This is a genomic window from Rhizobium sp. R339 (assembly GCF_002211395.1).
Lineage (GTDB): Bacteria > Pseudomonadota > Alphaproteobacteria > Rhizobiales > Rhizobiaceae > Rhizobium.
In genome coordinates, this window is the sequence record NZ_LOKV01000012.1 from 401,115 (window position 1) to 805,803 (window position 404,689).

A 404,689-nucleotide genomic window follows, 5' to 3' on the forward strand; every position below is an offset into this window, starting at 1 on the left:
CATTGCCAGAACCCCTTCGCTGCTCGTGGCCGTCCGCCTTGCCGATCTCACCGACGAGAAGAAGCCGACCAATATTCCGGGCACCAGCGACAGTTACCCGAACTGGAAGCCGAAGCTGTCGGTTTCGATGGAGGAGATGGGATCGAGCCCGCTCATGGAGCGCGTCACGGAGGCGATGCTGGAAGAAAGGCCGCAACATCGAGCGGGGAGGGAACGAATGGACGGCCGGCGGATTCTGAATAGGTAAGGATAAGGATCGCCGAGATGAAATCGAAGAAAAAGCTGGTCGAAGTTGCCGTGGATACGGAGGAGGGACGGGTGCCGCTGGGCATCATGAACGCCAAGCAGGCGCTTGCGCTTCCCGACGATCTCGATCTGGAAGTGTCGCACCCCGATCATGAGCCGGGCAACACCGATCATTTCATCCAGAAGAAAGAGTTGCGCCGGCACCTGGAGAAATCCCGGGAGCGCTCAGGCTAGCCTCCGCTGTGGCGGATTTGCCGTCGGGGCGGAACCTCCGTTGATCTGGATTGTTTGACTCGACAAACCGAAGGAGAAAATCATGGCACATGCCGACCGGAAACATATGGGCGCTGGCGCGAAGGGGAAAGGCGACGGCAGCGGGGCGATGACCAACCTCGACGACGAAAAACTTCCCGAGAATATGGTCCTTTCGAACCGGGCCAAGACGCAGCATTCCAAGGAGCGCGGCCTCGACGGCAAGACGGTCCAGACCGAGCAATATTCCGATCACAGCTCCAATCGAAATCCCAAATGAAGAGGCAAACGAGGAGCCCAATAAGGAGAAGGTGATGAGCAGCAGATTACCCCCGGTTCCCGCCGACAATGTCAGCCAAAAGGGTACAGGCAAGCCGGCAAAGACGAAGGCAGAAGATACCGCCATGGCAGGCGGCAGTGAAAGCCCCGACAAGAAGGGCCAGCAGGGAAACACGAAGATCAACACCACTCACCAGGGTTACCAGCAGGACAGGTAGGAGGTATCGATGTCCACCTCGAAAAAGAGCCCGTCGACCATCCGCCAGGGCGGCCCGGGCGCATCGCATGAAAACGCCGAGGCTCCGCTCGAAATACCAAAGCCGCCGGCCGAGCCGGATCGGCGCACGCGAAGCAAGGTCTCCGGCGGCGGCGGCGAGCATGATCGCCATCACACCCACGATGCACGAGAAAAGTGAGGGACAGAAAAGGCGGCGGAACCTGATCGGCAGAAGATGTCAGGTCCGTCGCCTTACGTCACCAACATGATGGAACACAGACCATGACGACCGCATTCATTGTCCTTGCACTCGCTCTTATCCTGATCTTCGCCGGCCCGACCCTGCTCTACATCTGCGTCGGCTATGCCGACTATATGCTGGAGCGGCGCAGGCATTTGCTAGCAGTCAAACACGCCGTAAGGCGTCGCAGCGACGAGCATTAGCTCCCGCGAGCGGACGGATAGATCGCACCATGCATGGGATGCCGACGCCCTCGGCTGACACAGCCGTTTTCGTTGGTGCAGCAGATCTGAGAGACTACGATGCCGGTTAGTGGATCGACTGCGAGGTCGGTGCGTTGATCTTGAGAAGATCCGGCGCGGGAAACATCTCGAGCAGCCCTGCCGTCAGAGCCTCGACATCCGTCGTGCCGTCGTTGAAAAGCTGAATGGCGGCGCTACAGAGGATCTGGCTGTCATGTTCGCCCACCTTGATGCCGAAATGGCGATACCAACTCATGACAGCCAGCGAAAGGCAGCGGAAGTCCCGGGGCTGTATCGGCTTTTCGAAAATCGTCATCACGCCACCACCATGCCTGTAAACCTGATAGGCTCTTCTTCATCTTCCACGATAGCTGACGCTTTGAAGGGCGCCAGACCGCTGGTGGGTTTAGTGCGTTTGCGCACAAACGAATCAAGCGAGCACGCCGGCGGCGATGGCGGCCTGGATGAAACGCTGGCGGGCCAATTCCGCGCTTCCGCGTCTGCGAAGCGCATCGACGCAACGCCGCTTCGCTTCCACATAGCCGCCGCCCCGCACGGTTGCCCAGCTGTTGTTCAGGGCATCGAGCGCAGCGTCGGGGCCTTCTATACGCTGACGCTGGCTCTGGCCGGTGCGGATGAACACCGGGTATCGCCACACCAGGTGGAAATCGACCTCGATAATGTCAGCCATGGCGCGATCCGCGGCGATCTCGATCGGCATGCTCCCGGTTTCGGAAACTGCGCTGCCGGGCCGGCCGGCTTCCTCCGAAGAGCAGCCAGCGGCGCGATGCTTGGTGGTTCATGTGGCTTCTCCTTTGCCGCCGAACTACGCCCTGGCCCGGTTGTTCCGGCCAGGAAGCCGGGTCTTACTTGTTCACAGTCGAATTCCGGAACAAATATCCCTCGCTGCCTGTTACTTTAGCCAGGAACGGCCGACGCCGAAGCAGCTGGAGGGTTCGATGAAGCGGAGCATGGGACTGGTCCTCGCCGTTGCGCTGGCAGGCTGCACGGCCAGCACGGGCAGCTATTCGTCCGCGGGTCTGGAACCGATCCCGGGCAGCATCACTTATAATGGCCAGCCGCGCACGAAATTGACCAAATCGCCGGTGGGGTCCTCCTTTCCGCATAGCTTCACCGACCAATGGGGACGGCAGGTCGAGGAGATCTATATCATCCGGCCCGACCGCACCTTGCTGATTGCCGAGCGCCATTACCGGCCGGTCTTCTCGCTCGACGATGATTAAAGCGCGTCGCGATCTTTCTGGATTCGCTCGTTGCGCTTTAGGCCTTTGTTTACGCATGTCGTTATCGCAAAACCGCTGAACACTTTTGCGCGACATGCTCTAAGCCCGCCTTACAGAAAGGAGAGACGATCATGCCGCGCCGCAAAAACACCGAAACGACGACCCTCGACACCAGTGGAGCCAGGATTGGCGAACCGGTGCCGAAAGCCATCATCGACACGAACACTGCCTCCGTCGGCGTTCCCAGGCAGCCTGATTATGATCCGCAGGAAGATTTGAGCGCCTTGCGAAAGCAGATCGACGCGCTTCAGCAGCAGGTCCTCGATATCGCCCGCTCGGCCAAGGGCGGCGCCGGAAAAGCCGTGCGTCAGACCGAAGCGGCGGTGAAGCTTTATCCGGTCACGACGGTCCTGCTCGTCGCGGCGGCCGCCAGCGCCCTCGTCCTTGCCGGCCGCAGCGCCTACGCGCCGCGTCATCGCTACTATTCCCCGCTGGACGAACTCCGGGATCTCTACCACGCGCTTCGCGAGCGCGTCTGACAAGATTTCAGGATTGTCATCCCCTCGATTATATCGGACGCTTCGTCATCCAAGCGGGGGGAAGCCATGCACGACATCATCATACGAAGCGGCCTTGATATCGTTGGACGCACGGAGCGCATGATCGAGATGGCCAAGCAGCTCTTGTCCAACGGCAGCCTCGACGAGGTCGAGCTCTGCGAACTCGACTACGAGATCGAACGGCTGAAGGCCGTGGTCTTCGCCGCGGACGAAGCCATTCGCTCGCTCGCGCGTACGGCCGAATGCCGGCCGCAGGCTGGCTGGTTCCACGGGCCGCACGGTACGTTGCATTAAGGGTCTGGCCGCCTTCGCAGCCGGTGCTTCACGAGCCAGGTCCGCGCGGGGCTTTCACGCTCCGATCTGCATGTCACGCTGATGTCACGCGACCATAGCAACAATATGTGCTTCATAGGCACGATAGGCTGAGGCCGGGGGGCTTTCGGCCCGATTGCGGGAGCGCGCCGTTCCTGCAGTTGATCGGTCAATTGGTCGAAGACGGTCGAGTGGGGCACGCTGCGGGTATGTGCTGTTTTCGACGCCGGGTCATTGTTTCGCTGGGGCATCGCGATGAGCAGGAAGACATCAGGGCAGGAATCTCAGCCCAACGAATTCATCTTTCCCGTTCACACCCGGACGATCGCGCAGATTCGCTACGATGTTCACAGCCAGCTGATGACGGTGATCTATCACGATGGCCGCTCACGCACGACAGCCGGCATACAAGGCCCGGCGATGCTGAGGCTTCTCGCCCAGCAGCCGCTGGAACGCTCTCCTTTCCTGCTGCAGACGGTTATTTGACGCGTCAGGATCGGCCTTTCGAATATTAAAATAGTCAGAGACGGTGCATCCATTTCGGGCGCGCCGCGTTCATCCATGACAGTCAGATCCATGGAGGGAACGCCGATGACTTTTCCATCGCCGAAAGCCGAAGCGCCGGCGCAACGCTTCCAAGAGGCGATCGCTGCTGCGCGAAACGCATTGGAACAACTGATCGCAGAAGCCAATGAAGCCGGATGGGGAACCGAGGAAATATCGGTGGCGCTCCTCGAGGCGGCGCGGGTTCTGAACGAGGCCAACAGAAAAGATCCCGATCCAGCCGACGATCCAGCCATCAGCGATACGCCCGCGAAGGAGCAGATCGGACATGGCGAGCTCTACGATTAGAGTGGGATGAGATTGCGCATGCGGCTGAAGCCGGCAGCCTCTGCCTTAAACACCTCGTCCGGGGTAAACCACGCTTCCGCGCTGCTGACTTGCAGCGTCCGATTCATGCGACTCCGTCGAAATGTACATAATAGTCGGTAAAACAATCATCATCGAATAGTTTAATGACACATATGTACATTTTGCTTGTCCGGCGGACAGGGTTTCGCTATAAGGTCTCTACCGAAAGATTGGGGTGACCCACAGACGATCGCATTCGCTACCCGTCTCATCTGCTCGCTTACGAGCTTAGCGGGAGGGGCCGGGTTGGTGCGCGCGGCGAAACGAGGTCCCTCCATTCAATGAGCGCCCGTGAAGAGGCGAGTTTTTAGGCAGGACTCTGCGGCACCCTGTCTTTTTCACGGCCGCAAAACAGAGGGAACGAGAATGAAGAAATTGCTTGCGTCAACATGTCTTCTGGTCGGCTTCGCGGGATTGTACGCGCCTGCGTCCGCCGCCGAATGCGGCACGGTCGTCCTGACGGTGCACAACGTTCAGAGCGCCGAAGTGCTGACCTATGTCGACAAGTTCATCCTGGAAAACGGATATGGCTGCACGGTCGAGACCGTTCCCGGCGATACCGTGCCGACGACGACATCGATGGTGGAAAAGGGCGAACCCGACGTTTCCTCGGAGACCTGGGTGGATCTCCTGCCTGAGATCGTTCCACGCGGCCTGAAGGAAGGTAAGATCGTATTCGGCGCGCCGGCGCTGCCGGATGGCGGCGTGCAGGGCTGGTGGATTCCGAAATATCTGGCCGACGCCCATCCCGATATCAAGACGGTCGACGATGCGCTGAAGCATCCCGAACTCTTTCCCGATCCTGAAGATTCCAGCAAGGGCGTCATCTTCAACGGCGCACAGGGCTGGGGCGCGACCGTCGTGACGGCGCAGCTCTACAAGGCATACAAGGCCGCCGACAAGGGCTTCAACCTGCTCGACCCCGGCTCGGCCGCCGGCCTCGACGGCGCGATCGCCAAAGCCTATGAGCGCAAGGAAGGCTTCATCACCTATTACTGGGCGCCGACCGCATTGCTCGGCAAGTACCAGATGGTGATGCTGCAGAGCAGCGCTCCGCACGACGCGGCCGAATGGAAGCGCTGCATTACCAACCTGGATTGCCCGGATCCGAAGGTCTCCGCCTGGCCCGTCGATAAGGTCTATACGGTGCTGACGAAGGAGTTCGCCGATCGCGCCACGCCTGAGGTGCTCGCCTATTTCAATACGCGCGGCTGGAGCAACGACACGGTCGGCAAGCTGATGGCGTGGCAGACCGAGAACCAGGCCGACGGCGAGGTTGGCGCCAAGCACTTCCTGCAGGAAAACAAGGATCTCTGGACGAAGTGGGTTCCGGCCGACATCGCCCAGAAAGTCGAAGCTGCCTTCTGATGGAGGAGGCCTGTGCCGCCTTGCGGCGCATGCCGGCTTGACAGGATGACCGGACAGGCCGGGCGCGAGATCGCCCGGCCTGTCTGGTCACATGCTTTTGACGGGAATGGAAACGCGCCTTTTCCAGAAGTCGGGCATGCGCGGAATGAGCCACATCGCAAAAGACGTCGCTGCGCGAGCCGCCCGGGGCGGCACCGTCATCGGCCGATCGTCGCGACGGAGCCGCGTATCACCAGGCGCGTAGCGACCTGCAGACGCTCGACGGCAAGCGGGGCTCGCTCGATGCGGGCGACCAGGCGCTCGCCGGCGAGCTTGCCCATCTCGTAGACGCGCTGGTCGACGATGGTGATCGGCGGAACGGTGACGCTGGTCCAATCGGCATCCAGGAAAGAAATCATCGAGACGTCGTTCGGGATCGAAAGCCCAAGCGACTGCAGCGACTTGAAGATCCTGAGTCCGACTAGGCTGTCCGATGCCAGCAGCGCCGTCGGCGGTGACGCGTCCTGAAGCAGGCTTTTGATCACGCCGTCCGTCTGCCGCTGGTCCGTAGCGCCGAGCCTGACATAATGAAGCGGGTTCGGCAGGTCCGCCTCAGTCAAAACGCTGACAAAACCCTTGACGCGTTCGCGTACCGCCGAATTCGAGATCCGTCCGATATCGGTCAGCCCGCCATCCTTCGCTGCCATGGCCGAGACATAGGCGAGCCGGCGATGGCCCTGTTCGATCAGGTATCGGGTTGCGGCGGTCGCGGCGTCGCGATCGTCGCCGGTCACGGCGTCGGCGTCGAGTTCCGGGATGCTGCGGTCGAACAGAACCAGGGGCACGCCGGCGCGGCGGACCTGTTGCAGATGCTCCATGCTGTCGCAGCGCGCCGGTGTGACGATCAGCCCGTCGACGCGTTTGCCGATCAGCAGGTCGACCGCCGATTTTTCCGCTCCGAGTTCTTCGCCGGAATTGGCGATGATGACGTTGAAGCCGGCAAGGCGGGCCGCATCGGTGATGCCGCGCACGGCGAGGCTGAAGAAGGCATTCTCGATATCCCCGACCACGACCCCGATGATGCCGGACCGTCCGGTGCTCATGCTGCGGGCGAGCTCGTTCGGGCGGTATTCGAGGGCGGCGGCAGCCGCCATCACCTCGTCCCTGATCTTGTCGCTGACGACGCCATAGCCGCCGAGCACGCGGGCGGCCGTCGCCTTTGAGACGCCTGCCGCCTTCGCGACGTCGGCGACCGTGACTGAACGTTTCGGAGCAGCGGAATCTTCCATGAGGCAGCACTACAAGAGTTGTTGACGGCCGGTCAATTGACAGATATCAAATATGTCGTGAGACCGGTCTCTTTATGAAGGAGACCGGTATCTTGTCCGGATACTTTGCCGGAATAGGCAAGGCAGGGCAAATCCGAATGCCGATAAGAGCATCCCTTTGGAGCGGAGAACGACCATGAAGCCTTTTCCATCTTTCGCAGCGATCGCGGCACCCGTGCGGGCCGGCTTTCTGACATGCCTCCTGGCAATGGGAGCCGGATCCGTGGCCGCGGCCGAAAATCCCTATAATCTCATCGAGCCCGGCACGATCAGCGTCGGCACGATGGGCGATGCCAAGCCCTATACCTTCGCGACGGCGGACGGGCAGTTCACCGGTTTCGACATCGAGTTCTTCCTCAATGTCGTCTCCCGTATCGGCTTCCCCAAGGACAAGGTGACGTTTACCGGCCAGGAATTTTCAGCCCTGCTGCCATCCGTCGCAAACGAACGGTTCGACGTGGCCGTCGCGGCGATCGGAACCACCGAAGCCCGCAAGAAGACCGTCGATTTTTCCGACGGTTATCTCGCCGGCTACCTCTCCGTGCTGACGCCGGATGCGGCGATCAAGGATGCGGGCGGGCTGAAGGGCAAGCGCCTCGGCGTCGTGCAGGGAACGCTGCAGGAAGTCTACGCAGCCAAGAATTTCGGCGAGACCGATCTGGTGAAATTCCCCGACAACAATTCCGCCGTCGCCGCGCTCAACAACGGCACGATCGACGCGCATTTCCTCGATTACGAGGCCGCCAAGCAATATGGCGAGCGCTATCCCGCGCTGAAGGTCGCCGTCAATATCCCGTCCTTCGATGCGCCGGCGGGCTTCGTGATCCGCAAGGGCAATGACGCCTTCCGCACGGCCCTGAACGGCGCGCTTCACGAGGCGATGCAGGACGGCACCTGGAAGACGCTTTACGAGAAATGGTTCCCGGGCTCGCCGATGCCGGACCAGTATCTTCCCAAGAAGTGAGGCCGCTCGCCGTCCGCTGACGACGGCTGACCCTTGCCGGCTGCGTGTCCGGCAAGGGCTTCGATGGGGATTGCAATGAACTGGCTTGAAAATCTGCGCCGCAGCTTCCTCGATTGGGAAGCAATGGCCGAAGTATTGCCGAGCATGATCAGCGTCGGCCTGAAGAACACGCTGATCCTGGCGGCCGCCTCGACCGTGCTCGGCGTCGTCATCGGCATGGTGCTGGCGGTCATGGGCATCTCCCAATCCCGCTGGCTGCGGCTGCCGGCGCGCATCTATACAGATATCTTCCGCGGGCTGCCGGCGATCGTCACCATCCTGATCATCGGCCAGGGCTTTGCCCGGATCGGACGGGACATTTTCGGCCCGTCGCCGTTCCCGCTCGGCATCCTGGCACTCAGCCTGATCGCCGGCGCCTATATCGGCGAAATCTTCCGCTCGGGCATCCAGAGCGTCGAGCGCGGCCAGATGGAGGCCTGCCGGGCGCTCAGCATGAGTTACGGGCAGGGCATGCGCCTGATCGTCATCCCGCAAGGCATCCGCCGCGTTCTGCCGGCGCTGGTCAATCAGTTCATAGGCAACGTCAAGGATTCGAGCCTCGTCTATTTCCTGGGCCTGCTCGCCTCCGAGCGGGAGATCTTTCGCGTCGGGCAGGATCAGGCCGTCGTCACCGGCAATCTTTCGCCGCTGCTGCTGGCGGGCGTCTTCTACCTCGTCATCACCGTGCCGCTGACCCACTTGGTCAATTTCATCGATGCGCGGCTGCGGCTGGGAAAACAGGGGCACGGCTCTGGGGCTGCGAGCGGATTGGTCGAGGTGAGCGAGCTGCAGGCGGCTGCCAGCCCCGCCGCCGGCGACAGGCCGCGCTTTAGGGGCGGGGCGCTCGGCATCCGCGATCTCCGCATGGCCTACGGCGAACTCGAGGTGCTCAAGGGCATCGATCTCGACATCGCGCCGGGCAGCGTCACCTGCATCATCGGGCCTTCCGGCTCGGGCAAGTCGACGCTGCTGCGCTGCCTGAACAGGCTGGTCGAGCCGAAGGGCGGCGACATCCTGCTCGATGGCGACAGCATCCTTGCCATGAAGCCCGAGCGGCTGCGCCGGTGCGTCGGCATGGTGTTCCAGCACTTCAACCTCTTTCCCGATCACACGGCGCTTGAAAACGTCATGCTGTCGCTGACCAAGATCAAGAAGATGTCGAGGCAGGAGGCGCGGCGCATCGCCGAGGCGCGTCTCGCCGAGGTTGGGCTTGCCGCACGCAGGGATCATCGTCCGTCAGGCCTGTCGGGCGGGCAGCAGCAGCGCGTCGCTATCGCCCGCGCGCTCGCCATGGATCCCGAGATCATCCTCTTCGACGAAGTGACGAGCGCGCTCGATCCCGAGCTGGTGAAGGGTGTTCTCGATCTGATGGCGGCGCTCGGCCGCCAGGGCATGACCATGGTCGTGGTGACCCATGAGATGGGATTTGCCCGCCGCGTGGCCGACCAGGTGGTGTTCATGGACGAGGGCCGGATCGTCGAGGCGGGCTCTCCGCAGGAGATTTTCGACAATCCGAGAAGCGAGCGGCTGCAGCGCTTCCTCGCGGAAGTCCTGTGAGACGCCTGATTTCGTTCCAGTGAAGCAAGAGCAGGAAACAAGGTTATCGACATGAATGCTTCCCCTAAACCTTCGAAGGTCGTCGTCATCGGCGGCGGCATATTCGGCGTCTCGACAGCGGTCCATCTCGCCCGGCTGGGGATCGCCACCGTGCTCGTCAATGACGGGCCGCTTGCCAACGGTGCTTCCGGCCGCTCGCTCGCCTGGCTCAATTCGGCGCGCAAACGCTCCGATGCCTATCACCGGCTGCGTCTTGCCGGCATCGACCGCTATCGCACGCTCGCCGCCCGATATCCCGATGCGCCCTGGCTGCGCTTCGAAGGCGGCCTGACCTGGGATGCGGATGACGCCAGCAACGAGATCGCCGAGATCGTCGATTATGAGCATGCGCTCGGCTACCACGCGCAATGGCTCTCCCCTGATGAGATCGCCGGAACCACACCGGGCGTCGACGCGCGCGTCGTGACGCCGCAAGGCGCGATCTTCAACCCGGGGGAGGGCTGGGTCGATCTTCCCTCGCTGATCGGCATTCTCGCGGAGGAGTTTCGTTCGCTCGGCGGCGAGATCGTCACGGATGCCGGACGCGCGACGGTCGATATCGAAGGCGCGCGCGTCTGCGGCGTGACCGCTGCGGACGGCCGGCGCTGGGAGGCTGAGTCCGTCTTGCTTGCTGCGGGCGGCGCCGTTCCCCAGATCGTGGCCGGTGTCGGCGAGACGATCGATGACGCGACGCCGGTCGCCCTTCTCGTCAGGACCAAGCCGCTCCGCCACCCGCTGAAAGCTGTGCTCAACACGCCCCGCGTCGCCATCCGGCCGACACCCAATGGCGGTTTCGCGCTCGATTCCGCCTGGTCGGAGGAAGAGGTCGGCATCAAGGCGGACGGCAGCTATGACGTCAGGCAATCGACGCTGGACGGGTTGCTGCTCGAGGCTTCGAAGGTTCTCGAAGGCAACCCCGCGCTCGAAATCGAGGATTACGGCGTCGGCCCCAAGCCTATTCCCGGCGATGGCGAGCCTGTTTTCGGCGAACTGCCGTCGATCTGGGGTTATTTCGTCGCCTTCAGCCATAGCGGCGCGACGCTCGGCCTGATTGCCGGCGAATTGCTGGCTGACGAGATCGCCACCGGACGCCGTCACCCGCTGCTGGCGGATTTCCGGCCGGAACGTTTCAGCCCGCAGGAGTGATGAAATCGTCTTCTGCCGGCGGAAGGGATCAATTTCGGCCATCGGGCGTTCTGCCGTGAGGAAACATGGGAGACGCATCATGTTCAAGAACGAACCCGCCGGTCCGAACGACAGGCTCGATGACGCCGGTATCCCGCTGGCCGATAGGGGAGAGGCCGACATCAATCCTGACCTCGTCAGGCGCGAGGGTTTTGCGAGCGAGGCCGAATACCATGCCTATCTCGCGACGCTCGGCCAGGATGTCCCGTTCGAAGCCTATGTCGTGGAAACCGGCGAAATCTCCGAAGGGCATGCTCTGGACGGGCGTTTGCGAGAGCTGCGGGAGGAGCTCGAAAATCTTCGGGCCAGGCTCCATGTGATCAGGGAGCAGACCACAACCGTCGTTGCGGAAAACGTCCGATGGGCCGATGCCAGCGCGCATGCGCAGCTCGGCGACCGGCCATGGCTCAAGCTGGCGGGTGCGATGGCGGCGGCATTCGTCGCCACGCGCGGCATCAGACGGATGCCTCTGGGCGCCGTGGCGACCACGGCCCTGCCGCTCGTCGTTGCCGCCTTGAACCGAAAGCTCGCGAAGGCGTAACGCCGGGACGTGGGATCGATGCTCAGGCAAGAGCTTCGTTCTCTCCCTTGATTGCGCGGCCATTCGCATTTAAGGCGGTCGGGCCTAAAATCTGGGGATCCCCGCCGGAATCTATTAGGCTAGGATGACGTTTCAAAACGCAGCGGCCGCACCATATCCTTGGTCTGGGTCAGCAGCCGAGGATGCCTGATGAGTGCAACAGCCCACGAAGCCAGCAGCCACCATGGTTCGCGACAGTTCGCGGGGCTGCTGATCGGTGCGATCGGGGTCGTCTATGGCGACATCGGTACCAGCCCGCTGTATGCCTTCCGCGAAGCGCTTCGGCCCTTCGCCCATGATGGCGCGGCTCCGCATGAGGTGATCGGGCTGATCTCGCTGATGATCTGGACGCTGACGAGCATCGTCACCTTCAAATACGTGCTCTTCCTCCTCAGGGCCGACAATGACGGCGAGGGCGGCACGCTGTCGCTGCTCGCGCTTCTGATGAAGAAGACGAAAAGGCACGCGACGATCTTCTTCTTCGCGGGCATCATCGGCGCTGCCCTTTTCATCGGTGACGCCATGATCACGCCGGCGCTCTCGGTGCTTTCGGCGCTCGAAGGCCTGAAGCTGGTGACGCCTGTTTTCACGCCCTATGTGCTGCCGATCGCCGTGGCGATCATGCTCATGGTCTTCCTGGTGCAATCGGTCGGAACCGCCGCCGTTTCCAAGCTGTTCGGGCCGATCACGCTCGTCTGGTTCGTGGTCATGGGCATCGCCGGCCTGCTTCATATCGCCGACGACACGGCGATTTTCGCCGCACTCAACCCGTTCTACGCCTTCGACTTCATCACCCATGCGGGCTTCGTCGGCCTCGTCATCCTCGGTGCGGTATTCCTGACCGTGACGGGCGCGGAAGCGCTCTATGCCGATCTCGGGCACTTCGGACGCAAGCCGATCCAGGTCGCCTGGTTCGCGGTGGTCTTCCCGTCGCTCGCCCTCAACTACCTCGGCCAGGGCGCCCTCGTCCTCAAGAACCCGGCTGCCGCATCCGATCCATTCTTCCTGCTGTTCCCGGAATGGGCGATGCTGCCCGCCGTACTCCTGGCGACAGCCGCGACGATCATCGCCAGCCAGGCGGTCATAACCGGCGCCTTCTCGCTCGCCCGCCAGGCCATCCACCTCGGCTTCCTGCCGCGTCTCGAAATATGTTTCACGTCAGCGTCGAACACCGGCCAGATCTATGTGCCCGCGGTCAACATGGTGCTGCTGATCGGCGTGCTCGCCCTGATCTTCTCGTTCGGCAGCTCGGAATCGCTGGCAACGGCCTACGGGATCTCGGTCACGGGCGCGATGGTGGTCACGACCATCCTGTCGTTCCAGTTCCTTCGCGCCGTCTGGGGCTGGACTGTGCTCGCCGCCCTTGCCGTCCTGCTTCCGCTCTTCATATTGGAGAGCGTCTTCCTCAGCGCCAATCTGCTGAAGATTCACGACGGCGGCTATGTCCCCGTGCTGATCGCCGCGGTGCTGATCGCGATGATGTGGACTTGGAAGAAGGGAACCCTGCTCGTGCGGGATAAGGCCGCGCGCAACGACATCCCGCTCGCCCAGTTCGTCAGGTCGATCGAGCGCAAGTCGGAACACAGCCCGGTCGATGTCCCGGGAACGGCGATCTTTCTCTCGAGCGTTCCCGACATGGCGCCCAGCGTGCTGCTGCACAACATCAAGCACAACAGGGTCCTTCACGAGCAGAACGTCATCCTGAACGTCAGGACGGCGTCGCGGCCCTATGTGCCGGAATCCCAGCGGGTGACGATCGAGCGGATCTCGCCCCGCTTTAGCAAGATCCAGCTGAATTTCGGCTTCATGGAGGATCAGAACGTCTCGGCGGCCATGCCGCTCTGCCGGCAGGCCGGATTCCAGTTCGAGATCATGTCGACCTCCTTCTATGTCGGGCGGCGCAAGCTGGTTGGCGATCCCAATACCGGTCTTCCCCGCTGGCAGGACCGCCTGTTCATCGCCATGGCCGGTTTCGCCATCGATCCCTCCGATTACTTCCAGCTGCCGAGCAACCGCGTCGTCGAGCTCGGCGAGCAGATGGTGATCTGACCGGCCGCCATCTTGTTGCCGAAGTGTGCGTGAAATCTTGCTTTTCCTAGAAGGAGGCAGGCATGGCTGGATATGACGACCGCTACGTCGAGATCACGACGCGCCTTCGCTCGGTGCAATCGTTCTGCGACTTCCTCTCGCAGGGCGCAACCGTGCGCGTCGCCTTGTCGGAGGGTGCGCCCTACAGGGACGTGACGTCGGCTCTCCTGGAACGGAACCGCAGGGAGGCGGAAGCGCTAGCCCGCACCCGCCGGCAGCTCTATCCCGAGCTTGCCGACGAAGACGTGATGCCGCCGCTCTATAGCCGTCACTGACGCGCCGCCGACGGCGCGCCGTGTTCCTTTTTGAAATTGGCTGAATTAGCCTTCAGATCATGGCGGTGTAGCAGGCTTCGCTATACGCCGAAGGCTCCATGTCTGCCTTTGAGCTCAGCCGAGAGCATGGTCGATACGATCGACGTGATGTTGAGGCACTTTGTTGCCCGGCTCTTCGGCTGCGGCAATTTCGTCAATTGTCAGTCCGGTCGCGATTGCGAGGTCTTCCAGACTATAACCCTTTGCAAGCCGCGCCTGCTGAAGGCGCCGCGCGAGCATCGTATTGCTGCTGGCAAATTGATCCATATTCGTCTCCGATTAAATTGCGACAATGAACTCGCGGGAAGGGCAATCTGTTCCTTGCGAGCCTTCGCTTAAGGAAGCGTACCAGGCTGCCGGAGAGGCAGGCTAGGAGTTTTTCCAAGCATGCGCCCAGCTGAGCTGGCCGCAGCCGCTTCTATATGGATCAGATGACGAAGCTAATCAACCTCTTGAGGCGGCCCGTTTCCTTATCCCTAGGGGCAGGGTGCCTTCTGCGAACCATTCAGGCGCTCCGAGCCTGTTGCGAGTGTCGGCTTCCGCGAATTCCTCAACGATTTTGCGCAGAATGCGGGGAGTCGCCGGGCTTGCGGCTGGTGACCAGGCCTTTGCCGGTAACGACTTCCTTGTCCACCCATGTCGCTCCGGCGTTCTCGAACGCATCTTTCGGACATTTCGCGCGTTTGCAGCTTACGAACAACAAATTGCAGGCGTCGCGATGAAGGCATTGGCAGCCGGTTTGAACCCCGTATTTGGCGATCTCGCTCCTCCGGAACGGCAGGCGATGCTGGAGAAGCTGGCCGTGACGCTCGAGCGGAATGCCAGGTGGGCTACGCAGGAAGGTGATGACGCGCTTGGGACTGCGATGCTCTCGGTTGGAGCGGCGATCCTGTCCGTCGCCGGAGATCTGGCCACGACTGATGCCGTTCTGGCCGAGGATGTTGCGACACGCGCACTCGGGCTTATTACCACGTTTCACTGCAGACATCCGCAATATCCGCTGGGGCCGATGCTGCATTGATGCAATCCGCGCGGCCGGAATAGGAAACTGAGGTAGGGCAGGCTTTGGCCCAACGCCTGGCGATCAGGCGAAACCAATTTCCGCCAGCAGCGGCAGATGGTCCGAAGCGACCCTCGTCAGCCGGGTTTCCAGAACTTTCGCCTGTTTGACGACGAGATCGCCGGTCACGAAGATATGGTCGAGGCGCATCAGCGGATAGCGGGAGGGGAAGGTGGCTTTCGGCGCGCCTGGGCCGGCGAGCTGCGCGTCCTTCAGTGAGCGGGCGACGAGCCGATAGGTCGCGGAAGAAGGAATGGCGTTAAAATCGCCGCAGAGGACGGCCGGCATCGGCGTTTCCGCCGTTCCGTGGAGCCAGCCGGAATTGAGGAGCGTCGTCATCTGGCGGATACGCTCGCCGCCGCGAAGGCCGAGATGGGTGTTGACGACCAGCAGTTTCCTGTCGCCGACCATGATTTCGACCGAAAGCGCGCCCCTGGCCTCACCGATGGAGGGCAGCGGGCCGGCCTTGACCGCGCCGGTCGGCAGCGCGGTGATAACGGCATCGCCATATTGTTCTTCGGCGACCGAGAGCGCTGGATGGAAATGCGCCTGCATCTTCAGAAGCGAGGCGATCACGTGCGCCTGGTCGATGCCGCCGGTCCTGCGCCTGCCGACGTCGACCTCCTGGAGCGCGATGACATCGGCCTCCGTCTCGGCAATGACGGACGCGATGCGGCCGGGATCGAGCTTCCGGTCGCTGCCGATGCAGCTGTGCACGTTATAGGTCAGGAGTTTGATCGATTTGTCCGGCATGGCCCACTGAAAGCTTGTTTCCCCGAGGGGACACAGAACTCGTCCTCCCCTGGGGAACACAGAACTCGTTTGATCGTTCCAGAAGACAAGCCCCGCCGCCCGCACTTCGGAATGGATGATCGATGAACCTGAAAAGCATAATCTTGAATGGACTGCTCGTTGCCGGGCTTTGTCTTGCGGTCTTTCTTCTTTACCGGATATTCCAGCAATATAGCCTCGATCAGATCGTCCAGTCGGTCCGCAGCATTCCTCTTCCGACCTTCTGCACGGCGCTTCTCTTTGCGGCTGCTTCCTACCTCTGCCTCAGCTGCTTCGATTTCCTGGCGATCCGTTCGCTCGGCAAATCCTTGCCCTATCGCAAGATCGTGCTCGCCTCCTTCATCAGCCTTTCGCTCGGCCACAATATCGGCTTTGCGGGGCTGAGCAGCGGCGCCTTCCGCTATCGTTTCTATTCGCGCTGGGGGTTGACGACGGAGGATGTGGCGAAGATCATCCTGTTTTGCGGCGTCACCGTGGGGCTCGGGCTCGTCACGCTCGGTGGCCTGGCGTTGACCATCAATCCTGATGACGCGGCACGCCTGCTGCGCGCTGACGCGGCGAGCACCCGCATCTTCGGGCTGCTGGCTCTGATCGTGCCCGTCCTCTATGCGGGCCTGGCCTTCTTCGTTCGCGGCCGGCTCAGGCTGTGGCGCTGGTCGTTTCAGCTGCCGCGCTTTTCGATTGCCGTCGCGCAGGTGGGTGTCGGCACCGTTAATTTCATGCTGGTCTCCGCCTGCCTGCACCAGATGCTCTCGACCTTCGGCGACGTCGCTTTCTTCCGGTCGGTCACGGCCTACGTGCTCGCCAATTCGGCGATCCTCGCAACGCATGTGCCGGGCGGTCTCGGCGTGCTGGAGGCGACCGTTTCCTATGTCGTGCCGCAGCAGGCGTCGATCGGCGCGCTGATCGCGTTCCGCTGCGCCTATTTCTTCATCCCGCTGATGCTCGGCACGATGCTTCTTCTCGTCAGCGAAGTCGTCTTCCGGCGGTCAGGCGGTGGTGCGGAAGAAGAAGCGGAGGAGCGCGCCGAGGCCCAGTCTGTGTAGGAGCAGAAAAGGCCGGCCCGGGTCGAAGATCGCTGTCCCTGCGACAGGCGAAACCCTGCCGGACAGCTCGACGTCAAATTCCCTGAGGCCCGGAGGACCATTGTTCAGAGCCTCGATCGCCTCGATCACCGAACCGCTTTGTGCATAAGCCGCGGCAAGGGTCTCGGGGGCCTTTCCGAGATATTCCGCGAGCAGGCGATTGCGCAGATCGGCGATTGCTCGCCGGTGTTCGCCGTTGCTCGCCTCAAGTAGAAGATCACATTCCGAATCAAGGCCTTCCGAGCGGTTGTTAAGATTAGAGGAGCCGATGCGAAGCAGCTCGTCGTCGGCGATCATCAGTTTCGAATGAATGAGCACCTCGACCTCGCCATCCTTACCCGGCGCAGGTCCCGGTACGACAGGATAGTAGACGCGCAGCCGGTTTGCGCGATCGGCGCGTTTGAGGCGGCGGATGACACGGTCGCGATTGCTGCCCATGACGAGCTTTTCGATCAACCCGTGAGAGCTTCGTGTGCAAATCACCACCACCTCCGGCCCATTCTCCTCCTGCAATCGCGCAGCTATGGCATTGGCGACACGGAACGAGGCGAGATATTGCGCTTCGATGTAAAGCTGATGCCGGGCGCGCGAGATGATGTCCAAAGTCGATGCAATGCCGTCGTTGATGCCGACGCGGCGCGAGGTCGTCGGCTCTGTCAAGGCGAAGCTGGCGGGGACCTCATGAAGCGCAATGGGGAGATCGTCCGGCCAGGCGAAAGACACGCTTTCGGCGAGCGGCGAATGCTTCTCTCCGGTGGCGATTTCCCAGCGCCGTCTGGCAATATCGCCGATCAGCCTGGCGGCATCGCCCGTGACCATTGCCTGCACGTCATGCAGGGGATCGTAGGAAACGCCGTGCGGGTCGCGCCGCAGCCGGTTCCTCGCGCGATGGCGCCTTGTATCCCACCGTCGCGCCGTCAGATCCATGCCGCCAATGAAGGAAACGGCGTCGTCGATGCAGACAAGTTTCTGGTGGTGGCAGCCACGGACGGCAGCGGGAAGATCGAAGCGCAGGTCGATCCGGATATTTCTGGGGAAGTTCTTCTTGCGAAGGAGCTTTATCGACTTGTCGGAATAGATCGGCCCGAGCGCCCAAACCAGAATGCGTATCTCGAGGTCCGGATTTGTCGCCGCCACAGAATGCAGCAGATCGGCCAAGGTTTCGTCGGATTTTTCGGGCTCCAGGCGGATGTCCGGGTGGAAATCCCACCCGATAATCCACACTGTGCGTTGCGCCTGTCGCAATGAACGGGCCAGTTCGGCGAAATAGCGGTTGCCGTTGATGAGGAAAGCGGCTTTTTCTGCGCGCCCTTGCAGGCGCAATGCCGCGCTAGCCTGTTTTTCGCCCTCCGGATGTTGCGCTTTTGTTCGGGTCAGGTAGGGTTGGGCGGACATCGTCTCGAATGCAGTCATGTTTGCCTCGGCCGTTTAACTGAAAACAAACGCACGGAATTTTCCCGGGTTCCCGATGGCAGGTGAGGCGGCTGGCATCTGCGGCTGCCGGCGAAGCGAAATGCAAGGAAATAAAATGTCACAGCGAGCAGGCAGCGCCGATCTTCCCCTTCATGGGGGACGCGTGCCGCATTGGCTCGGCGACCGGATGACGCGGCTCGGCGCCCTGATCACCGAGGCGATCGTCCAGCATTACGGCCGTGACGAATTTCTGCGCAGGCTCGCCCATCCCTTCTGGTTCCAGTCCTTCGGCGCGGTCATGGGCATGGACTGGCATTCCTCCGGCATCACGACCAGCGTTCTCGGCGCGCTGAAGCGGGGGCTGAAGCCCCGCGCCGGCGAGCTCGGCCTGCATGTCTGCGGCGGCCGCGGCACGCATTCGCGCAAGACCCCGCAGGAGCTCGTTTCGATCGGCGAGCGCGTCGGTCTCGACGGGGAGGGGCTGGCGACGACGAGCCGTCTCATTGCCAAGGTCGACAGCGCCGCCCTGCAGGACGGCTTCGATCTCTACCTCCATGGCTTCATCGTCGCCGATGACGGCCATTGGGTGGTCGTGCAGCAGGGCATGAATGGCGACAGGCGGCAGGCCAGGCGCTACCACTGGCTCTCCGAAGGGCTCGAAAGTTTCGTCGACTCCCCGCATGCGGCAATCGAGGGACGCAGCCAGGGCGAGATCGTCAATCTTGCCGATAAGCGCGCGGAACGCTCGCGGCGCGGGCAGCTCGACCTTCTGGCGACGCTCGGCCCCGACCGGATCGTCCGCGAGGCCGCCGCACTCCTGCGCGCCGAAGAACCTGAGCCCGAGCCCGCCGAACAGCCGATGCTGCCGCATCTCATCATGCCTGCCCATCACGACGTGCGCGAAAGCGACGTCAACATGCGCCGCCTGCACGGAAATCTGGCTGCCGCGGCCGATCGTGGGCCGGCGGATTTCCAGCAACTGCTGCTCGTTCCCGGTGTCGGCGCGCGCACCGTAAAGGCGCTGGCGATGGTGGCGGAAGTCGTGCACGGCGCACCCTGCCGTTTCTCAGACCCGGCGCGCTTCTCAATCGCCCACGGCGGCAAGGACCGCCACCCCTTTCCGGTGCCGCTCAAGGTCTATGACGAGACGATCGGCGTAATGAAATCGGCGGTGGCGAAGGGCAGGCTCGGACGCGAGGAGGAGCTGCAGGCGCTGAAGCGCCTCGACGAGCAATCCCGCCGGATGGAACGCTATGTCACCGGCCCCGACCTCAAGGAAATCATCGCCGGCGAATTCCGTCAATCCGCCGATTTCGGCGGCCGCAGCGTCTTCGGCTGGGAGCCGCCGGCGGCTGCGGACGATTGATGTCAGTGGCCGTCGGGCGGGACGGCTTCGGCCGGAACCGTCTCCTTCAAATTCTTCCGGTGGAAGATGAAGAGCCCGGCGAAGACGATGATGGCGGCGCCGATGACGATCTGCATGTCGGGGATGTCGTTGAAGAAGATGTAGCCGAGCACGATCGCCCAGAGCAGCAGCGTATATTGCAGCGGCGCCAGCAGCGACGCCGGCGCGAGCTTCAGCGAGCGCGTGATGAGCAGATGCGCGCAGGTCGCGACGATGCCGAGCAGCAGCATGCCGGACCAGTCGACCAGCGTCGCCGGCTGCCAGTTGCCGATGCTCAAGCCGATGCCGGTGACGAGGGCGGCGACCGTCTGCCATGTCACCAGCGTCGTGTCGCTCGTCGAGCGCAGATAACGGCTCATGACAAGCGACAGCGCAAAGGAGAAACTGCCGGCAAGACCGAAGAAGGAGGGAAGCGACAGCATCGCCGTGGACGGGCGAAGCGCGATGACGACGCCTGCGAAGCCGACGAGAACGGCGAGCCAGCGCCGCCAGCCGATCTTTTCTCCGAGAAAGAAGTGCGAGAGCGCGGCGATGTAGATCGGCCCGGCCATGTAGAAGGTCATGACGTCAGCGAGCGGCAGATAGGCAACGGCGGCATAGAACAGGGCGACATCGCCGGTCGCCATGACGACCCGCATGAACTGCAGGCCCTTCTGCTCGACGCGGAACAGGGCCATCGGCCCCTGCCGCAGGATCATCGGGCCGAGCAGGATGAAGGCCCCGACCGAGCGGATCACCAGCACCTGGCCGACGGCAAAGCTCGCCATCAGCCACTTGCCCATCGCATCGTTCAGCGCAAAGAGCAGATCGCCGAGCAGCATCAGCACGACGCCCGTCATGATCAGGTTTCCGGCACCGGCGACGGCCGTCTTGGTCTTCATTCCTCGAATCCTCGCAAAAACGGCCGCGCATGCACGGCCAAATGCGGCTTCGGCCTTAACGCCGCCAATGTCAACCGTCCGTTTGAGAGCCGGCATAATGCGATGCGACGCTGAGGGGCTGGGAGCGGTATTGGCGGCTGGTCGAAGGAGGAGCTCTTCGCAGCGGCAGCCCCGCGGTCCGAGGGTTCTGCTGTTCGCGTTCCGGCAAGAGCCGCACCGTTCTTCCTCATCGAGAGTTGCTCGCATCCGCCCCGCCGGAGATCAGCGCGAGTTTGCCATCGGAGCCGTTGGCGCTGCTGCTTGACGGTTGATATATTCGACATGACACTCGTGGTGTCTAAGGCGAGTCGACTGTACCGCTTCACATCGTTGCTCGCCTCAGAAGGACGCGCTGCATGGGCTGATTGGCTGCGCGCCGGCCGACGCCGCCGGTCGCAAGGCTTGCGAGGTGACGCCGTGGTTAAAGTGTTATCAGCAGGCGGCCCCCCGCGCGACAATCCACCTCGGCATTGGAAATTTCCATGGTTGGGCAGCCGCCGTCGGCGAGTTTGTGCAGGGCTTTTGATCGCCGTTTTGCTTCTTGCGGGCATTGCGGTTTTTTACCGCGAGATCCGCCAGCCCGAAGCCCCGGTTGAGCGGTTTGATCATCTGGCTCTCGACAAGGCTGGCCGATCGTCAGACGCAGCCGCCAGCTCCCACGCGGCGGCTCCTTCCGCTCTCCCGCCGATCTCCATATCGCGGCATCTGATCGCGTTCCCGAGGCTCGACCTCGCAAGTCAGTTTCTGCGGAGGTGGCTGGTCTCAGGCGAGAACCTTTGCGGCGCCCTTCGAGAGGCCGGCATCGAGGTGAGCGAATGGAAAGCCGCATCCATGCGCAACCGCAATTATGAATGTTATTTTCAGCGCATCGACGAACGCGACGAAGTGCGACCGCTCAGTTCGACTTTCCTCAGGGTTCGTGGGAATGAGATCGGCGACATACTCGAAGTCCGCGCCAAGATCGTTGGGCCGAAGACGGATGCTGAGGGGCGTCTCGCCTCCGCTGCCCTGCGCATTTTCGAGATTATCGTGAAGCAGGCGTGCTGGCGTGATTTTGAGGATACGCTCGTGTCGATCCAAAGGCTTCGCGACGTCGAAGACGAACGATTCGGCGCCTATCTCAGCTTCACGCGCGAGGCCGGCAGCGAAAACAGCTTCAATTTTGCTCTTGGTCTCAGGGCCGCTTCAGATCCGCAAGTCAGGACCAAGACGTATTTTTCGACAGACCGCTGGCTGACTTCGACAAATCCCGTGAGCGACCGCATCGACACGTCCACATCAGCCAATTGCGCCCATCGCGCCGCCGCTCCATAGCGGCCGATTTCATGCGCTCAGATGCGTGACTGAGACGCGCGCGAGGGCACCGCATCGAATTTCAAACCAAATATTGTAAATCAACCCGAGGTAGCTATGTTGCCTCGGGATAGTAACAATAATTTCAGGCCTATCGAATGTTGCGCAGCGTCATTTCAATCCTCTCGATTCTTGGACTATTCACCCAGGTCGTTCCCATTGACCTGGCACTGGCCAATGACAATGTTCAGTGGATCAAGTCCGACGATCCGGCCATGGCCAAAGCCCATGAGAAGTCCAAAAGCGAATTGGACGGCTTCCTCGAAAAATTGCGAAATCCACAGCCGGGAACCGAAAACTACAGCATCAAGCTTGGTTTCACGGACGAGGGCGAGGGCGTGGCACTGGTCACTGACCAGACGGCTTCGGATGCGGAGGTGGAATATATGTGGGTCTATCAGATCGAGGCATCGGGCGACCATTTCACCGCTCTTCTCGGCGATACGCCGGAATATCTCCACAACATCAAGCAGGAAGATCGCGTCGAGTTCGAGAAATCGGATATTTTCGACTGGATGTATATCGAGAATGGAAAAGTGAAGGGAAACTACACCGCTTGCCCGTTGCTGCTGGCCGGCCCGAAAGAGCAGTTGGAACAATATCGCGAACTCTACGGCATCGTCTGCGATTGACCGCAGGGCCCTCCATCCTCGCCGTTCACTTGGGCGAAGACAATGCAGCCGGTCGGCCGATCACGTCAGGAGCAGGCCGGCAGCGCCGGCAACAGCCGCGATGGCGCTGACGAGACCCAGCCGAACTGCATAGCCGATGCTGCCTGCGCTTGCCGCAAGGCCGGCTTTCGCAAGAAGATTGGCGAAGGCCGCGACCGCTATCGCCAGTGCGGCCGCATCCGCAGGCAGGGACTGCGGCGAGAGCTTCGCGATGGAGAGCGTAATCGCATCGAGATCGCCCAGTCCGGTGATAAAGGCGACCGCGATGAGCGACTGCGTTCCGAAGACCGTCAAAGTCGCCCGCGTCACGATGGTCACGAGGCCGAGCAGCAGCGCAAAGCGGAAGACGACCATCACTTCCAGCGGATTGCGCGGCAAGAAATCGGATCCGTCTTCGGAGTGCCGCGACAATCCGGCGAGGCCGCCGCCCACGGCGAGAATTGCGGCAGCCGGCCCGAGCGCTGCTGCCAGTTCCGCCAGCACCGCAGGCGCAATGACGCCGCAGATCAGAAGCACGCGGCTCAAGGACACCGCTCCCGCCAGCATCGCGCCGGCCGAAAGCAATGGCGAGAGGGCAGGCGTCTGGGTCGACTGACGGGCAAAGGAAAGCGTCAGCGCCGTGGAGGAAACGATACCGCCGCAGGCCCCGGTCAGCAATAATCCCGCCCTGGCGTCGCTGAGCCTGATCATGACGTAGCCGGCAAACGAAACGCCTCCCACCAGGATGGTCATCATCCAGAGTTCGAACGGATTGATCGTCTGCCAGGGGTCGATCGTCTCGTTGGGAAGAATGGGAAGAATGATGACGGTCATCGTCAGCAGGATCAGTGCCGCCCGCAATTCGAGCCAGGTCAGCTTCCGGAGAAATCCATGCAGCGGTTCCCGCGCCGCCAGAAGCACCGTTATCGCGACGGCACTTGCAGCTGTCGTCGCCATGTCCGCAACGACAGCGCCGAAGCCGAGCGCGAAGACCGTGATCGCGGCGATGGCGCCGGTCGCGCTGTAATCCTCCTCGCGTGCCGCCTGCATGCGGCTGAAAGCGAGGATGGTGATGCAGAAGAATGCGAAAATGGCCGTCGGCAGAACCGGCCCCGTGAGCGGCTGCAGAAAACCGCAGAAACCGCCGAGGAAACTCGAGAGGCCGTAGGTGCGAATGCCCGCCACTCTCTTGCCCGGCGCAGCCTCACGCTCGCGCCACCCGCGTTCTATCCCGACGAGAATGCCGATCGCGAGCGCGAGGCTGAGACGCTGAAACGCTTCCGTCATCATCAAGGATGTCATCATCCGATAGGCCAGGCATCGTCAGCCTGCTCACAACCGCGCGCGCACATTATGACACGACGACCGTGCATTTCGATCTCTTGTTTGCTGGATTCAATCACGGCCACGCCATCCGTTCATTGAGACCGATCAACATCGCCCGCGGTCATCCCTGCTTTAGGCGACAAATGCGCTCATTGGGGCATGTCAATGCACGATCCTGGGCGCGTGCGAGTGTGGGGATATCAGGTCCCGGCTCTAAATGGATGAAACGGCGCATCCTTCTTCCGCTCCTCACTCAAAGCAAGGCCTTCGATGTGCGGGCCGGCCACCCAGGCCGTGCTGACCAGCATCAACCTGCCTGTCCTGCTGTCGCATTGAGGACCGCATCTAAGGCAGTGCCGCGCAACTGAAAGAACTCCGCCACCCGAAAATTGCGGTCCGGGCCAGCAGCGATCCTATTGTTGCTCGGGAACCATCGCGGACAAATGCGAGTAGGCCCATTCAAAGGCTTCGTCGATGGCGGCAAATTTGACGGCTTGCCAATGGCGATAGTCGCGGATCAGCCCTGCCGAGAGCCAGAAATCGCCACCCATGCCGGAGAACTCCCAGCCGCAGATTTCAAGCAGTTGGGCACGCTCGAAAAGGCGCCGCGCGTGGGTTCGGGAAATCGCATAGCGCTTGAAGAATTCGGTGATGCGCAAAGGGCCGATGGACATCTGCGCCTCCAGCTCCTTTTCCGGAGGCAGGCGAGACATCAGGTCGTGCAGGATGTTGCTGCCGGACGCGGTGCGAACGAAACTATCCACCGTTGCCGGAGGGCTGGCCCAATCAGGATCGTGGAAGAGGCGCTCGGACATCCTCGGCTGCGCATGCCACAGCAATCGCCGATCGGCCGACGATCGCAAGAGGCGCGTGCCCTGATCGAGTATGTCGAGTGATTTCAGATGTTCGTCGAACCATTCGCGGATCAAGGATTCGGCGGTCTCGGAGATTTTGAGCGGACGAGAGCGCCCGTCGCTACGTTCATGGGTATCGACCAGGAGACCGTAATTGCGCATCTCCGCGAGATGCGCGAACGCGGTGTTCCTGGAGACAACGTTGCTGTCGGCGATGAAGGCGTTCAGATTGGCCGCCGTAAGCCTCGGATGAGACGGCGACGTGACATGCCGAAAATGAAAGGCCAGAATTGACTGCGTCAGCAGCCACCGCTTCATATCTGCGGTGTAGCGGACGATGCGAGGCGCGGCATCGTGCATGGCAATCAGCTTCAGCGCGGCGTCCTTCAAGGCCTGCGCGTAAAGACGACTATCCACGATGGCTTCGATTGTCAGAACCTTGGGCGCATTCTCGGCGGAGCGCATTGCGGCGGATATGAACGTCAACTTATATCTCCGGCAAGGTTGGGCAATACGGCCCAAGCGATATGTTGTTGGCCTCGCTGCATCGAATATGCCGCTGACGCGCTCGCAGTTTTCCGTGTTCACATGCAGTTCGCAGGACCTATCCGATATCACCAACTGTCAGCAGCCAGCACTCGCTTATCTCTGCTGCACCACCTGCCTTAATATAGAATTACGAAATATAGCTTGCGATACTGTTGACGCTGATTTTTCAGCGGGAGGGATCCGAAACGCCGCGGCAGCCCGAAAGACATAGGCCGTTCTCGCCGGCACCAAACGAGCGCTACCGCCATTTCTCGATGAGAAATCCCGATGTCCCTTGAACGGGATCGGTCTGGGGCAGGGATACGGATGAGATTTTCGACAGCATTTCGCTTGAAGCGGCTGCAGTTTGGATGTCGGCGTGCTGGCCTTCGGGATAGGCGCCGATCACCTGAAAATCGCCCGTGCAGCCGAGGTTTTGGTGCCCTGTCCCCGCGGGCAGCACCAGGCAATCTCCCGCCGCGACCTCCAGTGCTCGGCCGCCGGGGCCGCCGATCAGCAAGGTGGCGCTGCCACGGGCAATTCCCAGCACTTCGTGAGCGCCGGAATGGTAGTGCTGATAATCGAACACACCGTTGGTCCAGATATCAGTCCAACAGTTCGCCGCGAAGCGGGTTTTGAAATCAATCTGTTCGCCGTCCGTGAAAACACCGCTGTAAAGCAGCACAGGAAGACGCGGATTGTTCGGGACCCAGTCGCTCGGCTCGAAACTTATCGTCTCCAGGCGCATGTCGAATTCCCACCGTTGGCTTTACCAGAGCGTCGTCAAAAAGCTAAACTTTGACGGTCGCCAGCGGTTCCTTGATACTTCCTTCCTCATCCTGATCGGGAGGCGCGCCCTGTGAGCCTGCGCCGCTGTCGCGCAGAATCTTCCCCCGGTAATGTAAAGATCGGCGTCGATCCCGGACGCTAATCCAGCCTGACGGTGAAGACATAGCCGACGCCGACTTTTTCGGGTCGGTCTCGATCTTGCGGCGCAGCCGGACGATCTGGGCGTCGATCGCAAAGAGCGGACGGAAGCGGCCTGAGCCAGCTCCACTAGACATTCAGCCGCAGGCTCCCGGGAAGCGCCCGCCGCTCGACGCGTCGAAACAGGCTTTTCAACTCCGGCTCGTTCACCAGTGACGCAGCCTCGAGAGGCGGCATCCAGGCGAGCTTGCGCTCCCGACGCTCCGGGAAATTGGCCTTGGTGCGGCGAACGATCAAGATGTGAACTGTCACGAATGACGGCGCCTGCCTGCCATCCTGGAGCGTTTTGAGATAGGAGAAACAGCCGAAAGCGCGTTTCTTCGCCCGTCCCTTCACGCCTGCCTCTTCCCAGGCCTCACGTTCGACCACCTCATGCGGCGCGAGCCCCTTGATCGGCCAGCCCTTGGGGATGGTCCACCGGCCGGTTTCGCGCGTCGTAATGAGCAGAACCTCGAAGCCGCCACCTGATGTTTCCCGCAGGCAAAGCGCACCGAATTGCTCCAGGGCCTTGCCGAGGAGGATCGTCTCGGCATGGTCGGCAAGCTGGGACAGGAGCGTCTGTGCCTTGTTCATTCACGGAAGATGTGTCGGTTGTCTCTTCTTGGCAAGTAGACGCCCCGGTTGAACTAGTGAAGGTCGTCATTCCTTCAGGCTGCCTTCGGAATGCGCCGAATGGAAATTGTCGTGGTTCCCATTATGCGGGATGGCGCAAGCCCGCCCGCCCGCACCGGCCGATAATTATTGGGTTATCTGCGCGAGGTCGGCATCGAGCCGCTTGCGCACCATGTTCGGCACTTTCGCTGTATTGATCGCTTCAAGATTGGCCGGGCTGTCGCCGACCTGGATCAGGGCAACCATACCTATGCCGACATGTGGCGTGCAGTTCAGGACATAGGCGCCCGGAGCGTCGAATTTCGCCTGATACTGCTCGTTTGGCTTGGATTTGAATTCGGCGACGCCATCCCGTCCAGCCGAAGGAAGGCGCCGTGGGGCCATCCGATGTGGACTATCTGCGCAATAGAGCGACAAGCGAAATCGGCATTTCGACTGCGAAAAAATCCATTGCCAGACTGATAATCATCACCCACACGACTACCAGGAAAATTAGCGCCGCAAACCTGATTTCTACAGGTCCCATCATTCGCCCCGTCCCAGCATATGCGTCCCCCCCGAGACAAACCTTGTTATCCCTCGTGCAAATTCCCTATGCGCGAAGGATGATGCGCAGCTGTGGAGAGCGTGGCCGCATGCGGCGGCGAAGTCTTGGCTTTCTCAAAACTGATGTCGCTTGGGCCGATCAAGTCACTGGACGGAGCGCTGTCGCTGCGTTCGAGATGGTGGCCGTCAAGGAAGGAACGGTAGGCATCTGCGATGCCCTCCTTCAGGCCTATCTTGGGAGACCAGCCCAGCGTGCGAAGCTTGTCGACGCTCAGGAGTTTACGTGGCGTGCCATCCGGCTTGGTGAGGTCGCGCGTGATCTTGCCTTCGAAACCAACGATCCTGGAGACGAGGTGTGCCAATTCGAGGATGGTAATGTCTTCGCCGCAGCCGACGTTCACGTGACCTTCGGCGGAATAAGTCTTCATGAGATGGAGGCAGGCGTCGGCGCAATCGTCGACATGCAGGAATTCGCGCCGCGGCGTGCCGGTCCCCCAGATGCATATCTCTTGTTGCCGGTTGACCTTGGCCTCGTGTGTCTTGCGTATGAGCGCCGGCATGACATGGCTTGACCCGAGGTCAAAATTGTCGCCTGGACCATAAAGATTGGTAGGCATGGCCGAGATGAAATCGCTACCGTGCTGTTTGCGATAGGCTTGGCAGAGCTTTAATCCGGCAATTTTGGCGATCGCATACCATTCATTCGTGGGCTCGAGCGATCCAGCCAGAAGTGAGTCCTCAACGATCGGCTGATCGGCGAATTTCGGATAGATGCAGGACGAGCCCAGGAACAGCAGTTTTTCGACTTGAGCCTTATGGGCTGCGTGAATGACGTTCGCTTGGAGAACTAAATTGTCGTACAGGAAGTCGGCCGGATAGGTCGCGTTCGCGAGAATGCCGCCGACCCTTGCAGCAGCCAGGAAGACAGCGTCGGGGCGATGATTGCTCATCCAGGCCTCCACCTGCTCCTGCCGTCTGAGATCGACCTCGGCGCGGGTGGCCGTCAAAATCTCGCAACCCTCGGAAGCGAGACGCCGCATGATCGCAGAGCCCACCATGCCGCGGTGGCCCGCGACATAGACCCTTTTTCCGGCAAGGCTGTAGATCACCTCAGGCATAGGCGAAACCTTTGGTTACGCCGACTGACGGAACATTTCGGGCCAGGACTTTCAAATCTTCCCGAACCATCTCCGCAACCAGTTGATCAAGACTGGTCTCATGTTTCCAGCCAAGCTTCGTATGTGCCTTCGTCGGATCGCCGATCAGAAGATCGACTTCAGTCGGACGGAAGTAAGCCGGATCGATCTCCACCACACACTTGCCGGATGTCTTATCGTATCCCTTTTCCTCAACCCCGTTCCCACGCCAATCGATCGGCATGCCTACCTTGGCAAAGGCCTTGTCGACAAAGGAGCGAACGGAGTGCGTTTCGCCGGTCGCAAGGACATAGTCTGCCGGTTCATCCTGCTGCAGCATCAGCCACATGCCGCGGACATATTCCTTTGCATGACCCCAGTCGCGTTTGGCGTCGAGATTGCCGAGATAAAGCCGATCCTGCAGGCCAAGATGGATGGCGGCTGCCGCCCGGGTGATCTTGCGCGTCACGAATGTTTCGCCGCGGATCGGGCTCTCGTGATTGAACAAAATGCCGTTCGAGGCGTGCATGCCATATGCCTCGCGATAATTGACCACGATCCAATAGGCATAGAGTTTGGCAGCCGCGTAGGGTGAGCGGGGATAGAAGGGCGTCGTTTCACTCTGCGGGACTTCCTGAACCTTGCCGTAGAGCTCGGAGGTCGATGCCTGATAAAAGCGGGTTTTCTTGGTCAGCCCCAGAAGGCGAATTGCTTCAAGGAGGCGAAGCGTGCCGGTTCCATCGGCGTTAGCCGTATATTCCGGCGTCTCGAAAGAGACTTGAACGTGGCTCTGTGCGGCGAGATTATAGATCTCGTCGGGCTGCGTTTCCTGAACGACCCGGATGAGGTTCGTTGAATCGGTCATGTCCCCGAAATGCAAGATAAAGCGAGGATTTTCGATATGGGGATCTTCATAGAGATGCTCGATGCGGCTGGTGTTGAAGGACGATGAACGTCGCTTGAGGCCGTGAACAACGTAGCCCTTTTCAAGGAGCAATTCGGCCAAATAAGCACCGTCCTGACCTGTTATGCCTGTAATCAGCGCAACTTTATTGTTACTTGTCACTACGGTCTCCCCAGTGCGAGCGTTGCTCGAGTTCATGCTTGAAAATCGTGGTATTTCATCAATGAGTTTGCGAATAACTCCGAGTCACTGAAGTTGTATTTCGCATGTTGTTTTGGATTGACATTATTTATGGTGACGAAGAGTTCTGACTTCTGCGAGCTTTTCAGCTGTTGCAAGCAAAATTCCAGGGCGCGGCGGCTCGTTCCTCCCCATTTTGCCACCACGAGCGTTCGTTCTGCCACCGCTGTCAGGTGCATCGTTTCGAGCGAAGCGAGCACAGGCGCGGTGTCGAAGATGACGATTTTTCCTCTTGCACGGGCCATCTCGACAATGTCAGCCGCATCCCGCGAATGAGCGTGCCGATGGAGGCTGGGATTGCCCGCCGGAATGAAGTCGATACCGCTTGGGTGATGATGGATGATGTCCTGTAATCCAGCCAGTCCGCTCAGGAATTCATTCAACCCATGATCAAGCTCCGATTTGAAAATCGAATTCAGATTTCCGCGTCGAAGGTCGCCATCAACGAGCAGCACGGGACTTCCACTTGCGGCGAGTTCGATTGCCAACGATCTGGCGACGAGCGACTTGCCTTCGCCGCTGTGAGCCGAGGTTACAACGATACTGTTGGGCAGCTTTCCGCCATTGGATTGTTTGAGGGAAATCAAGACGTTGCGAATCGCTTCCTCAAACATCCCGTCTTGCGTGCCCGCGAAGAGTATCGACGGATTTTCCCTGTCTTTCCTTTTCAGATGCGGGATGAATCCGGCGGGTATTATACGCGACATTCCGGCCACCTGGTCGAAGCTGCGGACCGACTTGTCCATCATCTCGACCACAAATGCGGCGCTCACTGCGATCGAAATCGAAGCCAGGAGGGCGCCGGCCAAATAGAAAAGCCGTCCGCGTCCCTGCGGCGCAAGCGGCACTGCGGCTGGTGACAAAACCTCCAGTTCCGCCCCCGGCAGCATGGCTTGCCCAGCCAAGCCCCGGCGCTGCTCCTCAAGCCTGTCGAGTGCCGTTTGCTCTTTGTCAGTCATGCGCTGAAGTCGCGCCAACTCGGTCTGCGCCAGGGCGACGCGAGAACGCTTCTCGTGAGCGACCGCCAATGCCGCTCGGACAGCGTCATCCTCATGATCGAGCGTCGCAAGCTTGGCGCGTATTGATTGGAGATATCGATCGACAGCAAGGTTGAGATCGGTGCGGGATTTAACGATCCTCGCGCGCGCATCGACCACTGCTTCGGCAGTGTTGCCATATGTTTCAAGAAGGCGTTCGAGATCTTGCTCCTGTACACGAAGCTCACGTTGCATTGCGGCAATGCTGTCGGGAATGGTTATATTCTGCAGGGCAAGCGAGGCGTCGTCGCCCGCTTCCATTGCAGATATCGTCGCTCTCGCTTCAGCGCGACTTTGTTCGATTTTTGCTCGCCGCTCGCCCAACTCCATTGTCGATTTGATCGCTTCAACCTCAGCGTCGTCATTTGAGGCTAGCTCCATCGTTTTCTGATATTGGTCGGCGGCGTAGCGTGCTGCCTTCACGCGAATCTGCTGTTCGGCGATACGCTGCAGAATCCAATCTTCCGCTGCGTCCAGGCGGCTACGGAGACCTTCCTTGCGCTCTTCAAGGTAGATGCTGATGAGTCGGTTCGGGACTGCGGCTGCCAGTCGGGGGTCGCTCGCATCAAAGCCGATCTGAATAACGTCCCCCTGGCCATCGCGCCACACGCGCAGCGCCTTGTAATACCGAGGGATTATGGGCTCGATGCCGTTTTGTGCCGACGAGGACGGTCTTTCTTGGTCGACTAATCCGCGCAATATTCCCCGGATCTCGTCGATAAGCGAGGCTTTCTGCAGCGCTGGATTGAATTCCGGCCACTCGTCGAGCCGCAGGTCGCGAATGACCCGCTCTGCGATGCTTCTGGAAAGAAGCCGCTCGGTTTCCGATGTGGCGTTCAGCGGATCGTTGCGGCCGGAATCGTCCGCACCCAGCGTGGTTGCCAGAGGCGTGTGGATAATCAGCCGGGATTCGGCATGAAAGGTCGGCTTCAATCCCGAAATCGCGGCTGCGGCAGCCACCATAAGCAGCGCGACTATCGCCGCTATCATGACCGCCCGTCGCCGAATAAGGCGCAAGCCTGATGTCAGGTCAAAGTCGTCCGATCTGGTCTCTACCTGAAACCGAGGATCGTATCGCATCGACGAGAGCGAGCTGTTGCGGTCTGGCGGGACAGTTGAAATCGTCATCGTTCACCAACCATTGTTTGAGGTTGCGCGGAGACAGCTTCGTAGAGTTCTTCCAGCGATCGCATGTAAGCCTTCATACTGAAGTGGGCGAGGTAATGAGCGCGGCCCTTGGCCGAGAGATGGTTGCGGATACCCGGATCCGTGACCAATTTCGCCAGCGCCGCAGCCAGCGCATCCTTGTCTCCGACAGGGACGAAGACGCCGGTTTCACCGTCGGAAATGACTTCGTCATGCGCTCCGACGCGCGTGGTGACGACCGCAAGCCCGTGGGCAAGCCCTTCGACGACAGCCATCGCCAGGCCCTCGGCATGCGAAGGCAAGACCAGGATATCTGCCCGCGCACACAAGGCTTGCGCCTCGTCGGCGCCAAGCCAGCCCGGCATTTTCACCAGATCTGAAAGTCCCAGGTCAGCAGCCTGGCGTCGGTAGTCTTCTACAGGTCCGTCGCCTGCCAGCACGGCGCGCCACCGGAGCTCTTTCATGATCGGATGACCCAAGGCAAGCAGAAGCTCCGGCACGCCTTTGCGTTCGCTCAGCCGACCGAGAAATACGATCAACGGCACCTCGCCGATATGGACAATGCGTGCCCCGGGGTCGGGAACGCAATTGCGGATGACGGCGATGCGGCGCTCGTCCACGCCCAAAAGCGTCTTGAGCGTCATGCGGTCGCGCTGGCCCAGTGCCACGACCTGGTCGGCATGTTGAAACATCCGGCGTATGAGCGTTTGCCGGCGCGGAGAGCGTGCAGCAAAGTCGCTCGCATAGTCGTAGTCGTGCAGGTGCAATATGTAAGAGCACCCGAGGAGATGGGCAGCCTCTGTCAGGATCAGTTTTCTTGTGGTGCTGCCGCGACCGGCGACATGAATATGGTGAATGCGGGCCGGTGCCATTATCCGGTCCTTCGCCATCATCAAGACGGCGCCGAGCAAGCGCACGGGTGACGTCGCCACGGACCATCGAGGTCCTCTGGTGTCGGTGACCAGGTGTGTTTCGCCGGCCGCCTTCGCCGTGTTCGAGATATAGCCGACCAGCCTGCCAATTCCGCCACCGGTTTCGCAGCCACCCGGGACGTAGTGGCGGACGGTTGCCGCTGCGTTGCGTGTCGTCAGCCTGTTCCCATCCGTGAGCGCATCCATTAGCATGTCCCCACCACCTCACGATAAACGGCCGCAGCCTGTGCTCCAACGCGCTCAGGCGAATTCGGACCTGTGGCCCAAGCGAGCGCGCTGGTCCCGAAACTGCTTCTGAGCTCGTTATCTCTAGCCAATGTCCAGATGGCTCTCGCGAGCTGTTCCACATCTCCCGGTGGAACCACCATTCCCAATCGGTTCGGCACAACGGTGGCTCGCAATTCGCCGACATCTGTCACGATAACCGGTTTGCCGAATGCCGCGGCAAGATTGAGAACACCGCTTTGAGAGGCTTCCGTATAGGGAAGGACGACGATATCGGCATCCAGAAAGAGCTGGGCGACCTCCATATCCTCGATAAAGCGGTTGCGAATATCATAGCGGCCGGCTTCCCCCATAAGCGGCTGGAAGATCCACGGATCATCGCCGCGGCCGGCAACCGTAACGCGTAGATTGGGTAGCAGGTCCTTGAGCATCGCCTCGGCACGGATCAGATGCTCCAATCCCTTGTAAGCAAAAATCCGCCCGAAAAGCAGGACACGCAAAGTTCCATCTTCGCCGCGCCGCGCCATCTCGTAACGCCGAGCGAGATCCGCGTAGCGATGAATGGCGGGATGCGACAGGACATGGACACAATCAGGCGATTTTGAATATCGTTCGAGGACCATTTGTTTCAGCCCTTCGCCATGGACGACGACATGACCCGATTGCCGCACCATCAATTGGGGAGCCCAGGCCGGCAGTGTGCGGGTGTCGGAATCGCCGGGATGCACTTCCACGTCATGGACGGTGGTCACGATCGGGATCGGGCGCCAAAACGGCGCGGCGAAGTTCAACCAGAGCGTCGAGTTGCTCAAAAGGTGAATGACGTCTGGCCGCTCCCGCCGGATAAGACGTGTGAGCTGATGCAGGAACCAGGGGTTGGAGAGCGAGCGATGCCTTGGCCAGTCCATCAGGTGCAGATCGACAGCCGGATCGATCCATGAAGCAAGGTGTGCGTAGCGCCGGCGCGGAACCGCCAGGATGACGTGCGCATGTCGCGCAACGCCGCTGGCGAAGGAGATGGTGTAGTCTTCCAATTCGGAAACCAGCAGCAATGCCTTCATCCCGCCGACTCCGACAATCCAACATCCTGACCAAGTCGAGGCAGGTCGCGGGCCGTGCGCAATGCATCGCGCGTCCGCCTCAACAAGTTTGGCTCTCCGGCGAAAAAGAGCCCTTCCAGGGCAAGTCTGAACCGGGTGCGTATATCCGCGCCCTCCAGCCTGGCTGAGGCGACCCGGTACGGGTAGTGATCGGTCAGATGCAGCCTTCCCGCGAGATCGTGCGCAGAAAGAAACCGGTTCGTCGCTTCAACGGTCGCCTGCCAATGGGCCATCCGCTTTCGCAGCATGACGGCATCATCGACGGGCCGATACCAGTTATTGCTGTGAATCCGGTAGAACCCGAGTGGATCCGACAAGGCGACAACGCCCCCCAGAAATGGATAGATGCCTGTGAGCCAGGCGTCGGCGGACAGGCGGAACTGCGCGGGAATATCACCCGCTGCATCCCACGCGCTGCGTCTTACGGCGATGGCCGATGTCATCGGGAAGGGCCACCAGCCAGCCGATCTGGCGAGCCGCGTCGATAAATCTCCTGAACACAGGGTCCGAGGGATCGGCCTGAAGGCTGGTAAGCCATCGCTCTGCGTTGGCTGAAGTCGGTGATAAACAAGCGACGCCTGAGGATTCGATCGGAAAGCAGCGGCGGTTGCCGACAGCTTGCCCGGCGCCCACCAGTCATCGGCATCGAGAAAACAGAGGATGTCGCCACTGCTTAACCTCACAGCGGCATTCATGGCGGCGGCTTGCCCCTGGTTCTCCTGGAAGAGCACCTTCACTTGGCTGCCATAGCCCTCGAGAACAGAGCGTGACTGGTCGCTCGACCCGTCGTCGACGACGATTATCTCGACATTGGATGTCTGCTGGCTCAAGGCGCTGTCGATTGCCTGGGCAACGAAGCGACCGTAATTGTAGTTATTGATAAGGACGCTGATTGTAGGCCGCTCCATGACACCCCTCAAGCGCGTCGCTGCGCGACACGTCGGTGCGCCAGAGTTGCGAACCCTCGCGCGTTGGGCAGCGCAGATTGATGCAAGGAGTTCTGCTCGACCAGGACTTCGCCTTGAGCCGGTAGGGTCACCGTCGACAACGCCGCAACGCCTGACGCTCCGCTTATATAAAGTAACAATCCAGGACCATGACGCAGAACCATAGCAATCCCAACCCTTCTAAGCGTCACCTGCCAACGGCCGGCTGCGCCAGAATTATTGCCTCACTTCACCGGAAACGGCTTCGCGATATGCTTTCATCGTCAAGCTACCGGTGATTGGTCACGGGTGACATCTCCTCTTATGGGCAAGGCCATGGGGTCCAGCACCAACTTTTGGGGGAGGGGTAGACCGTAAACTTAAACCAGACACCGCCCTTGGGTGGTGGGGATGCGCGTTAGGCTTAGCCCTGCCTTCGTTTGCGTTGGTTGACTGGGGAGGTGGCGGGATGATTGTTGATTGGCAGGCAGCGCCGCTATGAAAGGGAACCCATGTCTTTCCAAATTGCCGCGATCAACAGCCTCTCATCCGTCTAAGCAAGTTGGGAGCGGTAATGAGAGCCTATACGCTTGGAGCAGCCAATGGGCCGGCCCTCAGTTGGCGAGCGATAGAGTGCTGGGGCGCCGGCGTGTGCCTTTTTCTTCAAACAGGCGCGCTTTTTCCGCTCCTGTTGGCGGATGCGGACGGAGCCCTTAGCGATCATGCCAGGTCTATATTGCGTCTGCTTTGCCTACCCGTATACGGGTTTACATTGTTGATGCTGGTACGAAATCTTCCGCAATTTCTCACCGCGCTCAAGCGAAATTGGCTTGTCCCCGTGATGGTCGCCATACCGTTTGTGTCTGTCTTCTGGTCGGTAGGCCCATCAACGACATTCAGGCGCGCCATCGGCCTGCTCTTTACGGTACTTCTGGCCTATGTGCTGGCGATACGCTTCACACCGAGGCAGTTGCTTCTCCTTGCATTTGCGACCTTCGGAACATGTATCATCCTCAGCCTGTTGATTTTCGTAGCGTCGCCGGGTCTCGCCCGCATGCCGCTGGACGGCTCGCTGCGGGGCGTCTTCATTCACAAGAACAGTCTCGGTTGGTATGCCGGCATGATGATACTGGTGGCGACCGCCGTTTTAATGGACGCCGACCGGGGCTTACGGCGGGCGGCTTTGCTGTTGCTGATTGCGGGTGGGATTTGTCTGGTAGGCTCCGGATCGATGACCGCGATCATTGCGACGGTATCAGCCTATTGTTTGATCGGCTTCTACTCCGTCTTGCAGCGGCTCCGTGGCATCAGTCGCATCGTCTTCATCCTGTTTTTCGTACAACTGGCTGTCGGGCTCCTCCTTTGGCTTCACGAATTCCTGGTCCCATTCCTTGAAGCGCTCGGCAAGGATGCGACTTTGACGGGTCGAGTGCCCTTGTGGGAGCTGGTCGATGGTCAGATAGCCGATCATCTGCTGCTCGGCTTCGGCTACCAGGCGTTTTGGACGGAGGCGAACCCGGAAGCCTGGATTATCTGGTCAAAGATCCAGTGGATGGCTCCCCACGCCCATAATGGATTCCGCGATACGATGCTGAGCTTCGGAATAAGCGGAATGGCTTTGTTCGCTCTGATGGTTTTGCAGGCGCTACGCCAAGGGGCCGTCCTCCAGTGCCGGGATCAGCATTACGGCTGGCTCTGGATGAATGTCTTCACGGTCGTGATTTTGGTGATGAACCTGACCGAGTCCATCTTCCTGATCCAGAATGACGCGATATTCATTCTGTTCATAACGGGCATCATCATGTTCTCGCTGTACGCGCCTGTGGTTTCGACGGCCCCTGGCCGGCGACTGCGGGCACCGGCACGGAGCGGAGCGGCGGAGCTGCAAGTCTCATGAGGCTGCGTTTCGCACCGATCTTCGGCGTTTTGCTTGCGATGCTCTTTCCGCAGCCAAGCAACCTGGCATCGGTGAACCAGGACGCAGATGCGCCCGACAGGCTGCGGACAGCCGTCAGGGAAGCGACTTGCGCGGAAGCTTCGCCGGCGACCCTTTCGGACAAGCTGAAGGGGACTTCGCTGAGCGATGTATTGACCGGCACATCCGCGGTCCGGACAGTGTTCTATGTTTCTCCCAATGGCAAAGACAACTGGAGCGGACGTCTTGCCAAACCAAATCCTCAGGGTACCGACGGTCCCTTTGCCAGCATTGAAAAAGCTCGGGATGCTGCGCGCCAGAACGGCGGCCAAAACACAATCGCAATGGGCAATGGAGACTACTATCTCGTTCAACCGATAGTCTTCGATGCTCGCGATGCGGGCCTGGTCATCGCGGCGAGATGTAACGAAATGCCGATTTTGCACGGTGGCCCGCTTGTGCGCAACTGGGCGCCTCAGGCCGATGGTCGCTGGACGGCACCGCTGAGGTTGCCGCCCGATGAGGCGGTGGGCGATCTCTTCGTCGATGGGATCCTGCAAACTCGGGCCCGCTTTCCCAACGCTCCCCTTGGCGGAGATCCGCGTAAGGGATGGTTGTTTGCAGCCAAGTGCGAGCCGGACAGCGATATTTGGCAAGGTAATACGCGCTTTTGCTTCCGTGCCGGTGATCTTCCGGCGTTGGAAGATCCAACCGGGCTTGTCGTCCACATCGTTGGCGGCTACCAGCCGGGAAGCCAATGGGGCAGTGACACGCTCCCGGTTGTTTCAATCGACGCGGCAACCCGGACTGTTGATACCAAAGGCACCGGCTATTTTTTCACCGCAGAAGGCAGCCGCTATTTCTTGACGGGGGCAGCGGCCTTGCTCGATGTTCCTGGGGAATGGCGGTATGACGTCGCTGCAGGACAGCTCACCTATATCCCTACCGATAGACTATTCCCGAGCTCCGCGGTTGTCGCCGGCGTCCTGCCGACATTCTTCAGGCTGGAGGGGGCCGATGGCATGGTTGTCTCGGGCCTCGAGTTTCGTGACGGAGGTCCGCAGGGCAGCGGCAAATTCTATACCGACACCAGAGGGTTTGGCGCCATACGGCTCGAGCATGCAGACCGCGTCAGGCTGCTCGGCAACGTCATGAAAAATGTCGGCGTCGGCATTCACGTGAGTGAAAGCGAGGATGTTCTGATTGCCGGCAACGTGATCGGAGATGTGGCTGGCAACGGGATTTACATCGGCACGACCTATGGCAGCTTCGGCAAATCGAACGGCGCCAGAATCCTGTCGAACCATATCCATGACGTCGGAAGGGTCTACTTTGAAACGGCGGGAATATGGTTCCAGGCCGCCGACAACATCAGGATCGCCCATAACCTGGTCGAAAATACCGCGCAGTTCGGTATCGCCGGCGGCTCGCTGTGGGGTGCGCAAGACGCAGTCTACGACGCAGTCATCGAATATAACGAGGTTCGCAATGCCAATCAGCAAACGGCAGATGGCGGTGCCATCAAGCTGATGGGCGAGCAGGCGGACCTCATGAACAGCAGCATCCGCTACAATCTGGTCACCGGGACAGGCCAGCTTATGAACAGAGCCGATGGGACGTTCTGGCCTACCGGATATGAAAATATCAATGAGTGGCCGACTCCTATCAGCTGGGCAATCTACACCGATGGCAAGGCCAGTGGTGTGCGCATCGAAGGAAATACGCTTTCGGACAATATATCGGCGATCGGCATCAACGGCGGCTGGAGCAACCTGGTGACGGGAAACGTCATCACGCACGGATCGGGCGCGGCTTTTCGCGTTGATGACAGTACGGGCAGGGGTTGGCATCCGCCATGGGCGCGTCCTAATCGTATCGAGAACAATATCGTGTCGATCGACAGTAGCAACGGGCTGGCAGCCTATGTCTACGCTCCTGACCATGGGTCTGGATATGTGCAGTTCGCACATAACCGCTACACCGGCAATTTGAACGACAAGAGCTTCCGAATACATCCGAAGATCACGCCTCGGGGAGAATTTGGCAGTTTACGAGATATTCAGAAGGCTGGGGCGGACACCGACAGCGTAGTCGCAACGCCCGAGTAATAGGGGAGAATGTCCGGGCTGACTCAACTCAGGTTCAACACTGACTTTTGGAAGTCCGTGATGGATGCGACGCGCGTCGAGATGATCAAGGGGAGCGTGTCAGGGGCTCTGTGCCGGGTGAGACCAAAGGCAAACGCGGGTTCCCGGGCGATAGACGATCCAGCGCAAAGGTTCCTTCTTTGCGGAACGCGTGGCGTCAACGGAAAAGGGGGCCGGGATTGTCGTACCGAGAGGAAGGGACACGACTGCCCGTGACGTGTGGGCCCGCCGCCTGAAAGGCGACGGGCCGACCCGGTTATTAGACAAGCACGAAGTCTTTGAAGTGAAGTGCTGCGGAATTGTCGAGATCCGCGACATGAACGGCCGCGCCCGCTGCGCTTCCATCCGCGTCATAGGACAGAATGCCGCTCTTCTGATCGTAGATCAGCTTGTCATCCGCCTCCAGCGCTTTTGTTCCGAGAACGAAATTCTCGTCCGAAAAATGGGAGAGGCTGAGCGCGGTGAACACCGAATGATCAAGCATCAGCTTGTCGCCCGCCGCAGAGGAAAAATCGCGGATCTTGTCCATGCTGATATTGTCGGGCTTCACGTCGAAGACGAAGGTATCGCCGCCGCCGCCGCCGGTCAGAACATCTGCGCCGGCTTTTCCGATCAGCTTGTCGTTGCCGAGTCCGCCGTTCAGCTTGTCCGCGCCGGACCCGCCATCGAGAACGTTGCTGCCGCTATTTCCGGTCAGCACGTCGTTGTAGCTGGAGCCAGTCACGTTTTCGATGCTGATGAACTTGTCACCGGCGGCATGGCCGCCCGATGCGGCACCAGTCGCCAAGTTGACGTTCACCCCGCCGGAGCCCGCATAGCCGGCCGTGTCGCTGCCGGTCCCGCCATTGAGAACGTCCCCGCCGGCGCCGCCGCTGAGCTTGTCCGCGCCAGCCCCGCCATTGAGAACGTTGCTGCCGCCATTGCCGCCGGTCAGCACGTCGTTGTAGCTGGAGCCAGTCAAGTTTTCGATGCTGGCGATCTTGTCACCGGCAGCTTGCCCGCCCGATGCGGCCTTCGTCGCCAGGTTGACGTTGACCGCGGTGGAGCCTGCATAGCTGGCCGTGTCGTTGCCGCTGCCACCGTCGAGCACATCCGCGCCGGCGCCGCCCTTCAACACGTCACTACCGCCGAGACCCTTGTAGGTTTCGTTGCCGGCGTTGGACTGACCGGTGTGTGGCAGGATATCGTTGCCGTCAGTGCCGGTGATTACCTTCGTCGGCGAGGTCGGCGAGGTCGGCGAGGTCGGGGTTGTCGGCGTAGTTGGTGTGGTTGGCGTAGTCGGTTGCGTTGGCGTGGTCGGTGTGGTCGGCGTGGTCGGTGTCGAGCTGGAGCCCGATTCATAGGCGCCCATATCGACAGTTCCAACGACGCGAGCGTGGCCGTCCAGATCGACGGAGGCGACGCCGTATTTGCTGGTTCCGCCGTCGATCGCCGACGAGCCCGAGCCGAGATGGAAGTTGTCGCTCGCTGCCCCCGCGAATTTCGGATCGACGCCGAGCTTGTTGCCGTCCGCCGCGCTCGGCATCGCGTTGCCGCCGTCGGTCTTGACCGAGGCCTGGCCGGCCGTGCCGTTATAGGTGATGTTGTTGGCCCAGACGACGTTGCTGTTCTTGTAGCTGTCGGTCGACGTATTATCGATCGCGGTGTTGTTCTTGTTGATCGACGGGTCCGCGACGGCGATGTTGTTGACCCAGGTGTTGTTGCTCGACGCCGAGTTGCTGAGCTCGCCGCGCCAGGTGCCGCTGTTCTGCGGGTCCTGATTGTTGTGGTATGCGGTGTTGTTTTTCACCGTGACGGAGTCGCTCCAGGTAACCTGGATGCCTTTGCCGCCGTTCTGGTAGACGAGGTTGTTTTCGACCAGGGTCTTGAACGTGTAGTTCGGATGACCGCTCGTCTGGGTGCTCTGGAAGTCATCGATGATGATGCCGTTGCCATCGGTGTGTGCGCCCGACTTCGTCACGTTGTCGTGCGAGATGTTGTTCCGCACGATCGTCCGGTAGCCGTCCGTCGAGGTGTCGCCGGTGATGTTCCGGTTCTGGTAGATCGAGATGCCTGAGAACCAGCCCGTCGATGCGTTATTGTAGGTCTCGTTGCCTTCGATGCGGATGAAGTCCGACTGGTTGAACTGGATGCCCGACTCCCCGCTGCCGTGGACCTTGTTATCGAGGATCTGGATGTGGTGGACATTGTTCGCTTCGATGCCGTCGCCGTTGGCGCCGCCAATGTCAAAGCCCTTAACGACAACGTAGTTGGCGTTGACACTGATCGCGTTCCACGAGCCCTCGGGCGGCCGGATCAGCGCCCCGCCGGGAACTTCCGAGCGCAGCGTGATGTTGCCTGCTGCCGAGCCGTCCTTGTCGATGTTGATGGCCTCGTTGTAGGTCCCCGCCTTTACCACGACCTCGTCGCCGGGCCTAAGGTTCGATGCCATTGCCTCGCTGATCGTGCGAAAAGGAGACGAGGCACTGCCGTTGCCGCCGCTGCTGCCGGTCGTTGCTACGTAGTATGTCGTCATTGTCTTGTCCTCAACCTTAGCGTTGTTCTTTACCAATTGCTAATTTTAGCTAATCACTCGTTGCGGCGCGGTTTATAGGCCGACGTTTTCGAGGGCGCAACAGCAACGCGACAGTAAGTGCTTGAGATGAATGAGCCTTATTGCTGCCACAATGTCCAAATCACTCCAAAGTTACATTTTGAAATATTTGCGGAATTTCGAGTCGCTGAAATTGGGGCAGTATAAAGGTCCCGTTTGCCGCGAATTATTCTTTCTGCAACTACAGTGACATAGCCCTATTGAAAACATTAGGGAAACCCGATGGCGTGAGTGGATTTTTCCTCCGAAACGAAAAAACGGCATTTTTTTTCTCAATTTAACAATTTTTGGCATCTTTTGCGTAATAAATGGCCGCCGTGCAGGGGCACCGGGGCCTGCCCGCCGCTTTATAAGGCAGCATATCGACGGCCAGCGACTCACTAGCCATCCACAAAAGCGCGTCCAAAAGTGTTCGATTATCGGTGCGAGGACCGCGTCTCCCTCTAGTCTCACACGGCACAAAGCTCCTGCGCCGATCATTTCGATGTGCGTCGCAAATCCATCACCGTCTCCAGAAGTCAGGTGTTGAATCTGCGTTGCTCCAGCCCGGGAATCCCCGCCTTCGGATCGTCACCTGGCGGAGTGAGGCAGGCGTCCCGATAGTGGGCGGGGCTATATTATGACAGCAAGCTGTCTCAGCACTTCTGCACTGAAGGTTCCCCGGAACTTCAGGATGGTGGGTAGCCTTCCTCGGCATAGGCGAGGTCCACGCATCCGACGGACGAAGGTCATGAAAACTGCGACGCGGCGGGAGGCCTGCCGATCCATCGAATGAGCGATCACGTCAAGGTGAAAGCATTCTGAGCGTCGAGGCGAAGCCGCGGCCAGATCCGTTCGAAGATCCTGCGTAAACTATATTGATCGGTGCTCAAGTCTTTCTGCAGGTGGTTGGTGCTGCCGGGAAGCTCTGGAGGCTCGCCAGCCGGCGCCGTCATCGCGCATTTTAGGTTCAGCATGTCTCCCTGCCGGCTTTATTCGCGCTCGAACTCCCATTCATGCGCGAAGCGACTATCTTCTGCGGCTTTGCGAGGCTTGACTGCTCTTTCGGGGCCGCGCTCATCAAAAAGAGCAAACCTGGCAAGCCGAGGGGTACGTCACCTTACTTCGAATATGTAACCTATCTCAGCCTAAGACGTAGAAACACGAGGTCTCTTCTACGTCCAACAGTTGGAGGGGCAAGTATGGAGGCAATCGTCCTGGCAGCATATTCTGATGACAGTTTAGATCGCGAAAGCGTAGGTCATGAGAAAGCAACCAGTAGACGGCAGCCAAGATTCAGTTCTCAATCAAACGAGTTCTTTGGAATGGATTAATGTCCTTGGTGTTCGCATTTCGGCAGTTAATCTCAAAAGCGCGACTGGTTTTATTCAAAAAGCGATCGAGGACGGTAGGAAGGGATATGTGTGCGTACGCGACGCACACGGCGTCGTCCGATGTCAAGATGATCCCGAGCTCCGGTCGATACATAACCGGGCTTTCCTCGTAACTCCTGACGGCATGCCGTTGGTATGGGCATTGAAGCGTGCGGGCCATGCCGAAAGCGACAGGGTCTATGGACCGGATCTCATGTTGTCCGTTTTCGATTCCGGCAGCTCCAACGGCTTGCGCCACTTCCTTTATGGCGCAACGGCCGAAACGCTCGAACAACTGCAGGCGCGCCTTCTCGAGAAATTTCCGAAAGCACAGATCGTCGGCTCCTATGCGCCACCTTTTCGCAGCCTGTCGACGCCGGAGGAAACGGAAATTGCTGACCGGCTCAATCGATCGGGCGCCGATATCATCTGGGTCGGGCTGAGCAGTCCCAAGCAGGAACTCTGGATGGCGCGCATGCGTGATCGTCTGGACGCATCGATGCTCATCGGTGTCGGAGCCGCATTCGATTTCCACGCCGGCCTGAAGCGGCAGGCTCCGAGATTCATTCAAAGAAGCGGCTTCGAATGGATGTTTCGTCTTCTGTGCGAGCCGCGGCGGCTGTGGCGGCGCTACGCGCTCGTCGTGCCGACCTTCATCTCACTGTCAGCATTCCAGAGACTGGGGCTTCGGAAGTTTCCGATCGAAGACGCTATTTCTGGATCGGGCGCGTCAGGACAAATGCAGTAGAGGGGTAAAGCGTCATGTCCTTATTTGCATCGACAGAAGTAAGACCGCGTCCGTCGAAGGCAGCGACATCAAGTGATATGACGGCGCGGGTGATCCCGGCAGGTTCCGTGCCGCCCATAGCAGCCAAGACCGCCGATGCCTTTGACTGGGCAGGGCCGAATATGCCCGAACTACGGCGTCGGCTTCCTCGGCTTGCAACCTCGTCCTTCCTGGTCGCCGGCGACATTGCGGGCTATTTGATTGCCTATTTTGTTCTCGTGTCCCTTCTCCCCGGTGGTTTGGAGGGCTCGCTGGTCGAGCGTACGTTCGCGATCGCAGCACTCGCCGCGATCATTCTTTACGCATCGGCCGGCCTCTATCCTGGATACCGGCTGCATGACCACGAACATCTGCGGCGGCGCACTTTAGCTGCCGTCAAGGTGGCTGTCTTGGCGGCGTTCGGAGCAGTTATCCTGCCGGAGGGGGAGCGACTGCTGCTTGCCACTATCGGGTTCCTCGCTCTCGGGCTGATAGTGCAGCCATTTGTGCATTGGCTTGCACGGGGCCTTTGCCGGAAGCTCGGAGTCTGGGGGGAGCGCGCGGTTGTCATCGGGGCAGGCAACCTTGCTCCCGCTCTCGTGGCCCATTTCAAGGACCACTGGCAGTATGGTATCATGCCGGAGCCTTTTTTCGCCGATACTTTGGAGGCATTGCCCGATGGCGGGTCCTCCATTGCCGTGGTTGCGGGCGACCCGGGCTCGCTGATACCCGATTTGGCGGTGATGCGCCGGAAGTTCGCCGAAGTCGTTCTGCTGTCCGACACGCCGAGCCTCAAGGTAAGCGGACTGCGACCCGCGGATGTCGGCGGAGAGATCGGTATTCGCCTCGCCACTTGTGAGAAGTCAGTGAACTCGGATCTGGTTCGACGGATCCTCGATCTCGCAATCGCCGTCCCTGCAATGATCGTGGTCGCGCCGTTCATCGCGTTCGCCGCGGCCGCAATCTATGCCATTGATCCAGGCCCCGTCTTCTTCCGGCATACCAGGGAGGGGCGGTCCGGCAAGCCGGTGCACGTTCTGAAATTGCGGACGATGTATCAGAATGCTGAACAGCGCCTTGAAGCACTGTTCCGAGACAACCCCGCTATGCGCGCGGAGTGGTTGAGCCATTTCAAGCTCAAGGAGGATCCGCGCGTCCTTCCGGTTATAGGACACATGCTGCGCTCTTCGAGCATCGATGAGCTTCCGCAATTGGTGAACATCATTGCGGGCGAGATGGCCATCGTCGGACCGCGTCCGTTCCCCGAATATCACCTCCTGGCCATGAACAGCGAATTTCGAGCCAAGCGCCGTTCCGTCACGCCGGGGCTCACGGGCCTTTGGCAAATATCCGAACGAAGCAATGCGGATATCGAGCTGCAGCAGCAACTTGACGAGTTCTACATCGACAATCGGTCCCTGTGGTTCGACTGCCAAATTCTTTTCAGCACAATCCCTGCGCTCTTCAAGCGCAGGGGAGCCTACTGACGATCCTCGCTTCGCGAAGCAACCATCAACAGGGAGCACACCAATGCACGGACAAAAACGAGTTATGGTAACCGGCGGCACCGGATTTCTGGGATCATTCCTGTGCGAAAGGCTTTTGCGAGAGGGCAATGACGTCCTCTGCGTGGACAATTACTACACCGGTTCGCGTGACAACGTGCTGCATCTTCTTGACGATCCTCGTTTCGAGGTGCTCCGCCACGACATTACCTTCCCGCTCTATGTGGAGGTCGACGAGATCTACAACCTCGCCTGCCCGGCATCTCCGGTCCACTATCAATTCGATCCGGTGCAGACCGTGAAGACCAACGTGCACGGCGCCATCAACATGCTCGGCCTGGCAAAACGCACCAAGGCGAAAATCTTCCAGGCCTCCACGAGCGAAGTGTACGGCGATCCGGCAGTCCATCCCCAGCCCGAGGAGTATCGCGGCAGCGTCAATCCGATCGGTCCCCGTGCCTGCTATGACGAAGGCAAGCGCTGCGCCGAAACGCTGTTCTTCGACTACCACCGTCAATATGGCGTGGAAATCCGCGTGGCGCGGATTTTCAATACCTACGGGCCGCGCATGCAGACCAATGACGGCCGCGTCGTCTCCAATTTCATCGTTCAGGCGCTTCAAAACGAGCCGATCACCATCTTCGGCAACGGCACGCAAACACGCTCCTTCTGCTATGTGGACGATCTGATCGAAGGCTTCATCCGCCTGATGGCGGCGCCGGCCGGGATGACAGGCCCGATCAATCTCGGCAATCCCGGCGAGTTCCAGGTCCGGGAACTGGCCGAAATGGTCATCGAAATGACCGGATCGAAATCAACCATCGTCTACAAGCCTCTGCCGGTCGATGACCCGACGCAGCGCAAGCCGGATATCAGCCGCGCAAAGCAGGATCTCGGCTGGCAGCCGACGGTGAACCTGCATGACGGGCTCGAGAAAACGATCGCTTATTTCGAGTGGAAGCTTTCCGGCGGCGCGCGGAACAGGCTCAACGTCAAGCCCTCGCAGGAGGCTTACCCGCATCTGGCGGCTCCGACCGTCGAACGCATTGCTCCGGAAGCCATTCGATAGGGACATGAATAGTAACGTTGATCAGCGAAAGCCGCGTCTCGTTTTCTTTCAATGGGACCATCAGCCCAATGCGAACGCGGCTGGTTACCTGCTGCTGCACATGCAGCAGCAGGTCAAATGCCTCGCAACACATTTCGATGTCGTCGTCATCAACCGCGACTGCGATTATGCGGAGATATGCGACAGGTACGAGCCGGATCTGACGCTGTTTGAAAGCGGCTATCGCTCGCATGGCTCACATCGGATAAAGATCACCAACACCAATACCCATTTCGCCGTACCGAAGCTTGGCCTTCACAATGCCGATCCATGGTGCGATCGGCGCGCGGGCTTCCTTTCCGATATGGAGCAGTGGGGCATCGAGACGTATTTCGCGATCGCAACCATGACTCCGGAATATATGCCGGCGGTGAAGGAGAATCTGTTCGTCTGGCCAAATTTCATCGATCCGGAAGTCTACCGCGACTATGGTCAGCAAAAGGTCATCCCGGTCACGCTGACAGGTCAAGCCTATGGCCTGTATCCCTGGCGACAGACGGTCTTTCCGATGATCCGGGACCGTTACCCCTGCCTGGTCTCACCGCAACACGCCTATGAGAGCAAGCTCGCTTCCCAGCTCCTGTCCGGAGAGGCTTATGCCCGCGCACTCAACGCGAGCCTCCTCGTCCCCACATGCGGCACCATGGGCGGCGAAGTCGTGCGCAAGCACTTCGAGATTCCAGGCGCGAGGGCCTGTCTCGTGACGGAACGCACGGCAGCAGTGGAAGCAGCCGGCTTTGTCGACATGGAAAACTGTGTCTTTGTTGACGGCCGCAACGTGGTCGAGCGACTGGATTACCTTTTTGCCCATCCCGACGAAATAGAGCGCATCACGGCAGCCGGTCACAGTTTGATCCATTCGCGCCATACACTGAGACACAGGCCGCAAATATATCAATGGTTTATGCTAAACAAAGACCTGCTCTTCGGCGAAAAGATCATCCAGTCCGGCCCTTTCGCGGATCTTGCAAAGGTCACGCGTATCTCCAAGCAAGAGAGCGTCCATATCGTGGGGCAAGCGAGCGATCGCGTTTTGCTGAAGCAGGGCGACTTGCTTCTCGAGGAGGGCAGGGTGGGGGAGGCCAAGCAGTGCTACGCACGCTGCCTGGACTATGTATCCTACCTGCCCGAAGCCAGATTCCGCCTTGCCATCTGTGCATTGCAGGAGGGCGACGCCGATCGCGCCCATGACCTTCTGGTGGACCTGGTTAAGGTGACCATGACCGAATATGGGGCGATAAACCCGGATCCGGTCGAGTGGGCGTACTTCCTTCTCTCTTTGATCTGCAGGGGCCAGTTTGAGCGGGCGCGGAAGCTGCAGGATTTCTACCCATCACTGTCCCACGACGAATCCAGGCGCGCGCGCCTCGTCATCTCGCAACTTAGTCGCTCAGGAGAAGGGAGCGTCTCGGGACGGTATGGCAGGGATCGAAGAAGCATTCACCAGATTCCCGAGCGGAGCGATTCCGAGTGGCTTGCATGGTTCTCCGATATTCTTGAGCGCTGTCATCAGCCAGATCTTGCAAATGTTCTTCGTGCCGCTCCTATTGGTGGAAGCGGGACTGACGAGAAACCAGCATCTCTACGCTTCAAACGTGACGCCTCCTGGCGCCTTCGACTATATTCCGGCGTCGATGGCCTCATGATCAAGCTGCGCCTGAATCGCCTGAGGCCGAATGTACCGCCTCTGCCGGAGTTCCGATATCTCTGGCATCTTGCGCGGGGTCTGGTCCCTCAGTCGCAGAGAGGCCTGTTGCGGAGGATTCGAATGGCGCTTTCCAAGCCTGTGGGCACCGGCAATTAGCTGTGGGGAATCCCACTCACCTGGAGAAGCGCGTATGAGAAACGCCCCAGGTAAAGCTGAAGGTGCTCCAACTGAGGCGTTCCGGCGTTAAATCGCGGACTCGGTGGCGTATTCGCCGCGCAGCCACCGAGGATGTTTAAAGCGAGAATGCGCTCAGCACAGGCTGTTTGCCGCAGAGCCGCCCGAAAGAAAAAGATCGTTGAGCTTGAACACGACTTCCGTTCTGTTTGTTGCTTTGACCTTTTTCATAATATTGCGAACATGCACCTTTACAGTGCTTTCTCGCAGGTTGAGCTCATAGGCGATGATCTTATTCGCCTTTCCGCGTCGGAGCGCCTCTACGACTTCCACTTGACGATCCGTGAATATGCCGGCCAGCGGACGTGCGGTCGAATTGCTCGAGTCCAGCAAGTGACGCATGGCGAACAGGGCGCTTGCAGGCACGAAAATTCCGCCCGCCACCGACAGGGCGATCAATTCCATGCAGACGCTGACGCTGACTGAAGCGGGTATGAACCCTTTGGCTCCGTACTCGAGCGCCCTGACGATCTGACCGAAATCGTCGCTGTCGGCCAATACGACGAGTGGCGTTGATACGAATTCCGATGAAAGTTTCCGGATTTGCTCCGAAACGGCCGGCTCATCGATTTTCTTGCCGCCGACGTTCAAGAGGATTGCCGAAAGCGGAGGATATTCATCGCGCTTCTGCTTCCACTCCTCAATTGATCCAAATGCCAGAATCTGCAAATCCGCTTTCTGGGCAGACATGCATTGCGCAAGGCATTGACGATCGAGCTCACGATTATCGAGAATGACAAGCGAATGCGTGTGTCTTCCCGGAACGGCAGGTGGGTTCGAATTGTTTTCCATCCTCAGCGGCAGAGCGACGTTCTCCTGCCTGAGGTCCAAATTTGGTATAAGTGCTGAATTCACAGCTTCACCCTCCCCTAACACGTTACGCTGAACTACGCCCCGAGTACCGACCCCTCTCAATACGGGGGTTTAGGAAACTCTAAAGTAGGAATCGAATACCACAGTTCGCGGAACGTTACAGTAGCTAATAAAGGCTAAGTCGCGCACAACTTCCATCATAATTCGGAAATCAAAAGATAAATCTGAAGTAGTCTTGCGTGTTACTGGATAATCTTCAGAATAAACTTATTTTTTACACCGTAGTTTTGCGGCGAGCCACTAAATGCATGGAAACAATCGCAGTCTCCGGCGTAGGATCGGCAGCGGATGCGGCCGGTGAGCCCGCCACCAACGTCGGTCGTTATATGATTAGGACGTAAGTCGTCCTAAGTAGATACGCCTTTAGGTGAATAACCTTAAACGTTTTGTTTCTTTACTCAGATGCAGAAAACAATTCTCTTTGAACTGTAGAAAAATATTAGTCCTGTCGGTGTGAAACCTCGGGTGCAATCAAGCGATTGTTTGTTTCAACTGAAAGTCTGGACCTGTTCAAGAGTAGGGGGTTTTGCAGGGATGATTGCAGCAAACGTCAAACTGGATGACGGCACCATTATCCACCATCCGGATCTTGTAAATCTTTACGGCTGCACGATCGGGGCGGGAACGCGCATCGGCACCTTCGTCGAGATTCAGAAAAACGCCGTCGTCGGAAAAGACTGCAAGATCTCCAGCCACTCCTTCCTCTGCGAAGGCGTGACGCTCGAGGACGGTGTTTTTATCGGCCATGGGGTGATGTTTACCAATGACACTTACCCGCGTGCCGTGAATGCGGACGGCAGTCTGCAGACGGAGGCCGACTGGGTCGTCATTCCCACACTGGTCAAGCGCCATGCATCGATCGGCAGCAACGCCACCATTCTGCCCGGCGTGACCATCGGAGAGGCCGCCCAGGTCGGCGCCGGCGCTGTCGTAACCAAGGATGTGCCTGACGGCGCTATTGTTGCCGGTGTCCCGGCCAGGATCACCGGTCACGTTCATGACCGGTCAGTAAACATGCAAGCGTTTGGAGGAATGCGATGATCGGCATTGCTGTTGTTGGATATGGATATTGGGGCCCGAACCTGGTTCGCAATATTTCGGAGGCGGGCGGCGCACAGCTCATTTCAGTCTGCGATCTCAATGTCGATCGGTTGGCGGCGGTGAAGAGCCGCTATCCGGCAGTGACGATCACCGATAATTTCGAGGAAGTCCTGCGTGATCCGAGAGTGGATGCGATCGCGATCGCGACGCCGGTCTCGACCCACTACAAGCTCGCAATGCAGGCAATGATGGCCGGAAAGCATGTCTTCGTCGAAAAGCCGATGGCGTCGACGACGGAGGAAGCATCCCGGATGGTCGAAGAGGCAGCGCGGCGACGCCTGGTGCTCGCCGTCGATCACACCTTCGTCCACACCGGCGCCGTCCGCAAAATGCGCGAACTGGTCGAAAGCGGCCTCGGCGACATGTATTATTATGACTCGGTTCGGGTCAATCTGGGGCTCTTCCAGCATGATGTCAGCGTCATCTGGGACCTTGCAGTGCATGATCTCTCCATCCTGGACCATGTCCTGCAGGAAAAGCCGGTGGCGGTTTCCGCGACGGGCATGAGCCATGTGCTCGGCGAGCCGGAGAACATCGCCTATCTGACGCTTTTCTTCGAGAGCAAGCTCATCGCTCATATCCACGTCAACTGGCTGGCGCCGGTCAAGGTGCGCCGCACGCTGATCGGCGGCAGCAACAAGATGATCGTCTATGACGACCTGGAGCCCAGCGAAAAGATCAAGGTTTATGACAAGGGCATCACCATGTGCCCAAATTCCGATGCCTATGGCGAGAAGGTGCACCAGATGCTGGTGGGATACCGCAGCGGCGACATGTGGGCGCCCAAGCTCGATATGACCGAGGCGTTGAAGCGCGAGCTGGATCAGTTCGTCGAGTGCATCGAGCAGAATTCGCGACCTATCACGGACGGGCAGGCCGGGTTGCGTGTCGTTCGGGTCCTTGAAGCAGCAAGCCGGTCGCTCGCTCAGCGCGGCCGTATCATCGAGCTCGAAGAGGCGAGGCTCATTGCATGATCCCGTTCCTCGATATCAAGGCACAATATCAATCGATCAAGAGCGAGATCGACGCCGCCGTGCTCGGCGTCCTCGCCTCCGGGCAATATGTCCTGGGCGAAGAGGTTCTGCGCTTCGAGCAGGAATTCGCCGACTATTGCAATGTCAAGCATGCAATAGCCGTCAATACCGGGACGAGCGCGCTGCATCTCGCTCTGCTTGCCGCAGGCATCGGCCCCGGCGATGAAGTCATCACGGTGCCCTTCACCTTCGTCGCCACCGTGTCGGCAATCTGCTACGCAGGCGCACGGCCGGTGTTCGTCGACGTCGAGCCCGTGACGCTCACCATGGATCCGGCCGGGATCGAGGCGAAGATAACCTCCCGGACCAAGGCCATCATCCCCGTCCATCTCTACGGTCAGATGGCCGATATGGACGCGATCAAGGCGATTGCCGATCGCCACGGCATCCCCGTCATCGAAGACGCCTGCCAGGCCCATGGAGCGCAATACAAGGGGCGGCGCGCCGGCAGCATCGGCGTATCGGGATGTTTCAGCTTCTATCCGGGCAAGAACCTCGGCGCCTGCGGCGAGGGAGGCCTTGTTGTCACCAATAACGACGACCACGCCAAGACGATGCGTATGCTGCGCGACTGGGGTCAGGAACAGCGCTACCACCATCTGCTGAAGGGGTTCAACTATCGCATGGACGCCATTCAAGGCGCGATCCTGCGGGTGAAGCTCCGGCATCTGGAGGACTGGACGGAGGCGCGCCGCGCTCATGCGCGCCGCTACTCGTCGCTGCTTGCTGGATTTCCACATTTGAAACTACCCGTCGAAACAGCCGACCGGCGTCACGTCTATCACGTCTATGCCGTCAGGAGCGCCGATCGCGAGGGACTCCAGCGTGTGCTCAGCGCCGAGGGTATACCCTCGGGATTGCACTACCCCATACCCGTCCATCTGCAGAAGGCCCATGCCGATCTCGGTTACCAGGCCGGCGATTTCCCCGTCTCGGAAGCCGCGGCACGCGAGGTGCTCTCCTTGCCGATCTATCCCGAGATGCCTTCACGGCATATCGACCAGGTCGCGGCCGCGCTGGAGTATGCCTATGTCAGCTAGTCATGCAAGCGGGGCCCGGATCGTGCAGGCGGTCCACGGCCGCCACGAACGGCCGGCGGATCCGGCTTATCAGGCCGGGCTCGCCGAAGAGCTCAGGCAATCATACGGGCGTGCGGGCCTGATCGAACTCTACGGTCGCTTTGCGACCGGAGACGGCCCTGTCGACACGCTGATGCGAAAAGCGATCTGGCAGGCGATCGCGCGGAGTTGCGGCACCGGATTGCAGGTTGCAGGCGGCGTTGGCTTCAAACATCCGGAAACATTCGAAATCGGCGATGGCGTGTTCATCGGCGCCCAGGCCTATATCCAGGGACGCTTCGACGGGACGTGCAAGATCGGCAACAATGTCTGGATCGGCCCGATGGCCTATTTCGACGCCCGCGATCTGGAGATCGGGGATTCTGTCGGCTGGGGCCCTGGCGCCAAGGTGCTGGGCTCGACCCACACGGCGCTGCCGGTGGACGTGCCGATCATTCGCACGGATCTTGAAATCAGGCCGGTGCGCATCGGCGCGGAGGCCGACATCGGAACGAATGCGACCATTCTTCCCGGGGTGACCATCGGGAAGGGGGCGATCATTGGAGCGGGGGCAGTCGTCGTTTCCGACGTCGAGCCGTTCTCGGTCGCCGCAGGCGTACCTGCGAAATTCATACGTTGGCGTTCGGAGAATGATCCGATGACGAACAAGTCGCGTGAGGGAAGATCATGAGAAACAAACGAGTGCTCATCACCGGCGGCGCCGGTCTGATCGGTTCGCATATCGCCGATCTTGTCGCCTTGGAAAAACCTCGCGAAATCATCGTCCTCGACAATTTCGTGCGCGGGCGCCGGGACAATCTCAGCACGGCGATATCAAGCGGGTCCGTCAACATCATCGACGGAGATATCCGCGACAGAGCGCTTCTGGCGAAAACCTTCGAAGGCGTCGACACCGTCTTCCACCAGGCGGCGATCCGCATCACGCAATGCGCCGAAGAACCGCGGCTCGCCTTCGATGTGCTGGCCGAAGGCACATTCAATGTTCTCGAAGCTGCCGTGAAGGCAGGCGTGTCGAAGGTCGTTGCTGCCTCCTCCGCCTCGGTGTTGGGCCTTGCCGAAAGCTTCCCGACCACAGAGCAGCATCACCCCTACAATAACCGGACGATCTACGGCGCGGCCAAGACCTTCAACGAGGGCTTGCTGCGCAGCTTCGCCGATATGTACGGCCTGCGCTATGTGGCGCTGCGCTATTTCAACGTCTACGGGCCGCGAATGGACGTTTACGGCGCCTACACCGAAGTTCTGATCCGCTGGATGGAACGTCTGGCGGCCGGAATGCCGCCGCTCATCTATGGAGACGGCAGCCAGACGATGGATTTCGTCGATGCACGCGATATCGCGCGGGCAAATATTCTCGCCGCCAAGAGCGACGTCACCGACGAAGTCTTCAATGTCGCCAGCGGCCAGGAAATAAGTCTTCTGGAACTCGCTCAGATGCTGAGCAGCGTCATGGGCGTTTCGCTCGAGCCGCAGCACAAGGAGGCCCGGACGGTCAATGGCGTCACCCGTCGTCTCGCCGATATCAGCAAGGCCGAACGGTTGCTCGGATTCAAGGCGGAAATCTCGATGGAACAAGGGCTTCGTGACCTCGTCGCGTGGTGGCAGCAGCAGACCGCCGCGGGGGGAGCGGCAGCATGAGCGCGCCTCAATCCGCAATTCCGGTCGCCAAACCCGTTCTCGGGGAAGAAGAGGCCGAGGCCGTGCGCCGCGTCATTCTGTCAGGATGGGTGACGCAGGGACCCGAGGTCGCCGCTTTCGAGAGCGAGTTCGCATCCTTTGTCGGCGCTCCGCACGCCTGCGCCATTTCCAACTGCACGACCGCGCTTCATCTGGCCTTGAAGGCGGCCGGCGTCGGTTCCGGCGATGAAGTCATCACCGTCAGCCATTCATTCATCGCCACCGCCAACGCTGTTCGCTACTGCGATGCGGTGCCCGTCTTTGTCGACATCGAGCCGGATGGGTACAATATCGACCCCGGCTTGATCGAAGCCGCGATCACACCCCGCACCAAGGCGATCCTGTGCGTGCATCAGCTCGGCATGCCTTGCGATCTCCGCTCGATCGTGGAGATCGGCAAGCGCCATTCGATACCCGTCATCGAGGATGCGGCCTGCGCGACGGGAAGCGAAATCCTGTGGGAAGGGCGCTGGGAAAAGATCGGCAAACCCCATGGCGATATTGCCTGCTTCTCCTTCCATCCCCGAAAGGTCGTCACCACGGGCGATGGCGGCATGCTGACGACGGCGAATCCGGACTATGACCGGAAATTCCGGCTATGGCGCCAGCATGGCATGAGCGTCACCGACGCTGTCCGCCACGGCTCCAAGCAGGTGATCTTCGAGGACTATGACGAGCTAGGCTACAACTACCGCATGACCGACCTCCAGGCGGCGGTCGGACGGGTGCAGCTGCGCCGGCTGCCGGAGCTTGTTGCGCAACGACGGCGATTCGCCTCGCAGTATTGCGAGGGCCTGTCCACCATCCCCGGTCTGTCGATTCCGGTCGAGCCCCGCTGGGCTCGCAGCAACTGGCAAAGCTTCTGCGTGAGACTGTCCGATGAAATCGACCAGCGGGCCGTCATGCAGGCGCTGCTCGATCAAGGAATATCGACGCGACGCGGTGTGATGAATATTCATCTGGAGGGAGCCTATGCCGGCCAAAACTCCCATCGCGCCGCCACCAGCCTGACGCGAAGCGTTTCGGCGCAGCAACAGACGATCATCCTGCCGCTTTACGCCCAGATGACGGAGGTCGATATCGAAAGGGTCATCGGGGCATTGCGCCAGGCCGTTGCCGACGCCGAACGCGTCGTCCGTCAGCCCGAGCAGGACGTCGTACCTGCCTGAAGCAATGCCTGCCTGCTGAGGCGTGTGGATAGAACATCAGAAAAGCCGCGCATCGTCCGATGCGCGGCTTTTCTCATGCGGATTTCGTGATCCATCCCCTGACGATTGCGGGCAGCGATTCCGGTGGAAGCAGTTCCACCAGCATGCGCAGCGAGTAAAGCCCGGTCACGACGACGGCGACGCAGCCGATCACCGTCGCCGACCATGCCGGCAGGAGTAAAAAGCCTGAGACGACCAATCCCGATGCAGGCAGGAACAGAAGCGCGTGCCTGCGATTGGCGCGCGACCAGCGAAAGCCGGTAAGCCGGCGCACGATCACGTAAATCAGAATACTATGCCAGACATAGAGGCCGAAGAACGCCATGCCGGCCCCTAGCGTGCCGAGCTTCGATACGAAGAGCCAGGCGAGCCCCACATGCACCAGCGTTGCCGCGACCTCCGTCCAGAAGAAGATCGTTTGCGCACCCTTCGCCAGCACGATGAAACCCATCGGCCAGGCGATGATCCTGAGCATCATTCCAAGGCAGATCCAGCGCAGAAGCTCCACGGCTCCATGAAACTCGGCCGAATAGAACAAGCTCATGACGAGCGGCGCCAGGGTCAGGGTGGCGATCAGGCCGGGGCCTGCCAGCAGCATGCTGATTTCCGCTTGCTCATTGACCAGCCGGTTGCACTCGGCATTGTTGTCCGTGGTTGCGGTCAAGCGCGGATAGAAGTCCGTTCCCATCGCCTGAAGAATGAAGCCGGCATACAGCCCCCCGAGCGCCCAGGCCGCCTGATACAATCCCGCCGCGACGACGCCCCCTTCATTCAGCACGATGATGCGGATGGCATAGGCCGCGCCGAAGGTCAGAAGCCCGCTTGCCATGAAGGCGACGCCGAGTCTGAACAGAGCCTTGGCTTCCCGGCCGAACTGGCGCGCCGACATCGGCGGCGGGCGGGCGGATATTTGTTTGCTGTACCACCAGGTGGGAAGAAGCGACACGGCCGCGATCGCCACGAGAGAGGGTGCGATCGCCCGCTCACCGAACAGATAGATCAACGGGATGCTGACGATCGTGCCGAAGAGGCCCGAAAGCACGTTGATGCGGGCGAGATTTGCGATGCCCCGCAAGCCCTGGATCAACGCGGCCTGCCCGGCAGACACGATCCGGAAGAATACCGCGAGCGACAGCAGCACGATGCCGCCGGCATGCTGGTAGTCGCCGAAGGTGTAATTCGACACCGGAAACGCCAGCGCCGCAAGCAAAAGCGCGCCAAGCAACCCGAGCACCAGCGAGATGCGCCGGAGCGCTGTCGCCGACCTCGCGATCTTCTCTTCGTCGCCGGCGCCCGCCGCTTCGGCGACCCGGCGCACGCCGCTGCTGCTCACGCCGAGACCCGCTATCGCTTGCGCAATATCGAGGATCGCCCCGTAAAGGCCGAGAAGCCCTATACCTTCAGGACCGAGCAGAAGAGCGAGCGCCTTGTTGCGAACGATGCTCAGGGCGACATTTACCAGCGATGACCCGCCCATCAGCATCGTCGACTTCAGGATTTGGGTATAAGTCTGACCGCTGGGTGGGATCATGCGTAACGTCATCGATCAACTCCAGCCGTAAGGCCCGGGTTGGAGCCTGTCCGCACGTCGCGGGTCACTGGACGGCTCGATCTGCGAGCGTCTGAGATTCGAAAGACGGTCCCGTGTTGGCCTGTGGCGCATTCTCCAGAATGCGCGGCTGAACGATCCTCACCACATCGCCCGGTACCAGCACCGTCGTTTCCGAGGCTTCGAACTGACTGATTTGTCCGTCGCTGCGACGGGTCACGCTGAAGGTAAGCGGGAGGTCAACGACCAGGTTCTTGACGCCGTCATTGCTCCCAAGGTCGGTGATGAGCAGCTTCTGCAGTGTTTCGCGCTTCAGCTTGAATTGATCGAGATTTGCCCGCTCGGACTGTGCTTCGATCGCCACTTCGCTCCGGCGTGTGTCGTAGAGCCCCTCGAGGTTGCGCGTCGCCTCGCTGACCGCCTGGCGGCCCCGCATGACCGCGGTTACAAGGTCGAGCTTGTCGGAGCGGTAGGTCGTCAGCAACCGTTCCAGATCCATCTGCCTTGACGACACCGTCAGGCCCTTCTGGACCAGGGATTTGACGCTGGCCAACTGGTCCTCGACAGTTTTGATAATGTCGTCTGCGCCGGTCAGTTTCTCTTCCAGCGTCGAGATCTCGGTGGTCAAAAGATCGCGCAGTTCGGTGAACGCCCTTGCCTGCCTCTCCACCGCATTGGCGCGAGCCCGAAAGATAATTCTTTCCTGATTGTATATGGCGGCGGCAAATTGCTGATCGGCGCCGGTCGCCTGATCGAAGACGATGTCCTTCGCTCCATCCATCTCCGCCTGGAGCCGCGCCAGCCGCGCGCTGCTGCGCAGGATCGAATGATCGATCTCGCGCAATTCTCCGACGATCTGGATCGAATGCGTTTCCTCCTGTTCCTTGGCGCGACGCGGACCGCCGCTCATGGCAAGCGATTGCAGGACGGTCAGTCCGGGGTGGAAACTGTATTGCCCAGGCGTGGTCACGTCTCCCACGACGTAGATCGGCGGGTATTCGAGAATTTCGATGCTGACCGCCGGTGCCTGAACCAAACCGATCTTTTCCTGCAGACGCTTGCCGATCTCGTTTGTAAGGTCGGCGTCTTTCAGATTGCCGACGGAAATAGATCCAATGAACGGTAGGGAGACCGTACCGTCCTCGGAGACGCTGTATTCGCCGCCAAGCGCATCCCAGCGTTCATACTGGCCCTTGGACTGCATCCACTGGACGATCGTCAGGCGAATTTTCGTTTGTGGCGCCAAGGACGCGCTGTCGGCGAGAGCCGGCGGCGCGGCTCCGGCCAGAAAAACGAATGCGCTGATGGCAAACGTCGCGCAAAGGAGCGAGTGAGGGGTGCGGTGCGATGAATTCATGTACATATCTCGCCTGCAAAACACCCTTAAACGGATGCCAGTCCACGCTTTGACGCTGTTCGGCCGCCAAACGACAGGTTCGGAGCCGCATCGCTAGTGTGCAATCTGGCGAAGCCTTGAGGAAGGTGGAGGCCGCTTGCTTTGCCTCATCACTATTGATGAGGTGGGAGAGGGTGCCTCAGCCTAATCGAGCAGGAGCACATATCCCGCGCGGCGCAGAGCTATCATCCCGGAAGATCAAAGGTTTGCATGGAGGAATAGGCACGCTGGCCGAGAGGGGCGGCGACCAGCTGCGGCGCCGGGCCGTGATCGGGCAAGATCGAAGATGCCGCAATTCCAAGAGCCTCTGCCGTTGCTCGAAGTCCAGTGTGCGGCTTCCTGGTGGGGCAAAACGGCCGCTTGCCCAAAGGATGCCGCCTGTAGAGCGAAAGGCGTAGGATATATTCTGCTCCTTTTCGACTATACTTGGGAGCTTCGTATTTAAGCGATCATCATAGATTCGATCCTATTAATTTCACGAGGGTTTCTCTCATGTATCGCAACGCTCGCCGGTGGACTTCGCGCTCGCTCCTGATGGATTCGTTGGTTCCCCGATGGTTGACGGTCGGCGGAAAGGAGAGGCCGCGCAAGCCTGGAAAGCACGGCGATAGCGCTCAACTCGCGGCAGCGGCGCAAACCGTGGATGGAAGCAAGCCGGGCACCCTTGTCGACGATCCCCATGAGGACGCGGCGCTCAACGAGCATGATACCAGGCAGAGCGCAGACGTGAATGGCGAGGCGGTTAGTCGGGCCGACGACAGCCCCGCAGCGCCGCCCTTGCCTGACGCTTTCACGATCAATCGCGAAATAGGAGAGCGAAGCGGTGATATGACCCGGTCTGTGCTCTCCTCTCAGGCGCCGGGTTTCGTCCATTTCGCACCGGATGCGGACAGAGTTGCGTTTGGGGCAACGCCGCGCACTTATCCTGGCATGAGCTCCCTAGGCGACGATCCTCTTGCTTCGTACCTGCCGCAAGGCTCTGCACCGACAGCGTCCGGGCAAGCTTCCGCTACGGTGGCGGCTGAGCGGTCACACTCGGGCAGCGTCGTCATTCTCGAATCGACGCCGTCAGCGCAGTCGACCGCGCAGCATGCCGGAGCGAATGCGCTGGCGTTCGGCATGCCCTTTGGTGTGTGCGGGTGCGGCTACTTTACCTCCCCGACGCGTATCCTCGATTGGGCCCATGGCGGCGCCCTGCTGCAGCAGGACGGCCAATTGCCGGGAACCAAGCTGACCGAGGGGCCGGACTATGTGGCGACGATCAAGCGGGCCATTGGCGCCTCGATCAGCGACCCGCTCCTCGATCGTGACCTGTCGCCTCTTTCGGGCTGGCGCGGAACCGCGAACTGGACAGAATCAACGGTTAACGGATCATTGCCAGGCGGCGGAGAGACAGGAAAGGGCACCACCACGAAAGGTGTCGGCGTCCTTTCCGGCTCGGTGACGACGCCACCCCAACCTTCTGCGCAGCGATCGTTGACAACGCAAAATCTGGCGGCCGCAGCAGCAAGCAACGCGATTGTATTGGAAAACCAGAAGCAGGGTAACCCGGAGAGCGAATGGGGCATCGACGGTGCCGGCAGCTCCAACATCGAGGGGTTCGCGACAGACATCAGCGTCGACAACGGCAAGACGATCAACTTCAAGATCAATACCAACTCCACCAACTACCGGATCGATATTTATCGCCTCGGCTATTATGGCGGCATGGGCGCCCGCAAGGTTCACACCATTCAGCACACCGGTTTGCAGACGCAGCCCAATGCGTTGCGCAACGCCACGACCGGAACGGTGGATGCCGGCAACTGGGCGGTCTCGGCGTCGTGGACCGTGCCGGAGGACGCCGTCTCAGGCGTCTACATCGCCAAGCTCGTCCGTCAGGATGGCACCTCCGGCGAAAATCACATCCCGTTCATCGTCCGTGACGACTCCAGCCAAAGCGATATCGTCTTTCAGACGGCAGACCAGACCTGGCAGGCTTACAACGGCTGGGGCGGCGCAAATCTCTATGGCGGCAACGGCCCGGCGACGGGGCAGGGTGCTGGTCGCGCCTATGCGGTCAGTTATAACAGACCGATTGCGACCCGCGGTGGGGTCGGCACTTTTGCCGGCCCGCAGGACTATCTGTTCGGCGCCGAATATGCGGGCATCTACTGGCTGGAACAGAACGGCTATGACGTCTCCTACCTGTCGGGTGTCGACGTTGACCGCTACGGCAGCCTGCTGCTCAATCACAAGACCTATATCGACGCCGGGCATGACGAATACTGGTCGGGGCAGCAGAGAACGAATGTCGAAGCTGCGCGCGATGCCGGCGTCAACTTGATGTTCTGGAGCGGCAACGAGGTTTATTGGCGCACCCGCTGGGGCAATGCCTATAGCGCCGACGGCACGCCTTATCGCACTTTGATCACCTACAAGGAGACATGGGCCGGATCCGGCATCGATCCTTCCAACGAATGGACGGGCACTTTCCGCGATCCACGCTTCAGCCCGCCTGCCATCGGCGGCGGAAGCCCGGAAAACTCACTGACCGGGCAGTTGTTCAAGGTCGACGACGTCGGCAGCAATCTCCAGGCGATCACTATTCCCTACGACGACGCCAATCTGCGTTTCTGGCGCAATACGAGCGTCGCCAACCTTCAGCCTGGCCAGACGGCAACGCTCACCAAGAACTATCTCGGCTACGAGTGGGACGAAGCGTCCGACAACGGCTTCGACCCGGCGGGCCTTGTCAAGCTGTCGTCGACAACGCTTCCGGTCAGCACCTACCTGCTCGATTATGGCAACACGACCGGCAATGCGACCGCCACCCATAATCTGACGCTCTATCGCGCGCCGAGCGGTGCGCTGGTGTTCGGCGCCGGCACCGTCTACTGGACTTGGGGCCTGAGCGACAATCACGATCTCACGGCGACGCCGACGGACCCACGCGTGCAGCAGGCGATGGTCAACCTGCTTGCCGATATGGGCATTCAGCCCGGGACGCTGCAATCCGGGCTCGTCGCCGGGACCGCTTCGGCGGATCAGGCTGCTCCGACCTCCGTCATCACGGTGCCCGGGACGGTGGCCGTTGGATCCAGCGTGACGATCACAGGCACCGCTGCCGACACGGGCGGCGGGGTGGTCGCCGGCGTCGAGGTTTCGACCGACAACGGCGCGAGCTGGCATCCAGCGACAGGCGATGAAAACTGGACCTATAGCTGGTCGCCGCAGGTTGCCGGCAGCTACACGATCCGGTCCCGCGCCGTAGACGACAGCATCAACCTCGAAACACCCTCGGCCGGACGCACGGTCACCGTCAGCGGACCGAGTTACACGTCCCTTTTCGGCTCGGCGACGCCGGCTATCGTCAACACAAACGATAGCTCAGCCGTCGAACTCGGGGTCCGCTTCCAGACCTCCGTGGCAGGGACGGTCAGCGGCATTCGTTTTTACAAGGGCAGCCTGGACACGGGCACGCACACAGGTTCACTCTGGTCGAGCACGGGCACGCGGATCGCCACTCTCACCTTCACCAACGAGACCGCCAGCGGCTGGCAGACCGCGTTTTTTTCCAGTCCTGTGGCATTGACGCCCGGGCAGGTCTATACGGCGTCTTACCATACCAATACCGGCCGTTACTCGACCACCGCCGACTATTTCCTCTCCAATGTGACGAGCGGCCCGCTGACGGCACCGGCGACCGGCAACGGCGTATACAGATACGGCAGCAGCAGCCTGTACCCGACGGCCACCTTTAATGAGACGAATTACTGGGTCGATGTGATGTTCAATCCCTCGACGTCAGGCAACACGACGCCGACGGCGGTTGCCGATGCGGGGGATGCGACCGAGAAGGGCGGGGTGGCCAACGGCTCGGGCGGTGTGGTCGCCAGCGGCAATGTCTTGACCAACGACACCGATCCGGATGCCGGCGACACCAAGACGGTGACGGCGGTCCGCTTCGGCACGACATCGGGCACGCTCGGCACGGCCCTCAGCGGCACCTATGGCAGTCTCGTGCTCAATGCATCGGGCGCCTACAGCTATGCCGTCAATGAGGCCAACAGCGCCGTGCAGGGACTGCGCCTGTCGACCAACACGCTGAGCGAGGTCTTCAGCTATACGATGCGCGACACGTCGGGCGCCACCGCCACGGCAAACATCACCATCACCATCCACGGCGCCAATGATGCGCCGGTGCTGGCCGTCCAGACGGCGAGTCAGAATGCCACCGTCGGCTCGGCCTTCTCCTTCGCGGTGCCGTCCACGACCTTCACCGATGTCGATAACGGCGAAACGCTGGCCTATGCGGCCACGGCCGCCGACGGCACGGCGCTGCCCTCCTGGCTCACCTTCAACGCCACGACGCGCACCTTCAGCGGCACGCCGACAGCAACCGGCACCTACGGCGTCAGGGTGACGGCAACCGATCTCGGCGGCCTTTCGGCCAACGAGACCTTCAATATCGCCGTGTCGACATCAGGCAACACGACGCCGACGGCAGTTGCCGATGCCGGGGATGCGACGGAAAAGGGCGGCGTCGCCAACGGCTCCGGCGGCGTCGCCGCCAGCGGCAATGTCTTGACCAATGATACCGATCCGGATGCCGGCGACACCAAGACGGTGACGGCGGTCAGCTTCGGGGCGACATCGGGCACGCTCGGTGCAGCGCTGAACGGCGCCTATGGCAGTCTGGTGCTCAACGCATCGGGTGCCTATAGCTATGCCGTCAATGAGGCCAACAGCGCCGTGCAGGGACTGCGCCAGTCGACCAACACGCTGAGCGAGGTCTTCAGCTATACGATGCGCGACGCTGCCGGCGCCATCGCCACGGCAAACCTGACCGTCACCATCCACGGCGCCAATGATGCGCCGGTGCTCGCCGTCCAGACGGCAAACCAGAATGCCACCGTCGGCTCGGCCTTCTCCTTCGCGGTGCCGTCCACGACCTTCACCGATGTCGACAGCGGCGAAACGCTGGCCTATGCGGCCACGGCCGCCGACGGCACGGCGCTGCCCTCCTGGCTCACCTTCAACGCTTCGACGCGGACCTTCAGCGGCACGCCGACGGCAGCCGGCACCTATGGCGTCAGGGTGACGGCGACCGATCTCGGTGGCCTCGCCGCCAACGAGACCTTCAATATCACTGCGACGGTGGCGCCTGCGACCTACAGCCTGTTCAGTGCCTCCAGCACGCCGGCCCAGACGAACCTCAACGACGGCCAGCAGCTCGAGCTCGGCGTCAAGTTCCAGTCGAACGTCGCCGGTGACGTCACCGCCATCAGGTTCTACCGCAGCGCCAACGACAACGGGCAAAACGTCGTCGACCTGTGGACCTCCACCGGCACCAGGCTCGCCACCGCCACCTTCACCAACACCACGGCGAGCGGCTGGCAGACGGTGAACTTTGCAACACCCGTCACCATCACAGCCAACACCACCTATGTCGCCTCCTATCACACAACAGGCGCATACGTGGCGACCAACAATTTTTATACGGCCGCGGTCACCAATGGTCCGTTGACGGCCCAGTCAAGTGCCGTCGCCGGCGGCAATGGCGTCTACCGTTATGGCGGATCTGCCACCACAGGCATTTTCCCGAATGCCAGCTTTAACGCATCCAATTACTTTGCCGATGTGGTCTTCCGGCCGTCGACGTCAGGCAACACGACGCCGACGGCGGTTGCCGATGCGGGGGATGCGACCGAGAAGGGCGGGGTGGCCAACGGCTCGGGCGGTGTGGTCGCCAGCGGCAATGTCTTGACCAACGACACCGATCCGGATGCCGGCGACACCAAGACGGTGACGGCGGTCCGCTTCGGCACGACATCGGGCACGCTCGGCACGGCCCTCAGCGGCACCTATGGCAGTCTCGTGCTCAATGCATCGGGCGCCTACAGCTATGCCGTCAATGAGGCCAACAGCGCCGTGCAGGGACTGCGCCTGTCGACCAACACGCTGAGCGAGGTCTTCAGCTATACGATGCGCGACACGTCGGGCGCCACCGCCACGGCAAACATCACCATCACCATCCACGGCGCCAATGATGCGCCGGTGCTGGCCGTCCAGACGGCGAGTCAGAATGCCACCGTCGGCTCGGCCTTCTCCTTCGCGGTGCCGTCCACGACCTTCACCGATGTCGATAACGGCGAAACGCTGGCCTATGCGGCCACGGCCGCCGACGGCACGGCGCTGCCCTCCTGGCTCACCTTCAACGCCACGACGCGCACCTTCAGCGGCACGCCGACAGCAACCGGCACCTACGGCGTCAGGGTGACGGCAACCGATCTCGGCGGCCTTTCGGCCAACGAGACCTTCAATATCGCCGTGTCGACATCAGGCAACACGACGCCGACGGCAGTTGCCGATGCCGGGGATGCGACGGAAAAGGGCGGCGTCGCCAACGGCTCCGGCGGCGTCGCCGCCAGCGGCAATGTCTTGACCAATGATACCGATCCGGATGCCGGCGACACCAAGACGGTGACGGCGGTCAGCTTCGGGGCGACATCGGGCACGCTCGGTGCAGCGCTGAACGGCGCCTATGGCAGTCTGGTGCTCAACGCATCGGGTGCCTATAGCTATGCCGTCAATGAGGCCAACAGCGCCGTGCAGGGACTGCGCCAGTCGACCAACACGCTGAGCGAGGTCTTCAGCTATACGATGCGCGACGCTGCCGGCGCCATCGCCACGGCAAACCTGACCGTCACCATCCACGGCGCCAATGATGCGCCGGTGCTCGCCGTCCAGACGGCAAACCAGAATGCCACCGTCGGCTCGGCCTTCTCCTTCGCGGTGCCGTCCACGACCTTCACCGATGTCGACAGCGGCGAAACGCTGGCCTATGCGGCCACGGCCGCCGACGGCACGGCGCTGCCCTCCTGGCTCACCTTCAACGCTTCGACGCGGACCTTCAGCGGCACGCCGACGGCAGCCGGCACCTATGGCGTCAGGGTGACGGCGACCGATCTCGGTGGCCTCGCCGCCAACGAGACCTTCAATATCACTGCGACGGTGGCGCCTGCGACCTACAGCCTGTTCAGTGCCTCCAGCACGCCGGCCCAGACGAACCTCAACGACGGCCAGCAGCTCGAGCTCGGCGTCAAGTTCCAGTCGAACGTCGCCGGTGACGTCACCGCCATCAGGTTCTACCGCAGCGCCAACGACAACGGGCAAAACGTCGTCGACCTGTGGACCTCCACCGGCACCAGGCTCGCCACCGCCACCTTCACCAACACCACGGCGAGCGGCTGGCAGACGGTGAACTTTGCAACACCCGTCACCATCACAGCCAACACCACCTATGTCGCCTCCTATCACACAACAGGCGCATATGTGGCGACCGATGGCTTCTTCACCAACGGCGTCAGCAACGGCCCGCTGTCGGCGCTATCCAGCGCTGCCGCCGGCGGCAATGGGGTCTATGCCTATGGCGGATCTGCCACCACGGGTCTCTTCCCCACCAATACCTACGATTCGGCAAATTATTACGCCGATGTGGTCTTCCGACCGCAGCTTGTCGCGTGATGCCTTGGATAAGATCAGGAATGGCTTTGGAATGACGTTGATGCGCGGCAAATGTTCGCCACGGCCATGAGGACGCTAATGAACGGGACGATGAACCGCATCGACCGGCTGCCGGTGACAGTGCTCTCGGGTTTTCTCGGCGCCGGCAAGACGACGCTTCTCAGCCACGTGCTGAGCAATCGCGAGGGCCTGCGGGTCGCCGTCATCGTCAACGATATGAGCGAAGTGAACATAGATGCCAGTCTCATTCGAGACGGCGGCTGTAACCTGTCGCATACGACGGAGACGTTGATCGAGCTCAGCAATGGCTGCATATGCTGCACCCTGCGCAATGATCTCCTGACGGAAGTGCGGCGACTGGCCGAAGAGGGGCGATACGACTATCTGCTGATCGAAGGGACCGGCATTGCGGAGCCATGCCCTATCGCGGCAACTTTTTCATTCCGCGACGAGAGCGGTGTTTCGCTTTCCGATTTTGCGAAACTCGATACGATGGTGACCGTCGTCGACGCCGCAAGCCTTCTGGCCGATTACAGCAGCGCCGACCTGCTTCGCGATCGCGGCCTGCAGCGGGACGGCGAAGACCGGCGGACGCTCATCGACCTGTTGGTGGACCAGATCGAGTTTGCCGATATTGTCGTGATCAACAAGATCTCGGATGCGAGCGAAGAGGTCCGCGCGGAAGTCCGCAAGACGGTGGCTGCGCTCAACCCGGATGCGCGCCAGGTGGAGACGGACTTCGGCGAGGTCGCGCTTGCAAGCATCCTCAATACGGGCCTATTCGACGAAGTAAAAGCTGCCGCCCACCCGCTGTGGCACAAGGAGCTGTACAGCCCTGGCGACCATGTTCCGGAGACGGAGGAATACGGGGTAACGAGCTTCGTCTATCGCACGAGACGTCCCTTCGACCCCGCGCGGTTTAGAGCCTTCCTGGACGAGCCCTGGCCGGGGGTCATCCGCGCCAAGGGTCATTTCTGGCTTGCCACGCGCCCGCGTCACGTGGGTCTGATGTCGGCTGCCGGGGTGCAGCGGCGCTGCGAACCCATGGGGTTCTGGTGGGCGGCCGTTCCCCGACAGGACTGGCCTAGCCATCAGCAGTTTCGTCAGCATATCGAGAGCCGGTGGCACAGCGCTTGGGGCGACCGTCGGCAGGAGCTCGTGTTCATCGGTGTCGATATGGACGAGGCAGGTGTCCGGACCGCGTTGGACAACTGTCTGGCCAGCTCGGATCCGCGAGACTGGTCGGCTCTCGAGGATCCATTTCCGGCCTGGTAGCACAGAGCGCCGCAGGACAAAGCCGGCGTTTTCCCTCGACCGGCCGGACCGGCGAAGCAAAGCCAAGCAAGCCCCCCTTTTCACCGGCGTCAGCCGCTTGAGCGGTGGCAGCAGGAGGCTTTGAGGCCTTTCGGTCGGATATGGGGTGAGGGTCATCATATCGGCGTATGCGGTACCACCCACATACCCCTGATTGCTGTCGTACGCTCCGTTTCGAAAGCTGGCAGGATGAAATCTCCAATGCTGGTCGACGGAAACGGGGACGCCGCTCTTGTTAAGATTTCATGTGAGGAATCGAGAATATTTAAGTGCTTCGGGCGGCACGCCTTGCATCAGTCACGTAACGTCAACCTGGACTGCACTGCTTGCAACTCCGATCGTGGTGTCTTCGAGCACGCAGGCTTTTTCCGGCTTTGCCAACGAGGGCAGCGCTACCGTCCAATCGTCCTTTACCGATACGGTCACATCATCACTGATGTCATCAGTTACCACGCAATCGTCCGCCGCATCGCCGACGGCGCCTGCGGGCGACGGCGGCGCGCAAGACAGCTCGATCAAGACGGCATCGGTTGCGACGGTGTTCGAGACGCCCTCCTCGACAAGGCAAGACACCGTGCTTGCCCCCGATCCATCGCAGGAGGCTGCGACACTGCCTGCCGCTCCGGCGCTTACGGGAGTCACCAGCAATGCCGAGACGGATAGCGCGAAAACGGCGGCGCCGGTCGGCTCCTCCAGCAGCCTCGGCACAACTTCGCTGCGTCTTCAGGTTTCGACGCTCTCCCTCTCGGAGGAAACGAGCCAGGACGTTTCGGCTGAAACGACCGCGGCTCCCTCAGCGCTGGCGGCACCGGCGGCGGTGGCTTCGCCTGCAGCTGTGGTGACGCCCAACAAGATCGCGCTCGAAAACCTGAAGCAGGGCAATCCGATCAGCGAATGGGGACTGGAGGGCGACGGCAACGGTACCATCCAGGGCTTCGCCACCGAAATCAGCACCAATATCGGCCAGACGGTCGATTTCAAAATCGCCACCGATTCCACCCATTACCGCATCGATATCTACCGCATGGGCTATTATGGCGGTATGGGCGCCCGCAAGGTCGACTCGATCGAGAAATCGCTGACCACGGCGCAGATCCAGCCGCACCCGATCGTTGACATGTCGCTCGGTCTCATCGATTGCGGCAACTGGTCGGTATCGGCGAGCTGGGAGATTCCCGACGATGCTGTCTCGGGCGTCTATTTCGCCAAGCTGGTGCGCGAGGATGGCACTGAGGATGCGAGTATCATCCCCTTCGTCGTACGCGACGATGCTTCTACCAGCGATATCGTCTTCCAGACATCCGACACCACCTGGCAGGCCTATAATGCCTGGGGCGGCGCCAGCCTCTATTATGGCGAAGTTCCTGTCGATCCGGCCGACATGATCGGCTACCTGCCGCCGAACTGCAGCTGCGGGCTGACCGCGATCGGCCGTGCGTCCGCCGTCAGCTACAACCGGCCGATCATCACCAATACCAGCCCGATCGGCGGCTCGCACGATTATATCTTCGGCGTCGAATCCTCCGCAATCTCGTGGCTGGAGCAGAACGGCTACGACGTGTCCTATATTTCCGGCGTCGATGCGACGCGCAACGGCGCGCTGCTGCTCAATCACGATGCCTATCTCTCTGTCGGCCACGACGAATACTGGTCTGCAGAACAGCGCGAAAATGTCGAGGCTGCCCGCGATGCCGGCGTCAACCTCGCCTTCTGGAGCGGCAACGAATGCTACTGGAAGGTCCGCTGGGAAAGCAGCATCGACGGCAGCGGCCAAGCCTACCGCACCATGGTCTGCTACAAGGAGACCTGGGGCACGAGCACCGATCCGAGCAATGTCGGCACCGGCACCTGGCGCGATCCGCGCTATGCCGATCCGGGGCAGGAGCCGGAAAATTCGCTGACCGGCACGATGTTCCAGGTGGACAGCTACCGCCAGGATACGATCTCCATTCCCTACGACTATTCGAACCTGCGCTTCTGGCGCAACACCGAGGTTTCGGAGCTGCAGGAGGGCGATACCTATAATCTGGTGCAGAACCTGCTCGGCTATGAGTGGGATTCCGATGTCGAGAACGGCTTCCGGCCTGACGGTCTCGTCAACCTGTCGCTCTCGTCGATCTCGGTGGATACATATCTGCGCGACTACGGCACGACGGTCGGTTCGGCGATCGCCACCCACAGCCTCACCATGTACCGCGCGGAAAGCGGCGCGCTGGTCTTCGGCGCCGGCACCGTCTTCTGGTCCTGGGGCCTGAGCGACAACCACCAGGGCCCGACGACATCGACCGATCGCAACGTGCAGCAGGCGATGGTCAACATGTTCGCCGACATGGGCATCCAGCCGACGACGCTGGATGCGAGCCTGATCCTGGCGACACAATCGACCGACACGCTGAAGCCGACCTCGTCGATCAGTTCGCCGATCATAGGCGCAAGCTTCCTCGAAGGCCAGCATGTGACGATCACGGGCACGGCGCAGGATTTCGGCGGCGGCATCATCGCCGGCGTCGAGGTTTCCACCGATGGCGGCCAGCACTGGTTCAAGGCCACCGGCCGCGAAAGCTGGAGCTACAACTGGGTCGTGCAGGCAAGCGGCACCTATACGATCCTGTCGCGCGCCGTCGACGACAGCGTCAATCTGGAGGCACCATCCGCCGGAAAGCAGGTCACGGTCAGCCTGCCGGGCACGCAGGGCCTGTGGACGCTGGCGGAAAAGCCTGCTGTGGAAACGGCGATCGATCGGGATCCGGTCGAGCTCGGCCTGCGCTTTCAGGCAACGACGGCAGGCGCCGTGCAGGGCATCCGCTTCTACAAGGGCTTCTACAATACCGGCGACCACGTCGTCAGCCTCTGGTCCGGCGACGGAACGCTGCTCGCAACCGGCGTGTCGGTGGGTGAATCGCTCTCCGGCTGGCAGACGGTGATGTTCTCCTCGCCGATCCAGATCGCCGCCGGCACGACCTATGTGGCCTCCTATCACAGCAACGGATTCTTCTCGGTCACCGAGAACTACTTCAGCGAGCCCTATGCCAGCGGTGCGCTGAAGGCTGTCGATGGCGGCGGGGTCTTCGCCTATAGCGGCACCAGCACGTTTCCCGGTCAGAACCCCGGTGGCTCCAACTATTGGGTGGATGTGGTCTTCGATGCCGGCCCCAACAGCCAGCCGGTGGCGACCGACGACAGCGGGCTGACCATCGGCCACAACGGAACGCTTGTCATCTCGATTGCCGCGCTCGTGGCAAATGATGTCGATGCCAATGGCGATGCGCTGACCATCACCGCCGTCGGCAATGCCGTGAATGGCACGGTCGCTCTCAATAAGCAGACCGGAACCGTCACCTTCACGCCGGCCAACAATTATTCAGGCCCGGCAAGCTTCAGCTATACGCTGTCGGATGGTCGCGGCGGCACGGATCAGGGCAATGTCAGCCTCACCGTGCAGGCAGGTCCGGCCGGCGAGACGCTGTTTACCTCAAGCGAGGGACCGACCGGCGGCAGTTTCAACGACAATACGGCGATGGAACTTGGCATGAAGTTCGTCGCTTCGTCAAACGGCACGATCTCGGGCATCCGCTATTACAAGGCTGCCGGCGATACCAGCGTGCACACCGGCTCCCTCTGGAGAGCCGACGGCACGCTCGTTGCGACGGTGACCTTCAACAACGAGTCGCTCTCCGGCTGGCAGACTGCGAACTTCTCCACGCCGCTGCAGATTACGGCGGGTGCGACCTATGTCGCCTCCTACCACACGACCGGCAGCTATGTGGCGACGGCAGGCTATTTCAACACGGCCCATACCAACGGCTCGCTGACGGCGCTGGCCGGTACGAACGGGGTCTATGCGGTCGGATCGGGCTCGACCTTCCCGACCCAGAGCTACCAGTCGTCGAATTACTGGGTTGATGTCGTCTTCAACCAGTCGACGGGCAACACGGTGCCTGTCGCCGCCAATGACAATGGCTACACGACCTATGCCAACACGGCCCTGTCGATTGCTGCAGCAAACCTGCTTGCCAACGACAGCGATGGCGACGGCGATCCGCTGAGCGTTACCGGCGCCAACGGCGCGGTCAATGGAACGGTGACCTTCAACAGCCAGACCAACACGGTGACCTTCACGCCGAATTCAGGCTATACCGGCGTTGCAAGCTTCTCCTATTCGATCTCGGACGGGCATGGCGGCACGGCTTCGGCCACCGTCAGCCTCACGGTCAATTCGCAACCCGGCGGTGGCACGACCTCGAGCCTGTTTACCGGTGCCGATACGTCGGGTGTTGGCGCCGCCAATGACGCCAACTCGGTCGAACTCGGCGTCAAGTTCATCGCTTCCGCCAATGGCCAGATCACCGGGCTCACCTACTACAAGAGCGCTCAGGATACCGGCACGCATGTCGGCTCGCTCTGGACCGCGAGCGGCCAGCTCCTTGGCCAGGCAACCTTCATCAACGAGACGGCAAGCGGCTGGCAGACGGTTTCCTTCACCCAGCCGATCAATGTCACGGCCGGCACCACCTATGTGGCGAGCTACCATTCGAACGGCTTCTATTCGGCAACGGCGAACTACTTCACGACCGACCATACGAGCGGCGCGCTGACGGCGCCGGCAAGTTCGGTCAGCGGCGGCAACGGCGTCTATGCCTATGGCACGGGCAGCCTGTTCCCGACCGCTTCCTACAATGCCAGCAACTACTGGGTTGATGTGCTCTATCAGCAGGGTGCGCAGAATGCGGTTCCGGTCGCCGCCAATGACAGCGGCTACTCGACCAATACGGGCACGCCGATTACCATCCAGGCCTCGGCGCTGCTTTCAAACGATACCGATGGCGATGGCGATCCGCTGGTGATTACCGGCGTCAGCGGCGCGGTCAACGGCTCGGTCGCCTGGAACGCCCAGGCCCAGACGGTGACCTTCACGCCGACGGCGGGCTATTCCGGAGCGGCGAGCTTCAGCTACGCGATCTCGGACGGCAAGGGCGGCACGGCCTCGGCCCAGGTGGCGCTCACCATCAACAGCCCGGCTGCAGGCCCAGAGCAGAACTTGTTTGCCGCCAATGCGACGCCCTCGGTCGTCTCGGTCAACGACAACCAGCAAGTCAATCTCGGGATGAAATTCCAGGCCGATGCCGCAGGCTGGATCACCGCCATCCGCTTCTACAAGGGCGCCGACAATACCGGCCCGCACAACGGCTATCTGTGGACCGCCTCGGGCACGCTTCTCGGCAGCGTCACCTTCAACAACGAGACGGCGAGCGGCTGGCAGACCGCACAGCTCAGCCAGCAGATCGCCATCCAGGCGGATACGAGCTACGTCGTTTCCTACAGCACCAACGGCCATTATTCGGCGACCGGCAATTACTTCGCCAGCGACGTGACGAATGGGGACCTGAAGGCATCAGGCGGCAATAACGGCGTCTATGCCTATGGATCGGGCGGGCTGTTCCCGACCGCCAGCTATAACAGCACGAACTACTACGTGGACGTGGCATTCAAACCGCAGCTCGCTGCGTAACGCCCACGCGGATGCAAGGCCAAGCATGCCGTGAAGTGTGAGAGTATCGACGATGCGTACAGATATCAGATTGCCGGTTACGGTTCTCGCCGGGTTTCTCGGCGCCGGAAAGACGACTGTGCTCAATCATGTCCTGAGCAATCGGGAAGGGCGTCGGGTTGCCGTCATCGTCAACGATATGAGCGAGGTCAACATCGATGCGGATCTCGTGCGCGAAGGGAGTGCGGACCTCCTACGCACGGACGAGACACTGGTGGAACTCACCAATGGATGCATCTGCTGCACGCTGCGTGAAGATCTCCTGAGCGAGGTCAGGCGGCTCGCGGCCGCCGGCCGTTTCGACTATCTGCTGATCGAGGGCACCGGCATTGCCGAACCGCTGCCTGTCGCGGCCACCTTCTCCTTCCGGGACGAGAGCGGGGCGGCCCTTTGCGACGTGGCGAGGCTCGACACGATGGTCTGCGTCGTCGATGCGGTCAATCTGCTTGCCGATTACCACAGCGCCGAGTTCCTTGCCGATCGCGGCGAGAGGCGTGACGGGGACGACGAGCGGAAGCTCGTGGACCTGCTCGTCGAGCAGATCGAATTTTCCGATGTCGTCATCATCAACAAGGCAGGCGACGTGTCCTGCGCCGACCTTGCCGAGGTTCGCCGGGTCGTCGCTGCACTCAATCCGGATGCCCAGGTTGTCGAGGCGGTCTTCGGCCAGGTGCCGCTCGACACGATTCTGGATACCGGCCTCTTCAGCGAGGCGAAGGCTGCCCGCCACCCGCTCTGGCACAAGGAGCTCTTCGGCTGGGGCGACCATGTGCCTGAGACCGAGGAATACGGCATTTCAAGCTTCGTCTATCGCAGCCGCCGGCCTTTCGCGCCGTTGAGGCTCAAGGATTTCCTCGACAGGAAATGGGCAGGCCTCATCCGCGCAAAGGGTCATTTCTGGCTGGCGACGAGGCCTGATGAGATCGGCCTGCTGTCGATCGCCGGCACCCAATGCCGCATCGAAACCAGGGGATACTGGTGGGCCTCCGTGCCGAAGGTGCAATGGCCTCGCTTTCCGCAATTCCGCCAGCTCATCGACCGGCATTGGGACGAAGTCTGGGGCGACCGCCGCCAGGAACTCGTCTTCATCGGCTCGCACTTCGACAAGGCGGCGATCCGGGCCGCGCTCGACGATTGCCTGACCGGGGAGGAGACAGGCTTCGATCCGCAAACTGCCGTCGGCCTTCGCGATCCGTTTCCGGCATGGCGGCATGACACGCACGCATCGGGGCGAAAAGCGTGAAGCGGATTCGGACAATCCGATGCGCCGCAAAATGACAGTTTTCACATCAACCAGAGGAGAGAACAATGAGCAGCGAACTTTATGCAGATGGCATCGGTGAAATCACCATCACGGGAACGATCGTGCGCATCGACGTGATGTCGCTCTCGGCCACCGAGCGAGACGCCAACAACAATCCGAAGCCGGTGTTCCGCCAGCGCATCATCATGCCGGTGGATGCCTTCGCCAATGCGGTCGATCTCATGCAGAAGGCGCTTGGCGGGCTGGTCGAGGCGGGTGCGGTTCGCCGCATCGGCGACATGTCGGGGGCGGCGGCTGCCGACATTCAATCGACGCAGGGCGGTGCGTCGAACGCCTCGCCGAACTTCAACTGATGAACAGAGGTGTGGAGCGCTGCGCGTCGATCCGGACGCGCAGGAGACGTCTCCAACTTTTAAATCCAAGTCTCGGTCTTGTAGCGTTTCGGGTGGGCCATGAGTGGTTTTCTGCATACCAACCTGCACTGTCTTGCGCTCGTTGCGCGTCATCACGGCGTCGATCTTTCGCCTGAGCGACTGCAGCACGATTATGCCGTCGGCAACGATCCGGTGGCCGTGCGGCAGATGCTTCGGATGGCCAAGGATGCCGGCCTCAGGGCGAGGCATCTGACCCTCGACTGGCGAAGCCTGTTCCACCTCGGCGAGGCCTTCCCGGCTCTTGCCGAACTTTCGAACGGCAACTGGGTGGTCATCGCCGGCGCCATCGGGGAGGGCGAGGACGAGAGGATCCGCGTTCTCGACCCGCTTGCCGCCCGCCAAGAAGTCATGTTGCTGAGCGAGGAGCAATTCTCCAAGGCCTGGTTCGGATCGGTGGTTCTGTTGAAGCGCAACTATCGCATGTCCGATGAGGACCGGCCCTTCGGCTTCCGCTGGTTCATCCCCGAGATCATCAAGCAGCGCAGCTTCTTCCGCGATGTGGCGCTCGCCGCCTTCGTGCTCTATGGCCTCGGGCTGACGACGCCGATGTTCTTCCAGCTCGTCATCGACAAGGTGCTCGTGCATCAGAGCTATGCGACGCTGACGGTTCTGACGATCGGTATCGCGGTGGCGCTCGTCTTCGACGCGACCTTCAGCTTCCTGCGCCGATATCTGCTGCTCTACGCCACCAACAGGATCGACATCCGGGTGGCGACGCGCACCTTCGGCCATCTGCTCAACCTGCCGATCGCACTCTTCGAGCAGGCGTCTGCCGGCGTTCTCGTCAAGCATATGCAGCAGACGGGGCGCATCCGCGAATTCCTGACCGGTCGGCTGTTCCTGACGCTTCTCGACGGCGTCTCGCTCTTCGTCTTCGTGCCGATCCTGCTTCTCTACAGCGTCAAGCTAACGCTCGTCGTGCTCGGCTTCGCGGCGCTCGTCGGGCTGGCAGTCATGATGCTCGTCGGGCCGTTCCAGCGCCGCCTGCAGGCGCTCTACCAGGCCGAAGGCGACCGGCAGGCCCTGCTTGTCGAAACCGTGCACGGCATGCGCACCGTCAAATCGCTGGCGCTGGAGCCGCGCCAACGCAAGGTCTGGGACGATTATTCGGCCCAGTCCATCTCCGTGCGCTTCCGCGTCGAGAAGATCTCGACCATCGCCCAGTCGCTGACCGGGCTTCTGGAAAAGCTGATGAGCGTCGCCATCATCGGGCTTGGCGCGCTCGACGTGTTCTCAGGCGCGATGACGATCGGCGCGCTGGTTGCCTTCAACATGCTCGCCGGCCGCGTCTCCGGGCCGCTCGTGCAGATCGTCACCATGGTGCATGAATATCAGGAAGTGGCGCTGTCCGTGCGCATGCTCGGCGAGATCATGAACCAGCGGCCGGAACAGGCGGGCCGCGGGCGCGGGGTCAGGCCGCATCTGCATGGCCGCATCGAATTCGACAGGGTCACCTTCCGCTATGCGCCCGACGCAGCACCTGCGCTCGACAATGTTTCCTTCGCCATTCCGGCAGGCTCGGTCTTCGGCGTGGTCGGCAAGAGCGGCTCGGGCAAGACGACCATCACCCGGCTCATCCAGGGGCTCTACCAGAGCCAGGAGGGGCTGGTGCGCATGGATGGCTATGACAGCCGCGAAATCGACCTGGTTCATCTCAGAACCAGCATCGGGGTGGTGCTGCAGGATAATTTCCTGTTTCGCGGCACGGTGCGCGATAATATCGCCGCCGCAAAGCCCGATGCCAGCATCGAGGAAATCATGGAGGTCGCCCGTGTCGCCGGCGCGGAGGAATTCATCGAGCGGCTGCCGCGCGGCTTCGACACGATGTTGGAGGAGAACGCCGCCAATCTCTCCGGAGGCCAGAAGCAGCGGTTGGCAATTGCCCGCGCGCTGATCACCGACCCCAAGCTGCTGATTTTCGACGAGGCGACGAGCGCGCTCGACCCCGACAGCGAGGCGATCATCCGCGAAAACCTCAGCCGCATCGCCGCCGGCCGCACCGTCATCATCGTCTCGCACCGGCTTTCGACACTCGTCGACGCCGATGCCATTCTCGTCATCGAGCGGGGCAAGGTCGCCGATATTGGCCGGCACGATCAGCTGGTGTCGCGCTGCATGACCTACCGCCACCTGTGGTCCCAGCAGATGAGGCAGGTCGCATGAACGCGCATATCAGAAAATCCGACGAAAACATGCCGGTGCCCACAGAGAAGAGGCCTGCAGACAAGGGTCCCTCAGGCAGGGGCGGGCAACTTGTGGCCCGCCCGCCGCTGCCGCCGGCAATCGCGGAATTCCAGTCCGATGCGGTGGAGCTCGAGGAACGCGCGCCGCCGCGCGTTGCCCGCATGACGCTCTACTGCGTCACTGCGCTGCTTGCCGCGGTCATCACCTGGGCCTCCGTCTCCTCCATCGACGAGGTGGTCATTGCGCCGGGAAAACTCGTCACCACGCAGCCGACCATCGTCGTCCAGCCGCTCGAAACCTCGATCATCCGCACGATCGACGTGAAGGCCGGCGAGGTGGTGCATGCCGGGCAGACGCTCGCAACCCTCGACGCCACTTTCAGCCAGGCCGATGTCGACCAGCAGCAGGCGAAGTTCTCCGCGCTCGACGCCCAGGTGCGGCGTATCGAGGCCGAGCTTGCCGGCGACGACTACACTGTCATGGCCGGCAACACCCCGGACGAGATGCTGCAAGTGCAGCTCTTCGGCCAGCGGCGGGCCTTCTATATGGCGCAGCTGCAGAATTTCGAGCAGCAGATCGCCGGCCAGTCGGCCGCACTTGCCGCCAGCAAGAACCAGGAGGCCGTGCTCATCGACCGGCGCGACACGCTCTCGCAGATCGAAGGCGCGCGCACCCGGCTCTACGACAAACAGAGCGGCTCGCTGATCACCATGCTCGGTTCGCGCGACGCCCGTCTCGACGTCGAATCCGATCTGACCGCCGTCCGCGGCAAGGCCGACGAGGCCGCCCACGCCTATGCCAAGCTCCGGGCTGACCGCCAGGCCTTCATCGAGGATTTTCGCCGCGCCGCCATGGAGCAGCTGGTGGAGCTGCGCGGCCAGCGCGACATGGCCGATGAAGAGCTGAAGAAGATGGAACTGCGCCGCAACATGGTGTCGCTGACCGCGCCCGCCGATGCGGTCGTGCTCGATCTCGCCCAGCGCTCCATCGGCTCGGTGGTGCGAGAAGCCGAACCGATCGTGACCCTGGTGCCGATCAACGTGCCGCTCGAAGCCGAAGTCTCGATCAACACCCGCGACATCGGCCGCGTGGCTGTCGGCAAGGAAGCCCGCGTCAAACTCGACGCTTATCCTTTCCAGAAATACGGCACAGCCTCGGGCGAGGTGAGAACCATCAGCCAGGACACGTTCCTCACCGGCCAACAGGAGCAGACGGAGACCCCGAGCCAGCCTGCCGCCCCCTTCTTCAAGGCGCGGATCCTGCTTGCCGATACCCGGCTGAATGCCGCAGATGTCCCGGTGCGACTGCTTCCCGGTATGACCGTATCTACGGAAATCAAGGTCGGCAAACGAACGGTGATCTCCTATTTCCTGTATCCGCTGCTGCGTGGCCTCGATAACGCAATTCGCGAACCGTAGGACGCGGCAGGGTGATGTCACGTTGTATGACCGAAGCCGGACGAAGCGCTTGTCAGTGAACTCAGGCTGCCGGGGCAGTCACGGCTTTCCACTACGCCATTGCTCGGATCCGTGAATATGGGTGGCGAGGCGCTTCCGGTGCGACAATGGCCAGCGGGGCTCGCGATGGCCATCCCTGATCGTTCTTGAGATGAAGGTGGAATTCAAAGAAGGATAAACATCCCAGCGAACGATACCTGCAGCGGATTTACCCGCCGCAGGCAAAGCCGGCCTCATGGAAAGTGGCAAGCAGGTGGGCTATTCTTGCGGCGGATAACACCGCAGACGCCGAAGCGATCGGCTTATTAATGCGATCGAGGCTTCTTGTTCGCGATGAGCATCACGAGGTCTTCGGAGGCATCTGCGAGCGCCAGCGCCAGTTCCTCTGCGAGCCAGCCGCGTTTCTGCAAATTCACGAGCATTTCCACCATGGCGACTTCGACTGCGCTTCTGCAGCTCGAAATCGGGTTCAATTCTATCTGTTTCTCGTTGCTTATGGTGGTCATCTTAGCCTCCGTTCTGCACATGAAAGCGCAGGTTCGTGTAAAATTTCTCGAAGCGTCGAATAGATAGGGGTTGCGTGCAAGCCTCGGCTCATTACGCATAGACACAGATAGCGCCTCGGCTGCGCGCAACCCCTCGCTCCACCGTCACCCGCCCATCCGGCATCAGGAGCGTCTTCCATAAAATGCGATCGGGCGAACCTCGCATTGCTGGCAACAAGAATTCTTCTGCGGTTCGTATCGAGAAGAATTCAATCGTAGGCCAAAGCTTGTCCAAAGCTTGCAGGAATATCACTCGGATAGTCACGACTATCCTCTCGCGGTCGCCATGTTTTCTTTTGATTAGTGTCGCTTCGCACTTGAAAGTGCTCTGCAACTACCTTGCGTCGCCACATGAGATATTGCTGAATCTCGGAACTGCTATGGCCTCAACCATTGCTTATTTAGATACAGGATCCGCACGCATTTGTCGTTATCTTCGCATCCCGTAAATTATCATTTCGTACATTTCTGCTCGGATTAGAATATGATAGATGATTTATACACGTAACGTTGCCGCCGTCTTGGAACAGGATGATTTTAGGCTCTTTGGCCTAAAACCTGAATCCTGTTCTAAATTAAAGAGTTAGAGCATGTTGCCGTCCGAAAACCGCTCACACTTTCGGCATCATGCTCTAGATGGAACGGCACGGAGGGTTCAGCCCCGCGAAAACGTTTGTTTCGCTCTCAATTTCAGAAGCCTGGATCGGCATGCGCGGGAGGGATTGGATGAGTAAGGAGTCCGAACCTGGAAATGACCTCCCCGAGGAACAGGAACGGCCGGACCAAAGGGAGCGGCGGCGGTGGCCGCGCGAGCCTGCCATACAAAAGGAACATCGCCTGGATGTCCCCCCTGCGCTGGTTCCCTTGCATTTCTCGACGCAGGATCTGCCGCCGAAAGAGCAGTTCCAGGCCTGGCGCGCGCATATGGCGCCGCTCGTCGATGTCCGTCTGCCGGACCCAAGCTCGGCGGACGACGGCTTCCTCGCCAAACAGGTTGGCTGGCGTCTTGGCGACGTCCTCATCATTCAGCAGCGCGCGCAGGCATACAGTTTCATTCGCGATCAAACCATGCTGCGCTCGAGCCCTATTGACCACTGGAGCGTCGGCCTGTTTCGCAGCGGCCGGGCCTGGACCGAGGTTAACCGTCGCGTCACGGAAGTCGGTCCCAGTGAGGCGCTTTTCACATCTCTCGGTCATCCCTATCGCGGACGAATGATTGATTCCGTCGCCGTGCTTGTTTTCTTGCCCTATGAATTGCTGGCTGCGAATGCGAGCCTTCTCCAGGGGGGCAACAATACGGTTCTGTCCGGCAGCCTGGCCGAATTGCTTATAAGCTACATGACTGGCCTGGAAGCAAACCTGAGCAGTCTAACCGCTGGGGAGGTGCCGCGGGTCGTACAAACGATCTCCGATATGATCGTCGCATGCGTCGCATCGTCCGCACGGCCGGATACGGGCCAGATCCAGACCGGCATGGGCATGATGGAGCGGGCGCACCGCTACATTTACCTCAACCTCCATTCAGACGATCTGACCCCCGACGCCATGTGCCGTGCGTTGGGTATCTCGCGCACGCGGCTCTATCAATTGTTCGAAGCGAGCGGGGGCGTCTTCAACTACATTCGCAAACGTCGATTGCTGCAGGCCTATGCGGATCTCAGCAACCCGGCCGACAACAGGCAAATCTCCGAGATCGCCGAGGCCGCCGGCTTCAACGCCGCTGCCAACTTTACGCGTGCTTTCAGCCACGAATTCGGGCTCAGCCCACGCGACATAAGAAAAACCGTCGCAACGGAGCGCCCGGTTGTCCCGGTTGCGCTTCCCGCGCCTCGTCGCGGGACTACAATCGGTGATTGGCTATAATTGGTGTCTCCGAGGCTTCCGCTCAGGCGAGCCTGAGATCCACGCCCGGATATAGCTTCTTCAAGTTCGGAAGGGATTTCGACTGCCACGGATATTCCGAGCTTCCGCGTACCGTGAATTGGACATTCGGCTTGTTGCGGACTTCGATTGTCAGCTTCGCGAGCAGGTTGATCCCGGAAGAATTGAGAAATTGCAAGCCTGTAAGGTCGACGGTGACGCGATCCGGAGCGGCCTCCAGAATACTCATGACAAGGGAAAAGATGGGCGCATAGGCTTCCGTATTCGGCAGGCGCATGATTCCGTCGAAGTAAATTTCCGTACCTTCCGACCAGACCTGATATTCTTCTTCCTTGATTTCCATATTCACTCTCTCGTTAATTCGAGGCATCTGGAACTGTGATGGATGCGTAGGTTTCAAGCGGAATTCTGCCGTCCGGCTTCTCCGCACCAAAAACCCATGCAAAGTGGGCGCCATAGTCACTCATGAGAGTGAGAAGCCCAAGACCAGAGATGGTCGAATCCGCGTCTCTTGCATTTGCCTCTATCTTCTCGATGAGGAGGTCGCCCGGATCACTGATGGTGATTTGCGACAGCAGATGCTGGAATTTCCGGGACGCTTCCTCATCGACAAGATTGGAGACCTTTGCGCGAAAGACGTTGTTTTCAACCGAAGCCTCCACGACGATTTCGCCGGCTGCGCGGAATTTGACCGCATTCTCCACAAGCTCGTTGGTGAGATAACCGACATTATGCCGGACCTCCCTATAGAGGCTATGGGATGTGCGGTAGCGCAAGGCGACGAACTCGGCGACGAAATCCGAGGTGATCGCGCAATGTTTCCAACCGAGATCGAGGGGGCCCTCGAAAAGGCGCAGCCGCGTAATATTCTCGCCCGTTCCGATCGCCAGATCTTCCAGTCCATATAGGATCGTCATCCCTTCACCTGTGCCTCATAACCACGAGCGTGATGTCGTCATGGATCTTCTGCGTGCCGATATGCGCCATCAAATCCTCGATGATCCCGATCTTCATGTCCTCGGCGCTCAAGCCGTATCGCCGGCCGGCGCTATCGCAAAGCCGCTCGATGCCGAAGAGTTCACCATTGTGACCCTCGGCCTCGGTCACGCCGTCGGTGTGCAGAATGATGATATCGTCGCGGTCAAAGGATACCTCGCGTGTCGCCACGAACGATGAAATATCCGGTTCCAGCCCGATCGGCAGGCCGAGGTCGAGCGTGTCGATCCGCTCGACTTTTCCGAACTTGCGCACGACGATCAGCTCCTCGTGCTGGCCCGACAGCGTCAGGCGTCTTCCATCATAGTCCAGAAAGGCGAGGGAAAGGTGCTTGTTGGTGCTGGTCCTGACGAGGTTTTTATAAATGGCTCGGTTCACGCTGTTCAGAAACTGAGAAGGCTCCATGTCGCCGGCCTCCTGCAATGCCCGCGCGATCGACTGGACCATCAGCATCAACACGCCGCTTTCCAGGCCGTGTCCGGTGACGTCACCGATGCCGATCTTCAGCCGCTTTCCATCCCTCAGGACATCGTAGTAGTCGCCCCCAACCTCGTCGGCGGGGCGCATGTAAGCAGAGATTTCCAGATCCGGAATTTCTTCCAATTCACCGGTCTTGGGCAGAACCATCATTTGGATCCGGCGCGCAACCGCAAGCTCCGCGCCCAAGCGCAGGTTTTCGCTGCGCAATTGTCTGTTCAAGGTGGAGATTTGCTGGTTGGCTGCTTCGATCTCCTGCGTTCTGTCCTCGACAAGCTGCTCAAGATTCTCCGTATGGAAACTGATCTGCTCAGCCATGCGGTTGAAGGCCAATCCCGCTTCTCCGACCTCATCGCGTGTGGGGATGTCCACCCGCACGGAGTAGTCCTTCGCCTGGATGCGTTTGGCGGCTTCGGCGAGCGAGCTGATGCCCCGGGTGATGCGCTTCGATATGGCAAAAACGGCTGCGATGACAAAGCACAGCGATACCAGAAGCGCCAGGATCTGGTAGATCAGAATCCGATTTGTCGCCTTTGAAATTCCGGCTTGGGCGGCAAACAGCGAAGCGTAGATCTCCCGCTCCGGCACGACAATGCCAAGCAGCATGGCTTCGCGTCCGACGGGGCCGGAAACCCAAAGGTTCGTCGGCTGCAGCTGTTTCAGGACGACGAGGTAAGGAACCTTTTCGCCATTTTCATCAAGGAGAATATGGCGTAACAGCCCATCCTCACCCAGCGGCAGTTGCGCCACTTCCGGCTGCGTACTTCCTTTCAGCGAACGGTTCAGGCCCGTGACGCCTTCGCCGCCCTGATTGTTCGATGCACGCAATCCGATGATCTTCTCGCCGGTCGGATTGATGGCCACGACGTTTCCATCCGACATGGCCAGGAATCCGAAGCCGTTATCGGCAACCTTGACGTTCTCGACGATGCCGGCGAGCTGGTCGAGCGTGATATCCGTTCCGGCAGCGCCGGCCACTTTCTTACGGTCGGGGGACCAGAGCGGCTGAAAGAAGCTGACGATGAGCTTGCCGGTGATTGCATCCGTGTAAGGCGCCGTCTGCGTAATCTCGCTGCCGGCCAGCCGTTTTTCCTCGCCTCTGCCCCATCCCTCCCACGACTCGTAAAGTCCGGGAAAGAAAAAGGTCCAGAACTCCGCGCTGTTGTGGCCCGGATAGAGCTTGTCGAAGGTCTGGGCCTGCTCCGTGTAGGGCGCCGTCCTGAAGATCGGACGCTCCTTCGGGCCGATATAATACATCTGAAGCTTGGACAGGCCGTCCGACAGCAGGCTGGGCGCGACCAGGTCGAGAACGGCACTGTTATCGATGTCCCTCTGGACATCAGGCAAGGGGCGGTGATCGGGCCCCAGCAGATAACCCCAGATGCTGACGACGGATGGCGAGCCCGGCAGGTTCTGAGCCCATCCCCCTTTCTCATCGTAGACGACTTTGGCGCTTTCCGGAGAAGCGAGAGCCATGGCCTGACCGATCTGGGTTTCTCTGGCGGGACGATCGATCTGTTCCTGAAGAACCCCCGCCAATGTGGCGACGTCGGAGTGGACCTGGCTGAGCAGCAGGTTCACATGTTCAGCGGTTACTTCCGCGTAGGATCGGATATAGCCCTGATTGGCTTCCTCCAGGCCTTGGCCGACCTCGGCGGTGGCATCCCGAGAGAGCCTTTGCACGTTCCAAAGCGCCAGACCTCCGGTCACCAGCAGGTCGAACAGCACGGCGCTGCCGACGACGAGGACGAACTTCGCACGAAACGAGTTCAAGCCAAAACGTGCGACGTGCCGATCTGCCTTCATGATGGCTTGCGTCCGGACGCCGCCCAGATTGGCCAGCCGGCATAGCCCTTCGGATGAAGGGCGGCAAAAATATGGTCCCTGAAACCCAGTCGAAAACGTTCTATGAAATCGGAGGAATCGCCGCGCCTGACAGCCATTTCTCCGGCATAAACATTTTCCCAAGCCGAGATGACGTCGGCAAAGTCCTGCGGGTCGCCGTCGAGATTGGTGACCATGAAAGACTCGACGAGAATATTGTCAAAGCCGGCGTCGGTGAGATATCGGCGGCTTTTCGGGCCGAGTTCCACGTCCATTTCGAAGTGGCTGAAGAGCTTTGCCACTTCATTATAGGTCCATTGGATGCTCTGTGAGCGGGGTTCTCCCAGGCAGTGCGAATTTTTCTCGTTGGTGATGTATACCCGCCCGCCCGGCTTACAGATCCGGAAGAGCTCCTTGAGAAGCACATCCGGCCGATTGAATATCTGGAGCGAGTGACGGCAAGTCACCAGGTCGAACTGGTTGTCTTCGAGCAGCATCTCGGAGGCGTCGCCGAAGGTATATTCGATATCGGCAACGTCGAAGCTGGCGGCCATGTCGCGGGCATAGGCAAGACTTGCTCTGGAATGGTCGAGGGCCACGATCCGGCTCGGCCGGAACTCCTTTTTGACGAGCATGGCGAAATCACCGATGCCGCAGCAGATATCGGCCATCGCAATCCCCGGCCGCATACCGTGACGGGGAAGGATGGTGCGCTCGTGGCGCCAGGTCATCTTGGTTTGTGTGCGCAATATCGGGATGAAGCTCGGATCCTCGACGAAGCTCTGCCCGGGGTAAAATCCGGCATCATAGACCTCCACCGTGACCCGCGGCTCGAGGCTGCCGAGGTGCTTGAACATGCGCTCGGTCCAGCCGACGACGCTTGACGTCACCACGACGAAACGAAGGTCGGTCCTTGTCCGGCAGGTGTCCAGCACAACGCGGGCAAAAGCCTGAAATGCAGTGTTATTCATCTGAACAAGGCGTTTTATATTGATGTAGAGAACGCCTCGGACATCGTCGATTGCGTTCCTGAAAATGCAGAGGCTGGAGCCTATCTCGTCGACGGAGTGTGGCCGGATCACGCCCGCCAGGAAGAATTCCTGGCTGTTGGAGTCGAATTCCGCAAGGAAGGGGGCCGTGCTCAAAGTGTGCTTCCTTCAAGCGGCAGGTCGACGACCAGCGTTATGGATGCTGGGGCGGGCTCCTCCAGACGCAGACGCGCATCGAAGTTGATCGCCAGATCGAGAAGAATGACTTCCCTGTTGGGCGCCTGGTCTATTGAAATGGCGCTGAGATAACGCGCGAGCGCATCTTTTTGACGGGTTCGCGATACCGCCTCGCGGTAGAATTCCCGCTGTTCGGCGGGGCAGGTGAAACTGAGCCTTACGCGTTCCGTCGCATCGCGCCGATAGACTGCGCAGTCTATCGAACCCTGCGGGGAAGCGCCGCGGAATGATACTTCCAGCAGTTCGTTGAGAGCAAACGAGAAGAAATTCGAATGCCGAATGGGATCGGTGCGATTGTGGCTGATCATCCGCGCCACGAAGGTCGACAGCTGATCGCAATGCTGCCAGTCGGAAAGAAATGTCGCCATATCCATCTCGAACCGCAGAAGAGGCTTGAAGGCCGCTTCCGCTGACATGTCGCTGACTGCATTCATGCCGTTTCCTCCTTCCCATATCCCCGTCCGAGAGAGTTCAAGAACCCGATGCTCACGCTCGCCGAGGATCTAAAGGCGGCATTGATCTGGAAATCGGGAAATTTTCGAAGGGGACGGGCTGCATGATCCTGCCGACGAAAGCACCGATCTCTTCGGCAGGCATCGGCTTGCCAAGGAAATATCCCTGAAGCCGGTCACATTTTGCTTTTTTGAGCCAGGCGGCCTGTTCCGCGGTTTCCACACCTTCGGCCGTGACGCTCATGCCGAGCCCATGGGCGAGCGCAATGACGGAGCGGACGATCGCCTGACTTTTGCTGTCGCTCTCAAGATCCTTGATGAAATACTGGTCGATCTTGATCGTATCGAAGGGGAAGTTCTTCAGGTAGCTGAGAGAGGAATAGTAGGTACCGAAATCGTCGAGCGAAATCTGCACGCCCAGCATGTTTAACGTATTGAGCGTGTCGAGATTGTTGATGGTGCGCTCCAGCAGCACGGACTCGGTGATCTCGAGTTCAAGGCGGTCGGGGCGGATGCCGACGAGGTCCAGGGTTTGCGCAATTCGGTCGGTAAGGCCTGCGTGCAGAAATTCCGCCGGCGAGAGATTGACGGCAACCGTAAAATGGGGCGGCCACGACATTGCATCGCGGCAGGCCTGTTCAAGGGTCCATTGACCGATTTCGCTCATCAGACCGTCCGTCTCGGCCATGGGAATGAAGATATTGGGCGGGATGATGCCAACGACCGGATGACGCCACCGCAACAGCGCTTCAAAGCCGACGATCGAAAAAGGTGGTTGTACGAGCGGCTGGTATTCGATGAAGAACTGACCGTCTCTAAGAGCGGTTCGCAAACTGCGGCGCAGCGTCTCCCGCTGTTCCAGAACCATGAGCATGGAGCGGTTGAACTTCCTTGCCCTGTGCCTGCCTTCCTCTTTGGCCGCATAAAGGGCGATGTCCGCCGCCTTCATGAGCTGTTCGAATTCGTTTCCATCCGACGGGGCAACGGCAATCCCGACGCTTGCGCCGACAAAGACATTGATGCCCTCGACCGTGAACGGCGCCCTGAAAGCGCCGACGAGCGCTTCTGCCAAGCGCTCCGCCTCCCGCGGCTGATCGTTTCTTCGCTGAATGACGGCGAACTCGTCACCGGCCAATCGATAAGCGAATTCCTGCTCACCAAGCACGTTCCTGATGCGCTCGGCAGCCATCTTCAAGACGGTGTCGCCGGCGCCGTGGCCCAATGTGTCATTGACCGGTTTGAAATCGTCGAGATCGATTTGCATGAGGGCAAACTTTACCCCCTTTGATACCGGCAGGGCGCTGCGCAGTTGATCGCTGAATTGCCGCCGGTTCGGCAGCCCAGTCAATGCGTCGTGGGTCGCCTGGTGAAAAAGAAGCGCGCGGTCGTTTTCAGCCGGACTATACGTCCCGCGCAAGCTCGACTTGCCGTCCGCCTCGACAACGCCCAAGCCGCGAGGGCTGCGGAAAACCGTCAGTGTACGCTGATCTCCCGTCTTTGCGTTTGCCACCTCGATGTTTCGCGGCAATCCGCTCGAAAGCACGAATTCGACCGCAGATTTCGTCGATGGGGCCAGGAGTTCCGGATAGACATGCCACAAGGTGGCCTCGACCAGAGAATCGACGTCATAAGTTTGCCGATGCTTTGCCGAGCGCTCGGTAAGATGAAAGCTCTCGTCATAAAGGGAAACGAGCTCGTCGGTACCGGCAAGGAGATGAGTTTCGACAGAAGCAGACTGTGTCGCGTCGCCGCCCGGCATCCTTTCCTCTCCTTCCAAAGAGTCCCTTTGAGATACCTGCCAATCCATCTGCGCCTGCTTGGTTCCGATCTAATCAAAAGATGGCATCTAATTTAGATAATACTGAATAATGATCGCACAACGTGTCGCGGTCAATGCCACTCGACCGAGGAGATAGTGGTTTTCCAGATCGCAATGATAGTATCGTGTATATGTGTGGATGCATTGAAGTTTCGACTTCGTCCCCACGTTGTCACGCGCCAGGCTAAAAAGTGCGCGTTCGCCCGAATGACCGCAACAGCAGATTGAGAGAGACGGCAACCTTGTCTATGTCGCGAATGTCCCGCGAATATTGACCGGTGTAGAGTTTCACAATCATGCTGTCGCGCGCAGCGCCGCTGAGTTCGAAGTAGAGATGCAGGTAATAGGCTTGTTTGTCGCCGCCACGGCTTATGCTCCGTCGCCGTTGAGTGACCTGTCCGAGCTCGGCTTCGAACGGGGCGAAGCCGGGGAGTTTCAACATGACCGATTTGGATTGAAATCGGGCCATGGTAGGGACTGCAACGACCGCCTTGTCCAGCGCCAAACTGACGATTTGGCCAGGGACATCGTCGACGATAGCCGGTTCATCCAGCTTGAACGCATGAAACAGCCGCCGAGGCTTCTCAAAGCAGATGAGTGACGCGATGAGCAGGACGACGATATTGATCCCTGACCACCAGGCCGCGACCGGCGAAAACTGACCCTGTACATTCGACGTTTCCGGTACGACGTTGACCAGCAGACCAACGACGGTGACCGTGATCATGCTTGCGATCCAGGCGAAGCTGTAGCGGTCGAACTGGTTCGCCTCGTTGCCGCTGCCCTTCGGCGTCACCCTGAAGGGCTTGCCAAATGGTTTCACCAGGCTGGAAACCACGGTCGGTAACATTCGGAATGTCGCAAAGGTCCCGACGGCGCTGGATATCACAGGCAGGTAGCGCGTCGGCGTGATCCAAAGCATCAGCAGAAAATACGCCGCCAGCAGCGGCACCTGATGAGAGACATAATCGGCGATATCGGTGAAATAGAGCGGGAGCAGGCCGAGCCAGAGATAGACGATGGGGACGAGCAAGATCGTGAAGCGGACCAGATACTGCACCAGCCATGATGCCGGCAGGAACATGATCCGTTGAAAGAGCGTCAATCCCGGGCCGCGCAGCGGGCCATTATAGAGGTACAGGGTTTGAATACCCCCCTGGCACCAGCGTTCGCGCTGCACGAAATAACCGGTCAGGTTTTCGGCGGCCAGTCCCATCGACAGCCGCTCGTTCAGGTAGCGCGTCTTGTAGCCTTTGTTGAGCATCGAAAGGGTTGTCAACAAGTCTTCCGTGATCGACTCCGTCGGAAATCCGCCGATTGCATCGATGGCCTCGCGGCGGGCAATCGAGCATGAGCCGCAGCAGAAACTGACGTCCCAGGCGTCGCGGCTCGGCGCGATCTCGTCGAAGAACAGACGCTGCTCGTCCGGCCAGATATTCTCCAGGCCCAGATTCGATTGCACCGGATCGACATTGAAGAAATGTTGCGGCGTCTGGACGATGCCGATGCTTTCATCGACGAAGAAGGGCAGCGTCCGGCGAAGGAAATGGCGATAGGGAACAAAATCGGCGTCGAAGATCGCAATAAACTCGCCCGAGCTGACCTTCAGCCCGTTGTTCATATTGCCTGCTTTGGCATGGCTGTTGTCGCCGCGCGTGACGTGGATGGCGTTCTTTTCCTCGCAATAGGTCTTCAGCCAATCCCGGCGTTGATCGTCAAGCACATACACATTCAATTTGTCGGCGGGATAATCCAGTGACAGAGCGCCGATGATGGTTCGCTCGAGCACGTCGAGCGGCTCGTTATAGGTGGGAATGAAAACATCGACGGTCGGCAGTTCACGCTGCTCCCGCGCAAAGAAAACGCGCGCCAGCCTGTCCGCTTCGGCGCTCCGGTCGACATAGCGGCTCATCAAGACCAGAAAAAGGATGACTTCGATGCAGGCCAGAACCTCGACGATAAAGAGGATCCAGACCCAGTAGAAACTCGGACCGTCGTTGGGATAGGGAAGCACCGTCTCCGTCAGGCGCCAAAACATGTATCGCAGTGCGACCGCCGCGACAAACGTGCAGGTCACCGCCCGCGTCCAGGTGTGATGGCGCGACCAATTGAACGGCCCCAGGAAGAAGAAGGCCAAAACGAACAGCGTTGGGACCAGCGCTACAAGATACTGAACCACAGGTTTTTGACCCAGTTGGTTACATTGATGCCGTGCTTGGAAAACCGTACCTGCACCGTGCGCCCTACCTGGCAGAAATTCGCAAAGTCGTCGTTCATGAAGGACGGATCGAGGCGAACCCGAATGCGGGCGTTGCGTTGCGTCGATGGCGGCAAGCTAGCGGCAAAGGAATCGGTCTCGACGGAAGCCGAACTGCCCCTGACGGAAATGACCGTACCCTTGAAGACATCGCTGCGGCCGAACAAGCGCACCTGCGCAACAAGCCCTGGATAGATCTCGTCATAATTGACCTCGGGAACGAGGATATCCACGAACAGCTCCCGGCAGTCGAGCAGGCGTACCAGCTCGTTGTTCAGCACGACGTTGGAACCGTCGACGATGCTCCTGCTCCAGACGACGCCGTCGAAGGGCGCTATCGCGGTTGCGGATTCGAGGCTGCTGACGCGGTTTCTCTCTTCGGCCAGCTGCTTTTGGACTTCGGTGGCCCGTGTCTCATTTTCCGCGATGCGCGAGTTCAGGTCGTTGATGCGAACGACAACCTCGTCCTCGCGCTGTCGCGAATAGGGCACGTCGTTCTGCCCGTCGCCGAAGACAAAGATGCCCTGGCGGACCGCATTGAGCCTTTGCTGCAATTGATCGACGGTGAGATTGCTGATTTCGACCTCGCCGCCGGTCGCAGCTCCGGCGGCTCGCGCGGCCTCGACCAGCTTCTGCGTCAGGATGCCTTTCGACTCGAGCGCCATTCGGCGGTTCAGGTCGACCTGAGCGACCAGATCCTGAGCCTGCGACACCTCGACCTTCTTCCGCAGGATTTCGACTTCGCGTTCGAGATTGGCAATGGTGGTCTGCCTGTAGACTTCCAATCGGGTAGACAGTTCGTCGCGAAGCGCCGAGAGCTCCTCCCGTTCCTTTTTCAGTGCCGCGACGCGGTCGAGCGCCGTGTTGCGATCCGCCTCGAGCGAAGCGAGGATTGCGCGATTGACGCGCGTATTTCTGATTTCTGCGAGAGATTGTCCGCCTTTGACCGGGCTGCCGACCTTAAGGGGCTCTTCCGCAATCGTGCCGTCGATTGGGGCATTGACGATCGCGAACCGGGCATTGACCGTGCCATCAAGGCTCGTAAAGCCGGTGATCGCCGGCAATGAGACGACAGTCACGAGTGCCAGCAGCAGCAGGCCGACAATGATGCGTGTAATGCGATGGTTCCAGATCATGCGGACATCCGAAGGTATCGCTTCTGCATCCATCTGCACCGATCGAGCCGGCACTAACGGATGCAACTCATTCTTGTATAAATTAGCGCATCGAAAATTAGTAGACAAGTGATGGTCGCAAAATGGATTGCCAGTATCTCACAGGATCGCGGGCGGCAATTCGAATTGGTTCAAGGCGAAAAATGTTCAGCAAACGCCTTCTCTACAGAGTCTTCCCGGGCGGCTGCCCGTCAGGAGGATCTGTCTGCCGTCGAGAAGAACGGTTCGAACAACGGGGGCGGCGAGACAGGCCGGCCATCACGGAGAGGGCACCCGATAGGGTTAGCGTGGTAGGTATTGTAGAATATGCGGATGTACGCATAATTTCCGCGGCTGTCGCTGCCAGGCAGGAACGATCGATGGCTCGGGGGATCTCATGGAAACAATCGTCGGGGACGCCCATGCCGGCGTCGTGTCGCCCGAACTCGTGGTCGATGCACTGTTTGCGTGCCGAAAGACGGCGGCGATCAGGGCGGCGATCGAGCTCGATCTCTTTACGCATATCGGCGAAGGCAAAACGGCGACCTTGCTGGCGTCGGCAATAGGCGCCTCGGAGCGCGGGGTGCGCATCCTGTGCGACTATCTCGTGGTCCATGGTTTCCTGACAAAGGAGAGCGGACAGTACCGAATGACGCCCGCGACCGGAATGTTCCTCGATCGTAATTCGCCGGCCTATATGGGTTCCGCCATCGAATTCGTCGCCGCACCCGAAATACTGGACAATTTTCTGCGCGATCCGGCCGCGGTCGTGCGCAACGGCGGTTCGGCCGGGCTTGCGAATATGTCGGCGGACAACCCCGTTTGGCTGAAATTTGCGCGCGGCATGGGCTCCTTCACCGGGCTCAGCGCCAAACTGCTGGCCGACGAAATCTCCGGCTGGGCGATATCTCCCAAAAAGGTTCTGGACATCGCCGCGGGTCCCGGCGTTTTCGGGATCGAAATCGCGAAGGCCTTCCCATCGGCGGAGATCGTTGCTGTCGACTGGGCCGCAGTATTGGAGCTGTCGCAGCAGAACGCGGATAAAGCCGGTGTGGCTCATCGGTATCGGACCATCGCCGGCAGTGCCTTCGACGTCGATTGGGGCACGGACTATGATCTCGTCCTGCTCCCGAATTTCCTGCACCATTTCGACTTGCCGACATGCGCCGGGCTGTTGCGAAAGATCAATGCGAGCCTTGCAAAGGATGGCCGGATCGTTGCGGTCGATTTCGTGCCGAACGAAGATGGCGTGTCACCGCCTTTTCCCGCGGCGTTCTCCTGGGAGATGCTCGCCAGCACGCCGGCTGGCCAAGCCTATACGCAGAGCGAGCTGACCGAGATGGCCAGACTGGCGGGCCTTGCGGGCGTCATGGTCAAGCCGATGCCGCCAACGCCGGCAAGCATCATTCTCTTTGAATAGTCGGTCGACCGTCGCTGTGTTTTGTGCCCGCGTAGTCGACGTCCGGGGTCAAGCCTGCCGCACGATGGCGCCAATGGCGTTGACGAGGATACGTGCCGCCGTGAGGGCCGAAAGGCCGTCGATATCGGCTGGAGGATAAAACTCGACGAGATCGAATCCTGCGATCCGAGCCCGCCTGCCGAGGCCCGCGATCAGGTCGATCACCTGAGTATAGGTGAGGCCGCCGGGCGTGCGCGCCGCAACACCCGGCATGATGGCGGGATCGAGGCTGTCGCAGTCGAGGGTGACGACGACCGGCACTCCCTCGGGAATATGGCGCAGGGCGGCTTCGACGCCCTGGGCATGAACTTCGCGGGCGGTGACGAAGCGGCTGCCATAGGCCCGCGCCGCTTCGACATCCGCCGGCCGAGCGCTGCCGACGCTGCGCAGCCCGACCTGCACCATGCCGGCGACATGCGGCATCTCGCTTGCCCGGCGCATCGGGCTCGAATACCCGAAGCGTTCCCCATGCAGCTCGTCGCGCCAATCGATATGGGCATCGATCTGCAGGACCCAGACCGGCCCGCGATCCGCAAAGGCGGCGAGGAAGGGAATGGTCACGGAGCAATCGCCGCCGATCAGGATCGGCACTGCTGGCAGCGACAGGATCTCGCGCGTCTTAGCCTCGATCCGCGCCCGGTTGCCTGGATTGTCATGCATGATGGTGTCGATATCGCCGGCGTCGATGCATGAGATAGGCTTGCCGTCGAACAAAGGGCCGTCGAGATCGAAATCCCAATGGTCGACGAGCGGGGCATCGTCCTGGCTTGCAGCGCGGATGGCGTTGGCGGCCAGCGCATAACCGCCGCTGTCCTTGCCGGGATAGGTGCTGCCGTGACCGGCTGCGAAGATCACGGCCCGGGGCGCGCGGCCGTCGGTAAGGCGATCGGGAAGGCCGAGGAAGAGAGGCGAGGCGGTCATATCCTGTCGTTCCGATGAGGCGCGGGCCTACGCCTACCATACATCCGGCTCGCCCGCAGCAGACGTTGCGAATAGGGATGGTCTACCGCGCCTCTTCGCAAGGCCTCGATATCGACCTCTTCGACGATCTCGCCCGCCTCCATGATCGCGACGCGGCTGCACATGTGGGAGACGACGGCGAGGTCGTGGCTGACGAGGAGATAGGTGAGGCCACGCTCCTTGCGCAGGTCCTGCAGGAGATTGAGGATTTCGGCCTGGACCGAGACATCGAGCGCCGATGTCGGCTCGTCGAGGAGCAGGACGTCGGGGTTCAGCATCAGGGCGCGGGCGATCGCCACGCGCTGCCGCTGACCGCCGGAGAGCTGGTGCGGAAATCGGTAGCTGAGCGCCGGATCGAGGCCGACCGATCGCAGCACCGCGTTCACATCGACGGAATTCCTGTCCAGCCCCTGGTTGCGCAGCGGTTCCTGCAGCTGCGAGCGGATGGTCTTGCGCGGATGGAGCGACCCATATGGGTCCTGAAACACCATCTGCACCCGCCGATAGAACAGCCGGCTGCGCTGCCGCTCCAGCGCCTCGCCGTTGAGAGCGATGCGACCGTCATAGTTGGCGTTGAGGCCAGAGAGCGCCCGGAGAACCGTGGACTTGCCGCAGCCGGATTCGCCGACCAAGCCGAACGCCGTGCCGCTCTCGATGGCGAGGTTCACGTCTTTGACGACAGGCCGCTGACCGTGCCCGAAGCGGATGGTGAGATTGTCGATCCGGATCATCGCGACGCCTCCGCTGTCATATCATTCAGCCAGGCCGGATCGCGCTTCAGGATCGGCAGCCGGGCGGGCGGATCCTCGATCGTCGGCAGCGAGGCCAGCAGCCCTTGCGTATAGGGGTGTTTGGCCTTGTCGAGATCGCGCGCCTCCAGCACTTCCACGACGCGGCCGGCATACATGATGAGGACGCGGTCGCAGAAATTGCGGATGAGGTTGAGGTCGTGGCTGATGAAGATCAGGCCGAGATTGCGGCGGGAAACGAGTTCGTCGAGCAGCGCCAGGATCTCAAGCCTGACCGTCACGTCGAGCGCCGAGGTCGGCTCGTCGGCGATCAGCACCTCCGGTTCGGCGATCAGCATCATGGCGATCATCACGCGCTGGCCCATCCCGCCGGATATTTCATGCGGATAGAGGCGGGCGACGCGCTCGGGATCGCGTATCTGGACGGCTTCGAGCATGTCGAGCGCCTGAGCATAGGTCTTTTTCGCGCTCACCTTGGGATGATGGAAGCGGTAGGTCTCGGCGATCTGTTCGCCGATCCGCATGACAGGATTGAGCGAATATTTCGGATCCTGCAGGATGAGGCCGATCCGCCGCCCGCGGATCGTCATCATCGTCCGCTCATTCGCCTTGAGGAGATCCAGGTCGTGAAAGCGCATGCGCTCGGCGCTGACCTGTGCTGTCGGGGGCAGCAGTTTCATGATCGCCCGGCCGACGGTGGATTTGCCCGATCCGGATTCGCCTACGATGCCGAGCTTTTCCTGGCCGAGCGTAAAGCTCACGCCGCGCACTGCGCGCATGTGGCCTCCGCCATAGGCGATTTCGAGATTGCGGATATCGATCAGGGGCTCTGTCATTCCGAACCTCTCGGGTCGAGCACGTCGCGCAGCGCATCGCCGACGAGATTGAAGGCGAGGCTGACGAGCGCGATGGCGATGCCGGGCGCGGCGATCACCCAGGGGCTGTCGAGCATGAATTCGCGGCCGCTGGCGGCCATCGAACCCCATTCCGGCCATGGCGGCTGTGCGCCGAGGCCGAGGAAGCCGAGGCCGGCGGCGGTGATGATGATGCCGGCCATGTTGAGCGTGACGCGGACGATCACAGAGGGAATGCACATGGGCAGGATGTGGCGGGTGATGATGGCGATCGACGTTGCGCCCTGCAGGCGCACGGCGGCGATATAATCCGCCTTGCGCAGGCTGAGCGTCTCGGCGCGTGCGAGGCGCGCGATCGGCGGCCAGGCCGTCAGCGAAATGGCGATGATCGCATTGGTGATGCCGGGGCCGAGAGCGGCGGCAAAGCCGAGCGCCAGCACCAGCCCGGGAAAGGAGAGGAAGATATCGGTGATGCGCATCAGGATTTCGTCGACGATGCCGCCGAAATAGCCCGAGAAGGTGCCGATCAGCAGGCCGAGCGGTGCGACGATGATCGTGACCAGCATGATGATGTAGAGCGTCGTGCGGGCGCCGTAGATCACCCGAGCAAAGACGTCGCGGCCGAAATTGTCGGTGCCGAGCCAATGTTCGGCGGAAGGCGGCGCAAGCCGCCCCGCCATGTCCTGAACGATCGGATCGTAGCTCGTGAGCAGGGGAGCGGCGGTTGCTACGACGATCAGCAGCACGATGATGACGAGGCCGGCGAGGCCGAGCGGATGCAGGCTGAACTTCAGCCAGCCCTGATGGATCTGCTGCGCCGACGACTGGAACCAGCCCTGAGGCTCGGGCGCGTGCAGCCAGTTGCGAAAGCCGCCGGCATGGGTGGTGTCTGCGTCTTCGGTGGAGATCGTCATGGCGTCACCGTGTTCTCGGATCGAGGATGCGATAGAGGACGTCGGACAGGATATTGATCGTCAGGAAGACGGCGCCGATCGTCAGCACCGAGCCCATCACCACGTTCATGTCGTTCATCTGCAGCCCGCGCGTCAGGTATTGGCCAAGCCCTGGCCAGCCGAAAACCGTCTCGATCAGCACCGCCCCTTCGAGCAGCCCGCCGAAGGTCAGCGCCAGGATCGTCAGCAGCTGCACGCGGATATTGCGGAAGGCATGGCGCCAGACGACCTTGCGGGTGCCGAGCCCCTTTGCCCGGGCGGTGATGATATATTCCTGGCTCAGCTGCTCCAGCATGAAGCTTCGCGACATGCGGCTGATATAGGCGACCGAGTAATAGCCGAGGATTGCCGCCGGCAGGATGATGTGACCGAGCGCATTGTGGAACACGTCCCACTGGCCCTCGATTGCCGCATCGATCAAGAGAAAACCGGTCACGGGCGTGACGAGGCCTTCATAGAAGACGTCGACCCGGCCGGATGCACCGACGAGCTTCAGCTTGGCGTAGAAGATGAAAAGCGCCATCAGGCCGGTCCAGAAGATCGGGATGGAATGGCCGGCAAGGGCGACGATGCGGGCGATGTGGTCGATGATCGTCCCGCGCCGGACCGCAGCGGTGATGCCCAACGGAATGCCGACGATCGCTCCGATGATCATCGCGATGATGGCAAGCTCGATGGTGGCAGGAAAGATCGTCATCAGATCGGTCAGGATCGGCTGGCCTGTCGTCGCCGACATGCCGAGATCGCCGGTGGCGATCTTCCCGACATAGGAGAGGAACTGCATCCAGATCGGCTGCCCGAGGCCGAGCTCGTTATAGACGCGGTCGTAAACCTCCTTGCTGACTTCCGCCCCGGTGATAGCAAGCACCGGGTCGGCAGGCAGCAGGCGGCCCATCGAGAAGGTCAGGAAGAGCAGGCCGAGCAGCGTCGTCACGACGGCCACCGCGCGTCCCGCCAGCCGCCGCAGCAGGCTCAGCAGAGGGTGCGGGGCCGCCTCGGCGAACCCGCTCCCTCCCGGCTGGCGGCCTTCCCGCTTCGATGTCAGATCGGCATTCGCCACGCGCGCTACTCCTTGGTCACATCGTGCCAGCGCGTCGACCATGTCGTGTGCCCGTGATAATTCTTCACGTTGGCGCGCATGACATAGGGGTCGGTTCGCTGGAAGAAGATGACGAGCGGCGAAGCCATGCCGGCATAGATGCCGTCCATCTTCTTGAAGATGTCGGTGCGCTTTTCCGTGTCGCGCTCCCGCATCGACTGGTCGATGAGCGTGTTGAGCTCGTCCACCTTCATGCCCGTCCGCCAGAGATAATAGCTGCCGAGGCGCGCCTCGTCGCTATTGTCGGGATTGAAGGCATATTGCGTCGCGACAGCGAAGGGATCGGGCAGGCGGGCGCCGGAATTGCCGAGCAGCACCTCGAATTTGCGCTCGCGGAAGGCGGGCGTGAACTCGCCCGGCACGAGATCGAGATCGAAACCGGCGGCGCGCGCACTTGCCTGCAGCGCTTCCGCGAAGGGCAAGGTCGGGGCTCCCGAGGGATTGAGCACCTTCTTCAGGCCGTTGGGATATCCGGCCTCCGCCAGCAGCTGCTTGGCCTTGGCGGGGTCGTAGTCATAGCGCACGGCTGCCTCTTCGGGCGCGCCGATCATCCCGCGCGGAATCATCGACTGCCAGGGAAAGCCGGTGTAGCGCATGATGTTGCCGGAGATCGCCTTCCAGTCGAAGGCATGCTGGAAGGCCTCGCGAACCTTCGGCTTCTGCAGATCGGGATCCTTCTGGTTGAGGGCGATATAGTAGAAGCCGAGACCCGGAACGTTTTCGATTGCCACGTCCTTGTTGGTAGCGAGCGCATCGAGATCGCCGCTTGCCACATACTGACCGACATCGACGTCGCCTGCTTCGAGCTGGAGCCGAAGATTGCCGGATTCCGGGATGTGGCGGGCGACGACGCGGGCCATGGCCGGCTTGCCGCCCCAGTATTTCGGCTGCGCATTGAAGATCGCCACATCGTTCGGACGCCATTGCGCCAGGCTGAACGGACCGCTGCCGGCGGAGTTGGCCGAAAGCCAGGCGCCGCCGAAATCGCCGTTCGCCTCATGCGACAGCACCGTTTTCTTGTCGACGATGCCGATCGACGAGCCGGCCAGCGAATAGAGCACGAGGTCGGTGTTGACGGCCTGCGGCAGCTCGATCTCCAGCGTGTGTTCGTCCTTGGCGCGAACGAGCTTCTCGACGTTGTCTGAAGTAAAGCCCCAGAGCGCGACATCGGTGGAGCCGACCTGGCCCATCTTGATGACGCGCTGGATCGACCAAGCCGCATCCTCGGCTGTCACTTTGTTGCCGCTCTGAAAGACCGCATCGTCGCGCAGGGTCAGCGTGATGACTTTGCCGTCAGGGGAGACGCTCCATTGCGTCGCCAGCATCGGCTTCAACGTCTTCAGATCGTCCGGCGACAGTTGCACGAGGTTGTCGTAGAGGTTGGAGATCAGCTCGGAGACCGTGCGGGCATTGTTCTGGGCCGGATCGAGCGTCCGGATACCGGTCAGATTCGTCCCGATCACCAGCATGTTGGGCGGCGATGCCGCCAGGCTCGGCTGCGCCGCCATCAGGGCACCGGTAACTGCGATCGTCGTCAATAGCTGTTTCAGCATCTCAAGACCTCCCAATCTCGTGGCGCCATCCCGCGCCTGTTGCTTGCAGAAGAATGTTCGAATTCAGCCGGCAGCCTTCACGGCCTGCCGGTCCGGTTGTGTTTGAATGTCGCCCTCGGCCTCCCAGCCTCGAAGCAGGCGATGCAGCTCCTCGCGGTCCTGCTGATCGAGCTGCGGCAGTCCCGGCACGCGGACCGGCCCGACATCGAGGCCGGAATAGGTGACGGCTTCTTTCACGACCGTCACGTTTGCGCCGTTGCGGAATTTGGTTCGCATCCGCTCGAAGGGTTCGAGCTTGCCGACGATTGCTCTCGCCGCGGCGAAGTCGCCGTTTTCAAGCGCGTCGTGGACGGCGAGCGAAAGTTTCGGCGCGACGTTGACGAGACCTGACGTGAAGCCGCGCGCGCCGGCCGCGGTGAAGGTCGGCGCCCAGCTTTCCGCCAGGCCGCAGACGAAGAGCGCGCCATTGGGATCGGCGGCGGGTATCGCGCGCGACAGCAGCATCAGATCGGTCGTGGCGAACTTGATGCCGGCAATATTGCCGTGATTGGCGAGGCGGACGATCTCCGCGACGCTGAAACCCTCGGCCCTGACATAGGCGACGAGCGGCAGGGCGGACGCATCGGCGAGATTGCAGAAATAGTCGATCTGGGCCGAAGGTGCCGCGAAAGGATCGACGGGCTGATGCGACATGACGGCCGATGCACCCATCGCGGCAGCGTCCCTGGCCATGCCGATCGCTTCGCGCAGGGACCGGCCGACCGCCGCCGTCACCGGCGCTTGCCCGTCGACGCCTGCGACCGCCGCTTCGTGGACGATCCGGATCTCCTGCGGCGTCAGCGCGTAGAATTCCCCGGTATTGCCGGCTGCGACGATGTTGTGAATGCCCGCCGCCGCCACCCGCGCATAAACCTTCGCGGTAATTCGGGGTTCGACTTCGCCCCCGCCGTCATAAGCCGTGACAGGTACGCCCGATACCCCCGTAAGCGCCTTGCGCATGTTCGCGATGCTCATTTTTCTACCCCGCTCGCTTTCCATCAAGATGACTGTTTGCCGAAGCGGAAGGGTGGCAATCCCTCCGCATCCACGTCGAAGGCGATGACCGTGCCCGCCTCGAAACGACCGGTCCGGTCGGTCGACAGGCTCGTGACATAGAGGGTGCTGAAATCAGGCCCTCCGAAACACGGCATGGTCGGTGCTGCGACCGGCAGAATGTAGATTTCGACGATCTCGCCTTCAGGCGATATTTTGTTGAGGCGGCCGGCGGAAACGCCGGCGCTCCAGTAAAACCCGTCGCGATCGGTCGTCGCGCCGTCCGGCCGGCCCTGTTCTTCGGTGAAGCTGCGAAGGCGGCGCCCTTCGCCGAGTTTTCCCGTCCCGGGATCGAAATCGAAGGCCTGCAGGAAACATTGCCGGCTGTCGGAGTGATACATGCGCCGGCCATCCGGCGACCAGGCGAGGCCGTTGGAACTCGTCAGTCCCGTCGCGACGGTCCGCGTGCTGCCATCGGCACCGACACGGAAGAGCGCCGCGTCGTTCACCTGCGGCTTGGCCTCGCTGATCGAGCCGACCCACAAATGCCCGTCCGGGCCGACCTTGCCGTCGTTGAGGCGGCCGATCATCTCGCGCCCGGTTGGATCGCAGAGAAATTCCAGATGGCGGGTAACCGGGTCAAAGATGTGAACGCCGGTCTGGAGGCCGACGACGATCCTGCCGTCGCGGCAAAGCCCAAGGCAGCCGACCGCCGCCGGCATGTCGAAGCGCTCGGCCTTGCCATCCGCCGCGATCCGGACGATCGCCGGCGCCAGGATGTCGACGAGCCAGAGCGCGCCGGTCTCTTCGTCCCATACCGGCGATTCACCGACCGTCAGCGGCTGCTGCAGCACAGAACGGATCTTCGGTTCAATGATGCGGGGCGCCGTCACGATACGGTCTCCAGCTCTTTGACGAGACCCTCGGCATCGCGCATGCGGATGTTGCCGTCATGATTGAATTCGCAGAAGCCGCCGCCCTGGAAGGCGCGGGCGACCCGTCCTTCCGCGCCGTCCTCGATGCGGGCGTGATCGCGCGGCCGGTCCTGCGGCTGGTAGCCGAGCCGCTTCGCCAGATCGTTGTCCCACCATTTTTCGTCCGTATCGGACACGCCGTAGACCACCGTCGCGGCGATCGAGGGATGAGTGAGCCCGATCTGCACCAGCTGCGCGAGATCCCGGGCGCTGATCCAGATCGCGATCGAACGTTCGCTGTTGGGATAGGTGCCGGCATTGCCGATGCGGATGGAAAGCGAGCGGATGCCTGAGGTGTCGTAGTAAAGCCCCGCGACCAGCTCGCCCCAGCATTTGGACAATCCGTAGGGACTGTCCGGCCGCATGGGATCGAGCGGGGATATGACTTCGCCGCGCGGATAAAAGCCCGTCGCGTGGTTGCTCGAGGCGTAAACCATCCGCCCGACCCTGTTGATCCTGGCGGCCTCGTAGAGATTGTAGGTCCCGAGCACATTGGCCTGCAAAATGGCGTTCATGTCGACGCCGCTGGCGATGCCGGCAAGATGAACGACGCCGTCGACCTCTCTGAGGGCCGCCGTTGCCTCGTCCAGCTTCGAAAGATCGGCGCGCACGAAATCTTCGTTTTCAGCCAGCTCGGCGGGCTCATGAATATCGATCAGACGCAAGTGCTCCACATGCTGGCGAAGGAACGGGCGAAGCAGCGTCCCGACGCGTCCGGCAGCACCCGTCACAGCAACCCGTCTCATCGTTTTTCCTTCCGTCATCGCTCAAACCCCCTGGAACATGCGGGCGCGCGCATTCAGTATGTGTTTCTTCATCGCATCGTGGGCTTCGGTTTCCCGCCGCGCGAAGATCGCCTCCACGATCACCGCGTGTTCGTCCTGGACGCTGCGGATCTGCTCCGGCGTGCGCTTCAGGCTGAGGCTTCGCGTTACCGAATGGCCGATGGCGAAGTGCGGCTGGAACCATTCGCGCACGGTGATGTGAAACTGATTGCCGGTCGCCATCGCGATCGCATCATGCAGCGCCTGGTCTTCTTCGGCGCCGAGCTCGCCGTTCCCCAGACATTGCTCGATCGCGACCAGCGCCGCCGTGATCCGTTCCTTGTCGGCCGGCTGCCAGTTGCGTGCGGCAAGCTCCGCGGCCTCGGCCTCGAGCCCGGCGCGGAATTCAAAGAAGCGCTGCACGTCGGCGAGCGAGCCGACCGGAACCATCTTCAGCATCGACGAATCCGGCCGCTGCCGGACATAGGAGCCGGACCCCTTGCGCGAGACGATGAGGCCGTCGGTTCTGAGCCGCTCCAGGGCCTCGCGCACGACGGGCCGCGAGGCGCCGAAATCGGTGGCGAGCTTCGTCTCCGACGGCAGCCGCTCGTTTACCGGAAATTTGCCGTCCACGATCATCCCTACGATCTTCTCGTAGATGATGTCGCTGAAGCGCGTTGCGCCTCTGGTGGGAACGGCGTCGACTGCGAATGTCATTATCGTCCTTTTCTCTCCCGCCACGCGGCAAATTCAGCCGTCGCCTTTCCGGCTGGCGAGCAGAAGCCGAATATGCCTGCTCGATCATGCGCCGGGATGGCGCCGCGCCGCCCGCGGCCACGCTGTGGCTGCTGGACAGCATCTGACAGATCAGCCGTTTTTTCTCCCCCCAAGGCTATCTTCCCAACGGCTTGGGCGCCCCGTTTGATGCTGCATCGCTATCGAATCTGTAATTATCTGTCAACTCTTGTAATCATCTGGGAACGTGTCTATGGTTTCCTCCCAGCGCCGAGGAGGGCGCAAAACGGCAGGCCGGGAGCCTGCCGTGCCAAGCGGGACAAGCCTGTTCCGGCATAAAAGGGGAGGAATCGATGCCCAATGAAATTCTGTCTCGCGGTGTCACCCGCCGCGCCGTTCTCGGTGGCATGGCCGGCGCCGCGGCACTGTCCATCGCCGGGCGCGCTTTTGCGGCGGGCGGCGAAGCGCCGGCGCTGGCGGAACTCGTCAAGGACGGCAAGCTGCCGCCGCTTGCCGAGCGCCTGCCGAAGAAGCCGATGGTGGTGACGCCGTTCGAGAAGGTCGGTACGTATGGCGGCACGCTGCGCCGCGGCTTGCGCGGTTCATCCGACCATAACGGCATCCTGCGCATGGTCGGCAACCAGAGCCTCGTGCGCTGGAATCTGGAATTTACCGCGGTGGAGCCGAACCTCGCCGAACGCTGGGAGGTCAGCGACGACGCGACGCAATTCACCTTCCATCTGATCGAAGGCGTGCGCTGGTCCGACGGCCATCCCTTCACGGCCGACGACGTGGTGTTCGCAATCGAGGACTGCGTCAAGAACACCGAGCTTTACAGCGCCACGCCGGCGCAGCTTTCCGTCGCCGGCAAGGCGGTCAACGTCGAGAAGATCGACGACTATACGGTGAAATTCACCTTTGCTGCGGCCAACGCGCTCTACCTGGAAAACCTCGCCACGCCGCTCGGCCAGCATCCGACGCTCTTTCCCAAGCATTATTGCAGCCAGTTCCTGCCGAAATATAACCCGAACATCGAGGCCGATACCAAGAAGGCAGGCGTCACCAGTTGGACGGAACTCTTCCGCAGCCGCTGCGGCGATATCGAGATCCCGACCAGATGGGGCAATGTCGACAAGCCGACGCTCGATCCCTGGGTCGTCAAGGAGCCCTATGTCGGCGGCGCGACGCGCGTCGTCATGACCCGCAACCCTTATTTCTGGCAGGTCGATACATCGGGCAACCAGCTTCCCTACATCGACGAGGTCAATTTCGGCATTTCGCAGGACGTGGAATCGCTGATGCTGAACGTCATCTCCGGGAAGATCGACATCCAGGAGCGCCATATCAGCGTGCTCGCCAACAAGCCGACGCTCTCCCAGAACATGCAGAAGGGCGATTACCGCCTGCTGACGCTCGTTCCCTCGGCCGCGCAGCAGTGCCAGATCTATTTCAACATCACCCACAAAGATCCTGCCATGCGCAAGATGTTTGCCGACAAGGCGTTCCGGCAGGCGCTGTCGATCGGCATCAATCGCCAGGAACTGATCGACATCGTGTATTTCGGCCAGAGCGAGCCTTACCAGGCCGGACCGCGTCCGAGCCATCCCTGGTACAATGAGAAATATGCGCGCCAGTTCACAGAATATGATCCCGACAAGGCGGGCGCCATGCTTGATGAGGCCGGCTACAAGAAGGGCGCCGACGGCATGCGCGTTCGGCCGGACGGGCAGAAGGTGTTCTTCTCGATCGACGTCATCCCGACGCTCTATCCGGACCTCGTCGACGCGCTCGAACTGGTCAAGGCGCACTGGGCCCAGATCGGCGTCGACATGAAGGTCAACACGATCGAGCGGGCGCTCTATTATACCCGCGGCGACGACAATGCCCATGATGCGGCCGTCTGGCCGGGACCGGGCGGTCTCGACCCGATGCTTGATCCGCGCGATTTCTTCGCCTTCCATCCGCAGGGATCGCGCTACGCCATTCCGTGGACGCTCTGGTACACGTCCAACGGCGCGCGCGGCGAAGAGCCGCCGGAAAGCCAGAAGAAGCGCATGAAGCTCTTCGACGAGGCGCGGTCTACGGCCGATCTCGACAAGCGCGGTGCGATCATGAAGCAGATCTTCGACATCGCGGCGGAAGAATTCGAGACCGTCGGGCTTTGCCTCGCCGTCGGCGGCTTCGGCATCATCCGCAACAATCTGCGCAACGTGCCCGAGAAGGAGCCGGACAGCTGGTCCTGGCCCAATCCTGGTCCCGCGCTGCCGCAGCAATTCACCTTCACGAGCTGATGTCGATTTTCGAGCGCCGTACCCTCGGGCACGGCGCTTTCATTCAAGTTCGCCCTCCGAAACCTTGCCGGCCTGAAGCCGAAAGGGACGGAGGGCGGCGTCCAAGTCGGGAGACGCCTCAATGCTGGTGTTCATCGCCAAACGCTTTTTATGGATGATTCCATCGCTTTTCGCCGTCAGCTTCCTGGCTTTCGTGCTGATCCAGCTGCCGCCGGGCGATTATGTCACGACCTATATCGCGACGCTCGCGGCATCCAATGAGATCGTCGACCAGAACACGGCCGCGCAACTGCGCGAGCGCTTCGGCCTCGACGATCCGATGCTCGTCCAATATTTCAAATGGATATGGGGCATCCTCTCGCGCGGCGATTTCGGCATTTCCTTCGAATGGCAGCAGCCGGTCTCGGACCTCATCTGGGAGCGGATGGCGCTGACGCTGGTTCTGGCGCTCTCGACATTGATCGCCACTTGGGCGATCGCGCTGCCGATCGGCGTCTTCTCCGCCGTGAAGAAATATTCGATCGGCGACTATTTCTTCACCGCCTTCACCTTCTTCGGCCTGTCCATCCCGTCTTTCCTGCTGGCGCTGGTGCTGATGTATGTGGCGGCGGTCGAGTTCGGCCAGGATGTCGGCGGGCTCTTCTCGCCGGAATATGAGACCGCGTCCTGGAGCATCGCCAAGATGCTCGATCTGCTGAGCCATCTCTGGCTTCCCGTCATCATTCTCGCCGTCTCCTCGACGGCGAGCCTCATCCGCGTCATGCGCGCCAACATGCTGGACGAGCTGCCGAAACCCTACGTGGTGACGGCCCGGGCGAAGGGTCTCTCCGAATTTCGGCTGCTGATGAAATATCCTCTGATGATCGCGCTCAACCCGTTCATCTCGACGATCGCCTGGCTGCTGCCCAACCTGATTTCCGGTTCGGTCGTCGTCGCCATCGTCCTCAATCTGCCGACGGCAGCACCCCTCCTGCTACAGGCGCTGATGGCGCAGGACATGTATCTCGCCGGCGCCTTCGTGCTCCTGATCTGCGCGCTGACGCTGATCGGCTCCCTGATCAGCGACATTCTTCTGGCGCTGGTCGATCCCCGCATCCGCTTGGAATAGGAGGCTGATGTGGCCGACATCACCATTACAAACCTGCAGCCGGACCGCGCCGCCGTCGCGTCGCAATGGCAGCTCATCTGGTGGGCTTTCCGCCGGCACAAGCTGGCCATGGTGGCGCTCGTCGTCACCGTGATGATGTATATCGTCGCGCTGGTTCCCGGCTTTTTCGCCATCAACGATCCGAACCTGCAGAATGCGCGGGCGACCTTCCACCCGCCGCAGAGAGTGCATCTCATCGATACGACGAGCGGCTTCTCCTTCGGCCTGCATTATTATCCGATGAAGCTGACGCGCGATCCGGAAACGCTTGCCGCCATCTTCAAGGAAGATACGACGAAGCGGATTGACGTGCAGTTCTTCGGCCGCGGCTATGAATATTCCGTGCTCGGCCTCTTCAACACGAACATCCACCTCCTCGCCTCGCCGGATAAGACCACGCCGCTGCTGCTCTTTGGAGCCGACAGGCTTGGACGCGACGTCTTCAGCCGGACGGTGCAGGGCTCGCAAGTCTCCCTGTCCATCGGCCTTGTCGGCGTCTTCTTCTCACTGATGCTCGGCATCGTGCTCGGCGGCATCTCGGGATACTACGGCGGCCGCATCGACTTCTTCATGCAGCGGCTGATCGATTTCGTCCTGGCGCTGCCGACCATCCCGATCTGGCTCGCCATGGTGGCAGCGCTGCCGCAGGGCTGGCCGGCGACGCTGCAATATATGATGATCACCATCATCCTGTCGCTGACCGGCTGGGCGCAGCTCGCCCGCGTCGTGCGCGGCCGCTTCCTGTCGCTGCGCACCGAGGAGTTCGTCGCCGCCGCAAGGCTCGACGGTGTCCGCGAAAGACGCATCATTTTCCGCCATATGCTGCCGAGTTTCGCGAGCCACATCATCGCTTCGATCACCCTTGCGGTGCCGGCGATGATCCTCGCCGAAACCTCGCTCTCTTTCCTGGGGCTCGGGCTGCAGCCGCCGACGATCTCCTGGGGCGTGCTGCTGCGCGAGGCCCAGAACATCCGCTCGATCGCCACCGCACCCTGGCTCTTCATGCCGGGCTGCGCCGTCGTGGTCGCCGTCATGGCGCTCAACCTTCTCGGCGACGGCCTGCGCGATGCGGCCGACCCCTACAACAAATGAGGCCGGCATGACCGATATCATTCCCATTGCCGGCAGGCCGCTGCTCGAGGTGAAGAACCTCACGGTCGAATTCCCTCTGCGCACCGGCGTCTTCCGCGCCGTCCGCGATCTCTCCTTCTCGATCGAACCGGGCAAGACGCTCTGCGTCGTCGGTGAAAGCGGCTCCGGCAAGTCGGTGACGGCGCGCTCGATCCTGCAGATCGTCGATGCGCCCGGCCGCATTGCCGGCGGATCGATCGTCCTGAACGATCAGAAGGGCGTCTCGACCGATCTCACCAGCCTCAATCCGCGCGGCCGCCAGATCCGCGCGATCCGCGGCCGCGACATCGCGATGATCTTCCAGGAGCCGATGTCGTCGCTGTCGCCGATCCACACGGTCGGCAACCAGATCGTCGAGGCGCTTCGCCTTCACACCCGGATGAGCAAGGCGGAGGCGCGGGCGGAAGCCATATCGCTGCTGAAGCAGGTGGAAATTCCCTCGCCGGAAAAGGCGCTGGATCGTTATGCCTTCCAATATTCCGGCGGCATGCGCCAGCGCGCGATGATCGCCATGGCGCTCGCCTGCAAGCCGCAGCTCCTGATCGCCGACGAACCGACGACTGCCCTCGACGTCACCACGCAGGCCGAAATCCTCGACCTGATCGGAAGGTTGCAGAAGGCCAACGGCATGGCCGTGCTCTTCATCACCCATGACATGGGCGTGGTGGCGCAGATCGCCGACGACGTGCTCGTCATGCACAATGGCGTGGCGAAGGAATACGGGCCGGTCGAGCAGATTTTCCACGCGCCGCAGGACGACTATACCCGCATGCTGATCTGCTCGGTCCTGAAGCTGGAGCAAAAGGCCGAGATCCGCCTGGCGCGCCCGCCGCTCGACAGGACGAAGGCGCCGATCCTCGAGCTGCGTAACGTGTCGATGGATTTCGGCGAAGTGAAGGCTCTGAACGATGTCTCCATCTCGCTGCTGCCGGGCGAAACGCTCGGCATCGTTGGCGAGAGCGGGTCCGGCAAGACGACCATGGGCCGCTCGATCATGCGGCTGATCGATCCCTCCGCCGGCGAAATCCTCTATCGCAACGCCAGCGGCGACATCATCGATCTGGCGACGGCGAAAGGGCCAACGCTTGCCGCCGCACGCCGCGAATTGCGCATGGTGTTCCAGGATCCCTTCGGCTCGCTCAATCCGCGCATGACCGTCTCGCAGATCATCGGCGAACCGCTGCTGGTCAACGGTATCGCCAGGGGACGGGCGCTGGATGAGCGCGTCTGCCACCTCATGGAGCAGGTCGGTCTCGATCCGCGGGCGCGCGAGCGCTACCCGCACGCCTTCTCCGGCGGCCAGCGCCAGCGCATCGGCATCGCCCGCGCCATCACGCTCGATCCGCGCGTCATCGTCGCCGACGAGGCGACCTCGGCGCTCGACGTCTCCGTGCGCTCGCAGGTGCTCGATCTTCTCATGCGCCTGCAGGACCAGCTCGGGCTCGCCTACATCTTCATCAGCCATGACATCGGCGTCATCCGCTACATGTGCGATCGCGTCGGCGTCATGTACAAGGGCCAGCTCGTCGAAATCGGCGATGCGGAGAAGGTCTGCAGCACGCCCGAGCACGCCTATACGCAGGCCCTCCTTTCGGCGATCCCGCGCCCCGATCCGCGCGACCGGGATCATTCCAGGCGTTTCCGTTATGTCGAGCCGGAGAACCTGAAGAACGGGAGCGCGCAGAGATGAAGATCACCGGTATCAGAACATTTCTCATGCATGTCGGCCAGCCGGACCCTTCGAAATGGGCAGCCGATCGACAGTCCGGCAGTGGCGCCTCCAAGCAGTTCGGCGGCACTAGGAACTGGCTCTTTCTGAAGATCGATACCGACGAGGGCATCACCGGCATCGGCGAATGCTCGGGCTGGCCGCGTGTCGTCGAGATGGCGATCCGCGATCTCGCGCCGCTGCTGATCGGAGAGGACCCCGCCCATATCGAGCGCCTCTGGCAGAAGATGCATATCGCCATGATGGGTCACGGCATGCTCGGCACGGTCGGAGGCGGCGCGATGACCGGCATCGACATGGCGCTCTGGGACATCAAGGGCAAGGCGCTCGGCGTGCCCGTCTGGATGCTGCTCGGCGGCAAGGTGCGCGACAGGATCCCGATCTATTCGCATGCGAATACGCCGGGGGGTGCGCTTGCTCTCAAGGCGCGGGGCATCAAGGCGATTAAATGCGGCGGGGTGGCCGATCCCGTCCGCAAGGTTGCGGCGCTGCGCGATGCCGTCGGCGACGACATGGATATCGCGATCGACCTGCACGGACCGCCATGGCTGACACCCGCGGATGCCTGCCGGCTGGTGCGGGCGCTCGAACCCTATGAGCTCATGTGGGTGGAAGATCCGATCGCACCGGACAATATCGAAGGCTACAAGCGCATCCGCGACGCCGCGCATCTGCCGCTTGCGGCCGGCGAGCGCTCGGCCACCATTTTCGGCGAGCGCGAACTGATCGAGAAAGAGCTGGTCGATGTGATCCAGCCGGATACCGGCCGGGCGGGCGGCATCACCCAGATGAAGAAGATCGCCGCCATGGCCGAGGCGCATCATATCCAGATGGCGCCGCATTCCGGCTCGCTTGGACCGGTGGCGGAATATGCGGCGCTGCATCTGCTCGCCTCCATCCCGAACGCGCTGATACTCGAACGGCTCGACGATGATTGGGAGGGCCGCCGCCAGACGATCGTGCCGCACCCGCAGCAGGTCGACGGCTTGATCGCGGTGCCCGACGCCCCGGGCCTCGGCTGCGATATCGATGAAGAATTCGTCGCGCGCTTCCCGAGTGGCGGCAATGTCTCCGTGCCCGTGCCGGAGGGAAGCGGCGCCTACAATCCCGGGACCTATGACCAGCACGTTTACGTGCAGACGCGCGTGGCGCGCCGCAGCTATTTCAATCGCTAGAAGGACAGAATGATGAAAATCGACCGGATGCGGGTTTTCATGACCCGCGACAAGGACCGCCCCCGCGTGATCGTCGCGCTCGATACCGATGACGGGCTCACCGGCTGGGGCGAATGCTACAATCACGGCCCGGACAAGGCGTTGCCGCCGCTGCTCGACTATCTCTACGGATTTATATCGGGCCAGGACCCGACACGCGTCGAATATCTCGTCAATCTGCTGATCCAGCAGAGCCGCTTCCCGCCTGGTGCGCTCGGCCTTGCCGCGATCTCCGCGCTCGACCATTGCCTGTGGGACCTCGCGGCCAAGGCGGCGAACGTGCCTGTCTACAAGCTGCTCGGCGGCGAGGTGCGCGACCGCATCAAGGTCTATGCCGGGGTCTATACCGCCCCCGATGCGCCGGCGGCCCGCGAGGAGTTCGATCGCCTGAAGGAAGGCTGGGGCTTCACCGCCTTCAAGCTCAGCCCCTGGCGGATCGACATGCACTCCAATCGCTGGGGCAATGTCGTGAAGGCCTCGGCGGATTATTTCCGCTCGCTTCGCGAGACGGTCAGCGACGAATACGAGATCGCCTTCGACGCCCATGCCAAGATCTTCGAGCCGATCGCCGCGCGCCAACTCGGCAATGCGCTGGCGCCTTACGATCCTCTGTTCTTCGAGGAGCCGCTGCGTCCGGAGAATATCGAGGCTTGGGGCGACTTGAAGCAGGGCCTCAACTGCACGCTTGCGACCGGTGAATCGCTCTACAACAGGAACGAGTTCCTGCGGCTGCTGCAGGTCAAGGGCGCCGATCTCATCCAGCCCGATATCTGCGTCGTCGGCGGCATCAGCGAAATGCGCCGTATCGCCACCCTTGCCGAAGCCTTCTTCGTCGGCGTGGCGCCGCACAATCCGATGGGGCCGCTGGCCACCGCCGTCAACGTGCATTTCTCGGCCGCGGCGCAGAATTTCCGCATCCTCGAGTACCGGCTTCCCAAGGGACAGGCCTATGTCTATGGCGGGCTCGATATCGAGCAGCGGCAGGGCGAAACCCGCTACGTCGTCGATCCCTACCTGCCGAAGGACGGTTATCTCGAACTGCGTCCCGACCGGCCGGGCTGGGGCGTCGAAATGGACGAGAAGGCAATGCAGGAGGAAGGCTACATCCATTGGCAGCGGCGCGTGCCGAAGCGGCCTGATGGTTCCTACGCCTTCGCTTGAAGACGTCGCTCGAAAATCGGGAATTGGCTGCCGCCGCAGGGAGGCAGCCAATTATTAAAGCGCTTTAGGCATCTCTCGGCAGCACCGAGCGGACCCTTGCGATGAAGACATGGAAATCCTGCATGAATTTGCGAAGGAAATCGGCGGTGGCGGCGTTCGTGACCTCGCCGTCATCGGTGATCAGTCCCGGCGTGAACTGGATGTATGCTTCCGGGGCATTCATCTGGGGAGAGTTGCAGAAGCTGAGCACGCTGCGCAAATTCTGCTGGGCGACGGCTGTGCCTATGGCGCCCGGCGATGTGCCGATGACCGCCGACGGCTTGTGGGTGAAGGAGTTGGTGCCGTAGGGGCGGCTCGCCCAGTCGATTGCGTTTTTCAGCCCGCCGGGTATGGATCGATTGTATTCGGGCGTGACGAACAGCACGGCGTCGACGGCTGCGATATCAGCCTTGAACGCCCTGCCGGCCGGCGGGAAGTCGGCGTCGTAGTCATAGCTGTAGAGCGGCAACTCCTTGAAGGATATCTCCGACATTTCAAGCTCCGGCGGGGCGAGCCGCACCAGCGCCTTGGCGAGCTTGCGATTGATCGAGCCCTTGGCGAGGCTCCCGATGAGATAGCCTACTTTATGCGTGGTCATGGCGTTCTCCCGCAAGGATCATGGAAGGAGTTTCTGGTGCTCTCAGCGCAAGCAGCTAGTCGCCGACGAATGTGACCGTCTCGGCGAGAGGAGCGCGGCCCGTACGGGCAAAATTGATCGCGGGGTCCTCGTACCCGATCGACATGCCGCAGAAGAGGATAAGCCCGTCCGGGGGCGACAAGGCCTCGGCGACCGTCTCTCGCACCTGTGACCACGCCATTTGCGGGCAGCTGTGCAGGCCTTCGGCGCGCAGCAGCAGCATGACGGTCTGCAGATACATGCCGACGTCGGCCCATTGGGGCAGGCCCAGCTCACGATCGATATAGCAGAACAGGGCGGCCGGCGCTCCGAAGCAATTCCAGTTGGCGATCGCTGCCCGCTGGCGCGCCTCCCAGTCCTCGCGCGCAATGCCGAGCGCGCTGTAACGCTCCTTGCCGAAGGCGGATCGGCGCTCGCCATACGGGGTCTTCAGCGCGGATGGATACATTTCATATTGCCGCTTGTCCCAAGCGGTGCCGTGAGCCACGCGCTCGACGGCTGATGTCTTGAGTTCGGCCAGCGCCGCGCCGGTCATCACGTAGGTGTTCCACGGCTGAATGTTCGATCCTGACGGCGACCAGGCCGCGGCGGAGAGCACCCGCTCGAGTATCTCCTTCGCCACAGGCTGGTTCTTGAATCCGCGCACCGACCGCCGGCTTGTGACTGCCTCATATACGTCCATGATCATCTCCATGCCGTTGGCCGATCCTGAGCGCATGCGCAATGGAATCAGCTCTTCGGGTTGCGGTCGATGCAGGAGATATTGTCCATGTTCATGGCCGTCTCCTCCTGACCGTTCCTGATGCGGTTCATTATCTCCATGTGCGATGGAGACGTAATCACACCGTGGTCTAGGAGGCGTACATCAAACGTTCATCAGGGATAGCGGCAAGAGCAGCGCTTCGTCATTTCTTCAGGCGTTTACGGCCCGCACGTGCTCGACTCCGGTGCGAGGATGCGATCCGAAGATGTCGGCGAGCGTATCGAGCACGGCTCTCGCCGCGCCGGATTGAAGCGAATAATAGATCGTCTGGGCAGCCCTTCGGGTCTGTACGAGATCCTGTTCTCGGAGAATCGCCAAATGCTGGGATGTGGAAGACTGGCTCAACCCCACCTCGTCGGCCAGGATGGACACGGACATTTCGCCCTCGGTCAACAGATGCAGGATGTGAAGCCGTTTGGCATTGCCCATGGCCGACAGGAGGTTGGCCTCGTTGTCGAAAGGGTTGACCTCAGGGGAAGGCGCGGCGGGCGGTCGATTGTTCAAGGCGAGATCTCCTTTAGGGAACCAAAGCCGGGAACCAGGCAAATCCCCGAGCTTTAATTTAGAGATAACGCATGGGTGGGATGTCGAAACCCATTGCCGGCGCCGCATGGTCGTTTTTGGCGCGAATCGGATAGGACTCGCAAAAATTGGACAGTGGCGGCAGCTTATGCGCGAGGACTGGCGTCCACGCACCTTGGATCGCGCTCGGGGCTTGAGCTAGCGCGATCCGCTCTGGCGCATTTGCACGGGCAAGGTTTCCCATGCCCGGATCAGCTCGCCGATCGAGCCGGCCTCCATCTTGTGCATGACATTGCTGCGATGCAGCTTGACCGTCACTTCGCTGATGCCGAGATCGAAGGCGATCTGCTTATTCAGCCGTCCGCGGGCGACTTCATGGAGAACCTCGCGCTCGCGCTGCGTCAGCGTCTCCAGCCGCTCGATGTTGCGATTGGCGATCGCCGCTTCCGCCCGCCGCTCGCAGTCCATGGCAATGGCCGCGGTCACAGCATCGAGCAGCGTCTGGTCCCGCACCGGCTTGGTGAGGAAGTCCACCGCACCGGCTTTCATCGCCTGCACGGTCATGGGAATGTCGCCATGGCCGGTGAGGAAAATGATCGGCTTGACGACGCCGTTTTCGGCCAGATGGCTCTGCAGGTGAAGGCCGCTCGCCCCCGGCATGCGCACATCGAGGATCAGGCAGCCGGGCCTGTCCAATATATCAGCATCGAGCAACTCGCGGGTCGAGGCAAAGCTGACCGGTTGGAAACCCGCCGACAGGATCAGCTCGGACAGTGCCTCGCGAAGGGGTGCGTCGTCATCCACGATGATGACGAGCGGCTGATCCTCCTCACATCCGCGCTGCACTGACAACGGCGCCGATCTCCGGACGAACGGCTGGTCAACTCTCATGTCACCCTCCATCTCTCGATTTGTGTAAAGCATTGGCGATGGCCGCGAGCAGGGCCTGGGCATCGAAAGGCTTGCGGAAGAAGCCGCCGGCGCCTTGAGCGCGGCCCTGATCGGCGATCTCGTGGCGGCCCGTGATCAGGAAGACCGGCAGCTCCGGACGCGATTTCCTGACGAGATCGCGAAGTTCGAAGCCGTCGATGCCGGGCATTCCGATATCGGTGATGAGCAGGTCGAGGTCCGACAGCCCGTTGACGAGCAGCGAGCCCGCCGACGAGAAGCCGCGGGCGACATAGCCTGCCGATTCCAGCAGGTCGCCCATCGATTCCAGAAGCCTCGGATCGTCATCGACGATTGCCACGACATGTCTTGTCTTGTTCATGTTCAATTCCCTCCCACCCGGCGCGAGTGGGTTATCGGTATTTGCAGTTTCTCCGCGATGCGCACGAGGTCGGCGAGTGAAGCCGCCGCCATCTTCTGCATCACGTTTCTTCTATGGATCTGCAGCGTGACTTCGCTGATCCCCAGTTCGGCTGCCGCCTGCTTGTTGAGAAGGCCACTGACGACGAGCGGCAGCACCTCTCGCTCGCGCGGCGTCAGGTCGAGATAATGCTGTTTCAGCATGTCGCGTTCGGCGCGCTCGGCTCTCTTTTCCCGATCCTGGGCGAGAGCCGCGTGGATAGCCGCCATGAGATCCTCGTCGCTGAACGGCTTGGTGAGGAAATCCACCGCGCCGCGCTTGATCGCGCGCACCGAGGAGGGGATGTCGCCATGTCCGGTGATGAACACGATCGGCGGATGATCGCCGTCGGCGATTTGCCTCTGCAAGTCGAGGCCGTTGATATCGGGCAGCTCTATATCGAGAATGAGGCAGGCAGGCCGGTCCGGCTTGTCCGCCGTGACATAATCGCCGGCGGACTCGAAGGCGACAGCGTGCATGCCGTGCGAGGCCAGCAGCTCGCCGAGCGCCTCGCGAATGCGTTCATCGTCGTCGACGATGAAGACAATATGGTCGTCGGCCTTCATGACGCCGCCTTCGCTTCAACGGGCAATGTGAAGATCAACGTCGCTCCGCGCGGTTCGTTCTTGTCCGCCCATAATCTTCCGCCGTGCAATTCGACGATCGAGCGGCAGATCGCCAGTCCCATGCCCATGCCGTTCTGCTTCGTGGTGAAGAAGGGCTCGAACATCTTCTCGGGAGACTCGATGCCCCGGCCGAGGTCGCTGACCTCGGTCTGGACGGCATTGCCGATATGACGCGAGCGTATCTCGACCACCCTGTCGCTTGTCTCTGCGTCCAGCGCTTCGATGCCGTTGCGGATGAGATTGATCAGAACCTGTTGAATCTGGACGCGGTCGATGGCAACGAGCGGCAGATTGGCGTCGACATCGGCCTCGATGCGAACACGCCGCCGCCAGGCCTCGTCGGCCATGAGGCTGCGCACTTCGTCGATAATGCCGGCGAGCGTCGTTCGAGCTCTCGTGTCGGCGGATTGCTTGAACAGGGCGCGAATGCGGCTGACGACTTCGGCGGCCGAATTGGCATCCCGGATGATGCGTTCGACCGTTCTTTGCGCCCGCTCCATGTTCGGCGGCTCGGCCATCAGCCAGCGCTGGCAGGCGTGCGAATTCGCCACGACGGCCGCCAGGGGCTGGTTTACCTCGTGGGCGATGGAGGCGGAAAGCTCGGCCAGGCTCGCCGCCTGGCTTGCCCGGGCAAGGCCCTCCTGCGTCAGGCGCAGCTCTTCCTGCGCCTGAACTTCGCCATCGATATCGAGGCAGATCACGTTCCATTGCACGATCGCACCCTCGGCATTGCGCATCGGCGCGGCGCGCGTCTCGACCCAGCGATATTCGCCATCGAACCGCCGCAGGCGATGCTTGCGCGCATAGGGTTCGCCGGTGGCGAGCGACAAGGCGTATTTCTCCTTGACGTCGGCAAGGTCGTCGGGGTGAACGCCGGCATCGAGCGTGCCGGCGAGCCGTGATTTGCCGGTTCCATCCAGCTCTTCGAGCTTGTATCCGAGAAAGTCGCGGAGCTGCGGATTGCGATAGACCGGCTCTCCATCGGGAGCCGCGCAATCGATCATGACCGGCAGCGTCTCGACGATCTGCCAGAGCGAACGTTCCCTCTCTCGCAGAGCCTCCTCGATGCGCAGCTGATCGTCGATGTCATGCGAGAGCCCGTACCATTGCGCGATCCGGCCATTATCATCCCGCAACGGTTCGGCGCTGCCCTTCACCCAGCGGTAGACGCCGTCGGCGCGCCGCAGCCGATACTGTTTCGAGAAGCGCTCGCCGGTCATGAAGGAATGGTTGAGCGCTTCAGCGAGACTGGCGGCATCGTCCGGATGGACGGCCGCTTCGATGAGGGCCGCCAGCGGGCTTACGCCCGGCTTTTCCATATCGCCGATGCCGGTACCCAGAAAATCGATCAGGCGCTGATTGAAGAAGGTCGGATTGCCCTGCGGATCGAGCCGCCAGAGCAGGCTCGGAACCATGTCCACCAGTTGCGAAAGCTCCCGCTCCCGGTCGCGCAGCGCTTCCTGCGCGCGCATCTCGTCGTCGATATCGACCGATATGACATACCATTGCGTGATCGCGCCGCTTTGGTCGCGCAGCGGCTCGGCCCGGCCGTCGACCCAGCGATATGCCCCGTCGAAACGGCGCATGCGGTATTTGATCGAGAAGGGATCGCCGGTGACGAGGGAGCGCTGGACCGTCTCCAGCAGCCTCGACGCATCCTCGGGATGGACGAGGGTATGGATGACCGACGAGAGACGGCTCATGCCCGGCCTGTCCATATCCTCGACATCGACACCGAAAAAGTCGATCAGCCGCTTGTTGAAGAAGACCGGCTCGCCCTTCGGCGTCAGGCGCCTGATCTGGACCGGGACCATGTCCACGAGCTGCGAGAGCTCGCGCTCGCGTTCGCGCAGGGTTTCCAGCGCGCGCACCTCCTCGTCGATATCGAGCGAAACGCCGTACCACTGCACGACCTTGCCGTCATCATCACGCCGCGGCTCGACCCGGCATTCGGCCCAGCGATAGACGCCGTCCTGTTCGCGCCAGCGAAACCGCATCGCCGTGCCGCCGCCGCTTTCGAAGCAGTTCTGCAAAGTCCGCTGGACGTCGGGCGCATCCTCGGGGTGGATCAGTTGCTGCAGCAGATCTTCGATGCGCGGCTCGCCGCGAGTGTCGAAATCGGCGATGACGGAGCGGAAATGATCCTGATACCGCTTGTTGAAATAAATCGACCCGCCCGCCGGCTCCACGCTCCAGACGCGGACAGGCACGGCATCGATCATCTGCTGGAGCTGCTGCTCGCTTCGCCGCAACGCCTCTTCGGCATGCACCTGGTCGTCGATGTCGTGGCAAAGTCCGTACCACTGGACGATGTTTCCGGCTTCGTCGCGCATCGGCTCGGCACGGCTCGACATCCAGCGGTAGCTGCCGTCGGCGCGGCGCAGCCGATAGCGCATGACGAAGTTTTCGCCGGTGGCAAGGCAATGGCGAAGCGCGTTGCCGAAGCCTGCCGCATCATCGGCATGGACGGCGGCCTGAAGCGCCTCCAGCCGGCTGATGCCGGGCCTGTCCATATCCGCCACGTCCATGCCGAGGAAATCGACCATCCGCCTGTTGAAGAAGGTCGGCACGCCCTCGGGCGTCAGACGCCAGACATGGCTCGGCACCATGTCCACGAGCTGCGAGAGTTCCCGTTCCCGGTCGCGCAACGTCTCGACGTTTTGGCGCAATGTGAATACCGCCAGCTGGTGCTGCCTGGAAATGGCCGCGACGATCAGCGCCGAAAAGGCCGAGATGGCCAGAAACAGCTGCAGCATGACCTGCCTATGCCGCTGGGACTCCGGATCGCCGGCAAATTGGCCCGCGCCTGTGATCGTGAAGATCGCGGTGATCAGGGCCAGCAGAGCGAGCGATACGGCAGCGCCCTTGAATTCGAAGCGGACCGCGGCCCAGAGAAGCGGCGGCATGATGATATAGGCGAAGGGAAGATAGCCGCTCAGCGACAGAGCGGCGACGCCGAGAAAGATCAGCCCAAGCACGCAGGCTTCCACCCATTGCGCGGCCGAGAACCGCGTCTTGCCGCGCCAGCTGTGGAAGAGGACGAGCGCCAGCGGCGCGACGATCAGGACACCGGTCGCGTCTCCCACCCACCATAGAGGCCAGGCGGTCGCGAAGGATTGCGACTGGATGGCGAACCAGGCCAATGTGGCGCTTCCGATGGTCGCGCTGACGATCGGCGCAATTCCGGCGGCCAGGATGACGAAGGTGAGAACTTCCTGCAAAGTTTCCATCCGAACAGGGTGCTTCAGCGTCCGGTTGACCAGCCATGCCGCGACCACCGCTCCAAGGGCGTTGCCGACATAGATCAGAAGGGCTGCCAGGACTGGACTGAAGAACCACAGGGCATTGGCGAACATCTCCGCCAGGCAGCCCGACAGGATCCACCACGGCCAGCTGCGCCGGGGGGCGAGGATGAGTGTCGCGACGAATAGGCCGCCGGGAGGCCAGATGGAAATACCCGTTCCCGGCACGATTGCGAGCGACTGCGCGAAGCCGCAGGCAAGGACATAGCCGAGAAAGAAGAGCGCCAGATACAGGAAGCGGGGACGGTGCGACCAGACGCTCCTCAGCAACCGCTCCTGCCGGGCAGAGAAAGCCAGGGGATCGTCAGCATTTCCTGCAGCAGTCTGTGTCGATTTCGGCGCTGGCAAGCTCATGCTCGAACCGTAATCCCGCCGCATCACAACCGCAACTCATGGAAACCCATGCATTGCGCGGGAATGTAGCCGGGAATTTTCGGGCGAGCGCGCAATCCTGTTTTTCCGATAAGGGGTCCTAGACTTCGGTCTGGCTCTGCTACGCCCTGCGTCCAGGGCGCCGGACCTCGGGCATGATGGAAGGCGTGCGGCTTTGCGGCCATTGTCGATCCGCGCGAGGCAAGCGGAAGAGCTGAAGCAGAGGATGCCGACATGAAAATCACCGTCGTTGGAGCAAACGGGCTTATCGGAACTGAACTTACGGCAAAGCTGCGCCGGTCGGGCCACGACGTCACGGCAGCGTCATTGTCGCTCGGCGTCGACACGGTAACCGGCAAGGGCCTGGAAGTGGTCATGGCGGGGGCCGAAGCCGTCGTCGACGTAACCAACGCCGCATCGTTCGGCGACAGTTCGGCCCTGGATTTCTTCAAGGCCTCGACAAAGAACCTGCTCGCCGCGGCGGCCGAAGCCGATGTCGGGCATTATCTCGCGCTCTCGGTCGTCGGCACGCCGCGCCTGGTGGAAAGCGACTATTTCCGCGCCAAGATGGTGCAGGAAAACCTCATCCGAGCTGCGGGCAGACCTTACACGATCCTCCGCTCCACCCAGTTCTACGAATTCATAAACGGACTGATCGACATCGGTGCCAGAGGCAACGTCCTCCACCTGCCGCCGGCCTTCATGCGGCCAGTCGCGGCACACGACGTCGCGGGATTCCTGGCGGACCTGGCAGCCGGCAGGCCCTTGGGTGATATCGTCGAGATCGGCGGCCCGGAACAGTTCGGCATCGACGAAATCGCCCGGATCTATCTCGCCGCAAATGAGGACGGCCGGCAGGTGGTCACCGATCCGTCCACCTCCTATTTCGGCGTCCAGCTGACGGATGATGTGCTGCTTCCGGGTCTCGGCGCGCGCATGGCGAGTGAGAAGCTTTCCGACTGGCTCTACCAATCGATGGCGGCTTAGCGGCGAGCATGAGGCTCGAAATTCTATTCCTCGGGTGATAGGCTCCCTTAGGAAAGGAACAAAGGCGCTCGGATATGGCCACGACCGTTACCGCAAAAGGACAGGTGACTATTCCCAAACCGATCCAGGACATGCTCGGCATCGTTCCGGGGAGCAAGGTTGATTTTCACTGTGCTGCCGATGGCAGCGTGCTTCTGACATGCGCCGACAGGAAACAGCCGGCCAGCCGATTTGAAAAGCTGCACGGTCATGCCGGCAAAGGTTTGGATACCGATGCGATCATGGCTTGACGCGCAGCGAGATGTGACATTCGATAATGGATCTCCTGACCGTTAACCGGAAATGGAAGGGCCGCGGCTGATGCGGGATGCAGACAGCTGACGCAGCTGTTTTCATTTGAAGTTGCCGCGCAGATTCCTGAGCCGCCTCTGTCGATGCGTTCAAAAAAGCTTCATAAAAGCCTGAAGTTGAAATTGCTGCGACCCGCTCCAAATCCCGTCGGCGGCAGCCGGAACCGGAGAGGGGCGTATGGGCAAAGGGTGTATCGATCGGGCCTGCGGGATTGGACAAATCCTCGGCTTTCTTTTCGGCCTCTTCTCCTGCCCGCTCGCATTCGCTGCGCCTACCGATCGGGCGTGACAGTATCGGGCGAGCGGCCCGGTTCCAGCGGCCGCTATAGGCTTTCCGGCTATCGCCTCGATCTGACCGACGCCGCCGGAAAGACCGAGAGCCTGAGCATTTTCGCGCCGGACAAGGGTTCCGATGGGCTGCTTGTCATCAACGGCCAGAACTACCTGAAGGATGATGGGCAATAGCCGGATGGAGCCTTTCCGGCCCTGCTGGCGGCATTGTGAAAATCAATGAATTTCATGTGCATAACGAGGAGATCGGCCTTGTCTGCCATAGCCTCGGACAGGTGCGAATCACCTGCCTGTTTGTCGGCTAATTCGCTCAATTTGCGGGCTCGTTTCGCATGCCTCGACGCCTGCTTTGGTTAAGCATTTGTAATTCGGTCACGAATCGCGGCATATAGTAACTGCGCAACTGAAGCGCTTTCGTTCAAAATTGCGCAGTTACTTGGGAAAAAGATCATGCAGCCGAGTCTTGCTCTTCAAGATGATCAAGAGCACCTCCCGTCGCTTCTGGCAACGGATGCCAAGGAGTTATCCTATCAACTTCAGCAGCATCAGGCCAAAATCTTTCCCCCGCTGTCGCAAAAGACGATCCGGACGTTTTCTCCGGCCGAGGCCGCAGCCTTCATCGGCATTGGCGAAGGTTATCTCAGGCAGGTGGCGGCCGACGGTCATGGCCCGGATCCGCTGGCAAACGGACGGCGGCTCTACAGCGCAACCGATATGGACCGGATCCGCCGTGTCCTCGACGAGCGGAACGGAACGCCGAAATATGTGCCGGCCCGCAGGCCAGGCGAAAAGCTCCAGATCGTCTCCGTCATGAATTTCAAGGGCGGCTCGGGCAAGACCACGACCGCGGCCCATTTTGCCCAGTTCATGGCGCTTCGGGGTTACCGTGTGCTCGCCGTCGACCTCGATCCGCAGGCTTCGCTGTCGGCGCTCTTCGGCCATCAGCCGGAGTTCGACGTTGGCGAGGGCGAGACGATCTACGGCGCGATCCGCTATGAGGATCCACGCCCGATCGCCGACATCGTGCGCGCCACCTACACCCCGAACCTGCATCTCATTCCCGGCAATCTCGAGCTGATGGAATTCGAGCACGAGACGCCGAAGGCTATGGCCTCGGGCACGGCCGAGACGATGTTCTTTGCCCGGATCGGCGAGGCCTTGACGGACATCGAAAGCCTCTACGACGTCGTCGTCATCGACTGCCCGCCGCAACTCGGGTTCCTGACGATGTCGGCCCTCTGCGCCGCGACCTCGGTTCTGATCACCGTCCATCCGCAGATGCTCGACGTCATGTCGATGTCGCAGTTCCTGACGATGACCAGCGAATTGATGTCTGTCGTCGAGAAGGCAGGCGGGCGCACCAGCTATGACTGGATGCGCTATCTCGTGACGCGGTTCGAACCGAATGACGGGCCGCAAAGCCAGATGACCGGCTTCATGCGGGCGATCTTCGGCAATCGCATGCTCCACAACGCCATGGTGAAGTCGACGGCAGTCTCCGACGCCGGCGTCACCAAGCAGACTCTCTATGAGGTCGAGCGGTCGCAATTCACCCGTGGAACCTATGACCGGGCGCTGGAGTCGCTGAACCTCGTGAATGGTGAGATCGAAGCGCATGTTCGTTCCACCTGGGGGAGGAGATAGACATGGCGCGTAAGAACCTCATCGAAATCTCGGCTCCGAGTCCGGCAAGGGCAGAAGCGGTCGCGCCCCGCGACAATCGCCCGATTGCCGGCTTCGTGCCGCAGGAGCGTGTCGGCGCGCCGGTCGGCGGTATTACCAAGACGCTCGGCAATATCACCGAGAAGATGGAGCGGGCGAGCGAGCTGGAACGGCAGCTCGCGGCGGGCCAGATCATCGTCGAGCTCGATCCCGGCCTGATCGACGCTTCCTTCGTCAGCGACCGCCTGGCGATCGACGCGGCGGAATTGGCCGATCTCGTCGAGCAGATCCGCGAGCATGGGCAGCAGGTTCCGATCCTCGTGCGTCCGCACCCCGAAACCAAGGGCCGCTATCAGGTCGCTTACGGCCATCGCCGTCTGGCGGCCACGAGAGAGATCGGCATCCGGGTGCGCGCGGTCGTCCGCGATCTCACCGACGGCCAGCTGGTTGTCAGCCAGGGACAGGAAAACAGCGCCCGGACCAACCTCTCCTATATCGAGCGCGCGCTCTTCGCCTCGCGGCTCGAGGAACGCGGCTTCGGCCGCGACACGATCATGGCCGCGCTCAGTGTGGATAAGGCGGCGCTGTCGCGAATGCTGATCGTCATGCGCCAGGTTCCCATGGAGCTCATCAACGCCATTGGCGCAGCGCCCGATATCGGCCGCCGGCGGTGGCTGGAGTTCGGCGAGCAGCTTGAGAGCGCCGATATCGGCAAGATCATCGCCGAGTTGTCCGCGGACGACGTGCGCAGGATGTCGAGCGACGAGCGGTTTCATAAGGCGTTTGCTCTGGCGACGAAGAAGAAAGCGGCGCCGAAGCCGGCTGCGGCCAAATCCGAAGTCAGCGGCGTGCCTGTAATGATCAAGAAAACAGCGTCCGGCGCGACATTCGTCTTCGACAGCAAGACCGCGCCCGGTTTCGATCAATTCGTCCAGGAAAGGCTGCAAGGCCTGTTCCAGGAGTTCAAAAAGAACAGAGGAGCGTAACGCGCAAAAGAAAAAGGCCCCCAACGACGCCGTCGTGGAAGCCCTTCTCAGATCTTAAGCACATCGAGAATCGCATTTCCACGAATCACAGTCAAGCGTCCTAGGCACCAAATTGGTGGATGGTTTTCTTTTGCCTGAACGAAGGTGAAGGCAATGGAGAGTGGATATGTGACGACGCCCTTTGGGCGGCGGCCGATGTCGCTTGGCATGCTGGCAAGCCAGCAACTGGCCGAGACGATCGAGCCGGGGATGAAACGCAGCAAGTGGAAACTGTTCAGGGCAATCTGCGAGGCGCGGCCGGCGCTCGGCGTGACCGATCGGGCGCTGACGGTGCTCGACGCGCTGCTGACCTTTTATCCCGACGATGAAATCTCCGAGGAGAAAGGCCTGATCGTCTTTCCCTCGAATGCACAGCTTTCGCTGCGTGCCCGCGGCATGACGCCGGCGACGCTGCGGCGCCATCTTGCCGTCCTGGTCGAGGCCGGTCTGATCCTGCGCAAGGACAGCCCGAACGGAAAACGTTATGCCCGCCGCGACAGGGCAGGGGCGATCGGCGAGGCCTTCGGCTTCAGCGTCGCGCCGCTTCTGGCCCGCGCCACCGAAATCGAAAACCTTGCGGCCCAGGCGATTGCCGACCGGGAACTGCTCCGGGCGACGAGAGAACGCCTGACGGTCTGCCGGCGCGATATTTCCAAGCTGATCTCCACGGCCATCGATGAAGCCGTTCCCGGCGACTGGGAGCAGATGACGATGATGTTTCGCGATCTTGTCGCGAGGATCCCGCGCATGGCTAGCATCGAAGAGCTGATATCGTTGCTCGACGAAATGGGCTTGCTGCGTGACGAAGCGGTCAACCTGCTGGAAAGACACATTAAACGAGAAAAAATAGACGCCAATGAGTCTCAAATTGAGCGTCACAAACAGAATTCAAACCCCAAATCCATTTATGAACTTGAACCAAGCTTCGATACGAAGCAGGGCGAAACGGCGGTGACAAACAATGAGGGGATGGCCGAACCGCTGGATGTGCGAAGGCTGAAACCGCTGAGGCCTTCCGCGGGACCTGCTGGCAAGATGCCGGATGCCGCTGTGGCCGCTGGCCACGGCCTGAAATCCTTCCCGCTCGGCCTCGTCCTGCAGGCCTGCCCTGCCATTCTCGATTATGGGCCGGGCGGCGCGATCGGCAATTGGCGCGACCTGATGTCGGCCGCCGTCGTCGTGCGCTCGATGCTCGGCGTCAGCCCCTCAGCCTATGAGGAAGCCTGCGTCGGCATGGGGCCGGAAAACGCCGCAACCGTGATCGCCTGCATCCTGGAACGAGGAGGCCATATCAACTCGCCCGGCGGTTATCTCCGCGATCTCACCCGCAGGACCGAGAGAGGCGAATTCGCGATCGGGCCGATGCTGATGGCGCTGGTGCGGACCAATGGTGGGGTAAAACGACATGCCGGCTAATGGATTTCAGCTGCAAGGCCGTTGCGCCGTTGCCTCATCCGGTAAACTCACCTTTTTCAGTCCGATTGGCGGGCTGGACGAAAGGTTGCGGCGACAGAAGCCGCCCAGTTATCGCGGCGGCGCAGTGCTTTCTCGCAGGATCAGCTCGACCGGCCATAATTCATGGATCTCTTCGGCGGCGCGGCCGGCGATGAGCTGCAGCGCCAGCTCGGCGCAGCGTGTGCCGGCGGCTCGCATGGAGGATCGGGTTGTCGAGAGCGACGGCACCATGTTTTCGGCGGTCAGATAAGGGAAGACGTCGTCATGGGCGATGACGGAAACATCCTGTCCCACCGTCATCCCAAGCGAGCGGACGGCGCGGTAAACTCCAAGCGCCGTCATCGTGGAACCGGCGACGATGGCGGTCGGCGCATTCGCTCTCTCGAGGAAGGAGCGGGCATGGCGAAAGCCGCTCTCGTCGGAAAATTTATCGCAGACCATCATGTTGGGATCGGCGATGAGCCCACGCTCCTGATGGGCAATCCGAAAACCCTGTTCGCGATGGATGGAATAGGTCTTGCCCTTGAGGCCGTTGATCATGCCGATGCGGCGGTGCCCGAGATCGAGCAAGTGTTCGGTAGACCTGCGCACGGCACCTTCATTGTCGATGTCGAGCCAGGCATGAACGTGCTCGGTCTCCGAGCGGCCGTGAACCAAAAAAGGCAGACGCAAACTGCTGAGCAGCTCGATCCGCGGGTCCTTGGGACGAGGCGAATGAATGATCACCGCGTCCACGCGGCGGCTTTCGACCAAGCGTCTGTAGGCCTGCATCTCGTCGTCATCATTGTGCGCAGTGATGGGCGTGATGAGAATATCCGTATCAGCCGTTTCCAGGCGCTGCGCCATGCCCGACATGAATTCAGCGAAATGGATTTCTCCCGAGCGCGCCATCATCACGCCGATCGCTCCGGCTCGTCCGGTCTTTAGCCGCACGGCGTTGATATCGGGGCGATAGCCAAGTCTTATCGCTTCGCTTGCAACACGCGCACGCGTGGCTTCGCTCACCTCCGGATAGCCGCTGAGTGCACGGCTGACCGTCGTCGGAGAAAGCCCTAGCTGCTTTGCAAATTCACGAAGTTTCATCGGTGTCTTCTTTGTCCGGGAAATCAATGGACGATGCATCGACGATGCGCAACGGCCAAGTGCCAATTCGAAGATAATTGAAAACGGTTTCAAGTCGTGTGCGGAGAAGCCAGGCATCGGTAAGCTTCGAATTGCCTTTTAAGCTGCATTTTTCGCCAACGCTGTCGGTGTGAGCAACTAAAAAGTGCCAATTTGGCGGCTTGACGGCGGCGGAACCTTTTGCAATTGTCTGCGGGCCAAATCGATTTCAATTTCTGGGAGGAGATCATGAAAAAGTTTGCAATAGGCTTGTCGGCGCTCGGCGTCGTCATAGCGGTCGCCGGTCCGATCCGTGCCGCCGAGATTTCATTTGCCGCCAACACCACGGGAAAAAACGTCGAATTCCTCAACAAGCAGCTGGCGATTTTCGAGAAGGAGACCGGCAATCAGGTCAAGCTCGTCACCATGCCCTCATCGAGCAGCGAGCAGTTCTCCCAATATCGCCTGTGGCTTGCCGCCGGAAACAAGGACATCGACGTCTATCAGACCGACGTCATCTGGGCGCCGCAGCTTGCCGACCAGTTCATCGATTTGAAGGGGGCCACCAAGGACGTGGCCGGCCAGTTCTTCCCGTCGATCATCGCCTCGCAGACGGTCAACGGCCGGCTCGTGGCGCTGCCGCTCTTTACCGACGCTCCGGCGTTGTTTTACCGGAAGGACCTGCTCGAAAAATATGGCAAGCAGCCGCCGAAGACCTGGGACGAGATGGCCGCGACAGCCAAGGAGGTTCAGGAGAAGGAACGCCAGGCCGGACAGAAAGACCTGTGGGGCTACGTCTTCCAGGGCAACTCCTATGAAGGGCTGACCTGCAACGCGCTGGAATGGGTGAAGTCTTCGGGCGGCGGCCAGATCGTCGAGCCGGATGGGACGATCTCAATCAACAACGAGAAGGCGGCAGCTGCGCTTGAACGCGCCAAGGGCTGGATCGGCACGATCTCGCCGCCCGGCGTGCTCGCATATCAGGAAGAAGAATCGCGTGGCGTCTGGCAGACCGGCAACGCCGTCTTCATGCGCAACTGGCCCTATGCCTATGCTCTCGGCAATGGCGCCGACAGCGCCGTGAAGGGCAAGTTCGATGTCATGACGCTGCCGGTTGCGGCGGCCGGCGACAAGCCGTCGTCGACGCTTGGCGGCTGGAACCTAGCGGTTTCGAAATATTCCGAAAAGCAGGAAGCAGCCGTCGCGCTGGTAAAATTCCTGGCGTCGAAGGACGTTCAAAAGGCGCGCGCCATCGAGCTGTCCAACTTGCCGACGCTGAGCGACCTCTATGACGACAAGGACGTTGCCGCCGCGCAGCCCTTCATGCCGAACTGGAAACCCATCTTCCAGGATGCCGTGCCGCGTCCTTCGGCGACCGCCAAGGTCAAGTATAACGAAGTTTCTTCGAAGTTCTGGACGGCCGTGCACAACACGCTCTCCGGTAGCGGCTCGGCCGCCGAGAACCTCGAGCTTCTCGAAGCCGACCTCACGACCCTCAAGGGCGACGCCTGGTGAGATTCCGGCCGGCGGCTGTGAAGCCGCCGGCCCGGTTTCGAACGAGCGGACGGGAGAGGCATTTCATGACTGAAATCGTAGTTTCGCAAGCAGTTGCACCAAGGATTTCCACCCTCAGAACCTCTACAGAGCTGCGATCCGAGCGGGTTCGATCGGCTTGGATGTTTCTCGCGCCGACGCTGCTGATCCTGGCGATCGTTGCCGGGTGGCCGTTGTTCAGAACGATCTATTTCAGCTTTACGAATGCGTCGCTCAACGATCTCGGCAATGCTCGCTTTGTCGGCTTTGACAATTATTTGTCTTGGGTGACGCTGAAGAGCGGAAAGACCGTCTATCGCGGGCTGCTTGCCGATCCGGTCTGGTGGAAAGCCGTCTGGAACACAGCGAAGTTTACCCTCCTTTCGGTGGTGCTCGAAACCATGCTCGGGCTGATCGTCGCGCTGGTGCTGAACGCACGCTTCGTGGGGCGCGGGATCGTAAGGGCCGCAATCCTCATTCCCTGGGCGATCCCGACGATCGTGTCGGCCAAGATGTGGGCCTGGATGCTCAATGACCAGTTCGGCATCCTGAACGACATCCTGCTCGGCTTCGGCTTGATCAGCGAGAAGATTGCCTGGACCGCCAATCCGGAGACGGCGATGGTCGCCGTGCTGATCGTCGACGTCTGGAAGACGACGCCCTTCATGGCGCTTCTGATCCTTGCCGGACTGCAGATGGTTCCGGGCGATATCTACGAGGCGGCCAAGATCGACGGCGTCAATCCGATCAAGGTTTTCTGGCGTCTGACGCTGCCGCTGATCCGGCCGGCCATCATGGTAGCCGTGATCTTCCGGATGCTGGATGCGATGCGCATCTTCGATCTGATCTATGTCCTGACGCCCAACAATGCGCAGACCAAGACGATGTCGGTCATGGCGCGCGAAAACCTGTTCGACTTCGACAAGTTCGCCTACGGCGCCACCGCCTCGACGGTGCTTTTCCTGATCATTGCCTCCGTCACCATCCTTTATATCTGGCTCGGCCGTGTCAGGCTCGGCGGGGAGGAACGCTGATGCTGCTGTCGATCACCAGGAACGCGCTCTTCTACCTGCTCGTCACCGTCATCGTCGTCATTGCGGTCTTTCCGTTCTACTATGCGATCCTCACGAGCCTGAAGACCGGTACGGCCCTTTTCAAGGTCGATTATTGGCCGACCTCAATCTCGTTCGGCAACTACACGTCGGTGATGGGCCAGGGCGGGTTCCTTCGCAGTCTTGCGAATTCTGCGATGATCGCCTGCGTCGTGGTTTCAGCGTCGCTGTTGCTTTCGGTCACCGCCTCATTCGCCTTGGCACGGGTGCATTTCCGCGGGCGTGCGCTGTTGATGCTGACCATCCTCTCGGTGTCGATGTTTCCGCAGATCGCGGTTCTTGCTGGCCTCTTCGAGCTCATTCGCTGGATCGGCATCTTCAACACGCCCTTCGCGCTGATCTTCTCCTACATGATCTTCACGCTGCCCTTCACCGTCTGGGTGCTGACAACTTTCATGCGCGAGTTGCCGATCGAGATCGAGGAGGCGGCGATCGTCGATGGCGCCTCGCCATGGGTCATCGTCACCCAGGTATTCATGCCGTTGATGTGGCCGGCGCTGGTGACGACTGGGCTGCTCGCCTTCATCACCGCGTGGAACGAGTTCCTTTTTGCGCTGACATTCACATCGTCGGATACGCAGCGAACCGTCCCGGTCGCCATCGCCCTGCTTTCGGGAAACAGCGAATTCGAGATCCCCTGGGGCAACATCATGGCGGCTTCGGTGATCGTTACCGTGCCGGTCGTGGTGCTCGTTTTGATATTCCAGCGCCGGATCATTTCGGGGCTGACCGCCGGCGGCGTCAAGGGTTGAGGGAGTAGGGACATGGCAGAGATCCGACTGGAGAACATCCGCAAGAGCTTCGGCGCTTTCGAGGTGATCAAGGGCGTGACGATGGACATCCGCCGCGGCGAGTTCATGGTGTTCGTGGGGCCGTCGGGATGCGGCAAGTCCACGCTGCTCAGGCTCATCTCCGGCCTCGAGGACATTACGTCGGGAACGCTGGCCTTCGACAACGTGATGGTGAACCGGCACGCGCCCTCGAAGAGAGGGATTGCCATGGTGTTCCAGTCCTATGCGCTCTATCCGCATATGACGGTTTTCGACAACATGGCGTTCGGCATGAAACTGTCGGGACGCAGCAGGGACGAATGCCGCAAGCGGGTTGAACAGGCGGCCGGCATGCTGCAGCTTTCATCTTATCTGGAGCGTCTGCCGCGGCAGCTTTCCGGCGGTCAGCGCCAGCGCGTCGCGATCGGCCGGGCGATTGTCCGCGACCCCAAGGTCTTTCTCTTCGACGAGCCGCTGTCCAATCTCGATGCGGCGCTTCGAGTCGCGACGAGGCTTGAGATCGCCAAGCTTCATCGCAGCATGCACAATACGACGATGATCTATGTGACGCATGATCAGGTCGAGGCCATGACGCTGGCGGACCGGATCTGTGTGTTGCGGGACGGCGTCGTCGAGCAGATCGGCACGCCGCTGGAGCTTTACGAAAGCCCCAACTCGCTCTTCGTGGCCGGCTTCATCGGTTCGCCGAAAATGAACTTTCTGTCGGGCGAACTGGCTCAATCCTATGGCTGCCATACGATTGGCGTACGTGCGGAGCACATTCGCATCGCGCCCGAGTCGCCGGTTTGGAGCGGCACGGTAGTCCATTCGGAAATCCTCGGCTCCGACAGCTTCGTCTATGTGGATATCGGCACGGACGAGCCGCTGATCGTGCGGGAGTCCGGCGTCTCCCGTCACGAGCCGGGCCAGATGCGCGGCCTTGCCCCGCTTGCCGGCCATGTCCACCGTTTCGACCGTTCGGGCCGTGCGCTCGAGCGAGAGGCCATGCAGGCTGCCTGACCTTCCCAGGATCGATGTTCCTCCCAAGGCTCGATCCGCTTTAACGACAAGGAGAAAACGACGTGACCATTCGCACCGTTGTGTGGGGTGAAAACATCCACGAGACCACCAATGGAATCGTCCGCGGCATCTATCCCGAGGGCATGCACACGACGATCGCCAATGCGCTGAATGCCGATCCCGCCATCTCGGCGACGACGGCGACGCTGCAGGAGCCGGAGCATGGCCTCAGCGAAGCACGGCTTGCCGAAACCGACGTGCTGACCTGGTGGGGCCACAAGGATCATGGCGCCGTCTCCGACGTCGTGGTCGAGCGTGTCGCCAAGCGCGTCTGGGAGGGCATGGGGCTGCTGGTGCTGCATTCCGGCCATTTCTCCAAGATCTTCAAACGGCTGATGGGCACGCCCTGCGCGCTGAAATGGCGCGAGGCGGGCGAGCGCGAGCGGCTGTGGACGATCAACCAGCGCCACCCGATCGCCGCCGGCATCGGCGAACATTTCGAGCTCGAGAACGAGGAAATGTATGGCGAGCAGTTCTCGGTGCCGGAGCCGCTGGAAACCGTGTTCATCTCCTGGTTCCAGGGCGGTGAAGTGTTCCGCTCGGGCCTGACCTGGCGGCGCGGGGCCGGCAACATCTTCTACTTCCGCCCCGGCCACGAGACCTATCCGACCTATCACGACGCCACCATCCAGAAGGTGCTGATCAATGGCGTGAAGTGGGCCTATAACCCTGAAGCGGCGTTGACGAGCATTACCGACGCTCCAAATGTGCCGGTAGAAAAGGCGCTGGAGCCGATCGTCGAACGCGGCCCGAGACTGCACCAGGCCGGCGAAGCCGGTTACCGCTGAGGCGCTGAAACGGCTTGCTTCGGCGCGGACGCATGCGGCCGGCCAGGGAAGAACGGCGCTGACAGTCGGCGCCGATCTTTCCATTTGGCACCGCCGTTCGGCGCTTGTGAAAGACGATCGATTTTGCTGCGAACAACACGACCATGAGGACAAAAATGCGCTTGATCATTCTCGGAACCGGAGGATGGGCGAATACCCATGCCATGAATTTCTCGGAAATCGCCGGGGTCAAAATCGTTGCTGCCGTCGATACGGACGAGGTCCGGCTGCGCGCCTTTGCGCTCAGGCATAATATCCCGCTGACGTTCACGTCGCTCGACGACGCCCTTGCCTGGGGAGAGTTCGACGCCGTGACCAACGTGACGCCGGATCGCGCGCATTATTCGACGACGATGAAGATCCTCGCCGCCGGCAAGCATGTGCTCTGCGAGAAGCCGCTGGCGGTCAACTACCGCGAGGCCAAGGAGATGGCCGACGCCGCGGCGGCATCCGGCAAGGTCACGATGGTAAACCTGACCTATCGCAATGTGGCGCCGCTGCAAGCCGCGCGCAAAATGGTGCTGGACGGGCGTCTCGGCGCCATCCGCCATTTCGAAGCGTCCTATCTCCAGAGCTGGCTGGTCTCGAAGGCCTGGGGCGACTGGACCAAGGAATCGCAATGGCTCTGGCGGCTGTCGACGAAGCACGGCTCAAACGGCGTGCTGGGCGATGTCGGTATCCACATCCTCGACTTCGCGGTGTTTGCCGCCGGAAGCGACGTCAAGGCGGCGGCATCGCATCTCAAGGTGTTCGACAAGAGCCCCGGGAACCGCATCGGCGAGTATGATCTCGACGCAAACGACAGTTTCCTGATGATGGCCGAACTCGAAAACGGTGCTGCCGGCGTCATCCATGCGACGCGCTGGGCGACCGGCCATCTGAACGAATTGCGCCTGCGCCTGCATGGAGACAAGGGCGCGCTCGAGGTGGTGCATACGCCTGAAGGTTCGACGCTGAGGGCCTGCGAAGGCGCCGATGCCGACAAAGCGGTCTGGCGCAAGATCGAGGTCGAACCGGTCATCACCAATTTTGAGCGATTTGCAGAGGCCGTGCAAAAGGGGCAGCCGGACGAGCCGAGTTTCGCCCACGCCGCCAAGCTGCAATTCGTCCTCGATCACGCCGTGAAGACGGCCGGCGCTTTGGCGGAACTTTAGGCGAAGGGCAGCGGCCGCATTCTTCGGAGGCCGGCGGCGAAGCACGTGGCCTTCAGGCTCTCCGGTTCAGCTGGTCTTCGCTGATGCCGAAATGGTCGAGGATGATGCCGACATTGCGGCGATGCGATTTGAAATAGACGTCGAAAAGATCGCCGACCAGCGGAACCGTCCCGCCGGCCGCATCGATGCCGAGATTGACGGCCATGCGTGCGAGCTTGTGGTTGGGAACGCCGAGGCGGCGCGCCTCATTGAGGATGTAAAGCCCGATGAGCGATGTGGCGATGTCACCAACGCCGGGAAGGAGGCCGAGCACCGAATCCGCGCCGATCCTCACGCCGAGGACGGGCAGACGAACGGCGGTATCCATGAGCCGGGCGATGCGCGCGGCGCGCTGGATCCTGTCACGCTCGGTCGAAGTGAGACGTTTCGTGCTGATCGACCTTGGCATCAGAACCCTTGCAGCGCCGCAGATCGCTGCGGCAGATCCTGGCGCAGCGACCGTACGATGTTACGACAATGACTTTCCATTGCCGTGAAACGCGGCACGCCCGATAAGGTTCGTCTGCGGCGTCGATACTCGAGGCCGCTGGGCGTCAGGCCGCTCTCTGCGATCGTGTCCCGCCGGCCGGCGCATCGATCTGAAAACGGCCGACCACGCCCTCCAGCGTCTGCGTCTGGCCGCCCAGCGCGCGGCAGGCCGAGACGGTTTCCACGGCCATGGCGGCGTTGCGTTGGGTGACCTCGTCGAGCGCGCTGACCGAGGTGTTGATTTCGCTAATCGCCACGGCCTGCTCGGAGGAGACGGAAACGATGCGGGCGATCAGGCCGGAAACCTGTTCGACCTGGCCTTCGATTTCCAGAAGCGCCTTGCCGGTGCGGTTGACGAGGTCCACGCCGGTGGACACCTGGGTCGAGGAGGTGGAAATCAGCGCCCTGATCTCCTTGGCGGCGTTGGCCGAGCGCAGGGCGAGCTCACGCACTTCCTGTGCGACGACGGCAAAACCCTTGCCGGCTTCGCCGGCCCGCGCGGCTTCGACGCCGGCGTTGAGGGCCAGAAGATTGGTCTGGAAGGCGATTTCGTCGATGACGTTGACGATCTCGCCGATCTGGGCGGACGAGCCTTCGATCCTTTCCATGGCGGCGATCGCATCGCGGACGACGGCGGCGGAGTGTTCGGCGCTGCTGCGGGTCTCGGCCATCAGCCCGGTTGCCCTGCCGGCATGATGCGCGGCATCCTTGGTCTTGACGTTCATCTCCTTCAGCGCGGCGGTGGCCTCTTCGAGCATCGCGGCCTGCTGCTCCGTGCGCGAGGCGAGGCTGTCGGCCGCATTGGTAATGCCGGTCGAGGAATTGCCGACCTGCCGGGAGGTATGGGCGATCTCGGCCATCGAGGCGGAAAGCGCCTTCATGCTGTCGTTGAATTTTGCGCGCAGGGCCTCGTAGGCGGCGGCGAAGGGTGTCTGGATACGGCAATCGAGATTACCGTGCGACAGCTGGTCCAGGCCGTATGTCAGCTGGTCGATGACCGTCTCGCGTGTCTGCTGCTCGGCGGCCTTCTCGGCCATCTGGCTGCGTTCACGTTCGAATTCGGCATCGCGAAGCGCCGTCTCGCGCTTCTGCGCATCCTGGCGTTCCAGCGCATTGCGGCGGAAGACCGCCACCGCCTTGGACATGGCGCCGATCTCGTCGGAACGGTTGGCATAGGGAACGTCGGTCGAAAAATCGCCCTCGGCAAGATTGCCCATATAGGCCTTCATGCCGTCGAGCGGCACGATGGCCCGGCGGCGCAGGAGATAGAGCCCGACCAGCAGCAGGGCGAAGGAGCCGAAGCCGGCCGCACCCGCGTAGATCGTCCAAGTGACGATTTCCGATGCTGCGTTCTTTTCCTCGCCCTTCAGGAAGGCGTCGGAATTGGCAACGAGCTTCTCGACCGCATCCTGGTGCTTATGGAAGGCGATGCGCAGCTGCTCGATCGCGCCGTGCGCCTTGTCTTCGTCCTTCGCATTGAGCGCCGGGATGATCTCGCGGTTCATCACGTCCCAGAACGTATCGCCCTTGGCCAGCACGTCGTTCTCAAGCTCGTCCTTCAAGGCCTGCGGCAGCCGGGTGGTCTTCCAATAGGCGCGGCGATCATCGTAGGCGGCCTTCAGATTGGCGATCTTCGCCAGGTTGGTCTCGGTGAGTTCGGGAAACTTGCTCGCTTCGAAGGAGAGCATGTAGGACTCGACCACGAAGAGCGGCGGCGGCAGAATATCGGCGATGAGATCCTTGCCGTAGACGACCTGCTCGTAAACCGGGCCGTTGACCTTCAGCCTTTCGAGCGCCGATTGCTGCAATCCGATCGAGATGAAAAGACCTGTTGAAACGGCGACACCGAAGGCCACCAGACTGCGCGCAATAGTAAATGCCAAGACTGTCTCCAAATAACTTTTGGCGTCTCTGCTTCGAGACGGCCTGATCTACGTACCGCATTATTTCGCAAGAAAACTGAGATATGGTTAATTCTTTTGAGGGTAGGAATTAGGCTTTCCTATTCAGTAAGCTCTGGAAACCGTCCAAAATTGGGGTTATTCGAGAGTGCGGGACTCGTATAGGAGATCAACATGGCCGAACCTCGGCTTTCCATACGTCTTTCACAGCAAGGCGGGAGGGATATCGACCTGGAAGCCGTCATCAAGGAGGGCCGGCAGGGTCACAAGGGTATCGACCGTTGATTTCTTGATAGCGCCGTTGTGTCGGAACTGCTGAAACGGCTCTGCATCCGATTGCCAGACTCAAGCCAGTCGCATCAGCACTTCATTGAGGTCGCCGATCTCTCGCAGCAGCTCGACCAATCTGTCCGTGTCGTCCTGGCTGAGGCGGCCCGTCTCGCCGCTGCTATTCCAGAGATGTTGGAATTCTTGGCTCATCTGAAGGGCGCTGCCCATGATTTCGATGATCTGCGCCCGGTTTTCCCAGGTTGCGACGACAGCCGGTTCGTCCATCTCGTTTGATGTGTCGGGTTCGCGTTCCAGCAAAAGCAATTCTGTTTCCTTTGGACGGCTCGGGTCGGATGGCGCGCGATTGGCGTGGCCGTCCGCTGCAATTATTCGGAACGCGGTTTTGACAATAAACGATTTGAAATCAGACGATTGGCTAGCGGGTGTGGGGCGGACCCGTTAGGCAATCGGCAATTCCCTTTTGAGATGACTCAAACGAGAATCGCAAGATCTATAAAATGGGAAAATTTCCCATTTGTCAACTTGCTGATCGCAGTTTAGTGCGGGCCTGGAAAACCGTCGGGCGGCGGCCCCGGTGGGCCGTCGGAGCCGGGTGGCGGGCCTCGTCTGTCCGGACCCGGAAAATCTCCGCCCGGCCCGCCTCGGCCGAAAGGCGAGTGGTCGGGCCGCGGCCCATCCCAAGGGCCGCGCGGCGGGCGAGAACCGAATCTATCGGGACCACGTCCGGGAAAGCCGGTCATTCTGCTCGAATCCCGCACACCGATATCGACGAAGCCATGACCGTCGGGCGACGACGGGCCCGGTCCCGAGCCGGCCGCGCCCCTGTCGGTCGGCCGGAAGGTCTCGACATTGATGACGCCGCGTTTCAGGCCCGGTACGATGGGTTCGGCCTGTACGCGCGTGATGACCAAGCGGTCGGCGACTGCCTTGAGGCGCACGAGTGTCTGTTTGCCGGCCAGGTATCCATGCGTGCTTCCAAGCGAAAGGCCGCCGATCAGAGTGCGGGTGCCGCTTTTGAAAGGGATGCCGCGAACATGGGCGCCGTCGGAAGCGGAGCGGGGTTCGATGCGCCGGGCGAGGATCGTGCCATCCGGTTTGCGGATTCCGAACACCGCGACCCGCTTGCCTTTCCGCAGGCCCTTGGTGGCGATGTCGGTCGTGTCGATCTTCTGCCCCAGTATGACGAGGCCGCTCTTGTCCATCCGGTCGATGCGGCCCTGCACCTCGCTGACGATGGTGATGCGGGCGGCGCGTTTTCCCGTCAGCAGCACCCGGGCGACGTGGCCGACTTTCATCGCGCTCGCGCGAACGCGCCGTCCGTCGATCTCGATCGGCGTCGCCGCGCTGAAGGGAATGTGGATGTTGTTGACGATGATGCTGCCAAAACCCTGGATGGTTCCGACGATACCCGTTCCGCCAATCCCGTGATCTTCGTTTTCCCCGCCTCCGATGGAAAGGCCGGACCCGCCGATGCCATGATCGCTGGTGCCGGTCGGCTGAGCGGCGGCAAGCTTCGGCCCGAGAACCTGAAGTGCTATGCCGCCCAGCAGAAACTGCCTTCTCGAGATCGCCGACGAGCTCATTCGCCGGTCTCCGTCCTGGACGCGGTTTCTGGCGCAGGGGCCGTTTCGCTTTCCTCGGTCATGACATAGAGCCCCGCGATCCAGCGGCTGCTGCCGCCGGCATCGTCCTTGATCGCCTGATGGGCGATCTTGTTGAGCTTCAGGAGCAGGGCCATGCTTTCCTGGCGCGCGAGCTCGTCGAGCCGGGCCGCAAGTGCTGCGGACATGCCGTCATAGTGAACCGCGCGTTCGAAATAGGGAGGAGGCTCGTGCATCAGGTTCATGACTGAAGCCTGCACATGGTCGCGAAGGTTGCGGGTGAAATAATGCCGGCGGGCGTCGTCGCCGGCATTCGGAACGATCGACGAGAGGTCGAGCTTGACCCGGCCGTCCTCATCGAGAACGACGATGCCCCGGTCCAGCCAATCGTCGAGGATGGAGCGCGGATGCACGTCCTGGGTGATGTCGGTCACCAGGCTCTCGAATGACGGGCCGCCATCGCTGGATGTCCGGGGCAGGGGGGTCGGCCTGTCCTCGGCATCGCAATAGAGCGGGTCGGCAAGCCATCGGGCAAGGATGCGGCTCGTCTGCGAAACGCCGACGGTCAGGAACGATGGGTCGAGCGCTTGTTCGCGCAGCCGGTTGACGTCCTTGCGGTGGACGCCTGTCAGCAGCGAGATGCGGCTGTCCGTCTGCTGCTTATTCGGCAGCGCGAATTCCTTTTCCGCGACCTCGATGTAGAGACGGCGAAGAACGGCCGAAAAGGCGGTAAAGTTGAAGCCGGAAGCGAGAGCGAGCCTGACCAGCGGCCGCAGCACGCGCACCAGCATGGCCTGCAAGGTCTCTTCGGAGAAGGGTAGCTTTGCGCGCGGCTTCGACATCAAGAACACACCCGGTCTCTGAAAGACCATTGCCGGCAGACTTTCGGCAGTCGCCCTCAGTCTCCCTATGGCAAAGTCCAGACTGCCGCAACGGACGGGCGACATGCAAGGCCGGCCTATGCCACGCTTCCCGGCGGCGTGGCCGCGGACACGCCGCCATTGGGAAGATGTTTCGAGTGTTCTGTCAATGCGTTACCGGATGCGGTTCGGGTGAAAGCACCGCGCCGTGGCTCCAGTCGATCAGCCGGTCGATGCGCGCAATCTTGTGGAAAACCTCGAAGACGTCGAAGGCCGTGCCCTTCTCGATATGGGCTGCCAGCAGTTCGCAAAGCTCGAATATCTCCGGCGGCGTGCCCGTCATCTCGACGCCGTCATCGGTGAAGACGCCCGATCGCGGCCATGCCTGCGCCTGCTGCTCGTCGAGCTTGCAGCCGACGAAGGGGATCGTATCGATGATGCCGGAGGCAAGCGCAAAGGCGGCCTCGGCGACGATTTCGGAGCATGTCATATTGGGTTCTTTCGATAAGGCTGGTATTTGCAGCCGCTTGAATTCCCGCATCTTCAATCCGTCAGAGATAGTTGACCAGGCTAAGGCTCTGGAGTTTCGAGACGAGCGTGTAGGCGGTCTCCAGCTGCGTCTGCAGCTGGTTGACGAGTGTCGAGGCCTCGTAGGTATCGACGCCCTGGAGATCGACGAGCTTGCCCTGAAGCAGGCTCGACTGGGCGTCGAGCGCATCATTTGCCTTTTCGAGCCGTTCCTGCGACAGGCCGAGCTGGCTTTGCTGCGTCACGATGCCTGACGTCGCCTGCGCGGCATAGGCAATTGCCTTGGATGCGACGGTGCTCTGCGCGTCGGAGCTCAGATCCTGGCCGAAGAGGGCGGAGACGACGACCGAGGCAAGCGCCAGATAACGCATGCCTTCGGAATTGGCGTTGGTCGACGAGGTGATGGTTTCCGATCCGCTGATCCGGCTGGTCATATCGGTGCTGGAGGCGGTCGACCAGCCTGAAGAAGCGTCCGTCCAGGCGCTTTCGGAGAACATCGGCTCGACCGTGTCGGTGATGAACGTGCTGATTTCCTCGCCCGTCAGCTCGTTGACGTCCTTGCCGAGACCGGTTGCATAATCGCCGAGCGCCGTGACGATCGCATCCGAGACTGCCGAGGATTGATCGCTCAGCGGCTGGCTGTCGAGGTTCGTTCCGTCGAACAGGAACTCGCCGTTGACGGAAGTGTTGGCCGTCGAGGTCAGCTGCGCGATGGTGGCGCTTGCCGACTGCAGCGCAACCGCGATGCTCGTCGTATCCTGGCTCGCCTGGAGCGCGGTCAGGTTCGAGACCAGACTGTCGCCGGCATCCTTGAGGCTGGAAAGCGCGGTCTGCGATGCTTCCATGCGCAAGGCGACGACGGAATTGCTCGTCTTGAACGAGGCGGCCTGGTCGATGGCGCTGGTGAGATTGATCGACTTTGCTGCGCCCGCACCGAGCGACACGCCGATATCGGCATAGGTTCCCGTCGTCGCCTCCGTCGAGGCCTGCTGCAGCTTGGTCTGCGACTGGCTGATGGTGAGTCTCAGAACGTTCTGCATCGCCGATGATGAAACGAATGATGCCTTCATGACTAGCTCGCTATGTCGAGGAGCGACTGGAACATCTCGTCGATGACGTTCAGGATCTTCGTCGCTGCCTTGTAGGATTGTTCGATGTCGAGGAGGAGCGTCAGCTCCTCGTCGAGGTTCACGCCCGTTTCGTTGGAATAGGCTTCGTCTGAGCGCGACAGGGCGGCGGCCGTGGTTTCGGAGGCCGATGTCGCGTCGCTGCGATATTGTTCGAGCCAGCCGATGGAAGCGCTGGCATAGTCCGTCAGGCTCTGCGTGGTGGAGAGACCGGCGTCCGAAGAGAACGAGCGCTGTTCCGTCAGTGCCGTGTAGAGAGCATCGAGATTATCGGAGAAGCCGCTGTCCCCTGATGTGTTGAGATCGGTGATGCCGCTGATCGATCCATCGCGCAGCTTCGTCGCGTCGCCGCCCTCACTCGTGATCACGGCTGTATTGATCGAGATGGTCGAGGCGATCCCGGTCGTATCGTCCGTGGACGACGGCGTTTCCCCGGTTGCGCCCGCGGACGTGGTCCAGACGAACAGCCCGGGCGCGCTGGTGGTGCCGTCGGTTTCCGAGAAGACCTGAACGAGGGCCTTGGCGACTTCATCGAGCTGGGCCTGGAATGTCGGGGCGATTTCGTCGCGAAGCTGCAGCAGCACCTGCAGGCTGCCGGAGGCGCTCGTCGTCGATCCCTCGCCGGCATCGAGTGCAACGCCGTCGATATAGATGGCATTGCCTTCCGTTCCGGCGACGTAAGTCGCGGTCGAGGCGAAGGTGACGGTGCGCGGTATGGTCTCGAACAGCACGGTGCCGTCGGAGGTGTAGAGCGCCATGTCGTTATTGTCGCGCACGACGGAATTGACGCCGACGATCGAGGAGATCTGCTTTAAAAGCTTCTCGCGCTCGTCGAGCGCCGAAGACGTATCCGTGCCGGTCGCCGTTGCCAGCTTGACCGCATTGTTGGCCGCTTCGAACTGCGACAGCAGGGTGTTCAGCGTGGAGACCTGCGTGGCGATCTCCGCATCCGCCTCGGCCCGGATCGACTGGACGCCGTCACTTGCCGTATTCAGCGAATTGGCGAGATCCTGGGCGGCGGTGACGGCCGATTGCGCTGATGTCGTGCTGCTCGGCGAGGTCGCGAAGGTCTGCAGCGCCTCCTGGAATACCGAGAGATAGGTGCTCGGCGAGGTCTCGTAGTCGTTGCCGCCGACCAGCGACTTCAGGCTTTCGAGCCCGGTCACCAGCGTCTGCTGGGCGCTGTCCTTGGCATTCGACTGCAGATATTGGGCCAGCAGCGCAGTTTCCTGCGCCCGGCTGATGCTGACGACCTCAGCGCCGGAAAGAGACGTCGTGATCGACGCCTCCCGCCTGACATAATCGGAATTTCCGACATTGGCGATATTGGTCGAGACGACGCTGCTTTGCTGTCCGGTATTGTTGAAAATACTTTGGACGCTGTTCAAGGCGGAGGTGAGCGACATCCGGGCGCTCCCTCTATCGCTTCAGGTTGACGAGGACATCCATGATGTCGGAGCCGGTCTGAAACACCTTCGAATTGGCGGTGTAGCTGCGCTGCGCCTCGATCATTTCAGTCAGCTCGCCGGCGAGGTCGACATTCGAGCTTTCGAGCGCGCCTGATTGAATGGAGCCGAGGCCGTTCGTCTGCGGAAAGCCGGTGACCGTGACGCCTGACTGGCCGTTGGCGGTATAGACGTTGCCGCTGAGCAGCGTCAGATTGTCGGGGCTTGCGACGTTCGCGAGCGGGATCTGGTAGAGCGCCTTCGTCGTGCCGTTCGCATAGGAGACCGACACCACCCCATCGGTATCGATCGACACCGAGCTCACCGAACTCGCGGCCTGACCGTCTGCCGAGCCGGTTGCCGAGAAGTCCGAGGCAAGCTGGGTGAAATCGGAATAATCCATGGTGATCGTCTTTGCCGTCACCGGGTCGACGATGTCGGTATCGATCGCGGAGGTCAGCTGGCCATTGGCATCGAAGGAGAGCGTGGCGACGCTGACGGCGCTGGAGGAATAGGGGAAGGACGTCGTGCCGCCGGTCGCCGCATCGGCATTGCGGTAGACCGCGACTTCCCAGGTGCTGCCGGTGACCGCGCCGCTTGCATCCGTCGTCACGCCTGTCTTGGTGAAGTAATAATCATACTGGACGGTGGCGCCGAGGCTGTCATAGGCGACCAGCGACATTTTCTGGGTGTCATCGGTGACGCCTGAGGTGTTGGCGCTCGGCAGCGTCATCGTATCAGTGACGACGGTGGCTTCGGAGTTCAGGTTGCCGCTGAAATAGGCGCTCGTCGAGGCGATTGCGCTCAAGCCCGACTGGGCGACGTTGACCGGCACCAGGCCGTCGAAACCGTTGACGACCACGGCCGGCACGCCGGAATCATAGGAATATCCCATCAGCGTATAGCCGGCGCTGTTGACGAGATTGCCGTCGCTATCGACGGAGAAGTCGCCGGCGCGGGTCAGCACCGGCGTGCCGTCGGCGCCTTCGACGATGAAGAAGCCGTCTCCCGAAATCGCGAGATCGTATTCGGAGGTCGTATAGGAAATGTCGCCCTGCTGGGAAATCGCCTGGCGCACCGATGTCTGAACGCCACCGGAATTGTAGTTGCCGGAGGAAGAGGGCAGGACCAGCGACGAAAAGGACGTGGAAACGGCCTTGTAGCCGGTGGTATTCGCATTGGCGATGTTGTCGGAAACCGTGCTCAGCCGGTTTGCCTGTGCGCTCATGCCGGAGACGGCGGTTTTCATGCTTCCAAAAATGCTCATGGCTCGATCCTTCAAAGGTTTGGGAACATGCCATGTGACGAGGGGTTTCCAGGTTCCGGATCCGGGCGCACGACATCGGTGGCGCCGGGCAGGGCCCACACCTGTCGATGATCTGATTGTCTGGACTGACCCCGTGATGGCGATAGGCGCCGCGGCTCATCCGCGCGCTGGCATGGTGCGCCTGTCACGCGCACCATTTCAAACATATCACTGGCGAAGAAGCGGCCCGGCCGACGGCTCTGCCGGCTCGACTGCCGGGCCGCTGTCGGAGCGTTGCATTACAGTCTCTCCAGTAACTGAAATGCGACGCCCCTTATCGTCTGTCAGCCCGTGGATCGGACAGACAGTGAACCGGTGTTCGATGTGTCGAGCAGGTCGAAAAGTTCGCTCGCCTGGCTCTCGGTGACGTCATCCGGCCTGCCCGCCATGAACTCCTCCAACGAGACGAGCCCGTCTCCATTCGTATCGAGCTCGGAGAGCAGCGACGCAGACTGATCGTCCTCGGCAGGCGTCGGGCCGTTGGGACGTTCGGACGACTGAGCGGACATGGCCTCGGTCAGAGCGTCGACCGACAGCGAGCCCGCGCCTTCGGTATCGAAGCTGTCGAACAGCGTGCCCGCCTGGTCCTCGCTCACATCGGAGGGACGGCCCGCGACGAACTCGGCCTTGCTCACGAGTCCGTCGCCATCGGTATCGAGTTCGGAGAGCCGCGATGCAAGCTCGTCATCGACTTCCCGCAGCGGTGGCGGCCCGCCCGCCCGCTCCGATCGCTGGGCGGACATGGCTTCGGCGAGCGCATCGACCGACAGCGAGCCGGTGCCTTCGCTGTCGAAGCTGTCGAACAGCGTGCCGGCCTGATCCTCGCTCACGTCGGAGGGTCTGGCGGCCACGAACTCGGCCTTGCTCACGTAACCGTCCCCATCGGTGTCCAATTCGGCGACGTCCATGCCTTCGCCGCCATCCTGCTCCCCGCTGGAGCCGGACTGACCGGCAAGACCGTTCATCGCCAGCGACATCAACTGGGACATGAGCTTCTCGGCGCTGTTGGTCGCGTCTTCGTCGAGCTGCTGACTTGTGGTTGATTTTTTTGCCGAAACAGTATTACAGGATAGGATGTCCTGGGCTGCGGACGTCGAATTCTTGCTATAGGAATAGGAAGAAATTGATGTCGCGGCGGAAATGGTCGTCATAAGCGCTCCATCGCTAAGAGGGTGGGGATGCAACGCATTACAGAACTGATGAGTTCTCTAAATCGAAATTGCTAATGCCACAACCGAAGAAATCATCCCTCAGAAATAGCAGTCCGCTTGCCATGCTGGGTGGCATGCTCTTCGGAAACGCGGTCTAGATCGCCATGGATATTGTCGACGAGCCCGCAGACGAGCCGCGCAAGCGAGGCCGGCCGAAAGTCTCCAGCGACGAAGACAAGCGGACGCATATCGTCGAAATCGCCCGACGCGTTTTCGTAAAATACGGTTATGCCGGAAGCACGACCGCGGTCGTCGCCGGCGAGGCAGGTGTTTCCAAGCAGACGCTCTACAAGCTGTTCCAGAGCAAGGAAGAGCTGTTTGCCGCCGTGGTCGGGGCGCATCGGCGCCTGATGCTCGACCTGCCGAGGCCGGCCGAAGATCTTTCGATCGCCGAAAGCCTCGAGCGCATCTTCATGATCGACATGGACGAGGCGATGGATGCGGATCGCGCCGGCTTCCTGCAGCTCGTCTTCCGCGAAGCCGCGCAGTTTCCCGAGCTCATCGATATTCTCCAGCGCGAAGGCATGCTTGCCAGCCGCCAGCATCTTGCCGACTGGCTGAGCGAACGCCGGGCGGAAGGCAGGCTGACGCTGGACGATCCGGCAAGCGGCGCCCGCATGCTGATGGATATGATCTTCGGCGGCATGGGTCCGCCGGAAGGGCGCGCCCAGGCCTGGCCCGACCGGGCCGAATTGCTCGCCCATCTGCGCCGCTGCATCGCCATCTTCGCCACTGGCGTCAAGGCTGCGTAGACCCGCGGAAAGCGATCCCTCGACTTTCGGCTTCCAATTCCATTCCGGATGAATTATAGAACTATATAGTTCTTTTAATTTGATTCGGCCACATGACCGTGGCCGCATATCGCCATGACCGGCGGCGACATCCCAGCAAAGATCGAAATTTTCACCGCGGCTGCCGGCAGGCTTTCGCGCGCGCCGTCGCGCGCAGAGCGATACCGGCAAGAGTGCGATTGCGTAAAAACAAGAGGTTAGAGGGACAGGCCTTGGTTTCCACCTATGTAAGCTATCTCGCGGTCGCCAGGAATCTGAGCGCCAGTCTTTCCAGCGTGGCATCCCAGGCCACGGTTGCCCGCGACAGCGCCTATTACAAGGAAAACATCGACAAGGTCACGACGGTCGATGAATTCATGAGCGATTACAAGCTCTATTCCTACGCCATGAAGGCCTATGGCCTTGAAGACATGACCTATGCCAAGGCCTTCATGAAGAAGGTGCTGGAGAGCGATCTCAGCGATTCCTCGAGCTTCGCCAACAGTCTGAGCGACGGCCGTTATGCCGAATTCGCGGCCGCCTTCAAATTTTCAGGCGAGACGAAGACGGCGCAATCGGATGCGCAGCGCGACAACCTGCTCGATGCCTATGAGGGATCCTTCGACGCCGAGGCGGAGAATATCGAGGATGAGACGGAATATTTCGAAGAGAATATCGCGTCGGTCACCTCGGTCGACGAGCTGCTGTCGAGTTCGAGACTGAAGAATTATGTGCTCACCGCCTTCGGCCTCAGTACCGACTATACGTCGACCAGCTTCCTCAAGGACGCTCTGACGAGCGATCTCGACGATGCCGACAGCTTCGTCAACCAGCTCGACGACGATGTCTATCTCAGCCTGGTAAAGGCCTTCAATTTCAACGAGGACGGCTCGGTCGACGGCGAGGTAATGTCGGAAGACCAGCTCTCGCTGGTGACGAGCGGCTATGCGGTGGCCGCGTCGACGATCGCCTCCACGGAAACCGGCGAGGCTTACGACACCTATTTCGCCGCGCAAATCGGAAACATCAGCTCGGTCGATCAGCTAATGAGCGACGACAAGCTGGTTTCCTACCTCAGGACCGCCTATGGCCTTTCCGACGACGATCCGGACAATTACATCTCCGCAGCGCTGAAGAATGCCGACGTCGCCGAAGCGATCGGCTTGTCCGAGCTGCACGAGGCTTTCAATTTCGATGAGGAGGGCGCGCTTGCCGATGGTGATACCGCCCAGACCTCGGAACAGACCACCGCGACCACGGCGGCCTTCGACGAAAACTATCAGGCGCTGATCGCCAACACCGACACGGAGGACGCCGTCGACAACTATACGACGCGCATTGCCGGCGTCACCTCCATCGACGATTTTCTGGTATCGAACGCCGATGACGACGATGATGACAACGACGATCTGCCGGAACTGTGGGAGATGGCGCTGCGCGCCTATGGCCTGGATTCCACCGAGGTTTCGAAAAGCGAAGTCCGCAAGATCCTCGAAAGCGATCCCTCGGACGCCAAGAGCTACGTCAACAGCCTCGATGACGACAGGCTTGTCGCCTTTCGCAAGGCATTCAATTTCGACAGCGAGGGCGACGTGAGCGTTCCGCTGCAGGCCATGTCGGAATCCGTCGTCGACGACTATGCCGCCTACTACAAGCAGAATAAGATCCGCTATCTCGAAGGCGAGGAGCTGACCGATGCGACCGATGCCGCCGACGAGGAAATCACCTATTTCCGCGATCAGATGGCGACGATCACATCGGCCAGCGAATTTCTGGCCGACGACCGGCTGGTCGCCTTCGCGCTCGAGGCTAAAAGGCTGGACCCTGAGGAAGTGACCTCGGACGAGTTGGACAAGATGTTTGCCTCCGATCTCGACGACGAAGACAGCTACGTCAACAAGCTGGACGACAATCGTTTCGCCGAACTGGTTGGCGCGTTCAATTTCGATCAGGACGGCAATATTTCAGCCGATCCGACCGGCACGGTGCAGCAGCGCGGCGATGTGCTGGAAACGGTCGACGCCTATGTGCGCCTGACGCTCGAAGACGACCAGGGCGACAGCAATACCGGCGTGCGCCTCGCGCTCTACTTCGAACGCAAGGCGCCGGAGATCTCCAGCGCCTACGACATTCTGGGCGACAGCGCGCTCTTCGAATTCTTCACCACGAGCTTCAATCTCTCCAGCTATGTCTCGAACATGGACGTCGACAAGCAGGCCGAGATGATCGAGAATTTCATCGACATCGAGGACCTGTCGGACCCCGATAAGGTGGACGACCTGATCAAGCGCTTCACCGCCATGTACGACATGGCCAACGGCACCGGCACCACCTCGACCGCACTTTCCATACTGACCGGCTCGGCGTCGATCAGCGCCGATACGCTGCTTGCTGTGGCGCAGCTGAAAAGCGGGTGAGGGGAGCTTTCGATCGAAGGTCTGTGGCGTTTTCGCTTCAGTTCCGCTTGCTAATGCGTCGAGTATGATGGCGCGTTAATGCCGCCGTCCAGCTGCTGCGGCCGTGTCGGCCTGTTCTACATGACAGGCTGCTGCGCGGCATCAGTCGATTGCTGCGGCCGGACCGGCAGGGTATTGATCTCCTCACCGGCTGCCTGCTCTGCCACACGCAAATCGTAGGCCGTCTGCAGGTTCAGCCAGAACTCGGGGCTGGTCTGGAACCAGTGACCCAGGCGCAGGGCGGTATCGCCCGTGATTCCGCGCCGGCCGCGAATGATCTCGCTGATGCGGTTTGCCGGCACCTTGATCTGCTGCGCAAGCTGGTTGGCGCTGAACCCAAGCTCGTCCAATTCGTCCGCGAGGACCTCGCCGGGATGTATCGGTGGTCTTGCCATGGCTTATCTTCCTTCAGTGATAGTCCACGATTTCAACGTTTGAAGGCCCCTGGACGTCCTGAGGCCATTCAAAACAAATCCGCCATTGGTCGTTGATGCGGATACTGTACTGTCCAGCTCGATCGCCTCTCAGTGCCTCCAGGCGATTGCTGGGAAGGCCGCGCAGGTCGTTGAGGTTCGTAGCAGCGGCCAGGATTTCCAGCCGTTTATAGGCCTGTTTCTCGAATCCCTGAAACGCGCGGGTGAATTCGCCGCCTGCGAACGCTTCAGTTCTTTTGTCCCGGAAGCCCAGTATCATTGAAACTGTTTTATCAGGTTTTTATGTTGTACGTCAATCGTACAATCTGTTTTCATGGACGGTATTTGCGGACGTGTCCGGCAAGAGCGACATTCAGTCCGTGGTCGATCCCGCAATGATCGTCAGCCGGCGCATCGACGGTATGAAGATGCCGAACAGGAAGACGCCCCACCATTCGGCGCCCGCGTCGAAATAATCCGAAACCTCCGGAAGGCGCGGGTTGGACCAGTCGATAATCTCGCTTTGCCGGCCCGGCGGCATGATGAAATCCCGGATCTCCTCGAACACCGCCTGCACCTCGCTCGGTCTGGCCGCGAGCGGGTAGGGCGGGTTGGAAAAGCGTAGGCGAATTGGCCGCCGCTTCCGGCCTCCGGGCAAGAGCTGCTCCCCGACATGATCCTGATATCGTCGAGTGAGCTCAGCACCGGATTCTCCAGCTCCGGGCCGGCGGCGGTCTTATAGCGCCCGAGCTTCAGCAAGCGCCCGCGGTCGAAATCGTACCAGTCGCCGAAAAACGTCCTGTCGGAGATCGGCCTGCCTCCGAGCTGCCGGAGCTTTTCCGCATCGAACCTCTCGGAGTGACGCAATGCCTGCGGAATGGCGGAAAGCATATCCTCCTGTCCGCCCATCGCACTCTCGAAGATGGCGAAGTCGAGCACGCCCATCATCGTTTCGAAGCGTTCGAAGGCAGGCGGCAGCGTCTCGATCCGGTTCATGCCTCCGTTTTATGGCGCTGCTCCGATCGCCGCAAGGTGCGCCGAGCCTGCGAGTTGATGTCAAACCCATGAGAGGAATGCAAATGTCAAAAGGGCCGCGGGTCTTTTCAGACACGCGGCCCCATCAGAGGTTTGGGCGGTCCTACGTTAGTCGTTCGCCGTCACCTTGACGCCGAGCACCGTTGGAATCGTGTTCGGCGCGCCCATGGCCGCTCCCACGATCATCGGGAAGGGCACCGGCTTTTCCGGCGCGGCGCTGATCGTCAGGCTCTTCGGGCCGTCGAGATAGGCGTTGACGGCGGCCGAGATCTGGTTCTGCAGTTCCGGCAGGTTGAGCTGGGCCAGCATGACGGGCACGAGGCCCTTCAGCGACTGTGCGAGCTCGTCGCCCGTCACGCCCTGCTGCGAACCCGCATAGTCGAGCGCCTTCTTGGTGATGGAAGCGTCGTCGAAGCGCAGTTCGGCGCTGTTGAACGTCAGCTGCTGCATCATGCCCATCATGGCGAGGCCCATCGCCTGGTTTGCCTCTTCCTTGTTCGGGTTGGCTTCGGCCGTCTTCAACGCTTCCTGCAGCGTCTTGATGAAATCGAGCGTATAGCCGGAGATATCGACGGCCAGGTTCAGCCGGCCGACATTCTTGAAGTCGAAGGCATATTCGTCGACCGCGATCTTGCCGCTCTCGGCCTCCCAGCTGCCCTTCATCGTCACGGCGCCGTCGAGCGTCGTCAGTCCCAGCTTCTCGATCGCGTCTTTCGAAGCGGGATCCTCGACCTCGGACAGGTCGATCTTCAGACCGGTGACATTGGCGTCGTAGGTGAAGCCGTTATCCTCGCGCCCGAGATCGGACTCGGTGCTTTCGATCGAGAGGACGTCTTTGCCCTTGATGTTGAGGGCGATCGGGCCGGTGCTGACGACCTCATAGAGCATCATGTCGTCGAGCGTCGTGCCGCCGGCATGGGCGGGGATGGTGAGGCCCTGGATCAGGATGTCCTTTGCGGAAAAATGGCCTTCCTCCTGCTTCATGTCGACGTCAGGGAAGGCGACCGATTTGGCGTAGTAACCGCCGCCGTCGGTCTCCTTTACGCCCTCGAAGGTGACGTCGCCGATATCGAGCTTGTCGCCGGGCAGGCTTGCAAATCCGACCTTGACGCCCGATGCCTTGACCGTGTCGCCGTCGACTTCGGCTTTTTCGAAGGTGATAACCGTGCCGCCGGCGCTTGTGGCTGCATTGAACTTCTTCATCATGTCCTCGCCGTCCAGGGCGAGGGCCGGACCGGCAAGCGTCAGGAATGCCGCGCTCACCGTCATCAGGTGGAGATTGCGTATATGTTTCATCGAAAGGTCCTTTGGAGAAATGGCTGTGAGAAGCAGAAGAAGCTGCGAGACGGCACGAACATGGGCCGTGGGCTGCGGCATCATCCTGTTGGCGTGATTGCGGGGCGACGGGGATTGAGAGCTGAAAGCTCCGGCAGAAGAACTATCGTGCGGCCGCGGGAGGGCGGCGTCTCATTCGTATATCTCCGCGAATCTTGCAACCTTTTGCATATAGATTTCCAATTCGGAATCAATCGCCCTGCTGTCGTTTGGATCGCGCCAGGCTCTACGGCCCGCCCTTACCCATCGATCTGGTTTAAACGAAGTTAACGATTTTTCGCCTTTCGATTGAGAAGCGAAGCAGATGTGCAGGATCCAGCCGGGCGAGCGGGCCTGGCGATCGGCGATCCATGATCACGAAACCGCCGCAGGCCCTGGCAATATTCTCCCTCACGGGATGCGCCACAGCGGGAGCAGGGGGTTTATGCGTCTTTTCGGATGTTTTATTTTCGGTTTCGCTTTGACGGGCGCCTCGGCGCATGCTCAGCAACTGACCGAGACCGTCGTCCTGTCGGTGTCGTCCTCCACCGTTAGGTGGGCCGACGTCTATAAAATCACCGGCCGCGCCGACGATCCGTATCTTCACGTGCGCGTCCTCGAGAAGAAGAAAGGCACCGACCCCTGGGTCTTCAAGGAACTGGCCCATCATCTCGTCGTCACGCCGCAGGCTTTGGAGGCCAGCCGGATCAACCGGAAGGCGAAGACCTATGCCTACAAGGATGTCGAGTTTCTCGGGACCTATCGCCGATGGCTCGGTGATCCGGCGGTGCGCGCCGAAACGCCTGTTTGCGATACTAACATCCTGAACTGCCTCGAGAATGCTGGTGCTGACTGAGCGAGGGGATGGTAGGCATTCGTCCATGCTGCTGGGGTATGAGGGTGCAGCTCTGAAAAGGTGTGCAGTCGAAAACAATTCAACTATAAATTGATTTTGCGGCATAAGATAGCTTATGGAACTTCCGGGCGCCTGAGAGACGCTGCCGCAAAATTCCCTAAACCGGAAACCGCTCAAGGTTTAAAACCGCGCAGCAGTTCAAAACGTTACCGCGTTCTTCTCAATCCGCTTTTTTGTCGATCTTCAAGCAGCTCGGACCCGATCACGGCCGCTGAGTTTGGCGGCGTACAGCGCCTGATCGGCGCGCCTATAGAGTTCGGGCGCGCTGTCCGCCGTCAGGCATGCGGCAACCCCGGCCGAGCAGGTGTAGGAAAAATCGGGCGATTCCGCCAGCGGGCGGGAAAACCGGATCATCATCAACATGCGTTCGATGATCTCGATGGCGTCTTCCAGACAGGTGCCAGGCATCGCCAGAACGAATTCCTCTCCTCCCACGCGCCCGAAGCAGTCGGTGCGCCGAACATGCTGGTGGATTCGCTGCGCGAAGTCGCGCAGCACGAGATCGCCGGCGTGATGGCCGAGCCTATCGTTGATGTGCTTGAAATTGTCGATGTCGAACACGGCCAGGCATCCTAGGCCGCCGTCTCCGGCGGCGACAAGCATGTCCTCTATCCGCGCCATGACGAAGCGCCTGTTGGCAACGCCGGTCAGCTCATCGGTTTGAGAGGCCTTAATCGCCAGGTCCCGGTCCTGCCGGACGCTTCGCTCCTCGGCGCGCAGGCTGGTGATATCGCTCGCGACACACAGCATCCAGCCGTTCTTCTGGACGGCCTCCGTCATCCAGAGCCAGCGGCCGTCCGCCAGGTCGGTTTCGAACGCCCGGTAGCCGATCTTGCCCCGGCGGGACTGCGTCGATCGCAACCACTCCTCGAAATTGCTCGCATGAATGACCGTGCCCCGTCCCAGCTCGAAATTCCGCCGCATCAGATCCGGCCAAAGCGGCCTCTCGTCAGGTTGGATGAAATAGGCCGAACGGAACGCCCTGTTGGCATATCGCAGCCGGTCATCGGCATCATAGACCGCCATGAGCGTCGAGGTATTCGCAGAGAGCTGCAGAAGCTGTTCGACGATCTCGTCCATATCGAACCCCGCCTGGTTGCCGATGGCATCATACCGCGCGGATTCCGAGAGAAAAGACCTTTCGGGCAAAAGCCGCCTCCCAGCTGGCTATATCCACTGCGTGAGGCGCGCCCCGGGGCAGGCCCGCGAAACATCGGCAGGGGAAAACGATGAAGGCGCCGTTCCGGCGTTCTTGACCGCTGCCGATCGGCTCATATCTGCCCCGGGATGGATCTGCCTCGTCGCCCGCACCGTTCGTTTTCCAGAAGGATTGCCCGTCTCAGGACCACCATTCGCCGTATAGAGCGTGGCCGGGACCGCTGGGCGCTGCGGTGGCAGGCGCTGCTGGCTTCGATCGACATCGGCATCCTGGTATTCTTCATTCTCGGCCCCTATTTCAGGAGCGGCCCCTCCTATCTCGTCATCGATTATGCCATCGCTGCCTGGATCGGCTGCGAGCTGGCGGCGCGGGCGCTTGGCGCCGACCGCCCAGCCAGCTTCCTGCGGCGGCTGATGACGTGGGTGGACCTCGTCATTCTGGCGACGCTCCTGTTCCCGGACTTGCTGTTCAACTTCGCCTTCCTCCGCGCTATGCGGATCTGGGCGATCGGCAAGAGCCCTTTGCTGCGCGAAGGCCTGCGCCGCGCCGGCTGCATCCGGTATCAGGATGTCGTGCGCGCCTGCCTCAACTTCCTGGTCTTTCTCTTTCTGGTCACCGGCTTCGTCTACACGGGCTTCTTTTACGGCAGGCCGGGTGGAGAGGGTTTCGTCGATGCGCTTTATTTCACGGTGGCGACCATCACGACGACCGGGTTCGGAGACATTACCCTGCCGGGAACGCTTGGAAAGCTGACCTCGGTGGTGACGATGATCGTCGGCATTTCGCTTTTCGTCCGTCTTGCGCAGGCGGTGGTGCGCCCTCACAAGGTCAACTTCCCCTGCCCCAAATGCGGGCTCCAGAGGCATGATGTGGACGCGGTGCATTGCAAGGCTTGCGGCGAGCTGCTGAACATCCCTGACTTCGACGACTGACCGGCCTTTGGCGTTTTCCTTGTCGCGCGCTTTGATCCCTCCGCTGCGATCATCGGATTCAGTCTTCAAAAAGGAATGCCGGTGCGTGTTGCTTCCAAATGAACTAAACTCATGCGATCGCTTTATCCAGCTGACATTCATCGGATCATCATCATGAATATCAAGCAGATGACCGAGATCGCCGAGCGGTGGCTGACGACATTCGTCCTGAACGAATGGACGTTCTATCAGCTCGCGATCATCGCGGCCGGCTACGGTTTTGCGTCCTTCCTTGCCTCACGCACCGAGCCTGCGATGGAAGCAAGAGCGCGCCTGATCAAGGGCAATCCAGACCTGCTTCGCGTCATCATTGCTCTTATGCGCCGGCTTATGTGGCTTTTCCTGGTGGCATGGCTGTGGCTCGCCAATGTCGTGCTGAGCATGAGCGCCTGGCCCTCGCAACGCTGGCTCGTCTCCACCGCTCTGACGCTGGCGGCCGCATGGTTCGTCATATCAGTCCTGACCAAGATCATCCGCAACCCAACCCTGTCACGGGCCGTCGCCATCGCCAGCTGGAGCTACATCGCTCTTTATGCAGTCGGCCTCGATGGACCGGCTCTGTCTGCTCTCGACGGGCTCGCGATCAATCTGGGCGCGGTGCGATTCTCGCTTTTGCTTGTGCTCAAAGTCGTGGTCCTGGCGATAGCCTTGATCTGGATCGCCGTTCTCGTCGGAAATGTGCTTTCCAATTCGGTCCAGCGGTCGGCCGACCTGTCGCCTTCCATCAAGGTTCTGATCAGCAAATTCATCAAGATCAGCCTGATCATGATCGCGGGAGCCATCGCTTTGTCGGCGACGGGTGTCGACCTTACGGCGCTGACCGTTTTCTCAGGCGCGGTCGGCGTTGGAATAGGCTTCGGCCTTCAAAAAGTGGTATCGAACTTCATCTCCGGCATCATCATCTTGCTCGACAAGTCGATAAAGCCGGGTGACACGATCACACTCGGCGACACATTCGGCTCGATCCGTGATCTGCGCTCGCGCTTCGTTTCCGTGATCACCAGAGATGGCAAGGAATACCTCATTCCGAATGAACAGTTCATATCGCAGCAGGTCGTCAACTGGTCGTTCTCAAGCGATTTCGTCCGTATCGACGTGGACTTCGGGACCTCGTATGACAGCGATCCGCATCAGGTCGCCAAGATCGCCATAGCGACAGCGTCAACCGTGGCCCGGGTCGAAAACCAGTATAACCCACCCGTCTGCTGGCTGACCGGCTTTGGCGCTTCGTCGCTCGACTTTAGGCTTCGCTTCTGGATTTCGGACCCGGCGAACGGGCTGACCAACGTTCGCGGCCAGGTTCTGATGGCGCTGTGGGACGCCTTCAAGAAAGCCGGGATATCGATCCCGTTCCCACATCATGAAATCGTCCTGAAAAGCCCCGTCGAGATCAAACAACCGGACTGATCTGTTGCTCCAACACTTGCCGATGAGAATCGCATCTGGGAACTTGCCGATCTCCGCTTCGTTTGCAGCGGCGTCTCTGTATCGCCTGCCTGTTCGTGACATTTCAGCCTTATTTTGTGGAACCCCATGACGACACAACAGATATTCGCCTTCTCCGTCATCGCGGTCATGATGGCGGTGTTCATCTGGGACCGGTTTCGCTACGATATCGTCGCCTGCTGCGCCCTGGTCATCGCGGTCGCCATCGGCATCGTGCCGCCAAACAAGGCGTTCTCCGGATTTGCCGACGATATCGTCATCATCGTCGGCAGTGCCCTCATCGTCAGCGCGGGCGTCGCGCGGTCCGGCATCGTCGATACGGCGATCAAGAAATTTTTCCCGAACCTCAACACGTTGCACACCCAACTCGCGCTTCTGATGGTGGTGGTGGCCGTGCTTTCCGCCTTCATCAAGAACATCGGCGCGCTGGCAATCATGATGCCGGTCGCTTTCCAGTTTGCGAAAAAGTCAGGCGTATCGCCATCGAGATACTTGATGCCGATGGCATTCGCCGCCTTGCTTGGCGGGCTGATGACCCAGATCGGGACTTCGCCGAACATTGTCGTATCGCGGCTGAGGGAGGAGCTGACGGGATCTTCCTTCACCATGTTCGACTTTACCCCCGTGGGCGCCATCCTGACGGTGGTCGGCATCGCATTCCTTCTGTTCTTCCACTGGCTGGTGCCGAGCCGCACAAGGCAGAATAGCTCGATCGAAGATGCCATCGAAATCAAGAACTATGCGAGCGAAGTGACGATCCCCGAGGGGTCGATCCTGCGGGAGGAGCCGTTGAGCGCATTGCTCAAAATAGGTGACGGCGAGGTCATCGCCACCGCCGTGCTGCGCGGCGCGACCCGCATGGCTCCCTTCCCGGACCTCAGATTGCGGGAGAATGACATTGTCCTGTTGGAAGGACCCTCCGCCGCAATTGACCGCCTTGTATCGGGAGGCAAGCTTCAGCTCTCCGGAAAACCCCTGCGCGAGAACGGCCAGCCGCAAGCAGACATTGTTTCTCTGGAAGCGATCGTCAGCCAGGAGTCCTCGCTTGCGGGCCTGTCGGCCAAGGAACTTGCGCTTTCCTATACCCGGGGTGTCAATCTCCTGGCCATCAGCCGCGGAGGTGAACGCCTCAAGGAGAGGCTCGGTAGCCTGACGCTGGCAACGGGGGACGTGCTCGTGCTGCAGGGCAGCCGCACAAGCCTGACCGCCTTGCTGCAGGACTTTGCGCTGTTGCCGCTTGCCCAGCGTGAAGTCTTGCTCGGCACCCGGCGACGCGCCTTTGTCCCGCTCGTTATCCTCGCCCTCGCCATGGCGACGACGGCCGTGGGCATCGCCTCCGTACCCGTCGCGTTCTTTGCCGCCGCGCTCGGAATGGTCGTGTTTCGTGCGATCCCGCTGGCCGATGTCTACAAGGCCGTGGATGGCCCGATCCTCGTCATGCTCGCAGCCTTGATCCCGGTCTCGGATTCGCTGCGCACATCAGGAGGCAGCGAGCTGATCGCAGGCTGGCTTGGCGGCGCTGCGGCAGGTCTGCCGCCATGGGGTGCGCTGGCATTGATCCTGGTGACCGCCATGGGGGTAACGCCATTTCTCAACAATGCCGCAACCGTGCTGGTGATGGGCCCGATCGCCGCAAGTTTCGCGACAAACCTCGGTTTCAGGCCCGAGCCCTTCCTGATGGCCGTCGCCATCGGCGCCGGCTGCGACTTTCTGACCCCTGTCGGCCACCAGTGCAACACGCTGGTATTCGGGCCTGGCGGCTATAAATTTTCAGATTATCCAAGGCTGGGCCTGCCCCTTTCCTTGCTGATCATTTTCGTCAGCGTGCCTGCTCTGCTTTATGTCTGGCCGGTTCGATAAAAACATATTTGCTCATTCCTGTCGCAGATGATGACGGCGCCACGCAGCTGGGGCCTCTCCCGTCATTCTGCGGAAAAAGCGCGAGAAATATGCCGGGTCGTCAAAGCCGACCTCATGGCCGATATCCTCGACGGAGCGGATGGTGAACAACAAAAGACGCTTCGCCTCCAGCAGCCGCCGTTCCAACAGCAGTTCCTTGACAGACCGTCCGAAGACCTCGCGGGCCGCCTTGTCGAGAAGATGCGGCGTGGTCGCAAGCAGGGTCACATAGGTCCCGACCGGCCAATCCTTCCTGTAATGCAGATCGATCTCGCGACGCAGCGCCAGACCGAGCGAGACGGTCGGCGACGTGGATGGCAGAGCCGCGCGGCCGCCGATGCGGCCCATCAGCGAAAGTACGACTGATATCAGGCCGGAGAGCACCTTTTCGCCTTCAGCGCCCCGCTCGCGATAATCCTCGAAGATCATGTCGAGCAGCACCTTAAGCTTCGGCCATACCGGATCTGCGGGCTGCCCGGTCAGGAAGATCGGCGCGTCGAGATCGAGTACGACCTGCGGCGCGATCGCCTTCAGCATATCGTCGGAAACCGACACGACGATCGCGTCGGCGTTCTCGCCGACATCGAATGCATGCACGACGTTACTTGGCACGAAGCTCACGGCGGGAGCGGAAAAATTCCAACTCTCCTCTTCTATCCGATAGGATCCGCCGCCCTGAAACCAGTAGGTGATCTGTCCCATCAGCGGATGTTTGTGGGGTGAGACATGGCCGAAATGCACGGTTTTTCGCTCCATCACCGTTTCGACATGCAGGAAGCCGACCTCGAGCGAACGGCTCGGCTCGCCATAGACGAAGAAATTCGGAACCTCGTTTCGCATCACCATGCCGAAAAAAGTACCAGCGAATTGCGGGCTTTGTCCATGGCCGCGCGCGCCGTTCGCGCTTAGTTTCGTCCCATCACAGGGAGGAGATGCTTATGCGAGCCGAAGATCACCGCAGCGACAAGACAAGACCGTTTACCGGCGCCGAATATCTCGCGAGCCTGCGCGACGGGCGCGAGGTCTATATCAACGGCGAGCGCATCGCCGATGTAACGGCCCATCCCTCCATGCGCAATTCCGCCCGCTCAATCGCACGGATGTATGACGCGCTGCATGACGAGAAGACCAAGGACCGCCTGACCTCGCCGACCGATACCGGCAATGGCGGCTATACCCATAAATATTTCCGGGTGGCGAAATCCTCCGCCGAACTCGCGGCCCAGCAGGGCGCCATCGCCGATTGGGCTCGCATGTCCTACGGCTGGATGGGCCGCACGGCCGATTACAAGGCGGCGCTGATGAACACGCTCGGCGCCAATGCCGACTGGTACGGTCCGTTCAAGGAGAACGCGCTCGCCTGGCACAAGCGCGCGCAGGAATCCGTGCTGTTCATGAACCACGCGATCGTCAACCCGCCGATCGACCGGCACAAGCCGGCCGACGCCGTCAAGGATGTCTTCGTCCACATCACCAAGGAGACCGATGCCGGCATCTACGTCTCAGGCGCCAAGGTGGTGGCGACCTCCTCGGCGCTGACGCATTACAACTTCCTCGCCCAGAGCTCGGCGACGGTGACGGAAGACCCCTCTCTGTCGGTCATGTTCATCGTCCCGATGAACGCGCCTGGCATCAAGATGTTCTGCCGCGTCTCCTATGAGCAGACCGCCAACACCGTCGGCCATCCCTTCGACTATCCCCTGTCGTCGCGCTTCGACGAGAACGATGCGATCCTGGTGCTCGACAATGTCTTCGTGCCCTGGGAGGACGTGCTGGTATTGCGCGATGCGGCCAAGATCCTGTCTTTCCACCCGGCCTCCGGCTTCATGCACGGCTATTGCTTCCAGGGCTGCACGCGCTTTGCCGTCAAGCTGGACTTTATGGCGGGGTTGCTGGCCAAGGCGCTGCGCGCCACCGGCGGCGACGCCTTCCGCGGCAATCAGGCCGCACTCGGCGAGGTCATCGCGCTGCGTCACATGTTCTGGTCCTTTTCTAACGCCATGGCCCACAATCCGCAGCCATGGGCGAACGGCGCCGTCCTGCCCAACATGGAGGCCGCGCTTTCCTACCGCACCTTCATGTCGGAGGCCTATCCGCGCGTCATCGAGACGGTGCGCAAGGTCGTCGCCTCGGGGCTGATCTATCTCCCCTCCTCCGCCAAGGATTTCGAAAATCCCGAGATCGACCGCTATCTCGCCCAATATGTGCGCGGCTCCAACGACATGGGCCATGTCGAGCGTATCAAGATCATGAAACTGCTCTGGGATGCGACCGGCACCGAATTCGGCGGCCGTCACGCGCTCTACGAACTCAACTATGCCGGTGCGCCCGAGGAAGTCCGGCTGCAGGTGCTGAAGGGTGCGGAGCGCGGCGGTCGGCTGAGGGAGATGGAAGCGCTCGTCGACCAATGCATGAGCGATTACGACGAAACCGGCTGGACCGGCGACACCTGGCTGCCGCCGCTCGGTCAGGCATCCGCCGTCCGCAACGCGGCCGAATGAGGAGATGGCCATGGAGGAGCAAGTCTCGAAAACCGAGTTCCGCGACGCGATGGCCAGGGTCTGCGCCCCGGTCAACGTCATCACCACCAACGGACCTGCCGGGCGCGGCGGGTTTACCGCCACCGCCATGTGCAGCGTCACCGACGAGCCGCCGACGCTGCTCGTCTGCATGAACGGCCGTTCGGCCCAATGCGGCGTCTTTCTCGAAAACCACCGCTTTTGCGTCAATGTGCTCGCGGACGACCACCAGGAACTGGCCGGCTATTTCGCCGGTCGCCAGGCGGACATGGCGGCACGCTATGCCGCGGCGGAATGGGTCGACATGCCATCGGGAAGTCAGGCGCTGGCCGGCGCCATGGTCTCCTTCGACTGCCGGCTTACCGAGGCCCGCCTGGTCGGCACGCACCACATTTTCATCGGCCAGGTCATTGGCATTCGTTCGCGGACGGATGGCAATGCACTGCTTTATTTCGACCGCAATTACATCAACGTGCCGACACAGGTGGGGAGCTTCGGAGGCTAGCGTATCGGCTGTAACACCTATCGCAGCGTGACGTTCAATGCCGAAGGCGCACGGAATTCCCAGCCGCGAAACCGCACCGGGCCATCATCATGGAGCGCGATCGCGGGCGAATGGTCGATCAGATAGCGGAGCGCCGAGGTGATCTGCTGTCGGGCAAACCAGCGCCCTGCGCAGAAGTGATGGCCAAAGCCGAAGGCCGCATGACTTCCCTCGTTGCGATGAATGTCGAAGCGTCCCGGATCCGTGAACCGACTTTCGCAATGTGACGCCGAGGCGAGCACGGCGGCGACCGGCTGATTGGCGGGGATCGTCACGCCGCCGATTTCGACAGCCTGTGTCGTCTGCCGCGTTTGCGTGCCGATCGGCGTCACCCAGCGCAAGCCTTCGTCGACGGCGCACGGCAGAAGCGCATCGGGATCGCCCTTCACTTCCGCGAACTGAGCCGGGTTTTGCAAAAGCCCAGCCATGATCGAACCCGCTCCGTGGCCAGGCTCCTGCATACCGCCGAGCAGCAGAACTTTGAGGGTCGGCAGCACGAAGTCTATCGTGCGGACCTCGCCCTCCGGCATGCCGTCATGCAGCATATGCGACAAGGCGGAATCGTCCGGTTCTTCGATGAGTTTCTGCATCACGGGGGTCACGATCCCGGTGATTTCCGTGCTGATCGCATCGGCAACGGCCTGCCGCTCGGGATCGCATTCGAAATTGATCGCCCCCTGCGCCAGGCCGAAGAACCAGCGCCTGAGCGTTTCGAGATCGACATGGCCGAGCCCGAGTGAATGAGCGAGGCTGAGGATCGAAATCGGTTCGAAATAGGCCGACATCAGATCGCCGCCGCCACTGTCTCGCAAACGCTCATGGTATTCTCGGGCGATCGGCAGGACCAGATCGTCCATATAGGCGGCAACACGCTTTGGATGATATTTCGGATCGACGCCGCTGCGAAGGTTTTTGTGCACTGGACCGTCAGCGGTCAGGATGGTCGGTTTGCCCCAGCTCCGGTCGAGCGGCGAGCTTTGGACCGCGGCAGTGAAGATTTCCGGCGTCTTCGACAGGTATTCGACATCCTTGAAACGCGTTACGAACCAGAGATTGACAGCGGGGATATAGCGACCGGCATCTCGCGCCGCAATCTGGCATAGATCGGATAAGGATCGGCTTCGAGGTCCTCGACCGTAATGGTTTCGGGGAAAGTCATGGGCAGCCTCCTCCTGCTGGCCGAAATTCCGGTTCAGAGCTGGATCCACGCGGTTTTCAGATCGACATATTTATCCAGCGCATGCAGCGATTTGTCGTGGCCGTTGCCCGATTGCTTGACGCCGCCGAGCGGCACGCTGTTGTCGGCGCCGCCATAGGTGTTGACGTGCACGACGCCGGCGCGGATGCCGCGCACCATGCGGTGGGCGCGCGACAGGTTCGAGGTCCAGACGGCGGAGGCGAGGCCATATTCCGTGGCGTTGGCGATCTGCAGGGCGTCCGCCTCCGTCTCGAACGGAATGATCGACAGGATCGGCCCGAAGACCTCTTCGCGGGCAAGCGTCATGGATGGCGTGACATCGAAGACGGCCGGGCGCATGTAATAACCGCCCGTTTCTTCCAGAATGCGCGCGCCGCCGGTGCGCAATTGTGCGCCTTCCGACAAGGCCTGGGCGACGTGACCGAGATCCTTCTGCAGCTGGATCTCGCTTGAAATCGCGCCTGCTTCGGTGGAAAGCTGCAGGGGGTCGCCGACCTTCATGGCCGCGGCAATGCCGGCGACCTTTGCTGAAAATTCCTCGTGGATCGATTTCTCCACAAGCAGGCGGGAGCCCGCGACACAGACCTGGCCGGAATTGCGGAAGATGCCGTAGGCCGAGACCTTGGCGGCCTGATCGAGATCCGGCGCATCGGCAAAGACGATATTCGGCGATTTGCCCCCGAGTTCCAGATAGACGCGCTTCAGGTTGGAACGCGCCGAATATTCGAGCAGACGCCGCCCGACCGGGCCGGAGCCGGTAAAGGCCAGCACATCGATATCCATGTGCAGTCCGAGTGCTTCGCCGCTGACGGCGCCGCGCCCGGTGACGACGTTGAGCACGCCATCCGGCAATCCCGCTTCGGCGCAGAGTTCGGCAAGCCGCAGCAGCGTCAGCGACGCGCCCTCGGCCGGTTTCAGCACCACGGAATTGCCGGCCGCAAGGGCCGGCGCAATCTTCCAGGCGCCGATCATCATCGGGAAATTCCACGGCACGATGGCGGCGACGACGCCGACTGGCTCACGGTGAACGAGGCCGAGAATGTTGTCGGCCGTCGGGGCGATCTCGCCATAGACCTTGTCGATCGCCTCGGCATAGTAGCGGAAGGTGCCGGCGGCACTGCCCGGCTCGGCCTTCAGTGCCATGGAGATTTCGGTGCCGTTGTCGCGCACGCCGAGCACGGCGAGTTCGAGCGCGTTTTTCTCGATCAGTTCGGCGATCTTCAGCAGCACCTTCTTGCGCTCGGCAGGGGCTGCCCGCGACCAGCCGCCCTTTTCGAAGGCGTGCCGCGCCGCCTTGACCGCCTGGTCGACGTCTTCGGCGCCGGCATCGGCGATCGTCGTCAGCCTCGTCCCGTCGATCGGCGAGATGACATCCATCGCGCCGCCGCTGACGGCCGGGCGCCAGGCGCCGTCGATGAACAGTGATTGGGAGGGAACGGACAATGTCCGGAGCTGATCGATCTTGTCCTGCATATCATGCCCTTATAAGAAAAGGGTGGCGGAGATGATCCGCCACCATTGATGCGGTTCGCGTCAGGCTTCCTGCCCGGCGCCGAGCCGGGCAAAACCGATGGCATCCGCCGATTTCAGCCGCGCCGCCGCCAGCAGCCCGACAATTCCGGCGATCAGCACGAGACCCGGCAGGAACACGGCGAGCACGCCATTGGCGCCGGCGATGGCGCCGAAATTCGCCGAGATATAATAGACCAATGCCAGCAGGATCAGTCCTGTCACGACCGGCAAGATCTTGACGGCCAGGACATTGTGTTCGAGCCCCGGATTGCGGCTGAAGAACACGACGATCGCAAAGGCCGTGAAGGCCATCAGCAGAATGATGGCAAGCGTCGCGACATTGGTCAGCCACGAAAACAGCGCCAGAACCGGATCCTGGCCGGTCAGCGCAAAGAGCGCCACGACGAGAACCGCAATGACGGTCTGGATGAGCGAGCCGATATGCGGGCTCTGGAAGACCGGATGGGTGACGCCGACGGACTTCGGCAGCAGGCCTTCGCGACCGGCGACATACATGTAGCGCGCAACGCCGTTGTGGAAGGCAAGGACGCCGGCAAACAGGCTGGTGATGAAGAGGACGCTCATCACCACAGTGATCCAGTGGCCGACATAACGCTCGGCAAGGCCGAAGAGGAAGGTCGTGGGATCGGCGAGGCCCTGAAGCTCGGGCACCAGCTTGTCGACGCCGGCGCCGTTCACCATCAGCCAGGAGGTCAGCATGTAGAAGAGGCCGATGATCAGCACCGAGATATAGGTGGCGCGCGGCACGGTCTTGTGCGGTTCGCGCGCTTCCTCGCTGTAGATCGTCGTCGCCTCGAAGCCGATAAAGGCGGCGAAGCAGAACAGGATGCCGACTGCGGCGTTTCCGCTCCAGAAAGCAGTCGGCGTGAAGGGTGCGGCGGAAAGGCCGGCATCGCCGCCCTTGACGACGATCGCCGCGTCGATGACGAGGACGACGAGATATTCGAGAATGACGAGCACCGTCAGCACCTTGGCCGAAAGATCGACCCGCCGGTAGCCGAAAACGGCGACGAAGGCGATGCCGATATAGCTCCAGACCCACCAGGGAAGGTCGAGGCCGATCTGCTCGGCGAAAAAGCCCTTGGTTGCCGCGCCGAAGAGGCCGAGAACGCCGATCTGCATGGCGTTATAGGCCAGGATCGCGATCAGCGCCGCCGCTCCGCCCATCAGGCCGCCGAGCCCCTGCGCGGTATAGGCATAGAAGGCGCCGGCATTGCGGATATGGCGCGCCATGGCGACGTAGCCGACAGCAAACAGCAGCAGGATGCTGGTCACCAGCAGAAAGGTCAGCGGAATGCCCGCTCCGTTGCCGAGCATCATCGACAGCGGCACGCCGCCGGCGACCGCCGTCAGCGGTGCGGCGGCCGAGACCACCAGGAAGGTCACGGCGCCGACGCCGAGACTGTTCTTGCGCAGCTGGTTCTCAGCCGGGCCTTGCGAATTTTGCGTATTCATCTGTCTTCGTTCCCCTTGCGTAAGAGTATCCGATCATCGCTGCGATTGCGCGCAGGCGACCTCCACCAGAACCGGACTGACGAGCGGGTGTTTTCGGCTTTTGTTGATTTTGCCGCCGTCAGCGCTTATGGTTCATTATTTGAACCTTAGCTTCAAATATAGACTTGCAAACAATCTCGGCCTCTGTCAAGTTATTTCGCATGTTAAGTATCTTGGGCCGCTGCTATCGTGTCGCGGCACAGGGTTTGCGGGCTGATTTGGCGGATGGCGTAAAGCCGGATGCGACAAGCCGGGACATGAACCCTACCCCAAGAGGAAGAACGATGAGCACGATCGGAAAGGCGCTTTCATTGCTGGACACCCTGTCACGGCTGGACAAGGAGGTGGGGCTGACCGACATCGCCCGCCTGTGTTCGCTCGACAAGGCGACGGCGCGGCGCTTTCTCGTGGAGCTGGAAAAACACGGCTTCGTCGAGCAGGATCTCGACAGCCGCCGCTACAGGATCGGATCGGCGCCGGTTCGGCTCGCCCGCATCCGCGAGGCGCGCTACCCCTTCCTGCGGGTGGCTGTGCCCTTCATCAAGACGCTCGCCGAATCCTCGGCGGAGACGGTGCATCTCTCGGAATTTTCCGGCGGCAGGCTGTCGACCATCCATGTGGAAGATCCGCCGCGCGCCCACCGCATCATCGTCGATGTCGGCAGCATCCTGCCGTTTCATGCCACCGCATCCGGCCTTGCCTTCCTCGCCTTCTGCCCGGCCAGGGAGATCGACGCCGCGCTGCAAAAGCCGCTCGAAAAATTTACCGACCACACCGTCGTCGATCCCGAACTGATCCGCGCCCTGCTCGATGAGACGGCGGCACGCGGCTTTTCGATCAGCCATCAGGGCCTCGAGGCCGGCGTCATCAGCGCCGCAGCGCCGGTGCGTGCGCCCGACGGACGGCCAATCGGCTGCGTGGCCGTCGCAGCGCCCCTTTCGCGCACCACGAAGACGGCCATTCACGACTTCGGAGCGCAGGCCATCGCTGCCGCCAATGCGATTTCAGAAAAATACTACGGGTCGGAAAGGCTCACGGGAACCAGTCCAAAAACCAGGAGGAGAGATTGATGAGCCCTGAGGCTCCCTCGCCAAAGATCCTCGTCATCGGCACCGGTGACACCAAATGCGATGAACTGCAATTCATGGCGTCCGTTATCAGGCAAGCCGGCGGCGAGCCCGTCATGGTCGATGTCAGCATTCTCGGCGACCCGCCCTACGTTCCCGATTATTCCAAGCACGACATCGCCAAGGCCGCCGCCACCTCGATTGCGGCGATTGCCGAAAGCGGCGATGAAAACAGCGCCATGGCGGCCATGGCCAGAGGTGCGGCGGCGCTGACGCTGCGGCTCTACAGGGACGGGCTCGTCGATGGCATCATCGTGCTCGGCGGCTCGATGGGCACGGATCTGGCCCTCGACGTCGCCGCCGTCCTGCCGCTCGGCGTTCCGAAATTCGTGGTTTCGACCATCGCCTATTCGCATCTGATCCCGCCCGAGCGCATTGCACCCGACCTGATGATGATCCTGTGGGCCGGCGGCCTTTACGGCCTCAACAGCATCTGCCGCTCGGTGCTGTCGCAGGCCTGCGGCGCCGTCGTCGGCGCGGCAAAGCACGGAACCAAACCGGATCGCACCCGCCCGCTAATCGGCATGACCTCGCTCGGCTCTTCCTGCCTGAAATATATGAAGCATCTGCGCCCCGAACTGGAAAAGCGCGGCTACGACCTCGCCGTCTTTCATTCCACAGGCATGGGCGGCCGCGCTTTCGAAGCCATCGCCGCCGAGGCCGGCTTTGCCGCCGTCTTCGATTTCTGCATCCAGGAGGTCAGCAATCATCATTACGGCACGGTGGTGACGTCAGGGCCGGACAGGCTCGAAAATGCCGGCCGCGCCGGCATTCCGCAGATCGTCGCCCCCGGCGCAGTCGACATGGTCGATCTCCAGGCCTGGCAGACCCTGCCCGATATCTTCGCCGATCGTCCCTACCATGCTCATAACCGGCTGATCGGATCGGTGACGACCTCGCCGGACGGACGGCGGGAAGTGGCACGGGTGATCGGCCGGAAACTGGCGCGGGCCGAGGCGAGGGTCGCCTTCCTGCTGCCGACCGAAGGGCTGCAGGAATGGGACAAGCCGGACGAGCCGCTGCACGATCCGGAAGGCCTTGCCGCCTTCCTCGACGAGATGCGCCGCGCCATCCCGCCATTCGTCTCGTTCCAGGAAGTCGACGCCCACATCAATTCTCCCGACTTTGCGGCTGCAGCCCTTGCCGTTTTCGACAGCTGGGTGGCCGAGGGCATCATTCCGGAAGGACGGCCATGACGAGCGCACGCGCCCTCATCCTCGATTTCGGCGGCGTGGTCACCCGCACCCTGTTCGAGACACATGACATCACCGAGCGCACGCTCGGCCTTCCCCCAGGCTCGCTCACCTGGCTTGGGCCGTTTGACACCGCGACCGACCCGCTCTGGGTGGCGATGCAGAACCGCGAGATCACCGAACGTGATTACTGGCTGACGCGCGCCGGCGAGATCGGCCGGATGGTCGGAGAGAGCTGGACCGACATGCAGACCTTCGTGCGCCGCGCCCGCGGCTCCGAGCCCGAGCTGGTGCTGCGGCCGGAGGCGCGCGACGCCATCCTGCGGGCCAAGCAAGCGGGGTTGAAGCTCGCGATCCTGTCGAACGAACTCGATCTCTTCTACGGCGTCGAATTCCGCAAACGCTTCCCGCTGATCGACCTCTTCGACGTCATCGTCGATGCCACCTACACCAAGATCCTGAAGCCCGATCCGCGCGCCTATGAGCACGTGCTGTCCGAACTTGGCCTGGCGCGCGAAGCCTGCGTTTTTGTCGACGACCAGAAGAAGAACATCGAGGGCGCCGAAGCCGTCGGATTGCCGCATGTGCATTTCGACGTCACCCGCCCCGCCGAAAGCTATGCCCGCGCGCTTGCGATGCTGGGCCTCTGAACCCGAGAGGAATTGAGATGCGTGAAACCAATTTCATAATCGAGAACAATGCCCGTCATATGTGGCACCCGATGGCCCATCCGGCCGAAATGCAGGCGCAGCCGCCGCGCATCATCAATGCCGGCGAAGGCGTCGAAATCGTCGATATCCACGGCAAGAAGGTACTGGATGCCGTCGGCGGTCTCTGGAACGTCAATCTCGGCTATTCCTGTGAGCCGGTGAAGAAGGCGATCCGCGACCAGCTCGACGAGCTGCCCTATTATTCGACATTCCGCGGCACCACCAATTCACCGCTGATCGAACTCTCCTATGAGCTTGCGGAATGGTTCAGGCCGGACGGATTGAGCCGCTCCTTTTTCACCTCGGGCGGCTCGGATTCGGTCGAGACCTGCCTGCGGCTTGCCCGGCAATATCACAAGATCAACGGGCAGCCGGAGCGCACCAAATTCGTCGCGCTGAAGAAGGGCTATCACGGCACGCATTTCGGCGGCGCCTCCGTCAACGGCAACCAGAATTTCCGGCGCAATTACGAGCCGCTGCTTCCCGGCGTTTTCCATCTGCCGGCGCCTCTCGCCTACCGCAACCCGTTCGGGACCACCGATGATGCCGAGATCGCGGCCGCCATCGGCCGGCTCTTCGAAGACGAGATCGCATTCCAGGGGGCGGACACCATCGCCGCCCTGATCGTCGAACCGGTGCTGGGGGCCGGCGGCGTTATCGTCCCCCACGAGACCTTCCTGCCGCTGATGCGCGAGATCTGCGACCGCCACGGCATCCTGCTGATCGCCGATGAGGTCATCACCGCTTTCGGGCGCACCGGCGCCTGGACGGGATCGCGTCTCTGGGGCGTCAAGCCGGATCTGATGTCGACCGCCAAGGCAATCACCAACGGCTATTTCCCCTTCGGCGCCGTCATGATCGCAGACAAGGTGGTGGAGGTCTTCGAAGGCAGCAAGGGCGCATTCGGCAGCATCGGCCACGGCTATACCTATTCCGGTCATCCCACCGGTGCGGCGGCCGCGCTTGCGACCTTGAAGGAGACGAAGCGGCTGAACGTCGCCGCCAATGCCGCTATGCGCGGAGAGGAACTCATTACCGGCCTCAGGAAGCTGCAGGACAAGCACGAGCTGATCGGCGACGTGCGCGGCAAGGGTCTGATGTGCGCGCTCGAACTCGTCAGCGACCGGAAGAAGAAGAGCGCCGCATCGAAGGATGTGATGCAGAAGGTGCAGGATGCCGCCTATGATGCCGGCGCGCTGGTGCGCACCTCCGGCGCCAATGTCATCATGTCGCCGCCGCTGATCGTCACGGCAGGGGACGTGCAGACGATCCTGACGGCGCTCGACGCCGGCCTTGCCGCCGCGGGGGCCTGATCATGTCCGACAACGCTGCCCTTATCGCGCGCCGAGAGCGGCTTCTCGGCCGCAACATGTCGCTCTTTTATGACGACCCGATCCACCTGGTGCGTGGCGAAGGCGTCTGGCTCTGGGATGCCGAGGGCCGGCGCTATCTCGATTGCTACAACAATGTGCCGCATGTCGGCCATTGCCATCCGCGTGTGGTCGAGGCAATCACCCGGCAGGCTTCGACGCTGAACACCCATACGCGTTACCTGCATGAAGGCATCCTCGATTATGTCGAACGCCTGACCGCGACCTTCGACGCGAGTCTCGACGCTGCGATCCTGACCTGCACCGGCAGCGAAGCGAACGACGTGGCGTTGCGCATGGCGCAGGCCGTCACCGGCAAGACCGGTGTGATCGCCACCAACCATACCTATCACGGCAACACGGCTGCCGTGTCGCAGCTCTCGACCCGCATGCCGCCGGTCGGCGGCTTCGGCGGCCATGTCAGGCACGTGCCGGCGCCCGACAGCTACCGCCCGCTCGGCGGCGAAGATGGCGAGGCCTTTGCCGCGGCCTTCGCGGCAGAAGTCGAGGCGGCGATCGCCGCGCTGCAGGAGAGCCCGCACGGTTTTTCGGCCATCATCATTGATCCGTTCTTCGCCAATGAAGGCTTTCCGGATCTGCCGCCGGGCTTTCTCGACAAGACGGTCGCGGCCGTGCGCAAGGCCGGCGGTCTTGTCATCACCGACGAAGTGCAGCCCGGTTTCGGCCGTACCGGCTCCGATATGTGGGGCCACCAGCGCGCCGGCATCGTTCCTGATATCGTGACGCTCGGCAAGCCGATGGCGAACGGCCATCCGGTCGGCGGCGTCGTTGCCAATGCCGAGGTGCTAAACGCCTTCCGCAAGGCCTTCCGTTACTTCAATACGTTTGGCGGCAACCCCGTCTCCTGCGCAGCGGCGATGGCGGTCCTCGACGTGATCGAGGACGAGAAGCTGATCGAGAACGCCCGCAATGTCGGCGAATACACCCGTGACGCCTTCAAGCGGCTTACGCAGAAATATTCGATTATCGGCGACGTGCGCGGCAGCGGTCTCTTCATGGGCATGGAATTCGTGCTGGACCGGGCGACGAAAGAGCCGGCAGTTTCCGAGGCAAGCCGGATCGTCAATGAAATGCGCGAGCGCGGCGTGCTGATGGGCAAGATCGGCATCCATCAATGCGCCACCAAGATCCGGCCGCCGATGCCGTTTTCGCGGGAAAACGCCGATCTGATGTTGTCGGTCTTCGACGACGTGCTGTCGGGCCTGTGAGGCTGAGATGGCCGATCAATTGCTGCAAACCATCCGGGATGCACTGCAGGAACGCGCGCGGGAAGCGCTCGAACATTGGGCGGTTCTGGCCGACGAACCGGTCCTGCTGAAATACCGGGAAAATGCCGTCTTCCGCATCACCCTTGCCGACGGGCAATCCGCCGCCTTGCGGCTGCATCGGCCGGGCTATCACGACGAGACAAGCCTGCGTTCAGAACTCGATTTCATGGCAGCCTTGCGGCGCGGCGGTCTCAATGTTCCAAGCCCCTTGCCAACAGGCGACGGGCGCAACCTTGTCCGCCTGCCGGCTAACCGAAAATTTCCCGAGCATCATGCCGATGTCGTCAGCTGGATCGACGGCGCGGCCCTCGGGCAGACCGGCACGCCGCTGTCGCAATCGGCGAAAACCCAAGCGGATATCTTCTTCCGCATCGGCCATGCGATGGCGACCCTGCATGATCTGGCCGACGCATGGACGCCGCCGCCAGGGTTCCGTCGCCCCGCATGGGACGCCGAAGGCCTGCTTGGAGAAAGCCCCCTCTGGGGTCGCTTCTGGGATTGTCCGGGGCTTTCACGCGACGACGCCGCCGCGCTCTCGGCATTGTGCGGTGATTTGCGCCGCCAGCTTGCCGATGCGCAGCGAAACGGCCTCGACTATGGCCTGATCCATGCCGATCTGGTGCGCGAGAACATCTACCTGACGGGAGACGAAAACCAGGTCGCCTTCATCGATTTCGACGATGCCGGCTATGGTTTCCGTCTCTTCGACCTCGCCACGGCGCTGCTGAAGAACCGCCAGGAGCCCGCCTACCCTGCCATCGAGAATGCCTTGATCTCAGGCTATCGCAGCCGGCGCGGGCTTTCCGATGCGGCACTGCGAAGCCTGCCGCTGTTCATGGTGCTGAGGAGCCTCACCTATATCGGCTGGCTTGCCGAACGGCCTGAAATCCCGGGCGCTACCGAACGGCTGTCGCGTTATGTCGCCGAAAGTCTGGAGCTCGCAAGAAAGCTCGACGCCGGCGCTTGACATCTCCGGCAAATTTATTAACGTGTTAAGTAAATACGGATCGGGGAGGATCGATGCCGCATCTCACCATCGAATATTCGGCCAATCTCGACGGCCGCGCCGATATCGCCGCCCTCTGCCGGACGCTGCTGAAGACCGTGCTGGAGACAGGCCTGTTCGAGATCGGCGCGGTGCGTGTGCGCGCCCTTCGCGCCGAGCACTATGCGATCGCCGATGAACTTGCCGAGAACGCTTTCGTCGATCTGAACTTCCGCATCGGCAAGGGGCGCACGGCCGAGGAAAAGAAGCGTACGGGCGAAGCGATCTTTGCGGCGGCGACGGACGTGCTTGGTCCCCTCTTCGCCACGCCGCATTTCGCCCTGTCGCTGGAGATCCGCGAGATCGATGCGGAGCTGAGCTGGAAGAAGAACGCCATCCATCCGCGGCTGGGCGCCAAGTGACAAAACCCGTCTCGCCGGACGAGACAACATCAGGAAAATCGACGATGCCGACATTGCAGGAAAACATCGCAAAAGCCGAAACCTATCTTGCCCGCTTCAAGGAGCGCGGCGTCCTCAACCGCATCGGCGGCGAGGATATGGCAGGCGGTGACGGCGCCACCTTCGAGACCCTCTCGCCGGTCGATCTGAAGCCGCTCGCCACCGTCGCGCGCGGCAATGCCGCCGATATCGACCGCGCCGCCAGGGCCGCCAAATCGGCCTTTGCCGAATGGGCCGCCATGCCGGGCGATGCGCGCAAGAAGCTGCTGCATAAGATCGCCGACGCCATCGTCGCGCGTGCCGAAGAGATCGCCTTCGTCGAATGCATGGATACCGGCCAGTCGCTGAAATTCATGGCCAAGGCGGCGCTGCGCGGCGCTGAGAACTTCCGCTTCTTCGCCGACCGCGCGCCGGAGGCCCGCGACGGCAAGGCGCTGCGCGCCGATGGCCAGGTGAACGTGACGACGCGCGTGCCGATCGGCCCGGTCGGCATCATCACGCCGTGGAACACGCCCTTCATGCTGTCGACCTGGAAGATCGCGCCGGCCCTTGCCGCCGGCTGCACCATCGTCCACAAGCCGGCCGAATTCTCGCCGCTGACGGCCCGCCTGCTCGTCGAAATCGCCGAAGAGGCCGGCCTGCCCAAGGGCGTGTGGAACCTCGTCAACGGCTTCGGCGAGGATGCCGGCAAGGCGCTGACCGAACATCCGCTGATCAAAGCAATCGGCTTCGTCGGCGAGAGCCGCACCGGCTCGATGATCATGAAACAGGGCGCCGACACGCTGAAGCGCGTGCATTTCGAACTCGGCGGCAAGAACCCGGTCGTCGTCTTTGCCGATGCCGATCTCGAGCGCGCGGCCGACGCCGCCGTCTTCATGATCTATTCGCTGAACGGCGAGCGCTGCACCTCGTCCTCGCGCCTGCTGGTCGAAGACAGCGTCTACGACAGGTTCACCGCGCTCGTCGCCGAAAAGGCGAGACGCATCAAGGTCGGCCATCCCCTCGATCCCGAGACGGTCATCGGTCCGCTGATCCACCCCGTGCACGAAAAGAAGGTGCTGGAATATATCGCGATCGGCCGCTCCGAAGGCGCGACATTGGCTGCCGGCGGCGAGAAGTTCGATGGCCCGGGCGGCGGCTGCTATGTCTCCCCCACTCTCTTTACCGGCGCCGACAACCGGATGCGCATCGCCCAGGAGGAAATCTTCGGGCCGGTGCTGACCGCCATTCCCTTCAAGGACGAGGCCGATGCGCTGGCGCTCGCCAACGACGTCCAGTACGGCCTGACCGGCTATCTCTGGACCGCGGACGTCACCCGCGCCTTCCGTTTCACCGACCATCTCGACGCCGGGATGATCTGGGTGAACTCGGAAAACGTCCGCCACCTGCCGACGCCCTTCGGCGGCGTGAAGAATTCAGGCATCGGCCGCGACGGCGGCGACTGGTCCTTCGATTTCTACATGGAAACCAAGAACGTCGCCTTTGCCACCAAACCGCACGCCATCCAGAAACTCGGCGGCTGAGCCGCCCATAGATAAGTACGCATAAGAGGAGGAACCCATGCCCCTGCCGACACCCAATCTCCATCCGCCCTTCAACATCGTGCGTCTCAGCCATGTCGAACTCGGCGTCACCGATCTCGCCAAGTCCCGCGCCTTTTATGTCGACACGCTCGGCCTGCAGGTGACGGACGAGACCGCCGATACGATCTACCTCAGGGCAATGGAGGAACGCGGCCATCACTGCATCGTGCTGAAGAAATCCGGCAAGGCCGAAGCCCGCGACCTCGGCTTCAAGGTCTTCGGCGAGGAGGATCTCGATAAGGCCGCGCATTTCTTCAAAAGCAAGGACCTGCCGGTCGAATGGGTCGAGCGCCCCTACCAGGCGCGCACCTTCCGCACCCGCGATCCACACGGAATCCCGCTCGAATTCTATTCGAAGATGGACCGCCTGCCGCCGATCCACCAGAAATACGCGCTCTACAAGGGCGTCAAGCCGCTCAGGATCGACCACTTCAACTGCTTCTCGCCGAATGTCGACGCATCAGTCGCCTTCTACAACGAGCTCGGCTTCCGCGTCACCGAATATACCGAGGATGCTGAGACCGGCCGTCTCTGGGCCGCCTGGACGCATCGCAAGGGCGGCGTGCACGACATCGCCTTCACCAACGGCCGCGGCCCGCGTCTGCACCACACCGCCTTCTGGGTCCCGACGCCGCTCAACATCATCGACCTGCTCGACCTGATGGCGACCACCGGCTGGGTCGCTAACATCGAGCGCGGCCCCGGCCGCCACGGCATCTCCAACGCCTTCTTCCTCTATATCCTCGATCCCGACGGCCACCGCATCGAGATCTACTGCTCGGACTATCAGACGGTCGATCCCGATCTGGAGCCGATCAAGTGGGATCTGAAGGATCCGCAGCGCCAGACGCTCTGGGGCGCGCCGGCTCCCAAATCCTGGTTCGAGCACGGCAGCCTCTTTGCCGGCGCCGATGTGGTCGAGCCCGATTTGAAGGCACAGCCGATCATCGCGCCCTGAGGCCGCCGCCGTGCGGTTCGCGCTGAAGACTGCCCCTCACCCTAACCCTCTCCCCGTCCTGACGGAGAGGGGACGTGCCCCACAAAACGTAGGTGAGGGACGGAGACGTTACGGCTTGTCCCCTTCGCCCCGTTTACGGGGAGAAGGTGGCGGCAGCCGGATGAGGGGCAATTGTCCGAGATCGGGTATCCGTAATGTCGAGGGCAATTCCCGCAAAGAGGAGACAGTCATGCAATTGAAGGACGCAACATTGTTCCGCCAGGCCGCTTTGGTCGGCGGCAATTGGATCGAGGCCGGGGAAGACGGCATCGCCGTCGACAATCCCGCCACCGGCGAGATCCTCGGCCGCGTTCCCAATCTCGGGGCTGCCGAGACGAAGGCGGCGATTGCCGCAGCCGAGGTGGCGCAGAAGGAATGGGCGGCACGCACCGCCAAGGAGCGCGCGGTGATCCTGCGGCGCTGGTTCGAGCTGATGATGGACAATCAGGACGACCTCGGCCGCATCCTGACGGCGGAACAGGGCAAGCCGCTGGCTGAAGCCAAGGGCGAGATCGCCTATGGCGCGAGCTTCATCGAATGGTTTGCCGAGGAGGCCCGGCGCCTTTATGGCGACATCGTGCCCGGCCATCAGAAGGACAAGCGCATCCTTGTCATGAAGCAGCCGATCGGCGTCGTCGCGGCGATCACCCCGTGGAATTTCCCGAATGCGATGATCACCCGCAAGGCAGGCCCGGCCTTTGCCGCCGGCTGCGCCATGGTGCTGAAGCCGGCCTCGCAGACGCCGTTTTCGGCGATCGCCATTGCCATCCTCGCCGAGCGCGCCGGCTTTCCCAAGGGCCTGTTCAGCGTGCTCACCGGTTCGGCACGCGCGATCGGCGGCGAGATGACCGCAAGCCCGATCGTGCGCAAGCTGACCTTCACCGGCTCGACCGAAGTCGGCGCCGAGCTTTACAGGCAGAGCGCCCCGACCATCAAGAAGCTCGGGCTGGAGCTCGGCGGCAATGCTCCCTTCATCGTCTTCGACGATGCCGATCTCGATGCGGCGGTCGAAGGCGCGCTGATCGCCAAGTTCCGCAACAACGGCCAGACCTGTGTCTGCGCCAACCGGCTCTATGTGCAGGAGGGCGTCTATGACGCCTTTGCCGAGAAGCTGGCGAAAGCGGTCGGCGCATTGAAGACCGGCAACGGTTTCGACGAGGGCATCAATCTCGGCCCGCTGATCGACGAGTCTGCCCTTGCCAAGGTCGAGGAGCATGTCGCCGACGCGCTGTCCAAGGGCGGCCGGGTCGTTGCCGGCGGCCGTCGCCACCGGCTCGGCGGACGCTTCTACGAGGCGACCGTGCTCGCCGACGTCACCCCGGCCATGGCGGTCGCCAAGGAAGAAACCTTCGGGCCGGTGGCGCCGCTCTTCCGCTTCAAGGACGAGGCCGATGTCATCGCCCAGGCCAACGATACCGAGTTCGGCCTTGCCTCCTATTTCTACGCCAAGGACCTTGCCCGCGTCTTCCGGGTGGCCGAGGCGCTGGAATACGGCATGGTCGGCGTCAATACCGGGCTGATCTCGACGGCCGAAGCGCCCTTCGGCGGCGTCAAGCTTTCCGGCCTCGGCCGCGAGGGCTCGAAATACGGCATCGAGGAATTCACCGAATTCAAATATGTCTGCCTCGGCGGCATCGCCTGAGGCTTAGGAGGACCCTATGACACATCCGCGCTTTGCCACCTTCTTTGCCGATGGACGGAGCCGCTATGGTCTCGTGGGCAACCAGGGGATCGTCGATCTGTCGGAGCGCTATGGCTCATCCTGGCCGACGCTGCGTGAGGTCGTCGCGGACGCCGCTTTCGACCGGTTGCTCGACAAGGCCAGCGGCTTTGCCCCCGACTTCTTCTTCGACCAGATCACCTATGAGATCCCTGTTCCCGCACCCGAGAAGATCATCTGCGTCGGGGTCAACTTCCCCGATCGCAACGAGGAATACAAGGACGGTCAGGCAGCACCCTCCAACCCGTCGCTGTTCATCCGTTTCCCGCGCTCCTTTACCGGCCATGACCAGCCTTTGATCCGGCCGTCGGAAAGCCCGCAGCTCGACTATGAGGGCGAGATCGTCATCGTCATCGGCAAGGGCGGCCGGCGCATCGCGGAAGCCGACGCCCTTTCCCACATCGCGGCTCTGTCGCTGTGCAATGAAGGTACGATCCGCGACTGGGTGCGGCATGCGAAGTTCAACGTCACCCAGGGCAAGAACTTTGACCGCACCGGCGCGATTGGTCCGTGGCTCGTGCCCTATCGGGATGAAAGCCAGCTTGCCGATATCAGGCTCGAAACCCGCGTCAACGGCGAGGTGCGCCAGAGCGACCGGACCAGCCGGATGATCTTTTCCTTCCGCAAGATCGTCAATTACATCTCCACCTTCACCACGCTGGTTCCCGGCGACGTCATCGTCACCGGCACGCCGACGGGCGCCGGCGCCCGCTTCGATCCGCCGATCTGGCTGAAATCAGGCGATGTCGTCGAAGTCGAGGCCGATGGCCTCGGTGTCCTGAGAAACACCATCGCAGACGAGGTGTGAAATGCTGACGTCTAACGACATCGAACAGGCCGCGCTGAACCTTGACGAGGCAGAGCGGACGCGTGTGCAGACCGGACTCCTATCGTTGAAGCATCCTGAAATGACGATGGACGATGCCTATGCCGTCCAGAGCGCCTGGGTGAAGAAGAAGATCGCGCGCGGCCGCAAGCCGATCGGCTGGAAGATCGGGCTGACGTCGAAGGCGATGCAATATGCGCTCAATATCGACATTCCCGATTCCGGCGTGCTCTTCGACGATATGATGTTCGAGGACGGCGCCACCGTGCCGGCCGATCGCTTCATCCAGCCGCGCATCGAAGCTGAGATCGCCTTCGTGATGAAGGCGCCGCTGAAAGGCCCGGGCATCTCGATCTTCGATGTGCTCAACGCCACCGACTATGTGACGCCGGCGCTCGAAATCCTCGACACCCGCATCCTGCGCGTCGATCCCGAGACGAAGAAGGCGCGCACCATCGTCGACACCATCTCAGACAATGCCGCCAATGCCGGCATCGTCACCGGCGGCCGCGCCGTGCGGCCCGATGAGATCGACATGCGCTGGATGGGTGCGATCGTCAGCCGCAATGCCGAGGTCGAGGAAACCGGCCTCGGGGCCGGCGTCTTGAACCAGCCTGCCCGCGGCGTCGCCTGGCTTGCCAACCGGCTGGCGCAATATGGCGATGGCATCGAGGCTGGACAGATCGTGCTGGCTGGTTCATTCATCCGTCCGATCGAGGCGCGGCATGGCGACACCATCCATGCCGATTTCGGCCCATACGGCTCGGTCGGTCTCTATTTTGCATGAAGGAGTGAAACCATGCCGGCGCCCAAGAACCTCTTCAAGCAGGCCCTGAAAGAGGGGCGGGCGCAGATCGGCCTCTGGCAGGCGCTCGCCAGCCCCTATACGGTCGAAATCTGCGCTGGCGCCGGTTACGACTGGCTGCTGCTCGATGCCGAACATGCCCCGAACGACGTGCCGCTGCTCGCCTCGCAGCTACAGGCGATGAAGGGATCGGCAAGCCATCCGGTGATCCGCCCGCCGGTCGGCGAGACGTGGATCATCAAGCAGATGCTCGATATCGGCGCGCAGACGCTGCTCATTCCGATGGTCGACAGCAAGGAGATGGCCGAAGCCATGGTCCGCGCCGTGCGTTATCCGCCGCAGGGCGTGCGCGGCGTCGGTGCTGCCCTTGCCCGCGCCTCCGATTTCAACCGCATTCCCGATTATCTCCAGACCGCCAATGACGAGATCTGCCTGCTGCTGCAGGTGGAAAGTCGCGCTGGGCTCGCAGCGCTCGACGCGATCGCGACGACGGAGGGCGTCGACGGCGTCTTCATCGGCCCGTCCGATCTCGCCGCCGACATGGGCTATCTCGGCAGGCCCGGTGCACCCGAAGTGCAGGCCGAAGTCGAAAAGGCGCTTGCCAGAATCCAGTCGCATGGCAAGGCCGCCGGCATCCTGATCGGCGATCTCGCCCTCTCCAAGCGCTACCTCGAACTCGGCGCCACCTTCGTCGCGATCGGCAACGACGTCATGCTGCTTGCCAATGCCACCGCCAAGCTGCTTGAGGACTTCCACAAGGCCGAACCTGCCACGCCCGCGGGCGACGTGAAGGTCTACTGACCTTTCCCGCATCGTTTTGCACGCTCAGTCAAAACGGAGTGCACAGCTGGACAGGACGCCTCCCGGCCTTTCGACCATGATGATCGAAAGATCCAGGAGGAAGAGATATGCGTTTCAGCAACAAGACGGCGCTGATCACCGGCGGCGGCACGGGCATCGGCGCTGCCGTCGCCCGGCGCATCCGTAGGGAAGGCGGCAACGTCGTGCTCGTCGGACGGCGCCCCGCGCCGCTTCGCGCCGTCGCCGATGAGATCGGCGCCACCGTTATTACCGCCGATGCGGCCGATGGCGCTGCGATGCGGGCCGCGCTCGAAACTGTTGTCGAGACATTCGGCGGGCTCGATGTGCTGATCGCCAATGCCGGCGGCCATGGTGTCGGACCGACGATCAGCATGTCCGATGAGACCTGGGATCTCGCCACCCGGCTCAACCTCAACACCGCCTTCGTCAGCGCCCGCGAATCCCTGCCGCACCTGATCCGCAGCAAGGGCAATATCGTCGTTCTTGCCTCGATCGCCGGGCTGTTCGCCGGGCCGGATGCGGCGGGTTACGTCACCATGAAACATGGGTGCATCGGCCTTGCGAAGTCATTGGCACGCGACTACGGCCGCAAGGGCGTGCGCACCAACACGGTCTGCCCGGGATGGGTGACGACTGACATGGCCGATGAGCAGATGCAGGTGATCGTCGAGAAGTTCCAGCTGAAAAGCGTCGAAGAGGCCTATGCGCTCGTCACCAAGGACGTGCCGCTCGGCCGCCCGGCGAGCGCCGAGGATGTCGCCAACGCCGTCTGCTTCCTGGCCTCGCCGGAGGCTTCGATGATCAACGGCGCGATCCTGACCGTGGACGGCGGCGCCGGCACGGTCGATCTGCCGACCCTCGCTTTCGCAGAATGACAGGAGGAGAGTACGATGAACGAAAATCCCAAGGATTGGAAAACCTACGACGAATTCGCCTATGGCATCGACACCAACCGCCTGCCCGCGAGCGACGCGCTGGCCGGTTCTTCCTACAGGATCGGCTTCGATGACGGCCGTATGCTCGACCTTGCCATCGGCAAAGGCGAGGCCGAATGGTCAGACGGCAGGGAAGGCGCCACCGACAAGGCTGAGGTGATCGAGGTCGCGCCGAACACCTATTTCATCGAGATCGTCTTCGCCGGCCGCCCGCGGGAGGCCGAAACGCTGATCCTCAACGTCGAGACCCGGCGAGCGCTTTCGATCTATTCGATCGTCCGCGATGCCAAGGATGCCGCCGGCGAACCGCAGGTGGCGCAGATCTTCCGGCCTGGTATCGTCGAGGGCGGCGCCGCGAGCGGACCGGAGCCGGCGGAAAGCCGCGATCTCATCGGGCTCAGGGCGCATTTCACCTACAGCCCCAACCATGTCTACGAACACACCTACCTCTCCTCGCAGCGCTATGCCTGGCAATGCCTGGTCGGCGTCCAGCGCGGCCATGGCGACGTCGATCTGACGACCACCTACAAGTTCGACGAGAACCAATACGTCTTCACCTTCCGGGAGTTCAAAATCCCGGTCGCCTCAACCTTCTTCTACAATTTCGACGACATGCGCTCGACCGGCAAATTCCTCGGCATCACCGGCGACGGACGCATCCAGAACAGCCCGGCCGGCGCTTTCATCCGTAAGGCTTCGATGACCTGTTACCTGCCGGGCCAGGAACCGGTGTGAGGACGAGACAATGAAAAGAGCTTTCGACATCGTGAAGGCGCATTACGACGCCAACGACCGCCGCGATATGGACGGCATGCTGGCCGACATCGCATCCGATTGCCGCTGGACCGAAATGGACGGATTTCCCTGTGCCGGCACCTATGTCGGCCCGCAGGAGGTCTTCAGGAATGTCTTCCAGGCGCTCGGCGAGACATTCGACGGCTACACCTTCAAGCTGGAGCGCCTCCTCGATGCCGGCGACGACGTCATCGCCATCGGCGACTATAGCGGCACCCACCGGCAGACCGGCAAATCCTTCAAGGCCCGCGTCGTCCATGCCTGGCGTGTGGCGGACGGCAAGATCCGGCGCTTCGAGCAGTTCACCGATACGCTGCGCGTCGCGGAATCGATGCGATAAAATCCGCGTGGCCCGGGGCAAAGCCGGGCCGCCTCAGGAAAGCGCGGCCTTGCACCATTGCGACGGCGAAACAGCGTAGCGGGCGCGGAACGCCCGCGAAAAATGCGCGCTGGAGGAAAAGCCGAGCGCAAAGGCGATACCGGATATTTCACCGCTATGGCCGCCGGCCTCGCGCAGCTTTGCCGCAGCCAGCTGCAGCCGCAGGTCCCAGATATAATCCGACGGCGTCAGCCGCTCGGCCTCGAATGCGCGATAGACGTAGCGCACCGAACAGCCCATGCGCCGTGCGATCATGGCGACGGTGAGATCCGGCCGCGCGATATTGCCGGCGATGAACGCCTTGATGCGGGCCAGCAAGAGATCGAGGGGATCGGCAACCAGCCGCTGCGGCCGCCCCTCGCCGATCATTGTGCGGACGAGATCGATCATCGTCTGGCCGACGCTCGAACGCCGCGCCTCGTCGAGATGGCCGATTTCCTGCATGGTCGATTCCATCAGCGACAGCAGAATGCCGCACATGCCGTCCTGCCCGGCATGTGCGGTGAAGGGTGCTGCCAACCGTTCGACCGCGGCCTGCGGCAGCGCCTGCCGCGGCATTTGCAGCAGCAGCTGGCGGACCGGCGTGCTGTTGGTCAGAACATAGGGCCGGCGCGGGTCGTAGATGACGAGGGCATTGGCGGCAACCGGCGCCTGCACGCCGCTTTGTCCGATCGAGGCGCTGCCCTCTGTCTGCAGGATCAGCTTGATCGCATCGGGATCCTCAGGCCCGGCCGTCACCCGTTCGCCGAAGACGACATGCCGGTCGGCTTCCAGCCGCGTCAGCCGGCATGCTCCGAGCATAGTCGAGAGCATCGCGCTCTTTTCCTCGTCGGCGCCACCGAAATCGAGCCTGACATTGCCGAACAGCGTGCGGGCAAGCCCTGCGAATTCCCGGCCCCGAGCCGTCTCGACATGGCGGTGATCGGCGGCAAAACGCATGATGGTCTCCTCGCTTCAGCTCGCCAGATAGGCGCCATGAAGAATGTCCGGCTGCGCTTTCAGCGTGGCGGCGGGGCCGTCGAAGACCAGCCGTCCGCGTTCCAGCACGAGAGCCTTGTCGGCAAGATCCAGCGCGAGATTGGCGAATTGCTCGATCAGCAGCACGCCGATGCCGCCGGCGGCGGCAATCTTCAGTGCTTCGGCCAGACGCTTGACCACGGCAGGCGCGAGGCCGAGCGAAAGCTCGTCGACGATCATGAAACGCGGCTTTGCGACGAAAGCCTGCGCCATCGCCACCATCTGCTTCTGGCCGCCGGAAAGATCCGATGCCGATTGGCGCCGGCGCTCGGCAAGCTCGGGGAAGATCTCATAGGCGCGCTCCAGCCCTTTCCGTCGCGCAACCGCTGACGGATCGAGCGCGGCGACGAGGATATTGTCCTCCACGGACAGTTGCCCCAGTACGCGATGCCCTTCGGGAACGAGTGCAAGGCCCGCGCGGCGGATGCGGTCGGGTGCAAATCCTTCGAGCGCGATGTCTCCCAGGCGCACCGCCCCGCCGCGCGGCAGAACGCCCGCCATGGCCATGACGGTGCTCGACTTGCCGGCCCCGTTGGCACCGAGCAGGGTCGTCACCTTGCCGGCCGCGACCGAAAAGGAGATATCGTGGATGACGCGTTTGCCGCCGCGTTCGACGACAAGGTTTTCGACGCTGATCTCGGAGATCCCGCTCATTTCAGAACTCCCCCAGATAGGCGCGCCGCACGTTCGGATCGGCAAGCACGGTCTGCGTCGGGCCAAGGGCCAGCAGCTTGCCGTAGTCGAGCACCATGGTTTCGCTGCACATGGATCTGATGAGCTCGACGTCGTGATCGATGACCAGAACCTGCGCGCGGAATTCGGCCGGAATGCGCAGCACCAGTTCGCGGAACGCCTTTCCCTCCTCCTCGGTCAGTCCGGCGGCCGGTTCGTCCAGCAGGATGAGCTTCGGCTTTCCGACGACGCATTTCGCCAGCTCGACCAGGCGGCGCTGGAAAAGATTGAGCGATTGGCCCAGCCGGTCGGCAGCCGCGGTGAGACCGGCGAAGGAAAGCGCCTCATCCACCGCTTCGGAACGATGGGCTGCGCCGACGACATGATCGGCGATCGCCGCGATATTGCCGGCTACGGTCAGGTCTTCGACCACCTGCTCGGTCTGGAACGAGCGGCGCAGGCCGGCGCGCACGCGCTGGAGCGGCGACATCGGCAACAGCGCCTCGGCGCCGAGCGACACCGTTCCCTGAACCGGTCGGACGAAGCCGGAAAGCACGTTGAGCAGCGTCGTCTTGCCGGCGCCGTTCGGGCCGATCAGCCCCGCGACCGGCGCCGTGAGCACCGCGCTGAGCTCATTGATCGGCCTCACGCCGCCGAACTGGACGACGAGATTGTCGATGGTGATCATCGTCCCCTCCCCTTCGATAGGCCGCCGTTCAGACGGGCGATCAATGCCGCGATCTGGCCAGCAATGCCGGCCGGCGCCGTTGCCAGCGCATGGAACAGCGCTATGCCGAAAATGCCGATCGTGACGTAGCCGTCGATGCCGAGATCGGTGAGCAGCGCCGGCACCGCCCGCAGCAGCAGGCCGGCGATCAGCGCGCCGTACCAGTTGAAGACACCGCCGACGATGGCGAGCGCGAAGAGGTTGAGGCTCTCGAATGCACCGAAGGCGCGCCCGTCGAGCTGGCCGACATTGCCGGCCAGCAGCCCGCCGGCAAGGCCGGCGAGCAAGCCGCTGAGCGCAAAGGCCCAGGCCTTGTAGACCAGCACGTTGACGCCGCTCGCGACCGCGACGGTCTCGCCCTTGCGGATCAGCGCCCAGGCCCTGCCGGGACGCGCGAGCTTATGCCATTGCGCGATGGAAAGGCCGATTGCCGCCGCCACGCAGACATAGAGGAAATAGGGAACCTCGCCGCCGGCCACCACAGGCCTTGCCAGCATCTCGCGCCCCGAACCGTCGGCCCGGCCGAGAAAACCGGGGCCGCCATCGGGAAAACCCCAGGCGCTGATGACGATCTGGAAGGCGCCCGCGAGCATGAGTGTGACGAGCGCAAGATAGAGACCGCGCAGCCTGAGCGCCGGCACACCGAAGGCGAGCCCGACCGCGGAGGCGACGATGCCGCCGGCAAGCAGGCTCACTTCGAAGGGCGGATGGAAGGCATGGCCGATGCGCAGCGTCACCCAGCCGCCGACCCCGACGAGGGCGAACTGGCAGAGCGAAACCAGGCCGAGCTGGCCGTAGAGAATGGCAAGGCCGGCCACCGACAATGACAGCGCGACGGCGGAGGTTGCCGCCGAAAGCCAGAAGGAGTTGGCCAGGAAGGCGACCGCGGCCGCGAAGATCGCCATCGTCACGGGAACATGCAGAAGCTGCTTCGGCAGGCGCATCATCGACGGGCCTTCGGCGTTGGAGGCGATTGTTTGCGGCTGAACGCTCATCGGTCTTTCAACGCGGCCTTCGCCGTGCCTCCCAGGATCGTGACGGCGGCAAGCGCGATGATGAAGGGTGCGGCGGCGCGATAGGGCGATATCCAGGCAAGGGGCGTCAGCGCCGCTTCGGCAATGCCGATCAGGATGCCGGCGGCTGCCGTCTCCCAGAGCGAGCGCAGCTGGCCGAGGATCGCCGCGGCAATGGCTGGGATGACCAGCAGTGTCAGGAAGGTGCCCTGCAGCCGCACGAGATCGGCAAGCAGCAGGCCGGCAAGGCCGGAGAAGATACCGGTGATGATCCAGGCGGCTGTCTCGGTATGGAGGACGCGCACGCCGAGCACGGCGCTGAGATCACGGTCGTTGGCCAGCGCGCGCATGTCGAGGCCAAGCCGCGTGCGGGAAAGCAGCAAGGTGATCGCGACGACCATGGCGACGGCAAGAAGAAGAGCGATGATACGGGTATAGGTCAGGCGCACGGCAAAGAGCGACACGAACATCTGGTCGGTCGGAAACTGCAGACGGCGCGGAAGCTCGCCCCAGATGACACCCATCACGGCGATCAGCACGAGCGCCGGCGCCAGTGTACCGACGGCACGCACGACGGTATCGCGATGCGACAGCATCGGCGCGAAGATCCGCCCATAGAGAAAACTGACCGCCGTCGAGACGGCAACGGCGGCAAGAATGGCGACGGCGAGCGGCATCTTCCACTCGAGCAGCTGCCAGGCACAATGCGCGCCGATCGCGCCGAAGGCGCCGAAAGCGAAATTGAGAACGCCGGTCGCCCGAAACAGCACGACGAGGCCGACGCCCGACAAGGCATAGACGGCGCCGATCCCGAGCCCCGATATGATGAAAGGAAGAATGTTCATAGGCCGATCCTCTGGGACTTATCGTGCCCCGCGGGGTAATGCCGCGGAGCACGATGGCAGACGCAGGCTCAGTTGAGGCCGGCGGACTTTTCGAAGGCGCGGATGTCCTTCAACTCGGGATCCGGTGACGGCGCGCAGTCGGAGACGACTTTCCACTTGCCGCCTTCGCTGACCGCCATGCGCGTCGTCGAATTGGCGTTGTGGCGGGTCTGGCCGTCGCCGAAATACCAGGGGGCGCAGAAGATATCGCTCTTGAAGCTCTTGATCCCACGCACGGCCGCCGATGCGGTTTCGCGGTTGATATTGGCGGGATCGAGCGTCATCAGCGCCGTTTCGGCGATCCTTGCCGCGAGATAGCCGGCCTGGGCGAAGGTATCGCGCGGATCGGATTTCTGGCCGTACTGATCCATGACGGCGAGCCAGTTCTGATTGTCGGGCGTCGTCGCTTCGAGATCGTTGAACTCCATGTTGACGATGAAATTCCCGTCCCAGCCGGCGCCGATCGTGCCGGGCACGGAGAGATCATAGGTAGAGGCAGCGCTCAGGAATTTGATGCTCTGGTTCAGCCCCTGCTCCTCGGCAGCGGTCAGCAGCGGTACCGTCACACCCTTGGGCAGGCCGAGGATGATCAGGTCGGGCTTGGAAGCCGCCGCCTGCAGGATGGTCGACGTGGAATCGGCGGTGCCGGGATCCATCAGGATCGTCTCGGCCTTCAGGCCTTTTTCCCCAGCGAGCTGGATGATCCCGTCGCAGGACCAGGTGCCGACATTCGGGATGTTCGGACCGATGCAGACCACCGACTTTGCGTTCAGATGATCGAGCGCATAACCCATGGCGCCGAGCATCGAGACGCGCGGACCGGCATTGGTGGGCGCGTAATTTGCCGCGAAGAAGCATTCGCGGGGAACGCCGACGCCGGCGACGACGAGAATGCCTGATTTCTTGTAGAAATCGGCATTGGCGCCGCATTCGACGAAGCTCGAATTGCCGACCATCAGCACGGCCTTCTCGTCATTGACGAGTTTGGCCGCGAGCTGCGCGGCGGTCTCGGGATTCCACTGGTCGTCCTCGACCAGATATTCGACCGGCCGTCCCTTGATGCCGCCATTGGCGTTCAGGCAGTCGAAATAGGCCTTGGCGGCCCGGGTCGAATTCGAGAAATCGTCCGGTCCGGTCTTGCCGGTGATGGCGCCGATCACGATCGGTTCGCCGGTCGCCGGCTTGCCGCTATTGTCGCCGCAGGATGCGGCGGCATGGGCGCTGAACGCCGAAACGAGCGTCAGCAGCAGGCCGATTGCCAGCCCTTTTGGATTGATAGGCATTGTCTCCTCCAGTTGTTGCCCCGCTCCCCACGGGGTAGTGAGTGTGATCGGCGATGCCGGGCTCAGCCGGAAATCGCCTTTCCTGTCATGAATGCTGCGGCCTTTGCCGCGATCATCATCGTCGGCGCATTGGTGTTGCCCGAGACCAGCGTCGGCATCACCGAGGCGTCGCAGACGCGCAGCCCCTCGACGCCGCGCACCTTGAGGTCGGGTCCGACGACGGCCATGCGATCGTCGGCGCGGCCCATGCGCGCCGTGCCCGCCGGATGAAACACAGTCTTGGCCGACTGCCTGATGTAAGCGCGCAGGGCTTCCGGATCCTTTTCGACGCCGGGCTTCGGCAGCACACGGCGCTTGACCAGTTTGGCAAGGGCCGGCGCATCGAGGATGCGGATCGCGGTCTCGACGCCGCGCACCAGGGTTTCGATATCGGCGGGATCGGAGAGCAGGTTGGCGTTGAAATCCGTCTGCTCCCTGGGATCGGCGCTCTTCAGCCTGATCCAGCCGCGCGATCGCGGCCGGAGGTAGCACGGCCCGATGCTGAGGCCATGGCCGGGCTCCGGTTCGCGGTCGACGAAACCGATCAGCACGGGCAACACATGGAACTGCACATCCGGCTGGCCGGTGCCTGCGGTATCGACGAAGCCACCGCATTCGACGACGTTGGACGACAGCAGCCCGCGATGCGATGTCAGGTAACGCAGCATGTGGCCGGCGGCGCGCAGGCCCCTGTCATGGCCGAGGATCGAGATCGGTTCGTGCGTTTCGCCTTGCACCGGCACTTCGAGATGATCCTGATAGTTGGCGCCGACGCCCGGCAGATCGGCGACGACCTTGATGCCGAGCGAGGAAAGATGCGCGCCATCGCCGATACCCGACAATTGCAGGATCTTCGGCGTGGCGATGGCGCCCGATGTGAGCGCGATTTCGCGCGACGCCTTGAAAGTCGTGCCGTCGAGCAGTTCGACGCCGGCTGCCCTCTGCCCCTCGAACAGGACGCGCGCCACCTTGCGCTCGGTCAGCACGGTGAGGTTCGGCCGCTTCTCCGCTTCGCGCAGGAAAGCCTGGGCCGAACTCCAGCGCCGGCCGCCATGGGTGGTGCTCTGATAGAAGCCGACACCGGCCTGATCGGCGCCGTTGAAATCGTCATTACGGGGAATGCCGATTTCGGTCGCCGCCTTGACGAAGGCCTCGCTCAGCGGATGCCGGTGGCGCGGATCGGAGACGTGCAGGCCACCCTTCTTGCCATGAAATTGGCCGTTCAGCCGTTCGTTGCTTTCCAGCGAGCGGAAGGCTGGAAGCACGTCGTCATAGGACCAGCCCTGGCAGCCCATCTGCGACCAGGTGTCGTAATCGTTGCGATGGCCGCGAATATAGATCATCGCGTTGACCGAGCTGCCGCCGCCAAGCACATTGCCCTGCGGCACGATGCTCGGCCGGCCGTTCAGGCCCTTGTCGGGGTTCGATGCATAGGGATGGATATCGATCCCCTTGCCCAGCACCTTGAAGAAGGTGGCGGGGATATGGATCCAGGGATCGGCGTCACGGCGGCCGGATTCGATCAGCAGGACCTTGTGCGCCGGGTTTTCCGACAGGCGGTTGGCCAGCACGCAGCCCGAGGATCCGCCTCCGACGATGATGTAATCGTAAGTCGTCATGGCTCAGCTCAGCACGGTCTGGATCGTCGTGAATTCCTTCAGCCCTTCGGCGCCGAATTCGACGCCGATGCCGGATTGCTTGACGCCGCCGAAGGGCGCGTTCGGCTGGATCGCGCCGTGCTTGTTGATCCAGACCGAACCGCATTCGAGCTGCATCGCATAGCGCTTCGCCTTCTCGACATCGGCAGACCAGACCGAGCCGCCGAGGCCGGCCGGATTCTGGTTGGCACGGGCGATCACCTCGTCGAGATCGCTGTAGCGGATGATCGGCAAAGCCGGGCCGAACTGCTCCTCGTCGACCAGCCGGACGCCGTGGTCGACATCGGCGACGAGCGTGATCGGGTAGAAATAGCCCGGCCGGTCCAGCGGCGCGCCGCCGGTCAGGATGCGGCCGCCCTTTGCGCGGGCATCGTCGACGAGATCGCGCACCTTGTTGAACTGCAATTCGTTCTGCACCGGGCCGAGGATGCTTGCCTCATCCAGGCCGTCGCCGATGGCGATCTTGCCGGCATAATCGGCAAGTGCGGCGCAGACCTCCTCATAGATGCTGTCATGCACGTAGAGGCGCTTCAGTGCCGCGCAGGTCTGGCCGTTGTTGATGAAGGCGCCCCAGAACAGGCCCTCGACGATGCTCTTCGGATCGACGTCGGGCAGCACGATGCCGGCATCGTTGCCGCCAAGCTCCAGCGTCAGCCGCTTCAGGGTGGCGACGGCCGAGGCCATGATCTTCTTGCCGGTCTCGGTCGAGCCGGTGAAGGTCATCTTGGCAATGCCCGGATGGGCGGAAAGGGCGGCGCCGATGCTGTTTTCGCCGGTGATCACATTGACGACGCCGGCCGGCAGCACCTCGTTGATGATCTCGATGAGGCGGATAGTCGAAAGCGGCGTCAGGGGCGACGGCTTGATGACGACGGTATTGCCGGCGCGCACCGCCGGCATGATGTGCCAGCAGGCGATCATCACAGGCCAGTTCCACGGCGTGATCGAGCCGACGACGCCGATCGGCTTGCGGTGCAGCTCGACGCGGCCCTCATTGTCGTCCTGCAGGATTTCGACCGGCAGGTCGATTTCGGCCGTATGCCGCGTCCAGGCGAGCGCGCCGCCGATTTCGAAGCGCGAGCCGAGGCCGTTAAGCGGCTTTCCCTGTTCCCGGGTCAGGATCTGCGCCAGTTCTTCGGCGTGTTCGGCAATCTTCTCTGCGATCGCCCGGCAGGCCGCTGCCCGCTCCTCATTCGACGTCCGCGACCAGCCTTTGAAGGCTTCGGCGGCGGCGGCGACGGCCCTGTCGAGATCGGCTTCTTGAGCAAGCGGCATATAGCCGACGATTTCGCCGTTCGATGGATTGGTAACCGGCGCATGATCGGTCGCGGCGACAGCTTCGCCACCGATGAGCAGGGTAGACTGCTTCACGATATTCTCCTCCCGTGAGATCGAGGAGAACTATGACTTTCGCTGGAAAAGCCGTCTTGGGGAGAAACGCGCCCCGGCTTGGACGGAAGCGCAGAGTGCGCTTCAGACCATCTTCTGCGCCGGTTCGCCGGAACGAAGCAGCTCGCTCGGGGCGCAATCGAACAGCTCCTTGAAGCTGCGATTGAAATAGGAAATGTCGTTGAAGCCGGCGGAATAGGCGACCTCGGCGATGGTCGTCGGGTTGCGCTGTTCCTTCAGCTGCTCGATCTTCTCGCGTGCGAAGCGCAGGCGCTTGTCGCGGATCACGGTGGTGCAGGTCATGCCCATGCCCTGGAAATCCTGCTGCAGCGTGCGGATCGATACGCCGAGCCTCGTCGCGAGCCATTTGGCGTTGAGATCGCTGTCGGTCAAATGCTTGTCGATCAGGATATCGACCATCTGCATGCGCCTGCCGGCGCTGTCATGCAGGGAATTCAGGCTTGCGGTCTGGATGTCGGTCGACAGAAATGCCTGGCGAGTCGTGTCGAACATCAGCTGGCGCAGATGCGGCGAGGCCGCCTCGCTTTCCGGCGTCGTCATCATCTTGGCGATCAGCGCGCGCAGCATCACCGCCATCGGATCGCCGGCCGAAAGCTTGCGGGCCACGTCGAATTCCACCTTGCTGCCCGAATACATCAATTGCCGCGGCAGATGCAGGGAGAGATGATTGGAGAAGTGGCCGCGGAAAAAGAAGGTGGTCGGCCGCGTGGAATCGACGAGGATGCATTCGCCGACATCGAGGATGTTCTGCCGGCCGGAATGCTCCACGCCGCAGGCGCCCTCGAGCTGCATGATCAGGAACAGATGCTCGTGCGCATCGCGGCGAATGTCGTCCCAGCCGCGATGGACATAATCGAGATCGTTGGACACATGGGCGAATTCCATGCCGCACACATCGATGCGGCTTGCCGTGCCGACTACCTTGTCGCCGCGCTCCATCGTATGCGCGTTGAAATTCCCGCAGATGTTATGAAGGTCCTCAGCCCATTGATCATAGGGCGTCGGCGACCATGTGCGATCGACAAGGCTGCGGTTCTGCAACAGGTCCAACTCTGCCTCCCAACAGTGTCAGTATCGCTGAAGACTGCAACAGGCTGGCCCGATCGTCAATCATGTATTTAACATATTAATTAAGGAGGGCCTATTCCTCACCCTCCGGAGCGCCTTCGAGCCTTAGCGCCGCCAGTTCGTCGAGCATGTCCAGGAGCTCTTCGACCCGCTCGGCGCCAAAGCGGGCGCCGATATCGGCATAGACCTTCAGGCTCTCCGGCATGACCTCGTCGACCATGGCCTGTCCCGCCGGCGTGATGCGCAGCAGCACGCGCCGGCCGTCGGCCTTGTCCTTATGCTTGGTGATGAAGCCGCGCTCCTCAAGCGAGCGGATCATGCGCGTCAGGCTCGGCGCCAGGATCGAAGCCTTGTCCGCCACTTCGCTCGCATCGAGCATTCCCGCTTCGGAGAGCACGCGGATCACCCGCCACTGTTGCTCGGTGACGTCATGCGCCGCCAGGATCGGCCGGAAGTGGCTCATGACCGCTTCGCGCGCACGCAGAAGCCCGATCGCCAGGGATCTCCGCCGCTCCGGCGATGCCTGGGCCGTCGACGACAAAGGTATTTCGGCTTGCTTCTGTTGTCTGTTGCTCATCGGCTCCCCGCACGCATGGAATATCGGATTCTTCGCGAACTGTACGGTCGACGGAAAATCACCAGACAAGTAGTTAACACAGCAAAGACCAAAGGCCACCCCTTGGTGTGGGATGGCTTTTCCAGTTCAGCCGAGCGCGTGACCGGCCAGTGCGTATATTTTCGCCGTGCCGGCGGGGCGGCGTTCGCGGACTTCCGGCCAGGGGCGGCCGCGCGACATGGTGGTGACGGTGTCGAAAACGGCAAGGCCGCAATGGGAGAGGAAGTCGGAAAAGGCTCCGCTTTTCTCGCGCGTGTCGAGCCGGAGGAACTTGCCCGCATGCGCCGTGACGTGCGGGCGAATGACGGCGACGGCATCCGCATCGCTGGCTGCCGCCGCCGGGCCGATGACGTGCCCGCGGCCGAACCGCCGGCAGAAAGAGAAGGCCTCGATCTTTCTGTCGCGGAACAATCCAAGGCCGCTGGAGGAAGGGAGAATCTGCTTGAGCAGTGCGGTGCGGTCGGCACCGAAGGCCTGTGCATCAAGCGCGGCGATGGCAGCGAGGTCGGCCATGCCGAGCGGCCGGATTTCGGCGCCGGGCGGTGTCTCCGCCTCAGGGGGCAAGGATGCCTCGCCCTGACATTGGGAGACGACGGCTTCCATGGTGAAGTCGAGGGAGCGATAAAGCCGTCGTGACGCCCGCGTGGCGTTGAGGCCCCAATTGCCTTCGGGAGCCTGGTTCAGAACGTGATCCATCAGCCATTGGCCGGCGCCCCGGGCCTGCAGGCGCGGCGAGGTGATGACGAGCCCGATCGTGGCGAATTCCTTGCCATAGGGAAACCACATGGCGGAGCCCAAAACGCGGCCCGCTTCGTCAAGCGCCACCACGCCTTTGCCGAGTTCGCGGACGAATTGCCAGTCGTCAGCGCGATGCGGCCAGCCGACGCCGATCGAGAGCGTATGCAACTGTTCGAGATCGACCGTATTGATGTCGGCGATGCGCATCTCGAAGCTGTCGACCAGTCTCGATGTCCCAGCACTCACGCGCGTCCTCCAGAAATTGATCCCCATGATGACGCCGGCCAAACGCAGAATCCGACGTCTCCTCCCAGCCAGACTATAGGAAACCCGCCAGCAGAAATCGCTGGTCAATTCGGTGCCGGCACAACAATCAACCAAATCAGCGAAGCTTTCGGCATCTAAAGCCTCGCGTCCTGGAAAAGAGTCCAGTCGGCGGTCTCGCCGTTCACGCAAGAGGTTGGAATGTCTCCTCAAGTCAGCGCCCACAGCTCTTCCACCCCGCCGGATGCTGCCGGCCGCCTTGACGTCGCGGACGCGCACATGTCGCGGGAACGCCCATGCAGCTAGTCGAGATCCTCCAAAAGCTCATCGGCTTCCCCTCCGTCGTCGGCACATCAAATGGCGCCATCGTCGGCTGGATCGCGGCCTATCTCCGCTCCTTCGGGATCGATGTCCATATTCTTCCCGGCCCCGAAGGCGACCGCGCCAATCTCTTCGCGACCATCGGCCCCGCCGACCAGTCGGGCTACATCCTCTCCGGCCATATGGATGTCGTCCCCGCCAGGGAAGCCGGCTGGAGCGCCGATCCCTTCGTGCTGAGAGCCGAAGGAGAGCGGCTCTATGGCCGCGGCACGTCCGACATGAAAGGCTTTCTGGCCGCCGCCCTCGCCGCCGTGCCGGCGTTGACGGCAAGCCCCCTCGTCCGCCCGGTTCACCTCGCTTTTTCCTATGATGAAGAAGCCGGCTGCCGCGGCGTGCCCCATCTCCTTGCAAGGCTGCCCGATCTCTGTGCGCCGCCGCTCGGCGCGGTGATCGGCGAACCGAGCGGCATGCAGGCGATCCTCGCCCACAAGGGCAAGGCCGCGGCGCGCATCACCATCAAGGGCCGCTCCGGCCATTCCTCCCGGCCCGATCTCGGTCTCAACGCCGTGCATGCCATGGCGGGCGTGCTCAATGCAGCGATTTCAACGGCAAAGGATCTGACGCAAGGGCCGTTCGACGGCGCATTCGAGCCTTCCTATTCCTCCCTGCAGGCCGGAACGATCAGCGGCGGTCAGGCCGTCAACATCATTCCTGAAGTCTGCACGCTGGAAGTGGAGGCGCGCGCAATCTCCGGCATCGATCCCGTCTCCCTGCTTGCTCTCGTGCGCGACGCGGCGGAGGCGGAGAAGGCACGCGGTTTTGCCGTCGAATGGGAAATACTGAGCGCCTATCCGGCTCTTTCGCTCGCGCCGACCGCACCGCTTGCCGGTCTCCTCGGGGAACTAACCGGCAAAGCGCCGCTCGCAGCCGTCAGCTACGGCACCGAAGCCGGTCTCTACCAGCGCGCGGGCGTGGATGCGATCATCTGCGGTCCTGGTGATATTGCCCGCGCCCACAAGCCCGATGAGTTCATTCTGACGAGCGAACTCGCTGCCTGCCAGGCGATGGTTGAGGCGCTCGCCGCCCGCTGCCGCGCCTGACCTCGGCAAGACTGAAAGGATGAAGATAATGACCTTTCTCTTCAATTCCGATGCCCGCCGCGGCGCAATATTCCAGGAGATCTTCGCGCGCGAACTGCCGGATCTGGATTTTTCGATGGACCCCGCGACCGTCGATCCCGAGGCGGTGCGCTACCTGATCACCTGGACGGTCCCGTCTGACCTCTCTCGTTACCGCAATCTTGAAGTGCTGTTTTCCATCGGCGCCGGGGTCGACCAGTTCCAGATCGCCGAGGTGCCGGATCACGTGAAGGTGGTGCGCATGGTCGAAGACGGCATCGTGCGGATGATGCAGGAATATGTGACGCTTGCCGCGCTGGCGCTCCACCGCAACCTGCCCGCCTATATCGGCCAGCAGCGCGACCGGCTCTGGCAGGCTCTGCCGCAGCTTCAGGCCTCGGAGCGCCGCATCGGCGTGCTCGGCCTCGGCGTGCTCGGCCGGGCCGTGCTCGAGCGGCTGAAGCCTTTCGGCTTTGCGCTGTCGGGCTGGAGCCGATCCCGGCATGATATCGAGGGGGTGAGCTGCCACGCCGGAGATGCCGGCCTCAAGGCCATGCTTGCCGAGAGCGATATCCTGGTCTGCCTCCTGCCGCTGACTGATGAAACCCGCGGGTTTCTCAATGCCGATCTTTTCAGCCGCCTGCCGCGGGGCGCGGCGATCATTCATACCGGCCGCGGGCCGCAGCTCGATCATGAAGCGCTGATTGCGGCTTTGGACAGCGGCCATCTCTCCAGCGCTGTGATCGACGTCACCGATCCCGAACCGCTGCCGGCGGACCACGCCTTCTGGGGTCACCCGCGCATCCTGCTCACGCCCCATGTCGCGAGCGTCACCCAGCCCCAGACCGCCGCCCGCGCCGTTGCCGAAAACATCAAGCGGGTGCGCGCCGGATCCGATCCGGTCGGCCTCATCGACCGCCGTCGCGGCTACTGACACGTTCAACCTCGAAAGGAAAACTTCATGCCGCTTCTCAAGACCATCGATCCCAACCCTTCCTTCGCGCCGCGCGAAAACGTGCCGCTTCCCGAGCGGCTGATCTCCGGCGACCCTCAGTTCAAGACCTGGGCGCAGGATATTGCCCGCGGCGAGATGATCCACACCGGTGTCTGGGAGGCCACGCCCGGCGTCACGCGCTCGATCAAAGGCGAGACCTTCGAATTCTGCCACATCCTCTCCGGCGTCGTCGAACTGACGCCCGAAGGCGGGGATCCCGTCGTCTACAAGGCGGGCGACAGCTTCGTCATGAAGCCCGGTTTCGTCGGGGTCTGGAAGACCATCGAGACGGTCCGCAAGATCTACGTCACCGTCATGGCGTGAGAGGGCCTCCGCGTTCCGATGCCACCATGCTCATCGGGACGCAAAACAATAAGCTGCCGGGCGGCGGCAGAACGGGTTTTTCCGCTGCCCTCCCCGCCCTCATCGGATCAAGCTACTTCGCCCGTTCGGCTAGCCTCGTTTCAGTGATCCGAGGTATTGCCATGACCCTGAGTTTCGATCCCGACAGAATTTCCCTTCCTATCGGCCATCTCATCGGAGATCGCCTCATCCCGGCCGAGGGCGTTATTCCCATGCGCCGCCCGTCCGACGGCAAGGCCTATGCCGATTGCCCCGTTGCCGGCGAGGATCTGGTCGACCATGCCGTTCAATCGGCGAAAGCCGCGCTGAAAAATAGCAACTGGGGCGGTATTCGCCCGCGCGAGCGCCTGAAGGCGCTGCACCGATGGGCCGATCTGATCGAGCAGGAAGCGCCCGAGCTGGCAAGGCTGGAAGCGCTGTCGTCGACCCGACCCGTCGGCCATCTGGTGGAAGGCGACATCGCGGTATCAGCCGAACAGATCCGCTTCTTCGCCGAGTTTGCCGACAAGGAAGGCAGCGATCTGGTGCCGACCGACGACGGCAATCTCGGCATGATCATGACCGAGCCCTATGGCGTGGTCGGCGCGATCACGCCGTGGAATTTTCCGGTATCGATGGCGGCCTGGAAGCTCGGCCCGGCGCTCGCCGCCGGCAATGCCGTGGTTCTGAAGCCGTCCGAGATCACGCCTTTCTCGACCATTCGGCTTGCCGAACTCGCGCTTCGCGCCGGCCTGCCCGCCGGCCTGATCAATGTCGTGCTGGGCGATGGTCCTGTTACCGGCACGGCGATCACCGGACATCCCGATATCAGCAAGGTCAGCTTCACCGGCTCGACGCGCGCGGGATCGGCGATCATGGAAAACATCGCCCGCACCGGCGTCAAGCCGATGACGCTGGAGCTTGGCGGCAAGAGCCCGCAGCTTGTTTTCGCCGATGCGGATCTCGACAAGGCGGCGGCCGCGATCGCCGCCGGCATCATGAGCAATGCCGGCCAGGCCTGCGTCGCCGGCTCCCGCCTCATCGTCGAGGAAGCCGCGGCCGCTCCGCTCGTCGAGGCGATCGTCGCCCGGATGAAGATCGCGGCCGCCGCCCCGACCTGGGATGGCGCGGCGCAATATTCCCCGATCATTTCCGAAAGGCAGCAGGATCGCATCCATTCGATCGTCTCGGCAGCGGTCGAGGCTGGCGGCGAATGCCTGGCCGGCGGCATGCCGATGGAAGCGCCCGGCTATTTCTACAGGCCGACCCTGATCGCCGGGATCGATCGGAATTCGCCCGCCATTACCGAGGAGATTTTCGGTCCCGTGCTGACGCTCCAGACCTTCCGCGACGAGGAAGAGGCGCTCGCACTGGCCGACCATCCGACCTACGGCCTTGCCGCCGGGCTCTTCACCCGGGACCTTTCGCGGGCAATCCGGCTGACCCGCCGCCTGCAGGCGGGGACGATCTGGGTCAACCGATACAACCGCTCGCGCGACCATATCCTCCCGACCGGCGGCTACAAGCAGTCGGGCATCGGCAAGGATCTCGGCCGCGAGGCCTATCACGCCAACCGCAAGAGCAAGAGCGTCTTGATCAGCCTTTGAAGAGGATACCCCATGACAACCTATCGGATCGCTCTCATTCCCGGCGACGGCATCGGGCGCGATGTCACAGCCGCCGCCTGGTCGGTACTTCAGAAGGCGGCCGACAAGGCCGGCTTCACGCTCGATAGCCAGGAATTCCCTTGGTCCTGCGCCTACTACAGAGAGACAGGCACGATGATGCCGGCCGATGGCATCGAGACGCTGCGCGGCTTCGACGCCATTCTGCTCGGCGCTGTGGGATGGCCGGCGGAGGTGCCGGACTCGGTGTCGCTGCACGGTCTCTTGCTGCCGATCCGCAAGAGCTTCGTGCAATATGCCAATATCCGCCCGCATCGGCTGCTGCCCGGTGTGCAGGGTCCGCTGAGATCGGCAGGCTTCGATATCCTCTGCATCCGCGAAAACACCGAGGGCGAATATTCCGGCGCCGGCGGCCGCGTCCATCAGGGCACGGCAGACGAGGTCGCCGTCGAGACGTCGATCTTCACCCGGACGGGCGTCGAACGCATCCTGCGCTTCGCATTCGAACAGGCGCGCGCCCGCCGCGGCAAGCTCGCCTCGGTGACGAAGTCGAACGCGCAGAAATTTTCGATGGTCTTCTGGGACGAGATCACCCGCAAGCTGGCCGATGAATATGCCGATGTCGAGGTCACGAGCTATCACATCGATGCCATGGCGGCGCGCATGGTGATGGCGCCGGAAAGTCTCGACGTGGTCGTCGCCTCCAATCTCTTCGGCGATATCCTCACCGATCTCGGCGCCGCCATCCAGGGCGGGCTCGGCTTTGCCGCCTCGGCCAACATCAATCCGGATCGCAGCGCGCCGTCGATGTTCGAACCGGTGCACGGATCGGCTCCTGATATCGCCCATCTCGGCATCGCCAATCCGATCGCCGCCATCTGGTCCAGCGCCATGATGCTCGACCATCTCGGCGAGAAAGCCGCCGCCGGCGCCATCATCAAGGCGATCGAATGGACCACCGCCTGCGGCATCGGCACGGTCCCGGGCAAGGACAGGACCGAGGCGATCACCGCCTCCATTCTCGCTCAGTTGTAACGTCTTCATCGGGGATAGACAGATGCAGAACTTGAAGGAAGCCGGCCTCTTCCGGCAACAGGCGCTCGTTGGCGGAAAATGGATTGCCGCTACATCCGGCAACAGCGTCGAGGTCACCGATCCGGCCACGCAGACGGTTATCGGCACGGTGCCCGATATGGGAGCCGCCGAAACGCGCGCCGCGATCGAAGCCGCCGAGGCTGCCTATGGTCCATGGAAGAAAAAGACCCATGCCGAGCGCGCCGCGCTGCTGGAGGCCTGGCACGCGCTGATGATCGAGCATATCGAGGATCTGGCGCTGATCCTGACGACCGAACAGGGCAAGCCGCTCCACGAGGCGCGCGGCGAGATCCGCTACGGCGCCTCCTTCGCCAAATGGTTTGCCGAGGAAGCCCGCCGCATCGGCGGCCACACGATCCCCTCGCCCACGGCGGACCGCCGCATCCTGGTGCTGAAGGAGCCGGTCGGCGTCTGCGGTATCATCACGCCCTGGAACTTTCCGAATGCGATGATCACCCGGAAAGTGGCGCCCGCACTTGCTGCCGGATGCACCGTCGTCATCAAGCCCTCGGAATTCACGCCGTTTTCGGCGCTCGCCATCGGCTGGCTTGCTGAAAAGGCCGGCATTCCGGCCGGCGTGATCAACATCGTCACCGGCATGCCGACCGGGATCGGCAACGAGATCATGGCCAATGAGGCGGTCCGCAAGATCTCCTTCACCGGCTCGACCCGCGTCGGCTCGCTGTTGATGCAGGGTGCCGCCGACAGCGTCAAGCGGCTTTCCCTGGAACTCGGCGGCAACGCGCCGTTCATCGTCTTCGACGATGCCGACATCGATGCCGCCGTCGAGGGCGCGATCGTCTCGAAACTCCGCAATGGCGGCCAGACCTGCGTCTGCGCCAACCGCATTCTCGTCCAGGCCGGCGTCTATGACACCTTTGCCGAAAAGCTCGCGGCCCGTGTCGACAGGATGAAGGTCGGCCCGGGAACGGAAACGGGCGTTGCGATCGGGCCGATGATCAACGAGGCGGCGATCGCCAAGATCAACCGCCATGTCGACGATGCGCTCGCCAAAGGCGCGACGATCGTCACCAGAAGACCGGAGCTGCCGGCCGGCCGGCAATATACAGCCCCGATGGTGCTGACCGGCGCGACCACCGAGATGCAGCTTGCCAGCGAAGAGACCTTCGGTCCGGTCGCGCCGCTCTTCCGCTTCGAGACCGAGGAAGAGGCGCTCGCCATCGCCAACGGCACGCCCTACGGCCTCGCCGCCTATTTCTATACGGAAAGCCTCAAGCGCGCCTGGCGGGTCGGCGAAGCGCTCGAATTCGGCATGGTCGGCCTCAACACCGGCGCCATCTCGACCGAGGTCGCCCCCTTCGGCGGCGTCAAGCAGTCGGGCCTCGGCCGCGAAGGCGCGCAGGCCGGTATCGAGGAATATCTCGAAATGAAATCCTTCCATATCGGCGGCCTCGCCTGACCGGTTCATGCCGATAAAACAAACAGAGGGGTTGCGAACACAACCCCTCTATCTGCTGGCCCTCTATCGACTTGGGAGGAAAAGGATGCAGCCGGCTTACTGAACCTTGTCGAGTATCTTGTAATAGAGCCCCACCAGCGGCAGGAACCAGGGCTTGCCGAAATGGCCTGTAACCGCCGGCCATTCCAGACCCTTCAACGGGTTGTGGTCCGGGCGGCCGAGGATTGCGTCGGCAATCGTCATGCCGAGATGGGTGGAGAGCTGCGCCCCATGGCCGGAATAGCCCATCGCATACCAGGCGCCGTCCTGATATCCGGCGCGGGGGTAGCGGTCCTTGGTCATGTCGACCAGCCCGCCCCAGCAATAATCGATCTCGACATGGGCAAGCTGCGGAAAGATCCGGCTGAGGCTCTCGCGCAGGATCGCGCCGCTTTTGGCGTCGGAGCGTTGATCCGAGGTGGCGGAGAAGCGCGCCCTCCCCCCGAAGATCAGCCGGTTGTCGGGCGCAAGCCGCCAGTAATTGCCGATGTTCATCGAGTTCACGCAGGTGCGGTTGCCGGGCATGGTCGCCGCGATCTCCGCTTGCGTTAGCGGCCGGGTGGCGATGATGAAGCTGCCGACCGGGATGATGCGGCGGCGGAAATAGCCGAAGTTGGGCGTCGTATAGGCGCCCGTTGCGATCAGCACCTGATCCGCCGTCACGGCGCCCTTGCCGGTCTTCAGCACATGTCGGCCATTCGCCTGGCGATGGTCGGTGACAGCAGCATTTTCAACGATGATCGCACCATGGCGTCCGGCGGCTTCCGCCAGTCCCACGACATAGCGCCCCATATGCATCATGGCGCTTTTCTTCGACAGCATCGCGCCATGAAAGGCCGCGCCGACCTCGTTTTTCAGGTCGCTTGCCGACAGCAGAGCCGTCTCGGGATCCACCTCGGCGTGAACAGCCTCGAAATTGCGCGCGATCGCATCGAAATGCTGCGGCTTGGAGGCGAGCTTGAGTTTCCCGGCGCGGCGGAAATTGCAGTCGATCCCCTCCTCGGCGACGATCGCCTCGATGGTGTCGATCGAGGCGTCGAGCGTCTGGTAGAGCGCGATGGCGCGCTCCTTGCCGAGTTCGGCCTTGGCGCCGATGAAGCTGTGGGCAAGGCCGTTGTTGAGATGGCCGCCATTGCGCCCGGAGGCTCCCCAGCCGACCCTCTCAGCCTCCAGCACGATGACGCGCGCACCCGCCTTGGCGAGCTGGCGGGCTGCCGCAAGCCCGGTAAAGCCGGCGCCGACGACCGCGACGTCATAATGACCTTCGACAGGCCCCTGCGCCGCATTGGCGAAATCAGGAGCGGTGTCGTGCCAGTAGGATTGAAGCTTCATCGCCTCGTATCCTCAGAGCCCGACGACGCCGGGCAGACCCGAAATATCGGGAATCTCGACATAGCCGTAATAGGGATTGGCAGGCTCGTGGCGGCGATTGACCCAGACCTTGTTCTTGATCCCGAGATCATGGGCCGACATCAGGTCGTAGCGGAAGGACGAAGAGCAATGGAGAATGTCTTCGGGACCGCAGCCCAGCATGTCGAACATATATTCGAAGGCCTGGAAGCGGGGCTTGTAGGCATTGGCCTGCTCTGCGGTATAGACCGCATGGAACGGCGCCCCGAGCTTTTCGACGTTCGACATGATCTGCGCGTTCATGGCGTTGGAGAGGATCACCAGCGGAATTTCCTTGGCAACCTTCGAAAGACCGGCCGGGACGTCGGCATGCGGCCCCCAGGTCGGCACGCGCTCATAGACCATGCGCGCGGCTTCCTCGCGGAATATTATGCCGTTACGCTTGCAGGTCCGTTCGAGGGAATTGTGCACCACCTCTTTATAAGGCTTCCAGTCGCCCAGGATCTCGTCGAGACGATAGGCCGCAAAGTTCTTGATGAACTCTGCCATGCGCGCTTCGTCGAGCTGTTCGCCATAGAGATCGCGGGCCGCTTCCGCCATTTGAAAGTTCGTCAGCGTGCCGTAGCAATCGAAGGTGATGTATTTCGGACGGAAGTGAGCCATGACGGTATCCTGAGCGTTTCCAGTTGTTTCGTCTGCCTTCATCATAGGCCGCGGTGCAGACGTCCGCTCGACTGAAATCCGGACCGGCAAAGCAGAATGTTTCGTATCCTGAGCCGGCTTTGGCAGAAGGTTGCGCATGGCCGCTGCCACGGCCGCTCATTTCGCCGGGAGGATTTGCGAAGCGTGTGCGCCTGCCAGCATAAGATGCGGCGGAGTGTGCGACCAACGCTATAAGATACTGCCGGGATCGCGGCCTTCAGACAATCTGCCGGTCGATACTGCACCACACTTGCCGGCAAGAGATGAAGGACATTCCAATGCAGACACGTCAGATCGACCTCGCGGCCTTCGGCCCCGAACACCTGGAAGCGGCGGTCTCCCTCTCCCGGCAGGCGGGCTGGCCGCACCGGCTGGAAGACTGGCAGATGGCGCTTGCCCTCAGCGAAGGCGTGGTTGCGATCGAAGCGGGCCGCGTCGTCGGAACGGTGCTGACGACCATGTACGAGGCCGACTGCGCCACTATCAACATGGTGATCGTCGACGAGGCGATGCGTGGACGCGGCCTCGGCCGCAAGCTGATGGATGCCGCATTGGAGACCGCCGGCAGCCGGCCTCTCCGGCTGGTCGCAACGAAAGACGGTCTGCCGCTTTATGAAAAGCTCGGCTTCCTGCAGACGGGCACGGTCCTGCAGCATCAAGGCGTTGCGGGAGAGATCGCTGCTTTGCCGGGAACGGAAGCCGCGACCGGCGCCGACATCGATGCAATCACCGAACTCGACCGTCGCGCCTTCGGCGCCGATCGCAGGCGGTTGATCGCCTATCTCGCCAAAATCGGCGAGGTCGCGGTGCTGCGCCGGGACGGCCGCATTTGCGGCTTCGCCGTGCTGCGCGTTTTCGGCCGCGGCGAGGTCATCGGTCCCGTCGTCGCCGGTGGCCTCGATGATGCCAAGGCCCTCGTCGCGCATTTCATCGCCCGCCGCCCCGGACGCTTTTTGCGTGTCGACACGACTGCCGATACCGGGCTTGCCCCCTGGCTTGCCGCCCACGGCCTCGCCCATGTCGGCGGCGGGATCGCCATGGCAAAGCCGCCAATTCCGCGCGCCGCCGATCCGGCCGCCGCCACTTTCGCACTCGTCAATCAGGCCCTCGGCTGAGGCAGGAGACGTTCATGTACAGCAATTCCCTCATCGAGCTCGACCGCGCTCACCTCGTTCATCCGGTTGCCTCCTATCGCGGCCATGAAGCGCAGGGCGTGCGGGTTCTCGCCTCCGCCAAGGGGGCGACGGTCACCGATGCCTACGGCCGCCAGCTGATCGACGGTTTCGCCGGCCTCTGGTGCGTCAATGCCGGCTATGGCCACGAGTCGATCGTCGAGGCGGCGACGCGCCAGATGCGCGAACTGCCTTATGCGACGGCCTATTTCGGCCTGGGTTCTGAACCGGCCATCCGTCTTGCCGCCGAACTTGCCGAGCGGGCGCCGGGAGATCTCAGCCACATCTATTTCACGCTTGGCGGCTCCGACGCGGTCGACAGCACGGTCCGCTTCATCCGCTACTATTGGAACGCGCGCGGAAAGCCGCAGCGCGACCAGTTCATCTCGATCGAGCAGGGCTATCACGGTTCCTCGACGGTCGGTGCGGGGCTGACGGCGCTTCCCGCTTTCCATGCCGGCTTCGGCATTCCGTTCGACTGGCAGCATAAGATTCCGTCGCCCTACCCTTACCGCAACCCGGCCGGCGACGATCCGCAGGCGATCATCGCGGCATCGCTCGCCGCGCTACGGGCCAAGGTCGAGGCGATCGGCGCGGATCGCGTCGCCGCATTCTATGCCGAGCCGATCCAGGGCTCCGGCGGCGTCATCGTTCCGCCGAGCGGCTGGCTCAAGGCCATGCGCGAGCTCTGCCGCGAGCTCGATATTCTGTTTGTCGCCGACGAAGTGATCACCGGCTTCGGCCGCACCGGGCCGCTTTTTGCCTGCTCGCATGAGGAGGTCGTTCCAGATTTCATGACGACTGCCAAGGGGCTGACATCGGGCTATGTGCCGATGGGCGCCGTCTTCATGGCCGATCACGTCTATCACGTGATCGCCGAGAGCGCGGGCGCTTCGGCGATCGGTCACGGCTATACCTATTCCGCCCATCCGGTCAGTGCCGCCGTGGCGCTGGAGGTGCTGAAGCTCTATGAGAACGGCCTGCTGGAGAACGGTGTCAAAGCCGGCGCCCGGCTTATGGCGGGGCTCGAAGCGTTGAGGGACCATCCTCTGGTCGGCGATGTGCGCGGACGCGGCATGCTGGCGGCAATCGAACTCGTGACCGACAAGACGGCCCGCACGCCGCTTCCCGCCGAAGCGCAGCCCGCGCGGCGCATTTTCGACCGCGCCTGGGAAAACGGCCTGGTGATCCGCGCCTTCGCCAACGGCGTTCTCGGCTATGCCCCGCCGCTCTGCTGCACCGATGCTGATATCGACGCGATCCTGGAACGGACCGCCAAGACGCTCGACCAGACATTGGAAGACCCCGACGTCAGGCGGGCGCTGAGGGATTGAACCTCGGCCGAAGAAATACCGCGGGATGCCGATATTCAGAATTTTGTGCCGCGTCACGGCGCCTATTCGGCGCAATCCATGCGGAGAAGGTGCCAAACTCCAGATGAGCAGAAGCCAAGCGCCCCTTTAAAATAGGGGGCTCATCATAAGAACCCCGGCAAAACCGGGCCTGGGAACGAGATAGATTTTTGCGAAGCGGCCGCGGTTGAAGCGGCCTGCGCCCGACACTGGGGACACGAAATGACGAAGTCTCTGCCTGAATTCAAATATATGAGTTTCGACGTCGTCGGGACCTTGATCGATTTTGAAGGCGGCCTGAAGTCCTGCCTTCAGGAGATCGCCGCCGAGGCGGGCGTGGCTATCGACGGCGAGCAGGCGCTGACGCTTTATCGCGCCGCCCGCTACAGCGAGGATGCGATCCTTTTCCCGGATGATCTCGTGCGCGTCTATCTCGTGATCGCGCCCGATCTCGGCCTGCCTGTCGACAAGGCCTATGGCGAGCGCCTGCGCGATTCCGCCAGGACATGGAAGGCATTTCCCGACAGCGCGGCCGCCATGGCGCGGCTTGCCCGCGACTATCGGCTGATCGCCATGACCAATGCCCGCCGCTGGGCCTTCGACCATTTCTCCGCCGAGCTCGGCAACCCGTTCCACGCCGCTTTCACGGCCGACGATACCGGCACGGAAAAGCCGGATCCGGCCTTCTTCGAGAGCGTCTTCGACTTCGTGGCCGGCGAGGGCGCGTCCAAAAGCGATATTCTGCACGTGGCCCAGAGCCAATATCATGACATCGGCATCTCGCGTGCGCTCGGCATGACCAATTGCTGGATCGAGCGCCGCCATGCGCAGAAGGGATATGGCGGCACCATCGAGCCGGCCGAATTCACCGAGCCCGACTACCACTTCACCTCGATGGCGGGGCTCGCCGAAGCGGTGGCCGCGGCGCAGAATTGATCTCAAAGCAATGCAACCTCGGGCCAAGCTCGCAAAGATGGGCAGCCCCCAACCGGACGACAAAAGGGGAATGACATGAGCGATAAAATCAACAACTGGACCGCGTCGGACGACGCATTGATCGAAAACGCCATCCGCCGTGGCGCGACCCGGCGCGAACTTCTGCAGCTGATGCTGGCCGGCGGCGTCGCCATGTCGGCGGGCGGCCTCATCCTCGGCCGCGCTTCGCAGGCGGTCGCCGCCACGCCCGTGGCCGGCGGCACGCTCAAGGCGGCCGGCTGGTCGTCCTCGACGGCCGACACGCTCGACCCGGCGAAGGCTTCGCTTTCGACCGACTATGTGCGCTGCTGCTCCTTCTACAACCGCCTGACGTTCCTCGATAAGACGGGCACGCCGCAGATGGAGCTTGCCGAGGCGATCGAATCCAAGGATGCGAAAGTCTGGACCGTCAAGCTGCGCAGCGGCGTGACCTTCCATGACGGCAAACCGCTGACGGCTGACGACGTCGTCTTCTCGCTGAAGCGCCATCTCGATCCGGCGGTCGGCTCCAAGGTCGCCAAGATCGCCGCGCAGATATCAGGCGTAAAGGCCGTGGACAAGCAGACCGCGGAGATCACGCTCGCCAATCCGAACGCCGACCTGCCGACGATCCTGTCGATGCACCATTTCATGATCGTCGCCGACGGCACCACCGATTTCTCCAAGGCCAACGGCACCGGCGCCTTCGTCAGGGAAGTCTTCGAGCCCGGCGTGCGCTCGGTCGGCTTCAAGAACAAGAATTACTGGAAATCCGGCCCGAACGTCGATTCCTTCGAATATTTCGCGATCAGCGACGACAATGCCCGCGTCAATGCGCTGCTATCCGGCGACATCCACCTCGCCGCCTCGATCAATCCGCGCTCGATGCGCCTGATCGAGAGCCAGGGCGCCGGTTTCGTGCTGTCGAAGACGACCTCCGGCAACTATACCAACCTCAATATCCGCCTCGACATGGAGCCCGGCAGCAAGCAGGCCTTCATCGAAGGCATGAAGTATCTCGTCAACCGCGAGCAGATCGTCAAATCGGCGCTGCGCGGCCTCGGCGAGGTCGGCAACGATCAGCCGGTTTCTCCGGTGAATTTCTATCGCGATGCCAGCCTCAAGCCGAAATCCTTCGATCCCGACAAGGCGAAGTCGCTCTTCCAGAAGGCCGGCGTCCTCGGGCAGTCGATCCCGATCATCGCTTCGGAAGCGGCCAACTCCTCAATCGACATGGCCATGATCATCCAGGCCGCAGGCGCCGAGATCGGCATGAAGCTCGACGTCCAGCGCGTTCCCTCGGACGGTTACTGGGACAATTACTGGCTCAAGGCACCGGTTCATTTCGGCAACATCAATCCGCGCCCGACACCCGACATTCTGTTTTCGCTGCTCTACGCATCGGACGCGCCTTGGAACGAAAGCCAATACAAGTCCGAGAAATTCGACAAGATGCTGGTGGAAGCGCGCGGCCTGCTCGACCAGGAGAAGCGCAAGACCATCTACAACGAGATGCAGGGCATGGTCGCCGAACAGGCCGGCACCATCATTCCCGCCTATATCTCCAACGTCGACGCGACCTCCGCCAAGCTCAAGGGCCTGGAACCCAATCCGCTCGGCGGCCAGATGGGCTATGCCTTTGCGGAATATGTCTGGCTCGAAGCCTGAGGAAGCAAATGGCCGGGGACGGAAATTGTCCCCGGCATGCTTTCCCGATTGCGTTATAATCTCAGCAGAATGCCGAAGGGAGCGCGCGCATGAACAAAGAGGTGCTGTCCCTCATATCGAGCCGGCTGCTCGTTGCCCTGATCACACTGGTGATCGTCTCCTTCGCCGTGTTTTTCGCCACGACGATGCTGCCTGGCGATACGGCGACCATCCTGCTCGGGCAGGCGGCGACGCCGGAAGCCGTCGAAGGCCTTCGCAAGGCCATGCATCTGGACGAGCCGGCCTTCCTGCGTTTCCTTCACTGGCTCTCCGGCCTGCTCGCAGGCGATCTCGGCACGTCCTATGCCAATGACATGCCGATCAGCCAGCTGATCGGTGGCCGCTTCGCCAATACGATGAAACTGGCCGGCGTCACCGCGCTGTTTTCCGTGCCGATCGCGCTGACGCTCGGCATTACCGCGGCGATGCTCCGCGGCTCGATCTACGACCGTGCCGTCACCATCCTGACGATCGGCGTGATATCGGTGCCGGAGTTCATGGTCGCGACCTCGGCGGTGCTGATCTTTGCCGTCTATCTCAAATGGCTGCCGGCACTTTCGCTCGCCAACGAAGTCCACACCTTTGCCGACATGCTGCGCGTTTACGCCATGCCTGTCATCACGCTGACCTTCGTCGTATCGGCGCAGATGATCCGCATGACGCGGGCCGCGGTCGTGGAAACGCTGAGCACGCCCTATGTCGAGATGGCGCTTCTGAAAGGCGCGTCGCGCACCCGCATCGTGCTCAGGCATGCCCTTCCCAATGCGCTCGGCCCGATCGTCAACGCGATTGCGCTGTCGCTCTCCTATCTGCTGGGCGGGGTGATCATCGTCGAAACCATCTTCAATTATCCCGGCATCGCGAAACTGATGGTCGATGCGGTCGCCACGCGCGACCTGCCGCTGATCCAGAGCTGCGCAATGATCTTCTGCCTCGGCTACCTGATCCTCATCACGCTTGCCGACATTGTCGCCATTCTTTCCAATCCGAGGCTGCGATGACATCCCATATCGAACAACGGCCCGCCGTGACGCGCCGGCTCGGCTATCGCTTCAATCTCGTCGGCCTCCTGGGGCTTGCCGTCATCCTGTTCTGGGCCTTCATCGCGATCTTCGCGCATCTGCTGATCCCCTACCCGGTCGGCGAGATCGTCGATACCGATTATTTCGGGCCGATGTCCCAGCAGTTCTGGATGGGGTCGGACTATCTCGGCCGCGATGTCTTCTCGCGAATCCTGATGGGCGCGCGCTATACGGTCGGCATCTCGCTGGCGGCGGTGACGATCGCCTGCTTCAGCGGCGTCGTGCTCGGCATGATCGCGGCCGTCGCCGGAGGCTGGCTTGATACGCTGCTCTCCCGCTTTCTCGATGCCTTGAATTCCATTCCGAGCAAGCTCTTCGGCCTGGTCGTGGTCGCCGCCGTCGGGTCGTCGATCCCGGTGCTGATCCTGACGCTTTCGGTGATTTACATCCCGGGTTCCTACCGTTTCGCGCGGGCGCTCGCCGTCAACGTCAATTCCATGGACTTCATCACCGTCGCCCGCATCCGCGGCGAAAGCACCCTTTATCTGATCCGCTCGGAAATCCTGCCGAATATCGTCGGTCCCGTGCTTGCCGATCTCGGGCTCCGCTTCGTGTTCATCGTTCTCCTGCTCTCCGGCCTTTCCTTCCTAGGGCTCGGCGTGCAGCCGCCCTATGCGGACTGGGGCGCGCTCGTGCGTGAAAACATCGGCGGCCTGCCTTTCGGGGCGCCCGCCGTCATGTTCCCATCGCTTGCGATCGCCAGCCTCACGATCAGCGTGAACCTGTTGATCGACAACCTGCCGCAGAAAATCCGCGATCGGAGCGAGTGATGACCAATCTCGTCGAAATCCGCGACCTCAGGGTCGAAGCCACCACCGATTCCGGCCGGCGTGTCGAAATCATCCGGGGCGTCAGCCTCGACATATCAGAAGGCGAGATCGTCGCGCTGATCGGCGAAAGCGGCTCGGGCAAGACGACGATCGCGCTCACCCTGATGGGGCATTCGCGACCGGGCTGCCGCATTTCGGGCGGCAGCGTCTCGCTTGCCGGCAAGGACATGGTCAAGCTCGGCGAAAAGCAGCGCGCCAGGCTGCGCGGCACCGAAGTTGCCTATGTGCCGCAATCGGCCGCCGCCGCCTTCAACCCGGCCATATCGATCATGGATCAGGTAATCGAAGTCACGCGCATCCACGGGCTGATGTCCGCCGACGAGGCAAGACGCCGTGCGGTCGAACTTTTCCGGGCGCTTTCGCTGCCCGAGCCCGAAATCATCGGATCCCGTTACCCCCACCAGGTCTCCGGCGGCCAGCTGCAGCGCCTGTCGGCGGCGATGGCGCTGATCGGCAACCCGAAGCTGATGATCTTCGACGAGCCGACGACGGCGCTCGACGTGACGACGCAGATCGAAGTGCTGCGCGCCTTCAAGTCGGCGATGAAGACGGGCGGCATATCGGGCGTCTACGTCTCGCATGACCTTGCGGTCGTCGCCCAGATCGCCGACCGGATCGTCGTGCTGAAGGGTGGCGAGGTCCAGGAGACCGGCACGACGGAAGAAATCCTGACCGCGGCAAAGCATCCCTATACGCGCGAACTCTTGGCCGCCTTCGGGCCGAAGGCGCGCAATCCGGAAGCCGATATCGAGGCCGTGCCGGCGCCGCTGCTGACCATCCAGGATGTCGTTGCCGGCTACGGCCAGCGCCAGGCCGATGGCCTGCCTCTGGTGCGCGCCGTCCAGAATATCAGCCTCAAGGTCGAGAAGGGGCGCAACCTCGGCATTATCGGCGAATCCGGCTGCGGCAAGTCGACCCTTGCCCGCACCATTGCCGGCATCCTGCCGGCCGCCTTCGGCAAGATCGTCTTCGACGGCAAGGAGCTCGGCCACAGCGCCCGCGAGCGCTCGCGCGACCAGCTGCGCGAGATGCAGATCGTCTTCCAATATGCCGATACGGCGCTCAACCCGGCAAAATCCGTCGAGGACATCCTCGACCGGCCGCTCGTCTTCTACCACGCCATGCCGGCCAAGGCGCGCAGCGCCCGCATCGACGAATTGATGGACATGGTCCGCCTGCCGCGCAGCCTGCGCCATCGCCGGCCGGGAGAGCTTTCCGGCGGGCAGAAGCAGCGCGTGAATTTCGCCCGGGCGCTTGCCGCCGATCCGAAGCTGATCCTCTGCGACGAGATCACCTCGGCGCTCGATACGGTGGTCGCAGCCGCGGTGATCGACCTCCTCAAGGAACTGCAGCGGGAGCTCGGCCTCTCCTACATCTTCATCAGCCACGACCTCTCCGTCGTGGAGGCGATCTGCGACGAGATCGTGGTGATGTATGGCGGCAGGAAGGTCGAGGAAATCACACCGGAGAAGATCAAGACGGCGCAGCATCCCTATTCCCAGCTGCTTTTCTCCTCGGTGCCGAAGCTCGATCCAGCCTGGCTCGACGGGCTGACGCAGGATCCGGAACTGGTGCGCGCCTATAGCAGGAGTTAGCGCACAGACCTTCAGAGGCAGTGTAGTGGCCCTATTTCCTAGAGCGGAAACAGGCTCGTCAGCGGCATATGTGCTCTCACGATCGGCGATTTCAGGACGACGAAACTGAAATATTTGTCGATGCCGACATCCATGTCGGTGAGGCGCTCCATGATCGTCTGGTATTCGCCGATCCCCGAGGTGACGAATTTGACGAGGTAGTCGTAGCCGCCGGAAACGAGATGGCATTCGATGACCTGCTCGACCTTCTCGATCGCCGCCAGGAAGCGGGCGAAATCGATCTGGCGATGGTTCTTCAGGGTGATCTCCGTGAAGACAGTGAGGGTCTGGCCGAGCTTGCCGACGTTGATCTGGGCCGAGTAACCTTCGATATATCCCTCCGCCTGCAGCTTTTTCACGCGCATCAGGCAGGGGCTCGGAGAAAGGGCGACGAGATCGGCCAGTTCCACATTGGTGATGCGCCCGTTCTTCTGCAATTCGTGGAGGATCTTGACGTCGATACGATCGAGTTTCACGAAGCACCTTTTCGGGTTATGGCCGATACAGGATGCGGCAGATTATGCTGCCGGTTTCCCTTTATCGAAGGTAACACATTGCACCTGCCTGTCTATTTCGTTTTGCGAGCATGCGTGAAGCACAACTGTCTGCCCGCTTCGCGCAAGACGGCATGTTCTGCTGCCGGCCGGCCGAACTCCAGCAACGCCTTATCGGCAAATCCCGCTAGATTACGCCGCAAACGGAGAATACCCCATGCCGGCGCCGCTGAAACTCGTTGAAACGCCCCTGAAGCTTCCCGCCGCTGCCGATGCCGTGGTGATCGGAGGCGGCATCATCGGCGTATTTACGGCCTATTATCTGGCGCTGCGCGGCATGAAGGTGGTTCTCATCGAGAAGGGCCGGATCGGCGCGGAACAATCGAGCCGGAACTGGGGCTGGTGCCGCCAGCAGAACCGCGATGCGCGGGAGCTGCCGATGGCGACGAAGAGCCTCGATCTCTGGGAGCGTTTCGCAGCTGAGTCTGGCGAGGATACCGGTTTTCGCCGCTGCGGGCTTTTCTATCTGAGCAACAGCGATGAGGAACTGGCCGGCTGGGTGCGCTGGCGCGATTTTGCCCGCACCGCCGGCGTCACCACGCATATGCTCGACGGCGCTCAGGCGACGGAGCGCGGCCGCGCGACGGGCAAGCCGTGGAAGGGCGGCGTCTTCTCGCCGACGGATGGGACGGCCGATCCGGCCAATGCGGCTCCGGCCGTGTCGCGGGCGATCCTGAAGCTCGGCGGCACGATCCGCCAGTCCTGCGCCGCCCGTGGCATCGAGACCGAAGGCGGCCGCCTTTCCGCGGTCGTGACCGAACACGGCACCATTCGAACCAGGGTCGCGGTGCTTGCCGGCGGCGCCTGGGCCTCGTCCTTCTGCCACCAGCTCGGCATCCGTTTCCCGCAGGCCTCGATCCGGTCCTCGATCCTTTCGGTGTCATCCCCTGCCGCGGCGCTGCCGGATGCGCTGCATACATCGGCCGTTTCCGCGACGCGCCGCGGCGACGGCGGTTATACGCTGGCCATCAGCGGCGGCGGGCGCGTCGATCCGACGCCGCAGCAATTCCGCTACGCGCAGCAATTTCTGCCGATGTTCATCCGGCGCTGGCGCAGCCTTGCGCCGGGCGGCCTGGAGGGGGTGAGATCAGGCCACGAAACCTTGCGGCGCTGGCGGCTGGACGCGCCGACGCCGATGGAACGGATGCGCATCCTCGATCCGAAGGTCGATCAGGCGACGATCCAACGCACCTATGCGCGGGCGCTCGAACTGCTGCCCGCCCTGCGCGATACGAAGATTACCGCCGCCTGGGCCGGTTATGTCGACAGCACACCGGATGGCGTGCCCGGCATCGGCGAAATCACATCGATTCCGGGCTTCATCCTGGCCGCCGGCTTCAGCGGCCATGGCTTCGGCATCGGCCCCGGCGCCGGCCATCTGATCGCCGATATGATCAGCGGCGATACGCCGATCGTCGATCCCAAGCCTTATCACCCCGAACGTTTCAAGCGATCGGCCTGGGGCAAAGTCGCCGATTTCTAAAGCTGACCGAAGTCGAGGGTGCTTCGCATGAAACTCGTTGCAGAAGCTGCTGCAGGCGAGCGTCATTCAACAAATTTGACCATCACGCCCGGCTTCACCATCCCGCCGAGCTCTTCCGCATCCCAGTTGGTCAGGCGGACACAGCCGTGCGATCCGACTTTGTCGATCAGCTCGGGATCGGGCGTGCCGTGAATGCCGTAGGTCGGCTCGGTCAGGTCGATCCAGATGCTGCCGACCGGCCCGTTGGGTCCTTTGGGGATGGTGAGGACCTTGTTGTTTTTCCCCTGCTTGAAATTCACCTTGGGATCGTAGCGGTAGACGGGCATGCGGGCGACGCCCTTGACCTTGTGGGTGCCGCTGGGGGAAGGATTGCCTTCGCTGCCGACCGTTGCCGGATAGGCGGCAAGCAGCGCGCCGCGCTCGTCATAGGCCAGCACCTGCCCCGTCTTGCCGTTCACCTCGATGCGCTTGACCTTTCCGTCTCTTGGAGATCCCGTTACCACGACTTGTATCGTCTTGCCGGGCGCGAAATCGGCACCTGGATTGAGCGCCTTCATCAGATCGATATCCATGTGGAACCGCTCCGACAGTTTCTCCTCCACGCTGGTATATCCCATGCTCGCCATCTTCGCCTTTTCGCCGTAATCCTCGGGAATGCGCTCGACGAGACCGGCGGCGTCTTCCTTGGTGATGGCGTAGCCTTCGACGATCGGCGGACCGGCTTCGAGCCGGCTGATCACCTCGGGATCGAGTTTTCCATCCTCGGGAAGCTTGTTCATCGCCGCGAAGCCGGCCACAGCCTTGCCGACATTCTCGCCATAGAGGCCATCGATCACGCCGGGAGAGGCGCCGGCGCGGTCGAGAAGCACCTGGAGGCGCACGATTGCGGGATCCGGGTCCGGCGACGGTTTCTTCGGACGCTCCGTTGCGAGCGAATCGAGGGAGGCCGTGTTGACGGACTCCGGCGACAGCTCCAGCGCATTTGCCGTGTCGAGGGAAAAAAGCAAAACAAGCGTTGCGATCGATGTGACGGTTTTCATGAACCATCAAATGATCATAGGAACTACTTGTTCCCTAAGGAGGGAAAGAGCGTCGGTCAGCGCTTACGCTGCCGCCGCCCCCTCTCGCTTGCGGGTTTTAGGCTGGGCTACTGCAGAATGCGCGGGATCTGCAGATTTTCCTGGGCAACGCCGGGCATGGCGCCGAAGCCGCTGCCTTCCAGGCCGGTCGCCACGACGGAGACACGGAACCTGCCGTCGAGATTGCGGTCGAAGATGGCGCCGACGACGATTTCGGCATCTGCCTGCACTTCGTCGCGAATGCGGCTCGCCGCCTCGTCGACTTCGAACAGCGTCATATCGGAACCGCCCGAAATCGAGATCAGAACGCCCTTGGCGCCCTTCATCGAGAGATCGTCGAGCAGCGGGTTCGCGATTGCGCCCTCGGCCGCCTTCATGGCACGGCCTTCGCCGGAAGCTTCGCCCGTGCCCATCATCGCTCGTCCCATGCCGCGCATCACCGACTTCACATCGGCGAAGTCGAGGTTGATCAGGCCTTCCTTGACGATGAGATCGGTGATGCAGCCGACGCCCGAATAAAGCACGCGGTCGGCGGTCATGAAGGCATCGGCGAAGGTCGTTTTCGCGTCGGCGACGCGGAAGAGGTTCTGATTGGGAATGACGATGACGGTATCGGCGGCCTGGCGAAGCGCCTCGATGCCGGCCTCCGCCGTCTTCATGCGGCGATTGCCTTCGAAGGAAAACGGCTTGGTGACGACGCCGACGGTCAAAATGCCCGCCGAGCGAGCGGCCTGGGCAATCACCGATGCGGCGCCCGTCCCCGTTCCGCCGCCCATGCCGGCGGTGACGAAGCACATGTGCGAACCGCTGAGGTGGTCCATGATCTCGTCGAGCGACTCCTCGGCGGCCGCACGGCCGACTTCCGGCAGCGAACCCGCGCCGAGACCTTCGGTCACCTGCGCTCCGAGCTGAATGCGCCGGGAGGCCTTCGAGGTCGCGAGGACCTGCGCATCCGTGTTTGCGGCAATGAACTCGACGCCGGCCAAATTCTCCGCGATCATGTTGTTAATCGCATTTCCGCCGCCGCCACCGACGCCAATGACGGTGATATGCGGCCGCAGCCCCACAATGCTGCTCTTGGCGTCCGTCATCATATGCTCCTTCATGCCCCGTGGATGGTCCGTCTTCGCCCGTAACGAATCACTGGTCACATTAAGAACATAAAATGGCGGAGGCGGGGCGAAAGAATTTGTCTGCGGCGGAGTTTGGCTCGCCCTGTGTGGACTATCGGGCACGGTCGTCAGTGCCGGCCGGGACAGCCTTGGCGTCCCAGTCCCGCAGCGCATCGCAGAGCTCGGCCCGCGTCGGCGCGCCGATGCGCCCGCCGAACACCTGGCATTTGAGCGCCGCCGCCATGGACGACAGCCGCATCGTCTCTTCGATGGGCATGCCTTCGGCGATGGCGAGCGCGAAAGCGCCGTGGAAGATATCGCCGGCCGCAAGCGTATCGATGGCTTTGACGCGGGGTGCGGCGAGATGAAAGACGTTGCCGGTCGGCTCATCGAACCAGAAGCAACCGTTTTCGCCTGCGGTGACGCTGATGAAGGCCTGCGCGAATTTTCGCTTCAAGCGGCTGACCACCTCCACCGGATCGGCCGTTCCGGCAAGCCGCCCGGCGGCCGGCTCAGAGAAGACGATGTGGCTTGCCGCCGGCGCGAGCATCTCGATCACGCCATCGCCTGCAACGTCGCCGTCGAGGATGGCGGGTTTGCCCGTTCCTCTTGCCGCCGACAGCGTCGCCAGCGCAAGTTTCGGCCATCGCACGTCGACGAGCACGGCATCGAAGGATGCGATGTCCCGTTGCGTGACGGGCCTCGCCGTATCGTGCAGCCGCGCATCGTAGAAAGGCACGATCAGGCGCTCGCCCTGATCATCGATCAGGATCGTCGAGACGGCCGAGCGGGCGCCTTGCGCAACCACCATGCCGCTCGTGTCTATGCCGCTCTCGCTGAGATCGGCGATGATGCGTTCGCCGGTGGCGTCGTCGCCGACGGCGCCCCAGAGGCTGGCCCTGCCGCCGAGGCGGGCGACGGCGAAGGCGGCGCTCGACGCCATGCCTTCGGCGATCTGCAGCATCTCATAGGGCAGGATCTTGCCCTGGCCGGTGGGCAGCGCACGCACGCGAAACAGGGTGTCCAGAACCGCCGCGCCGACGCAGAGTAGGCGGCGCGCTGAACCGGGCGGTGGATCGAAGGCGAAGGAGGCCGTCACGATCTTCGTCTCATTTCGTCATTTGACGGCCCCGGCCGTCAGGCCGGCCACGATCTGCCGCTGTGCAAACACCGTCAGGATCAGCACCGGCAGGGTGACGATCAAGGCGGCGGCCGCCAGCGGACCCCAACTGACTTGTTCGAAGGACAGCATGTTGTAGACGGCGACAGGAAGGGTGCGCGTCTCGCGGCTGGCGAGCACGATGCCGAAGACGAAATTGTTCCAGGAGAAGATCACCGAGAGGATGAACGCGACGACGATGCCGGGCCTTGCGATCGGCAGCGCTACCAGACGGAAAACCTGCCAGGGTGTCGCGCCATCGATGCTCGCGGCCTCTTCCAGTTCCATCGGCGTCGTCTCGAAATAGCCGATCATGATCCAGACGACGATCGGCACTGTGACGACGAGATGGATGATGATCTGCGGCATCAGCGTGCCGAGCAGGTTCAGCCACTGGAACAGCAGGAAGAGCGGGATCAGGAAGGAAAGGCCCGGCGTCATGCGCGCGATCATGATGACCATGGCGGACTTTTCTGCCTTCAACCGCGCGATGCCGTATCCGGCGGGCACGCCGATCAGCAACGCCAAAAGCGTGGCCGCACCCGTCACCAGCACTGAATTCCAGAGATAAAGGAAGAAGTTGTTCTCCTCGAAGACCTTCAGATAATTCGACCAGGCGAAACGCTCCGGAATGAAGATCGGCGGATAGGCGCCGTTGTCGATCTCGTATTTCAGCGACAGCGAGATCATCCAGAGGAAGAACAGCACGACCGGCGAGATCATCACCAGGGCGACGAACAGCAGTCCGATGCGATCGAGCGTCTTGCGCTTCATCAGCGTGCCTCCCCGTCCGACCAGTTCACGCGCTGCCGGATCATCATGAGGACGAAGGAGAGCAGGACGATGAGGATGAAGAAGACGACCGCCATGGCCGAGCCATAGCCGATATCGTAATAGGCGAAAGCGGTGTTGTAGAGATAGATGTTGATGGTTTCCGACGCCGTGCCGGGGCCGCCCTGGGTCATGGCATAGATGATGTCGAAGCTCTTCACGGCATCGATGCTGCGGATGATCACAGCGATCATCAGGAACGGCGCGATCATCGGCAGCGTCAGATAGCGGAATTTCTGCCAGACATTGGCGCCGTCGATCTCGGCGCTTTCATAGGGCTCGCGCGGAACGGCCGCCAGACCGCCGAGCACGATCAGCATGACGAGCGGCGTCCACTGCCAGCTCTCGACGAGAACCAGGGAAGGAATGACGCTGCGCTGATTGTAGATCCATTCCTGCGGGCCGATGCCGACGAAGGAGAGGAGATAGTTGAGGACGCCGAGCTGCGGGTGGTACATCATCGTCCAGACGAGCGCGATGGCGACCGGGGTCGCCATCATCGGCATGACGAATATGCCTCGTATGAGGCCGCGCAGCGGAAACTGGGCATCGAAGATCAGCGCCGCGAGCGTCCCCAGAAACAGGGGGACGACCACGGAAAGCGTCGTATAGAGCACCGTGTGCCACAGCGACTCCCAGAAGCGCATGTCGGTCGCGAGACGGATATAATTGTCCAGCCCCGCAAAGACCTGCGACTGACCGAGCGTCCAACTGTTGACGCTCATCCACACCGTAAACACCCATGGAAAGACGATGACGGCTGCGATGACGATGAGCGCCGGGATGACGAAGGGCCAGTAGTTGGGAGCAAACCGGTCCGGTTTGCTCCCTCCTTTCGGCGCCTTGGCCATAGCGGCCGTTTCGATGCTTGCCGAGGCCATTATCCCTCGCTTTTCGCCAGAACGGGTTCGAACTGCGCCGTCGCTGCCTTCAACTCGGCTTCAGGATCGGCGCCGCCGATCATGTTGGTGAGGCCGACGCCATAGATATCACGGAACTCGGTGACCGGAATGATGACCGGCAGCGCGAGCTGCGAGATCTTGCCGGAGCCGACGACGGCATCGAGCCAGGCGGCCGGCATCTTGACGCCTTCTCGCACCTTGGCGTCCTCGAGCACGGACTGGCGGAACGGAACGCCGGCGCCGGCCTGCAGCAGGCGTGAGCCCATGTCATGCGAAATCGCCCATTGGCAGAAGAGATAGGCGGCTTCCTTCTTCTGGCTGGCCGCGACCACGCCGAGCCCGTCGCCGAAGGTGCCGGCGGCCTGTGCCTTCGGGCCTTTCGGCATGATGCCGTAGCCGACCCGGCCGACGACGCGCGACTTTTCCGGGTTCTCGATCGGCGGCGCAAAACCGACGCCATCCAGCCACATGCCGATCTTGCCCTGCAGGAAGGCCGACTGCGCCTCGGCCCAGTTGAAGCCGGAGACGCCGGGAGGGGCGGTCTTGGTCATCAGCTTCTGGTAAAGCTTGGCCGCATCGACCGCTTCCGGCGACGTCGTGCGCAGCTTGCCGTCGGGGCCGAGCGGGCTCGAACCGTAGCCGAGCAGCAGCGACGTCCAGACCGGCGTATTGGCGTTCTTCAGGCCGCGGGCGACGAAACCGTAGGTGTTGGTCGAGGGGTCGGTCAGCGCTTCGGCGGCACTTGCCAGCTCTTCGAAGCTGGTCGGGTAGGCCAGCCCCTTCTTCTCGAACAGCGCCTTGTTCCAGTAGATGATCCAGTAATCGACAGAGAAGGGAAGAGAGCGCAGCACACCGTCGCCATCCTTGGCGAAGGCGAGCCCTGCTTCGGCGAAATCGCTTTCCACGAGCGACGGATCGGTCAGCGCGGGATCTTTCAGGAAGCCGCTGATATCGGCAAGCCAGCCGCCCTTTTCGAACTGCCGCTTCTGCACGTGGTAGCTCATATGCACGACGTCGAAGCTCGGCTTGCCGGAGCTGAGCTCGATCGTCGTCTTCTGGCGCTGCTGCTGTTCGGGCGTCGCTTCGGCATTGACCTTGATGCCGGTGAGCTCCTCGAATTCGGGCAGGTACTTCAGAAGGATTTCGCTGCGGGGGCTCTTGACCAGGTTCACTTCGAGCGTGGTGCCGGTGAAGCGCTTCCAGTCGACGGCGGCGGATGCCGGGCGCATCCCGAGCATGCTGCTTGCCCCAAGCGCGGCCGTTCCCGCCAGAAAGCCTCTGCGTGTCGGATTGAAGAATGATGGCATGTGAGTCCTCCTCCTTTATGTGCCGGCGATCTCCTCACCTCCGGCGGCTTGTTTCCCGATTATATCCCCAGCGCACGATCCCTTGCATGGTTGATGTGTGCGACAAGGCTGTTGACGGCGTCCTCCGCCGATCGGCGCTCGATCGCCTCGAGCACCTTCAGATGCTCGCCCATCACCGGCCCGACATGGCCGTCGATGCGGAACCGGTCCTGGCTGATCAGGCGCATCTTGATCGAGTTCACGCGGTAGGCGTTCGAAATGATGGTATTGCCAAGCGCATCGATGAAGGCGTCATGCATGCCCCAGTCGATGGCCTGCGCGCGCAATTCCAACTCGTGCGAGCCGTCGCCGCTTCGAATGGCGTCGGCAATATCCCGATGCTGCTTGATAAGCCTGGCGATCGTTTCGTCCGAAGCCGACCGGGTAAAGAGCGCCACGGCTTCCTTCTCCAGGAAGACGCGCAGTTGGAAGGCTTCGCGAATGAGGTTGAGATCGATGTGGGCGATCTGCAGACCGCGCTGCGGCACGGTCTTGATCAGCCCCTCGGCTTCGAGCCTCGGGATGAGCTCACGGATGGCGCCGAGCGGCAGGCCCGTCAGCTCCACGAGGCGGCGCTGGGAAACGAACTGGCCGGGGCGCACGTCACGCGCAAGGAGATGGCGCGTGAAGCTCGCATACGCCTTTTCCCGCAGTGTCGGCTGCTCCTCCGTTCCGTCCATCGCCTCCTCCACAAACATGCCTGACCTATGCGGCTTTCGAGCGGAAAAGATGATCGAAAGCAAGAGCGAGCTGGGTTTGCGCTTCGCCGGATATCGAAACCAGCGGCGGACGAACCGAAATCCAGATCTCCTCCGACGCCGTGCGCGCGATCATCGCCTTCACGGCCGGGATGACGGGGTGTTTCAGAATCTCGACCACGAAATCCTCGACGCGGCTGTCGTCCCTGCCCTCCTCGGCCAGCGGCCTGAGCTCGCGGGGCGCGAAATTGGCCATGCCTGAGATCGCGCCCTGGCCGCCGAGCCGCACGGCCCGCGCCAGATGCCGCTCATCGCCAACCAGGATGATGAGATCGTTATGCGCCTTGAGCAGGCTTTCCGTATAGGGCCAGTCCCCGGCAGAATCCTTGACGCCGGTGACGATATTGGGAAAAGCGACCTTGAGACGGCCGATCAGCGACACGGTGAGCGGAACCATCGTCATCGACGGCAGATTATAGACGATGATGTCGCGCGCCTTGTCGCCCAGCAGGGCGAACACTGCCGAAAACCACTGGAAGACGCCGTCGTCGCTGACGTTCTTGAAATAGGATGGCGGAGCAAGAAGAATATTGCGGGCGCCGAGCGAAAGAGCCTGGCCGGCCTGCGTCGCCGCATCCTCGGCGGCATCGACCAGCACGCCGACGATGATGTTCTTTGCCGCGATGCCGGCATCGAGGAAGGCGGCGAGAACACGTTCCCGTTCCCGGCTTCCGATGGAGGACCCCTCACCCGTCGTCCCGAACAGCGTCACGCTGGAACATCCCGCGGCAAGGCAGCGCCGCGCCTGCACGATCATCGCTTCGATCGCAATATTGCCGTCGCTGTCGAACGGGGTGGCAAGAGCGACGGAAAGCCCGAATTTAGATGTCAACTTCATTCCTCCCAGCTGATGGGTCAGGTGTAGCAGGCTGACATGTTAGTTGTAAAGAGATGATTCATCGCTGTCTGCTTCAGGCAGGCAGTTGTCCTCAGTTCCTTCCTAAACCGTCTCGCCGGCGTCGATCCGGGCGGTCTGGCGCGTTGCGTATACGAAGGCCAGCACGAAGCCGATGGTGAGAACGAGCACGATGGTCGGCGCGGGGGCGCTGTCGATGAAGAAGGACAGGTAAACGCCGGCGAAGGAGCCGGTGACGGCGATGGCGACCGACAGGATGAGCATCGTGCTGAACTTGCGGGTCAGCAGGAAGGCGATGGCGCCGGGTGCGATCAGCATGGCGATCGAAAGGATGATGCCGACTGCCTGCAGGGCGCCGACGATGGTGAGCGAGATGAGGGCGAGCAGGCCGTAATGCAGAAAGCCGATCCTGAGACCCACGGCCTTTGCCTGCGTCGGGTCGAAAGCGTGCAGCAGGAAATCCTTCCACTTGACGCCGAGAATGCCTGCCGTGAGCGCGGCGATCGCGCCTGCCTGCGCGATGTCGGGCCAGGAGACGCCGAGCATGTCGCCGAACAGGATATGGTCGAGATGCACGTCGGACTGGATTTTGACATAGAGCACCAGGCCGAGCCCGAACATGCCGGAGAAGACGATGCCCATCACCGTATCCTGCTTGATGCGGCTGTTGTCCTTCAGGAAGCCGGTGGCGATGGCGCAGAACATGCCGGCGACGAAAGCGCCGACGGCATAGGGAAAGCCGACGATATAGGCGATGACCACGCCGGGAAAAACCGCGTGGCTGATCGCATCGCCCATCAGCGACCAGCCCTTGAGCACGACGAAGCAGGACAGGAGCGCCATCGGCACGGCGACCAGCACCGAAATGACAAGCGCATTGACCATGAATTCGAACTGGAAGGGCGACAGCAGCATTTCGGCAATGTTCATCGCGCCGCCCCCAGCGCCTCGGCGGCCCTTCGGCGCGCCGCCAGCAGGCCGTGCTTGGGCGCGAGGAAGAATGCGGTCAGGAAGATCGCCGTCTGCAGCACGACGATGATGCCGCCGGTCGCTCCATCGAGGAAGTAGCTCGCATAGGCGCCGGTGAAGCTGGTGGCCGCGCCGATGATCGCCGCGATGAGAAGCAGCCGAGGGAAACGATCGGTCAGCAGATAGGCGGTCGCGCCCGGCGTCACCACCATGCAGATGACCAGGAATGCGCCGACGGTTTGCAGGGCCGCGACGGTGGAAGCGGAAAGCAGCGTGAAGAACAGGATCTTGAGCATGGTCGGATTGAGGCCGATCGAACGGGCATGGTTCTCGTCGAAGAAGGTGACCATCAGGTCCTTCCATTTGACGAGCAGGATGGCGAGCGACACGAAGCCGATGATGGCGAGCTGCAGCGTATCCTCCGGCGTGATGGCAAGGATGTTGCCGAGCACGATCGTCTGGATGTTTACGGCCGTCGGCTGGAGCGACACCATGAACAGGCCGAGCCCGAAGAAAGAGGAAAAGATCAGGCCGATGATGGCGTCTTCCTTCAGCCTGGTGCGCTGGTTGAGGAAAAGCATGGCGGCGGCGGCAAGTCCGCCGGAAAAGAAAGCGCCGATCGAGAAGGGAAGGCCGAGCATATAGGCACCCGCCACGCCGGGGACGATCGCATGCGAGAGCGCGTCGCCGATCAGCGACCAGCCCTTCAGCATCAGGTAACAGGAGAGGAAGGCGCAGACGCCGCCGACCAGGGCCGAGACCCACATGGCGGTCAGCATATAATTATAGGTGAAGGGCTCGAGGAGAAGGGCCGTCATTCCCAGCCTCCGCCTTCCCCGTCCGATGCGCCGGCCGTCGCCTTGCCGCCGCGAAGCACGAGCGGGCGTTCGTCGTCGCTGATCAGGCCGATCGATGTCGGCCTGCCGCTCTGGGCGTCGTTCAGCACGAAATGGCGCAGCACGCCGCCGAAGGCCTTCTCCAGATTGTCCTGGGTGAAGGTCTCGAAGGTTGGCCCATAGGCGAGCACCGTGCCCTTGATCAGAATCGTCCGGTCGCAGAATTCCGGCACGGAACCGAGATTGTGGGTCGAAACCAGCATGACGCGGCCCTCGTCGCGCAGCTCGCGAAGCAGCTTGATGATCTGCTCCTCCGTTTTGACGTCGACGCCGGTAAACGGCTCGTCGAGCAGGATGACCTTTCCGTCCTGCGCCAGCGCGCGGGCGAGGAAGACCCGCTTCTTCTGGCCGCCGGAGAGCTCGCCGATCTGGCGCTTGCGGAACTCGCTCATGTTGACGCGGGCAAGCGCGGCCGCCACCGCCTGGTGATCGGCGGCCTTGGGAATGCGCATCATACCCATATGGCCGTAGCGGCCCATCATCACCACGTCCTCGACCAGAACGGGGAAGTTCCAGTCGACCTCCTCGGCCTGAGGCACATAGGCGACGAGGTTCTTTCGCAGCGCGTCCTTGACCGGCATGCCGAGCACGCGGATATCGCCCCTCGCGAGGCGCACGAAGCCCATGATCGACTTGAAGAGGGTCGATTTTCCCGAGCCGTTGACGCCGACCAGCGCGGTGATCGTGCCGGTGGGAATGGCGAAGCTCGCCTCCCGCAGTGCCGTATGGCCGTTGCGGTAGGTGACGGTCGCGCCGTCCACCAGGATCCCGGTCCCCTCGACGCCGGATGCGGCCTGCTTCTGCCGGCCGGGTTGAACACTCATCGAACAATACCCCCTTCAACACATGAATGAGGCCCCGCCCGCAGGCGAGGCCCTGCCGGCCCGATCAGGACGAGGACGCCAGGCCCTTGGCGATGGTATCCGACGTTACCCTGAGGAGATCGAGATAGGTCGGAACCGGGCCGTCGGCCTCGCTCAGCGAGTCGACATAAAGCACGCCGCCATATTTGGCGCCGGTCTCACGCGCCACCTGCTCGGCGGGCTTCGAGGAGATGGTGCTCTCGGAGAAGACGACGGTGATGCCGTTCTTGCGAACCGCGTCGATCACCTTGCGCACCTGCTGCGGCGTGCCCTGTTGATCGGCGTTGATCGGCCACAGATAGAGTTCTTTCAGGCCGAAATCGCGGGCGAGATAGGAGAAGGCGCCTTCGCTCGACACCAGCCAGCGCTTGGCCTCGGGCACGGCGGCAAGCTGCGTCTTGATGGGATCGATCGTCGCCTTGATCTTCTCCTTGTAAGCCTCGGCATTGGCCTTGTAGGTCTCGGCATTGGCGGGATCGTACTTCACGAAGGCGTCGCGGATATTGTCGACATAGATCAGCGCTGCCGTCGGCGACATCCAGGCATGCGGGTTCGGCTTGCCCTGATAGGGGCCTTCGGAAATGCCCATCGGCTCGACGCCGGTGGAGACGGTAACCTCAGGCACGTCCTTCAGATTGTGGAAGAATTTCTCGAACCAGCGTTCGAGATTGAGCCCGTTCCAGAGGACGAGCTGGGCGCCCTGGGCCCGCTGGATATCGCCTGGCGTTGGCTGATAGTTGTGGATTTCCGCGCCCGGCTTGGTGATGGATTCAACGATCGCCGCGTCACCCGCGACGTTCTTGGCGATGTCGGCGATGACGGTGAACGTCGTCACCGCCTTGAATTTTTCCTGCGCCGATGCCGGCAGAACCGTCAGCACGGCCGCAAACGCCGCTCCCATCATCCCGGTCAGAACCGACCGTCTTACCTTATCGAGCATGGATGTCTCCGGTTGCTATTGAGAGTGAATTGCAATTCACAATCGAGGCCTGCCCTCATGACAGTTCGCAAAGAGACGACCCCGGTCCCTCCATATTCTGCAATTGCGAATGAATTGCAATAAAGAATTGGCGGCCGGGCGCAAAATGATTGCAGCCCTGCCGAGGCAGTGAAAGACGCGAGGCCCTTGCCGTGTACCCTGGAAGTTGACCGGCAACGATGCCAGCCACGACGAACCCGATGATCCAGTCGGTTTCCATATCGGATCGATCCTCATGGTCAGGACATGTCGATTACCGTAAACTGATCAGCCGAAGGCCTTGAGCATAGCTCGCCGAGGCGACCCCTGGATGGAGGGCATATGTTCAAATCTGTTTCCGACAGCGCCTTTGCCACCGACGGCGGATCACTCGCGTTGTTTGTACAACGGTCTGATGGCGAAGTGGAGCAGTTCGTCATAAATCGCTCCCTCGCTTCGCGCGGGACGCCTGCTTACAACAAGGTGTCGTCGAATCTCCGCTCCCTTTCGGCGGATGATTGCCGGGCGATCGCGGCGGCTCTCGAGCCGCTGTTGCCGACAACCCCGTCGATTTATCCGCTAGCGGATTTCATCAGGACACTTAGGGAGCAACCCTGATTTTCAACGGCTGGATGGCTTCCAAACCGACCATGAGCCCCACGGCTTTTGCCCTCGCCGTCACTTGGAATGGAGCGTCGTCGACAAGGCGGTGCGCTCCATGCGCGCGGAATTTTCCGGGTCGAGATGCTCCCAATAGGAGCCTTCCTTCCGTTCAAGGCATAGGACGCGCGATGATCACGTTGCGAAAAGCGGCTGGAGAGCGAGGTAATGTCGCAGCCTGCCCGTCGATGATTGTCTTCCAACATCGACCTGTGTGCGGCCCATTATCGGAAGCTGGGCCTCGGCACTGATCTTGTGAAGCAGTCGTTCGATAGGGCCGAATTGATCGGCATCCTCTGGCGGGGGGATTACAACGTAGTCATCCCCGCCGCTGAAACCGTTACAGCTACTCCTTCACCGCGCCCGTCATCGACGACACGTAGTAGTCGACGAAGAAGGAATAGAGAATGACCACGGGCAGCGAGCCGAACAGCGCGCCTGCCATCAGCGATCCCCATTCGAACACATCGCCGCGCACCAACTCGGTCAGCACGCCGACCGGGATGGTCTTGTTCTCCGAGGACTGGATGAATGTCAGCGCGTAGATGAATTCGTTCCATGACAGGGTGAAAGCGAAGATGCCGGCCGAGATCAGGCCCGGTACGGCGAGCGGCAGGATGATCTTCACCAGGATCTGCCAGCGGTTGGCGCCGTCGACCAGCGCGCTCTCCTCGAGCTCGAAGGGAATGGAGCGGAAATAGCCCATCAGCAGCCAGGTGCAGAAGGGAATGAGGAAGGTCGGATAGGTGAAGATCAGCGCCAGGCGCGAATCGTAGATCCCGAGCTTGAAGACGATGAAGGCGAGCGGGATGAAGAGGATCGACGGCGGAATGAGATAGGCGAGGAAGATGACGAGGCCGATCTGCCGCGAGCCGGTGAAGCGCACGCGCTCGATCGCATAGGCGCCGAACACCGAGGCCACCAGCGAAAGCGCGGTCGAGCCCACGGCCACCAGCATCGTGTTCCACAGCCAGCCGGGATAGGATGTCTCGAGGAACAGGTATTTGATGTGGTCGAGCGTCGGCCCGACCACCCAGAAGGGGCTGTAATTGTTGTAGTCCGTCAGCTGCTCGTTCGGCTTCACGGCGGTGATCGCCATCCAGTAGAAGGGAAAGAGCAGCACGAAGACGAAGACCGCCATCGGCAGGTAGAGCATCACCACGCGCCGCGGCAGGCGGTTCAGATAGCTCATGCCCTCGGCATTGTCTGTCAGGACCTCATCGGCCGTTTTGAGATTGGTCGACATGGCTTGCTCCTTAATCCTGTCCGCCCTGCTGCCATTTGCGGCGTTGCAGACCGAAGAAACTGAACATGATGGCGCCGAGCAGGAAGGGTATCATGGCAACGGCGATGGCCGCGCCTTCTCCGAGCTGCCCGCCCGGAATGCCGCGCTGGAAGGAGAGTGTCGCCATCAGATGCGTGGCGTTGACCGGCCCGCCCTTGGTCAGCACGTAGATCAGCTGGAAATCCGTGAAGGTGAAGAGCACCGAGAAGGTCATGACGACGGCGATGATCGGCGTCAGCATCGGCAGCGTCACATAGCGGAACCGCTGCCAGCTGGTCGCGCCGTCGAGCGAGGCCGCCTCCTGCAGCGAGGCCGGGATGGTCTGCAGGCCGGCGAGCAACGAGATCGCCACAAAGGGAATGCCGCGCCAGACATTGGCGACGATGACCGAGATGCGTGCATTGGTGGGGTCGCCGAGGAAGTTGATCGGCGCGTCGATCAGGCCGAGCTTCATCAGCGACCAGGAGACGATCGAGAACTGGGAATCGTAGATCCACCAGAAGGCCAGCGCCGAAAGCACTGTTGGTACCACCCAGGGCAGGAGCACGATCGCCCGGAAGAAGGATTTGAACGGAAGGTGCTGGTTCAGAAGCAGCGCCAGCCAGAGGCCGAGCGCGAATTTCAGCGCCGAGGCGACCAGCGTGTAGAGGATGGTGTTGAAGACCGACAGCCAGAAAACCGCGTCATCGGCGAGGAACTGATAGTTCTCCAGCCCGATGAAGATGCCGTCCCGGCCGATCCGCGTGTCGGTAAAGCCAAGCCAGACGCCGAGCCCGAGGGGATAGGTGAGGAAGCAGACGAGGAACACGGCGGCCGGCAGCATGAAAAGGAAGCCGAGCACATTGTTGTTCTGCAGGAGCGAGGGGCCGCGCGTATCCCCGGATTTCAAGGTCGACATTGCTGGTCTCCAGATTGCAGTCAGTCCTGATGCATGTCGCCCGGAAGTGTGCTGCGGTTCCGGGATAACGACATGCATAAAACAAGGAACCAAAGCGCGGTGCATGGATCAGATCTGATCCGACGCGCTTTGGAGGAGATGCGGCATGCCGGTATCGGGCATGCCGCAAGCCTCGGCTCCGGGTCAGACGCGGTAGTAGCGGTTCGCCCGGCGTTCGGCTTCCTTCATCGCGTCTTCCGGCGACTTCTGGCCGGTGACGGCGGCAGCGTACATGTCGACCAGCACATAGTCGGCCATGGTGGCGGCCGAGGCATAGCCGAGCGGGCCGGCATAGCCGTTCGGGCGCAGCTTTTCCGAGGCGCGCGCATAGGGCGCGTGAACAGGATCGGCAGTCCAGATCGGGTTCTTGGCGAAGGCCTTGAGCGGCTGGCAGCAATAGGCGCTGGAGCCCTGGATCCAGGCATTCATCTGGTCGGCTTCCATCATGAACTTGATGTAGGCCTTGGCCGCTTCAGGATATTTGCTGTGCTTGAAAAGAAGCAGCGAGCTCGTCTGGCAAAGCTCGACGCTCTTGCCGACCGGTCCGACCGGGAAGTTGGTCGTGCGGATGTCCTTGGCGATCTCGGCGAGCTTCGGATCGTTCTTCGCCGTGTAATAGACGGAGACGCCGTTGGCGATCAGCGATACCTGGCCGGCAAGGAAGGCGCGGTTGTTGTTGACGTCCTGCCAGCTTTCCGTGCCCGGAATGAAGGTCGCGTAGAGTTCCTTGGCATAGTTGATCGAAGCCAGCGTCTCGGGGCTGTTGATCGTCACCGTGCCGCCTTCGTCGACCATTTTGCCGCCATGGCTCCAGAGCAGCCAATGGGCGTAGTTGTTGCCGTCGCCGACCGCCTTGCCGTGCGGGAAGCCAGCGGGCGTGCCCTTTGCCTTCATCGCCTTGCAGAGTTCGAGGAAGCCCGCGGTATCGTTCGGGAATTCGTTGAAACCGGCGGCCTTCACGTGGCTGTCGCGATAGACGACGGCATTGCCGATCGCCGTCAGCGGCATGGCGATGAACTTGTCATCGCGTGTGGCGTAGCCTTTCACGCCGTCGTACCAGCCCTCGTACTTGTTGCCGAGATAGTTGCCGAGTTCGGTAAGATCGACCAGCTTGTCCGGATATTGGTGGGCGTCGTCGAACCAGCACATGATGAGATCGGGGCCGGAGCCGACATTGGCGGCAACGGCTGCCTTCGGACGGATGTCCTCCCAGCTCTCCTTGTCGATGCGCACTTCCACGCCTGTGGCTTCGGTGAATTTCTTGGTATTGGCGATCCACGCATCCTCATCGCCCTTTACGAACGGCGTCCAGCGCAGCAGCCTGAGGCTCGCGCCGCTTTCCGGCGTGTAGGTCGGCTCGGCCTGTGCAAAGGATGGCTTGATGCCAAGACCGGCGACACCGGCAACGGCTGCCGATGCGGCAAGAAATTCACGTCTCTTGATCGTCATGAGATTCCTCCTCATTGAAACAGCGGGAGCAATTCTCCGGCGTCCACCTCCCGCTGGTGAACGGCGGCCTGGCATTTCCGGGAGAGCAGGCTCCGGGGAACGCTTGCGCTCCGGCGGCCGGGAAGACTCCTCCTCTCCCGTGCGGCCGCCAGATGGCATCAGTCGGTCAATCTCCTGCCGCCTTCGGCATCGAAGAGATGAACATGCTTGGCGTCGATCGCCACGCGGATCGCTTCGCCCGGGCGCGCATCGACACGCTCGCGGAAGACGCAGCTGACCTCGCTGCCGCCGAGGCGGACGGTCAGATGCGTCTCGTAGCCGGTCGGCTCGATCACCACGATTTCGGCCGGCAAGCCGTTGGGGTCGAGCGAGATGTATTCGGGGCGCAGCCCGTAGACGAGCTCGCGGCCCACCGCACTTGCCAGCGGATTGGCGACCGGCAGCCGGGTGCCGTTGGCCGCGACGAACTGCGTGGCGTTTTCGGGATCGAGCCTGCCATGGATCATGTTCATTGCCGGCGAGCCGATGAAGCCGCCGACGAAGAGATTGGCGGGACGGTCGTAAAGCTCGAGCGGCGAACCGATCTGCTCGACGATGCCGTCATGCATGACGACGATCTTGTCGGCCATCGTCATCGCCTCGATCTGGTCATGGGTGACGTAGACGGTCGTCGTCTTCAGGCGCTGATGCAGTTCCTTGATCTCGGCGCGCATGGCGACGCGCAATTTCGCATCGAGGTTGGAGAGCGGCTCGTCGAACAGGAAGACTTCAGGATCGCGCACGATGGCGCGGCCCATGGCGACACGCTGGCGCTGGCCGCCGGAAAGCTGGCGCGGATAGCGGTCGAGCAGCTTGTCGAGGCCGAGGATGCCGGCGGCATATTTCACCCGCTTTTCGGCTTCCGCCTTGGGCGCCTTGTTGAGCATGAGCGAAAAGCCCATGTTCTGCTCCACCGTCATATGCGGGTAGAGCGCATAGTTTTGGAACACCATGGCAATGTCGCGGTCCTTCGGCGGCAGCGTGTTGACGACGCGCCCGCCGATCTTGATCTCGCCGCCGGAAATGTTTTCGAGCCCGGCCAGCATCCTGAGAAGCGTGGATTTGCCGCAGCCCGAGGGGCCGACGAGGATGACGAATTCCCCATCGGCGATATCGATGTCCACCCCTTTGATGACGGGATGCGCGCCGAATGATTTCCGGACATCCGCGAATTGAACGTTTGCCATACTCCCTCCTCCCAGATCATGAGCATTACGCAAGCACTGTATCTATGTCGCTTTTGGCGGGCGGCAGCCCGCCGTCTCACCCTCGCCCGACGAAAGGCATCTTCGTCGCCATGACGGTCATCGTCAGCACATTGGCGCCGAGCGGCAGGCCCGCCATGTAAACGACCGCATCGGCAATATGCGCCGGGTCGATCGTCGCTTCGGCGGCGATGCTGCCGTTTGCCTGCAGTACGCCGGCGGCGATCTTCGTCGTCATGTCGCTTGCGGCATTGCCGATATCGATCTGGCCGCAGGCGATGTCGAATTCGCGCCCGTCGAGAGCGGTGGATTTGGTCAGCCCGGTGATGGCGTGCTTCGTTGCCGTGTAAGGCGCGGAATTCGGACGCGGCGTCGTAGCGGAGACGGAGCCGTTGTTGATGATGCGCCCGCCGCGCGGGCTCTGGCTCTTCATCAGCCGGAAGGCCTGCTGGGTGCAGAGAAAGGCGCCGGTGAGATTGGCCGCGACGATGGCGTTCCACTGCTCGAAGGAGACCTCTTCCAGCGCCACACCAGGCACGGTGACGCCGGCATTGTTGACCAGGAGATCGAGCCGCCCGTATTTTTCCGCGATCGCATCGAAGAGGCCGCGAACGGAGTCCGGATTGCCGACATCGGCGGAAACCGCGAAGAACTCCGCCCCGGTTTCGCTGCCAAGCTCGCCTGCGGCCTTCTCAAGCACGTCGGCCCGCCGCCCTGATATGACGACCGTGTAGCCGGCAGCGCCGAGCCCCCGCGATATGGCGCGCCCGACGCCGGTGCCGCCGCCGGTGACAAGCGCGATCCTTGCCTTTCCGCTGGCCGATATGCTCATGCGATCCTCCCGTCGAGTTCATCCTCGATATGGACTTTCAGGATTTCGTCGAAGCTCGTCTCCGCCTTGAAGCCGAGCGAAGACGCTCTCTCCGCATCGAACTGAGTCGGCCAGCCGGCGACGATGCGCTCGATCAGAGGATCGGGCACGCGCTTGATCAGCGCGACCGCCTTGTCGCCGGCGACCCGGCGCAAGGCTTCGATCTCTTCGGAGACCAGCGCGGAAAGGCCAGGCATGGTGAGGTTGCGCCGCGCGCCGATCCTTGCCGTATCGATCGTCGCGGCATGGACGAAGAAGCCGACGGCCGCACGCGGGCTCGCAAACCAGTGCCGGACGCTGTCGCTGACCGGCAGGATGGCTTCCTTGCCGACCAGCGGCTCACGCAGAATGTTGGAGAAGAAACCCGATGCCGCCTTGTTGGGGGCGCCGGGACGCACGCAAATGGTCGGCAGCCGGATGCCGATGCCGTCGAAAATGCCGCGGCGGGAATAATCGGAAAGCAGCAGTTCGGCGATCGCCTTCTGCGTGCCGTAGCTCGTCAGCGGCGTGGTGAAGAATTCGTCCGGAATGACTTCCGGGAACGGCGTTCCGAAGACGGCGATCGAGGAGGCGAAGACGAGGCGCGGTACATAGGCGCTCGTCATGCCCGCCTGGCGGATCGCATCGAACAAAGCGCGTGTGCCGTCGAGATTGACGGCGTAACCCTTGTCGAAATCCGCTTCCGCCTCTCCCGAGACGATGGCGGCGAGATGGAAGATCAGGTCCGGCCGGCCCTCGATCAGCCTGTCGGCCGCGCCGGAAGCGGCAAGATCGACGATCAGCGCCGTCGAGAGGGGCCGAAGCGTTTCCGGAACTTGCGGCTGAAAGGCGTCCGCCAGCGTCAGCCGGGTGACGGGCCGGCCGAAAGCCATCGGCTCGCGCGCGATCTTCTCGACCAGCTTGCGGCCGACCATGCCCGCCGCGCCCAAAATCATCACATGCATATCGGCTCTTCCTCCCGTCGGCCGGTGTCTTCAGTCAAGTTCGCGCCGTTCGTCGCATCGCCCTTGCGTCTGCGCATATAGGGCAGAAGATCGCGTCGGCAGGATGCACGCAGTCTCCTTTGTCGACGGGCTTCCGGCCGAACAGGATTTTCATCAGGGCTCAGCCTTCCATGCCGGGCAATGTGGCGCCGCATTTCTTCGCCAGGATCTTTGCCACTGCCGCATCGTCCTCGCGCCCGAGGCCTGCCTCGGATGCCTCTTTGAAGAGGGCGAGAGCCGTTGCCGCAAGCGGTGTCACGCCCCCGGTCCGCTCGGCTTCAGAGCGGACGATGCCGAGATCCTTGACGAAGATGTCGACGGCGGAGCGGGGCGTGTAGTCGCCCTCGACGATATGTTCGCCGCGGTTTTCGAACATCCACGACGAGCCGGCCGAAACGCGCAGGACGTCGTAGAGCGTCCTGAGGTCGATGCCTGTCTTGGCCGCGAGCGTCATCGCTTCCGCCGTGGCGGCGATGTGGACCCCGGCCAGAAGCTGGTTGATCATCTTCACCTGGGAGCCGGGGCCGGGCCGGTCGCCGAGCCGGAAGACCTTGGCCGATACGGCGTCGAGGGCCGCGCCGGCGCGCTCGAAAGCCTCGTTCGAGCCAGAGGCCATGACGGTGATCTCGCCGGAAAGCGCCTTGACGTGGCCGCCGGAAACCGGCGCGTCGACGACCAGCATGCCGGCTGCCTCCAGGCGCTCGGAAATGGCGATCGTGGCGCTTGGCGCCATGGTGGTGCAAAGCAGGAAGACGGTGCCGGCGGCGGCCGTTTCCAGCGCGCCTTGCGGGCCGAAAAGCACGTGCTCGACCTGGGCGCTGTTGACGACGTAGACGAAGACGGTTGCCGCATCCTGAGCGGCGGCTGCCGGCGTGTCGCAGGCTTTGCCGCCCGCTTCTAAAAAGCGCTGCAGCACGTCTGGACGGACGTCGCATCCGCCGACGGTGAAGCCTGCCCTCAGAAGCGAGCGGGCCGCGCCCCAGCCCATCGAGCCGAGACCAATGACTGCTGATTTCTTCATGTCCTGCACGGCTCTTCTCCCGGATGCCACACAAGTTGTTCCGGTGGTGTTATCGATACCGGTATCGGTAACAAGCCCCATTTTTGTCAGTTATGTCAAGTGCCGGGTGTTTTCCTTTTTCGGAAAAAAGGCCTATGAATTTATCGTGCTGCTTGGGCGGCTGTGCGACGACAGGATCCATCGGGATGCGCAAATCCACACTGGAAGAGATTGCCGCCGCGGCCGGCGTCAGCAAGATGACGGTATCGCGGGCGCTTCGCGGCGCAGCCGACGTTTCCAAGGAAACCCGTGAAAAAGTGCTGCAGGAGGCGGAGCGGCTGAGCTATGTCGGCAACCGGCTGGCGCTCTCGCTGTCGTCGCAGCGGACGAACCTCGTCGCCGTCGTCGTTCCCAGCATGTCGAACATCGTCTTTCCCGAGATGCTGGAGGGCATTTCCGCCGGCTTGCAGGGTTCCGGCATGCAGGCGGTCTTCGGCATTTCCGATTACGACATGGCGAAGGAGCGCGAGATTATCCGCGACATGCTCTCCTGGCGGCCGGCTGCGATCGTCGTCACCGGCCTCGACCAGCCGGCGGAAACGGTGCGGATGCTGCAGCATGCCGATATTCCCGTCATCCAGCTGATGGATCTCGACGGCACGCCGGTCGATTTCAATGTCGGGCTTTCGCATGGCAAGGCGGGAGAGGAGATGGCGGCGGCGCTGCTTTCGGCCGGACGGCGGCGGTTCGGCTATATCGGCAGCGCGCTCGACAGGGACTTGCGGGCAGGAAAGCGCAAGGCCGGCTTCGAAAAGGTGCTGCGCGAAAGCGGTCTCTCCTTCGCGCATGAGCGGATCGATTCGTCCTATTCCTCGATCGCGCATGGCAAGCAGTTGACGCTCTCCATGCTGGCGGCGACCCGCGACCTCGATTGCATCTATTATGCGAGCGACGACATGGCGACCGGCGGCGCCTTCGCCTGCCTCGAGCTCGGGGTTTCCAGTCCCCGCGACATACTGATCGCCGGCTTCAACGGGCTCGAGGTCGCCCGCGCCCTGCCGATCAGGATCGCCACCTCGATCTCGCCGCGCCGCCAGATGGGCGAGGCCGCCGCCGAACTTCTGCTTTCCGCAAGCCGCGGTGATGGAAGCCCGCCTCCCGAGAAGATCATCGCCTTCCACCCCGAGATCACCGGGGTCGGCTAGATCTCTGGGCCACGAGATCCGCGAGCATCGCCGCCTGACCTTTCAGGATTTTGAGCGCCGCCTCGGCGATGGAAAACCACCCGGCTCGATCGACCTCGGGAAAATTCTGCAGGCGCCCCGATCTCGGCGGCCATTCCATCTGGAATTCCGAGCTTGTGATCTTATCGACGTCCAATGCCGGATCCGCCTGCACCGACCAGACGACCACGATTTTCCCGCCGGGCTGGCGGTATTCGCCAAGCGGGGCGTAATCTCCCAATATATCGAAACCAAGCTCCTCCCGCGTCTCGCGGATCGCTGCCGACAGCTCGTCTTCGCCCGGTTCAATCAGCCCCTTCGGGATAGACCAGGCGCCTTCGTCCTTCCTTGCCCAGAAAGGACCGCCGGGATGCACGAGCAGCACCTCCAGCCCCGTCTTAGGAAGCCGGTAGACGAGAAGCCCGGCGCTACGGACCGGCATCGGCAACTCCTGGGTCGGGGATGACGTTCTTATTCCAAGCACAGGAGGGCCGACGCTGGCCGGCCCTCCTTCATTTCTGACTTGCGCCGCCTTAGCTGCGTGCAGCCGGCGCCGGGGTAGCGGTGCTCAGCTTCTCGAGCAGCTTGGCGATGGGACCTCTGTGGCTGCCAATCGCCGGCTTGCCGCGACGTTTCCTGATTTCGACCAGGAAGGGCTTGCGGATCCTGGACTTCATGCCCAAAACCTCCTTAAGCCACCTGACGCTCGGCTTCGATCTGAAGAGGCGCCTGTTGAAAGGAGCCGTCTCCGATGGCGATCTTGCGCGGCTTCATCGCTTCCGGAACTTCCCGTTTCAGCGTGACGGAGAGCAGACCGTTCGTCAGCGAAGCGTTTTCGACGCGAACATGGTCGGCGAGCTCGAAGCGGCGCTCGAAAGCGCGGCCGGCAATGCCGCGATGCAGATATTCGCCTTGCTTCTCCTCGGCCTTGTGACCTTTCACCACAAGCACGTTGCGCTCCTGCGTGAGGTCGAGATCGGCATCGGCATAACCGGCCACCGCCATGGTGATGCGGTATTCATCCTCGCCGATCTTGACGATGTCGTAGGGCGGCCAGGCGTCGATGGCCTGCAGGCGCTGCGCGTTGTTGAGGAGATTGAAGACACGGTCGAAGCCGATACTGGACCGATAGAGCGGTGCGAAGTCGAAGTCGTTTCTCATAGCCAAATCCTCCTTAAAGCGAGATGACTGGAGACGCGTCGGAAACTCGCGTCTCCTATGATCGGCCCCCATTGGGCTGCCGACACGAATGATCTGGTTTTTGAGATTTTTCGGTTCAAGAGGGTTTCAAAAAATTTTTTTGAGGCGGGGCGGAAAGCTCCTCGCGGCGGGCCGATCTTCGAAAACTTTCGGCGCGGTGGCGCGTTAGTGATGACGATCACGGCGATGCGCGGAGAATATCATGCCCAAAGGATTTCGTTTCGAGCTGCTTGCCAAGAGCGGTTATGTCGCGCGCGGCGTCGTCTTCCTGCTGATTGCGGGTCTCGCGCTCTTTTCCGGCATCGCCGGCGGCCGGCCGGAAACGAAATCGGCGCTGTCGACGCTTCTGGGACAGCCTTTCGGCCGCGCCTGGGTGGGGCTGATCGGCCTTGGCCTTCTCGGTTTCGTCGCCTGGCGCCTGGCGCAATCCTTGGCCGACAGCGACGGCCATGGCAGCGACGCCAAGGCGATCGCCATCCGCACGGTCCTTTTCGGCAGCGCCGTCACCTATCTCGGGCTGGCGGGATATGCGCTGGGGCACGCGCTCTTCAGCGGCGGCGGGGGCGAAGGCTCGGGCGAGAAGGGTTTGGCCGGTTGGATCATGTCGCAACCCTTCGGCGCCTACCTGGCCATCGCGGTCGGCCTCGGCTTCATCATCGGCGGGGTCGTAACCGCGGCCAAAGGCCTCACCAAGAAGTTCGAGCGCTACCTCAAGCTCGCCGACAGCAGCGGCGTCGTGACCCTGATCTGCATATATGGGCTCGTCGCGCGCGGCCTCGTGTTCGCGATCATGGGCATCTTCTTCGCCTATGCCGGTTTTCGCGTCGATCCGCAGCAGGCCGGCAGCATGGCCGATGCCCTGGATTGGGTGAGGCAGCTTCCTTTCGGCTCCATCCTCTACATCGTCGTCGCGGCCGGACTGGCGGCCTTCGGCATCTACAATCTGGTCGAAGCGCGCTACCGCATCGTCCGCGGCCCGTCGCTTGACGACGTCAAGCAGTCGATTCCGAGGCCCGGTCATTAGCAAGGGGCGGGTTTTCAACCGCGCCGAGCGCCCCATCTCTGTCGGATGATCTATTTCACCAGCGATACCCACTTCGCAGATCCGCGCATCCTCAGGATCGACCGGCGCCCTTTTTCCGACATGGCCTCCCACGACGTCACCCTGATACGCTATTGGAACGAGGTCGTCGGGCCTGAGGACGATATCTGGCATCTCGGCGACTTCATGTCTTCCCGCGGCGGCGACTGCGACCAGCTTCTTTCCATGCTGAACGGGCGAAAGCACCTGATCATCGGCAACAACGATCCGCAGACGACGACGGAAGCGACGGGCTGGACGAGCGTCCAGCACTACCACGAGATGACGCTCGACGATCAGCTGCTCGTCCTCTGCCACTACCCGTTCCGCACCTGGAACAAGATGGGCAAGAAATCGCTCAACCTGCACGGCCATTCCCATGGCCGCCTGAAGCCTTTGCCCCGGCAATACGATGTCGGTGTCGATGCTCAAGGGTTACGGCCGGTGTCGCTGGAAACGCTGTTGTCGGTGAAGCCGTCGCAATAGGCCAAATCGTAGACGAAGAATACGCGGGAGCCACGGGAACCGTCGAAGCCGAGCGAGGTTTGGACGTTTTCCAACCAAAGGAGCTTCCCGATGTTCATGCGCGTGGATCAATTGCAGGCGGAATTGCCGGCGCCGAAGGCGGCCGACCCGAACGCGGCCGCAGCCCTCCAGGAACTGCTGGGTGGCAAATACGGCGAGATGTCGACGCTCGGCAACTACATGTTCCAAAGCTTCAACTTCCGCTCCAAATCGAAGCTCCGGCCGTTCTATAGCCTTGTTGCCAGCATCACGGCGGAGGAGCTCGGCCATGTCGAACTGGTCAGCAACGGCGTCGCCATGCTCGCCAACGGTCCCGACAAGCCCGACGGCGACGCCGGCGATGGCGGTGACATTTCCGACGCGCCGTTCGCGGACATGGCGGATATCCGCCTTGCCGCAAGCTTCCTGTCGGGCGGCGGCGGCGCGATGCCGGTCAACAGCAACGGCGCTTCGTGGAACAACGACTTCATTACCACCACCGGCAACATCGTCTTCGACCTCTTGCACAATTTCCATCTGGAATGCGGGGCGCGGCTCCACAAGCTCAGGGTCTACGAGACCGTCACAGACCCGACGGGGCGTGAAGTCTGCGGCTATCTGCTCGTCCGGGGCTCCGTGCACGCGCATGCTTACGCGCTTGCCCTGAAGAAGATCACCGGCGTCGAGATCGAGAAGTTCCTCCCCTGCCCCAACATTCCGCTCGCCAATATTCCGGAGGCGCAGAAATATCTCGACGAGGGATCGCATCGCCGCCTCTACACCTGGAGCCCGAACGATTACAAGGAGATCGCCGGCATCTGGAGCAATGACGAGGTGGCGCTTCCCGATGATCCGCCAGGCGAGCTCGAAGTCGTCGAGGGCATGCCGGAAGGCGGCAAGATCCACCAGCTCGTCGGCGTGCCCTCCGCCTTCACGCCGGATTACGCTCCCGAGGAGATGTTCGAGATCGCCGAGAAGCTCTACAAGAAGTCCCGGTGAGCCGGCGGCGCCCGGCAGGTCGCGTCAGCGGGACTTTCTCCGCTCCCGCGACCGCGCCGTCCGCCTGGCCTCCCTGAGTTCCTCGATGTCAGGCTGCCACCAGCCGCGCTTGCGGTCATGTTCGCCGGCCACGGTCTTGGCCGGCCAGGTGTGGACGAGTTCTTCCAGAGTCGGCAGCCGCCAATTGGCCCAGACATGATCGTGGCCGAGACCGGGATAGAACTCGCGGACCGGATCGGGATCGACGATTTCGCCAGTCACGTCGGTGATGACGACGATCCCGTAAGCGCTCGTCGCCACCGGGCGTTCGAGCGGCGGAAGATCGTCAGCCGGCACCGGCACGCGGCGGCGTTTGCGCTCGGCCGAGCGGCTCTTGGCCTTCGCCTCTTCCTCTGTGCCTTTACGCGCTTCGGCGCGTTTGCGGCGCTCTTCCGGCTCGGCCCGCTGCGCCGCGGCCTCGATCGCGTCCCAGCGATGCTGGAGCTCGTCATAGGAGGCGAAGGGAACCTCCCAGACGCGCAGTTCGCCGTTCCATCGGGCGAAGGGCACCTGGCGCAACTCGTCGACAACGGTTCGCGAGAAGGGTGTCCGGATGCGGAAACCGGTCTTGATGACGTCGAGATAGGGGCTGAGGATCGGCTCGAAGGCATAGGCGTCCCGTCCCTTCTCTGTGGCGAACAGATCGGTGCGCGCGGCTTCGTGCGCCAGCCAGTGGTCGATGCGCCGCCGGGCCGTCTTGCCGGGAACCGTCCATGCGCCAAGCGCGTCGTTCCAGCGTGCGCGGGGAAAGGTCTCGCGGAAGCGCTGCACGGTCATTCGGTCGAAGGGGAAGGAGACCGTCTCGACAGGCGCTTCGTCTTCGGAGATTGGAACGTCATCCGTGCTCATGCGGTTGAAACGAACACCTCCCCCAAGGAGTTGCCCTCGCCAAGCGATGAAAACAGCCGGCGGCTTGTGGGCCGGCAAAGGCAGATCTACCTATGATCCGATGGTAGGGCTAGGGATGATCGATGAAAAGCGCTGCGTTGCAGGATGAGAGGGCAGCCTGGTTCCGGTCGCTGGAGCCGGTCCAGCCGGCCGAAATGCTTGGCCTTTGGAAAGGCGCCGGCATCCCTTCGGGTCACCCGCTTGACGGCGTGCTGGAGAATCTCGGCTGGTTCGGCAAGCGTTTCCACGCGGATATGCGCGCCGACGCGCTGCTCTTTCAATGGCGGCCGGGCCGGCTGGTGGCGATCGAGCCCGGCTTCTTTCCGATCGGGCTTGCGATCAGGGCGGCGCCCTTCGGCCGGACGGCCATCGCCCGCAGCGGGTTCTCCTATCTGCAGAAGGCCTGCCGCGCACGAGGCACGACCGCATCGCTGAAGCTCCAGACCTTGGAAGATGCCGCCACCGCCGCAATGATCTACGACAGGCAGCCGATCGTCGATTATTTTCGCAGAATATGCGAGGATGAACTTGCCGGCATGATGTGCGTGCGAGGGGACATCAGGCGCTACTTCTTCAAACTCCGGAGGGTCGATGCCGCCTCGCGGCCGCGGGACAGGTAAAGCAGGGAACAATCTGCCATGCCAATCTGTTTTCAACGCACGCAACCAAGGGGGATGTCATGCGTGCCGTGCTGATCGCCACTTTGCTTTCGCTTTGCTCTCTGCCCGCCCACGGGCAGGATGCAGGGTTTCTGAAGTCTCTGGCCGGCGATTGGAGCGGGACTGGAATGGTCCTCACCAAGATCGGCGGCACGAACTTCAACGTCTCCTGCACCTTGAAATCGGACGCCAGCCAGTCCGCAGTTTCGATGAACGGCAAGTGCCGCGGGCTTGCGGTTTTCGTCAGGACGTTCTCGGCCAACGTCAAGGCCTCGGGCCAGCGCTATTCCGGCAATTACATCGGCCCGTCGGGCCAGCCGTCCAGGCTCATCGGCAGCAGGCGGGGCGACAGGCTGAACCTGGATGTCACCTGGGCGCGCGTGGTCAATGGCGACCGCAAGGCAATGCTGATGATCGAGAAAGTCGGTCAGAATAAACTTCGGCTGCAGACGGTCGACAAGGATCTGCTTTCGGGCCGGTCGGTCGTGACCAGCCGCATCGACCTGCAGCGCCCATAAGGTCCGAATTCCGGAGCGGCGTCCGGTAACGCCTGCTCCGGGTGGTTTCAGTGTTTTCTCGCAGAATGGTCGCCGCGGTCGCCTTCGCCGGGCTTCGCGTCGCTCTTTGCCTCGCGCCGTTTGTCCGCGGACAACGAACGGCCGACATCGTCGGATTCCTTGAAACGGCCCTGATCGTCGCGGCGCACGTAGCGCTTGTCGGTGCCGGTATCTATGAGCTCACGTTTGGACATGATCGTCTCCTTGCTGTTGGAGCAGGCAAAACGCGCCAGATTCCAAAAGGATGCATGCCGTCCGCATTTGCTAGGCCGCCATCCGGACGAGCGCGTCGCAGAGCTTTCTGCCGTCATAGGGTTTCGGGAAGAAGATGCCGCGCTCCGGCAATTCATCGACGTCGGGCTGCTTCATGCCGGACACGACGATGATTTCCACCGGCGGCCAGCGGTCGCGCACGGCCCTCGCCAGCTTCAGCCCGTCCATGCTTCCCGGCATGTCGATATCGGTCAACAGGATCCGGATGCCGGGGACCGTCTCGAGGAGGTGAAGGGCCTCGTCGGCATCGCGCGCTTCAAGCGCCTCGAAGCCGGCCTCCTCGACGATTTCGACCGCCATCATGAGCAGCAGGGGCTCGTCCTCTACCACGACTACCTTGGTTTTCATGTTTTGCTCGAATGCACCATATCCCTATCTGAACTTTCAACTTCCCCCTTCGCCGCAGGTTCCGCCGCCGAGAATATAACTTCGAAGGCAAGGCCTTCCGGTCTGAAGTCGGAGCGCGACCGCGCCTGCGCCTTCGCAGGAAAGGCGCGCTCTATCAGCACGGAGCCGAACCCCCTTTTCGTCGGCGCCGAGACCGGCGGCCCGCCGGATTCCGTCCATAGCAGAAGCACGCGCCCGTTCTCGTATTTCCATTCGATGGCGACGGTTCCATCCTCGCTTCCGAGGCTCCCATATTTCGTCGCATTGGTCGCGAGTTCGTGGATCACCAGGGAAAGCGGCAAGGCGATATCGGCGGGCAGAACCACTTCCGGCCCGTCGAGGCGGATGCGTTCCGCCTCCGAGGCGACATGCGCCCTGAGGGCTGCCGAGACGATCTCTCGGACGGGCGAGGCCGAGCCCTCGCGCGACAGGATGAGGTCATAAGTGCCGGCGAGCGCCGCAAGCCTTTCGGCGAAGGAATTGTACCTTTCCGGATCGGAGCGCGAGAAGGTCTGGCGAGCAATCGCCTGAACCAGGGTGAAGCCGTTCTTGACCCGGTGGGCCAGCTCGCGGACGAGAAGGATGCGCTCCTCCTCCGCCTCTTCGTTCCGGCGCCTTCGCTCATCCAGCTCGTCGAGCAGCCGATCGAAGGTGGCGCCGACGACATCGAGCTCGTCCGGCCCCGTCATACCGGTTCGCGCCGTCGTCTCGCCGCTGCGCCACTTCTCCATCACCTCGGCGATCCGCGAAATCGGCACGAGGATGAAGCGGTTGCCGATGATGATCGCGGCGGCAAAGGAAAACAGCGCGCCGCCGATGATGGCGAGCGTGTTCGTCAGCGTCGCCCGGTTGATCGGCGCGAAAGCCTCGGGCTTCGAAAAGCCGGCGCTGACATAGAGAGGGCTGGAGGGCAGCGCTATCGGGCGATAGCCGAGAATCCGCTCGGTCCCGTCCTGGCTCATGACCTCAATCACATCGGGCTGTTCGGCATGCACGAGGCGCTGATATTCTTCAGGGATCGCGGTGCCGACGAACTGCTCGGGAAGGGGCACGCGCGCCACAATGATTCCCTTGCCGTCGGCGATCGTCACCGCATTGCCCGGCGCCACACCGCGCTCGGTGATGCGGTTCTGCAGCCAGTCCAGCCGGATGCCGCTGACAATGAGCGCCTTGACGGTCTCGCCTTCCATCAACGGCATGGCGAGCGGCAGGACCGGCTTGTCGGAAAGGCGACTCAGCGAATAGCTGCCGACGGCGAAATTCCTGGTCTTCAGCGCCTCCTGGAAATAGTCGCGATCGGAAAACACCACGCCGTCGGGAAAGGGCATGCTGCCGCAGATCGGCCGGCCGTCGAGCCCGACGACGAAGATGGTGCGGATGTTCGGAATGCTTTCGGCGACGGATTTCAGGGCCTCACTGCAGGGACCGACGTCAAGATTCCGGACGGACGGCATGGCGGAGACCGAAACGAGAAGGGCGTGCAGGCCTTCGACGATCCGCTCGACTTCCGAGGATGCCTGTCTTGCCGCCTGCGCCGCGGAGGCGCGGACTTCCTGGTTGCGTTCGTGGCGCAGCGCTACCTCGTTATAGGCGAGCATCGCGACGACAGGCGCCAGCGCCGCGACCGCAACTGCAACAAGCTTGAGTCTCATCCCGTCTCCTCTCGCAAGAGGGTTGGTAGCATGATCGGAACGATCCCGCACGGATCACACGCGGAATCTTGTTTACAAAATATCAACGTACGCATTCGAACGTTTTCGCGCGAGCCTTGCCGCGCTTCCGATCGCGGCTAGATAATGGGGGGATGAACGATGCCAAGAACACTTCCTCCGAAGGTTCTGCAGCCGGGTCTTTCTCGCCGCGGCCGCTGACTGCCGCGATGGCGAATGAAGTCGAGCGCCTATTGTCGGGCCGGACCCGCGATATCCGCCTGACGGGCGATCTTCGCGGTCGGTTTGAGGAACGGTCATGGCGCCAGACGTCGAAGGTCATCCGCTCCTGGATGACATGGGTGGCCTTCGTCGATGTGCTGACGCTGGCGCTGAACGCTCTCCTGCTTCCCAGTGACGTCGCGCTGTCGATGGTCGCTCCCGCCTGCCTTCTGCCGCCGGCGGCGATTGCCACGGCCCTGATCTGGCGCAAGCCGCGCGCCGCCGCCGTTCTGCGCGCATCGCTTCTCGGCGGCATGTGTCTCATTCTGCTGTCGGTCGCGCTCGTCGGCGTCTTTGCCGGAGGCGAATTCTACGAGCGGCACCTGACCATCATGCTGTTCGTCGCCACGAGCGCGATCACCATCTTCAGTGTGCCGCTCGCCTGGACGATCGTGATCGCCTGTTATGCCCTCAGCCTCTATTTTATCCTGCAGTGGTACAATCCGCTCGTGGAAGCCGGCAGCGTCGTCGCCGGGACCTTGTTCTTTTCCTGCGGTATCATCGCCACCGTGGTCGCCCGGCGAACGATGAACATCCTGGCGCAGAAGACATTCCTCCTGGACTGCCGGGATCAGCGCCGCAACGCGGAACTGGCCGATGCGAACGCCCGATTGGAGCGGCTCGCCAGAACCGATCCATTGACGGGCATCGCCAACCGGCGCTGGATGATGGAGACCCTTGAAGGCCTCTGGCTGAGCGGCCGCGACACCGGCGTCGCCGCGGCCATGCTGATGTGCGATATCGATCACTTCAAGGCGCTGAACGACAAGCTCGGCCATGGCGAAGGCGACCGCTGCCTCGTCAAAGTCGCCGGCATCATCCAGAGCTGCGTGCGCGCCGATCGCGATCTCGTCTCGCGCCATGGCGGCGAGGAATTCTTGATCGTGCTTCCCGATGTCGACGAAGAAGAGGCGGTGGCGGTTGCCACTCGCATCCGCGAGAGCGTGGAAGCCGCGGCCCTTCCGAACCCGTCGTCCGGCGTCGGCCCTTCGGTGACGCTGAGCGTGGGCGTCGCCCTGAAATCGGTGCGCGACACCGACATTTCGCTCGCCAATCTCCAGCACGAGGCCGACATGGCGCTTTATCGCGCCAAGGAAGCGGGACGCAATCAGGTCTCGGTCTTCCGCCGCCAGCACCAGGCCGCGCCGTCCGAGCCGATTGCCGCGAGACGCCAGGGCTGAGGATCGCGGCGCGGCTGCGATCACGGTGTAAAACCGAAACAGCGGATCGAGAGATAGTCTTCGGCCGAGATCTGCACTCCGAACAGAAGCGAGCCCCAGACCGGCTGCGTGGCGAAGAGGAAACCCAGCGCGAACGCTGCCCAGATGGCAGCGGCCCTGAATTCGCGAAGCAGAGAGGCACTGCGATCAGTCATACGGCCTCCGGATCATATTCCAGCCGGCAGCAAGCATGACTGCGCCCCACACCAGAAAGCCGATATCCCAGTAGAGCCACGCCGATTGGTCGACCGTTTCGTTGACATGGTGAATGCCGAGCAGGTGGTGGTCGATCACTCCCTCGACGAGATTGAACAGGCCGAAGCCAGTAAGCACCGCGCCGATCAACTCCGTGGTCGACCAGCGAAAATGCGGGCGGCGCGCGGCGCGCCAGAGAATGAACAGGCCCGCGAGAAGAAACAGATACGTCGCCGAATGGAAGACGCCGTCCCAGAAGGTGTTGAATTCGAGATTCTCGACGGAATCGATCGAATACCAGGCGCTGAACATATGGTGCCACTGCAGCAGCTGGTGAAAGACGATGCCGTCGAAAAAGCCGCCGAGCCCCAGGCCGAACAGGATGCCCGACGACCGCGGAAAGTTCCGGTCAGTGCTCACCCTGGTAATCGATGTCATCGCATCACCAGGTAGGCGACCATGGCGACTGCCGAGACGAAGGCGGCGGCGCTCAATCCGAACGTCAGATATTCCGCTGCCTTTTGCCGGTGGCGGCCGATTTCCGCACTTCCAAAAACGGCCGCTATCCGGCTCGCCAACGTCAGCGCACCGAGAAAAAATGCCCACTGGGTTGCTGTGTCCATTTTCCTGCTCCCGTCGCGGATGCACGCCCGACAAGGAAACGTTCCTGCGTGGGTTCATCATTAACAAAGCCGGTTCCCCTTTGTTTCCGTTCGATATCGCACTTTCTGTACGAACTGCCCTCCAGACGGGTGCCGGCGTCTGCTCGGCCGGTCCAGCCGACATTGAAGCTTGACGTGACGGCGTTGTCTACTTAATGTCTATCAAAAGAATAATAGAAGGGAGGCGGTATGATGCCCGAAATCGCTGGACCCGACCGCAAGGCGAGTCTCGAACTTGCGCTGCGCAGACGCATCCTGACCATGGAACTGCCGCCGGGCGCGGTCCTCGATGAAGTAGCGTTGAGCGAAGAATTCGGCCTTTCCCGCCCGCCGGTGCGCGAGCTGATGCGGCAGATGGCGGGTGAGGGCTATATCGACCTCGAGACGAACCGCGCCGCCCGGGTCAGCGCCATGAGCTACCAGTCGCTGCGCGATTTCTTCCTGCTTGCGCCGATGATCTATATCACGGCCAACAAGCTCGCGGCCGAGAACCGGACGAAGGCCGAGCTTTCGGTTCTCAAGGAGATCCAGCGCGCCTTCCGCAAGGCGGTGGACGACTGCGATGTGGAAAGCCGGGTCTTCCAGAACGATCAGTTCCACCGCCAGATCGGCGAGATGGCCCACAATGTCTATGTCGTCCCGAGCCTGCGCCGCCTGCAGATCGACCATGCCCGCATCGGCAAGATCTTCTACCAGCATCCGAACACGCCGCGCATGCAGGAAGAACTCGAGCTCGCCTGCGGTCAGCACGACGAGATGATCGAGGTCATCGAGCGGCGCGACGCCGAAGCTTCGGGCGAGCTGGCGCGGCTCCACATCGAATTGTCACGGCGCAACATCGCCATGTACGCGGCCCCCGAAGGGCTGGAGGCACCGACGCTCTAAGCCGCCCAGGAACAATAGCATCCAACGCAACGGGATTTCATCGATGACCGCTTTTCCCTTTCCAGGACTCAATCTCGCCATCACCACGCCGTTCGACGATGCCGGCCGCATCGACTACGGGCGGCTTGAAATCAATGTCGAGCGCTATCTCGCAGCCGGCGTCCGCAGCTTCCTGTTCAGCTCCGGCACCGGCATGCATGTCTATCTCTCCAAGGCCGAATCCGAAGAGCTGGTCCGCCGTGGCGCGAAGATCGTCAATGGCCGCGCCAGGGTTATCGCCCAGACTTCAGCGCTTCTCGTTGAGGACGTCGTAGAACGGACCACGCGCGCCCGCGATGCCGGCGCCGACGGCGTCATGGTGCTGCCGCCCTTCTTCGAAGGGCCGACCGACGATGAGGGCATTCTCGATTTCTACGCAGAGGTTGCCAGAGCGGGCCTTCCCGTCATCGGCTATAACGTGCCCCAGGCGGTCGGCGTCGCCATCACGCCGGAGCTTCTCGATAAGCTCAATCAAATCCCGGGCTTCTCAGCCGTCAAGGACAGCAGCGGCGATTTGGGAAAACAGGCGGCACTCATCCGCACCGGCCGTTTCGTCATGAACGGCGCCGATCCTCTCGTTCCCTATGCGCTCTATGCCGGATGCGACGGCCTGATCTGGGGCGGCGCGAACTTCGCGCCGAAGACCTCGGTCGCGCTCGTCGCGGCGGCGGCCGAGCGCAAGTGGGATGAGGTGCGGGCGCTCTGGAAAATCCTGGAGCCGGCAATGGGCCTGATCTGGGAAGGCGATTACGTGCAGTCGGTCTATGCCGCCGCCGATATGGTCGGCTACGGCGCCGGCGTGCCGCGCAAGCCGCTGCGGGCGCTTGCTCCGGAAAAGCTTCCGGCGCTGAAGCGTTCCCTCGAAGCGCTCATGGAGCGGGAAGCGATCTGACCGTGAACAAGGCCGCAAAGACCGTCTTCGTCGCATCGAGGCTCCCCAAACGTGCCGGCGTGTCGGGATGGGTGGCAACACTTCCGCCGCGCACGCCGCGCCCGGCGCTGAGCGAAGCGATCAGCGCCGATGTCGCGATCATCGGCGGCGGCTTTGCCGGCCTGTCTGCGGCCCACCGCCTCTTCCGGCTCGATCCGACGCTGCGGCTTGCCATACTCGAAGCGGGCATCGTCGGCGAAGGCCCGGCCGGCGCCAATTCGGGTTTCATCATCGACCTGCCGCATGAGGTTTCCTCGGACGATTTCAGCGGCGAATCCGAAAGCACGTTCCGCGACTCCGTGCTGCTGCAGCGCTCGGCGATTGCGCTCGCCAGCGAACTGGCTGCCGAAAACGGCTGGGGGAAGGAGCTGTTCGATCCCTGCGGCCGCTACAGCATCGCGATGAGCGCCGAAGGCGACAAGCATCTCCATGCCTATTCGCAGCAGCTTGCGAAGATGGGAGAATCCCATCGCCTGCTCAAAGGCGCGGAGATCGAAGCCGTGACCGGATCGAAGGCCTTCACCTCGGCCCTGTTTTCGCCCGGCACCGTCATCATCCAGCCGGCCGCCTACATCAGAGGGGTGGCCGATTGCCTGAGGGAGCCCGTGCGGCTGTTCGAGCAGACGCCGGCTCTTTCCTTCGAGCGCTCCGGCGACGGCTGGCTGGTGAAGACGCCGAAGGGATCGGTGCGGGCGGGCAAGATCATCATGGCCAATAACGGCCATGCGGAAAGCTTCGGCTTCTTCCGTAGGCGCCTCCTCCATGTCTTCACCTATGCCTCTCTGACGGAGGAATTCGATCCGGGTCGGCTCGGCGGCGAAAGCAAGTGGGCGGCGACCCCGGCGCTGCCGATGGGAACGACGGTGCGCCGCATCAATACCGAGGGCGGCGACCGCATCCTCATACGCTCGCGCTACAGCTACAATCCCGGCATCGAGATCGGCGATGCCGATATCCGCAGCGCCGGCCGCCTGCATGACGGCAAGTTTTCTCATCGTTTCCCCACGCTCGCCGGCGTCGGCATGCAATACCGCTGGGGCGGCGCGATGGCGCTGACGCATAACCACGTGCCGGCCTTCGGAGAGATCGAGCGCGGTGTCTTCGCCGCCTGCGGCTGCAATGGGCTCGGCGCATCGAACTCGACTGCCGCCGGCATCGCGGCGGCCGAACGCGTGCTGGGTCACGATTCCGAACTCGGCCGGATCTACAGCCGCCTGGCGGCGCCGGTCTTGCTGCCGCCGCAGCCGCTGACGACGATCGGCGCGAAGATCCATCTCGCCTGGCGCGAATGGCGTGCGGGAGCGGAGTGACGCTGCACCGGCGTCAGGCCTACAAGACGTAAGCCACACTTACAGGAGGCCGGGCCGCAGCGATTTCCGTTTCCTAAGGCAGAGAATAGGCGCATGATCTGCTCGGCGGGGAAGGAGATCGCCATGGATAGGGCGATGGTGGAAAGACATTTGCAGCAGGCTCGCGAGCATGTCGCCGCGGGAGAAATGCATCTCGCTCGGCAGCGCCAAATCCTGACCGAGCTGACCAATCGTGGCGCCGACGTCACGGAGGCTAAGCGTCTTCTGATGAATTTCGAAGAGTCTCAGATCATGCACCTTGCTCACGTGGACAGGCTCAAAGCGGAACTTCTTGCGTGGCCACGAGGAGCAGCATGAGCCGGTTGCCGCGGCAGTCGGCAGAAAGGCTCGATGTGCCGCCGAAAGCGGGCGAAAGAACTATGCCTTGCCTGCCGCGTCGATAGCAGCCCGCAGGGCGGCTATCAGCCGCGGCATATCGACGGGTTTCGCACAGCAGCCGGTCGACACGAACCGGGCCGGTAACGCAGCTATGTCATAGCCAGTCGTGAATACGAAAGGGACATGACGCTCTAAGAGCCTGTCAGCGGCGGGATAAACCGGCGTGCCTTGCAAATTGACGTCCAGGACGGCTGCGTCAAGGACCTCGGACGAGGCGAGGAGCTCGATCGCACGCTCGAGAGTTTGCGCTGGCCCGATCACGATGGCTCCGGACTCCGCCAGCTCCTGGGATAGCTCCTCAGCAAGCATGAATTCGTCCTCGACGACGAGCACGCGACGTTCATGCAGTATCCCCTCAGCCATAGCTTTCGTCCTCGACCAGATTGGTGAGTGAAACGGGAAGCGCGATCGTGCAGTGGATGCCGTCCTGACCAAGAACGAAAGACGTCTTGGCATCGAGCTGGTAAGGCAGAGCTCGTTCGATCAGCTCGCGGCCCTGGCCACCCCCTTGCGGTTCGGAATCGGGCGGCGGCATCTTGACTTCGCTCTCGCGCCAGTCGACATGCAGCCACGGTTTTCCGCCTTCCCCCGTTTGTTCAACACGCCAGGTGATCGCTAAATGCGCCTGAGGTTGGCTGAGCGCTCCGTATTTGGCGGCGTTCGTGCCGAGCTCATGCATCGCCAACGCCATTGTCTGCACGGTCGTCGAGCGAAGCCTGACGCCTTCCGGCCCCTCCAAGGTGATACGGCTCATTTCGCCTTCCGGCGCGCCGTGGATCTTTAGCTCTGATCGGATGAGTTGATCGAAAGTGATGCGATCCCCCTCCTGCAGCCGCGATAGCAGGCTTTGCACCCGCGCCAGGACGTCCAGGCGGTCGCGGAACCTCTCGTGGAAGTCTGCCAGATCGGTGCTGGTGCGCATGGTCTTGTCGGCCATCGACCGGACCACGGCCATCAGGTTGCGCGTGCGGTGCTGAAGCTCGGCAACGAGGACTTTCATCCGGTCGGCGGAGGCCTTTTCATCGGTGATATCACGGCCGATGCCTCCAATCTGCTTGACGTTTCCTTCCTCGCCGAACAGCGGGAAATCTGCATTTCTGAGCCAGCGAATTTCGTGATCCGAGGCGCGCCTGATGCGGTACTCAAATTCCACGCGCTCGCCGTTTCGCACGCGCCCGATCTCCGAGAGCGCCTGTTCGCGATCTTCGGGAATGATCAATTCTGCCCAGCTGCGGAAATTATTGCCCGTCATGGCCTGCTCGCGATCGACGCCGTAAATGGTTTCGAAGGCCGGCGTCAGATAGACCCATTGCAAGGTTTCCGCGTCGCGAATCCACAATACGTCGGAAGAGGCTTCCCCGAAGAGCCGGAACTGCTCCTCGCCCTGCCGCAACGCCGCTTGCGCTTGTTTGCGAGCCGAAATGTCTATGCAGAACTCGGCAACGGTTCCGTCGCCGAGGTCGCGGCCGGCAAAGAGCATCCAACGGCGCGACCCGTCGGCGAGGAAATACTCCTTCTCATAGGGCCCGATCTTGCCGGTTTCTCTGAGGGCTTCCATCTGCGCCTGGCTTTCGGCGAGGTGTTCCGGCGGGGTCAGCCGCCGCCAATGCAGCTCGCCGCGCGCCATTTGTGAGCGGGTGTAACCGGACATCTTCAAGAAGACTTCGTTGGCGTCGAAGATGACGCCCTCTTCATTCAGGAAAATCACCCCGACGGCATCCGTCTCCAGAACGCGCTGCAGGCGCTCCTCGCTACGCCGAAGCGCAACTTCAGCCTCATAGGTGGCCGTCAGGTCCGTGAAGGTGACGACGGCGCCGCTGATATAGTTGTCGACACTGCGATAAGGCAGTGCGCGTGCGGCGTAGTGCTTTTTGTTGGCCGGATCGCTGACCTTTCGGTCGACGGGCACTAAGGTTCTAAGGACGAGGCGAACGTCGTCCAGGAGTTCCGGATAGGCGACGCGTGATACGACATGGTCGAGCGGCCGACCGACATCCGTGTCGAGCAGATGGAATATTTCGGTCGCCGCTGGCGTGAAACTCCTGACGCGCAGATCGTTGTCGAGGAAAACGGTGGCGATCTGGGTCGCCTCGAGGAGGTTCTTCAAGTCGGAATTGGTGCGGTCAAGTTCGGTAACGCGATGAGCAAGCTCGCCGTTGACCGTCTGCAGTTCCTCGTTGACCGACTGCAGCTCTTCCTTCGAGGTTTCCATCTCTTCATTGGCCGACTGCAGCTCTTCGTTGATCGACTGATATTCCTCATTGGAGGATTTCAGCTCCTCATTTGTCGATTCGAGTTCCTCGATCGTCGCCTGTAGCCGGTCACGCGTCACGCGCAGATCCGTCTCAAGCCGCTGGACATGTTCTTCGCTTGTCAGCCTTCCGCCATCGGGCGCCGTTCCTTCGGCGACCTGCCCCGCGTCCTGGAAGAGCACGATCAACGAAGTGACGTCGCCGGTGCCGAGCGGTTCGACGATTATGTTGACGGCGTAGGTGCGATCGTCCTGCCGCAGCAGCACCCGCGGCACCTCGATCTTGATTGCTTCCGTCGTCGCGCGCTGCAGGGCGGAACGCATGTCGAGCCGGAGATCGCGATGGGCAAGGCTCAGGAGGTTGAGCGTGGCCGTGCCCGATGCCGGTTCGAGATAACGGCCGGTGCGTCCGGAGAAATGCAGCACGTCATAATGCGAATCGACGACGACATAGGCCGGAGCGAAGCGCTCGGCGACGACTTCGGCCTGCCGGCTGATCGTTGCCGACAGCCGGCCGGTCTGCAACGTAGGAACCGGTGCTGCAAGCGGATTGTCGGGGCTGCGCGGACGCGGACTGAGCGGGAAATCCGGGATGATGCGCGTCGCCGTTTCCAGCCTTCGAAACAGGCGGTTTTTACGGTCGACCGGTGCAAAGAGCTTGCCGTGGCGGGTGACGTTTTCCGAAGAGCCGAGAAAGAGAATGCCGCTTGGCCTGAGCGCGAAGTGGAAGATGGGTATCACTCTGTTTTGCAGCTCGCTGTCGAGATAGATCAGCAGGTTCCTGCACGACAGGATGTCGATGCGAGAAAACGGCGCATCCTTGACGATGTTGTGCGGGGAAAAGATACACATCTCCCGCAATTCCTTGACGACGCAATAGGTGTCGCCCTCCCGCACGAACCAGCGGGCCAGCCGCTCGGGCTGGACCTGCGAGGTTATCGCAGCGGAGTAACGGCCGGCGCGCGCGATCCCGAGCGCGCGGGCGTCGAGATCCGTCGCGAATATCTGGACATCGGGCGGATAGTCCATGGTGGCCATGTGCTCGCGCAGCAGCATGGCGATCGAGTAGGCCTCCTCGCCGGTGGCGCAGCCGAGCACCCATACGCGCAGTTGATCGCCGGGCTCCTTGCCCTGGAACAGTCTTGGAATCTCACGCTCGAGCGCTTCGAACTCGGCCGGATCCCTGAAGAATTGCGTCACGCCGATCAGCAGGTCCTGAAACAGGTTTTGGACCTCGTCCCGGCTGGCGCGCAGCCGTTCGATATATCCGTCTATGCTGCCGATCTGCAGCACCTGCATTCGCCGCTGGACGCGCCGCGTGAAGGTCCCGCGCTTATATCCGTGGAAGTCATGGCTCGTGACATTGCGAAGAACCGTGGCAATCTGCGTAATCTGTGCCTCGATGGCGCTCGGCGGCTCGTAGTCCAGGCCTGCGTCTTCCTCCTCGGCGACATTGGCGGCATAAAGCGCGATCTGCGTCGCAATGCCCTGCGCCGGCAGGCGCAAGTCAGCGATCGCCAAGGTCCCTCCGCCTTCCTCGGGGGTTCCATCTTCGCTTTCGCCAATCTCGACGATCGACAGGCCGCCAAACTTCTTGGTGGCCGCCACCCCCGCCGTGCCGTCGTTTTCGAGCCCGGCCAGAACCAAGGCGATCGCGCGCTCATGGGCATGTTCGGCCAGTGAGATCAGCATGGTGTCGACCGTGCCGCGATGGCCGATCGGCTCCGAGGCTGGCCGTATGCGGATGTGACCATCTTCCAGCGTCATCATATCGTCGGTGCCGCCGATGTAGATATGATTGGGGAGAATCCGCTCCCCATCGACTGCGACCGTTACTGCCAGTCGCTCCTGCCGCTTCAGCGCGTCAAGCACGGCCGCGGCGTCGAGCCCCTCCTGCTGGCGCACCACGACGAGGTAGGATGCGCCGAGACTTACGCCAATTTCCGCGAATATCTGCTCCAGCGAAGGGAGTGACTGGGCGCAGGCCGCAATGCCGACGATCACGACCGGCTGTTCGCGTTGATCCCGTTCAGGCGTGTTTGCCTGTTGCTCAATGTCTTCCCGTTCGTCGTATGCCATCGTCGATCCATGCCTCTGTTGCGCCGACCTTAAACGTTCGGCGCGCCAGAAGGATACAACTTTATCAGAGATCCTGGAAACGGGACGTGCGACCGAACCGCAGAGACGTCAGGGCAGCGTCGCGCAGGGTCGCGGCGTATTGCCGGTATTCCACAGCCCTTGCCTCGTAAAGTTCGGCGACGGCGGTGCGACCCGTGTCGCGGGCGTCCCGTGCCATGCGCTCGACCAGCGTCACCCGCTCCTCCATAACTCTCATGGCTATCCGGATGGCATCGTCAACCTCATCTATTTGGGAAGCGAGCGCGTCGGCAGTGTAAGCGTGGCCAATCTGACACCGAAATCGCAGCGGGCTCGAACCCCGGATCTCGGAAAGCACGCCGTGACAGTCGGGGCAGCTTAGGGCGGTGGGAGCGGCGATCTTACTAAGATTGGCGCTGCCAAGGCGCGCGCCGGCCGCAATCTCGACTTCCAGCCGCAGACCCTCCGACGGCGAAACGCGATGCGGTGGCGCATCGCTTCCGGCGATGTCGGTCAGAAGTCTGCCGAGATCGGCTGCCGGAGCTACGTGATCGACTTCGACAGCTTCAAGCGCCGCCAAGGGCATCTGATCCGCCTCGGCATCGAGTGGGTGCTGCACCACCGTCATCCCGCCACTGGCTTTGATCGCATGCAATCCCGCCGCTCCGTCGTTCAGCATCCCGGTCAGGACAAGACCCACGACGCGCGGGCCGAATGACAGCGCAGCCGAACGGAACATCGGATCGATCGATGGGCGGACCATGTTTTCCCGGGGGCCGGCGCCGAACTTGATCGTCTCGCCCATCAGCAGCAGGTGGCGATCGGGTGCGGCGACGTAGATGCGGCCCCGCTCGATCGGCTGGCCGTCTACCGCCTGCGTCACCGGGAGCTTGGATTTGGCCGCGAGGATTTCCGGCAGATAACCAGGTGAGTTTGCAGGAATGTGGGTGCTGACGAATACGCTGGCCGGAAGCTCGGCGGGTAAATCAGCAACCAGCGTCCGAAGGACAGCGCCACTCCCCGCCGATCCGCCGATGGCGATAATATCTCGTTTGGCGCTCGAAGACATCGTCTTTTCCCTTTCATGATCAAGCTCAACAGTCGCTGAGCCCTCATGGTTCCGCATAGCGCCCGATAAGTCTGTGCGAAGCGGCATAGACCGCGGAGGCCTAATGCTCCGGGCCAAGTCGCGGCGAGCGGACCACGGCAAATGAACGGCTACCGGCAGCTGTGAAGCGAGGCGATCAATTCGGCCGTTCCAAACCACTTGCCGGGCCGAAGAGAGCCAAGGCGATGGTTGCGAGTTCCGTTGGCTTTTCGCAGAGCGCGAAGCCCTTATACTTGGTGGGGATATGGGAAGGATCGTAACCGGTGGCAAAGACGAAGTTGATTTTTCGGTCCTCCAGTTCATCGGAGACGGCAAACACCAGCTCGTCGCCGAGGTAGACGTCGAGGATCGCCGCGTCGATATGCTCCCGTTCGATCAGGTCAAGCGCGCGGCCGACGTTCGCAGCCGGGCCGATGACGGTCGCGCCGAATTCCTCCAGTTTTCTGCGGGTCTCATCAGCGAGGAAATATTCGTCCTCCACGATTAGGATGCGCTTCCCGAAGAAGAGTTTCGTGTAATGACTCTTTTCCACTGAAAACCTTTCCGACCCGATAGCCGATGAGTTACCCGGATAGACCAGGATGTTGCCGTGCCGGCAGGTCGGCAAGCACCATGAGCAGTTCTTGCTCATCGCAGGGCTTGTTGAGACAAGGCATGATCTGGAATGGTGAAGGCATGGAATGGCAGTCGTAACCCGTTACGAAAACGAATGGGATCTCTCGCTCCAAGAGCGTCTCTGCCACCGGATAGGCCATCTCTCCGCGCAGGTTGATGTCGAGAATCGCCCCGTCAAGCTCCTGCTTGCGCTTGGAGACGAGCTCCAAAGCGCCGGCGATGGTGGACACAGGTCCGGCGACTTGTGCCCCTGCGTCCTCCAGCGCCGCCATCATGCTGGAAGCTGCGAGATATTCGTCTTCGACGATGAGGTAGAAGCGCCCCGCGAGCGCTGCCGGGATGTGCATGATCCAGCTCCTTCGCGTCCCCGAACTCGCGCCGGCGACGAAAGTTGCGCCTTGAAAGGATTATGGCCGTCACCACGTTCTGGCTGTTCTCATCGCAGACGTTTGTTGGCGTCCTCGTTGCGCAGCTTTCGGGAATTCGAAAGTATGAGGTTGATCGACGATATTCCTCTCCGGCTCCTTCGTCGCGCTCAACGAGAAGCCCATAAGCCGCTCGTACTCCGCTTCCGGGATGCCGTAGGATCCATGAGCCTTGCTGATGAGCCCGGGCCGGTCGATGATGATGACCTTTCCCCGGACGGACCGGATCAGCCTTTCGCCCTCCAGGACATGAAGCGCGCCGGTGACTCCGGAACGCCTTACACCCAGCATGAAAGACATATATTCGTGGGTGAGATTGAGGACCTGACTGTCTGTTCGATCATGCAGCATCACGAACCAGCGCGCCAGTCTCTGCTCGATGGAATATCGCCCGTTGGCCAGGGCGGTGTAGCTGATCTGGATTCCGAGCGCTCGCGAAAAGGAATGTGCAAGTGAGCGCAGTTGCGGGGCTCTGTGCGTGAGGCGCAGGAAGCTGTCGATGTCGATCTGTTTAGCGGATCCTTCAATCTGTACCATGAGATTGTAAGGCGTCCGCCAATCGCCCTCCAACAGCCCGGCACCGGTCACGCCTTCACGCCCGATCAGGCCGGCCTCGACCTGCCTGCCGTCAAGAGACGAGGCGACAAGAGAAACAACGCCGCTTTCGATGAAGGACACGGTCGTTATGTCTGAAAACTGCTGCTCCAGGATTTCGCCCTGGACCAGGCGAACCGGTTTCAGATGCGGCCGGATGATCTCGCTTTCGCGGCGGGAAAGCCTCGAGAGGATCATATTCTTTTGACTGCCGGCGGCCCTTTCGATCGAGCGTCGGCAGTCGGAAAGCGCGTTGAAAATCGCGCCGTCGTCCAACGGCTTTTCAACGAAGATCCGATCGGCAAACCGGGGAGGAACAACGTCTCGGCTGTAGCCGGTTGCAAAAAAGAAGGGGATCTTGCGCCTTGATAGCTCGTCGGCGACCGGAAATACCATGGTTCCCGCGAGATTAATATCCAGAATGGCGACGTCGATCCGCGGAAATTCGTCGATATATCTCAGCGCCTGCTCGACGTTAGGGGCGGGGCCAGCCACCTTGACGCCGATTTCGCTCAGTTTCGAAGCGAGATCACTCGCCAGGACGTAGTCATCCTCGACGACCAGGACAACCCTTTCCGCAGGTTTGTCAAAAGCCCTGTTCATGCGGATTTGTCTCCGATGCCACGTCGATTATACTGGAAACGGTCGTGTTGCGCACCTGTTCCAAATAGCCCCACAACCGGCAGCCGACGGAGGGTCGCCGAAAGCCTCTGCAAGTTGGCCAACGCAGCGAATGAGGCCTGACCGCCCTGTTCTAAATTAAAGAGTTAGAGCATGATGTCGTCCGAAAACCGCTCACACTTTTCGGCATCATGCTCTAAAAAGTAAGCTGCACCTTACAGGCAGCCGTGCGGTCGCCGGCGAGTGTGAAGGCTGCGTTCGCCTCTTCCAGCGGCAGGCTGTGGCTGATGATCGGCCGGACGTCGATCTCGCGGCTCGATATCAGCTTGACGGCGGTGGCGAATTCCTCGTGGAAGCGCTGCGTGCCGTGAATATGCAGCTCCTTGCCGACGATGGCGTTGAGCGGGACCGGGATCTCGCCGGTGACGCCGACCTGGACGATCGTGCCGCGCGGCCGGATGGCGGCGATGGCGCTGCGGATGGCGGGTGCGGCGGCCGAGCATTCGAAGACGAGATCGAAATAGCCCTTGCCCGCCTCGAATTCGGCGAGCGCTGCCGCATTGCGGGACACATTGATCGTGCGGCTGGCGCCCATCGCCTTTGCCCGCTCCAGCGCCGCATCGGCGAGATCGGTCACGACGATTTCGGCCGCGCCGTGATGGCGGGCGGCGGCAACCATCAGGCAGCCGATCGGGCCGGCGCCGGTGATGAGCACGCGTTTGCCCGATATCTCGCCGGCGCGCGAGGCCGCATGCAGGCAGATGGAGAGCGGCTCGCTGCAGGCCGCTTCCGCAGGCGTCGTCGCCGCTCCGACTTCGACGCACTGTTTGGCCGGCACGACCAGCCATTCCCGGAACATGCCCTGTTCATGCGGCAGCCGCATCGCGCTGCCCATGAAGCGCATGTCGAGGCAATGGATCGGCAATCCCTTGCCGCAATATTCGCATTGGCCGCAGGGCTGGCTCGGATTGACCGCGACCAGCGCGCCGGTCTTGAGATCGACCCCCTTGCCCGCCTGGCTCACCCTTCCAGAGGCCTCGTGGCCCGGTATGATCGGCTCGCGGACTCTCACCGGTCCGAAGCCGCCATCCTGGTAATAATGCAGGTCGGAGCCGCAGATGCCTGCGGCCGCCATTTTCAGAAGCACTTCGCCCGGACCGGGCGTCGGGACGGTATCGGTTTCGACCCTGAGATCGCCCTTCTGGTAAAGCCGTGCCAGACGCGTCTGCATCCTGCCCTCCTATCTCAGCAGCCCGAGCTGCTGCGGCAGCCAGAGCGATACGGCGGGAATGAAGGTGATCAGGATCAGCGCCAGGAAGAGCGGCACCAGCCAGGGCAGGATCGCCATGGTGGTGCGCTCGACCGAGAGTTTCGCCACGCGCGACAGGACGAAGAGCACCATGCCGAGCGGCGGGTGCAGCAGCCCGATCATCAGGTTCAGCGTCATGATCAGCCCGAACTGTACCGGATCGATGCCGAACCGCGCGACGATCGGCAGAAGGATCGGCACGAGGATGGTGATCGCCGCGATCGTATCCAGGAAGCAGCCGACGAAAAGCATCAGCAGGTTCACTAGGATCAGGAACACCCATTTGTTGTCGGTGATCGACAGGATCGCATCGGAGAGCAGCTGGGCGGCCTGGCTGACCGTCAACAGCCACGCGAAGACGGACGCCGCCGTGACGATGAAGAGCACGGAGGCCGTGGTCTCGATCGTATCGAAGCTTGCCTTGGCGAGCGTCGAGAGCGTCATCGTGCGGTAGCGCACGAGGCCGAGGAACAGCGACCAGAGCACGGCGGCGACCGCGGCCTCCGTCGGCGTAAACCAGCCCATCGTCATGCCGCCGATCAGGATCACAGGCGTCATCAGCGCCATGACGGCGGAAAAGCCGAAATACCAGTCCGCCGCCAGAAGTGCCAGCAGAGCGATGCCGGCAGCGGCATTCATCGACAGGCCGGCCCGCATCATCAGGTAGATCGCCACGGGCACCAGTAGGACGACGACGATTTCCATGCCCGCCGACAGGAGCTGCTTGATATCGAAAGGCGCGTCGGAGCCCCAGCGCTTCTTGTAGGCGAAGGCGGCAACGGTGACCATCATCAAGAGCGTCATGACGACGCCGGGCAGGATGCCGGCCATGAAGAGCGCGCCGATCGAGACATTGGCCATCATGCCGTAGATCACGAAGGGCAGGGACGGCGGGAAGATCGGCCCGAGCGTGGCAGACGCCGCCGTGACGCCAACGGCGGCCTCGACCGGATAGCCGTGGTCCTTCATCGCCTTGATCTCGATCGTGCCGATGCCGGCCGCATCGGCAAGTGCGGTGCCGGACATGCCGGAGAAGATCACCGAGCCGATGATGTTGACCTGCGCCAGCCCACCCTTCATCCAGCCGACGAGGGCGACGGCGAAGGAATAGATGCGGCCGGTGACGCCGGCCGAATTCATGAGGTTGCCGGCCAGGATGAAGAAGGGCACGGCGAGCAGCGGAAAGCTTTCGACGCCGGCGATCATGCGCTGGGCGACGATGATGTCGGGCGCCACGTCGTAAAGCACGATATAAAGCACGGAGGCGACGGCCATCGAAATGGCGACGGGCACGCCGACAAGCATCAGCAGCAGAAACGAACCAAGCAGCAACAGCATCGGATCAACCCTCGACGGTCTGGAATTCTTCGGGCCGCTCCAGGACGGAGTAGCCGCGGCGCATATTGGCGATGAAGACGATGACCGCGCGGATCAGCATCAGCACGAAGGCAACAAGGACGGAATAGAAGACGATGTTGCGCGGCAGCTCGACGGTGACCATCTGCTCGTCGGCGACGATCTCGACGTAGCGCCACATCAGATAGCAGCCATAGGCGAAGAAGCCGATGCGGACGATATCGACGAAGGTCGCGAGCACACGGGCCAGACCCGCCGGCATGTAGTGATAGAACACGTCCACCTGAATGTGCCGCGACATGCGCACGCACATGGCGGAGCCGAGAAAGACGACGCCGATCAGGCAGTTGATCGCGATCTCCTCGGTCCAGGCGTAGCTGTCGTTCAGCACATAGCGGGTGAAGAACTGCAGGAAGACGCAAGCTGTCATCAGCCAGAAGACGATCAGCGTGATCCAGTCCTCGATGCCGTAATCCGCGACATTGGCGGTCGGCGCGTGCCCTTCGAATTCGTGGCCGATTTCCTCGGCCGTGATCGGCGTGTGAATTTCTTGCGACATGATCGGCCTTGTTCCTGTTGGGGAAGGAGGGCGCGGCGTGTGGGCGGCGCCTTTTTGTACTGCTGAGCTCGCTCCTCGCTCGCCGTCATCCTCGGCCTTGTGCCGAGGATCTGCTGCCCTATCGAACGGAGGCAGATCCTCGGCACAAGGCCGAGGATGACGAAAGAGAGGTTGGCGGTCTTTGCCAGCAATCTAGAGGACGCGACGCCGAAACGCCGCGCCCCGGGGCTCTTACTGGATCGCCCGGATCGCTTCCCAATCGGCCTTCTCGTAGCCGAAGTCCTCGAACTTCACCTTTTCCATCACGTTCTTCTCGAAGTCGGCCTTATCGACGTCGGTGACGTTGATGCCCTTCTCCTTGAAGGTGGCGACGAGGCTGTTTTCCTTGCCGGCGATCGTCTTGGTGGTGCGCTCGGCGGCCTGCTGCATCACTTCGCCGAAGATCTTCTTGTCCTCGTCGGAGAGCTTTGCCCACAGCTGCTTGGAAACAACCGTGTTCAGGTGATCGACGATATGGCCCGTGAGGATGATGTTCTTCTGGACTTCGAAGAACTTCTTCGCCTCGATCGTCGTCAGCGGGTTTTCCTGCGCCTCGACCGTGCCGTTCTGCAAGGCGAGATAGACTTCGGCGAAGGCGATCGGCGTCGTGTTGGCGCCGCAGGCGCGCGGCATGGCGAGATAGGCCGGCACGTCGGGCACGCGGATCTTCAGGCCCTCCATGTCGGCGCATTTGGCGATCGGCTTGTTGGAAGTCGTGTGGCGCGTGCCGTAATAGCTGACGGCGGCGATGTGGTTGCCGGTCTTGTCCTCATAGCCCTTGGCGAGGCGCTGGAAAACGTCGCTCTTGGTGTAGGCGATCAGGTGATCCGGGCTGCGGAAGATATAGGGGAAGTAAGTCACGCCGATCGGCTTGTAGTCGCGCGCCGCAAAGCTCGAACCCGAGATGATGATGTCGACCGTGCCGAGCTTGAGGCCCTGGTTGATATCGGCTTCCTTGCCGAGCTGCGAGGCCGGATAGACATCGATCTTGTAGCGCCCGTCGGTGCGCTTGGCGATCTCTTCGGCGGCCCAGACGGAATCCGTGTGGAAAGGCTCCGAGGTTTCGTAGACATGCGCCCATTTCAACACCGTCTGGGCGTGTGCGACCGCAGTCGTCGCCATGATCGCGGCTGCGGTGCAAAGTATCGTTGCGAGTCTCATCTTCATTGCTTGCTCCTCCCGAGCTCGGGTTTAAGTCTTGTTGGCTCCTTTCGCGGCCGCCTTGTCGCGGCCGCGCTCCTCTTCTCCCGAAAACTCCTCCCCGAAGCTCTCGGAAAATCTCTTCTGCGATAAGGTCAGATGGGCGCGCATCGCAGCTTTCGCGCCCGCCGCATCGCCGGATGCGATCGCATCGCGGATGGCGCGATGCTCATCCACGGCTTTGCGCCATGTCGTCGGCCCCTCAAAGTGGCTCGCAAGCTTTTCGAAATAAGGGGTCATGCGCATGTCGAACATCTCGCCCGTCACGCGGATCAGCGTCGCATTGCCGACGATGGCGGCAATGCCGGTATGGAAGGCGCGGTCGGCGGCGAGCACGGTCGCGGCATCGTTGACGCCGCCGCTCATGCGCATCAGCGCCTCGTCGAGCACGTCGATATCTTCGGGCCTGGCGCGACCGGCCGCTTCCTCGGCGATGGCGCATTCGATGATGGCGCGCGCCTGCAGCAGCTCGAAAGGTCCCTCCACCGGCTCGCTTTCGCTTGCAGCCATGCTGACGGCATGCCGGCGCACGACGTAGATGCCGGAGCCCATGCGGATGTTGACCAGTCCTTCGACCTCGAGAACGATCAGCGCCTCGCGCACCGTCGGGCGCGATACGGACAATTGCTCGGCGAGCTCGCGCTCGGCCGGCAGCTTCTGGCCGACGACGAGCTCGCCGCCTGATATCATCGATCGAATCTGATCCGCGACCTGCCTGTAGAGGCGGCGCGATTCAACAGGCGAAAACATTCTGGCCTCCCCGGCGGCTTCTCCTCAAGCGCGCAGCTGGTCAACTGGCCTGACCAATTAACCAACAGGTATCACCGCTCGGGTTGTGCGTCAATCCGCCACATGAAACTCAGACAGGCGTATCGACGCCATAGGTGGTGCCGAGCGCCTGGAAGGCGCCGACCGTCGCCGGGTCGAGTTCCACGCCGTCTCTTTCGCGCTGCGCGGCGATGGCCCATTCCCGGTCGCCGGGCGCCATCACCGTAAAGCCCTCGCGCGCCGGAGAGCTGCGCAGCGTGTCGAGGTAGCGCTTCATGGCGACATCGAAGATGTCGATGTCGAGAAAGGCGCCGGGCTTCAGCGCGATGACGAAAGCGCCGAGGCCGCGCGGTGTCGAGAAATCAGGCCCCGGCATCGGCGCGATGTCGAAGCTCAGCCGCATACCGGTCAGCACCGCGCTCAGGATTTCCGACATGCCGGCAAGCCCGGCGCCCTTGAAGCCGAACTCGCCGCCGAGCGGCGCCAGCATATCCGCCACGTCAGGGTCTCTGGTGTCGTGGCCCCGCTCGTCGGAGGCGACGCCGGCCGGCAGTTCCCGGCCGAGGCTTCGATAAAGCTGCACGCGGTTATAGGGCACGGCACTCGTCGCCATGTCGAAGAGCCAGGGGTCCTGCCCCCTGACCGGCACGGCGCAGGCGATCGGATTGGTGCCGTGAAAGCGCATCGCCCCGTCATGCAGGCGCACGAAGCTGTCGGAATTGCAGAAGGCAAAGCCGATAAAGCCGCGGTCGGCAGCATCGATCGCATAGGCGCCGGCCGGGCCGAAATGCGATGAGTTTCGAACCGCGACCGCGCCGATGCCGAACTCACCGGCAAGACGCGTGGCATGATCCATGGCCGTGTAGGTCGCGAGCGCCCCATGGGCATTGTCGGCGTCGAGCGAGGCGACGGCCCCGAAGGCACTGGCGAGCGCCAGCCTGGGGCGCGGATTGAGCCGGCCCTCGACCAGTCCCTTCACATAATGGGACAGCAGCCGTACGCCATGGCTGTCGATGCCGTGGCGGGTGCCGTGCATCATCGCCCGGGTCGCGGCCTCCGCAGTCGGCCGGTCTGCGCCTGCCGCGATCAGGATCTGCCTGCAAAAATCCGCGATCGCCGCAAGCGGGATCGCGGGGCTGGACGGTGTAGTGCTGTCGGTCGCCATGTTGCGTGGTCCATTTCCGGTGACGATTTCAGAAGTAGTAGCCAAGCGCCTGCCGCGCGTAAATGCCGGCATGGGGAAGCGCTGGCGGTCGCGGAAGAGGCGGGAACCTTCGCTAATCTTCCGGGTTGGGTGGTCCTGATATCGGGAGCATGAGAATGAATTATATCTGGCTTTTTGCCGTGGCGGGAGGCGCAGCCCTTCTTGGATTCGCACTAGCCTTCGGGATGATCAAGCAGGATGGAAAGCGGTCTGTCGCCGCGATTGCCGGCGCCTTCATCGTTGCCATCGGCGCGCTGGGACTTGGCGTCTATGTCAGCAAGGAACCCACGGCCCCGATGCGCGCTTCCGATCGGGAAGGATCGCAAAACGCGCTTCCCGGTGCCGCGACGACGAGAGAGGATCTGCCGGGTCAGTGACACGGCGACCGGCAGGAATGGCAGGCTGTCGGATACGCGGGATGGCGCGTGCAGGCACTTATCCAATTGGCTTAGCGGTACATGGCCAGAGGCCGGCGGCTGGTTTGCGGCCAGTCGTGGCCGGTTATACCGGGGACGTTGTAGGCGTCCGCTGCGAAGGCTTCGAGCGAAGCGCGATTGCGGATGATCACCAGGCCGCGGGTGGAATAGATGAGATGCTGGCCTTCGAGGACATGCAGGGCATCGGTGACGCTGGAGCGGCGTACGCCGAGCATGCTCGCCATATATTCGTGGGTGATTTCGATCTCCTGTCCTTCCAGCCGGTCGTGGCACATCAGGATCCACTTCGCCAACCGGACATCGATCTTGTGAACGGCGTTGGAAAGCGCGGTGCTGGCGACCTGGGTGAAGAAGGTATGGAGAAAGCGCGAAAGCAGCCGGCGGACGGCGGGCCGCTCGTCCAGGAAACCTGCCAGGGCGCCGGCTTCCACACGGCGGCCGTGACCGCCGACTTGCATCATCACATCGAACGAAAATCGCTCAGCATCCACAGTCAGCGCCGGCGGCGACATTCCGTCCCTGCCGAGCACGCCGACCTCGGCCTTCCTGCCCTCGGGGCTCGTCGCCACCATGGAGGCGATGCCGTTTTCCAGGAAATAATAATGGCTGACCGGCATGCCCAGATGGACGAGCTCGAAATCGCGCGGAAGAGGAAGCGGTTCCAGTATGCGTTCCAGAGCCAGAAGCTCCGGATCCGCCAGCTGCGACAGGATGAGATTGTCGCTTTCGAAAGCGCGCATCGCTCTGCTCTTTGTTTGGCAAGAGAACACCGTGTCCAGCCGCCAGCGTCATAGTCCGCTCGGCCGCAGGAAAATCATGAATTGGAGACGGCTGATCGCAAGGCGCTCCGACCTAAACACGATGGGCCGACAAAAGGTTCCGTGACGAGTTTTGTGCGTAACCGCACATCGCAGTGCAAATGCTTTAGCAAGTGCTAATGTCATTGACGGCAGTTCGAGGGCGCACTGGCATGGATCAATATCCTCTTTCAAACGAGGAAACGGAAATCTATCGGCACATCGTCGAGAGTGCTGCGGACTATGCCATTTTTGCGATGGATCGCCATGGCACCATCCTCACCTGGAGCGCCGGCGCCGCGAAACTTTTCGGCTATCCGGCCGCCGAAATCATCGGCCAGAACGGCAGCCTCCTCTTCTCGTTCGAGGATCAGCTCGCCGGCGTCCTGCTCAGGGAAATCCGGCTGGCACTCACCGCCGGCCGGGCCGGCGACGATCGCTGGCACGTCAGAAAGGACGGCAGCTCCTTCTGGGCTTCGGGGCTGATGATGCCGCTGCGCAACAATGCGGGCGAGATCTACGGCCTGATGAAGATCGTCCGTGACCGGACGCAAAGGCTTCATGCGGAGGAGGCCTTGCGCGCCAGCGAAGAGCGGCTTCAGCTGATCCTCAAGAGCGCGATCGACTATGCGATTTTTGCTTTCGATCGAGATGGACTTGTTATTAGCTGGAACACCGGAGCCTGCCGCATCTTCGGTTACGAGGAAGCTGAGATCCTCGGCCGCGACGCACGCATTCTCTTTCTCCCCGAAGACCGCGAAGAGGGCGTGCCGGAACGCGAAATGAAAACGGCCTTCGAACGCGGCCGAGCGGAGAACGAACGGTTTCACCTGCGCAAGGACGGGTCGACATTCTGGGGCAGCGGCCTGACCATGCCGCTGCGTGCCCAGCGTGCCGGCTATCTCAAGGTGCTGCGGGACGAGACGGAACGTCATTGCGCCGACGAGCACCAGGAAATCATGCTCCGCGAGATGAGCCATCGCGTTAAGAACAGCCTTTCTCTGGTTGCGGCCATGCTCGCCATGCAGGCCCGCTCGGCCAAACAGGAGGAAGTCGGACAGGCCCTTCGCGACGCCGAGGCGAGGGTCGGAACCATTGCTGAAGTGCACGACCAATTGTGGCGCCAGCCGCATACCGAAACGGTGGATCTGGCGGATTTCCTGTCGAGCCTCTGTCAGCGCCTGCAGCAATCGAGCTCCCGCCACACGCTGACGGTCGAGGCCGATCCATGCATGGTCGATGCCGATCGCGCCATCCAGATCGCGCTCCTCGTCAACGAGCTGGTGACCAATGCTTTCAAGCACGCCTATCCTGATATCTGCGGCGCCGTCACCGTCAGCGCCCGCAATCTTGGCGATGCGATCCGTCTCGAGGTGGCCGACGGCGGACGTGGCCTGCCCGCGGAGGTGCTGGCCTTCGAGAATGATGGAAAAAGCCTCGGAATGAAGATCGTGCGCGGGCTCGTGCAGCAGTTGAAGGCCGAGCTGCAAGTCGAGGATCGCCTGCCCGGCGCCGGCTTCGTGATCCGGCTGCCGCGAGAGAGCTGACGGCTTCTGCCGAGGAAGTCGTAAATCTTCTCCGTTCCTGCCTTCTTTGACATCCCGTATTTTCTTTTGTCGCGGCGTTTGGTCAAAACCGCACAAAGCCTTTCACGAATATAGCTATGCCTGCCGATTTGGCGCATAAGCTGACCATTACCGTGATCACGGAGACTGTCGGTATGAGCGCGGGCTCCCTCCCGCAGGAGACAGTCAATGGCCGCACTGGGTCAGCGCGATGTTCATAACCTGCTGTTGAGAGCCCTTCCTGCTAGGGCCTTCGACATGCTCATCGCTGACGCCGAAACCATCGACCTGCCTGTCAAACACGTCCTGGTCGAAGCCGATCAGGTGAACGAGCATGTCTGCTTCATTGAGAGCGGCCTTGCATCGATGGTGGCATCGAATGGCGAGGACGAGTCGGTCGAAGTCGGCCATATCGGCTATGAGGGCATAACGGGATCGCATGTGGTCCTGAAGACGGATACGACGCCGAACCGGACCTTCATCCAGGTCGCCGGCGACGGCCTGCAGGTTTCCGTCGGAAATTTCAAACGCATGCTGGCGGAGTTTCCAGCCGCCAACGATCTGTTCCTCAACTATGTGCATTGCTGCGACATCCAGCTTGCGCAATCGGCGCTCGCCAACGGGCGCTACAACATGCATGAGCGCCTCGCCCGCTGGCTGCTGATGTGCCATGATCGGCTTGATGGTAACGACCTGCCGCTGACTCATGAATTCCTGGCGCTCATGCTCGGTGTGCGCCGCTCGGGCGTGACGAACGAGTTGCATGTCATCGAAGGGCTGAGAGTGATCAGGTCGACCCGCGCCAACGTCCGGATCCTCGACAGGGAGCGGCTGGAAGAGATCGCGGCCGGCAGCTACGGCATCCCGGAGCGGGAATACGAACGTCTGATCGGCCTGCCGATCCGACGGTCCTCTACACGGAACGCCTGAAGGTCTCGATGAAGGGAACGATCAGGATGAGGGTGCCTTCTTCGTCGCAGATGTGAATCTTTCTCGCCGATATGTCTCTTCCGGCAAGAATTGCTTCGCTCATGAGGGCTCTCGCATCCTGCACGGCTTCCTGCCTGGCATCCTCGATCGTCGCCAGCTCCGAACCTTCCAAATCAGGGACCATGCCGGCCTCTGAAACGACGTTGAAGTAAAATCGTGGCATCAGCCGCCCCATTATTGAAGAAACAATGCCATAAGTTGCGGTAATGTTCCCGGGAAAAGCCCTCCAATCCCTCTCGTTTTCCTCAGGAATATCGACTCAATGGGGTGCTTGCGCGGCTCCGGTTCCAATACGCGCCATCGCTGCCCGAAGCTCAAGAAGCTCCATAAGAATATTTTCCCAATCTTCGTCGTCCGCTCTGGCGATCGGTATGACTGCAGCGGTGATCATCTGAAGCAGGCGATCGAGCGCCGGGGATCGATCGAACGCGCCGTGCGGCGCGCGATCGCGCAGGCTCCTGATATCGTCGACGATCTCTCGCAGGGCTATCTGCCGATCCGCGAAATTGAGGCCGGAGGAAACCAGCCTGATCGACGCGCTTTGCCGGCTCCTATCCATCGTGATACGCCGCTTGTCCGGTTTTCCCGCGCGCGGCGGCGCAGGAGCCCGCATCCGAAGCGGGCGGCAGGTCCGACAGATCCAGATGCATATGCCGCATCAGGCCGGCGAGCCTGTGCCTGTCCCGGATGCCGCATTCGAACCAGGAGACGAGCTCCCTGGCGACGTGTTCGGCTGCCGGGCTGTCGATCCCGCATGATCTTTCCCGGCACCATCCCTGGAGCACGGCGGTCAGCATCGCCAGATCATCGGGCTGCAGCGCCGGCTTGGTGATTCCCGCGTGCTGGATCATTCGGGCGCCTCCCTCCCCTTATATGCGACAATCCTAAACTTCGGGTCTTCGATTTCAACTGCTAGTGCGGAAGCGTACGGATCAGACAATCGGCATGCCGATTCGGCGCAGCGGGGAACAAGGCCGACCTTCCGGGGTTCGGCGGTAAGGGCAAAATCAACGTCGCATGACAGGCTCGGATATGGTAGGCACTGTACAGGCGCGGACCGCCTGATGCTTCGAACCGCACTGAACAGCATGATCGCCCCCCCAACGAGGATTACGATAGGCGTCCGCCATGAAGTCCCTCAGCCCGGTCGCCGGCAAGACGATTCTGATCATCGGTGAGGCTGGCTTCCTTCCGGAGGATGCCAGGGCCGCACTGGTCGCGCTCCAAGCCGTGCTCGCCGGTCCCGTCGTCGTTTCCAGCGCGATGGAATGCCTGAGCGAAGGCCTGATGTTTGACGCTGTGATCATCGACATCGCGATCTCCGACGAGGCCATGCTCTGGTTGAACGAATGGCTGGAGACGCGCCGGATTCCCTTTATCTTCGCTCATGACGAACGGTCGGCAACGCCGCCCGGCGGGTTCGTTGTCAGCGGGCGTCCTTCCGATATCGACGCGATGATCGCCGCTTTGTTTGGGCGGGACCCATCCTATTATCATTAATTGTTCGGTTCCGTACAATTGGGGGACGAGGAGTTGTTTCGGCCTCATTCGAGTCCCATTATTAAAACTCGCGAATGACGGCCTCGGGACCGGGGAAAGCCTCATGCTCGATTCTCAGTCTATTCATTTGAAAGCACTCGATTCGGCGGATCTCCACCATCTGCAGGCGGTTTTGAACGTGATCTGCCGCGAGGCGGGCAAGCCCTTGCGCGCGCCCGATATGCAGGAGATCGCGGCGCTGCTGATCCGCCTCTACCGCCATGGCGTGACCGACGAGGAAAAGCTGCTGTCGGTCGGCAGGCTGGCGTCGGCGCAAACGGCGCCCTCCCCCGTCACGGCCGGTGCCGCCGGGCGAAAGAGAAACGGCCGGCCCCTCAAGCCAGCCTGACGAGGAACAGCGCATGAACGACAATGAAAAGCCGCGGGCCGACGTCGAGGGAGCCGACAAGAAACCTGCCGAAACAGACAAAAACCCGCCGGCCGGTCCTCACGCCAAGGATCATCTCATCGACCAAAGCAAAACGCCGGGCGCCGGCTCGCTGCCCGCGAAGGACGAGCAGAGCGTCAACCCGGGATCGGGCTGATCCGCCATCCGCGATCGCCTGTCAGCGCGCGAGATCCTTGCCGATCAGCCGCCGGTATTCCTCTTCGGCCGCGCCATAGGACCCATGCGCCTCTTCGATCAGGCCCCGACGGTTGAGGATGACGATCTGCCGCCGCGTCGAGCGGATCAGCCCCTTGCCTTCGAGCAGATGCAGAGCAACGGTGACGCCGGCGCGGCGCACGCCGAGCATCACCGCCAGAAACTCATGTGTCAGCCAGATGGTCGCGCCATCGGTCCGGTCATGGACCATCAGCAGCCAGCGCGCCAGCCGCTCCTCCAGTTTGGCATGGCCGTTGGCGAGCACCGTGGAAGTCGTCTGCGCGAGCAGCGCCTGGACATAGGCAAGAAGCAGGCTGCGTAAGGGACGGCTTTCCTCCATCGCGGCTGAAAGAACCGATGCCGGCAGCTTGAAGCCATGGCCGGAGACCTGCATGAATGTCCGGTTCGCCGATTGGACGCCGCCGAGAATGACCGCCGCGCCGGTCATGCCCTCGCGCCCGACAATGCCCACCTCGATATCGCGCCCGCCCGGGAAGCTCGCCACGATCGAGGCAAGCCCTGATTCGAGAATGTAGACGTCGTCGACCGGCCTGTTTTCAGTTTCAAGGATCAGCGGCACTTCGAGATCGACGGGCTCCAGATGCGGCAGCAGAAGTTCGCGCTCCTGCGGCCCCATGGCGCGCAAAAGTTCATTCCGAAAATTCAATTCTTGATCGTTCATGTCCATCCGCGCATCGGTGATAATGCGGCCCTTGCTGCGGGCGAACCTAACCATCTAGAATCATTGAGCAATACATTGTGCAATAGCGTACAGACAGGCGGGTTGGCGCGCGGTCAATTGCCACCTGCGGCAGTGGACCCGTCCAGCACTTGCGACATCCTCATCTTCACGAGGCCGTTTGCCCTTGCCGCCAGCTTCGTCGGCAATCGGTTGAAGCCGTGCGGTGCTTCGGGGAAGACGACGTAGTCGGCATTGTTGCTTTGGCTCTGCCACCGCCTGAACATCGAAAGACTGTCGTCCACGATCGGATCGAGCGCTCCCGCGATCAGCAAGGCGGGCGGCAGGCCCGAGAGATCGGCAAACAATGGGCCCTGCGCCTCTCGACCGGACAGGCTTGGCGTCAGCCGCTCGAGATTGCGGAGCGCCGAAGGGGCATCGATCAGCAGGCTTCTGCCGGTCGACTGCCGAAGGCTTTCGGACCCGCCGAGATTGAAAGCGCCGCACATGGAAATAAATCCCACAACGGGCTTCGCCTTGCCGCTCGCGCGAAGATGAAGGAGCGCTTCCGCGGCGAGATGTGCGCCCGAAGATTCACCGCCGAGTATGACCCGCTCAACCTCGAGCGTGGCAAGATGGTCGACCAGCCACTCGGCCGCGGCCTTGCAGTCGCCGACGGCAACGTCGAGCCGGTCGTCGATCGCATTATGAAAATCGACGCCGGCCACCAGCATCCGGCACTCTCTGGCGATTGGCTGGGTGATGCCGTCGTCGAGCCGGGCATTGCCCATCACCCAGGCGCCGCCATGGAAATGGATGTAAAGGCCGCGGCGGACCCCGTCGGGAAGGATCAGCCTGAGCCCGATCCGCCGGCCGTTGACGACGATAGTGCGTCCTATGGTGCGACTTCGGCGGAACAGTCGATCGGGAGACAGGCGCTGAAGCGTGCAAATGGCGGCCTGCGCCGCCTTGGCGTTCCAGCGCCGGCCGGTGTGATAGCGCGGGAGAAGGTCGAGGACCGCATTCAGCTTGCGGGCGCCGCTGAGTTCCGCGCGGGTGAACACCGTCTCGCTATGGTGTCTCGCCGCCGCCTTCTTCACTTCGACGTCAGCCCCTGTATCTTGGTCAGGTGCATTCTGAGGTCCGGCAGGATCTTCTGCGATGCGCGCTTCAGGGCGCCGTCAGGACCGTTTCGTGAATAATCATGGAAAAGCGCCACGGCCTCCTGATGCGCCGCCACCTGCGTCGAAAGATAGGCCTGGTCGAGATTTGCCTGATCGCTTTGATTGAGTGCTTCAAGCTTCTTGTTGTGCTCGTCGTCCAGCGAAGCGGGCAAGCTGATGCCATCCTCCTTGGCGGCATCGGCAAGGGTGGCCCCCGCACGCTCATGATCCTTCAGCATGTCGCCCGCAAATTGCTTCGCATCTTCGGCTTTGCCTTTGGCAAGTTCGATCTTTGCTGCTTCCACCTCGAACATGTTTGCCATGGCGGCACGTGCAGCGAAGTCGGTTGCCTTTTGACGCGCAGCCTCGTCCGCCGCGAAGGCGGGCGCGGCGAGCAGGAAAAGAAGGCAAAGCCTGAATGTCAGCGTCATGATTGTTCTCCCGGTTGGGCTCGAGCCGTTGAAATGCGGTTCCAACATCCGGGGCGGGCGACGGTTCCCGGCGCTGGGCGAGATCCGGCTTCGATTTCGCGAGCCTGAGGGAACCGCGGCAAGGCATCGTTGTTAGACCTCGCGAAAAAGGAGGCCCGATATGGCAGAGAATGAAATTCGCGACATCTTCGTCGTTGGCTTGAGAAACGCACACGCCATGGAAAACCAGGCGCTGAGCATCATGAAACCGCAGCTGAAGCGGATCGAGAACTATCCTGAAGTCGCCGACAAGCTCGATCAGCACATCCGCGAAACCGATGGTCAGATCGTCCGGCTGGAGGAGATCCTCGACGGCTTGAACGAGGATAACTCGACACTGAAGGACCTGGCGCTTTCCTTCAGCGGATCCATGGCGGCGCTCGGCCACACGGTTGCCGGCGACGAAATCCTGAAGAACGCCTTTGCCAACTTCGCCTTCGAGAATTTCGAGGCTGCGGCCTACAAGTCGCTGCTCGTGATTGCCGAAGCCGGCGGATATGGCAACGCCGTGACGGGCCTTCAGGCAAATCTGGCTGAAGAGCTGGCGATGGCGGAATGGATCAACGACAATCTCGTCGCGCTGACGACAAAGTTCCTCTCGCTGCGCCAGGCGGGCGCGACGGCAAAGGTCTGAGGCATGGTCAATCAGCTTCCCTTGTCCGATGCCGACCTTGCGCCCGTCAGGAAATCGGCTGACGGGACGAGCGTCATCGCGCCCGATCTTGCCTACCGAACGATGTCGATCGTCAACGTCGTCTTTTACGGCGATCCGACGAGGCCGGGTCCGTGGGTGCTGATCGATACCGGTCTTTCGACCTCGAGCGACCGCATCAGGGCCTGCGCCTCGCTGCGGTTCGGCGACAATGCTCGCCCTGCCGCCATCGTGATGACCCATGCGCATTTCGATCACGCCGGTTCCGTCGAAAGCCTGGCAAGTCACTGGGACGTGCCGGTCTACGCGCATCCGCTGGAAAGACCATATCTGGAAGGACAGGCGTCCTATCCTCCAGCCGATCCGCTGGCCGGCGGCGGCGCCATGACCCTGCTTTCGCCGCTCTACCCACGCTCGCCTGTCGACGTGCGGGCGCGGCTGAAATCTCTGCCGTCCGACCAGACGGTTCCGGGGATGCCGGGGTGGAAATGGCTCCACACGCCCGGCCATTCGCCCGGCCACATCTCGTTGTGGCGCGAAAGCGATCGCACGCTGATCGCAGGCGACGCCATCATCACCACCGGCCAGGAATCAGCCTACGAGGCCATCGCGCGGACGCCTGAGATGCATGGGCCGCCACGCTATTTCACCCCCGATTGGGAAGAGGCGGAAAAATCGGTGGCGCTGCTGGCCTCGCTGGAGCCGGAACTGATCGTCTCCGGACACGGCCTGCCGGTGAAAGGGCAGATCATGCGCGGCAAGCTGCGGCAGCTTGCGGAGAATTTCCGCGATATTGCCGTCCCCATAGGCGGGCGCTACGACCTTGATCCGGCAAAGCCCGGCAAGTCTGGCAACGACGCCTTCCGCTGAGCTCCTGGTCCGACAGGAACCAAAGGCCGTGCCAAAGAGTTTCAATTTTGCGGCCTAGGCTGGCAATCCGGCCGTGGCAATATGAACTGGCGATACTGCCTCAACAGCCCCGCACTGACGGAGGGCGACCATTGGCAGAGATGACACAGCCGAAGGAGAACCGCCTCCTCGCCCTCTTGCCGGAGGAGGAATACAGGGCCGTTGCGGCCCATCTCGCCCCCTGTGAAACCCCTCGCGGCTTCGTCATCGTCGAGGCAGATGCCCCAATCGACCATGTCTATTTCCCGTGCACGGGGATCGGCTCCGTCATCAACGTCTCGCCCGAGGGCAATCGCGTCGAAGCGGGATTGTTCGGCCGCGACGGCTTTGCGCCGACGGCGGCTGCGATCGATGCCGGCGTCAGCGTTTCGGAAGTCGCCGTCCAGGTGCCGGGCTTCGCCTACCGGCTGCCGCAGGCCCGGCTGCCGGATCTGATGCGGACGCAGCCGGCTTTTGCCGGCCTCTTACACAAGGGCGTCCATGTCCTGGCGACCCAGGCCGGTTTTACCGCGCTTTCCAACGCGGTCCACGAGATCAACGAGCGCCTGGCGCGCTGGATATTGATGTGCCACGACAGGATCGACGGCGACAAGCTCGAGCTGACGCATGAGTTCATCGCGCTGATGCTGGCGGTCCGTCGCCCGAGCGTCACCACCGCCCTGCACATGCTGGAAGGCAACCATTTCATCCGCTCCCTCCGCGGCATGGTGATCGTCAGAGATCGCGCCGGCCTCGAAGAATTCGCCTCCGACGCCTACGGCAAGGCCGAGGAGGAATACGAGCGGCTGATCGGACCTTTGCGGAAATCGAAACGCCAGATCTGAAGGAGAGGAGAGATGAACCACGAAGCAGATCGTCACGCCCTGATGATTTATATCGGAGCCGTGATGCTGGTCGGGCTTGTGATCGTGTTCGGCGCCGCGATGGCGTGAAGCGCCGTAACGACCGGCTCACGAGCCCGCGAATGGCCCGAAGATGATCCGAACCGCAGGACGCGGAACGCCAACAGCCTGCTTTTAAAAGCCGGCAGATCGCTCTTTTCGGTTCTATTTTTCCGGCATCTGCCTTTCCGGCAGACCAGAATCTGAGCATTTTAGAAAGTGCTGCACAGGCCCGGCGGATGATTCCCAGCACGCAGCACGGCTGGCACGGGCTTTGCTTTTCCTGCTTGTATGCAAGATTTACATACCGAGCAGAACCGGCAGGCGAATATCGAGGAGACGATTGTCTCCGGCGTGCTTTCGGCGCGCATCCGGCCAGGCACGCGCCTCAGCGAAAACCAGCTCGCAACGCTTTTCGGCGTCTCCCGGACCCTTGTCCGCGAAGCCATGATGCGGCTCGAAACCCGCGGGATCGTCCAGGTCAGCCCCCGGCGCGGCTGGTTCGTGGTCGAGCCCTCGGCCGAGGAAGCGATGACCGTCTATGCCGCCCGGCGTGTCATCGAGTCCGGCCTGCTGCGCAGCATGCGCGGGCTGACCGATGACGGGCGCAAGGTGCTCGACGCCCATCTCGATGAGGAGAAGGCCGCGATGGCCGCGGGCGACCGGCGGCGCCTCACCTGCCTGATGGGCGATTTTCATATCCGGATCGCCGAGCTGCACGGCAATCCCATTCTGGTCGAGATCATGCGCGACCTGACCGCGCGGACCATCCTCATTTCGATGCTCTACCAATCGGAATTCCATGCGGCCCAGTCGCATCGCGGCCACTGCCGCATCTTCGCGGCCATGGCCGAGGGCGATTTCGTAAGGGCCGCCGAACTCTCCATCGAACATCTGGACGAAGTGGAAACCGGGCTCGACCTGACGGCGCGCGCCGATCCGCTGTCGGACCTGCGCACCTCCCTGTCGCTGCCTGCCGACACCGCTTTCAAGACATCCCGCCGGTCCGGCGCAAGAAAAACCTGAACCTCAAAGGAGAACCAGAGACATGTTGTCAAGACGCCTCTTCCTCGCATGCGCAACGCTCGCGGCCACCGTCGGCTTCGGCTCGGCCTCGCACGCCGATGCGCTCGCCGACATCACCGCGCGCGGCACGATCCGCGTCGCCGTTCCGCAGGACTTCCCGCCCTTCGGCAGCGTCGGCACCGACATGGCGCCGATGGGCTACGACATCGACGTCGCCAATCTGATTGCCGAAAAGCTCGGCGTCAAAACCGAACTCGTGCCGGTCACCAGCGCCAACCGCATTCCCTATCTGCAGACCAACAAGGTCGATCTCGTCATTTCGAGCCTCGGCAAGAATGCCGAGCGCGAAGCCGTCATCGATTTCACCGCCGCCTATGCGCCCTTCTATAACGGCATCTTCGCCCCGGCCGAGCTCGCGGCCGCCAAGGTGGAGGATCTCTCCGGCAAGGTGGTCGGCGTCACCCGCGGCGCCGTCGAGGATCTGGAACTCACCAAGGTCGCTGCCTCCGACGTGACGATCAAGCGCTACGAGGACAACAACGCCACGATCTCGGCCTTCCTGTCCGGCCAGGTCGAAGCGATCGCCACCGGCAACGTCGTCGCGGCCGCGATCCTCGCCAAGAACCCGCCCAAGCGCCCGGAGCTGAAGTTCCTGATCAAGAATTCGCCCTGCTATATCGGCCTCAACAAGAACGAGCCGGCGCTGCTCGAAAAGGTCAATACGATCATCGCCACGGCAAAGAAGGACGGCGCGCTCAACGCCGTTTCGCAGAAGTGGCTGAAGACCGACCTGCCCGCCGATCTCTAAAGTCACTCGCCTCCGGTCCGCACTGGAGAAAGCGCGTCATCCCGGTCCTGACGGGATGACGCCAACCGTCCCTCTGCAAAAGAGAGAACGTCCTTGAACTATCACTTCGAATTCAGCTGGCTGCTCCAATATTACCCTCAGATCGTCAAGGGCATATTGATCACCCTGCAGCTCATCGCGATCGGCGGCGTGCTCGGCATTTCGCTCGGCATCGTCTGCGCCTGGGTGCGCGCGCTCGGCCCCGTCTGGCTGAAGCCTGTTGTCGCCACCTATGTCGAGCTTATTCGCAACACGCCGTTCCTGATCCAGCTCTTCTTCATCTTTTTCGGCCTGCCCTCGCTCGGGCTGCAGCTCGGCGAGCTGACCGCGGCCAATATCGCCATGGTGATCAATCTCGGCGCCTATAGCTGCGAGATCATCCGCGCCGGCATCCAGGCGACGCCGAAGGGTCAATTCGAAGCCGGCGCCAGCCTGGCGATGAGCCCGTTCGAGACCTTCCGCCATGTGGTGCTGGTGCCCTCGCTGCAGCGCATCTGGCCGGCGCTCTCCTCGCAGGTGGTCATCGTCATGCTCGGCTCCTCCGTCGTGTCGCAGATCGCCGCCGAGGACCTGACATTCGCCGCCAATTTCATCCAGTCGCGGACCTTCCGCGCCTTCGAAGCCTATATGGTCTCGACCGTGATCTATCTGGTGCTGGCAATCCTGCTCCGGCAGGTGCTGGCGGTCATCGGCGGGGTCATCTTTCCAAGAAGGCTTGCCCGATGATCGAATTTTCCACCTGGGACATCCTGCGCAACCTGCTGCTGGCGACGCGCTGGACCATTCTTCTCTCGCTCGTCACCTTCGCCGGTGGCGGCGCGGTCGGGCTTTGCCTGCTCTTCCTGCGCATCAGCAAGCGCAAGGGGCTGCGCATGCTGGCGAAATATTACATCGAGCTGTTTCAGGGAACGCCGCTGCTGATGCAGCTGTTCATCGCCTTCTTCGGCCTCGGCCTGTTCGGCATCGACGTGCCGGCCTGGCTTGCGGCGGGCCTGGCGCTCATCCTCTGGACCGCCGCCTTTCTCGCCGAGATCTGGCGCGGCTGCGTCGAGGCCGTCGCCAAGGGGCAGTGGGAAGCCTCCGCCAGCCTCGGCATGGGCTGGCTGCAGCAGCTGCGCTACGTCGTGCTGCCGCAGGCCATGCGGATTGCCGTTCCGCCGACGGTCGGCTTTTCCGTCCAGGTCATCAAGGGCACGGCGCTGACCTCGATCATCGGCTTCGTCGAACTCTCCAAGGCCGGAACGATCGTCACCAACGCCACCTTCCTGCCCTTCACCGTCTACGGCCTCGTCGCCCTCATCTATTTCGCGCTCTGCTGGCCCTTGTCCAAGAGCAGCCAGATCCTCGAAAGGAAGCTCAATGTCGCTCATCGAAATCACTGAGATCCGCAAGAGCTACGGCGACAACGAGGTGCTGAAGGGCATCAACCTGAATGTCGAGCCCGGCGAGGTGATCGCCATCATCGGCAAGAGCGGATCGGGAAAATCGACGCTGCTACGCTGCATCAACGGGCTGGAATCGATCACTCAGGGTTCGATCTCGGTGGCCGGTGCCCAGCTCATGGATGACGAGGTGCATCTGAAGGCGCTGCGGCAGAAGGTCGGCATGATCTTCCAGCAGTTCAATCTCTTTCCGCACCTGACCGTCGGCGGCAACGTCATGCTGTCGCAGACCGTGGTGAAGAAGACGCCGAAGAGCGAGGCGGAAGCCATGGCCCGCCGGATGCTCGACCGCGTCGGCCTCGGCCACAAATTCGATGCCTATCCGGACGAACTTTCCGGTGGCCAGCAGCAGCGCGTCGCCATCGCCCGGGCGCTCGCCATGCAGCCGATCGCCCTGCTCTGCGACGAGATCACCTCCGCCCTCGACCCCGAACTGGTCTCGGAAGTGCTCGCCGTCGTGCGCGAGCTTGCCGCCGAAGGCATGACGCTCTTGATGGTGACGCATGAAATGAAATTCGCCCGCGACGTCTGCTCGCGCGTCGTCTTCATGCATATGGGCAAGGTGCACGAGATCGGCCCGCCGGAGGAGGTTTTCGCAAACCCGAAGACGGCCGAGCTGAAGCAGTTCCTGGGCCTGCACTAAAGCTCAGCCGCGGCGGACCGTGCCCGCCGTGCCTGCAGGCGCAGCAGGATATCGAAGTGATTGAGCGTGCCGGGCAGTTCGCCGGCAGTCAGCGACGGCTGCAGCAGGCTGAGATCGGCTTTCGACAGCAGCGCGCCGATGGCGAGGCTTGCAATGGTCGGCACGAGATTGTGGGCCGGGCAGATGGCCACACCGGCGCTGAAAGGCACGAAGCCCATGGCGGGCAAGGCTTCGTTCGGTCCCCAGATGCTGGGTTCCACGCGGTTGGCAAAGGCGAGCTCCGGGTCGCGATGGAAGAACGGGGTGAAGATGATGATGCCCGTGCCGCGTCTGAGCCGCCTGTCGCCGGCTTTCAGATCCTCTGTCAGTTCTCGCAGGATGGCGGGCGTGGTCGGCCAGAGGCGCAGGACTTCGAGCAGGCATGTGCGCGTGAAGGGACGGTCGAGCTCGGTGCCGGTCGCCTCTTCGACCGCCGTGCCCCAGAGGCTTGCATGGCTGGAAAGAATGGCGAGCGTTCGGAAGGTGGCAATGCCGGCGGCGTCGAAGGCAAACAGCCATTGCGCGATCTGGCTCTCCGGCTCGATCGCGCCATCCCTGGGAAGTCGGCCGGCAAGGCTGGTCTTTTCCGGCTCCCTTAGGTAGCGCCCCACCTGCTGATGAAAGCGCTCGAGCTTGCGTTGGTCGACCGGTGCGGCAAAGGCCCAATTTGCGCGCTTGCGAAGATCGTTCAAGGTCTCTGTCAAGGTGACATCGTTGCGTGCCCGCTCCCCAAGCACGACGCGGCGGACAACCCGCATCCAGGCTTGGGAGAAGGCCGGCCAGCTTAGCTCGCCGGGCCGGCCGGAACCAACAGTGTTCAATATCTCCTGAAACTCCGCATCGACGATGATTTTGAACTGCTGCGAACATGGATGGATCCGCTCGGCCGTCGCCAGAGCTTTCTCATGAAGGGGCCGCAGCTCGGCGCGGCGCGCGGCAGGCGAGATCAGCACGTTTCCCGGCTCGAAATGCGCAAGGGCGGCGCGTTTTTCTGTGCTTGCCGTGGCGAAGGGGGCGGGTGAAAATTCCAGCACGGTGGCAACATCGCCGGTGTCGAGGAGAAGCAAGTGCGGCCGGAAGGGAATGGGCAGCAGAAGCGGCGCGGGGCCGTATTTTTCCCTCAGCCGCTGCATCAGCTTCACGGCCCTCGTATCCAGGTCCTGGCGCTCCGCCAGACGCACCATCTTGCGGCGGCGGATGATGACGCCCTTGGCGATTGTGGGAGCCACGACGGACGTGACCACCCGCAGCGTGTCCAGCCAGCCGGCGCGGTTTATGCGGGCAAAGCCCGGACATCTTTTCTCGGCAAAACCTGAGTGGCCTAGTGCGTTCATATTCCTGGCGCCTTTCCGAAAAGAAGCGCGGTCGCGTCGGCAATGTCCGCTGATTGCCGCCGGGTCGTTGGCCGGCGTGATCGAACGTCCGGAGATTGGATTCCCGGGCTTTGGAGCGGAGTGAATCCGCTTTGTCGGGAACAAACATGAGAGGCGTTTGTTCCGGCCGCTGAGCAAAACGGATTAATTCCAAAGGCGGAACGTGGGACAGGCCCGAAGGTTCGGCGCTAAAGGAGCTTTCGATGAAAATGCCTTATCTCGTGGTCGCCGCAATCCTCGTCATCATCGTAACGATTGTCGCCATCGGCACATATCCCGGGCGCAGCGACAATGAGGAGACGCCCGGGCGGCCATCACCGCACGCTCTCGATCAGTCGCAATGAGCCGGGTTCAGTCGATGAGCTGGTTTCCGAGCAGGGAGTGCAGGCATTCGCGGGCACGGCTGACACGGCTTTTTAAGGTGCCGATCCGGCAGCCGCACATTTTGGCTGCATCCTCGTAGCTGGTTCCGGCGGCGACCAGCGTCAGCGCCCTGCGCCTGTCGTCGGACAGAAGCGTCAGCGCATGCTGCAGCTCACGCTCCCGTAGCGCCCATTCCTGTGTCGGGGCGGTGGCGATCTGCTCCATTGCCGCGTCGATGCCGGCGGGCTCGCGCTTCTGGCGGCGGTAATTGGTGCAGAAGGTGTTGCGCAAAATGGTGAAGAGCCAGGATTTGAGAGAAGTGCCGGGATGATAGAGATGAAGCGAGTTCAAGGCCTTCAGCAAGGTCTCCTGCACGAGATCGTCGATATCGTCGTCGCTGCGCAGGAACCGGCGGGCGAAGGCGCGGAGCGCCGGCGTCAGCTCGACGATCTCCGATTCTATCGCTGAGGTTTTTTTGCTGTGCGACGCTGGACGTACGGAAGACAAGGACATTTTTTCTCTCCTGGGATGAGGAGGAAAGCTCCGCGCATCCTAATCGTTGCCGTACGATATCGGACAGATACCTGCTTTTGATCGCTAGGATCCCTGCGGCGAGCGGAACAACGGCGCTGCGTAGTGGTTCGGGGCATCGCCGGTCCCGGTGCTGCCGGGCCGGCCTCTTCCTTGGCCGGATGAGATGGCGCCTCCGGCGACGGAGGCGTCACATCTCCCACGGGAACATCCGGCGAAGGCGAGAGTTGTTTGTCGTCACGACACGCGCCATAGGAGGACTAAATGGCAACCGAGAAGACTTTGAACGACCTCTTTCTCGATACTCTCAAGGACATCTACTACGCCGAAAAGCAGATTCTGAAGGCGCTGCCGAAGATGGCCCGCGCCGCGCAATCAGAAGAAGGCAAGGCCGGCTTCCTGCAGCATCGCGACGAGACCCAGGCTCAGGTCGAGCGCCTCGAGCAGGTCTTCGAAATGATCGGTAAGCCGGCGCGCGGCAAGACCTGCGAAGCCATCCAGGGCATCATCGCCGAAGCCGAGGAAATCATGGACGAGTTCAAGGGCACGGTCGCCCTCGACGCCGGCCTGATTTCATCAGCACAGGCCGTCGAGCATTACGAGATCGCCCGCTACGGCACGCTGATCGCCTGGGCCAAGCAGCTCGGCCTCAAGGACGCCGTCCCGCTGCTGCAGGCAACGCTCGCCGAGGAAGAAGCAACCGACAAGAAGCTCACGCAGATCGCGGAATCCTCGGCCAACGTCAAGAGCAAGGGCAAGGCGGCCTGAGCCGCCCAGCATCGGCCGCCCTATGGCGGCCGTGCTTTTTTCTTGGGTTCGCGGCGCTTCGGAACTGCCTACCGGGTCGGCAGAGCCAGCTGAAGAGGCTGCAGCGGCAGGCCGAGATAGGTCTGGCTGAGGCGATCGAGATCGCCGTTCAACTGGCTGTAATAGATGAAGCTGTTCACCCAGGCGAGAAAATTCAGCTCTCCCATCCGCACCGCCATGTGTGCCGGCGAGGACCGGAGCGCGATCAGCAGCTCCATTTCCTTGTCCGGGTTCTGCTTCTTCAGCGCCGCGACGGTCGTCGTGCTCGACGTCAGCAGGTCGGTCTGGCCGGAGAGGAAGGCCGTTGCGGAGGTGGAGTCGGATTCGAATTGCTTCACCTGGGCGCTTGGATTTCTCGACAGGATCGCTTGCGTCGCAGCGGCTCCCCGCGTCGCGGAAACCGTGTAGGCGTTCAGATCGTCGAGCGTGGAAACAGGCAGGCTCTTGGGTCCGAACACGCCGAGCACCGTGTTCACATAGGGCGCGGAATAGAGAACCTGCTTGGCGCGCTCCGGCGTGATGCCAAGGTTGGAGATGACGAGGTCCGCTTTGTCGGTGACGAGAACGGCGACGCGATTGGCCGATGGCACGCCGACCGTTTCGAGCTTGACGTTCAAGGCCTTGGCGACCATTTCCGCCATTTCGATATCGAAGCCGACCGGCTTGCCGTCGGCGCCGACAGATCCGAAGGGCGGGCTGTCCAGCGACACGGCGACGCGGATGACGCCGTTCGACAGAATGTCCTGAAGCCTGTCGGCCCAGGCGTTCGTCGCCGCACCGGCAACGCCGATAACGATGGCGAGGGCTTTGATCAGTTTCTTTTTCATGAGGTTCCCCTTTTCTTGGTGGTTAATGGAGGACGGCGCTGAGGAAGGAGCTCAGCTCCGCTGTCTTCGGACCGGAAAGAACGGCTTTCGCCGGGCCGTCCTCCCACACCTTGCCTTTGTGCATGAACACGACCCTGGTGCCGAAACGTTTGGCAAAGCCTATTTCGTGGGTGACGAGGATCATCGTCATGCCTGCCGCCGCCACGTCCTCGAGGACTTTCAGGACCTCGCCGGTCAGTTCGGGATCGAGCGCGGAGGTGACCTCGTCGAACAGCATCACCTTGGGCTTCATCGCCAGCGATCTCGCGATCGCCACGCGCTGCTGCTGCCCGCCGGAAAGCTGGCGCGGCAAATGATCGAGCTTGTCTTCGAGGCCGACCCGCCGCAGCGCCTCCTCGGCGAGGGCGCGCAGCTCATCTTTGGGAAGGCCCTGCACGAGCTTTGGCGCCAGGGTGATGTTTTGCCCCACCGTCAGGTGCGGAAACAGATTGTAGCTCTGGAAAACCATGCCGACCTGCTGGCGCAGCTTCCTGAGATCCGTCTTCGGGTCGTTCACGGTGATCCCGTCGACGACGACCGAGCCGTTCTGGATCGCTTCCAGGCCGTTGATACAGCGCAACATCGTGCTCTTGCCCGAGCCGGACCGCCCGAGGACGGACACGATTTCGCCCGGCTGGATATCAAGGGAGACGTCGTGCAGCACCGTCAGCGGCCCGAACCGCTTCTCGACGTTTTTCAGTTCAACGATTGACATCAAGCTTCCTTTCCAGACCGCGGCTCCACGTGGTGAGCGGGTAGCAAATGACGAAGTAGATCGCTGCGACGATCGAATAGGCGAGCAGCGGCTTGTAGGTCGCAGCCGAGAGGAATTGACCGCTCTGGGTCAGTTCGTACACGCCGATGGTCGATGCGAGCGACGTGTTCTTGAGCAGTTGGACGGCAAAGCCGATCGTCGGCGGGATCGCAATCCGGATGGACTGGGGCAGGATCACCCGCGTGAACTGGTGAAACATGCCGAGCCCGAGCGAGGATGCCGCCTCCCATTGCGTGACGGAGACCGATCGCAGGGCGCCGTACCAGGTCTCCCCGAGAAACGCGCCGCCATAGATCGAAAAGCCGATCGAGACGGCGAGCCAGGCGGAGATGTTGAAGCCCAGCGTGGCGAGCCCGAAGAACAGAAGGAACAGCCAGACCAGGAGAGGCGTGCCCTGCACGATTTGCACATAGACGATCGCGAGCCACCGGACCGGCGGGATGCGGGAAAGGCGGAGTGCGGCGATCGGAAGCCCGAGCAGAGACGATCCGGCGAATGCCACAAGGGAAAGGAGAAGGGTCGTTCCGGCGGCTTCGACGATCGTCAGCAGATCGAGCAGTTGGATGTCGCGGATCATTCGTCCCCCCCAAAGCACAGCAGGTAGATGGTGGCGAAACCGCCCCTGAAGAGAAGGGCGAGCGCCAGGTAGAGCGCGCCGATGAGCAGGTAGATCTCGAAGTCGCGATAGGTCATCGCCTGGACGATCGACCCCATGTGGAACAGGTCGGAGACCGCGATTTGCGAGACCACCGAGGTCGACAGCATGAAGAAGATGAACTGGCTGGCGAGCGCCGGGAACATGTCCTTGATGGCGGGCACGAGGACGACGTATCGGAACACCTGGTAGCCCGACAGGCCAAGGCATGCGCCCGCTTCCTTCTGGGATTGCGGAACGGCCTCGATGCCGGCACGGATGATCTCGGCGAGATATGCCCCGAGATAGATGACGAAGCAGATCATCGCCGCATAGAGCCCGGGGATGCGGATGCCGAGGCTCGGCAGTCCGAAATAGACGGTGAAGAGCTGCACCAGAAGCGGCGTGTTCCTGATGACCTCGATATAGACGGTGACTGTCCTTGCCGCCCATCCGGGCCCATAGACGCGCGTTACGGCAACGGCGATGCCGAGCAGCAGCCCGCCGCCAAGCGCAATGCCGGACAGGCCCAAGGTGAGCAGCAGCCCATCCAGGAACAGGTTCCAGGCAGAGAGCACATCCCGAAATTGAAGTTGATACATGGTAAGACCTGCCGACTTCGGTTTGTGGTGCATCGGCGCGCGGGGCTGGCCGGCGCGCCGATACCGGCGATTACAGTGGAAAAACTTCCACCCGGCGAAACTCGACGCGCTGCTCCGTCACCTGCAGCGCGACCTTGCCGTGATCGGTCGTGCAATCGTAACCGTCGTTGATGAGGACGCCGTTCAGCCAGATGCGCAGGGCGCGTCCCTTGCACTCGAACGCCATCCTGTTCCATTCGCCGAGCGGAGCTTCGGCGTCGACGATCTTGACGATGTGGCGGCCATCCTGATCGCCGCCGCCGGGCTTTTGGCCCTTTTCCAGCGGCCGCCGTTCGGGATTGTCACAGAGGATGTTGTCGATGATGCAGTAGATATCGCCTGCATCATGATGCCGGATCTTCACGTCGAGCGATTGCGGGAAAATATTCTTCGATTTCGTCCGAAGCATGCGAAGCTTCGAGACATGGACGAGAATGCTTCCGCCACCGCCCTCCCCGGACAATCGGTAGTCCACTTCGAGGCGGTAGTTCCGAAACGCTTTTTCCGAAACCAGATGTCCCACCGCCTTGCCGGGAGTGACGATGACGCCATCGGTGACTTCGACGATATCGGGCGACGACGGGTCTTCGTCACGCGCCGGAATATCCGAGAACCATCCGGAAAGATCCTTGCCGTTGAAGAGCACGATTTTTTCAGTCGGCTCGACGATTTCAAGGGTGGAAATAACGGCTGAATTACTCATCTGAACCTCCCCGCCTCACGTCACGATCAGCTTGGAAAGCGTGTTGTAGCCGAGCCGCAGGCCGGCGCGCTCCTGGCTGTAATTGCTGACCACATCGGCCTCCGACCTGATCGAGTGGATCGTCTGCATGCTCGCGAAGACGTCATCCTCATGCTCGATGTCGAGATTGCCCTGATAGCCCGAGACGATGACGGCGCTGATGAACTTCGGCCAGTCGACCTCGCCCCAGCCCGGCGCGCGCGCGCGCCACCAGCGGCGGTCGAGGCCCTTTTTCGGCGCGAAGGAGCGCCCGAGAATCCCGCTCCGGGCAAGGATCTTCCGGTCGATCTCCATGTCCTTGGCGTGAACATGGAATACCTTGCTGGCATAATCCTTGATCGCCTGGCAGTAATCGATGCCCTGCCAGACGAGATGCGACGGATCGAATTCGAGGCCGAGACGGTCGGAGGGAACGACGTCGAAGATCACGTCCCAGATTTCCGGGCTGTAGGCGATGTTGTTGCCCTTCATCGTTACGACGTTGATCATCGGGCAATTTTCGAGGGCGATCTTCACGTTCGATTTTTCGGCGAGATCGCAATACCGGGAGAAAAGCTCCTTAAAAGCGGGGATGTTCTCCTCGACATTGAGCCGTGGGTCCTGGCCGGCGAAGGTCGCCACCACCTCGACGCCGAGGCGAGAGGCGAGGTTCATGACCTTGGGCAGGTAAGCTTGCGCCGCTTCGCGTTCATGATCGTCGGGATGCAGGTAGTTGGGATAATATCCCAGAGCCGAGATCTGGATATTCTTGCTGTCGAGATCCCTGCGGATTTCCGCGAGCTCGGCGTCGGTCGTCGTGTTGGCGTCGAGGGCCGAACCCGGCCAGGCGGAGAGCTGCAGACTGGTGAAGCCGACCTCATGGGCGAACTCGGCGGTTTCCTTGGAATAGTTCGTGTAAAAACCGATTCTCACGGGAGTTGATCCTCTGGTTCGATGTCTTAGTGGAAAACGAAAACGCTGCAGCTGTTTCCATGCGAAAGACCATCGCGCCGAACGTGAGCCCCGGGGAGGTGCAAAAAACGCTAACCGGAATGCACGAAATGCACCACACTGCGAAAAATGCACATGATAGTTTTCGTCACCGCCTCCTTACGAAACCGTGGGTTCGATGCCTCGTAATTTGCCACCGCTCACCGCCTTGCGGGCCTTCGATGCCGTCGCCCGGCTCGGCAGTCTCCGCTCGGCCGCGGAAGATCTGTCGATCCACCACACCGTGGTGGGGCGCCATGTCCGCAAGCTCGAGAATTGGCTCGGGGTCAAACTGCTCGACAGCAACTTTGCCGAGACGCGTTTGACCGATGCGGGAAAGGAGTATCACGAGCGTATCGCCGTGGCATTCGACCATATAGACGACGCGACATTCATGCTTCGCCCGTCGGGCCGCCAGCAGCTGAAGGTGTGGTGCGGACCGGGCCTCAACAAATCGTGGCTAATGCCGCGGATCGAGGAGATCAACCGCGCCGCCCGGGTCGATGTCGTGCTGTTGCGGGCAACCGATCATCTTCCGGATTTCCGGCGCTTCGAAGCCGATGTCGCCGTTCACTACGGGCGGGAGTACATCGCCTACAGCAACTCCGTCGAACTGTATCGGCCAAGGCATATCGCCGTCGCCAGCCGCGACTTCCTGGAACGCCATCCGGTGGCGGAGCCGCGCGACCTGCTCTCGGTTCCCCTGCTTCACGAGCAGACCACCGACGCATGGGTGAGGTGGCTGCACGCCAATGGCGTCAAGGCTCCTTCGACGCTCGGCGGCCAGAAGCTGGGCTATGCGCATATCGTCATCGAGGCCGCGGCGATCGGCCAGGGCGTGGCGCTTGCCAACGAAATCCTGGTCGCGCCCGAAATTGGTCAGGGCCGGCTGGTGGAAGCGGTTGCGACGGAAACCTACCTGGATTCCTATTATTTCTATGCCTCCAAGAGCCGGTGGAATGAGCCCGCCATCGCGCGCCTTCGCCAGTATCTCGTCGATAATCTGGGCGCCTGACGGTCGCCTCATCGATCTCACGCCTCGATGCTCCGCCGGGCGCGCAGGCGCTCCCGATGGAAGTTGTAAAGATTGGCGGCGATGACGATCAGCGCTCCGGCCAGCACATTGGCTTTCACAGGGTCGTCGAATATCGCGACGCCGTAGGCAAGCGCCCAGACGAGCATCGTATATTGCAAGGGCGCGATGACCGACGCAGGCGCCCTGCGGAGGGCTTCGAGCGACACGAATTGCGCAACGCCCATGAAAAAGCCGGAGCCGGCGGCAATGAGCAGGGCCTTGCCGCTCAGAGGCTGCCATTGGATGAGCGCGCCCGGCAAGCCGACGAGCAGGATTCCGGCCAGCACGGCTGCGACCATGCTGACCCGGTCCTCTTCTTTGCCGATTTTCCGCATGATCAGGACGACGGCCGCGCTCGCCAAGACGCTGCCGAAGGCCGACAGGTGCGCCAGGCTGAAATGGGTGGCGACCGGATCGATCATCACGAGAATCCCGAGGAAGCCGGCGACGATGACGGCGATCCTGTGCATTCCGACGGTTTCCCCGAGAACGGGAATGGAAGCGAGCGTCACGACGATCGGCGTGCAGAAAACGATCGCGTAGACCTCCGCCAGGGGAAGCGCCGAGAAGGCGTAGAAGCCGCAAAGCGTATTGACGCCCGCGAGCAGGCCGCGAATGGCTACCAGCGAGCGATTTCTGATACGGGTGCTGAAGCCGCCGCGCCTGAATACCACAAGCATGAACGGTATGAACGCGAAGGCCACCTGAAGCAGGACAACCTGGAAAACCGGGACTTCCCGTGTCAACGCCTTTACGAGCATGTCGCTGGAACTGAAGAGAAAATAAGCCGCCAAAGACAATGGGATCCCTGCCCATGCGGGAACATCGGCAAATCTCACGCCCATCCGTCCGCCCCTCAAACACGGCCAATCTAATGGCCCGCCGAGAAAGCGCGCGAGAGGCAAAAAAAGCTTGTTCGAATGCAAAAACTGCACCGCGCGGGCATAGCCGTAAGCTTATCATCTCGGAAACAGACAGCCGATGAGCCGGCAGCGAGCGCCGCCGCCAAACCAGGAATTGCCCGGTATATCTTCTCGTTCAGACGATCGCCGCCGCTCCCGCGAGCATTCTGAGCAGCGTAGACTTGCCGCAGCCGGAGGGGCCGACGAGGGTGACGAATTCGCCGTCTTCGATATCGACGGAGACGCCGTGGATCACCGGAACGGCGCCATAATGCTTGCGGGCGTTGTCGATCGTAACCGCTGCCATGTTCGTTTCATCCTCCAGATCAAAGACCGAGCTGCCAGATTTCGGCGGCGATTATAGTTCTCTCCGGCGCGACGAGACGCGCGGCACTGGCGCCCTTGAAGCCGGGCAGGCGTTTGGTTCCCGTCCAGCGGCCATCGTCGGCGAAGACCTCGATCGAGCCCGCGTCGAGGAAGATCCGGATGGTCGAGGGGTGCGCGCCGGCGGCGATATAACGGGGCGATGGCTTCGCATTCGCCGCCGAGAAGGGAATGCTCAGCCCGTCGTCGTTCAGCTGCACCGCGACCGTTGCGGCGGGATGTTGGAGATCAAGGCGGAAGGCGCTGCCGGGCTCTCCGAGGGTGAGCAGGATCTCGACGGAGCCGTTGGCGAGATCGACGCTCCGGCCGTCGAGAAGTCCTCCGGCATCCAGCTGGCGCTGCCGCAGGCTTTCGACAGCGGCGACAGGCGGCGTGATCAGCGCACCGTCTCGCAATGCCAGCCGGCGCGGCAGGGTCATCGCCGTCGGCATGTCGATCTCTCTCGATATATCCGTCCAGTTCGCAAGCCAGGCAATGCCGATCGGGCCGGTCTCGTCGACGAAGGCCTGGAAGGCGTAGGCGTCGGTGCCGAAATCCAGTTCCTGTTCGAATTCTACCGAGAAGCTGCGGCCATCGAAACGGCCGACGGTCGCAAGCGTCATGTTGCGCCGGCCGGTCGCCGGATCGCGGCTGGTCAGCAGACCGAAGATCAGGGCCCAGCGTGTCGCCGGATCATTGGCGGGACCGTCGAGCGGCAGCATGCAAGGGCACTCCGCCGCGGTCATCCCGAAGCGGTTCTCGCGGTGAAGCGTGCCGAGGAAGGTCCATCCGGCCGCCGCGGTGGGCTCATCGGTTTCGTAGAGCAGGATAACGCCGCCCTCGCGGTCGCGCGTGCCGAGCAGCATCTTCCATCTGCCGTCGGGGCCAGAGAAGACGTAAGGGTCGCGGAAATCGGTCGTCAGGCCGAGACCTTCGGGACGCGCCGGCAGGATCAGGCTCGCCGGCTCGACAGTGACGAGATCGCGGCTGGTGGCCGTGAACTGAACCTGCTCCTCCGGTTCCCGATCCTTCATGTGCTCGGTGAAGAAAATGCGAAGCCCGGCTTCGTCGCCGGCAAGAGCGATGGCGGAGCCGGAAAATGCCCCTCCCCGCCCGTCGGCCCGGGTGGAGATCTCATCCGAAGGCGGAAGGAAGATCGGGAGATGCGTCCAGCGAAGGTAGTCGTTCGAGACCGCATGGCCCCAATGCATGTTGTTCCACCGAAGGCTATGGGGATAGTGCTGGTAGAAGAGGTGCGGCCTGCCGCCGAACCGCCCGAACCCGTTGGGATCGTTCATCCAGCCGAAAGGCGGGCGGAAATGATAGCTGCCGGGCACTTCGGGCGTGGCATTGGCTGGGCGGACATGCAGCAGCCGGATGCCTTCTTCGAGAACGCGGGACTGAAGGAAGGCGTAGAGGACCGAGACCTCGGTCGTGGCAGGATCGTAGGAGAAGGCGGTTTCTCCGCCTCTTTCCAGCGTCAGCGGCCGAAACGCGAATTCTTCAGCGTTTGACGTTTCTACAGCGCCGGCCGGGCTCCCACCGACATGGGCCGTCAGCCTTGCCGGGGCGGCGCCATCCGATGCTTTGATCCATGCGTGGACCGTGGCGCCTGCGGGCAGGACGGCGCTGATCGTCTCCAGCCCCGCTTCATCGGAGGGAGAAATCGCTTGGCTTGTCATCAATTCAACCTTTCACAGCAGAGCCGATAAAGGAGCTCACGAACCAGCGCTGGAATGCGAGGTAGAGCCCCAGGATCGGGATCATCATCAAGACGGAGGCCGCCATCGCCCGATCCCAGTAGATGCTGTCCTGTCCGAAGAAGGTGGCGATGGCCACCGCGATCGGCCGGGCATAATCGGTCTGCGTGACGAGGATCGGCCAGAGATACTGGTTCCAGGTCTCGATGCCCATGAGGATGGAGACGGTGGCGAGCGCCGGCAGGCTGAGCGGCAGGAAGATCGAGCGATAGGCTCGGAAAAACGAGGCGCCGTCGATCTCGGCGGCCTCCAGCAATTCCTTCGGCAGCTGCGCGAAGAACTGGTAGAACAGGAAGATGTAAAGCGGGCTTGCGACCCAGGGCACGATCTGCACCGCGAAAGTGTCGGACATGCCCGCCCGCGAGACCATGATCACCAGCGGCATGATGATGCTTTCCTGCGGGATCACATAAAGCGCGATGACGATCGACAGGATGACGGCGCGGCCTCTGAGCGAGCCCCAGGCCAGAACGAAGCCGGCCATCGAATTGACGATCAGGCCGGAGCAGACCGTCGCCACCAGGATGATCAGCGAATTGATGAGGTAGCGCCCGAAGGCGAGCTCGCCCGAGAGATGGCCGACCTCGGCATAGTTGGACAGTGTCGGGTTCGACACCCAGAAGGCCCGGAAGCTGCCCATGTCGGCGAGGATCTGGAACCGGTCGTCCTTGAGGCTGGCGACGACGAGCAGCAGCAATGGAGAGACGATCACCAATGCGATGATGAAGATGCTGACGGTCTGGACGGTGCGCAGAACCCTGGTGGCGGAACGCGGCCGCGCGGCGCGGGCCTGCGGGATCGAGAGAGCGAGATCAGACATCGAAGCGCCTCAGGAGCTGGCGCTGGATCAGCGCGATGACGAGAACGATCACGAACAGGATGACCGAAACGGCGGAGGCATAGCCCATCTTCTGCTCTTCGAAGCCGGCCCGGACCATGTAGTGCACGACAGTTTCGGTGCTGCTCTTCGGCCCTCCCTGCGTGAGGATGGCGACCTGGGTATAGAGCTTGAACGCCTGGATGGTGGTGATGACAAGCACGAAGACATGGGTTGGCCTGAGGCCGGGCATGGTCACGTGCCAGAAGCGGCGGAAAGCATTGGCGCCGTCGATCTTGGCGGCGTCGTAGAGCTCGTCGGGAATGCCCTGAAGGCCGGCGAGATAGACGATCATCTGGAAACCGTAAGCCTGCCAGGCCGAGAGCAGCACGAGCGAGAACATCGCCCATTGCGGATCGCCGAGCCAATCGATCGGCTGGATCGCCCCGCCGGAGAGGAAGCCGAGGATCTGGTTGAACGGCCCGGTGGGATACTGGAACAGCGTGCCCCAGATGACGCAAACCACGACCATCGAGGTGATCGCCGGCAGGAAGAACATGCCGCGCAGCAGGTTGCGCAACGGCAGCTTCTGATGCAGCAGCAGCGCCGTCGCGAAAGCGAGGCCGCACTGCGCCGGAATGATCCAGAAGGTGAAGCGCGAGACGTTCCAAAGCGCGGTCCAGAACAGATCGTCCTGAAAGATGCGAATGAAATTGTTGAACCAGACGAAGCGGACGGGCGTCGGCCGCGGCACCAGAGGCTGGTTGGTCATCGCCGTCCAGAAGGACAGGAGGAACGGCAGGATCAGGAAGAGGGTCAACAGGATGACGGCGGGTGCCAGCATGGCCGCTTCCTGCATCAGCCGTCCCTTGTCATGCCGGCGCGCCGGAGCCTTTCGGACGGATGTAGAAGATGTCGATTGTTGCATTGCCATTGGCTCCTCCTCTCCAGCCGGGATGTCGGTCTCGCCCTGCGATGTCTGAGGGAGACATCGCAGGGCGATCACGCTTATTGCGCTTCGCCGAACGGCGGGTAGCCGTCATTGTCCTCGATATCCTGGTCGATCTTCTCGGCGGCCGCTGTCAGCGCCTCCTTCGGATCGCCGCCATTGAAGGCCTCGTCGACGGCCTGCATGAAGGCGGAAGTGATTGTGGGATAGGCCGGATGCGGCGGGCGGGCGACAGCCGTCTTCGACGCCTGTTCGAAGGCGATCGCCATCGGGCCGCCGGGAGCATAGAGCGGGGATTCGGCGGCGAAGCTCTTCAGGCCGGGATAGCCGGACTGGCTTGCGACGAAGGCCCGGTATTCCTTGTCCTTCAGCAGGAAGCTGATGAACTTGCCTGCGATCTCGGGATGGGCCGACGTCTTGGTGACCGCCCAGATCCAGGTGCCGTCAGGGCTCACGCCCTTGGCGCCGAACTTCGGAAGCGGCAGCACGACGATATTGTCCTTCATGGTCGCAGCGGCTTCCGCGTAAACCCAGTGCCCGCCGAGCGCCAGTGCTGCCGGATTGCCTTCGGCGAAGAACTGGTTGGTCCCGGCAGATTGCGGCACGACCCAGCCGTTCTTGACCCATTTCTGCATCATCGCAAGCGCATCGACGCAGGCGTCGCTGTCGAGCGTGCCCTCGGATTTCCAGGCCTTGCGGTCGATGAGATCGCAGCCGGCCGATTGCAGGATCGGGCCATAGGCATAGGTGATCCATTCGGTCTTGATGCCGTAGCCGCGGAAAGTGTCGATCGGCCACTTCACGCCGTCGAGTTTCGACAGCTTCTCGAGATAGGTTTCGAACTCCTCGCGGGTCCAGGCATCGTCGACGGATTTCGGGATGCGGGCGCCGATCGCTTCGAGATATTTCTTGTTGCCGTAAAGAACGACCGAGGAGTCGGTCAGGCCGATCGCGTAGAGGTCTTTGTCGATCGGGTATGTGCCCTGGGCGATGTTGGACTCCGTCATGTCGTCGACGACATCTTTGTCGATCAGCGGCTTGATGGGCTGAAGATAGCCCGACCAGACGTAATTGGCGAGGAACGGCGCATCGAGCTCCATCACGTCGGGCAGCTGCTTGGCCATGACGGCGGCGCTGAACTTCTCGTTATAGGCATCGTGCGGCGCATAGATGAACTGCACATCGACATCGGGATTGGCGGCCTCGAACCGTTCGGCGACCTTGCCATAGGCGGCGACGAAGCCGGGATCGCCCTGGTGCATGACCTGGATGACGGTTTTCTCGGCGGCTTGCGCGCCCATGGCCGACAGCGCCGAGGACAGGACCAGAGACCAAAGTAAACGTTTACCCATTAGAATTCCTCCTCCATTTGAATGGGCCTATTTCAATTTATACGGATGCCCGCTCCACCAGCTGGAACGGCAGTTTCTGCACCCCGACCGGGACCCGGTCTTCGGCAAGCAGGATTTGCGCGGCCTGGCGGCCCATGGCGCGATGGGGAAGCGCCATGGTGGTCAGCGGCGGGTCGAGCCGCGAGGCGATCTCGACCTGGTTGTCGAAGCTCGCAACGGCGACGTCGTCGGGAATGGCGGCGCCCGTCCGGCGCAGCGCGGCATAGACTTCCATGGCCACGCGGTCATTGCCGCACAGGATGGCATCGGGACGCCGGGGACCGTTCATCAGCTCCTGCACATGCGCGGCGACGAGGCTGTGCGCCCGGTCGCTGTAGATCGCCTTGCTGACGGCGGGCAGGACGATGGCGCCGGCTCCGTCGATGCCGGCATGATCGAGCGCCTGGCGGAAGCCGAGTTCACGCAGTTCGCCGGCGAGCAGCCCGGGCAGATTGATGAAGACGATGTTGCGGCGGCCGGCATCGATGAGATAGTTGGTGATTTCGATCGCCGCCCCGGTTTCATCGGGCACCAGCGAGGTGACGCGGTCGTTGGCATCCCGGCAATTGATCATGACGCCGACCGCATCGGCAAATTCGGGCGGCAGGTCGACGCTCTTGTGATACATGGCGGCATAGGCGATCGCGCGCGGGCGAAAGCGCCGCATCTCGTCGAGGATCGAGGCTATGCTGCGGTGGCCGCCGAGCGTCATGGCGAAGACGGCCATGTCGGCGGCGCGCACGGCGCCGTCGAGCCCTCGGATGATCTCCGTGGCGAAAGGCGAGGTGATCAGATCGTCGGCGACGAGGCCGACGAGCGGCATCCAGCCCCGCCGCATGCTGCGGGCGGCGAAGTTAGTGACATAGCCGAGCTCCTCGGCAATCTCCTTGATCCGCTGCCGGGTTTCCTCCGACATGCGCGCCGAGCCGCCATGCAAGGCGCCCGAGACGGTCTTGACGGAAACGCCGGCGCGGGCGGCTATGTCGTTGAGGGAAGCTGTCACTGGGTTCGCTTTGGGTTATCGATTACCCATATCGGTACCAATCCCGTTCCGATGAGTCAAGCAGGGGAAAATCCCCTGCCCGGCTCAATCGATTTCCTCGGGAATGAAGCCGCCGGTCTGGCGTTTCCACAGCCGGGCAAACAGCCCGTCCCGCTCGACCAGTTCTTCCGGCCTGCCCTCTTCGACGATGCGGCCGTGATCGAGCACGACGATGCGGTCCATCCTGGCGATCGTCGAAAGGCGATGGGCGATGGCGATCACCGTCTTTCCCTCCATCACGAGGTTCAGCCGCTCCTGAATGGCGGCTTCGGATTCGCTGTCCAGCGCCGAGGTCGCCTCGTCGAGCACCAGGATCGGCGCATCCTTCAGGAGCACGCGGGCAATCGCCACGCGCTGGCGCTGGCCGCCCGAGAGCTTGATGCCGCGATCGCCGACGAAGGCGTCGTAACCCTTGCGGCCCTCGCTGTCGGTAAGATCGGCAATGAAGGCATCGGCGCTCGCCATCTTCGTCACCCTTTCGATTTCCTCCTGCGTCGCCCCCGGCCGGCCGTAGCGGATATTGTCGCCGACCGAACGGTGCAGCAGCGCGACATCCTGGGCGATCACGCCGATCGCGCGGCGCAGGCTCGCCTGGGTGACGGCGCGGATATCCTGCCCGTCGATCAGGATCGCGCCGTCCCTGATGTCGTAGAAGCGCAGCAGCAGGTTTGCGAGGGTGGTCTTGCCGGCCCCGGAAAGGCCGACGAGACCAACCTTCTCGCCGGGCCGCACCGTCAGCGACAGGGCGTCGATCACCGGCTTGCCCGACTTGTAGGCGAAGCCGACATTCTCGAAGCGGATCTCGCCCTGCGGCACGGCAAGCTCGGCCGCATCCGGCCGGTCGGTGATGGCAGGCGGCGTCGTCATGACCGGCATGGCATCCTTGATCGTGCCGATCGCCTGGAAGATCTGCTGGCCCATCTGCAGGAAGACGAAGATCTGCGACGACAGACGGTGGAGGATATAGACCGCGCCGACAAACTCGCCGACCGTGAGGAAGCCTTTGACGAGGCCGGAAAAGCCGATCGCCAGCATGCTCAGCCACAGCAGCGTGTTGAAGATGACGACGGTCACTTCCGACGAGCGGTAGATGCGCTGCTCGCTGTGCTGCGTCTGCACGGCCTTGCCGATGATGCGGCGGATCGCGCCCGCCTCGCTGTCTTCGGCGGCAAACTGCTTGATCATCTGCATGTTGGTATAGAGATCGGTGATCGCGCCGGCGACCAGGCTGCGCTGCTTGGCGGTGCGGCGCGAACGCTCGACGAAAACAGGCACGACCCTGGCGGTGAACGCGATGTTGAGCGCGATCCAGACGACGACGGGCAAAGCGAGCTGCCAGGCGAGCGCGCTGAGCAGGATGACGGAGCCGACCAGCTGCATCAGGAAGCGCGGGATGGACTGGAAGCCGGCGAGGATCTGCTGCTGGACGGCGGAGGAGACCTGCTGCAGCCGCGAGGAAACCTGCCCGGCATAGAGATCGTGGAAGAAGGCGAGATCCTGCCGCTCCACCGCCTTGTGGCCCTGCCACTGGATGGCGGCCGGCATGGCGATGCCAAGCGTATGCGAGTTCAGCGTGTTGAGCATGAACGAAACGATCGGCATCACCGGAAAGATCAGCAAGCCGAGGACGGCAAGCAGCCGCCACTCCTCATGCAGGAAGACGGCGGCACCATGCTGCGTCACGCCATCGACGATGACCGAAAGCCCCCAGACGATCGCCAGGTTGATCGCCTCGAACAGCATGGAGCAAAGCGCCAGCGCAATCAGCACGCCGCGAAACATCGAGATGAAATGCAGCAGCACCCTCACCGGCCCCTTCGACGGCAGCGGCCGATAGGGAATGTCGAGCGGCCGGATCAGCGTTTCGAAGGGACGATAGATCGCATCTGAGATCGACATGGGCCGCTCGTGGTTCGAATATCGGAGGGAGGGCGAGACGCTTTTGAGTCTACGCGGACCGAGATGGGATCATCTTCCGGCTGCAATCTCAACTAGAATTTTTGTGAATGTTTGGGAGAGGGAATGTGGAAAAGGGGAAGCGTAACGGGGGACGGCGACGTTGCGGCATGTCCCCTTCTCCCCGCCGGGGAGAAGAGCGATCAAGACGCACCCTGGTGTTCAACAAGACGCCTGCATGAACGGCGAGACTGCTCGGTAAATATCTTGGGCGGGGGCAGCGGCCGAACAGCAGGCCGAACCCCGCCGAAGCGGGGTTCTTGGGTTAGGGGAAGCCGATCAGTTGTTATGCGCTGCGCAGGCCTCGTCCATCGGCGTGGCGTTGCTGGTGCCGCCCTGGGTCTGCAGATTGTCGGAATTGTTGACCGGGTTCGGGCACTTGGTCTTGTCCATCTTCATCGTGCCGCCGGTGGTGGAATTCGTCATCGTGGAATCCGTTTCCATCGGCTTCTTGGCCTTGGTGTCTGTGGTGGCGCCGCCGCCCTGATCGGCCTGGTTCTTGTCGATCGTGGCGCCGGCCGGCGCCGGGTTGGACTGGGCGAAGGCTGATGTGGCCATGCCGAGGGCGAAAAGCGAAGCTGCTACGAGTTTCATACGCATCCTGATGTCCTCCTTGGGATCTTTGCGTGGTTGGCCCTTTCACAACCTCGACCGCAGATCATTGTTCCCCGCTTCCGACAAATGCGGTTGGCCCGGAAAAGCCGCGACGGGGCCGGGCGTGAAGAAGGCGAGAGGGGGAGCGCGTGGCGCCTTGCGCCAAAGGATTGGCGATTACTTCGCGTAAAGCGCGCGCGAGCGCTCGAGATGCTTGAGGAGCGCCGTTTCCGAGCCGTCGACGTCGTTGGCTTCGAGGCGGTCGACGATTTCGTCGTGTTCGGCCAGCGTGAACTTTTCCTTGCCGGTCCAGATCAGCATTTCGGTATGATATTCCTTCAGCCAGGCGAGCATCGCCTCGCTGACGGCGACATAGATCGGGTTGCCGGAGATCTGGGCGATGCGGGTGTGGAATTCCATATCGGCATCGATGAATTCTTCGGCCCGCCCGAGCGAGGCCCGCTGGCGCTCGATGATGTCCCTGAGATCGCCGATATCGTTTGCCGAAGCGCGCTGTGCGGCCTCGCGGGCCATGCCGCGCTCGAAGAAGATGCGGGCGCTTTTCAGATGTTCGAGCGAGTCGGCCGATTGCGACAGCATGATCTTGGCGGTGAGATCGACCTGGCGGAAGATCGATTTTGCCGTGAGCCGCAGCACCTTCGCGCGCTCGCCGTGCGAGATGCTGACGAGACCCTTGTTGGCGAGCGATTGCATGGCCTCTCGGATCGCCGGCCGCCCGACGCCGAAGCGTTCCATCAGCACCCGCTCGGAGGGCATTTCGTCGCCGGGCTGAAGCTCGCCTGAGGTGATCATCCGCTCGAGTCGATCAAACACTTCGTCGGAGAGTTTCCGGCGGACGATTTGTTCGATGGGCTGGGTCATGAGATCTCGCTGGCTCAAAATGCTTCCTCCTAACAGTTTTCCGCGCCGAGAACAAAGCTCGCGGCTGAAAATTTGCGCCGCCGAAGATTCCGCTTTTCAATAGTTGGAATACTCATTATACCAGATCACGAGTTGACGCCATGACAATCTCCATGGCGAGAGGAGCAACTGTCCGTTTCATGATGATAACCCTGACCTACCGCATCGAAACGCCCGGCAGCGTCGAGGCGATGGCGGACAAGATCGCCAGCGACCAGTCGACCGGGACCTTCGTGCCGGTTCCCGGCGAGACGGAGGAGCTGAAATCGCGCGTTGCCGCCCGGGTTTTGGCGATCCGCCCGCTCGAGGATGCGCGCCATCCGACCTGGCCCGAGGCATCGCCCGGCACGCTGCTGCGCCGCGCCGATGTCGACATCGCCTTCCCGCTGGAGGCGATCGGCACCGATCTTTCGGCGCTGATGACCATCGCGATCGGCGGCGTCTATTCGATCAAGGGCATGACCGGCATCCGCATCGTCGACATGAAGCTGCCCGAAGCTTTCAAGAGCGCCCATCCCGGGCCGCAATTCGGCATACCGGGCAGCCGCCGCCTCAACGGCGTCGAGGGCCGGCCGATCATCGGCACCATCGTCAAGCCGGCGCTGGGGCTGAGGCCGCACGAGACGGCGGAACTCGTCGGCGAACTGATCGAGTCGGGCGTCGACTTCATCAAGGACGACGAGAAGCTGATGAGCCCGGCCTATTCGCCGCTCAAGGAGCGCGTCGCCGCGATCATGCCGCGCATTCTCGATCACGAGCAGAAGACCGGCAAGAAGGTCATGTATGCCTTCGGCATCTCGCATGCCGATCCCGACGAGATGATGCGCAACCACGATATCGTCGCGGCGGCCGGCGGCAATTGCGCCGTCGTCAACATCAATTCGATCGGCTTCGGCGGCATGAGTTTCCTGCGCAAGCGCTCCAGCCTGGTGCTGCATGCGCATCGCAATGGCTGGGACGTGCTGACGCGCGATCCGGGCGCCGGCATGGATTTCAAGGTCTATCAGCAGTTCTGGCGGCTGCTCGGCGTCGACCAGTTCCAGATCAACGGCCTCCGGGTCAAATATTGGGAGCCGGACGACAGCTTCGTCTCCTCCTTCAAGGCCGTCAGCACGCCGCTCTTCGATGCCGCCGATTGCCCGCTTCCGGTCGCGGGCTCCGGCCAGTGGGGCGGGCAGGCGCCGGAAACCTACGAGCGCACCGGCCGCACCGTCGATCTTCTCTATCTCTGCGGCGGCGGCATCGTCAGCCATCCCGGCGGACCTGCGGCCGGTGTGCGCGCCGTGCAGCAGGCCTGGCAGGCGGCGGTCGCCGGCATTCCGCTGGAGGTCTACGCCAAGGACCATCCGGAGCTTGCCGCCTCGATCGCCAAGTTCAGCGACGGCAAGGGCGCGTGACGGCGATGGATGGACTTCTCGTCAGCTATTACGGGGATGATTTCACCGGCTCCACCGACGTCATGGAGGCGCTCGCCTCGAACGGCGTCGAGACCGTGCTCTTCCTCGACATTCCCAGGCCGGAGCTGCTGGCGCGTTTCAGCCATTGCCGCGCCATCGGCATTGCCGGAACGAGCCGCAGCGAGACGCCGGCATGGATGGACGAGCATCTTGCGCCGGCCTTCCAATGGCTGAATTCGCTTGGCGCCGCCATCTGCCATTACAAGGTCTGCTCGACCTTCGATTCCAGCCCCGGCATCGGCAATATCGGCAAGGCGATTGAGATCGGCCGCGCGAGTTTCGGGCAATCGATCGTGCCCGTCATCGTCGGCGCGCCGCAATTGAAGCGCTATACCGCTTTCGGTAATCTCTTCGCCGCCTATCAGGGCCGCGTCTTCCGCATCGACCGCCACCCCGTGATGAGCCGCCATCCCGTCACGCCGATGGATGAGGCGGATCTTGCGCTGCACCTGTCGAAGCAGACTTCCCTCCCCGTGCTGCTTGCCGATCTCGTCGCGATCACCGCGGCCGATGCCGACCGGCGGGTCGACGAACTGGCGTCGGATCGGGACGGCATTCTGTTGCTCGATGTCGATTCCGACGCGACGCAGGCGGCAGCCGGGCGGCAGATGCTGCGTGTCACCAACCGTTCGGGAAGCTTCGTCGCCGGCTCCTCGGGCGTCGAATATGCTCTGCTCAGCGCCTGGCGGCAGACCCGCGCGATCGGCGAAGGCAGCGCCGAATTTCCCGATATCGGTGCGGTCGAGCGCCTCGCGGTCGTCTCCGGCAGCGTCTCGCCGACGACCGAGCGCCAGATCCGCACGGCCGTCGAAAACGGCTTCGAAAGCATCGCACTCGATCCGCTCGCGCTGGTCTCGAATGGCGAGGCTGCGGTGGATGAGGCGGTGCAGGCAGGCATCGGCAAGCTGAAGGAAGGCAGGAGCGTCATCCTCCATACGGCGCTCGGCCCATCCGCCGACCGCGGCGCCGATATCGACCGGCTTCCGGGCGCCCGGCATCGGCTCGGCAGCGCCCTCGGCACGATCCTGCGCCGGCTCATCGAGCAGGAAGGGCTGCCGCGGGCGGTCGTAGCCGGCGGCGACACGTCGAGCCACGCGCTGCGGCAATTGAAGATCGATGCGCTGACGACGCTGTTGCCGCTGCCCCAGACGCCGGGCTCGCCGCTCTGCCTCGCGCATGGCGACTATGCGCCGACCAACGGTCTGCAGATCGCGCTGAAAGGCGGGCAGGTCGGCACGGACAGCTATTTCGCGCAGATCCGGGACGGAAGGAAGAACTGAGATGGTCGTCTGGATCGGAACCAGCTTCAAGATGAACAAGACGCTTGAGGAAGCGCTCGCCTTCGCGCGCCGCCTCGCCGATGCGGATCTTGAACGCGATGCCCGCGTGCAGCGCTTCGTCATCCCCTCCTTCACGGCGGTGCGCGAGGTCAAGCGCGTGCTTTCCGAGACCTCGGTGAAGGTCGGCGCCCAGAACATGCATTGGGAGGATGCCGGTGCCTGGACCGGCGAAGTTTCGCCCCTGATGCTGAAGGATTGCCGGCTCGATCTCGTCGAGCTCGGCCACTCCGAACGGCGCGAACATTTCGGCGAGACCGACGAGACCGTCGGCCTCAAGGTTGCCGCCGCCATCCGCCACGGCCTGACGCCGCTGGTCTGCATCGGCGAGACCCTGCAGGAGCGCAACGAAGGCCGGGCCGACGCGGTGCTGCGGCGGCAGGTCGAGGCTGCCCTGCGGGGTGTCGACACCGAGGCCGGCGAGGCTCCGATCCTGCTTGCCTACGAACCGGTCTGGGCGATCGGCGTCAACGGCATTCCGGCGACGGCCGATTACGCCTCCGAGCGGCACGGCAAGATCGCCGAGGTGGCGAAATCCATTCTCGGCCGCCCGGTGCCGGTTCTCTACGGCGGCAGCGTCAATCCCGGCAATTGCGAGGAACTGATCGGCCAGCCTGATATCGACGGCCTGTTCATTGGCCGCTCCGCCTGGTCCGTCGAAGGCTATCTCGACATTCTCGCCCGCGTCAGCGCGGCGATCGACCGCTCATCTCCACGCCCTACGGCGAGTGAAAGGAAACTGCCATGAAAATCGCAATTGGCGCCGACAGCGCCGGCAAACCGCTCCTGGACGTCATTGCCGCCCATCTCGCCGGCAAGGCGGATCTCGAAGTGCACGATCTCAGCCAATCCGGCTTCTATGCCGATCTCTCCCAGCGCCTCGCGCAGACGATCGTCGACGGCGAGCATGAGCGCGGCATCCTGTTCTGCGGCACCGGCATCGGCGTGTGCATCTCCGCTAACAAGGTGCCGGGCATTCGCGCCGCCCTCACCCACGACACCTATTCGGCCGAACGCGCGGTGAAATCCAACAACGCCCAGATCATCACCATGGGCGCGCGCGTCATCGGGCCGGAACTGGCGAAATCAATCGTGGACGTCTGGCTCGCCTCCGAATTCGACCCCCAAGGCCCGTCGGCCGGCAACGTGCAGGCGATCGACCGGCTCGATGCGGAAAAACATGGGGCCTAAGCGCCTAAGTAATGATATGGTGATTGACTCATCATACCAGTATATGATCCTATCCAGAACTGAAAAGGTGAGGAAAACATGACCAAGATTGCTCTCTTCGGCGCCGGCGGCAAAATGGGATACCGGCTTGCCAAAAATCTCAAGGGCTCGCGCTTCGACGTGCGCCATGTCGAGGTGAGCGATGCCGGCAAGGCCCGCCTGAAGAACGATCTCGGCCTCGATTGCGTGCCTGTCGATGCCGCGCTCGATGGCGCCGAGGTCGTCATTCTCGCCGTGCCGGATACGGTGATCGGCAAGGTCGCGGCCGGCATCGTCGACAAGCTTGCGCCCGGCACCATGGTGGTGGCGCTCGATGCCGCCGCGCCCTTCGCCGGCCATCTGCCGAAGCGCGACGACCTCACCTATTTCGTCACCCATCCCTGCCATCCGCCGATCTTCAACGACGAAACGGATATGCAGGCCAAGAAGGATCATTTCGGCGGCCTCTTCGCCAAGCAGCACATCGTCTCGGCGCTGATGCAGGGTCCCGAAAGCGCTTATGCGCTCGGCGAGGAAATCGCCAAGGTCATCTGGGCGCCGGTCATGCGTTCGCACCGGGTCACGGTCGATCAGCTCGCCATGCTCGAACCCGGCCTTTCCGAAACCGTCTGCGCCTCGCTGCTCGTCATCATGCGCCAGGCCATGGACGAATGCGTCGCCCGCGGCGTGCCGGCGGAAGCCGCCCGCGATTTCCTGCTCGGCCATATGAACGTGCTCGGCGCGGTCATCTTCAAGGAGGTCGACGGCGTCTTCTCGGATGCCTGCAACAAGGCGATCGAGTTCGGCATCCCGGCGCTGATGCGCGACGACTGGAAGAAAGTTTTCGAACCGCAGGAGATCGCCGAAAGCATTCGGCGCATCACCTGAACCGGCCCGGGGGAGGCAAATCCTCCCCCTGCTACCGCTCCGGAGACGGGGCACCGCTCCGGGGAGACGGAGCGTCATTCACAACAGGGAGGAAAGAATGAAACTGACACGCAGACTGACACTCGCAGCCTTCGCCAGCGCGCTGGCGCTCGGCACCGCCATGCCGGCCTTCGCGGCCGATCTCATCGCCATCATCACCCCGGCGCACGACAACCCGTTCTTCAAGGCCGAAGCCGTCGGCGCCGAAGCCAAGGCGAAGGAGCTCGGCTACGAGACGCTCGTCATGACCCATGACGACGACGCCAACAAGCAGTCGGAGATGATCGATACGGCGATCGGGCGCGGCGCCAAGGCGATCATTCTCGACAATGCGGGCGCGGACGCTTCCGTCGCTGCCGTCAAGAAGGCCAAGGATGCCGGCATCCCCTCCTTCCTGATCGACCGCGAGATCAACGCGACCGGCGTCGCCGTCGCCCAGATCGTCTCGAACAACTATCAGGGTGCGCAGCTCGGCGCGCAGGAATTCGTCAAGCTGATGGGCGAGAAGGGCAATTATGTCGAGCTGGTCGGCAAGGAGTCCGATACCAATGCCGGCATCCGCTCGCAGGGCTATCACGACGTCATCGACGATTATCCCGAGCTGAAGTCGGTCGCCAAGCAGTCGGCCAACTGGAGCCAGACGGAAGCCTATTCGAAGATGGAAACCATCCTTCAGGCCAATCCGGATATCAAGGGCGTCATCTCAGGCAATGACACCATGGCGATGGGCGCGATCGCAGCCCTGCAGGCCGCCGGCCGTAAGGACGTGATCGTCGTCGGCTTCGACGGTTCCAACGATGTGCGCGACTCCATCAAGTCGGGCGGCATCAAGGCGACCGTGCTGCAGCCCGCCTATGCGCAGGCGCAGCTCGCCGTGGAGCAGGCCGACGCCTACATCAAGAACAAGACGACGCCGAAGGAAGAGAAGCAGCTGATGGACTGCGTTCTCATCAATGCCGACAATGCCGGCAAGCTCGAAACCTTCGCCCTGACGAACTGATCAGCCCAATTGCGGAGGGTGCAATGTTGCGCCCTCCGCAATGCATTTTGCGAGACGCCGAGGTTTACCCGCATGTTGAGAATGAAGGGCGCATTGCTGGCTGCCGTCGTGGCGGCGGCCCTGCCCGGTTGCAAGATCATCAAGACGCCGACCGCGGAGGAGAAGGCGGCGGCTGCGGCCAAGACCGCTTTCGATCCGAATGCCAAGGTCGAGGCGATCTGGCAGCCTCAGGTCGTGCCCTATTTCGAAAAGCGCGCCGGCGAGCTGAAGGACGTCATGCAGCTCGTTTCCACGAGCCCGGATGCCGCGGGCGAAAAATACGGCAATCCGCGCAAGCAGAGCAGTTCGCCCTGGACCTATGCGGTGAAGATCACCGGCAAGGTCGTCGCGGCCGACACGGCCTCGCGCGCGGCAACGCTCGATGTCGATGCCGATGGCGACGGCAAGGCCGATGCGAAGGTGCAGATCGGGCCGGCGCTGCGCGGCACCGCACTGCGCGACACGCTCGATTTCGTCAATTTCAACGAGTTCAAGAACCAGATCGAATGGGCGCAGTTCGGCAAGGCGTTCAACGAGAAGGCCAATACCGCCTTCCTCTCCGCCGTTCCGCGTGACGGTCTCACCGGCAAGACGGTAACGGTGATCGGCGCCTTCCCGCTGCCGAGAAGCGGCGAGCTGCCGCTCGTCACACCTTCGGAACTGAAGGTGGGCTCATGACGGCGGCGGACGCACATCAGGACGATATCATCCTCCGTCTCGACGACGTGTCGAAGGTCTATTCCGGCATCGTCGCCGTCAAGCGCGCCAATCTGGAGCTGCGCCGCGGCGCGGTGAATGTTCTCGTCGGCGAAAACGGCGCCGGCAAATCGACGCTGATGAAGATCATCGCCGGCGTCGAGCGCCCGACGCTCGGCCGCATCATCCTGGACGGCAAGCCGGTTACCTTCGACAGCCCGGCCGACGCGCAGGCGAACGGCATCGGCATGATCTTCCAGGAGCTCAACCTCTTCGCCAACATGTCGGTCGCCGAAAACATCTTCACCCGGCGCGAGATCACCCGCGGCCTGCTCGGCATCGATCACAAGGCGCAGGTCGAGAAGGCCAATGAATTCCTGCGGCGTCTCGATGCCGGCATCGAGGCGGATACGATGGTCGAGGACCTGCCGATCGGCCAGCAGCAGCTGGTCGAGATCGCCAAGGCGATGTCGCTTAATGCCCGCATCCTGATCATGGACGAGCCGACTTCGGCGCTGTCGGCGGCCGAAGTCGAAATCCTGTTCAAGGTGATCGCCGAGCTGAAGGCGCAGGGCGTGGCGATCGTCTATATCTCGCACCGGCTGGAAGAGCTGATGCGGATCGGCGACTATATCACCGTGCTGCGCGACGGCCAGATCACCGGCCATGCCATGGTGCGCGACATCGACACGCGCTGGATCGTGCGCTCGATGATCGGCTCGGACGCCAAGGATTTCGCGAAATCCGTCACCCATTCCGTCGGCGAGGAAGTCTTCCGTGCCGAAAACATCAGCCTTCCCCGGCCGACCGGCGGGCTTGCGGTCAACGACGTTTCCCTGTCGGTCAAGGCGGGCGAGATCCTCGGCATCTACGGCCTGATGGGCGCCGGGCGCAGCGAATTCTTCGAATGCGTGATCGGGCGCCACACGCATTCGACCGGCAAGATCTTCATCGACGGCAGGCAAGTGCGCGCCCGCGACACCACGCGGCGCATCCGCCGCGGCCTGGCGCTGATCCCGGAAGACCGGCAGCGCGAGGGGCTGGTGCAGGTGCTGTCCATCGCTTCCAACCTGACGCTCGCGAGCCTGTCGCGCTTCACCCGGCTCTTCCATATCGACAGCGGCGCGGAAAAGAACGCCATTCAGGAGGCGATCCGCGATCTCTCCATCAAGGCGCCGAACCCGGATTTCGAGGTCACTTCCATGTCCGGCGGCAACCAGCAGAAGGTCGTCATCGGTAAGGCGCTGATGACCAATCCGAAGGTGCTGCTGATGGACGAGCCGAGCCGCGGCATCGATGTCGGCGCCAAGGCCGACGTCTTCCGCACCATGCGGCGGCTGGCGGCAAACGGGCTCGCCATCCTGTTTTCGACCTCCGACCTCGAAGAGGTCATGGCGCTATCCGACCGCATCGCGGTCTTGAGCAATGGCCAGCTCGTCGCCGTCTTCGATCGGGACGAGGCGACGGAAGACGCCATTATCGCGGCTTCGGCCAAGGGACACGGACATCAAGGGAAACTCGCGTCATGATGGCGGCTACCTCAACTCTTGCGCCGAAGGGCGCCAACGGCTCTGCGCTTCTGACGCTGATGAAGCTCAGGACCTTCATCGCGCTTTTCGCCGTCATCATCTTCTTTGCGATCTTCGCGCCGAACTTCACCTCGACGGCGAACATGATCCTGATGTCGAAGCACGTGGCGCTGAACGCATTCCTGGCCATGGGCATGACCTTCGTCATCATCACCGGCGGCATCGACCTCTCGGTCGGTTCGATCGTCGGGCTTTGCGGCATGGTCGCCGGCGGGCTGATCCTCTACGGCATCGAGCTGCCGATCGGCTACACCATCTATTTCAACCTTTTCGAGATCGTGCTGATCACGCTGTCGATCGGCCTTGTCATCGGCCTGATCAACGGTCTCCTGATCACCAAGCTCAACGTCGCGCCCTTCATCGCCACGCTCGGCACGCTGTATATTGCCCGCGGCCTGGCGCTGCTGTCGTCTGATGGACAGACCTTTCCGAACCTTGTCGGCCGGCCGGAATATGCCACGACCGGTTTCGACTTCTTCGGCGCCGGCCGCATTCTCGGCCTGCCGGTGTCGATCTGGATCCTGATCGTGCTGGCGCTCGCGGCCGCCTATGTCGCGCGTTCGACGCCGATCGGCCGCCACATCTTCGCCGTCGGCGGCAATGAGCGGGCGGCGCGCATGTCGGGCATCCGCGTCGATCTCGTGAAAATCTTCGTCTACATGTTCTCCGGCCTTTGCGCGGCGATCGTCGGCGTCGTCATCTCCTCGGAGCTGATGGCCGCCCATCCGGCGACCGGCGAAAGCTTCGAACTCAATGCGATCGCCGCAGCGGTCCTCGGCGGCACCTCGATGTCGGGCGGGCGCGGCACGATCGGCGGCACGATCATCGGCGCCTTCGTCATCGGTATCCTCTCCGACGGGCTTGTCATGATGGGCGTTTCCTCCTTCTGGCAGATGGTCATCAAGGGTCTCGTCATCATCATCGCCGTGGTCGTCGATCAGGCGCAGCGCCGCCTGCAGCAGCGCGTCACCCTCATGCAGATGGCAAAGGCAGGTTGACATGACCGGATTGAAAGGCGCGTTGATCGGCTGCGGCTTCTTTGCGATCAACCAGATGCATGCCTGGAACGATGTCGACGGCGCCGAGATCGTCGCGATCTGCGACCGCGATCCCGAGCGGCTGAAGCTCGTCGGCGACCAGTTCGGCATCGAGCGGCGCTACAGCGATGCCGAGGCGATGTTTGCCGATGGCGGCTTCGATTTCGTCGATATCGCCACGACAGTCCAAAGCCACCGCGCCCTGGTGGAAATGGCCGCGAGGAATAAGATCCTCGCCATCTGCCAGAAGCCTTTCGCCAAGACGCTGGCGGATGCCAAGGCGATGGTCGAGGCTTGCCGGGCTGCCGGCGTGGCGCTGATGGTGCACGAGAACTTCCGCTGGCAGACGCCGATCCAGGCGGTGCGCAAGGCGCTCGATGCCGGCGCCATCGGCACGCCCTTCTGGGGCCGCTTCTCCTTCCGCTCGGGTTATGACGTCTTTTCCGGCCAGCCCTATCTCGCCGAAGGCGAGCGTTTCATCATCGAAGATCTCGGCATCCATACGCTCGACATCGCCCGCTATATCCTCGGCGACGTCAGCGCGGTGACCGCCCGCACCAAGCGGGTCAACCCTGGGATCAAGGGCGAGGATGTCGCGACCATCCTGCTCGATCATGAGAACGGCGCCACCTCCGTCGTCGATGTCAGCTACGCCACCAGGCTGTCGAAAGAGCCCTTCCCCGAGACTCTGATCGAGCTCGACGGCTCCGAAGGCACGATCCGCCTCAGCCAGGGCTACGGCCTTGAGATCACCAACGGCAGGGGCACGACCAGGATGGATGTCTCGCCGAAGCTTCTGCCCTGGGCCTCGCGGCCCTGGCACAACATCCAGGAAAGCGTCTTTGCGATCGAGCAGCATTGGGTCGACCAGCTCAGGCGCGACGCGGAGCACTCGACCTCGGGCGCCGACAATCTGAAGACCTTCGCCCTCGTCGAGGCCGCCTATGACAGCGCCGCCCGCGGCCAGACGATCGATGTCCGGGCTCTGCTGCGATGACCGCCGATGCGTTCCAGCTTTACGGCACCCGCACTGCGGAAAGGCCGCCGGTCCGCCTGACGGCGGGAAAGCTGACGGCCGATCTCGCCGACGGCAATCTCCGCACGATCCGCTACGACGGCGTCGAGGTGCTGCGGGCGATTTCCTACCTCGTCCGCGACCGGGACTGGGGCACCTACAGCCCTGAGATCACAGACCTCAGGGTCGAGCAAGGCGAGGATCGTTTCGAGGTCGCCTATCTCGCCCGCTGCCAGGGACCGGATGCGACGACGCTCGTCATCGACGTCCGCATCTCAGGCAATCAGCACCGGCTCGATTTCGAGGCCGAAGCCATCTCCGAGACCGGCTTCGAAACCAATCGCTGCGGCTTCTGCATCCTGCATCCGATCGTCGGCGTGGCGGGTTCGCCGGCGGCGGTCGAACATGTCGACGGCCAGATCGCGGCGACGCGTTTTCCCAATGTCATCGAGCCGTGGCAGCCCTTCAAGGACATGCGCGCCATCACCCATCAGGTCATGCCTGATGTGAGCGCGGAATGCCGGATGGAGGGCGACACGTTCGAAACGGAGGACCAGCGCAACTGGTCCGACGCCTCCTACAAGACCTATGTCCGGCCGCTCGCCTTGCCCTGGCCTTACCAGATACCGGCGAACCAGCCTGTCCGGCAGAAGACGTCGCTCATCATCACGGATATCAGCCGTTCCGTTGCGTCGTCAGCCGCGAAGCAGAGCAGCGTCATAAGGCTCGAGCTCGGTACGCGAACCGGCACCATGCCCGATATCGGTGTGATCGTGACCCCTGAGGAGGCCGAGGCGACACTGGCGGGCGGATCCCTCCTGGCGGAGATCGCGCCTCGCGAGCTGCTCTTCCATTTCGATCCCGACGCCGGGCATGGCCCCGACGCATTGAAAAACTTCGCCGCGATCGCGGCTCTCCATCACGGCCGCTCAACGCTGGAGATCGCGCTTCCCTGCAAATCGTCGCCGGCAGTCGAGGCAGCCGGGATCGCCCGGCAGATGCAGATCGCAGGCTTTCGTCCGGATGCGATCCTGATTTCGCCCTCCGTCGACCGGCAATCGACGCCGCCCGGCAGCAAATGGCCGGACTGCCCTCCCCTCGAAGAGGTCTATGCCGCGGCCCGCGCCGCCTTCCCCGGCATTCGCATCGGCGGCGGTATGCTGAGCTATTTCACCGAGCTCAACCGCAAGCGCGTGCCGGCAGGCGAGATCGATTTCGTCAGCCATTGCACCAACCCGATCGTGCACGCGGCCGACGATCTCAGCGTCATGCAGACCTTGGAGGCGCTGCCCTTCATCACGCGCTCCGTCCGCGCGATCTACGGCGACAAGCCCTATCGCATCGGCCCCTCGACGATCCCGATGCGGCAAAATCCCTATGGCAGCCGCACGATGGACAATCTCGCCAGTGGGCGCATTCCGATGGCCAACCGCGATCCCCGCCACAACGGCCGCTTCGCCGAGGCCTTCGCGCTCGGCTATGCCATTCGGGTGCTGGATGCCGGCCTCGAATGCCTGACGCTATCGGCGCTGACCGGTCCATTCGGCCTGATCGCCGGCCCCGATGAACCAGTCGAGCAAGGCGGGCGGCGGCCGCTCTTCAACACGGTGCGGACCTTGTCGGCACTTGCGGGTGCCTCCTGGCAGGAATGCATCTCGTCCTCGCCCTCCGAAGTGCTGTCTTTCGTCGCAAGGGATGCCGCTGGCGCCAAGCTCTACATGGTCAATCTCACAGGCGAAGAGCGAAGGGTGGATGGCGGCGCATTGGCCGAAGAGCTGCGGCTTGCGCCCTTCGCGACGGCCGCCTTGCCGCTAGAACAGGATGATTTTAGGCCCGGTTGGCCTAAAATCTGAATCCTGTTCTAAATTAAAGAGTTAGAGCATGATGTCGTCCGAAAACCGCTCACACTTTTCGGCATCATGCTCTAGCGGATTGACCTCTGGCCCGCCCGCCGCATCTATTCAGTCGGAGCTCGTTCTGGGGAGGATCGGCGTGATGACGAAGAAGCTTATCAATGCGGGGGCGAATGCCGTCGATGAGATGCTGCAAGGGGTTCTCGCGGCGCATCCCGAGCACCTCTATGCCGTGGACAGCATGCCGCGCGCCATCATTGCCAGAAACGGCCCGCGCAAGGGCAAGGTCGGGCTGGTGATCGGCGGCGGCTCCGGGCACGAGCCGACCTTCCTCGGCTATGTCGGCAAGGGGCTCGCCGATGCCGCCGCGATCGGCAACGTCTTCGCCTCGCCGCCGCCCGATCCGATCATGGCCTGCGCCATGGCCGTCGACGGCGGCGTCGGCGTGCTTTTCATGTACGGCAATTATGCCGGCGACGTCATGAACTTCGACATGGCCGCGGAAATGCTGGCGCTCGACAACATCGCGGTGCGCACTGTTCTGACCACTGACGATGTCGCCTCCGCGCCAGCCGATCAGAAGGACAGGCGGCGCGGCGTGGCCGGCAATGTCTTCATCTTCAAGGCCGCCGGCGCGGCTTGCGATCTTCTCTATTCCTTCGACGAGGTCGAGCGCGCCGCCCGCCATGCCAATGCGCGCACCTATACGATGGGCGTCGCGCTCTCGCCCTGCTCGCTGCCCCAGACCTTGAAGCCGAACTTCCAGATCGGCGAGGAGGAGATGGAGATCGGCATGGGCATCCACGGCGAGCCCGGCGTGGCGCGCGGGCCGCTGAAGCCGGCCGATGCGGTGACCGACGAGCTGATGGACAATCTTCTCCGGGAGATGAAGGCCGACCGCGGCGATCGTGTCGCCGTGCTCGTCAATTCGCTGGGTTCGACGCCGATGATGGAGCTCTACATCATGATGCGGCGGGTGAAGGCGCGGCTCGACGAGGCCGGGCTCGTCCTCCACACATCGCTCGTCGGCAACTACTGCACCTCGCTCGAAATGGCCGGAGCATCCGTCTCCATCATGCATCTCGACGACGAGCTTCAGCGGCTGATCGACCACCCCTGCGACTGCGCCATGTTCAGGAGGTGATCGATTGTGATCACGACCAAAGACCTGCAGCATCTCTTTGCCCTGATCGCCGCCGATATCGCGGCGCATCGCGACCATCTCTGCGAACTCGACGGCGCGATTGGCGACGGCGATCACGGCCTTGCCATGGATGCCGGCTGTGAGGCCGCGGCCAAGGCGGTCGCAGCACTCGACGCCGCGCAGGCCGCGCCGACGGCTGCCTTCAACGCGGCAGCAAAGGCATTCCTGAATGCGGTCGGCGCATCGTCGGGCCCGCTCTATGCGACGGCCTTCATGCGCGCCGGCGCCGCGGTCAAGGACAGGCCGGATCTCAGCGACGAGGAGTTCCTGCGCGCTTTCGCGGCGATGGCTACGGGCATTCAGGAGCGCGGCAAGGCCGAGCCCGGCGAAAAGACCATGGTCGATGCCTGGAAGCCCGCGGCCGATGCGGCGCTCGAGGCCTGGGCATCGGGAGCTTCCCTCCTCGAATGTCTCGATCTGGCCGAGCGGGCGGCGCGCCAGGGATGCGAAGCGACCAGGGATATGACGGCCGCCAAGGGGCGGGCGTCGCGGCTGGGGGAAAGGGTGATCGGCCACATCGACCCCGGCGCGGCGTCGGCCGCGATCGTCATTGCCTCCATCGCGAAATTCACACAGCATCGTGATGGTTAGCTCATCATACCAGTTGACATGTAAATGATCATCTGCGACAAGGGGCCGGCTTATCAAGAGGAGGACGGTAATGCTGACCCTATCCGCGAAATTGAAGACGGCGAGCATCGTCGCGATCGCCATGGCGTCTTTCGCCGCGACGCCGGTTCTTGCCGAAGACATCACGCTCTGGACCCTCAACTTCGACAACAACGCCGCCAATACGGCTCTGAAGAAGGTGGCATCCGATTTCGAAGCGGCGAACCCGGGAACGCATGTCGAGATCGTCCAGCGCGCCGTCGATGAGCACAAGACGGCGCTGCGCGTCGCGGCCGGCTCCGACAAGGGCCCCGACATTTATTTCAGCTGGGCGGGCCTCGGCCTGGGCGGCGAATATGTGAAGGCCGGTCTCTCCCTGCCCCTCGACAAGTATTACACCGAATATAAGTGGACCGACGAACTGCTGCCGTCGGCAGCCGCCTTCGCCGATCTCTATCCCGGCGGCAAGCACGGCGTTCCCTTCACCTTCAAGGGCGAAGCCGTCTATTACAACAAGAAGCTTTTCGAACAGGCTGGCATCACCGAGGAGCCGAAGACCTATGAGGAGCTTCTCGCCGCCGCCGAGAAGCTGAAGGCCGCGGGCATTCCCGCCTTCACCTTCGGCGGCACGGTCAACTGGCACGTCATGCGCCTGATGGACGTCATCCTCGAAACCAAGTGCGGCGCCGAGAAGCACGACGCGCTGAAGGCGATGACGCTGGACTGGACCAAGGAGCCCTGCGCGACGGACGCCTTCGCCGAATTCGCCAAGTGGACCAAGGACTATACGCTGCAGCCCTTCATGGGCATCGACAACAAGCAGTCCTACAGCCTCTTTACGGCGGGCCGCGCGGCGATGATGCTCGAAGGCGACTGGCTGGTCAGCCAGCTCAACGGCTCCGGCGCCAATCTCGACGACTACGGCATCTTCCCCTTCCCGACCAATACCGAACGTCTCTATGGCTTCGCCGAGTACAATTACATCAGCACCAAGAGCAAGAATCCTGACATTGCCGCCAAGTTCCTCGACTATTTCCTGTCGACGAAGGTGCAGCAGGATCTGCTCGGCCAGCTGAGCTCGACGTCCGTCAACAAGAACGTCCAATATGCCAACCAGAAGCCGCTCGAGGCGGAATGGCTGGGCATCTTCCAGAAATACGGCAAGGTCTACATGAACGGCGACCAGGCCTTCCCGCTCGATGTCACGACGGAATATTTCCGCGTCATCAACGACGTCGCCTCCGGCAACACCGAGCCGGCCGAGGCGGCCAAGCAGCTGCAGAGCTTCATCGCCAGCAGAACCTGATTCCTCCCAAGCGCCGGCCGATCGACCATGTTGATCGGCCGGCACCTTCTTTCGCGAGCTGGCTGCAAAGGCCCTGCCAGCGCATCGGCGCGAAAATCGGAATCGATTTTCGGAAAGCACGATGCGCAGATTCAAAGCGCTACAGCGTCCTTCGCGCGTCTGAAGGACGCGCGGCGCTGTAGGAGGAAAGCATGTCACTTCGACAATCGACACATGATCCGCGCATGCAGGCGGCCATCCTGCTGGTGCCGGCGCTGGCGATCTACGCGGTCTTCGCGCTCTACCCGATGCTCAACGTCGTCATCCTGAGCTTCCAGAAGTGGAACGGGCTCGATGCCAACCGGCAGTTCGTGGGCATGGCCAATTATTCGGCGATCTTCACCCGCGACCCTGTCTTCTGGGTCGCCTTCCGCAACACGGTGATCTGGACCCTGATGAGCCTGATCTTCCCGCCGATGGTCGGCCTGTTGCTGGCGCTCAGCCTCAACCAGAAGATCTTCGGCCGCAACGGGTTGCGGGCGATCTTCTACCTGCCCGTCATCATCGCGCCGATCGCCGTCGCCACCATGTGGAAGTGGATGTACGATCCCTTCTTCGGCCTCTTCGCCCAGCTGCTGACCTCCTGGGGCATGCAGGGCTGGATCAAGGACTGGCTCGGCAACAAGGATATCGCGCTCTACTCTGTCTTCGTCGCCTATCTCTGGCAGACGGTCGGCTTCTCCATGGTGCTGTTCCTCGCCGGATTGCAGAATGTCTCGCAGACGTTGGTCGAGGCGGCGCGCATCGATGGCGCCGGCCGCTGGGCCGTGTTCAAGCATGTGACGCTGCCGGCGCTGCGCCCGACGATCACCATCGTTCTCGTTCTTTCCGTCATCTCGTCGCTGAAGGCCTTCGACATCGTCTACGGCCTGACCGGCGGCGGCCCGGCCCAATCGACCCAGATGCTGGCGCTCTGGGCCTTCACCCAGGCCATGCAGATCTTCGATTTCGGTCGGGGCGCGGCGATCTCCGTCGTCCTGCTGCTGATCACCATGGCCGTCGTCATCCCCTATCTGAGATGGACCCAGAAGCATGAGGAGGTCGAATCGTGACAGCAGTGCCGAGCGATACCGCCGCCGTGCATGCCGACGTCCAGCCGTCGTCGATGAAGCGCGACCCCGTCCTGATCGGTCTCTGGATCGCGCTCGTTCTCGTGGCGCTCATCTGGGTGGCGCCCTTCATCTTCATCGTCTTCACCTCGCTGAAGACGCCGGCGGCGGTGACGAGCACCGGCGCCTTCATGCCGCCGACCGAGCTTGCCTATGACAATTACAGCGCTGCCTGGAGCCGCGGCAATTTTGCCAACTCCTTCTTCAACAGCGTCATCATCACCGTCATCAAGGTGCCGCTCGGCCTGTTCCTCTCGGCCATGGCCGCCTATGCGCTGGCCAAGATCAGGCTGAGGATCTCGAAGGCGCTGCTGCTTCTCGTCGTCTTCGGCACGATGATCCCCTTCCAGGTGATGCTGGCGCCGCTCTTCACGCTCGTCAATTCCTTCGGGCTGATCGACACCTATCCCGGCGTCATCCTGCCCTACATCGCCTTCGGCGTGCCCTACCAGGTCTTCATCCTGCACGGCTTCTTCAAGAGCATTCCGAAGGAGCTTTCGGAAGCGGCGCTTATCGACGGCGCAAGCCATTTCACCATCTTCCGCAGGATCTTCCTGCCGGTCTGCCTGCCGGTGCTCGCCGCGCTGCTCATCCTCGACTTCGTCTCCACCTGGAACGAATTCGCCATGGCGCTGGTGCTGTTGCAGGACCAGCACATGTGGACCCTACCGCTCGGCCTGATGTCGTTCCAAGGGCAGTTCTCCAGCAATTACGGCCAGCTCAACGCCGCGATCGTCATGACCGTGCTTCCGGCGACGATCGTCTATCTCATGTTCCAGCGCTACTTCGTCTCCGGCCTCACCTCCGGCGCCGTCAAGGGCTGATCGCGAAATCATTTTACGAGGAGAGACAGAATGTCCGATGCAGCAGTCGAAAAATGGGGCGTGTTCGAGGCCGCCTTCGAAGGGCCGGCCGGCGGCAATCCCTATCTCGACGTGGCATTCGATGCCGTCTTCACCCATAAGAGCCGCGAAGTGCGGGTGCCCGGTTTCTACGACGGCAACGGCACCTACCGCATCCGCTTCATGCCAGACAGCGAGGGCGAGTGGTCGTTCAGGACGCGCTCCAAGACCGCAGCCCTCGACGGCAAGACCGGCACTTTAGCCGCGACCGCCCCTTCGTCAGGCAATCACGGCCCGGTGCGGGTGCGCAACAAATTCCACTTCGCCTATGCCGACGGCACGCCCTTCCTCTCTTTCGGAACGACCTGCTACGCCTGGACGCACCAGCCGCTCGACATGCAGAGGCAGACGCTGGAAACGCTGAAGAAGGCCCGCTTCAACAAGATGCGCATGGGCGTTTTTCCGAAGGATTATCCCTATAACGTCAACGAGCCGCTGTACGCCTGCTTCGAGCGCGGCGCCGACGGCAAGGAAGACTTCGACCGCCCGAACCCTGCCGCCTTCCGGCATTTCGAGCAGCAGGTCGCGGCTCTCTGCGGCCTCGGCATCGAGGCCGACATCATCATCTTCCATCCCTACGACCGCTGGGGCTATGCCGACATGTCGGCCGAGCAGGATTTCCGCTATGTCGAATATCTCGCCGCGCGCCTTGCCGCCTACCGGAACGTCTGGTGGTCGCTCGCCAACGAATATGATTTCCTGATCGACACCAAACCGATGGCGCAGTGGGACCGGTACTTCCACATCCTGGAGGAAAACGATCCCTACCAGCATCTGCGCTCCATCCATAATGGCGACGTGACGGCGAATTTCGATCACCGCAAGCCGTGGGTCACCCACACCTGCATTCAGAACCCCGACGTCAAGCGCACCCAGGAATGGCGCAATGCCTATGGCAAGCCCGTCGTCAACGACGAGCCCGAATATGAGGGCGACATCCTGCAGTCCTGGGGCAATCTCCATGCCGGCGAACTGGTGCACCGCTTCTGGATCACCATGGCGCGCGGCGGCTATGCCGGCCATGGCGAGACCTATTCCCATCCCGAGGACCTGATCTGGTGGGCCAAGGGCGGGGAACTGCGCGGCGAAGCGTGGAAGCGGATCGGCTTCCTGCGCGATCTGCTGGAGGCCGACGTCAAGCACGGCCTCGAGCCGCTCGGCGTCATCGGCGAATGGCCCTGGTCGCGCGTGTCGGGCGCGCGTGACGGCGACGGCGATTTCCGCCTGATCTATTTCGGCGAGCATCAGCCGGTCGTCTGGTCCACCGGCCTCCCGGTCGATGGCGACGATTACGATGTCGATATCATCGACACCTGGGAGATGACGATCACCCCGGCCGAGAAGGTGGCCGCACCGGTTCCGCATCCGACGCGCCACGGCTCGGTCGTGCGCGGCGGCAAGCCGGACGCCGCCTTCGGCGTGAAAATCCCGCGCAAGCCGTTCCAGGCGCTGCGCGTGCGCAGGAAACGTTGAGAGGTAAGTCCATGTCTGGCTTGAGCATCAGAAACGTCAAGAAATCCTTCGGCGCGGTCGATATCATCCACGGCGTCGACGTGGAGATCGCCGATGGCGAATTCACCATTCTCGTCGGCCCCTCCGGCTGCGGCAAGTCGACCTTGCTGCGCATGATCGCCGGTCTTGAAGACATCACCGGCGGCGAGATCAGCATCGATGGGCGGGTGGTGAACGATCTGCAGCCGAAGGATCGCGACATCGCGATGGTCTTCCAGAACTATGCGCTCTATCCGCAGATGACGGTCTCCCAGAACATGGGCTTTGCGCTGGAACTTGCCGGCGCCAAGCGGCCCGAGATCGAGAAGAAGGTCGGCGAAGCGGCCGCGATCCTCGGCCTGCAGCCGCTGCTCGACCGCAAGCCGGCGCAGCTTTCCGGCGGCCAGCGCCAGCGCGTCGCCATGGGCCGCGCGATCGTCCGCGATCCCAAAGTGTTTCTCTTCGACGAGCCGCTCTCCAACCTCGATGCGAAGCTGCGGGTGAAGATGCGCGCCGAGATCAAGGCGCTGCATCAGCGGCTGAAGACCACGATCGTCTACGTCACCCATGACCAGATCGAGGCCATGACCATGGCCGACAAGATCGTCGTGCTGCATGGCGGCCGCGTCGAGCAGATCGGCAGCCCGCTCGAACTCTACGACAAGCCGCGCAACATCTTCGTCGCCGGCTTCCTCGGCTCCCCCGCCATGAATTTCCTCGAAGGCACCATCGCCGATGCCGGCAGCCCGGCGCTGGCATTGAACGGCGGCTCGCGCGTGAAGCTTTCACGTGCTCCGGCCCATTCCGCCAACCGGCCGCTGACGCTCGGCATCCGTCCCGAAGACATCGCCTTCGGCGGCGAGGCCGGCGTCGATGCCGTGGTCAAGGTGGTCGAGCCGACGGGATCGGAAACCCATGTCGCCGTCGACGTCGACGGCAGGGAACTGACCTGGGTGGTGCGCGAGCGTGTCGATCTCGCTCCCGAACAGCCGGTGAAGCTCTCCTTCGAAACGTCGAAGGTGCACTTCTTCGACCAGCAGACGCAGCAGCGTCTCAGCGCCTGATCCCGCGCAAGGGCTCTAAAGCACGTCGCGATCTTTCAGATTCGTTCCCCGTGCTTTAGGTCTTTATTTTCCCGCGTGTCGTTATCGCAAAACCGCGCACACTTTTTCGCGACACGCTCTAAATCCTTCGGTCGAAGAGCGCCAGGGACTGGGCGTCCTTCAGGCGAAACATCTGGGCGGGCCGGTTGCTCGCCCGGCGCATTTCGCCCTTGACCGGCTCCAGGAAATCGGCTTCGGCCACGCGCTTTCGAAAGGCCGATTTGTCGAGCTTGCGGCCGAGCAGGGTCTCATAGACCGATTGCAGCTCGCTCAAGGTGAAATGCACCGGCAGCAGATGGCCGGGCAGGCTTGAATATTCGACCTTGCTGCGGATGCGGCCAAGCGCCTCCTTCAGGAGGGATGCATGGTCGAAGGCAAGGGGCAAGCCGACGCCCTCGCCCTCGATCGGCCGCCATTCCGCCTCTCCAGCCATTCCACCCTGCCGTTGGGCGACGTCATCGGCAGATAGCAGCGCGATATGGACGATGCTGATGCTCCAGCCCCTCGGGTCGCGGCTGGCGCTGCCCGCGGTTTGCAGCTGTTCGAGATAGGGTGTTTCGACGCCGGTCTTTTCCTTCAGCACGCGTCGCGCCGCAGCCTCCAGATCCGCATCCTCGTCAATATGGATCCAGCCGCCCGGCAAGGCCCAGCCGCCGGAAAAGGGCGCGTTCGCCCGCCGCACGAGAAGCACGGAGAGGCCCGCCGGCGACAGCGAGAAGATCGCGAGATCGACGGTCGCGATCGGTTTGAAGGCGTCATTGTCATGCGATGTCATGATGCGACCATAGCATGCGCGAGCCTTAGTGTAAATCTTCAACTAAGTTAGTTGACATTTATCACTAAGTCATGTTTTCTCCATTCCGACACGAGCAGGGGCTCGCGCCGAGAACAGGGAAACGGTCATGTTCGGACTGCGCTTCATCAAGACGGAACCTACGCAATACGTCATCCAATATCAAAACGGCAAGGCCGTCCGCGAAGGCGCCGGCCTGGCCTTCTGGCATTTCGCGCCGTCGAGTTCGCTGGTGCTGGTGCCGACGGCGAGCGTCAACGACCCTTTCATCTTTCCGCTGGTGACGTCAGACTTCCAGGAAGTGACCGTGCAGGGGCAGATCACCTATCGCATCGCCGAGCCGCGCCGCACGGCGGCACTTCTGAATTTTACGCTCGACCGCAAGGGCCGCTATGCCTCGGAGGATCCGCAGAAGCTTTCGACCCGGGTGATCGACCGCGTGCAGGTGGCGATGCGCGCCGAGGTTCAGATGCTGTCGCTGAAGGAGGTTCTTGCTTCGGGCGAGACGCTCGTCGCCGGCGTGGCGGAAGCGCTCAAGGTACACCCGACGATCGAAGCGCTCGGCCTCGAAATCCTCGGCCTGTCGCTGCTCGCCGTCATGCCGAAGGCCGAGACATCAAAGGCGCTGGAGGCCCACGCCCGCGAGGCTCTGCTCCGCCAGGCCGATGAGGCGATCTATAGCAGGCGCAATGCCGCGATCGAGCAGGAGCGGACGATCAAGGAAAACGAGATCGCCACCGAGATCACGCTGGAGAACAAGAGGCGGCAGGTGCGCGAGGCGCAGATGGAAGCCGAACGCGCCGTGCAGGAACGACAGCTGCAGATCCGGCGGGAAGAAATGGCCGGCAAGATCGCGCTGGAAGAGCAGAACCGCGATCTGGTGACGCTTGCCGCGACCAACGCCAAGGCCGAGGCCGACGCCCAGGCCTATGCGCTGACGGCGATGATGAAATCCTTCGAGCAGGCCGATCCGAAAGTGCTGCAGGCGCTTGCCTCGGTCGGCATGAAGCCCGGCCAGCTGATGGCCCTCGCCTTCCGCGACCTTGCCGACAATGCGACGAAGATCGGCCAGCTCAACGTTTCGCCCGATCTCCTGCGCGAGATATTGCAGCCGCAGGAGGGCAAGGACCGTGCCGGCCTCTGACGAACGCAAGATCATCCTGGTCGTCCGCCCGACCCGCCTCGACGAACTCATCGCCCGGTTCAACACGGTGCAGCAGGCGCAGTTCTATGTCGAGCATCTCGGCGCCGATTTCAGCGATTACCTCGCCGAGAAGAAGCGCTACGAGACGGCGATCGCCGAGGTGGAGGCGAGCCTGCGCGCGGTCGCCCGCGTGCAGCGCCTCGACCGTCGCTACCTCCCGAACTTCGTCTTCGGCCCCGACGATGTCGTCGTCGTGCTCGGCCAGGACGGGCTGGTCGCCAATACGCTGAAATATCTCGACGGCCAGCCGGTGCTGGGCGTCAACCCCGACCCAATGCGCTGGGACGGCCTGCTGCTTCCCTTCAACCCGAAGAGCCTTCCGAGAGTGATCGGCGAGGCACTGAGGAACAAGCGGCCGATCAAGCGCGTCAGCATGGCCAAGGCGACGCTGAACACCGGCGCCGTCATCCACGCCGTCAACGATCTCTTCATCGGCCCGCAAAGCCATGTCTCGGCCCGCTATCTCCTGCAGGCCGAAGAGCGCGAGGAGCGCCAGTCCTCCAGCGGCATCATCGTCTCGACAGGCATGGGCTCGACCGGCTGGCTGAAGAGCCTCTATTCCGGCTGGCTCGGAGCCGCGAGCGCCCTCGGGCTCGAACCCACCGAGCGAACGATCGACATGTCGTTTTCCTGGGACGCCGATTACCTCCGCTATTTCGTCCGCGAACCCTTCCCCAGCCGCACCACCGGCACCACCATCGTCGCCGGTCTCGTATCCCAGGACCAGCCCCTGACCATCGTCTCCGAAATGCCGGAACATGGCGTCATCTTCAGCGACGGCATTGAGGCGGATTTTCTGGAATTCAACGCCGGGACGCGGGCGGTGGTGACGCTGGCGGAGAGGCAGGGGTTGCTGGTGGTGTGAGGAGGTGAGGTAACAGTTTGATTTTGTTTTCCTTGGCTGTTTTGCGGAAGTGATATCCATCATTATTTCCGTTGCTTCTACTCGGTAGATTTTGCTGAGCAGCGTCCCATATCGTGGCCGAGCCGCTGGTATCGCCTAGTGAGGGCAGCCGCGCGCCGAGTGCAGGGAGTGGAAGGAGGAGAACCCGCGCTCAAGAAACCTTGAAATGGCCGCCAACGCTCACAGCTCCAAAATGCCCGCAGCGCTCAAGAGAGCCTCATCCTGAGGCGCGGAAGCCGAAGGCTGGAGCCTCGAAGGGCGAGGCGGACATCGAGATTAGAAGGTGCAAGGAGCAATGTTGCGGCGCGTCCTTCGAGGCTCCAGCCTTCGGCTTCCGCGCCTCAGGATGAGGAGCGTCGGTGGATGCCGCCCCCAACGTCCAAGTGAGCCTTGAGATGGCCGCCGGCGCTCAAAGAGCGTCTGGAATAACCGCCACCGCTTAAAGGAATCTCAAGACTGCCGGGCAACGCTCAAGAGAGCCTCATCCTCGTACGTTGCGGTTGCTGAGCTGCGGAAAGCCGTAGGCTGGAGCCTCGAAGGACGAGGCGGATGCGCCGAGGTAAAACAGCGCGCCGTCACGCCCGGGCAAGGCGCCTTTTGGATCAACGCATTCAGCTGCGAGGCGGCTGGTCATCGGCAGCAGCGGCCGGCGAGACCAATCCGCGCCGCGCACGCTTTATGCCGTCAGGAAGCTGGAACCAGTCATGCCTGGATTGTTCGCAGACGGAAACCAGGGGTGCGGGAAACGCCGGATCCGCAAAGGCGCCGACGGCGACGATGCAGAGATCCGGATTGAAATCGCCCTCCCAATACAATGAGGTTCCGCAGTTCGGGCAGAAGTGGAAACGGACCTTGCGCCCATCCGCGCCGTCGCGCTCGAAGAGCTTCCGCTCTCCCTCGATCGTCACCCCGGCCTTCTCGAAGATCGCACCGCTTCCCGCCACGGCGCCGGTTCTGCGCTGGCAGTCGCGGCAGTGGCATAGGCTCACCATGAGCGGCTCACTTGCCGTTTTCGCGCGGAGCGATCCGCAGTGGCATTGCGCAAGTCTTTCCATGTTCTCGCTCGCTGTTGGTCTTGCTCGATGTCTGGTGGGCATCCAACGAGAGATGTCGGAGCATAGCTTCTGGCGCTCAGAGGAGGCCAACCCTGAGGCGCTCGAAGGGGTCGGAAGCGCCGATGTTTTTCGGGAGAGCAGAAGCCCGGCGCGGGAGAGAGTGCCGGGCTTCGATAGTGACCGACAGCATGGGAGGAGGAGTGCTGTCTATCGGGCCAAAGCAGCTAGAAGGGGCAGCGCTTCGACTCGTCACGAGGTAGTGTCGCAATGCGGCGAATTCAAGCCGGCGGCCATGTCAATACCGTACAGAGTGTTGCCGCCTGCGCGGCGCCGTGTCGGGGTTGGGCGCGGCGTTGTCCGCGGACAACGTGCCGAAATGTGCTTCCCGATCGGTCCGTGGATGTGCCCCAATTCAACAGCACTGTACTCCGCTGCAGTCAAATTTGAGTTTGGCGCAAATCTACGATCGAAATCTGAACAGAACCGAAATGCAGTAGAGGATGGTATATGCGGCGACGGCTAGTCGTCAGGCCCATAGCTCATGATGATGCACCAGCGCCGATGGCTACGCGAATCTCGATTGGCTCCTCTCCAATCTGCTGCACCCCTCGATCAGCGCGGCGCGCCTCCATGAGCCGACACCATCCAGCTGATCTTGAAAGCCATCGCTCCGTTGTCCGCGGACAACGGACTGGGCGACTATGGCGGTTGGTGTTGGCGACCTGCCCTTCCAGTCGATCCATATCTTGAGGAGGATGCATCTGCAGGTTAATGTCTAAGCCTGGAGGCCCACACCAAACCTGCTGCCGGGTTGAAGGGCGTTTGGAATCTATCGACGGCCATGTTCACCACGGTCGAAGCGTAATCGGCAGACTTCGGCCAGGAACATTGGATCGTCCTATGCTTCATCCATCGATGAGATTCTCGCCTTCGAACATCGCCGCTTTGAAGAAGGCTCTGCGCCGGCAATATCCTCACATCAAGTCCTCGCACCTCGACGAGGCCATCGCCGCATCCCTTGGCTTCAACACATATGCCGCCATGCGTCCGACGCTGCATCAGCTCAGCGCCTATGCAAGGCTGGTCGTCGTGACTGACCATCTGCTGATGCTGCTTCGGCTGGAGGAGCTTGGATATCGGAACATCCCCCGGGAAGCACTGCATCGCCTCCTCTGGAACATCGAGTTTCCCGATGGCCGATACGACAGCGCGGTGGGAGAAATTATCCAGGCCCGCAGAAGACCGGCAGCGGCCAACGCGGAATAGCTCTTCAGGGTAGGCGGCGGAAACCTGCCGAGAACGGCCGATGAGACTGGCCGATGCCGGCCGTTGTCCGCGGACAACGGTCAAGCTTTGCGCCGCCTGGCTGCGCCAATAGCCACGCGGCGGTGGCCGCCCTCGTCCTTCGAGGCCCCTGCGGGGCACCTCAGGATGAGGTCGGAGAGAGGCTGCTGGGTCCATCAACGCCTGTGATTATCGGCGCGGCATCCGCCAGCGCCCATTGTTGTCGGCGCGGCATCCGCCAACCTCCCTCATCCTGAGGCGCGTAGGCCAAAGGCCGAAGCCTCGAAGGACGCGCTCCAGCCTTGCTTCTTGCCCCGTTGCTGGCCGTGGCCGACCTCGCCCTTCGAGGCGCCTGCGGGGCGCCTCAGGGAGAGGTCGCGGCGTCCTCCAGCGCCCGCGATATTGGTGCGGCATCCGCCAACCTCCCTCATCCTGAGGCGCGTAGACCAAAGGCCGAAGCCTCGAAGGACGCGCTCCAGCCTTGCTTCTTGCTCCCGTTGCTGGCTGTGGCCGACCTCGTCCTTCGAGGCCCTGTGGGGCGTCTCAGGATGAGGTCGGGAGAGGTCGCGGCATGTCGGCAAGCATCATTGTCCTGCGCGGCATTCTCCGGCCTCCCCATCCTAGCACGAGTAGCCGATGGGGCGGAGCCTCGAAGGCGCGCTCCAGCCTTGCTTCTTCGCCCCGGCGATGCGGCTCGAATTCCGCCCCGGATCGCGCTTGTCGAAGCGCTGCATGCCGGTTTTTAATCTCGGAAATTCGCGAAGTTGCCGCTTGCACGCTAGAGGTCGAAATATCGCCCATGCAGCAGTAACGAAACCAAAGTCCGATTTTGGTTCCGTACTGAAAATCTATCCCAACAAAATCAGATGCTTATAATCTGAAAAACTCTCGCGGGTCCGGCCTTCTCAGGGCGCTGAGGCCCCCTCCCCCGCAGCAAATCTCTGCGAGAAAGCAATGGCTTGCATCCTTTAGCGGCGCCCGGCGTTATCCACGAAGCAAATCGGAGGATAGGGTAATGGCTGATGCGCTCCAGCTCAAGAGGTTCTCCGTCGCCGCGACGGTGATGGCGGCGGCGATTGGTGCGTTTGTCGTGCTGCAGGCAAGGCAGCGCGGGTCGCAGGGGCTGCCTGCCGCGGCCGGCTGGAGCGGTGACGATCACGGGCGCAGCGCGGCGACCCCCGAGGCCATTCCGATGAGCGGTCTTCGCGACGTGTTCTGGCGCGTCTTCCATGAAATCCTGCACGACCGCGTCACGCTCATTGCCGCCGGCGTGACCTTCTATCTGCTGCTGGCGATCTTCCCGGCGCTGGCGGCGCTCGTCTCGCTCTACGGGCTGGTTGCCGATCCCGTCACCATCTCCGAACATCTGCGCGAGCTCGCCATTCTCTTGCCGCCCGGTGCCTTCGATCTTCTCGCCGATCAGATCAAGGCGCTCGTCGAAAACCGCGAAAGCACGCTCGGCATCACCTTCTTCGTCGGTCTCGCCATCGCGCTCTGGAGCACGCACAACGGCACGCTCGCGATCTTCGACGCGATGAACGTCGCCTATGAGGAGGACGAGAAGCGCAGCCTCGTGCGGCTGAACCTGATCGGCTTCTGTTTCACGCTATGCGCCATCTTCTTCGCCGTCCTCATGGTGGCGCTGGTCGGCGTGATGCCGGTCGTGCTCTCCTATCTCTGGCTCGACCAGTTCAAGGAGCAGATGGCCCTTCTCTTGAGATGGCCGCTGCTGCTGCTCGTGGTGGCGGCGGCCGTCATGCTGGTCTACCGCTTCGGGCCGAGCCGCGAGCCGGCGAGAGTACGGTGGATGACCTGGGGCGCGGCCCTGACGGCGCTCGCCTGGGCTGCCATGTCGCTCGGCTTCTCCTTCTATCTCGAGCATTTCGCCAATTACAACGCGACCTACGGCGCGCTCGGCGCGCTGATCGGTTTCCTCATCTGGATCTGGCTTTCCGTCGTCATTCTCATCGTCGGCGCCGAGCTCAACGCCGAGCTGGAGCATCAGACGGCGCGGGACACGACGACCGGCCATCCGCTGCCGATGGGCGCGCGCGGCGCCTATGTCGCCGATACCCTTGGCGAGACGGTAAGCTGATGCGGTCTCGGTGACTGCTTCTCGAATTGATGTATCCTATCCCTCCGGCAGGTTCGACAGAGGAGACGATCATGACCGCCCCGCATCCTTCCAAAACCCATATCGGCAATCACGCGCTGCATCCCGAAACGCAGATGCTGAACTACGGCTACGATCCCGAACTCTCGGAAGGGGCGGTCAAGCCGCCGGTATTCCTGACCTCCACCTTCGTCTTCAATACCGCCGAGGACGGCAAGGATTTCTTCGACTACGTCTCGGGCCGGCGAGAGCCGCCGGCCGGCAAGGGGGCGGGCCTCGTCTATTCGCGGTTCAACCATCCCAACAGCGAGATCGTCGAGGATCGCCTCGCCGTCTATGAGCGGACGGAAAGCGGCGCATTGTTTTCCTCAGGCATGGCAGCGATCGCCACGACCCTCTTCGCCTTCGTGCGGCCGGGCGATGCGATCCTGCATTCGCAGCCGCTCTATGGCGGCACGGAAACCCTGCTGGCGAAGACCTTCCTCAATTTCGGCGTCGCCGCGGTCGGCTTTGCCGATGGCGTCAGCGAAAGCTCGGTGCAGAAGGCGGCCGACGAGGCGGCCGCCAAGGGCCGCGTCTCTGTCATCCTGATCGAGACGCCGGCCAATCCGACCAACAGCCTGGTCGATGTGGCGATGATCCGCCGCGTCGCCGATGCGATCGGCGCGAAGCAGGGACATACGCCGATCGTCGTCTGCGACAACACCCTGCTCGGGCCGGTCTTCCAGCGGCCGATCGAGCATGGCGCGGATATCTCACTCTATTCGCTGACCAAATATGTCGGCGGCCATTCCGACCTGATCGCCGGCGCCGTCCTCGGCAGCAAGGCGGTGATCAAGCAGGTGAAGGCGCTGCGCGGCGCGATCGGCACGCAGCTCGATCCGCATTCCTGCTGGATGCTCGGCCGGTCGCTCGAAACGCTGCAGCTGCGCATGGAGCGGGCCAACAGCAATGCGCGGGCGGTGGCCGATTTCCTGCGCGATCACCCCAAGGTCGAGAAAGTGCATTACCTGCCCTATCACGATCCGGACTCGCCGTCCGGCCGCACCTTCGCCGCCCAATGCAGCGGCGCCGGCTCGACCTTCTCCTTCGATATCCGTGGCGGCCAGGCGGCCTCGTTCAAATTCCTGAATGCGCTGCAGGTGTTCAAGCTCGCCGTCAGCCTCGGCGGCACCGAGTCGCTCGCAAGCCACCCGGCCGCCATGACCCATTCCGGCGTGCCCGCCGAGATAAGGGAGCGGATCGGCGTGCTGGAATCGACCATCCGCCTGTCCATCGGCATCGAGCATCCGGATGATCTGATCGCCGATCTGGAGCTGGCGCTGCAGGCGGCCTGACGCCGCGCGGGGCAAACGATGCCCGGCGGCGCCGGGCATCGCGGGCGGCTTACTTGTCGTCGATCGTCAGTTCCGTTTCGGTGGTATCGAGCACGAAGACCGCCAGCAGTTTTGCCGGCTCGGTCTTGCTGGCATTGGCGCTGACGCTGTGGTGATCGCCGGGAAATTCGGAGAAGCTTTCTCCGGCCTTATAGGTTTTCTCCGGGCCCTTGTTCACCGCGCTGCGGATCGCCCCTTCGAGAACGGTGGCATAGATGAAGGCTGAGTCTGGATGGGTATGGCCGGGCGACATGCCGCCGGGCGCATATTCCACCAGCACCGCCTTCATGCTTTTGCCGGGAACATTGGGAAGCTTCTGGTCGTAAACGACGGTGACTTTCGCTCTGTTGTCGCCGGCGTGCGCTTGCGTGCCGGCGGCCAGGGTAAGGGCGAATACCGTCGCCGAGATGATCTTTCCGAACATGTCTGGTCTCCTCAGTTGATGGGACAAGTGCCGCTTTGCGATCAGGCGCTCTTCTTCTGGGGCGGCTGCTGGCTCAGCCAGTCGTCGAAGCGGATCCGGCCGAGCCGCGCATTGGCGCCGGCCACGAGCGAGTCGTCTTCAAGTTCGACGCCGAAATAGCGAGCGTGCGGATCGGTCACCACCTGGCGCGGATCGTTCGTCGCCTTGAACAGGCGTGTCACGATCTCGGTGAGGCGGATCTTCTCCGGTCCGCCGATTTCGATCGTGCCATTGACGGGTGCTGCAAGCGCCACGTCGGCCATGACGTCGGCAACGTCGTCCGAGGCGATCGGCTGCAGATAGGCCGGCGACAGATGCGCGGTCTGGCCGAGCGTGTTGGATTGGGCGATGCCGGCCATGAATTCGTGGAACTGCGTGGAGTGCACGATCGTATAGGGAATACCGGAGCCCTTGATCAGCTGTTCCTGCGCCATCTTGGCGCGCATGTAGCCGCTGCCCTGCAGGCGCTCCATGCCGACGATTGAGAGCGCGATGTGATGCTTCACACCGGCGGCAGCTCCTGCCTTCAGCAGGTTGCGGCCCGAGGTCTGGAAGAATTCGAGAACGGCCTTGTCCTCGAAGGAAGGCGAATTCGCCAGGTCGAGCACCACCTGCGCGCCTGCGAGCGCTTCGGCAAGACCCTTGCCGGTGATCGTGTCGACGCCTGTATTCGGCGAGGCCGGCAGCACGGCGTGTCCCTTCTTGCGCAATCTCTCCACCGTCTTCGAACCGATGAGGCCGGTGCCGCCGATAATGACGATCTTCATGGATAGTCTCCTTGTCCTCTGTGAGGTTTTCCGCTGTTGACTGGAAGATGGCTGCCGAAATCGCCTCCTCGGCGAGGCAAGCGACCTCATCGGTTGGCCCCACAGCCGCGAAATTCCGGCGCGGGCGGTCGCCACCGATGCGCAGGAGAATGCGCCTGATCGCCGCCGCGAACCATTCTCCCTGCGTCGCTGTCACCCTATGCCAAGGCAGTAGGGCGGCTGGCCCTGCGGTCGGAAACGTCCTGCGGAAATGGAGGAGACCTGCGTCGACAGGCATCCGCTTGGTCTCTTCTCCCCAGCGGGGGTCCGAAGGACGGGCGAGACCCGTGGCTCGCCCAGGTTGGTGCCGGCAGGCGGATGAGGGGGGCCGCACGAACATCCCTCTCCGTAAAGGTAATCCCGCTACCTTGACGGCAACCCATGCCCGGTATTTTGGTCGAGCGCCTGCAAGCGTGCTGCCGAAGGACCTGCGTCACAGGCCCCCTCATCCGCCCTACGGGCACCTTCTCCCCGCTGGGGAGAAGAGGGAATCGAGACGCTGCGGCATCCTCTCCCTCACGAAAGAGCGACCACCTCGAACAGCGCCGTCAGGCCGATGCCGCCGCCGATGCCGATCATGGCGAGGCCGGTGGCGCCGGGAGCGCCGCTGCGGAGCAGCTGAGTATGTAGCCGGCTAACTAGAATCGCGCCCGAGGCGCCGAAGGGATGGCCGAGGGCGATGGCGCCGCCTTCCTTGTTGACCGCATCCGGAGAGATGTCGAGCTGATCGAGCGACGCCAACACCTGGGCGGCGAAAGCCTCGTTGAATTCGATGGCGTCGATCGCGGAAAGCGCGAGATCGGGCTGGCGCTGCAGCAGTTTTTTGGTCGAGGCGACCGGGCCGATGCCGAGCAGGTTGGGGTCGACGCCGGCCGCCGCGCTGTCGATGAAGGCGAGGCCTTTTTCGATGCCGAGGTGTCTCGCCATGCCGCGGCTGATGACGAGCACCAGGCAGGCGCCGTCATTGAGCGGGCAGGCATTGCCTGCCGTCACCGAGCCGCCGGCCAGGAAGACGGGCTTGAGGTTTGCCAGCGCTTCCATCGATGTCGTCGGGCGCGGGCATTCGTCCCGCTCCACCAGCCCGTGGCCGGTGGCGATTTCGACGATCTCAGGCCGGAAGAGGCCGGCTTCGGCCGCCTTGACGGCGAGACGGTGGCTCCGCAGGGCGAACTCATCCTGCCGCTGGCGCGTGATGGCGAATGCGCGGGCGACGTTTTCGGCGGCGACGCCCATATCGGGATCGCCGATCGCATCGGGGGAGAAGCGGGCGCGGCCGTAGAAGCGCGGCAGGGCGCCATTGGCTTTCGGCCTTTCGGCCCGCCACGGCGCGGTGCTGACGCTCTCGACGCCGCCGGCCAGAAAACAGGAACCGGCCTTCGCCTGGATCAGCCGGGCGGCCATGATGATCGCCTCCAGCCCCGAGCCGCATTGCCGGTCGATGGCGACGCCGGGAACGGCGATCGGCAGGCCGGCGGAAAGGGCGGCGAGCCGCGCGATATTGCCGCCGCCGCCGGCGGCATTGCCGACCAGCACGTCGTCTATGGCCTCGGGCGCGATGCCCGTCTCGGCAAGGATGCGGCGGATGATTGGTGCGAGCAGGTCTTCGGCCGCGACCGTGGCAAGCGAGCCGAAGGCCCGGCCGATCGGCGTGCGGTAGGCGGCGACCACGACCGGCTGCCAATCCTCGTCAGGCTGATAGGCGTAGGACAAGGCCGTCTCCCGAAGTGACCGATGCCTGCACCTGGCCGCGGGCGATCTTGCCGCTGCTCGTCATCGGCCAGGCGCCGATCCGGTAGAATTGCCTGGGGATCTTGAACCTTGCAAGCTTGCTGGCGCAATGGTCGGCGAGGATTTTCGCATCGATCGCCTCGCCGGAGACGACGGCGACGATCCTCTGGCCGTAATAGGCATCCGGCAGCCCGAAGACGACGGCTTCCTCGACGCCGGGACAGGTTTTCAGCGCGCTCTCGACTTCGGCGGGATAGACGTTGTTGCCGCCTGAAATCATCATGCCGCCGGCCCGGCCGATCACCCGCAACATGCCGTTGGCGTCGATCTCGCCGAGATCGCCGACGGTGGCGCCTGATGGTGTCACCCGGAACGCCTGGCCGTCATCGCCCCAGAGATAGCCGTCGGCGATGAGGTCGCTGTTGACGAAGATGGTGCCCGGCACGTCGGTGCCGACATCGTTTTCTTCTGGGTCGCGGATGGAAATCGCGACGCCGGGATAGGCCTGCCCCACCCGGTCGATCGGAAAATCGGTCTCGCCGCCGGCAAGCGTCGAGACCGTCATGAAGCCGATCTCGGAAGCACCGTAATATTCCCGGATGCGCGCCTTGGGAAAAAGGCGGCGCATGGAGTCGACCTCGTTGAGGTTCAGCTTGGCGCCGGCGGTCAGCACGTCGCGCAGGCACTCGAGCGCGGGCTCGCCGGCCCATGCGCGGGCAATCCCGGCTATATGGGTCGGCACCGCGACCAGCCGTTCGATCTCTGCGGAGGCGAGGGTGCGCGCGAGCGCGCCTGCATCCCACTTCCGCACCGAATGGAATGTCGCCCCGGCATCGAGCGCTTCCACCAGGGCGTAAAGCGCCAGGCCGTGCGCCAGGGCGCCGGGACAAAGGGTCGAGGGCGCGTCGTGGAGTTCGAAAACCAGCCGTCCCCGGTCGAGGCTCCGGCGCCACTGCTCGCGCGAGCGGCAATAGGCTTTCGGCTCGGCCGTGGTGCCCGAGGTGAAGCCGATCAGGAAGATGCCGTCGGCATCCGGCAGGTCCTCTCCCGGCGCGGTGAGATCGAAAGGCTCGGCTCCGGCGATGACGACCGATAGGCCGAGCCGGCGGCCGATCTCCGCACTGGGGCTCGCCTCGTCGTCGGCGACCAGCACGTCAGGTGCAAGGCGCTCGAGGATGCGCTCGATCCTGTCCGCCGGCATCATCGGGTCGATGACGGCGCAGGCATGCGGCAAGGCGGTGGCGGCGACGAAATATTCGGCAAAGCCGATATGGTTGCCGAGGCTTAAGGCAACGAGCTTCTTGACGCCGGGCAGGTCGATCGTGCGCGGGTTCGAGTCGGGAAGATCCTGGAGAAAGCGATAGATCGCCCGCGAGCGCGCGTAGAGTTCGCCGTAGCTGAGCACGCCGCCGTCGATCACCACCGCCGGCTTGTCCGGTCTCTCCGTGGCGTGTCGAAGAAGCTCTGCATGGATCGGCATGGGTTAGCCCTGCGACAAGGCGGCTCTGGTCGCCTCCGGGATCGGCGTCGGGCGGTTGTCGGAAAGGCCGACGCAGACCCAGACGAGGCCGGCCGTTGCGCAATGGGCGCCGTCGCGCCGGCGAAAGAGTTCGATCGTAAAGGCGAGGCTGGTGCGCCCGATCTTTTCGACGGCGACCTTCGCCTCGACGACATCATCGACGTCGATCGGATTGTGAAAGGTGATCTCCGCCTTCTTGACGTGATAGGCGACACCCGAGGTCGTGTGGCGGAAGTGGCCGAGGATCTCGCGGTGGCGCAGAAACTCGACGACGGCATCCTCGCAATAATCGAGGTAGACCGAATTGTGGACATGGCCATAGATGTCGATGTCTCGCATCGAGACCCGGAACGATGCTAAAGGCCTGTCGTCAACGCTCATTCGATCACCCAAAATTGGTGGGCTGTTCTAACCGCTGTTCTCAGGGGGATGCAATGCAATATCAGGCGTTGGTGCGAAAATTCGGCCCGGCCCAGGAGGTCGTCGGGATCGAGCGGACGCCGCTGCCGGCGCTGCGGCGCGATCAGGTTCGGGTACGGCTGCTGGCCCGCTCGATCAATCCCTCCGATATCATCACCATTTCGGGCGCCTATGCCGGCCGCACGACCCTGCCCTTCATTCCGGGCTTCGAAGCCTTCGGCGTGATCGAAGCCTGCGGCGAAGAAGTCTACGGGCTGAAGCCGGGGACGCGCGTGCTGCCGGTGCGCAGCGCCGGCGGCTGGCAGGAATTCAAGGACACCGATTCCGGCTCGTGCCTGCGCGTACCCGACGCGCTCTCCGATTTCGAGGCGGCGACCAGCTACGTCAACCCGATGACCGCCTGGCTGATGCTGCATGGGAAGATCGGGCTGAGGTCCGGCATGCGCATCGCCGTCAATGCCGCCGCCTCCTCGATCGGATCGATCCTCATCGGTCTCGCCAATGCCGCCGGCGTCGAGCCGGTGGCGATCGTCCGCAGCGAAGAATCCCGCCGGCGCCTACGCGGTCGGCTCGAGGCCGTCATCGTCGACAGGGAGGACGGCGACCTGGCAGCCGGTCTCGCCGGCCGGCATGGGCTGGATGCCGTACTCGACTGCGTTGGCGGCCCACGCGCCTCGGTCCTTGCCGATGCGCTCAAGCCGGGCGGTCATTTCGTGCATTACGGCCTGCTTTCCGGCCAAAGCATCCCGAATTCCTTCTGGGCCACCCATCCCGATATCACCTTTTCCTTCTGCCATCTGCGGGAATGGGTTCATTCCGAAACCATGGATGTTGTCCAGCGCGCCTATTCCGAGGTGGCCGCGCAGATCGCGGCAAAGGTGATCGCCACCGAGGTGCGGGAGGTGTTTCCCCTGGAAAGGATCGGCGAGGCGCTGCAAGCCGCCCTTCCCTTCCGGACTGGCGGCAAGGTGCTGCTGGCTTGAGGGGCCACGCTCCGACCTTGCTTCTTGCGCCCAGCCCCTGGTGGCCGCCCTCGTCCTTCGAGGCCCCTGCGGGGCACCTCAGGATGAGGTCGGAGAGAGGTCGCGGCATCTCGAACGTCGTCCCTTGTTGCCGGCGCGGCATACTCCAACGTCCCTCATCCTGAGGTGCGTAGGCCGCAGGCCGGAGCCTCGAAGGACGCGCTCCGGCATTGCTTCTTGCCTCTATTCAAATCCTACTCAGTTTCGTGCCGCAGCCGCGATCGAATGATCTCGGGATGGTTCTGCTCGGCCCAGCCGACCAGGGCCTTCATCGGGATGAGGAAGGATCGGCCGAGGTCCGTCAACTCGTATTCCACGCGCGGCGGCACCTCGGGATAGACGGTGCGCCTGATATAGCCGTCCTGCTCCAGATGCCGCAGCGTCTTGGAGAGCATCTGTTTGGAGATGTCGCCGATCTCGCGCAGCAGCTCGTTGAAGCGCTTCTTTTCGGTTTCCAGCGCCTCGAGCGTCAGCAGGCTCCATTGATCGCCGATGCGGTCGAGCACGCCCCTGATCGGGCATCCCGCGCCCGGCCCGTCCGTTTTCTCAGGCATGGCGTCCCTTCCTCTCGGTCATCGCGCGCTGACCTCGGCACTGAAAACTGCCTTCTTGCTGGGCATTTCGCGCTGTCCTAGACCAAGCCTCATAGTCTGTTTCTTAGACTAGATCGCGGATTCATACCAAGGAGTTTGATGCATGACATTCGGGAAATCGCTTTGCGCACTCGCCATTCTGGCAGGCATCGCCATGCCCTCAGGCGCCTTTGCCGCCTCTCGGGATTTGAAGGTCGAGGAAGCCAACCGGAAGCTGGTGGTGGAGTTCTACGACCGCTTCTTCAACAGCCATGATGTCGAGGCCGCCTCCGTGGTGGCGGACGAGTATCGACAGCACAATCCCGAAGTTCCGGATGGCAAGAAGCCTCTCGTTTCCTTCTTCACCGGCTTCTTCAAGGACAATCCTCAATCGAAGGCGAAGATCGTCCGCAGCTCCGCCGATGGCGACCTCGTCTGGCTGCATGTGCATGCGACGAACGGCGCCGACGATCGCGGCCAGGCGATCGTCGATATTTTCCGCGTCAAGGACGGCAAGATCGTCGAGCACTGGGATGTGATCCAGGCGGTTCCGAAAGAGGCCGCCAACAAGAACACCATGTTCTGAACATGACGGGGCCGGCGTGAGCCGGCCCCGATCATCGGGCGCTCAGCCGAGCGACAGCCGCGCCGCGCACCAGTCCCACACCGCGTCCACGGCCTTTCGCGGCGAAGACGAGCGTTTGCGGACGAGGAAGTAATCGGCGCCGACGGCCGCCGTTTCCTCCGTCACCTGCACCAGCCGTCCGGCTTCGAGATCGGCCGCCACGAAAGCCCGGCAGGCCAGCACGACGCCTTGGCCGGCGAGTGCGGCGTCGAGCGCCAGTGTCGTATGGTTGAACGCCGCGCCCGGCAGCTTCTCGCGAATTCCGAGGAATACGCCCCAGCGATCGTGCGAGTCATGCAGAAGCGGCAGCTTGCAAAGCTCTTCGCGGCTCAAGGGAAGGGCGAGCCCTTTCACCAGATGCGGGCTTGCGACCGCCACCAGTTCCTGGCGGAACAGCAGCCTTGCCTCCAGCGCCGCCGGAAAAGCCTGGCCGGTCAGGCGCACGGCGATATCCACCTGGTCGCGGTCGAAATCCGACAGCGCCTCGGTGGCGACCGTCCTCAGATCCACCTCGGGAAGGGCGCTGTAGAGCTCGGCGAGGCGCGGGATCAAAAGCTTGGCGGCGACGGTCGGGGTGACACTGATCGTCACGGTTTCCGGCCGCGCGAAAAGCCGTCCGGTCGCCTCGCCAAGCATATCGAAGGCGCGGGTGACGTCGGAGAGATAGGCGGCACCCTGTGCGGTCAGCGCAAGGCCGCGGGGCTGGCGCTGGAACAGCATGAGGCCAAGCTGATCTTCCAGCGCGCGGACCTGCTGGGCGATCGCTCCCTGGGTGACGCCGAGTTCCTCTGCGGCGGCGCGGAAATTCAGCCTGCGGCCCGAAGCCTCGAAGGCGCGCAGGGCATTCAACGGCGGCAGCGCGCGGCGGGATTGGATCATCGGCCTATCCAGTAGATTTTCTACAGTCTCGCATGTTTCTTTCTCGCGCGAAAGCAGGCAGCATATCTGGCATAATGCTGCGCAAATTCAGCTGGCGGAGGTTTCAATGTCTGAAGGAAAAGTCGCTCTCATCACTGCAGGCGGATCCGGCATGGGCGCCGCAGCCGCGCGTAAACTGGCTGCGGACGGCTACCGCGTCGCCGTGCTCTCCTCCTCCGGCAAGGGCGAGGCGCTGGCGAAGGAACTCGGCGGCGTCGGCGTTACCGGCTCCAACCAGTCCAACGAGGACGTGAAGCGGCTCGTCGATCTCTCGATGGAGCGATGGGGGCGCATCGACGCGCTGGTCAATTCCGCCGGCCACGGCCCGCGCGCGCCGATCCTCGACATCTCGGACGAGGACTGGCACCGGGGCATGGAAGTCTATTTCCTGAGCGCGGTGCGCCCGATCCGGCTGGTGGCGCCGATCATGGAAGCGCAAGGCGGCGGCGCCATCGTCAATATCTCGACGGCATGGGCGTTCGAACCCTCGCCGATGTTCCCGACCTCGGCCGTCTTCCGCGCGGGCCTGGCGAGCTTCACCAAGATCTTCGCGGACACCTATGCGGCCAAGAACATCCGCCTGAACAACGTCCTGCCCGGCTGGATCGACAGCCTGCCCGCCACCGAGGAGCGGCGCGACAGCGTTCCGATGCGCCGCTACGGCACCAGCGAGGAAATCGCGGCGACCATCGCCTTCCTCCTGTCGGAAGGTGCGGGCTACATCACCGGCCAGAACATCCGCGTCGACGGCGGCATCGCCCGTTCGGTCTGAGCGGAGCCTGCCGGTGGATCTGACCGATATCGACGCCGCGGCATGGGCGGAGCTCGAAACGGCTGCGGCAGATCCGCAGTCGGGTTTCCGCTATCTCAACCTCTGCTCCGTCGATGCCGAGATGAGGCCGCAGGCACGCATGGTCGTGCTGCGTGCGGCCGACAGAGCGGCGCGGCGTCTCGAATTTCATACGGATATACGCAGCCGCAAATGGCCGGAACTTTCAGCTAATCCCCACGTCACGGTCCTCGGCTTCAGCGCCGAAAGCCGGCTGCAGCTTCGGCTACAGGGAGAGGTCGAGCTTCATGGGCCGGGAAGCGGAGCGGCCGAAGCCGCATGGGACAGGCTGCCCGCGCGGACGCGGATGACCTATGCCGGCGGCCCGCCCGGGGACGAGCGCGCCTTCGAAACGATCGACACGGCAGAGCCCGCGGATGAGGCCGAGGGAAAGGCGCGCTTCGGCCTGCTGATCTTTCGGGCCGGCACGCTGGATTGGTTCCAGCTGCGCCAGCAGGACAATCGCAGGGCATTGTTCTCTTATGACGAAGCCGGCGCCCTCTCCTCTTGCCGCTGGGTCAATCCCTGACCTGAGATCGCGGCGCTTTCGGGGCGGTCAATCGATCCTCGGACGTTCCGATCTCGGCGTCGCCAGCCCGTGCCTGGCGAGTTCCAGCGTCAGGATGCGGGTTTCGAGCAGGTTGAAGATGCGCAGCACCGCCTCGATCGCATCGAAGGGCTTGGTCAGGAAATCCTTCGCGCCGAGCGAAAGCGCACGCCGGCGCGTCGGCAGCGTCGCATCGGCGGTCAGCACCAGGATCGGCAGATAGCTGTCATCGGGGATGAGCCTTGCGAAAGTCTCCAGCAGCGCGAAGCCGTCGAGATCCGGCATCATCAGGTCGAGCAGCACGAGATCGACGGGATGCTCGCGGAAGAGCCGCAGCGCCTCGCGCGGCTCGGTCGTGCTGATCAGCGCCGTAAACCCCTCGCGCTTCAGGATGCGCTCCAGCAGCGAAACATTGGCGGGCTCGTCATCGACGATCAGGATCGTCGAGGCGCGCAGGATATCGGTGGTATCTGTCATGGCCCCAACTTCGTCGAAAGCGATGCCGCACTGATAGCAAGCGAGGCGGCCGAAGGCGATGGCTTCAGTTTGTTGACAAAGTCTCCTCCGTCATGCTCGGCCTTGTGCTGAGCATCTAACCACGACAATTGTTCGACAGGAAAACATTTATTTTCAGTGCCTTAATTGGGCCGGCGTAGATCCTCGGCACAAGGCCGAGGATGACGTCGCGGGTTTTGCAGTGGTTTGTCCGCAGCCTGGCGGTGCCTACGGCACCGCGACATCTCGCGCCTCGGCGCTCCGCGTCGCCGCAGGCACACTCGGCAGATCGACGTGGAACGTTGCGCCGCCCTCCCGGTTGCTGAAGGCGAGCGTGCCGCCCATGGCGTCGATCAGATGTTTGGAGAGCGCAAGCCCCAAGCCGGTTCCCTCCCGGCTGGTGCGCTCGGCGCCCAGCCGGTCGAAGGGGGTGAAGAGGCGCGCGACGCGCTCGGCCGGAATGCCGGGGCCGGTATCGTTGACCTCGATGCGGATGCGGTCGTCGAGCACCCGGTGGCTGACGGTGACGCTGCCCCGCGGGCGATTATATTTCACCGCATTGGAAAGCAGGTTGAGAAACACCTGGAGCAGACGCCGGCGGTCGGCGAGCACCGTCAGATCCGGTTCGGCCTCGGTGACTTCGATGCGGATCTGCTGCTTGCCGCAGAGCGGCCTTGCGAGTGCCACGGCTTCCTCGATCACCTCGGCGACTGGCTGCGGCTCGACAGCGAGATCCATGCGCCCGGCCTCGATCCGCGCCATGTCGAGCACTTCGTCGATCAGGCTCAGCAGATGCCGGCCGGCCCGCAATATCTGCGCGACGCTGTCCCGGGATTCGGGGTCGTCGACGTCCATTTCCAGAAGCTGCGCGAAACCGAGAACGGAATTCAGCGGCGTGCGCAGCTCATGGCTCATGCGCGACAGGAATTCGCTCTTGGCGTTGCTGGCGCGCACCGCATCCTCGCGGGCGGCAAGCAGCGCTTCTTCGAATTGCTTGCGCTCGGTGATGTCGCGGGTGATCTTGGAAAAGCCGCGCAGCCGCCCCGTCTCGTCGTGAAGGGCGGTGACGACGACATGCGACCAGAAGCGCGAGCCGTCCTTGCGCAGGCGCCAGCCCTCCGCTTCGGCGCGGCCGTGCAGGGCTGCCTTGGAAAGCTCTTCTCCCGGAAATGTCTCCCTGGTCTGGGCGGGATAGAAGCGGGAGAAATGTTGGCCGACGATCTCTTCGGTCTGGTAGCCGGTGATCCGCGCGGCACCGGCGTTCCAGCTCACCACCTGACCATCCGGATCGAGCCCGAAGATGCCGTAATCGCTGACGCCCTCGACCAGCTGGCGGAAGCGCTCCTCGCTTTCGGTCAGATCGGCCTCGCGCTTTTTCAGAAGCACGCTGGCATCCGCCAGCGCCTGTCCGAGATTGCCGAGCTCATCGCGGAAGGGATCGGCCGATCTCACGACCTCGCCCTGCGAGAGGCGGTGCGCCTCGGCTTTGAGCGCATGCACGCGGCGCACGATGCTGGCCGAAAACAGGAAGACGGCGACGAGCGCTCCGGCAAAGCCGAGAAAACCGGCTGATATCATCAGGCTGCGCGATAGGGTGCGGACCCGGTCGGCGGCCTGCGTCCGGGCGTTGAGGAGATCGGCCTCGCGCCGGTTCATCGCGTCGATTTCCTGCCGCAGCACATCGAGCACCTGCTTGCCCTCGATGAGCTTGGCGGCCAGATCCTCGCGCCCGCCGGCGCGCAAGATGTCGGCCTGTTTCAGGAGCTGCAGACGGTCGACCTTGGCATCGACCAGGGCGCGGATGCGCTCGAGGCGGGCCTTCTGCTCCTCGTCGCGCAAGCGCCGGCCGACCTCGTCGAGCACGACGGGCAGCCTGTCCTCCGCCCGGTTGAAGGGATCGAGAAAATCGGCCCTGCCGGTCAGCAGATAGCCGCGCATGGCCGTCGCCGCTTCGGCGATCAGGGCATGCAGCTCCTGAATGCCGGACTGGATCTCCAGCGTGACGCGCACCTGATCCTCGGCAATGCGGCTCTGCCGGTCGGCGACGAAGACCGAGGCGAGCGCGGCCAGGAGCAGCGCCAGCGGCACCATGATGATGACGATGCCCTTTGCCCTGAGCGGCAGGTCGGCGAAGCGCGGCATCATGGCTCTTCCCTCGCCGTCTGCACCAGCCCGCCGCGCACCGCCATGACGGCGGCCTGCGTGCGGTCGCCGGCGCCGAGCTTGGCGATGATGCGCTCGACATGGATCTTGACGGTGCCGGGCGAGATCTTCAGCGCCCGGCCGATCTCCTTGTTGGTCAGGCCCTCGGCCACCTTGGTCAGCACCTCGCGCTCGCGCACCGTCAGCGTCTCCAAGGCGCTGGCATTGGTCTGCGGCCTGGTGGCGGCGCGCTTCAGCAGCCTTGCGACCAGCGGCCCGTCGAAGAAGGCATCGCCCGAAAGCACGCGGCGGATGGTGCGCAGAATGTCGTCGCGGCTCGCATCCTTCAGCAGATAGCCGGTGGCGCCGGCTTCGATCGCCGCCTCCAGATAATCGAGGCTGTCATGCATGGTGATGATCATGACGCGGGTGCCGGGCGAGACGCGCCGGATTTCCCGCGTCGCGGCAAGGCCGTCCATGCGGGGCATGCGGATATCGAGCAGCGCCAGATCCGGTTTGTGCAGGGCCGCGGCCTCCACGGCTTCCGCGCCGTCGCGCACATCCAGGGCGACATGGAAATCGTCGTGGCCGCCGATCATGGCGATCAGGCCGGCGCGGGCGATGTCGTGATCGTCGGCGACGAGAATGGATGCGGTCATCCCGCCGTCTCCTGCGTCAGCGGTGCCGCGGCGCGGACATGCGTGCCGCCGGAGGCGCCGGCGCCGATCTCGAAACGCCCGCCGAGCAGCGCCAGGCGCTCGCGCATGCCGGCGATGCCGAGCCGGGCGCCCCTGCCCTGAACTTCGGGATGGCGTGCCTCGCCGATGCCCTTGCCGTTATCGATCACTTCGAGATGGGCCTGGCCCGCGCCGTCTTCGAAAAGGCGTACGACGAGCCGGCTCGCCTCGGCGTGCTTGACCACATTGGTGATCGCCTCCTGGGCGACGCGGTAGAAGATGATCCCGGTCGAGGCAGGCCAGCGGTCGGCCCCGGCATCGAGATCGGCGATCACCTCCATGCCGTCGATCGCGTCGAGACGGGTGCGGAGTGCGGCGGCGACGCCGAGATCGTCGAGTTCGGGCGGGCGAAGATCGGCGATGGCGGCGCGCAGATCGGCGACCGAGCGGCGGGCCAATGCCGCGAGCTGATCGATGTCAGGCTTCAGCGCATGCGCCTCGCCGATGCGGGCGGCGAGATCCTGCAGGCGGTAGCTGAGCCCGGCGGCAAGCTGTGCTGCGCCGTCATGCAGATCGAGCGCCACACGCTGCCGCTCCTGCTCCTGCGCCTGGATCAGCTGCGCGACAAGCGCCGCGAGTTCGCTGCGCTGGCGTTCGAGATCGCCGAGCAGCGCCTGCTTTTCCGCCGCCTGGCGTTCGAGATTGCAGGCATCGGCGAGCTGGCCCGCGACCACCTCCAGCGTCTGCCGGTCGTCGGCATCGAGGGCGCGTGCCTTTGCACCGGTCAGCGTCAGGCAAAGAGCGGCGTCTTCCTCTGATGCAAAGAGGATCGCGTCATTGCCGGTCGGCCGGCCGATCGTCAGCTGCGTGCGCGTCTCTCCCTGTGGTGCCGGAAAGCTGAGCGTCGCAAGCGCGGCACCCGCGAAATCGGCAAGCCGCGACAGAACCTCGGGTGCCGCCGTTTCGAAGGCCTCAGCATCGAGCAGGTTGCGCGTCTCGATGATGAAGCGCAGCCGCGCCGCCCGCGCTTCCGCCGCCCGGTAAAGCGCTCTCATCTCCGCCACATCGAGCGAATGCGTCGTATCTATGGTATGCTCCATGCCCAGCGGGGGCTGTTCCTGAAATCAATGACGCGGGCACGATAGTCATTCCGGCGGGAATGTCATCTATGCCGTTCGGCAGATCGGATCGAAGCCACCCGGCAGATGGGGCTGCGGTGCGCCGGCGCTTAACTATCGGTCATGCGGTTGACCGATGCGATGTCGCCCGGGACCGCCACAAAGGAACTCAAACATGCGTACGATCATTGCTGCCGCCCTTGTCATCGGTTTCGTCCAGGTCCAGTCGGCCAGCGCGGCCGAAACGGCGACCTGCGCGCCGGTGAGCGAAGAACAGGTCGCCAAGCTCTTCGACCGCTGGAACGCCTCGCTGGCGACGCTCAATCCCGAGGAAGTCGCAAAGAACTACAGCGCAGATTCCGTGCTGCTGGCGACGCTGGCAAACAAGCCGCGCCTCACCCAGGAAGAGCGGATCGACTATTTCAAGCACTTCCTGGAAAAGGGCCCCAAGGGCCACATCGACAGCCGCACCATCAAGACCGGCTGCAACTGGGCGGTCGACACCGGCACCTACACCTTCACCATGAAGGACGGCTCGAAGGTGCCCGCCCGCTACACCTACACCTATGAATTCAAGGACGGGAACTGGCTGATCACCTCCCACCACTCCTCGATGATGCCGGAGAAGTAAAGGTCCGACCGATCCGGCAGGGAGATCCCGTGTCCACCCCACACGGGATCTCTTGATTGGTGCTGATGCCTGCCAACGTCCCGTTCGTCATGCTCGGGCTTGTGCCCTGAGCATCATGCTAGGGTTGAGATGCGGCAGATCCTCGGCACAAGGCCGAAGATGATAAGTTGGATGCGACACCCGGGAGCTTTGACGGCCGGGCGGGATCGGGTAGCATCCCCGGGCAGCGGCAAGGCCGTCGAAGCGGCCGGCCCGGGAGATGCGATGATGAAGCACGGATTCCTGATGTTTACGGTGCTCGCGCTCGGCTCGGCATGGCCGCTATCCGGCGCTCTCGCTGCGGCGCAGCCGATTTTCTGGAGCGCCTTGCGGCCGGCCGATCAGGCGAGGGCGACAGTTCCGCTGTCGCCAAAAGCGGTCAGCGGCCCGCAGGGCGAAACCCTGGTCTGGCGCGACGAGGGCCATCCGGTCGAACTGACCGGCTTCGTGCTGCCGACCGATCAGGACGGCGATCTCGTCTATGAATTCCTGCTGGTGCCCTGGGCCGGGGCCTGCAGCCACATGCCCACGCCGCCGCCCAACCAGCTGGTTCGCGTCGTTCCGCAGGAGCCGCTGCACCTCGAAAAAATCTATGAGACCGTCACCGTGACGGGCACGCTGCGGCCTGGCCTCGATCAGGCGCAGTTCTTCATGATCGACGGCGTCCGCGTCCTCTCCTACGGCTACAGCATGGGCCATGCCGAAGTGGCGAAGGCGACGGCGACGAAGGATCCCGATCTGCTGTCGCTTTCCCCTTTCGGTGTCGTGCCGCGCTAGCTTGCGCGAACATCGCCGAGTGCGTATATACATAAGAATATATACGAAAATCGCGGAGGCTTCCCATGCCCCAATATGCGCGCGTGTTTCAATCCGGCAATTCGCAGGCCGTGCGGCTGCCGAAGGAATTCCGCTTCGACGTCGACCAGGTGGAGGTGACGCGCGAAGGCGATGCGGTCATTCTGCGGCCGCGCGCCGATCCCGGCATGCGCTGGGCGTCCCTGAGGAGCGCCCTCGAACGCGGCCTGAGCGACGATTTTCTGGCGCAAGGACGCGAGCAGCCGGAGGATCAGGAGAGGCCGGATCTTCAGGACCTCTTCAAGTGATCACGCATCTTCTCGACACCAATGCGGTGATCGCGCTGATCGGCAGGAAATCCGACGCATTGCTGACGCGCGTGATCGACAGCGACGAAGGGTCGATCGGGCTTTCCACCATCGTCATGCATGAACTCTATTACGGCGCCTATAAGAGCGCGAAAATCTCCTACAATCTCGAAACCCTGCGCCTGTTCATGACGGATTTCCCGGCGGTCGGTTTCGAGCGTGAGGATGCGCTGGCATCAGGAGAGATCCGCGCGGCATTGGCGGCAAAGGGAACGCCGATCGGTCCCTATGACGTGCTGATCGCCGCGCAGGCGAAGACACGGGATCTCGTTCTCATCACGAACAATCTCGGCGAGTTCCGGCGCGTGGATGGCCTGCGCGTCGAGGATTGGACGGTCTGACGGTAGCCCCGGCAGCTCCTCGTGTCAGATGTCGAAGGAACTCGGCAGGATCACCACGTCGCGGATCGTCACGTTGCGCGGCCGGGTCAGCATGAAGAGCACGGCTTCCGCGACATCGCGCGGTTCGATCAGCGCGCCCGCCTCTTTTGCCTTGCGCAGGTTCTCCTCCGGCCAGTCTTTCAGCAGCGCGCTGCTGACCGGGCCTGGCGAGACGGATCCGACGCGGATGCCGTTCTTCAGGAGCTGCCGCCGCATGGTCTGGACGAAGCAATGCATCGCCCATTTCGAAGGCGAATAGACCGGCTCCCATGGAACCGCGGCTTGGCCGGCGACCGAACTGGTGACGATGATGTCTCCCGTCCCTCTCTCGATCATGTGGGGCATGACCGTGCGGACGTTCTTGATGACCACGTTGACGTTCAGATTGAGCATGCGGTCGATCGCGTCGAGGTTTGCTTCCACCAGATCCCCGCCGATATAGGTGCCGGCATTGGCGTGGAAGATGTCGAGCTGACCGACCTTCGAGAGAATGCTGTCGAGCAGGCCGGCGCAATCCTCGGGGTTGAGAAGGTCGAGCGGCAGCGCGATCGCCTTCTCGCCCAGCCTGCCGCAGGCCGCAGTCAGCGCCGCCTCGTCCCGATCTATCATCACGACCGTACCGCCCGCCGCAATGACCGCCTCGGTCGTCGCCAATCCAATGCCCGAGGCAGCTCCGGTGATGGCCGCGACTTTACCTTGCAAACCGTTCATATCCACTCCTCCAAATGTGTCGATCTTCTATCGCATGCGAGGTCCGCCATGGCTAGAAGTTCGCGGCGTGGCGGGGATGGTCTGGGCGATTGGGCGGTGGAGCGCCGGGAGCTTCGGCGCGGGAGAGAATGGCAGACCTCTCGTCCGTCATGCTCGGGCTTGTCCCGAGTATCTGCCTCCGGTGGATAGGGCAGCAGATCCTCGGCACAAGGCCGAGGACGACGCCGAGTAAAAATGAAACGGCTGCGGAAAAGTGACCGGAGGCCAACCCCACACACCTCACCAGTCACTCGTAAGCTGGTTATTGAGGTCGGAAGCACCACCTTTCCTCCGTCATTCCTGTGCTCGTCACAGGAATCCAGCCACCGCGCGTCCGCGCGGTGAATGACTCTCCTGAAGGCAAGGAAGTCTCCCGCGCCCAAGGACTTGGGCGCGCTGGATCCCTGTGACGAGCACAGGGATGAGGGAGGAGAGGTAGTGCCTGCCCATTTAAGAATAACACGCGTTGAGGACTAGATGGTTGGGCGGTAGCGTCGGGACGCTTTGGCGCGGGAGAGATGGCTGCCTCCTCTTCCGTCATACTCGGGCTTGTCCCGAGTATCTGCCTCCGGTCGATAGGGCAGCAGATCCTCGGCACAAGGCCGAGGACGACGCCGAGTAAAAATGAAACGGCTGCGGAAAAGTGACCGGAGGCCAACCCCACACACCTCACCAGTCACTCGTAAGCTGGTTATTGAGGTGGTGCTTCGAAAAGACAGGCATTCCATAAAAAACCCGGGCGCGGCCGAAACCGCGCCCGGGCAAAACTCGCTGAACCGATCAGACGAGATCGAATCTGTCGGCGTTCATGACCTTGTTCCAGGCGGCGACGAAGTCCTTGACGAACTTCTCCTTGGCGTCGGCCTGGCCGTAGACTTCGGCGAAGGCGCGCAGTTGCGAGTGCGAGCCGAAGATCAGGTCGACGCGGGTGCCGGTCCACTTGGCGGCACCCGTCTTGCGGTCGCGGCCTTCATAGACGCCGTCCTTGCCGGCGGCGGGAACCCACTGCGTGGCCATGTCGAGCAGGTTGACGAAGAAGTCGTTCGTCAGTGTCTCGGGACGGGCGGTGAAGACGCCGTGTTCCGGCTGGCCGGCCTTGAGGACGCGCAGGCCGCCGACGAGGACGGTCATCTCGGGTCCGGTCAGGGTCAGCAGCTGGGCGCGGTCGACGAGCGCTTCTTCCGGCTTCATGAACTGCAGGCGCTTGCCGTTCACATAGTTGCGGAAGCCGTCGATGCGCGGCTCGAGCGCTGCGAAGGAATGCGCATCCGTCTGGGCTTCGGAAGCATCCATGCGGCCCGGCGTGAAGGGCACGCTGACGGTGGTGCCGCCGGCGGCCGCTGCCTTCTCGACGCCGGCAGCGCCGGCGAGAACGATCAGGTCGGCGAGCGAGATCTTCTTGCCGCCGGTCTGGGCGGCGTTGAAGTCCTTCTGGAGGCCTTCGAGGACGCCGAGCACCTTGGCGAGCTGGGCCGGCTGATTGGCCTCCCAGTCCTTCTGCGGGGCAAGGCGGATGCGTGCGCCATTGGCGCCGCCGCGCTTGTCGGAGCCGCGGAAGGTCGAGGCAGACGCCCAGGCGGTCGACACCAGTTCCTGGACGCTGAGGCCGGTGGCGAGAACCCTGGCCTTCAGCTCGGCAATGTCCTTGTCGTCGACGAGGGGATGGTCGACGGCCGGGATCACGTCCTGCCAGATCAGGTCTTCGGCCGGAACCTCGGGGCCGAGGTAGCGCACCTTCGGTCCCATGTCGCGGTGGGTCAGTTTGAACCAGGCACGGGCGAAAGCGTCGGCGAACTCGGCCGGATTTTCGAGGAAACGGCGCGAGATCTTTTCGTAGATCGGATCGAAGCGCAGCGCGAGGTCGCTCGTCAGCATGGTCGGCAGATGCTTCTTGCCGGCGTCGTAAGCGTCCGGAATGGAGGCTTCGGCGTTCTTGGCCTGCCACTGCTTCGCGCCGGCCGGGCTCTTCGTCAGCTCCCATTCGTAGGCGAACAGGTTTTCGAAAAAGTAGTTGCTCCACTTGGTCGGCGTCTGCGACCAGGTGACTTCGAGGCCGGCGGTGATCGCGTCCTTGCCGACGCCGGTGCCGAACGAGCTCTTCCAGCCGAGGCCCTGGTCCTCGATCGCGCCGCCTTCCGGCTCGGCGCCGATCAGCGACGGGTCGCCCGCGCCATGGGTCTTGCCGAAGGTATGGCCGCCGGCGATCAGCGCCACGGTTTCTTCGTCGTTCATCGCCATCCGGGCGAAGGTTTCGCGGATGTCGCGCGCCGAAGCGAGCGGATCGGAATTGCCGCCCGGGCCCTCCGGGTTGACGTAGATGAGGCCCATCTGCACGGCGCCGAGCGGCTCGGCGAGCTGGCGTTCGCCGCTGTAGCGCTCGTCGCCGAGCCAGGTGCCTTCAGGACCCCAGTAGAGCTCTTCCGGCTCCCAGACGTCGGCGCGGCCGCCGGCGAAGCCGAAGGTCTTGAAGCCCATGGATTCGAGCGCGACGTTGCCGGTGAGGATCAGCAGGTCGGCCCAGGAGATGCTGTTGCCGTATTTCTGCTTGATCGGCCAGAGCAGGCGGCGGGCCTTGTCGAGGTTGGCATTGTCAGGCCAGCTGTTCAGCGGCGCGAAACGCTGCTGGCCCTGGCCGGCGCCGCCGCGCCCGTCGGTGATGCGGTAGGTGCCGGCGCTGTGCCAGGCCATACGGATGAAGAGGCCGCCGTAATGGCCGAAGTCGGCCGGCCACCACTCCTGCGAATCGGTCATCAGCGCGGTGAGATCCTTCTTCAGCGCGTCGAGATCGAGCTTCCTGAACTCCTCGGCATAGTCGAAATCCTTGCCCATCGGATCGGCGCGGCCGGAATTATGATGAAGAATCTGCACGTTCAGCTGGTTCGGCCACCAGTCGCGGTTGGAATGGCCGCGCGGCGTGTTGCCATGGGCCACAGGACATTTGCCTGCGGTGTCAGTGGGGTTGTCCATGATCGTCTCCTTCATTGCTTGATCTGTCGGCGGTTCAAAAAGATGAGCCGAGCTGGCGCCCCACTCTCTCCCTTGCAGTCTTCATATCGGAAGCGTTCAATAATTTTAAGTTGGATTTACTGATTGCTGCGATAAGCTGGGCTTATGAAAAATCTTACCCTGAAACAGCTGCGTTATTTTGAAGCTTTGGCGAGGGACGGCCGATTTCGCCGTGCCGCCGATGCCTGCGCCATCTCCCAACCGGCGCTCTCCATGCAGATCAAAGAACTTGAGCAGGAGTTGGGCAGCGAGCTCTTCGAGCGCAGCGCCCGCGAGGTGAAGCTCACCCCCTTCGGCCAGACCTTTGCGCTGCGCGTCCGCGATATCCTGCGCGCCGTCGATGAACTCGGCGAGTTTGCCCGCGCCTCGCGCGACAGTTTCCTGACGCGCCTGCGCATCGGCATCATCCCGACGATCGCGCCCTATCTGCTGCCGGCGATTATAAACGATCTCAACAAAAGCTTCGCGGGGATTCAGATCGAGGTGCGCGAGACGCAGACGGGCAAGCTGGTCCAGGAACTGGCGCAGGGCCAGCTCGACATGGCGATCGTCGCGCTGCCGGTGTCGGAGCCTTCGCTGACCGAACTGGAACTCTTCAAGGAGGAGTTCGTGCTGGTCCGGCGGCACGAGGACGGCGGCAAGCCGGTGCCCGAGCGCGAGGCGCTGCGCGAAATGCGGCTGCTGCTGCTCGAAGAGGGCCACTGCTTTCGCGATCAGGCCCTGTCCTTCTGCAAGGTCGGGCCCGCCCGCCCGCGTGAGATCATGGAAGGCAGCTCGCTCTCCACCCTCGTCCAGATGGTCGGCGCCGGCATCGGCGTCACTTTGATCCCGGAAATGGCCGTTCCCGTCGAAACGCGCTCGGCCCATGTCTCGATCTCCCGCTTCCCGTCGCCGCAGCCCTCGCGAACGATCGGCATGGTCTGGCGCAATTCCACGCCGCTGGCCAAGCAGCTGCAGGAGGTCGCCGAGGCGGTGCGCCGTTCGGCGGAGGCGATGCGGGAGCAGTATGCCGGTGGATGAGGGATGATGGCTGCGCGGTTGGTGCCCAAGACCCCTCCCCAACCCCTCCCCACAAGGGGGAGGGACTAACATGCCGCACCGTTTCACGTAGCCTCCACCATACCAATCGGCTGAACGGTCGCAGCGAATAAGGCCTCTCCGTCTGGTCTCCACCGGGGCCGCAGGTTAAGCCCCTCCCCCTTGTGGGGAGGGGTTGGGGCGGGGTCTTGGGCCGCAACGAGCCGCCTCGGCAATTACTGCGTCAGCCGCAACGTATCCCCGCGAATGGCCGCCGCGATCGTTTCGTAGACCGTCTTGATGGTGGCCGGCGATGCGGTGAAGAAATGTGCGGTGTTGGTGGCGCAGTTGCGGATGTTCACCACGTCGGCATCGGCGCTGTAGGAAAGCGTATAGATTTCGATGCCGCTCTTCTTGATCGCCGTGCATGCGGTCAGCATCGCCGAGGTGGCGAAGGTGTTGCAGGCCGAGGATTGGGTTTGCGAGCAGATCCAGTCGAACTTGTCGTTCGGGTTATATTTCGTGTTCATTTCGCCATCGGTCATGAACACCATCACCTTGTGCACGGAATCGGAGACCGGCGCGGGCGAGGATTGGTCTCCCCACACACCCTGCCATTTCGGCGACAGCGTGTACCATCCGGCGACCACGCCCGCGTCGAGCCGGGTGGAGCCTTCGGAGGTCAGATTGGCGACGGCCTTTTTCAGATAGGCGAAGTCGCCGGTCAGCGGCGTGACCGGGGGCGGGCAGAAGCTCGTTCCCGATTTCGGATTGGCGTCCATGGCGACGAAGGCGGCGGTGTCGGGCGATGCGTCGCTCATGCCGTAATCGCCGATCGCGCCGTCATCGCGGACCTCGACATCGGCGCGCGGCTCGATGCAGCCCATCCAGTAATAATTCTTGGTGGTGGACATGACGGGCGTGACGCCGTCGATCCAGTAGGAGAGCTTGTAGCTGGAGCTATAGACGGATTGGGGATCGGTCCAGCGTTTGGGAACGGCGGCCGCGCCATTATAGGATTTGAGCCAGCCGGTGTTGGCGAGGCCGAAATTGACGCGGCTGGAAAAGGGCACGATCGAGATCTTGGTCTTGTCGACCAGCGACGAATTGGACGAGAAGGCCTGGAGAAAGCCGGCGACCGCGGTCTGCATCGGCGTGAAGCGGTTCTCCTCGATCATCGAGCTCGACACGTCGAGAACGAGCGCGATCTCCAGCTGCTTCACCCCCGGCAGGGCCGCGCAGGAGCGGATGCCGATCGGGACGGACTGGATATTGGCGAGTTTCATGAAGGTGGTGGGCACGGCGTCCGTGACGTCGAGACAGAGTTCCGACTCGTCGCTTGCCACCTCGGGCTTGCCGGCGACGGCGGTTTCGAACTCGCCGTTGGCCGAGAGGAAGGCGTCGATGGTCTTGGCGATCTTCGCCTCCGGCATGCCGGATGTGTATTTCGCGGCCGCCGCGAGCACCGCCGAGTCCGCGGCCGATTGCAGCTCCGTCCTGCTGTTATAGGCCCTGATGTAATCGATCGATGCGCCGACCGCGAGAAGCATGGGCACGGCGGCCAGGATGACGATGATGGCGACAGCGCCGTCGCGATTTTCGATCAGGCGGGAAAGCAGGGGCAAGCGAGGGGACATGGGCATCGGCTCGAAATCAAGATCTCTCTTTGGTTTCGAACAGCGCTATGGCGGCAACCTTAACGACAGGGAAACGCGCTGCCGCCTGCGAGCGGCAGGGGAAATTTTCCAACGCGAATCGGACAGCCGGGTCTCATTGTGGATATCTCGCGCATGTGAAGCGCGATCGTCCTCGCCTTACGAGCGGCGCTTGAACGTGTGTTCGGCAGCCGGGAATTTTCGCGAGCGCACCTCGTCGGCATAGGCGGCGGCGGCGTCCGCGACCCGCTTGCCGAGTTCGTCGTAGCGCTTGACGAAACGCGGCTTGAAATCGTTGAAGAGGCCGAGAATGTCGTCCGAGACCAGGATCTGGCCATCGCAGGCCGAAGAGGCGCCGATGCCGATGGTGGGGATGTGAATGCCTGCGCTCACCTCGCGGGCGAGCGGCTCGACCGTGCCCTCGACGACGACGGCGAAGGCGCCCGAGCCGCCGATCGCATGGGCGTCGCGGCGGATCTTCGAGGTCTCGTGTTCGGAATGGCCGACGGAGCGATAGCCGCCGGCGGTGTGGACGAGCTGCGGCATCAGGCCGATATGGCCGAGCACGGGAATGCCCCGCTTGGTGAGGAAAGCGATGGTCTCGGCCATTTCCTCGCCGCCTTCCAGCTTGACGGCGTCGCAGCCGGTTTCCTGCATGATGCGCACGGCGTTGCGGAAGGCGATCTCCTTGGATTCCTGGTAGCTGCCGAAGGGCATGTCGACGACGACGCAGGCGTTGGCGACGCCGCGCATCACCGCCTCGCCATGGGCGATCATCATGTCGAGCGTCACGCCGATCGTGGTCTCCATGCCGTAGAGCACCATGCCGAGCGAATCCCCGACCAGCAGCAGGTCGCAATGCTCGTCGAGAAGGCGGGCCATCGGCGTCGTATAGGCTGTGAGGCAGACGATCGGCTTGCCGCCCTTCATGGCTGCGATGCCCACAGGCGTCAGGCGCTTCTGGGTTCCGGTGGCGCTCATTTCGTCACTCCCTTTCCCGGCTGGCCGGTCATGCGATTGTCCCGGACGATCTTATTGTCTCCCGGCACGCGGCTGCGGATCACTCTGTTGTCGAGTAGCCGCGTCGTGCCGATGCTGACGAAGAGCGCCGCGACGACGGGGTCTTCGATCGAAGCGACCGGCGCGAGCGTCGAGGCATCCCTGATGGCAACGACTTCAGCCTTCGCCAGGGGCTCGCGGCCGATGAAGGCGGTGAGCTTTTTCTCGAGCTCCCCGGCATCGGTGAGGCCTTCGGCGACCAGGCGCTCGGCCTCATCCAGCGTCTGAGGGACGATCACCGCCGCACGCCGTTCGTCGGCGCTAAGATAGACATTGCGCGACGACAGGGCCAAGCCGTCACTGTCGCGCACCGTCGGCACCGCGATCACCCGCACCGGCACGGCGAGATCCTCCACCATGCGCTTGATGATGACGACCTGCTGGTAATCCTTCTCGCCGAAATAGGCGGTCTGCGGCTGGACGATGTTGAAGAGCTTGGAAACGACGGTGGCGACACCGGCGAAATGGCCGGGCCGGACCGCGCCTTCGAGCTCGCGGCCGAGATCGGGAACGTCGACCACCGTCTTCATCGGGCGCGGATACATGTCCTCGACGCCGGGCGCGAAGAGGAAGTTGACGCCGGCCTGCTTCAGCATGGCGCCGTCGCGCTCGAGATCGCGCGGATATTTGCCAAGGTCTTCGGCCGGGCCGAACTGCAGCGGATTGACGAAGATCGAGACGACGACGATGTCGTTTTCGGCCCGGGCGCGCGTGACGAGCTGCATATGGCCGGCATGGAGATAGCCCATGGTCGGCACGAGCCCGACGGTGCGCCCCTGCCGCTTCAGCGCATCGAGCGTGTGGCGCAGCTCTTCAATGCTCGAGAAAACCCGCATATATCCTCCCCGCAGCCGGTCATTCTTCTTGGGCGCGGATAAGAAGTGTAATCGATGCCGGAGGTCAATGCACATTCCGCGATAAAAACGATTATATGGGAATGGAAGACCGATGAGGCCGAACCTATATCCGCCCGGAAATGGAAGCGTGCCGCGGGCTAGCAATGTGCGGGCCGCGGCGTTATTGGCCCTGTCCGTCAAGATACCATCACAGTCGGCCGTTATGGAGGATGCATGGACAAACCCTGGAAGATCAGCCGCGGGCCGATTGCGGCGACCGAGCTCGACGTGGAGAAGGCCAACGCGATCAACGGCATGTTGATCCGGCCGGTCGGCGTGCTTCCGGCCAAGCCCGGCGATCCGGTCCTCCCCTTCGCCGTCGGCCTGTTCAACGAGCTGCGCCCGCTGTTGAAGCCCGATGCCGGCGTGACGACGCTGAGGCGCGCGACCGCTGCCTATGTCCACTGCCGCCGCTATTATTTCGCCAGCGCCCAGCCCGATTCCATGCGCCATAACCTCGACGGCGAGCCGGTGCAAGCGCTGTCGGAGGAAGACCGCCTGGTCGCCCAGAAGCGTTTCCTGAGCCTCAAGCACACCGCCTCCAAGGCCGAAGAGCCCGAGCCGGCGCCTGTCGTGGTTCCCCCTCCCGTTATCAGCAAGAGCGAGCAGATCCGAGCCGCCCTTCTCGGCAAGAGGAACGTTGCGCGGTAGGGCGATTTGGGCGTCGAGCGGCGTGACGTTCATGTTCCGTCAGCGCGGCTTGTTTCCGAGTGCATAGCCATCGACGTCCTCACTCAGCGACGTCAGCCGATCCAGCGCCGAGGTCCGCCTGGCGTCTCGCGCCGCCTTGAATGCCGCAACGTCCGTTGCCCGCAGGCGGCGGTGGCTGCCGACCATTTCCGCCGGGAGCTCTCCCGCATCGACCAGTCGGACCAGATACTGCCGGGAAACATTGAGGATATCCGCCGCAGCCTGCGTCGACAGCATCTCTTCATCGGGCAGCACCGTCACGGGGCGCCCCTCGGCGAGAAATTCGGCCGCTTGATAGATGATCTCGGCCAAGACATGCGGCACTTCGAAGCGCTCGCCGTCGGCGTCGATGACCTGAACGTTGCCCTGCTGCTTTTCCGAAGCCGCCCGCAAAAGAGATGCTATGCGGGCAGCAGCAGATCTCTCGGGTGCCGGAACGGCATTCGACGTTTTGGCAGGATTTTTGTCGGACGATGTGCGATGGGGTGTGGCCATGTCAGCAACATGGCATTCAAACGCTATAAACGCAACCAACTTAGCGGTGACGATCGGGAAATTGCGTGGTGAATATGCTGGTCGCTGTTCTTGATGCCAATGTCCTGTTCCCCATGCTGCTGCGGGATACGCTGCTGCGCGTTGCGTCGGAAGATTGTTTTCGGGTTCACTGGTCGCCTCGCATTCTCGAGGAGATGACACGCAACTTGATCAGCGACTACGGCATGGAACCGTCGAGAGCGGAAACATTGCGAACGGCTATGCAGGAAGCGTTTCCTGAAGCGAACGTGGAAGGCTGGGAAGAGATCGAGCCGACCATGCGAAATGATCCGAAGGATCGGCATGTTGTTGCAGCGGCTGTCGCGGCGGAAGCTGCGGTTATCGTGACGTCGAATATCCGCGATTTCAGCAATCTTCCCGACGGTATCGTTGTCTTGACTCCTGACGAATTTCTCACTGAAATCCTCGTGAAAAGTAAGGCAAAGGTACTGAAGGCGCTAACCATGCAGGCAGCGGCCTATCTATCGGCGACCAACGCTGACCACAAGCGAACTGATCGGAAGACTCGCCCTCACCTCACCCCGGTTTGCCGAACGGGCTCTCCAAGCTCTTACGCAACGTTGATCCGCTTGCAATCATCCTCAGCCGAGCTTTTTGCCCGCAGCAGCGCCATCAGCATCGGACCTAGCGCAAACTCGCCTCGCTCGGCGCGCCGCGTGAGATCCCGGAGATATCCGCCGGCGGAAGTAATGCACCCTCCCCTTTGCAGGATGCAGGCCATGACGGTGGCGGCGTTTTCCGGTCCCATCACCGAGCACGCCTGCTCATAGGCCGAGGGGCTGACGTGAAGCATCTTGCGCACCACGATAACAGCCGTCATGAGATCGCGCCAACTGCCGATCGCACCGCCCGGGCCGTAATCGGCAATGTCGGGGCAGGCCTGGAGAACCATGGCGAGCGGGAAGGATTTCGGTTTTCCGGCTCTCGTCCGGACGGCAAAGGGCGGTCCCTCCCCGCCATCGGCTTGCGCTTCCAAGCTGTCCTTGCTCGGCTTCGTTCCCGGCTGATGATTTCGGTCGGCCTGCTCCTCCTGCTCCGTTTCCAAGCCCGGTTCAGATTCAGATAGGGATTCTGGGTGAGAATTCTGTATGTGGCGCTCAAACTGGGATTCACTGGTGCTCGCCATTCGCATTTTCTCATGCGATTCCAATGTGTTGATGATGGAGAGGCGGAGCGTCTCCAGCTCTTCGAGGAGCGGCGGCAGATTTTCGAGCGTTGCCGCCTTCGGAATGCGCTCCAGCAGTGCGTGAAACAGGCAGGAAACCCGCTCCCACGCGCCGGGAACGGCTTCTTCGACGGCTGCGGCGATGAGCTTGGCGATGTCCCGCCGGCAGATCGTCAGCCGTTCCTTTGTCGCCCGCAGCATCTGCCGGTCGGCGGCGATCCCGGCGGCTGTCGCTTCGATCTCGGTGGCGCGCGCGAGCAGCGGGGCGAGGCTGAAGCCGTAGGCCTCGTCGATGCCGCCTGCCCTGCCACGGCGCACATAACGCTTGCCGTTCGGGCTGTCCTTGCGGGAGATGAGGCCGGCTTCGACGAGCACGGCGAGATGCCGGCGCAGCGTGGCGGCGGCCATGCCGCGTGCCCGGAGCGAAAGCTGCGTATTCGAGGGAAAGACCACCAGTCCTTTTTCGCTGGAGAGATCGTCCTCGGGATAGAAGCTCAGCAGCGCATCGAGCACGGTGAGCGCCCGGTCGGTCACGCCGAGCCCTGCCCGCGCCTCGCAGACCGATCGGAACAATTTCCATTTGTTGCGCGTCGTTCCGGCCGCCATCGCTTCGCCGCGCCGCTGTTTCAGCAGCAGGGCAAGCGACATCGGCCGCCGCCCGAAGGGCGTCGTCACAGATTCACTCTCCATTTCCTTCACCTCTATTCAGGCAAAAGAAATCCGCTCACCGAAACGATGCGAGGGTTGAGGACACTGCAGCGTCATTGCCGCATCTGAAAAGACGCGGGGGCCGCTTCAGGACTCTTGACGGGGATTCGTGAAAATGCGATTCTCTGTCTTGCTTAAGGATGTGAGAAGGGCTTCCACGACTCGTTCGTTTGGGGGCCTTTTTCTTTTGCGGTTTCAGTCTCCTTGTTTGCCCTCCTCGGCGAGGAATTGCTCATAGAGCGCATCCAGCCTGCCGGAGAGAAATTCACCGAAGCGGCCGGCATTTTTCGCCTTCATCGAGAGCGAGAACGCCTTGCCGTCATTCCTCATTTCCGCCTGCACCGCCTTATCAAGCGGCTGCCATGTCACCTTCCTGGCGGCGGTGGTCTTCTTCACCGGCCGCGCGCTTTTGTTCAGCGTCGCGTAGAGCGCTTCGAAACGTTTGTCGGAAGGTAACTGATGAAAGTTGTCGCCTTCGAGGACCTTGGCGACATTCGCCGCGTTGGCCGATTTGCCGGCGAGCAGCGACAGTTCGACCCAGCGCTCGCGCCCGACGCCGGGGGCCGGGCCGATCGCCTGGACGACCTCCTGCGGCAGACGCTCCATCACCGACATCATCTTCGAGACCGAAGCCGCATTGGCGGCGAGCGCCGTCGAGATCACCTCCCGGTCGTAGCCGAGCTCTTCCAGCCGCCGGGCAAAGAGTGCCCGCTCGATGAAGGTGAGGTCTGCGCGGGCCGAATTCTCCTGGCCCTGGGCGATGACATGGGTGCGGTCGTCGATCGCCTTGACGACGGCGCGGACATTGCGGCCGAGCTCGCGGGCGGCGCGCAGGCGCCGGTGGCCGAAGACGACCTGATAGCGTCCGTCGATCTTCTCATGGGGACGCACCAGGATGGGCGTGTCCTGCCCGCGTGCGCGGATTGCCTCGACCAGTGCGCGGAACGCCTCGTCGTCCTCCGAGAGCCGGTCCTTGACGAAGGAGACCTCGACGGTCTCAGGGTCGAGATCGACCACGGCCTCACCCTCGAGGAATTTCTCCGCCTGCTTGGCAAGCTCGTCGAGCGAGCGGACGAGCGAGCGGCCGGCCCCGCGCATCGGATAGTTCGGCGCGCCGGCGCCCTCGTCAGGCATTTCGGCCAGCCCCTCAAGCAGATTTTTCCGTGCCATCGCTTCCTCCGGTTGCGGTCATTTCATTGATTTGCTTCAAGGAAACGGTGAATTTGTCAGCCGACAAGTTCACCGCCCCCATGCCTGGTGAATGAGGCCGGCGATCTCCGCGTTGACGGCGTCCATCGCCTCCAATGCGCGATCATAGGTTCCCCGGTTCATCGAGGAGCGCTCGACCTCGTAAAGGGTCTGCTTGGTGATGCCGGCATCCGAGATGGCCGTCGATTTGACCATCTGGTTCTTCAGCATGAATTCGTGGAACATGGTCGACATGAAGCCGACCATCTGCGCCTGCGGCACGTCGGTCGGTTCGTAGCGGGTGATGAGATAGCGGTACCAGGAGAGGTTCACCTCGGCGCCGGCCGCCCGGATCGGTTTCAGGATGCCGCCGAGCATCAGCAGGAACTGGCCCATCGACATGACGTCGAGCATCTGCGGATGGATGGTGATCAAGACGCTGGTCGCCGCCGTCAGCGCCGTCAGCGTGAGATAGCCGAGCTGCGGCGGGCAATCGATGACGACGACGTCGTAGCGGTCGTCGACCTCGGCGAGCGCACGCGAAATGCGGGTGAAGAAGGTCTTGCCGTCATTGCTCGATTTGTCGGCCATGGCGAGCGGCGTATCGTATTCGTATTCCTGCAGGTCGAGATTGGCCGGCACGATATCGAGGCCAGGAAAATTGGTCTGGTGGATGATTTCCGAGAGCTTCTTCTTCTCGCCGTCGTAGCGGATCGCCTCGTAGAGCGAGGAGGCCTGGTCGAATTCCGGCTGGAAGCCGTGCAGGGAGGAGAGCGAGGCCTGCGGATCGAGATCGACGGCCAGCACGCGGTGGCCGGTCAGCGCCAGATGCTGGGCAAGATGGGCAGCCGTTGTCGTCTTGCCCGAGCCGCCCTTGAAGTTGACGACGGCGATGACCTGCAGCTTCTCGTTTCCGCGGCGATGGGGCACATACATGCGGCTTTCGGAGCGGCCATGCGCATCGAGATAGCGCCTCAGCTCCAGCATCTGCTCGGCGCTGTAGGAGCGCCGCCCGGAAGGCGAGGTCTTGGGGCAGGGGCCTTTGCCTTCGAGATGCAGCTTCTTCAGCGTGCTCTGTGACGCGCCGACATAATTGGCGACCTCCGCCAGCGAGAAGCTGCGCAGCGTCTTCTTCGCATTCGGCGGAAAACGCTGCACGCTGAGCAGATGCAGCTTCTTCGATATCACGTCGCCATGTTCGAGAATCTGATCCTCGAAATGCAGTGGTGCTGCCTTCAGGGCATTGAAATTAGCGTTCATCGGCAGCAATCTCTCGGATAACGATTTTCGGGATCAAAAGCCCCTGTAACCGTTATTATCCGCGATTCTCCGATACCGGCCAAGAATTTTAAGGTTAACGCATATTAACCTTTTGGCTGCACGTTCAAGCACTTGGTCGGCGCTGCATGATGGCTGGAAGGCCGGGGAGTTTGGGCCGGGGGCGCCGATAAGCGCCCCCGGCGGCGCCCGGCCGAAGGGGAGGGGGCATTCGGCGGGCTTAACTCAAGGGCGCTTCGCCTGTGGTAATGCGCTGCTCGTCCGTGGCGAAGAGGTGCACGGCATCGTGGATCGGCGCGATCTTCAGTATGTCGCCGGGGGCGGCCCTGATCCGCTCGCGGAAGACGCAGGTGAGCGTCTGCCCTCCCAGCCGCACGAGGACCAGCGTTTCCGAGCCGGTCGGCTCCACGACGATGGTCGTCACCTCGATGCCGTCGGGGTCGAGGCTGATATGTTCGGGACGGATGCCGTAGATGACCGCGTCGCGCGGGCGGCGCTCGCTCGGCAGCACCAGGCCATCCTCCGTGCGGAAGCCGTTCTCCGTCATGCTGCCCTTGATGAAATTCATGGCCGGCGAGCCGATGAAACCGGCGACGAAGAGGTTGCTCGGCCGGTCGTAAAGTTCGAGCGGCGAGCCGGATTGCTCGATCAACCCGTCCTTCATCACGACGATCTTGTCGGCCATGGTCATGGCTTCGATCTGGTCGTGGGTGACGTAGATGGTGGTCGTCTGCAGCCGCTGGTGCAGCTCCTTGATCTCGGAGCGCATCTGCACGCGCAGCTTGGCGTCGAGGTTCGACAAGGGCTCGTCGAACAGGAAGACGGCAGGATCGCGCACGATAGCGCGGCCCATGGCGACGCGCTGGCGCTGGCCGCCCGAAAGCTGCTTCGGATAGCGTTCCAAGAGATTTTCGAGGCCGAGGATCTTGGCGGCATTGCCGACCCGGTGGTCGATCTCCGACCTCGGCATGCGCTTCAGCCGCAGCGAGAAGCCCATGTTCTTGGCGACCGTCATATGCGGATAGAGCGCGTAGTTCTGGAACACCATGGCGATGTCTCGATCTTTCGGCGCCAGCTCGTTGACGATGTGCTTGCCGATCTGGATCTTGCCCGAAGTGATGTCTTCGAGACCGGCGATCATCCGGAGCAGCGTCGATTTCCCGCAGCCGGAGGGGCCGACCAGCACGACGAATTCGCCGTCGCCGATATCGACCGACACGCCTTTGATGGCTTTGAAGGCGCCGTAATCCTTGCGTGCATTGTTGACCGAAACATGAGCCATGAAACTCCTCCAGAATTCGCCGTCAAAGTCCGTTCAAGACGCTTTTGAGATAATCGAGGCCGAGGCGCTCGCCCTCCTTGCGCGCATGGAGATCCTTGCCCGGCCAGCCATAGGCGGCATCTTCATGCTCGATCGACAGCGTGCCGTCGAAGCCATGTGCGCGCGCCTGGCTGAGGAAACGCGGCCAGTCGAGAAGGCCGAGCCCCGGCAGCTTGTATTGCCACCAGCCCTTGCCGTGATAGCCTATCGCCTGCAGGACCTCGCGATCGATCGCCGTATCCTTGGCGTGCAGGATGGCGATGCGATCCTTCACCGCCTCCAGCGCCCGATAGGGATCGACGCCGATGCGGATGAGGTGCGAGGGATCGAATTCGAGCCCGAAGCGGCGATCCGGGATTCTGGCGAAAAGCGCCTGCCATCCCTTCGGCGTCGTGCCGATGAAATTGTCTTTCGGTCCCGGCCAGTTTTCGATCGCAAACGTGAGGCCGGAGGATTGCGTCTCGGCGATCAGACCGTTCGCGAAGTCGGCGAAATCGTCATAATTGGCCTCGTCGCTGGCGCTGTCGTCCCGGCCCGGAAAGATCACGAAGATCGGCACGCCGGTCTCGCCGATCGCCTGGGCGAACTCCGCCGTCCTTGCCCGGAGCTCCCGGCGCCTGTCGCGGTCGGCATCGAGCTGGTTGCCGAAATAGGTGAGAGAGGAGACGAAGAGGCCGCGGCTTCTCGCCAGCGCGACGGCGTCGGCCACCCGGTCGGGTGTCTTGATATGGCCGCCGACATCGATCTCGATCGCATCGAAACCGGCCGATGCGGCGAAATCCGCCACTTCCTCCAGCGGGCGGTCATTGAATGTCGAGGTATAGAAGCCGATCTTCACCATATCCTCCCGGGCCTTGCGGCCGTTTCAACTATTCAGCCGATCCATGAATTTGAGCGGCGAGCGGGTGCGTTGGGCCACATCCGCCGATGCGAGCATCAGGGCGGCCGCCATCGGCATGGCCGCCGCGCCGATCGCCGAGGCGTCCTCGCCGATCGAGGCGCGATGCAGCGACGGCAGGTTGGTGTCCTCGGCGTCGAGATGCTCGTGCACATAACGCAGCAATTCATCGACGATGCGGATCGGCAGCCTGCCGCCGACGAGCACGGCGTCGGGATCGACGATCATGGCGATATGTTTGACGGCGACCGCCAGATGCGCGCTCATTTCCTTGAGCCATTGCGAAACGAGCCGCCTTCCATGCGCGTCGAGCGTCAGCAGGTCCTGGGGAACGCTCACTTCGATGCCGTGTTTAGCCAGGAAATCATAGAGGAAGAACAGCGAGAAGATCTCGCCGAGAAGCTGGACCTTCTGGCCCTTGCCGTCGCGGCCGTCGGCGATCGGCAGCCAGCCGATCTCGCCGCTGAGGCCCATGGCGCCGCGATGGCCGTTGCCGTCGAGCACCAGGCCGCCGCCGGGGCAGGCATTGACGGCGATATAGAAGAAGCTGCTGCTTTCGGCGCCGAGACCGTAATCGAGCTCGGCAAGGGCTGCGGCATTGGCCTCGTTCTCGATGAAGACGGGGTGCTGCGTCAGGTTCTCAAGGGCTGAGCGCACATCGAATTCCGTCCATTCCTGATAGGCGTCGGGCTTGCCGAGCAGCGAGATTTCGCCGAGCCAATCCGGCACCGCGAGACCGATGCCGCAAAGGCGCGCATCGTCGATCAGCCGGCTGCGCTGGAAATGCGAGATCGCATCCGATGTCAGCTGCATGAATTCGCCAGGCAGGATGAAGCGCTTCTCATGATGCACGCGGGCGCGGACATTGCCGACGGCATCGACGGCGAGGATCGTCAGGTGATCGCGATCGATGTTGATGCCGATGGCGTAAGAGGCATCCGGATTGATCTCCAGCTCGATTGCCGGCTGGCCCCGCAGCCCGTGGCGCCGGCGGGCTTCCATGATCAGGCCCTCGTCGAGCAGGCGGTCGACGATGCGGGCGATGGCCGGTTTGGTGAAACCGGTGCGCCTTGCGATTTCGGCCCGCGAGATCGGCGCCTGACGGTGGATGCAGCGCAGGACGACGGCCCTGTTGTGCTCGCCGGCATCCTCGACATTGGCGCCCGTCAGATCCGGGGAGAGCCTCGTGCCGGGCATCTGGTTCATGCGTTCAATCCTTCCTTGCGCCTCACGGGAAGAACCGGCCTCATCCCTTCACCGCGCCGCTGGTCATCGCGCCGAGGATCAGCCTCTGCAGCGAAAGGAAGGCCACGATCGCCGGAACGACCGAGATCAGGCAGGCGGCGGCAAGCAGCTGAATGGACGAGTCGGTCTGCATGCCGCGGAAGTTAAAGATTCCCACGCCGATCGGCATCAGGTCATTTTTGGTGAGCAGCAGGAACGGCACGAGGAATTGCGACCAGCCGGCAATGACGGTGATGATGAAGACCGAGGCGATGCCCGGCGCCGACAGCGGCAGGATGATGCGCCAGAAGACCGAGAACCGGTTGCAGCCGTCGATCATCGCCGCCTCGTCGAGGCTGCGCGGGATGCCGTCGACCGTGCTCTTCAACAGCCAGGTCGCGAGCGGAACGCCGAGCGCGATGTAGACCATGACGACGGCAAAATGCGTGTCCAGCATTCCGAGCCGGTTCATGTAGCGGTAGAGCGGCACCATGATGACGAGCGGCGAGATCATCTGGAAGAGCAGCAGGCCCATCATCGACAGGCCCTTGCCGCGGAAATTGAAGCGGGAAAAGGCGTAGGCCGCGGGCAGCGCCACGATCAGCACGCCGAAGCCGCTGAGCGCCGCGAGCTTCAGGCCGTTCCAGAGATAGATCGGGAAATAGCTGTTGTTGAGAACGGTGATGAAATTGTCGATGGTCGGATTGTTGGGAATATAACGCGCCGCGCCGCGATAGATCTCGCGCTTGTCGCGCATCGCCATCGACAGGAGATAGGTGAGGGGGCCGGCGAAGAAGATGAACATCGCCAGCATGAAGAGATAGCTCATGGCATCGCCGAGCCGTGTTCCGGTGCGCCGGCTCATTGCTCTTCCTCCTTCGGCAGGAACGAGGCGTAGATGCAGGCGAGCCCGAGGCTGATGATCAGCATCAGCACGGAGAGCACGCTGCCGCCGGAGAGATCGTAGTTCCGGAAGACGATGTTGAAGACGTAGAGCGAGATGACCTCGGTCGCCCGCCCGGGACCGCCGCCGGTCAGCGTGATGATCGCATCGAAGGTGTTCACCGTCTGGATGGTGATGAGGATCATGTTGACGAGGATGGCGGCGCGCAGCTGCGGCAGGGTGACGAAGAAGAACTGCTGCGAGGCGGTGGCGCCGTCGACTTCGGCGGCTTCATAAAGCGAGGGATCGATCGCCTTCAGCGCCGCATACATGACGACCATGGAAAAGGCGGTTCCGCGCCAGATGTTGGAGATCAGCGTCGACCATGGCGCGATGGCGGGATCCGAAAGCCAGGCGACGGTCGGCATGTGCATCAGCCTCAGAATGCTGTTCAGCGCGCCGTAGGGCGCTTCGGAAAACAGCATCTGCCAGATGATGCCGCCGGCAATGCCGGGCACGACCCAGGCGACGAGCGCCGTCGTTCTCAGGATCGTCGTACCGAACAGGCCGCGCTTTTCGCCGCGAATGACGGTGACGGCGACGGCAAGTCCAAGGATCTGCTGGCCGATGACGCTGCCGCCGACGAAGATCAGCGTCGCCCATAAGATGTCGGGCAGCTGCGGCGAGCTCAGCGCATTGGTGATCGAGCCCAGCGTATAGTCCTGATTGTCACCGATCAGCGTCGCATTGGTGAAGGAAAGCCGGAAAACGTCGATGACCGGGTAGAGATAGAATATGCCGATGACGATGATCACGGGCATGATCCAGGGCAGGGGCGCACCGGCGAACCGGCGCATGAACGTTCTGCTTTGAGGCGGGCTTTCGGCCTCGATGGCAATGGGGCTCATTGGCTTCTCTGTCCGGGTTTTGGCAAAGCCGGCGACGCCCACGGGCAGGCGCCGCCGCTGTCTGATGCGTTGGAGATCGCCGCTGCCCCTCACCCTAACCCTCTCCCCGCGAGCGGGGAGAGGGGACGTGCCCTGGGAGGCGCTGGCGAAGGATCGAGAGCTTGCGGCGTGTTCCCTTCTCCCCGCGGGCGGGGAGAAGGTGGCGGCAGCCGGATGAGGGGCCGCTCTCGCCAATCTCCTGAACTTAACCGCCAGCATCACAGCCGCTTGTAAGCCTCCATCGCCGCGCTGAAGGCGGCATCGAGGGCTTCTTCCGGTTTCTTCGTGCCCGAGAGCACGTCGCCCATCATGATTTGGATCTGGTTGGATATTTCAGGATAGATCGGCACGCCGGGGCGAGCCTGGCCGTTGACCAGAGCCTGGGCGAAGGTCTTGTTGGCTTCGGTGGAGAAGACCTCGTACTTGTCGAACAGCGATTTGCGCGTCGGCAGCTGCTGCTGCAGGGCGTTGGCCGGGCCCATATAGACCTCGCGGGCGAGGTTGGCGCACATCTCGACCTTGTCCTTGTCCTTGCTGAAGGAGGCGATCGTCCAGCCGCCGGTGCCGGTCGAGCGCTGATCGGCGGAAGGGCCGGGGATCGGCGAGAAGGTCCAGTTGGCGAACTCGTCTTCCTCCAGCGTCGTCTTCAGCTGCGCATATTGCCAGTTGCCGCCGATGAAGAGGGCGGTCGTGCCGGCTGCCGCCGCCGCGTTCATGTCGTCGTAATTGGCGATGGTGCTGACGCGTTTGGGGGCCGCGCCGGAATCGACGAGATCCTTGAAATAGTTCAGCGCCTTCAGGAATTTCTCCTTGTTTTCGCCTTCGCCGAACACCGGCTTGCCGCTGTCGTCGACCAGCTTGCCGCCGAGCGCCCAGTAGTTCGCCAGCCAGTCGAAGGTGGTGCCTTCCCAGCGCCCGCCATTGAAGAGCACGCCTTCCATGCCTTCTTTGGTGGAGGCAAGCGCCGCCTTCTTCAGGTCGTCCCAGGTCTCAGGCGCATCTGCTACGATCGACTTGTTGCGGTAGAGCACGCGAAGGTCCGTATCCCACCACCAGGCGCGCACCGTTTGGTCCTTGTCGGTGATCCCAGTCCGGATGAAGGGGAAGAGATCGTCCACTTCTTCCTTGGAGAAGTAGGGCGTGAAATCGGCCAGCACCTTGTTGACCATGAACTGCGACAGCACGAAGGAGTCGACGGCGGCGCAATCCGGCGCATTGCCGGCCTTGGCCTGCTCCAGCATCTTGGCCTGTTCGGTGCCGATGTCGGAGGACATGAACTGCATCTGCAGTTTCCACTCGGGATGCTTCTTGATGAATTCGACGAACAGCTTCTGATAGCCCTCGGCGATGGCGGGATCGGAATTGTTCGGGCTGTCGTTGGTCAGGCGGACGACGAGGGTCTTGGCCGCATCGGCAAGGCCGATCCGGTCTTTGGTGGCAAGTTCCTGGGCAAAAATGGCGGATGCTGAAAATAAGATAGTGCTCAGCGTCAATGCGCTGACGGTCGCGCTCTTCATGATGGGTCTCCTCCCCATTTTGAACGATTACAGCCTGGCGGTCGGTTGACCTCTCCTCATTTCCGTGCTGCATTAATTAGATTAAGTTACTTTGATTTGATGTCAAGCCAGAGCTTTGGGAGGATCGAGATGCTGGCGACATTCAACAGCAGCTAGCGCGCTGCCGGCGAAAATCGAGTCGACTTCGCGAGGTCATGCGCCGGATCGAAGTGATGCAGCGTCCATTGGATGCGTGGCGCATCCACCCCGCAATTTTCCCGAGGGAGAGCCCGAGCGATCACGGATGGCCGCGACCGCAAGCGGCGGTTTTTGCCCGGCGGCAGCCGGATATTCAACTTTGTGGAGGAGAAGATGCGTTTACTCATTCTCGGCACCGGCGGCATGGCCAATCAGCACGCCGCCCGTTTCAAGGCGATCGAAGGCGTCAGCGTCGTCGGCGGCGTCGATGTCGTTCCGGAGCGGTTGGCGGCCTTCTGCACCGAACACGGCATCGCCAATCATTTCCTCTCGCTGGAGGATGCGCTCGCCTGGGGCGAGTTCGATGCGGTTGCCAATGTCACGCCCGACAGCATCCACCATCCGACGACGCTGCAGGCGATTGCCGCCGGCAAGCATGTCTTCTGCGAGAAGCCGCTCGCCACCGATGCGGCGAAGGCCATGGAGATGACCGAGGCGATCGAGCGGGCGGGCAAGGTCGGCATGGTCAACTTCACCTATCGCAATTCGCCGGCGCTGCAGAAAGGCCGGCAGATGGTGCTCGCCGGCGAGATCGGCGCGGTGCGCCATGTCGAGGCGTCGCATCTGCAAAGCTGGCTGGTCGGCCGCCATTGGGGCGACTGGAAGAGCGAGAGCAAATGGCTGTGGCGGCTGAGCAAGAAGCACGGCTCGAACGGGGCGCTCGGCGATATCGGCATCCACATCGTCGATTTCGCCTCCTACGGCTCGGGCCTCGACGTCGCCCATGTCTTTGCCCGGCTGAAGACCTTCGACAAGGCGCCCGGCCACAAGATCGGCGAGTACGATCTCGACGCCAATGACAGTTTCACCATGAATGTCGATTTCACCAATGGCGCGATCGGCACGATCCAGGCGACGCGCACCGCCGCCGGCCAGATGGACCAGCTGCGGCTCAGGGTCTATGGCGAAACCGGCTCGGTCGAGATGATCTACGATACCGGCAATTCGACGCTGCGCGCCTGCCTCGGCGAGGACGTGCACACGGCGACCTGGCGCGACGTGCCCTTCGATCCCGTCGAGACCAATTACCAGCGTTTCGTCCAGGCGGTGCGGGCGGGCAAGACCCAGGAACCATCCTTCCGGCGCGCGGCGAATATCCAGAAGGTACTCGACAAGGCGCTCGCTTCCGATCTCAGCCACAAAGACGAGGCGCTCACTTCTTAGGCCGAAGCCGGCGGCAGCAGCAGCGTGTTGAGGAAGGGCAGCAGCGCCGCGCCGAGCGCCACGCCGCCGCCGCTGAAACTTGCCGGTCGCATCGGCGAGATCCATGGCGTGATGATCGGCCGCGTCGCGGTATCGCGCCGTTCGATGGAAAGCTGGTGGATCAGCGCCTCGATCACGCCCTGCGGCAGATCTCCGCCGATCATGACGGTGCTCGGGGCGAAGAAGCCGGCCATGGCGATGATCGGATCGAGCAGATGGCCCGCGGCCTCGCGGATCCATTGCGACAGCAGGGGGCAGGAGAATTCCTCGCCCTTCAGCAGCCGGGCGAAATCCTCCTCGCCGATGCGCGCGCGCAGCGATCCGAAGCCGACGACGGTATTGAGCTGGACATTGTCGGGCCCGGTCAGCATTTCGCCGATGCTGCCCGCGCGTCCGTGCACGCCGGAATAGGGCACGCCGCGAATGAGGAAGCCCGCCTGCACGTCGTCGTCGATGATGATCATCGCGAGCCCGCCCTCCGGCAGGCCGCTGCCGATCGTGCGCTCGGCAAGAAGGCCCGCCGTACACTCGTTCTCGACATAGGGGCGCGCGATCGTCGAGATCGCGGCAATCGCGTCGCTCTCAGCCTCCGTCCAGTCGTTGGCGGCGATGCCGAGTCCGATGACCGGCCTGGCGGCATGCCGATCGACCATGTCTCGGACGGCCGTATGCACCAACTGGACCTTGTCCGCCGGGTCCACGTCGAAATAGGCCCGCTCATGCACCTGGCCGCTCAGATCGACGAGCACGATCTCGCCGCGCCGCTCGCGAAGCTTCACCCCGACCGAAAAGGCGCCTTCCGGCCGCAACGCGAATTCCGTCGCCGTGGCGCCGCCGCCAAGCCCGTTGCGCCGGTTCGAGGTGACGAGCTTCTCATCCGCCAGCCGACGCAGAATATTGGTGATGCCGGGCCCGGTCAGCCCGCTATGCCGCCCAAGCTCGGTGCGCGTCAGCGGCCCATGCCGGCGGATGGCTTCCAGGATGACGCGAATATTCCGGTCGGCGATTTCGCCCGACCTCAGACCCACCGTTTTGGCGCGCGGTGCGCCCATCTCCTGGGTGTGAAGCCGACGCGGCCCTGACCGAAGATACCGCATGACCGTCTTTCCTAGAGCAACATTTCGGTTGTGTATTGCATCCGCTGCGATGCCGCTCAGTATTTTCCAACAGAGCTTTTCAAGCAATTGATTCTATTAAAGCGCACCGATTGGTTTGGTATCACTTCCCCAGAATTCGTGAACTCTGGCCCACCAAACACGTGTGGCCGGTCGCAGCCAAGGCAAAAAATCCTCAGGACAGGTTTTTTCCCGATGCAAATTGGTGTTCTGAAGATCTTCGAGGAGCCCGATCGTGGCCGCCTCTTGAACATACGGATCGCCGTCAACGTGCCAGCGTTCAACAACATCAAAAATGCCATCAAACCGCAGGGTATTTCCGGTCTCCAAATTCTCGATCAGATGACGAGCAAAATCTGACAGCGCAAGATAGAGCGGCAACTCATCTTCAGATCGATATTCGTTTTGGAAGCGCTCCCATTTCTCACGAAAAGACGGGTCAGCTTCCAACAGCGGCTCGAACATCCTTGCGCGCTCAATAATAGACCGAAATGGAGTGGGGTTCTCTTGAGTCATAAGGTCTTTTGCCCCTCGGATGCAGAGGGTGCAAGCCTTACTCTAATAACGCATTAACGAGCTATGATCTAATAGCTGCAAGGACGATCGTTGCCGAAGCCGCCGCTGCAGGCGGGTCTCAGTCCATAGTCGACGCTGCTATACCCCACCGAGCCGGTTTGCGCCGAGTCGGTCGAGCTCGTCGTGCAGGACGATGAGACGGTAACCACGATGATGGCTGCAACGGCTGTCAATGATCTGCGAATCTGAAGCATCTTACCCTCCCATCGCTGCCCAAAAATCGGCAACAACGAGCGCACAGATAGGGCCGGTCTCGCGACCCGATAAGCGTTGTTGCCGATCAAGATTTCGTTATTCGTTGAAAGCTCATCGGGGCTTCGCCGCGAATCTTCCGTCGTGGTTCATCCGATCCTTCGGCAGCCTTTCGCGAAGATATGAGTTTTGCAGCCGCATTGGGCATTCAAAACCACTGACCTCCGTCGCAGTCAAAGGTCCAACAGTTGCGGAGCAGGCCTCGATCCCGCAGGCTTCCGCGATCGTCGTCCAGTCGAGACGGCCGTTCAGTAAAGGCGGTGGCTTGCGATAGATGATCAAGCTGATGAGATAGGGCTTGATATCTCCAGGACCTGTTTCGATGCGATCGGCGCAATCCGTACCTCGCAGAGGTCTGAGATTTTTCGTTGAAAATCGCGTGAGGAAACGTCTTGTCTTGGCATGCTCGCATTCCATAGCTATCGGGCAATGCCGAAGGCGAGCGGAAATAAAAGCTGAGAAGCTCGCGGAGTGCGGCCGCATCCAGCATTTGTTAGGCTAGCAGCTTCTTTAGCTTTTCGTTCTCGTCCTCAAGCGCCTTCAGCCGCTTCGCCTCCGAGACTTCCATCCCGCCGTGTTTGGCTTTCCAATTATCAACGTTGCTTCTAAAATTCCGTGCTTGCGGCAGAGGTCGGCCTGCGCCAGCCTCCTGCTCCTTCAGCACCGCAATAATCTGCTCTTCCGTAAATCTCTGCTTCTTCATGCGTCCGTCCCCTAATAGGCCGGACTCTATTCCAATCTGGAGGAAATTACCCGTAGCAGGTCAAAGCCATTGCGTAGGGCTACACGCTCGGCAGCGTCCACATGAGCCATGGCCAGCTCGATCTCACATAAGATCGCTCTGAGCAGCGGCTCAAAGTTCTTTCTTGCCTTCTGCCTCCCTGCTATCGTGGAGGTGAGGAGACGGCGCCATGAGCGAGACCCGAAAGCTGGCTGCAATCCTGGCCGCGGACGTGGTTGGGTACAGCCGACTTGCCGGCGCCGACGAGGACCGCATTCTGGCGAGGTTGCGGGCACTGCGCAGCGATCTCATCGATCCGACGATCGCCGTGCACCACGGCCGGGTGGTGAAGCGGACCGGCGATGGTGCGCTGGTCGAGTTCCGCAGCGTGGTGGACGCCGTGCGTTGCGCCATCGAGGTGCAGAACGGTATGGTGGAGCGCAATGACGGCGTGCCGCAGGACCGTCGCATCGAGTTCCGGATCGGTATCCATTTGGGCGACGTTGTCGAGGAAAGCGACGGCGATCTGATGGGCGACGGCGTCAACATCGCCTCGCGGTTGGAGGGGGTCGCCGCGGCCGGCGCGATCTGCCTGTCCGAGGATGCCTATCGCCAGGTCAAGGCGAGACTCGACCTCTCGGTCTGCGATCTCGGCAACACGCAGCTCAAGAACATCGCCGAGCCGATCCGGATCTATTCGCTGCAAGTCGGCAGCGCCGGAACCAAGGCAGCCGCGACCTCGGAAACCGCGGCGAGCCGACCGGCGACGGCCGCGTCTCCGGAGCTCTCGATCGCCGTTCTGCCCTTTGCCAACATGAGCGGTGACGCCGAACAGGACTACTTCGCCGACGGCATCTCGGAAGACATCATCACGGCGCTATCGAAACTGTCTCAGCTCTTCGTCATCGCTCGTAATTCGTCTTTTACTTTCAAAGGCAAGAATGTCCATGTGCAGGAAGTGGGCACGAAGCTTGGCGTGCGCCACGTACTTGAGGGCAGCGTACGCAAATCGGGCAACAGGGTACGCGTCACGGCGCAGCTCATCGACGCGACCACCGGCGGGCATCTATGGGCGGAGCGGTTCGATCGCGAGCTCACCGACATATTCGCGGTTCAGGACGATGTCACGCAGCAGATCGTCGAGGCGCTGGCGCTCAATCTGACCGAGGGCGATCGGCAAAGACTGGTGCCGGGGCAGACCCGGCACCCCGAGGCCTATGACTGCTTCTTGCGTGGCAGGGAGCTGTGGCACCGGCTGACCAGGCAAACGAACAGCGATGCCCGCGACCTCTTGCAGCGTGCCGTCGACCTGGACCCGAACTTCGCCTCAGCGCACGCCTTCCTCGCCCTTACCCACGGGCTCGACTACCTGAACCGGTGGAGCGAGTCGCCGCAACGCTCTCTCGAGCAAGCCGAAGAGGCTGCGACGCTGGCGGTGGCGCGGGATGATAGCGATCCCGTGGCGCACTGGGCACTGAGTGTGGTCAAGCTTTACTCGCGACAGCACGATCGAGCCATCAGCGAGGTCGAGCGTGCGATAGTCCTCAATCCGAACTTTGCCGAAGGGCAGGTCAGCCTCGGTGAGGCACTCATATATTCAGGTAGATCTGAGGAGGCACTCGCCTATTTCGATCGGGCGAGGGTCTTAAATCCATACTTTCCGGATGTCGTTCTCCACTTTCAGGCCTTGGCCTTGTTTCAACTGCGAAGGTACGAAGAGGCCATCGAGCTGTTGCTGCAGCGTGTGAGCCGCAACCCTGTCACCGATGTCTCGCGCGCGCTTCTGGCCGCCTGTTACGGACACCTCGGCCGTTTCGAAGAGGCTCGCGCGATGTGGCAAGAGGTGCTGCGCGTCAATCCCGATTATTCATTGGAATATCGTCGCAAAGTCTTGCCCTTCAAGGACCCCGGCGCTTTCGAGCTCGTCTTGGAGGGGCTGCGCAATGCGGGGGTCGTACAATGACGGGTGAATATGTCCGATCTCGAACCTGTTGCGGCCAGCACAGAGGATGGGCGAGAGCCAGTGCGGGCGATCGACGGCACCATCTGCTTTCAAGAAGCTGCAAAGCCGCCCTCTGCAGCCGATATCGAGCGCCAACCTGCTGTCCATGGGTAACGAGCTGATGGTCCGCTTTAAGCTCCTCGATTAATCCGGGAGCCAGAGTCCGCCGTGAAGAAACTGAGCCCTTTTTTGCGAGCGGCCCGGAGCTGCTCGACATCACCTGCGTCTGATCTAGGTGCCGCGGAGTTTGCTTCCCGAAATGGTTCGCAAAACGCTGAAGTGCGTGCTATTCTCATACGATGAATTGTGACGAATCCAGGGGACCGGATGTCTGAATTGATACGCTCGCGTGGTCGCAGATCATTAACAGCAGGGGTTCAAGACGCACTTCGTGGGCAAATTGATGCAGGCTATTATGCGCCCGGAGACAAGCTGCCCACCGAGCCCGCATTGATCGATAAGTTCGGGGTAAGCAGGACAGTCGTGCGAGAGGCGATTGCCGCGTTGCGTGCGGACGGACTGGTCGAGTCGCGACAGGGCTCAGGAGTCTTCGTGATTGGCCCGCGGCACACCGATCCGGGACTTCGCTTATTTACGAGCGACACGGACAAAATTTCCGACATCATTGAAGAGTTGGAGCTGCGAATTGGCATAGAGGTGGAGGCCGCCGGCCTTGCGGCTGTGCGCAGCTCGCCGGCGCAGGAGGCGGAGATCCAGGCGCAGGTCGAACGGTTTTCCCGCCTCGTTGCGGAAGGGAAGCCGACTGATGAGGCGGACTTCCAGTTCCACATGGCGATCGCAACGGCGACCAACAACGCCCGCTTCCGAACGTTTCTAGAACATGTCGGCCGACGGATGATTCCGCGCGTGAAGTTCCGCACCGTCATGGGTGGCATAGATCCACTACCCAACAGGGACGCACCGATCCTCGATGAGCATCGAGAGATCGCGGAGGCTGTCCTGGCCCGAGACCCTGACCGGGCACGCGAGGCGATGCGGCGACATCTTATGACGGGCATCAAACGATATCGCTCTTTGACGGCCTGGGGGCCAACGCAGAAAAATGATGAGGCCGGTTGACTCATTCTAAAGGTCATCATATGACTTCTCCCGTTAGAAGCGAGCGGGGGAGGGAATTCGTTGTCACCTGAAGAAATCAAGTCGCGAGTCGGTTCGGGGCTTTTGTCGTTCCCGGTCACGCACTTCACGCCGGACTACAGGCTCAACTTGGATAGCTATCGTCGACACGTTGAGTGGCTGTCCGGTTTCGAGGCCGCCGCCCTGTTCGCCGCTGGCGGAACGGGGGAGTTCTTTTCGCTTTCGCCATCCGAAGTGGGTGAGGTAACAAAGGCTGCCAAGGACGTATCAGGCAACGTGCCGATCATCGCGGGCTGTGGTTACGGGATGCCTCTGGCCATCGAGACTGCGGCGATCGTGGAGAAAGCCGGTGCTGATGGCATCCTCCTGCTCCCGCACTATCTGACGGAAGCGCCCCAGGAGGGCATTTACGCTCACGTTAAAGCAGTTTGCGATTCCACAAGCTTGGGCGTCATACTCTATAACCGTGCCAATTCGGTAGCCAATGCCGATACCGTTGCGCGCCTGGCGGATGCCTGCCCTAACCTCATCGGTTTCAAGGACGGCACCGGCAGGGTGGATCTGGTGCGCCACGTTACGGCCAAGCTGGGCGATCGGCTCTGCTATATCGGCGGCATGCCTACGCACGAACTCTTCGCCGAAGGTTTCAATGGCGTGGGTGTTACCACTTATTCCTCGGCGGTCTTCAACTTCGTACCCGAACTGGCGCAACGGTTCTATCGCGCCATGCGCGCCGGGGATCGTGCGACGATGGAGAATATCCTCCACACCTTCTTCTTTCCCTTTGCCGCACTTCGCGATCGCAAGGCCGGTTACCCTGTCTCGATCATCAAGGCGGGGGTCGATCTGGTCGGCCACAAGCCGGGCCCGGTTCGCCCTCCGCTGGTCGATCTGACGGGCGAGGAGCGGGAAATCCTGCGCGCCCTGATCGAAGCGGCGCGCCGCTGACGAGAATATGCGCAGGCCCAGAGAACGGCGCCTGCTCACCTCACAATGACGTAATCATCATCGTTTCACTTTCGGGAGGAGTGCAAATGGCAATAAAGTCTATTCGTATCATCGCAGGCGCGATGGCCGTGGCGGGTTTCGCCGGCCACGCCACGGCGCAAAACACATCCGAAATCAAAATCGTCCTGCCGGAGCAACCCGCGAACCTCGAGCCTTGTGGCACGATCATCACCAACGTGGGCCAGATCCTGAGCCGAAACGTCGTCGAGCCGCTGACGGTCATCGATCCAACAAGTGGTCAGGCGACACCGGGCCTAGCCACTGAATGGAACCAGACCGATCCGAACACCTGGCAGCTCAAGCTGCGCGAAGGCGTGAAGTTTCAGGATGGCGCCGCCTTCAACGCCGAAGCGGTCAAGTTCTCGATCGAACGCATGACGGGCGGTAAGGTGACCTGCAGCAATATAGCGAAGTTCGGCGCCGCCAAGCTCACGGTGACCGCGGTCGACGACCTCACCGTCGAGATCAAGTCGGATAGTCCGCAGCCGATCCTGCCGACGTTGCTTAGCGTGGTCATGGTCGTGTCGCCGAACACGCCGGTGGACAAGGCGGTCAACGATCCGATCGGTACCGGCCCCTTCAAGCTTGCAAGCTTCACACCGCAGACGGTGGTGCTGGAAAGCTTCGACGGTTACTGGGGGGAGAAGCCGGCAATCACCAAGGCCAGTTATGTCTGGCGTCCGGAATCCTCGATCCGCGCCGCGATGGTCGAGACCGGAGAGGCCGACCTGACGCCGTCCATTGCGATCCAGGATGCAACCAATTCCGCAACGGACTTCGCCTATCTTAACTCGGAAACAACTGCGATGCGCATCGATGCCGGTTTTGCACCGCTTGACGACGTTCGCGTTCGCAAGGCGCTCAACTTGGCCATCGACTGGGAAGGATTGGCTCAACTCTTCGGAGATGACGTCCATCGCGCCGCGCAGATGGTTGTTACCGGCATCAACGGCCATGATGACAAGCTCGCGCCGTGGTCCTTCGACGCCGAGCAGGCTCGCGCGTTGATTGCAGAGGCAAAGGCCGCCGGCGTTCCCGTCGACACCGAGATCGAGCTGATTGGCCGCAACGGCATCTATCCGAACGGAACGGAAGCCATGGAAGCCATGATGGCCATGTGGCAAGACGTCGGCCTCAACGTGAAGCTCACCATGCTGGATGTGAACGACTGGCTGCGTTACCTGCAGAAACCGTTCCCGGAGGGCCGTGGCCCTAACCTCTTGCAAATGATGCATGACAACAACAAGGGCGACGCCGCGTTCACCATTCCGATCTTCTACACCTCGGCCGGCAGCTATTCGACGGTAAGCGATGCCGCGCTCGACAATGAGATCGCTGGTGCAATGGCGGCCACCGGAGAGGATCGTACCGCAAAGTTCAAGGCGGTTTTCAACAAGGTGCACAGCGAACTGGCGCTGGACATACCGATGTTCCACATGATCGGATACACCCGCGTCGGCACGCGTCTCGACTGGAAACCTGATATTGCGACCAATAGCGAGATTCCGCTCGCCAATATCGGCCTCAAAAACTGAGCCGCGATATGCCGGGCGAGCGTGAAGCCCTTTCGCGCTCGCTTGAACTCCAGGTAAAACCAGAGGTTCCGCATGATGCTCGGCTACATCGGCCGGCGGGCGTATCACAGCGTAATATCGCTGCTCGGTCTGCTGACTATCGTTTTCTTTCTCACGCGCCTGACGGGCGATCCCTCGGCGCTCTATCTGCCGCTCGATTCCAGCCTCGAGGCGCGAGAGGCTTTCGCGCGGCTGAACGGTCTTGACCAGCCAGTCCACGTGCAATTCCTGCAATATCTGCAGAACCTGCTGTCGCTGGATTTTGGTCAGTCCCTCCGCCAGAACAGGTCCGCAATCGACGTCGCGCTGCAAGCATTTCCAGCGACGTTGAAACTCGCCTTGGTCGCGATGACGCTCGCAACGGCGCTTGCCATCCTTGTCGGAGCGTTGGCTGCCGCGCGGCCCGGGAGCGTGTTTGACCGTATCGCCGGCTTGCTGTCACTGGCCGGCGCCAGCACGCCGGATTTCTGGATCGCGATCGTCGGCATTCTCGTCTTCTCCGTCGGTCTGGGATTATTGCCCACATCCGGCACGGGTACCGGCCTGCACTGGATCATGCCGATCGCCGTGCTGATGCTGCGCCCATTCGGACTTCTGGTGCAGGTGGTGCGTGGAACGATGATTTCGGCCCTCGCCTCGCCCTACATCAAGACGGCGCATGCAAAAGGCATGAGGCGCAGCAGGATTATCTTCGGTCACGCCCTGAGGAATTCGCTGCTGCCGGTCGTCACCGTCGTGGGCGATCTCGCCACCGGCTTGATCAACGGCGCCGTCGTCGTCGAAACCATTTTTGGATGGCCGGGCATAGGCAAGCTGATGATCGATTCGATTATCCAGCGGGATTTCGCTGTTGTGCAGTCCACGATCCTCGTCACCGCCGTCGCCATCTTCATCGTCAACATCGCGATCGATCTGCTGTATGTCACGCTCGATCCGCGTATCCGATATTGAAGGAGCGGACCATGGCCGAAGTGACGGTGGTATCCCTGGAGACGCCCGGCAGCGTTCGGCAGCTGGCCAGATATCTTGCCCGCGATAAGCTGGCGCTGTGCGCTGCGCTCTTCATGCTGGTGCTCATCACTTGCGTTCTGGTGGGGTCGCTGCTGATGGGTGACCTCGCCGGCAAGCTCGGGCTGCGGCAGCGCAACCTGGCACCATTTTCCCTAGAACATGGTTTCATATACATCCTCGGTGCCGATACTCTGGGGCGCGCTATTCTGGCGCGACTGATCGTCGGCGCACAGAATACGCTCGGCATCGCCGCCGCCGCTGTCTTCTGCTCCATGGCCGCAGGGGGGACGCTGGGGCTGATTGCCGGGTATTCCGAGCGCTGGTACGGCCATGTCATCATGCGTCTCGCCGACGTGATCATGAGTTTCCCTTCGCTGCTATTGGCTCTGATCGTACTTTACACGCTTGGCCCCAGCATGATGAACCTTGTGATCGTACTGGCGATCACCCGCATGCCGATCTTCATCCGCACGGCGCGAGCCGAGGTGCTCGAATTGCGCGAGCGGATGTTCGTTAGCGCCGCGCGTTCCATGGGCGCCGGCACCTCGCGCATCCTCTTCCGGCACATAGCCCCCCTGGTGCTGCCGACATTGGTGACGATCGCAGCGATCGATTTCGCCACGGTCATATTGGCAGAATCCTCTCTGAGCTTTCTTGGCCTCGGCATCCAGCCACCGGACTTCACTTGGGGCGCCATGGTCGCCAACGGTCGTGGCTATCTGGCATCCGCATGGTGGATTGCCTTCTGGCCGGGACTCGCCATCTTGCTGACGACGCTTTCTCTCAACATTCTCGCCAGTTGGGCAAGGACGGTTGCCGACCCGTTGCAGCGCTGGCGTTTGCAATCGCTGCGAAAGGCCCCTCGATGACCGCCTCGGAAAATCCCATTCTCAAGGTCGACAACCTGACGGTCGACTTCCTGTCCGAAGGCGATCCGGTTCGTGCCGTCGATGGCGTGTCCTTCGAAGTCTGCCGGGGGGAGACCCTGGTGATCCTCGGCGAAAGCGGCTCCGGCAAGAGCGTGAGTACCGGGACTATCATGGGTCTTATAGACTGCCCGCCTGGCGATATCGTCTCCGGTTCGCTGATCTTCGACGGAACGGATCTGTCCCGGCTCGACGAAGAGGGGCGGCGCGGGTTGAACGGGCGGCGCATCGCCATGATCTTTCAGGATCCGCTGGCCTATCTCAACCCCGTCTATACGGTAGGACGACAGATCGCCGAAGTTTTCGAGAGCCATGGCGGCGGCGAAGCTGGCCAGGTGCGGGACAAGGTCATCCATTTGCTGGAACGCGTTGGTATCCCCGAGGCCGAAAAGCGGGCCGACTATTATCCGCACCAGTTTTCCGGTGGCCAACGCCAGCGGGTGATGATCGCGATGGCAATCGCGCTGAAGCCGGACATCCTGATCGCCGACGAGCCGACTACGGCGCTGGATGTGAGCGTCCAGTCGCAGATCCTGGATCTTTTGCGGGACCTGCAGCGCGAAACAGGCATGGCTTTGATCATGATCACTCACGATCTTGAAGTTGCCGCGTCCATGGCGGATCGCATCATTGTCATGAACGGCGGGGTCGTGGTCGAATCCGGCCCTGCGAGGGATATCTTCACCAACCCGGCCCACGCCTACACGCGCCGGCTCATGTCGGCCGTGCCGCATGCCGGGTCGTCGTCGAAGCAGCCCCGCACCGAGACCAAGGGTGAGATCCTGTTGCAGGTCGAACACCTGAGCAAGCATTACATGCTCGGTTCCGGCACCTTCTCGTCCGGACGGGAATTCAGGGCCGTCGATGACGTAACTTTCAACGTCTGCCGTGGAGAGACAGTCGGCATCGTCGGCGAATCCGGCTCGGGCAAGTCGAGCATCGCGCGCATGCTCCTGCGGCTCAACGATCCGACCTCAGGCAAGGCACTATTCGCCGGCGAGGATATTTTCAGGCTGGAAGGCAAGGCGCTGAACGGCTTTCGGCGGCGTGTGCAGATGGTGTTTCAGGATCCGTTTGGATCAATGAATCCGCGAATGAACGTTCGCTCGATCATTTCGGAGCCGTTGGTGATCCATCGCGACATTCTGCCAAAGGCGCGGTGGAAAGACCGTGTCGTGGAGCTTCTGGAACTCGTCGGTTTGAAGGCAGAGCATGCCGACCGCCATCCGCACCAGTTTTCCGGTGGCCAACGTCAACGCATCGCGATTGCCCGCGCGCTTGCCAGCGAACCGGAACTGATCGTGTGCGATGAGGCAGTCTCCGCTCTCGACGTATCGATCCAAATGCAGGTCATCGCGCTTCTGGCTGATCTTCGCCAGCGTCTTGGCCTCTCTTATGTCTTCATCACGCATGATCTGCCGATCGTGCGGGAGTTTGCTCACCGGATACTGGTGATGAAGCAAGGCAAGGTCGTTGAGGAAAGCGAGACCGAGACATTGTTCAACTGCCCGAAGCATGACTACACGAAGTCCCTGCTGAATTCAGTGCCCAGACCAAAGTGGGCATGACCAATTCCGGTGTGATCGCTGCACTTGGCGGTGGAGCGGCGCGGCTTGCCGCGGCAGTACTGCCGGTTGAGAGCTGGCCGAAGAAGGATTGCTGACGCCCTTCTGCAGCCGCAATCAGGCCTTTGGTTATGGCAATCGGATCTACAGGGGAAGGTTATCGATGGACATCGACGCCGCACTGAAGGCGTTCATCGGAACAGTCGAGAAGGGCGCGATTGCCGCTGCAGCCAGCCGATGCGGAAGTCCTTTCGGTGCCGCAGAGGTCGTGGGCCTTCGTGCGTCAGATGAGGAACGTTAGCTAGCCGCCCGTTTTATCGAGGCGATGGCAGCGGCAAGCTCCGGTTCCGAGTGTCACTATCAACGTGTCCGTGGTCGGAGGTCGATTGATCAGGTTCGACCGCCGCATGATGGCAGGCGGTGAACAAACCGGGCGATGATGTTCTCTCAATCAACGCTGGCTCGCGTTCTGCGCAAATCGACGTGGCTTTCCAACAGCGTGTTCGGAACCTACAGCCGCTGGGAGGGTTGGCGGGACTGGGCAGGTCCCCCTGCAGGACGATGCGCTTTCGGGTCCCGCGCGCCTTCGGGTCCGGTGTTGGGACGGCCGAGAGGAGAGCTTGTGTGTAAGGATGGGCCGGCGCGCTGAAAATTGCCTCCTTGGGTCCAGTTTCGATGATCTTCCCCAGATACATGACCATGACCCGATCGGACACATGCCGAACGACGGCGAGATCGTGGGCGACGAACAACATGGCCAGATTGCGTTCCCGTCGCAGTTGCGCGAGAAGGTTCACCACCTGGGCCTGAACCGATACGTCGAGCGCTGATACGGGCTCATCACAGACAAGAAGGGTCGGATTCAGTGCAAGGGCGCGCGCAATGCCGAGCCGCTGCCTCTGGCCACCGGAGAATTCCGAGGGATAGCGTTCGGCGTGCTCGGCCCGCAACCCAACGGCCTCCAGAAGGTTAATTGTCTCTTCGCGCCAGCGTGATCGCGGCAGCACGTCCGGATGCAGCGCCCAAGGCTCCGAGATCAGGCGATCGACACGCATGCGGGGATTGAGTGATTGATAGGGGTCCTGGAACACCACCTGCATCTTGCGGCGCAGGGCATGAAGCTGCTTTCCGGTCGCGGTCGTTATATCCACGCCGTCAAGCAGGGCTCGACCGCTCGTTGCGGGGCCAAGTTTCAGCAGGGTTCTGACGAGTGACGTCTTGCCGCAACCGCTTTCGCCGACAAGGCCGAGGGTCTCGCCTGGAGCGATTTCGAAGCTGACGTCTTCGACGGCGCGGATCGGCGTCTGCGGGTTACCGAAATGACGTGAAAGATTCTCGACTTTGAGAAGCGGCTTGTTCATGCGGGAAATACCGGGAAATGGCACGCGACCTGGCGGCCTGGGCCCGCGGGCTGAAGCGGGGGCACGATCTGCGCGCAGATATCGTCGGATCTGGGACAGCGGGTCCGGAAGGCACAGCCGGAGGGAAGGGTGGCCGGATTGGGTGCTGAGCCGGGGATCGGTGTGAGTTCGGCCTCCTCGCTATCCATGCGTGGCTGCGAGGCGAGGAGCCCCTTGCTGTAGGGATGGCGCGGGTCCGCAAACAGTTCAAAGACGCTGGCCGTCTCGGCGATGCGGCCGGCGTACATCACGGCGACACGATCGGCGAGTTCTGCCACGACACCGAGATCGTGGGTAATGAAGATCATGCCGGCATCGCTTTTCTTGCGTACGCGGTCCAGAAGATCGACGATCTGCGCCTGAATGGTGACATCGAGCGCTGTTGTTGGTTCGTCGGCAATGATGATATCGGGCTCGAGCGCAACAGCCATCGCTATCATGATCCGCTGGCGCATGCCGCCCGAGAACTCGTGCGGATATTGTTTCGCTCGCCGGGCGGGGTCTGGAATGCCCACAGCCGTCAGAAGATCAAGAACGGCGCTGTCTATGCCAGCCTCCGGTGTGCGGCCATGGATGCGGAACATTTCGGCGATCTGCCAGCCGACAGGATAGACGGGATTAAGGGCGGCAAGGGCATCCTGGAAGATCAGGGAAATGCGGCTGCCGCACAGATCTCTGCGCTCGCTTTGGGGGAGCCGGAGGATATCGGCGCCGTCGAAATGGATGGTGCCATTGTTGATCGCGCCCGGCGGGTCGGGAATGAGATCCATGATCGCTGCGGCAGTGACGGATTTTCCTGACCCGCTTTCGCCGAGCAGCGCCAGCACCTCGCCGCGCTCCAGCGAGAAGGAGACGCCGTTGAGAGCGAGAATGCGTCCGGCCGCCGTGTCGAAGCTGACCTGAAGGTCCTTGATTTCCAGAAGCGCCATTATCGTCTCCGGCTCACGAGACGCCAGTGCTGCGAGGGGTCGTTGACGATCCGGAACCAGTTGGCGAGCAGATTGAAGGACATGGTAGTGAGCATCACGGCAAGGCCGGGAAAGAAGCCGAGCCACCAAGCGGAGGAGAGATAACCTTGACCCTGCGCCACCATAAGGCCCCAGCTCACCGCCGGCGGTTGAATTCCGAGACCGAGATAGCTCAATCCGGATTCGAACAGCATGACCATGGCGAGATTGACGGAGGCCAAAGTCAACATCGTCGGCGCGACGCTCGGGAGGATGTGCACCCTCAGAATCCAGAGCGATCCGCCGCCAAAGACCCGGGCCGCATCGACAAACAGGCGTTCGCGGGCTTCCAGCGTTTCGGCTCGGGCAACGCGGATGTAGGCCGGCATGCGGGTGATCGCGAGAACCATTATTAGATTGAGAACGCTCGGTCCGAACAGGTAGAGACCAAACAGCGCAACGAGCAGCGTCGGAAAGCCGAGGATGATGTCGGAAACACGCATGATGATGTTGCCGATGAGGCCACCGAAGTAGCCGGCGATCACGCCAAACAGGGTGCCGCCGACAAGACTGGTCAGCACAGTCACGAGGGCGATGCCGATGGTTGTCGAGGCCGCCTGAATCAATCGTACGAGAAGCGGCCGCCCGAGTGCATCCGCACCAAGCCATAGCGTCCAGCCCTGGCTGAAGTCGAATGGTTGCAGATTGCGCGCCTTCAGCGAAATGCGATTGTCTCCCAGAAGAGAAAAAGCATCCGCCAGAATGGCGAAGACGACGATCAGCAGCCAGATCGAGGCGGCGACGGCCATGGGGTCCCCGCGAAGGGCGCGAAGGAACCAGGCCAGGCGGCCGCTTGCAGCCTTGCGTTCGCTGAGTAATTCTGAAGGCGCTTCGGTCATTCCACCCTCACGCGCGGGTCAATCGAAGCGTAGAGCATGTCGACAAGTATATTGATGATGAAGATCACGATGGCGACGGCGAAGATCGACGCCTGTACGATGGCAAAATCACGCTTGAGAATGCCGTCGATCAGCAGCTTGCCGATGCCGGGGAAGCCGAAGACGACCTCGACGACGCCGCCGCCGCCGGCAAATTGCGCGGCCAGGTCGCCAGTCACGGTAACCGCCGGCAAGAGAGCGTTCCGCAACGCATGAACGAAGATCACACGTTTGCTGCGGGCGCCTTTGGCGCGCGCGGTACGAACGAATGTTGCATTCAGCGCCTCGATCATCGAGCCGCGCACGATCTGAACAAGTGTTCCGAACGGCCGGGCGAAAAGACAGGCGACGGGAAGGATCCAGTAAATCGGGCCGCCGAATCCAGATGTTGGCAACAGGCGGAACGTGACGGCAAAGAGCAGCACGCCCATGAGGCCCAGCCAGAAATCGGGGACGCTGGCGGCTGCCTGAGACAGGACATTGATGGCGCGGTCGATCCAGCCGCCGGCATTGACGGCTGCGATCGAGCCTGCGACGACTGCCGCAACGAAGGCGAGTGTCAGGGCAATTGCACCGAGCGCTAGGGTGTTCGGCAAGGCTTCGAGCACCACATCCATAGCCGGCCGATTGTGCCAGACGGACATCCCAAAATCGAGCCGGAGCATGTCTCCGGCCCAGTCGATGAACTGGCCGGGAAGAGAACGATCAAGACCGAGGCGAACCCGCATCGCCTCACGCGCCGCATCCGAAGCATCGACCGGCAGATAAAGGTTCACGGGATCGCCGGTAAGGCGCACAAGGATGAAGGCGGCTGTCATCAATGCCGCAAGCGCGAGCGCGGCGAAGACGGTCCTTCTGACAAAATAGGCGAGCGACATCAGTTCTCCCCCGCAGCAATCGGAAGAAGACGGTCAGCGGTAGCTGATCGTCCTCAGCTTGATTTCGTTACCGGCCTGGACATCCGGAGTGTAGTTCACATCAGGTGCGATGCGCGCGATCGTGACCATATGGAACAGCGGCACGATGTTGACTGCATCGACAGCGAGATATTTGAACGCTTCCTGGAAAAGGCGTTTGCGCTCGTCGCCCGTTGCTTTGGAGGCCCCGGAAATCAGGGAGTCCAGTTTCCGGTCGGCGATCGATGAAGTGTTGCCGTCGCTGGTGAAGCGATTGGGCAGCGTGAAGACGGCATCGCCTTCAGTGTTGTCGATCTGGGTCTGCAGAATGGACGGCTGGCGGTCGGCATCCCAGGGCTTCAGCAGTTTCTTCAGCCACGGACTGGTTTCCAGCATTTCCAGACGGACATTGAAGCCGGCATCTGCGAGCATCGCCTGAATGGCCTCAAGGCTCTCGGACGAATTCGGATAGAGCCCAGTGCGCCCGTAGATAACAATTTCCGTATCAACGGGCACACCGTCGGCACGCGCAGCGTCCAACAGACTGCGTGCCTTTTCCGGGTCGTAGACCCAGACCGGGATATCGGGGTTGTAGCCGAATACGGAGGGCAGAACCACCTGCATCGCCTTCTGGGCCTGCGGATGGAAGATCGTGCCGATCAGCCCGTCCCGATCGATCGCCAAATTGAGCGCCTCGCGCACGCGCTTGTCATTCAGAGGTGCGACCTCCTGATCGATGCGCAGCAGGGATGTTTCGGCATTGGGAAATGCGTGATCGTTTTCGGTCGTGCCGTCCTGCGGCGCGATTTCATAGGCGACCTGCGCCTCCCCGGTATCGACCATCGCGGCGCGAACCGCCGATTCCGCGCGCCAGAGAATCGTTGCATTCTTGATGGCCGGCCTGTCGCCCCAGTATTTGTCGAACGCCGCCAGCGTGATCGATTGGCCCGGCGTCCAAGCTGTGAGCTCGTAGGGGCCGGTACCGATCGGCGTACGGGACTTGGTATCCGCGGGCGTGTCCGGCGATCCAATATCGAGAGCCGCGAGTTTGTTGGGGAGGATGGGCTCAACGACATCCGTACGGATGACCAGCGTCTGCGCATCAACGACCTCTGGTGTGAGAACGATCCCTTTGAGTGTGGCGAGGCCGACTTCGCAGGCAAGAGCCGGGTCCTGAGCGCGCTTCAGGGCCGCGGCAACGGCAGCGGCATCAAAGGCTTTTCCATCGTGGAAGCTCACGCCCTGACGCAGCGTAAACTTCCAGGTCAACTCATCGACTTGCTCCCAAGCCGTCGCAAGACTGGCTTGAACCGAACCGTCGGCAGGGCTGAGGTTGACCAGCGTTTCGGTGATGTTGTTGCGCAGGACGCGGGCGTTGCCCGAGAGATCTGTGTCGCAAGGATCCAGTGACTTTGGTTCATCCGTCACCACAACGGTCAATGCGTCGGATGCAGCATAGCTGGGAAACGCCACGCTTGCTGCCAACGACAGCGCAAGAAGGCCAATCTTCGCAGATTTGCCGATCGATATAGTCCTCATGATGTCCTCCTCCTGCAAGGCTACGCCCGCTTTGTCTCTGTCAGCGTCTCGAAAGCAGCTGTGGCTCGCCTCGTAGGGCGCGTTTTGACAGCTTTACTTCCTCCCGCAAGCGGGTAGTGTCATATCTGACATTCCCTAAGGCAAAATGCGCAGGTGCGAGCAGAATGTCAACATCCGTAATTCAAATAAGGAATAATTAGTTCATGAATGAACTTAAGCATGGGTCGCCGGTGGTTGAAAAGACTGCGCATCTCCTAGAAGCGATTGCAGATGCGCGAACGGGCATTTCGCTCGCCTCGCTCGTCGAGCAGCTCGGCGTGCCGCGCTCCACGGTGTACAGAATCCTGAATTCCTTGAGTGCTCATGGGCTGGTGGCGCGCGTCAATGGTGGTTCCATTTACGAACTCGGGCCGAAATTCATCGAGCTTGCGCGCCGTATTTCTCCCGGGGCAGACAAGGCTTTGCTGGTTGAGGCGGCGAGGCCGCTTTTGACGGCTGCGGCCGAGAAGATATCGGAATCCTTCAAGCTTGCTGCGCCTGAAGGCGATGAAATGATGACGATTTTTGCTGCGCCAAGTCCGGGAGATTATTCGCTTTTCATCAAGGTTGGCGGGCGATCGCGCAAGCATGTCGGCGCCGGAGGAAAGCTGGCGCTTGCGTTTTCAGATTATAGCGAAGTCGAGGCTTATTGCGCGCCCGGACTGGAAGCGCGGACACCCTACACCATCACAGACCCGGAGGCTCTGAAGGAGGCGCTGACGGAAATTCGTCGAAACGGATATGCCGAGGACAATCAGGAATCCAATCTTGGTGTGCGGGCGGTTGCCACGCCCGTTTTCGACGGCAGCGGCCAGCTTGTTGCGACAATCAGCGTTCCCTTCATCGGCGAGGCTATGCCAGATAGGGCGCGCTCCATCCGTCGGGAGGCGCTCGATTGCGCCGCTCTGCTAACAAAAGCCATCGACGGACGACATCCACTATCCAAATAAGAAATTACAATTTCTATATTGAACATATTCGATCCGCCTGCTAGATGCTCTTTCGATATGCGACGGAGGAGCAACATGAAAGCCTTAGATTCTTCGGTTCTGGCCAAGCTTGAACGCACCAATTCGGCGACCTTGAGCACGCTGCTTTTGAAGCGGGGATTGCGCAACACGGCCATTCGCGGCGTGCGCCCGCTTTCGGCGCTCGACAAGCCGATGATCGGCCCGGCTGTAACGGTTCGCTATATCCCGGCCCGGGAAGATATCGACGGTTCCACCTACAGTTCCGATCCGTCGAACTATCAGCGCAGGGCGATCGACACGATACCCGATGGTCATGTGCTCGTTTTTGATTGCCGGGCGCTCGCCGAAGTCGCCGGTATCGGCGCGATGCTCGCGCGGCGTCTCGTGTATCGGAATGCTGCGGGAATGGTTCTGGACGGGGGCGTGCGTGACACGGCCGACATCGCCTCCTTGGGTTTCCCGACCTATTGCCTGGGACCGGCCGCACCCGCCAACCTGGTCGCGCATCATGCGTCCGACATGAACCAGCCGATTGCCTGCGGTGGCGTGGCCGTCTATCCGGGCGACATCATCTTCGGCGATAGCGAAGCCGTCATCGTCATTCCACGAGAATATGTGGACGAAATTGCCGACGAGGCGGTTGCGATGGAGGAGCAGGAGGCATTTCTGAAAATCGAGATCGAATCAGGACGCTCAACGCTTGGCGTCTATCCGCCGAATGAGGAAACGCTTGCACGCTATGCGCAATGGCGCAAAGCCCGGAGAGCCGAGAGCTGATTATCGGAAACTTGAGGGACACGAGGAAGTGCCGGCGTAGGCGGACCTTCGATGCCTGTCTATGAACCTTTGGAAATCTGTGTTCGGATGTAGTCAAGGCGTGCCTATCTTTCGCCGTTTGAGGGGATGGGATTGCCTTAGGCCGCCTTTTTAGCCAAGCGTCTTGGCGGAATTCAACCGCTGAGGCGACCTGACATGTATGATATCCTTCTTCTTTTCTTCGCCGGTTTGTTAGCGGGCAGCATGAATGCGTTGGCCGGCGGCGGGTCGTTCGTATCGCTTCCTGCGCTAATATCGGTCGGAGTGCCGTCGGTTGCCGCAAACGCGACAAGCACATTAGCCTTGTTTCCCGGCGGATTGGCGAGTTCGTGGGTCTACCGTGACGGTGTTAAGAGTGTTTGCGGCGTCAATGTCGTGCCGATTGCCATTGTGACGGTTTTGGGTGGTGTGGCCGGAAGCGTTTTGCTGCTTCTAACCCCCTCCAGGATTTTCGATGGTATCCTGCCATGGCTTTTGCTGGTGGCGACATTGATGCTGGCTGCAGGTCCAAGGCTCAGCACAAAGCTCCGAACGCAGGTGCGTCCGAACATTCTGGCCTTCGCAACCGTTCAGTTTCTTCTCGGTCTTTATGGCGGCTATTTTGGCGGCGCAGTGGGCCTGATGATGCTTGCGGCATGGAGCGTGCTCGGGGGCGGGGAGATCAAGAGTCTCAATCCGACGAGAATGGTGATGGTAACTGCTGCAAACGCGGTTGCCGTCGTCGTCTTCATACTGGCCGGGGCAATCGTCTGGCAACAGTGCATTTCCATGACGCTCGGTGCCATTATCGGAGGGTGGATCGGGGCGCATGTCGGACGTAGACTGCCATCATCGATCGTCCGGATGCTAACCCTCGGGGTCGCCCTTTTGACGACCGTGGTGTTCTTTTCGCGAGCTTATCTTTGAACGGAGGTCCGGCACCCTCGCCAAATCTGAGGACCAACGTCGCCCAGGGCCAGAGGGAAATACCCGATCCTTAGAAGCTGCAACCCGGCGATGGAAGGCCTTTCAGCAATTAGACAGCTCTTCCCAATCCAAGCGGTGTCAGGCGAGGAAGCGTATCGGTGCCTCTGTCTTCATGGAGCAGTTCGAGGCAGTGGCGCTTCAGCCGCGAGAATTCGGGCGATGCGACGATGTCGGTCGAGCGCGGCCGCGGGAAGGGGACGATAATCTCTTCGTGAATGCGGCCGGGCTGGGCCTTCATCACGATGATCCGGTCGGCGAGCAGCAGCGCCTCGTCGATATCATGCGTCACGAACAGGATGGTCTTGCGGAACTGTTCCCATATGGCGAGCAGCAGTTCCTGCATTTTCAGCCGCGTGAGGGCGTCGAGCGCGCCGAATGGCTCATCCATAAGCAGCAGGCGCGGCTGGTTGACGAGGACACGAGCGATTTCCACCCGCTGCTGCATGCCGCCGGAAAGCTGGGCGGGATAGCGATCGGCAAAACCGTTGAGGCCGACGAGGTCGAGCATCCTCTGCGCCTCGCGCCGGCGCTGTTGCTTGCCGACGCCGCGCATCTTCGGTCCGAAGGCGACATTGTCGCGCGCGCTCTTCCAGGGAAACAGGGTGTGGTGCTGGAAGACGATGCCGCGCTCAGGATGCGGGCCGCTGACCGGCGTGCCATCGACATTCAATCTGCCGCCGGCAATATCGATATGGCCGGCAAGTGCGCCGAGAAGGGTCGATTTTCCGCAGCCGGAGGGGCCGAGCAGGCAGACGAATTCGCCGGGCGCGACGGAGAAGCTGACATCCGAGACCGCTTCAAAAGCGGCCTTTCCCTTGCCGAGACGAATGGAGACCTGCTCCGCCAGAATCCGGCCGGTCTCCGATCGCACGAGGCGCTGATGGCTGTTCATCGTGCTGCTTCCTTTTTTTGCCAGGGGATGAGCGCGTTGCCCACGGCACGCAGCAGGGTGCTGCTGCCCATGCCGAGCACGCCGATTACCGCCATGCCGACGATGATCTCGGGGTAATTCTGCAAGGTATAGGCTTCCCAGGTGTAATAGCCGATGCCGAATTGGCCGGAGATCATTTCGGCGGTCACCAGACAGAACCACGAGGTGCCCATGCCGATGGCAAGGCCGGTGACGATGCTGGGCGCCGCGCCGGGAAGGATGACCTCGAACAGCATTGCGCGGCGGGTGCTGCCGAGGCTCTTTGCGGCTGCGATCAGGCGCGGATCGACGCCTTCGACCCCGTGGACGGTATTGAGCAGGATGGGAAACAAGGCGCCGGTGAAGGTAATGAAGATCATCGACAGTTCGGACGACGGAAACATCAGCACGGCAAGCGGTATCCAGGCGACGGCCGGGATCGGCCGCAGGAGTTCGAGCGGCGCAAGCAGAAAATCTCCGACCTTTCGCGACCGACCGATGATCAGGCCGCAGGCAATGCCGACAACGGCGGCGATCGTATATCCGGCAAACACCCTTTCGAGGCTGCTGGAAACATGCGCGATGAGTTTCGGCGACTGGAGGAACCCCAGGGCGGAGGCGAACACATCCACCGGCGAAGGCACGTTTCGGAAGGTGACCAGGCCGAGATCGAGACGCAGAGTGGATGCCATCTGCCACAGGAGGAGGCAGATGGCGATCGATCCCGCGCGGCGCAGCCAAGATCCGTAGTCGGGATGCATCCACGTCGTCATTATCGGCCTCAGTTGCTGGCCAAGGCGGAAGATTTGGCGCTGGCGAAATCGAGCACGGCGCCGCCATGCGCCTTGGCCCAGCTCTCGGCGCTCTCCTTGAGCAGGAAGGCGCCCATCTCGCCCTTTTCGTCGCGAACGAACCAAGCCTGATTGCCGAGCAGCTTAATGCCGCTCTCCCGATCCTGCGCATAGAAGACGCGGATGGCCATGCCTTCGCCTTCGAGCGCCTTCAAAGCCTTGAAGGCATTTTCCGCCGAGGCGTAGTGGCGGACGAGCGGCTCGTCCTTGACCCAGATCTCGGCAACGCGCTTCGGATCCTTGATCTGCTCGCCGGTCGACGCATCCTTTGCGTCGAGCGGAAGCTGATCATAGTTCTTCAGGCTTGCCTCGTAGTCGAGACCGGAGGCCTTGAAGGCGGCTTTGATGAAGCGGTCGTCGATGAATGTTTCGACGTCGAGCCCGCTATCGGCCTTCTTTAGATACTGCAGCGTCTCGATCGCGGTGCCGACGGCCTGCCGGTATTCCGGCTTCCAGGTGAGGTCGCGGGTCTGGAGACCAAGCGGGCCGTGGAAGAGATAATCCACCTCGGCCTCGACGCCGGTGACTTTGGCGATCAGTTCGCTGTATTTCTCCGGCTCCTTGGCGATGAGTTGGTCGGCTTCAATCGCGGCGCGCAGATAGGCTGTGACGACTTCGGGATATTTTTCGGCGTAGTCCGCATCGACCAGCGCACCGTGGAAGGTGGGGCCGTTCGCCTGTGAGCCGTCATAGATCTTTCGCGCGAAGCCCCGCCATGGGTAAAGCTCGGCAAAAGGCACAAAATCGGCATGGGCCTCGATCTGGTTGGCCTTCAGCGCGCCGCCGGCGACTTCTGGCGCCTGGGCGATGATGTTGACATCCTTTTCCGGGTCCCAGCCCTCAGCCTTGATGGCGCGCAGCAAGAGGCCATGCGAGGTCGAGGCGAAGGGAACCGAAATCGTCTTGCCTTTCAGTTCGGAGATGGACTGGATCGGAGATTCCGTCGGAACGACGATGCCGTTGCCGCTACCCTTGACGCTGCCGGAGAGGACCGAGATGAACAGGCTCTTTCGCCCCGCCTTCAGATGGGCGAGGCCGTTGAAGGATCCGGGGAAATCCGCCATCACCCCGAAATCGAGCTTGCCGGCGATCTGTTCGTTGGTGATCGGCGCGCCGCTGGTAAAGTTCTTCCATTGGATGTCGTAGGTGGCATCCTTGTATTTGCCGTCATGCGGCAGGTATTTTTCCAGGAGGTTTAGTTCCCTGATCAAAAGGCCGCCGGTGGCGGTGTTGATGGTGGTGTCTTGAGTTCCGATGGCGACGCGAATGGTTTCCGCCTGCGCCGTGCCGACGAAACTGACCGCAGCTAAAGCTGCTGCTGCCAACGTTAAGCGATGATACATGTGCCACCCCTGTCTTGCCCGTCACGTTGCGGCGGGAAATGGTTGAAATCCAGTCATGCCAATTTATGTGGCGCGGCCCCTGACGGCGGAAGCAATTAATTTGCATTGCCTTGGCGGCAGTGCTGCGCCAGGCTTCAAGCGGAGATGGATACGCAGTGCCGCCTATGCGCTTCTGTTAGTAATCATAGGAGCTTAGCTGCAATGTTCTGCAGCGGGTTCCAACGGCGCGCGGTGATAAACGACCTTGTTTGCGGCAGAATACGGAATTATATTTCTTTATAGTCCATAGATTTTATATGTATTTATCGCTCATTCGACACCAGAGAGGCGATCGACGATGAGCTTGGATTTTGAAATCGCAAAGCCGGAGCCGCAGCGCGGATTGCGCGACACAAGGCCCGAGCTGCCGCAGCAAGTCGTTTTGCCTGGCACGCAGTCATTGTTTCTCAGCGAGACGGTCGAGGGGTTCGATGAAGGTGCACGTTTCCTTGATCCGCTCAAGCACGACGAATGGGCGGTCCTGCGCAGCCACGGGCGGCAGCTGAGCTTCACAGCCGGCGAGACGATCTTCACCCAGGGTGACAGGCATGGAGGCATTTTCATTATCGTGCGCGGCTCCGTGCGCGTCTTCTATTCGGCACCATCAGGCCGGGAAATCACGCTGGCCTATTGGACATCGGGCAATTTCATCGGCGGACCGGAGATGACCGGCGGTGGTACGCATATCTGGTCGGGCGAAGCGCTTGACGATTGCGAGATCCTGTTCCTGCCCGGCTCCGTACTGCGCAAGCTGATCGCAGAACTGCCCAATTTTGCGCTCTGTCTTATCCAGGGCCTGGCAGCGAAAGGCAAAAGCTATTCCGCTATGGCCCAGATGCTCGGCACCCGATCGGTCATCGAGCGGCTGGCGCAGTTTCTGATGAATCTCGGGAAGCTGCATGGCGTGCGTGAGGGACACGCCGTCATCATCAACGCGAAGGTGACCCATGACCAGATCGCGGCCATGGTCGGCTCCACCCGGCAATGGGTAACGATGATGATGAAGCGTTTCCAGAAAGAAGGCTTGGTGACCGTCACGCCGCGCCATATCCGCATCGAGCGGCCGCATCTGCTGATGGCGATGGTCTCGAAGGGCGGCGCGTAAGGCGCCGCCCGGCCTTTTCTAAACCAGGCGTGTAAGCGCCCAACGCACCGTCTTGCGCACATCGGGGTCGGGATCGTTGACATGCGCGGCAAGCGATTCCCGGGCGCCGGGGTTGCCGATTTCGCCGAGTGCTGCCGCGGCCTCCTTCCGCAAGGTAGGCATGCCGCTTTCGAGCAGCGGGACGATCCGGGGCAGGGCCGCATTCGCCTTCAGCTTGCCGAGGGCGCCCAGCGATTTCTGCTGCACCTGCCAATAGTCGTCGGAAAGCGCCTTGGCGAGCGCTTCGACCGCCGAGCCGTGGCCGATGCGGCCGAGGGATTCCGCTGCCGCCGCCCGGACCTGCCAGTTCCCGTCGCCAAGAGCAGTCGAAACCGCCTCGGCGGCAGCGGGTTGCGCCGTGAACGTCAAGGCGTTGACCGCTGCGGCGCGTACGTCGGCATCCTCGTCACGCGATGCGGCAATCAAGGATGGGATTGTCGAGTCGAGCTTGAGATAGGCGACCGTTCCGAGCGCCTGCACCCGTACGGTCGCGTCCGCGTCACGCAGCGCAATCAGGGCGGGGCCGAGTGAGTCCTGTCGCCGCAACCCTTTCAATCCGCGAAATGCCGCCGCGCGCACGAAGGCGCTCGCATGATCCAGCAAGGGCAGCAGGCTGCCGCCTGCCTCCGGATGCTTCAGCTCCGCCAGACCATCTGCCGCAGCTTGCGCGACGGGAGGTTGATCGTCGACGACCAATCGCGCCAAGCCGCCGGCAGCACCGGCGCCATCGAACTCGCCAAGGGCGATCGCCACCTGAAGGCGGACCTCGCCGCTTGCGTCCCCGGCAGCGTCGATCAGGTGCGGCAAGGCCTCCGGGCTTGCGGTTTCGGCAAGCTCGATCACAGCAAGGCGGCGAATGGCGGCATCCGGATCCAGCAGGCGTTCGGCGATGGTCTCGATGTCGCCGAAGGCTTCGAAGGGTTCAAAGACACTCATGTCAGCGCAACAGATAGGGAATGTTGACGGTGACGGCGCCGGTCGGGCAGTCCGTTTCGCAGGGCATGCAATACCAGCATTCGTCGAACTTCATATAGGCCTTTCCGGTCAAATCGCTGATACGCAGCACATCGAGCGGGCAGACGTCGACACAGACCGTGCAGCCCTTGTCGGCGATGCATTTGGCGTCGTCGACGGTCACCGGGACTGTGCTGGGGGAGAGGGCGAGTGGCATGGATCTTCCTGTCAGGCTTGCTTTTGAACACGCAGACGGTCGTATGCCGTCCGTTCCTCGGTTTCGATTGGAACGACATAGGGCTCTACCTTCCGCTTCTCCGAAACCATGCGGCCGTCGATCTTCTTGAGAAGCGTGTGGCAGAACCAGTTGTCGTCGTCCTTTTCGGGATAGTCGACGCGATTGTGGTAGAGACCCCAGCGGCTCTCGGTGCGGAACAGCGAGGCATGGGCAGCCATCTCGGCGCAATCGAGGATCGAGGAGACTTCGAGCGCCCGCATCAGTTCATGAGCGTCGCGGGCGACGAGCGCAGTCTCAAGATCGTCGCGGACTTCGCTGAGCCGCTGCTGGCCGATCCGCATCTTGGCCGTCACCTTCGGCGGCTGCAGATAGTCGTTGACCAGACGGCGCGCCTTGTATTCGAGCTGGTTGGGCGGAATGCCGTCGCCGCGCCGCGTCGGCGCCAGCACGCGTTCGCATTCGCGTGCGACGAACTCGCGATCATAGTCGGGAAGCTCGATTTCAGCGGCGACGTCGGCTGCATGTTCTCCCGCGACGGCGCCGTTGGTGAAGGCGCCGAGCATATAGTTATGCGGGACATTCGCCATGTCGCCCGCCGCATAGAGGCCCTCGACGGTCGTGCGCGCGAATTCATCGACGAACACCCCTGAGGCGCTGTGGCCGGAACAGAAGCCGATTTCGGAGATGTGCATCTCGATCATCTTTTCGCGGTAGTCGGTGCCGCGCGCCTCGTGGAAGCGTCCGCGCGAGGGGCGCTCGACCTTGTGGAGGATCTGCTCGATCTCGCCGACCGTGTCGTGATGGAGATGATTGAGCTTCAGGAAGACCGGGCCTTTGCCGGACTGCAGCTCGTTGTAGAATTCCTGCATCATCTGGCCGGACCAGTAGTCGCTTTCGATGAAGCGGTTGCCTTCGCTGTTGGCGGTATAGGCGCCGAAGGGGCCGGCGACATAGGCGCAGGCGGGGCCGTTATAGTCCTTGATCAGCGGGTTGATCTGATAACATTCGAGGTTCGCGAGCGCGGCACCCGCATGATAGGCCATGGCATAACCATCGCCTGAATTGGTCGGGTTCTCATAGGTGCCGAAGAGATAACCGGAGTGCGGCAGGCCGAGCCGTCCCGCCGCTCCCATGCAGAGGATCACTGTCTTCGCACGCAGAACGAGGAACTCCGCCGAGCGTGTGTTGACGGCGATCGCCCCGGCAATCTTTCCGTCCCTTGCCGTCAGGAGCCGCGTCGCCATGTAGCGGTTGGAGATCAGAATGCGCTCGCGGCGCAGTTGCCGGTAGAGCGCCTTCTTGACGGTGTCCCCATTCGGCATCGGCAGGACATAGGTGCCGAGATGATGCACCTTCTTCAGGTCGAAATCGCCATTGGCATTCTTCTGGAAGCGGATGCCGAAGCGGTCGAGCTCCTCGATGATCTCGTAGCATCGTGACGCATATTTATAGACCGGCGCCTGATCGACGATGCCGTCATTGGCGATGGTGATTTCCTTGGTGTATTGCTCCGGCGTCGCGTAGCCGGGAACGACCGCGTTGTTCAGCCCGTCCATGCCCATGGAGATTGCCCCCGAGCGCTTGACGTTGGCTTTTTCGAGCAGGATGACGTTGAGGTCGGGATTGCGCTGTTTTGCCTTCAATGCTGCCATCGGCCCGGCCGTACCGCCGCCGATCACCAGCACGTCGCACGCGACCTCGGACAGGCCTTCTACAAACTTATCCATGCATCATTCCTCAAGCCAATGAATCGGCGATTTCGCGCAAATATTGCCAAGGGTAGATCCCACGATCGTGCCCATCCGAGAAAACCAGCCTGATGGCATAGGAGCCGATCGGCTCGATGCCCATCACCGTGACGTCGGCGAAGCTCGTCTCGCGCCCGTCGAGGGACGCGCGCACCGCCTGGGCAGCACGGCTGCGCCGGCGGAGTTCAGAGGCGGGAAGAAGAGAGACGTCGCCGCCTTCCCAGGTGATGGCGAGCGTACGGCGTTCCGGTTTCAGATTCAGTTGCAATGGTGTCATGGCATTCCCTGTCAGTTGAACGCCACTCTAAAGGAGCGGATGCCAGAGACACGCAATAAATTGCCATGGAGCAGACGCGGACACTCGGTGACATGCTGGCGCCGCGTGCGGCAGATATCGACTTGCCGCTCTCGCAGCGCAATAAACCTGCTCAACCGGTTGACCTCCTGCTGCTGCTCGATACGAACGTCGTGTCATTGCGTAAGGTCGCTGGCGGCAAGGTTGATCCCATTGTTGTCGTGCGGAATGAGACTGTCGATCCGGGGAAACCTTCCTTAGACTTACCTCATCGACGACTTTCTGGCCGACGCGAAAAATCAGAACCTCGTAAAGGCAGTCCATCTTGACGTTGGATACGATCCCAAGGATCCGGCCGGTGAGACGCGGTGGCTGCAGGGCGTGGCCGACAAGCACGGTTTTCCTCACGGCATTGTCGGATATGCCGACTTTCGTAAGCCGGACGTCGGCGATCTCCTTGACGAGCACATGTCGTGCGCGAACTTCCGCGGCATTCGGCAGTCGATGAACTACCACCAGGATCCTGCCAAGACTTACCTGACTGAATCTGGCGTTAGCCGGACACCGGAGTGGCGCAGCGGTTTCAAGCAGCTTGCCCGACGGGGTCTCAGCTTCGACCTTCAGCTCTACTACTGGCAGATGGAAGAATTTCTCGATCTTGCCCGCGATTTTCCCGACGTGCAGATCATCTTGAACCACACGGGCATGCAGGTAGACGGACCAAGCCATTTCGAGGGGTGGCGAAGTGGGATGCGCGTGCTTGCGCAGGCGCCCAATGTCGCCTGCAAAATCTCAGGTCTCGGAATGGGCGATTGGACCTGGACGGTCGAAAGCATCAGACCCTATGTCGAGGAGGCGATCGCAGCGTTCGGCATCGAGAGGTGCATGTTTGCCTCGAACTTCCCGGTCGACAAGCTGTTCGGCAGCTACGACAAGATCATGGACCGCTTCAAGTCCATCACCGCCAGCTATTCTCCAAACGAGCGTCTCGCACTGTTTTACGACAACGCCGCGCGCTTCTATCGGTTATAGCGGTGTCCCGGGGCCGGCGTACATGTCGGCCACTCACCACCTGATCCGGTTGCATCGGCGATGCGGGCCAGGACGTTCGCACGCCACTGACACTGAATAGCGGGATCACCGGTTCTGGCACGGCGAGAGATTTCCGGGCAAGGGTCCGGTTTGTGGCTATGGGGGTTCACGTTCAGGCCAAGAAGATCGCACAATGGATCTAAGGGAACCGGCCCGGCAGGTGAGCAAGGACGATAACGTTTGGTAGGCGTATAGCTTTCACGCAGGTCGTTTGTGGTTCTAATCCGTTCAAGGCGTGTGACCTATCCGCGATCTGACCGCAAGACGGTTCTAAAACCCAAATTGCAGGCGGTCGATTCGGGGGTGTTAGACAGACGGGCGGCAACGCGATAACGCTTGCAGTAACTTCTGTGGCACAGATACGAGCCACCGCGCGCAACTCGGCGGTCGCCCGTTGCAGGGCCCAGAGGGTCGAGCGACGGCGATTGCGTGTAATAGTCCCTGTCGTACCAGTCCGCGCACCATTCCCACACATTGCCGATCATGTCATACAGGCCGAAATCGCTCGGCGGATAACTTGCCACCGGTGCCGTCGCCAGCCAGCCGTCGGCACCGGTATTGCGTCCGGGAAATTCCCCCTGCCAGACATTCGCCATATGGACGCCGTCCGGTTCGAGATCGTCGCCCCAGGGAAATCTGAGGCCTTTGTGTCCGGCCCGGGCGGCATATTCCCACTCTGCTTCGCTCGGCAGGGTTCGTCCTGCCCATCTGCAATAGGCCTGTGCGTCGTCGTAGCTGACATGGACGACGGGATGCTTGCCTGAATCTTCGATGCTCGAGTGGCGGCCGAAGGGATGCCGCCAATCTGCGCCCCTCACCGTCAGCCACCAGCGCGTGTCATGATGGCCGACGAGGTCTCCACTCTCTGCCGCCACAAAGGCGGCAAACACCGCGGAGTCGCCTATCCTCTCCGCGTCTGTCACATAGCCCGTTGCCGCGATGAACCCTTCGAACTGGTCGTTGGTGACGCATGTGCGGTCGATCTGGAAAGGACTTATGGAGACAGTGTGGACCGGCCTTTCTCCATCGCTCTCACGTCCTTCGCCGAATGCGTCTCCCATCTCGAATGTTCCTCCAGACAGGAGGACATCGTCGTGCAGGTTTTGGGCCTGAATGTCGATCGGCGCGGATACCGGGCTGCCGTTTCCAGACGAGCCCGAAGGTATCCTCTGGCCGCAACAACAGGCCTCGCGGTCTGATTTCAGCTCCTCACTCATCGCCATCCTGTTCGGCCTCGATCCGGCACGCCAATCATCTCACGTCAAATCATGGTGCGGCCGTCGGCATCGAAACGGTAAACCCGTCCCTTAGGGCCAACTGCGATATTATGCCCCGAAGCGATAGCGCTTCGTCCGCCAAGGCGAACAGTCAGGCTTTCCTCGTCGTCGAGATCGACATAGACGAAGGTGTCCGCGCCAAGGTGCTCGACATGCGTGACCTGCCCACGCCACGGGCCGTCGGCCTGCGGTTCGAGATGTTCCGGCCGAATGCCGATGCGCGCTCCGCCGAAATGCTCCGCATTGGAACGCGTCAGGAAATTCATCTTTGGTGACCCGATGAAGCCGGCGACAAATTCGCTTTTCGGATGGTCGTAAAGCTCCATGGGCGTGCCGACCTGCTCGATGATGCCTCCGTTCAGAACGACGATCTTGTCGGCCATCGTCATCGCCTCGACTTGGTCGTGCGTCACGTAGATCATCGTCGTGTCCGGCAATTGGCTTTTCAGCGTGGTCAGCTCAAGCCGCATCTGGACGCGCAAGGCCGCGTCGAGGTTGCTCAGCGGCTCGTCGAAGAGGAAGATGTTCGGATCGCGGATGATGGCGCGGCCGATCGCGACACGCTGCCGCTGTCCGCCGGACAAGGCCTTCGGAAGCCGATCGAGATAGTCGCTCAGATGCAGCTTCCGGGCGACGTTTTCAACCTTGCGGCGCTGCTCTTCTTTGGAAACGCCAGCAATTCGCAAGGGATAGGCGATGTTCTTGAACACGCTCATATGGGGATAAAGAGCATAGCTCTGGAAAACCATCGCGATCCGGCGCTTGGCGGGCGCGAGGTCGTTCACGACCTTGCCATCAATGGAAATCGTCCCGTGAGACACACCCTCCAAGCCGGATATGCAGCGCAGCAATGTGGATTTGCCGCAGCCGGACGGACCGACGAAGACGACGAATTCGCCTGTCTCGATCGTAAGGTTGATATCGGTGAGCACGGGAAATGCGCCGTAGTTTTTGTAAAGATTTGCGATCTCGATGGTCGACATGGGTCCGCCTCGTGTTCGATTGAATGAAGCTGCGCTTCCGCTCGGCGATCACCGTGTTTTCGGCCGCCCGGTGCGGGTATAGTCCAGCGTCGCCGGTCCCTCGATCGGGAGGCCGAGCCGTTCGAACTGGCTGGCGGGCGCATGGTTGCGCCGCATCAGGTCCAGCATGAGGTTGATCATCCGCAACTCGATGTCGGGTGCCGCCAAGGGATGTTTCTGTTCCGGATCGTTTGCGAGATCGAATAACAGCGTTTCGAGAACCGTGGTATCGAGCATGTGCGGCCGGGTAGCCGGCATGCGCAAGACTGGCGTACCTTTCGTGAATGACAGTCCGTCAATCAACTCCGCGTTTCGCAGTTGCTCGGGGCTGAATCTTTCCCGCATCTGGGTCGGCATGAGGGTGTGTTCCAGAAGCTTCTGATTGACCGGATCGTCCGGGCCGCGCATGTAGACGTAGCGGCCGTCGGTCACGTTTACATGCATTCCGAATGCGCCGAAAAGCCCTGCTTCACGAATGGTCTCGTTATCCGAGATCGTGTCCTTCAGCGGCCGGCCTTCCATGTCCTGAGTTGGCGCAAGACCGAAAAAATCCAGAAGGGTCGGCCCGAAATCGATTGTCTGCACCAGGGCTTGGCGGCGCTCACCTCTCACCTTGCTCCGCGGGTCCCAGATGAAGAGCGGGGTGTGGATGTTTTCGTCATACCAGGGCTGCACCATCTTGGCCCACCAATCATGCTCGCCGAGCAAGTAGCCGTGATCCGTACAGACGATCAGCATGGTGTCGTCCCAAAGGTTTTTTTCGTCCATCAGGTCTAGGATGCGTCCGAGCGAGGCGTCGCACATGGTCAGAAGCGCGGAATATTGGTCGCGAATATACTGGACCGTCTCCGGCTGCTCCGTCACGGGGCCGTAATCCGGCCAGTCGATCTTCGGACCATCATAGGGCTTGGCGTAAAGCTCGCGGTATTTTTCATAGGAGAAGAAAGGTTCATGCGGGTCGAAGGTCTCGACCTGCAGGAACCATCGATCGCGTTCGCAATTGGTTTGAATGAATTCGAGCCCCGCATCGAAAACCTTTGTCTGCGGATGCTCCCTTTCGTCGTCAAGATAGCGGCGATTGACGAGATCCTGCCCTCGGATGGCGAGATGCGGCTCCTGACCGACGGTGTCGTCGCCTGCGGGAACCAAAGCCTTCCAGCGGTCGCCTTCCTGGCCGCGAAAGAATTCGTATGTGCTGAAGCGATTGTGATAGGTGGCGCCGCCATCTTCCCAGTAATGCTGGTGATCTGTGATCAAATGGGTGTAGATGCCGGCCTTGCGGAGCATTTCCGGCATGGAGTCGTCGAAGGGCTCAAGGGGCCCCCAGGAGCGGTGCAGGAAATTGTAGCGCCCCGTATGCATTTCGCGGCGTGCCGGCATGCAGGGCATGCTTCCCGCGTAGCAATTATCGAAGACGGCGGACCCTGCGGCCAGCCTGCTGAAATTCGGGCATTGCATCCAGTCGCAGCCATAGGGCGGCAGAAAGCGCCGGTTGAGGCTGTCGAACATGACCAGAATTGCTTTCATCTCTTCGTTCCTTGCGACGCGCAAAAGGGTGCCCGTTGGGCGGGTCGTCGGGATTTGCGAGGACTTGGCGAGGCTGCGAGCAGCCGCGCGCCTATTTGATTGCGCCGGCAAGCGCACCTTCCTGGAAGTATCGCTGGATCAGGAGAAACATCATGACGATGGGCACGCTGATGCTGAGCACGGCAGCCATCAGCAGGTTCCATTGTGTCGAGTTTTCCTGGAAGAACACCGTCAGGCCGAGCTGAAGCGTACGCAGGTCGTTGGAGGACGTCGTCACCAGCGGCCAGATGAAATCGTTCCACGCTGACTGAAAGGCGAATACGCCCACGACCGCGACCGCTGGCTTGACGAGTGGCGTGTATATCTCGAAAAAAATTCTAAATTCGCCCGCGCCATCGACCCGCGCGGCATCGCCAAGCTCGTGGGGCAGCGAGATGTAGAACTGACGCATCAGGAAAATGGCAAGAGCGCTGACGATGTGCGGCACCATGATGCCGGGCAGCGTGTTGAGCAATCCTTGCCCCCCTAGCCCAAAGAGGTCATTCCCGCCCGCAAGCGGGAAATGCGAGACCATCACGAACAACGGGACGATAGATACTTCGGGAGGAACGACAAGCAGAGCGATGAGCAACAGCATCATCAGGCCGCGCCCCCTGATCGGCAGCATTGCTAGCGCATATCCTGCTGCACATGAAAGGAGGACCTGCAGGATCGTGCATCCGATGGCGACGACGGCACTGTTGAGGAAAAAACGAAGGAAGTCAGCGCTCAGGAAGGCGTTCGAAAAATTGGAAAGATCGAAACGTGATGGCCATGACCCGATCCACTCCCCGTTCGGGGTGAGGGCCACCAGTACGATGTAGAGCATCGGGACCGCGTACAGAGCGGTGACCATCATCGCGATCGCCTGGAAAATCGATAAGGATCGTTCTCCCGTGTCCTTTCGCGTGGCATGTGCCCTGAGTTCAGAAGCGCCCGCGGCCATCACGCTTGCTCCTTCGGACGGAACATCATCCTCAGTGCCAGCGACAGGATCACAACCAGCAGAAACAGCATGACCGCCATGGCGCAAGCCTTGCCGATGTCGAGATCGGTAAAGGCGGCGTCATACATCAGATAGACGATCGTGCGAGTGGCATTGACCGGACCGCCGCCCGTCATGACGTAGGATTGCGTAAACATCTGAAGGGCCCCCAGAAACCAGGTTATGGCAACGAAGGATATGACGCCGCGAACTGTCGGAAGAGTGATCGTCCAGAAGCGCTGGAAGGCATTCGCTCCATCCATCTTGGCGGCTTCCAGCAGTTCCGATGGAACGGATTTCAACGCCGCAAGGACGATGATCATGAAATATCCGAGATTGCGCCACATGCTCATGACGACGATCGACGGCATCGCCCAGAGTGGGTCGGACAGGAAATAGGCTGGGGAAAAACCCCAACGCATCAGCGATGCATTGATCGGACCGACGGCAGGGTCGAGCAGAAGGTTCCAGACGAGCGCGACCACGACATAGGACGCTGCCTGCGGAAGGTAGATGATCGTGCGCATGAGCGGTCCGCCATATAGGTGACCGTTGAAGAGCGCAGCGACCAGTACCACGACCACAACGCCTATCCCGACCTGGCTCACGGCGAAGGCAAGAGTATTTTTCAAAGCTTCATAGAAGACGGGATCGTTCAGGATCGCCACGTAGTTGCCGAAGCCCACCCATTCCGGCGCGGACAGAAGCGTATAGTGCGTGAAGCTAAAGTAGAATGACAACGCGAGGGGAACAATCGAGGTCAGGAAGATCGCCGCGAAGGCCGGACTGACCAGAATCGCTCCAGCCTGTTGCTTGCGGCGCAGCACATTGTCACAAGCAACCGGTAAAGGCCGGTCTGCGATTGCGATGACGCATGGCATCGACAGCGTGTCAGGCGCGGGTGATTTCATCGATCTTCCTGTCGAGTGCGGCAAGGACGTCAGCCGGGCTTTGCACCTGGCGAATGGCCGACTGCATCGCGATGTTCACCTCCTTCTGGATCTGCAGCAGGTTCGGCGTGATCGGCAATGCGCCGGCGTACTGGGTCGCATCGACGAACCCCTTGTTGATGGACGCAAGGAAAGGGGCATCCTTTAGATCCTTGCGGGAGGGCAAGCCGCCCCAAAGTTCGGCAAATTTCTCCGAAGAGTCCTTCGACGTGAGAAAGGAAAGGAGCTGCCAGGCGCCGTCGGGGTCTTTTGTATTCGCCCCAATGCCGAGCTTATTGATCCAGGCAAGAGTAGCGGGGGTGCCGCCTGGCTTTGCCGACAGCGGCAGGCCGGCTACGACAAATTTCTCGACGCCCGGATTGTTGGCGTGTGCGTTGCGGGGCTCGACGACGCTGTTATAGGTCATCGCGGCAAGCCCCTGAACCAGCGGCGTCGGACCGGTTCCCTGGTAGACAATGTTCGGGTTGGCCAGTCCCTCGGCAAAGAAGGAAACAAGGTACTGGAGCGCGGCAAGACCAGATTCGCTCGACAGGATCGACTTACCCTTTGCGTCGAAGTAGCTGCCACCGGCCTGCACGAGCATTTGCGAATAGGTCTGCATCAGCCCGACGGATTTGTCCTGGTTCGCAAAGAAGGGAGCATCCAGAGGACCGCCATTCTTTCTGGACAGTTTTCCGGCGAGCGCCTTGAAGTCGTCCCAGTTCGTGGGGAGAGCACTGATACCGACCTTTTCGAGGATGTCGGAGCGATAAATCGCGGTGCGCACATCGGCATACACTGGTAAGGCATAAGACTTGCCGCCAAAGGCTCCGTCCTTGAGCATCGGCACGTAGAACTGATCGATCTCTGCCCAACCTTTCAGATAACTGTCGATCGGCAGGAACGCTCCCTTGGATGCAAGGGCAGGGGTCATCACCTGGCCCATCATGCAAACGTCGGCCAAGGTACCGCTTGCGGTCGCTGTCAGAAGTTTTTGAAATGCGGATCCCCAATCCGACTGGCGCAATTCGACAGCATAGCCGCTCTTGCTCTTGAACTCGTCAAGGGCGGATTTCATCCAGGCGACCGCCTTCTGGTCTGGACCCAGAATCATGAGGGACAGGCTTTTGTCCTGTGCCCGAATGGCGGGTGCCTTTAATGCGACAGTGAGCCCGGCAGCGATGCCGAAGCTGCTTTTCAACACCGCTCTGCGCCGTATGCCTTGAAGTTTGTCAGCCACCAAATCCTCCCACGACTGAATGAATTTCATGCCGTCGCTGGCCGACATTCGAAAATTTAGTCGTCCAAGCGAAATCCTCGTGACGGCGGGTCAAGCCGTTCATCAAACACCTCGAGTTATGGGTAACATTGCCAATCGATAAACAGTAATAGATAATAGTAGTGGTCTGATATCAAAAAGTTATCGATATGCGTCTGCTTGTTTCACGTCATCTTGAAAATTTCCTTGCCCTCTACGAGGCAAGAAACATGCATAAGGCGTCTCTCGGCAAGGGGATCACTCAGCCGGCCCTAACAAAGAGCCTGAAGATTTTGGAAGATGAGATCGGCTCGATGCTTTTTGTTCGAACATCCAGAGGACTTGAGCCGACTGAAGCGGGTGAGACGCTTTACCGATATGCACGGACAATCGACCAGGAGGCACGGTTCGCCGCTCTGGACATCAACAATGTCGTCTCCAAAAATGGCAGCAATATCAGGATTGGCGTTGGGCCTGGGCTTGCTGTCAGCTCATTTCCTAAGGTGTTGGTCAACTTTCACCGTAAATTTCCGGGGGTTAAGGTCATTGCACAAATGGGCCTGACCAAACAACTCGTCGAAGACCTGATGCGAGACAGTCTCGATGTCATCGCCACAGCCAGACCGCCCCAGGAACTGCCTGAACATATTTCCTGCATTCATCTGTTCGATATTCACTTGGCTGTCGTTTGCAGGAAGTCCCATCCTCTGAACTCCTCGAAGGACATCGGGATCGAGGACCTCTTCGATTACGGTTGCGTGACTTTCCCGGAAAGTGACGAATTCATCAAACGCTCACATCAACTATTCGGGCAGACCGCTGACAAGCTAAATGTCGTCGTGGAGACAAATTCGATTTCGGTGATGCTCGATCTTGTCGCGTCGGCCGATTATTTCGCGCTTGTGGGCGAGATTATTGTTCCTCGCGCCATGCAGGCTGGTCTGGTCAGACTTCCCGTGCCGAGCTTGGAATGGGATATGAAAATCGACCTGATGTGTAAAACGTCACTCGTCGAGACCCGGCCAGTGCGTGCGCTTCGCGAGGCATGGGCCAGCTACCGCGCTTAACGGAGATGCCGTTAGGGGTTTCCATCATTGAAGCCTGATCATGTCAAGACGCGCTCTCGATCGCGTCTGTGAAGCCGGCTTTCGTCGCTGGTCAGGCCGATCGTTCTCTTCGATGCTGGCGTTTGGCTACCTCATCTGTAATCGGGGTTGGCTGAGGGCTGAGATACCATCGCTGAACTCGCCAAGGCGCCATGCCGCGGAGGCATCGAGAAACGCAGACTAGCCATCATGCGTTACCGCGCTGAAATTCTCGACTGCGTCAAGCTGTTCGACGGAAGGCAGACGAGTAAAGCTCGCATGAAACGGCGTCCATTATCTTGCGAGGCAGGGCGCTAAAGGATGTATAACAATCCGAGGATGAGGCCTATAGCGACCAGGCAAAGCGTTAGGGAAGCATGCCCGTTTTTGTTGGCGAGACATTTTTCCTCGTGTCCACGCTCGGACACCGCCTCGAGGAACAGGAACTGCGTCGTGAAGTCCGCCGGACTCATCGTCCGGCAGCAACCGGAGAAGGTGCAGGATCCGTTTCGGCGGAAGCTTGATCGACCCCAACCGCGTGCTGCAGAACAGCTAGGCTCGCCTGGGCCTGCATCAGCCGGAGATCACCGATAATAACGCCCTCCCGCGCGAGAAAGGTGGAGATCGGGTGACCGTATAGAATACCCATTAAAATGGCGGCTGAAAGCAATGGCGCGCTGCGGATCGCTGCTTTGGAGATGTGCATCGTTACGTTCCCTTTTTTGTCCATGATAGATTAAAAAAATAATTGGTCAACAATAATGTAATCGTTGACATTGCCAATTTTTGATGTTGTATACGTTAACATCGACCTTTGACAGCATATTTTTGTCGCCGTGAGCCTCAAGAAGGTGATCGGCGCGCAAGAACGCAGTAGGTCGAGTTATGTAAACGTTAACATATCATCCGGTCTCGGAGGAGGCCGTTTCGGTGACAGCGGGTGCCGCCAGCACACCGCCTTTAAGGAGGGGAATACGCATGAAAAAGCTCATCACTGGAACTGCAGCACTACTTTTGGCAACGTCTTCTGCCTATGCCGGGGATATCGGCGTGGCGATCTCTCATAGCGATTCCTTTCTTGCTGTAATGGTGCAGGGAATGAAGGATGAGGCTGCCAAGACAAAGCAGCCGCTTCAGATCGAGTTTGCTGAAGCCGACATCAACAAGCAGCTGTCGCAAATTCAGAATTTCATCGCTGCCAAGGTCGACGCGATCATCGTCAACGTTGTCGAAAGTTCGGCCTCTCCGGCCATCACCAAGATGGCGGCCGATGCCGGCGTGCCGCTGATCTATGTCAACAATACGCCGAGCGACCTCGATGCGCTCGGCTCGAAGGCCGCATTCATTGGATCGAACGAAGCCGAGGCTGGTGAGCTCGAGACGAAGGAAGTTTGCCGCGTTTTGAAGGAAAGCGGCAAGACCAGCGATGCGGGGATTCTGATTATCCAAGGCCTCTTGGCACAGCACAGTGCCGAACTGCGCAGCAAGGCCGTACACGACGTGATCGCAACGCCCGACTGCAATTTCATGAAAGTGATCGACGAACAGTCGGCCAACTGGGATCCGGTCAAGGCGCAGGACCTGATGACCAACTGGATCACGGCCGGCTACAAGCCTGCTGCCGTCATCGCGAACAATGATGAAATGGCGCTCGGTGCCATCAATTCCATGAAGGCGGCCGGCTGGGACATGAAAGATGTCGTCGTTGCGGGCATCGACGCTACCAAGGAGGCGATGCATTACATGCAGACCGGCGATCTGGATGTGAGCGTCTTCCAAGATGCGATCGGTCAGGGCGCCGGGTCCGTCGACGCCGCAATCAAGATGGCAAAGGGAGAAAAGGTGCAATCGCCCGTTTGGATCCCGTTCGAACTGGTCAATCCTGCCAACGTCGACAAGTACATCAGCAAGAACTGACATTACGGCGGACAAGACAGGTGCGCATCCCGATGCGCACCTGTCTCTCACGAAGGTTCGCGTCGGAGCCCTCGTCGAAGCGACGTGACCCCTTGGCGGGACGCCTTTTGATCTTGGGTCAGAAAGAGATCGTAAGATGGTTAGATTCGGGATTTTGGGCTGCGGTCGCATCGGTCAGGTGCATGCTGCATCGATCGGACGGATCGAAGGCGCCGAACTTGCTGCCGTTGCCGACATTTCCTCCGAGGCGGCATCTGCCTGTGCGGCGCGCTTTAATACGGTCGTTCGCCGCATCGACGACATTATCAATGCCAACGATCTTGACGCTGTGGTCATCGCCACTTCGACATCCACGCATTTCGATCTGGTGACCGCAGCAGCGCGGACAGGCAAGGCGATCTTCTGCGAGAAGCCAATCGATCTTTCCTCCGACCGAGTTCGCTCTTGTATCCAGGCCGTCAATGCTGCCGGCGTTACCTTCATGACAGCCTTCAACCAGCGTTTCGATCCTCACTTCAGCGCTCTTCAGGCACGCGTGCGGGCGGGTGAAATCGGCGATGTGGAGACCGTTTCGATCGTATCCCGCGACCCTGGCCCGCCTCCCGTGTCCTATGTCAAAACCTCAGGCGGACTTTTCCGGGACATGATGATCCATGACCTCGACATGGCGAGGTTCGTTCTTGGCGAGGAGCCGGTGACGGTATTCGCAGTCGGCTCCAATCTTATTGATGCGGGCATCAAGGAAGCCGGCGACGTCGATACGGCTGCCGTCATTCTAACGACGGCCAGCGGACGAATCTGCCAGATCACCAATTCGCGCAGGACGACTTACGGCTACGACAAGCGTCTGGAAGTCCACGGATCCAGGGGGATGCTTCGCGTCTCCAACGTGCTTGAGAACCTGGTCGAGCGGGCGGGAAACAGCGGCTTTGAACAGGCTGTCGCCCAAGCCTTCTTTCTCGAGCGCTTCGAAGCGGCCTACCTCGCCGAAATGCGCCATTTCGTCGAGGCAGTCTCTTCCGGAACCGCCCCGGTTCCGGGCGCCGAGGATGGACTTCGCGCCCAACTCATTGCCGACGCGGCAACAGAGTCGTGGCGAGAGTGCCGGCCGGTCGAAATCCCTCGCTAACGGCCAAAGTGTTTCACATTCGGAAAACGCCCATGAAAATCGCGATCATTGGCCTTGGCAAGGTGGCCGAGCTCCATGTCCAGGCACTTCGTCAAATAAGACCAGATATTTTTGCCGGCGGATGGAATCGCTCGGTGGACAAGGCGGCGGATTTCTGCCGCCGTTTCGGTGGGGTGGCGTACTCTTCGGTCGAGGCGCTCCTCACCGACGAGAAGATCGACGCCATTCTCGTCGCCACGAGCACGGCTTCCCATTTCGAATTTGCCAAGCGTGGTCTCCAGGCAGGAAAACACGTCCTCCTGGAGAAGCCGCTTTGCGAAAAAGCCGAACAGATCCGGGAGCTTGCGGACATCGCCGCAAGACATGACCGCATCTGTATGCCGTCGCACAACTACATCTACGCAGAGAACATGCGCCGTCTCAAAGTTCATATCGAGGATGGCCGGCTGGGTGACATCGTCAATTTCTGGGCGATCTATAACAAGCGTCATGACGCCTCCATTGGTGAACCCGACCTGACGATGCGGGAATTGATGGTTCATCACGCCTATTGCATGTTGTTTTTCCTCGGGCGCCCTTCGCATGTTTACGCCACGGGCACGAACGTGCATTTCGACGATAAGCGGGCGCACGACCAGCTCATGATCACTGCAGAATATGCCGATGGGAAAATTGCAAACCTCTGGGGCAGTTTCTCGGCCGACGACAGAAGTCGCGAACCATGGTCCTGCTATTTTAAGGTCTTGGGTACCGAAGGAAGTGGTGTCGTTCCCTGGGACGTGACGAAATTCGGGCAGGCATCCATCCCGTTCTGGGATGATGCGACCTATTGGGACAGTTTCCTGCAGGTCGAGCAATATTTTCTGAATGAGTGTCTCGCAAAGGCTTCGCCTCCGCTATCAACGTTGGCTGATGCCTATGACGCGGCGGTCATTCTCGACGCGGCGCGTCGTTCATTGGTCGAAAAACGCCGGATAGAAATCACCTACCGGTAAGGATCGATAACGGAAGCGCACGTTCTTCGTGACGACAGCAAAATTCAATTGGAACCCATACTGGCTTCGATCGTGCCATCGGGCATTGGCTGGTCAACAAACCATTTGTGAGGAAAGATGAAAATCGGGGCGCCAAAGGAGACCCATGCCGACGAAAAGCGCGTCGCACTGACACCAGAGAGCGCGTTGCACCTCCAAAAGCTCGGATATGAATGCCTGGTGGAAACGGGTGCGGGACTTGGCTCGGGTGTTTCGGACGATGCTTATCGCACAGCTGGTGTCGAGATATTGCCTGCGGCCCAGGACCTGTGGCAGGCAGCGGATGTCGTCGTGAAGGTCAGGCCGCCGCAACAGGAGGAACTGGCACTGTTGAGGCAAGGCAAGACCATCCTGTCGTTCGTCCATCCCGCCCAGAATGTCGACTTGCTCGAAATGGCCCGCGTGCGCCAAGTAAATCTGATCGCTATGGACATGGTGCCGCGCATCTCAAGGGCGCAGAAGATGGACGCTCTGTCGTCCATGGCAAATATCGCCGGTTATCGCGCGGTAATCGAGGCTGGCAACAGTTTCGGGCGTTTCTTCACTGGACAGGTGACCGCAGCGGGCAAAGTTGCGCCGGCCAAGGTCTTGGTCATCGGTGCAGGCGTTGCCGGGCTTGCGGCAATCGGGACTTCGACGGCGCTCGGCGCGATCACCTACGCCTTCGACGTTCGTCCCGAGGTCGCCGAGCAGATTGAAAGCATGGGCGCTCAGTTCGTCTTCCTCGATTTTGCCAACGAGCAGTTGGACGGGGCGGCAAGCGGCGGCTATGCGACGCCGTCCTCGCCGGAATTCCTGAACGCCCAGCTGAGCAAGTTCCGCGAGCTTGCCCCACAGATCGACATCGTCATATCGACCGCCCTGATACCGGGGCGTGATGCTCCCAGACTCTGGCTTGCTGATATGGTCTCGGCGATGAAACCCGGCTCGGTAATCGTCGACCTTGCGGCTGAACGCGGTGGAAATTGCGAACTTACCATCGTTGACCAGAAGGTGGTGACTACGAACGGCGTCACGATCATCGGCTACACGGATTTTCCAAGCCGGATGGCGGAGCAGGCCTCGACGCTTTATTCCAACAACATCCGCCACCTGATCACGGATCTGACCCCGAACAGGGATGGCCGCCTCGTCCACAATATGGAGGACGATGTCATCCGCGGCGCCACGGTCACTCATGAGGGTAGACTTACGTATCCCCCGCCGCCGCCAAGAGTTCAGGCCATCGCCGCCCAGAAGCCGAAGGAAAGGTCAAGGGAACTCAGTCCCGAGGAAAAGCGCTCGCAGGAGCTGATTGCCTTCCGAAAGCAGACCAAGGCCCAGGCACTGCTGCTGGCCGGCGGCACTATGCTTCTCCTGCTGGTCGGCGCAATGGCACCAGCCAGCTTCATGGGCCACTTCACCGTTTTTGTCCTCGCCTGTTTCATCGGGTTCCAGGTTATCTGGAACGTTAGCCATTCCCTCCACACGCCGTTGATGGCGGTGACAAATGCTGTATCGGGAATCGTGATCGTCGGCGCGCTTTTGCAGATCGGGTCCAGCAACGGCATCGTCATCGGTCTCGCCGCTGTCTCGATCCTGGTCGCCACAATCAACATTGTCGGCGGCTTTCTCGTGACGCAGCGCATGCTCTCGATGTTCCGGAAGTCCTGATTAGTTGGGGTTACACATATGACTATCGGTGTCATTTCTGCCGCTTATGTCTCGGCGGCGGTGCTCTTCATTTTATCTCTTGGGGGCCTGTCCGGCCAGGAAAGTGCGAAGCGCGCCGTCCGCTACGGCTTCGTTGGCATGGCGATAGCGATTGTTGCGACAATCCTGGGACCGGCCTTCGGCAACTTGTCAGTCACCTTTGCGATGATCGCAGCCGGCGCCGGAGCGGGTTGGCTGGTCGCGAAGAAGGTTCAAATGACAGAAATGCCGCAGCTTGTCGCGGCTCTGCATTCCTTCGTCGGCCTGGCGGCCGTGCTGATCGGCTTCAATACACATTTCGAGACAGCGACTATTGCCGCACTAGACGAGGCCGCCAAGGCGCAGCTTTCAGGATTTGCGGCGATTCTCGCAGGCAAGACACCATTGGAAATGGCGATAATGAAAGTCGAGGTTTCCCTTGGTGTCTTCATCGGAGCCATCACCTTTACCGGTTCTGCGATCGCTTTCGGCAAGCTGGCAGGAAAGCTCGACGGCAAGGCGCAGAAACTGCCCGGGGGCCATGTCCTCAATGCCGCTGCAGCAATCCTTTCGTCCGTTTTGCTGGTGGTCTATGTGCAAGGCGCCGATATGTGGGTGCTGGCCGCAATGACGCTTCTCGCCTTCTTTATTGGCTTTCATCTGATCCTGGGTATCGGTGGCGCCGACATGCCCGTCGTCGTCTCCATGTTGAACAGCTATTCGGGCTGGGCTGCGGCTGCGATCGGCTTTACGCTCGGAAACGATCTTCTGATCGTCACCGGCGCATTGGTTGGCTCTTCGGGCGCAATCCTGTCCTGCATCATGTGCAAGGCGATGAACCGTTCCTTCGTCTCGGTTATTCTCGGCGGCTTCGGCGCAACGACCGGTTTTGCAGTTGCGATCGAAGGCGAGCAAATCGCCATCGATGCCGACGGCGTCGCCGCAGCACTCAACGATGCCGACAGCGTTGTCATCGTTCCGGGATACGGCATGGCTGTCGCGCAGGCCCAACAGGGTGTTGCGGAATTGACACGCAAGCTGCGCGCGGCAGGAAAAACCGTAAGGTTTGCAATTCATCCCGTCGCCGGCCGCCTCCCGGGTCACATGAACGTGTTGCTTGCCGAAGCCAAGGTTCCCTATGATATCGTCCTCGAAATGGATGAGATCAACGAGGACTTCTCCCAGACCGACGTCGTCATCGTCATCGGTTCAAATGACATCGTCAATCCAGCTGCTCAGGACGATCCAACGTCGCCGATCGCTGGCATGCCTGTGCTGGAAGTCTGGAAGGCTAAACAGGTCTTCGTCTCGAAACGCGGTCGGGGCGCCGGCTACTCTGGCATAGAAAACCCGCTCTTCTATCGCGAAAACACGCGGATGCTGTACGGCGACGCAAGAGAGAGCATGGCGCAGCTGCTGCCGCAGATTGCTTGATTCCCAGACCAACTGGAACGCTGTGTAAAACGCACCACCTTCATCCAGGCTTTTGTTTCAAGGATACCGTTGCTGGGGTTTGCGCCATCATATGGCAGCGAGGCACGGCAAGTGAAAGATGGCGTCACAGTCTTGGTTCGCCGGCAGTTGCTGCCGCTTGGTTACACACGATTCAAACGGCTGGTTTGCCGCCGCCGGCGTCTCTCCGTAATCAAAGAGTGCGGCACGTTTCGTGCGGAAGCGCGGCCGTCACTAGCTCAGCCCGGCCAATAAGAGCACCCGGTTTGGCGGCGAGGCGAGGCGGAAGGGATGCTTTTGGCGTGCCCCGCTTTTGGAGGAGCAATTCCCACCCATTTTCCAATGTAATCGTTGACATTGTGATTTTCTCGTGTTGTATACGTTAACATTACAGTTTCTTGACGGGTCGGACAGATGTCCGGTCCTTGGGTTTGATCAGGTGCGGGACGCGTTCCGGGCCATATGGAGGCTTTTGCGGTGAAGAAGTTGAACGTTGCGCTTATCGGGACAGGCTTCATGGGGAAGGCGCACTCG

At 62.0% G+C, this 404,689-nt stretch carries 377 protein-coding genes and 8 pseudogenes (1 of these 385 running past the window's edge); 183 read left to right on the forward strand and 202 right to left on the reverse strand.

The features are described 5' to 3' along the window. The 6 genes from malQ to ATY76_RS33730 form a co-directional block, all read left to right on the forward strand. Positions 1-247, forward strand: partial view of a 4-alpha-glucanotransferase gene (malQ, locus tag ATY76_RS16010; protein WP_088675712.1) — the 3' portion only. The gene continues 1,652 nt to the left of window position 1, outside the view; only the last 247 of its 1,899 coding nucleotides appear in the window; the start codon falls outside the window, past its left edge; the stop codon is at positions 245-247. A 17-nt stretch (positions 248-264) separates the two neighbouring features. Then, positions 265-480 (forward strand): hypothetical protein, encoded by a 216-nt coding sequence (locus ATY76_RS16015; RefSeq protein ID WP_088675713.1) that lies wholly within the window; start codon positions 265-267, stop codon positions 478-480. A gap of 82 nt (positions 481-562) precedes the next feature. Then, on the forward strand, positions 563-778 hold the full coding sequence (locus ATY76_RS16020; RefSeq protein ID WP_088675714.1) for a hypothetical protein: 216 nt from the start codon (positions 563-565) through the stop codon (positions 776-778). Positions 779-812: 34 nt separating this feature from the next. Then, positions 813-995 (forward strand): hypothetical protein, encoded by a 183-nt coding sequence (locus ATY76_RS16025; RefSeq protein ID WP_088675715.1) that lies wholly within the window; start codon positions 813-815, stop codon positions 993-995. A gap of 9 nt (positions 996-1,004) precedes the next feature. Further along, positions 1,005-1,193, forward strand: coding sequence for a hypothetical protein (locus ATY76_RS16030; protein WP_088675716.1), 189 nt, complete (start codon positions 1,005-1,007; stop codon positions 1,191-1,193). An 83-nt stretch (positions 1,194-1,276) separates the two neighbouring features. Further along, the gene (locus tag ATY76_RS33730; protein ID WP_190233668.1) at positions 1,277-1,438 is read left to right on the forward strand and encodes a hypothetical protein; all 162 of its coding nucleotides are present in this window, start codon (positions 1,277-1,279) and stop codon (positions 1,436-1,438) included. A gap of 106 nt (positions 1,439-1,544) precedes the next feature. Here ATY76_RS33730 and ATY76_RS16035 read toward each other — a convergent pair whose 3' ends face one another. Further along, complete coding sequence (locus tag ATY76_RS16035) at positions 1,545-1,793, reverse strand: hypothetical protein (RefSeq protein ID WP_088675717.1); 249 nt, start codon at positions 1,791-1,793, stop codon at positions 1,545-1,547. A 114-nt stretch (positions 1,794-1,907) separates the two neighbouring features. Continuing rightward, positions 1,908-2,198 carry a DUF982 domain-containing protein gene (locus ATY76_RS16040; RefSeq protein WP_245309916.1) on the reverse strand — a complete coding sequence of 97 codons (291 nt, stop codon included), beginning with the start codon at positions 2,196-2,198 and terminating at the stop codon, positions 1,908-1,910. Positions 2,199-2,436: 238 nt separating this feature from the next. Between ATY76_RS16040 and ATY76_RS16045 the strand changes: the two genes are divergently transcribed. From ATY76_RS16045 to ATY76_RS16070, 6 genes are all read left to right on the forward strand, one after another. Beyond that, complete coding sequence (locus ATY76_RS16045; protein ID WP_088675718.1) at positions 2,437-2,721, forward strand: hypothetical protein; 285 nt, start codon at positions 2,437-2,439, stop codon at positions 2,719-2,721. Between the two features lie 131 nt (positions 2,722-2,852). Next, positions 2,853-3,260, forward strand: coding sequence for a hypothetical protein (locus ATY76_RS16050; protein ID WP_088675719.1), 408 nt, complete (start codon positions 2,853-2,855; stop codon positions 3,258-3,260). Positions 3,261-3,326: 66 nt separating this feature from the next. Then, complete coding sequence (locus ATY76_RS16055; protein ID WP_088675720.1) at positions 3,327-3,575, forward strand: hypothetical protein; 249 nt, start codon at positions 3,327-3,329, stop codon at positions 3,573-3,575. A 273-nt stretch (positions 3,576-3,848) separates the two neighbouring features. Beyond that, entirely contained in the window at positions 3,849-4,079 is a 231-nt protein-coding gene (locus tag ATY76_RS16060; protein WP_088675721.1) for a hypothetical protein, read from the forward strand. 105 nt (positions 4,080-4,184) lie between these two features. Further along, entirely contained in the window at positions 4,185-4,445 is a 261-nt protein-coding gene (locus tag ATY76_RS16065; protein ID WP_088675722.1) for a hypothetical protein, read from the forward strand. Between the two features lie 426 nt (positions 4,446-4,871). After that, positions 4,872-5,873, forward strand: a complete 1,002-nt coding sequence (locus tag ATY76_RS16070) for a glycine betaine ABC transporter substrate-binding protein (RefSeq protein WP_088675723.1) — start codon at positions 4,872-4,874, stop codon at positions 5,871-5,873. Between the two features lie 197 nt (positions 5,874-6,070). On the opposite strand, the gene ATY76_RS16075 is transcribed toward ATY76_RS16070, so the two are convergent. Further along, on the reverse strand, positions 6,071-7,141 hold the full coding sequence (locus ATY76_RS16075) for a LacI family DNA-binding transcriptional regulator (RefSeq protein WP_088675724.1): 1,071 nt from the start codon (positions 7,139-7,141) through the stop codon (positions 6,071-6,073). A 175-nt stretch (positions 7,142-7,316) separates the two neighbouring features. Between ATY76_RS16075 and ATY76_RS16080 the strand changes: the two genes are divergently transcribed. The 6 genes from ATY76_RS16080 (at position 7,317) to ATY76_RS16105 (ending at position 13,907) form a co-directional block, all read left to right on the forward strand. Further along, complete coding sequence (locus ATY76_RS16080) at positions 7,317-8,144, forward strand: ABC transporter substrate-binding protein (RefSeq protein WP_088675725.1); 828 nt, start codon at positions 7,317-7,319, stop codon at positions 8,142-8,144. Between the two features lie 75 nt (positions 8,145-8,219). Beyond that, positions 8,220-9,740 (forward strand): amino acid ABC transporter permease/ATP-binding protein, encoded by a 1,521-nt coding sequence (locus ATY76_RS34465; protein WP_088675726.1) that lies wholly within the window; start codon positions 8,220-8,222, stop codon positions 9,738-9,740. Positions 9,741-9,791: 51 nt separating this feature from the next. Further along, complete coding sequence (locus tag ATY76_RS16090) at positions 9,792-10,925, forward strand: FAD-binding oxidoreductase (protein WP_088675727.1); 1,134 nt, start codon at positions 9,792-9,794, stop codon at positions 10,923-10,925. Positions 10,926-11,004: 79 nt separating this feature from the next. Next, positions 11,005-11,505 carry a hypothetical protein gene (locus ATY76_RS16095; protein ID WP_088675728.1) on the forward strand — a complete coding sequence of 167 codons (501 nt, stop codon included), beginning with the start codon at positions 11,005-11,007 and terminating at the stop codon, positions 11,503-11,505. 189 nt (positions 11,506-11,694) lie between these two features. Beyond that, entirely contained in the window at positions 11,695-13,593 is a 1,899-nt protein-coding gene (locus ATY76_RS16100) for a potassium transporter Kup (protein ID WP_088675729.1), read from the forward strand. Positions 13,594-13,655: 62 nt separating this feature from the next. Continuing rightward, complete coding sequence (locus tag ATY76_RS16105; RefSeq protein ID WP_088675730.1) at positions 13,656-13,907, forward strand: hypothetical protein; 252 nt, start codon at positions 13,656-13,658, stop codon at positions 13,905-13,907. A 114-nt stretch (positions 13,908-14,021) separates the two neighbouring features. Here the strand turns inward: ATY76_RS16105 and ATY76_RS16110 are convergent, their stop codons facing one another. From ATY76_RS16110 to ATY76_RS16120, 3 genes are all read right to left on the reverse strand, one after another. Next, positions 14,022-14,213: a helix-turn-helix transcriptional regulator gene (locus ATY76_RS16110; protein WP_088675731.1), complete on the reverse strand. Its 192-nt coding sequence runs from the start codon at positions 14,211-14,213 to the stop codon at positions 14,022-14,024. Positions 14,214-14,496: 283 nt separating this feature from the next. Then, positions 14,497-14,934 (reverse strand): hypothetical protein, encoded by a 438-nt coding sequence (locus ATY76_RS33735; RefSeq protein WP_190233683.1) that lies wholly within the window; start codon positions 14,932-14,934, stop codon positions 14,497-14,499. Between the two features lie 96 nt (positions 14,935-15,030). Further along, a complete protein-coding gene (locus ATY76_RS16120) occupies positions 15,031-15,759 on the reverse strand; it encodes an endonuclease/exonuclease/phosphatase family protein (protein ID WP_088675732.1) in 729 nt (242 codons plus the stop codon). A 122-nt stretch (positions 15,760-15,881) separates the two neighbouring features. Here ATY76_RS16120 and ATY76_RS16125 point away from each other — a divergent pair, with 122 nt between their 5' ends. Continuing rightward, positions 15,882-16,844, forward strand: a complete 963-nt coding sequence (locus tag ATY76_RS16125; RefSeq protein WP_088675733.1) for a lysylphosphatidylglycerol synthase domain-containing protein — start codon at positions 15,882-15,884, stop codon at positions 16,842-16,844. Here the strand turns inward: ATY76_RS16125 and ATY76_RS16130 are convergent. Next, a complete protein-coding gene (locus ATY76_RS16130; RefSeq protein ID WP_088675734.1) occupies positions 16,788-18,296 on the reverse strand; it encodes a phospholipase D-like domain-containing protein in 1,509 nt (502 codons plus the stop codon). The genes ATY76_RS16125 and ATY76_RS16130 overlap by 57 nt on opposite strands. 115 nt (positions 18,297-18,411) lie before the next feature. Here ATY76_RS16130 and ATY76_RS16135 point away from each other — a divergent pair, with 115 nt between their 5' ends. Next, on the forward strand, positions 18,412-19,662 hold the full coding sequence (locus ATY76_RS16135) for a DUF763 domain-containing protein (protein WP_088675735.1): 1,251 nt from the start codon (positions 18,412-18,414) through the stop codon (positions 19,660-19,662). Between the two features lie 2 nt (positions 19,663-19,664). On the opposite strand, the gene ATY76_RS16140 is transcribed toward ATY76_RS16135, so the two are convergent. After that, entirely contained in the window at positions 19,665-20,582 is a 918-nt protein-coding gene (locus ATY76_RS16140; RefSeq protein WP_088675736.1) for a DMT family transporter, read from the reverse strand. 525 nt (positions 20,583-21,107) lie between these two features. Here ATY76_RS16140 and ATY76_RS16145 point away from each other — a divergent pair. Both ATY76_RS16145 and ATY76_RS16150 read left to right on the forward strand, forming a co-directional pair. Next, positions 21,108-21,935 carry a DUF6030 family protein gene (locus ATY76_RS16145; protein WP_088675737.1) on the forward strand — a complete coding sequence of 276 codons (828 nt, stop codon included), beginning with the start codon at positions 21,108-21,110 and terminating at the stop codon, positions 21,933-21,935. 137 nt (positions 21,936-22,072) lie between these two features. Further along, positions 22,073-22,606 carry a DUF2314 domain-containing protein gene (locus tag ATY76_RS16150; RefSeq protein ID WP_088675738.1) on the forward strand — a complete coding sequence of 178 codons (534 nt, stop codon included), beginning with the start codon at positions 22,073-22,075 and terminating at the stop codon, positions 22,604-22,606. Positions 22,607-22,666: 60 nt separating this feature from the next. Here the strand turns inward: ATY76_RS16150 and ATY76_RS16155 are convergent, their stop codons facing one another. The 11 genes and pseudogenes from ATY76_RS16155 to ATY76_RS16205 all read right to left on the reverse strand — a co-directional run bounded on the left by ATY76_RS16155 (position 22,667) and on the right by ATY76_RS16205 (position 35,105). Continuing rightward, positions 22,667-23,929, reverse strand: a complete 1,263-nt coding sequence (locus ATY76_RS16155; RefSeq protein WP_088675739.1) for a DUF4010 domain-containing protein — start codon at positions 23,927-23,929, stop codon at positions 22,667-22,669. A 434-nt stretch (positions 23,930-24,363) separates the two neighbouring features. Next, positions 24,364-25,290: a hypothetical protein gene (locus tag ATY76_RS16160; RefSeq protein WP_245309918.1), complete on the reverse strand. Its 927-nt coding sequence runs from the start codon at positions 25,288-25,290 to the stop codon at positions 24,364-24,366. Positions 25,291-25,591: 301 nt separating this feature from the next. Continuing rightward, positions 25,592-26,080: a cupin gene (locus ATY76_RS16165; RefSeq protein ID WP_088675741.1), complete on the reverse strand. Its 489-nt coding sequence runs from the start codon at positions 26,078-26,080 to the stop codon at positions 25,592-25,594. A 308-nt stretch (positions 26,081-26,388) separates the two neighbouring features. Further along, positions 26,389-26,892, reverse strand: a complete 504-nt coding sequence (locus tag ATY76_RS16170) for an NUDIX hydrolase (RefSeq protein WP_088675742.1) — start codon at positions 26,890-26,892, stop codon at positions 26,389-26,391. Positions 26,893-27,057: 165 nt separating this feature from the next. Next, a pseudogene (locus tag ATY76_RS16175) lies at positions 27,058-27,282 on the reverse strand (plastocyanin/azurin family copper-binding protein); the annotation flags it as partial. A gap of 221 nt (positions 27,283-27,503) precedes the next feature. Further along, on the reverse strand, positions 27,504-28,595 hold the full coding sequence (locus ATY76_RS16180) for a GDP-L-fucose synthase (protein WP_088675743.1): 1,092 nt from the start codon (positions 28,593-28,595) through the stop codon (positions 27,504-27,506). Continuing rightward, on the reverse strand, positions 28,588-29,715 hold the full coding sequence (gene gmd / locus ATY76_RS16185) for a GDP-mannose 4,6-dehydratase (protein ID WP_088675744.1): 1,128 nt from the start codon (positions 29,713-29,715) through the stop codon (positions 28,588-28,590). Before gmd ends, ATY76_RS16180 begins: the two co-directional genes overlap by 8 nt. After that, complete coding sequence (locus tag ATY76_RS16190) at positions 29,712-31,922, reverse strand: tyrosine-protein kinase domain-containing protein (RefSeq protein WP_088675745.1); 2,211 nt, start codon at positions 31,920-31,922, stop codon at positions 29,712-29,714. The genes gmd and ATY76_RS16190 overlap by 4 nt, the downstream gene beginning before the upstream one ends. Continuing rightward, on the reverse strand, positions 31,919-33,064 hold the full coding sequence (locus tag ATY76_RS16195) for a glycosyltransferase family 4 protein (RefSeq protein ID WP_088675746.1): 1,146 nt from the start codon (positions 33,062-33,064) through the stop codon (positions 31,919-31,921). Before ATY76_RS16195 ends, ATY76_RS16190 begins: the two co-directional genes overlap by 4 nt. Then, positions 33,058-34,158 (reverse strand): glycosyltransferase family 4 protein, encoded by a 1,101-nt coding sequence (locus ATY76_RS16200; RefSeq protein WP_088675747.1) that lies wholly within the window; start codon positions 34,156-34,158, stop codon positions 33,058-33,060. Before ATY76_RS16200 ends, ATY76_RS16195 begins: the two co-directional genes overlap by 7 nt. Beyond that, positions 34,155-35,105: a glycosyltransferase gene (locus ATY76_RS16205; protein WP_088675748.1), complete on the reverse strand. Its 951-nt coding sequence runs from the start codon at positions 35,103-35,105 to the stop codon at positions 34,155-34,157. Before ATY76_RS16205 ends, ATY76_RS16200 begins: the two co-directional genes overlap by 4 nt. A 592-nt stretch (positions 35,106-35,697) precedes the next feature. Between ATY76_RS16205 and ATY76_RS16210 the strand changes: the two genes are divergently transcribed. After that, positions 35,698-37,020, forward strand: coding sequence for an O-antigen ligase family protein (locus tag ATY76_RS16210; RefSeq protein WP_088675749.1), 1,323 nt, complete (start codon positions 35,698-35,700; stop codon positions 37,018-37,020). Continuing rightward, positions 37,017-39,146 carry a right-handed parallel beta-helix repeat-containing protein gene (locus ATY76_RS16215; protein ID WP_088675750.1) on the forward strand — a complete coding sequence of 710 codons (2,130 nt, stop codon included), beginning with the start codon at positions 37,017-37,019 and terminating at the stop codon, positions 39,144-39,146. Before ATY76_RS16210 ends, ATY76_RS16215 begins: the two co-directional genes overlap by 4 nt. A 298-nt stretch (positions 39,147-39,444) precedes the next feature. On the opposite strand, the gene ATY76_RS16220 is transcribed toward ATY76_RS16215, so the two are convergent. Then, positions 39,445-41,700 carry a choice-of-anchor Q domain-containing protein gene (locus ATY76_RS16220; RefSeq protein ID WP_088675751.1) on the reverse strand — a complete coding sequence of 752 codons (2,256 nt, stop codon included), beginning with the start codon at positions 41,698-41,700 and terminating at the stop codon, positions 39,445-39,447. Positions 41,701-42,160: 460 nt separating this feature from the next. Then, positions 42,161-42,277, reverse strand: a pseudogene (locus ATY76_RS34235) (IS5/IS1182 family transposase); the annotation flags it as partial. A gap of 743 nt (positions 42,278-43,020) precedes the next feature. Here ATY76_RS34235 and ATY76_RS16225 point away from each other — a divergent pair. From ATY76_RS16225 to ATY76_RS16240, 4 genes are read left to right on the forward strand one after another with little or no spacing between them, the layout of a single operon-like run. Beyond that, positions 43,021-43,878, forward strand: a complete 858-nt coding sequence (locus ATY76_RS16225; protein ID WP_088675752.1) for a WecB/TagA/CpsF family glycosyltransferase — start codon at positions 43,021-43,023, stop codon at positions 43,876-43,878. Positions 43,879-43,892: 14 nt separating this feature from the next. Further along, complete coding sequence (locus tag ATY76_RS16230) at positions 43,893-45,383, forward strand: sugar transferase (protein WP_088675753.1); 1,491 nt, start codon at positions 43,893-43,895, stop codon at positions 45,381-45,383. 43 nt (positions 45,384-45,426) lie between these two features. Next, positions 45,427-46,470 (forward strand): UDP-glucuronic acid decarboxylase family protein, encoded by a 1,044-nt coding sequence (locus ATY76_RS16235; RefSeq protein WP_088675754.1) that lies wholly within the window; start codon positions 45,427-45,429, stop codon positions 46,468-46,470. A 4-nt stretch (positions 46,471-46,474) separates the two neighbouring features. Beyond that, complete coding sequence (locus ATY76_RS16240) at positions 46,475-48,313, forward strand: glycosyltransferase (protein ID WP_088675755.1); 1,839 nt, start codon at positions 46,475-46,477, stop codon at positions 48,311-48,313. A 153-nt stretch (positions 48,314-48,466) separates the two neighbouring features. Here the strand turns inward: ATY76_RS16240 and ATY76_RS16245 are convergent, their stop codons facing one another. Continuing rightward, complete coding sequence (locus tag ATY76_RS16245) at positions 48,467-49,246, reverse strand: response regulator transcription factor (protein ID WP_088675756.1); 780 nt, start codon at positions 49,244-49,246, stop codon at positions 48,467-48,469. 552 nt (positions 49,247-49,798) lie between these two features. Between ATY76_RS16245 and ATY76_RS16250 the strand changes: the two genes are divergently transcribed. Genes ATY76_RS16250 through ATY76_RS16275 form a run of 6 tightly spaced genes read left to right on the forward strand, consistent with a single transcriptional unit; the run spans position 49,799 to position 55,324 of the window. Then, positions 49,799-50,305 carry an acyltransferase gene (locus ATY76_RS16250; protein WP_088675757.1) on the forward strand — a complete coding sequence of 169 codons (507 nt, stop codon included), beginning with the start codon at positions 49,799-49,801 and terminating at the stop codon, positions 50,303-50,305. Continuing rightward, the gene (locus ATY76_RS16255) at positions 50,302-51,339 is read left to right on the forward strand and encodes a Gfo/Idh/MocA family oxidoreductase (protein WP_088675758.1); all 1,038 of its coding nucleotides are present in this window, start codon (positions 50,302-50,304) and stop codon (positions 51,337-51,339) included. The genes ATY76_RS16250 and ATY76_RS16255 overlap by 4 nt, the downstream gene beginning before the upstream one ends. Then, positions 51,336-52,439, forward strand: a complete 1,104-nt coding sequence (locus ATY76_RS16260; protein WP_088675759.1) for a DegT/DnrJ/EryC1/StrS family aminotransferase — start codon at positions 51,336-51,338, stop codon at positions 52,437-52,439. The genes ATY76_RS16255 and ATY76_RS16260 overlap by 4 nt, the downstream gene beginning before the upstream one ends. Continuing rightward, complete coding sequence (locus ATY76_RS16265; RefSeq protein ID WP_088675760.1) at positions 52,429-53,148, forward strand: acyltransferase; 720 nt, start codon at positions 52,429-52,431, stop codon at positions 53,146-53,148. The genes ATY76_RS16260 and ATY76_RS16265 overlap by 11 nt, the downstream gene beginning before the upstream one ends. Beyond that, on the forward strand, positions 53,145-54,116 hold the full coding sequence (locus ATY76_RS16270) for an NAD-dependent epimerase/dehydratase family protein (protein WP_088675761.1): 972 nt from the start codon (positions 53,145-53,147) through the stop codon (positions 54,114-54,116). Before ATY76_RS16265 ends, ATY76_RS16270 begins: the two co-directional genes overlap by 4 nt. After that, positions 54,113-55,324, forward strand: coding sequence for a DegT/DnrJ/EryC1/StrS family aminotransferase (locus tag ATY76_RS16275; RefSeq protein WP_088675762.1), 1,212 nt, complete (start codon positions 54,113-54,115; stop codon positions 55,322-55,324). The genes ATY76_RS16270 and ATY76_RS16275 overlap by 4 nt, the downstream gene beginning before the upstream one ends. A 73-nt stretch (positions 55,325-55,397) precedes the next feature. On the opposite strand, the gene ATY76_RS16280 is transcribed toward ATY76_RS16275, so the two are convergent. Both ATY76_RS16280 and ATY76_RS16285 read right to left on the reverse strand, forming a co-directional pair. Next, positions 55,398-56,906, reverse strand: a complete 1,509-nt coding sequence (locus ATY76_RS16280) for an O-antigen translocase (protein WP_088675763.1) — start codon at positions 56,904-56,906, stop codon at positions 55,398-55,400. A gap of 52 nt (positions 56,907-56,958) precedes the next feature. Then, positions 56,959-58,275 carry a polysaccharide biosynthesis/export family protein gene (locus ATY76_RS16285; RefSeq protein ID WP_088675764.1) on the reverse strand — a complete coding sequence of 439 codons (1,317 nt, stop codon included), beginning with the start codon at positions 58,273-58,275 and terminating at the stop codon, positions 56,959-56,961. 525 nt (positions 58,276-58,800) lie between these two features. Here ATY76_RS16285 and ATY76_RS16290 point away from each other — a divergent pair. The 7 genes from ATY76_RS16290 to ATY76_RS16320 all read left to right on the forward strand — a co-directional run bounded on the left by ATY76_RS16290 (position 58,801) and on the right by ATY76_RS16320 (position 77,979). Next, the gene (locus tag ATY76_RS16290; protein ID WP_088675765.1) at positions 58,801-65,817 is read left to right on the forward strand and encodes a DUF4082 domain-containing protein; all 7,017 of its coding nucleotides are present in this window, start codon (positions 58,801-58,803) and stop codon (positions 65,815-65,817) included. 90 nt (positions 65,818-65,907) lie between these two features. Beyond that, positions 65,908-67,092: a GTP-binding protein gene (locus ATY76_RS16295; protein ID WP_088676074.1), complete on the forward strand. Its 1,185-nt coding sequence runs from the start codon at positions 65,908-65,910 to the stop codon at positions 67,090-67,092. A 271-nt stretch (positions 67,093-67,363) separates the two neighbouring features. After that, positions 67,364-72,640 carry a DUF4082 domain-containing protein gene (locus ATY76_RS16300; RefSeq protein ID WP_088675766.1) on the forward strand — a complete coding sequence of 1,759 codons (5,277 nt, stop codon included), beginning with the start codon at positions 67,364-67,366 and terminating at the stop codon, positions 72,638-72,640. Positions 72,641-72,692: 52 nt separating this feature from the next. Further along, positions 72,693-73,922 carry a GTP-binding protein gene (locus tag ATY76_RS16305; protein WP_088675767.1) on the forward strand — a complete coding sequence of 410 codons (1,230 nt, stop codon included), beginning with the start codon at positions 72,693-72,695 and terminating at the stop codon, positions 73,920-73,922. A gap of 65 nt (positions 73,923-73,987) precedes the next feature. Next, the gene (locus tag ATY76_RS16310) at positions 73,988-74,296 is read left to right on the forward strand and encodes a hypothetical protein (RefSeq protein WP_088675768.1); all 309 of its coding nucleotides are present in this window, start codon (positions 73,988-73,990) and stop codon (positions 74,294-74,296) included. A gap of 99 nt (positions 74,297-74,395) precedes the next feature. Continuing rightward, positions 74,396-76,540 (forward strand): peptidase domain-containing ABC transporter, encoded by a 2,145-nt coding sequence (locus tag ATY76_RS16315; protein ID WP_088675769.1) that lies wholly within the window; start codon positions 74,396-74,398, stop codon positions 76,538-76,540. Next, positions 76,537-77,979 (forward strand): HlyD family type I secretion periplasmic adaptor subunit, encoded by a 1,443-nt coding sequence (locus ATY76_RS16320; RefSeq protein WP_088675770.1) that lies wholly within the window; start codon positions 76,537-76,539, stop codon positions 77,977-77,979. Before ATY76_RS16315 ends, ATY76_RS16320 begins: the two co-directional genes overlap by 4 nt. Positions 77,980-78,323: 344 nt before the next feature. On the opposite strand, the gene ATY76_RS16325 is transcribed toward ATY76_RS16320, so the two are convergent. Next, positions 78,324-78,524: a hypothetical protein gene (locus tag ATY76_RS16325; protein ID WP_088675771.1), complete on the reverse strand. Its 201-nt coding sequence runs from the start codon at positions 78,522-78,524 to the stop codon at positions 78,324-78,326. A gap of 765 nt (positions 78,525-79,289) precedes the next feature. Between ATY76_RS16325 and ATY76_RS16335 the strand changes: the two genes are divergently transcribed. Further along, the gene (locus ATY76_RS16335; RefSeq protein ID WP_088676075.1) at positions 79,290-80,426 is read left to right on the forward strand and encodes a helix-turn-helix domain-containing protein; all 1,137 of its coding nucleotides are present in this window, start codon (positions 79,290-79,292) and stop codon (positions 80,424-80,426) included. Positions 80,427-80,448: 22 nt separating this feature from the next. On the opposite strand, the gene ATY76_RS16340 is transcribed toward ATY76_RS16335, so the two are convergent. The 8 genes from ATY76_RS16340 to ATY76_RS16375 form a co-directional block, all read right to left on the reverse strand. Next, positions 80,449-80,787 (reverse strand): hypothetical protein, encoded by a 339-nt coding sequence (locus ATY76_RS16340; RefSeq protein ID WP_088675773.1) that lies wholly within the window; start codon positions 80,785-80,787, stop codon positions 80,449-80,451. A 13-nt stretch (positions 80,788-80,800) separates the two neighbouring features. Continuing rightward, positions 80,801-81,361 (reverse strand): ATP-binding protein, encoded by a 561-nt coding sequence (locus tag ATY76_RS16345; protein ID WP_088675774.1) that lies wholly within the window; start codon positions 81,359-81,361, stop codon positions 80,801-80,803. A 4-nt stretch (positions 81,362-81,365) separates the two neighbouring features. Then, complete coding sequence (locus ATY76_RS16350; RefSeq protein ID WP_088675775.1) at positions 81,366-83,723, reverse strand: SpoIIE family protein phosphatase; 2,358 nt, start codon at positions 83,721-83,723, stop codon at positions 81,366-81,368. Beyond that, positions 83,720-84,886 (reverse strand): class I SAM-dependent methyltransferase, encoded by a 1,167-nt coding sequence (locus tag ATY76_RS16355; protein WP_088675776.1) that lies wholly within the window; start codon positions 84,884-84,886, stop codon positions 83,720-83,722. The genes ATY76_RS16350 and ATY76_RS16355 overlap by 4 nt, the downstream gene beginning before the upstream one ends. Continuing rightward, a complete protein-coding gene (locus ATY76_RS16360; protein WP_088675777.1) occupies positions 84,883-85,401 on the reverse strand; it encodes a ubiquinone biosynthesis methyltransferase UbiE in 519 nt (172 codons plus the stop codon). Before ATY76_RS16360 ends, ATY76_RS16355 begins: the two co-directional genes overlap by 4 nt. A 52-nt stretch (positions 85,402-85,453) precedes the next feature. Next, the gene (locus ATY76_RS16365; protein ID WP_088675778.1) at positions 85,454-87,178 is read right to left on the reverse strand and encodes an EAL domain-containing protein; all 1,725 of its coding nucleotides are present in this window, start codon (positions 87,176-87,178) and stop codon (positions 85,454-85,456) included. Between the two features lie 244 nt (positions 87,179-87,422). After that, entirely contained in the window at positions 87,423-89,417 is a 1,995-nt protein-coding gene (locus tag ATY76_RS16370; protein ID WP_088675779.1) for a glycosyltransferase, read from the reverse strand. Continuing rightward, complete coding sequence (locus tag ATY76_RS16375) at positions 89,399-90,631, reverse strand: HlyD family efflux transporter periplasmic adaptor subunit (RefSeq protein ID WP_088676076.1); 1,233 nt, start codon at positions 90,629-90,631, stop codon at positions 89,399-89,401. Before ATY76_RS16375 ends, ATY76_RS16370 begins: the two co-directional genes overlap by 19 nt. Before the next feature lie 415 nt (positions 90,632-91,046). Here ATY76_RS16375 and ATY76_RS16380 point away from each other — a divergent pair, with 415 nt between their 5' ends. Further along, the gene (locus tag ATY76_RS16380; RefSeq protein ID WP_088675780.1) at positions 91,047-92,069 is read left to right on the forward strand and encodes a class I SAM-dependent methyltransferase; all 1,023 of its coding nucleotides are present in this window, start codon (positions 91,047-91,049) and stop codon (positions 92,067-92,069) included. A gap of 48 nt (positions 92,070-92,117) precedes the next feature. Here the strand turns inward: ATY76_RS16380 and ATY76_RS16385 are convergent, their stop codons facing one another. The 10 genes from ATY76_RS16385 to ATY76_RS16430 all read right to left on the reverse strand — a co-directional run bounded on the left by ATY76_RS16385 (position 92,118) and on the right by ATY76_RS16430 (position 101,763). Next, on the reverse strand, positions 92,118-93,029 hold the full coding sequence (locus tag ATY76_RS16385; RefSeq protein WP_088675781.1) for an agmatinase: 912 nt from the start codon (positions 93,027-93,029) through the stop codon (positions 92,118-92,120). Then, positions 93,026-93,799 (reverse strand): ABC transporter ATP-binding protein, encoded by a 774-nt coding sequence (locus ATY76_RS16390; protein ID WP_088675782.1) that lies wholly within the window; start codon positions 93,797-93,799, stop codon positions 93,026-93,028. Before ATY76_RS16390 ends, ATY76_RS16385 begins: the two co-directional genes overlap by 4 nt. After that, positions 93,796-94,653 (reverse strand): ABC transporter ATP-binding protein, encoded by an 858-nt coding sequence (locus tag ATY76_RS16395; protein ID WP_088675783.1) that lies wholly within the window; start codon positions 94,651-94,653, stop codon positions 93,796-93,798. Before ATY76_RS16395 ends, ATY76_RS16390 begins: the two co-directional genes overlap by 4 nt. Continuing rightward, positions 94,650-95,585, reverse strand: a complete 936-nt coding sequence (locus ATY76_RS16400) for an ABC transporter permease (protein ID WP_088675784.1) — start codon at positions 95,583-95,585, stop codon at positions 94,650-94,652. Before ATY76_RS16400 ends, ATY76_RS16395 begins: the two co-directional genes overlap by 4 nt. Positions 95,586-95,589: 4 nt before the next feature. Next, positions 95,590-96,684, reverse strand: a complete 1,095-nt coding sequence (locus ATY76_RS16405; protein ID WP_088675785.1) for an ABC transporter permease — start codon at positions 96,682-96,684, stop codon at positions 95,590-95,592. A 5-nt stretch (positions 96,685-96,689) separates the two neighbouring features. After that, positions 96,690-98,276, reverse strand: coding sequence for an ABC transporter substrate-binding protein (locus ATY76_RS16410; protein ID WP_088675786.1), 1,587 nt, complete (start codon positions 98,274-98,276; stop codon positions 96,690-96,692). Positions 98,277-98,339: 63 nt separating this feature from the next. Continuing rightward, complete coding sequence (locus ATY76_RS16415) at positions 98,340-99,290, reverse strand: dihydrodipicolinate synthase family protein (protein ID WP_088675787.1); 951 nt, start codon at positions 99,288-99,290, stop codon at positions 98,340-98,342. 23 nt (positions 99,291-99,313) lie between these two features. Next, positions 99,314-100,201, reverse strand: coding sequence for an SMP-30/gluconolactonase/LRE family protein (locus ATY76_RS16420; RefSeq protein ID WP_088675788.1), 888 nt, complete (start codon positions 100,199-100,201; stop codon positions 99,314-99,316). Further along, a complete protein-coding gene (locus ATY76_RS16425) occupies positions 100,198-101,028 on the reverse strand; it encodes an NAD(P)-dependent oxidoreductase (RefSeq protein WP_088675789.1) in 831 nt (276 codons plus the stop codon). Before ATY76_RS16425 ends, ATY76_RS16420 begins: the two co-directional genes overlap by 4 nt. Positions 101,029-101,049: 21 nt before the next feature. Continuing rightward, positions 101,050-101,763 (reverse strand): FadR/GntR family transcriptional regulator, encoded by a 714-nt coding sequence (locus ATY76_RS16430; protein ID WP_088675790.1) that lies wholly within the window; start codon positions 101,761-101,763, stop codon positions 101,050-101,052. Positions 101,764-102,134: 371 nt separating this feature from the next. Here ATY76_RS16430 and ATY76_RS16435 point away from each other — a divergent pair, with 371 nt between their 5' ends. The 6 genes from ATY76_RS16435 to ATY76_RS16460 all read left to right on the forward strand — a co-directional run bounded on the left by ATY76_RS16435 (position 102,135) and on the right by ATY76_RS16460 (position 110,454). Next, on the forward strand, positions 102,135-104,072 hold the full coding sequence (locus tag ATY76_RS16435) for an ABC transporter substrate-binding protein (protein ID WP_088675791.1): 1,938 nt from the start codon (positions 102,135-102,137) through the stop codon (positions 104,070-104,072). Positions 104,073-104,193: 121 nt separating this feature from the next. Then, positions 104,194-105,180, forward strand: a complete 987-nt coding sequence (locus ATY76_RS16440; protein WP_088675792.1) for an ABC transporter permease — start codon at positions 104,194-104,196, stop codon at positions 105,178-105,180. Between the two features lie 9 nt (positions 105,181-105,189). Continuing rightward, positions 105,190-106,311: an ABC transporter permease gene (locus tag ATY76_RS16445; protein ID WP_088675793.1), complete on the forward strand. Its 1,122-nt coding sequence runs from the start codon at positions 105,190-105,192 to the stop codon at positions 106,309-106,311. A gap of 7 nt (positions 106,312-106,318) precedes the next feature. Further along, complete coding sequence (locus tag ATY76_RS16450; protein ID WP_088675794.1) at positions 106,319-108,040, forward strand: ABC transporter ATP-binding protein; 1,722 nt, start codon at positions 106,319-106,321, stop codon at positions 108,038-108,040. Next, positions 108,037-109,254 carry a mandelate racemase/muconate lactonizing enzyme family protein gene (locus ATY76_RS16455; RefSeq protein ID WP_088675795.1) on the forward strand — a complete coding sequence of 406 codons (1,218 nt, stop codon included), beginning with the start codon at positions 108,037-108,039 and terminating at the stop codon, positions 109,252-109,254. The genes ATY76_RS16450 and ATY76_RS16455 overlap by 4 nt, the downstream gene beginning before the upstream one ends. Positions 109,255-109,266: 12 nt before the next feature. Continuing rightward, positions 109,267-110,454 (forward strand): galactarate dehydratase, encoded by a 1,188-nt coding sequence (locus ATY76_RS16460; RefSeq protein ID WP_088676077.1) that lies wholly within the window; start codon positions 109,267-109,269, stop codon positions 110,452-110,454. A gap of 64 nt (positions 110,455-110,518) precedes the next feature. Here the strand turns inward: ATY76_RS16460 and ATY76_RS16465 are convergent, their stop codons facing one another. The 7 genes from ATY76_RS16465 to ATY76_RS16495 form a co-directional block, all read right to left on the reverse strand. After that, complete coding sequence (locus tag ATY76_RS16465; RefSeq protein ID WP_088675796.1) at positions 110,519-111,091, reverse strand: NADPH-dependent FMN reductase; 573 nt, start codon at positions 111,089-111,091, stop codon at positions 110,519-110,521. A 55-nt stretch (positions 111,092-111,146) separates the two neighbouring features. Next, entirely contained in the window at positions 111,147-111,812 is a 666-nt protein-coding gene (locus tag ATY76_RS16470) for a nitroreductase (RefSeq protein ID WP_088676078.1), read from the reverse strand. A gap of 231 nt (positions 111,813-112,043) precedes the next feature. Beyond that, positions 112,044-112,397: a metalloregulator ArsR/SmtB family transcription factor gene (locus ATY76_RS16475; RefSeq protein WP_088675797.1), complete on the reverse strand. Its 354-nt coding sequence runs from the start codon at positions 112,395-112,397 to the stop codon at positions 112,044-112,046. Positions 112,398-112,613: 216 nt separating this feature from the next. Then, a complete protein-coding gene (locus ATY76_RS16480; protein ID WP_088675798.1) occupies positions 112,614-113,306 on the reverse strand; it encodes a response regulator transcription factor in 693 nt (230 codons plus the stop codon). 1 nt (position 113,307) lies between these two features. After that, positions 113,308-113,685 (reverse strand): response regulator, encoded by a 378-nt coding sequence (locus ATY76_RS16485; RefSeq protein WP_088675799.1) that lies wholly within the window; start codon positions 113,683-113,685, stop codon positions 113,308-113,310. Positions 113,686-113,687: 2 nt separating this feature from the next. After that, a complete protein-coding gene (locus ATY76_RS16490; protein WP_088675800.1) occupies positions 113,688-114,329 on the reverse strand; it encodes a response regulator in 642 nt (213 codons plus the stop codon). Beyond that, complete coding sequence (locus tag ATY76_RS16495; RefSeq protein ID WP_088676079.1) at positions 114,326-117,958, reverse strand: PAS domain-containing protein; 3,633 nt, start codon at positions 117,956-117,958, stop codon at positions 114,326-114,328. Before ATY76_RS16495 ends, ATY76_RS16490 begins: the two co-directional genes overlap by 4 nt. A gap of 339 nt (positions 117,959-118,297) precedes the next feature. On the opposite strand from ATY76_RS16495, the gene ATY76_RS16500 reads away from it, so the two are divergent. From ATY76_RS16500 to repC (ATY76_RS16525), 6 genes and pseudogenes are all read left to right on the forward strand, one after another. Next, a complete protein-coding gene (locus tag ATY76_RS16500) occupies positions 118,298-119,050 on the forward strand; it encodes an NAD(P)H-binding protein (protein ID WP_088675801.1) in 753 nt (250 codons plus the stop codon). Between the two features lie 74 nt (positions 119,051-119,124). Further along, positions 119,125-119,340, forward strand: coding sequence for an AbrB/MazE/SpoVT family DNA-binding domain-containing protein (locus ATY76_RS16505; protein ID WP_088675802.1), 216 nt, complete (start codon positions 119,125-119,127; stop codon positions 119,338-119,340). Positions 119,341-119,676: 336 nt separating this feature from the next. After that, positions 119,677-119,865: pseudogene (locus ATY76_RS16510) on the forward strand (hypothetical protein); the annotation flags it as partial. 276 nt (positions 119,866-120,141) lie between these two features. Beyond that, complete coding sequence (gene repA / locus ATY76_RS16515; protein ID WP_088675803.1) at positions 120,142-121,335, forward strand: plasmid partitioning protein RepA; 1,194 nt, start codon at positions 120,142-120,144, stop codon at positions 121,333-121,335. Between the two features lie 2 nt (positions 121,336-121,337). Beyond that, on the forward strand, positions 121,338-122,339 hold the full coding sequence (repB, locus tag ATY76_RS16520; protein ID WP_088675804.1) for a plasmid partitioning protein RepB: 1,002 nt from the start codon (positions 121,338-121,340) through the stop codon (positions 122,337-122,339). Positions 122,340-122,492: 153 nt separating this feature from the next. After that, on the forward strand, positions 122,493-123,794 hold the full coding sequence (gene repC, locus ATY76_RS16525; protein WP_088675805.1) for a plasmid replication protein RepC: 1,302 nt from the start codon (positions 122,493-122,495) through the stop codon (positions 123,792-123,794). A gap of 108 nt (positions 123,795-123,902) precedes the next feature. Here repC (ATY76_RS16525) and ATY76_RS16530 read toward each other — a convergent pair whose 3' ends face one another. Beyond that, complete coding sequence (locus ATY76_RS16530; RefSeq protein WP_088675806.1) at positions 123,903-124,916, reverse strand: substrate-binding domain-containing protein; 1,014 nt, start codon at positions 124,914-124,916, stop codon at positions 123,903-123,905. A gap of 267 nt (positions 124,917-125,183) precedes the next feature. On the opposite strand from ATY76_RS16530, the gene ATY76_RS16535 reads away from it, so the two are divergent. From ATY76_RS16535 to ATY76_RS16560, 6 genes are all read left to right on the forward strand, one after another. After that, positions 125,184-126,449: an ABC transporter substrate-binding protein gene (locus tag ATY76_RS16535; RefSeq protein ID WP_088676080.1), complete on the forward strand. Its 1,266-nt coding sequence runs from the start codon at positions 125,184-125,186 to the stop codon at positions 126,447-126,449. Between the two features lie 65 nt (positions 126,450-126,514). Further along, positions 126,515-127,501: a sugar ABC transporter permease gene (locus ATY76_RS16540; protein WP_088675807.1), complete on the forward strand. Its 987-nt coding sequence runs from the start codon at positions 126,515-126,517 to the stop codon at positions 127,499-127,501. Then, a complete protein-coding gene (locus ATY76_RS16545) occupies positions 127,501-128,331 on the forward strand; it encodes a carbohydrate ABC transporter permease (RefSeq protein ID WP_088675808.1) in 831 nt (276 codons plus the stop codon). The genes ATY76_RS16540 and ATY76_RS16545 overlap by 1 nt, the downstream gene beginning before the upstream one ends. 12 nt (positions 128,332-128,343) lie before the next feature. Then, on the forward strand, positions 128,344-129,369 hold the full coding sequence (locus tag ATY76_RS16550; RefSeq protein WP_088675809.1) for an ATP-binding cassette domain-containing protein: 1,026 nt from the start codon (positions 128,344-128,346) through the stop codon (positions 129,367-129,369). A gap of 62 nt (positions 129,370-129,431) precedes the next feature. Beyond that, positions 129,432-130,217: a ThuA domain-containing protein gene (locus tag ATY76_RS16555; protein ID WP_088675810.1), complete on the forward strand. Its 786-nt coding sequence runs from the start codon at positions 129,432-129,434 to the stop codon at positions 130,215-130,217. Positions 130,218-130,372: 155 nt separating this feature from the next. After that, positions 130,373-131,410, forward strand: coding sequence for a Gfo/Idh/MocA family oxidoreductase (locus ATY76_RS16560; RefSeq protein ID WP_088675811.1), 1,038 nt, complete (start codon positions 130,373-130,375; stop codon positions 131,408-131,410). Positions 131,411-131,462: 52 nt separating this feature from the next. Here the strand turns inward: ATY76_RS16560 and ATY76_RS16565 are convergent, their stop codons facing one another. From ATY76_RS16565 to ATY76_RS16610, 10 genes are all read right to left on the reverse strand, one after another. After that, the gene (locus tag ATY76_RS16565) at positions 131,463-131,858 is read right to left on the reverse strand and encodes a DUF4112 domain-containing protein (protein WP_088675812.1); all 396 of its coding nucleotides are present in this window, start codon (positions 131,856-131,858) and stop codon (positions 131,463-131,465) included. Between the two features lie 145 nt (positions 131,859-132,003). After that, positions 132,004-133,821 (reverse strand): HAMP domain-containing methyl-accepting chemotaxis protein, encoded by a 1,818-nt coding sequence (locus tag ATY76_RS16570; protein ID WP_088675813.1) that lies wholly within the window; start codon positions 133,819-133,821, stop codon positions 132,004-132,006. Positions 133,822-134,184: 363 nt separating this feature from the next. Continuing rightward, a complete protein-coding gene (locus ATY76_RS16575; RefSeq protein WP_088675814.1) occupies positions 134,185-134,433 on the reverse strand; it encodes a hypothetical protein in 249 nt (82 codons plus the stop codon). Positions 134,434-134,666: 233 nt separating this feature from the next. Further along, positions 134,667-135,713 (reverse strand): DUF5666 domain-containing protein, encoded by a 1,047-nt coding sequence (locus tag ATY76_RS16580; RefSeq protein ID WP_088675815.1) that lies wholly within the window; start codon positions 135,711-135,713, stop codon positions 134,667-134,669. Continuing rightward, a complete protein-coding gene (locus tag ATY76_RS16585; protein WP_088675816.1) occupies positions 135,710-136,603 on the reverse strand; it encodes a DUF6502 family protein in 894 nt (297 codons plus the stop codon). The genes ATY76_RS16580 and ATY76_RS16585 overlap by 4 nt, the downstream gene beginning before the upstream one ends. A 154-nt stretch (positions 136,604-136,757) precedes the next feature. After that, a complete protein-coding gene (locus ATY76_RS16590) occupies positions 136,758-137,132 on the reverse strand; it encodes a hypothetical protein (protein WP_088675817.1) in 375 nt (124 codons plus the stop codon). Positions 137,133-137,142: 10 nt separating this feature from the next. Beyond that, positions 137,143-138,189, reverse strand: a complete 1,047-nt coding sequence (locus ATY76_RS16595) for a flagellar hook-associated family protein (protein ID WP_088675818.1) — start codon at positions 138,187-138,189, stop codon at positions 137,143-137,145. 2 nt (positions 138,190-138,191) lie between these two features. Then, entirely contained in the window at positions 138,192-139,652 is a 1,461-nt protein-coding gene (gene flgK / locus ATY76_RS16600; RefSeq protein ID WP_088675819.1) for a flagellar hook-associated protein FlgK, read from the reverse strand. Positions 139,653-139,665: 13 nt separating this feature from the next. Beyond that, positions 139,666-140,958 carry a flagellar hook protein FlgE gene (locus ATY76_RS16605; RefSeq protein WP_088675820.1) on the reverse strand — a complete coding sequence of 431 codons (1,293 nt, stop codon included), beginning with the start codon at positions 140,956-140,958 and terminating at the stop codon, positions 139,666-139,668. 323 nt (positions 140,959-141,281) lie between these two features. Further along, complete coding sequence (locus ATY76_RS16610) at positions 141,282-142,148, reverse strand: EF-hand domain-containing protein (protein WP_088675821.1); 867 nt, start codon at positions 142,146-142,148, stop codon at positions 141,282-141,284. 164 nt (positions 142,149-142,312) lie between these two features. On the opposite strand from ATY76_RS16610, the gene ATY76_RS16615 reads away from it, so the two are divergent. Together ATY76_RS16615 and ATY76_RS16620 are read left to right on the forward strand one after the other, a co-directional pair. Continuing rightward, complete coding sequence (locus ATY76_RS16615; protein ID WP_088675822.1) at positions 142,313-142,960, forward strand: TetR/AcrR family transcriptional regulator; 648 nt, start codon at positions 142,313-142,315, stop codon at positions 142,958-142,960. Positions 142,961-143,211: 251 nt separating this feature from the next. After that, the gene (locus ATY76_RS16620) at positions 143,212-145,395 is read left to right on the forward strand and encodes a DUF1217 domain-containing protein (RefSeq protein ID WP_088675823.1); all 2,184 of its coding nucleotides are present in this window, start codon (positions 143,212-143,214) and stop codon (positions 145,393-145,395) included. 116 nt (positions 145,396-145,511) lie between these two features. Here ATY76_RS16620 and ATY76_RS16625 read toward each other — a convergent pair whose 3' ends face one another. From ATY76_RS16625 to ATY76_RS16640, 4 genes are all read right to left on the reverse strand, one after another. Then, positions 145,512-145,829 carry a HigA family addiction module antitoxin gene (locus ATY76_RS16625; RefSeq protein WP_088675824.1) on the reverse strand — a complete coding sequence of 106 codons (318 nt, stop codon included), beginning with the start codon at positions 145,827-145,829 and terminating at the stop codon, positions 145,512-145,514. A gap of 13 nt (positions 145,830-145,842) precedes the next feature. Next, the gene (locus tag ATY76_RS16630) at positions 145,843-146,127 is read right to left on the reverse strand and encodes a type II toxin-antitoxin system RelE/ParE family toxin (protein ID WP_088675825.1); all 285 of its coding nucleotides are present in this window, start codon (positions 146,125-146,127) and stop codon (positions 145,843-145,845) included. A 93-nt stretch (positions 146,128-146,220) separates the two neighbouring features. Further along, entirely contained in the window at positions 146,221-146,505 is a 285-nt protein-coding gene (locus tag ATY76_RS34240; protein WP_245309932.1) for a hypothetical protein, read from the reverse strand. A 485-nt stretch (positions 146,506-146,990) separates the two neighbouring features. Continuing rightward, on the reverse strand, positions 146,991-148,178 hold the full coding sequence (locus ATY76_RS16640) for a hypothetical protein (protein ID WP_088676081.1): 1,188 nt from the start codon (positions 148,176-148,178) through the stop codon (positions 146,991-146,993). Between the two features lie 343 nt (positions 148,179-148,521). On the opposite strand from ATY76_RS16640, the gene ATY76_RS16645 reads away from it, so the two are divergent. Beyond that, complete coding sequence (locus ATY76_RS16645) at positions 148,522-149,052, forward strand: DUF5086 family protein (RefSeq protein ID WP_245309933.1); 531 nt, start codon at positions 148,522-148,524, stop codon at positions 149,050-149,052. A 243-nt stretch (positions 149,053-149,295) separates the two neighbouring features. Here the strand turns inward: ATY76_RS16645 and ATY76_RS16650 are convergent, their stop codons facing one another. Then, a complete protein-coding gene (locus ATY76_RS16650; protein ID WP_088676082.1) occupies positions 149,296-150,192 on the reverse strand; it encodes a GGDEF domain-containing protein in 897 nt (298 codons plus the stop codon). Positions 150,193-150,399: 207 nt separating this feature from the next. Here ATY76_RS16650 and ATY76_RS16655 point away from each other — a divergent pair, with 207 nt between their 5' ends. The 3 genes from ATY76_RS16655 (at position 150,400) to ATY76_RS16665 (ending at position 154,548) form a co-directional block, all read left to right on the forward strand. Continuing rightward, positions 150,400-151,203, forward strand: a complete 804-nt coding sequence (locus ATY76_RS16655) for a potassium channel family protein (RefSeq protein WP_088675827.1) — start codon at positions 150,400-150,402, stop codon at positions 151,201-151,203. Positions 151,204-151,356: 153 nt separating this feature from the next. Further along, positions 151,357-152,649, forward strand: a complete 1,293-nt coding sequence (locus tag ATY76_RS16660) for a mechanosensitive ion channel domain-containing protein (RefSeq protein ID WP_088676083.1) — start codon at positions 151,357-151,359, stop codon at positions 152,647-152,649. A 126-nt stretch (positions 152,650-152,775) separates the two neighbouring features. Continuing rightward, positions 152,776-154,548: an SLC13 family permease gene (locus tag ATY76_RS16665; RefSeq protein WP_088675828.1), complete on the forward strand. Its 1,773-nt coding sequence runs from the start codon at positions 152,776-152,778 to the stop codon at positions 154,546-154,548. A gap of 12 nt (positions 154,549-154,560) precedes the next feature. On the opposite strand, the gene ATY76_RS16670 is transcribed toward ATY76_RS16665, so the two are convergent. After that, positions 154,561-155,433 (reverse strand): helix-turn-helix domain-containing protein, encoded by an 873-nt coding sequence (locus tag ATY76_RS16670; RefSeq protein ID WP_088675829.1) that lies wholly within the window; start codon positions 155,431-155,433, stop codon positions 154,561-154,563. Between the two features lie 92 nt (positions 155,434-155,525). Between ATY76_RS16670 and ATY76_RS16675 the strand changes: the two genes are divergently transcribed. Together ATY76_RS16675 and ATY76_RS16680 are read left to right on the forward strand one after the other, a co-directional pair. Beyond that, on the forward strand, positions 155,526-157,088 hold the full coding sequence (locus tag ATY76_RS16675; RefSeq protein ID WP_088675830.1) for a 4-hydroxyphenylacetate 3-hydroxylase N-terminal domain-containing protein: 1,563 nt from the start codon (positions 155,526-155,528) through the stop codon (positions 157,086-157,088). 10 nt (positions 157,089-157,098) lie between these two features. Beyond that, entirely contained in the window at positions 157,099-157,611 is a 513-nt protein-coding gene (locus ATY76_RS16680) for a flavin reductase (protein WP_064824119.1), read from the forward strand. A 17-nt stretch (positions 157,612-157,628) separates the two neighbouring features. On the opposite strand, the gene ATY76_RS16685 is transcribed toward ATY76_RS16680, so the two are convergent. The 3 genes from ATY76_RS16685 to ATY76_RS16695 are packed head-to-tail and all read right to left on the reverse strand — an operon-like array spanning position 157,629 to position 161,836. Further along, positions 157,629-158,858 carry a cytochrome P450 gene (locus ATY76_RS16685; RefSeq protein WP_245309934.1) on the reverse strand — a complete coding sequence of 410 codons (1,230 nt, stop codon included), beginning with the start codon at positions 158,856-158,858 and terminating at the stop codon, positions 157,629-157,631. After that, positions 158,843-160,321, reverse strand: a complete 1,479-nt coding sequence (locus ATY76_RS16690; protein ID WP_088675831.1) for an aldehyde dehydrogenase — start codon at positions 160,319-160,321, stop codon at positions 158,843-158,845. The genes ATY76_RS16685 and ATY76_RS16690 overlap by 16 nt, the downstream gene beginning before the upstream one ends. Before the next feature lie 60 nt (positions 160,322-160,381). Further along, positions 160,382-161,836, reverse strand: coding sequence for an APC family permease (locus tag ATY76_RS16695; protein WP_088675832.1), 1,455 nt, complete (start codon positions 161,834-161,836; stop codon positions 160,382-160,384). A gap of 323 nt (positions 161,837-162,159) precedes the next feature. Between ATY76_RS16695 and ATY76_RS16700 the strand changes: the two genes are divergently transcribed. The 16 genes from ATY76_RS16700 (at position 162,160) to ATY76_RS16775 (ending at position 177,833) form a co-directional block, all read left to right on the forward strand. Next, positions 162,160-162,945, forward strand: a complete 786-nt coding sequence (locus tag ATY76_RS16700) for an IclR family transcriptional regulator (RefSeq protein ID WP_088675833.1) — start codon at positions 162,160-162,162, stop codon at positions 162,943-162,945. Further along, complete coding sequence (locus ATY76_RS16705; protein WP_088675834.1) at positions 162,945-164,198, forward strand: Tm-1-like ATP-binding domain-containing protein; 1,254 nt, start codon at positions 162,945-162,947, stop codon at positions 164,196-164,198. The genes ATY76_RS16700 and ATY76_RS16705 overlap by 1 nt, the downstream gene beginning before the upstream one ends. Then, positions 164,195-164,845 carry an HAD-IA family hydrolase gene (locus ATY76_RS16710; RefSeq protein WP_088675835.1) on the forward strand — a complete coding sequence of 217 codons (651 nt, stop codon included), beginning with the start codon at positions 164,195-164,197 and terminating at the stop codon, positions 164,843-164,845. Before ATY76_RS16705 ends, ATY76_RS16710 begins: the two co-directional genes overlap by 4 nt. 17 nt (positions 164,846-164,862) lie before the next feature. After that, positions 164,863-166,218: an aspartate aminotransferase family protein gene (locus tag ATY76_RS16715; RefSeq protein ID WP_088675836.1), complete on the forward strand. Its 1,356-nt coding sequence runs from the start codon at positions 164,863-164,865 to the stop codon at positions 166,216-166,218. Between the two features lie 2 nt (positions 166,219-166,220). Then, positions 166,221-167,504 carry an aspartate aminotransferase family protein gene (locus ATY76_RS16720; protein ID WP_088675837.1) on the forward strand — a complete coding sequence of 428 codons (1,284 nt, stop codon included), beginning with the start codon at positions 166,221-166,223 and terminating at the stop codon, positions 167,502-167,504. Positions 167,505-167,511: 7 nt separating this feature from the next. Then, positions 167,512-168,531, forward strand: coding sequence for a homoserine kinase (locus tag ATY76_RS16725; protein WP_088675838.1), 1,020 nt, complete (start codon positions 167,512-167,514; stop codon positions 168,529-168,531). Between the two features lie 53 nt (positions 168,532-168,584). Continuing rightward, positions 168,585-168,971 (forward strand): 5-carboxymethyl-2-hydroxymuconate Delta-isomerase, encoded by a 387-nt coding sequence (locus ATY76_RS16730; RefSeq protein WP_088675839.1) that lies wholly within the window; start codon positions 168,585-168,587, stop codon positions 168,969-168,971. A gap of 44 nt (positions 168,972-169,015) precedes the next feature. Beyond that, positions 169,016-170,533 (forward strand): 5-carboxymethyl-2-hydroxymuconate semialdehyde dehydrogenase, encoded by a 1,518-nt coding sequence (gene hpaE / locus ATY76_RS16735; protein ID WP_088675840.1) that lies wholly within the window; start codon positions 169,016-169,018, stop codon positions 170,531-170,533. A gap of 37 nt (positions 170,534-170,570) precedes the next feature. After that, entirely contained in the window at positions 170,571-171,551 is a 981-nt protein-coding gene (gene hpaD / locus ATY76_RS16740) for a 3,4-dihydroxyphenylacetate 2,3-dioxygenase (protein ID WP_088675841.1), read from the forward strand. A 229-nt stretch (positions 171,552-171,780) separates the two neighbouring features. Then, positions 171,781-173,232 (forward strand): NADP-dependent succinate-semialdehyde dehydrogenase, encoded by a 1,452-nt coding sequence (gene gabD / locus ATY76_RS16745; protein WP_088675842.1) that lies wholly within the window; start codon positions 171,781-171,783, stop codon positions 173,230-173,232. A gap of 16 nt (positions 173,233-173,248) precedes the next feature. Then, positions 173,249-174,118 carry a fumarylacetoacetate hydrolase family protein gene (locus tag ATY76_RS16750; RefSeq protein WP_088675843.1) on the forward strand — a complete coding sequence of 290 codons (870 nt, stop codon included), beginning with the start codon at positions 173,249-173,251 and terminating at the stop codon, positions 174,116-174,118. A gap of 1 nt (position 174,119) precedes the next feature. Continuing rightward, positions 174,120-174,923 (forward strand): 2-oxo-hept-4-ene-1,7-dioate hydratase, encoded by an 804-nt coding sequence (gene hpaH, locus ATY76_RS16755; protein WP_088675844.1) that lies wholly within the window; start codon positions 174,120-174,122, stop codon positions 174,921-174,923. A 12-nt stretch (positions 174,924-174,935) separates the two neighbouring features. Continuing rightward, a complete protein-coding gene (gene hpaI, locus ATY76_RS16760; RefSeq protein WP_088675845.1) occupies positions 174,936-175,742 on the forward strand; it encodes a 4-hydroxy-2-oxoheptanedioate aldolase in 807 nt (268 codons plus the stop codon). A gap of 107 nt (positions 175,743-175,849) precedes the next feature. Next, a complete protein-coding gene (locus ATY76_RS16765; RefSeq protein ID WP_088675846.1) occupies positions 175,850-176,638 on the forward strand; it encodes an SDR family oxidoreductase in 789 nt (262 codons plus the stop codon). A gap of 15 nt (positions 176,639-176,653) precedes the next feature. After that, positions 176,654-177,433, forward strand: coding sequence for a MoaF C-terminal domain-containing protein (locus ATY76_RS16770; protein ID WP_088675847.1), 780 nt, complete (start codon positions 176,654-176,656; stop codon positions 177,431-177,433). A gap of 10 nt (positions 177,434-177,443) precedes the next feature. Next, positions 177,444-177,833 carry a nuclear transport factor 2 family protein gene (locus ATY76_RS16775; RefSeq protein ID WP_088675848.1) on the forward strand — a complete coding sequence of 130 codons (390 nt, stop codon included), beginning with the start codon at positions 177,444-177,446 and terminating at the stop codon, positions 177,831-177,833. 33 nt (positions 177,834-177,866) lie between these two features. Here the strand turns inward: ATY76_RS16775 and ATY76_RS16780 are convergent, their stop codons facing one another. From ATY76_RS16780 to ATY76_RS16830, 11 genes are all read right to left on the reverse strand, one after another. Then, a complete protein-coding gene (locus ATY76_RS16780; protein WP_088675849.1) occupies positions 177,867-178,811 on the reverse strand; it encodes a helix-turn-helix domain-containing protein in 945 nt (314 codons plus the stop codon). A 15-nt stretch (positions 178,812-178,826) separates the two neighbouring features. Further along, on the reverse strand, positions 178,827-179,543 hold the full coding sequence (locus ATY76_RS16785; RefSeq protein WP_088675850.1) for an ABC transporter ATP-binding protein: 717 nt from the start codon (positions 179,541-179,543) through the stop codon (positions 178,827-178,829). 1 nt (position 179,544) lies between these two features. Further along, positions 179,545-180,249, reverse strand: coding sequence for an ATP-binding cassette domain-containing protein (locus ATY76_RS16790; protein WP_088675851.1), 705 nt, complete (start codon positions 180,247-180,249; stop codon positions 179,545-179,547). After that, positions 180,246-181,283: a branched-chain amino acid ABC transporter permease gene (locus ATY76_RS16795; protein WP_088675852.1), complete on the reverse strand. Its 1,038-nt coding sequence runs from the start codon at positions 181,281-181,283 to the stop codon at positions 180,246-180,248. The genes ATY76_RS16790 and ATY76_RS16795 overlap by 4 nt, the downstream gene beginning before the upstream one ends. Continuing rightward, a complete protein-coding gene (locus ATY76_RS16800; RefSeq protein ID WP_088675853.1) occupies positions 181,280-182,146 on the reverse strand; it encodes a branched-chain amino acid ABC transporter permease in 867 nt (288 codons plus the stop codon). The genes ATY76_RS16795 and ATY76_RS16800 overlap by 4 nt, the downstream gene beginning before the upstream one ends. 68 nt (positions 182,147-182,214) lie before the next feature. Further along, positions 182,215-183,468 (reverse strand): ABC transporter substrate-binding protein, encoded by a 1,254-nt coding sequence (locus tag ATY76_RS16805; RefSeq protein ID WP_088675854.1) that lies wholly within the window; start codon positions 183,466-183,468, stop codon positions 182,215-182,217. 62 nt (positions 183,469-183,530) lie between these two features. Continuing rightward, the gene (locus ATY76_RS16810) at positions 183,531-185,126 is read right to left on the reverse strand and encodes a GMC family oxidoreductase N-terminal domain-containing protein (protein ID WP_088675855.1); all 1,596 of its coding nucleotides are present in this window, start codon (positions 185,124-185,126) and stop codon (positions 183,531-183,533) included. Between the two features lie 3 nt (positions 185,127-185,129). After that, a complete protein-coding gene (locus ATY76_RS16815) occupies positions 185,130-186,536 on the reverse strand; it encodes an aldehyde dehydrogenase family protein (RefSeq protein WP_088675856.1) in 1,407 nt (468 codons plus the stop codon). Positions 186,537-186,638: 102 nt separating this feature from the next. Continuing rightward, positions 186,639-187,625 carry a helix-turn-helix domain-containing protein gene (locus ATY76_RS16820; RefSeq protein ID WP_088675857.1) on the reverse strand — a complete coding sequence of 329 codons (987 nt, stop codon included), beginning with the start codon at positions 187,623-187,625 and terminating at the stop codon, positions 186,639-186,641. Positions 187,626-187,716: 91 nt separating this feature from the next. After that, positions 187,717-188,220, reverse strand: coding sequence for a homoprotocatechuate degradation operon regulator HpaR (gene hpaR / locus ATY76_RS16825; RefSeq protein ID WP_088675858.1), 504 nt, complete (start codon positions 188,218-188,220; stop codon positions 187,717-187,719). 126 nt (positions 188,221-188,346) lie between these two features. Further along, entirely contained in the window at positions 188,347-189,270 is a 924-nt protein-coding gene (locus ATY76_RS16830; protein WP_190233680.1) for a GNAT family N-acetyltransferase, read from the reverse strand. A 287-nt stretch (positions 189,271-189,557) separates the two neighbouring features. On the opposite strand from ATY76_RS16830, the gene argE reads away from it, so the two are divergent. The 6 genes from argE (at position 189,558) to ATY76_RS16860 (ending at position 196,176) form a co-directional block, all read left to right on the forward strand. Then, a complete protein-coding gene (gene argE / locus ATY76_RS16835) occupies positions 189,558-190,682 on the forward strand; it encodes an acetylornithine deacetylase (RefSeq protein ID WP_088675859.1) in 1,125 nt (374 codons plus the stop codon). 28 nt (positions 190,683-190,710) lie between these two features. Continuing rightward, complete coding sequence (locus ATY76_RS16840; RefSeq protein ID WP_088676085.1) at positions 190,711-191,634, forward strand: glyoxylate/hydroxypyruvate reductase A; 924 nt, start codon at positions 190,711-190,713, stop codon at positions 191,632-191,634. Between the two features lie 27 nt (positions 191,635-191,661). After that, positions 191,662-192,018: a cupin domain-containing protein gene (locus tag ATY76_RS16845; protein WP_088675860.1), complete on the forward strand. Its 357-nt coding sequence runs from the start codon at positions 191,662-191,664 to the stop codon at positions 192,016-192,018. A 161-nt stretch (positions 192,019-192,179) separates the two neighbouring features. Further along, the gene (locus tag ATY76_RS16850) at positions 192,180-193,643 is read left to right on the forward strand and encodes an aldehyde dehydrogenase family protein (RefSeq protein ID WP_088676086.1); all 1,464 of its coding nucleotides are present in this window, start codon (positions 192,180-192,182) and stop codon (positions 193,641-193,643) included. 12 nt (positions 193,644-193,655) lie between these two features. Beyond that, positions 193,656-194,696, forward strand: a complete 1,041-nt coding sequence (locus ATY76_RS16855) for a tartrate dehydrogenase (RefSeq protein WP_088675861.1) — start codon at positions 193,656-193,658, stop codon at positions 194,694-194,696. 22 nt (positions 194,697-194,718) lie between these two features. Next, a complete protein-coding gene (locus ATY76_RS16860; protein ID WP_088675862.1) occupies positions 194,719-196,176 on the forward strand; it encodes an NAD-dependent succinate-semialdehyde dehydrogenase in 1,458 nt (485 codons plus the stop codon). 96 nt (positions 196,177-196,272) lie between these two features. On the opposite strand, the gene ATY76_RS16865 is transcribed toward ATY76_RS16860, so the two are convergent. After that, positions 196,273-197,547 carry an FAD-binding oxidoreductase gene (locus tag ATY76_RS16865; RefSeq protein ID WP_088675863.1) on the reverse strand — a complete coding sequence of 425 codons (1,275 nt, stop codon included), beginning with the start codon at positions 197,545-197,547 and terminating at the stop codon, positions 196,273-196,275. Between the two features lie 12 nt (positions 197,548-197,559). Continuing rightward, positions 197,560-198,228, reverse strand: coding sequence for a haloacid dehalogenase type II (locus ATY76_RS16870; protein ID WP_088675864.1), 669 nt, complete (start codon positions 198,226-198,228; stop codon positions 197,560-197,562). A gap of 317 nt (positions 198,229-198,545) precedes the next feature. On the opposite strand from ATY76_RS16870, the gene ATY76_RS16875 reads away from it, so the two are divergent. From ATY76_RS16875 to ATY76_RS16905, 7 genes are all read left to right on the forward strand, one after another. Beyond that, positions 198,546-199,382, forward strand: coding sequence for a GNAT family N-acetyltransferase (locus ATY76_RS16875; protein WP_088675865.1), 837 nt, complete (start codon positions 198,546-198,548; stop codon positions 199,380-199,382). A gap of 14 nt (positions 199,383-199,396) precedes the next feature. Next, on the forward strand, positions 199,397-200,773 hold the full coding sequence (locus ATY76_RS16880; RefSeq protein ID WP_088675866.1) for an aspartate aminotransferase family protein: 1,377 nt from the start codon (positions 199,397-199,399) through the stop codon (positions 200,771-200,773). Positions 200,774-201,013: 240 nt separating this feature from the next. Further along, the gene (locus tag ATY76_RS16885) at positions 201,014-201,727 is read left to right on the forward strand and encodes an HAD-IA family hydrolase (protein ID WP_088675867.1); all 714 of its coding nucleotides are present in this window, start codon (positions 201,014-201,016) and stop codon (positions 201,725-201,727) included. A 75-nt stretch (positions 201,728-201,802) separates the two neighbouring features. Further along, positions 201,803-203,413: an ABC transporter substrate-binding protein gene (locus ATY76_RS16890; RefSeq protein WP_088675868.1), complete on the forward strand. Its 1,611-nt coding sequence runs from the start codon at positions 201,803-201,805 to the stop codon at positions 203,411-203,413. An 89-nt stretch (positions 203,414-203,502) separates the two neighbouring features. After that, entirely contained in the window at positions 203,503-204,453 is a 951-nt protein-coding gene (locus ATY76_RS16895) for an ABC transporter permease (protein WP_088675869.1), read from the forward strand. Further along, the gene (locus ATY76_RS16900; RefSeq protein WP_088675870.1) at positions 204,450-205,304 is read left to right on the forward strand and encodes an ABC transporter permease; all 855 of its coding nucleotides are present in this window, start codon (positions 204,450-204,452) and stop codon (positions 205,302-205,304) included. Before ATY76_RS16895 ends, ATY76_RS16900 begins: the two co-directional genes overlap by 4 nt. Then, positions 205,304-206,959, forward strand: coding sequence for an ABC transporter ATP-binding protein (locus ATY76_RS16905; RefSeq protein WP_088675871.1), 1,656 nt, complete (start codon positions 205,304-205,306; stop codon positions 206,957-206,959). Before ATY76_RS16900 ends, ATY76_RS16905 begins: the two co-directional genes overlap by 1 nt. 38 nt (positions 206,960-206,997) lie before the next feature. Here the strand turns inward: ATY76_RS16905 and ATY76_RS16910 are convergent, their stop codons facing one another. Beyond that, complete coding sequence (locus tag ATY76_RS16910; protein WP_008532606.1) at positions 206,998-207,474, reverse strand: Lrp/AsnC family transcriptional regulator; 477 nt, start codon at positions 207,472-207,474, stop codon at positions 206,998-207,000. Positions 207,475-207,709: 235 nt separating this feature from the next. Here ATY76_RS16910 and ATY76_RS16915 point away from each other — a divergent pair, with 235 nt between their 5' ends. Then, positions 207,710-209,035 carry an FAD-binding oxidoreductase gene (locus ATY76_RS16915; protein ID WP_088675872.1) on the forward strand — a complete coding sequence of 442 codons (1,326 nt, stop codon included), beginning with the start codon at positions 207,710-207,712 and terminating at the stop codon, positions 209,033-209,035. Positions 209,036-209,097: 62 nt separating this feature from the next. On the opposite strand, the gene ATY76_RS16920 is transcribed toward ATY76_RS16915, so the two are convergent. The 12 genes from ATY76_RS16920 to ATY76_RS16975 all read right to left on the reverse strand — a co-directional run bounded on the left by ATY76_RS16920 (position 209,098) and on the right by ATY76_RS16975 (position 220,746). Then, positions 209,098-210,075, reverse strand: a complete 978-nt coding sequence (locus ATY76_RS16920; protein WP_088675873.1) for a L,D-transpeptidase — start codon at positions 210,073-210,075, stop codon at positions 209,098-209,100. Positions 210,076-210,182: 107 nt separating this feature from the next. Beyond that, positions 210,183-211,205, reverse strand: a complete 1,023-nt coding sequence (gene ftsZ, locus ATY76_RS16925; RefSeq protein ID WP_088676087.1) for a cell division protein FtsZ — start codon at positions 211,203-211,205, stop codon at positions 210,183-210,185. Positions 211,206-211,338: 133 nt separating this feature from the next. Further along, complete coding sequence (locus tag ATY76_RS16930; protein ID WP_088675874.1) at positions 211,339-212,325, reverse strand: sugar kinase; 987 nt, start codon at positions 212,323-212,325, stop codon at positions 211,339-211,341. Positions 212,326-212,343: 18 nt separating this feature from the next. Further along, on the reverse strand, positions 212,344-213,159 hold the full coding sequence (locus tag ATY76_RS16935) for a carbohydrate ABC transporter permease (RefSeq protein WP_033183241.1): 816 nt from the start codon (positions 213,157-213,159) through the stop codon (positions 212,344-212,346). Next, a complete protein-coding gene (locus tag ATY76_RS16940; protein ID WP_088675875.1) occupies positions 213,159-214,097 on the reverse strand; it encodes a sugar ABC transporter permease in 939 nt (312 codons plus the stop codon). Before ATY76_RS16940 ends, ATY76_RS16935 begins: the two co-directional genes overlap by 1 nt. Continuing rightward, a complete protein-coding gene (locus ATY76_RS16945) occupies positions 214,097-215,425 on the reverse strand; it encodes a sugar ABC transporter substrate-binding protein (protein WP_088675876.1) in 1,329 nt (442 codons plus the stop codon). The genes ATY76_RS16940 and ATY76_RS16945 overlap by 1 nt, the downstream gene beginning before the upstream one ends. Positions 215,426-215,484: 59 nt before the next feature. Further along, positions 215,485-216,162 carry a GntR family transcriptional regulator gene (locus ATY76_RS16950; RefSeq protein ID WP_190233669.1) on the reverse strand — a complete coding sequence of 226 codons (678 nt, stop codon included), beginning with the start codon at positions 216,160-216,162 and terminating at the stop codon, positions 215,485-215,487. Between the two features lie 7 nt (positions 216,163-216,169). Beyond that, positions 216,170-217,054 carry a dihydrodipicolinate synthase family protein gene (locus ATY76_RS16955; RefSeq protein ID WP_088676088.1) on the reverse strand — a complete coding sequence of 295 codons (885 nt, stop codon included), beginning with the start codon at positions 217,052-217,054 and terminating at the stop codon, positions 216,170-216,172. A gap of 108 nt (positions 217,055-217,162) precedes the next feature. After that, positions 217,163-218,008: a metal ABC transporter permease gene (locus ATY76_RS16960; RefSeq protein WP_088675878.1), complete on the reverse strand. Its 846-nt coding sequence runs from the start codon at positions 218,006-218,008 to the stop codon at positions 217,163-217,165. Next, a complete protein-coding gene (gene sitC, locus ATY76_RS16965) occupies positions 218,005-218,865 on the reverse strand; it encodes an iron/manganese ABC transporter permease subunit SitC (RefSeq protein WP_088675879.1) in 861 nt (286 codons plus the stop codon). The genes ATY76_RS16960 and sitC overlap by 4 nt, the downstream gene beginning before the upstream one ends. Next, on the reverse strand, positions 218,862-219,767 hold the full coding sequence (locus ATY76_RS16970; RefSeq protein ID WP_088675880.1) for a manganese/iron ABC transporter ATP-binding protein: 906 nt from the start codon (positions 219,765-219,767) through the stop codon (positions 218,862-218,864). Before ATY76_RS16970 ends, sitC begins: the two co-directional genes overlap by 4 nt. A 64-nt stretch (positions 219,768-219,831) precedes the next feature. Continuing rightward, positions 219,832-220,746: a metal ABC transporter substrate-binding protein gene (locus ATY76_RS16975; RefSeq protein WP_088675881.1), complete on the reverse strand. Its 915-nt coding sequence runs from the start codon at positions 220,744-220,746 to the stop codon at positions 219,832-219,834. A 360-nt stretch (positions 220,747-221,106) separates the two neighbouring features. Between ATY76_RS16975 and ATY76_RS16980 the strand changes: the two genes are divergently transcribed. Beyond that, on the forward strand, positions 221,107-221,382 hold the full coding sequence (locus ATY76_RS16980; RefSeq protein ID WP_088675882.1) for a hypothetical protein: 276 nt from the start codon (positions 221,107-221,109) through the stop codon (positions 221,380-221,382). A 388-nt stretch (positions 221,383-221,770) separates the two neighbouring features. Here ATY76_RS16980 and ATY76_RS16985 read toward each other — a convergent pair whose 3' ends face one another. From ATY76_RS16985 to ltnD, 7 genes are all read right to left on the reverse strand, one after another. Further along, positions 221,771-222,670 (reverse strand): carbohydrate ABC transporter permease, encoded by a 900-nt coding sequence (locus ATY76_RS16985; protein WP_040112047.1) that lies wholly within the window; start codon positions 222,668-222,670, stop codon positions 221,771-221,773. 10 nt (positions 222,671-222,680) lie between these two features. Continuing rightward, positions 222,681-223,607: a sugar ABC transporter permease gene (locus tag ATY76_RS16990; RefSeq protein ID WP_088675883.1), complete on the reverse strand. Its 927-nt coding sequence runs from the start codon at positions 223,605-223,607 to the stop codon at positions 222,681-222,683. 183 nt (positions 223,608-223,790) lie between these two features. Then, positions 223,791-225,095 carry an ABC transporter substrate-binding protein gene (locus ATY76_RS16995; protein ID WP_088675884.1) on the reverse strand — a complete coding sequence of 435 codons (1,305 nt, stop codon included), beginning with the start codon at positions 225,093-225,095 and terminating at the stop codon, positions 223,791-223,793. 158 nt (positions 225,096-225,253) lie between these two features. Then, entirely contained in the window at positions 225,254-226,321 is a 1,068-nt protein-coding gene (ugpC, locus tag ATY76_RS17000; RefSeq protein ID WP_088675885.1) for a sn-glycerol-3-phosphate ABC transporter ATP-binding protein UgpC, read from the reverse strand. 76 nt (positions 226,322-226,397) lie between these two features. Then, a complete protein-coding gene (locus tag ATY76_RS17005; RefSeq protein ID WP_088675886.1) occupies positions 226,398-227,171 on the reverse strand; it encodes an SDR family oxidoreductase in 774 nt (257 codons plus the stop codon). Beyond that, positions 227,168-228,154, reverse strand: a complete 987-nt coding sequence (gene denD / locus ATY76_RS17010) for a D-erythronate dehydrogenase (RefSeq protein WP_088675887.1) — start codon at positions 228,152-228,154, stop codon at positions 227,168-227,170. The genes ATY76_RS17005 and denD overlap by 4 nt, the downstream gene beginning before the upstream one ends. Positions 228,155-228,314: 160 nt before the next feature. Further along, a complete protein-coding gene (ltnD, locus tag ATY76_RS17015) occupies positions 228,315-229,214 on the reverse strand; it encodes an L-threonate dehydrogenase (RefSeq protein ID WP_245309937.1) in 900 nt (299 codons plus the stop codon). 185 nt (positions 229,215-229,399) lie between these two features. On the opposite strand from ltnD, the gene ATY76_RS17020 reads away from it, so the two are divergent. Next, positions 229,400-230,398, forward strand: coding sequence for a LacI family DNA-binding transcriptional regulator (locus ATY76_RS17020; protein WP_088676089.1), 999 nt, complete (start codon positions 229,400-229,402; stop codon positions 230,396-230,398). Here ATY76_RS17020 and ATY76_RS17025 read toward each other — a convergent pair. The 3 genes from ATY76_RS17025 to ATY76_RS17030 all read right to left on the reverse strand — a co-directional run bounded on the left by ATY76_RS17025 (position 230,382) and on the right by ATY76_RS17030 (position 231,577). Continuing rightward, positions 230,382-230,858 carry an NUDIX domain-containing protein gene (locus ATY76_RS17025; protein WP_088675889.1) on the reverse strand — a complete coding sequence of 159 codons (477 nt, stop codon included), beginning with the start codon at positions 230,856-230,858 and terminating at the stop codon, positions 230,382-230,384. The two genes, ATY76_RS17020 and ATY76_RS17025, sit on opposite strands and share 17 nt — an antisense overlap. Before the next feature lie 91 nt (positions 230,859-230,949). Further along, positions 230,950-231,093: a hypothetical protein gene (locus ATY76_RS33740; protein WP_176538994.1), complete on the reverse strand. Its 144-nt coding sequence runs from the start codon at positions 231,091-231,093 to the stop codon at positions 230,950-230,952. Between the two features lie 13 nt (positions 231,094-231,106). Then, positions 231,107-231,577, reverse strand: coding sequence for an Hsp20 family protein (locus ATY76_RS17030; protein WP_088675890.1), 471 nt, complete (start codon positions 231,575-231,577; stop codon positions 231,107-231,109). 241 nt (positions 231,578-231,818) lie between these two features. Between ATY76_RS17030 and ATY76_RS17035 the strand changes: the two genes are divergently transcribed. From ATY76_RS17035 to ATY76_RS17045, 3 genes are all read left to right on the forward strand, one after another. Further along, positions 231,819-232,640 carry a DUF1206 domain-containing protein gene (locus ATY76_RS17035; RefSeq protein ID WP_088675891.1) on the forward strand — a complete coding sequence of 274 codons (822 nt, stop codon included), beginning with the start codon at positions 231,819-231,821 and terminating at the stop codon, positions 232,638-232,640. A 45-nt stretch (positions 232,641-232,685) separates the two neighbouring features. Continuing rightward, positions 232,686-233,183 (forward strand): metallophosphoesterase family protein, encoded by a 498-nt coding sequence (locus tag ATY76_RS17040; protein ID WP_088675892.1) that lies wholly within the window; start codon positions 232,686-232,688, stop codon positions 233,181-233,183. 90 nt (positions 233,184-233,273) lie between these two features. Then, positions 233,274-234,200, forward strand: a complete 927-nt coding sequence (locus ATY76_RS17045) for a manganese catalase family protein (protein WP_088675893.1) — start codon at positions 233,274-233,276, stop codon at positions 234,198-234,200. A 24-nt stretch (positions 234,201-234,224) separates the two neighbouring features. Here the strand turns inward: ATY76_RS17045 and ATY76_RS17050 are convergent, their stop codons facing one another. Continuing rightward, complete coding sequence (locus ATY76_RS17050; protein ID WP_088675894.1) at positions 234,225-235,088, reverse strand: hypothetical protein; 864 nt, start codon at positions 235,086-235,088, stop codon at positions 234,225-234,227. A 122-nt stretch (positions 235,089-235,210) separates the two neighbouring features. Between ATY76_RS17050 and ATY76_RS17055 the strand changes: the two genes are divergently transcribed. Together ATY76_RS17055 and ATY76_RS17060 are read left to right on the forward strand one after the other, a co-directional pair. Next, positions 235,211-235,747: a GXWXG domain-containing protein gene (locus ATY76_RS17055; protein WP_088675895.1), complete on the forward strand. Its 537-nt coding sequence runs from the start codon at positions 235,211-235,213 to the stop codon at positions 235,745-235,747. A 59-nt stretch (positions 235,748-235,806) separates the two neighbouring features. Next, entirely contained in the window at positions 235,807-236,304 is a 498-nt protein-coding gene (locus tag ATY76_RS17060) for a hypothetical protein (protein ID WP_088675896.1), read from the forward strand. A 47-nt stretch (positions 236,305-236,351) separates the two neighbouring features. Here ATY76_RS17060 and ATY76_RS17065 read toward each other — a convergent pair whose 3' ends face one another. The 3 genes from ATY76_RS17065 to ATY76_RS17075 form a co-directional block, all read right to left on the reverse strand. After that, a complete protein-coding gene (locus ATY76_RS17065; protein WP_088675897.1) occupies positions 236,352-236,537 on the reverse strand; it encodes a hypothetical protein in 186 nt (61 codons plus the stop codon). A 70-nt stretch (positions 236,538-236,607) separates the two neighbouring features. Continuing rightward, positions 236,608-236,964: a response regulator gene (locus ATY76_RS17070; RefSeq protein ID WP_088675898.1), complete on the reverse strand. Its 357-nt coding sequence runs from the start codon at positions 236,962-236,964 to the stop codon at positions 236,608-236,610. Then, entirely contained in the window at positions 236,961-238,655 is a 1,695-nt protein-coding gene (locus ATY76_RS17075; RefSeq protein WP_088675899.1) for an HWE histidine kinase domain-containing protein, read from the reverse strand. Before ATY76_RS17075 ends, ATY76_RS17070 begins: the two co-directional genes overlap by 4 nt. A 152-nt stretch (positions 238,656-238,807) precedes the next feature. On the opposite strand from ATY76_RS17075, the gene ATY76_RS17080 reads away from it, so the two are divergent. Beyond that, positions 238,808-240,115, forward strand: a complete 1,308-nt coding sequence (locus ATY76_RS17080) for a GGDEF domain-containing protein (RefSeq protein ID WP_088675900.1) — start codon at positions 238,808-238,810, stop codon at positions 240,113-240,115. A gap of 20 nt (positions 240,116-240,135) precedes the next feature. Here the strand turns inward: ATY76_RS17080 and ATY76_RS33745 are convergent, their stop codons facing one another. Genes ATY76_RS33745 through ATY76_RS17090 form a run of 3 tightly spaced genes read right to left on the reverse strand, consistent with a single transcriptional unit; the run spans position 240,136 to position 240,972 of the window. After that, positions 240,136-240,309, reverse strand: coding sequence for a hypothetical protein (locus ATY76_RS33745; protein ID WP_190233670.1), 174 nt, complete (start codon positions 240,307-240,309; stop codon positions 240,136-240,138). After that, the gene (locus ATY76_RS17085; RefSeq protein ID WP_088675901.1) at positions 240,302-240,787 is read right to left on the reverse strand and encodes a DUF2243 domain-containing protein; all 486 of its coding nucleotides are present in this window, start codon (positions 240,785-240,787) and stop codon (positions 240,302-240,304) included. The genes ATY76_RS33745 and ATY76_RS17085 overlap by 8 nt, the downstream gene beginning before the upstream one ends. Next, positions 240,784-240,972: a hypothetical protein gene (locus ATY76_RS17090; protein ID WP_088675902.1), complete on the reverse strand. Its 189-nt coding sequence runs from the start codon at positions 240,970-240,972 to the stop codon at positions 240,784-240,786. The genes ATY76_RS17085 and ATY76_RS17090 overlap by 4 nt, the downstream gene beginning before the upstream one ends. A 228-nt stretch (positions 240,973-241,200) precedes the next feature. Here ATY76_RS17090 and ATY76_RS17095 point away from each other — a divergent pair, with 228 nt between their 5' ends. From ATY76_RS17095 to ATY76_RS17110, 4 genes are all read left to right on the forward strand, one after another. Further along, the gene (locus ATY76_RS17095; RefSeq protein ID WP_088675903.1) at positions 241,201-241,896 is read left to right on the forward strand and encodes a GntR family transcriptional regulator; all 696 of its coding nucleotides are present in this window, start codon (positions 241,201-241,203) and stop codon (positions 241,894-241,896) included. Between the two features lie 43 nt (positions 241,897-241,939). Then, the gene (locus ATY76_RS17100) at positions 241,940-242,827 is read left to right on the forward strand and encodes a dihydrodipicolinate synthase family protein (RefSeq protein ID WP_088675904.1); all 888 of its coding nucleotides are present in this window, start codon (positions 241,940-241,942) and stop codon (positions 242,825-242,827) included. A gap of 2 nt (positions 242,828-242,829) precedes the next feature. Next, positions 242,830-244,176 carry an FAD-binding oxidoreductase gene (locus tag ATY76_RS17105; RefSeq protein WP_088675905.1) on the forward strand — a complete coding sequence of 449 codons (1,347 nt, stop codon included), beginning with the start codon at positions 242,830-242,832 and terminating at the stop codon, positions 244,174-244,176. Between the two features lie 123 nt (positions 244,177-244,299). After that, complete coding sequence (locus ATY76_RS17110) at positions 244,300-244,533, forward strand: hypothetical protein (protein ID WP_088676090.1); 234 nt, start codon at positions 244,300-244,302, stop codon at positions 244,531-244,533. Between the two features lie 60 nt (positions 244,534-244,593). Here ATY76_RS17110 and ATY76_RS17115 read toward each other — a convergent pair whose 3' ends face one another. From ATY76_RS17115 to ATY76_RS17170, 12 genes are all read right to left on the reverse strand, one after another. Further along, positions 244,594-244,977 (reverse strand): response regulator, encoded by a 384-nt coding sequence (locus ATY76_RS17115; RefSeq protein WP_088675906.1) that lies wholly within the window; start codon positions 244,975-244,977, stop codon positions 244,594-244,596. Beyond that, a complete protein-coding gene (locus tag ATY76_RS17120) occupies positions 244,970-248,944 on the reverse strand; it encodes a CheR family methyltransferase (protein WP_088675907.1) in 3,975 nt (1,324 codons plus the stop codon). The genes ATY76_RS17115 and ATY76_RS17120 overlap by 8 nt, the downstream gene beginning before the upstream one ends. A gap of 64 nt (positions 248,945-249,008) precedes the next feature. Continuing rightward, entirely contained in the window at positions 249,009-250,031 is a 1,023-nt protein-coding gene (locus ATY76_RS17125) for a chemotaxis protein CheB (protein WP_088675908.1), read from the reverse strand. Between the two features lie 175 nt (positions 250,032-250,206). After that, entirely contained in the window at positions 250,207-250,602 is a 396-nt protein-coding gene (locus ATY76_RS17130; RefSeq protein ID WP_088675909.1) for a response regulator, read from the reverse strand. A 31-nt stretch (positions 250,603-250,633) separates the two neighbouring features. Next, the gene (locus tag ATY76_RS17135; protein WP_088675910.1) at positions 250,634-251,032 is read right to left on the reverse strand and encodes a response regulator; all 399 of its coding nucleotides are present in this window, start codon (positions 251,030-251,032) and stop codon (positions 250,634-250,636) included. A 69-nt stretch (positions 251,033-251,101) separates the two neighbouring features. Beyond that, entirely contained in the window at positions 251,102-252,307 is a 1,206-nt protein-coding gene (locus ATY76_RS17140; RefSeq protein ID WP_088675911.1) for a helix-turn-helix domain-containing protein, read from the reverse strand. Positions 252,308-252,521: 214 nt separating this feature from the next. Next, a complete protein-coding gene (locus ATY76_RS17145; RefSeq protein WP_088675912.1) occupies positions 252,522-253,556 on the reverse strand; it encodes an L-idonate 5-dehydrogenase in 1,035 nt (344 codons plus the stop codon). 9 nt (positions 253,557-253,565) lie between these two features. Beyond that, entirely contained in the window at positions 253,566-254,972 is a 1,407-nt protein-coding gene (locus tag ATY76_RS17150; RefSeq protein WP_088675913.1) for a TRAP transporter large permease, read from the reverse strand. A gap of 4 nt (positions 254,973-254,976) precedes the next feature. Beyond that, entirely contained in the window at positions 254,977-255,549 is a 573-nt protein-coding gene (locus tag ATY76_RS17155) for a TRAP transporter small permease (protein WP_088675914.1), read from the reverse strand. A 231-nt stretch (positions 255,550-255,780) separates the two neighbouring features. Continuing rightward, a complete protein-coding gene (locus tag ATY76_RS17160; protein ID WP_088675915.1) occupies positions 255,781-256,755 on the reverse strand; it encodes a sialic acid TRAP transporter substrate-binding protein SiaP in 975 nt (324 codons plus the stop codon). A gap of 24 nt (positions 256,756-256,779) precedes the next feature. Continuing rightward, positions 256,780-257,538 (reverse strand): FadR/GntR family transcriptional regulator, encoded by a 759-nt coding sequence (locus tag ATY76_RS17165; protein WP_088675916.1) that lies wholly within the window; start codon positions 257,536-257,538, stop codon positions 256,780-256,782. A 109-nt stretch (positions 257,539-257,647) separates the two neighbouring features. After that, on the reverse strand, positions 257,648-258,721 hold the full coding sequence (locus tag ATY76_RS17170; RefSeq protein WP_088675917.1) for an Ldh family oxidoreductase: 1,074 nt from the start codon (positions 258,719-258,721) through the stop codon (positions 257,648-257,650). Positions 258,722-258,876: 155 nt separating this feature from the next. Between ATY76_RS17170 and ATY76_RS17175 the strand changes: the two genes are divergently transcribed. Continuing rightward, positions 258,877-259,137: a hypothetical protein gene (locus ATY76_RS17175; protein ID WP_088675918.1), complete on the forward strand. Its 261-nt coding sequence runs from the start codon at positions 258,877-258,879 to the stop codon at positions 259,135-259,137. A 71-nt stretch (positions 259,138-259,208) separates the two neighbouring features. Here the strand turns inward: ATY76_RS17175 and ATY76_RS17180 are convergent, their stop codons facing one another. Then, positions 259,209-259,937, reverse strand: coding sequence for a Crp/Fnr family transcriptional regulator (locus ATY76_RS17180; protein ID WP_088675919.1), 729 nt, complete (start codon positions 259,935-259,937; stop codon positions 259,209-259,211). 230 nt (positions 259,938-260,167) lie between these two features. Between ATY76_RS17180 and ATY76_RS17185 the strand changes: the two genes are divergently transcribed. Both ATY76_RS17185 and ATY76_RS17190 read left to right on the forward strand, forming a co-directional pair. After that, positions 260,168-261,541, forward strand: coding sequence for a PAS domain S-box protein (locus ATY76_RS17185; protein ID WP_088675920.1), 1,374 nt, complete (start codon positions 260,168-260,170; stop codon positions 261,539-261,541). A gap of 207 nt (positions 261,542-261,748) precedes the next feature. Beyond that, the gene (locus tag ATY76_RS17190) at positions 261,749-262,489 is read left to right on the forward strand and encodes a Crp/Fnr family transcriptional regulator (RefSeq protein ID WP_088675921.1); all 741 of its coding nucleotides are present in this window, start codon (positions 261,749-261,751) and stop codon (positions 262,487-262,489) included. Here ATY76_RS17190 and ATY76_RS17195 read toward each other — a convergent pair. From ATY76_RS17195 to ATY76_RS17205, 3 genes are all read right to left on the reverse strand, one after another. Beyond that, positions 262,473-262,712: a hypothetical protein gene (locus ATY76_RS17195; RefSeq protein WP_088676091.1), complete on the reverse strand. Its 240-nt coding sequence runs from the start codon at positions 262,710-262,712 to the stop codon at positions 262,473-262,475. The two genes, ATY76_RS17190 and ATY76_RS17195, sit on opposite strands and share 17 nt — an antisense overlap. A gap of 96 nt (positions 262,713-262,808) precedes the next feature. Then, complete coding sequence (locus ATY76_RS17200) at positions 262,809-263,108, reverse strand: hypothetical protein (protein WP_088675922.1); 300 nt, start codon at positions 263,106-263,108, stop codon at positions 262,809-262,811. Then, positions 263,101-263,400: a hypothetical protein gene (locus ATY76_RS17205; protein WP_088675923.1), complete on the reverse strand. Its 300-nt coding sequence runs from the start codon at positions 263,398-263,400 to the stop codon at positions 263,101-263,103. Before ATY76_RS17205 ends, ATY76_RS17200 begins: the two co-directional genes overlap by 8 nt. A gap of 277 nt (positions 263,401-263,677) precedes the next feature. Between ATY76_RS17205 and ATY76_RS17210 the strand changes: the two genes are divergently transcribed. The 3 genes from ATY76_RS17210 to ATY76_RS17220 all read left to right on the forward strand — a co-directional run bounded on the left by ATY76_RS17210 (position 263,678) and on the right by ATY76_RS17220 (position 264,633). Continuing rightward, positions 263,678-264,049, forward strand: a complete 372-nt coding sequence (locus tag ATY76_RS17210) for a hypothetical protein (RefSeq protein WP_088675924.1) — start codon at positions 263,678-263,680, stop codon at positions 264,047-264,049. A gap of 103 nt (positions 264,050-264,152) precedes the next feature. Next, positions 264,153-264,437: a hypothetical protein gene (locus ATY76_RS17215; RefSeq protein ID WP_088675925.1), complete on the forward strand. Its 285-nt coding sequence runs from the start codon at positions 264,153-264,155 to the stop codon at positions 264,435-264,437. Positions 264,438-264,450: 13 nt separating this feature from the next. Beyond that, positions 264,451-264,633: a hypothetical protein gene (locus ATY76_RS17220; RefSeq protein ID WP_088675926.1), complete on the forward strand. Its 183-nt coding sequence runs from the start codon at positions 264,451-264,453 to the stop codon at positions 264,631-264,633. A 21-nt stretch (positions 264,634-264,654) separates the two neighbouring features. On the opposite strand, the gene ATY76_RS17225 is transcribed toward ATY76_RS17220, so the two are convergent. The 3 genes from ATY76_RS17225 to ATY76_RS17235 all read right to left on the reverse strand — a co-directional run bounded on the left by ATY76_RS17225 (position 264,655) and on the right by ATY76_RS17235 (position 266,965). Further along, positions 264,655-265,374, reverse strand: coding sequence for a Crp/Fnr family transcriptional regulator (locus ATY76_RS17225; protein ID WP_088676092.1), 720 nt, complete (start codon positions 265,372-265,374; stop codon positions 264,655-264,657). A 113-nt stretch (positions 265,375-265,487) separates the two neighbouring features. Next, positions 265,488-266,471 (reverse strand): alpha/beta hydrolase fold domain-containing protein, encoded by a 984-nt coding sequence (locus ATY76_RS17230; RefSeq protein WP_245309938.1) that lies wholly within the window; start codon positions 266,469-266,471, stop codon positions 265,488-265,490. Further along, positions 266,468-266,965, reverse strand: a complete 498-nt coding sequence (locus ATY76_RS17235) for a DUF4142 domain-containing protein (RefSeq protein ID WP_088675927.1) — start codon at positions 266,963-266,965, stop codon at positions 266,468-266,470. The genes ATY76_RS17230 and ATY76_RS17235 overlap by 4 nt, the downstream gene beginning before the upstream one ends. A 160-nt stretch (positions 266,966-267,125) precedes the next feature. Here ATY76_RS17235 and ATY76_RS17240 point away from each other — a divergent pair, with 160 nt between their 5' ends. From ATY76_RS17240 to ATY76_RS17275, 8 genes are all read left to right on the forward strand, one after another. Further along, the gene (locus ATY76_RS17240; protein ID WP_088675928.1) at positions 267,126-267,638 is read left to right on the forward strand and encodes a ferritin-like domain-containing protein; all 513 of its coding nucleotides are present in this window, start codon (positions 267,126-267,128) and stop codon (positions 267,636-267,638) included. Positions 267,639-267,641: 3 nt separating this feature from the next. Continuing rightward, entirely contained in the window at positions 267,642-268,526 is an 885-nt protein-coding gene (locus ATY76_RS17245; RefSeq protein WP_088675929.1) for an MBL fold metallo-hydrolase, read from the forward strand. A 140-nt stretch (positions 268,527-268,666) separates the two neighbouring features. Beyond that, positions 268,667-269,389, forward strand: a complete 723-nt coding sequence (locus ATY76_RS17250) for a Crp/Fnr family transcriptional regulator (protein ID WP_190233681.1) — start codon at positions 268,667-268,669, stop codon at positions 269,387-269,389. Positions 269,390-269,737: 348 nt separating this feature from the next. Continuing rightward, on the forward strand, positions 269,738-270,472 hold the full coding sequence (locus ATY76_RS17255; protein ID WP_088675931.1) for a GntR family transcriptional regulator: 735 nt from the start codon (positions 269,738-269,740) through the stop codon (positions 270,470-270,472). Positions 270,473-270,494: 22 nt separating this feature from the next. Then, entirely contained in the window at positions 270,495-271,280 is a 786-nt protein-coding gene (locus tag ATY76_RS17260) for a transporter substrate-binding domain-containing protein (RefSeq protein WP_088675932.1), read from the forward strand. 93 nt (positions 271,281-271,373) lie between these two features. Then, positions 271,374-272,045, forward strand: a complete 672-nt coding sequence (locus tag ATY76_RS17265) for an amino acid ABC transporter permease (protein ID WP_088675933.1) — start codon at positions 271,374-271,376, stop codon at positions 272,043-272,045. Continuing rightward, entirely contained in the window at positions 272,042-272,701 is a 660-nt protein-coding gene (locus ATY76_RS17270) for an amino acid ABC transporter permease (protein WP_088675934.1), read from the forward strand. The genes ATY76_RS17265 and ATY76_RS17270 overlap by 4 nt, the downstream gene beginning before the upstream one ends. After that, on the forward strand, positions 272,679-273,404 hold the full coding sequence (locus tag ATY76_RS17275) for an amino acid ABC transporter ATP-binding protein (protein WP_088675935.1): 726 nt from the start codon (positions 272,679-272,681) through the stop codon (positions 273,402-273,404). The genes ATY76_RS17270 and ATY76_RS17275 overlap by 23 nt, the downstream gene beginning before the upstream one ends. Here the strand turns inward: ATY76_RS17275 and ATY76_RS17280 are convergent. Then, a complete protein-coding gene (locus ATY76_RS17280; RefSeq protein WP_088675936.1) occupies positions 273,401-274,777 on the reverse strand; it encodes a cytochrome P450 in 1,377 nt (458 codons plus the stop codon). The genes ATY76_RS17275 and ATY76_RS17280 overlap by 4 nt on opposite strands. 242 nt (positions 274,778-275,019) lie before the next feature. On the opposite strand from ATY76_RS17280, the gene ATY76_RS33750 reads away from it, so the two are divergent. Continuing rightward, positions 275,020-275,160: a hypothetical protein gene (locus ATY76_RS33750; RefSeq protein WP_190233671.1), complete on the forward strand. Its 141-nt coding sequence runs from the start codon at positions 275,020-275,022 to the stop codon at positions 275,158-275,160. A gap of 7 nt (positions 275,161-275,167) precedes the next feature. Here the strand turns inward: ATY76_RS33750 and ATY76_RS17285 are convergent, their stop codons facing one another. Then, positions 275,168-275,692 (reverse strand): sigma-70 family RNA polymerase sigma factor, encoded by a 525-nt coding sequence (locus ATY76_RS17285; RefSeq protein ID WP_088675937.1) that lies wholly within the window; start codon positions 275,690-275,692, stop codon positions 275,168-275,170. 282 nt (positions 275,693-275,974) lie between these two features. Between ATY76_RS17285 and ATY76_RS17290 the strand changes: the two genes are divergently transcribed. Beyond that, entirely contained in the window at positions 275,975-276,478 is a 504-nt protein-coding gene (locus ATY76_RS17290) for a ferritin-like domain-containing protein (RefSeq protein ID WP_088675938.1), read from the forward strand. Positions 276,479-276,546: 68 nt separating this feature from the next. On the opposite strand, the gene ATY76_RS17295 is transcribed toward ATY76_RS17290, so the two are convergent. The 6 genes from ATY76_RS17295 to ATY76_RS17320 all read right to left on the reverse strand — a co-directional run bounded on the left by ATY76_RS17295 (position 276,547) and on the right by ATY76_RS17320 (position 281,087). Then, positions 276,547-277,344: a transporter substrate-binding domain-containing protein gene (locus ATY76_RS17295; RefSeq protein WP_088675939.1), complete on the reverse strand. Its 798-nt coding sequence runs from the start codon at positions 277,342-277,344 to the stop codon at positions 276,547-276,549. A gap of 22 nt (positions 277,345-277,366) precedes the next feature. Then, positions 277,367-278,098, reverse strand: a complete 732-nt coding sequence (locus ATY76_RS17300) for an amino acid ABC transporter ATP-binding protein (RefSeq protein WP_190233672.1) — start codon at positions 278,096-278,098, stop codon at positions 277,367-277,369. Next, the gene (locus ATY76_RS17305; RefSeq protein ID WP_088675941.1) at positions 278,085-278,735 is read right to left on the reverse strand and encodes an amino acid ABC transporter permease; all 651 of its coding nucleotides are present in this window, start codon (positions 278,733-278,735) and stop codon (positions 278,085-278,087) included. Before ATY76_RS17305 ends, ATY76_RS17300 begins: the two co-directional genes overlap by 14 nt. Beyond that, a complete protein-coding gene (locus tag ATY76_RS17310) occupies positions 278,732-279,394 on the reverse strand; it encodes an amino acid ABC transporter permease (protein WP_088675942.1) in 663 nt (220 codons plus the stop codon). Before ATY76_RS17310 ends, ATY76_RS17305 begins: the two co-directional genes overlap by 4 nt. A 70-nt stretch (positions 279,395-279,464) precedes the next feature. Beyond that, on the reverse strand, positions 279,465-280,136 hold the full coding sequence (locus tag ATY76_RS17315) for a DUF1080 domain-containing protein (RefSeq protein ID WP_088675943.1): 672 nt from the start codon (positions 280,134-280,136) through the stop codon (positions 279,465-279,467). Between the two features lie 15 nt (positions 280,137-280,151). Next, positions 280,152-281,087, reverse strand: coding sequence for a sugar phosphate isomerase/epimerase (locus ATY76_RS17320; protein ID WP_190233673.1), 936 nt, complete (start codon positions 281,085-281,087; stop codon positions 280,152-280,154). Between the two features lie 196 nt (positions 281,088-281,283). On the opposite strand from ATY76_RS17320, the gene ATY76_RS17325 reads away from it, so the two are divergent. Next, positions 281,284-282,159 carry a LysR substrate-binding domain-containing protein gene (locus ATY76_RS17325; protein ID WP_040962172.1) on the forward strand — a complete coding sequence of 292 codons (876 nt, stop codon included), beginning with the start codon at positions 281,284-281,286 and terminating at the stop codon, positions 282,157-282,159. A gap of 17 nt (positions 282,160-282,176) precedes the next feature. Here the strand turns inward: ATY76_RS17325 and ATY76_RS17330 are convergent, their stop codons facing one another. The 10 genes and pseudogenes from ATY76_RS17330 to ATY76_RS17375 all read right to left on the reverse strand — a co-directional run bounded on the left by ATY76_RS17330 (position 282,177) and on the right by ATY76_RS17375 (position 292,875). Continuing rightward, positions 282,177-283,064 (reverse strand): DMT family transporter, encoded by an 888-nt coding sequence (locus tag ATY76_RS17330; RefSeq protein ID WP_088675945.1) that lies wholly within the window; start codon positions 283,062-283,064, stop codon positions 282,177-282,179. 211 nt (positions 283,065-283,275) lie between these two features. Beyond that, a pseudogene (locus ATY76_RS17335) lies at positions 283,276-283,428 on the reverse strand (ATP-binding cassette domain-containing protein); the annotation flags it as partial. A 19-nt stretch (positions 283,429-283,447) separates the two neighbouring features. Then, entirely contained in the window at positions 283,448-285,166 is a 1,719-nt protein-coding gene (locus ATY76_RS17340; protein ID WP_088676094.1) for a GH32 C-terminal domain-containing protein, read from the reverse strand. A 4-nt stretch (positions 285,167-285,170) separates the two neighbouring features. After that, positions 285,171-286,064, reverse strand: coding sequence for a carbohydrate ABC transporter permease (locus tag ATY76_RS17345; RefSeq protein ID WP_088675946.1), 894 nt, complete (start codon positions 286,062-286,064; stop codon positions 285,171-285,173). Continuing rightward, positions 286,057-286,995 (reverse strand): sugar ABC transporter permease, encoded by a 939-nt coding sequence (locus tag ATY76_RS17350; protein WP_088675947.1) that lies wholly within the window; start codon positions 286,993-286,995, stop codon positions 286,057-286,059. The genes ATY76_RS17345 and ATY76_RS17350 overlap by 8 nt, the downstream gene beginning before the upstream one ends. 74 nt (positions 286,996-287,069) lie before the next feature. Beyond that, a complete protein-coding gene (locus ATY76_RS17355; RefSeq protein ID WP_088675948.1) occupies positions 287,070-288,362 on the reverse strand; it encodes a sugar ABC transporter substrate-binding protein in 1,293 nt (430 codons plus the stop codon). Positions 288,363-288,399: 37 nt separating this feature from the next. Further along, a complete protein-coding gene (locus ATY76_RS17360; RefSeq protein WP_088675949.1) occupies positions 288,400-289,404 on the reverse strand; it encodes a LacI family DNA-binding transcriptional regulator in 1,005 nt (334 codons plus the stop codon). Positions 289,405-289,488: 84 nt separating this feature from the next. Further along, positions 289,489-291,342, reverse strand: a complete 1,854-nt coding sequence (locus ATY76_RS17365; protein WP_088675950.1) for an ABC transporter ATP-binding protein — start codon at positions 291,340-291,342, stop codon at positions 289,489-289,491. Between the two features lie 336 nt (positions 291,343-291,678). Then, positions 291,679-291,999, reverse strand: coding sequence for a hypothetical protein (locus ATY76_RS17370; RefSeq protein WP_088675951.1), 321 nt, complete (start codon positions 291,997-291,999; stop codon positions 291,679-291,681). Positions 292,000-292,170: 171 nt separating this feature from the next. Then, a complete protein-coding gene (locus ATY76_RS17375) occupies positions 292,171-292,875 on the reverse strand; it encodes a transcriptional regulator NanR (protein ID WP_088675952.1) in 705 nt (234 codons plus the stop codon). 179 nt (positions 292,876-293,054) lie between these two features. Between ATY76_RS17375 and oiaX the strand changes: the two genes are divergently transcribed. The 18 genes from oiaX to ugpC (ATY76_RS17465) all read left to right on the forward strand — a co-directional run bounded on the left by oiaX (position 293,055) and on the right by ugpC (ATY76_RS17465) (position 312,797). Continuing rightward, on the forward strand, positions 293,055-294,311 hold the full coding sequence (gene oiaX / locus ATY76_RS17380) for a 3-oxo-isoapionate-4-phosphate decarboxylase OiaX (RefSeq protein WP_088675953.1): 1,257 nt from the start codon (positions 293,055-293,057) through the stop codon (positions 294,309-294,311). 5 nt (positions 294,312-294,316) lie between these two features. Further along, positions 294,317-295,651, forward strand: a complete 1,335-nt coding sequence (locus ATY76_RS17385) for a four-carbon acid sugar kinase family protein (protein WP_088676095.1) — start codon at positions 294,317-294,319, stop codon at positions 295,649-295,651. 1 nt (position 295,652) lies between these two features. Beyond that, entirely contained in the window at positions 295,653-296,456 is an 804-nt protein-coding gene (locus tag ATY76_RS17390; protein ID WP_088675954.1) for a triose-phosphate isomerase, read from the forward strand. Then, positions 296,453-296,899, forward strand: coding sequence for an RpiB/LacA/LacB family sugar-phosphate isomerase (locus ATY76_RS17395; protein WP_088675955.1), 447 nt, complete (start codon positions 296,453-296,455; stop codon positions 296,897-296,899). The genes ATY76_RS17390 and ATY76_RS17395 overlap by 4 nt, the downstream gene beginning before the upstream one ends. Before the next feature lie 78 nt (positions 296,900-296,977). Then, a complete protein-coding gene (locus tag ATY76_RS17400) occupies positions 296,978-297,805 on the forward strand; it encodes a phosphogluconate dehydrogenase C-terminal domain-containing protein (RefSeq protein WP_088675956.1) in 828 nt (275 codons plus the stop codon). Positions 297,806-297,902: 97 nt separating this feature from the next. Then, positions 297,903-298,844 (forward strand): D-ribose ABC transporter substrate-binding protein, encoded by a 942-nt coding sequence (locus tag ATY76_RS17405; protein ID WP_004678737.1) that lies wholly within the window; start codon positions 297,903-297,905, stop codon positions 298,842-298,844. A 72-nt stretch (positions 298,845-298,916) separates the two neighbouring features. Next, the gene (locus tag ATY76_RS17410) at positions 298,917-299,561 is read left to right on the forward strand and encodes a DUF2291 domain-containing protein (RefSeq protein ID WP_088675957.1); all 645 of its coding nucleotides are present in this window, start codon (positions 298,917-298,919) and stop codon (positions 299,559-299,561) included. Further along, the gene (locus ATY76_RS17415) at positions 299,558-301,108 is read left to right on the forward strand and encodes a sugar ABC transporter ATP-binding protein (RefSeq protein ID WP_088675958.1); all 1,551 of its coding nucleotides are present in this window, start codon (positions 299,558-299,560) and stop codon (positions 301,106-301,108) included. Before ATY76_RS17410 ends, ATY76_RS17415 begins: the two co-directional genes overlap by 4 nt. Beyond that, on the forward strand, positions 301,105-302,166 hold the full coding sequence (locus tag ATY76_RS17420; protein ID WP_004678742.1) for an ABC transporter permease: 1,062 nt from the start codon (positions 301,105-301,107) through the stop codon (positions 302,164-302,166). Before ATY76_RS17415 ends, ATY76_RS17420 begins: the two co-directional genes overlap by 4 nt. 1 nt (position 302,167) lies before the next feature. Beyond that, positions 302,168-303,202, forward strand: coding sequence for a Gfo/Idh/MocA family oxidoreductase (locus ATY76_RS17425; RefSeq protein WP_088675959.1), 1,035 nt, complete (start codon positions 302,168-302,170; stop codon positions 303,200-303,202). Next, positions 303,199-305,073, forward strand: coding sequence for a hypothetical protein (locus ATY76_RS17430; protein WP_088675960.1), 1,875 nt, complete (start codon positions 303,199-303,201; stop codon positions 305,071-305,073). The genes ATY76_RS17425 and ATY76_RS17430 overlap by 4 nt, the downstream gene beginning before the upstream one ends. A gap of 139 nt (positions 305,074-305,212) precedes the next feature. Further along, positions 305,213-306,217 (forward strand): dihydroxyacetone kinase subunit DhaK, encoded by a 1,005-nt coding sequence (locus ATY76_RS17435; protein WP_088675961.1) that lies wholly within the window; start codon positions 305,213-305,215, stop codon positions 306,215-306,217. 3 nt (positions 306,218-306,220) lie between these two features. Then, positions 306,221-306,868, forward strand: a complete 648-nt coding sequence (gene dhaL, locus ATY76_RS17440) for a dihydroxyacetone kinase subunit DhaL (RefSeq protein WP_088675962.1) — start codon at positions 306,221-306,223, stop codon at positions 306,866-306,868. A gap of 70 nt (positions 306,869-306,938) precedes the next feature. Next, positions 306,939-308,192, forward strand: coding sequence for an extracellular solute-binding protein (locus ATY76_RS17445; RefSeq protein WP_088675963.1), 1,254 nt, complete (start codon positions 306,939-306,941; stop codon positions 308,190-308,192). 191 nt (positions 308,193-308,383) lie between these two features. Then, positions 308,384-309,283 (forward strand): sugar ABC transporter permease, encoded by a 900-nt coding sequence (locus ATY76_RS17450; RefSeq protein ID WP_088675964.1) that lies wholly within the window; start codon positions 308,384-308,386, stop codon positions 309,281-309,283. Next, complete coding sequence (locus ATY76_RS17455; protein ID WP_088675965.1) at positions 309,280-310,164, forward strand: carbohydrate ABC transporter permease; 885 nt, start codon at positions 309,280-309,282, stop codon at positions 310,162-310,164. Before ATY76_RS17450 ends, ATY76_RS17455 begins: the two co-directional genes overlap by 4 nt. A 30-nt stretch (positions 310,165-310,194) precedes the next feature. Then, complete coding sequence (locus tag ATY76_RS17460) at positions 310,195-311,715, forward strand: DUF5060 domain-containing protein (RefSeq protein WP_088675966.1); 1,521 nt, start codon at positions 310,195-310,197, stop codon at positions 311,713-311,715. Positions 311,716-311,726: 11 nt separating this feature from the next. After that, on the forward strand, positions 311,727-312,797 hold the full coding sequence (gene ugpC, locus ATY76_RS17465; protein ID WP_088675967.1) for a sn-glycerol-3-phosphate ABC transporter ATP-binding protein UgpC: 1,071 nt from the start codon (positions 311,727-311,729) through the stop codon (positions 312,795-312,797). A gap of 118 nt (positions 312,798-312,915) precedes the next feature. Here the strand turns inward: ugpC (ATY76_RS17465) and ATY76_RS17470 are convergent, their stop codons facing one another. Next, positions 312,916-313,611 carry an NUDIX domain-containing protein gene (locus ATY76_RS17470; protein WP_088675968.1) on the reverse strand — a complete coding sequence of 232 codons (696 nt, stop codon included), beginning with the start codon at positions 313,609-313,611 and terminating at the stop codon, positions 312,916-312,918. A 127-nt stretch (positions 313,612-313,738) separates the two neighbouring features. Here ATY76_RS17470 and ATY76_RS17475 point away from each other — a divergent pair, with 127 nt between their 5' ends. Both ATY76_RS17475 and ATY76_RS17480 read left to right on the forward strand, forming a co-directional pair. Continuing rightward, positions 313,739-314,773, forward strand: a complete 1,035-nt coding sequence (locus ATY76_RS17475) for an SPFH domain-containing protein (protein ID WP_088675969.1) — start codon at positions 313,739-313,741, stop codon at positions 314,771-314,773. Continuing rightward, complete coding sequence (locus ATY76_RS17480) at positions 314,760-315,698, forward strand: sugar kinase (protein WP_088675970.1); 939 nt, start codon at positions 314,760-314,762, stop codon at positions 315,696-315,698. Before ATY76_RS17475 ends, ATY76_RS17480 begins: the two co-directional genes overlap by 14 nt. Positions 315,699-316,348: 650 nt before the next feature. Here the strand turns inward: ATY76_RS17480 and ATY76_RS17485 are convergent. Then, positions 316,349-316,729: a GFA family protein gene (locus tag ATY76_RS17485; protein ID WP_245309940.1), complete on the reverse strand. Its 381-nt coding sequence runs from the start codon at positions 316,727-316,729 to the stop codon at positions 316,349-316,351. A gap of 963 nt (positions 316,730-317,692) precedes the next feature. Between ATY76_RS17485 and ATY76_RS17490 the strand changes: the two genes are divergently transcribed. From ATY76_RS17490 to ATY76_RS17505, 3 genes are all read left to right on the forward strand, one after another. Further along, the gene (locus ATY76_RS17490; protein WP_088675972.1) at positions 317,693-318,058 is read left to right on the forward strand and encodes a hypothetical protein; all 366 of its coding nucleotides are present in this window, start codon (positions 317,693-317,695) and stop codon (positions 318,056-318,058) included. A gap of 1,033 nt (positions 318,059-319,091) precedes the next feature. Continuing rightward, on the forward strand, positions 319,092-320,171 hold the full coding sequence (locus tag ATY76_RS17500; protein WP_088675973.1) for a YihY/virulence factor BrkB family protein: 1,080 nt from the start codon (positions 319,092-319,094) through the stop codon (positions 320,169-320,171). A 71-nt stretch (positions 320,172-320,242) separates the two neighbouring features. Next, positions 320,243-321,526: a cystathionine gamma-synthase family protein gene (locus ATY76_RS17505; RefSeq protein WP_088675974.1), complete on the forward strand. Its 1,284-nt coding sequence runs from the start codon at positions 320,243-320,245 to the stop codon at positions 321,524-321,526. Between the two features lie 49 nt (positions 321,527-321,575). Here ATY76_RS17505 and ATY76_RS17510 read toward each other — a convergent pair whose 3' ends face one another. The 5 genes from ATY76_RS17510 to ATY76_RS17530 form a co-directional block, all read right to left on the reverse strand. Next, the gene (locus ATY76_RS17510) at positions 321,576-321,989 is read right to left on the reverse strand and encodes a cupin domain-containing protein (RefSeq protein ID WP_088675975.1); all 414 of its coding nucleotides are present in this window, start codon (positions 321,987-321,989) and stop codon (positions 321,576-321,578) included. A 41-nt stretch (positions 321,990-322,030) separates the two neighbouring features. Continuing rightward, positions 322,031-322,795 carry an SDR family oxidoreductase gene (locus tag ATY76_RS17515; RefSeq protein ID WP_088675976.1) on the reverse strand — a complete coding sequence of 255 codons (765 nt, stop codon included), beginning with the start codon at positions 322,793-322,795 and terminating at the stop codon, positions 322,031-322,033. A 555-nt stretch (positions 322,796-323,350) separates the two neighbouring features. Further along, positions 323,351-324,544: a thiolase family protein gene (locus tag ATY76_RS17520; protein ID WP_088675977.1), complete on the reverse strand. Its 1,194-nt coding sequence runs from the start codon at positions 324,542-324,544 to the stop codon at positions 323,351-323,353. Next, on the reverse strand, positions 324,522-326,042 hold the full coding sequence (locus ATY76_RS17525; RefSeq protein WP_088675978.1) for an AMP-binding protein: 1,521 nt from the start codon (positions 326,040-326,042) through the stop codon (positions 324,522-324,524). The genes ATY76_RS17520 and ATY76_RS17525 overlap by 23 nt, the downstream gene beginning before the upstream one ends. 3 nt (positions 326,043-326,045) lie before the next feature. Next, a complete protein-coding gene (locus ATY76_RS17530) occupies positions 326,046-326,462 on the reverse strand; it encodes a thioesterase family protein (RefSeq protein WP_088675979.1) in 417 nt (138 codons plus the stop codon). A gap of 53 nt (positions 326,463-326,515) precedes the next feature. Here ATY76_RS17530 and ATY76_RS17535 point away from each other — a divergent pair, with 53 nt between their 5' ends. Next, positions 326,516-327,484: a zinc-dependent alcohol dehydrogenase family protein gene (locus ATY76_RS17535; RefSeq protein WP_088675980.1), complete on the forward strand. Its 969-nt coding sequence runs from the start codon at positions 326,516-326,518 to the stop codon at positions 327,482-327,484. A gap of 233 nt (positions 327,485-327,717) precedes the next feature. Here the strand turns inward: ATY76_RS17535 and ATY76_RS17540 are convergent, their stop codons facing one another. Continuing rightward, positions 327,718-328,077, reverse strand: coding sequence for a helix-turn-helix domain-containing protein (locus tag ATY76_RS17540; RefSeq protein WP_088675981.1), 360 nt, complete (start codon positions 328,075-328,077; stop codon positions 327,718-327,720). 142 nt (positions 328,078-328,219) lie between these two features. On the opposite strand from ATY76_RS17540, the gene ATY76_RS17545 reads away from it, so the two are divergent. Further along, a complete protein-coding gene (locus ATY76_RS17545; RefSeq protein WP_088675982.1) occupies positions 328,220-328,681 on the forward strand; it encodes a nuclear transport factor 2 family protein in 462 nt (153 codons plus the stop codon). 42 nt (positions 328,682-328,723) lie between these two features. Here ATY76_RS17545 and ATY76_RS17550 read toward each other — a convergent pair whose 3' ends face one another. Continuing rightward, entirely contained in the window at positions 328,724-329,599 is an 876-nt protein-coding gene (locus ATY76_RS17550; protein WP_088675983.1) for a LysR substrate-binding domain-containing protein, read from the reverse strand. Between the two features lie 106 nt (positions 329,600-329,705). Here ATY76_RS17550 and ATY76_RS17555 point away from each other — a divergent pair, with 106 nt between their 5' ends. Together ATY76_RS17555 and ATY76_RS17560 are read left to right on the forward strand one after the other, a co-directional pair. Beyond that, positions 329,706-330,410 carry an SDR family oxidoreductase gene (locus ATY76_RS17555; protein ID WP_088675984.1) on the forward strand — a complete coding sequence of 235 codons (705 nt, stop codon included), beginning with the start codon at positions 329,706-329,708 and terminating at the stop codon, positions 330,408-330,410. A gap of 13 nt (positions 330,411-330,423) precedes the next feature. Then, positions 330,424-330,996 (forward strand): pyridoxamine 5'-phosphate oxidase family protein, encoded by a 573-nt coding sequence (locus tag ATY76_RS17560; protein WP_088675985.1) that lies wholly within the window; start codon positions 330,424-330,426, stop codon positions 330,994-330,996. A gap of 27 nt (positions 330,997-331,023) precedes the next feature. Here the strand turns inward: ATY76_RS17560 and ATY76_RS17565 are convergent, their stop codons facing one another. From ATY76_RS17565 to ATY76_RS17580, 4 genes are all read right to left on the reverse strand, one after another. Beyond that, positions 331,024-331,491, reverse strand: a complete 468-nt coding sequence (locus tag ATY76_RS17565) for a response regulator (protein ID WP_088675986.1) — start codon at positions 331,489-331,491, stop codon at positions 331,024-331,026. 246 nt (positions 331,492-331,737) lie between these two features. Continuing rightward, positions 331,738-333,654 carry an ATP-binding protein gene (locus ATY76_RS17570; RefSeq protein WP_088675987.1) on the reverse strand — a complete coding sequence of 639 codons (1,917 nt, stop codon included), beginning with the start codon at positions 333,652-333,654 and terminating at the stop codon, positions 331,738-331,740. Beyond that, positions 333,651-334,310: a response regulator transcription factor gene (locus ATY76_RS17575; RefSeq protein ID WP_088675988.1), complete on the reverse strand. Its 660-nt coding sequence runs from the start codon at positions 334,308-334,310 to the stop codon at positions 333,651-333,653. Before ATY76_RS17575 ends, ATY76_RS17570 begins: the two co-directional genes overlap by 4 nt. Then, a complete protein-coding gene (locus ATY76_RS17580; protein ID WP_088675989.1) occupies positions 334,307-335,428 on the reverse strand; it encodes a sensor histidine kinase in 1,122 nt (373 codons plus the stop codon). The genes ATY76_RS17575 and ATY76_RS17580 overlap by 4 nt, the downstream gene beginning before the upstream one ends. A gap of 193 nt (positions 335,429-335,621) precedes the next feature. Between ATY76_RS17580 and ATY76_RS17585 the strand changes: the two genes are divergently transcribed. The 4 genes from ATY76_RS17585 (at position 335,622) to ATY76_RS17600 (ending at position 337,620) form a co-directional block, all read left to right on the forward strand. Beyond that, positions 335,622-336,077 carry an SgcJ/EcaC family oxidoreductase gene (locus tag ATY76_RS17585; RefSeq protein ID WP_088675990.1) on the forward strand — a complete coding sequence of 152 codons (456 nt, stop codon included), beginning with the start codon at positions 335,622-335,624 and terminating at the stop codon, positions 336,075-336,077. 264 nt (positions 336,078-336,341) lie between these two features. Beyond that, positions 336,342-336,893: a DUF3299 domain-containing protein gene (locus ATY76_RS17590; RefSeq protein ID WP_190233676.1), complete on the forward strand. Its 552-nt coding sequence runs from the start codon at positions 336,342-336,344 to the stop codon at positions 336,891-336,893. A 65-nt stretch (positions 336,894-336,958) separates the two neighbouring features. After that, positions 336,959-337,219, forward strand: a complete 261-nt coding sequence (gene vapB, locus ATY76_RS17595; protein WP_088675991.1) for a type II toxin-antitoxin system VapB family antitoxin — start codon at positions 336,959-336,961, stop codon at positions 337,217-337,219. Beyond that, entirely contained in the window at positions 337,216-337,620 is a 405-nt protein-coding gene (locus ATY76_RS17600; protein ID WP_088675992.1) for a type II toxin-antitoxin system VapC family toxin, read from the forward strand. The genes vapB and ATY76_RS17600 overlap by 4 nt, the downstream gene beginning before the upstream one ends. Positions 337,621-337,644: 24 nt before the next feature. On the opposite strand, the gene ATY76_RS17605 is transcribed toward ATY76_RS17600, so the two are convergent. Then, positions 337,645-338,370, reverse strand: a complete 726-nt coding sequence (locus ATY76_RS17605; RefSeq protein ID WP_088675993.1) for an SDR family oxidoreductase — start codon at positions 338,368-338,370, stop codon at positions 337,645-337,647. 819 nt (positions 338,371-339,189) lie between these two features. Continuing rightward, on the reverse strand, positions 339,190-341,376 hold the full coding sequence (gene katG / locus ATY76_RS17610) for a catalase/peroxidase HPI (RefSeq protein WP_088676098.1): 2,187 nt from the start codon (positions 341,374-341,376) through the stop codon (positions 339,190-339,192). A 144-nt stretch (positions 341,377-341,520) separates the two neighbouring features. On the opposite strand from katG, the gene ATY76_RS17615 reads away from it, so the two are divergent. Continuing rightward, the gene (locus ATY76_RS17615) at positions 341,521-342,435 is read left to right on the forward strand and encodes a hydrogen peroxide-inducible genes activator (protein WP_088675994.1); all 915 of its coding nucleotides are present in this window, start codon (positions 341,521-341,523) and stop codon (positions 342,433-342,435) included. A 233-nt stretch (positions 342,436-342,668) separates the two neighbouring features. On the opposite strand, the gene ATY76_RS17620 is transcribed toward ATY76_RS17615, so the two are convergent. From ATY76_RS17620 to panC, 3 genes are all read right to left on the reverse strand, one after another. Continuing rightward, complete coding sequence (locus ATY76_RS17620) at positions 342,669-344,069, reverse strand: VWA domain-containing protein (protein ID WP_245309942.1); 1,401 nt, start codon at positions 344,067-344,069, stop codon at positions 342,669-342,671. 177 nt (positions 344,070-344,246) lie between these two features. Next, the gene (panB, locus tag ATY76_RS17625) at positions 344,247-345,068 is read right to left on the reverse strand and encodes a 3-methyl-2-oxobutanoate hydroxymethyltransferase (protein WP_088675996.1); all 822 of its coding nucleotides are present in this window, start codon (positions 345,066-345,068) and stop codon (positions 344,247-344,249) included. Further along, positions 345,065-345,982: a pantoate--beta-alanine ligase gene (panC, locus tag ATY76_RS17630; RefSeq protein WP_088675997.1), complete on the reverse strand. Its 918-nt coding sequence runs from the start codon at positions 345,980-345,982 to the stop codon at positions 345,065-345,067. Before panC ends, panB begins: the two co-directional genes overlap by 4 nt. Positions 345,983-346,216: 234 nt before the next feature. Here panC and ATY76_RS17635 point away from each other — a divergent pair, with 234 nt between their 5' ends. After that, positions 346,217-346,693, forward strand: coding sequence for a ProQ/FINO family protein (locus tag ATY76_RS17635; protein WP_088675998.1), 477 nt, complete (start codon positions 346,217-346,219; stop codon positions 346,691-346,693). Between the two features lie 39 nt (positions 346,694-346,732). On the opposite strand, the gene ATY76_RS17640 is transcribed toward ATY76_RS17635, so the two are convergent. Then, the gene (locus ATY76_RS17640; RefSeq protein ID WP_088675999.1) at positions 346,733-347,227 is read right to left on the reverse strand and encodes a helix-turn-helix domain-containing protein; all 495 of its coding nucleotides are present in this window, start codon (positions 347,225-347,227) and stop codon (positions 346,733-346,735) included. A 113-nt stretch (positions 347,228-347,340) separates the two neighbouring features. On the opposite strand from ATY76_RS17640, the pseudogene ATY76_RS34245 reads away from it, so the two are divergent. Next, positions 347,341-347,568, forward strand: a pseudogene (locus ATY76_RS34245) (PIN domain-containing protein); the annotation flags it as partial. A 269-nt stretch (positions 347,569-347,837) separates the two neighbouring features. Here ATY76_RS34245 and repC (ATY76_RS17650) read toward each other — a convergent pair. The 9 genes from repC (ATY76_RS17650) to ATY76_RS17690 all read right to left on the reverse strand — a co-directional run bounded on the left by repC (ATY76_RS17650) (position 347,838) and on the right by ATY76_RS17690 (position 358,416). Next, positions 347,838-349,142 carry a plasmid replication protein RepC gene (gene repC, locus ATY76_RS17650; protein ID WP_088676000.1) on the reverse strand — a complete coding sequence of 435 codons (1,305 nt, stop codon included), beginning with the start codon at positions 349,140-349,142 and terminating at the stop codon, positions 347,838-347,840. Positions 349,143-349,355: 213 nt separating this feature from the next. Further along, the gene (gene repB / locus ATY76_RS17655) at positions 349,356-350,330 is read right to left on the reverse strand and encodes a plasmid partitioning protein RepB (protein ID WP_088676001.1); all 975 of its coding nucleotides are present in this window, start codon (positions 350,328-350,330) and stop codon (positions 349,356-349,358) included. A 69-nt stretch (positions 350,331-350,399) separates the two neighbouring features. Then, the gene (gene repA / locus ATY76_RS17660; RefSeq protein ID WP_088676099.1) at positions 350,400-351,608 is read right to left on the reverse strand and encodes a plasmid partitioning protein RepA; all 1,209 of its coding nucleotides are present in this window, start codon (positions 351,606-351,608) and stop codon (positions 350,400-350,402) included. Between the two features lie 238 nt (positions 351,609-351,846). Continuing rightward, positions 351,847-352,908 (reverse strand): sn-glycerol-3-phosphate ABC transporter ATP-binding protein UgpC, encoded by a 1,062-nt coding sequence (gene ugpC / locus ATY76_RS17665; RefSeq protein ID WP_088676002.1) that lies wholly within the window; start codon positions 352,906-352,908, stop codon positions 351,847-351,849. A 22-nt stretch (positions 352,909-352,930) separates the two neighbouring features. After that, positions 352,931-353,785: a sugar phosphate isomerase/epimerase gene (locus ATY76_RS17670; RefSeq protein WP_088676100.1), complete on the reverse strand. Its 855-nt coding sequence runs from the start codon at positions 353,783-353,785 to the stop codon at positions 352,931-352,933. A gap of 27 nt (positions 353,786-353,812) precedes the next feature. After that, entirely contained in the window at positions 353,813-355,051 is a 1,239-nt protein-coding gene (locus ATY76_RS17675; protein ID WP_088676003.1) for an ROK family transcriptional regulator, read from the reverse strand. Between the two features lie 40 nt (positions 355,052-355,091). Beyond that, positions 355,092-355,934, reverse strand: a complete 843-nt coding sequence (locus tag ATY76_RS17680) for a carbohydrate ABC transporter permease (RefSeq protein WP_088676004.1) — start codon at positions 355,932-355,934, stop codon at positions 355,092-355,094. Continuing rightward, on the reverse strand, positions 355,931-356,860 hold the full coding sequence (locus ATY76_RS17685) for a sugar ABC transporter permease (protein WP_088676005.1): 930 nt from the start codon (positions 356,858-356,860) through the stop codon (positions 355,931-355,933). Before ATY76_RS17685 ends, ATY76_RS17680 begins: the two co-directional genes overlap by 4 nt. A gap of 257 nt (positions 356,861-357,117) precedes the next feature. Continuing rightward, on the reverse strand, positions 357,118-358,416 hold the full coding sequence (locus ATY76_RS17690; protein ID WP_088676006.1) for an extracellular solute-binding protein: 1,299 nt from the start codon (positions 358,414-358,416) through the stop codon (positions 357,118-357,120). A gap of 351 nt (positions 358,417-358,767) precedes the next feature. On the opposite strand from ATY76_RS17690, the gene ATY76_RS17695 reads away from it, so the two are divergent. Further along, the gene (locus tag ATY76_RS17695) at positions 358,768-359,817 is read left to right on the forward strand and encodes a Gfo/Idh/MocA family oxidoreductase (protein WP_088676007.1); all 1,050 of its coding nucleotides are present in this window, start codon (positions 358,768-358,770) and stop codon (positions 359,815-359,817) included. On the opposite strand, the gene ATY76_RS17700 is transcribed toward ATY76_RS17695, so the two are convergent. The 5 genes and pseudogenes from ATY76_RS17700 to ATY76_RS17720 form a co-directional block, all read right to left on the reverse strand. Further along, entirely contained in the window at positions 359,814-360,953 is a 1,140-nt protein-coding gene (locus ATY76_RS17700; RefSeq protein ID WP_088676008.1) for an ROK family transcriptional regulator, read from the reverse strand. The genes ATY76_RS17695 and ATY76_RS17700 overlap by 4 nt on opposite strands. 96 nt (positions 360,954-361,049) lie before the next feature. Next, entirely contained in the window at positions 361,050-361,436 is a 387-nt protein-coding gene (locus tag ATY76_RS17705; RefSeq protein WP_245309944.1) for a hypothetical protein, read from the reverse strand. Between the two features lie 119 nt (positions 361,437-361,555). Next, positions 361,556-361,741 (reverse strand): hypothetical protein, encoded by a 186-nt coding sequence (locus tag ATY76_RS34250; RefSeq protein ID WP_088676010.1) that lies wholly within the window; start codon positions 361,739-361,741, stop codon positions 361,556-361,558. Positions 361,742-361,997: 256 nt separating this feature from the next. Beyond that, a pseudogene (locus ATY76_RS34255) lies at positions 361,998-362,203 on the reverse strand (hypothetical protein); the annotation flags it as partial. Positions 362,204-362,295: 92 nt separating this feature from the next. Next, positions 362,296-362,502 (reverse strand): annotated as a pseudogene (locus ATY76_RS17720) (transposase); the annotation flags it as partial. A 208-nt stretch (positions 362,503-362,710) separates the two neighbouring features. Here ATY76_RS17720 and ATY76_RS17725 point away from each other — a divergent pair. The 8 genes from ATY76_RS17725 (at position 362,711) to ATY76_RS33755 (ending at position 372,005) form a co-directional block, all read left to right on the forward strand. Beyond that, positions 362,711-364,483 carry an adenylate/guanylate cyclase domain-containing protein gene (locus ATY76_RS17725; protein WP_088676011.1) on the forward strand — a complete coding sequence of 591 codons (1,773 nt, stop codon included), beginning with the start codon at positions 362,711-362,713 and terminating at the stop codon, positions 364,481-364,483. Between the two features lie 366 nt (positions 364,484-364,849). Beyond that, positions 364,850-365,602 carry a FadR/GntR family transcriptional regulator gene (locus tag ATY76_RS17730; protein WP_088676012.1) on the forward strand — a complete coding sequence of 251 codons (753 nt, stop codon included), beginning with the start codon at positions 364,850-364,852 and terminating at the stop codon, positions 365,600-365,602. 60 nt (positions 365,603-365,662) lie between these two features. Further along, a complete protein-coding gene (kdgD, locus tag ATY76_RS17735) occupies positions 365,663-366,568 on the forward strand; it encodes a 5-dehydro-4-deoxyglucarate dehydratase (RefSeq protein ID WP_088676013.1) in 906 nt (301 codons plus the stop codon). Positions 366,569-366,654: 86 nt separating this feature from the next. After that, positions 366,655-368,163, forward strand: coding sequence for an ABC transporter substrate-binding protein (locus tag ATY76_RS17740; protein ID WP_088676014.1), 1,509 nt, complete (start codon positions 366,655-366,657; stop codon positions 368,161-368,163). A 75-nt stretch (positions 368,164-368,238) separates the two neighbouring features. Beyond that, positions 368,239-369,153 (forward strand): ABC transporter permease, encoded by a 915-nt coding sequence (locus ATY76_RS17745; RefSeq protein ID WP_190233682.1) that lies wholly within the window; start codon positions 368,239-368,241, stop codon positions 369,151-369,153. Between the two features lie 11 nt (positions 369,154-369,164). Beyond that, positions 369,165-370,082 (forward strand): ABC transporter permease, encoded by a 918-nt coding sequence (locus ATY76_RS17750; RefSeq protein WP_088676016.1) that lies wholly within the window; start codon positions 369,165-369,167, stop codon positions 370,080-370,082. Next, on the forward strand, positions 370,079-371,707 hold the full coding sequence (locus ATY76_RS17755; protein WP_088676017.1) for an ABC transporter ATP-binding protein: 1,629 nt from the start codon (positions 370,079-370,081) through the stop codon (positions 371,705-371,707). Before ATY76_RS17750 ends, ATY76_RS17755 begins: the two co-directional genes overlap by 4 nt. 160 nt (positions 371,708-371,867) lie before the next feature. Further along, complete coding sequence (locus ATY76_RS33755; protein WP_190233677.1) at positions 371,868-372,005, forward strand: hypothetical protein; 138 nt, start codon at positions 371,868-371,870, stop codon at positions 372,003-372,005. Positions 372,006-372,018: 13 nt separating this feature from the next. Here the strand turns inward: ATY76_RS33755 and ATY76_RS17765 are convergent, their stop codons facing one another. From ATY76_RS17765 to ATY76_RS17785, 5 genes are read right to left on the reverse strand one after another with little or no spacing between them, the layout of a single operon-like run. Beyond that, positions 372,019-373,065 (reverse strand): oligopeptide/dipeptide ABC transporter ATP-binding protein, encoded by a 1,047-nt coding sequence (locus tag ATY76_RS17765; RefSeq protein ID WP_088676019.1) that lies wholly within the window; start codon positions 373,063-373,065, stop codon positions 372,019-372,021. Continuing rightward, on the reverse strand, positions 373,062-374,033 hold the full coding sequence (locus ATY76_RS17770; protein WP_088676020.1) for an ABC transporter ATP-binding protein: 972 nt from the start codon (positions 374,031-374,033) through the stop codon (positions 373,062-373,064). The genes ATY76_RS17765 and ATY76_RS17770 overlap by 4 nt, the downstream gene beginning before the upstream one ends. Continuing rightward, positions 374,033-374,950, reverse strand: a complete 918-nt coding sequence (locus tag ATY76_RS17775) for an ABC transporter permease (RefSeq protein ID WP_088676021.1) — start codon at positions 374,948-374,950, stop codon at positions 374,033-374,035. The genes ATY76_RS17770 and ATY76_RS17775 overlap by 1 nt, the downstream gene beginning before the upstream one ends. Beyond that, positions 374,947-375,867 (reverse strand): ABC transporter permease, encoded by a 921-nt coding sequence (locus tag ATY76_RS17780; protein WP_088676022.1) that lies wholly within the window; start codon positions 375,865-375,867, stop codon positions 374,947-374,949. Before ATY76_RS17780 ends, ATY76_RS17775 begins: the two co-directional genes overlap by 4 nt. A 33-nt stretch (positions 375,868-375,900) precedes the next feature. Beyond that, positions 375,901-377,424, reverse strand: a complete 1,524-nt coding sequence (locus tag ATY76_RS17785) for an ABC transporter substrate-binding protein (protein ID WP_088676023.1) — start codon at positions 377,422-377,424, stop codon at positions 375,901-375,903. Between the two features lie 203 nt (positions 377,425-377,627). Here ATY76_RS17785 and ATY76_RS17790 point away from each other — a divergent pair, with 203 nt between their 5' ends. From ATY76_RS17790 to ATY76_RS17800, 3 genes are all read left to right on the forward strand, one after another. Further along, positions 377,628-378,413, forward strand: a complete 786-nt coding sequence (locus tag ATY76_RS17790; RefSeq protein ID WP_088676024.1) for an IclR family transcriptional regulator — start codon at positions 377,628-377,630, stop codon at positions 378,411-378,413. Between the two features lie 75 nt (positions 378,414-378,488). Further along, the gene (locus tag ATY76_RS17795) at positions 378,489-379,211 is read left to right on the forward strand and encodes a ribonuclease activity regulator RraA (protein WP_088676025.1); all 723 of its coding nucleotides are present in this window, start codon (positions 378,489-378,491) and stop codon (positions 379,209-379,211) included. A gap of 195 nt (positions 379,212-379,406) precedes the next feature. Further along, on the forward strand, positions 379,407-380,156 hold the full coding sequence (locus ATY76_RS17800) for a sulfite exporter TauE/SafE family protein (RefSeq protein WP_088676026.1): 750 nt from the start codon (positions 379,407-379,409) through the stop codon (positions 380,154-380,156). A gap of 109 nt (positions 380,157-380,265) precedes the next feature. On the opposite strand, the gene ATY76_RS17805 is transcribed toward ATY76_RS17800, so the two are convergent. The 3 genes from ATY76_RS17805 to ATY76_RS17815 are packed head-to-tail and all read right to left on the reverse strand — an operon-like array spanning position 380,266 to position 383,320. Beyond that, complete coding sequence (locus tag ATY76_RS17805; protein WP_088676027.1) at positions 380,266-381,108, reverse strand: ABC transporter ATP-binding protein; 843 nt, start codon at positions 381,106-381,108, stop codon at positions 380,266-380,268. Further along, positions 381,105-381,899 (reverse strand): ABC transporter permease, encoded by a 795-nt coding sequence (locus ATY76_RS17810; protein ID WP_210199520.1) that lies wholly within the window; start codon positions 381,897-381,899, stop codon positions 381,105-381,107. The genes ATY76_RS17805 and ATY76_RS17810 overlap by 4 nt, the downstream gene beginning before the upstream one ends. A gap of 8 nt (positions 381,900-381,907) precedes the next feature. Continuing rightward, the gene (locus ATY76_RS17815) at positions 381,908-383,320 is read right to left on the reverse strand and encodes an ABC transporter substrate-binding protein (protein ID WP_088676028.1); all 1,413 of its coding nucleotides are present in this window, start codon (positions 383,318-383,320) and stop codon (positions 381,908-381,910) included. 337 nt (positions 383,321-383,657) lie between these two features. Here ATY76_RS17815 and ATY76_RS17820 point away from each other — a divergent pair, with 337 nt between their 5' ends. Beyond that, positions 383,658-384,464, forward strand: a complete 807-nt coding sequence (locus ATY76_RS17820) for a Crp/Fnr family transcriptional regulator (RefSeq protein ID WP_088676029.1) — start codon at positions 383,658-383,660, stop codon at positions 384,462-384,464. A gap of 18 nt (positions 384,465-384,482) precedes the next feature. Here ATY76_RS17820 and ATY76_RS17825 read toward each other — a convergent pair whose 3' ends face one another. Genes ATY76_RS17825 through ATY76_RS17840 form a run of 4 tightly spaced genes read right to left on the reverse strand, consistent with a single transcriptional unit; the run spans position 384,483 to position 387,720 of the window. After that, positions 384,483-385,439 carry a HEAT repeat domain-containing protein gene (locus ATY76_RS17825; RefSeq protein WP_088676030.1) on the reverse strand — a complete coding sequence of 319 codons (957 nt, stop codon included), beginning with the start codon at positions 385,437-385,439 and terminating at the stop codon, positions 384,483-384,485. 1 nt (position 385,440) lies between these two features. Continuing rightward, entirely contained in the window at positions 385,441-385,674 is a 234-nt protein-coding gene (locus ATY76_RS17830; protein ID WP_064841978.1) for a ferredoxin family protein, read from the reverse strand. An 11-nt stretch (positions 385,675-385,685) separates the two neighbouring features. Then, positions 385,686-387,422, reverse strand: coding sequence for a fumarate reductase/succinate dehydrogenase flavoprotein subunit (locus ATY76_RS17835; protein WP_088676031.1), 1,737 nt, complete (start codon positions 387,420-387,422; stop codon positions 385,686-385,688). Between the two features lie 10 nt (positions 387,423-387,432). Further along, entirely contained in the window at positions 387,433-387,720 is a 288-nt protein-coding gene (locus tag ATY76_RS17840; protein ID WP_088676032.1) for a DUF971 domain-containing protein, read from the reverse strand. 92 nt (positions 387,721-387,812) lie between these two features. Here ATY76_RS17840 and ATY76_RS34515 point away from each other — a divergent pair, with 92 nt between their 5' ends. Both ATY76_RS34515 and ATY76_RS17845 read left to right on the forward strand, forming a co-directional pair. Then, positions 387,813-388,067 (forward strand): hypothetical protein, encoded by a 255-nt coding sequence (locus ATY76_RS34515; protein ID WP_348627522.1) that lies wholly within the window; start codon positions 387,813-387,815, stop codon positions 388,065-388,067. Beyond that, positions 387,949-388,770: pseudogene (locus tag ATY76_RS17845) on the forward strand (amidohydrolase); the annotation flags it as partial. The gene ATY76_RS34515 and the pseudogene ATY76_RS17845, both read left to right, overlap by 119 nt. A 302-nt stretch (positions 388,771-389,072) precedes the next feature. Here ATY76_RS17845 and ATY76_RS17850 read toward each other — a convergent pair. From ATY76_RS17850 to ATY76_RS17875, 6 genes are all read right to left on the reverse strand, one after another. Next, positions 389,073-390,047: a formylglycine-generating enzyme family protein gene (locus tag ATY76_RS17850; protein WP_088676102.1), complete on the reverse strand. Its 975-nt coding sequence runs from the start codon at positions 390,045-390,047 to the stop codon at positions 389,073-389,075. 44 nt (positions 390,048-390,091) lie between these two features. Beyond that, positions 390,092-391,090 (reverse strand): ABC transporter ATP-binding protein, encoded by a 999-nt coding sequence (locus tag ATY76_RS17855; RefSeq protein WP_088676033.1) that lies wholly within the window; start codon positions 391,088-391,090, stop codon positions 390,092-390,094. Positions 391,091-391,138: 48 nt separating this feature from the next. Next, on the reverse strand, positions 391,139-392,656 hold the full coding sequence (locus tag ATY76_RS17860; RefSeq protein WP_088676034.1) for a sulfatase: 1,518 nt from the start codon (positions 392,654-392,656) through the stop codon (positions 391,139-391,141). A gap of 91 nt (positions 392,657-392,747) precedes the next feature. Further along, positions 392,748-393,641: a carbohydrate ABC transporter permease gene (locus tag ATY76_RS17865; protein WP_088676035.1), complete on the reverse strand. Its 894-nt coding sequence runs from the start codon at positions 393,639-393,641 to the stop codon at positions 392,748-392,750. Beyond that, on the reverse strand, positions 393,641-394,591 hold the full coding sequence (locus ATY76_RS17870) for a sugar ABC transporter permease (protein WP_245309948.1): 951 nt from the start codon (positions 394,589-394,591) through the stop codon (positions 393,641-393,643). Before ATY76_RS17870 ends, ATY76_RS17865 begins: the two co-directional genes overlap by 1 nt. Beyond that, complete coding sequence (locus ATY76_RS17875) at positions 394,572-395,897, reverse strand: extracellular solute-binding protein (RefSeq protein WP_245309951.1); 1,326 nt, start codon at positions 395,895-395,897, stop codon at positions 394,572-394,574. Before ATY76_RS17875 ends, ATY76_RS17870 begins: the two co-directional genes overlap by 20 nt. Before the next feature lie 140 nt (positions 395,898-396,037). On the opposite strand from ATY76_RS17875, the gene ATY76_RS17880 reads away from it, so the two are divergent. Continuing rightward, positions 396,038-396,934: a LysR family transcriptional regulator gene (locus ATY76_RS17880; protein WP_088676036.1), complete on the forward strand. Its 897-nt coding sequence runs from the start codon at positions 396,038-396,040 to the stop codon at positions 396,932-396,934. A 487-nt stretch (positions 396,935-397,421) separates the two neighbouring features. Here ATY76_RS17880 and ATY76_RS17885 read toward each other — a convergent pair whose 3' ends face one another. Next, complete coding sequence (locus tag ATY76_RS17885) at positions 397,422-397,658, reverse strand: hypothetical protein (RefSeq protein ID WP_088676037.1); 237 nt, start codon at positions 397,656-397,658, stop codon at positions 397,422-397,424. A 272-nt stretch (positions 397,659-397,930) separates the two neighbouring features. Here ATY76_RS17885 and ATY76_RS17890 point away from each other — a divergent pair, with 272 nt between their 5' ends. From ATY76_RS17890 to ATY76_RS17910, 5 genes are all read left to right on the forward strand, one after another. Next, positions 397,931-398,869 carry a substrate-binding domain-containing protein gene (locus tag ATY76_RS17890; RefSeq protein WP_088676038.1) on the forward strand — a complete coding sequence of 313 codons (939 nt, stop codon included), beginning with the start codon at positions 397,931-397,933 and terminating at the stop codon, positions 398,867-398,869. 136 nt (positions 398,870-399,005) lie between these two features. Then, complete coding sequence (gene iolG, locus ATY76_RS17895) at positions 399,006-399,998, forward strand: inositol 2-dehydrogenase (RefSeq protein ID WP_088676039.1); 993 nt, start codon at positions 399,006-399,008, stop codon at positions 399,996-399,998. Positions 399,999-400,030: 32 nt separating this feature from the next. Continuing rightward, positions 400,031-400,993 (forward strand): Gfo/Idh/MocA family oxidoreductase, encoded by a 963-nt coding sequence (locus tag ATY76_RS17900; protein WP_088676040.1) that lies wholly within the window; start codon positions 400,031-400,033, stop codon positions 400,991-400,993. Between the two features lie 117 nt (positions 400,994-401,110). Next, complete coding sequence (locus tag ATY76_RS17905) at positions 401,111-402,685, forward strand: Re/Si-specific NAD(P)(+) transhydrogenase subunit alpha (RefSeq protein WP_088676041.1); 1,575 nt, start codon at positions 401,111-401,113, stop codon at positions 402,683-402,685. 18 nt (positions 402,686-402,703) lie between these two features. Beyond that, positions 402,704-404,137: an NAD(P)(+) transhydrogenase (Re/Si-specific) subunit beta gene (locus ATY76_RS17910; protein ID WP_088676042.1), complete on the forward strand. Its 1,434-nt coding sequence runs from the start codon at positions 402,704-402,706 to the stop codon at positions 404,135-404,137. Positions 404,138-404,689: the final 552 nt, after the last annotated feature.

Bases quoted from the DNA above. Each gene is read 5' to 3' on its own strand.
- ATY76_RS16015 (WP_088675713.1), top strand. From the start codon at position 265: ATGAAATCGAAGAAAAAGCTGGTCGAAGTTGCCGTGGATACGGAGGAG.
- ATY76_RS16020 (WP_088675714.1), top strand. From the start codon at position 563: ATGGCACATGCCGACCGGAAACATATGGGCGCTGGCGCGAAGGGGAAA.
- ATY76_RS16025 (WP_088675715.1), top strand. From the start codon at position 813: ATGAGCAGCAGATTACCCCCGGTTCCCGCCGACAATGTCAGCCAAAAG.
- ATY76_RS16030 (WP_088675716.1), top strand. From the start codon at position 1,005: ATGTCCACCTCGAAAAAGAGCCCGTCGACCATCCGCCAGGGCGGCCCG.
- ATY76_RS33730 (WP_190233668.1), top strand. From the start codon at position 1,277: ATGACGACCGCATTCATTGTCCTTGCACTCGCTCTTATCCTGATCTTC.
- ATY76_RS16035 (WP_088675717.1), bottom strand. From the start codon at position 1,793: ATGACGATTTTCGAAAAGCCGATACAGCCCCGGGACTTCCGCTGCCTT.
- ATY76_RS16040 (WP_245309916.1), bottom strand. From the start codon at position 2,198: ATGCCGATCGAGATCGCCGCGGATCGCGCCATGGCTGACATTATCGAG.
- ATY76_RS16045 (WP_088675718.1), top strand. From the start codon at position 2,437: ATGAAGCGGAGCATGGGACTGGTCCTCGCCGTTGCGCTGGCAGGCTGC.
- ATY76_RS16050 (WP_088675719.1), top strand. From the start codon at position 2,853: ATGCCGCGCCGCAAAAACACCGAAACGACGACCCTCGACACCAGTGGA.
- ATY76_RS16055 (WP_088675720.1), top strand. From the start codon at position 3,327: ATGCACGACATCATCATACGAAGCGGCCTTGATATCGTTGGACGCACG.
- ATY76_RS16060 (WP_088675721.1), top strand. From the start codon at position 3,849: ATGAGCAGGAAGACATCAGGGCAGGAATCTCAGCCCAACGAATTCATC.
- ATY76_RS16065 (WP_088675722.1), top strand. From the start codon at position 4,185: ATGACTTTTCCATCGCCGAAAGCCGAAGCGCCGGCGCAACGCTTCCAA.
- ATY76_RS16070 (WP_088675723.1), top strand. From the start codon at position 4,872: ATGAAGAAATTGCTTGCGTCAACATGTCTTCTGGTCGGCTTCGCGGGA.
- ATY76_RS16075 (WP_088675724.1), bottom strand. From the start codon at position 7,141: ATGGAAGATTCCGCTGCTCCGAAACGTTCAGTCACGGTCGCCGACGTC.
- ATY76_RS16080 (WP_088675725.1), top strand. From the start codon at position 7,317: ATGAAGCCTTTTCCATCTTTCGCAGCGATCGCGGCACCCGTGCGGGCC.
- ATY76_RS34465 (WP_088675726.1), top strand. From the start codon at position 8,220: ATGAACTGGCTTGAAAATCTGCGCCGCAGCTTCCTCGATTGGGAAGCA.
- ATY76_RS16090 (WP_088675727.1), top strand. From the start codon at position 9,792: ATGAATGCTTCCCCTAAACCTTCGAAGGTCGTCGTCATCGGCGGCGGC.
- ATY76_RS16095 (WP_088675728.1), top strand. From the start codon at position 11,005: ATGTTCAAGAACGAACCCGCCGGTCCGAACGACAGGCTCGATGACGCC.
- ATY76_RS16100 (WP_088675729.1), top strand. From the start codon at position 11,695: ATGAGTGCAACAGCCCACGAAGCCAGCAGCCACCATGGTTCGCGACAG.
- ATY76_RS16105 (WP_088675730.1), top strand. From the start codon at position 13,656: ATGGCTGGATATGACGACCGCTACGTCGAGATCACGACGCGCCTTCGC.
- ATY76_RS16110 (WP_088675731.1), bottom strand. From the start codon at position 14,213: ATGGATCAATTTGCCAGCAGCAATACGATGCTCGCGCGGCGCCTTCAG.
- ATY76_RS33735 (WP_190233683.1), bottom strand. From the start codon at position 14,934: ATGTCTGCAGTGAAACGTGGTAATAAGCCCGAGTGCGCGTGTCGCAAC.
- ATY76_RS16120 (WP_088675732.1), bottom strand. From the start codon at position 15,759: ATGCCGGACAAATCGATCAAACTCCTGACCTATAACGTGCACAGCTGC.
- ATY76_RS16125 (WP_088675733.1), top strand. From the start codon at position 15,882: ATGAACCTGAAAAGCATAATCTTGAATGGACTGCTCGTTGCCGGGCTT.
- ATY76_RS16130 (WP_088675734.1), bottom strand. From the start codon at position 18,296: ATGACTGCATTCGAGACGATGTCCGCCCAACCCTACCTGACCCGAACA.
- ATY76_RS16135 (WP_088675735.1), top strand. From the start codon at position 18,412: ATGTCACAGCGAGCAGGCAGCGCCGATCTTCCCCTTCATGGGGGACGC.
- ATY76_RS16140 (WP_088675736.1), bottom strand. From the start codon at position 20,582: ATGAAGACCAAGACGGCCGTCGCCGGTGCCGGAAACCTGATCATGACG.
- ATY76_RS16150 (WP_088675738.1), top strand. From the start codon at position 22,073: ATGTTGCGCAGCGTCATTTCAATCCTCTCGATTCTTGGACTATTCACC.
- ATY76_RS16155 (WP_088675739.1), bottom strand. From the start codon at position 23,929: ATGATGACATCCTTGATGATGACGGAAGCGTTTCAGCGTCTCAGCCTC.
- ATY76_RS16165 (WP_088675741.1), bottom strand. From the start codon at position 26,080: ATGCGCCTGGAGACGATAAGTTTCGAGCCGAGCGACTGGGTCCCGAAC.
- ATY76_RS16170 (WP_088675742.1), bottom strand. From the start codon at position 26,892: ATGAACAAGGCACAGACGCTCCTGTCCCAGCTTGCCGACCATGCCGAG.
- ATY76_RS16180 (WP_088675743.1), bottom strand. From the start codon at position 28,595: ATGCCTGAGGTGATCTACAGCCTTGCCGGAAAAAGGGTCTATGTCGCG.
- gmd (WP_088675744.1), bottom strand. From the start codon at position 29,715: ATGAACTCGAGCAACGCTCGCACTGGGGAGACCGTAGTGACAAGTAAC.
- ATY76_RS16190 (WP_088675745.1), bottom strand. From the start codon at position 31,922: ATGACGATTTCAACTGTCCCGCCAGACCGCAACAGCTCGCTCTCGTCG.
- ATY76_RS16195 (WP_088675746.1), bottom strand. From the start codon at position 33,064: ATGCTAATGGATGCGCTCACGGATGGGAACAGGCTGACGACACGCAAC.
- ATY76_RS16200 (WP_088675747.1), bottom strand. From the start codon at position 34,158: ATGAAGGCATTGCTGCTGGTTTCCGAATTGGAAGACTACACCATCTCC.
- ATY76_RS16205 (WP_088675748.1), bottom strand. From the start codon at position 35,105: ATGGAGCGGCCTACAATCAGCGTCCTTATCAATAACTACAATTACGGT.
- ATY76_RS16210 (WP_088675749.1), top strand. From the start codon at position 35,698: ATGAGAGCCTATACGCTTGGAGCAGCCAATGGGCCGGCCCTCAGTTGG.
- ATY76_RS16215 (WP_088675750.1), top strand. From the start codon at position 37,017: ATGAGGCTGCGTTTCGCACCGATCTTCGGCGTTTTGCTTGCGATGCTC.
- ATY76_RS16220 (WP_088675751.1), bottom strand. From the start codon at position 41,700: ATGACGACATACTACGTAGCAACGACCGGCAGCAGCGGCGGCAACGGC.
- ATY76_RS16225 (WP_088675752.1), top strand. From the start codon at position 43,021: ATGAGAAAGCAACCAGTAGACGGCAGCCAAGATTCAGTTCTCAATCAA.
- ATY76_RS16230 (WP_088675753.1), top strand. From the start codon at position 43,893: ATGTCCTTATTTGCATCGACAGAAGTAAGACCGCGTCCGTCGAAGGCA.
- ATY76_RS16235 (WP_088675754.1), top strand. From the start codon at position 45,427: ATGCACGGACAAAAACGAGTTATGGTAACCGGCGGCACCGGATTTCTG.
- ATY76_RS16240 (WP_088675755.1), top strand. From the start codon at position 46,475: ATGAATAGTAACGTTGATCAGCGAAAGCCGCGTCTCGTTTTCTTTCAA.
- ATY76_RS16250 (WP_088675757.1), top strand. From the start codon at position 49,799: ATGATTGCAGCAAACGTCAAACTGGATGACGGCACCATTATCCACCAT.
- ATY76_RS16255 (WP_088675758.1), top strand. From the start codon at position 50,302: ATGATCGGCATTGCTGTTGTTGGATATGGATATTGGGGCCCGAACCTG.
- ATY76_RS16260 (WP_088675759.1), top strand. From the start codon at position 51,336: ATGATCCCGTTCCTCGATATCAAGGCACAATATCAATCGATCAAGAGC.
- ATY76_RS16265 (WP_088675760.1), top strand. From the start codon at position 52,429: ATGTCAGCTAGTCATGCAAGCGGGGCCCGGATCGTGCAGGCGGTCCAC.
- ATY76_RS16270 (WP_088675761.1), top strand. From the start codon at position 53,145: ATGAGAAACAAACGAGTGCTCATCACCGGCGGCGCCGGTCTGATCGGT.
- ATY76_RS16275 (WP_088675762.1), top strand. From the start codon at position 54,113: ATGAGCGCGCCTCAATCCGCAATTCCGGTCGCCAAACCCGTTCTCGGG.
- ATY76_RS16280 (WP_088675763.1), bottom strand. From the start codon at position 56,906: ATGACGTTACGCATGATCCCACCCAGCGGTCAGACTTATACCCAAATC.
- ATY76_RS16285 (WP_088675764.1), bottom strand. From the start codon at position 58,275: ATGTACATGAATTCATCGCACCGCACCCCTCACTCGCTCCTTTGCGCG.
- ATY76_RS16290 (WP_088675765.1), top strand. From the start codon at position 58,801: ATGTATCGCAACGCTCGCCGGTGGACTTCGCGCTCGCTCCTGATGGAT.
- ATY76_RS16295 (WP_088676074.1), top strand. From the start codon at position 65,908: ATGAACCGCATCGACCGGCTGCCGGTGACAGTGCTCTCGGGTTTTCTC.
- ATY76_RS16305 (WP_088675767.1), top strand. From the start codon at position 72,693: ATGCGTACAGATATCAGATTGCCGGTTACGGTTCTCGCCGGGTTTCTC.
- ATY76_RS16310 (WP_088675768.1), top strand. From the start codon at position 73,988: ATGAGCAGCGAACTTTATGCAGATGGCATCGGTGAAATCACCATCACG.
- ATY76_RS16315 (WP_088675769.1), top strand. From the start codon at position 74,396: ATGAGTGGTTTTCTGCATACCAACCTGCACTGTCTTGCGCTCGTTGCG.
- ATY76_RS16320 (WP_088675770.1), top strand. From the start codon at position 76,537: ATGAACGCGCATATCAGAAAATCCGACGAAAACATGCCGGTGCCCACA.
- ATY76_RS16325 (WP_088675771.1), bottom strand. From the start codon at position 78,524: ATGACCACCATAAGCAACGAGAAACAGATAGAATTGAACCCGATTTCG.
- ATY76_RS16335 (WP_088676075.1), top strand. From the start codon at position 79,290: ATGAGTAAGGAGTCCGAACCTGGAAATGACCTCCCCGAGGAACAGGAA.
- ATY76_RS16340 (WP_088675773.1), bottom strand. From the start codon at position 80,787: ATGGAAATCAAGGAAGAAGAATATCAGGTCTGGTCGGAAGGTACGGAA.
- ATY76_RS16345 (WP_088675774.1), bottom strand. From the start codon at position 81,361: ATGACGATCCTATATGGACTGGAAGATCTGGCGATCGGAACGGGCGAG.
- ATY76_RS16350 (WP_088675775.1), bottom strand. From the start codon at position 83,723: ATGAAGGCAGATCGGCACGTCGCACGTTTTGGCTTGAACTCGTTTCGT.
- ATY76_RS16360 (WP_088675777.1), bottom strand. From the start codon at position 85,401: ATGAATGCAGTCAGCGACATGTCAGCGGAAGCGGCCTTCAAGCCTCTT.
- ATY76_RS16365 (WP_088675778.1), bottom strand. From the start codon at position 87,178: ATGCCGGGCGGCGACGCGACACAGTCTGCTTCTGTCGAAACTCATCTC.
- ATY76_RS16375 (WP_088676076.1), bottom strand. From the start codon at position 90,631: ATGATCTGGAACCATCGCATTACACGCATCATTGTCGGCCTGCTGCTG.
- ATY76_RS16380 (WP_088675780.1), top strand. From the start codon at position 91,047: ATGGAAACAATCGTCGGGGACGCCCATGCCGGCGTCGTGTCGCCCGAA.
- ATY76_RS16385 (WP_088675781.1), bottom strand. From the start codon at position 93,029: ATGACCGCCTCGCCTCTCTTCCTCGGCCTTCCCGATCGCCTTACCGAC.
- ATY76_RS16390 (WP_088675782.1), bottom strand. From the start codon at position 93,799: ATGATCCGGATCGACAATCTCACCATCCGCTTCGGGCACGGTCAGCGG.
- ATY76_RS16395 (WP_088675783.1), bottom strand. From the start codon at position 94,653: ATGACAGAGCCCCTGATCGATATCCGCAATCTCGAAATCGCCTATGGC.
- ATY76_RS16400 (WP_088675784.1), bottom strand. From the start codon at position 95,585: ATGACGATCTCCACCGAAGACGCAGACACCACCCATGCCGGCGGCTTT.
- ATY76_RS16410 (WP_088675786.1), bottom strand. From the start codon at position 98,276: ATGCTGAAACAGCTATTGACGACGATCGCAGTTACCGGTGCCCTGATG.
- ATY76_RS16415 (WP_088675787.1), bottom strand. From the start codon at position 99,290: ATGAGCATCGCGAACATGCGCAAGGCGCTTACGGGGGTATCGGGCGTA.
- ATY76_RS16425 (WP_088675789.1), bottom strand. From the start codon at position 101,028: ATGAGACGGGTTGCTGTGACGGGTGCTGCCGGACGCGTCGGGACGCTG.
- ATY76_RS16430 (WP_088675790.1), bottom strand. From the start codon at position 101,763: ATGACATTCGCAGTCGACGCCGTTCCCACCAGAGGCGCAACGCGCTTC.
- ATY76_RS16435 (WP_088675791.1), top strand. From the start codon at position 102,135: ATGCCCAATGAAATTCTGTCTCGCGGTGTCACCCGCCGCGCCGTTCTC.
- ATY76_RS16440 (WP_088675792.1), top strand. From the start codon at position 104,194: ATGCTGGTGTTCATCGCCAAACGCTTTTTATGGATGATTCCATCGCTT.
- ATY76_RS16450 (WP_088675794.1), top strand. From the start codon at position 106,319: ATGACCGATATCATTCCCATTGCCGGCAGGCCGCTGCTCGAGGTGAAG.
- ATY76_RS16455 (WP_088675795.1), top strand. From the start codon at position 108,037: ATGAAGATCACCGGTATCAGAACATTTCTCATGCATGTCGGCCAGCCG.
- ATY76_RS16460 (WP_088676077.1), top strand. From the start codon at position 109,267: ATGAAAATCGACCGGATGCGGGTTTTCATGACCCGCGACAAGGACCGC.
- ATY76_RS16465 (WP_088675796.1), bottom strand. From the start codon at position 111,091: ATGACCACGCATAAAGTAGGCTATCTCATCGGGAGCCTCGCCAAGGGC.
- ATY76_RS16470 (WP_088676078.1), bottom strand. From the start codon at position 111,812: ATGGACGTATATGAGGCAGTCACAAGCCGGCGGTCGGTGCGCGGATTC.
- ATY76_RS16480 (WP_088675798.1), bottom strand. From the start codon at position 113,306: ATGAGAGTTGACCAGCCGTTCGTCCGGAGATCGGCGCCGTTGTCAGTG.
- ATY76_RS16485 (WP_088675799.1), bottom strand. From the start codon at position 113,685: ATGAACAAGACAAGACATGTCGTGGCAATCGTCGATGACGATCCGAGG.
- ATY76_RS16490 (WP_088675800.1), bottom strand. From the start codon at position 114,329: ATGAAGGCCGACGACCATATTGTCTTCATCGTCGACGACGATGAACGC.
- ATY76_RS16500 (WP_088675801.1), top strand. From the start codon at position 118,298: ATGAAAATCACCGTCGTTGGAGCAAACGGGCTTATCGGAACTGAACTT.
- ATY76_RS16505 (WP_088675802.1), top strand. From the start codon at position 119,125: ATGGCCACGACCGTTACCGCAAAAGGACAGGTGACTATTCCCAAACCG.
- repA (WP_088675803.1), top strand. From the start codon at position 120,142: ATGCAGCCGAGTCTTGCTCTTCAAGATGATCAAGAGCACCTCCCGTCG.
- repB (WP_088675804.1), top strand. From the start codon at position 121,338: ATGGCGCGTAAGAACCTCATCGAAATCTCGGCTCCGAGTCCGGCAAGG.
- repC (WP_088675805.1), top strand. From the start codon at position 122,493: ATGGAGAGTGGATATGTGACGACGCCCTTTGGGCGGCGGCCGATGTCG.
- ATY76_RS16530 (WP_088675806.1), bottom strand. From the start codon at position 124,916: ATGAAACTTCGTGAATTTGCAAAGCAGCTAGGGCTTTCTCCGACGACG.
- ATY76_RS16535 (WP_088676080.1), top strand. From the start codon at position 125,184: ATGAAAAAGTTTGCAATAGGCTTGTCGGCGCTCGGCGTCGTCATAGCG.
- ATY76_RS16540 (WP_088675807.1), top strand. From the start codon at position 126,515: ATGACTGAAATCGTAGTTTCGCAAGCAGTTGCACCAAGGATTTCCACC.
- ATY76_RS16545 (WP_088675808.1), top strand. From the start codon at position 127,501: ATGCTGCTGTCGATCACCAGGAACGCGCTCTTCTACCTGCTCGTCACC.
- ATY76_RS16550 (WP_088675809.1), top strand. From the start codon at position 128,344: ATGGCAGAGATCCGACTGGAGAACATCCGCAAGAGCTTCGGCGCTTTC.
- ATY76_RS16560 (WP_088675811.1), top strand. From the start codon at position 130,373: ATGCGCTTGATCATTCTCGGAACCGGAGGATGGGCGAATACCCATGCC.
- ATY76_RS16565 (WP_088675812.1), bottom strand. From the start codon at position 131,858: ATGCCAAGGTCGATCAGCACGAAACGTCTCACTTCGACCGAGCGTGAC.
- ATY76_RS16580 (WP_088675815.1), bottom strand. From the start codon at position 135,713: ATGAGCTCGTCGGCGATCTCGAGAAGGCAGTTTCTGCTGGGCGGCATA.
- ATY76_RS16585 (WP_088675816.1), bottom strand. From the start codon at position 136,603: ATGGTCTTTCAGAGACCGGGTGTGTTCTTGATGTCGAAGCCGCGCGCA.
- ATY76_RS16590 (WP_088675817.1), bottom strand. From the start codon at position 137,132: ATGCGGGAATTCAAGCGGCTGCAAATACCAGCCTTATCGAAAGAACCC.
- ATY76_RS16595 (WP_088675818.1), bottom strand. From the start codon at position 138,189: ATGAAGGCATCATTCGTTTCATCATCGGCGATGCAGAACGTTCTGAGA.
- flgK (WP_088675819.1), bottom strand. From the start codon at position 139,652: ATGTCGCTCACCTCCGCCTTGAACAGCGTCCAAAGTATTTTCAACAAT.
- ATY76_RS16605 (WP_088675820.1), bottom strand. From the start codon at position 140,958: ATGAGCATTTTTGGAAGCATGAAAACCGCCGTCTCCGGCATGAGCGCA.
- ATY76_RS16610 (WP_088675821.1), bottom strand. From the start codon at position 142,148: ATGACGACCATTTCCGCCGCGACATCAATTTCTTCCTATTCCTATAGC.
- ATY76_RS16615 (WP_088675822.1), top strand. From the start codon at position 142,313: ATGGATATTGTCGACGAGCCCGCAGACGAGCCGCGCAAGCGAGGCCGG.
- ATY76_RS16625 (WP_088675824.1), bottom strand. From the start codon at position 145,829: ATGGCAAGACCACCGATACATCCCGGCGAGGTCCTCGCGGACGAATTG.
- ATY76_RS16630 (WP_088675825.1), bottom strand. From the start codon at position 146,127: ATGATACTGGGCTTCCGGGACAAAAGAACTGAAGCGTTCGCAGGCGGC.
- ATY76_RS16640 (WP_088676081.1), bottom strand. From the start codon at position 148,178: ATGAAACATATACGCAATCTCCACCTGATGACGGTGAGCGCGGCATTC.
- ATY76_RS16645 (WP_245309933.1), top strand. From the start codon at position 148,522: ATGTGCAGGATCCAGCCGGGCGAGCGGGCCTGGCGATCGGCGATCCAT.
- ATY76_RS16650 (WP_088676082.1), bottom strand. From the start codon at position 150,192: ATGGACGAGATCGTCGAACAGCTTCTGCAGCTCTCTGCGAATACCTCG.
- ATY76_RS16655 (WP_088675827.1), top strand. From the start codon at position 150,400: ATGGATCTGCCTCGTCGCCCGCACCGTTCGTTTTCCAGAAGGATTGCC.
- ATY76_RS16660 (WP_088676083.1), top strand. From the start codon at position 151,357: ATGAATATCAAGCAGATGACCGAGATCGCCGAGCGGTGGCTGACGACA.
- ATY76_RS16665 (WP_088675828.1), top strand. From the start codon at position 152,776: ATGACGACACAACAGATATTCGCCTTCTCCGTCATCGCGGTCATGATG.
- ATY76_RS16670 (WP_088675829.1), bottom strand. From the start codon at position 155,433: ATGGTGATGCGAAACGAGGTTCCGAATTTCTTCGTCTATGGCGAGCCG.
- ATY76_RS16675 (WP_088675830.1), top strand. From the start codon at position 155,526: ATGCGAGCCGAAGATCACCGCAGCGACAAGACAAGACCGTTTACCGGC.
- ATY76_RS16680 (WP_064824119.1), top strand. From the start codon at position 157,099: ATGGAGGAGCAAGTCTCGAAAACCGAGTTCCGCGACGCGATGGCCAGG.
- ATY76_RS16690 (WP_088675831.1), bottom strand. From the start codon at position 160,321: ATGCAGGACAAGATCGATCAGCTCCGGACATTGTCCGTTCCCTCCCAA.
- ATY76_RS16695 (WP_088675832.1), bottom strand. From the start codon at position 161,836: ATGAATACGCAAAATTCGCAAGGCCCGGCTGAGAACCAGCTGCGCAAG.
- ATY76_RS16700 (WP_088675833.1), top strand. From the start codon at position 162,160: ATGAGCACGATCGGAAAGGCGCTTTCATTGCTGGACACCCTGTCACGG.
- ATY76_RS16705 (WP_088675834.1), top strand. From the start codon at position 162,945: ATGAGCCCTGAGGCTCCCTCGCCAAAGATCCTCGTCATCGGCACCGGT.
- ATY76_RS16710 (WP_088675835.1), top strand. From the start codon at position 164,195: ATGACGAGCGCACGCGCCCTCATCCTCGATTTCGGCGGCGTGGTCACC.
- ATY76_RS16715 (WP_088675836.1), top strand. From the start codon at position 164,863: ATGCGTGAAACCAATTTCATAATCGAGAACAATGCCCGTCATATGTGG.
- ATY76_RS16720 (WP_088675837.1), top strand. From the start codon at position 166,221: ATGTCCGACAACGCTGCCCTTATCGCGCGCCGAGAGCGGCTTCTCGGC.
- ATY76_RS16725 (WP_088675838.1), top strand. From the start codon at position 167,512: ATGGCCGATCAATTGCTGCAAACCATCCGGGATGCACTGCAGGAACGC.
- ATY76_RS16730 (WP_088675839.1), top strand. From the start codon at position 168,585: ATGCCGCATCTCACCATCGAATATTCGGCCAATCTCGACGGCCGCGCC.
- hpaE (WP_088675840.1), top strand. From the start codon at position 169,016: ATGCCGACATTGCAGGAAAACATCGCAAAAGCCGAAACCTATCTTGCC.
- hpaD (WP_088675841.1), top strand. From the start codon at position 170,571: ATGCCCCTGCCGACACCCAATCTCCATCCGCCCTTCAACATCGTGCGT.
- gabD (WP_088675842.1), top strand. From the start codon at position 171,781: ATGCAATTGAAGGACGCAACATTGTTCCGCCAGGCCGCTTTGGTCGGC.
- ATY76_RS16750 (WP_088675843.1), top strand. From the start codon at position 173,249: ATGACACATCCGCGCTTTGCCACCTTCTTTGCCGATGGACGGAGCCGC.
- hpaH (WP_088675844.1), top strand. From the start codon at position 174,120: ATGCTGACGTCTAACGACATCGAACAGGCCGCGCTGAACCTTGACGAG.
- hpaI (WP_088675845.1), top strand. From the start codon at position 174,936: ATGCCGGCGCCCAAGAACCTCTTCAAGCAGGCCCTGAAAGAGGGGCGG.
- ATY76_RS16765 (WP_088675846.1), top strand. From the start codon at position 175,850: ATGCGTTTCAGCAACAAGACGGCGCTGATCACCGGCGGCGGCACGGGC.
- ATY76_RS16770 (WP_088675847.1), top strand. From the start codon at position 176,654: ATGAACGAAAATCCCAAGGATTGGAAAACCTACGACGAATTCGCCTAT.
- ATY76_RS16775 (WP_088675848.1), top strand. From the start codon at position 177,444: ATGAAAAGAGCTTTCGACATCGTGAAGGCGCATTACGACGCCAACGAC.
- ATY76_RS16780 (WP_088675849.1), bottom strand. From the start codon at position 178,811: ATGCGTTTTGCCGCCGATCACCGCCATGTCGAGACGGCTCGGGGCCGG.
- ATY76_RS16785 (WP_088675850.1), bottom strand. From the start codon at position 179,543: ATGAGCGGGATCTCCGAGATCAGCGTCGAAAACCTTGTCGTCGAACGC.
- ATY76_RS16790 (WP_088675851.1), bottom strand. From the start codon at position 180,249: ATGATCACCATCGACAATCTCGTCGTCCAGTTCGGCGGCGTGAGGCCG.
- ATY76_RS16795 (WP_088675852.1), bottom strand. From the start codon at position 181,283: ATGAGCGTTCAGCCGCAAACAATCGCCTCCAACGCCGAAGGCCCGTCG.
- ATY76_RS16800 (WP_088675853.1), bottom strand. From the start codon at position 182,146: ATGAACATTCTTCCTTTCATCATATCGGGGCTCGGGATCGGCGCCGTC.
- ATY76_RS16805 (WP_088675854.1), bottom strand. From the start codon at position 183,468: ATGCCTATCAATCCAAAAGGGCTGGCAATCGGCCTGCTGCTGACGCTC.
- ATY76_RS16810 (WP_088675855.1), bottom strand. From the start codon at position 185,126: ATGACGACTTACGATTACATCATCGTCGGAGGCGGATCCTCGGGCTGC.
- hpaR (WP_088675858.1), bottom strand. From the start codon at position 188,220: ATGAGCAACAGACAACAGAAGCAAGCCGAAATACCTTTGTCGTCGACG.
- ATY76_RS16830 (WP_190233680.1), bottom strand. From the start codon at position 189,270: ATGGGGATCAATTTCTGGAGGACGCGCGTGAGTGCTGGGACATCGAGA.
- argE (WP_088675859.1), top strand. From the start codon at position 189,558: ATGCAGCTAGTCGAGATCCTCCAAAAGCTCATCGGCTTCCCCTCCGTC.
- ATY76_RS16840 (WP_088676085.1), top strand. From the start codon at position 190,711: ATGACCTTTCTCTTCAATTCCGATGCCCGCCGCGGCGCAATATTCCAG.
- ATY76_RS16845 (WP_088675860.1), top strand. From the start codon at position 191,662: ATGCCGCTTCTCAAGACCATCGATCCCAACCCTTCCTTCGCGCCGCGC.
- ATY76_RS16850 (WP_088676086.1), top strand. From the start codon at position 192,180: ATGACCCTGAGTTTCGATCCCGACAGAATTTCCCTTCCTATCGGCCAT.
- ATY76_RS16855 (WP_088675861.1), top strand. From the start codon at position 193,656: ATGACAACCTATCGGATCGCTCTCATTCCCGGCGACGGCATCGGGCGC.
- ATY76_RS16860 (WP_088675862.1), top strand. From the start codon at position 194,719: ATGCAGAACTTGAAGGAAGCCGGCCTCTTCCGGCAACAGGCGCTCGTT.
- ATY76_RS16865 (WP_088675863.1), bottom strand. From the start codon at position 197,547: ATGAAGCTTCAATCCTACTGGCACGACACCGCTCCTGATTTCGCCAAT.
- ATY76_RS16870 (WP_088675864.1), bottom strand. From the start codon at position 198,228: ATGGCTCACTTCCGTCCGAAATACATCACCTTCGATTGCTACGGCACG.
- ATY76_RS16875 (WP_088675865.1), top strand. From the start codon at position 198,546: ATGCAGACACGTCAGATCGACCTCGCGGCCTTCGGCCCCGAACACCTG.
- ATY76_RS16880 (WP_088675866.1), top strand. From the start codon at position 199,397: ATGTACAGCAATTCCCTCATCGAGCTCGACCGCGCTCACCTCGTTCAT.
- ATY76_RS16885 (WP_088675867.1), top strand. From the start codon at position 201,014: ATGACGAAGTCTCTGCCTGAATTCAAATATATGAGTTTCGACGTCGTC.
- ATY76_RS16890 (WP_088675868.1), top strand. From the start codon at position 201,803: ATGAGCGATAAAATCAACAACTGGACCGCGTCGGACGACGCATTGATC.
- ATY76_RS16895 (WP_088675869.1), top strand. From the start codon at position 203,503: ATGAACAAAGAGGTGCTGTCCCTCATATCGAGCCGGCTGCTCGTTGCC.
- ATY76_RS16900 (WP_088675870.1), top strand. From the start codon at position 204,450: ATGACATCCCATATCGAACAACGGCCCGCCGTGACGCGCCGGCTCGGC.
- ATY76_RS16905 (WP_088675871.1), top strand. From the start codon at position 205,304: ATGACCAATCTCGTCGAAATCCGCGACCTCAGGGTCGAAGCCACCACC.
- ATY76_RS16915 (WP_088675872.1), top strand. From the start codon at position 207,710: ATGCCGGCGCCGCTGAAACTCGTTGAAACGCCCCTGAAGCTTCCCGCC.
- ATY76_RS16920 (WP_088675873.1), bottom strand. From the start codon at position 210,075: ATGAAAACCGTCACATCGATCGCAACGCTTGTTTTGCTTTTTTCCCTC.
- ftsZ (WP_088676087.1), bottom strand. From the start codon at position 211,205: ATGACGGACGCCAAGAGCAGCATTGTGGGGCTGCGGCCGCATATCACC.
- ATY76_RS16935 (WP_033183241.1), bottom strand. From the start codon at position 213,159: ATGAAGCGCAAGACGCTCGATCGCATCGGACTGCTGTTCGTCGCCCTG.
- ATY76_RS16940 (WP_088675875.1), bottom strand. From the start codon at position 214,097: ATGGCCTCGGCAAGCATCGAAACGGCCGCTATGGCCAAGGCGCCGAAA.
- ATY76_RS16945 (WP_088675876.1), bottom strand. From the start codon at position 215,425: ATGCCATCATTCTTCAATCCGACACGCAGAGGCTTTCTGGCGGGAACG.
- ATY76_RS16950 (WP_190233669.1), bottom strand. From the start codon at position 216,162: ATGTTTGTGGAGGAGGCGATGGACGGAACGGAGGAGCAGCCGACACTG.
- ATY76_RS16960 (WP_088675878.1), bottom strand. From the start codon at position 218,008: ATGAACATTGCCGAAATGCTGCTGTCGCCCTTCCAGTTCGAATTCATG.
- sitC (WP_088675879.1), bottom strand. From the start codon at position 218,865: ATGACGGCCCTTCTCCTCGAGCCCTTCACCTATAATTATATGCTGACC.
- ATY76_RS16970 (WP_088675880.1), bottom strand. From the start codon at position 219,767: ATGAGTGTTCAACCCGGCCGGCAGAAGCAGGCCGCATCCGGCGTCGAG.
- ATY76_RS16975 (WP_088675881.1), bottom strand. From the start codon at position 220,746: ATGCTCGATAAGGTAAGACGGTCGGTTCTGACCGGGATGATGGGAGCG.
- ATY76_RS16980 (WP_088675882.1), top strand. From the start codon at position 221,107: ATGTTCAAATCTGTTTCCGACAGCGCCTTTGCCACCGACGGCGGATCA.
- ATY76_RS16985 (WP_040112047.1), bottom strand. From the start codon at position 222,670: ATGTCGACCAATCTCAAAACGGCCGATGAGGTCCTGACAGACAATGCC.
- ATY76_RS16990 (WP_088675883.1), bottom strand. From the start codon at position 223,607: ATGTCGACCTTGAAATCCGGGGATACGCGCGGCCCCTCGCTCCTGCAG.
- ATY76_RS16995 (WP_088675884.1), bottom strand. From the start codon at position 225,095: ATGACGATCAAGAGACGTGAATTTCTTGCCGCATCGGCAGCCGTTGCC.
- ugpC (WP_088675885.1), bottom strand. From the start codon at position 226,321: ATGGCAAACGTTCAATTCGCGGATGTCCGGAAATCATTCGGCGCGCAT.
- ATY76_RS17005 (WP_088675886.1), bottom strand. From the start codon at position 227,171: ATGAGCATATCGGCCAGCGGAAAGGCAAGGATCGCGCTTGTCACCGGC.
- denD (WP_088675887.1), bottom strand. From the start codon at position 228,154: ATGCATGTGATGATTTTGGGCGCGGCGGGCATGGTCGGCCGCAAGCTG.
- ltnD (WP_245309937.1), bottom strand. From the start codon at position 229,214: ATGAAGAAATCAGCAGTCATTGGTCTCGGCTCGATGGGCTGGGGCGCG.
- ATY76_RS17020 (WP_088676089.1), top strand. From the start codon at position 229,400: ATGCGCAAATCCACACTGGAAGAGATTGCCGCCGCGGCCGGCGTCAGC.
- ATY76_RS17025 (WP_088675889.1), bottom strand. From the start codon at position 230,858: ATGCCGGTCCGTAGCGCCGGGCTTCTCGTCTACCGGCTTCCTAAGACG.
- ATY76_RS33740 (WP_176538994.1), bottom strand. From the start codon at position 231,093: ATGAAGTCCAGGATCCGCAAGCCCTTCCTGGTCGAAATCAGGAAACGT.
- ATY76_RS17030 (WP_088675890.1), bottom strand. From the start codon at position 231,577: ATGAGAAACGACTTCGACTTCGCACCGCTCTATCGGTCCAGTATCGGC.
- ATY76_RS17035 (WP_088675891.1), top strand. From the start codon at position 231,819: ATGCCCAAAGGATTTCGTTTCGAGCTGCTTGCCAAGAGCGGTTATGTC.
- ATY76_RS17040 (WP_088675892.1), top strand. From the start codon at position 232,686: ATGATCTATTTCACCAGCGATACCCACTTCGCAGATCCGCGCATCCTC.
- ATY76_RS17045 (WP_088675893.1), top strand. From the start codon at position 233,274: ATGTTCATGCGCGTGGATCAATTGCAGGCGGAATTGCCGGCGCCGAAG.
- ATY76_RS17050 (WP_088675894.1), bottom strand. From the start codon at position 235,088: ATGAGCACGGATGACGTTCCAATCTCCGAAGACGAAGCGCCTGTCGAG.
- ATY76_RS17055 (WP_088675895.1), top strand. From the start codon at position 235,211: ATGAAAAGCGCTGCGTTGCAGGATGAGAGGGCAGCCTGGTTCCGGTCG.
- ATY76_RS17060 (WP_088675896.1), top strand. From the start codon at position 235,807: ATGCGTGCCGTGCTGATCGCCACTTTGCTTTCGCTTTGCTCTCTGCCC.
- ATY76_RS17065 (WP_088675897.1), bottom strand. From the start codon at position 236,537: ATGTCCAAACGTGAGCTCATAGATACCGGCACCGACAAGCGCTACGTG.
- ATY76_RS17070 (WP_088675898.1), bottom strand. From the start codon at position 236,964: ATGAAAACCAAGGTAGTCGTGGTAGAGGACGAGCCCCTGCTGCTCATG.
- ATY76_RS17075 (WP_088675899.1), bottom strand. From the start codon at position 238,655: ATGAGACTCAAGCTTGTTGCAGTTGCGGTCGCGGCGCTGGCGCCTGTC.
- ATY76_RS17080 (WP_088675900.1), top strand. From the start codon at position 238,808: ATGAACGATGCCAAGAACACTTCCTCCGAAGGTTCTGCAGCCGGGTCT.
- ATY76_RS33745 (WP_190233670.1), bottom strand. From the start codon at position 240,309: ATGACTGATCGCAGTGCCTCTCTGCTTCGCGAATTCAGGGCCGCTGCC.
- ATY76_RS17085 (WP_088675901.1), bottom strand. From the start codon at position 240,787: ATGACATCGATTACCAGGGTGAGCACTGACCGGAACTTTCCGCGGTCG.
- ATY76_RS17090 (WP_088675902.1), bottom strand. From the start codon at position 240,972: ATGGACACAGCAACCCAGTGGGCATTTTTTCTCGGTGCGCTGACGTTG.
- ATY76_RS17095 (WP_088675903.1), top strand. From the start codon at position 241,201: ATGATGCCCGAAATCGCTGGACCCGACCGCAAGGCGAGTCTCGAACTT.
- ATY76_RS17100 (WP_088675904.1), top strand. From the start codon at position 241,940: ATGACCGCTTTTCCCTTTCCAGGACTCAATCTCGCCATCACCACGCCG.
- ATY76_RS17110 (WP_088676090.1), top strand. From the start codon at position 244,300: ATGGATAGGGCGATGGTGGAAAGACATTTGCAGCAGGCTCGCGAGCAT.
- ATY76_RS17115 (WP_088675906.1), bottom strand. From the start codon at position 244,977: ATGGCTGAGGGGATACTGCATGAACGTCGCGTGCTCGTCGTCGAGGAC.
- ATY76_RS17120 (WP_088675907.1), bottom strand. From the start codon at position 248,944: ATGGCATACGACGAACGGGAAGACATTGAGCAACAGGCAAACACGCCT.
- ATY76_RS17125 (WP_088675908.1), bottom strand. From the start codon at position 250,031: ATGTCTTCGAGCGCCAAACGAGATATTATCGCCATCGGCGGATCGGCG.
- ATY76_RS17135 (WP_088675910.1), bottom strand. From the start codon at position 251,032: ATGCACATCCCGGCAGCGCTCGCGGGGCGCTTCTACCTCATCGTCGAA.
- ATY76_RS17140 (WP_088675911.1), bottom strand. From the start codon at position 252,307: ATGAACAGGGCTTTTGACAAACCTGCGGAAAGGGTTGTCCTGGTCGTC.
- ATY76_RS17145 (WP_088675912.1), bottom strand. From the start codon at position 253,556: ATGCAGACGCGTCTGGCACGGCTTTACCAGAAGGGCGATCTCAGGGTC.
- ATY76_RS17150 (WP_088675913.1), bottom strand. From the start codon at position 254,972: ATGCTGTTGCTGCTTGGTTCGTTTCTGCTGCTGATGCTTGTCGGCGTG.
- ATY76_RS17155 (WP_088675914.1), bottom strand. From the start codon at position 255,549: ATGTCGCAAGAAATTCACACGCCGATCACGGCCGAGGAAATCGGCCAC.
- ATY76_RS17160 (WP_088675915.1), bottom strand. From the start codon at position 256,755: ATGAAGATGAGACTCGCAACGATACTTTGCACCGCAGCCGCGATCATG.
- ATY76_RS17165 (WP_088675916.1), bottom strand. From the start codon at position 257,538: ATGTTTTCGCCTGTTGAATCGCGCCGCCTCTACAGGCAGGTCGCGGAT.
- ATY76_RS17170 (WP_088675917.1), bottom strand. From the start codon at position 258,721: ATGGCGACCGACAGCACTACACCGTCCAGCCCCGCGATCCCGCTTGCG.
- ATY76_RS17175 (WP_088675918.1), top strand. From the start codon at position 258,877: ATGAATTATATCTGGCTTTTTGCCGTGGCGGGAGGCGCAGCCCTTCTT.
- ATY76_RS17180 (WP_088675919.1), bottom strand. From the start codon at position 259,937: ATGCGCGCTTTCGAAAGCGACAATCTCATCCTGTCGCAGCTGGCGGAT.
- ATY76_RS17185 (WP_088675920.1), top strand. From the start codon at position 260,168: ATGGATCAATATCCTCTTTCAAACGAGGAAACGGAAATCTATCGGCAC.
- ATY76_RS17190 (WP_088675921.1), top strand. From the start codon at position 261,749: ATGGCCGCACTGGGTCAGCGCGATGTTCATAACCTGCTGTTGAGAGCC.
- ATY76_RS17195 (WP_088676091.1), bottom strand. From the start codon at position 262,712: ATGCCACGATTTTACTTCAACGTCGTTTCAGAGGCCGGCATGGTCCCT.
- ATY76_RS17200 (WP_088675922.1), bottom strand. From the start codon at position 263,108: ATGGATAGGAGCCGGCAAAGCGCGTCGATCAGGCTGGTTTCCTCCGGC.
- ATY76_RS17205 (WP_088675923.1), bottom strand. From the start codon at position 263,400: ATGATCCAGCACGCGGGAATCACCAAGCCGGCGCTGCAGCCCGATGAT.
- ATY76_RS17210 (WP_088675924.1), top strand. From the start codon at position 263,678: ATGAAGTCCCTCAGCCCGGTCGCCGGCAAGACGATTCTGATCATCGGT.
- ATY76_RS17215 (WP_088675925.1), top strand. From the start codon at position 264,153: ATGCTCGATTCTCAGTCTATTCATTTGAAAGCACTCGATTCGGCGGAT.
- ATY76_RS17220 (WP_088675926.1), top strand. From the start codon at position 264,451: ATGAACGACAATGAAAAGCCGCGGGCCGACGTCGAGGGAGCCGACAAG.
- ATY76_RS17225 (WP_088676092.1), bottom strand. From the start codon at position 265,374: ATGAACGATCAAGAATTGAATTTTCGGAATGAACTTTTGCGCGCCATG.
- ATY76_RS17235 (WP_088675927.1), bottom strand. From the start codon at position 266,965: ATGACGCTGACATTCAGGCTTTGCCTTCTTTTCCTGCTCGCCGCGCCC.
- ATY76_RS17240 (WP_088675928.1), top strand. From the start codon at position 267,126: ATGGCAGAGAATGAAATTCGCGACATCTTCGTCGTTGGCTTGAGAAAC.
- ATY76_RS17245 (WP_088675929.1), top strand. From the start codon at position 267,642: ATGGTCAATCAGCTTCCCTTGTCCGATGCCGACCTTGCGCCCGTCAGG.
- ATY76_RS17250 (WP_190233681.1), top strand. From the start codon at position 268,667: ATGACACAGCCGAAGGAGAACCGCCTCCTCGCCCTCTTGCCGGAGGAG.
- ATY76_RS17255 (WP_088675931.1), top strand. From the start codon at position 269,738: ATGCAAGATTTACATACCGAGCAGAACCGGCAGGCGAATATCGAGGAG.
- ATY76_RS17260 (WP_088675932.1), top strand. From the start codon at position 270,495: ATGTTGTCAAGACGCCTCTTCCTCGCATGCGCAACGCTCGCGGCCACC.
- ATY76_RS17270 (WP_088675934.1), top strand. From the start codon at position 272,042: ATGATCGAATTTTCCACCTGGGACATCCTGCGCAACCTGCTGCTGGCG.
- ATY76_RS17275 (WP_088675935.1), top strand. From the start codon at position 272,679: ATGTCGCTCATCGAAATCACTGAGATCCGCAAGAGCTACGGCGACAAC.
- ATY76_RS17280 (WP_088675936.1), bottom strand. From the start codon at position 274,777: ATGAACGCACTAGGCCACTCAGGTTTTGCCGAGAAAAGATGTCCGGGC.
- ATY76_RS33750 (WP_190233671.1), top strand. From the start codon at position 275,020: ATGAAAATGCCTTATCTCGTGGTCGCCGCAATCCTCGTCATCATCGTA.
- ATY76_RS17285 (WP_088675937.1), bottom strand. From the start codon at position 275,692: ATGTCCTTGTCTTCCGTACGTCCAGCGTCGCACAGCAAAAAAACCTCA.
- ATY76_RS17290 (WP_088675938.1), top strand. From the start codon at position 275,975: ATGGCAACCGAGAAGACTTTGAACGACCTCTTTCTCGATACTCTCAAG.
- ATY76_RS17295 (WP_088675939.1), bottom strand. From the start codon at position 277,344: ATGAAAAAGAAACTGATCAAAGCCCTCGCCATCGTTATCGGCGTTGCC.
- ATY76_RS17300 (WP_190233672.1), bottom strand. From the start codon at position 278,098: ATGTCAATCGTTGAACTGAAAAACGTCGAGAAGCGGTTCGGGCCGCTG.
- ATY76_RS17305 (WP_088675941.1), bottom strand. From the start codon at position 278,735: ATGATCCGCGACATCCAACTGCTCGATCTGCTGACGATCGTCGAAGCC.
- ATY76_RS17310 (WP_088675942.1), bottom strand. From the start codon at position 279,394: ATGTATCAACTTCAATTTCGGGATGTGCTCTCTGCCTGGAACCTGTTC.
- ATY76_RS17315 (WP_088675943.1), bottom strand. From the start codon at position 280,136: ATGAGTAATTCAGCCGTTATTTCCACCCTTGAAATCGTCGAGCCGACT.
- ATY76_RS17325 (WP_040962172.1), top strand. From the start codon at position 281,284: ATGCCTCGTAATTTGCCACCGCTCACCGCCTTGCGGGCCTTCGATGCC.
- ATY76_RS17330 (WP_088675945.1), bottom strand. From the start codon at position 283,064: ATGGGCGTGAGATTTGCCGATGTTCCCGCATGGGCAGGGATCCCATTG.
- ATY76_RS17340 (WP_088676094.1), bottom strand. From the start codon at position 285,166: ATGACAAGCCAAGCGATTTCTCCCTCCGATGAAGCGGGGCTGGAGACG.
- ATY76_RS17345 (WP_088675946.1), bottom strand. From the start codon at position 286,064: ATGTCTGATCTCGCTCTCTCGATCCCGCAGGCCCGCGCCGCGCGGCCG.
- ATY76_RS17350 (WP_088675947.1), bottom strand. From the start codon at position 286,995: ATGGCAATGCAACAATCGACATCTTCTACATCCGTCCGAAAGGCTCCG.
- ATY76_RS17355 (WP_088675948.1), bottom strand. From the start codon at position 288,362: ATGGGTAAACGTTTACTTTGGTCTCTGGTCCTGTCCTCGGCGCTGTCG.
- ATY76_RS17365 (WP_088675950.1), bottom strand. From the start codon at position 291,342: ATGTCGATCTCAGATGCGATCTATCGTCCCTTCGAAACGCTGATCCGG.
- ATY76_RS17370 (WP_088675951.1), bottom strand. From the start codon at position 291,999: ATGCGTATGAAACTCGTAGCAGCTTCGCTTTTCGCCCTCGGCATGGCC.
- ATY76_RS17375 (WP_088675952.1), bottom strand. From the start codon at position 292,875: ATGACCCAGCCCATCGAACAAATCGTCCGCCGGAAACTCTCCGACGAA.
- oiaX (WP_088675953.1), top strand. From the start codon at position 293,055: ATGATGATAACCCTGACCTACCGCATCGAAACGCCCGGCAGCGTCGAG.
- ATY76_RS17385 (WP_088676095.1), top strand. From the start codon at position 294,317: ATGGATGGACTTCTCGTCAGCTATTACGGGGATGATTTCACCGGCTCC.
- ATY76_RS17390 (WP_088675954.1), top strand. From the start codon at position 295,653: ATGGTCGTCTGGATCGGAACCAGCTTCAAGATGAACAAGACGCTTGAG.
- ATY76_RS17395 (WP_088675955.1), top strand. From the start codon at position 296,453: ATGAAAATCGCAATTGGCGCCGACAGCGCCGGCAAACCGCTCCTGGAC.
- ATY76_RS17400 (WP_088675956.1), top strand. From the start codon at position 296,978: ATGACCAAGATTGCTCTCTTCGGCGCCGGCGGCAAAATGGGATACCGG.
- ATY76_RS17405 (WP_004678737.1), top strand. From the start codon at position 297,903: ATGAAACTGACACGCAGACTGACACTCGCAGCCTTCGCCAGCGCGCTG.
- ATY76_RS17410 (WP_088675957.1), top strand. From the start codon at position 298,917: ATGTTGAGAATGAAGGGCGCATTGCTGGCTGCCGTCGTGGCGGCGGCC.
- ATY76_RS17415 (WP_088675958.1), top strand. From the start codon at position 299,558: ATGACGGCGGCGGACGCACATCAGGACGATATCATCCTCCGTCTCGAC.
- ATY76_RS17420 (WP_004678742.1), top strand. From the start codon at position 301,105: ATGATGGCGGCTACCTCAACTCTTGCGCCGAAGGGCGCCAACGGCTCT.
- ATY76_RS17425 (WP_088675959.1), top strand. From the start codon at position 302,168: ATGACCGGATTGAAAGGCGCGTTGATCGGCTGCGGCTTCTTTGCGATC.
- ATY76_RS17430 (WP_088675960.1), top strand. From the start codon at position 303,199: ATGACCGCCGATGCGTTCCAGCTTTACGGCACCCGCACTGCGGAAAGG.
- ATY76_RS17445 (WP_088675963.1), top strand. From the start codon at position 306,939: ATGCTGACCCTATCCGCGAAATTGAAGACGGCGAGCATCGTCGCGATC.
- ATY76_RS17450 (WP_088675964.1), top strand. From the start codon at position 308,384: ATGTCACTTCGACAATCGACACATGATCCGCGCATGCAGGCGGCCATC.
- ATY76_RS17460 (WP_088675966.1), top strand. From the start codon at position 310,195: ATGTCCGATGCAGCAGTCGAAAAATGGGGCGTGTTCGAGGCCGCCTTC.
- ugpC (WP_088675967.1), top strand. From the start codon at position 311,727: ATGTCTGGCTTGAGCATCAGAAACGTCAAGAAATCCTTCGGCGCGGTC.
- ATY76_RS17470 (WP_088675968.1), bottom strand. From the start codon at position 313,611: ATGACATCGCATGACAATGACGCCTTCAAACCGATCGCGACCGTCGAT.
- ATY76_RS17475 (WP_088675969.1), top strand. From the start codon at position 313,739: ATGTTCGGACTGCGCTTCATCAAGACGGAACCTACGCAATACGTCATC.
- ATY76_RS17485 (WP_245309940.1), bottom strand. From the start codon at position 316,729: ATGGTGAGCCTATGCCACTGCCGCGACTGCCAGCGCAGAACCGGCGCC.
- ATY76_RS17490 (WP_088675972.1), top strand. From the start codon at position 317,693: ATGCTTCATCCATCGATGAGATTCTCGCCTTCGAACATCGCCGCTTTG.
- ATY76_RS17500 (WP_088675973.1), top strand. From the start codon at position 319,092: ATGGCTGATGCGCTCCAGCTCAAGAGGTTCTCCGTCGCCGCGACGGTG.
- ATY76_RS17505 (WP_088675974.1), top strand. From the start codon at position 320,243: ATGACCGCCCCGCATCCTTCCAAAACCCATATCGGCAATCACGCGCTG.
- ATY76_RS17510 (WP_088675975.1), bottom strand. From the start codon at position 321,989: ATGTTCGGAAAGATCATCTCGGCGACGGTATTCGCCCTTACCCTGGCC.
- ATY76_RS17515 (WP_088675976.1), bottom strand. From the start codon at position 322,795: ATGAAGATCGTCATTATCGGCGGCACCGGCCTCATCGGTTCGAAGACG.
- ATY76_RS17525 (WP_088675978.1), bottom strand. From the start codon at position 326,042: ATGCCGATCCATGCAGAGCTTCTTCGACACGCCACGGAGAGACCGGAC.
- ATY76_RS17530 (WP_088675979.1), bottom strand. From the start codon at position 326,462: ATGAGCGTTGACGACAGGCCTTTAGCATCGTTCCGGGTCTCGATGCGA.
- ATY76_RS17535 (WP_088675980.1), top strand. From the start codon at position 326,516: ATGCAATATCAGGCGTTGGTGCGAAAATTCGGCCCGGCCCAGGAGGTC.
- ATY76_RS17540 (WP_088675981.1), bottom strand. From the start codon at position 328,077: ATGCCTGAGAAAACGGACGGGCCGGGCGCGGGATGCCCGATCAGGGGC.
- ATY76_RS17545 (WP_088675982.1), top strand. From the start codon at position 328,220: ATGACATTCGGGAAATCGCTTTGCGCACTCGCCATTCTGGCAGGCATC.
- ATY76_RS17550 (WP_088675983.1), bottom strand. From the start codon at position 329,599: ATGATCCAATCCCGCCGCGCGCTGCCGCCGTTGAATGCCCTGCGCGCC.
- ATY76_RS17555 (WP_088675984.1), top strand. From the start codon at position 329,706: ATGTCTGAAGGAAAAGTCGCTCTCATCACTGCAGGCGGATCCGGCATG.
- ATY76_RS17565 (WP_088675986.1), bottom strand. From the start codon at position 331,491: ATGACAGATACCACCGATATCCTGCGCGCCTCGACGATCCTGATCGTC.
- ATY76_RS17570 (WP_088675987.1), bottom strand. From the start codon at position 333,654: ATGATGCCGCGCTTCGCCGACCTGCCGCTCAGGGCAAAGGGCATCGTC.
- ATY76_RS17575 (WP_088675988.1), bottom strand. From the start codon at position 334,310: ATGACCGCATCCATTCTCGTCGCCGACGATCACGACATCGCCCGCGCC.
- ATY76_RS17580 (WP_088675989.1), bottom strand. From the start codon at position 335,428: ATGGAGCATACCATAGATACGACGCATTCGCTCGATGTGGCGGAGATG.
- ATY76_RS17585 (WP_088675990.1), top strand. From the start codon at position 335,622: ATGCGTACGATCATTGCTGCCGCCCTTGTCATCGGTTTCGTCCAGGTC.
- ATY76_RS17590 (WP_190233676.1), top strand. From the start codon at position 336,342: ATGATGAAGCACGGATTCCTGATGTTTACGGTGCTCGCGCTCGGCTCG.
- vapB (WP_088675991.1), top strand. From the start codon at position 336,959: ATGCCCCAATATGCGCGCGTGTTTCAATCCGGCAATTCGCAGGCCGTG.
- ATY76_RS17605 (WP_088675993.1), bottom strand. From the start codon at position 338,370: ATGAACGGTTTGCAAGGTAAAGTCGCGGCCATCACCGGAGCTGCCTCG.
- katG (WP_088676098.1), bottom strand. From the start codon at position 341,376: ATGGACAACCCCACTGACACCGCAGGCAAATGTCCTGTGGCCCATGGC.
- ATY76_RS17615 (WP_088675994.1), top strand. From the start codon at position 341,521: ATGAAAAATCTTACCCTGAAACAGCTGCGTTATTTTGAAGCTTTGGCG.
- ATY76_RS17620 (WP_245309942.1), bottom strand. From the start codon at position 344,069: ATGTCCCCTCGCTTGCCCCTGCTTTCCCGCCTGATCGAAAATCGCGAC.
- panB (WP_088675996.1), bottom strand. From the start codon at position 345,068: ATGAGCGCCACCGGAACCCAGAAGCGCCTGACGCCTGTGGGCATCGCA.
- panC (WP_088675997.1), bottom strand. From the start codon at position 345,982: ATGCGGGTTTTCTCGAGCATTGAAGAGCTGCGCCACACGCTCGATGCG.
- ATY76_RS17635 (WP_088675998.1), top strand. From the start codon at position 346,217: ATGGACAAACCCTGGAAGATCAGCCGCGGGCCGATTGCGGCGACCGAG.
- ATY76_RS17640 (WP_088675999.1), bottom strand. From the start codon at position 347,227: ATGGCCACACCCCATCGCACATCGTCCGACAAAAATCCTGCCAAAACG.
- repC (WP_088676000.1), bottom strand. From the start codon at position 349,142: ATGGAGAGTGAATCTGTGACGACGCCCTTCGGGCGGCGGCCGATGTCG.
- repB (WP_088676001.1), bottom strand. From the start codon at position 350,330: ATGGCACGGAAAAATCTGCTTGAGGGGCTGGCCGAAATGCCTGACGAG.
- repA (WP_088676099.1), bottom strand. From the start codon at position 351,608: ATGAACGCTAATTTCAATGCCCTGAAGGCAGCACCACTGCATTTCGAG.
- ugpC (WP_088676002.1), bottom strand. From the start codon at position 352,908: ATGGCTCATGTTTCGGTCAACAATGCACGCAAGGATTACGGCGCCTTC.
- ATY76_RS17675 (WP_088676003.1), bottom strand. From the start codon at position 355,051: ATGAACCAGATGCCCGGCACGAGGCTCTCCCCGGATCTGACGGGCGCC.
- ATY76_RS17680 (WP_088676004.1), bottom strand. From the start codon at position 355,934: ATGAGCCGGCGCACCGGAACACGGCTCGGCGATGCCATGAGCTATCTC.
- ATY76_RS17685 (WP_088676005.1), bottom strand. From the start codon at position 356,860: ATGAGCCCCATTGCCATCGAGGCCGAAAGCCCGCCTCAAAGCAGAACG.
- ATY76_RS17690 (WP_088676006.1), bottom strand. From the start codon at position 358,416: ATGAAGAGCGCGACCGTCAGCGCATTGACGCTGAGCACTATCTTATTT.
- ATY76_RS17695 (WP_088676007.1), top strand. From the start codon at position 358,768: ATGCGTTTACTCATTCTCGGCACCGGCGGCATGGCCAATCAGCACGCC.
- ATY76_RS17700 (WP_088676008.1), bottom strand. From the start codon at position 360,953: ATGCGGTATCTTCGGTCAGGGCCGCGTCGGCTTCACACCCAGGAGATG.
- ATY76_RS17705 (WP_245309944.1), bottom strand. From the start codon at position 361,436: ATGTTCGAGCCGCTGTTGGAAGCTGACCCGTCTTTTCGTGAGAAATGG.
- ATY76_RS34250 (WP_088676010.1), bottom strand. From the start codon at position 361,741: ATGCTTCAGATTCGCAGATCATTGACAGCCGTTGCAGCCATCATCGTG.
- ATY76_RS17725 (WP_088676011.1), top strand. From the start codon at position 362,711: ATGAGCGAGACCCGAAAGCTGGCTGCAATCCTGGCCGCGGACGTGGTT.
- ATY76_RS17730 (WP_088676012.1), top strand. From the start codon at position 364,850: ATGTCTGAATTGATACGCTCGCGTGGTCGCAGATCATTAACAGCAGGG.
- ATY76_RS17740 (WP_088676014.1), top strand. From the start codon at position 366,655: ATGGCAATAAAGTCTATTCGTATCATCGCAGGCGCGATGGCCGTGGCG.
- ATY76_RS17745 (WP_190233682.1), top strand. From the start codon at position 368,239: ATGCTCGGCTACATCGGCCGGCGGGCGTATCACAGCGTAATATCGCTG.
- ATY76_RS17750 (WP_088676016.1), top strand. From the start codon at position 369,165: ATGGCCGAAGTGACGGTGGTATCCCTGGAGACGCCCGGCAGCGTTCGG.
- ATY76_RS17755 (WP_088676017.1), top strand. From the start codon at position 370,079: ATGACCGCCTCGGAAAATCCCATTCTCAAGGTCGACAACCTGACGGTC.
- ATY76_RS33755 (WP_190233677.1), top strand. From the start codon at position 371,868: ATGGACATCGACGCCGCACTGAAGGCGTTCATCGGAACAGTCGAGAAG.
- ATY76_RS17765 (WP_088676019.1), bottom strand. From the start codon at position 373,065: ATGAACAAGCCGCTTCTCAAAGTCGAGAATCTTTCACGTCATTTCGGT.
- ATY76_RS17770 (WP_088676020.1), bottom strand. From the start codon at position 374,033: ATGGCGCTTCTGGAAATCAAGGACCTTCAGGTCAGCTTCGACACGGCG.
- ATY76_RS17775 (WP_088676021.1), bottom strand. From the start codon at position 374,950: ATGACCGAAGCGCCTTCAGAATTACTCAGCGAACGCAAGGCTGCAAGC.
- ATY76_RS17780 (WP_088676022.1), bottom strand. From the start codon at position 375,867: ATGTCGCTCGCCTATTTTGTCAGAAGGACCGTCTTCGCCGCGCTCGCG.
- ATY76_RS17785 (WP_088676023.1), bottom strand. From the start codon at position 377,424: ATGAGGACTATATCGATCGGCAAATCTGCGAAGATTGGCCTTCTTGCG.
- ATY76_RS17790 (WP_088676024.1), top strand. From the start codon at position 377,628: ATGAATGAACTTAAGCATGGGTCGCCGGTGGTTGAAAAGACTGCGCAT.
- ATY76_RS17795 (WP_088676025.1), top strand. From the start codon at position 378,489: ATGAAAGCCTTAGATTCTTCGGTTCTGGCCAAGCTTGAACGCACCAAT.
- ATY76_RS17800 (WP_088676026.1), top strand. From the start codon at position 379,407: ATGTATGATATCCTTCTTCTTTTCTTCGCCGGTTTGTTAGCGGGCAGC.
- ATY76_RS17805 (WP_088676027.1), bottom strand. From the start codon at position 381,108: ATGAACAGCCATCAGCGCCTCGTGCGATCGGAGACCGGCCGGATTCTG.
- ATY76_RS17810 (WP_210199520.1), bottom strand. From the start codon at position 381,899: ATGACGACGTGGATGCATCCCGACTACGGATCTTGGCTGCGCCGCGCG.
- ATY76_RS17815 (WP_088676028.1), bottom strand. From the start codon at position 383,320: ATGTATCATCGCTTAACGTTGGCAGCAGCAGCTTTAGCTGCGGTCAGT.
- ATY76_RS17820 (WP_088676029.1), top strand. From the start codon at position 383,658: ATGAGCTTGGATTTTGAAATCGCAAAGCCGGAGCCGCAGCGCGGATTG.
- ATY76_RS17825 (WP_088676030.1), bottom strand. From the start codon at position 385,439: ATGAGTGTCTTTGAACCCTTCGAAGCCTTCGGCGACATCGAGACCATC.
- ATY76_RS17830 (WP_064841978.1), bottom strand. From the start codon at position 385,674: ATGCCACTCGCCCTCTCCCCCAGCACAGTCCCGGTGACCGTCGACGAC.
- ATY76_RS17835 (WP_088676031.1), bottom strand. From the start codon at position 387,422: ATGGATAAGTTTGTAGAAGGCCTGTCCGAGGTCGCGTGCGACGTGCTG.
- ATY76_RS17840 (WP_088676032.1), bottom strand. From the start codon at position 387,720: ATGACACCATTGCAACTGAATCTGAAACCGGAACGCCGTACGCTCGCC.
- ATY76_RS34515 (WP_348627522.1), top strand. From the start codon at position 387,813: ATGCTGGCGCCGCGTGCGGCAGATATCGACTTGCCGCTCTCGCAGCGC.
- ATY76_RS17850 (WP_088676102.1), bottom strand. From the start codon at position 390,047: ATGAGTGAGGAGCTGAAATCAGACCGCGAGGCCTGTTGTTGCGGCCAG.
- ATY76_RS17855 (WP_088676033.1), bottom strand. From the start codon at position 391,090: ATGTCGACCATCGAGATCGCAAATCTTTACAAAAACTACGGCGCATTT.
- ATY76_RS17860 (WP_088676034.1), bottom strand. From the start codon at position 392,656: ATGAAAGCAATTCTGGTCATGTTCGACAGCCTCAACCGGCGCTTTCTG.
- ATY76_RS17865 (WP_088676035.1), bottom strand. From the start codon at position 393,641: ATGGCCGCGGGCGCTTCTGAACTCAGGGCACATGCCACGCGAAAGGAC.
- ATY76_RS17870 (WP_245309948.1), bottom strand. From the start codon at position 394,591: ATGAAATCACCCGCGCCTGACACGCTGTCGATGCCATGCGTCATCGCA.
- ATY76_RS17875 (WP_245309951.1), bottom strand. From the start codon at position 395,897: ATGTCGGCCAGCGACGGCATGAAATTCATTCAGTCGTGGGAGGATTTG.
- ATY76_RS17880 (WP_088676036.1), top strand. From the start codon at position 396,038: ATGCGTCTGCTTGTTTCACGTCATCTTGAAAATTTCCTTGCCCTCTAC.
- ATY76_RS17885 (WP_088676037.1), bottom strand. From the start codon at position 397,658: ATGCACATCTCCAAAGCAGCGATCCGCAGCGCGCCATTGCTTTCAGCC.
- ATY76_RS17890 (WP_088676038.1), top strand. From the start codon at position 397,931: ATGAAAAAGCTCATCACTGGAACTGCAGCACTACTTTTGGCAACGTCT.
- iolG (WP_088676039.1), top strand. From the start codon at position 399,006: ATGGTTAGATTCGGGATTTTGGGCTGCGGTCGCATCGGTCAGGTGCAT.
- ATY76_RS17900 (WP_088676040.1), top strand. From the start codon at position 400,031: ATGAAAATCGCGATCATTGGCCTTGGCAAGGTGGCCGAGCTCCATGTC.
- ATY76_RS17905 (WP_088676041.1), top strand. From the start codon at position 401,111: ATGAAAATCGGGGCGCCAAAGGAGACCCATGCCGACGAAAAGCGCGTC.
- ATY76_RS17910 (WP_088676042.1), top strand. From the start codon at position 402,704: ATGACTATCGGTGTCATTTCTGCCGCTTATGTCTCGGCGGCGGTGCTC.